The sequence below is a fragment of the Providencia alcalifaciens genome (assembly GCF_915403165.1).
In the GTDB taxonomy this organism is placed as follows: domain Bacteria; phylum Pseudomonadota; class Gammaproteobacteria; order Enterobacterales; family Enterobacteriaceae; genus Providencia; species Providencia alcalifaciens_C.
Genome location: NZ_OU659204.1, coordinates 1726511 through 2187883 on the forward strand (window position 1 = coordinate 1726511; position 461373 = coordinate 2187883).

Consider the following 461373-nt stretch of genomic DNA (forward strand, 5'->3'; position numbering starts at 1 on the left):
TAAGGCTGAAAATCATGCTGTGATAAATGGGCGATTAATGACTATGTACAAGACAAGAGAAAGAGGCACTTCAAATCTCGCCAAAGAATCAGATAGTGCCATTTCTATAGCTAAACGTATTAACGCTGAATCCGACGGCAAAAGCTCGCAAATTCATACGAGGTAACGGATGCGTAATATTCAACAAGTACTAGAAATGTGGGGCGCATGGGCTGCGGATAACATCGAGTCAGTTCAATGGTATTCGACAGCGGCAGGATTTAGCCGCTTAATACCGAGTAAGGTGAAATCTCGACCTCAATGTTGTGAAGATGATGCAATGATTATCTCTAGCTGTATGGCTCAATTAAATATAAAGAATAGTGAGATGCATGACTTGCTTCTGGACTATTATTTATTTGGGAAAACATTCATGCATCTAGCTAGAGAACATAAATGCTCCGATACCCATATAGGGAAAAAACTTCAAAAAGCGGAGGGGGTCATTGACGGAATGTTGATGATGTTAGACATAAAATTAGAATTAGATAGGTATGTAGAGAAGATTTAATAAAATACTGTACGATCGTAAAATAGCTGATATTGTGATAAGAATGACTACAACGTCAGCAGCTTATGAGCCTCACTTCAGTGGGGCTTTGTTTTCTGCAAAATTTGAGTGAATTGTATGAGATTGAGTAGTTTATTCCCTGTATTTTTATTAATTTCCCCAACCGCATTTGCTATAGATACTTTGGATCCTAAGATTGAATATTATTCAGATGTGACTTTAGCTAATTTTAGTTCGGGACAAATAGAAGGGGGACGCTATTTTTGTGTGAAAGCAGTGAATCATGGTGGCGATGTTGTCGCTTGTGCCGTTTCTAATAAATCAGAATGGGCATCATCTTATGATCAGTTTTTTCAGCAAGCTTATTACTATTATACAACTGGAAATAAAGTAAGGTTGTATGTCCAGCCAAATGTATGGACTCACCCAAAATTTAGTCACACCTTCTCTAATAAAGCGATAGCTGGATTTGCTAGTTGTAGTAATGGGTTCTGTATGGGACCAACAAGATAACGTTATTCTAGCGTAACCACATTTTATTAATACAAGACTGCGTCTTACGTGGCTTTTATTAAATGGTATTTGATGTATGGGTTGTTAGAGCATTAAATAGTTATTTATCATTGGGTTATTTCTCTATTTTGTATTGAATATATCGTTAAATCCATATTGATTATTAAAATAATCGTAGTATCTATGAAAAAAACCTTGCTATACGTAAGGATGTATGAGTAAATGTATTCATCGGTTTGGAAGTACAGACCTATTTATGAAAGCAAGTTTTGAAAAGTTCCCCCGTCTAGTGTTATCCCATAGATATCCATTCGTAGTGAATTCCTTCTAATTAGTTCCATAAGTATCAAGAAAAATCAAACCTATATGCCATGTGGCAACAATTAAAAATTCAAAGGAATTCAATATGTCTAATACAATGACTGGTTTAGTAAAATGGTTTAACGAATCTAAAGGCTTTGGCTTTATTTCTCCTGAAGATGGAAGCAAAGATGTGTTTGTTCACTTTTCTGCAATCCAAAGTGATAGCTTCAAAACTCTTAATGAAGGCCAAAAAGTCAGCTTCTCAGTAGAAAATGGCGCAAAAGGTCCAGCTGCTGTAAATGTAGTGGCACTTTAAGATCGATATCTTTATGAGATGTCCTTGAGATAAAGGCACTCTATCATTTTGAAATAACCAAAAGTAACCCTTCCGGTGTTAAATGTACTTTTGCAAAAGTATTATGAAAGCTTAGACGTGTTAGTTACTTGATTGGTTATTATTAAAAACCTCGCTATGGCGGGGTTTTTTTATGCTTGCTTATATTTAATGTAAAGAATTGTAAGTGCTAGATTGAAATTTTCACTAGCGACACTATATAAGTTATGCACCAAGATAAAGAGTTAATTCATACGGCAATGGCTAATGGTGCTTATGTAATAGGTAGTTAGTTTGATATTGAAGGAGAAATTATGTCTAACATTAGATCTTTTTCATTATTTCCAGCATTATCTGATAACCTGCTTTCTAGCAGGTTTGACCAAATGGATCGTTTATTCAGCCAATTAACTGGTAACCGACCATTAACCTCAGAACATCCATATAATTTAAAACAAATAAATGAATCAAATTATCAATTAACTGTCAGTGTTCCTGGTTATAAAGAGGATGACTTGAGCGTATCCTTAAAAGGTGGGAAACTCTATGTACAAGGTGAGCAATCAACTGAATTAGTTAATGATTCAGAAAAATGGATCCATAAAGGGATAACACAAAATAAATTTTCTCTTGAATTTAATCTCGGTAAGAATGTAAAAATTGAAAGCGCAGAGTTATCAAGCGGTTTGTTAACATTAAATATTGAATATGAAATTCCAGAAGAAGAGAAACCTCAGATCATAGCTATTGAAAATAAAGATACAAAATAATTTTTCTGTATTTTCTAACCCGTCAGCAATGGCGGGTTTTTTTTCGCCTAATACTTGTTAGTGCAGGGAACATCAAAGCCAGCTGTAAAAAATCGAAATTGTTACTGCCACCGGCTTGGATGATACAATCACTGTCCGACCTACTGACTCCGTTATCCTAAATTATTGGCCACAGAGACAACGAATCGCGAAGTTCAAACAAATGATACTTGGTTTGCAAGATAACATTAGAACGGAGTGCTTACGTTAATACCAATCAGTGAACGCTCTTGCGAAAAAAATTAAATTTATGAAAACCAGAGTGCTTAACAAGTAGATAGAGAACTTTAAAAAAAGTGTCATTGTATCTGGTTGTTTTTTATCTTGAGTAATAATGAATAGGATGCAGGCAAGGACAGGGATAAATATGAGTAAGAGAGTAATGGGGTTAGTATACATATATATATTAATACAGCTCTCTTATGTAATGAAAATTTTATCCAATAGTAAAGTATATTTTTAACAGGAAAGCAATATAGGAAACTGAACAACAACGAATTTGACAATAAAGTGGTCAACAAATCCAATGACTTAAACATATTAACATGTTAACAATCAATATAAAAATCTCATCAATGCATGGATATCACCCCATAGCGGGTTGGATAATTTAACTTAAGGTGATAAACCTTGACTACAATCACAATAGTGGCAGCGAAACTTACAAATACCATTAACACAAATCAATTTGTGGTCGGTGAGCATTTGCTGGAAGATGATTGCGTCTTATTACGTTGGAAATGAGAAATGAAAGGGCTTTACAACAAGCCCTTTTTGGGTGGAATTATTTTTTTGTATAAATAATTTTTTGTGTTTCATTAGAACAGTTACCTACAACAGTACCTTGTTGTGAGGCTGCTTCTTCATTTGAAACTACGGTAATGGTAAAGCTCTCTACAGGCACACCATTGTTAATAATTTTTTGCGTAATTTGTTCAACAACGCTTTCACATGAAGCACTCGCAATGGTTGGAATAAATAATGTTATTAATGTAGCAATAATTATTCTTCTTTTCATATGCAATATTCCTTATAAGCTGGAATCAGTTAATAGAAATTCTTTTAAAAAAGCTTAATAATTATACTTAAATTAAATATTTAAAGCTATCCGTTGATAGTAGTAAAACACTAGAAGGTATCTTCATCTCTAATCCGCTAGTGTTTTATTAATCTGTTAAATGTAGGTTTTTACTGAGCTACTCTCTGTATTGCCTTACCTCCAGCCTCTATGTCTTCACCAACACCTTTAGTGGTATTACAGGCAGTTAATGTGAAAACAACAGCTAATGAGCAGATGAGGAAACTGATTTTTCTTAACATATTTTCTTCCTTTTAGGTGTGAAGTTATAAGTTACAAAAGATCATTTTTAATTATAGCAGAACAACTTGATTGAGATTTTCATTTGCATAGAGCTGTAATATTAACTTCTATCATTGATGTTGAATCATAGGGTCAGTGATATCTGACAAATGAAAATGAGCGGCTACATTTTTAGTATTAATACTTTAAGTGTTAACACTTATTTCGCTATTAATCAACACTAGCAATGAAGGGTACACTTTATGATATTAGAAGAGATATTTATCTGTATACTTAATGTTTTTCAATACTTATTAGTCGGTATTCTTTTAATATTATCATCAATCGTTTTACCACTCTGGTTAGGGTTATCTGAGTTAACGCGGCAATGACTTTATTTAAATACTAGGGTTCTATAGTTAAAAATACTAAATCACTATAGTCTTCCCGCTCTTTTTTATGCGAAAGGAAGCGATAGTGGATATCAGATGAAGCGCGAAATGTTGTCACCTGCGTACATGACAAATTTTGATGAATTGCCTGTAGCGATAGCTTGAAAAGATTATGCCTTGGGTCATGGCGTTTAACCCGACGAGGTTTTTTACTCATCATCTAAATGGAATTTGTGTAACATTCGATGCGCAATAGGCGCAAATATCAATCCTAGAGTGGTCATAAAAACCAGACTGGTGAATACACCATAAAAAGCGAAAAAAATCTTTCCTGAAATGTTTTGCGGAACAATGTATGGACCAATTCCATTAGCGATAAAGGCACTGTTGAATGTGGCATCATGCCAACTTATGCTCGAATCAAAAGCTATATGCCCAACAATGCCAATGAATAAAGTGGTAACGATAAGTACAAAAGCGTAACCAAAATGTAATAGCATTCGTTTTAAAAAAGAGCGGAAAGAAATTAATGGCATATTTTTAGATTCAAACATGATTTTTCCTAAAAAGTAATTTAATGAAGTAATTACATAATAAACCCATGTAAGATTACCTAAAATTTTTATTTTGACAATAGTGTCATAAGTTAGGCTAAATTTAGGCATTTTTTCGTTTGTTGCAATTTATATTCTCGCCAAGTTAGCATAACTGAAACTTATTAGTGGGATGGTGAGATGAACAAAAATGAACTTATGGAGTATATCCAGAGTCATTATGGTGCAGTTGCTGAGTACCCATGGGCTAAATTTCCTAGTTACATCATTTATAGGCATAAAAATAACGCAAAGTGGTTTGCTGCCATTCTGACGATTTCATCAAAGAGATTATATGAAAGCGAGTGTGATGAGATGGTAAATATTATAAACCTCAAATCTCCTCCTGAATTAGTGGGTTCGTTGAGGTTAAAGGAAGGGGTATATCCAGCATATCACATGAATAAAGAGCACTGGATTACTATAAAGTTGGACAGTGGATTTCCAGAAGATGAGCTTAAAGCGTTGATTGATGAAAGTTACAAATTGACTGCAAAGTAATTAATCTAGCCCGTCAGTGGGCTTCTGTTATTACTTTTCAGACTAAGACCTATAGGGACAAAGCCACGATGCATATAGGCATTTACGAAACAGCTAAAAAACAGAAGCTCATTTATGGAAGTGAAGCTTCATCAGTGATTGTACAACACTAAATCGATAGATGAGTTTTATGGAAACTGGTTATATATATTTCATTGCAATGTAACTTGGAGTGTATATGAACAGAGCATCATTATCTAAAAGTTCCCCTGATGCGTATAACAAATTGATTGAGATTAGCAATCATATTGATCAGCAAGCAGTATCATTAGAATTGGAAGAAGGATTTATTCATCTACTTAAATTGAGAATATCTCAGATTAATGGGTGTGCTTTCTGCGTGAGGCTTCATACCCAAGACGCTCAAAAATGCCATGTTAATATTGATAAAATCGCATTGGTCGCCGTGTGGGAAGAGGCTGATTATTTTTCAGAAAAAGAAAAGGCTGCGTTCTTGTTGGCTGAGTCAGTCAATATGGTTCATGCTGGGCATATACCTAATGATGTTTATGAAAAAGCCGCGGAGCACTGGAGTGATGAACAACTAGCATTAATAGAATGGGTATCTATCATCATTGGTTCTTTTAATCGCATCGCTATCGCGAGCCGCTATAAAGTGAAGCCGTAAGTCTCTAGTCGAATGACAGGTTAATATTAGTGATACTTGTCCTATATTTACAATAAGTAAAGTGACTTCATTTTCAATCTACGTGACACTGGATTGTGCGTATTAATCAGCTAATGGAGTAATGACTTATGTTCCCAGAGTATCGTGATTTAATCTCGCAGCTTCGCCAGTCAGATCCTGATTTTAGAGCCTTATTTAATCGGCATAATCAACTCGATCATGAAATAGCCAGACTGGAGCATCCAGATAGAAGCGGGTATGGCACTGATGTTATAGAGTTAAAAAAAGAAAAACTTCGCCTCAAAGAAGAGATTCATCAAATACTTAAAAACCCGCCAGAACTGAGTTAATTCGACAAATTACAACAATTCATAGCCTCGCCAAGTGTGGGGCTTTTTATTGATTTCATTAGAAGCAATTTGCACTTAATCCTATAGGCGGAACTACCTAGTTAAGATAGTGTGTCTAAAAAGGAGAATAAACATGCCTGCATTTAATCCAGTAGAAATGATCGCTGAAGCGATGATAAACACAATTAGTATGATTGCGACGCCTGTGGAACACTTGCTTTATAGTGGAAAAATAGCGGAAATATTTATGATGAGTGTATTTTATATTCAACACTAAGAAGTAAATTCATCAATAAACGATACTTAGCATAAAGTGAAAGCTAGGGACTTTATGCTAAGAGGATGACATAAAATATCATTGTTCTGGTTTTAAATAAGCGTCGATCAGTGTTCGAAGTTCAACATTTAATACTGAGCTTAATGCAATAAGATGCGCAGCATATATAGATGAGGAGCCATCTTCATATTGGGAGTATGTGCGCTCTGAAACTGAAATGGCTTTGGCTATCTCGGTGACGGTTATTCGACGAGCGAGACGTTGTTCTTTGATGAATTGACCTAAAGAGAGGTTGTTAAGTTTTCTTTCGTTCATCGGTACAGCCCTAAAATTAGTGGTGAACAATAAATAACATAGATATGTTAAACGTTAATAGGGAAGTATCTGTATTTTGGTGATGTTAGGATAATTTTATGATAATTATCCTAATGTATGGTAATTCGCTATTACTGGTTTTTTAGTGCGTATTTAACCGCACTTTGCGCATGAATTGCTGTGGTATCAAAGACGGGCACGGAAGTATCATCGTCATTTACCAGCAACGTAATTTCAGTACACCCAAGAATAATACCTTCAGCGCCTTGTTCGACGAGTAATTTCATAATGCGTTGATACTCGGTTCGTGAAGTCTCAGAGACAACGCCTAAACACAACTCATTATAGATAATATCGTGAACGATTTTTCTGTCTACTTCATTTGGAGTGACCACTCTTAAATTAAATTTATCAATCAGACGATCTTTATAAAAAGCTTGCTCCATGGTAAATGCAGTACCTAACAACCCAATAGTTTTAATGCCTGATTGTATTATTTGTTCACCTGTTGCATCCGCAATGTGAAGGAGAGGAAGATTGGATTTTTCTTCGATTTGAGGGGCAACTTTGTGCATCGTATTTGTACACAAAACTAAAAAGTCAGCGCCAGCAGCTTGTAAACTCATTCCTGCCTTTGCTAAATGGTCAGCAGCAAGATCCCATTGACCGTGAGATTGAAAATATTCAATTTCAGCAAAATCAACGCTGTATAAAACAATCTTAGCGGAATGTAACCCTCCAAGCTTCTGCTTAACACCTTCATTTATTTGCTGATAATAGAGTTGGGTGGATTCCCAGCTCATTCCCCCGATAAGTCCAACCGTCTTCATTTATAAGTACCTTATATGTATTTTTTTCTTACTATACTGAGCGTATTTATAGGGAGTCAATCCGTTAATACCAGTTTTTATCGATAATATAAATGAAGCTTAGCTTGTTTTTAACTGATATCTATCTTATTAGTTTTAATATTGAAATTATATTTCTGTAATTAATCGAATGTTAGAGATTTGTTTTTTAAAAATTGACTAGTAACGTGCTGAGACTGTTCAGTAAATCTTCATTAAATAATATTTAATTACTGCTATACTACTAAAGTTACTTATTTTATTTTTTAGGTAATTTGGAAATAAAATAAACCTAGTGACCTACACTGACTATTTTTTGATGTTCAGTTTATGAATTTAAATTTTTTAGTTAAGGAGTTTATGATGGTAAGTAATAACCAAGCCCGTCGTTTATTAGGGATGCCGTTCAAATTAAGTCGTTCTAAGCGTAATATTCAAGTTTCTGTGATTGCAAAGGAAAATGCTACGGCTTTACCTGAAAAACTGCAAGATAAACCATTCGTTGCGGTACAGAAAAATAAAGCCACAGAGAAGAAAACCTATCACTCTGTCAGCGTATTTTACCCAGAATATATCTAAATTAATTTCAGGGTGAGATGTGACCCTCTAGATTGACTAGAGGGTTAATGTGCTAAAATAATAAATTCCCTTCATATACCCATATCTTTTTTGAATTATCTGATGGTATTTTGTCATTGGAATGGTTCATGATCATTCAGCAATTTTTTGTGATCGCTACTAAGTTTCTATCTATTAAAGAAAATAAAATAGTGTGATAGTCATATTCTGTCGATAAAATCGAGAACGAGAATAATGATAAATACAACTAAAATGGATATGTGTAGATGAAATTATGCCAATGGATGCTATTTTTTTGTTTTTTATTTATAAATGGTTGTTCAACACAATTTAAAACTGACGATGAGTCAAATAAGCTGAAATTTAGTATCCAGCATGCTAACACGATCCCGATTAAGGATTCAGTTGAAACATTGACGGTGGCAGATATGTTGCCGGGAGATATCCTTTTGTCTTCAGCAACGGGGATGAACTCGTGGGGGATCCGCTTATTTAGCGTGAGTGGGGTGAGCCACGCTTCTATTTATTTAGGATTTGGTCAGGTGGCAGAATCGGTTGGGAGTGGAGTCAGAATTGTTCCACTCGACCAAGCAATCACAGATTCTAATAATATGGTTGTATTACGGCATAATTTATTGACGTCATTTCATGCAGAAAAACTGCGTGAGTTTTCTACTGCTAATGACGGGGGCAAATACAACATGAAAGGGATCATTATGATTGCGCCGTGGATGTTGACAAAACGCGTCTGCGAATTACCACTGATTGGGCAGAGTATCCGTAATTTTTGCCTTAAAACACTGGCTACAGTGCAATTAGGGGATGATATTGAACAAGCCAACGGTTTCTTTTGTTCGCAGTTTGTCCTAGATGCATATAAATATGCCGGTGTACCGCTATTTGAGGGGAGCTCATCATGGATTACGCCTGCTGATATTCTGCATATGCGTTCAGGGGATGTACCTACCTTTATGCCGACAGAGCGTTTAACCTATGTTGGGCATTTAAAAAATTGGAGCTTTGGGGGCGCTATCCTCAATAAGTGATGGGATATTGCCAGTGAAGTTTTGATGCAATGTTGTTTGCTATAAAATAAAAAAAAGGCCAACTCAAATGAGTTGGCCAGCTAAACTGGAAGCAATGTGAGCAATGTCGTTGTGAAAAGACCGAGTAATTTACTCAACTATTCACGAGATAAAAGATAACTATTCTCATTTAAGAAATCAACCCCTTTTTTCATATAACTATTAAAATTTTTTATCCCATAGAAAATCCAAAAAATGCTTAAAAAACAAATTGATTAATAGCTTTATTGGTTTGATTTATTACGTTCTCAGTTAATTCTGGCGAAAAATATTTAACATTTTTTGCTTTTTCTCTGAGTGATGAAGCGAATTTTAGTGCTGATAAAGAAATAATGTTGTGAATTTGTAGCCGGAGATCTCATTTATCTTTTGAGATAAGAGACATTTACGTACAGTTGATTATAATTTTACTGTTAATGTTTATTCGATAATTTATCAGGAGGGCTTATGTACAAAACGATTTTGGTCCCTATCGATCTCACTGAAGAAGAGTTGACCAGTAAAGCGGTTCGTCATGCGGTAAATTTAGCGAAACAATCTGGCGCAAAAATTCATCTGATCCACGTATTGCCTATCTCTTCGGCAATTATTAATGCGTATGCGTTGGGTTATATGGAAATTAAAGACCGAGCGACAGTGAAAGCAGAAGAAGACATGAAAATGCTGATGGATTCGATTGATCTTCCTCATGATGATGTTAGTTACACTATCACGTTTGGTTCACCTCGTGATGAAGTGATTAACACCGCAAAAGATATTAATGCCGATATTATTGTGATTGGCTCTCGCCGTCCAAATATTACGACTCACTTGTTAGGTTCTACTGCGGCAGGAATTGTTCGTTACGCGGAAACATCTGTACTGGTTGTTCGTTAATTTATTCTTTTTTAAAACCTATGCAATGAAGTTTCCATAATGTTGCATAGGTTTTTTTATGTCGTTTACAAGATCATTGTTGAATTGGCATATCGATATGGATTGAGTAGGATTTTTATGGAGAAATTCACTAAAGAATTAATGCGCATGGAACATTTTGTTTTGCGAGTTCTGCGTTTTTATTTTTTAGCGTTATTAGTGTTTTTTATTGGCTTACTGCCTGGAATTATTGGCTTTTATTTTATTGAAGGGCATTCGATAATGGAGTCTATGATAAACGCATTATCAATGCTGAGCGGCCAAGCAATTGAGCCCGCACCAATCACCCAAACAGGCCGCTTTTTTATCGCTATTTACGGCTTATTTTTACAAAGTGTATTCATTATTAGTATTGGCTTAATTGTCACGCCGTTTATTCATCGCATATTACATAAGTGGCACTTAGAAGAGGATTAGATTGAATAAGTTACCAAATGTTGTGGCTATTTTACTGAATTGATTTTCAGATTAGTAAACCAGTTCACGACATTTTCATTTTATTCGGGCTATACTTTTCTTGGCAAAACAATAACCATTAAACCGCTATCTCATCTATTCAAAAAACGAATAAATTGAATGAGAGATAGATCCTTGAGAGGGGCTTATATGAATAAAACTATTTTGGTTCCCGTTGATATTTCTGAAGATGCATTGACCGATAAAGCGTTAAAGCAAGCCATTCATTTAGCAAAAATGGATAACGCGAACATCCATCTATTTCACTCAGTGCCAGATGTTTCAAGATTTTCGATGAGTTATAGCTATCATTATGATTTGCTAGCTTCATTTACGAAAAAAGCCATTGAGCGCTCGGAAGAACAGCTGGTTGAACTGGTTAATCACATTGTGAAAGATATGGATTTCCCTGCTGATAGGATCTCTTATAAAGTGGAGTTTGGCTCACCAAGAGAAAAAGTATTAGATGAAGCGGAGAAAGTTCATGCCGACCTTATTGTGGTTGGCTCGCGCAACCCAAGTATTTCAACACACTTATTAGGTTCGAATGCTTCGGGGATCGTCTCTTATGCAAAAATATCCGTTTTAGTCGTAAGATAGTTTTATTATTTAATACATAAACTGGATGCATAAAAAAGACCTGAGTTATCAGGTCTTTTTCTTTGGCGCAATTAGGATTTATTGACTGTTTCTTTAGCATGCTCAATAGCTGTTAATGCTTGGCTACATGCTTGTTCCTGTGTATCTTCAGGATAACTTGCGAGGGTTTTTCTCGCGTCTTCTAATTGTGATTTCATTAATGCGATTTGTTCACTCGCATTAGGCTCATTCTTATATTGTTCTTCAGCTTGTTGAACTAGCGCATTCATTTCTTTGAAATATTTGTCACAAACTTGTCCTGCATTTGCATTCAATGCAGTCAGCGAAACAAATAGACCCAATGCAATTGGCAGAATATTTTTCATCATCTTTTCACTTTCAAAAGTCATATTTTGGCCAGCATAGCATCCCATTTTTTAAAAAGACATCGGCCAATGATGAATATTTCAGTGCGTTTTAATTTTTATCAAATTAATCATGCCAATATTAAAGGAAGTGGCTATAGCATAAATTGCAAATTATAAATGAGAATCATTCTTGACTGAGTGTAATGATAAAGTGTACATTCCAGTACACTTTATTGAGTTAACAACCCAACGTAAGGAATGATAATGAATAACAGTATTATGATTAATATTCAAAACTGGCCTGTCTGCACGATGAATACATTTCCAACATCAATGATGGAGACGCAGTCATGGTTATCGGAACTTGAGCAGCTATTAGCGAAAAAGACCCAATTTGTTTTAATTTATCCGCCAATGGAGCCGAAAGGGAAACCAACAGCAGAAGACATGGAATGTATGAAATTTGTGCGTCGTTGGTTGAAAGATGGAAGAGAGGGGATGACAGAATATTGTCGAGCTATGGTAATTACATTACAGCCAGATGGGGGGGATAAAGATGAAATGGAGCGCACAGCACCTGTTATTTCATCTCTGTATGGACCTGAAGTTTTTTTAGTGGAAAGCTCTCAAGCTGCGCAACAGCGAGCCACTGAAATTTTAAATGAGCTATGATTTACTGGAACTAATTTTACGAATATAGCTAGCGATGATATCCACGGAAAGCCCGATTTGTTGATGGATAAATTCATCGCTAGGTTTAAAGTTTTCGATACAGAAGGTTTTGATAAAAACATCTGCTTTTAGCATCTCAAGATAACGGGATGAAATACTTAATAGTGTGGCTTTATCGACTTTTACAGTCGGAATTTGTGCAAGCTTTTCGGCAAGGCGCTGATAGCTTTGCACGGGGCCTTGTTCGAAAAAGAGTTGGCTAATATCAGGGAAGCGGTTGTATTCCCCTAAAATTAGGCGATATAGCCCGATAGATTGGGGTTTAATCACATTGACTAAAAAACGCGAACCATAAAACGATAATACCGCTTCAATGTTGTCTAAAGGTGGCTCTTTATGGTCTGGCTCGGTGAAAATATCGTCTATCATGTGTGCCACGACTGCAGCAAATAAACCTTCTTTATCCCCAAAGTTTTTATACAGCGTCGAACGGGAGCCTCCCGCACGTTCGATGATCATATCTAATGTCGTGCCTTCAAAACCGTATTGCAGAAAAATATCTGCCGCAGCCATAATGAGCGCTTGATGGCGACGCTGTCCTTTTGGTGTTTTGGCTGAATTTGTCTGGTTCATGAAATCAATTTCCTAACAAAATGGCGCACGGGGCTAAATTATCTGAAAGAGGTCATAATTCAGTTTGTTATTTTCCTCTATGATGTATATGAATATTATCATGTTTAAATCAATATCTGAATTTTTGTCAAATCCTTGGGGGAGAGAATGAAGGATTGCATAGCTGATGAAAAAATGCAGGGAGAAGAAAAGGTTGTTGATATACAGAGAGAAATTACAAAACTGTGTATTGAATGCGGTTTGCTGCTATTACAGCATGGGGCTGAGAGTATGCTGGTTGAGCAGTTAACAACGCGTTTAGGCATCGCTTTGGGCGCTAGTCAGGTAGATAGTGCGATTTCATCTAACTCACTCGTATTAACCACAATCATCGATGGGCGCTGTTTAACATCGACTCGGCGGATTATTGACCGTGGCATTAATATGCATGTAGTGACTGAAGTTCAGCATGCAGTGATCCTCGTTGAACACCACTTACTTGACCGTAAACAATTACAAAAAAAATTAGCGGGTATCAAACCATTACGTTATCCCCGCTGGCTAATGGTGGTGATGGTGGCGCTTTCTTGTGCTTGCTTCAGTTCCCTTAACGGTGGTGGTTGGGAAAGTGCGTTGATCACCTTTATGGCAAGTGGTTGCGCGATGTATATCCGGCAAGTGCTAACATCTCACCAGATTAATCCATTGATTAACTTCTGTATTACAGCATTTGTCGCGACGTCAGTTTCGGGTTTATTACTCAAAGTACCCTATTTAAATGTAACTGAAACCATTGCCATGGCAGCAAGCGTGTTGTTGTTAGTCCCCGGATTTCCATTAATTAATGCGGTGGCGGATATGTTCAAAGGCCATGTGAATACAGGGATTGCTCGATGGATGATGGCCAGTTTATTAACGCTGGCAACCTGTATCGGCGTGGTATTGGCGATGATCATTTGGAATCTGAGGGAGTGGGCCTAATGTTTTTCATTGAGCTAATTGAGAAAATGGTCTTAGCGGCTGTCCCTGCTGTCGGTTTTGCAATGGTATTTAATGTGCCAGTGAGGGCATTGAAATATTGTGGATTATTAGGTGCCATTGGCTATGGTTCCCGAATGATTTTAATGTTACTGGGGTTGCAAATTGAATGGGCGAGTTTTCTTGCCGCGATTTTAATTGGCATGATTGGGATCCAGTGGTCGCGCTGGTGGCTGGCGCATCCGAAAGTTTTTACCGTTGCAGCGGTTATTCCTATGTTTCCGGGGATCAGCGCCTATATCGCAATGATTTCTGTGGTGAAAATTTCCCAATATGGCTATACCCCAGAGTTAATGGAAACTCTAGTTACTTATTTTTTAAGGGCATCTTTTATTGTCGGTGCGCTCTCTATCGGCATTTCGTTACCGGGATTGTGGCTATATCGCAAAAAGCCAAGTGTTTGATACTCAATAATGTTTTATTGCTAGAACCCATTAAGTAATAAACCACGGAATAGCAAAAGCGTTAATTGATAGTGATTAACGTTTTTTGTTAACAAAGCTTGTTATCTATTTTTTGTATATTATTGCACAAATTCCGATATTGCCTTTTATGTTATAAAATTGAGTATCAATTGATATCAAAAAGACTTATATTTCATCCAACTAGCGAGTATACATAGCGCATTCGGCAATTTTTGCATGAATAACTTACGTGTTGTATTTAATAAATTGCTTTTTTTCCTATCAATGGTGTTATTTTGAAACAGATTTTTTATTTTTCGCGCATGATCATTGCGTTAGTATGTTTTTCCTCGTTATCTATCTCTTCCGTTTATGCTGCACCGAACAATTTCACTGAAGCGAAGACGTCCAGTAAAAGCCTCGTTTATGGAGATCAAAATCATCAAGGACAAGGAACGCTATATTGTGGCTGTGAGTGGGAATGGACAGGTAAAAGTGGTGGACAAGTTGATTTAGCCTCCTGCGGCTACCAAGTGCGCAAGCAACAGAGTCGTGCAGAGCGAATTGAGTGGGAGCATATTGTTCCTGCTTGGGTATTTGGTCATCAAAGACAGTGCTGGCAGAGTGGTGGTCGTAAAAATTGCGTCTCAACTGACCCTGTGTTTTCTCGAATGGAGGCAGATCTGCATAACCTCGCACCTTCAATTGGGGAAGTGAACGGTGACCGCAGTAATTGGAGCTATGGTCAGTTACCTGCTAATGCGCCTTATTCTTACGGTGCATGTCGTAGCCGCATTGATTTTAAACAAAAAATCTTTGAACCGCGCGACGAAGTGAAAGGGCAGGTCGCTCGAGTCTATTTCTATATGCATGACCGCTATAATTTATCCATGTCACGCCAACAGCAGCAGTTATTTATGGCGTGGGATAAACAGTATCCTGTAGATGAATGGGAACAAAAACGTGACCAGCGCATTGCTAAATTGATGGGGCATCATAACCCATTTGTGACGGGTGAAAGAACATGGAGTTTAGGGCACAAAAATAGCGGCGATGGCTTAAATATGAGTGATAAGCCCAGCGAAATAGTCCCTCAGCCAGTACCTCAGTCTATCCCAAACAAGAAGGAAGGTGAGACGCAGGTAAAAGGTAACCGTAATTCAAAAAAATATCATTTATCCCACTGCTCTGGGTTTAAAACCTTGTCGGATAAAAATGCGGAATTCTTTGCTAATGAAGCGGACGCACAGGCAAAAGGTTATCAACTAGCGGGTAACTGTAAGCCTCGTTAATAGAATCGAACTGTAATAATTCAGTCAATTTAGCGAGTTATTACAGTTTTTCTATATGCAATTTTTCACAGATTATCTGATGGATGCGTGAATTTACACATTTTTTGTTAATTTAAAGTTGTCATTCAAAAAAAACTCGCGCTATATTTATTCTATGGAAACGTTGTAGGTTGATGATATTCGGGTCAATGCAATATTTTGTGGTGAGTTCGAGTATTTTTTATATTGTCATAATATTGTCACGCAGATTCTTTAGTTTACGAGTATCGCCTGTATAGGAGAAACGAATGAGAACTAGGTGTTTGTTAATCAATATGCGAAACCGGTTACCACCCCATCATGGAACTGACATGATGAGATTGCTAACCGGTTTTTTTATACCTGAATTATCAACCTAGGCAACACAAGAGCTTGAAGGGAGCTCCTCTCTGTTTTGAATAGTTCGTCATCTGAATTGACATCATCGATACCTGGAAGGGTTAATACTATGAGTAGACAGAAAGCTGCAACAAAAGCACGTCGTGAAATGAAACGTACATCACGCAAAGACCGTTCAGGGAGGGATATGAACAACGTTACCTCCTTCGCCGAATATACAGGCATAGAGCCGATAGGCATGGCGAAAGAACGTCGCGATGAAACTCCGATAACACCACGTAATGAAACCCAGAAGCTCTATATTAATTCCATCAAGCACAAGCAGTTGATTTTCGCTAACGGTGAGGCAGGATGCGGTAAAACCTATATCAGTACTGCATTAGCCGCGGATGCCTTGATTAACAAGGAAATTAGTAAAATCATTGTCACGAGACCCGTGTTACAAGCGGAGGAAGATCTTGGTTTCTTACCGGGAGATATGTCTGAAAAGTTCGCACCTTATTTCCGCCCTGTTTATGACGTATTAATGAAGCGATTAGGCGCTTCGTTCCTGCAGTATTGTTTACGCCCTGAGATTGCTAAAGTCGAAATAGCGCCGTTTGCTTATATGCGTGGTCGTACATTCGAAAATGCCATTGTGATCCTCGATGAAGCACAGAACGTCACGGTCACTCAAATGAAGATGTTTTTAACCCGTTTGGGTGAAAATGTAACGGTAATTGTGAACGGTGACGTGACCCAATGTGATTTATCAAGCGGCGTTCAGTCAGGTTTGGGGGATGCATTACAGCGTTTTAGTAGCGATGAAATGGTCTCAATGGTTAATTTCACAATTGATGATTGTGTGAGATCCCAGCTGTGTCACAAGGCACTGCTGGCTTACAATGACTAATATAATGAGTTTAACTCACTACACAGGCTAATTAATGCATGAAACTGCCCCAGTTTAGGGGCAGTTTTTTAGTTAGTCGTCGGGGTTGTCCATGACGGCATGACGTTCATGATGATAACCTTCCTCATCATATCCATATCGCCAGTAAGGAATTGCGTAGATATCATCGCGACCAAAACCTTTTTCACGTCGAATAAAACGGCGTAATTCACGGATGATTTGATCTTCACCTGCAATCCAAAAGCCCACGTCGGACTCTGGAATATCCCACGATTTGAATGTATTAATCAGATTGGTGGTTTGGCTAATATCTCCACAAGTCCAATCAATCTCGATGCCCGCTGGCTTGGCTAAATCGCGAATATCCACTTGGTGGTCAAGGCGTAAAACGACGCGTCCCACTGCTGTAGCAGGCATTTTTTCCAGTAACGCCGCAATCGCAGGTAAAGAACTTGAATCACCTGCCATAAAGTAATGTGCGCGGATAGGCAGTAGTGGATCAGGCCCACCTGGGTTTGTGATCCCCAGCCAATAACCTGGTTTTGCATCACGAGCAAACAGATAAGCAGGGCCTGTTACCCCTTCGTGCATGGCAAATTCAATATCGATTTCATTGAGTTCAGGGCGAATAGCGCGAACGGTGTAAGTGCGCACAAAAGGGCGCGGCTTATCTTCTGGCCAGCTACGTCCTTTTTCAGTGAGGAAAGGAAGCGCGGGTTGGCTTTGATGGTCAGGGGCAATAAAAATTTTGAGATGACCACCTTCACACTCCGTTGGGTAATTGGCTAATTTTTCACCCGTAAATGTGATGCTGCGAATAGAAGGGCTGATATCGACAATGGATTTAACTTGAATAAGCTGTGGGGGCGCTGGGCGGTAGATATTTTTTTCAACAGTCTGTTCACTAGCCACTAACCGTCTCCTTTCTTAATGATAATATTATTATATGTTAATTATTATCATTATCATATCATGAATGTTTATGGGAAAACTATTCAAAAGATGCAGGATTATTGAGCGTCTAATTATAAATATGCCGCAGCATGTTAACGCTGCGGCAAAGGGCTTACTTCACTTTCATGCCGGCGGCGGTCATCAACAATCTAAATAAGGAAGAGAATGCGAATAGTGCCAATACGCTTCCTAACCAAATTGCTGCCATCCAACCGAGTTTCTTCCACCAAGGTGAGCGGATAGTTGTATCAGTGATAGCCTTGATCTGGGGTAATTTTCCCTCTGAAGACATAGTAACTCCAATAGGTATAAACCAAAATAACAGGGATGATGAACAGAGCGCCAACCAACATAAAGCCTAAACTTTCTGAAGGGCCTGCCGCATCGCGGAAGGTAATTGCTGGCGGAATTAAACTAGGCCAAACGCTGATACCTAATCCTGTAAATCCTAAGAAAATCAGCATTAGTGCAGCGAGAAATGGCACGCTATCGTAACGTTGACGTTTGGCACTTTTAAAAATGATCCACACACAGCCGAGTACTAATAAAGGAACAGGTAGGAAGAAAAACAGGTTCGGTAAGCTAAACCAGCGCACATAAACCGCGTCATTTAACATTGGTGTCCACACGCTTATCACGCCTATCACCGCTAACATGGCCAGTGTTAATGGGGTTAACACGCGATACATGGTTTTGCGCAGGTGTCCCTCCGTTTTCATGATTAACCAGCCACATGCTAGTAAGGCGTAAGCGATGACTAAACCGAATCCACAGAACAAAGGGAAAGGTGCAAACCAGTCAAAATAGCCGCCCATATACATGCGGTTTTCAACGTGGAAGCCTTGAATAAACGCACCAATCACAATCCCCTGAGAGAATGTGGTAAGGATTGAGCCCCAAATAAAGGCGTGATCCCAGCGGCGGCGATGAGATTCATCGGCGCGGAAGCGAAACTCAAAGGCGACCCCACGAAAAATCAGTGCTAGCAACATAAAGGTCAGTGGGATAGATAGCGCATCTAAAACAATGGCATAGGCTAGCGGAAATGCCCCAAATAGCGCGGCACCACCTAGCACTAGCCACGTTTCGTTACCATCCCAAACAGGTGCCACACTGTTCATCATCAAATCTCGGTCTTGGCTCTCTTTTAGGGTTGGGTACAAAATACCAATACCTAAGTCAAAACCGTCCATCACGATATACATCAACATACTGAAAACGATGATGACAAACCAAATTAGTGGTAAATCAATGCCCATGAGTTGCCTCCTCGGAGATACCTTTACGAATTAATTTCATCATGTACATGTAGCCGATCCCAAATACGCCGCCGTACACCACAAAGAAGGCTAGTAAGCTCACGCTCATGTGCATTTCACCATGGGCGCTCACGGCATCTGCGGTACGCTGTAAACCGTAGACAACCCAAGGCTGACGCCCGATTTCTGTGGTAAACCAACCAGCTAAGATGGCGACTAAGCCTGATGGTGCCATGACGAACATAAAACGCAGGAATAATTTGGATTCATACAGCCTTTTACGTGAACGAAGCCATAACCCCCAAACACCAGCAGCAATCATCAACATGCCTAGGCCCACCATCACACGGAATGACCAGAACACCATAAACACATTGGGTCTATCTTCTGGTGGAAACTCTTTAAGGGCTGGAACCTGTTTGGTGGTGCTGTGCGTCAAAATCAGGCTCGCCATGTAAGGAATTTCAATGGCATATTCGGTTTTTTCTTTTTTCATATTCGGGATACCGAAGAGGATCAGCGGGGTGGCTTCGCCGGGTTTATTTTCCCAGTGACCTTCCATTGCCGCGACTTTAACCGGCTGATATTTTAGGGTGTTTAACCCGTGAGCATCGCCAATGAAAGCTTGAACTGGTGCTAAAATCAGGATCAACCACAAAGACATGGAGAACATTTTCTTCATGGCGGAGGATTTATTGCCTTTGAGTAAATGCCATGCACCGGATGCACCAATAAAAAAGGCTGCTGCTAAGAATGCCGCAGTGGTCATGTGGAGTAAGCGGTATGGGAATGATGGGTTAAAGATCACCGCTAACCAATCGACAGGGACAATTCGCCCATCGATAATTTCAAAACCTTGAGGTGTTTGCATAAAACTATTGGATGCAAGGATCCAGAAGGTTGAAATGATGGTGCCGAGTGCAACCATACACGTCGCAAAGTAGTGAAGTTTTTCGCCCACACGGTTCATACCAAATAGCATGACACCGAGGAACCCTGCTTCTAAGAAGAAAGCGGTGAGCACTTCATAGGTTAAGAGTGGGCCGGTGATGCTACCAGCAAAATCCGAGAAGAAACTCCAGTTAGTCCCAAATTGGTATGCCATCACCAATCCAGAAACGACACCCATACCGAAATTGACAGCAAATACTTTTGACCAAAAATGGAACAGTTTTATATAGTCAGTATCGCGGGTTTTTAGCCATAAACCTTCGAGAACGGCCAAAAAACTGGCAAGCCCGATGGTGATAGCAGGAAAGATAATATGGAACGATACCGTAAACGCGAATTGAATACGGGCAAGCTCCAGCGCAGTTAGTCCAAACATATTGACCCCTGAATGGAATTGATTTTGACACGCCACATTTCCAGCCATTGCGAAGCAATTATGGGCTGTTCCTTAGCAATAAGTAATTGATTTCGCTGGATTGTTAACACTCATAAATCCAACTAAAAATGTTTTGTGGTTATAGTTAAAAAAAGTCAGGTGAATGTGTGGATAAGTAGAACATGAGACGATAAACTATAATAGTAACAATTTTTGGCAAATCACCTATAACAGTGAGGCGGGAATGACGAGATATGAACAGCTAGCAGCACAAATTCGTCAACAGATTGAAGATAATATTTGGCAAGTGGGTGACAGGTTACCTTCACTTAGAGAGAGTGTTAAGCAATCAGGTTTAAGCTTAATGACGGTGGTACAAGCTTATCAGTTACTGGAAAGTCAGGGGTGGGTCGCTGCGCGTCCGCAATCTGGCTATTATGTTGCAAATCGCAATAATACATTTGCCGCCGCAAAAGGGGGAAAAGGACTACATTTAAATGAAAATGTGGAGATCAACGCCTCTATTTTCGGTGTACTGCAAGCGTGTAAAGACCCAGATATTATCCCATTCGGTTCAGCTTTCCCAGAGCCTGGCTTACTGGATGACCCTAAATTAGCCAAGTCTCTTGCCTCGGTAGCGCGTCGTTTATCGAAAACCAATACCACTACTAACTTACCACCGGGGAATGAACAGCTGCGCCGCAATATTGCCCAGCGCTATGCAACTCAAGGGATCCACGTCGCACCTGATGAAATCGTGATCACGGCAGGGGCGATGGAATCCTTGGTACTGAGTTTACAAGCGGTTACTCAACCCGGTGATTGGGTGGTGATTGAATCTCCAGCATTTTATGGTTCCTTGCAGGCGATAGAGCGCTTAAAACTTAAAGCGATAGCCATCAAAACTGACCCATTATTTGGAATTGATCTCGATGCGTTAGAGGACATTGCGGATAAATACCCGATCAAAGCTTGCTGGTTGATGACGCACTATCAAAACCCGTTAGGCGGCACGATGCCCCCAGCCAATAAAAAACGGCTGGTGAATATTTTGAATAAACACAAAATTGTGTTGATCGAAGATGATGTGTATGGCGAGCTTTACTTTGGTAATCAGCAACCTATCCCTGCAAAATCACTCGATTCACAAGGGAACTTTTTCCACTGTTCATCATTTTCGAAATGTTTAGCGCCAGGGTACCGTGTCGGATGGGTGGCTGCGGGTCATCATGCGAGCAAAATCCAGCATTTGCAAATGATGAGCACCGTTTCTGCTAGCGTGCCAACCCAATTGGCGATTGCGGAATACTTATCTCAAGGGGGATATGATAGCCATCTGCGCAAACTGCGCCAAACTATGGAACAGCGGCAACATATCATGCTGAGTGCCATCGCTAAATATATGCCGTCCACCGTTAAAGTGAACACCCCAAAAGGGGGTTATTTTTTATGGTTGGAATTTGAACCGCCATTTAACGCCATCCAACTGTATCAATTGGCGTTGAAGGAAGGCATTAGCATAGCGCCGGGGAGCATGTTCTCTACCAGCGATCAATTCAATCATGCATTTCGCTTAAATGCGTCATTTGCATGGAATGACCGGCTTGAACAGGCGATGCAAGTTTTAGGGCGTTTATGCTATCGATTAACGGGGCTTAAATAAGGAAAAATAGGGTGAGGGCGAAGGTTGCGTTCACCCTTGAGAGTTGATCAGCTACTTGCAAGTCCGATGGCTGCAAAGGTTAACATTCCACCGGCAACACCTTCTGTAATGCGCCGTTTTTTATCGCTATATTGTTGCCGATTATGCATTGATGCGAATATCATGCCGATGGTGCCGTAAATAATGATGCATGATGTGATAAAAGTCGCTGATAAGATTAAAGATTGTATTGCAACACTTTCAGAAACATGGATAAAATTAGGCAAAATTGCGAAATAAACTAGTAACCCCTTAGGGTTAAGGAAGCTAGTAAGAAACGCTTTGCCAATTACAGCTTGCGTGGACACGGTGTTAATCTGAAACTTTCTCGATTTCATGGCAGATAACAGCATACGGACAGCTAAGTAAGCAACATAGGCGACTCCCACCCATTTGATGGTTTGGAAGATAATCGGTGAAGTTGCAACAATAGCCGCGAGTCCAAGTGCCGCTAAAATGGCATGGGTGACATAGCCGAGGATAATACCCAAATTGGCCTTCCATGCAGCAGAGATACCGCCTGATAACCCTTGTGATGAGATAAATAAAATATCGGGACCTGGTGTGCAAATCAAAGGAATGACAGTTGCACTAAACAGCAATAACGTTTGTAGATCCACCCAAACACCTCTATTTATTATTATTTTCTTATGAAGAGAAAAAAGTTTGGTTATTATAGCTATTTCCCATTGAAATTTGGTTGTTTTGTTGCTTGTCATGAGTGTTTATTTGACATTTAATATCAAAAAATAAAAGCAAAAGAGGTTCGCATGCCAAAGACAACTGGCTCGCATTATGCAGAAAAGCATGAGCTGGAACACAGCAGTTCATCCGCTATCAAATTAGATGCGATTGATAAACATATTTTGCAGGTGCTGCAACGTGATGGAAAAATCCAAAATGTTGAACTGGCAAAAGAAGTCGGCTTATCCCCGTCACCTTGTTTAAGGCGCGTTAAGTTGCTGGAAGATGCTGGTGTAATCAAACGCTATGTTGCGGTGTTAGATGGTGCAAAGATTGGCGCGGGCTTGTCTTTGTTCGCACGTATTTGGTTTAAAGCGCAAGATGCGAAAACCATTAATCAGTTTGTGGCCGATATTCAGCAAATGCCAGAAGTGGTAGAGTGCCATTTAATGGCGGGGGAGTGTGACGCGCTGATCCGTATTGTGACGGAAGATATGGCATCTTATCGTCGTTTTCATGCTGACTATTTGACGCAAATAAGCAGTGTGCAGAGCATTAAAACGGAAGTGCCGATGGAGACAGTCAAAGTGACGTATGCACTTCCTTTATAAGTTTTATAAGCTGGCGAAATCCACTTATTTACCACTCTATTCTGCTCAATAATCTCCATGGATATTATTGAGTAGTTTGCTGGTTAATACATCTCATAGCGATGGTGTTAATCTTGATTAAAATCTCTCTGAAAATATTAATAAGGACGTTCAGGTAGATTGTAAATATGCTCGTTTATATTATCGACAATGGTGTTCGGTAAACAGTCGATCGAAGCAATCGATTTACCTTTATTGTCAACATAAACCCCACCCGCGCGTTTTGTTCCTAGATAGTCAGAGTGAACGGTATATACATATGTCCCATTTTTAAAATCTAGCTCCATAATTTGGGCGTGGCCTGTATCTGTATCAGCAGCTTGTGTTTTTATAAAATTTTGGGTTAGTTGTTGTGGTGAGCGAACAATTTCAATATCGGGAATATCATCTATTTTTCCAAAAGCATATCGATACTGACCATCAACGTATGTCACGCGAACTTGCTTGTTATTTTTGTTTACACACTGAAAAACAGTAACAGTATAGGCTTCAGCCAGTGCTGGAGCAGACATTAGTACCGGTAATACTAGAGCAAGCAGTGTACGACGAAGTTTCATGGGATCCCTACCAAAAAAGAGTTATTAATATTTATGTTATCGGCATCATATTCGGATGCTCAAGGGAGAGTTTAGCATTTAAAATTCAGCTAAATGTATTGATGACTAAAAAGCAGATTAATCCACCTTTCTGAGTTTGATATGATCTATTCTCAGGTTAACTTCGGTGTGTTATCAATATTAGACAAAATGCACAAATATGGCAGGTAAATGGAGAAACTTTCTCAGATTTTCGGCAAGGATTAGATTATTACTATGACGTTTGTTAAATTAGAGGGCGTAATTTTAAAGCACATGAGTGCTAATCGAATAATGATAATATAGGGTGAAATATGCGTGATGGAACTCTTGCTATGCAGGTAAAAAATCGTCATTTACCGAATTGGCAAACATTAAAATTAATATTGAGTTCTTTAATTGTCTTTAATTTTTATTTAAATATTAATCCAATTGTGAAATCCGATTATTCAATCTTAATTGAAGTATTTGATTGGGTATTAATCCCAATGTTTGTCTTTATCGCTGCCTATTTAAGCAAGGGGGTTTTATGGCAAGGTTGGCGTGCTCATTTAATACCACCTCTAATTATCTATTTCACGTTTCAAACGATAGATGCTATCCCGCTTTATTTTACAAATCGGCTAAGTATCGAAGAATATTTACTGTTCCCTCAAAACGGCGTTTGGTTTTTCTTAGCGGTACCGATATGGCAAGCCGTTTTTTTATTGCTGCCCTCATTTATAAAAAATAATGCAGGAGGCGTGTTTATCACCTTGCTGTTATCCATCATTATTGCGTTTTTTTCTAAGATATACTTATCGGATATCACTGGGTTTTCGGCGATTTTTCAGTATTTTCCATTCTTTGTTATGGCGTACTTTTGTGATGATAAAAAAATAGTTTGGCTCAGACAAAATGTATTTTTTATCGTATCAGCAGTAATAGCCTTGGTTGCGATTTATATTTATACCCCAGTAAATATTGAGTCCGTGTTAATAAAGGTTTTAGATGGAAACCAACTTGCTTATCATTTTTTTGTGCATACTTTTTCATTTCTAATGGGCGTGTTAATTTCAATTGCGATTATTTGTATTGCATTATCGACTGAACGATTTATGAAAATAGCAAATAACGCGCTAGGGGTGTATTTGATTCATCCGATCATCTGTTTCTTACTATTGACTGGGTTAAGTTCGTTCCATATCGAAGTGGGTTTACCACTCTTAATTTCGCTCACGCTTTTCACCATTACGTTAGCGTTATTTCTAGCCAAAAATTCGACCATCCATTGGTTTTTAAACCCGGAAATAAAGGCGAAAAAATAATAGAGAATAATAAAATTAGGATCGGAAAGGCTCTATAAAATAAGGCTTACCGAATAATATCGGTAAGCCTTTATTTAAGAGCAAAATAGCTTATTTACGCAGGGCTTTAATTTGCTCAGGGGTCACATCACCAGCTTGTCCACCCCATTGAACGCGCAGGAAGTTAACCAAATCCGCGATTTGTTGGTCATTAAGCTTGTCAGCGAAATCTGGCATACTTTGCATGCTTTGGTTATTTGGGAACGCTTGCTCTGGCAAACCATCTAATACGGCATTAATGAGATTGGTACTGTCTACATCACGCAGGGTCGAATTACCTTTCATCGCCACTGCCACATTGGGTTTACCGCTGCCATCATAGGAGTGGCAACCTGAGCAACTTTCCAGATAAACCTGCTTACCAGCCGCGTTACCATCACCCATTTTGAGCGGTAATGTGGCTGGTGGATTATCACCCATTAGGTAGGTGGCAATGGCTTTATTATCTTCCGGGGTTAAATGTTGCGTGCTGAGATAAATAACCGGATGCATATCGCTGTAGGCTGAACCTTGTGGTGCTAACCCTGTCATGAAGAACTGCTGGAGATCCTCTTTTGTCCAACCACGAGCAGCGAGGGCATCAGGGGTAATGTCAGGGGCAGTGAAACGGCCTAATGCGCCACCTTTCATATATTTATCTAACTCCATTTCGCCGAGTGCGCCTCTTGGTGTGTGGCATTCAGAGCAGTGTTCAAGCACATTGACTAAATATTTTCCTCGTTCCCATTCTGGAGAACTGCCTTGGGAGCTATTCGGCAATGGTTTGTCATTGAAAAATAATAGGTTCCAGCCAATCATCGCCATACGCTGGTTTAACGGGAAAGGCAGTGAGTTTTCTGGTGGTGCGACATCTACCGCTGGGCGGCTCATTAAATAGCTGTAGATAGCGTCAGAATCACTGCGAGTTATCCCTTTATAGGAGGTATATGGCATTGCAGGGTAGAGGTTTTTGCTTGGTGGCGAAACGCCCTCAGTTAATGCTTTATGGAACTCTTCTTTTGTCCAACGACCGATCCCATAATCAGCAGAAGGCGTTAAGTTACTGCTATAAATAGTGCCAAAAGGCGTATCGAGAGGAAAACCGCCCGCTAAAGGCGCTCCGTTTGCGCTGGTGTGACATGCTGCGCAGTCACCAGCAAGCGTTAAGTAACGACCACGCTCAATTTCCTCGGCGCTTGCGGTGACTTTTTGCACAGGACCGTCTGGTTTACGACTCTCATACCAATATAGAATCGCCCAGACGACGATAGCTATCGCTATCAACCATAAAATAATACGTTTGATCATTTTATCGTCTCCTTGATTAGCCCTGGAGTGCTCATCACCACATCACGCACCGCTTCATAATAACGAACATAACCCGTACAGCGGCAAATGTGATTATTTAAAGCCGTTTTGATGGCTTCTTCTAGCTCTTCCTCGGCGATCGGGTTGCGTTGCAATTCTTCAACGAAAATCGTCGCCGCATTGACAAAGCCTGGGGTGCAGTAACCACATTGGAAACTAAAGTGGTCGATAAACGCTTCTTGCACAGGGGATAATTTAACGTCACCATTTTCTTCTTTGGTAGCAGCCCCTTCGATGGTACGAATGCTTTTGTTGTTGAAAAAGTGTGCGCCTGTAATGCAGGTACGAACTTCTTCGCTTGTGCCTGATGGGTTATCTAAAATTACCACACAAGCGTGGCAAATACCTTGACCGCAGCCAAGTCGTGACCCCGTGAGGTCAACATACTCATGAAGAAAATCAATCATCATGAGACCTTCAGGAACATCCATCGGTCCATATTGTTGACCGTTAATGTTGATGGTGAGTGGTAGGAAATTTAGGCTCATGATAATACCTCTAGAATATCGTTAGGGCGAACAGGCAGACTCAAGAAATGGTGCCCTGTTGCATCAGCAATCGCATTGACGATGGAAGAAACGACAGGGATCATAACAACTTCAGCGACCCCTTTTGGTGGGTCGGTATCGGATAACCCCGGCAGGATTTCGCTAGTTTGTTTCCAAACCGCAACATCATTTGCGAGGGGTAAGTGGTAACGGTTAAAGTTCCACGTTCCATTTCCGGGTCCATCTTCGTAGAGAGGTAAATATTCATGGAGCGCATGACCAATACCCATCGCTAATCCACCTTGGATTTGTCCTGAAACCAATTGAGGAACAATTAAGTTTCCGCATTCAACCACGGTGTGGTGGTCGAGCAATTCAACATGACCAGTGGCCTTATCAATGGCAAGTTCGGATAAGGTAGCGACGGCGCTGTAATAGGTAACGCCAGCATTGTTTCTTTGAGTATCAGGGTAATACGCTTTTTGGCGATGCCACACTTGATAATCTTTGTTTGCAAATCGCAGGGAAAGACCATCAACAGGAAGGCGGCGGGTTTCATCATTAATTTTGAAATCAGCTTCTGCCCACTCCCAGCGGTTAAAGACATGGCAAACTGCGCCAGTTAAACCACCCATCTCAAATGTACGGTCGATTAAGCGTTGTAAGCTAAGCACTTCTAGCCCATCAGCGGTGAGTCCATTGGCGACCCAACGGGCATCTTCACGACGAACCACGAGCGGAGCTGCTTGCCCACCACCAATGCCTTCTTGCCAAATTGACATTGCCGCAGGCCACAGACCATATTCAAAGACCAATCGAGCAGCTTCTTCCGTACTATGGGTGAAATAATAAGCGGAGTTACTGGCGCTGGCTGGGGAGCAGTAATTCGGTGTCCAGAGCGGGTTAGTGGCGAGGCGTTCTTGCTCATCTTGCGCCATCGCAAATGGGTTTCCTGTCGAAATCATCGGCAGAACTGACCAATCTACAACCGAGAAATGGGCTTCTTCCGCTGGCTTACCTAACCACTTGGCGCAGACCACTGCTTGGGATGTAGACATCCCCGTACCAATCTCTGCACCACTATGATAAATGGCTATTTTCCCTTCAGGTGTGAGTTCAACGCGCGCAAAGGAGGATTCAGCACCTGTACCGAAGTCTTTTTGAACGCAAGAAATGCCGGTACCAAATAATTTGCCTGCATTTTTAGCTTCAAAGTCGGCTTTACGTTTCGCTCTTTCTTTCCACATTGGGTGCTCAGCGCAACGGGTTAGCACTTCATCCGCACGAATTGCGCCACCGGGGATAGCCCCTTGGGTATTTTTCATTCCTGACTTGATGATGTTATTCAGGCGAAACTCAATAGGGTCGGCCTTGAGTAATTTGGCGGCTTCTTCCATGATCATGTCAGTGGCAGCCATGGCCTGTAACGTACCATAACCACGGGCAGATCCCGCATCAACCGCGCGAGAAGCGATACCCACAGCCGATAAGTCACTACGAGGAATATAGTAGATGGCTTGGGCTCCAGTGGCAGCAACCATCACAACGGAAGGCGTAAAGTTACATCGACCGCCGCCATCCCCAATAAATGAGGCGGAAAGTGCTTCAATTTTATGGGTTTTCTTATTGACCGCGAGAGTGTAGTCCATGTCAAACGCATGGCGTTTGATGGTAGATTGGAACTGTTCATAACGGTCGTTGGCTAGGCGGATCGGAACGCCATCACCATACAGAGTTGCCATTGCACCATAATAAGGGAATGGAGTGTGATCTTTTGAGCCATAACCCACTGTAAAGCAAGGATGTAAGAATATTTGCTTTATCGGGAATTTGGATTTTGCGAGCATTTCAGGCAGTGATGCGGCAACTTCTTGCGGGGACTGTGTTGGGATCACTAAATGGAATGATTGTGTTTTGGCATCGTACCAGCCATTGGCGTTATCGGGTTCGAGCGCCGAGGTATCAATAGATTGCGAAAAATATTTACGCTTGATAACCAGCCAATCTTCCGGCGGATTTTCTAACTGTTTGGCGAGTTCATCCGCATAATACATGCCTTCTTGATCTAGCTTTCCACCTTCACGACCTTCAGGCCAGATTGGGAGATGCTTTTTCATACCAATCGGGGAGATAGGCATATCTTTCATGCTGGAGTATGTATCAGGCGAGAATGGTGTTTCTCCGCCGATACGAACCCCGCGATAAGTTCCCCAAGGATCTCGCTGTAATGGTCCCGTGTAAGCACCATATTGGATGACATCATCGTGGAATTTGAGTGTCTCTTTGGCGAAGCTAAACTTGGCAAAATCATGATAAATCAGTAATGCGACGGCTTGCCCTAAGTAAGCAGGGGTTTTTCCTGTTGGTAACAGTAAATCTTCACCATAGAATTCAGGGAAGGCGACGCCATCTTTTTCTAAATCACTGGCGGTGACAATACGGTCAGGCATCAAACCATCATTAAGTCGTTCGAGGTTAAAACCTTCGTAGATTTTATCGGCTTGGGTGACGCGTAGAAGAAAGGCATGCCCTTGTTGTTTGGGCCAATGAGGGATATCGCGGGCTCGAATATCTCTTGCAAAGACTTTTTCACCTTGCACTTTGGCATAGCCATCAATTCGGAATTTGATTTTTTTATCAACAGGGTTCCAATCGGGAGCCTGAAGAATTTTTTCCTCGAATAGCACATCAAAAGCTCGGCTATACAAAGGGGCGATATAACAAGAGATCCCCGCAACAACAGCACATTTTAGAAAGTGTCTGCGGGATAGTCCGACATGGTTATTGCTCATAATATACCCTTACACTTATTTTCATTGCTTCAATTATTATTTTTTATTTCATTGCTAATTTCGTAATATAAATATTTATATATCCAATAATTTTCTATCGAAATATGAGTAGAATTGGATGAATAATAAAAATTGTGACGATTAGCATAATCTGCATATTATTATTTATAATATAAACAATAAAATTAATTATGTATAATGTAAACCATGAATATAGGTATATTAATATTAGCTGCAGGGAAAAGTGAGCGTTTTCAACGTACTGGTGGTGAAGGAAGTAAATTAAATTATCGAATTGACCAACAAACTGTGTTCGAAAAAACGCTTATAAATTCAATGAATAGTGAATTACCTATTCATGTGATCACTCGTGCTGATAATGTGGGTGTCATTAACAATTGTTTACACTTTAATATTCCCTTTTCCGTATTAAATAGCCATGGGCTAGGGGAATCGATTGCGTTAGGCGTAAAAAATACCTCCAATTGGAGTGGCTGGTTAATTCAACTGGGGGATATGCCATATATTTCTCACGAAATATTTATTCGAGTTGCGAACGAATTAAAAAATTATTCATTAGTGCGGCCTGTATATAAAAACATACCGGGGCACCCTGTCGGAATATCAGAAAAACATCGACAAAATTTGCTTAATTTATCGGGCGATGATGGCGCAAAATCAATATTACGTCATCAATTGGTTTACGAAATGCAGATAAATGATGAGAATGTCATTAAAGATATTGATTATCTTCCGAATAAAAACTAAGAATAAAAATCAATAGGGACTGAATATGCTACGTGAAGATATTTCCGTGATTTCTCAAGCAATTAAGTGGGCAACGGATGAGCCAGTCTGGTTATGCACGGTGCTGAATACGTATGGTTCATCGCCGCGAAGCCCTGGCTCTTTATTGGTTGCTAAAGGGAATGGGATGTACGTAGGTTCTCTCTCTGGAGGCTGTATTGAAGAGGATTTTCTGCAACGAATTCAGCAAGGTCATTATTTAAAAGATAGCCAAGTTGTTCGCTATGGTCAGGGCGGGGTGGAAGCCAAAGTCAATTTACCTTGTGAAGGGAGTTTAGATGTTCTTATCGAATATTTACCCTGTAACCCACATTCTCATCAATACCTCTCACAGATCCAAACAGCACTGCTCGGTTATACCGCCATCATTAAAAAATTGACGTTACCTCAGCGAAGTGAAATCACGACGGTACCAAACTCACAACATCCCACCCATATTGAGCGCAATGGCGATGAGATCCAGTTTTATATCATGGCTCCACCCAAACTGATTATTGCGGGTATCTCCAATGTCGGCGTTTACTGCGCTAATTTTGCAGTTACATTAGGCTTTGAAGTGATTCTTTGTGAGCATCGCGATGACGAATTGTTGCGCTTTGCTAGGCAAATTACAGAGCAAGTTGAGATTAAAAAAATATTCCCTGCACGTTTTTTAGAAGAGAATCCAAGCGCATCCAATACCGCCATTGTGTCTTTGACTCACGACCCTCGCATTGATGATTTAACATTAATGGAAGCAGTGAACACATCTGCATTTTATATTGGCGCAATGGGGTCAACGCGAACGAGTGCTAAGCGCCGAGAGCGTTTGTTAAACTCAGGAGGATTAACGCTTGAAATGCTAGAGCAAATCCATGCGCCTATCGGTATTCCAATTGGCAGTAAAACGCCACCAGAGATTGCGTTAGCGATTATGGCAGACATAGTGGCGCATAAGAATGGGCGGGGTTAATACTGTTATGGGCGAGTTTTGCCCATTTCGAATCGGGAAAATAAATAGTGGGAAATGTATGGCTATTTTAAAACATGGAAGGATTCATAATGCGTTCTAAACTCATTCATCAATGGAAGTACAAAAGAAGAGCCAGACTGTCTTTCCTAGGTGTGGAAATTTTTTGGATAATCGTTCTGAGTATCATTCAGGTATTAGTCTATCAATGGTATTTGGATTCACATCCCGAAGATGCTGAATTAGTGTTTAAAAGTAACTTTTATTACCAATTTTCTTTTAGCTTGTTTGGACTAATGGAAGTAGTATCGGCGGTTGTTCAAATATATATTTTCTCTCTTATTCTTACGCAACGAATTCGGGATATTGGCATTAAATATCCATTGATCATTGCTCTTGCCTTTACGTGTTCATCATTGTTTATCACGCCACTAACGTTTATCAATCAGTCTAGTTTCTTGATGATTTTTATGGCTATTCAACTCATTTTTTCGTTGATTGTTTTATTTACGCCATCTGCGCGAGAAACGAAATCGAGTGTGAAAAATGATGTGATTTAGTGAAGCTAGTACAGGTGACTTATCTCATTTACTATCGAAAGGAGTTAAGAATTGAGTAAAGCTGGTATTCAGTCTAATAGGGGAGATGGATATCAAACGTTAGTAGCGTTTGACTGGGCTTTGACAGTGCTATCTGATCCTAACTATCAATGGGTAGAGACGGATTCAGTTAGGTGGCTAGTTGATGACGTTGTGATAGGACGGGCGGATGGTACAAAAATTTGTTGTCAGTGCAAAAAAAATCAAAAAACATTTCGGGCATGGTCATTCTCCGATCTCAATGATGAGCTAGATAAAGCCATTAAAACGCTTATACAAGATCCTTCTACGACAGTTAGATTCTACTCTCGTACCCCTTTTGGTGAGCTAGCTTTATTACAAGAGTTTAGTAATAATTTCCCTGATGCATATGCTTATCATGCTGCTTTAAAAGAGATAAAGGTACACAAGGCGACTGATAGAAAGCTTAGTGAACTAATTAAAAAAATATCTTCTGATTTTAATAGTTACGAGTTTTTATCTAGAACCCAATTTATTACTAGTGATATTCATGAGCGGATGAGAGAAGCTCTGGAAGAGCGCTTGCAATATTTGGTGAGTAATTCTATTTCTGCTTTTAATTCACTTTGGACTTGTCTTGATTATCAAGGAATGAGGGTTAATGATACACAAGATAATAAACTATCATCTAGCTCTCGTTTAACGAAAGCTGACCTTATAAACCTCCTTTCTCAGTCAGGTTGTATTATTTCTCCTCCGATAGATATTCAATCTACCTTTAATTCATTTAGAAAAACATCATCCATTGGTCGCTCATGGCAACGAGATATTGGTGGCCATCGTATTGATACACTTTTGGTTGGTGAATTAATTGAAGCTATCAAAAGTAAAAATCATTCCATATTAGTGACTGGGGGACCAGGGTCAGGGAAAACCTGTATTCTACTTGAATTGCAGGAGAAATTAGAACAATTGGTGCAATCTGATAGCGCTATGTTACCGCTATTCATTCAATCGCGAGAGTTTGCTGATTTAGAAACTGCACAGGAACGACAATCTCTAGGACTAGATGAGCAATGGATTGAAAAGATTGCGCGTGTAGCGGACAGCTATCATGTAATAGTCACAATTGATTCACTTGATGTACTTGCTATAGCTCGAGAACATACGGTGCTAACGTATTTTTTAGCGCAAATAGATCAGCTATTATTAATTCCAAATGTTACTGTTATTACGGCTTGTAGAGAGTTTGATAGACATTACGATAGACGTATATCTCAGCGTTCATGGAATAAAGAGTTTAAGTGCCAAGCATTAGATTGGGAAAGTGAAATCATGCCGTTGCTTGGAAAGCTCTCAATCGATTCATCAGCTATTGATAATACAACTCGACATTTAATTAGCAATCCACGTGAGTTAGCTCTATTTATAAATCTTGCCCAAAGAGGCGGCAGTTTTAATATAGTGACTAACCAAGCGCTAGCTCAACGCTATGTTGATTCAATTATGTTAACGAATCCATCGTTAGGTGATGAAGGGAAAATAGCACTTGAAAATATGGCTACAGAAATGTTAAGGCTTCGTAGCTTGTCGATACCAACCCAGCGATTTACAGCTTCAGATGACATTCGTAGAATACTGCTTAGTCATAATGTTTTACATGAAACTGAGGGTAATAAATTAACATTTGGGCATCAAACACTACTTGATGTACTAGTTATTAGTAGGGCAGTTCGTCATGGATTAACTTTAAATGATTTTATAAAGACTCTTCCTCCAGTACCGTTTGTCCGCCCATCTATTCGTAGCTTTATTGCACAGCTTGTTACAGAGGAAAGACAAGAGTTTAGAAAACAGCTACGGACAGTGCTTACTGGAACTTATGCTTTTCATCTACGTCGCCTAGTCGCTGAGTGTTTTGCTGAACAATTACCTCAAGATGATGATTGGCCAATGTTACGTGATTTACGTAATACGCATCGAGATGTTTTCCAAATTATTTATAGTAAAGCTTCACAAGTTGAATGGCATTATTTTTGGTTAAGAAACCTTGTGCCAGTTTTAAAAACTATGCGTGATGTTGATGGTATAGAAACCCACTCTTACCGTATTGCTCATTGGTTAAATTTAGATCCATCAGGTGTCGTTGATTTTTGGATGGAAACATTAAGATCAAATTGGATAGATAAGTCTCGTTTGATAAGTAAGATTACTGTTTTTATATCAGATATAAAGAGAGAACATGCATATTTAATGTCTCCTCTATTGCTGGAATTGTTTAAATTTCCACGGGAAGAATATAGTTTTTTAGGTAGAGCCCTTGCTCGATGTTTTACTGTAGGGGGGATAGATGATGTAGTTCTTTGGGATTACATCATTATTGATGTTAAAGATGAAGACATCCTATCCTACAGATTTGAAAATAAGCTTAATTGCCGACCACACGAGTTTGGTGCTAAGGATAGCAAATTTCTTTCAGATAGAATGATGAATTCTATTACTTTATTAGAGCTAGCTATATCAACAATTGAAAAATGGAGTGAAGTACGAAGCTCTAGATATGAAGGAAAACATAATTATCGGAGTGGTTTCCTAAGTGAAACATCTCATTCGGACGACCGAAGAATGAGTGACTTTGAGCATAAAGATAGTCAACGTGTCCTAATGGATGCATTAGAAGTTGCTATCATTCATCATGCTAAGATCAATTCAGAGTGGTGGCAAAACAACAGTGAACGTTTATGCTTTAATAGGGAAGGTTCACTTCGTTATTTTGCATTGTTAGCATGTATTAACTCTCCGCTAACTAATCTTGATATATCTTCTCGACTGTTATCGAAAGTGGATTTTTTAGAGTCCGAGCTTTCACATGAACTGGGCACTTTAGTGCAGAAAGTTTTTATTTATTTGAGTTCAGAGTTCCAAGATGCAATACAGACAATAATACTTTCTCTTTCTCTAAAATATGCTGATAGCCCTGAGTATAGGGAATATATGCTTATAGATCAGGCCAAGCTTATTATTTGTATTCCATGTCATTTACGTTCATCGTCATGCGTAAGTATTTTAGATGAATATAATCGTTCAAATTGGCCTCTTGAGCATAAACCAGATATTAATCGATGGAGCGGAATTGTAAGAGCTCCATTCTCATTTGAGGTTTTTAATGAGCTGAGTAATGAAGGTATTCGCAGTATTCTTGAACACTATAATGGATATGGACGAGATGTATTTAGCGACATGTTAATTGGTGGGGAGGAGCAAGTTGCTCGTCAATTAAGTGAGGCATCATCAAGAGACCCATTACGTTTTTTGAGTTTTTTGTCTTCTTACTGGCAGGATATAAATGAAGATTTTCGAAATCATATCATGCATGGGATTGCGAATTATTTGAATTATCGCTATGGAAATTTTCATCCAAGTAATGATTGGAAACCAATTAATGAGCCAAATATTGATATCTTAATTAACGATCTTTTGGATGAATTGGAGCGGCATTCTGTGTATTGGAGACAAAACTGCTCTGCTTCTGAAGTGTTACAGGGGTGTTCACATATAGTGAGAGATATAAATAACGCAAAACGAGTAACTTTTTTATCTATTCCCTATTTAACAGTGGAAGAAAGAGAGCCTATATCAGGAGATGGTGTCACTTATATTTCAATAGGTATTAATATGATTAAAGGTCATATTGCTGATACTCTTATGGTTATGATAATAAGGTTACATGAAGAACAGATCTCTTGGCCTGAGTTGTTATTACCTACATTACATCAATTTGCTACTAACGATCATCCGGCGGTGAGAGCTGTAGTATTACGCCGTTTACCTCATTTACAGCATATTTTGCCTGAAGTTGGTTGGATAGTATTTGAATTAATAATGCGGAAAGGTAGTGAAGGACTTTGGGATATTGCTGAGCGTTGTCTCTATTATTCTTATCATCATGAGTATGATAGGGTTTCTCCATGGTTAAGTGTGATTGTGTCTGAAGGCATTAAGGATGGATTTCAAGCATGGGGAAGAATATCTGCATTAGCTGTATTGTCAGGAAAAATAGAAAGTTGTGATTTTATAAAACAAATAAAAGAGTTAAATGATAGTGATGCATGGAAAGGAGCGATAGATGTTTGGACACATTGTGAAAATTTTAAACAACATTCTAATTTATGTCTTGCGGGTTTATCTGCGGCGTTAAGTGATGATAATCAATACCCCTCTATATTAGTAGAGTCGATGGGTAGTCTTTTTAGAGAAAAAGAATCTGTTGTTATTTTACCTATGCAAATGTTAGAGCGCTATTTTTCATTAATATCTACGAGTTCTGAAGCATCCAGAATTGGTTTATTCGATTTCGGTGCATGGTTAAATATTGTTTCATGTATAGATCCTTTGTATGCATTAAAAGCTACTGAGATTTATTTTGAATATATTCGTACAGTAAAAGCCTACTTACATGATTACAATAAGCATTTAGTGCAGTTATTGACTCGCTTATTTATACAAGCAGAAGAGCAGGAAGAATCAGATGATGGAGAAATGCTACATCGAGTAGTTGCTTTGCAAGATACGATGTTGATTTTAGGTGTTGATGAAGTGGATACATGGTTAAAAGCAGCTGAAAGACCATGATGATTACAGTTAGTTTTTTTACCCTAAAACTTGCAGTGGTCATGATGAAAAAAGCCTGTTTCAACTGAAAGTTGAAAAGACCAGCTAGATTAACGTAGCTTGAATTTTGGGAAAAGCTGAGACACAACCAAAAGAAAAATCCACTCAGTTGCATGGATTTCAAAAGGCTTTATTTCATATAGGGCATCGAACGATGCCCTATAATGAGCTAAAACAACTACACGTTAAACAGGAAGTTCAACACATCGCCATCTTTAACGATGTAATCTTTACCTTCTGCACGCATTTTGCCAGCTTCTTTCGCACCTTGTTCACCACGGAATTTGATGAAATCTTCGAATGCAATAGTTTGTGCGCGGATAAAGCCTTTTTCGAAGTCAGTGTGGATTTTACCTGCTGCTTGTGGAGCTGTTGCGCCAACAGGGATAGTCCATGCACGCACTTCTTTCACGCCAGCGGTGAAGTAAGTTTGCAGGTTTAATAATTCGTAACCTGCGCGGATCACACGGTTCAGACCTGGCTCTTCAATACCTAAATCAGCCATAAACTCATCACGCTCTTCATCGTCCAGCTCGGCGATGTCAGATTCGATAGCGGCGCAAACAGGCACAACAACAGAACCTTCGGCTTTAGCGATTTCGTAGACTTTGTCTAAGTATGGGTTATTTTCAAAACCATCTTCATTGACGTTAGCAATGTACATGGTTGGCTTCAGGGTTAAGAAGCTTAAATAACGGATAGCGGCTTTATCTTCTGCAGTTAAATCTAATGAACGCAGCATGCCAGCTTGTTCTAAGTGTGGCAGGCATTTTTCCAGCGCTTCTAATTCTGCTTTTGCGTCTTTATCGCCGCCTTTTGCGCGTTTTTGTACGCGGTGAATAGCACGCTCACAAGTATCTAAGTCAGATAGTGCTAATTCAGTGTTGATCACTTCGATATCTGCTTCTGGGTCAACTTGGCCAGCAACATGGATGATATTGTCATTTTCGAAACAACGAACAACGTGACCAATCGCTTCCGTTTCGCGGATGTTAGTCAGGAATTGGTTACCAAGACCTTCACCTTTCGATGCGCCTTTTACCAGACCCGCGATATCAACGAATTCCATCGTGGTTGGCAGGATGCGCTGAGGCTTCACAATTTCAGCTAATTGATCAAGACGTGGGTCTGGCATTGGTACAACACCCGTGTTTGGTTCAATTGTACAGAAAGGGAAGTTGGCTGCTTCGATGCCGGCTTTGGTCAATGCATTAAACAGAGTGGATTTACCCACGTTAGGCAGACCAACGATACCGCATTTAAAACCCATATGTTTCTCACCTTAATAGCGGGGGCAGGCGAGTGCTGCCCCTAATGTTTAGAAAATTGGCGCTGATTATACACAAAAACTCGTGTTTGATGAAATCAACTCTTAGGCTGTGGCTTTAAAACCGTGTAAGCGATTGATAGCTTTGTCCATTCCGTCGGATAACAGAATGTCTGTGCAGCGCACAGATTCATCAATCGCATCATCAATAAGCTTTTGTTCAGACAGGGGCGGCTTGCCTAAAACGAAACCAACAACTTTATTTTTATCGCCTGGATGCCCTATACCAATGCGTAAGCGGTAAAAGTTCGGGTTATTGGCAAATTTACTTTGAATGTCTTTTAAGCCGTTATGTCCGCCATTGCTGCCACCCAGTTTCATTTTGGCCACACCCGGCGGTAAATCGAGCTCATCATGGGCGACTAAAATTTCATCTGGGTTAATGCGATAAAAATTGGCCACTGCCGCGACGGATTTACCGCTTAAGTTCATAAAAGTGGTCGGAACCAGCAAGCGAATATCATTGCCATTAAGATTGATTCGAGCCGTGTAACCAAAAAATTTAGGTTCTTCTTTTAACGACTGATTATGGCGTTGTGCCAGTAAATCAACATACCACGCACCAGCGTTATGGCGGGTCTGCGCATATTCAGCGCCCGGATTGGCTAATCCAACAATTAATTTTATTTTACTCACGGGGACTTTTTCACTGTCAATGTATAGAAATTGGTGACTAGTTTACCTTGTGTCGGGGTGGATGTACAAAATTGTCATGGATAAGATTTCGCTAGTGATAATTAGCTTATGAATTATTCGTTAATACCATTATTAGTTGTTAAATTGATAAAAAGCACTTTTTGAGTAGATATCCTTAAACTCTTCTATACATGTGAAGCTTATCGCAAATAATTTTACTTAAAGAGCTATACTCTTTACATAAATATAAAGTTTTATCGAACTTTTCTTCAATGCTTGCGTATCAGTTTACTGATATTGGAGGTAGATATGAAACGGAAAATGGTTACTCTTATTGGTAATGGCTTGATGGGTTTGGGTATGGTCGTGATGGGAGGAAGCATCGGTTTAAACCTGTTCTCTCATATTGTTGACTTAGGGTTGTCCGATGACATCATCAATGGCTCACTGTTTGGGATCTTTATCGGTGCGTTGGTTTGGTTAGTGGGCGCAAGAATGGGCGGTAAAGAGAAAGTGGAAGACCGTTACTGTTTGGTGAAACGTCAATTTCATTCCCGTAACGATAACCACCGCTACCCATAATCAGTTAGGCTGAAATTCATCAATGAACGTTCTCAATGAACAGAAATGGGTCATTGAAAAATAGATAAAATCTAAATAAGAGTGAAATTCGATATCAACGATTTCACTCTTATTTTTTGCCTGAAACCACGCAAAGTGAAACTGCTTAAAAAATAAAGCCCCTACGGTTGATGAACAACAGTAGGGGCGCTACTTATAAATTTTGTATCGTGACCACAATGAATGTGGTGCAATGAAGCACATTTCTCGCCTCAATAATTTAATAAAAAACTATTGAAACCAGCATGTTAAAACGGGGTCATTAAGACCCCGCTTTAGAATTAGTGCTCGAACATCGCAGAAATTGACTCTTCATTGCTGATACGGCGAATAGCTTCGGCCAGCATGCCTGAAAGGGTTAGGGTGCGAACTTTGTTCAGCGCCTTGATTTCAGGAGAAAGAGGAATTGTGTCACAAACAATGACTTCATCGATCACAGAGTTTTTGATGTTGTCTACAGCATTACCTGAGAAGATTGGGTGAGTTGCGTAAGCGAATACACGCTTAGCACCACGTTCTTTCAGCGCTTCAGCTGCTTTACACAGTGTGCCACCAGTATCAATCATATCGTCAACTAAGATACAGTCACGACCAGAAACGTCACCGATGATGTGCATCACTTGAGAAACGTTTGCGCGTGGGCGACGTTTATCAATGATTGCCATATCAGTATCGTTCAGTAATTTCGCGATTGCTCTAGCACGAACGACGCCGCCGATGTCTGGAGAAACAACGATTGGGTTTTCTAAATTCTTCTGCAACATATCTTCCAGAAGGATTGGGCTACCAAATACGTTATCTACAGGAACATCAAAGAAGCCCTGAATCTGCTCTGCGTGTAAGTCAACAGTAAGAACACGGTCAACGCCCACACTGGACAGAAAATCGGCAACAACTTTAGCGGTGATTGGTACACGGGCAGAACGTACGCGACGATCCTGTCTTGCATAACCGAAGTAAGGGATAACAGCGGTAATACGACCAGCAGATGCACGGCGCAGGGCATCGACCATAACAACCAGTTCCATCAGGTTGTCATTGGTTGGTGCGCAAGTTGACTGGATGATAAAAATATCACCACCGCGAACATTTTCATTAATTTGAACACTGACTTCGCCGTCGCTAAAACGACCAACAGCCGCGTCTCCAAGATTAGTGTAAAGGCGGTTAGCAACACGTTGTGCTAGTTCCGGTGTAGCGTTACCAGCAAAAAGCTTCATATCGGGCACGAGAAAAACCTCAGGCTTGCGTCCAGAGAGATATTGTTGACCAACAGCAATGATGGATAAGTCATCACTATCGGTGCAATACACGGGTTATCCCAGCGCGGAATTTGTGCACAGGAGAAACATTCGCTCCTTGAGCGACGAATCCTTGCACCCACGATGGGGATTTATTTAACACCTTCAGGGCATCCGCTTGGGTTTCAAATTCAGAAAACACACAAGCGCCTGTTCCTGTTAGGCGAGACGGAGCATATTCTAACAGCCAAGAAACGAGCTGTTCAACCTCACGAAAACGTTTTCTTGCGATCGGTTCACAGTCATTTGCATACGGAGCCAGTAATAATGCGGCTAAAGAGCGTTTTGGAGAATTTCTATTTAATTCTGGATCTGTGAAGATCATCGGGGTTGAGATTTCAATTCCAGGGTGTGCGACTAAATACCAACGCTCTTTTGGCTCAGCGGGTGTTAAAATTTCGCCAATGCCTTCGGCAAAGGCGGCATGACCGCGAACAAAAACGGGGACATCGGCACCGAGGTGTTTACCCAATTCGGCTAAAATCTCATCAGAAACGTGAGTTCCCCAATGCTCGTTAAGCGCAATCAGTGTTGTAGCGGCATTTGATGATCCGCCACCAATACCACCGCCCATCGGCAGCACTTTATTGATGCAAACATCTGCACCTAACGCCCCTTGATGATTGAGGGTTTCACGACAATAGGTTTGCAAGCTTTTGGCTGCACGAATGATTAAGTTTTTTTCGACATCCACACCCGGCATCGGGGTGAGCAAATTAATCTGATCATCCGAACGAGTACTAAAGGTGATTTCATCACCATAATCTAAAAATTGAAACAGAGTCTGTAGCTCATGATAACCATCAGCTCGCTGCCCGGTAATGTACAAAAAAAGATTCAATTTTGCCGGTGATGGCCACGTTAACGTCATTTTTTCAGTGTCCAACTATCCATTTTTAGTTTGATGACTTTATCCCCTTGCTTGAGCTCCATGTGGTTCGGCAGCATTGGCGAGGTTTTGGTATCGTAAGAGAGATAATCCAATTTCCATGTTTCGCCATTGATTTTAAACGTCACGGATTTGAGCAGGTGGTTGCTATCGAGAGTGTATTCAGTGGCACGCCCCGGTGAACCGACTAACCAAGCGGTGAGGTCATCAATGGGGATATCCATACCTGTTAGCTGATAAATTAATTCACTTGGCACGTCACTCATGTGGGTTTGCCCATCTTTAGTGGTTAATTTGGTTAAATCAGGTTCCACACTAAGTTCTAGTTCACGCGTGCCTAATGGGTTAGTCAGCAATAAACGGTATTTTTCTGGGGTATATTGCTGCCAGAAAAACTTCGCGTAAGTTTTGGTTTCTGTTCCGGTACCTTGACCGCCAATGTACACAAAGGAGCCGCGAGTTTGATAATCACGCAGTTCAACCACTTGTGATTGGTGGGCTTTCCACTGCGCATCCGTTGAGGATGAAGTGCCTTTCGTGGTGTCTTGAGAGGTAGTCACACAGGCAGTCAGCAGCAAGCAGGAAAGGGGCATTAACCGCCAAAAGTTTCTGGCTGGGCGCATAAACGACAGAGCTGAAGAAAGTTGCATATCGGTTCTCAAAAGGTAATTTTCAGGAATATTGCGCTAATCTATAGTGGTTATCAATGAAAACATACTAAAAAATAGGGAATTTGCTTTCTGTGCCAAATGGCGGCATCCTTGATGCATCTTATTGATATTGATATCAGACAGTCCGATAATCAACGTAAATTTTGGTGTGCATCATCTTTCTGATTGTTGATGATAGGCTACCCGTAGAAACAGACGCGTTAATCATCTACAATATACGAATATAAATCGCAGCAATGAGCTAGGTTGCTAGTATCATGCTGACAAATAAATTAGCAATGTGAGCAATGTGAGCAAGTCGTAAGCACAATGACCCTATTAGCCTTAGGCATTAATCATAAAACAGCACCAGTGGCTTTGCGTGAGCAAGTCGCTTTTGGTCCTGAAAAAATCGACCACGCACTTGAGGAGTTACTGAAACAGCCCCAAGTGAGTGGCGGCGTTGTGCTGTCTACCTGTAACCGAACTGAACTGTATCTCAGCCTTGAGTCTCAAGAAAAAGCGCAGGAGCAGTTAACTAAATGGCTATGTGATTTTCACGGGATCACCGCCAAAGATCTACAACCTAGCCTCTATTGGCACCAAGATGCGCGTGCAGTCAGCCATCTTATGCGTGTGGCAAGTGGGTTAGATTCATTGGTTCTTGGTGAACCTCAAATTCTCGGTCAAGTGAAAAAGGCGTTTGCGCTTTCGCAAGATAATCATTCTCTATCTAGTGAATTAGAGCGCTTATTCCAAAAGTCGTTTTCTGTGGCTAAACGTGTGCGAACTGAAACTGATATCGGTGCGAATGCAGTTTCTGTCGCTTTTGCGGCTTGTACGCTAGCAAGGCAAATTTTCGAATCACTCAAACATTTGAATATTTTGTTAGTCGGTGCAGGGGAAACCATCGAGTTAGTCGCGCGCCATCTGCGTGAGCATGGCGTGCAAAAGATGATGATCGCTAACCGAACGCTAGAACGTGCAGAACTTCTCGCCAAAGAAGTGAACGCGCAAGTTATCTCATTAGCAGATATCGATAACCGTTTATCTGAAGCGGATATTGTGATTAGTTCAACGGCTAGCCCGCTGCCAATTATTGGTAAAGGGATGGTTGAACGTGCGATGAAAGCACGCCGCAGTAAACCTATGTTATTGATTGATATCGCAGTTCCCCGTGATATTGAGCAGGATGTAGAAAAACTCAGAGATGTTTATCTCTACACTGTTGATGATCTGGAATCCATCATTGCCCAGAACTTGGCACAACGTAAAGCCGCAGCGGTTGAAGCGGAATTTATTGTTGAGCAAGAAAGCAGCCATTTTATGGATTGGTTGCGCTCACAAGCCGGAGTCTCTACAATTCGCGAATACAGAGAGCAGGCGGAAGCAATTCGGGCAAGTATGACCGAAAAAGCACTTGCAGCCATTGCCCAAGGTGCCAACCCTGAGCAAGTGATTATGCAGCTATCACAACAGTTAACCAATCGCCTGATCCACGCTCCGACTAAATCTTTGCAGCAAGCTGCGGGAAATGGGGATGTTGAGCGTCTAAATCTACTTAGGGACAGCTTAGGGCTGGACCATCAATAACCACTTTTTAATCATAGGTCTGATATAACGAATGAAGCCTTCTATTGTCGCAAAACTAGAAGCATTACAAGAACGCTACGAAGAAATTGAAGCGCACCTTGCTGATGCGGGTGTGATTGCTGATCAAGACCGTTTTCGTGCTTTATCAAAAGAATATGCTCAATTAACGGATGTCGCGAAGTGTTTTACTGCGTGGCGCTCCGTTCAGGATGATATTGAAACAGCTCAAATGCTGTTAGATGATCCTGAAATGAAAGAGATGGCTCAAGAAGAGCTAAAAGAAGCCAAAGAGCGCAATGAAGAGCTAGAGCAACAATTGCAATTGTTGTTACTTCCAAAAGATCCTGATGATGAATATAACTGCTTTGTGGAAATCCGCGCGGGTGCGGGTGGCGATGAAGCGGCAATTTTTGCAGGTGATTTATTCCGTATGTACAGCCGTTATGCGGAAAGTAACCGCTGGCGCGTTGAGCTGATGAGCACCAGTGATGGTGAGCATGGTGGATACAAAGAAGTTATCGCAAAAATTTCGGGTGATAGCGTGTATGGTCGCTTGAAGTTTGAATCCGGCGGTCACCGCGTACAACGTGTTCCTGAGACGGAATCACAAGGTCGTATTCATACCTCCGCATGTACTATTGCTATCTTACCTGAGCTGCCAGAAGCAGAATTACCGGAAATTAGCCCAGCGGATTTACGAATCGATACTTTCCGTTCATCGGGGGCGGGGGGCCAGCACGTTAACACCACCGACTCCGCAATTCGTATCACTCACTTACCAACGGGGATTGTGGTTGAGTGTCAGGATGAACGTTCACAACACAAAAACAAAGCGAAAGCGATGTCTGTATTGGGTGCGCGTATTCGCCAAGCTGAGATGGATAAACGCCATGCAGCGGAAGCCTCCGAACGCCGTAACTTATTAGGCTCCGGTGACCGTTCAGACCGTATTCGTACTTATAATTTCCCACAAGGTCGAGTCACGGATCACCGTATCAACCTTACGCTGTACCGTTTGGATGAAGTGATGGAAGGAAAACTGGATACATTAATTCAGCCTATCATCAATGAATACCAGGCTGACCAGCTTTCTGCTTTATCTGAGCAGGACTAATGCGTTATAGCGAATGGTTACAGCAGGCAGTCGTCAGACTGTCTGCCAGTGATAGCGCTAAACGAGATGCGCAGATCCTGTTGCAGCACACCACAGGGCGCAGCCGTACCTATATCCTCGCTTTCGATGAAACCGAACTGACTCCCCATGAGCAGCAGCAATTAGAGGCGCTATTAGCCCGCCGTGAACAAGGGGAGCCGATTGCTTACATTGTGGGTGAACGTGAATTCTGGTCACTGCCGCTGTATGTATCACCCGCCACCTTGATCCCTCGTCCAGATACTGAATGCCTTGTTGAGCAAGCGTTAGCGCGACTGCCACAGGAAGTGTGCCGTATTTTGGATCTTGGCACAGGAACGGGGGCTATTGGGTTAGCTTTGGCGTCAGAGTTACCAAATAGTCGTGTAACGGGCGTGGATTTTAACCCCGATGCGGTAGCGTTAGCGCAACGAAATCAACAACGTTTAGCCATTTCAAATATTCAGTTCTCACAAAGTGATTGGTTTACTTCACTACCAAATGAACTATTTGATATGATTGTGAGTAATCCACCTTATATTGATAAGAGTGATATTCACTTGAGCCAAGGTGATGTGCGTTTTGAGCCATCAACGGCGTTGATTGCTGATAATCAGGGTTTTTCTGATTTAGCACACATTATTGCCACATCAAAACAATACCTAAAACAACAAGGGTGGCTGCTGCTTGAGCATGGTTGGCAGCAAGGTTTAGCAGTGCGAGAGCTGTTTAATGAAAATGGGTACACCAATGTCGGGACCTGTCTGGATTATGGTGGTAAAGAGCGAATTTCCCTTGGCCAATGGAATGGTTAAGCGGGCAATTGCAGTGGAATTGTAATGAAAACAATAGCAAATATTGAGTTTAATCAGTTACCGTTAAGCGAAGGCATTATGATGGTTTCACAAATCATTCGTGCTGATTTTCCGTTTATGCAGGTACAAACGCAATTAGATGATTTAGTCACTAAAGCGCGTGAAGCGATGGATTTGGCGGCAGATAACCAGTCAAAGATAGAGCAACTGATTGCACTATTTTATGGTGAGTGGAAATTTGGTGCTGCGGATGGCATTTATGCGCTATCTGATATGCTGTGGTTAGATAAAGTTTTAGCCTCTAAGCAAGGTACTCCAGTCTCTATTGGCTCAATTTTCTTATTTATTGCTGAGCAGTTTGATTTAGAGATTGAAGTGGCGATTTTCCCGACTCAATTACTCTTTGTCTCGACAAAACGCGATGGTTCTCAGTGGTTTATTAACCCTGTTAGCGGTGAAACATTATCGCAACACACATTAACTATGTGGCTAAAAGGCACCGTTGATCCATACTCCGAATTTATTTTTGATGAATTGGATGTGGCTGAACATAGCATTATTGTTCGCAAAATTTTCGACACATTAAAAGCGGCGCTGATGGAAGAGAAAAAAATGGAGATGGCATTAAAAGTCTGTGAGACATTGCTGATCCTCGATCCTGAAGACCCTTATGAAATTCGCGATCGAGGGCTTATCCTCGCGCATTTAGATTGTAACCATGTGGCGCTGAGTGACCTTAACTATTTTGTTGAGCACTGCCCAGAAGACCCTGTGTCGGAAATGATTAAAATTCAAATTTATTCACTGGATAATCTTCCAGTTGTACTGCATTGATTAACGTATAGACAGTTTTTGTCTTCCTATAAAGGGTAAGAGTATGCAACAGAAAGTAGTCAGTATCGGTGATATTAAGGTCGCAAACGATCTGCCATTTGTTCTGTTTGGCGGCATGAACGTACTTGAGTCTCGCGATATGGCGATGAAAGTGTGTGAGCATTATGTCACTGTGACACAAAAATTAGGCATTCCGTATGTATTTAAAGCCTCTTTTGATAAAGCTAACCGATCATCTATTCACTCTTATCGTGGACCAGGTCTGGACGAAGGGCTAAAAATCTTCCAAGAAATCAAACAGACCTTTGGTGTAAAAATCATTACCGATGTTCATACTCCAGAGCAAGCTCAGCCAGCCGCAGAAGTGGTTGATGTTATCCAACTGCCTGCATTCTTAGCACGCCAAACTGACTTAGTTGCGGCGATGGCGAAAACTGATGCGGTGATTAACATCAAAAAACCTCAGTTCATCAGCCCAGGCCAAATCGGCAACATCGTTGAGAAGTTTATCGAAGGTGGTAACGATAAAATTATCCTGTGTGACCGCGGCGCAAACTTCGGTTATGATAACTTAGTGGTTGATATGCTTGGTTTTAACGTCATGATGCAGGCTTCTAATGGTTGCCCTGTGATTTTTGACGTAACACATTCACTGCAATGCCGTGATCCATTTGGCGCTGCATCAGGTGGTCGTCGTGGTCAAGTTGCTGAACTGGCAAGAGCGGGAATGGCAGTAGGGTTAGCTGGCCTATTCCTTGAATCTCACCCAGACCCAGATAACGCGCGTTGTGATGGTCCTTCTGCATTACCATTAAATAAATTAGAGCCATTCTTACAACAAGTTAAAGCTATTGACGAAGTTGTAAAAAGCTTCCCTACGTTGGACACCAACAGCTAATCATCGTTTGAAATGCAATTAAATGATGTTGTTTCCATGTTCGGCGCTGATCTCCAGCGCCGATATGGTGAAAAAATTCATAAAGTCACCTTACATGGTGGCTTTAGCTGCCCAAACCGTGATGGCACGTTGGGACGAGGTGGCTGCACGTTTTGTAATGTGTCATCCTTCAGTGATGAGAAACAGTCTGAACAACCCATTACCCTTCAAATCCAGCAACAAATTTCCCGAATCTCTCGTGCCAATCGCTATTTGGCGTATTTCCAAGCCTATACCAGCACTTACGACGAAGTACATCGCTTAAAACAGCTGTATGAAGAGGCGCTACAACAGGCTGATATGGTTGGTTTATGTGTAGGCACTCGCCCTGATTGTGTGCCTGACGCAGTATTATCATTGCTGGCGGATTATCGCCAACAAGGCTATGAAATTTGGTTAGAACTCGGCTTACAAACCGCTCATGACAAAACATTGCACCGTATTAATCGCGGTCATGATTTTGCTGCTTATCAAGCGACAACGCAAAAAGCTCGAGCGCTGGGACTCAAGGTTTGTACCCATTTGATTTGCGGTCTACCAAACGAAGATGCAGCCATGAACATGCAAACATTAGAGGCGATTTTGGCGTGCGGTACTGATGGCATCAAACTGCATCCATTGCATATTGTTGAGGGCAGCATTATGGCAAAAAGCTGGCGAGCAGGCCGTTTAACAACACTATCTTTAGAGGAATATACCGCAACTGCAGGTGAGATGATCCGCCATACTCCCACCGATATTTTGTACCATCGTATCAGTGCCAGCGCGAGAAAACCGACACTATTAGCGCCACAATGGTGTGAAAACCGTTGGGTAGGCATGAACAGTTTGTATCAGTATTTGCTCACTAATGGTGGGCAAGGCTCTGCGTTATAGCGTCTCAAGAACCGTTTTAAAAGTATTGTTTACTCAGACGTATTAACTTTTATAAATAATAATAAGGCACCTATGTACCCAATCCTCTCCACTATTAAAAATACCAGCCGCCAATTTTGCTTAGGCGCGGTGGGCTTAATGTTCTCACTACATGCAATGGCGCAATACGATATTACGCCTGAAGATAAGAAAATATTTGAACAGACCAAAACGGCGGCTCAAAACAATGACGCTAAAGCACAATATGAATTAGCTGGAATGTATTTGTCGGGAATTGGTGTATTACAAAATCAAAACAATGCCAAGTTATGGGCAGAAAAATCAGCACAAGCAGGCAATGCAGATGCGTATTCACTATTGGCGGATATTACGTTAATTAGTGGGGATAGAACGTTTACTGAGGAGTTTGTCAAAGCCCGTGAATATGCGACTAAAGCCGTTGCTGGTGGGAGTATTCGAGGAAAGATAAGTTTAGCTGAAACGTTGATTACGCCTGAGTCGGGTGACGTTGATTACCCACGCGCCATTACGCTACTTGAGGAAGTGAGTGCATTAAATGACAAAGATTATTTTAATGCGCCTTTATGGCTAGGCATCATTTATTATGATGGAAATGGGGTGCCGCAAGATGAGAAAAAAGCCTTGGAGTGGTTTGCGAAAGCGGATGCATTAACCTTTGCTGGCTTTGCAGAAGGTATGGCTTCATTTCAATTTAATGATGGTAACAATGGTGCCGTCAGAGATGACGAACAGAAAGCGACAAAACTCCGTGGAATAGCTTGCGAATTAGGTAAAACCGAAGGTAACGAAATGTACTGCTACTGATCTTTAGCCTACATGATGGAATTGAAAATGCCGCCCTTGTTCAGCAAGTGCGGCATTTTTATTGTCAGCGTTAAGCTAATAACACGGTAGCGTTGTTATGACTTAAGCTGCTTTTTATTTTCCTGAATCTGATGAACTTCTTCTAATGCACTTTTCAGTGAATTTTGGAAGCTGAGCACGCCATCAATCGGACGAACATTGGCACGCGCTAATGTTTTCAGCGGCTGGAATGGAATATCACACACAATAATGTGGGTGTCTTTACGAACGATATCAATAAATTTATGGAAGGCTTCTAACCCACCAGCATCAAATACTGGCACGGCATCCCACTGCATCACAATTGTTTCATAGCCATGACTTTTCACCCGTAGTTCATCAAAAATGCGCTCTGCGGCAGCAAAGAACAGTGGCCCATTCACTCGCACAACCAGCAGGCTTTTATCTTCTTGAGTCTCTGGTAACTGAGTCACGCGTGTCATATTGGCAATTCGACGCATAAATAGTAGCGATGCGATAACAATCCCGACAGTGATGGCAATAACCATGTCAAACAGGACGGTCAATGACATACACAGCAGTAAAACAATAATGTCATCTTTTGGAGCGCGGCGGATCAACGTGAACACTTTGCCAGCGGCGCTCATATTCCAAGCCACAATAAGCAGTAGAGAAGACATTGCTGCTAGCGGTAAATAGGAGAGTAACGGCGCTAAAATAAGCAAGGTCAGCAACACTAAAATAGAGTGTACAATGGCGGAAATAGGGGATGTTGCACCTGCACGAACGTTTGCAGCTGAACGGGCAATCGCCGCGGTTGCGGTGATCCCACCAAAGAATGGGGCGGCAATATTTCCTAGCCCTTGACCAATAAGTTCACTATTGGAATGGTGCTTTTTCCCTGTCATGTTGTCGAGTACGACGGCACACAATAGGGACTCAATTGCACCAAGAACAGCCATCGACAATGCGGCAGGCATCAGTGCGGTGATCATCGACCAACTGATTGGTGCACTACCCGGTAACTCCCAAGGCAACATAAACTGCGGCAGAATAGGTGGAATACCGTTACCTTGAGTTCCATCAGGTAATAAATAGCTAAATTTAGAGCCGATAGTTTCCACCTGTATATCAAACAGGGTTAGCCCCCACATGATCAGGGTACCGACAATAATTGCAGGTAAGTGTCCCGGTAGGCGAACTTTGAGTTTAGGCCAGAAAATCAGCACCAATAAAGTCGCAAGCCCAATTAAGGTGTCACTGTATTGCAAGGTTGGAAATGCTTTAGTCAGCGCAATTACTTTATCCACATAGTTTTCAGGGACATGCTCCATATGCAGACCAAAAAAATCTTTGATTTGCATGGTCGCAATCGTAATCGCAATCCCCGATGTGAAGCCAAGCGTGACGGACACAGGAATATATTCGATAAACTTACCGAAGCGAGCAAAACCCATCGCCAGCAAGATAATCCCTGACATTAATGTCGCGACTAATAAGCCACTGAGACCATATTGTTGAGATACGGGGTATAAGATAACCACAAAGGCCGCAGTTGGCCCAGAAACGCTGTAACGGGAACCACCCGAAATCGCGATAACAATCCCCGCAATGGCGGCGGTGTAAAGACCATATTGAGGTGGAACACCACTGGCTATAGCGAGTGCCATAGCCAGTGGAATTGCAATAATCCCAACGGTAATACCCGCAATTAAATCCTTCATAAAGCGGGCTGCGGTGTATTTCTCTTTCCAACAGGAATCAATCAATGCGCTAAAAGGGCGCAATCTATTAATATTTTTTGTACTCATTAAAAAACCCTACCAAAATAACAGGGTGAAAAATAAACGAAATGAAGATATGAGGATACGCCTAACTGAATCAAAAAAATGTGTTATTTATCAATGAAACTACAATTATCATAACGCTTTCAGTATTAAAAGTAAAAAAACGTTATTTACTCCGTTAAATATCATTAAACGTATTTAAAATAATTATTAACTATCGATTTGCTATTTTAAACAGCGATTTAAAAGGCGTGATAATTAATTAATAGTAAATTTACCGTTTATTTAAATATCATCCAAAATGAACTAAAAAATAAGCGAAAATAATAACCATCCCCACAAGAGAACCACGCAATAACTGGCACGCTGAAATAATTTACGAGTACCATCCCAGCGACTTTCCATGCTTCGGCTTTCTGTTTTTTGAACCACAGAGGATTGAGGAAACAGGAGCCCGAGAGCATTATCAAATGCTTGGGTATCTCCTTGGCGATAAATTAGCGTGAAGAAATGGTGGTCAAGCCATAGGCGGAAAATAAAGTATTGACTGGCAAAAAACAGCCCGACACTCACCGCGAGGGCAAAATGTGATATCGAATCATGAAGCAGTAAAGCGAATTGCCCCAATAACGCGAGGATGGCCCCTACGGCAAAATAGCGCCAACTTGCGGTGAATACCACAATCACATCTCCTTGGTTTTTATCCATCAGTGAACTCATTGGTGTGTTCTCCGTACATGAAATTGCTGATACCAGTGATGTAACTGCTCAACAGTCGCTGAATTTAAAATCACCTGAGGGCGAACTTGTTCCACATGGGCGATTGCCTCATTGATATTTTTTGCCATGTTTTGATGCACCATCCAAGCCACAACCACCGTCGCACTACGGGAATAACCTAACTTGCAGTGAACATACACCGAGCCACTTTGGGCGAGTCTATCCATAGTCGTAACAGCTTTATCAATATCCTCGGGGCTTAGAGGTAACAAATCAATTTGTGGCTGGCTACAATAATTTTTACCTTGGCTGTAGTTATTGCGAGGCCACTCGCAAGTCATATCGAGAACGGCTTGAGTTTGCAGCGGATATAACGGGCGTCCTCCCAAAACAATTTTTTCGTTCACCATACTGGGTTGCTGACAGCGCTTGGCATAGTAATGATAGGTACCCCAAGCAATTAGGCGATAAGGAAGTAAAACTAATGTGGCAGAAGGAGAAACCTGTCCAGAGGCTGTTTTCTGGAATACCGAAGCACCAGCACCTAAATAGCCTAGTGTGACGAAAGTTAAGGCTATTGCAGGCCATAGGAGCCACCATGCTGCACCTTGCACGAAAAAGGCGAGAGCATAGCAGGTGATAGCGCCAAGCCCATAGTTTTTCGCTATTTTCAGGCTACGAGGGCTACCGGTATAGCGCCATTGCCAGCGAGTGTTAATGGGTAACAAGTAGCTGATGACGACACCAACGGCGAAGCCAGTGATCACGTCGATAAAATGGTGCTGCCATGTGGTAAGAACGGAGATCAAAATAAGGAGTGACCAACTGTGTAGTACCCAGCGCCATTGGGTTGGAGTATGCGCCCTAAAACGTAACCACAGTAACCACAGTAAAATAATATGCAGGGAAGGGGCTTGGTTATAGGGTAAGTCAAACAGCTCTAAGCTATCGAACATCCAGCCGAATGCTCCATTGGTTTCTGGGCGAGGAAAGCTGAATTTAAGTGGAAAAAGTAAAAAGCCAGCACAGGCGATGAGGGAGGCAGCAACTAAACGCAAACCATGGATACATTGCTCACGACGGGTGACACAGATAAACAAGGAAAGCCCATAGAACAGATCGATGCTCCAATAGGGAATGATGGTCCATGGCAAAAATGGAATGTGTGTTTCCCACCCATACACATAAGAGGGCACATTGAGCAGTGTCGCGGTGTAATTATTGACTTGCCCATAGGTTAAAAAGAAAAAAGGGGCTAAGAATAGCAACCAAAATAATCCATAGAGCCAAATCTGGCGTCGTGATGTCGGGCGCGTATCTTGGGCTAAATGGATCATGGGGTCGGTTCCTATCCTTATTAATCGCATCTCGATGCATTTAAAATGCACCAATAAGTCATTTGTAAGCCAAGTGAGATATTTTCAGGCCAAATGAATTTCGGAGAGATAAAAATACAGGTTATTGGTGATGATACCAATAACCTGTTGGTTAAAAAGATAAATTATTAGCGGCGTCTTGCAAGGGAAACGCTAAAAATGCCCCAGTTGTCGATGGATTGTGTGATTTTTTCGAAGCCAGCTTCTTCGACTAAAGCATCCATTTCGCCTTGGCTACGGCAGCGCATTACCCACGCTTGCCCACCTTGGTGACTTGGCAGAACTCGAGCGATCATCTCAACTTGTGGGTGCCATGGCTGGCAGGTATAGACGAGTAAGCCGCCGGATGGAATGGCACGGGAAAGCCCATCAAGGGAAGCGCGGATCAGCTCATTGCTTGGGAAGAGCTCATACAGACCACTGACAATCCCCAGCGTCGGCGCTGGAGAAACTGCTGCGAGATCGTCGGCATCAAATGCATTACCTTCTTCAAAGCGAACTTTATCCTCTAAGTAACGCTCTTTGATGTGTAAACGGCCTTGCTCAACGTTAATTGGGCTGTAGTCACGCAGTAGAACGGAATCGACTTTTCCGTAGTCATTAATGGCATCAAAGATGTAGCGGCCTTGGCCTGCGGCAATATCCATAATACGAACAGGCTTTCCGTTATTAGTCAGTTCACGAATAGCTTGGCGAATAATGTTTTCAATGTTGACTTTACGCTGGCGGATCCCTTGCCAGCCAATACTGTTGAGGTACTGCCTATCGATTATACGACCAAATAGACCGGAACCTTGCGCCTCATTGCGATAGACATAGTCGAGGGTAGAACCCGAGTCAAAGCCTTTATCGTAGCCAATACGCACGCCTTCAGATGCTTTACCCAATGTGCTCATGGCCTTGCTCATGATCTTATAAGCAAGATTTTTCGGGCAGTACTGTGGCAGCGGCACACTCAATGAGCGGAATTCGTCGGCACTGGTGCTCCAGGTATCTTCGAATTGGTAATCATGTTGATACAGTGGCAGAGCGAATAATTTATCAACAAATTGACGGATCATTTCGATAGGAATGTGGCGCTCTTTTTCACCTAATGTGTCGTGATAAAAACCGGGAAGAATATGCTTCTCTTTAATTGGGGTATTTAGGCGCTCATAAAATTGATGCTGTGGTTTATGGTGCACCACATGGTCACTACCAGAAATAAACAACTGGGTTGGCAAAGTGATGGCTGCAGCATCCGCGACCACACGGTCTGCAGTTGTATACAACTCCAGAAGAATGTTCACGGCAATTGGGCGCGTGATCAGTGGGTCATTGTCAAACGAATGAATGCGTTGCTCATCGTGGGTTAAAAACTTGGCTTTTACATAAGAATTAACGTAGAACAAACCGCGAATTTTTTGCATTAACCCTAAGCCTGTACGGGCAAATGGGACGTACAGTTTGACCTTAAATGCCGGGGAAGCTAGCACCATACCACGGATTTTAGGCGCATAATCATGCACCCATGTAGAGACCAAGACTGCCCCAACACTTTGACCAATAACAATAATATTTTCGAGTGGGATCTGATATTGCTCTGATACGTAATGGACAAATTCATCTACATCACGGATGGAAGTGCCTAGAGATGGGCTATAGCCACGAGGACCTTCATTACGACCGTGTCCACGAGCATCCCACGCAAACATAGCAAAATCAGGGAGGTTCAACTCATCCACTAAATGCGCAACACGACCAGAGTGCTCATGACCACGGTGAAACAGAATAATGGCTTTATCGGTGATTTGTTCAGTTGGCCAATAACGATAAAACAAATTGGTATGATCACTGGTGGTAAATTGAGATTCGACAATGGGACGTTGAGTCGAATAGTCAGTTTGAGCGTTCATAATTCTTCCTTAATTATTTTCCGATACTGCACTTAATTCAGTCAGTGCGCGGCGAATACGGTTATAGCAGGTATAGAACAACAGCAGTGCAAGGATGACGAACAGGATATTGATCCAACTTGCGGTCATCAGTTGCGGAAAAATACAGACAAACAACCCGAGCGCGCCAAAAACAAAAGCACGATCGCTTTTGCCTACGGGACCATCGTAACGACGAGATGCCCCAATCGCTTGAGCAATGACGCCGATAAATTCAGTCAAAACGCTGAGGAATAGGATCAGTAAAATCCACCAAAATGCGTGCGGGAAAATCAGCACGAAAGGCAGGTATAAGGCAACATCGGAAATGACGTCTCCTAGCTCATTTAGCATTGCGCCAAGGTGACTTTTTTGGTTATGTTCACGCGCTAGCATGCCATCAATAGCATTGAGCGCCATACGAATAAAAAGGACAAACGGCAGCAGGATAAACAAATAAGGGCTAGGGAAAATGGCTAATAGAGCGCCAACGATAATGGATAACCCTAATGCTGCGAGGGTGACTTGGTTGGCTGTAATTCCCGCTTCAAAGAGCTGACGAACGATAGGGCGTAACAGATTCTGAAACTTCGGCTTCAGATCATAAATGGTCATTCACTCATCCTTAAAATATACCGCATAGCGTGCAGTTTAGTGCTATATCAATACGCGATTATGTTTTAGCTGCAATAAGAGCTGTCCTAAGTTCATTGTTGCAACAATTTATCGTGACAACTATTCATCGTGACAGCAATTCATCGTTACAGTGATTCATAGTGACAACAAAAAGAGGCTCAATGGTAACTTCCTAAATGAGCAACTGAGAATTTAGAGGGAATGGATAGAAAAAAGTTCGCGTGTTTCAAAAAAGAAAAGACGCGCAGCCTTTAAAGAAAATGCGCGTTTTCTGAGGACTAAATAGAATAAGTCACATCCAATTCATGAGAGGCTTTATTATCACTGCACTTATGATTAATAGTAGAACGCATGCGTTTAAATTGGCTTGGGGTCATATTAGTGAGTTCTTTAAACTTACGGCAGAATGCGCTGTGATCGGCATAGGCACATTTAATGGAAATATCCGTAATCGAATAGTCCTCTTCTAATAATTCAATTGCGTGTTCAAGGCGTTTCTTCTGAATATATTGTTGAGGCGTAATATGAAAGACGGTTTTAAATTGACGATTGAGTTGTGACAATGACAACCCTGAAATTTCAGCCAGTGTCGTTATTTTAATGGCAGTATCAAAATGCTGGCTAATATAGTGTTCAACGCGCCCCAATTGACCATTTAATTTGGGACTCACTGATTTTTCATCCTGCAAATCCACCGAAATTCCCGCAACACCGATAACCTGATTTTTAGTATCAAAAATTGGCACCTTGGTTGTTAAACACCAGCCTAATAATCCTGCCTTATAGAGATGCAACTCCAATTTATTGATAACACTTATTTTTTTCTGCATAACCAAATAATCTTGAGAACTGTAACTCTGGCCTAAATCTGCATGGAAGATATCTTCTGCAGTTTTTCCTATTACGCCATTTGGTTGATCAACTTTGCACCGTTTAGCCAAGTTTTCATTGGCAAGTAAGTATTTGGCATTACGGTCTTTGACGAAGAAAGTCACATTAGGAAGCGTATTAATCAGTGGCATCACTAATCCAAGATGATTTAACAAATTATTAATATTATCTACGGGGAAAAGCATGTTTTCCTGACTAATCAACAACAGTTTATTTAAATCAATCATATTGCGCTCCAATGCATTCAACTAATTTTAATAGTTATCTGAAATGTTTTTAAATTGTGCAGAAATACGCATGGGTTGATTCGAAAGATATCAAGAGTTGTTTACATAAATCAAGCATTCTATTAACAAATGATATTAATAAGGATGAACTGATGCAGAGTAAATATAAGAAAATTGAAGTCATTGACTCTCATACCGCAGGGGAACCGACACGTTTAGTGATTGAGGGTTTTCCTGATTTAGGGAATTCAGACATGGCGTCGCGCCTACAAAAATTACGTACAGAATATGATCATTGGCGCTGCACGACAATTTTAGAACCGCGTGGAAATGACATTTTAGTGGGCGCATTACTTTGCAAACCAGTGAATCCGAAAGCTGCCGCGGGGGTGATTTTCTTTAATAACGAAGGCTACCTAGGCATGTGTGGTCACGGTACCATTGGTTTGGTCGCATCATTGCATTACTTAGGGCGCATAGGTTACGGGGAGCATTTAATTGAAACCCCTGTCGGGGATGTGACCGCTAAATTACATGAAGATGGTAGCGTGAGCATTCAAAACGTTTACGCATACCGTTATCGCAAAGCCGTTCAAGTCAACGTGCCGGAGGTTGGGCTAGTGACTGGGGATATAGCATGGGGCGGAAACTGGTTTTTCCTCGTCGAAAATTCACCACTCGCTATCTTGTATGGGAACGCGAAAGCACTGACTGAAGTTTGTTTGAAAATCAAACAAGCCCTCGTTGACCAAGACATTTTTGGTAAAGATAACCAAGAAATCGACCACATCGAACTGTTTGGCCATTGCGAAAACGCAGATAGCCAAAGTTTCATTTTATGTCCGGGCGGTGCCTATGACCGTTCTCCTTGTGGCACAGGGACGAGTGCAAAGCTGGCGTGTCTTGCGGCAGACAACAAACTCGCGGAAGGCAAAATTTGGCGTCAGGCAAGTGTCATCGGTAGTCAATTCCAAGCTAGCTATCAGCATGCAGATGCTAAAGGCATCATCCCGACTATTCGCGGAAATGCTTATATCAGTGGCGAAAATACCTTGTTGATCGATGAAAACGACCCGTTCCGTTTTGGGATCACGGTGGAGTGAGGTAAGCCATGGATAACAAATATTCTGTGATTGTGGTGGGTGGTGGCATTGTCGGACTTAGTATTGCGTTATCTGTCCAGAATCAAGGCACAGACGTTTTATTGGTCGACAAAAATCAAATTGGTTCTGGTGCCTCATTTGGTAATGCGGGGCATATCGCCACGGAGCAGGTATTTCCTGTGGCTGACCCTTCCGTTTTGAAATCAATTCCTAGCATGTTGCTCGATCCGTTAGGCGCACTGCGTATTGATTGGCGCTATATATTGCCGCTGACACCATGGTTACTGAAATTGTTGGGCAATATGCGCCACAAACCGTTTATGCATATTCACCACGTTCTCTCCATGCTCAATGGGGCGTCACTGGCTTCATGGCAGGCATTTTCTAAGCAGTGGCAGTTAGAGGATTTAGTCAAAATCCAAGGTTCTTTGCTGGTGGCTGAGAAACAGCCGACCCTCGAAAAACTGCGTCGCCACGGTGAGTATTTAAATAGCATAGGGGTGCATAACCAATTATTGGATCAGTCCCAATTGTTGGCGCAACAGTCTGAACTTGCCAATAACCAAATTGGTGGATTGTTCTATCCCGAGACTGGGCATGTGGTGGATCTCGCTTTAATGCATGAGCGCTTAACCCAAGCATTTATACAGTTAGGGGGGAAAGTACTAACTGAGTGTGAAGTCACGGCGATTGATTCGTCATCAGCGAGCCAAGCACGCTTGACTACATCACAAGGCGCATTTATCGCCGATAAAGTGGTGATTGCGGGTGGCGCATTTTCGAAATCGTTAGTGAAGATGGTGAGCCGCATTAATGTGCCGTTAGAAACGGAGCGCGGCTATCACTTGATGCTACCGAATGAAAAAGGGCGTTTATCAATCCCCATTTCCAGTATGGATCGTCGTTTTATTATGACGCCAATGAACGGTGGGTTACGTCTTGCAGGTACGGTGGAATATGCAGGGCTAAAACGCCCGCCGAATATGCAGCGCGCTCGTCACTTTTTACCGTTGGCTAACCCCATGCTAAAAACGCCATTGAATAGCCAGAATACCAGTGAATGGATGGGTTTTCGTCCCACTATCTCAGATTCCTTACCGGTCATAGACCAAAAAGGCCCGTATGTGTTTGCTTTCGGGCATCAACATTTAGGGCTAACACAAGCGGCAATTACCGCAGATATCGTCAATAACATGATCCACGGGCAACCGACACCGCTCGATTGCTCGCCTTTTTCGATTAAGCGCTTTCTTTAATTCAGGAGAATTATAATGAATTTCCATGGCATCCTTGTTCCGTTAGTGACTCCGTTTCATGATGATCTTTCATTGAATATCACTGCGTTAGCAGAGTTAACCGAAAAACTGATCGCCAGTGGTGTAACTGGGTTAGTTGTCTGCGGCACCACGGGTGAATATTACGCGTTAAATGAAGATGAACGTAAAACCGTATTAACTACGGTCAGTAAAATTGCAAAAGGGCGAGTGACACTGATCGCAGGGATTAATGACTTATCTACCGAGGGCGCAATTAAACGCGCAGCACAAGCGAAAGAATTGGGCTACGAAGGGCTAATGCTGTCGCCACCACCTTACAGCTTGCCGGATCAAAACGGCGTCTATGCTCACTACGAAAAAGTAGCTAAGTCCACCTCGTTACCGATCATTATGTACAACTTCCCAGCCCGTATTGGTATCGAAATTGAGTTAGATACCGTGGTGAAATTGGCTGAAATCGACAATATCGTCGCTATTAAAGAGAGCAGTGGCAGCTTTAGCCGTGCTCTGCATTTGTTACAAACGCCATTTAAAAACTTTGAAGTGATTTGCGGTTGTGATGACCAACCTGTGGATTTTTTCTTCTGGGGATCGAAAAGCTGGATTGCCGGTGCGGGTAACGTTTTCCCAGCAGAGCAAGTGGCGATTTTTAATGCCGCACAAAAAGGAGATTGGGCGAAGGCTAAGCAGATTATGCAAGAGATTTACCCAGCCATTTATTCTATGGAGTCAGGCAATTATAACCAAAAAGCCAAAGCGGGTTGCTTAAAAGGCACCTTTAACGTGGGGCCAGTTCGCTTGCCTCTGTCAAATATTAGCCAGCAAGAACGTCACGAGTTTCTTGCGCTGATCAAACCGTAGGGAGGTTGACTATGTTGGTCACCAAAGAGCAGATATTTGAGCGAGCAAAACAGAGCCAACTGTGGGCGGGGAATTTAATTGCGGGCTACCAAAGTGGCAGCGCCAAACTCAAAAATTATACGCCTATCGATAATAGCGCGATTGGCTATATTGCGGATGGCAGCGCGCAAGATGTTCATGCAGCCGTGAATATTGCTCGAGAAACCTTTGAAGAAGGATGCTGGAGTGGGTTATCTCCTCAAGAACGTAAGCAAGTGATGCTGCGCTGGGCGCAATTAATTGAAAAGCACAGTGAAGAGCTGGCGGCCTTAGACTGCGTGGATGCGGGGAAACCCATCACGGAATGTCTGAACACGGACTTACCTGCGACAGTGGAAACCTTCTATTGGTATGCGGAAGCCATCGATAAACTGTTCGGTAAAATTGCCCCAACGGGCCGCCAAGAAATGGGACTGATTGTTCATGAGCCGATTGGCGTTGTGGGCGCAGTTTTACCGTGGAACTTTCCTGCTCAAATGTTTGCGTGGAAAGTGGCACCGGCCTTGGCTGTCGGGAACTCGGTGATTGTCAAACCCGCGGAGTTAACTTCCTTGAGTGCCTATCGTATGGTGGAACTGGCTTATGAAGCTGGCGTACCTAAAGGTGCTCTGAGTCTAGTATGTGGACTGGGTGAAAAAGTCGGGGAAGCCTTAGGACGCCATCTTGATGTGGATGTGGTGTCATTTACCGGTTCAACAGAAGTGGGGCGTTTATTCCTGAAATACTCCGCGGAAAGCAACTTAAAAGAGATTGTCTTGGAATGTGGCGGAAAAAGTCCGCAAGTGGTGTTTGAGGATGCTGACTTAGATGCCGCTATTCCACATATTATGGCAGCCGCGTTCTGGAATATGAGCGAAAACTGTAGCTGTGGCTCCCGTTTAATTGTGCATGAAAATGTCAAAAAAGCCCTACTTGAAAAGTTAACCGCAGCGGCGTCAACATGGCAGGTGGGTGACCCTCGCGAGGCAAGGGTTTCTATTGGTCCAATGATTGAACAGGCGCATTTTGAAAAAGTGAAATCGTTTTTAGATACCACCGTTAAAGAGGGTGGGAAATTGGTGACAGGAGGAAAAATACGCAGTGATCTCGGCTCAGGATGGTACATCGAACCCACTATCTTTGATGCCATTACGCCAGAAATGTCTCTCTTTCGACATGAAGTTTTTGGTCCCATTTTAGCCGTCACATCGTTTAAAACCGATGACGAGGCGGTCAATTTAGCCAATGACACTCACTACGGATTGGCTGCATCGTTTTATAGCCAAAATATCCATCGAGTGATGAATATTGCACGTCGTATCAATGCGGGGACGGTGTCTGTCAACGGATTTAGCGAAGGCAATATCACCACGCCATTTGGTGGTTTCCGTCAGTCAGGTTTTGGTGGAAAAGACAACGGCTTAGAAGCCTTTGAGCAATACACCCAAACGAAAGTTATCTGGTTTATCAATCAGTAAAATGACATTGACCTGAACCTTGCGGGGTTCAGGTTTCGACCCTTGCAAATACACAAATACAATTACAATAGTCGAGGAGTACATATGGAAGCCATCGTTAATACCATCGTTGGTTACATCTGGGGTAATGCTCTCGTATTCTTATCTCTGGGTGTCGGTCTCTATTTCACATTAGCAACACGCGGTGTTCAGTTCCGTTACATCGTAAAAATGGTCTGTTTATTAAAAGAAAATAAAGCATCAAAAGACGGGATATCCTCATTCCAAGCCTTCTGCTTAGCATTATCGGGCCGTGTTGGGGTCGGTAACATTGCAGGGGTAGCAACGGCGATTGCAGCAGGTGGTCCCGGTGCAATTTTCTGGATGGTGGTTATGGGCTTACTCGGAGGTGCTAGCGCCTTTATTGAGTCTACACTGGCGCAGATTTATAAGCAGCGCTCTGATGATCAATATCGTGGTGGTTCGCCGTACTATATTGAAAAAGGATTGAAATTAAAGCCTTTTGCTATCTTTGTTGCGGCAGTGATCTGTTTATCTTACGGTGTGTTGGTACCGGGCATTCAAGCCAATACTATCGCTGATTCGTTCCAAACGGCATTTAATATTCCACCAATGGCAACAGGTGCATTAGTGACGGTATTAATGGCATGGTTGATTTTTGGTGGTGTGAAACGTATTGCTAGCGCAGCCGATAAAATCGTTCCTATCATGGCATTAGCCTACATCGTGATGATGGTGATTATTCTGAGTAGTCACTGGGATAGCGTACCAGGCATGTTCGGCTTAATTTTCCGTAGTGCGTTGGGAATGGATGCGGTATTTGGGGGGATCGTAGGTACAGCAGTTTCATGGGGTGTACGTCGTGCTGTATTCTCGAACGTGGCAGGGGCAGGTGAAGCGACATTTAGTTCTGCGGCAGCCGAAGTCAGTCATCCGGTAAAACAGGGGCTTATCCAAGCATTCTCTATCTATATTGATACCGTGGTGGTGTGTACGGCATCGGGCCTGATGATTTTAGTCACCAATATGTACAACGTGTTCCCGGATGGTTCGGCAATTGCGTTGGTGGAGCATGTGCCAGGCGTCGCCGCAGGAACAGCATGGACACAAATGGCAGTTTCTACGGTATTTACATCGGCGGGGGCTGGGTTTGTCTCTATCGCGGTGTTCTTGTTCGCATTCACAACGCTCATGGCTTACTACTATATTGCAGAAACTACCATTGTTTACCTTGATCGTAAGCTGAAATACCCAGTGCTTAAGCTGATTTTGAAATTCGTCTTCCTAGTGATTGTCTTTATGGGAAGCGTACAGTCAGTCAGTATTATGTGGGGGTTGGGTGATATCGGTTTCGGCAGTATGAGCTACTTAAACTTGATTGCGATTGTTTTCTTATCGAAACCCGCTTTAAGAGCGTTACGTGATTTTGAAAGACAAACTAAATTAGGGGTTGATCCGGTGTTTGATCCGAAAGCCGCGGGGGTAGAAAACGCAGAGCTATGGGAAGAAATCAGTCGTGAATATCATGCGAAAGGCGTTGGGATTGATAAAATCGATGGGTCTGGGAAGATAAACGAGAAATTACTTAAGGAAGAATAACTTAGATTAGAAATGGCGGTGAGGGAGGGATTCGAACCCTCGATACGTTGCCGTATACACACTTTCCAGGCGTGCTCCTTCAGCCTCTCGGACACCTCACCGTTTTTTCTATCTAAAACAACTGTAGAATTTGCGATACAAAACTTGTCCTACAACGGGGCGCTACTATAGGGAAAAGAGCGCCTTCCGTCAACTCCCAATTAAATAAAAATCCACTTTTTTCTATCGTTTAGCTAAATAAAAACCAATTTGGTTACTCTCTAATCTTGATCAATTATTATTGATTAGAAATTGATAATAAATTGTTTATTTAAACTTCAAGCAATTAATCCAGATTCCGTTAACTCCTTAACAAAATCCTCATCTTATGGAGATAAATATGTGGTATTGACTTGAAAATAAATACCATTACGCACACTCTGGTGGAAACCTATAAGGAGTTGCCATGAATATTTTATTTTACCATCCATTTTTTGATGCCAATCAGTGGATTGATGGCATGCGTGCTCGATTGCCTCAAGCCAATATTCGCCAATGGAAGCCGGGAGATACCCAACAGGCAGATTATGCCATGGTATGGCTTCCTCCTTATGAGTGCCTTGCGGGTCGTCAAGACTTAAAAGGAATTTTCGCATTAGGCGCAGGTGTAGATGCCATTCTAAAGCAAGAGCACGATAACCCGGGAACCTTACCAGCAGGTGTTCCGCTGATGCGTTTAGAAGACACGGGTATGGCTATCCAAATGGAAGAGTATGCCACTGCAAAAGTCTTGTATTACTTCCGTCGCATGGATGAGTACCGTCAGCTGCAATCCCAGCGTCAATGGAAACAACTGCCAGCCTACACCCATGACCAGTTTGTGGTGGGCGTGATGGGAGCAGGGGCGTTAGGTCAAGCAGTGGCCAAACGCTTAGCCAGTTTTGGTCTTAAAGTCAGAACGTGGAGTCGCTCAGAAAAGCAGATCCCAAATGTGAAAAGTTACTATGGACAAGACCAGTTAGCGGATTTCTTATCAGGAACCCGCGCGATTGTTAACTTGCTACCAAGCACACCAGAAACGGTGGGTATTTTGAATCACCAATTATTCAGCCAGCTGGAACAGAACGCCTATATTATTAACCTCGCCCGAGGTGCGCACTTAATCGAGCAAGACTTGCTGGAAGCGTTAGAAAAAGGGCAAGTTGCAGGGGCGTCTCTCGATGTTTTTGCCACTGAGCCACTGCCGCACATGCACCCATTCTGGACACATCCGCGCATCGCTATTACGCCACACGTTGCGGCGTTTACGTTGCCGAATGAAGCGATGGATATGATTGCGAGCAATATTCAGCGGATTGAAAAGGGTGAGCGTCCAGAAGGCGTGGTTAGTTTACAGCAAGGTTATTAGTTTCCCGCTCTAGCTTTAGCCGTCACGTTGTTGGCTGCGTCAGCACACCCTAGTCACATACTTGTGTATGCTCCTAGGGATGTGCTTTCTTGCCGCCTAGTGACAACAAAAACTCGTTAGGGAAATGTTCGCTATATTTATGCACCTCGCGAATTATTTTGAGGATGCTTTGGTTATCTGTTATCTGATTTTTTAAGAATTAGTCACTATTCATCATTGATGTCTTATCTCGATTGCTCAAAGCATGGGTTTTCTGTTTTTTCAGGTATACTGCATCGCATAATGATCACGAAATAGTGATTGCAGGAAAATCGTTAACAGGAAGAAACCCATGAATGAATTCTCAATCGTCTGCCGTATTTTAGGTACCTTATTTCAACGCTCTCCAGACGATGCGCTTGTGAAGCCTCTTATCGATATGATTGCTCAAGATAAGCTCAAAGCCTCATGGCCGTTGGAGCAAGATGAGCAGTGGGCAAAAATGGCGAAGGCAGTTGATCACAGGGCTATCACGGCGGATTATCAATCGATGTTTGGTAGTGAACCAACGGTTCCTCCTTTTGCTCACCGCTATGATGAAGAAATCACTGAAGCGGAAATTCGTGAATTCCTAGTGACCCGTGGAATGACCTTAACTGGTGCCCCAACGGATGCATTTGGTGCGCTATTGTTAGCCGCATCATGGTTAGAGGACCAAGCCGCTGAAGATGAAACTGCCGCGCAGGAAGAACTATTCGACAGCTATATTCTGAGCTGGTATGGCGCATTTCTGGGGAAAGTTGAGGCTCATGCGACAACACCGTTTTACCGTACATTAGCGCAAATTACCCGCGATGCCGTGATTGTACTGCGCGATGAGTTAGAATCTGACTCAGAAAGTGATGATAAGTAAGTGACGCTGTCACTTAAAAGCTAATGAGAGAGGACAGACACTGAACCGCCTTCTCTCATCATAGGTTAAAAGGATGGACACAATGACCTCGACAAAACTTCACGGCTTGATGTTGCTCTTTATTTCACCGTTAACACTGGCGCAAGTGGATAATGATTTGCCTAACTATGATAAACGCATGGTTAATTACAGCACGGAATTTCAATTTGACCCGCTTTACGGAAAAGTAAAAGAGTTAACGCAAATCATGAACGATGAAAAAGGGCTCAGCAAAAGAGTGACTGTGTCTTTTAATCTCCATGGCTGTCTCAATAATTTAAGTTATTACAATAGAGACAGTGGAACAGCATTTGTGATTTTCAGAAAGTTTAAGCAGCTTTATTACTTAATAGATAAACAAAAATTCAAAGGTTATGGCATCGATAAGATGTGTAATTTACAAACCGGAGAATTGCAAGATTGGAAATATTATTACCGTGATGGTCTTATTAATAAGATCACTCAAGGGAAGAAAGATATAGCGACATTTATTTATGGTGAAAATTTTTTACCAATAGAAACGACGTATTTCAATGAAAATGAAGTCATGAATACAAAAAACGAATACTTTTTCACTAATGGCTTAGTCACTAAAATTCTTTTTCATACAACGAAAAATCAGCAACCGTTTATCGAAATTACTCAAAAATGCACTCATTATGATGACCATAAAAACCCAACTGCCTGCACCAGTGAGGTAGCATACAGTGATGGGCGAGTAGAAAAATTCGATTATGAATACAAAACGAGTTATTACGAGTGACCATTTAGCATTAAAGACAAATGACGTTTCAATAAAAAAGCAACCTATCATAAAGGTTGCTTTTTTTCATTCTTCGATTATCAATTTATCAATCAAAAATATTTATGGTCAATTAATCAACCATTGGGATAACTAATTTACCCGGTTTGATTTCTAAACCTTTGGCAAGTTTTTTCGCAGTCGCTTCTGCGGCGCTGTTATCAGGGTTGAGCACATAAACCGGTTGAGTCGCGAAGAAGGTATCAAGGGAGCTGTTTAAATACGGGATCACCACGGAAATGGCGGTTTCCATATTTTCTGGTGTAATTTTATATTGGGTAATTTTCAGCTCTTTCAAATAGATAGAGCCTGTTTGCGCATCAAAAACAGGGCGTGCAGTTAAGGTCAGTGCAATATCGGCGGCCGCAGCACCAAGTAGTGAATTCATTGTAACAGTGGCTTCGCCTTTTAATGCAATAATGCCCGGCTCGCTACGACCAATTTCTGACTGCAAGTTATGCAAGGTGATATCTGCATCTGCAAACCCAGTAATGCCGATATTATTTTCGTATTTAACCTTGGTTGAAAGGTAACTGTTAATTTGTGATTCACTGATAGTAAATTCGGTTAATTTGTCACAACCCGTGAGAATAAATAGCAATCCAAAGATAGATGCCAAGAAAATGTTTTTCATAATCACTCCTTTATACAGTAATAACCCAAGTGTAACGTATTACTGCCCGCTCAACATGACTGTTTCAATTTTTTTACGGTTAAATTGGCGATGAAGCGCCCACAAGGTGATAAAACCAATAGTGCCGAGCAAGAACCAAGGAAGCTGAGGTATATTCCATTGGTGCCCAATATCGTACATCCAACCGCCACCGGTATAGCCAACCGCGCCACCTAGCGCAAGACCAAGCCTGCTAAAGCCCATATAACTACCACGAGCGCGAGGGTCTGCAAGGGATGCGCTCAGGGTTTCACGAGCAGGATCCGCGGTGATAGTGCCTAAATAGAAAATACCAATCAACACAAACAGTATATTGACCGACGTGGTCATACCAATAGGGAACATGCTCAGGCTCATTAAAAATAGCCCAGCCATCAAACGCTGTTCTAAGCGGAAATGTTTTTCGCTCCAGCGGGCAATTGGATAAAGCAGTGTCAGGGAAATTGCCGCTTCAATGGCGTACATCCATTTCACTGCCGTTGGAGTTCCTGCCAATTCGTTAACGGCGATAGGAAACATCAGCATCACTTGTACCGACAGCATAAAGTACCCAGAAAGCGTGATCACATAGGTCACAAAGCGGGTGTCTTTCAAAACGCGGCGCATCCCATCTCGAATAGGGGCTTTGATGGTGGAAATGCGATAAGCAGGAAGTAACCAAGCATTAAGTAGAGCCGCAATCACAAATACCGCCGCGCCAGCCCAGCAAACATAGTGGAAGTCATACTGCAAAAGCCAGCTACCAATTAATGCCCCAATCACCGCACCAGCGCTGTCCTGCATAAATAATAAGGAGTAAAAACGCCCACGCTCATAAGGGCGGGTCAATTTAATCACTAAAGCCGTGCGAGGAGGATCAAACAAGGTGCCGCCAAGGGCAGACAACACACAAGAAAGCCATAACACCCAAGGGTCATAAGCCAAAGCCATCAACACAAAACCCGCGGCACGCAACAGCATCCCGATAATAATTAACGGTTTTGCACCAAAGCGGTCGGCAATCGCGCCCCCAAAAATCCCAAATCCTTGCTGAACAAATTGACGTAATCCAAGGGCAAACCCAACCACCACAGCCGCCCAGCCAAGCTGCTCAACAAAGCGAATTGAAATTAAAGGGAAAACCACGAAAAAGCCAAGAACAACCAGCATATTATCGAGTAAAAGGAAATATTTGCCGAGGCTTCTTGCCCGTGATACCTGCGCCATGAAACACCATAAAAAAGTAGTAACGGAAGGAATGATTCTTATTAATAGTATCAGGAGTTTGGCGGGAATGATGGGGGGTTGTCCATGATATTTTTTTATCGATAAATCCGTCATATTTCAAGCCGTAGCTTCGTTAGCTGCGTTCTCTCGCCTTCGTCACATACTGGTGTGTGCTCCAAGGGACTCACTCATTTGCTGCCTACCTCTAATGTGAACTATTTAGGATTTAGGGTGGGTGGATATTTCCCATTATAGGGGGGCGCTCGCTAATGGGTCACTATATCACCAGAATGATAATGATACTCATTATGATCTTGATAATTATTATCACTAATGTATATTTCAAGGCTTGTTAATATTTGTAAGGGAAATGAGTACGTAACCAATAAATAAATAAGGTTTTTCGAACGAGTTGCATCTATGGCATTGCACTTAAATTTACTTTAAATGCATAAATTGAAAAGTATAAAAAATATACCTTAATATTTTTATACGCTATTTCCTCACGTCTATTTAATCATCATTAATTAATGAAGGCATTACTTAAATGATATTTCAAAATAAAAACATAATTAGTTTAATCATTATATGTTCTACAAACACAGCCTTAGCAAATCAAACCAATACCTCGACTCAAAAAGATAAACTTCTCGTCACAGCCAGCAAAATAAAGCCAAATAGCAAGCAAATAGACGCCAATGATATTTCTACCGTAAGAGGAACAACCAATTCAGATATATTTGCTAATAAAACTTCATTGCAAGTTAATAATGCACGAAATGAAGCGGGTGCATTAGATATTGGTATTCGCGGGTTACAAGGGAATGGACGAGTGCCAATTATCATTGATGGCAGTTTGCAATCAACCAATACATGGCGTGGTTACCAAGGAAGTACAGATAGAACTTATGTGGATATGGATTTAATCGATACAATTGAAATCGAAAAAGGGGCTTCTATGAGTAAATTCTCAGGAGGAGCCATCGGAGGTACGGTTAAATTAAAAACACTATCAGCAAACAGTATTATTCCTCAAGGTGACCAATTTGGTTTCTTATTTAAGGGGAATATTTACAATAATAACCGACGCCCAACTATCGCTTCAGATGAAAAGGGGGAGTCTGGGTATCGTGTTTCAAACGGCGTTAAAAATTCACATTTTAATAATGGCTCTATCACGACTGGGGTTGCATATCGAAATGATAAATTTGATATATTACTGGCACATAGTGATAGAAAACAAGGGAACTTCTTCGCCGGTAAAAATGGTTATCATAAATACGAAAATACAGATACTCCTATTAAACCAGGGCAAGAAGTGGTTAATACCAGTTATGAAAGCCAGTCAACATTATTAAAAACCAATATTTATCTTAACCCATACTCAAGTATTGAATTAAATTACCGCCATCATGAACAAAAGGCTGGTGAGGTTTTAGCGGCGTATTGGTATCAATACGATGGGAAAATGCCACAGTGGTCTTTAGGTACCGCAGATATTGATACTGCCTCTTTAAATTATTCTTATAAACCCGATTCATTATGGGTAGATATGAATTTAGGTCTATGGTGGACAAAAGGGAAATTTAAACAACGTAATGGCACAACGGATGATGTTACCGCTCACTATGGTAATCAATATCAGCACCGCTACACTGATGAGCGAGTGGGCTTTAATTTAGAAAATACGTCTGAGTTTGCAGATTATCCTATCGATATCACTTACGGTGTGGAATATATGCAACAAAAATCAAAGCCATTGACTAAAACCTATCAACCGATTTGGACTCCAGAGGGAACAATACCCGGTGAGGAGTTAGACCCTGTAACGCGTAATGCTAAAGGAACGAATAAATCGGTCTTTACCAATATGGCATACCAAGGGGAGTGGGTGAGTACTTTAGTCGGGTGGCGTATTCACGCTTTCGATGTTGATGACCATGTTTTAGGTAAAAGTATTAGCTACGGTCCGAAAAATGATTTAATGGGGGAGCTGCGTTTTCATGTGACTGACGAATTTGATATTTATACAAAATATTCTGATAGCTATAGAGAACCGAGTTTATTTGAAACCACTGTATCAGGACAAACCTATTCATATTCTCCAGATGTTCCATTAAAACCAGAGCATGCCAAATCATTTGAGGTTGGGATGAATGTAGAAAAAGAAAACCTTATATTTGATGAAGATAATACTAAATTACGTGTGGCTTATTTTAATAATGATATTAAAGGGTATCTTTCTCAAGGTGTAAACCCAACAGGGGTTTATTCTCCATATGTGGTGATGAAAAACTATGATAGTTTTAAACTCTCAGGTTATGAAATTGAACTGCAATACGATTCTAATTATACATTTGGCTCATTCGATGCAACTTTTTATAACAATTCTGAGTTATGTTCAAGAGATGAAATGGAGTTAGGTCGCCTCCCAACCGCATGTAATTCTGTTGGGTTTGCTTGGGGGTTATCACCTTCTCGGATCCCACCGAAAAAAGTTGTGACCGGAATTGTTGGGGTGAAAATGTTTGATCAAAAACTACAAACAGGTTTACGAGTTCGTTATAACTCAGGCAAAGATTACCCTCATGAGTGGCTAGCGGGAACTGCTGCTGCCCCAGTAACTAAGCTGTACTCAACCACTACATTTGATTTGTTAGGCCAATATCATGTTTCGAAAAATATTCATGTGAATTTTAATATTGATAACCTAACTAACCGCTATGCATTTGACCCAGGAACTGTGATTTATATGCCTATCCCAGGGAGAACGTTTAGGCTTGGTTTGGAAGCGAAATTTTAGTTAATATCGTGATTATTACCTTAGGTTTGTATTAGCCTAAGGTAATATAGAATTCTTTACCTGGTTTTAATGGATCGATTTTTATAATTTTTGTGATTATTCAATTGGACAAGTAAAACACGAAATAGGCGTGTTTAGGGTTTATCTGTAAACATCAATCGTGTGTTTTTACGTACGATATGAAATAAAACAAAACCAACCGCTCAAAAAATGACTTAATTATAGAGAGAATTGAATTAGTTAAGTGATAAATTTAAGTTATAATTCAAACATCGAAAGTAAGACTGGTAACACTACTAATTAAGGGCTAGCGATGTTTGGTTATCGTTCAAATGAACCCAAAGTACGTCTAATGACTGACAGAATGATTATCCGTTTAGCCTATGAACGCGATAATTATCGACTAGCAGACTATTACAGCTTAAACAAAGAGTTCCTGACGCCATGGGAACCCATCCGTGACAGCTCCCATTTTAACCCTTCAGGCTGGAACAATCGCCTACATGCCATGAGCGAAATGCATCGCCAAGGCAGCGCGTTTCATTTCCTTTTACTGGATAAAGATGAAAACGAAGTGATTGGTGTCGCGAATTTTAGCAACATTTTACGCGGCTCTTTCCATGCGTGCTATTTGGGTTATTCGTTGGGTGAAAAATGGCAGGGACAAGGGCTGATGTATGAATCTTTAACCCAAGTTATTCGTTACATGCAAAAACACCAAGGCATGCATCGTATCATGGCAAATTACATGCCCCATAATATGCGCAGCGGTAATTTGCTCACTCGCCTAGGTTTTGAACGTGAGGGTTATGCAAAGCAGTATCTCGAAATTAATGGGGAATGGCGCGATCACGTCTTAACGGCATTAACCGACAATGAATGGAAGTCGGCCAAAGCCTAAACATTTACTCTACAATCGTAGTCAGTCTTGTCATCCGCTGTTAAACTGCTGCGATTGTCTTCTTTTAGTCTAGCAATCATGAATTTATTAAAATCTTTAGCGGCAGTCAGCTCGATGACGATGATGTCACGGGTTTTAGGCTTCATTCGTGACGCCATTATTGCCCGTATATTTGGTGCTGGGGCGGCATCCGATGCCTTCTTTGTTGCCTTTAAACTCCCAAACTTATTACGTCGAATTTTTGCGGAAGGGGCGTTTTCTCAAGCGTTTGTTCCCATCCTTGCCGAATATAAAAACCAGCAAGGCGAAGAAGCCACGCGAACGTTTGTGGCCTATATTTCGGGGATGCTCACGTTAGCATTAGCGATTGTGACGGTTGTCGGCATGTTTGCTGCACCGTGGGTTATCTATGTTACGGCACCGGGTTTTACCACGGATGCAGATAAATTTGCGCTAACGACAGATTTATTGCGCGTGACGTTCCCTTATATTTTCTTGATCTCATTGGCATCATTAGCGGGGGCTATCCTTAATACCTGGAACCGCTTTTCGGTACCAGCGTTTGCACCGACATTATTAAACGTCAGTATGATTTTCTTTGCGGCGTTTGCTGCGCCGTATTTTGACCCGCCGATTATGTCTCTTGCTTGGGCAGTTCTTGTGGGTGGTGTGCTGCAATTGGGTTACCAATTACCGCATTTAAAGAAAATCGGTATGTTGGTGTTACCGCGTTTATCGTTCCACGATAGTGGCGTTTGGCGAGTGATGAAGATGATGGGACCGGCGATTATCGGGGTTTCTGTCGCGCAAATTTCATTGATTATCAACACGATTTTCGCCTCGTTCCTGCAATCCGGTTCGGTATCATGGATGTATTATGCAGACCGCTTAATGGAGTTACCTTCAGGGGTTCTTGGCGTTGCACTGGGTACCATCTTACTACCATCACTCTCTAAAAGTTTTACTAGCGGAAATCACCAAGAATATCGCCATTTAATGGATTGGGGATTACGTTTATGTTTATTATTGGCACTGCCGTGTGCGGTGGGGCTGGCGATGTTATCCGAAGCGTTAACGGTTTCACTTTTCCAATATGACAAATTTACCGCTCATGATTCTTTGATGACCCAGTATGCATTAATGGCCTATTGTGTGGGCTTAACGGGGATGATCTTAGTGAAGATTTTGGCACCAGGTTTCTATTCTCGCCAAAATATACGTACTCCGGTAAGAATTGCGATCGTCACACTAATTCTGACCCAGTTAATGAACTTAGCGTTTATTGGGCCTCTGCAACATGCAGGTCTAGCGCTGTCTATTGGGCTAGCGGCCTGTTTTAACGCAGGTGTTCTGTATTGGCAATTACGCAAGCAAGATATTTTCCAACCACTAGCAGGCTGGCGTGGTTTCTTGGTTAAGTTATTTGTTGCTTTGGCGGTGATGGTGGTGGTGCTATTTGGTGTGCTGCACTTTATGCCACCGTGGCAAGACGGCAATATGCTGATGCGTATGTTACGTTTGATGGGCGTGGTGATTGTTGGCGCAGGTAGCTACTTTGTGTCGCTGTATCTATTAGGCTTCCGCCCGCGTGATTTTATGAAACGTAGTATTGCGTAATTCTTAATCTCCACATGTATTAAACTTACATCGAACAAACTCCCCCCTCAATCGAGGGGGAGTAGACAATTTACGGATGATAAGCGCGCTCGCCATGGGTGGTAAGGTCCAGCCCATCGCACTCTTCTTCTGGGGAAACCCGCAGACCAACCAGTTTATCTGCCAGTTTAAAGGCGATAAATGCCACAACACCTGACCATGCAATGGTGACCACAATACTCTCAAGCTGAATAAAGACTTGGTGGGATAACGTGACGTTGTCACGATAGCCGAGTCCTCCAAACAGTGTTGATGTAAATACGCCTGTGAGTACGCAGCCAACAATACCGCAGGTGCCATGGATACCAAAAACATCGCACACATCATCGGCTTTTAACCAACGTTTTAAGACGACAACGCCCCAAAGCCCAATAATCCCCCCAACAATACCTATAATTAATGCGCCGATAGGGCCGACAGTACCAGCCGCTGGCGTGATAGCGACTAACCCAGAGATACAACCGGAGCAGCTTCCGAGCATGGAGGGTTTTCCTCGCAGTAACCATTCCGTGAATGTCCATGAAAGGATAGCACCCGCTGTTGCAATCACGGTGTTAATAAACGCCAGTGCGGCAATATTATTGGCACTACCAGCGGAACCTGCGTTAAAGCCAAACCACCCAATGTACAGCACGGCGGTACCCATAAAGACCATCGGTAAGTTATGGGGCTTTAGCACCACTTGGCTGTAGTCACTACGTTTACCCAGCAAATAGGCACCGACCAGTGCAGCGACAGCGGCATTAATGTGCACTACGGTTCCGCCTGCAAAATCGAGAGCGCCATCATCGAACAGCCATCCACCTTCAGCCCACACCATATGCGCGATAGGCACATAGGAGAAGGTGAACCAAATCACGGTAAAAATAAGAAGAGCAGAGAAACGTACGCGCTCACCGAGTGCTCCGACAATTAACGCGAGGGTAATAACCGCAAATGAACCTTGGAAGGCAACATGGATATACCGATTAATGGAGCCTGATAAATCATCGATGGACATCGCGTTTAGAAACGTTAAAGAGCCATCCCCAAAGATTTTATTTCCAGCGGTGAAGGCGAGGCTGTAACCAAATACAAACCAAAGAATAATTACCACACTAAAAATTAGCATCACTTGGGTGATCAGCGATAATACGTTTTTACTGCGTAATAATCCGCCATAAAACAGCGCAATACCGGGAATGGTCATAAAAAATACCAACGCTGTACAGATCAACATAAAGGCGTTATCGGCTTTATCAACTGCATTCACTTCCGAAGCATAGGCGGGAAGTGCGAAATAACTTAAAGCGAAGAGTGCGGCAGGTAACCATAATCGTCTCATCGTTTATCTCCCTTAGAGTGCGTCATCGCCGGATTCGCTGGTGCGAATGCGAACGGCCTGTAGAAGTTCAAAAACAAATAGCTTTCCATCCCCCACTTTCCCCGTGTCTGCGGTACGGATAATCGCATCGAGAGCGGGTTCCAGTAGGTCATCGCTGATAGCGATTTCTATTTTGGTTTTGGGTAGAAAACTCACTTCATATTCCGCACCACGGTAAAGCTCCGAGTGACCTTTCTGTCTGCCATATCCTTTGACTTCACAGATGGTCATTCCCTGTATTCCTAATTCAGTGAGTGCTTCACGAACATCTTCTAATTTGAACGGTTTAATAATTGCGATGATGTACTTCATAAATCCCCCTGTCTTTTTGAAAAGGCAAAAGAGATAAAGCAAGCATCGTGCCAAATGTTAAATTTTTGTTTTTAGGGGGTAATGGAGTGAAATGAGGGAAATAATGAGAGGTTGCTCACCAAATAAGTGCAAGTCATCTATCAGTTGCAACGAATTGCTCAAAAATAGTGCAGGCAAAAAGTAAAAACGGGGATTGAGAAGTGGCGAGTGAAAAGCAAAAAGCCCACCGAAGTGGGCTTTAAACGAAAGAATAAAGCTTACATTCTTTCGACGGTTTCGATACCTAACGTATCCAGACCTGTTTTTAACGTTTTTTGTGTTAATAAGGCCAGTTTTAAGCGGCTTTGACGCTGTGCTTCGGTGTCTGCGGACAAAATAGGGCAATGTTCGTAGAAACTAGAGAACAGACCCGCTAAGTCATACAGATAAGCACACATAACGTGCGGCGTACCTTCACGCGCAACAGTTAAGATTGTTTCTTCAAACTGCATTAAACGTGTTGCTAATGCCATTTCGTGTGGCGCTTCTAATACGATTGGCAGCGTTAAATCCGCTTCGGTAATGTCTGCTTTTTTGAAGATAGAGGCAACGCGAGTATAGGCATACTGCATATATGGCGCGGTGTTACCTTCAAAAGCTAACATATTGTCCCAATCGAAAATGTAGTCCGTGGTACGGTTTTTAGACAGGTCAGCATATTTAACCGCGCCAATACCCACGACATTAGCAATATTCAGTAACTCGTCTTCTGCCATATCCGGGTTTTTCTCACGGATCAGCGTTTGGGCACGTTCAACGGCTTCATCTAACAGGTCAGAAAGACGAACAGTACCGCCTGAACGGGTTTTGAATGGCTTACCATCTTTTCCTAGCATCATTCCGAACATATGGTGCTCAAGCGCCATGGATTCTGGAATATAGCCCGCTTTACGGACGATAGTCCAAGCTTGCATCAAATGTTGATGCTGGCGGGAGTCGATGTAATACAAGGAGCGATCCGCATGCAAGGTTTCATAACGGTATTTTGCACAGGCGATGTCGGTGGTGGTGTACAGGAAACCGCCATCTTTCTTCTGGACGATAACGCCCATCGGTTCGCCTTCTTTGTTTTTGAATTCATCAAGGAAAACCACCGTTGCACCTTCGCTTTCTACGGCTAAACCTTTGGCTTTTAGGTCGGCAACGATACCCGGTAACATGCTGTTATACAGGCTTTCACCCATTACATCATCTTCCGTCAAGGTGACGTTTAAACGGAGATAAGTTTCTTGGTTCTGCTGCATGGTGATGTCAACCAGTTTACGCCACATTTTACGGCAGTATTCATCACCAGATTGTAATTTCACCACGTAACTGCGGGCACGAACGGCAAAGTCTTCATCTTCGTCGTAATGTTTTTTCGCTTCGCGATAGAATTCTTCGAGGTCTGACAGTGCCATGTCGCTGGCATCTTCATTTTGCACTTTTTCTAAGTAAGCAATCAGCATCCCGAACTGTGTACCCCAGTCGCCTACGTGGTTAGCGCGGATCACTTTGTGACCGATAAATTCTTGGGTACGCGCCGCAGCATCACCAATAATCGTGGAGCGTAAATGACCAACGTGCATCTGTTTTGCAACGTTAGGCGCGGAGTAGTCAATAACGATGGTTTCGGCTTTAACAGGTGCTAGGCCTAAACGGTCACTTGTCAGCGCGTTTTCTGCGTGAGTCGCAATCCATGTTGGGTCGATAAAGACGTTGATGAAACCGGGACCGGCGATTTCAATTTTTGACGCGATACCTTCGAGATCTAATTGGCTGACAATTTGCTCGGCCAGTTGTCGGGGAGGCAGACCCATTTTTTTCGCAGCTCCCATCACGCCGTTAGCCTGATAGTCACCAAATTGCGCTTTAGCTGATTGACGAACAAGGGCGTCACAGCCTTCTGGAGCTCCCGCTGCTAGCATTGCAGCACTGATTTTATCTGAAAGAATAGCCTGAATATTCACCGGATTACCTTAAATAACGAACATAGTTACCGCATTGTGCCATTTCATGGGCGTAACTAAAAGGTGGAAGAGAAAAAACGGCAGGTTTTATACCATATTTTGGGGTAGTCGTGCTACAGTCTGACGTTTGTTTCACTTTTTATTATCTTTGTTTTTATCTATAGAGCTATGTGAATGTTAGATTTCGATAAAATCCCTCAGTTAAATGATCTATGGTGTGACTTGCCTCATTTTGAAAAAAACGTGACGGCAATGGCACATACACTTGGCTTGTCCCTGACAGATTATGTGATTGACCATATTTCCGTGCGTTGCCATCATCAGGAAACCGCAGAGCGTTGGCATGATGGGCTATTACAATGCGCCGAGTTACTTTCTGATAACCTAATTAACGGCCGCCCAATTCGTCTTTATGATCTGAAAAAGCCTATTCAAGTTGCTGGGCAGGATGTCTATATTATTGAACTGCCTTTTCCAAAAGATAAAATCTATCCTCAAGAGAGCTGGGAACACATTGAAATGGTCATTGAGGTCGCGCCAGGATTATTGGAAGAAACAGCACGTAGTTTATTACCGGACACGCTACCGGAAGGGTACTCCCATAAAGTGAGTCAACCTAAAGGTCAGCAAGAAAGACTGCCAAATCCGACTTTGGCCGTGACAAACGGCTTAATTACCCTCAAATATCACCCGTTTTCCCTTAGAAACATCGTTGAAAGCGAAAAATAAGTGATGCAATTAACGTTATTGATCATTATTCAGAGATAACTCTAAATGGTGTGATATCACGCAGATAACATTTAACAAAAAATGGCATAGTTAGTTGAATGCCTAATAAAAAGCACGTTTTAACCCTCAATTTTCAGCTCATATTCTACTGAGCTTATGACCATTTTGGAGATCTTCATGGCGAAACTGGAAATTTGCTGTTTTGGTATAGAATGCGCCCAAGTCGCGCAAGAATATGGTGCAGATCGCATTGAGCTCTGTTCGGGGGCTGCAGATGGGGGGCTAACACCAAGCTACGGTTATTTAAAACTGGCGAGAGAAAAACTTCACATTCCTGTTCATCCCATTATTCGTCCTCGTGGTGGCGATTTTTGCTATAACGTGAGTGAGTTTGATGTGATCCGTGAAGATTTACAGATGATCAAGGATATGGGGTTTCCCGGCGCAGTGGTGGGGATCTTAGATACAGAAGGGCGCATTGATATCGAACGGATGCAGACTCTAATGGAAATTGCGAATGGAATGGAGATTACTTTCCATCGTGCTTTTGATATGTGTATCAATCCATTACTGGGATTAGAGCAACTTAAAAACCTTGGGGTAGCACGTATTTTAACATCCGGTCAGCAACAAAGTGCTGAATTAGGTTTACTGCTACTGAAAGAGTTGCACGAAAAAAGCCGTGAAATTAATGGTCCAATCATTATGGCTGGTGCAGGGGTTCGGCTGGCGAATATAACTAAGTTTATGGAAATTGGTCTAACGGAAGTGCACAGCTCCGCAGGTAAAACCGTTCCTTCCGGTATGAATTACCGCAAAGCCGGTGTAACGATGGCATCGAACAGTGAAACCGATGAGTTTACGCACTACTGTGTGGATGGACCAACGGTGGAAGCGATGATGGACTTTATTTCTATTACGGAAAAAGTGCCTGCATAAATCATAAATTCGGAATAGGACTGACTGAATTTGTGATAGGGAGAGTTAAGATAGGGAGGCTAAATACCTCCCTTTGTTTTTAGATTTTTGAACTGAGTAAAAACTAAAAACAGCGGAATGAATTTTAAGGAAAAAATCATGCTGAAGAATATCGTATTAACCTCATCTCTTTTATTCATCACTACCTCCTCGTTTGCTTTTTCATTAGCGGAAAAAGAGAAGCATCAAAAGTATGAAACGGAAGTTTCCTCTCAAATCACGGCATTAAATAAAACCTGTGGGTCAGACATTAAAGCGAACTTTGATTGGACAACCTTTTCAAAAGAGCAACTCGAAACCATTGGTATCGATGGCTATAGCAAAGAGATGCTTAAGGGGATAGCCAATGTCTGTGAACACTCTGAACTCGCAAAACAGTCCGTCGGTGAAAAAATCAAAAACATTACCTATTCCTATACAAAGCCTAGAGCGATTGATTTAAAAGATGGCATGCTATCGTTAGGAATGGACTTTGATTCGGCGAATGATGCAAAAGCCGTTGAAGAGTATTTGATGAATAATTTGTAGTTGTTATTTTTGTGATACAAAAATGAAAACCCCCACGAGTTGTCGATGAACTTTTGGGGGTTTTATCATTGTATGGACGGTGAGGATTGGTGCCTTACAATATTACGGTTTTTTCGCCACTAAAATTGCGCGTAGAGGGGCTGGATACCCTTCGATGGTTTTGGTTTGATCATTAGGGTCTAAAAATTCCGCTAAAGACTCTGTTTTCATCCACTCAGTGCGGCGCTGTTCGTCTAACGAAGTCACGGCTTGGTCAACAATGCGTACGTCTACAAAGCCACATTTCTCTAACCACACTTTGAGCATTTTGGCGGAAGGAATAAAATAAACGTTGCGCATTTGGGCATAGCGGTCGCCGGGGATCAGGCATTGGAATTCATCACCTTCAACGACCAAGCTCTCTAATACTAATTCGCCTTCACTGACTAATTGATCTTTTAATTGATATAAATGGTCTAGTGGGGAGCGACGATGATACAGAACACCCATAGAGAATACGGTATCAAAGGCTTTTAATGCAGGAAGTTGTTCAATACCTAGCGGTAATAAATGTGCGCGTTGGTTATCACCTAACAGTTTTCTAACGGCTTCAAATTGGCATAAAAATAGTTCAGTAGGATCGATGCCGACGACGAAATCAGCTTCTTCGCCCAGCATACGCCACATGTGGTAACCACTTCCGCAGCCCACATCTAACACATGGCGGCCTTTTAATGGGGAAATATGTGGCAGAACGCGATCCCATTTCCAATCTGAACGCCATTCGGTATCGATATTAACGCCATACAGGGAAAATGGTCCTTTTCGCCATGGCTTCAACTGCCCCAAGATATTGTTTAAACGGCGAGTTTCACCTTCAGTTAATTCCGGGATGCGCGTTGCAGTGACGCTATTTTTAATATCTAACTGGGTCGGCGTCATGACAGGCAGGTTATCTAACATTTTCTCCCATGAAGAGAACCCACCGTGTAGGCCTTCTTTCTTCCATGCCGCCAGTTGAGCGGGCAGGGTTTCTAACCAATGGCTAAGAGGGCCAACGGCAATTTGTTGATAAAAACGACCGAAATCGATCATTACTGCCCCTCTTTTAATGCTAATAGTGAACCGAAGTTAAAACATTGGAACCAGACTTCACTGTGTGTGAAACCGACGCGTTTTAAGCGAGCTTTATGGGCTTCAACAGAGTCAGTGAGCATGACATTTTCGAGCATGCTGCGTTTTTGGCTGATTTCAAGTTCGCTATATCCATTGGCGCGTTTGAAATCATGGTGCATGTTGAATAGCAACTCACCAATTTGCTTATCTTCAAAATTGAATTTCTCAGATAACACTAAAATGCCACCGGGTAATAACCCTTGGTAAATTTTAGTGAGCAATTTTTCGCGGTCATCGGGATTTAAAAACTGCAATGTGAAGTTAAGGATAACCATTGACGCATTTTCAATATGAATATCGCGAATATCTCCTTCGATAACCTCGACAGGCGTTTGCGCTTTATACGCATCAATATGACGGCGGCAGCGTTCGACCATAGCGGGTGAATTATCGACAGAAATGATTTTGCAGTTTTCCACTGAAATATTTCGACGAACAGACAGGGTGGCGGCACCAAGGGAACAACCCAGATCATAGACTTGGCTATTTGGCGTCACAAAACGACCCGCCAGCATCCCAATCATGGTGATGATATTGGAGTAACCCGGTACGGAACGTTGGATCATATCGGGGAAAACTTCAGCCACTTTTTCATCAAACTTCCAGTCACCTAAATTGGCGATCGGTGCGGAGAAAAGGCTGTCTTTATGGTTTGGATCCTGACTTGACATAGACTTGTATTAATTAGCAGAACAAAAGTAGTGGCGGATTGTAGCAGAAAGCTATCTAACCTGAAAACAACATAACTTGAAAACAATAGAACCTGAAAGCCAATCCGCACAGAAGATAAGGAAATTAAAAGGAGAACGACACCATTTGTACCCAAGGTAGATAATAGGCATTGGCCATGACCATCAAGGCGAGTGCCAGATAAGTTCCCATCATTCCCATTCGACGTTGTGAATAGTCATGGTTTTTTAATCCATAAGAGTGGAGCATGCGGCTTGCAATCAGCAGAATGCCACAAACATGGATCATCCAAACTTTCGCGCCATTCATTTCCATTAACAGTAATAAAATTAATGAAATTGGAATGTATTCGATGGCATTGCCATGCACACGGATAGCGGTTTGCAATTCAGAAAACCCACCATCGCCAACAGACACACGGTACTGATTTCTTAGCTTTACGACATTGAGTGATAGTTTCAGTATCAGCAAGGCTCCTAGTACAGCGTATAAAGAACTGACCATTTTTTACTCTACCTCTATGGAGATAAATTAAATTTTCTAAATTTTAAAACCTAATCGGTAAATCTACAAATAGAAATATATCGCTATTGATAATTCATTTTTGAATTACTTAATGAGATTATCCGTTTTGAGTTGCGCCAAGACAGCAATCGCCGTGATAGAGCAGCGGTCTACATCATTGGAATCTAACCACATTAATTCAGCAATTTCAGCAGCAGGTTGAGGGATGCCGTGATAATCGGCTTGATAGCAACGAATACAAACCTGTGTACCATCCTGTTTGCCATCAGCTAACCCGGTGAATTCTCCGTAGAAACGGATGGATTCAGGGTGCAAGGTTAATGTGAGTTCTTCATCGATTTCACGAGAAAGCGCCTGTTGGTCGGTTTCACCTTGCTCACGTTTCCCGCCAGGAATATAAAATAGGGTTTTATTATGGGAACGTACCATGGCAACTTTGCCATTTTGAATGGTAATTAAACCTAATTTATCAATGGTTTTAGTGCTCATTTTTTTGCCTTAACCTGTTGTAGCTTGCGGTCAGTCATAGAAAAGAGCAGGTGGTTTTACACCTGCGTCGACATTATTTTTTCTCGATAACTTTGACTAACTCATAACGGATGCTTGGGGCATCAGCGGGTGGGTTAGGCACATCAAATTGTTGAACCTCTAGCACGTAGTTATAGCCCGGTTCATAGCTGAATCCTTGAATGGATGAGTAAAAATATTGCCAATCATCAGTTGGTTTTTCTTTGACTTTCATGCATTTCATAGGCGCAACGCCGACACAATCAGCCAGAGAGGAGTCGATATAAAAGATTTTATTGTTGCTGTTGGTGGGCTTCATCGTATTGGTATTATTTCCGTTTTGGCATCCTGCAAGCAGAACAAAAAGGGATGATGCGAGTAGAATTTTTTTCATAAAGGTTCCTCTAGTTTCAGGCAAAAGTGTCTGAATATGAGTAATTATAGCAAAATGAGACGGGTAATAATTCCCAAAAAAATTATGATCTAATAAACAATCAAATTTTAATCATCAATTAGGTGAACGATTTTTCTTAGATTAGTTAAGAACGTTTTGATAGATAAGAAGCATTTTTATTGATTGGAGATGGTTTTTTTGTATCAATTTCGCAGTTAAGCTATATAGCAAACTGTTTGTCTAACAGAATTTCCTATATAATGTCTGCCTTTTTTGACATTCTGAATTTTCAGCTCAGTGTTTCTAAGCGATCGGTTTTATAAGCGATTCGTATTATAAACAGTCGGCTTCATAAACAGTCGGTTTCGCAAACTATTGGTTTCGTAAACATGCCGTTTAGCAAATGGGTTCAGCAAAATGCCAAATTCCCGCAGCAAACCAAAGCACAGTATGCTGAGTAAATAAATTACGCTGGGTAAACAACAAGCTGAGTAAAAGGATAGAGTATGCGTACTAATTATTGTGGGCAATTAAACATCGCTCATGAAGGCCAGAAGGTCACTCTTTGTGGATGGGTAAACCGCCGTCGTGACTTAGGTGGTTTGATTTTTATCGATATGCGTGACCGTGAAGGCATCGTTCAAGTTTTCTTCGATCCAGAGCGTAAAGACATATTTGAGAAAGCGTCAGAACTGCGTAACGAGTTCTGCATCCAAATCACAGGTACGGTACGTGCGCGCCCAGATAGCCAGAAAAACGCAGACATGGCAACGGGTGAAATTGAAATCTTTGCTGAAGGTCTGGAAGTCTTTAACAAATCTGAACCTCTGCCGTTAGACAGCAACCAAACCAACACAGAAGAGCGTCGTTTAAAATACCGCTATTTAGATTTACGCCGCCCGGAGATGGCAAATCGTCTGCGTACTCGTGCGAAAATCACCAGTTTTGTTCGTAGCTTTATGGACAAAGAAGGCTTTATGGACGTTGAAACGCCAATGCTAACCAAAGCGACGCCAGAAGGGGCGCGTGACTACTTAGTACCAAGCCGAGTTCATAAAGGCAAATTCTATGCATTGCCACAATCCCCTCAACTGTTCAAACAGCTGCTGATGATGTCTGGCTTTGATCGTTACTATCAAATCGTAAAATGCTTCCGTGACGAAGATTTACGTGCTGACCGTCAACCTGAGTTTACCCAAATCGATGTGGAAACCTCGTTCATGAGCGCGGAACAAGTTCGCGAAGTGATGGAGCGTATGATTCGTAATTTGTGGCTTGACGTGAAAGGCGTTGATTTAGGCGATTTCCCAATCATGACCTTCGCAGAAGCGATGCGTCGTTACGGTTCAGATAAACCAGACCTGCGTAACCCAATGGAACTGGTTGATGTTGCTGATATCGTTAAAGATGTTGAATTTGCAGTGTTTGCAGGCCCAGCAAATGATCCGAAAGGTCGTGTTGCAGCACTGAAAGTGCCCGGTGGCGCAGCAATGACCCGTAAGCAAATTGACGAATACGGTAATTTCGTGGGTATCTATGGTGCGAAAGGCTTAGCGTGGATGAAAATCAATGAACGCGCGAAAGGCTTAGAAGGCATTCAAAGCCCAGTTGCGAAGTTCCTAAGCTTAGAAATTATCGAGCAAATTATTGAACGTACTGGCGCAGCCGATGGCGATATCATTCTGTTTGGTGCGGGTGCGAAAAATGTGGTGACTGACTCCATGGGCGCATTACGCCTGAAAGTGGGTCGTGACTTCGAACTGACCAACTTAAATAGCTGGCAGCCACTGTGGGTTATCGACTTCCCAATGTTTGAAGAAAATGGCGAAGGCGGCTTAACCGCAATGCACCACCCATTCACTTCACCAAAAGATTTCACACCGGAAGATCTGGCGAAAAACCCTGAAGATACCGTTGCGAATGCCTACGATATGGTTATCAATGGTTACGAAGTGGGTGGCGGTTCTGTCCGTATTCACCGTAGCGAAATGCAACAAACTGTGTTCGGTATTTTAGGTATCAATGAAGAAGAACAACGTGAGAAGTTCGGCTTCCTGTTAGATGCACTGAAATACGGTACTCCGCCACATGCAGGTTTAGCATTTGGTTTAGACCGCTTAGTGATGCTGTTAACGGGTACTGATAACATCCGTGATGTTATTGCATTCCCGAAAACCACCGCAGCGGCATGTTTAATGACCAATGCACCAAGTCATGCAAACCCTGATTCGCTGACTGAGTTAGCGATTGCAGTTGTGGCGAAAGAAGAAGAGTAATGAAAAGCTATAAGCGCCCAGAATCGGTATTAGTCATTATGGTGGCTGAAAACACGGGGCGGGTGCTTATGATGCGGCGTAAAGATGATCCCGACTTCTGGCAATCAGTGACCGGAAGTTTGGAACTTCATGAAACCAGTGCTACGGATGCAGCGCTTCGCGAAATCAAAGAAGAGACGGGGTTTAACCCGCAACCAAGTCAGTTACATGATTTGTCGAAAAGTATCATCTTTGAAATTTTCCCGCATTTCAGGCATCGTTATGCACCGGATGTAACCCACTGTAAAGAACATTGGTTTAAATTGGTGCTGAGTGATGAACAAACGCCATTACTGACTGAACACACTGAATTTTGTTGGCTTGAGCCCAAACAGGCGGCAGAGTTGACAAAATCGTGGAGCAACAGCCAGGCTATTTTAGAATTTGCTGTTTAATTATTTTATTGACGTTTTTGGAGATATTTCATGGCAGGTCATAGTAAATGGGCCAACACCAAACACCGTAAAGCGGCGCAAGACGCAAAACGCGGTAAGATTTTTACTAAAATTATTCGTGAGCTGGTCACTGCAGCGCGTTTAGGCGGCGGCGATGTCGCAACTAATCCACGCTTGCGTGCTGCTGTGGATAAAGCATTATCAAACAACATGACTCGCGACACATTAAACCGTGCGATTGCGCGTGGAGTGGGTAATGATGACAACGATAATATGGAAACCATCATTTATGAAGGCTACGGCCCTGGCGGCACAGCTGTTATGGTTGAATGTTTAAGTGACAACCGTAACCGTACCGTATCTGAAGTTCGCCACGCATTTACTAAAACGGGCGGTAACTTAGGGACTGATGGTTCTGTATCTTATTTGTTCACCAAACGTGGTGTGATCACTTACGCTCCGGGTGTGGATGAAGATGCGCTGATGGAAGCGGCACTTGAAGCGGGTGCTGACGACGTTGAAACGTATGATGATGGTGCAATAGATGTTTACACCACCTTTGAAACGTTTGGTGCTGTTAAAGACGCATTAGATGCTGCTGGTTTTACTAGCGAAGCCGCTGAAGTTTCTATGATCCCATCGATTACGGCAGAACTTGATGTTGAAACGGCACCAAAGTTAATGCGCCTGATCGACATGTTAGAAGATTCAGACGACGTCCAAGAAGTTTATCATAACGGTGATATCTCTGATGAGGTTGCTGAGCAACTGTAATTAAGACGATGTCTGCGTAGAGAAAGCGGGCTGTGTCCAGCCTGTTTTCTCTAACGCCTCTCCCATCTTCACCTTCTCTTTTATTTGCTATATTTATGATGGTAGGAATGCTATTTACACTGAGATTACGGTGGAAACGGTGATATTCCTTTGTTGCCATTGTGGCTGTCATTAGATGGGGATAAGATGATATGAAAATTAATAAAGGGCAACTATAGGTTTTATATGGCGATTATTCTGGGTATCGACCCTGGTTCACGGATCACAGGATACGGTGTTATTCGCCAACAAGGTCGGCAATTACTCTATCTCGGAAGTGGGTGTATTCGCACTCAAGTTGATGATTTACCAAGCCGTCTGCAGCGTATCTATGCGGGAGTCTCGGAAATTATCACCCAGTACCAACCGGATGTTTTATCCATTGAACAAGTCTTTATGGCGAAGAATGCAGACTCGGCTCTGAAACTCGGACAAGCGCGTGGCGTGGCAATTGTCGCCGCCGCTAACCAAAATATTCCAGTCTTTGAGTATGCAGCTCGTCAAGTCAAGCAAACCGTTGTGGGGACGGGAGCTGCAGAAAAAAGCCAAGTCCAACATATGGTGAAATCAATTCTAAAATTATCGGCTAGCCCCCAAGCGGATGCCGCGGATGCGCTGGCAATTGCCATCACGCATTGCCATTTTAATCAAAACCTGCTGAAAGTGGGAGATCCGCGTTTAGTGTTAACCCGCGGAAGATTAAGATGAAGACTGGATATGCATCCAGCATTTTTTGTGGTATAAACAGCAGAGTAAAAATTTAAGACGCTAATCAAATTTAAGGGGTTCAGTGTGATAGGTCGTTTACGTGGCATCGTATTAGAAAAGCAACCACCCATTGTGTTACTTGAGCTACAAGGTGTTGGCTATGAAGTTCATATGCCAATGACCTGTTTCTATGAATTACCTGAAATTGGTCAAGAAGCTATTGTTTTCACCCATTTTGTGGTGCGCGAAGATGCTCAATTACTGTATGGTTTCAATGACAAACAAGAGCGCGCACTATTTAAAGAGCTGATTAAAGTTAATGGTGTCGGCCCTAAACTGGCACTCGCGATTTTATCCGGTATGTCGGCTCAGCAATTTGTGTCTGCTATTGAGCAAGAAGCGATTTCTTCTCTGGTGAAATTGCCGGGTATTGGTAAGAAAACCGCCGAGCGTTTAGTGGTCGAAATGAAAGACCGCTTCAAAGGCCTGAATGGGGATCTTTTCAACCCAGCGAGCGATATTGATTTACCAAGCGTGAAGAGCAAAGGGCCAAGCCAAGCAGATATTGAAGCCGAAGCTGCTGCAGCCTTGATTGCGCTGGGATATAAACCGCAAGAAGCTAGCCGTATGGTGAGTAAGGTCGCGAAACCTGATAGCGATTCTGAAACCCTGATCCGTGATGCCTTACGCGCAGCACTTTAATTGAGAGATTAATACGATGATTGAAGCTGATCGCCTAATTACTGCTGAAGTGCTGCACTCTGAAGAAGAAGCCATTGATCGCGCGATCCGCCCTAAATTACTGGATGAGTATATTGGGCAACCGCAAGTTAAGCATCAAATGGAAATATTTATTCAGGCAGCCAAAATGCGGGGTGATGCGCTTGATCATCTGTTAATTTTTGGGCCTCCAGGGTTAGGAAAAACCACATTAGCGGGCATTGTCGCCAATGAACTTGGGGTGAATTTGCGGACAACGTCAGGGCCTGTGTTAGAAAAGGCCGGAGATTTGGCTGCAATGCTGACTAACCTTGAACCCCACGATGTCCTGTTTATTGATGAAATTCATCGCCTTTCACCCGTAGTCGAAGAGATTTTGTATCCTGCCATGGAAGACTATCAATTAGATATTATGATTGGTGAAGGCCCTGCGGCACGTTCCATTAAAATCGATTTACCGCCATTCACGCTGATCGGTGCCACTACGCGAGCTGGCTCCTTAACTTCGCCATTGCGTGATCGCTTTGGAATTGTACAACGGCTAGAGTTTTACCAAGTTGATGATTTGCAACATATCGTGAAGCGTAGCGCTCAGTATATGGGGCTGGATATCACGGAAGAAGGGGCTTTACAGGTGGCGATGCGCTCTCGGGGTACTCCACGGATTACTAACCGTTTATTACGGCGCGTGCGTGACTTTGCACAAGTGAAAGGTAATGGCAGTATTGATGAGTCTATTGCAAACCAAGCGCTTGATATGTTGAATGTGGATGCGGCCGGTTTTGATTATCTTGATCGTAAATTGCTGGTGGCCATCATTGATAAGTTTATGGGCGGGCCGGTGGGTGTTGATAACCTTGCAGCAGCAATTGGAGAGGAGCGCGAGACCATCGAAGATGTGCTTGAGCCTTATCTTATCCAGCAAGGGTTTATCCAGAGAACGCCAAGAGGGCGTATGGCAACAGCCCACGCTTATTCTCACTTTGGGTTAAAGCCGAAAGAAGTTTAGTTTTTAAACGCTTGATTGATATATAGATGCGTATGATTTAAATAATATCATACGTATTTCAAATGAAATGAACCCAGCAATTTAGCCACAATTACTGGGTTTTTTTGTATCTAGATTTCACTAAATTGAGAAATCATCATTATTTAGTCAGCAAAATGTTATTGAGAATATATGTAGTGAGTTTTAAAAACACAGACATTGAAAATGATTTTTATTATCATGCAGTGTTTCTTAGTATATTAGGATAGGTCACGTGAATAAATCTTCTTACACATTTGCGCTCACAGTACTCTTATTTGCGACTGTTGTTTCTGGTTGCGCAAAAAATACCAAAGCTCTTACCAATAAGGAAACCATTGAAAGTTGTTCTCGATATCTACCTGAGGGATCAACATATTGGGTGAGTATCGAGGGTGAAATTGACTTAAACAAGAAATTTCATGGGGACTTAAACGTGAATGTTCCAAAAGATAAGTTAAATGATCCAAAATATTCAGATGAAGGATTCAAAGTAAAAGTTAATCAATTTATGGATTGTGTTGGTAGATTTATAAATGATAGTGCCGGTGATGTAGAAACCCCCGTGAATAACGGTAAAAAGAGTACTGAATAATACGTATCATTGAATTTTATTGGAACCCGCATAAAGCGGGTTTTCTATTTGTTTTTTACCCAGATACGGTTTTATTCAGGCATTTTTTTATACAACTAGTTTTTCGTTTTTACGCACAAACTTAGAATAAATAAAATGGCAGAAGTTAGTACCACGGATGGACCTGCCGGAGTGTCGTAAAATGCCGATAGGGTTAATCCGCCGGTGACGGAAATCATGCCAATCCCAATGGCAGTAAGTGCCATTTGTTCTGGGGTTTTAGCAAAACGTCGAGCGGTGGCAGCAGGAATGATCAGTAAAGAGGTAATGATAAGCGCGCCCACGAATTTCATGGCAATCCCGATTGTTAATGCCGTGACCATCATCAACAATAAGCGAGAGCGCTGTAGGTTAATACCATCCACAAAAGCCAGCTCTGAGCTGACAGTCATCGATAAAAGCGCCCGCCATCGATAAAAAAGCAACCCGCAAACGACAACTACACCGATTAGAATCGTTATAATGTCTTCATATGTTACGGATAACAAATCACCAAATAGATAGGCCATCAGGTCGACGCGGACATTCGCCATTAGGCTGACGACGACAAGCCCTAAAGAGAGGGAGCTGTGAGCCATAATGCCGAGTAACGTATCGACGGCGAGTTGAGGTCGCTTTTCCAGCCAAACAAGAATAAAGGCTAATAGTAGCGTGACCGCAATAACGGCATAAAAAGGATTAATGTTCAGTAACAAACCGAATGCAACGCCTAATAAAGAGGCGTGGGCGAGCGTGTCACCAAAATAGGACATACGACGCCAAACCACGAATGATCCCAAGGGGCCGGCTGCTATAGCGAGTAACATACCTGCGATCCAACCAGGTAGTAGCAACTCAATCATGATGGCAATCCTTGCTGTGTTGGTGGGATGTAATCACATTACCTTCTAAATCATGTTGGTGATTATGTTGATGACGGTAAACCCCCAGTTGCTGTGCACCCCGATAGCCAAACATAGCGACGAATTCAGGGTGATTAGAGACAACGTCAGGGGTACCAGAGCAACAAATATGCCCGTTAATACATAAAACTTGGTCTGTTTTTGCCATGACTAAATGCAGGTCATGAGAGACCATGAGAACTGCGCAACCGAGTTCAGTTCTTAATTGATTAATTAAGTCATACAACGCAACTTGACCATTAATATCGACGCCTTGGGCCGGTTCATCGAGAACCAACAAATCAGGTTTATTAAGCAATGCACGCGCAAGCAGAACGCGCTGGGTTTCACCACCTGAGAGTTTCTGCATTGGCTGATCAATAAGATGCGTGGCTTTAACTCGTTCAAGGGCGGGTAATAAATGTTCCGTACGGACACCTTGCTTTAACATCATAAACCGCTTCACGGTTAGAGGTAGGGTGGTATCTAAATGCAGTTTTTGTGGAACATAACCAATAGAGAGTGATGAGGCTCTGCTGATCGTGCCTGATGTGGGAGCCAATAGCCCCAATACCACGCGAACAATTGTGGATTTGCCGGCACCATTAGGCCCCAATAACGTCACGATATCACCTTTGTTAAGTGCAAAAGTGACATCCTTTAATACGGGTTTATCGCCAAATGAGACTGAGATTTTATTTAAAGATAGTAGTGGTTGCATATGAAAACATCTTGCAGAAATCAAGTTGTGTTATATTATAACATTTCAATTTTAAGATCACGGAAAATGTTCATGATACACAAATCGAAACTTATTACCCGTAAATTCATCTGCAAAGCTACGTTAGCCTCAGTTTTAACAGCATCGATGTTGCCAATAGCCAACGCTGATGTCGTCACATCAATTCGACCTTTAGCCTTCATTGCTGCGGGGATCGCTGATGGTGTCACTGATACACAAGTTTTACTTCCTGATGGCGCTTCGCCACATGATTATGCACTGAAACCTTCGGATTTAAAAAAGATAAAACAGGCTGATTTGTTTGTTTGGGTTGGGCCTGAATTAGAAATGTTTTTAGAGAAGCCAATCAATGTGTTAGACCAGAATAAACGTCTAGCATTGGCTGAGCAGAAAAATATTCATAACTTATTAATGGCTGAAAACCATGAGGAGGAAGATAGCCATCAACATGCCGATGAACCTAACCATGATGCGGATCACGATCATCATCACCATGGTGAGTATAATATGCACATCTGGTTATCTCCAGATATTGCAAATTTGGCAGCCGATGACATTTACGCGCGTTTAGTAGAGATTTATCCTGCTCAGAAAGATAAGCTGGACGTAAACCTTCGTAAATTCAAAGAAAACATGGCGCAAAACAATAAGAAAATTGCTAGTATTTTAAAACCGGCTCAAAATAAAGGGTATTTTGTTTTTCACGATGCTTATGGCTACTTTGAAAAACACTATCAGCTCGCTCCATTAGGGCATTTTACGATAAACCCTGAGATTCAGCCCGGTGCCCAAAAATTGCATCAAATACGAACACAACTGGTTGAGCATAAAGCGCAATGTGTTTTTGCTGAGCCACAATTCAGACCTGCGGTTATTGAAAGCGTAGCGAAAAATACGGGAGTCAAAATGGGTACTCTCGACCCTCTTGGTAGTGGGCTGGCAATTGGACCAGATAGCTACATGAAGTTTCTGACTCAATTATCAGAACAATACGCAAGCTGCCTGAATTAAGCATAGAGGAATAGTTTAAAGTGCAGCAAATGGCAAGTGGTATTGTGCAGGCATTTAATGGCTTGTCCAAAACTCATAAAATTGTGTTGAGCACGCTTACTGTCGCCACCATGGCCGTCGCGATTTGGCGGCCTGTGCATATCCCTACCACACATGAAAGCGACAGTTCTCCTGATACCGTCATTCCTTTTTCTCAATCTGTGATTGAAGCAGAGGGCGATGATTTAATTCAAGATAGTAGCGAACAGTTACCCGATGAAGGCGTTGCAGACAGCGACACCGATGCATCAGATGCGGATGCTACACCGCTCGCACATGAATATGTTGTCTCCAGTGGCGATAACTTATCGTCTATCTTGACCCAGTTTGGTATTGAAGCTGGTGATGTTGCGACACTTTCAAATCAACATAAATCATTACGTAACTTAAAAATCGGTCAAACCCTTAGCTGGACATTGAATGCGGATGGCGAGTTAGAGTCCTTAACGTGGGATGTTTCTCGCCGTGAAACGCGCATCTTCAAACGTGTTGGGGTAACCAACAAATTTGAGGAAGTGAAAGAGATCCGTAAAGGAGATTGGACAAACAGCGTGATGACCGGTTCTATCGACGGAACGTTTGCTCAAAGCACGAAGAAAGCCGGGTTGACTCGTACAGAAGGCCGTGAAGTTACCAAAGCATTACAGTGGCAGGTGGACTTTAACAAGCTGAAAAAAGGCGATAAGTTTACCGTTTTAATGGGCCGCGAGATGCTCAACGGGACTCATGAACAGAGCCAACTAGTTGGTGTGCGTTTACAGTCTGGCGGTAAAAATTACTACGCTTTCCGTGCTGAAGACGGTCGCTATTATGACAGTGAAGGTAATGGTTTAGAACGCGGTTTCTTGCGTTTCCCAACGGTTAAACAGTTCAGAGTTTCATCGCACTTCAATCCACGTCGCGTTAACCCTGTAACGGGTCGTGTTGCACCACATAAAGGGGTCGATTTCTCAATGCCGGTGGGTACGCCTGTATTAGCTGTTGGTGATGGCGAAGTGATTGTGGCGAAATACAGCGGCGCAGCAGGAAACTTTATTGCTATTCGCCATGGTCGCCAATATACGACGCGTTATATGCATTTACGTCAATTGCTGGTGAAACCAGGACAAAAAGTGAAGCGTGGTGACCGTATTGCGTTATCGGGTAATACTGGACGTTCTACAGGCCCACATCTCCATTTCGAAATGTGGGTTAACCAGCAAGCCGTCAATCCACTAACTGCTAAATTACCAAGCTCAGGTGGTTTAACAGGTAAAGAGCGTAAAGAGTATTTAGAGCTGGTCAAAGAGACCAAATCTCAGCTTAAATTGAAATAACCATTTCAGTTTCTTCATCCAATAACTGGTAGATACTTGTGTCTGCCAGTTTTTTTTGTAATGCTCTTACTCATTCATTTTTGGTTATCAAAATAGCCGTGATTTCTTGGGTATAACATGAATAAAGAACAAGATACCGACAGCAAAAAGGGCTATGTGCCAACGTTTCATAAATCCTATTTATTACCTAAATATTGGGGCGTTTGGTTAGGTGCAGGACTCTTTGTTGCGCTTGCTTATATCCCCGTTAAAGTTCGAGATCCTATGCTTGCAAAAATAGGCAAATGGGTTGGACGATTAGCGAAGAGCGCTCGTCGTCGAGCGAAAATTAACTTACTCTATTGTTTTCCTAATATGGAAGAGCAACAAAGAGAAGAGTTGGTTGACCGGATGTTTGAAACCGCACCTCAGTCTTTTGTCATGTTGGCTGAATTGTGTGTACGTGGTGCTGAGCGTACATTAGCGCGTACCCACTGGCATAATAAACAGATCATTGACCAATTACAGGAACAGAAAAGCAATGTGATTTTTATGGTTCCTCACGGTTGGGCTGTAGATGCTCCTGCCATGCTATTAGCTGCGATGGGGCAGAATATGGCCGCTATGTTCCATCACCAGAAAAACCCCGTTGCAGATTATTTATGGAATAAGGCGCGTTACCATTTTGGTGGACGGCTTCATTCCCGCGAAGCAGGAATTAAACCTTTTATTGCATCGGTTAGGCAAGGTTACTGGGGCTTTTATCTACCCGATCAAGATCATGGGGAAGAGCATAGTGAGTTCGTTGATTTTTTTGGTACATACAAAGCGACTTTACCCGCAATTGGCCGATTGATGAAAGTGTGTAAGGCGAAAATTGTTCCTTTATTTCCGGTGTACGATCACGTTAATCATCAATTGCATATTTATGTTCGTGAACCAATGGATGATATTGATGGGCAAGATGATAACTATATTGCACGTCGAATGAATGAGGAGTTAGAGTTTTTAGTTGAACCTAATCCAGAGCAATATACGTGGATCCTTAAGCTCTTGAAAACGCGCAAGGAAGGCGAGATAGAACCCTATCAGCGAAAGGATTTATATCGCTAGATATCTTTTCTGCATTATAAAAAGCCACGGTAATAATTATCCGTGGCTTTTGTTTTTTATATAAATAATACTGAAAATGTAAAACGGAGACGCGAGGTTATAAATACATTGTTATATTCTTCGAGGAATAAAAATAGCGGATTCGATGGATTGGAAAAATATGGATAAAACAAGAACAACACTAGATCAATGGATTACATTACAAGCCGTAGTTGACTATGGTGGGTTTGCTCAAGCAGCAGAGGTATTACATAAAACACAGTCATCTATTAGCTATACCATTAGCAAACTAGAACAAGTTTTAGATATAGAAATTTTTGTAGTGGAAAAAAGGCGTGCAGTCTTGACATCTCAAGGAGAGGCATTATTAGCATTATCAAGAGAAGTGACGAATAAAGCCATTGCTTTAGAAATAGCCGCCAAACTCATAACAAAGAAAATAAATAATAAAATAAAAATAGTTATAGATTCATTGTATAACAGTGATGATTTATTAAATAAAATTGGGGTGTTAATAAAAAGCAGAAAGGATTATGATGTTGAATTAACTAAAAAATCATTTAATAGGGAGGAGATTTTTTCATTCAAGGAATTTGATTTGTTGATTTCTCATCATTATATAGGTTCATTAAATCCAATATTCATGGGGGAAGTGGATGCAATATTAGTCACAGAGCCTAATCATTATCTTCAAAGATGTACTCAAAATGAAATGGAAAGCAAGTTAAAAATAACACCGCATATTTTGCTATCTTCCATATTTCAAGAAAAGACAAAAAGCCATCAAATCGTTAAAGTTACAAATACTGAAATAGCCATTAAGTTGATAAGAAACTCAGTAGGGTACTCTTGGCTTCCTAAAAACATTGTTCATGAGTTGATGGATAGTAATGTATTGAAGGAGGTTAAAAATGATATATACAATACAAAATATCAATTTTACATGTATAAAAATAAAGGACCAGTAATAAATAATATAGTCATAAATTACCTATTTAATGATTAACAAACTAATTAATTTCAGTTTTAAATTCATCCTGTAAAGTTAATAAGTAATTTTGATTTTAATTTGAAAATTTCAATATAACCATTCATTAACTTAATTAAGTTGAAGTGTTATATTTCTGGCTAACGAGAAATATAAGTTACATTTCTTTTGTAAATTAAAATCAAAAAATATACATTTTATTTATAGGAAAAACCATGCGTATTTTAAATAAAAAATTTCATTTATTAGTCGTAAGCTTATCGATGGTCATAGTATCGACAGCATCTGCTTCAGGAGTCATTAACTTTACAGGGGAGATTACCGAGCAAGCTTGTACAGTTGATAGCAAATCACGTAATTTAAATGTTGATCTTGGTCGCGTATCAACGAAAAGTTTATCTTCACAGGGCGAGATTGCTGGGGTAACTAATTTCATTATTAAGTTAGTAGATTGCCCTGATGATTCCAAAGTCACGGTTAATTTTGCTGGAACTCGTGATGCAGTCGATCATAATATTCTTGCATTACATGAAGGCAATGGAATGGCAAAAAATATCGGTATTGCATTATATGAAAAAAATGCAGTTACCCCGATAAAACTGTATGAAGATGCTAAAGAGGTTGCTTTAGATGGAAAGTCAGCAGAGTTAGAGTATGTTGCAGCATTTAAAGCAACAGGTGCAGCAACGGCGGGGCAAGCGAATAGTAGCGCAGTTTATAGTATTCAATATCGATAATATGTTGGGTGACGTTTGTCACCCATACTTATTTTATGTTGGAATTTATATGAAAATAATTTACTCCATTGCTTTATTTCTTCTCTGCTTTGTTTCTTTGGCATCAGCCTCTGGGATCAGTGTAGGAGGAACCCGTTTTGTTTATATGGATAATAAGCGGGATATTTCAATTCCAATCTTTAATAGTAATGAAAAAAAACCTTTTTTAATCCAAAGTTGGGTGACAGGATTTAATGAAGATATTAAATCGCCATTTATTGCAACTCCTGCTTTATTCCGTGTTGAGCCGAAAAGTTACGGGGCGGCAAGAATTGCATATTTAGGTCAGCCTCTTTCACCTAATCAGGAAAAAATATTTCTATTAAATATAAAGTCAATACCTCCTAAAGATGAGAGTATTGAAAATGAATTACAAATTATTATTAATTCTCAATTTAAACTTTTTCTACGTTCAAAAGATATTGAACCATTGGATTTTAAAAATATAACATTAACAAAAAAGCATGATGGAATAAAAATTAACAATAAAACACCATATCATTTGTCAATTAAAAGTATTTTAATTGATGGAGAGTCCGTGAAAGGAATGAAAATGGTCTACCCATGGGTAGATGATTATATTTTAAAAGAAAAGATGGGTAAAGTGCATGCAGTTACTGTCGAATTTATTAATGACTATGGCGCTATTGTGGAAAAGAAAATAACAAAGAGCTAGTGTATGGAAACACACCATTTAATCAAGTTTTGGTTTTATAGTAAAAAAATTATTTTCATTAATATTGCGTTTTTTTCCTCAGTTGGGTTTTCATCAAGTCTCTGTGCGAGAGAAATATTTGACATCAATGCCATTAATACAGGAATTGAAAATCAGTTATCTGACCCTTTATTACTAAATTATCTCTCTAAAGCAGAAGGACAACCTCCTGGCCGTTATCAGGTCAATATTTATATTAATGGAAATAAAGTTGCAGATGAGTTGGTTGAATTTATTTACGATGATGAAGATCAAAAGCTAAAACCTAAGATAACAAAAGAACAGTTAATGAGTTGGGGAGTTAAACCTTCAATGTTATTACAAGAAAATGAAATCTCTTCAACCGACAAATTTTTAGATATAAAGCACTCAATTGATGGTAGTGACATTCACCATGATTTCTTTTCAAATCGATTGGATATTAGCATTCCTCAAATTGCTATGGAAATGGCGAGCCGAGGCTATATTGATATCGCTGAATGGGATGATGGGATCAACGGAATGTTTATTAACTATTCAGCACGGTTTAACCGAGCTTGGGGAAGCCCAAACAGCCAACAAAATACTTATGTAGGTTTACGAAATGGGATTAACTGGGGGGCTTGGCGGCTACGTAATCACAGTTATTACAATGACACGAATGAAAAAGCCATTTTGCATAGTTTGCAAACCTTCTTAGAACGGGATATTCGAGATTTTAAAAGTCATTTAATTATTGGAGAAACCGCGTCTGATAACGGGATTATGGATGCTTTTCAATATCGCGGTATCAAGCTAATGTCGGAAGAAAGCATGTTACCGCAAAGTCGCCGTGGATTTGCTCCTGTCGTTAATGGTGTTGCAAATACCAATGCGGTGGTCACTGTTCGTCAAAATGGTCAGATTATTTATCAAACATCGGTACCTGCTGGGGAATTCGTATTGAATGACCTTTATCCTACATCGTTCAGTGGGGATCTACAGGTTATGGTCACCGAAGCAAATGGGTCAACAAGAACATTTATCCAACCTTTTTCCAATGCTCCCATCATGCAAAGGAAAGGTTCATTAAAATACAGCATCGAACTTGGAAAATATCGGGAAGAGAAAGGGATAGAACAACCTTATTTTATCCAATTCTCTGGGATCTATGGTCTGCCAATCAATTTAGCGAATTATGGCAACGTGTCGTTATTAGGTGGCGCGTTTATCTCAGAAGATAAACAAGTTTATGTTTTAGGAGCAGGGGGGAGTTTAGGTTATTTAGGGGGTATTTCGCTGGATATGACATACTCACAAGCACAATGGCAGCAATATGCAAAGATGACGGATCAAACTTACCGTTTTCAATATACCAAATATATTCAAAATACAGCGACGGGACTGAATTTATCTGCTCAATACACGCTAGAGCCAGATGTAAATCATGCTTTTTTTCCAGTCATAAGCATTGACCGAATATCAAAGAAACAACGGTTACAGATTTCTTTGAGCCAAACTTTAGGGAAGTGGGGATCTCTAAACATTAATGGATATCAGCAAAAGTATTGGGGGCAGCTAGGCTCCGATAATACCCTTTCCGTCAGTTTTGGCTCTCAGTATCAATCTATTAATTACAGTTTTTCCTATTCCCATTTTGAGCAAAATAATCCCCATAGGGTGGATAGGTTGTTTTCCTTTAATTGCAGTATGCCATTTCGTTGGAAAGAAAATGCGTATTGGAGTGTTTATAACTACAACACGAGCGGCAATGCCGGGGGAATCAGTACATTTAGCCTGAATGGCTCAGCTTTCAATTCCAATCAATTACAATATGACATCACTCAACAATATCATCATAAAACTCAACAATTCAGCCATGGTATTCGTGGTAATTACTTAACCTCTTACGGTGAATTTGGCGCTGGCTGGGATTACTCCCCTGAATATCAAACTACCCATGCGGCGGCGACTGGGTCGCTGTTATTTCACCAAGATGGGGTGACTGCTTCACGTACTTTTTCAGATGCCATTGGATTGGTTAAAGCTCAAGATATTGGTCATTTGAAAGTGAATAACGTGCCTTCACTGCATACCAATGGGCAAGGGTATGCGGTGATCCCCATGTTAACGCGCTATGAGCGCAATAAAGTGAGTGTGGATACCTCGACGTTAAAGGGTAATGATGATGTGGAATTGAACTCAGCGGCCGTTGTTCCCACAAGCGGTGCAATTGTTTTGGTGGATCTCAAAGCGAAGCGTGGTGGGCGAGTCGTATTAAAACTGAAGAAAAATAACCAATTACTCGGGTTTGGTACCCAAGTTAATATTCTCTCACAGCAGAATATCGTTTCATCGGGTATTGTCGCGAATGATGGAGAAGTCTACTTGAGCGGTGTTCCTGCGCAAAGCGTTGTTCAAGTTAAGTGGGGAGAGGCGCATACGCAGCTGTGTCAATTGCCTCTTCAGGTTGATTTGAGCAATCCAAATATCCAATTTATTGAAGGGATTTGCCAATAAGGGGGCTTATGAAACAATTTGTTATCTCCGGTATCATCTACGCCATCATGTTGCTGTTTTCACCAAGACTTCTCGCAGACTACCGAGCAGAATTTTCATCTTACACGGTACCTATCTCTCAAGTGTTGTATGTTCCTAAAAGTGCGCCGGTTAACTCGCATATTGCGACGATAGAGTTGGGAACCTATACGCCATGGGTATGGTGGAATGAATCTGGGACAACGCGAGTGGGGATTAATTTACCCGGTATATTTGATGACCATTATCAGATTGCAGGGGTCGGCTCCATTAAGGAAATTGGCCTTTCAGGTATCGGCTTTGCATTACACGGTTCAGTTAATAGCCCATGTTCAGCGAGAGGATATGTAAATGGTAAAAATAACCGTGATGGAAACCCGGCGAATCGCTTGCTGTGCCCAAGTAGCGAATCAAGGGGCAATTACAGTGTTACCTTGAAAGCTGCATTCTATAAAATCCGCCCTCAAGTGAATAGTCAATTATTACAACCGACCAGTGCTGCGATGTTTATTGTATTTAATGACAAATTTATTACTCAGGATGCGTTTGGAAATTTTGAACCAAAAATTTGGTTGTCACCGATTAATGTGATTGCTAATGGATGCGAAATGAAAAATCGGGTAGTTAATGTCGCGTTTGGTCAGGTGGAGAAGTCAGGTGCAAATGGAGTGGGGGTGACGGTTGCGAATAGCCGTAAACGATTCAATATTGAGCTTGAATGTGATGAGTCTTCACCAATAAAAATCCATTTTATGGGAACAGCTGACGCGAGTGGGCTTGGTGGAACGATTGCACTCAATAATCCGAATCATCAAGAAACGGCGAAAGGCTTTGGTATTCAAATTAAATACAGAGGAAAGCCCATTAAACTGAATCAAATAGTGCAAGTTTCCCGCTTAAATCAAGCTCAACACTATGTCATTCCGTTAGAAGCGGCCTATATTCAAACCGCAGAGAAAACACGCGGGGGAAAGGCGGATGGAACGCTGCAATTTAATCTGCAATATCATTGAGATGACAAATTAAAAGGGAGCCTAAGCTCCCTCTAAAAATTGAATAACTAAACTATTATTCAACTACTAAGCTATCATTCAACCACTAAAATACGGCAGGTATTGGTGCTGCCGATGGTGCCCATTTGGTCACCTTGAGTCACGATAACGGTATCACCAACCATCAAGTAGCCATTATCACGTAAACGTGCGATGGCTTCACTTGCTGCCGCAATACCATCAGTATGCGTGCTGCAAAATACGGGGGTGACACCACGATACAGTGAACATTGATTCAATGTTTTTTCATGGCGAGACATCGCAAAAATTGGCAAGCCAGAGCTAATGCGCGACATGATACGTGCGGTACGACCTGATTCGGTCATCGCGATGATCGCTTTTACACCTTTGAGGTGGTTGGCGGCATACATGGTTGACATTGCAATCGCATCTTCGGAACTTTCGAATTCAGCGTCTAGACGGTGTTTCGAAATATTCAAACCTGGCATTTTTTCCGCGCCAAAACAGACTTGCGCCATGGCGGCGACTGTTTCTGCTGGGTATTGTCCTGCCGCGGTTTCCGCAGATAACATCACCGCATCGGTTCCGTCTAAGACGGCGTTTGCCACGTCCATCACTTCTGCACGGGTTGGCATTGGGTTGGTGATCATGGATTCCATCATTTGAGTTGCCGTGATCACCACGCGGTTCAATTGACGGGAACGACGAATTAATTTCTTCTGCACAGCAACCAGTTCAGGGTCACCAATCTCAACCCCTAAGTCACCACGGGCTACCATCACCACATCAGACGCAAGGATCACTTCGTCCATGATATCGTCAGTTGCGACTGCTTCAGCGCGTTCAACTTTAGCGACAATTTGGCATTCGCAGCCTGCATCACGCGCTAAACGGCGAGCATAATCCAGATCTTCCCCCGAACGAGGGAAAGAGACAGCTAAGAAATCCACATTGATTTTAGCAGCGGTAATAATGTCGGCTTTGTCTTTTTCTGTTAGCGCTTCTGCGGACAAGCCACCACCGAGTTTATTGATGCCTTTATTGTTGGAAAGTTGTCCACCGACAGTCACTTCGGTGAAGACTTGTAAACCTTGAACTTCACGAACCTTTAACTGCACGCGACCATCATCCAATAGGAGAATATCGCCCGGTACGACGTCAGCAGGCAGACCTTTATAGTCGATACCCACTTTATGTTGGTCGCCTTCACCTTTACCTAATGAGGCATCCAGTGTGAATTTATCACCAATATTGAGGAAAACTTTACCGTCTTTAAAAGTAGAAACACGAATTTTCGGACCTTGTAGATCCCCAAGAATAGCGACGTGACGCCCTAATCGAGCCGCAATCTCACGCACTTTATTTGCGCGAGCCATGTGGTCTTCAGGAGTTCCGTGAGAGAAGTTAAGGCGAACAACGTTAGCCCCAGCATTGATAATTTTTTCTAGATTATTATCACGATCGGTTGCTGGACCAAGGGTTGTAACAATTTTAGTTCTTCTAAGCCGTCTAGACATGTATTACTCCGTGACCTGTAATGGTACAAATATAAGTGAAACCATTTCACTCCATTTCGAAACCTATTTACTGCAAATAGGGGTGCTGACACGAGCACAGCTATTATATACAGCAAATTTCTTAAAGCCATCGGGAGAATAAAAACTCTTTGGGCCCGGTAGAATTAAGAAACCTCTTTTAACATTGTCATTTCCATCTTTCAGACATTATCAAACCGCGAATCGCGTAATGCTTCTTTGACCCGTTTCAAGTTATCTCTAAATTTTTCGCCTCGACGCAAAGTAAATCCAGTGGTTAATACATCAATGACGGCAAGCTGTGCCATTCTGGAGACCATTGGCATGTACATATCCGTATCTTCAGGGACATCAATAATAATCGATAAGCTGGCTTCTTTGGCGAGAGGAGAACCTTCTGAGGTAATAGCGATGACCGTCGCATCATTATGGCGAGCGAGTTGCGCCATATCGACTAAGGCTTTTGTGCGTCCTGTGTGAGAAATCAACACAATCACATCCCCCTCACTACTATTGATGCAGCTCATGCGTTGCATGACAATATCATCAAAGTATATGACTGGAATATTAAAACGGAAAAATTTATTCATCGCATCGTGGGCAACTGCCGCAGAAGCACCAAACCCAAAAAAGCTGATTTTTCGAGCTTGAGTGAGTAAATCAACAGCACGATTAATGGCATGAGTATCAAGGGTATGTTTGACATTGTCTAACCCTGCCATCGCGGACTCGAAAATCTTATGGGTATAAGTATTGACGGTGTCAGTCTCTTCAATATGGCGATTAACGTATGGCGTGCCATTGGCAAGATTTTGAGCCAGTTTTAATTTAAAGTCAGGAAACCCTTTGGTTTCCATTTTTCGACAAAATCGGTTGACGGTAGGCTCGCTAACGTCAGCCAGTTGGGCTAACGCCGCTATACTGAGATGAATAGCACTTTGGGGCATACCTAAAATGACTTCCGCCACTTTTTTTTCTGATTTACTCAAAAAATCGAGGCTAGTTTTCATTTGTTCTAAAATATTCATATAGCAAAAGTGCCTATTTCAGCAAAAGGAGAAATATTTCTGCCATCAGAGTATGGTGGCAGAAACATCCAGATATGACTGAAAATATACTACGTGTTGGCTGTAAGCTATCTATGCACTGAGCGTAACCAATGGCTTTTTTTACGAAAATATGACCCGTATCTAATTTTCAACTTAGTAAACTCACTACATAAACCGTGATTTTCCAACAAAGCTGGAAGCATTCAGTGATAAAAAATTTTATTGCTGTCTGGGTATGCTGTATTTTTCAGCATAAAAACTGTGACCAGCGTCATCAATATTTACTGAGCAGTAGCAAACGGGTACATTAGCAGGCAACCGATTGTATTTTTATAAAAACGATATTCAGAACCTATCTCATTAGAGTGAAGTACGCCCTTGTTTTTTCTGGGCTCTAATCAGATAGTTTCTAAATTCCGCAGATTGAGGAGAACCAACATGGCGGTACATAATGCTGCTCAAGCTTGTGACCTGATTATTTTCGGCACTAAAGGTGACCTAGCACGTCGCAAGTTACTTCCATCACTGTATCAATTGGAAAAAGCAGGTTATATCCATCCAGATACTCGTATTATCGGCGTTGGTCGTGCCCAATGGGAACGGAACGATTATGTAGAATTTGTGCAAAAAGCATTAAATGACTTTTTGAAAGAAGAGTTAGATCCGGCGCTGTGGGAACGTTTAAGCGCACGTTTAGATTTCTGCAATTTAGATGTCAGTGAAACCGATAACTTCGTCCGTTTAGCCGATATGCTTAAACAAGACACTCAACCAGCTATCCACTATTTCGCGATGCCACCAAGCACGTTTGGTGAAATGTGCCAGGGGCTGGGTCATGCAGGGCTGAACAAGCAACCTAACCGCGTGGTAATGGAAAAACCATTAGGAACAGACTTAGCTTCATCTCAGCAGATCAACAACGAAGTGGCTAAATATTTCGATGAAAGCCAAGTTTACCGAATTGACCACTACCTAGGCAAAGAAACGGTTTTAAACTTACTGGCACTGCGTTTTGCGAACTCACTGTTTATTAATAACTGGGATAATCGCACCATTGATCATGTGCAGATCACCGTTGCGGAAGAAGTCGGTATCGAAGGTCGTTGGGGTTACTTTGACCAAGCTGGTCAGATGCGTGATATGGTGCAAAACCATTTACTGCAGATCTTAACAATGATCGCTATGTCACCGCCGGCAGACTTAACCACTGACCGTATTCGTGATGAAAAAGTAAAAGTGTTGCGCTCTTTACGTCGTATTGACCACACAAACGTACGTGATAAAGCTGTACGCGGTCAATATACCGCGGGCTTTGTGCAAGGTAAGAAAGTACCGGGCTACTTAGAAGAAGAAGGCGCGAACAAGCAGAGCCAAACGGAGTCTTTTGTGGCTTTGCGTGTGGATATTGATGATTGGCGCTGGGCAGGCGTCCCATTCTACTTGCGCACCGGTAAGCGTTTACCTGCAAAATGTTCAGAAGTTGTGGTCTATTTTAAAAAGCCGGCACTGAATATTTTCTCTGAAAGTTATCAAGATTTACCACAAAACAAATTGACCATTCGTCTACAGCCAGATGAAGGGATCGATATTGAAATTATGAACAAGGCACCAGGATTGGATCATAAACACCGTTTACAGACCACTAAACTGGACTTGAGCTTCTCCGAAACCTTTAACCAAACGCATCTTGCGGATGCTTACGAGCGTTTATTATTAGAAGCTATGCGTGGTATTCAGGCATTGTTTGTACGCCGTGATGAAGTGGAAGAAGCGTGGAAGTGGGTAGATTCCATTATGGAAGCGTGGGCAATGGATAACGACGCGCCTAAGCCATATCAAGCAGGAACATGGGGCCCTATCGCTTCAGTGGCAATGATTGCCCGCGATGGTCGTTCGTGGAATGAGTTTGAGTAATATTTTATCTTTATAAAATAGAACCATGAAATGGCGGGGTGGCTGAATCCCCGCCATTTTTTTAGCTAATACTTTCTTCTTTATCTTTTTTTATTCTTTCCGCCATAGAAATTTCTGCTAACCATTTCACTTCACGTTGATTAAATACTAACGTTTTTCCGTCCTGTTTTAATTCAAATGAAAGTGATGAGTTTGTGATTTTAAGCATCGGATAACTATTTAATTCATTTATGATTTTTGGGTCGACCAATTTGATGCTTGAGTGGCGTATTGTTGGGTTATTTGGGGTTGTTTTTTGTTTTGAAAAACAGGAGGTCAATGGCATTTTAAATCCCTTCATTATGGTGTTATTGAATGAAGAGTCTGCCGTGGATCGTGACATGTTTCTTTAATAATGTGATGGTTATCGAGAAGAGTATTCATGATAACCACCTATTATTATTCAGACTAACGCATTTGTTTAATGATGTGCTGATTTAATAAAGCACCTTCTCAATTAAAGCACTAACTCACTGCGACCTGTAGCCGCCATATGAATGATGCCTTGTTCGATACGCAAACACGCCATTTTAGCTGCATCAGGAACCGATAAACCGGCTAATAATTGAGCGGTAAGCTCAGCGCCGAATAGGTCGCCAGTGCCTTTTGGCGTGACAGGGTAACGTTTGTGGCGAATAACGGCGACATCCTGTTTAGTCACGCAAACCACTTCAATGCTTTCCTCATCAGGTTGGAAAGCGCTTGTAATAATGACCCACTGAGTGTGACCTTTGAGCAACGAGCGAGCCGCCCGGGTGGCATCGTCTAGATTGTTGATTTCTTGCCCGCTGAGTGTGGACAGTTCAAATTTGTTCGGGATAATCCCCGTCGCGAGAGGGATGACTTCATGACGATAAACATCAGCAATCGCTGGAGGAATATAAAAGCCACTATCTTCATCACCCATGACAGGGTCGACAATGACAGGCATTTTAGGGTGTTGCTCACGTACTGAGACAAGCCAATTTGCAAGATCGTGAGCTTTATCTGGGGAACCTAAATAACCCGTTAAAATGGCTTTAACGCTGTTTAAGCTGCCGCGTTCGACGAAGCCTTGTAAATAACCGCGAAACCATTCACCGGGTAATTCCCCACCATAACAAGTGGCATAGTGAGGCGTGTTGCTTAGAATAACGGTGGGAACCGCAGCAACGCGTAATCCCTGTTTGGTCAATGCCGGCACAGCGATGCTATTACCCACACTGCCATACACAACTTGTGATTGAATGGAGACGACATCATAAGGAAGCGGGGTGGCATCGGCGGCGTTTTGAAAGCTATTTGACGTTAGCGTAAAGGTATCCATGACTCTCTCTTATTGGTGTTCATTATTGCTATTTTCTAACGGATAACACGATAAGAAGCGTGTTGGCGTTGATTGTCAATGGTAACTGAAAAAATTCATATTGAATGGGATGGTAACAGCATAAAAAAGGGCGATAAAAATTTTTTTGCTTAGATCTTCTAAAAATAAATGCGAAAAAAGTAACGGAATTATTCGCAAAATAGACGCTGCGACTGTGTTGCTTAGCATATTAATGAATATTTATGCATATATGTGATGAATTCAAAAAGTGTTTGCATTCATTGACTTAATAATTTTGGCATGGTAGAAATAGCTTGAAACTAACAATTATATGAGGGTTCGGAGTAACTTGGATGGATGTCCATCCGATGAAATGAATGAGATATCATGCTTAGCGTGACTAGCATAAAGATCAGTAAGTCCCAAAGAAGATCAACACACAAGCTTTTCCTTTCCGCTATTCTTTCCAGTGAGCATCACTGGTGTGGCGCATTATAGCGTCCTTCTAGATTATTCAATTCGCTGAATAAAATCAGCATTCTTTTGTTTTTATTTGAATTTTAAACAGCTTAAAGCTTAAGCACTAAGCTAATTGCCTTTCTATCTTGTTCAAAAAACAGGCTATGGCGAAGCTGTATCTAGAGGGATACTATAATGATTTATTGGATATTTTTAGCATTAGCTATCGTGACTGAGGTCATTGGTACGTTATCAATGAAACATGCCAGTGTAAGCGGTGATTTCACTGGTATGGCAGTGATGTATGTGATGATTGCGACTTCCTATATTTTACTGGCAGTCGCGGTAAAAAAAGTGGCATTGGGTGTTGCTTATGCCATGTGGGAAGGTGTTGGTGTTCTGTTAATTACGGCGTTCAGCGTATTGTGGTTTGGAGAATCGCTGTCACCGATGAAAGTCGGTGGATTAGTTTTTCTGATCACGGGTATTGCATTGATCAAATCAGGCACCAAAAAAGCGACTGTTAGCCAGTCAGCTCAGAAAGTAAAACAAGCAGCAAAAAACGCGGTTGATTCCGCCAAAGCCCGAGCTTTAGTGACAAATACCGCTAAATCGGAGGTGTAATATGGCCAATCAATTTGAATGGTGGCATGCGGCATTTCTGATCCTCGCAGTGGTACTGGAAATTCTTGCCAACGTATTTTTAAAAATGTCGGATGGTTTTAGACGTTATTGGTTAGGAATTTTGTCTCTCGTCGCTGTATTAGGGGCATTTAGTGCACTGGCACAGGCAGTAAAGGGAATAGAACTGTCAGTCGCTTATGCGTTATGGGGAGCATTCGGTTTAATTGCCACAGTCGCTGCCGGTTGGATCCTGTTTAATCAACGCCTAAACTATAAAGGCTGGGGTGGGCTAGTCTTCCTGCTTATCGGTATGGTGCTGATTAAAATGTCGTAACAGATAATTTGCTCAACAAAGGCATATTGTCAACGAAGTCATTAGGTTTTATTCAATTATATTAAACCTAATGACTTCACTTAATTTTCCTCTCTTGAATTTAATTCACTTAGTAACCGTGCATTTATGGAATATTACACTTTAAACAAACGTATAACGTTCCATTATCAATTCATTATTATATTTCAATTTTATATTTACATTGGATTTATACCGAAAATAATAAAATGTATATTTTACAGGAAATTCTTAAAATCAGAATGCATTTGAATTTAACTTATTTAATAATAAATTAGAGTTGAATTTAAAAATAAAAAAATCATTTAATTTCAATTGAATAATTTTGGTTGCTAAGATTTTTTCGTTGAGCAATTTATTGTTCTATTTACTTTTCAATTCTTGGTTTTGCCAATATATTTAATCCTTCTTAAGTGATATTCTTCTCTCCGCTTTTAAAAGGAATGGTTTCTATTGGATTTTACGTTGAGAATTGATAATTAATTTAAATTCTCATAATAACTAAATTATGCGAAAAAATATTATGAAGCTAAATAAACTAAGTCTGGCAGTGGCTGTTGGGATTTCATTATTAACGTCTCAAGGATATTCTGCGAATAATAAGCTCGAAATTGAGAAAAAAGTTGATATCGATCTTGGTTCTGGTGTTGATTCTGAAGATCTTTCGATTTCAGGTGATGGAAAGGTTATTGCGGGAAATGAAAGCTTGGATAATCGCGATTCGGGTGTATTTCGTTGGTCACAAGACAAAGGGATCATGCATTTAGGCACGCTGAAAGCAGATAACAGCGGTCGCGCGACAACCAATGGTATATCAAAGGATGGTTCAACGATTATCGGTCATTCGGATACAGATGATGGGCGAGGAAGTGCATATCGTTGGCGTCAAAACGGTGGCATGGTCCGTTTATCAAGTCTTCCTGATATCAATGGTACGTGGGCATCACAGGTCTCTGATGATGGAAAAGTTATCACGGGTGGTGGCACTAAAAACAATACGACAGTTGCTTTAGTTTGGAATGAGAAAAACGAAGTAACACAGCTTCATAGCTTAAGATCAGATAACTCCGGTCGAATAATGGCGCTGGCGTTATCTGGTGATGGGTCAACCGTTGTTGGTGATTCTGATTCAGATATTGGTTATAACAGAGCATTCCGTTGGAAAAAAGAGGTAGGAACGATTGATCTAGGGACTGTTAGAACGGATAACAAAGGCAGCTCTGCGGCGAATGCGGTATCCATGGATGGCTCTGTCATTGCAGGGTATTCAGATACGGATCATAATGAAAAAACAGCCTTTATTTGGACTGCTAGCAGTCAGAAAATGAAAGGATTGGGGACTCTCAGAGCGGATGGTTCCGGTAGTTCAGGAGCAGATTTTTTGTCAAAAGATGGCAAAGTGGTCGTTGGGGATTCGGACTCTGATTATGACAGGGATTCCACAATGGTTTTCCGCTGGACTGAAAAGGACGGCATGAAAGGCTTAGGGACATTAAAGTCGGACAATTCAGGTTATTCAGAAGCTTATGATCTCTCCAGTGATGGCTCAGTAATTGTTGGAGAATCGAACACTGATTCTAATCAATATATGCAGGCTTTCCGATGGACTGAAGCAACGGGTATGGTGAATTTGGGCACGTTGCAATCTGATAACCTTGGTAACGCAACGGCGTATTCGGTATCGGATGATGGTATGGTCGTGGCTGGAACTTCAATCACAGACAGTGGTGAGAGCCATGCTGTTTTGTGGAAAATTAAGGAAGCCTCAACTAAGCCAGTTGAACCAGTTAAACCGGTCGACCCAACGAAGCCAATCGACCCAACAAAACCAATCGACCCAACAAAACCAATCGACCCAACAAAACCAGTTGGTCCAGTAAAACCGATTGACCCAATGAAACCAGTCGACCCAACCAAACCGACGATTGTAACGGTGGATGCGACCAATAGCAGCCGCGCGATGTCTCGTACCGCGAGTCGTGGATTTGAAGTGCTCGATCTCTACCAAAATAGCTTAGAGACACTCAGTTCAAGCCGCTGCCAGTTAGGGCAGGACGACTACTGTGTCGGGCTATTTACTCAATATGACACCGTATCAAGTAATCACCGCGTGGCTACGGGGCTGAATGGAACACTGCGTTTACCAGCAGAAAACTGGACTGTTGGTGTGGCGATGAATTTTGCCAATAACACGACACTTACTAGCAATTATGATACTCGTGGTAGCAATCATCCTGGAGTGGGCGGTTATATTCGCTATCAAGAAAATCGTAATAATGAAGGTCTCTATGCAGACTTGTCGGCATCATACCTGAAACAAGGGGTAGTGATCACGCGTGATACCTTGCAAAATACGGAAGGAGGACAAGGCAACGCGACTATCAAAGGTTATCAAGCAAGCTTAAGTGCAGGTTACGGAATTTCCATTGCACCTCAGACTCAATTGCTACCTGAAGTGGCATTGACCTATAAAGATATTAATCGCAGTGGATATTCTGAAGCGCAAAATGCGGAATTTGCTGCGCAATATGGACGTATGGGCAACAAACGTACAAATATCGACCTTGGTATTCGAGTGGATCACCATATCAATGATGTAGTCACGTTAGATGGAAAAGTGGGTAGCGCATTTAAATTGAATAGCGACCGTGATGCGTTTACGGGGTACATACCGTACATCGGCGCTTATGCCTATGATAAAGGTTCAGAGAAAAGTGTTACTCCATACGTGGCTGCGGGGGTTAATGTGAATGTAACGAAAAACTCCACATTACGCGCCGATGCAGGATGGCAAAAAACGGATTATAACCATGATGGTGTTCAAGCAGGGTTAAGCTATTCGTACCATTGGTGATAATAGGCAAAAAATAAATAGGTACAAAATAAATGAGTAAGAAAGAGGGCGTTTAGCCCTCTTTCTTCAAGTCTTAATCAAACTTCAAATAGTTATCAAATAGTATCAATCAATCGCGGCAACGATTTTGATCTCAACTTTATATTCAGGCTTCATCAGAGCCGCTTGAACCGTGCAACGAACAGGTGCGCTACCCGCAACAACCCATGCATCCCACGCTTGGTTCATGCCAGCAAAATCCGCTTTATCTGCAAGAAAGATAGTCGCATCTAAAATTTTGCTTTTATCGGAACCCACACGGCCTAACATGACATCAATAGCGGCTAAGGTATCTGCGGTTTGAATAATAATATCGCCATCCAGTTTTTCTGGGACGCTAGTGTAATAGACCACGTTGTTATGGATAACAGCTTCAGACCAACGGGTATCTGGGTCAATGCGTTCAATAGTCATAATTGTTCCTTATTATCAATGCTGACCAAGGATATCAGTTTGCTACTATGATGAAAATCAGTTCATTGATGAAACGATAATTAGCTCAGCAGCCATCTTGAACTCATGGTAAAGTGTGCCCATCAACGGTAAGCAATATAGGTTCGTAGTGTCTAACGACTTTTCAGAAGATGGCTTTCTAGCAAAAACAATTCCCGGTTTCCAACCTCGAGCGGCGCAGGTCACCATGTCTGACGCAGTCACTCAATCCATTGAGCAGCAGCATGTGCTGGTGGCTGAAGCGGGGACAGGAACAGGGAAAACCTACGCTTACCTTGTCCCTGCATTACGTAGTGGCAAAAAAGTGATTGTCTCTACGGGGTCGAAAGCCTTGCAAGACCAACTTTATCACCGCGACCTACCAACGATTATCGATGCGATGAACTACACAGGTAAAACGGCGCTTCTAAAAGGTCGCTCAAATTATCTGTGTCTTGAAAGGTTAGATCAGCAATCCCTCGGTGGAGGTAGCCTAGAGCCGGAGATCCTCACAGCGGTTGTGAGATTACGCAGTTGGTCCATCGAATCAGAATTGGGGGATACCAGTACTTGCCATGATATTGCTGAAGATAGCCCCGTTTGGCCGTTAGTCACTAGCACCAACGATAACTGTTTAGGCAGTGATTGCCCCCGCTACCAAGAGTGCTTTGTACTCAAAGCTCGTCGTAAAGCCCTTGATGCCGATGTGGTAGTTGTTAACCATCATCTTTTTATGGCTGATAGAGTGGTGAAAGATACGGGTTTTGGGGAGTTGATCCCCCAAGCTGATGTAATGATCTTCGATGAAGCTCATCAAATTCCTGATATTGCAAGCCAATATTTTGGTCAGCAACTCAGTAGTCGGCAACTGTTAGATTTAGCGCGCGATATGATAATGACGTATCGTACAGAGCTAAAAGACCAAGCCCAATTGCAAAAAAGTGCCGATAGGCTGACGCAAAGCACACTGGATTTTCGTCTTAACTTAGGGGAAAACAGCTTTAGAGGGAATTTACGGGAATTACTGAAATTATCCGAAGTTCAGCGAGCGTTAACGCTGTTGGATGATGCACTGGAACTCTGTTATGAAGTCATCAAAACGTCATTAGGGCGTTCCCAAAGTTTGGATTCTATTTTTGAGCGCGTGACGATTTACCGCAACCGTCTTAACCGCTTAAAAGATGTCACCATACCGGGTTATAGTTACTGGTTTGAGAGCTACGGACGTCACTTTTTATTAGCTTTAACACCACTCACTGTCGCTGATAAATTCAGTGAAATGATTGCCAGTACGCCGGCTAGTTGGGTGTTCACATCAGCAACTCTTTCTGTTAACGAAAAACTGAGCCACTTTACTGACAGATTAGGACTCAATTGCGCGAAAACGTTATTGCTCGCAAGTCCGTTTGATTATGAAAGCCAAACTTTGCTGTGTGTGCCTCGCTTTTTACCGGAACCTAATCAACGGGGGAGCGCTCAAAAGCTCGCCAATATGTTACGCCCGTTAATTGAAAAAAACCGAGGTCGCTGCTTCTTTTTATGTACCTCTCATTTAATGATGAGGGAATTAGCTGAAGAATTTAAAGCGTCGCTGACATTGCCCGTGCTTATGCAGGGGGAAAGCAGTAAAAATAAATTGCTGGCACAGTTTATTGCGGCAGGAAATGCCGTTTTGGTGGCTACGAGTAGTTTCTGGGAAGGGGTTGATGTCCGAGGTGATGAACTGACCTGCGTGATCATCGATAAACTCCCGTTTACTGCACCGGATGACCCGTTATTACGCGCTCGGATTGAAGATTGTGAACTTCGAGGCGGAGACCCATTTGCCGATGTTCAACTGCCTGATGCTGTCATCACATTAAAGCAAGGGGTTGGACGCTTGATCCGCGACACAAAAGATTACGGCGTGATTGTGATTTGTGACAATCGACTCGTAACACGCCCCTACGGAGAGGTATTTTTGCGAAGTTTACCACCTTCGCCACGTACACGAGATCTGAATAAAGCGATTGAATTTTTGGCAACAAAGCGCGCGGAAGCGACTGAGAAACACTAATTTTATGCAATCCAGTGGGCAGTTTATGCTAAGATACCGCCCATCTTTCAGGTTGCCGTCATGAGGCGACAACAAAAAAACTAATATTTGCCGGAGTTTAGGCATGTCGAGTCGTATTCTAGCTGTTGATACAGCCACTGAAGCTTGTTCTGTCGCATTACTGTGCGACGGTGAAATTATTTCGCGTTTTGCAATCTCTCCTCGCGAACATACCCAAAAAGTATTACCGATGGTAGAAGAAGTACTGGCGCAAGCAGGCATTAAACTAAATCAATTAGATGCACTAGCATTTGGACGTGGACCGGGTAGCTTTACTGGGGTTCGAATTGGTGTGGGCATTGCTCAAGGCTTAGCGTTGGGTGCCGATTTACCCATGATCGGTGTTTCCTCGCTGATGACGTTGGCACAAGGGGTATATCGAACTACGGATAGCTCCCGTGTGTTGGTGGCGATTGATGCACGAATGTCCGAAATATATTGCGCTCAATACCAACGCGATGAGCAGGGATTTTGGTTAGGTGAAGAAACTGAAGCTGTGATGCTTCCTGCTGATTTCAAAGCAAAATTTACCAAAGTACAAGAGCAGTGGAGTTATGCTGGAACAGGCTGGGCTGCTTATCCTGAATTATTAGAAGGCTCATCATTAAGTGACAGCCTAATCACGCTACCTGCAGCTCAAGATATGCTACCTATTGCAGAGCAGCTGTGGCAGGCAGGAAAAGTGACTGCGGTCGAGAATGTCGAACCGACTTATTTGCGTAATGAAGTGACTTGGAAAAAATTACCAGGTCGGGAATAAATAGAATCGATATCATTTTTGTCGAATGAAAAATAGCTATCCGCATAAAGCCGATAGCTATTTTTTTTAATCTAAGACATAGAATCGGCGTCTAATTGAGCTATTATTTAATAAATAAGCATTAATAAAAATTGGATTGCACATATAATGTGATAAGGAATAGCAGCAGTTTTAATACGTACTATCTCACTTTATAATGACTACTAATTGGAGGTGGTAAATGAAAATTCAATTTAGCTACCGCTCAGTAATGAAAACTCTATTACTTGCGGGCATATTAGCGCTGGCAGGTTGTGTATCTATCCCTCAGTCTATTAAAGGGTCGGTACCTAATCCTGCAGATAATCTTAAGTCGGTGCAAAATGCGCCGGAGATGTATATTGGTCAAGAAGCGCGTTTCGGCGGTAAAGTGCTGTCTGTCTTTAATGAGCCGAAAAGAACGCGGATTGAAATAGCGGTCATGACGTTAAATAAATATGACGCTGCACCTGAATTAAACTCACCGTCTCTTGGTCGTATCTACGCTTATATCAACGGTTTTGTTGAGCCAAACGATTTTAAAAACCGCTATGTCACTGTTGTGGGTAACATAACTGGAGAACAAGCAGGGAAAATCGGAGAGGTACCTTACCAGTATGTGACAATGAATGTCACTGGCTTCCAACGTTGGAGTATTGCACAAAGCGTGATGATGCCACCGCCTGCGGGTCCATGGGGTTACGGGTATTATGGTTCCCCATATTACTATAATCATCCTTGGGGATGGGGCTATGGATACCCTGTGGGGCCAGCTCAAGTGCAGACGTATTTAACGGAAGATTAATCAATAGTATTATTTTACTAAAAATCCTAGTTAAGCTAGGATTTTTTTTATAAAAAATCTGAGTGGGCGCTGGCTATTCAAATGAAAAGAGTAAATATAGTTTCCTTATTACTTGCATCCATAATATCTATAACTGCTTGGGCTAATTCAAGTAACGAATCGATACCATTAAAGGTCACGGCCAAACACATGACAAGTGACTTGAATTCTGCTCCATTTGGATTTAAATGGGGTGATGATTTAAATGAAGTTAAAAGCAAGCTCACAGGGCAATATGAAATAATTGAAGATCCAGAGAGATGCCCATTTACAATCGTCAAAGCGAATAACCTAGATGAAGCGATAGAAGGTACTGGGGAATATGAACTACTTATCATGCAAAAATATGATGATGTTATTTTCAGTGGATTAATAGGGATCAGCTATAAAAGTAAGCCAGCTAATATAGGGGACTATTATAGGTTTCTTCGTAAAATAACTAATAATTTAAGGCGAGAATATGGCGAGCTACAACATGCGAGAAGTATGTCTACACTAGAGCGCTATTATTTTTTTGAAGGTGAAAACCTAACGATTAACCTCACTGCGGAACAATACAAAGACACTTTTTTTATTGATTTAGAATATGCCTTTACAGGATATAGGAAAAAACTAGAAACAGAGGAAGGTTATTCTCAATACTACCGCAGTTATTCTGCCGCAGTGGAAACGTGTAAAAAACAACGAAATCAGCATTAAAATTTTCAACACTCAGCCCGCTAATATGGCAGGTTTTTATACCCGCAGTTTGCTAGGTATTGCGTCATCATCAGGCTATCATTACGGTAAATCAATCTAATATTGAGATAATAAATGAAAGTTATAACACCTTGTTTATGTTTTCTTTTTCCATTTATGAGTATTTTTTCATCTCATGTTTTAGGTGATGATGAGATGAAAAATACAACACCTGATAAAATCAAAGAATTTAAACAAAAGCAAAGCAATGATTTTAGGGAATTAAAAGAGAAGATAATTGAGAATGAAAGTAAAGGATTACCACTTTTAATTGATAGCCATACGCTGGTGACTAACGTATCACAAGATGACGATTATATTGTCATGACATATGAAGTTAAAGGTATTCCACTTCAAGTGTTTGAGAGTGATATATCAGTCGAGAATGCAAAAAGAATTCTCACAGCGAATTACTGCCAGAATGAATCTAACATGAATTTATGGCGAGCGGTTTTCTCCTCAGGGATACAACACTTATATTATATTGACGGCAAAGAAGCGATGAAAGTGGAGATTAAACCAAGTGAGTGCAATCAAGGTGTTAAAAGGTGATAAACCATTAGACTCGTGGTTAGACTGATAAAAAATTGAGGGTAGGATGAAAAGGATATTATTGTATATATTTACATGAGACTGTAATTTAAATTGTGTATTTGCATCCCGTCACTCAGATGAGCAGCCAAATTTTATCCTTTTACGCCAAAGGGGATGACCACTCGTGAAATTATCGCTACGGCCAAGAAAATGTACGACGCAGATGTTTCACCGACCTTGATTTCAAAAGTCACCGCTATCTTGCAGGCTGGCTATACAGCGGCTTCTAGTGTGTTTATAATACTGCTAATTATGGTAATAAACAGACTAAAGTTCTGGTGAATTAATCACAAGTTGAATAGGGCGGCATTGACCGCCTTATTTTTATCTCGAAGGAATGAAATTTATTTAGTGATATAGCTCCCAACCTTAACATTGTCTAATTTTCAAACTGGTACAATGAGTTAATAATTTGTTAAGGGGTTGTGTAAAATAATAACTCACTAAATTCAGGAGTAACATTTTGGAAAAAATCTGGCTAAAAAACTATCCTGCTGATGTACCTGAAGAAATAAATCCTGATGATTTCGCGTCATTAGCAGAGTTACTTGAAAATGCGGTTTCTCAATATGCGGATCAGCCTGCGTTCATAAACATGGGCGCTGTCATGACCTACCGTAAACTTGAAGAGAGAAGCCGTGCATTTGCCGCCTACCTGCAAAATGGACTGGGTCTTAAAAAAGGCGACCGAGTTGCTTTAATGATGCCAAACTTGCTGCAGTATCCCATTGCGCTGTTTGGGGTCTTACGTGCGGGTATGGTTGCGGTTAATGTTAACCCACTGTATACCCCTCGAGAGTTAGAGCATCAGTTAAATGATAGCGGGGCGACAGCGATTGTCATCGTTTCTAACTTTGCTCATACGTTAGAGAAAATCGTTTTTAATACCAAAGTTAAACACGTTATTTTAACCCGCTTAGGGGATCAGCTACCGCGCCCGAAAGCCACAATTGTGGATTTTGTGGTGAAATATGTAAAACGGTTGGTTCCAAAATACAATTTACCGGATGCCATTTCGTTTCGTCGCGCCATGCATCAAGGTTATCGAATGCAATATATCAAGCCGAATATTATTGGCGAAGATTTAGCATTCTTACAATATACTGGTGGCACGACTGGGGTAGCCAAAGGCGCGATGTTAACGCATCGAAATATGCTCGCAAATATTGCCCAAGCTAAAGCTGCGTATGGTCCTGTTTTACATTTTGGTCATGAATATGTGGTAACGGCACTGCCTCTTTATCACGTCTTTGCGCTGACCGTAAACTGCTTATTGTTTATTAGTGTGGGTGGCGTGAATCTGCTTATCACCAACCCGCGAGATGTGCCAGATACAGTAAAACAATTATCCCGCTATCCATTTACATCGATCACGGGTGTTAACACACTCTTTAATGCATGGTTGCAAAACCCTGAGTTTCAGAAGCTTGATTTTTCCCGTTTAAGGCTGTCTGTTGGGGGCGGAATGCCGGTACATAAAGCGGTTGCTCAGAAGTGGCAAGCGCTAACTGGGCGGCATTTACTCGAAGGTTATGGCTTAACGGAATGTTCGCCATTAGTTTCTGGTAACCCATATAATTTAACAGCTTATAGTGGTAGTATCGGGATACCTGTTCCATCAACCGATGTGAAGTTTTTAGATGATGATGGGCATGAAGTTCCTCATGGTACTCCTGGGGAAATGTGGGTAAAAGGCCCGCAGGTGATGAAAGGGTATTGGAATCGCCCTGATGCGACCAGTGAAACTATCGTCGATGGTTGGTTAGCCACTGGCGATATCGCCGAAATAGATGACGAAGGCTATATTCGTATTGTTGACCGCAAAAAAGATATGATTATTGTCTCTGGTTTTAATGTCTACCCGAATGAAATCGAAGATGTGATTTCCATGCATCCTGATGTTATCGAATGTGCAGCAATTGGGGTGCCAAGCGAAAGTACTGGAGAGGCGGTGAAGGTTTTTGTGGTCACCAAAAATTCAGCGCTGACCGCAGCAGATCTAAAAACATTCTGCCGCCGTTCGCTAACAGCGTATAAAGTACCGAAAATTTTTGAGTTTCGTGATGAGCTGCCAAAATCTAACGTAGGAAAAATTCTACGAAAAGAATTACGAGCCGAAGAGCAGCAAGCACGAGAAAAATCACCGTCATAGCGAGTAAGCGATGAATAGCTAATTAGGCGATGAATTAACAAAAGCAATGTGTGTAACGCCGGTTTTTACCGGCGTTACTGTGTCAATTAGATACATTTAACCAAATTATAATAAAGAGAAACTTGTTTTGAATTACCGTTTAGTCACAACAGATAGCGAATTAGCCCAAGTCTGCCAAGAGGCCAGTGATGCGCCATGGTTAGCATTAGATACTGAGTTTGTTCGCACCCGAACCTATTACCCACAGCTGGGTTTATTGCAGTTGTATGATGGAAAACAGGTTTCATTGATTGATCCGCTATTAATGACTGACTTTAGCCCATTTAAGGCGCTGTTAACCAATCCAAACCAATTGAAATTTTTGCATGCAGGCAGCGAAGACTTAGAAGTGTTTATGCATGATTTTGGTTGTGTGCCAGAACCGATGATGGATACCCAAATCGTAGCGGCATTTTTGGGGTATCCAATTTCTTGTGGTTTTGCTACGTTAGTGGCGGAACATCTGGGGGTTGAGTTAGATAAAAGCGAATCTCGCACAGATTGGCTCGCGCGTCCTTTAAGTTTGAAGCAGTGTGATTATGCGACGGCCGATGTGCTTTATTTACTGCCACTGGCTAAAATTTTGATGGAAAAAGTGACGGAAGCTGGCTATTTGGCCGATGCCCAAGATGAGTGCCAACGTGTAGTTGCCCGTCGTCAGAAAACACTCAAACCGGAAAAAGCCTATTTAAACATCACCAATGCGTGGCAATTACGTGATGAACAACTCGCGTGTTTACAGCTGCTGGCGGCATGGCGGTTGGATCAAGCAAAAGCGCGGGATATGGCGATAAATTTCGTTGTTAAAGAAGAGAATCTATGGAAAGTTGCACGTTATTTACCGAGCTCTTTAGGTGAATTGGATGCCCTAGGTTTATCTGGACAAGAAATTCGCTGCCATGGTCGTCGTTTATTAAGTATTGTCGAAGATGCGAAGAAACTGGATGAAAGCCAATATCCAGCACCGGTTGCGAATATTACTGAGCAGAGCCAATACAAAAGCATTTTTAAAGAGATTAAAGGGGTGGTGAAAGAAATCGCCGAGAATGAAAAATTCAACCCAGAGTTATTAGCATCTCGTCGACAAATTAACCAGTTATTAGCGGTACATTGGGGGCTAAAAGAGACATCCTGTCAGCCTGAACTGCTTGCTGGTTGGCGAGGCCGGTTACTGGAAGCACCATTAACCCAATTACTTAGCCAAGCGTAATCATAATAAAGGCGCAAAATAGCGATAATTTTGTGCCTTTATATCATTTTCTAAGTGTTTTTTTCTTGGGTATTTTGTTACTCATTTCAATAAGTTTTATTCTCATCCCGCCAATACTCAATATTTATTCTTCTTTAAATAATAAAGATTATTATTTAGCACCAATCTAAAAATAACACCGATATTTAATCTTAATGTCATTGTTTAATGCATTTTAATTCTGTAATCACTCTTAAAAAATAGCCAATATAAGTAAAAATAGAACTTAAAATAACCCATTACAGCGATGATTAACATTTATAGGGGGAGGGTTATTTTATAGTTTATTGAAAAATAAAAAGAAAAAATATCATTCCAATACAATGATTTTTAATTGAATTATAATTTCTCTATTTGTAAATAAAACTCATTCTCATAAAATCATTTCCAGTTTGTGGGCCCGCAAATACGTCCAAGAGCACAGAGCAAAAAGCATCATCTCCTTTTAATTTTTTATTTTCAAAATAAGGAAATTGAATATGAATAAAAGCACTAAATTTACATTAATTGCTATGTTGGTGGGGGTTTCTACTTGTGCGAGTGCGGTAACGGAATCTGCACAAAGCCAAACGTATGAGTCAGAAAGATCGGATATTCGTGTTGATGGAACGGAAGTCGTGAGAGGTCCACATGGAGGTCAGGTAGGCGATCCTGGTATTGGTCATCGCAGTATTGCAGGAGGAAAAACAATCTCATTATTAGGTCTGACTAAGATGGGAACAAAAACAGACGAAGGTGTAACAATAGTTAATAGTGGCGGACCATCAAGTCATTCAGGTATGGGTAAATTTCAGTTTGCTAAAGTAGCGGATGCTGAAGTTTATTATGGAGATTGGTCACAAACTGGAATGGAAGACGATGCTAAGCATACGGCATTCTTCTCTGGTCTCGACGCTACAACAGCAGTCCCTACCGAAGGTAAAGCAACTTACACTATCGCTGGTATCAATCAATATGATGGAGAGAAACAACTCTCTGGTACATTTGAAGCCGACTTTGGTGATAAGGATTACACGGGTTCATTACAAGGTGAGGAGTTAAAAATTGCTCTCGAGGGGCAAATACAGGATGCAGGCTCATTCTCAGGTTCAGCAATTGCCAATGATACCGTAACGGGCATGAACTATGGTCGCTTCTTTGGTGAGAATGCAGAGCATGTGGCGGGGGTCGCAGTGTTTAACAGTGACCATCAATATGATACAGCATTTGCGGGTAGCCAAACCGCAGAGTAATCTTTTTATTTAACAGTCTTTGTTTAGCAATATTGTAGTTATCAGGTAGGCAAAAGTGATTTTGCCTACCTGTATTTTTATGGAAAAAGAACAAGGAAGAGAGATGAAAAAAATAATTAATAAGATTGAAGTATTAATTCTATTATTGTTTTCTGCAAATTCATTTTCTGAACAAAATTATGGGCATCAGCAATATGAACAGATAATTGAAGTTTTAACGGAAATAAATAACACAAGGAATAAACCACCCGTTATAATCCAACTTAAAATTAATAAAACTGTCGACGACCTTGGTTTTATTCTTTATGATTTAACCAATCGGCAGCGATTTGAACAAATCGATGAGTTATTACCTGATTATCTAAATGATAAAAATCACGATAAAGGTATGGTGGATTATATTTCTGCAGAAAGAGCTTACTTTAATGGGGATTACCCATTGTCACTTAAGTTTTATTTGAAAATAGTTAATGAAAACCCTAACTCTGTGTTTTCTGAAATGAAACTGGCTCATATCTATATAAAAAATAGCTATCACCGTGAAGCATTAAGTTTATATAAAAAAATAAAAAATAAATATCGAGTAAACCTATCTGAAGAGCGAATAAAACAGATAGATAATGAAATTACAGCATTAGAAAATCGCGCTCATTGGCAGGGAAATTTCAATGCTAATTTAAAATATGATACGAACTATACCGAGGCTCATGGTAATGGTGAGCAGCAATGTAGTGCAATGTGGTGTATGCAAGGTAGCGAAATTAAATCCGGTTTGGTGTATGGCTTTTCAGGAAATACCAATAAAGTCCTTTGGCAGAATCGAGGACATTCACTGTTGGCCAGCCTTGGTGGACATGTATGGGAATACCCACATCGCTCAGCAAAACGGCGTTTTTCAAGTTATTCATCAGTAAGCTATCAGTATCTTTATGGGAATAAAAAGGTCACTTTTTCACCGATTGTAGATATTAATTGGCGAGGGCATCTGTTTGATCATTACAGTGTCGGCGCGAGTATTACGGGGGCATATTCTCCCAATAATAAAATTTATTTGCTATCCAACCTAACGTATAAAAATCAAACTTTCTTCGGAAAACGAGCATCGCGTTCAGGTTACGATATTAATTACAGTATAACGGCAATTTATTCGGTTAATCCACAATGGAGCTTATTTTCAAATTTATATGGTGGTAAAAACATTGAGCAATATAAAAGTGACAGTTATCAAGTATCAGGGTTAACCGTGGGTTCAATCAATGTATTTGGCTCGAATAAATTAATCAATAAATTAACAAGCAGCAATCATTATTTTCTTGATTTTGACAGTGCACTTAATACAAAACGACACGATGAGTCATGGGCGTTAAATAGCCAAATAACCCTATTAGGACACAAGTTTTTATCATTAACACCAACACTCTATGTTAATTACAAATTCAATGATAGCAGTGCAAAAATAAGCTATTCCTATAATAAAAGCGAAGTGGGTTTAAATTTAAGTAAAACGTTTTAGTTCGTATTGAGATTTCAAATGAAAGTAACAGCAGTGGTGGCAATGCAAGTTGTCACAGGGTTAACTATGGGTGTCATTTCACTTTCGTCTTATGCCAGCTCAAGGGAACAGGTGGGCAATATACAAGTAAAAGATAGAACAGACACTATTAAGCAACGTGACCAAAAAGGTGCGGATGACCAATATGATAAAGATGAATCCAATATTTATATTAGTAAAGAGGTGGTAGAACGTTACAAAGGAACGAATCCCGCAGATGTTCTTAATCACGGTATTGGCGTGTATAGCGGGGATGCGCGTAATAGCGGCGCGTTAGACCCGAATGTTCGCGGTATTCAAGGACAAGGGCGTGTACCCGTCACGGTAGATGGTACAGAGCAAGCTATCACTGTGTGGCGTGGCTACAGTGGGGCTAATAACCGAAACTATGTAGACCCTAATATGATCAGCAGTATTACGGTAGTAAAAAGCCCGATGTTAGACCGTGATATTCGTACTTCAGTTGGTGGCGGCGTTGCGGTTAAGACTCTCAGTATTGATGATGTTGTGCCATTCGAAGAACGCTTCGCAATAGATCTTAAATTAGAAACACAGACTAACTCAACCAAACCAAGAATTAATGAATTTACCCTTGGTACAGATTATCGTGATGATTCCGCTATTGTGGATAGCTTCGCTAACAAAGAAAAATATCAAACTCAGATTTATTATCGAGATCCAAAAGCTTCAGTCGAGCCAGATCAACCAGGAAGTTCAAATTTTTTTAATTTAAAAGACAGTGCTGTGCGAGTTGCGCTAGGATTACGCCAAGAAAAATTTGATCTACTGTTTGCCTACAGTCACCGAAATCAAGGTAACTACTTTGCTGGCCGTCATGGTGCAGACTATTTCCGAGAACCTCTTATTACCCTCGACCTTGATGACTCCAAAAAAATGGTGGATCCCAATATTCCATTTGTTGCGAATGTGTACTTACCAACCAAAGAGGTGGGGAATACCTCGAGTAATAGCGAAACTTTTCTGCAAAAAATGAATTTACAACTTTCTGAATCACAAAAAATATCCCTTGGCTATGTGCATACAAAAAGCCATTACGGGGAAATTATGCCTTCACAAATTCGTTTTCATGATTTAGCGGGGGAAATTCCCCAGTGGCCCTTAGCTAATATAAGTCTAGGATCATTTTATGTTAACTATGATTTTAAATCTGAAAAGCAGCCGTGGGTTGATCTTCAAATGGGGTACTGGCTAACGAAAACGGATTTAAATTCGAATACTGCGGGTGGATTACCTAGGGAAGCGATGGAGTTAGATTGGTCAATTAATAGTTTAAGCAGAAAAAATCCCAATATAGATGGCACGCTAGTGGATGGAATTAAGCTGAATCAAATTAATAATAGGCAAGGGTTAGTTTTATCTAATAAATTACAGTTTACTCCGAACTTTGATATGACTCTAATAGGGAATTTTATTAGGGAAGAGATTAACACTAATGACGATATATATGCACCAGATGCAACAGTCGCTAAAAAAAATACATTTAGAGCTATTCCTCGTGAAGGTAAACGTCAAGAGTACAGCGGAGCAATTAAGCTGGATTGGCGCCCCACTGATTGGCTAAATGTAAATGCGGGTCTACAGTATCAAAACTATTGGTCACGAGATTTATTAAGGGAACGTCGATTAAAAGCAAAAGACCATAACTTCGCTGTTTATCAAATTCCGCAAGCCATAAATTTCGAATATTCTCGAGTGCTTACTGAAGAGGAAGCGCGCAAAGTGAGAGAGTACGTGGACAGCAAAGGGCGTACTTTTGATGGCTATGATAAGGTTGGCAATTGGCATGACCGTAGCATTGGTACTTCTAGAATTGAGTGGTTTGTTGCCGAAGCGTTATCACTCCCTAAACATTCCCTAAAAAAAGCCGAGCACTATTATACAATCAAAGAAGAATATGAAGGGTTTCGAATCACGGGCTTTGAGTATATTAAATGGCGAGTGGATGAAGATGGTAAGTTCACGACAGAGAATAACCCATTTTATAACGGGGAAATTGATATCACGGAAGAAGTGATTGACCCGATTAGCCAGAAAAAAGTAAAAGCAATCATAGCTTACCGTTCTGCGACTAAGAGATATGAATATATTTTAGTCAACGAGGACGAAAAGTATAAAAACCCTGGTAAACGTATTAATTCCGCATGGAGCCCATCGCTTGGTGGGTCAGTCTACCTATCCGAAAATGACCGTATTTTTGCTCGTTATGCCGAAACCGTCAGAATGCCCAGCATTTTTGAAGATACGATTGGGTTTTCGGGGGCTGGTGAGGGTTCCATAAGAACACGTCCATTTAAACCAGAACGCAGCCATACTTTTGAAATCGGTTATGTGCGTAATTTACAACGTTGGTTAAACGCTGAAAATGCCGCTGATTTTAGAATCAACTATTACCATAATATTATCGACAACGCGTTTGATCGTGATGGTAATTTGGTCTTTTCACAAATGGATCAGCACCGAACGGCCGGATTAGAAGTGTTAGCTCGTTATGATAATGGACGTTTCTTTGGGGATCTAGGAATCGATTACCGATTAAAAAATGAAGTTTGTGATAACGCCTCTATGGCTTGGCTAGATCCAATCAATAAATTCAACGCTTCAGTCTGTACGGAAGGCGGTTTTCCATTAGGCTACCTTCGCACTCAGTTGCAACCTAAGTACAGCATTCACACTAATTTGGGGATGCGCTTCTTTAATGAAAGCTTGGAAGTCGGTGGGCGTATACGCTACCACGCCAAAACAGAAAATAAAGATGAAGCTAGCATGATTCATCGATTTGGACCTTTATATGCACCTTTAAACAATAACCCTATGAGTTGGAATGCGGTATTTGTCACGGATGCCTATGTTACTTATCAAGTGAATAAGAACCTGTTAGTGGAATTGTTGGCCTCTAACATATTAAACGAATATTACATTGACCCGTTGACACGTAGCATGATGCCAGCGCCGGGAAGATCCCTTCGTTTAAGTGTGACCAGTCACTTCTAAGGCTCAGCCCCAGCAAAGCAATTTTTGCTGGGGCTGATTAGGAATATCACCATGAATTATTTTCGAATTTATTATGGGTTACCGCTTTCCGGCTTATTACACGGCGCGATCATTTATTTTTGTTTTTTTGCATTTAGTTCATTGTCATTCAAGATGACTGCGCCGTTAATTTCGCCAGTGGTGACCGTCGCTTTAAGCCAATTTTTAATTGAACAACAAGTGAGCATCCCTCAAGAAAGCCAATCGGCAGTTGGAGGTGAGCTAAATGCTATTGAGGAGTTTGAATACGCAAATATCAAAGTCAGTAAGCAGCGTAGTCATCAAAACAATGCAGCAAATACAGTCGCTGAAAAAACACTTAAAGAAGTGAAATCTGAAAAGCGTAATCCTGTAAAAAACAAAACTAAACCAGAAGAAAAAGCCAAGAAAGAAAGCTCTCGGGATGATTTACAGACCCAAAGAGCAAAAGATGGAGAAAGCAAAGTAAATTCCTTAGCTGCAGGGCAGCAAGGCGATCTCTCTCATTTTTCTGATGGTGAAAATAACACCAATGCCAAACAGCGCTATTTAGACCAGATCAAACGGGAAATTGATAGCCATAAACAGTACCCGCGACGAGCACGCAAAATGCGTATGCAAGGGGATATTCAAGTTCAGTTTGATGTCACAGAGAAAGGTGAGTTGATAAATGCGAAAGTGGTGGATTCAGAAAAAAGTCAATTTTTTGAACAAGCAATATTGGATGCGATTAAGCGTTGCAAGCCACTCGGTAAGCCACCTGAAAACATGAACAGAAAAATGATATTAAAAATTAACTTCAAGTTAGATTGATACTGAAATCGATAACAAAAATCAAGCCGCTATGGCGTTATATAAATATAGCGATATAGCGGCATTGTACAATATTACTGTTCTGCTGGTTTTGCTTCTTTAACGTCTTTACCTTCTTCTGCTTCAGGAAGAGTGACGTTTAATTCGAGAACAGAAATATCATCATCTTTTTGTTCAAATTGTACGGATAACATTTCTGGGTCAACTTGAACATACTTGCAAATAACTTGCAAAATATCTCGCTTCATATCAGCAAGATAAGCTGGCTCACTATCACCGCGGCGACGTTCAGCAACGATGATTTGTAGTCGCTCTTTTGCGATATTTGCTGTCGGCTTTTTTCTCGACAGAAAGAAATCCAATAAAGCCATTATTTATCCCCCAAATAGACGCTTTAAGAAGCCTTTTTTCTCTTCTTCAATGAAACGCATAGGGAGGTCTTCACCTAAAATACGTTCTACACAGTCTCTATATGCTTGTCCTGCTTCAGAATCAGAGTCCAGAATGACCGGTTCACCTTGGTTAGAAGAACGTAAAACAGATTGGTCTTCTGGGATCACACCAACTAATGGAATGCACAGAATTTCCAAAACGTCTTCCATACTCAGCATATCACCACGAGTCACTCGACCTGGGTTGTAGCGAGTTAACAATAAACGTTCTTTAATTGGGTCTTGGCCTTTTTCTGCTCGGCGTGATTTAGAGGATAAAATCCCTAAAATACGGTCTGAGTCACGAACAGAAGAGACTTCTGGGTTAGTTGTGATAATGGCTTCATCAGCAAAATAAAGCGCCATTAATGCACCACTTTCAATACCGGCAGGAGAGTCACAGATAATAAAATCAAACGCCATTTCGTTGCTGAGTTCATCAAGAATTTTTTCAACACCTTCACGAGTCAGCGCGTCTTTATCACGAGTTTGTGATGCAGGAAGAATATGAAGGTTCTCAGTACGTTTATCTTTGATTAACGCCTGGTTAAGAGTTGCATCACCTTGGATAACGTTAACGAAGTCATAGACTACTCGACGTTCACACCCCATGATTAGGTCAAGGTTACGCAGACCGATATCGAAATCGATAACTACGGTTTTCTTTCCTTTTTGAGCTAGGCCGGTAGCTATGGCCGCGCTTGAAGTGGTTTTACCAACGCCACCTTTACCTGAAGTAACAACAATTATGCGTGCCATGAATAATTCCTTGTAAATAAGGTCTAATTTAAGTATTCAATATTAAGTTTGTTATCAACTAAACAAAGTTTAGCTGCTTTGGCGAGAAATTCAGTAGGTATCTGATCACTCAACCAATACTCGCCTGCAATGGACACTAGCTCTGCTTGCAAATGAGTACAATAAATCTGGCTTTCCATATCACCAGAGGCACCAGCAAGGGCACGACCTCTCATAACGCCATAGATATGAATATTACCATCTGCTAATAATTCTGCACCTGCACTAACATTACTTGTGACGATGAGATCACTATTTGGCGCATAAATACGCTGACCTGAACGAACAGGAGTATTGATAATACGAGTTTTGCGATAAGCAGATTCGATAGGAGCAGGTTGCGGGGCAATATCAGATTTTGCAAAAGTAACGTCATCCGTTGATGGCTCTGGCGCTTTTTTACTTTTACCTTCAATAAGGACAGGTAAGCCCGCTTCATTGATCTTTTGTCTTAACAGTGGATCAGTACAACCGCTGACGCCCACAATTCTAAGACCAGCAGAAACAATCGCTTTGTGAATACTGTACATATCCGCATGGTGAGTTAATTCTGCAACATTAATAACAACTGGGGCATTTTTAAGAAAATCAGGAGCCTGATTGACCTTGTCTTGCAGCGCTTTTTTGATGAGTTTAGGCTCTTCACTGTGTAAGTGAATGACTGAAAGAGTAAAACTGCTGCCTTTAAGTTCTATTGGCGATTGTGGCATCTATCTAGACTCAGCAAATTAAAATTTCCGAAACAATCCTCGGGTGAAGATACTCAGTAAAACAATAGCATGTTATAGTTACTGCATACTTCAAGCAAGCTTACGAACCAAGAAAAAGAGTTAAATATAATGATTTGTGCAATTTATAGAAGCCCGAACCGTGATCAAACTTATTTATATGTCGAAAAGAAAGATGACTTTTCACGCGTTCCAGAAGAACTTCTTAAGCAATTTGGCAAACCACAGTTTTCAATGTTAATTTCATTAGATAAACGTGAAAAGCTAGCAAATGCCGATATTGAGCGAGTTCGAGCTGACCTTCAAGACGTTGGTTACTACTTGCAATTCCCACCTCCGGTTGAAAATTTACTTTCTGAATATCGCGAATTAAACGACTAAGATAATTTAGGATGATCCTTAAAAAGCCATTATCGTCAGGAGGATAAAAATGAAGCCAACGTTATTATATACCTTAGTCGCTGGTGTACTTTTAGCAAGTTGCAGTGCTCCACAGACCCAAAAATCTGCAACTCAAGCAAACGAAACTCGAATTCTGACAACGGCACAAGAAGCTGCGATCGAGAAAGAAGTTATTGCGCTAGATAAAGCTTTTCCAATTGAACAACGTGAACCTTCACAATTTCCAGCTTATGTGGAATTGCTGAAACAACATGCTGCGGCTCAAGGTATCAAACAATCTACGATTGATCGTGGCTTTGCTAACATTTATTTCCTTGAACGTGTCGTAAAAGCGGATAAAGGGCAACCTGAAAAACGCGCAACAGTGACGTTAGCCAGCTATTTAAAGAATGTCTTACCACAATCCCGCATTAATGCAGGTGTTGAAAAGTACTATGAAAACCAAGCGGTATTGAACGTAATTAGCCAAAAATATGGTGTACCGCCACAATACATTGTCTCTTTATGGGGACTTGAAAGTGGTTTTGGTCGTTCACAGGGTAAAGAAGATGTGATTTCAGCGCTTGCCACACTCTCTTTTGAAGGACGCCGTGAAGCACTGTTTAGTAAGCAATTATTAGCTGCACTGGAAATCATGGATAAAGGTTATATCCCTGAAGATCAGCAACTGAAAGGTTCATGGGCTGGTGCGATGGGGCAGAGCCAATTTATGCCAACGTCTTATTTATCCTATGCCGCAGATGGTGATGGTGACGGCAAAATGGACATTTGGAATAATAAAGCCGATGTCTTTGCTTCAGTTGCCAACTATTTATCCACTGAAGGATGGCAATCTGCATTACCATGGGGCTATCAAGTTTCTCTACCTGCAGATTTTAACCGTAGTTTAGAAGGTGTTAAAACTGAACAAGGGAAAACCGTTCAGGAGTGGGAAAAATTAGGGGTTAAATTACCTGCATTTTCTCGATTATCGCCAGATGTGAAAACATGGGTAGTTATTCCTGATGACCCTGAAGGTCGAACGTTCTTAGTGACCCAAAATTTCCGCACAATTATGCATTGGAATCGTTCATATTATTTCGCATTAAGTGTTTGTATGATGGCGGATGGCATTGCTGCAAAAATACAATAACGATAATAGGAGTAACCGACATGTATCAACATCGCGACTGGCAAGGTGCTTTATTAGATTTTCCTGCCAATAAAGTAGTTTGTGTGGGCAGTAACTATGCCAAACATATTAAAGAAATGGGCTCAGCATTACCTGAGGAGCCTGTCTTATTTATTAAACCGGAAACTGCACTGTGTGACGTAAATCAGCCAATTGTTATTCCTAAAGAGTTGGGTTCGGTTCACCACGAAGTTGAGATGGCGATTTTGATCGGTATGCCTCTTAAAAATGCGGATGAAGATAGGGTCGCTCGCGCAATCGCTGGTTATGCAGTAGCTCTTGATTTAACCCTAAGGGATTTACAGGCAAAATTTAAGAAAGCAGGGCAGCCATGGGAAAAAAGCAAAGCTTTTGATGGTTCATGTCCGATTTCTGGATTTATACCCGTCAGTGGTACCAGTGACCTGCAGAATATGTCACTGAGTTTAGAAATCAACGGCGAGGTTCGTCAGTCTGGCTCGACCCGTGATATGATCACGCCAGTTTTACCGCTAATTAGCTATATGTCCCGTTTCTTTACCCTACGTCCTGGGGACGTTATTTTAACCGGAACACCGGAAGGTGTGGGGCCATTGGCTTCTGGGGATATGTTAAAGCTAACGATTAATGATAATTCACTGACCACTAGAGTCATTTAAGTATAGGATTTTGCAGTATTATGTCTCAGTTTTTCTGGCAGGTTAAAACCTTAGATGAAATGACCGATGAAGAGTGGGAGTCCCTCTGTGATGGTTGTGGGCAATGCTGCTTACATAAATTAATGGATGAGGACACCGATGAGATTTATTTCACTAATGTGGCTTGCAACCAGTTAAATATTAAAACCTGTCAGTGCAGACATTATGCAGATCGTTTCAAATATGAAGCGGATTGCATAAAACTGACTCGGGATAATCTGGAAACATTTGCTTGGTTACCAAGTACCTGCGCATACCGCTTGTTAATGGAAGGAAAGCCGCTTCCTGCGTGGCATCCATTGAAAACCGGTTCAAAAGCTGCAATGCATAATGAAGGTATCTCAGTTCGCCATATCGCAGTACGAGAAATTGATGTGGTCGAGTGGGAAGATCATATTATGAACCGACCAAATGCCAGATAATGCATCATTAATGGACTCTTCTAAAAACCCGCTTACTTATACTGAGCGGTTTTTTTTATCCTGCGCCTGTAACTAAATTCAACGCTATCAATTCGATTAAAAACGACAAATCGAATAGAAAATAATCAGCCTTACCCGCCTGTCAAGATCCTTTGTTATAAATAAGAAATCGGCATTTTGAGGTTTCTATTGAAATAGATTACTCAAACACGAGAATAAATTTGTCATATACTTAGCAATATTCAAATGTTAAATATTCTTTAATAAAAAGTAGAGTGATATTTAAATAATATTTAATCAGCCTAATTCACACACGTGGTGATTTTAAGTGATATTTCATAGCATATTGAAATAATATACTTTTCCTGTCTTATTGTGCTCAAATATCATATTGTCATTCAAGAACTAATTTAATGAGTCAATGTTATCTAAATAGAACTATGATTAACGTTATTGTCACGTTAGTTCACTGAAAGATGAGTTGAATAGGTAGTGTTAAAATCGATTAGCACTTAGCTTTAAATGCTTTTTCACTCAAAATGAAGACATAAGGTAAATCCAAAACTCATAAAATGCATTTTTAGGAATATTCCTAATATGCATTTTTTAGGCAATTTTTATAAATTTGGTCGAATTGTTCTTCTTGAAAAATAACCTTATATATCAGCTTGTTGTGTAAATCTCTCAAATTTTGATGCAGATCAAACTTTTGTCTAAAAAGTACTACCTATTTAGTATTGCTAGATCAGAAATGATTATTTCCGCTTACATAGCCTCATACCTTGATACTCTTAATAAGATTAAATTGTCAAAATCTTATTATATGACAGGAGCATTATCTTGCGGTATTTATGATTTTTTATCATAAATATTTTCCCTGCCTCTTTATCGTGTTTTTTCTATTCCCTCTACGATAGCGTTAGTCACTAAAAAAATGCCGTTATATAACTTTTTACTTCACCCTAAGGCGCTATATAGTTATAGATAATTCTTTTACTCTCATTGGGAGTTAATTAGGTATTAGAATAATAATTCGATATTTAATTTTATTTATTGGCAAATGTTTCAATATGAACATCAAGTAATTATATAAGAATATTTTATTAATTACGTATTTTTAACACGTATGGAGTGAATTCATTTTGTAATCAAAAAACTAGAAAAAGTGTCTAAATGTAAATAAAAATGCAAAATTTAACTTATATCTCAAATTTAAAATATTCACAAAAATCTCTTATATCTTATAAAATCAAAATTAAATTTTATATATTTAAATTTATCATCTTGAATCATCTAACTCAGTCTCTAAATATGACTTATTAAGTGTAATTAATATATTGACCATTTCGATTAATAGATCATTTGCAATAGCCTGCGCCTATCAAAATGTTAATAAGCCAAGATAAAAACGATTTAATGACACATAAGTTTTTATGTATTCTTTGCTTCGAATTAGTGGTCATACAACTTGTTGGTCAAAAAACAGAATGCACTGAGCTACTTTTTATTTTTGCATTACGGGGATCCGTTAGAAGCTCTAAATATGCTGACTTCTGGCTGTATTTTAATACGGTCTAGCTCTGTTTTTGCTGTTACCCAAGAATGAATAAAAGACCTCTTAATAATTTGTATAAGTAATAAATAAAAAACTCATCTTAGGAATTGAAAATGAAAAAAGTTTTACTGACTGCTATCGCAGCAACAGTTCTTAGCTTCACAACAGCAAACGCAGCAACTTCAGTTGGCGGTGGCCAAGTTAACTTCAATGGTAAAGTTATGGATGTTTCTTGTAACGTTTCCGTTGATGGTCAAGGCAGCGATGCAACAGTGTATTTAGCACCTGTTTCTTTACAAGAAGTTAAAAACGGCGGCGCTAACACTATTTTAAAACCAAAAACTTTCGCTATCGAAATCAGTGACTGCGCACAAAGCGGCAAACCTGTTACTGATACCGCAGCTTTAGGTGTGCGTTGGACTGGTGGTAACTTAGCCGCTAATACTAACGGTAGCTTAGCTAACACTGTTGTTAATGGCGCTAAAAACATCCAACTAGCACTGTCTACTGACGGCGCAAAAACCACTAAAATTTTCCCGGGTCAAGCAAGCCAACCAAAAGCAGTTGGTGAGAAAAACGGTAGCAATACCCGTTTCACTTACTATGTTGGTTACTCTACAGCAACTCCTGACACTGTAAGCGCGGGTGAAATCCAAAGCTACGCGACTTACGAAATTACTTATAACTAATTTTTCAGTCAGTTTTTATCGGCATTTTCGATAAAAGCATGAGTTAGTAAGCGGTGGGTAAACTGCCGCTTTTTGCTTTGAGGCCCACATGAAAGCCATTCTATTTAGCCTTTGCTTACTGTCGAGTGTGACAGCATTTGCAAATAACATCATCGTTAACGGTACTCGTTTTGTTTATCCTAGCGATGAAAAAGAAATCACGATCCAATTAAATAATACGGCTGACCGTCCTGCTATGGCCCAGACATGGCTTGATACAGGTGATGCATCTGAAACACCTGATACCATTAAAACGCCATTTCAACTCACACCGCCGATTTCCCGAATTGAAGCAAAAGGTGGCCAAACTATCCGCATTAAGCTGATGGATAAATCCGCCTTACCGCAAGACAGAGAATCCTTATGGTGGCTGAATCTGTTAGATATTCCACCAATGGTCAAAAATAAAGCAGAAGAAAATCAAAATGTGCTGCAATTGGCTATTCGTTCTCGTTTTAAATTTTTCTATCGCCCATCAGGCTTAGGTAGTCGCGAGCTTGCGCCTGAGCAACTCGTTGTTAAAGCTGATGGCAGCAAACTTAATATCGGCAACCCGTCGCCATACTTTATTACTATTACAAAAATTTCTACTGATGGTTCTAACGGATTGAATAATGAAACAATTTTTTTAGAGCCTAAAAGCCAGTCGACAGTGACGCTCAAGCGAGTACTGACGTCAGGAACTAAGATTATTATTAACAATATCAATGATTACGGCTCAGATGTAGCGGTAAAAACTACCGTTAAATAGGATTTAGAATGAAGCAGAGAGAGTTCAAAAATAAATATACAAACTTACTCTCAGTGACAGTTTTAGTCACAGTCTGTGCTTTACCGTCGTTTTATGCTTGGAGTGAAGAAGAAGATACCACGTATGAATTTAACAGCGGTTTCATTATTGGTAGCCAAGAAAACGTTGATTTTGACAGATTTAATACAACAGGGATCAGCCCAGGAAAATATTCCGTTGATGTGTATACCAATGGGAGTTGGAAAGGGCGATATGACCTTGATTTCGTCGCAAAAGAAAATGGACAGTTAGGAACCTGCTACACCCCAACGCTGTTATCTGACTTGGGTATTAATGTCGAAAAATTTGCACCGACGGCAAAACTCGATAGCAAAGAGTGTCTTTTTTTAACTCAGTGGAATAGTGACCCTGATGTTACCGACACATTTCACTCATCAACATTACGAGTTGATATTTCTGTCCCTCAAATTTATGAGCAGAAATCATCTCGTGGCTATGTCTCTGAACAGTTCTGGGAAACTGGGATCCCTGCGTTGAACCTGGGCTATATGAGTAACTATTATGATAGTCACTCAAACGGCAACAACAATGCGAGTGCTTATCTCGGATTAAATGCAGGATTAAGCTATGACGGTTGGTTATTAAAGCATATTGGAAATTTAAATTGGCAACGTAAAGAGGGTGCAAATTGGCACAGTAACCAAACCTATTTACAGCGCCCTATTATTGGATTGAAATCTAAAGCAACCGCAGGGCAGTTTTATACTGACGGGGATATGTTCGACAGTATCAGTTTATTAGGGGCTAAAATTGCCACTGACGATACGATGTATCCTGATAGCATGAGTTCTTTTGTACCTGAAATTCGTGGTGTTGCACAAAGCAATGCCCTTGTTACCGTCAAACAAAATGATGTCGTTATTTATCAAACCTCAGTTTCTCCAGGACCATTTAACCTCAATGATGTGTACCCATCCGGTTATGGTAATGACCTTGTCGTGACTATCAAAGAGGCCGATGGAAGTGAGTCTTCCTTTAGTGTGCCTTACACGTCGATGGCTCAGTTACTACGTCCAGGTTATACCCGTTATCAACTTTCAGGTGGTAAATCGGACGCTAAAGGTATTAGTAACCGACCATTTATTATGCAAGGTACTTTGCAGCACGGTTTAAATAACACCTTTACACTGTATGGTGGTGTCACTGCATTTGATGATTATCAGGCTTATTTGTTAGGGGCGGGAGTGAATACGGTCATTGGTGCGGTTGCCGTGGATGTCACTCAATCAAGAACTGTATTCAATCAAAAAACGGATATGGGGCAAAGTTACCGGTTTACTTTTAACAAACTATTTTCTGATACTGACACAAACCTTGTATTAGCGGCATACCGTTATTCAACAGAAGATTATTACAGTCTTTCTAATGCGCTTTACACTATTGATGCGGATAAGAAAGGAATAGATAGCTCATTAGGGCGCGAGAAAAACGGTTTTAGCTACACAATTAACCAAAATTTACCGTATGACCTAGGAAGTTTTTATTTCACTGGACGTATTTCAAGTTATTGGAACCGCAGCGGTATCGAAAAACAGTATCAATTAAATTACAACAACCAATTTGAACGCTTTTCGTATGGCATCTCATTTATGCGAGTCTATTCAGATAATACGCAAAGAACGCAAGATGACCGTGTGAGTTTAAATGTGAATTTTCCTCTCTATTTCGGGGATCGCAATTACGCAGCTATTACCTCAAACACCATTTTTAATAATGATAAATTTGGTTCCTCACAAGTAGGGGTTAATGGATCATTTGATGCGGATAATAATTGGACTTATGGTTTAAATACGTCGTTTGAAGAACGTGGTAATAGTAATTTTGCACTGAACACGGGATACCAAACTTCAGTCGTGAATACGAATGCTAACTACAGCCAAGGTAATGGTTATCATCAATATGGTGCTTCCGCCAATGGCTCAATGGTGGTGCATGCTGGTGGAGTTACATTCTCGCCGAATACCTCTTCAACGATTGCATTAATAGAAGCGAAAGGTGCTGAAGGGGCTTCTGTCATGGGATCACAAAATACAAAAATTGATAGCCATGGGTATGCGTTAGCGCCTTATGTTCGTCCTTATCGTATTAATAATGTCGACATTGACCCGAAAGGTAGCCCAGAAGACATTGTGTTTAACAGCACCACAGCGCAAGTTGTACCGTATGAAGGTAGCGTAGTAAAAGTTGTTTTTGATACGAAAGTTGAGAAAAATGCGGTGTATAGCGTCGTTCGACCAAACAATAAAGCGCTGCCATTCGGTGCCAATGTTTTGGATCCGCAAGGGAGTTACATCGGGGTTGTAGGGCAAGGTGGTACAGTCTTTATCAGTAATAATGAATCTAAACTTGCGACAGTGAAGTGGGAAGGTGGAGAGTGCTCATTCCCATTAACGGCGGAAAACAGTCAGGAGAGTCTATGTCAATGATCAATAAATGGCGCTGGCTAATTGGCGCTGGTGTTCTCCTTGCTACTCAGTATGCATTAGCGTTCGGGTATGCAGATGTTTGTTATCGCAAGAATGTAAGACCCATAGATCTCAATATGTCTTTAGGCAATGTTGTTGTTGATCCAAACCTTCCTGTTGGAGGGGTTATTATGAGAAAACAATGGCCTATGCGTACTAATGGCTATCAATCGTATTTAACATGCTATGGAACGAATGCGTTGCAAGCTGAAGTGGTGATGGGCGGCCTGCGTCATTTAGGTGATGGTGTTTATCAGTCGAGCATCCCAGGGATAGGTATGAAATTTGAACGAGGTGGAAACCAAGTCAATATTCTCTATCCCGGTACTCATACGATTTATGGCGGACGAAATGGTGTAAACGTATACCTAGAAAACTCAACATTCACATTAACGTTGATAAAAACCGCACGAAAAACAGGTTCTGGCACAATTGCTAATGGGCAGTACACCGAATATGGTTACAAACATAATACGGATCCGCTAATTCGGACCTATCTACAAGGAAATGCAATCACGATTGTATCGCCATCTTGCTTAATCAATGGTGGGCGAGAACAGAATGTGACACTCGCGCCGATAAAGCGTAATCAGTTGACTGCTTATCAAGCACCTGTGGGAGAGATTGATTTTGATATTACCATGGAGTGTAACGGTGGAATTACCTCTTCAGGCTTAACTACATTTAATATTGATTTTCGTGGAAATGCTTCGGTTAGTGATGTTAATGGTGTATTAAGAAATGAAGAAGCTGGAACTAATGGTGCAAAGGGTGTTGGCATTCAAGTGATAGAGAGAAGTAGTAAAGCACCATTAAGTTTTACTCGTAGTTATAAAGTAGGTACCGTAGTGAATAATCAGGATGACTTGTTAATTTTTCCTTTAACAGCTCGATATTTTCCTTATGAAAGAGCAATTTCGGCAGGTGATGTTCGATCACACTTAGTTTTCAATGTCACTTACGATTAAAAATCATATTAAGTTTCTATAGAAAATCGCATATTTTTAATAAAAGATATGCGATTTTTTTATTTCTAAATGAATACTGGTCAGTGGTGTGAGGTCGGATGTTTTATTATATATATAATATGCAATTTTAATTTATTCTAAATAAATAAAAATACCCAGAAAGCTAATTTTAATCAATAAAGATTAATAACTACATTAGCTTTAACTGGGTACTTTTAGGTAATCAAAAAAAGATTGTTATGCGTGATGTTTAGATGGAATAATTACACTTTCTGCTGCGTATTGTAATTCTCTATTCGGAATATCGAATGAATGGTCATCGCTATTATTAATTTCACTTCTATAACCGTTAAAGAACCATTCAATGGGGCACATTAAAATTTCAGAAATATCAAGTAGATGGTCGATTGGGATCTTGTTGACACCATTTTCATACCGCGATATTTGCTGCTGACTTAAATGTAACTTATTTGCTAGATTTGCACCTGACAAGCCTAGTTCTTTTCTCCGGTTTTTTATTCTAAGACCAATGACACTATGAATGTCCATATGACATACTCAACTTATTATTAAGGTTATTATCAGTCGTTTTCACTGTATATTATATTAAATTACAAGCTGGTTTAAAAGCTAATAATTAAAATTAACGTCAAATTAAAGTATTTAACTTTCAATGATGGCCTTTCATTTAATGATAGTCATATTCGAAAGTTTGACGCTTGTTGCTGTAATGCCATTTTGAATATTCTGAATTAAAATGACAATAAGAATATCCCGCTAGAATTATGCGGTTAAACCTGTCTATTTAATAAATTAGATATTTTCTTGTTTGTGATTTAATTGTTTAATTCATTGATTAGTTTGGTTAAATTGTTCCATTTTGGAACTTTCTGGTTGAGTTGGGGATATTCTCTGTTTTTTTATCCCTCTGGAATTTATTTATTTTAAACATAAATTAAAATATAAATACATGAATGTAAAATACAAGAAAACACTTTTCTCATGAATTAAAATTTAATTAATTTTTTATTTTATTTAGGTTTTATAATTAGATATAACCAAATTCATTATATTAAATAATAAAAAAGAAATTCCTTTAGCGCTACACTAAGTATAAATATCAAGTATACTTGAGTTAACTTAATTCGCTTTATCACTGAGTGTGCGAGGGTAACATGAAACTGTATATCTATGATCATTGTCCATTTTGTGTTCGTGCCAGAATGATTTTTGGCTTAAAAAAGGTTGCGGTAGAAGAAGTTATTTTATTGGATAACGATATCGAAACCCCAACACGTATGATAGGGCGTAAAATGGTACCTATTCTAGAGAAAGAAGATGGTAGCTACTTACCTGAGAGTTTAGATATTGTGCATTACGTTGACCAATTAAGTGAGCCTCGTTTAGCCGCAGGGGAAATTAGCCCTGAAATTGATAGCTGGTATAAAGCGGTTTCTTCAACAGTATCTAAATTAGTGACACCACGTTTTACTGAATCTGAATTTCCTGAGATAGCGACGGAGGCGGCTAAAACTGCATATATCCAGCGTGTTAGCAAGTTCCATGGTGATGATTTATCGGTGCTTCGTAAAGAAACTCACACGCTGTTGATTGAGTTAGAGCCGCATATGGATCTACTAGATGTATGGCTAGAAAAGCGTAGCAAAGCACTTGTGGATATTAATGATTTTATTATCTTCCCTGTGTTGCGTAGCTTAAGTATCGTGAAAGAAATAGGTTTTAGCACCACAATTCATGACTATATGGACCGTATATCAAAAGCGACAGGAATTAATTTGTTATTCAGCCAAGCCAAATAGTGTTTAAGTAATACTAATAGAAAAAGATAAAAAAACCGCCAGATTAAAAATGGCGGTTTTTTATTTTGTAATAAGAGCAGAATCACTGCATATAATCACTTAAGGTATAAACAAGTTTATAATGTCCCTGTGTCAACGTTAAATGACCTTTGGTTAATGTTACTGTTGCACCATTTTTCAGCATACGGTTAATTAACGTATCCCATCGTGAAAGATCCTCATCTACGCACTCTAATTCTGTTTTACTTAATGTTTTAACTTTTAATGTTGCATTATTAATTGTGCCCATTCCGTTAAAGTCATTACACATAGAGGCAGAGACAAACATTTTTTCACCGAATGAAATAGATGGTACGGTCTGTTTTTTGGCAATGCGCTGACCATCCACTTCAGTTAAGACAAAATTATGATGCATCAGCTGTTGCTCAAGGGATTGCTGACGACTACCCGCCTTTACTTGATGGGTTTGGCAAGCGGCAAGTAACAAACCAAAGAGCGTTAGCGGGATCAATCTTTTCATAATACGAGATCCTGCTAAGGCTTCACGACATTTGGGCAGTTCTCGCCACGACTGATTTGTTGAATATTACTCAGTGTTGTTAAGCTAATACTTGTTAAAGCTTCTTCGGTTAAAAACGCCTGATGACCGGTAAATAAGACGTTATGACAAGAAGACAATCGGCGGAAGATATCATCTTGAATCACATCATTAGATTTATCTTCAAAGAATAGATCTCTTTCATTCTCATACACATCCATGCCCAATGCGCCAATCTTTTGGGATTTAAGTGCATTAATAGCAGCAGCAGAATCGACTAAAGCTCCACGGCTGGTATTGATGATCATCACGCCCGATTTCATGCGATTAAACGCATTTTCATCCAGTAAATGGTGGTTTTCCGGTGTTAAAGGGCAGTGCAGAGAAATAACATCGGATTCTCGATACAAGGTGTCTAAATCGACATACTCGGCACCCATATCAAGGACAGCTTGGTTAGGGTATGGGTCATGAGCCAGTAAGCGCATTCCAAATCCTTTTAAAATACGTAAAGTAGCTTGGCCAATTTTGCCCGTACCAATAATGCCTGCAGTACGGTTATGCATATTAAAGCCAGTTAAACCTTCGAGAGAAAAGTTAGCATCTCGCGTACGCTGATATGCGCGATGAATACGGCGATTCAAACATAGCATCATACCAACCGCATGTTCTGCAACAGCTTCAGGAGAGTAAGCGGGAACGCGAACGACTTGAATGCCCAACTCATTGGCGGCATCTAAATCAACATTATTAAAGCCGGCGCAGCGTAACGCGAGAATATGTACATCGAGAGCTGCGAGCTCTTCCAGCACAGCACGGTTCGCTTCATCATTAACAAAAATGCAGACTGCATCAGCACCGACGGCGTTTTTGGCTGTCTGAACCGTTAATGGAAAATCAAAGTATTCAATATTAAAATTAAACTCTGATTGTTGGTTGACCTGCTCCATATGTTTACGATCATACTGTTTGGTGCTATAGGAAACAATTTTCATCAGAGGAACTCCATAATTTATAGGAACCAATAAAATGACAAGCTGTAGGTAAAATAAACAAACCTACAAAAATATGCATTCAGAATAAGACAATTAGTGGCGTAAATCACCTCTAAATTAAGAAAATATCTAACTGTTTACGTTTGATTTTTGTTTACACACTATCTTTAACAAAGACGGTCATTTTTAGTGTTAAAATAATGCGATTGTTAAGCTTTGCTTTTTCTTCTTTAAAGAATAGATAACGTTAAGGGGTTGCGTGAAAATTTGCATTATTGGTATATCTGGGGCAGGGAAAACAACACTCGCTCAAAAGTTATCGAAAGAATTTAGTCTCCCCGCATATGGTTATGATGAAATTTATTGGGATAAAAGCCAGATGGAGTATGTCAAAAACCCTCAGGATAAAATTAAATCTCTGGTGGCTGATATCAAGTCTCAAGATAACTGGATAGTGGAAGGGGCTTATGATAAGCGCCTAGCGCCATTTTTTGCAGATAGCTCATTCATTATTAGATTGAAAATTCCATATCGAGTTTGCGCTTTTAGGGTCATTAAACGCTTTTTATTATCACAATTGGCAGGGGTGCGACCGAAAGAAACATTGATGAATACGTTAGAGCTACTACGTTTTGCTAAACAATTTGATCTGCGATTGGATGAATTTTTTGCAGCTAATCCGATATTTGCCGAAAAAGTGAAGGTTGTGCATGATATACAATCATGTTCTCGTGAAATTGCCAACCATGCAGCATCACACAATCACTAAGAACTGACTGAAAATAATGAAGTAATGGCGTGAACGATAGGGTTAGGTTGTTCATTTCGGCTTTAAAAGATTAGAATATATTCATCTAAATAGAGAAAGTTATTATGGAAATGACCTACATTGCAATGCAAGTCGTCGAGCTTCTCGTCCCAATGCATCCTTTCACTTTATTTTCATCCATCTCATCAATGATATTTATCGCTGCTTCATGAAGATGATGCTCAGAGAATATGTATGAAACGGGCAATAAAAATACTGCTCTTCTTATTAGGGGTGAGTGTTGTGCTCCTAATCATATTATGGTCAACATTAACCCGTTGGGCCCCCGTGGTTGCGAGTCATTTTTTACCGCCGCCAGTGACGCTGTCACTTTCTGAACCACAACTTGTTAATCATCAAATTAGATTCCCGAGTGTGGGATTAAGTGCAAATAATTGTTCTCTTGTCACAGTAACGGATGCCAGAATCTCTTTTTTCCCGATTAGAGCCAAAATTGATGGACTTGATGTTAATGCGGAATGTTTGGATAGCATTAAAACGAGTGAGGAATCACCAAGTTCTCCTGTAAACATCACGGAGATACTGGAAGAGATCCCGCAATTTTCACTCGTCATTGATAAAATCACACTGCATTCTTGGGAGCAATATCAAGGGAGTTTATGGTTACGCAGTACCGCTGATTCTCCACTTATGTTGGATTATCAAGGAGAAAATGTACGGGTTTCTTCTTTTGTTAATTCGCAAAATCAACTGATTGTGCAGCAGTTTTCGGCAACGTTACCTCAGAGCACATTAGCGTTAGAAGAGTTGCAAGCACTGGGTCAAAGTAAGCCACAAGAAGAGTCTCAACATATTGAATTAACTGCACAATTGGCTTTACCTCTGACGACGGCTCAACTGCCCGAAACGGGAGATATCGAAGCTCAATTTAAGCTTATTGAGTTAAATAAACGCTTAAATACAAAACTGCATTGGCAGCGTGACCAAGGCTTACTGACCGTTACGGATCTTGAGCAGCAACAAGAATTATTCCATCTTCCATGGCAGGTTTCATCATCACAAGTGATCGTAACGGATGGCCAATGGCGCTGGGATGACGCACAAATTCCACTTCATGGTGGAATTGCATTTCAAATAGATAACTGGAATCAAACCTTGAGTGAGTTTGTGGTTTCAGGTCGTTTGAACATGTTGACTGATGCGAAAAAAGGAAAAGCTAACTTAGTCCTTACGCTTGAACCTAGCCGTATCAATCTCCTCGATGCAAATATTGATTTTAGACTCAACGGTCAAGTGAAATACGATGACATGGTGCTGGATATCAATTTGCCAGCGAAAATTGCAGGTCAGTTGGTTTCACCTACCGTCGCATTTATGCCTGGTTCATTAATGAGAGCCTATGGGCGGGTTTCACCGACGATTCTGTTACGGGAAATACGCTTGCCTTTGGCGGGTACCCGTTTAAATGCCGAAGGTATTTCGGGGCGCTTACAAGCGATTTTAAAAGTAAAAGAACAGTATTGGGGTGACTTTGATATTCATCTCGATGGTAGCGCGAATAAGTTTAATATTGATAAAGGTAAATGGTTCTGGAATTACTGGGGAAATGCTCAGCTGCCTGCTTTAGCCGCTCGTTGGGATGTTAAAGGTAACGGCAGTTGGCAAGATACTCAATTAACGCTCAATAGCTTAAATACGGGGTTTGACCAAATTCAATATGGTTTACTCTCCATGTCCGCTCCGCGCCTTAAATTGACATCCCCGTTGGTTTGGCAGCGAGATCTAGCAAAAGCTGATTTTTATGGCGCATTGCAATTAACCAGTAACCGAATGTTATTTGGCGCAGACAGCTATTTGCCTAAAATTACGGCAAATGCAGAACTTAAAGGAACATCCCCAGCCAGTTTTCAGTTAAAAGGGGATTTAAGTACCCGGCAAGTAGGGCCTATCGTCATCTTTGGACGCTGGGACGGCGAACGTCTGCGTGGTGAAGCGCGTTGGCCAGAGCAGTCAGTTAAAGCATTTCAGACATTAATTCCGAAAGATCTAAATATTGAATTACGAGAGGGTAAACTATTTTCTCAAGCTGCTTTTTCCATGACGCCAGAAAATGGTTTCATTGCTGGTGGACACTGGCGAGTGCAAAATACGAGCTTATGGATGAAGGATGGTGAGCTTAGTGGCTTGGATTTTGTCTTACCGTGGAAATTACACAATAGTACGTGGACATTAGGTGAAAAATCACCCGTTGAATTACGAATAAAACATATCACGAATTTATTCGAATTCACTGATGTCAAAGCGGATTTATCGGGAACATATCCTCCGACGGAAACTCATCCAATCCAACTGAGTAATGTTGGATTTAAAATGTTAGGTGGTGAAATTAATCTCGATTTACTTCGCTGGCCACAAAATAAACCCGCTACGATTAGCGTCCATCAAGTGGAACTTAGCGAGCTATTCACAAAACTAAAAGTTTCACAATTTGCGGTTTCTGGTCGAGTAAATGGCGAGTTGCCATTTTACCTGAATAACCCTGATTGGATTATTAAAGGGGGATGGATGGAAAATAACGGGCCTTTGACATTACGCTTAGATACCAATTTTGTAGAGTCTATTGCCAAAGATAATATTTCAGCGGGATCGGCGATTGGATGGCTACAATACCTTGAAATTCAACGCAGTCGTACGGATGTGAATGTCACAAACTTGGGGTTGCTCACTATGTCGACTATTCTTGAAGGGTATAACACCAAAGAAGCTAAGAAGCGTGAAGTTCACTTAAATTATCACCATGAAGAGAATATTTTTCAGTTATGGCGTAGCTTACGGTTTGGTACTGGTTTAGAAGAATGGCTCGAGAAGAATATATAAAAGGGAAAAGAACTAACGTGAAAATATTAAAATTGATCATGATGATGGCAATGGCGTCGCTATTAACGGCATGTTTACGCGTAGAGGTCGCTACGCCAGATAAACCAATTAACATCAATATGAATGTTAAGATTGAGCATGAAATTCAAATTAAAGCTGACCGACAAGTGGAAGAGTTATTAAAAGAAAACAGCGATCTATTCGGTGAGGTACCTGCGAAATGATGAACTGGTTTAAAGTCGTCACGTTATGTTCCACATTAAGCATATTTTCTGCATTTGCTCTGACGGTGGAAGAAGGTAAAACTCACGGTATTGTGGGGGAGACCTTATCGGGGTATTTGGCGGTAATTGACCAAAGTAGTGCAGATGCAAAGCAATTGGTTGAACATATCAATGCCGAAAGAAAAAATCGATATACAGAAATTGCAGATAAAAATGGGCTTAAAACCAATGATGTCGCAAGAATGGCAGGGCAGAAATTGGTTGAACGCGCACCAGCAGGAGAATATGTACGCGGTATTAATGGACAATGGATGCAGAAAAAATAAAAATGCGCACTATTTTTAATTCTAGATGAAACAAGTGCGCATTATTTTCGATTTTAACTGCTAAGCAATCAGTGAATCAATATGGTTTCGCGCATGTGATTGCGCTTTCTCTGCGGATTCAGCGCCTAACGAGGTGCCTTCTGCGAAAATAAATTCAATGTCTTTAATGCCAATAAAATTCAAAAATAGGGTGATGTAAGGCACCATGATATCCGTTGGTGTATCTTTATAAATGCCGCCTCGGCTTGTCAGAATATATGCACGCTTATTGGTTAATAAACCCACAGCACCTTGTTCGGTATATTTAAAGGTATGGCCAGAGCGGGCGATAAAATCAAAGTAATGCTTCAGTTGAGATGGAACCGAAAAGTTGTACATCGGTGCGGTTATCACTAAAACATCATTATGTTTAATCTCATCAATGAGCTGATTTGATAGGTCTAAATGTGCTTGTTGCTGCGCGGTTATAGTGTCAGTAGGTGCAAAAGCTGCTAAAATTTCCCCATCAATCGCAGGGATTGGCTGGTGAACTAAATCTCGAACTGTAAATTCATCATCGGGATTTTTTTCTTGCCACTGTTGTACAAAATAATCAGCCATTTTATTGCTGTGTGAATAATCTGCCAAAATGCTTGATTTCAATAGTAGTACTTTACTCATTATTTTCCTCGAAACTCATGTGTCTATCTCATCAGATAATGATGATACTCGGTATGTGGCAGATTAATAGGAAGAAATTTAGAAGGCACACTTCAAAAAAACTGATGGTATTTGTATGAAATAACTAAAATCATAAAACAAACCAAAATATTATCTTTAGCCACCATAAGATTATAGGTCGATGAGTGGCGTTATAATGAATTGAAAAATAAGGATTTAAGAATGGATCCCATTCTATCAGCATTACATGCTGAAATTGAACAAATATCACTGCGTGATCAATGGCAACTGAAGAAACGCCTCCACGGTATCGCAAAAATACAAGATCAAAAATCTCGTATGGCAGTTATCGAGGTCATCAAAGGGGATATTGCAAAGGCAAGACAGAAGGTTGAGAAAAAAAGCCTGAATATGCCGAAAATTGTTTACCCCGAAAACTTACCGGTTAGCCAAAGAAAACAAGCTATTTTTGATGCGATTAATCAGCATCAAGTGGTGATCATTGCCGGTGAAACGGGATCAGGTAAAACCACGCAGATCCCTAAAATTTGCTTAGAGCTGGGCCGCGGCGTGAAGGGCTTTATTGGTCATACTCAGCCAAGAAGATTGGCGGCTCGCTCGGTGGCTTCGCGCCTTGCTCAAGAGTTAGAGTGTGAGCTAGGCACAAATGTCGGTTATAAAGTTCGCTTTAGTGACCAAGTGAGTGATACCACCCAAGTTAAATTAATGACAGATGGTATTTTGCTGGCGGAATTGCAGAATGATAAATTGCTGTTGCAATACGACACAATTATTATCGATGAAGCCCATGAGCGCAGTTTAAATATTGATTTTATTTTAGGTTATTTACGTCAATTATTGCCTAAGCGTCCTGATTTAAAAGTCATTATTACATCTGCAACGATTGATCCAGAACGATTCTCTCGACACTTTGGTCATGCGCCAATTGTGGAAGTTTCAGGGCGGACATACCCGGTTGAAGTACGTTATCGCCCAATTATGGGGGATGATAATGACAGCGAACGTGACCAAATTGACGGTATTGTCGATGCGGTTAATGAGCTCGGGCGTGAAAGTGCCGGTGATATTCTGATATTTATGAGTGGTGAGCGAGAAATTCGTGACACCGCAGATGCACTATCCAAGCTACAGCTACGCCATACGGAAGTCTTACCGCTATTTGCACGGTTATCTAACAGTGAGCAAAACCGTATTTTTCATCCTCATGGTGGTCGCCGAATTATTCTTGCCACTAACGTGGCAGAAACCTCACTGACGGTTCCGGGGATCAAATATGTGATTGATACGGGTTATGCGCGTATCAGTCGTTATAGTTATCGTACCAAGGTACAACGCTTACCTGTCGAAGCGATTTCGCAAGCGTCCGCCAATCAGCGTAAAGGGCGTTGTGGTCGTGTTTCGGACGGTATTTGCATCCGCTTGTATTCTGAAGAGGATTTCTTATCTCGACCAGAGTTTACCGATCCTGAAATCCTGAGAACTAACTTGGCGTCGGTCATTTTACAGATGACCTCAATCGGACTTGGGGATATTGCGGCATTTCCATTCGTTGAAGCGCCGGATAAGCGTAATATTCAAGATGGTGTCAAATTACTGGAAGAGCTTGGTGGGATCCAACCTCATAAAGATGCAGACAAAGGTTATCGATTAACTGATATCGGACGCCAGCTAGCACAATTACCCGTTGACCCGCGTTTAGCGCGAATGGTGATTGAAGCCAGAAAGTATGGAGCGGTACGCGAAACAATGGTGATTGTTTCAGCATTATCGATTCAAGATCCCCGCGAAAGACCGCTGGATAAGCAGCAAGCTTCTGATGAAAAACATCGACGTTTCCATGATAAGCAATCGGATTTTCTGGCATTTTTAAATCTGTGGGACTATTTAAAGCAGCAGCAAGAGGAATTATCTAACGCACAGTTTAGAAAAATGTGCCGTCAGGATTTCCTTAACTATTTGCGAATTCGCGAGTGGCAAGATCTCTACACTCAGTTACGCCAAGTCGTGAAAGAACAAGGATTTGCTATCAACAGCGCACCAGCAGATTTTCGCAGTATTCATGTCTCCCTATTGGCGGGGTTGCTCTCGCATATCGGTCAGAAAGACGCTGAAAAACACGAATTTACAGGGGCAAGGAATGCACGGTTTACTATCTTCCCAGGTTCAGGCTTATTCAAAAAACCACCGAAGTGGACGATGGTTGCTGAACTGGTTGAAACCTCAAAGCTGTGGGGACGGATTGCGGCTTCCATTGATCCTGAATGGATAGAACCACTCGCCGAGCATTTGGTGAAACACCACTATAGCGAACCCCATTGGTCAAAATCAGAAGGTGCTGTGACAGCATCGGAAAAAGTGACTTTATACGGATTGCCGATTGTTGCTTCACGCCAAGTTAATTATGGCTCGATTGATCCATTATTATGCCGCGAACTCTTTATCCGCCATGCGCTGGTGGAAGGTGACTGGAATACCCGTCACGCGTTCTTTAGAGCTAACCTAAAACTGTTATCAGAAGTGGAAGATTTGGAACACAAATCACGCCGCCGTGACATTTTAGTGGATGACGAAACACTATTTGCGTTTTATGACCAGCGTATCCCGAATGATGTGATTTCCTCTCGTCATTTTGATAACTGGTGGAAAACTGCATCAAAACAGCAACCTGATTTGCTCAGTTTTGAAAAAAACATGCTGATCAAAGAAGATGCTGGGAATGTGTCGGCGCTTGATTACCCAAATTATTGGTATCAAGGCGATCTCAAATTTCGTTTAAGTTACCAGTTTGAACCCGGCACTGATGCTGATGGCGTCACCGTTCATATCCCATTAGCTATTTTGAATCAGGTGCAAAATGTGGGCTTTGACTGGCAAGTACCGGGTCTGCGCCATGAACTAATCGTTGCACTAATCAAATCATTGCCTAAACCTATCCGTCGCAATTTTGTGCCCGCGCCAAATTATGCTTCTGCATTTTTGGAGCGAGTTCCGACCCCAGAAGGGAGCGTGTTAGATAAGCTAGAGCGCGAGCTGCGTCGAATGACGGGGGTAACGGTCGAGCGTGAGGCTTGGCAGTTAGACCAACTCCCAGTGCATTTAAAAATGACCTACCGAGTGGTGAATGACAAAAATAAAACCGTTGCGGAAGGGCAAGATCTGGATGCTTTAAAAGACAGCCTTAAGGAAAAAGTGCAAGAAACACTGTCCGAGGTTGTGGATGATGGTATTGAACAAAGTGGCTTGCATATTTGGAGTTTCGGCGAGTTACCACAACGCTATGAACAAAAACGCGGAGGATACTCAGTTAAAGCCTATCCTGCGTTAGTGGATGAAAAAAACAGTGTGGGGATCCGTGTTTTTGAAACCGAATTCGAGCAACAGCAAGCAATGTGGGGTGGAGTTCGCCGATTATTACTCTTAAATATTCCTTCACCAATCAAATATTTGCATGAAAAGCTACCGAATAAATCCAAATTGGGGCTCTATTTTAACCCTTATGGCAAAGTGCTTGAGCTCATTGATGATTGTATCGCGTGCGGTATCGATCAGTTAATTGCAACCTATGGTGGCGCGGTATGGACTGAAGAGCAGTTCGAATCATTAAAAGAGTACGCGAGAGCGGAATTGAACGATGTGGTGGTGAATATCGCCAAGCAAGTTGAACAGATCTTAACGGCGGTGTTTGCTATCAATAAACGGTTGAAAGGCCGCGTTGATTTTTCGATGGCGCTCGCATTGTCTGATCTCAAAGCTCAAATGTCAGGATTGGTATTTAAAGGGTTTGTGACGGAGCAGGGCTGGAAGCGCTTACCGGATATCTTACGCTACTTAAACGGTATTGAACGCCGATTGGAAAAGTTAGCCATCGATCCAAATCGTGACCGCGCGCAGATGAGCAAAGTTGAACATGTGCAAACCATGTGGCAGCAGTGGATGAGTAAACTAACGCCACTACAAAAGCAGCTACCAGAAGTACAGGAAGTTCGCTGGATGATTGAAGAGTTACGTGTGAGTTTATTCGCCCAACAGCTTGGAACGCCATATCCGATATCGGATAAACGGATCATTCAAACCATGGAAAGTTTAACGCAGCAACTATAGCTTGGGATTAATGATAGCTTTAGGCTGACGATAATTTATTCGTTAATAAGATAAAAATGCGCGACGTGGTAACTGTACCGTAACTGTACCATCCGCGCATTTTTATTGTGAAATAACCATAGAATTGATTACGAGTGAGTTTTACTACTCAACCTTTATTTAGTTACAACATACTAATGAGTTTCTACCATTTCTACATTAGCAACTGAGTTGTACGCAATATATTTATCTAGCTAGCGTTGTTTTGGGTTTATCGTTCAACAGTTCGTTCTATTTGCTGCTGAGTCGCTAATTTAAACTGAAAGCCTTCGACACGCTCTTGCGCTTTAATTTCAGGTAACTTTTGTTGAAAGGGGGTTGGTTGTTGAACAAGGGAAGGTTGGGTTACAGCGGCTATATTTTGTGTCATAGAATGTATCGCTTCTGACGATGAATGAATAAAAGCAGGGTGATCAGCAAATGTGACGGTACGTAGATTCGTTGGGGTTACGTGCATTTGAGTTTCCTTATTGGTGAATAGTAATTCAAAAACTACATCACAAAAAAGGATGATGATTGTAAAAAACGTGGAGGTTGGTTAGAGGGAAATGAAGATAATAAAAAGCGAGCTAAATTCAATGGGTTAAATTTAGCTCGTGAATAAAGAGTGGATTACGCTAACAGAGAATATAACGCTGGCACTGAGGCTATCGCAATTCCAAATGCTAAAATTTTCTCAATTAACTTCAGTGGTGCTTTTGCTGTTTGTTGTGAACGAGCATATAGAAAAATGATGATCCCCGGCGCATAGAGAACCACAGAGAGCATTAAGTTAATCAATCCTGACGCGTACAATAGCCATAATCCATAGACAGCGGCAACAAAACCAACCGCGAGCAGGGATTTGCTATGCCGTTGATAAGCAACTTTAACTAAGAATGCACCGACTAAAAAGTAAGGAACCAAAATCATCTCTGAAGCGATAGTCAGCAGAGTATTGTAGTTACTGCCACTTAACCAAATCAGCACTAATGATAGTTGAACAGCGCCGTTGGTTAACCATAAAGATGAAGATGGTGCATCATTCTTATTTAATTTATTGAAAATTTTAGGGAATGATTGGTATTGCGCGGCAATATACGGAACTTCAGCCGCCATAATTGTCCAGCTCAAATATGCACCACAAACAGAGATAATCAAACCTGCGGCAATAATAATATCACCGCTAGAGCCAATTAAAGAGACCATTAAAGTCGCCATCGACGGGTTTTTAATCTCAGCCAGATCGGCACGAGGCATGATCCCAAGTGATAAAAGCGTGACAAAAATATAGATGATTAATGCGGAGCTTACCGCAAAAATGGTGGCTAGGCCGACATCACGGCGGTTTTTCGCTCGTGCGGAGACGACGACCGCCCCTTCAATACCGATAAAGACCCATAAAGTAATCAGCATGGTGTCTTTAACTTGCTCCCAAACGGGGATACCGAGGTCAATACCGCTAAAATCGGCATCAAAAATATCGAGCTTGAAGGCAAAGAATGCGAGTACGATAAATAATCCAAGAGGGACTAATTTCGCCATCGTAGCGAGCTTGTTAATTCCCGCAGCAGTTTGTACACCGCGAAGAACTAAATAATGCACAACCCACAGTAATATAGATTCACCGATTAGAGCTTGCCAAGTATTACCATCGCCAAACACAATGTTATCCGGTGTGTCAGTAAAGAAACTGATAGCGGCAAAGACAATCACTAAATAAGAAACGTTGGCGACAACAGCACACAACCAATAGCCCCATGCAGAGCAAAAGCCAATAAATTCACCGAATCCTACTTTTGCATAAGTAAATATTCCACCATCCAAATCAGGACGAATTCTGGAAAGGAGTAAAAGAGAGAATGCAAGAAATAAGATCCCGACGCCCGTGATGGACCAGCCGATAATTAACGCCAATGGGCTCGCCACTTCAGCCATATTCTGTGGAAGGCTAAATACACCAGCACCAACCATTGAGCTAAGAACTAGCGCGGTGAGTGCAGTAAGGCTTAATGTATTTTTCAATGTATATCCTGGTTGTTGTGCAATCAAAAGTTAAAATCACGTTAAGATAGCAATGCTATAAATGGATTCACTGTCACGGCTTTTAAATCCAGTTGGATCACCTGCTAAATTAGAGTGTGGATTCTACGAATGAAATGCGCCAGATGCAATGGGAAAATATGCACAGAACAAGATGTTTTATTCACTTTCATTGTTTATGGTAAATAGGCGTGCATTTTATAAAGTGCTAACTCGAGCTGTTCAGGAATAGGTATCAGGAAGTAGGGCAATGCAAACAAAAAAAGCCAGCTTAATATTTAAGCTGGCTTTCATAATAGAATAAAGCTATCGATTATTTGAACAGGTCTGCACTGATGGTGACGCTGCCACCATTCGACTGCCATTCACGAGTGATATGGTAGTATTTTGCACCTTTAGCTTCTGCACGTTTGGCAATTTGATAACGAACTTCTGGGGTATTGGTGTAATAACCGGAGAAGGTAATGGAATCAAATGGAACCATCATAGCTGCTGCTGTTTTGTTCACTTCTTCAATGACATAACCACTTGGTAATGTCACGCTAGTACGACCCGGCTGGCTAGAGGAAGTTTCGAAGAAACGGCCAACAGCTTCGGTTGGTTCTTCAGAACTTGCAACGCCTGGGATCAGTACTTTATCTGCCGCTTCACCACCTTGCGCTAACAGCGCACGACCCGCGTCTGAATCAGCAGGAACAACCGCTTCTTCTTTTTGAATTTGGCGCTTAGGTGCATCTTTCTTATAGATATATGCGGTTGCTAAAGTGTTACCACCGTCATTCATGGCTACGTTACGAACTACATAAAATGAGGCCGCATCTTTTTCTTTGGCTTTTTTCGCGATAGCTTCGTATAAGTCAGGTTCAGATGGATAGAAACCACTTACAGTCACTGCATCAAAAGGTTGGTACACTTTTGCGTCCGCTTTAGACATTTCTTCAACACCACCGAAAACTCGGCGAGCAGATTCTTCACGTTTTGATGCATCTTTTGCGTACACATCAGCAACAACACGCATGTTGCCACTGTCACCTACATCATCAAGGCTTTGAATGTAAAAGGCATAAGCCCCCATTTTATCAGCCCTACGGGAAACTGCATCGGATGCTTCATAGATAGCATTAAAACGCCCAGTGACGGTTATACGCTCATAAGGTTGTAATTCAGTAGCCTGTTTTGGCGTTAATTCAACAGCCGCCTGTGTAGCGGTTATACTAGTTAATGATAGCACCGCGGCTGCGATGACCGTAGTTTTCAGCTTCATACAAAATCCTTCCGCCTTGCGCAATTTATTATAAACATGCTGAATAATAGTTGTAACACATGGCGGTGATTATTACACGTAACTGCCCATGTTGTCGCACTATTTTATTTTCATAAGATACAAATAATGATTGACTAGTCAAATTTACCAGTTTTTTTAAAGTATCCAGTATTTTATTGACCTAAAACTAAGATTTTCACGGTGAATTCCATTTACTGTCTTAGAATCGTGATCAATTATGGATCAATAAGGCTAATTTCAGTAGGTTATTAGAACATTTTACAGCTGTTCAACGACAAAATAGGACTTTTCCTTTTGATAAGGCAGTCATTTTTTTGGCGAATAACCTACAACATAGATTACTTCGAGCTTTAAAAAGGGAATATTATGCGAATTGGTATACCAAGAGAAAGACTTGCCAATGAAGCGCGTGTTGCCGCTACACCATCAACAGTTACCCAATTGTTAAACTTGGGTTTTTCGGTGTGTGTCGAGCAAAATGCGGGACATTTAGCAAGTTTCGATGATGCAGCTTATGAGCAAGCGGGTGCAGAAATTGTCTCTCGTGAGAGCGCGTTTTCTGCGGATATTGTATTTAAAGTGAATGCACCATTGTCGGACGAAATTCCTTTATTAAAAGAAGGGGCGACTTTAGTCAGCTTTATTTGGCCGGCGCAGAACCCTGAGTTAATGGAGGCATTAAAAGCCCGTAATATCAATGTAATGGCAATGGATGCCGTGCCGCGTATCTCTCGGGCACAATCACTCGATGCATTGAGTTCAATGGCAAATATCGCCGGTTACCGCGCGATTGTGGAAGCTGCACATGAATTCGGGCGTTTCTTCACCGGACAAATTACGGCTGCTGGTAAAGTACCGCCAGCAAAAGTGATGATCATCGGTGCGGGTGTGGCGGGTCTGGCTGCGATTGGTGCGGCAGGTAGCTTAGGCGCGATTGTTCGCGCATTTGATACTCGCCCAGAAGTGAAAGAGCAAGTTCAAAGTATGGGTGCCGAATTCCTCGAATTAGATTTTAAAGAGGATGCAGGTAGTGGTGATGGTTACGCGAAAGTGATGTCTGAAGCCTTTATTAAGGCAGAAATGGCGCTATTTGCTGCTCAAGCAAAAGACGTGGATATCATTGTAACGACGGCGCTTATTCCGGGTAGACCTGCACCGAAATTGATCACCAAAGAGATGGTTGAATCAATGAGGCCGGGCAGTGTGGTGGTTGACCTCGCTGCACAAACGGGTGGTAACTGTGAACTGACTCAAGCGGATAAATTAGTTGTCACTGATAATGGTGTCAAAATCATCGGTTACACAGATTTACCAAGCCGTTTACCAACGCAATCTTCTCAGCTATATGGTACCAACCTTGTTAACTTGATGAAGTTGCTGTGTAAAGAAAAAGATGGCGAAATCACGATTGATTTTGATGATTTAGTCATTCGCGGCGTTACGGTTATCAAGCAAGGTGAAATCACTTGGCCAGCACCACCAATTCAAGTTTCAGCTCAGCCACAAGCGAAGCCGAAAGCCGTTGAAAAGGTGAAAGCGCCAGAGAAAAAAATGTCACCGGTAACCAAAATGGCGCTGATGGCACTGGCTATCATCCTGTTTGGATGGTTCGCTAACTCAGCTCCAGCAGAGTTTTTATCGCACTTTACCGTCTTTGCGCTGGCTTGTGTGGTGGGATACTACGTGGTGTGGAACGTCACCCATGCGCTGCATACCCCGTTGATGTCGGTCACTAACGCCATCTCAGGGATTATTGTTGTTGGTGCATTGCTGCAAATTGGTAGTGGTGGCTGGGTAAGTTTCTTATCCTTTATTGCGATCTTGATCGCAAGCATCAATATTTTCGGTGGGTTCACAGTAACTCAACGCATGTTAAAAATGTTTCGTAAGGGATAAGGGGTAACTTATGTTGTCAAGTGGAGTTGTGACAGCAGCTTACATCGTTGCTGCTATCCTATTTATTTTCAGTCTTGCGGGGCTATCTCGCCATGAAAGTTCTCAACGCGGGAACACATACGGCATTATCGGTATGGGGATCGCGCTGATTGCGACGATCTTAGGTCCTCATAGTGCCAATGTGGGTTGGATGATAGTGGCAATGGTGATCGGTGCCGTGATTGGTATTCGTTTAGCCAAAAAAGTTGAAATGACCGAAATGCCAGAACTGGTTGCTATTTTACACAGTTTTGTGGGTTTGGCAGCGGTACTTGTGGGCTTCAACAGCTTTATTGCAAGTGAAGGTCACGCCAGCAGCGTGATGGAAAATATTCATTTAACGGAAGTTTTCTTGGGTATTTTCATCGGTGCTGTCACATTTACAGGCTCAATTGTGGCTTATGGCAAGCTGTCAGGAAAAATGTCATCGAAGCCGATGATGTTACCAAATCGCCATAAACTTAACCTTGCAGCCTTAGTCGTTTCATTTATTTTGCTGGTTATTTTCGTTAAAACTGACAGTGTTGGCTTGCAAGTGTTTGTTATGTTGATCATGACGGCGATTGCATTAGCCTTCGGTTGGCATTTAGTTGCCTCTATCGGTGGTGCAGATATGCCAGTGGTTGTATCGATGCTGAACTCATACTCAGGATGGGCAGCGGCAGCGGCAGGTTTCATGCTCAGTAATGACTTGCTGATCGTGACGGGAGCCTTAGTCGGTTCATCGGGAGCCATCCTTTCTTATATTATGTGTAAAGCGATGAACCGTTCGTTTATCAGTGTTATTGCCGGTGGGTTTGGTACTGATGGTTCATCAACAGGCTCTGAAGAAGAAATGGGCGAATACCGCGAAACCACGGCGGAAGAAGTCGCTGAAATGTTGAGAAACTCAACCTCAGTAATCATCACCCCGGGCTATGGTTTGGCGGTGGCACAAGCGCAATATCCGGTGCACGATATTACGGCAAAACTGCGTGAGCGTGGCATTAATGTTCGCTTCGGTATTCACCCTGTTGCAGGGCGATTACCGGGACACATGAACGTACTGTTAGCTGAAGCGAAAGTTCCTTATGACATCGTGTTAGAAATGGATGAAATCAATGATGATTTCGCCGAAACAGATACGGTGCTGGTTATCGGTGCGAATGATACCGTGAACCCAGCAGCGCAAGAAGATCCAAACAGCCCAATTGCGGGTATGCCAGTGTTAGAAGTTTGGAAAGCGAATAATGTCGTTGTGTTTAAGCGCTCAATGAATACAGGGTATGCAGGGGTACAAAACCCACTGTTCTTTAAAGAAAATACTCAAATGTTATTTGGTGATGCGAAAGCAAGCGTGGATGCAATTTTAAAAGCGTTGTAATTGCTTATCATTGACAGTATAGAATAAAACGCCCTGATTTCAGGGCGTTTTTATATTTGAACGTTTTATTGCTTATTATTAATCGAATTATGTGTAATTAAGAAGGAGCACTAAGAAGATAATAGTAAAAAGCGCACAAAAATGTCTATCTATGCGCTTTACAATTTGATTATTATCGCAAATTTAATTAATCATCCGTAGCCTTAATAGGGCATACAAAACCGTCAGGTTTAATCGCCAATAAGTCACATTTCAGTTTATCAATAACATGTTCGGCAGTATTACCTAAGAACGCGGCGGAAAGCCCTGTACGTCCTAAAATGCCGAGTACCACAACACCTGCGTGTAATTCTTCACACATATCGGGAATGATTTTTTCAGGTAATCCTTCACGAACATGCGTATTTTTTTCATCAATTGCGAACTTCTGCCGCAGGCTTTTCATGGCGATTAAATGTTGACCACGTAGGGCATTGTTATACAGGCTTGGGTCAAAATCAGGCAGTTCAATGGCAATGTTCATTGGCGCGATTGGGTAAGCGCTGACTAAATGAATTTCTTGCTCTTTAATAATTCTTTGTGCGAGATCTTGGGTTTTCTCAACCAACTTGATATTTAAGTCATCGTGGTAAGATTCTTCATTAGAAAGATTCACCGCAACCACCACAGAGCCGTGATCTGGCCAAACTTTATCTTTTACCATCCAAACAGGACACGGACATTTTCTTAATAAATGCCAGTCTAATGGGGTAAAAATGATGGATTCTAAGTTGTCAGTTTGGTGCGCCATTTTTAGTAGAAGGTCATGTTGACCGCTAATCACTTCCTGAATGATGGCTTCATAAGGCTTGTTGTGCCAAATGACTTTAATTTCTATCTCAATACCCGCTTCTAAATAAAAGTGGGCTTGTTGCTTGATCCACGCGGCTTTTTGGCTGATCACTCCTTTGCGCATTGCATTGCGCTCTTCAGGAGAAAGCAAGGTGGTCATGTCATAAGATAGGTCATAGATAGGCAGGAAGGCTTTTATCCGTCCGCCATTACGCTGCACGATATAAACTGCACGCCTTAATGCCGGTTGATCATCCTGATTTGGGTCGATTGCTACTAAAAGATTTTTATAGTTAGCCATGCTGACATCCTCTCAATAAACGGATAGTTCCATCTCTCTAAACTATGTTATTGGGGATAAATACGCAAGAAATGTGATTAAAAAGTAACAACGGATCACAAAGTTTGTGACCCGTTTATAGGAATATTAGCAAGAAACAGGGGATACTTTACCTGCGATATCAGTCAGTTTCGCCATATCGTCGATGGTAATATATTTACCTTTAACGCTGAGCATGCCGCTTTTTTGGAATCGACCTAACAGACGGCTAATTGTCTCAACGGTTAAGCCAAGGTAATTACCAATATCACCACGAGTCATGGTGAGTCTGAATTCTCTTGGTGAGAAGCCACGCTCTGCAAAGCGATGAGATAAGTTAAGAATAAATGCAGCTAAACGTTCTTCCGCATTTTTCTTAGATAATAAGAGGATCATTTCTTGGTCCCCTTTAATTTCACCGCTCATCAGACGCATAATTTGTTGGCGCAGGTTAGGCATTTTGCCAGATAAATCGTCCAGCGTTTCAAATGGAATTTCACAAACCATTGAAGTTTCTAGCGCTTGAGCAAAACTTGGGTGCTGCGTATGAATAATGGCATCAAAGCCAACGAGGTCGCCAGCTAAGTGGAAACCCGTGATTTGCTCATCGCCTTCTTCAGTAATGGTATAGCTTTTAATTGTGCCAGAGCGAATAGCGTATAAAGAACGTAATTCATCGCCTGCTTTAAATAAAGCTTGGCCTTTTTGAATAGGTTTTTTACGTTCGATAATATTATCGAGTTGATCCAGTTCGTGTTCATTCAGTGTAAAAGGAATGCATAGCTGACTAATACTGCAATCCTGGCAATGAATAGCACAACCACCAGACTGGATGCGACGAACAACTCTTTTTTCTGGGATCATATTAAATGCTCAATCAGGTTAAAATTATTGATATGAGTCAATTTTAGCATAAGATAATTGAACAGGTAAGGGCTATGTAAGACAGAAACGAGTTATTAAATAAAAAAGCAAAGAATGCTAAATTTACTAATCTAATAGATTCAGCAGATCATGCTAATTTACAGGATATTAGTAATTTCATGATTTGACATATATTAAATACATAAATTTAATATATAAAAAGAGAGATAAAAAACTTAATAAAAACATGTTTTATTTTACGTGATTTATTAGCATTAAATTAACACAAGAATAAACAGGAATATATCATTTTTTCCTATTAACCTATAAAAAGAGGTCATAATGAGTAACAATTTGATGTCGTTGCCCCCATTAATGACAGCTGTAGACATTATTGATCCAAGTGTTTCGGATGAACTGCAGCTAATAGAAATTCCTCTCCCTAAACTCCTTCCTGGTCATCTAATCGTTAAAGTGGAAGCCGCTGGTGTTAACCGTCCTGATATTTTCCAACGTAAAGGCTCATACCCGCCGCCTCCAGATGCTTCGCCAATCATGGGGCTTGAGGTCTCGGGTACGGTTGTGGCTAAAGCTGATGATGTGACAACGTGGGCGATAGGTGACCGAATTTGTGCACTTGTGGCAGGTGGTGGTTACGCAGAGTACTGCTTAGTGCATCAAGATATCGCTTTGCCGTTAGGAAATTTATCCTTTGAAGAAGGGGCGGCTATTCCAGAAAACTTTTTTACTGTTTGGGCGAATATGTTCCAGATTGGACAGTTGAAGCAAGGGGAAACGGTACTTATTCATGGTGGTACCTCAGGTATTGGTAGTGTTGCCATCCAGCTCGCAAAAGCATTTGGAGCCACGGTGATAACGACGGTTGGCTCAGAAGATAAAGCGATAGCGGCGAAATCACTTGGTGCGGATTGTGTGATTAATTACCGAACAGATGATTTTGTTAAAGTCACTCAGGAATATACAAATCATCATGGTGTGAATATGGTCATCGATATTATTGGTGGTGATTATGTCAGCAAAAATTACGTGGTAGCAGCAAAATTTGGGAGGATCATCCAAATTGGCATGATGAAAGGAAGCCCAACTCAGCTGAATATGATGCCAATGATGGTAAAACGTTTAACTCACACAGGATCAACAATGCGCTCTCGTAGTAATGAAGAGAAAGCGCAAATCGCAAAAGAGCTGCATCAGCAAGTTTGGGTAATGTTACAAAACGGTAAGATAAAGCCAATCATTAACAAAATATACACATTGTGTCAGGTGGAACGCGCACATCACCATATGGAGTCGGGGGATTTGATTGGTAAAATCATTTTAGTAAACAGTTAGCTACGGGTTAACTATTTTTTAATTTTTATATAATTAGATAATAATTACATAGGGTATTATTTTTTATTTATAACAAATAATTTACATTATCAAGTCTTTTAAGCGTAAATATCTCTTTACAGGTGATTAATTTTTGAATTTTTGTGCCTGTCCACAAATCCGAACAAAATTCAGATGAGTTTGTTAATGTTTTAATGAAGATGGATTATATCTATAGACAAGTTGGCTCATTAACGGCTTGTCTACTACTGAATATAGGTTAAGGATATAAGTCTAGTCATATCATTAACAAGTTGTCATTCGACACAGACATCCCCCCGTTATTGCACTTTCCAATGATAATAAGTTGAGTAACTTAATGCAGCTGGTGCCAGCCAGCTGTAGTTTGAAGGTGTAGTGATAATGAATAATTTTAAAAATAAAAATATGAACGTAGATGCATTGTTCCTCGGACCTAAATCTGAAAATGCGGTATTTTTCAGAGAAATGATGGAATACGCAGTGACTGAGCATATGCATTGGCGTTCTGGTTATCATCCCGAAGATCCAGATTTAATTACTACCGTTGATAAATATGCACCGGAATATCGGGATACGTTATATCGCACTGAAGGTATTCTTAATCAGCTTTCCTCGAAATTGAAAACTACGTCAGTGCCTTGGTTTTCACCGCGTTACATGGGACATATGAACGCGGATACACTGATGATCTCCAATCTCGCGTATGTCATGGCGATGATGTACAACCCTAATAACTGCGCACAAGAATCTTCACCAACGACGACGGTGTTAGAAATTGAAGCTGGGTTAGATTTATGCGGTATGTTTGGGTATGACGTGCAAAAATCTTGGGGACACATTACTTCTGGTGGCACAGTGGCTAACTACGAAGGGTTATGGGTCGCGAGAAATATCAAAACATTACCTTTAGCCATGGCATCCCATCCTCAAGCCAAACAACTTTTAACGGATGTTTCAGAAACCGCGTTACTGAATATGCGTACCAGTGATGTATTGGATCTGATTGATGAGTTGAAAAAGCAAGGGTTGTTTGAAGAGATCCGTAATCTGACCTGCCGAGGCACCGGTGTTGAACAAGGTAAACTTGGTAAATTATTAGTGCCGCAATCCAAGCATTATTCGTGGATGAAAGCGATGGATATCCTAGGGTTAGGGCAGCAAAATATTGTCCAACTTCCCGTTGATAAACGTTATCGCACGGATGTTTCGCAAATGCGTGACATCGTTTTCTCACTGATTGAAAAGGGCGAGCCTATTCTTGCAGTGGTGGCCGTTGTCGGGACCACTGAAACAGGCGCTATTGATAACGTCGCTGAAGTCATCAAATTACGCGAAGAATGTGAGCAGCGCTTTGGCGCTTCATTCTATGTGCATATTGATGCCGCGTATGCAGGCTATGCCTGTGCGATGTTCCGTGATGAAAACAACCAATTCCTTGAATATGATGCGCTTATTGAGCGTTACCATCGCGAAGGTGTTTTCCCGCCAGATATCGTTTGGCCAAAGCCTGATGTTTATCAAAGTTTCCGCGCTTTAAACCAAGCTGATTCCATCACCGTCGATCCGCATAAAGTCGGTTTTATCCCTTATGCCGCTGGAGCAATTTGTATGAAGGACAAACGCATTGTCGATTTGATTTCTTATCATGCGGCCTATGTGTTTGAAGAAGTAAAAGAAAGTAGTCGTAAAACCGATAAACAACAGAATGTATTACTGGGTTCATCGATTATGGAAGGCTCAAAAGCGGGTGCGACGGCAGCGGCGGTATGGGCTGCACATCGGTTAGTTCCGCTGAACTTATTGGGGTATGGCAAAGTCATCGCGGCTGGGGTAACAACCGCCAATTGGATGATCGAAAAAATCAATACCAGCGAACCGTTTATCATTGATGGGCGTGAGTTCACGTTGGCGGCGATGCCTGCACCGGATTTCCACATGATCAACTTTATGTTCAGAGAGACGGGAAATACCTCATTAGAGAAGCAAAACCAGTTAAATAAACGTTTGTATGAACTCTGCTCTTATGCGGCAGGACGTACTTATGCCAATGATTTTTTAACGTCGTCAACATCACTAACCCATGAAGAATACGGTGATAATCCTCAGAATTTGTGTCTAGAGGCGAACTTCAAGGAAGAGGAATGGCATAAAGTCCATTCAATTTATGTATTAAGGGCCGCAATTATGACCCATTGCCTGCGTGATAAACAGCACTTCGAAAACTACTGGAATGAATTAAGAAACATCTTTGAAGACAAACTACAACAGCTCATTGATGAAGAAAATAAACGTAATCATTCCATCCAAAAAGTTAGTGTTTAATTAATTTTGTTAGGATCTCAATATGAAAAATCGCACACTTGGTAGTGTTTTTATTGTTGCAGGTACTACGATTGGCGCTGGAATGTTGGCGATGCCAATTGCAGCAGGAAGTAATGGGTTTTCAGTCAGTTTAGTGATGTTATTTGGTCTGTGGGCGCTAATGTGCTACACCGCATTATTGCTGGTTGAAGTTTACCAGCATGAGTCCCATGAAACAGGGATAGGTAGCGTTGCTCAGCGCTATTTAGGCTCGAGTGGGAAGTTCATCACTGGTTTCAGTATGATGTTTTTAATGTATGCCTTAACCGCCGCGTATGTGACGGGAGCGGGGCAAATCATTACCTCCAATCTGAAAGGCAGCTTTGCCATTGAAATGGCTGATTGGATGGGCATTGTAGTCTTTACCATCATTGGTGGTGGGGTTGTTTGCTTTGGTACTTCATCCGTCGATTTTATTAACCGCATCTTGTTTACCGCGAAAATCGTCTTTTTAGTGATTATTCTGGCAATGATGTTCCCGCATGTGGAACAGTTAAATTTATTGTCAGCACCAACCGATAAAATCCTGATCCTCGCGGCTATTCCTGTCTTTTTTACCTCATTTGGTTTCCACGGAAGTGTGCCAAGTGTCGTGAAATATATGGGCGGTGATGTCAAAAAACTGCGAATTATCTTTATATTAGGAAGTGCTATTCCGCTAGTTGCTTACATTTTATGGCAAATCGCTACGCTGGGTAGTATTAGCACGAATACCTTTGTGGGAATTTTAGCTGAGAACTCTGGGTTAAATGGACTATTGGAAGCCATTAAAGCAGTTGCACAGTCAGGTAAAACTGAATTCGTCGCGCAAATGTTTATGAGCCTTGCATTAGCCACATCATTCCTTGGGGTTGCGCTAGGCTTGTTTGACTTCTTAGCTGATTTGTTTAAGCGCCAAGATAATGCTTCAGGGCGTATTCAAACTGGGCTAATTACCTTTTTACCACCGCTTGTTTTCGCATTGTTTTACCCAAAAGGTTTCGTGATGGCATTGGGTTATGCGGCAATCGCGCTGTCTATCTTAGCGTTATTACTGCCAAGTGCGATGGTTCTCAAATCTCGTGATGTTAACCCCCGCAAATATCAAGTACTCGGCGGTAAGCCAGCATTAGTGATTGTGTTCTTGTGTGGTATTGCAGTTATCGGTATCCAGCTCGGTATTGTCTTCAAAGTTCTGCCGGATATTGGCTAACACTAACGAGTTATTGTTTTGATTTAGAAAGCCAGTTCTCTCGCAGAACTGGCTTTTTTCATTTACTTGGATCACTAAAAACACTTTTTGTACTCTAAGACGCTAATTTTCTTGCTATCATAATGATAATAGTTATCATTAGCACGGATTGATAAAAACAGATATATCTAATTCTGGCATTATTCAGAAAACCGATTATGATATTAGATATATCGGTTTTTAATTTTTTGCACATTTACTGAGAGACCAAATGGACAATCCAAAAATCCTCGAGACATGTCTATGTGAGGGTAAAAGTGTTCGGCGCATGTTTAATCCAAAACAACTGCGTATTTATATTTTGCATTTACTCGTAGATGGCGCGAATTATGGTTATGAACTGATAAAAAAAATCAGTGAGAAGACAGCAGGATTTTATTGTCCGAGCCCTGGCGTGATTTATCCAACACTGACATTGTTGGAAGAGCTGGGTTTTATTTCAACCAGCAAAGAAACGGGCAAGGGACGAAAATGTTTTACAATCACGCCGGAAGGTCGCTGCTTTTTACTTTTAAAAGCTGACATTCTGGCTGAAGTTAAAATGAAGCTAAATTATGCACAAGAGCTGAAAGCAGGTAACCAATTTGCTAATGAAATTGAGTTAGCGGTAGATAAATTTAAATCATTACTCCGGCATAAAATTGTATTACAGCAACTATCAAAGCAAGAATCGGCTCAAGTGGTGGATATCATCAACCAAGCCGTAAAACGAATTGAGCAAGTGAATGAGGCACTATTAGTTTCTGAAAATAACGTAGTCTCGGAAAATAATGCCGTTTTAGAAAAGAATGCAGTAGAAGGAAAATAACATGGCAAAAACCCGTCATATTATCCAAGTTAAAGAGCAAATTCATATGAAAGAGACCATGCAGCCAGAACAAGTGATGCAGCCGGAAGAAAATAAGCAAATCGAGCCAAAAGATGAATCGGCAGATTCTGTGCCAAAGAGTAAGGTAAAATTTAAAGAGGTAGTTTGCCCTAGTGTGCCAATGTCATACTTTAAGCGAGCAAAAAAACAGAAATATTAAGTTGAGCTAGACGTAAAGCAGTGTGGCAAAACAGTTATTCATAAAATGAGAGTAAACAGGGTGATTAGCCTACATTTCACCGATAAGGATTTGCGTTACTTTATTAATAATTATTTTGTCACGGTATTATTTTGTCATTGAAGTAATGAAAAAGCCCCTAGTGCATGTCGGCATCTAGGGGCTTTATTATTTTAGATCTCTAGCAAAGTTTGAATTCGCTGAATTTCCTCAATCCACTGTTGCTGAAGAAGGGGCTTCTGATGCACAACTTTACGTTGTTTATCCGCTGCCAATTTTTCTTCTAGCGCCAACAGTTGCTCAAGAAGGTCATCTTCATGAGAATGAGTTATGGCCCTTTGAGTATTTTCAGAAATTAAACGGGTTTGGCTTTCTTCCAATTCGTTCTCTGAAAAGGCGGATTGTTTCTCTATTTTCTGGTAAATCTCTTCCAGATCTAGATACTCTTCCAAGTGATTATTGTGAATATACCAATAACGCTGGCAGCTATTCTCAATTAACCATTTATCATGACTAACGACTAACAGCGCCCCCTCGAATTGGGAAATTTGCTCGCTCAGCGCTTCCTTTCCTTCAAGATCAAGGTGGTTTGTCGGTTCATCCAGTAAAATTAGCGCGTATTGCGCCAAACTTAGCCCAATAAACAGCAAACGCGCTCGTTCACCACCACTTAACGTTGCCACTTTTTGTTGATGGCGAGAATAGACAAATCCTGCACTGATCAACGCCATTTTTCGCTGTTCATCGGTGAGAGGGGCAAAATGCCGCAATGCATCGATTAAACTATCATGATCATTCAGCTGTGCTAATTGTTGATCATAATAACCCACGGAAATCGTTGGATGAAACTTTAACTGTGTTTCATAACGTAGGTCAGCGAGGTATTGCTGCCAAATCAAACGTAATAGCGTGGATTTTCCGCAGCCATTGGCACCCATAATGGCAATACGATCACCACTTTTCACTTGCGAAAAGGGGACTGAAAACAGAAACTGACCATCCGGCGTGGTGACTTGCGTATTATCCAACTCAAGCACTCGATCCGCTGGAATCGCTTTTCCATTCAGCAACAGTTGCCATTGATAGCCTTCAGTGAGGTCTGTTTGATCCTCTTTTAAACGATCTATCTGCTTTTCCATCTGCTTAGCTTTTCGGGCAAGCCCTTCATTATCATAAACCTTACCCCAAATCGCTAACCGCTTAGCACTTGAAGCAATACGATCAATTTCCTTTTGCTCGGCGTTAAAGCGATGCTCATCGGCGCGGTCGGTTTCTGCTAATGCTTGGCGTGCTTGGCTGCATGGAAGCCGATAAAAATGCAGAGTTTTATCTCGCAAAATCCACGTACTGTTTGTCACCTTATCTAACAAAGATTGGTCATGAGAAACCAACACAAAGCTACCTTTCCAACTTTGCAGGAAATTTCCTAACCAAATAAGGGTAGGTAAATCTAGATGGTTACTCGGTTCATCTAACAGCAATAAATCAGGCTGGCTGATTAACGCACGTCCTAACAGTAAACGCGTATGTTGACCGCCACTAATGGCATTTGCTGATTGTTCCCACTGATGCGGTGCAAATCCCAATTCCGTTAATAACACTTCTGCTCGCCAACGTTCGGAAACATGTTCTTGTATAGGTAATTTTTGCAATAACGCATCTATCAAGGTTAATGGGGCGACATCCGCAGGAAGATGCTGCTCGATATATGCAGTCACACAATGATTAGCATAGGTAATTTGCCCGCTATTTGGCGATAACTGGGAGGTCAACAGCTTCAATAAGGTACTTTTACCGCTACCATTGTGGCCAATCAGACCAATACGGTCACCTTGCAGTAAAGTGAAGCTGATATCAGACAGTAATGAAGTGGTGGATGTATCGTAGTTTAATGATTTTACAGATAATAATGTGCTCATGGCTTACTCAAATTCTAGGCGTAAAAACGCCGGGTATCGTCGATACGACAACCCAGTAAGCTGAGAAAAGACTCTTTAGCTGCTTTGCTCAGGCAGGGTTATCGCAGTGTAACACTGTGAAAGCCTGAGCTCTGGCGATTACCAAAGAAGTGTGAGTATTCAATAAGATCACACAACAGCATAAGATTAACCTCCTTTTTTATTTTCAATATTTCGGTTGAAGAATGGGGGGATGATAGCAAATAGGGGGATTTTAGAGCAATAGCAAGCATTCATTCTGTTTATCTGTTGTTATGAGTCATTGGTTATAAATCATTCTTATAATGGCGGTGCTTTGATGAATAAAACTGTTGAGCGTTAGGGTTTAGCGCTATCGATGGTTAAAATTGAGCCTCAAACAACAAGAGAGATAATAATGGATATACAAATTAGAACGGCAACCCGTGAAGATGCCCCACTGATTTTAGAGATGATTATTGAGTTAGCCGTCTATGAAAAAGCGCGTCATGAAGTGAAAGCCAGTGTTACTGATATTGAGAGTTCACTGTTTGCACCAGATTCCAAAACTGAAGCGTTACTGTGTTACGTTGATGGCAAACCGGCGGGTTATGCTGTGTTTTTTACCAGTTATTCAACATGGTTAGGGAATAATGGGATTTATTTAGAAGATTTGTACGTTTCCCCCGAATACCGTGGTGCAGGCGCAGGGAAAAAGCTTCTCAAGCATATTGCGAAATTGGCTTTTGAGCGTCAATGCCAACGCTTAGAGTGGAGCGTATTAGATTGGAATCAGCCAGCCATTGATTTTTACCAAAGCATCGGGGCACAACCACAAGACGAATGGGTGCGATATCGTATGGATGCTGAAACAATTGCTAAGTTTGCCAATTAATTTATTTACAGATCGATATTAACTGCTAAAAAAGATTAACGCTTAAATAATATTTTCATTACCAAACCAAAGCCAGCAAATAACGTTGCTGGCTTTATTATTACTTTTTTATATTCCTATCTACACTTGAAATAATCCCTTTTTTCGAATGGGTGACTTTTTTGTGATACATAACGATTTAACCTAAGCTAAATTCTGATAAAGTTATAATAAATAATAAGATAGCCTCGTGAATGGCGGTTATATAGGCTTTTTCTGTTATGGAAATAATAAAACAATAAAATGTAGATGATATTTATTTCAAGAGAAAACAGTTTTGTGATGTGACTAATTAATTTAATTAACGACCAAAAACAACTGTGGCTCACTAATTTATTCAATGAATAGAGAAGGGATGGTATGAAAATAAATAAGCGCAAAGTATCGTTTTATCTTATTTTGGTTCTGGCAATTACGGCGGCCGGATATTATTACTGGAACCAAAATTCGAGTAGTCTTCCAGAGGGTTTTGCACAAAGTAATGGCAGAATTGAAGCCACCGAGATAGATATTGCGACTAAAACAGCGGGGCGAATTGATACCATCCTTGTCAAAGAAGGGGATTTTGTCCAACAAGGGCAAGAACTCGCCCGTATGGATACCCGCGCCCTACAGGAACAACTCCATGAAGTACAAGCGCAGTTACGCCAAGCCATTAGCGCGGTTGCCACGGCAGAATCAGGGTTAGTACAGCGAAAAAGTGAAAAACTGGCGGCTCAGGCAGTGGTTCGTCAACGTGAAGCGGAGTTAGATGCCGCGCAAAAACGATTGAATCGTTCTCGTGTTCTGGTGAAAACTAAAGCGGTCTCTCAACAACAAGTCGATGATGATACTGCACAAATGCAAGGCTCGAAGGCTGCGCTTGAAGCCTCAAAAGCTCAAGTAGCTGCATCCACCGCCGCCATTGACTCTGCACAAGCGGGGATTGTCCAAGCGAAAAGCCGCGTAGAAGCCGCAACAGCAACAGAAAGACGCATTACGGCTGATTTAGAAGATAGTATTCTAAAAGCACCACGTAATGGTCGTATTCAATATCGAGTGGCAGAGCCGGGTGAAGTTCTAGGTGCTGGTGGCCGAGTGCTGAATATGGTGGATTTAAGCGATGTGTATATGACCTTTTTCTTGCCAACGGAACAAGCTGGCAAGGTCGCTCTTGGGAGTGAAGTTCATATTATACTCGATGCCGCCCCGAATATTGTGATCCCCGCCAAAGCCACATTCGTTGCCAGTGTTGCGCAATTTACGCCTAAAACAGTGGAAACACAAAATGAACGTTTAAAACTTATGTTCCGCGTTCGTGCACGTATTTCCCCTGAATTGCTGGAAAAACACCTTGAATATGTCAAAACAGGTTTACCCGGAAAAGCATACGTTCGCTTAGATGCACAAGCCGCATGGCCAACTGATCTTGAGGTGAGATTACCGCAATGATCGATAACACCATGATCAATAAAACAAAGACCGATAAATTGATGGATGATGTGATTGTTGATTTACAGCATGTCAGCCAACATTACGGTGATAACTGTGCGTTGGATGACATCACTCTCGCCATTCCTGCTCGAAAAATGGTGGGGTTAATTGGCCCCGATGGCGTGGGCAAATCAAGCTTAATGTCACTGATTGCTGGCGCTCGAGTGATCCAACAGGGGCAAGTCAACGTGCTCAATGGGGATATGCATAACAGCGACCATCGTCGCAATGTCTGCCCAAAAATTGCCTACATGCCTCAAGGGTTAGGGAAAAACCTCTACCATACGCTTTCCGTATATGAAAACGTGGATTTTTTTGGCAGATTATTTGGGCAATCTAACGAAGAGCGAGCGTATCGCATTCAGGATCTTCTTGAAAGTACAGGGCTCGCTCCCTTTAAAGACCGACCCGCAGGGAAGTTATCGGGTGGGATGAAACAAAAACTAGGATTATGCTGCGCGCTAATTCATGACCCAGATTTATTAATTCTTGATGAACCGACAACGGGGGTTGACCCCTTATCTAGGGCGCAGTTTTGGGATCTTATCGACCGCATTCGAGAACGACAAACCAATATGAGCGTACTGGTGGCAACGGCTTATATGGAAGAAGCTGAGCGCTTTGACTGGTTAGTGGCGATGGATGACGGCAAGGTGATGGCAACTGGGCATGCTTCTGAATTAAAAGCCAAAACTGGTTGTGATGACCTCGAAGCGGCATTTATCGCGTTATTACCTGAAGAAAAACGTGCAGGTCACCAAAAAGTGGTTATTCCGCCTCGAGATACACGAGGAGATGACGTTATCGCTATCGAAGCGCAGGACTTAACCATGCGTTTCGGTAACTTTGTGGCGGTGGATCATGTGAATTTTAAAATTCCGAAAGGGGAGATTTTCGGTTTTTTAGGTTCCAATGGGTGTGGTAAATCCACCACCATGAAAATGTTAACAGGCTTATTGCAAGCCAGTGAAGGGCAAGCGTGGCTCTTCGGGCAAGAGATTGATCCAAAAGATATTGAAACTCGCAAGCGCGTCGGGTATATGTCCCAAGCCTTCTCCCTGTACAGCGAATTAAGTGTTCAGCAAAACCTTGAATTACATGCCAAACTATTCCACATTCCCGAAGATAAAATTAACCAACGCATCGATGAAATGTGCCAGCGTTTTGACTTGGACGATGTGCGTGAAACACTCCCTGATGACCTGCCGCTAGGGATACGCCAACGCCTCTCTTTGGCTGTGGCCGTTATCCACCAGCCGGAAATGCTGATCCTCGATGAACCAACTTCTGGGGTTGACCCTGTCGCTCGGGATATGTTCTGGAACTTAATGGTCGACCTTTCAAGACGTGACGGTGTCACTATTTTTATCTCCACCCACTTTATGAACGAAGCGGAACGCTGCGACCGTATCTCATTGATGCATGCGGGCAAAGTATTAGATTGCGATACACCAGAAAATCTGATCAAAAAGCGTGGGTTAGATACCTTAGAAGCCACGTTTATTGCCTATTTGCAGGATGCAGTTGGCGATAAAGATACGGGCAAAGAGACCGCCCCTGAATTTCATGTGGATGCAAAACTGAAAGAGCAAGCAGCAGAAGCACTCAAAAAACGCTTCAGTTTACGGCGCTTATTTAGCTATAGCATCCGAGAAGGCATGGAGTTACGGCGTGATCCTGTACGTTCCACATTAGCGTTATTAGGAACGGTGATCTTGATGTTCATTATGGGATACGGGATCAGTATGGACGTGGAAAACCTACGTTTTGCTGTACTCGACCGAGACCAAACGGGCTTAAGCCAAGGTTATACGCTGAACTTAGCGGGTTCTCGCTACTTTATTGAGCAGCCTCCATTGCAAGATTATGAACAGCTCGAATCGGGTATGCGCAGCGGAAAAATCACGGTGGCAATTGAGATACCACCTAACTTTGCTCGTGATATTGCCAAAGGAAATAACGTTAAACTGGGCGTGTGGATAGACGGCGCGATGCCAAATCGAGCGGAAACGGTGCGTGGCTATGTGCAAGCGATGCATTTAGCGTGGTTAAGCACGATGGCGGCGCGTCAACCAGCTGGTGTCGCAGGAATTCCGGCTATTGATATCGAAACACGCTATCGTTATAACCCGGATGTTCGTAGCTTACCGGCGATTGTTCCTGCCGTTATTCCGCTGTTATTGATGATGATCCCTGCAATGCTCAGTGCGCTCAGTGTGGTGCGTGAGAAAGAGTTAGGCTCAATTATTAACCTTTATGTCACCCCGATCACCAAATTAGAATTCCTGCTCGGTAAACAACTTCCTTATATTGTTTTAGGGATGTTCAACTTTGTTTTACTTTGCATTTTATCTGTCTATGTTTTTGGTGTGGAATTTAAAGGCAGTTTCTTGTCGCTGAGCTTAGCGGCATTTTTGTACATCACCATTGCAACCGGAATGGGGCTGTTGATTTCGTGTTTTATGAAAAGCCAAATTGCTGCCATTTTTGGGACCTCAATTATTACCTTGATCCCTGCGACACAATTCTCCGGCATGATAGATCCAGTTTCTTCCTTGGAAGGGATTGGTCGTTGGGTGGGGCAAATTTATCCGACATCCCACTTTTTAACCATTACACGGGGAACCTTCTCTAAAGGGCTTAATTTCTTTGATTTACAAGCCTCATTTATCCCGTTAGTCATCACGATCCCGATTGTGATTGGCTTGAGTGTTTATTTCCTGAAAAAGCAGGAGGCATAGGGATGTTTCGTAAAATACAGAATATTTTTAACTTGGGCGTGAAAGAATTACGAAGCTTAGGGCGCGATAAGGCAATGCTGGCCCTGATCGTATTTGCGTTCACTGTCTCGATTTATTCATCTGCAACGGTGACGCCGGGTTCGCTGCATAATGCCCCGATAGCCATTGCTGATCAGGATAAATCCCAGCTTTCAAGCCGTCTCATTAATAGCTTCTATGAACCGTATTTCTTACCGCCTGCGGATATTGTGCCGAATGAAATAGATGGTTTGCTGGATAGAGGTGCCTATACGTTTGCAATTGATATTCCCCCTAACTTTCAACGGGATGTACTGGCGGGGCGTCACCCTCAATTGCAAGTTAATATCGATGCAACGCGCATGAGTCAGGCTTTTTTAGGGAATAGCTACATCCAAAATATTACCCTAGGTGAGGTGAACGAGTTTTTAGCGAAATACCGTAGCCAAGGGCGTTTACCGGTTGATCTTGAAGTGCGTATGCGGTTCAACCCAAACTTAACGCAGTCTTGGTTTGGCTCGGTGATGGCTATCATTAATAACATCACAATGTTATCGATTGTTCTAACAGGTGCAGCGCTGATCCGGGAACGTGAGCATGGCACCGTCGAGCACTTAATGGTGATGCCGTTAACGCCTTTTGAAATCATGATGTCAAAGATTTGGTCGATGGGATTAGTGGTACTGATTGCCTCGGCAGTCTCGCTGTTGCTGGTGGTGAAAACCTTGCTGCAAGTACCGATTGAAGGGTCGATATTGCTGTTTATGTGTGGGGTTGCGCTCAGCCTGTTTGCCACCACATCGATTGGGATTTTTATGGGGACGATTGCGCGCTCAATGCCACAATTTGGTCTATTGATGATCTTAGTGTTATTACCATTAAACATGCTTTCTGGGGGGATGACTGCCCGGGAAAGTATGCCACAACTGGTGCAAGACATCATGCTAACCATGCCGACAACCCACTTTGTTAGCCTAGCACAAGCCATTTTATATCGTGGTGCGGGATTCCAAATTGTGTGGCCGCAGTTTGTTATTTTAGTGGTCATTGGTAGTGTATTTTTCAGCTTCGCATTAATGCGTTTTCGCAAAACTATTGCCACAATGGCATAGTTTTTATTGCATCAGCTCCCATTAAATTACTTCGAATTATTTCTCACAAAACGCTTGCAGATTTTATCGGCAAGCGTTCTAATGCCACTCTATAAAATGCCATGCCTATCAATTTTTAATTAATGATTAGATTTTGCCTATCAAATCGATAGCAACGACTGATTGGATTAAGTCTCTGCGAAACAGTAACTTAATAGTCAACCAAACAGGAGGACATCAAATGTCATTAATTAATACTCAAATCAAACCTTTTTCTAACCAAGCTTTTAAAGACGGCAAATTTATCGAAGTAACAGAGAAAGATGTTGCGGGTAAATGGAGCGTTTTCTTCTTCTATCCAGCGGACTTCACTTTCGTTTGCCCAACTGAATTAGGCGACATTGCTGACCATTACGCTGAATTTCAAAAAATGGGCGTAGATATCTACTCTGTATCGACTGACACCCACTTTACTCACAAAGCATGGCACGAAAGCTCTGAAACCATCGGTAAAATCAAATACGCGATGATCGGCGACCCAACTGGTGCTCTGACTCGTAACTTCGAAAACATGCGTGAAAACGAAGGTCTGGCTGACCGTGGTACATTCGTTGTTGACCCACAAGGTATCATCCAAGCTATCGAAATCACTGCAGAAGGCATTGGTCGTGACGCTTCAGACTTACTGCGTAAAGTTAAAGCTGCTCAATACGTTGCAAGCCACCCAGGTGAAGTTTGCCCAGCTAAATGGAAAGAAGGTGAAGCAACACTGTCTCCATCTTTAGATTTAGTCGGCAAAATCTAATCGATAACCCTCGATAAGAATATTGCAAAATAAGCCACGTTGCAGGCGCTAAACACAATTAAGTAAAAGCCTGCAACGGGCTATTCCGACGGGTATATGTACCCGATTTTATGACCAAGGGGATTACATGCTCGATAATAATTTACAGGCTCAATTAAAAGCCTATCTGGAAAGATTAACTAAACCCGTAGAGCTAGTTTCGAATTTAGATGACAGCGCAAAATCAATTGAAATAAAACAATTACTTGAACAAATTGCGTCGCTGTCTGACAAGGTGACTGTGCGTGAAGAGCACGATGCTGCACAAAGAACACCTTCATTTTTAATCACCAACCCAGGGACTAATATTGGCGTGCGTTTTGCGGGCTCACCATTAGGCCATGAATTTACCTCTTTAGTGCTGGCTCTCCTACAAGTGGGTGGTCATCCATCCAAAGAAGCACAAGAATTATTGGATCAAGTGAAAGGGCTGGAAGGCGACTTTAACTTCGAAACTTACTACTCATTATCTTGCCATAACTGCCCTGATGTTGTGCAGGCTCTGAACTTAATGGCGGTATTGAACCCGAACATCAGCCATACGGCGATTGATGGTGCGCTGTTCCAAAACGAAATTGACGAACGCAATATCATGGGTGTTCCTGCTGTTTTCTTAAATGGCAAAGAATTTGGTCAAGGCCGCATGACATTAAGCGAAATCGTGAGCAAGGTGGATACCAATGCTGACGCGCGTGCGGCAAAAGCGATTAGCGAACGTGATCCATTTGAAGTTCTGATCATCGGTAGTGGTCCTGCGGGCGCATCCGCTGCGGTTTATACTGCACGTAAAGGTATTCGTACAGGGGTTATCGGTGAGCGTTTCGGTGGGCAAGTCATGGATACCGTTGATATCGAAAACTATATTTCGGTATTAAAAACTGAAGGCGCAATTTTAGCTGGTGCCCTGAAAAATCATGTGGATAGCTACAATGTCGATGTAATTGATGGCCAATCAGTGACTAAGCTTATCCCTGCTGAAGAAATGGGTGGATATCACCAAATCGAAACCGCATCAGGCGGCGTGATGAAGGCGCGCAGTATTATTATCGCTACTGGCGCACGCTGGAGAAACATGGGTGTTCCGGGTGAACAAGAGTACCGTACAAAAGGGGTAACGTTCTGTCCTCACTGTGATGGCCCACTGTTTAAAGGCAAACGCGTCGCGGTAATCGGTGGTGGTAACTCTGGTATCGAAGCGGCTATCGATTTAGCGGGTATTGTTGAGCATGTGACGGTATTGGAATTCGCGTCAGAATTGAAAGCGGACTCCGTGTTACAAGCTAAAGCCCGTAGCATGAGCAATATCGATATTATTTTAAATGCTCAAACCCTTGAAGTTAAAGGCGATGGCAGCAAGATGACTAGCTTAGAGTACAAAGACCGCGCTGATGAAAGCGTGCACTCTTTGGAAGTGGCAGGTGCGTTTGTTCAAATCGGTTTATTACCAAATACCAATTGGTTAGGTGATACCGTTGCTCGTAACCGTATGGGCGAAATTGAAATTGATGCACGTAACGAAACTAGCGTGAAGGGTGTATTCGCGGCTGGTGACTGTACAACAGTGCCTTACAAACAAATTATCATTTCCGCCGGAGAGGGAGCAAAAGCCGCACTTAGCGCATTTGACTACCTAATCCGCACAAGTACCAGAACCGCTGAATAGCTCATAGTTTAGCGGGTTGTAGCCAAAAGGCACTCGGGGGCGAGTGCCTTTTTTTGTAAGTCTAAGAATCAAAATAAGAAAGGTAACTTCATTAATATAAGTACCAATCACTTCACCCACATATCCACAACCCTCGCAACCACTGGCAGTAACTGAGTCAATATCACACTGCCCACAAACCATAGAATGATTTTATTGGCGCTGGCGGCTAAAGCTTCTTTGGTGGAATAGTTGGATTTAATCACGGCGATATTGGTTTTGACTTCATGCAGATCATTTTTCATTTTATTGATCTCTTTTTCTAAGCTATTTAACTTTGAATCCATATTGTTTTCCCTATGAGATGCCCTTTGGTGATGCTGTTTAAATGAATCATCGCTGTAAGAGACGAATAACATTAAAGGGGCTTGTTTTTCTCGGAATTGATTCGCCATTGTGTTTCTCCTCAATCCTTTTACTGAATGCGCTCATCCATTAATTGCGTTTTTAACAAACGAATGGGCATAAAAATCGGTGTATGGTTAGGAGGGTATTTTGATGAGGGAATAGAGTCAAAAAATAGCGTGAAGATAGCGTTGAAGTTGTTCCTAAAATGTCGAGTTGCTAGATAAAGCCCTGTGGTATAGGGCTTTTGATTGATGGATGCAATGTTAATCAATCGGTTGCTAAAGTGAGAAATTAATGAATATCTTCGTGGCTACGGTACACCAAAGAAAGCTCTGAATGATGCCATAAGCTGGCCGGGGTGACGGTCGTGCGCTCCCAAGGAATGGAACCAATAAACCATAGTTTCCAGAATTTTAATTTGGCATTCGGATTTTTTGTTAATAATTCTTGGAAAGTTTCGATTTCACCAATGCGAATAGATAAGGCAGATTGGTAAATATCGAATACAAATTTTGAGCAAAACTGGCGTGATGAATCGTATTTAAACCCTGTGTGGTAAAACTTATTTAATCGTGGAAAAACTTGAGTCACTAACGCCTGTTTTTGTGCCTCGGTTAAATGTGTAGATAAGCGACGCACACTGTAACGAGACTCAGATGAGCGAGCAATAAAGCGGGATAATGTGGTGGTGGTCGATAAAGGAATGCGGCTTTCTGCTACTAAATAGTCGTTGCCATCATGGCCAATGATCATGCCTACATGATTACTCCAACATTTTGATGCAGAAGCGATTTGGCGAAAAACTTCAGTTCCAATACTGGTGAAAACAATGTCGCCAATTTCCAGTTCATAAGGGTAATTTATTTTTGTCATAGTACACCTCAATATGGTGAAAAATTACATTGAGGTCATCTTATAAGTTGCCCAATATCGGCGGCAATCGGAATTGCGGCGAATATCACTCCCGTTTAACTCGGGTATATTTTCGCCAATGCCTCACTTAATAACTGAATGTTTTGGATGATCACTTGTTCAGTGTGGGCGGCATAACCAAACAAGATAGCATCATTATTTTGGCTGTGAATACAATAACGAGATAACGGCTGCGCACCAAAACCAAGGTGACGACACTGCTCTAGGATAATCTCTAAGTTATAGCCTTTTTTTACCCAACAGACGGTATGGATCCCTGAATCATTCATTTGTGCATCAAAAATGTGCGGGAGATATTGATTGATGGATTGGCAAAAAACAGTTTGGCGTTCATAGCAAATTTTGCGGATCTTACGAATATGTCTCGCGTAATGACCTTCTTGAATAAACTGCGCTAAAGCGGCTTGTTCTAAATAGCTACAATGACTGTCACTGTAGTATTTAATCATAGTAAAAGCTTCACTCAGAATTTCTGGCACAATTAAAAATCCAAGGCGAAAACCGGGATACATCATTTTAGAAAATGTACCGGCATAAATAACACGTTGATGATTATCAAGGCCTTGTAAGGCTTGAATCGGTTTGGATAAAAAACGAAACTCGCTGTTGTAATCATCCTCAAATATCCAAGCATTATTTTGTTGTGCCCAATCTAATAATGCGAGGCGGCGGGGTAAACTTAAGGTTGTCCCAAGCGGAAACTGATGAGATGGCGTGGTGTAAATCAGTTTGGCATTACTATGATGCGCGGCCGCATATTCAATATTCATTCCTTCATTATCGGAAGGGATTGGTGAGATATTGGCACCAGCGGCAGTTAAAATAGCACGAGCACTGTCATAACCTGGGTCATCGAGCCAAACAGTATCATTTTGTTTTAATAATACTTTAGCGACCAAATTTATTGCCTGTTGGGTTCCGTTGACGATAATAATTTGCTTGTCATTGCAATGAACGCCTCGGGTTGAACGCACATAATCAGCCAATAATTTTTTGAGCGGTATATAGCCATCAGGGTGATTATAGTGCGTGATATCATGCTTGGATTTTCGCCAAACTCGCCCTAATAATCGCCCCCAAAGGTCATGGGGAAACTGATCGACACAACCAACGCCAATATTAAATATTGAGCGCTTATTGGTAATTGGGCGAGACTGTTCCCAGAGTGGCTGAAGGTTATTCAATATGGGGTTCAGATAAAGTGCAGGATTTTCTTGTTGGAAAGCCGCTTGTTTGGTGCTAATTGGACGAACTAATTCATCAGGAATTTGTGCAGAAACATATGTTCCAGAGCCTTGCTTTGAATATAAATAACCTTCATCGATTAAGCGTTCAAACCCTGCAATTACCGAGTTACGAGAGATTGACATCATCTCAGCTAGCGCCCGAGTCGAAGGTAATTTTAGGCCAGCAGCAATTCGTCCATCCAATATTGCATTGCGGATCGTATGGTAAACCCCTTCATTAATTCGACCCTGTTCAATCAATAACAGTGGAAACTGAGCTTGCTGCTTTCTTCTCATAAGTGGATCCTAAATAAATAACAAAAGTGTATCTTATACAGTACCAGATAGCTCTGTACTATAACCTCATTCAGTTATATGTCTACAAATGGAAGGGTTATTATGAATAATGCAGAACTACCAGTATCTATTGAGTTTGTTTCCCCTGAGCACTACCCAGAATGGTTAGTATATTGGTTGGAGTATCAAAAATTTTATCAAGTGGATTTAAGCGAAGAAATCACATTAACAGCATGGGCGCGTTTCTTTGATGAAAAAGAACCGATGCACTGTGCTGTCGCGTTAGAAGGGAACAAAGTGGTTGGTTTTGTGAACTATCTTTACCACCGTTCCACTTGGGCAGAAAATGATTTTTGTTATTTAGAAGATCTCTATGTTACCCCTGAAGTTCGTGGTCGCCATGTGGGGAAACAATTAATTGAGTTTGTTCAGCAACAAGCGCAGCAGAAACAATGTGGACGTTTATATTGGCATACTCAGGAAACCAATTTACGCGGACAAAAGCTATATAATTGGGTCGCAGAAAAACCAGGCGTTATTGAATACAGAATGCCACTATAAGAATATTTAAAGTGAAGTCCCGCTGTTTGATAACAGCGGGATATTTGTGCTGAAAATCTTAATTGGCTAATTGTGTCCGTACTTCCATTAATGCAAAGCCCAATAAATTTAAGCCTTTCCACGTGAGAGGGTTTTCAATATTCTCCGCATCTTCAGCTAAGCCAATTCCCCATATTTTATCGACAGGGCTAGCTTCCACTAGGACGCGCTCATTGGTTGCCAACAAGAACTGCTTTAGTGCGTCATTTTGAGAAAACTTGGCTAAATTAGCTTTTACAACAATATCAAATCGGTTTGCATCCCAGATATCTTGTTTAAAACCACGAACTTCTCGTCCAAAGGCTTTTGCAGCCCCAGGATTCGGAGCATGGATAATTTTTTGCAGAATTTCACTATCGCCAAATAAACGCGCTTTTTCTGCCATCATGAAATGTTCGGCACTGGCGAAACGGTTACCATCAACGATAAAAGGAGCAGGGTACCATTGGCTAAAACAGCTTTTCGTGACTTGCTGTTGTTTGGATTGATGCCCCCAGAAAAAGACATACTTATATTTTTTACCCGTTCGGTAGAGCTTACAAAGGTTTTTTATATCCATAGGACTAACTTGAAAAATAATAATTAGATTTAGTGAGAGTAACGATAAATAAATGTGTTGGCTATCGGAATAACCTGCACTGTATTTTTGAATGAAGCTCACACTCTAGAAGGGTATCTGCCTGCATCGCTTTTTTTAACTAACATCTCATTGATTTTAACGATATAGTCACAATTATCAATTCATAATGGTTTGAAAAAAAAGAATTTCTTAATCATGGAAAAGATCTTACTCGTGTTGTGGCCGTTGTTTGCTCTTATCGCAATGGGTTTTGTTTTACGTAGAACAGCACTATTTTCTGCCGATTTTTGGCCTAGCGCAGAAAAACTCAATTACTTTATTTTATTCCCTGCATTATTAATAAACAGTTTGGCGAACGCGCCACTCAATAATCCCAAATTACCTTATCTTGCCTGCGCCATTTTTTTCATCCTTGCTGTAAGTTCACTGCTTGTCGTGGTAAATAAATATTTATTTAAAATACCCATTCCACGATTTGGGGCTCACATTCAAGGGATTATTCGTTTTAATACTTATTTAGGGTTGGCGATTGTTGCTGACCTTTTTGGATCGGAAGGGATTGCGATTTCAGCGGTGATAATGGCGATTTTGGTTCCCAGCTGTAATGTCATTGCGGTACTGTCGTTGAGTGCAGGGAAGAAAGTGTCATTAAAGCAACTGGTCATGCCTATTGCTAAAAATCCATTAATTATTTCTTGTGTTATCGGAATATTATTAAATTTATTACCGATAGGTTTACCATTTGGGTCTGACCAATTTTTAAAATTATTGGCTGCAGCTAGTTTGCCATTAGGGTTAATTTGTATTGGTGGGGCACTACAAACGGCAACGCTCAGGAAAGAGTTTAAACCCATTATGGTTTCAACATTATTTCGCTTGCTTGCTATGCCAGTTCTAGCCTCATTTACGGCTTATTTATTTGAATTACCAACATTGGAAAGCGTGCTTTTAGTCATCTTTTTCTCTATACCTACCGCACCAACGTCCTATATTTTAACTAAGCAGCTTAATGGAGATAGTCAATTAATGGCAGGGATCATTACTTTCCAAACTATTCTTGCTGTTATTACATTACCACTAGTTTTAACATTAATTACCCAATAAGATTATTTTTATATAAAAAAGCAGCATCGTAATAATTATGAGGCTGCTTTCTACGGCTAAGTGAAGTTAGAGATGCAATTATTTAACCAGTTTACAATCACGACCTTTATCGTCTGAAACACGGTTATTAACAGCATCATCTTCAGAAATAGTGGCTAAGTTTAAGCCTGCCTTGCTGCTCCATAGTTGGAAGTTTTCACCAACATAGCGAGCGCCACTCGCGGCTTCTTTGCTTTTCAGTAAAATCAGTTCATCGCTGTAAAGCATCACTGCTGTATCTTGATTAGGAAAAGAAACTTTAATTTTTTGTCCATCACAGTTATAGGTTTGTGTTTTAGCTGCGAATGCAGATGAAGATGCAGCTAAAATTGATAACGCAGCGATAGAAGAAACTAAGAGAGTTTTTTTCATTGGATTTCCTTAATACCTTTTAAGTATTTATACCAGCGTTCATAAACATTGAAACTATAGGTTACAGCGACATAATATTACTTTTAAATATACATTGCATAAACATTTAATCACTATTTGATGAAATTTAATAATATTCTTAATTTTGATTTTATCTCTTTCATAAATAACGATATAAACATTTTAGGTTTTTTATATTGTTAATATAGAAGTTAAAAACTTAACCAAGGTTTTAAATAATCCATAAGCGTTATCTTAAAAATAATTCAAATATATATTCTTTATATTAAATTAGGTTCGGACTTAGAAATAGGTGAAAATAAAAAATAGAATTAACTAAGATTTTAACTTATTAAATTTTCAAGGATTAAATGCAATTTCTTGTGAGTGTTCGATGAATAACATACACTGAAGGCGTAAATTTTGCGTCATTTGATAAGGAGTTAAGCGTGTCTTTGGAACAATGCCGAAAATATGAAAATCTTTCTATAGAAGAGACAATCGAAACACTCTCATTACTCTATTCAAATGCCATTGAAGCCTTGAGAAATGCCATTGCAACCTATGTCGATAAAGGGATGTTACCCGATACTAACGCTCGAGAAAATGGGTTGTTTGCCTACCCTGAGTTGTGTGTAACTTGGGAAGGAAAGGTTGACCATTGTGAAAAAACGCGAGCTTATGCCCGTTTTGTGAAACGGGGAGATTACAGCATTACTGTAACCCAACCAGACCTGTTTCGAGCTTACCTCGTTGAGCAATTAACCATTTTTCAACAAGACTATGACGTATCTTTTGCAGTTCGTCCGTCTAAGACTGAAATTCCATATCCATTTGTGATTGATGGCTCAGATTTAATTCTTGATAGAAGTATGAGTAGCAGCTTAGCCGCTCATTTTCCTATTACAGATCTCTCTCATATCAGTGACGATATTACGGATGGCTTATATCATGTAACGGATGATATGCCATTATCCCACTTTGATGCACTCCGCGTAGATTTCTCTTTAGCGCGATTAAAACATTATACGGGTACACCACCTGAGCATGTTCAGCCTTATATTTTGTTTACCAACTATAACCGTTATGTTGATGAGTTTGTGAATTGGGCCTGTGAGCAAATTCGTGATCCAGAAAGCCGTTATATCGCGTTATCTTGTGTAGGGCATAACTATTTAACCGCTGAAAATGCAGATCCGCAATTTGCTACATCCGATTTAACGTGGAAAAAATTCCAAATGCCTGCATATCATCTGATTGCTCGTGATGGCGGAGGAATTACCTTAGTGAATATTGGCGTTGGTCCAGCAAACGCAAAAAATATTTGTGACCATTTAGCGGTGTTACGTCCTCACGCGTGGCTAATGATTGGTCACTGTGGTGGGCTGCGTGAAAGCCAAAAAATTGGTGACTATGTCCTAGCACATGCCTATTTACGTGATGACCATATTTTAGATGATGTATTACCACCAGATATTCCTATTCCAAGTATTGCTGAAGTTCAGCGGGCACTATATGACGCAACTAAACAGGTAAGTAATATGCCTGGTGAGCTAGTTAAACAGCGTTTGCGTACGGGAACGGTGGTCACAACGGATGATCGTAACTGGGAGTTAAGATTTTTTGCAACTGCACGCAGATTTAGCCTTAGTCGAGCCGTCGCTGTGGATATGGAAAGTGCCACAATTGCTGCACAAGGTTATCGTTTCCGTGTCCCATATGGCACATTACTTTGCGTGTCAGACAAGCCGATTCACGGTGAAATCAAACTGCCGGGGCAAGCAAATAGTTTTTATGAAGGCGCAATATCGGAGCATCTACAAATTGGGATCCGTGCTATCGACCTGCTACGACAAGAAGGTGATAAGCTACACTCCCGAAAACTAAGAACATTCGACGAGCCGCCATTTAGATAATCTAGAGGAGGGGAAATACGTGATCCCTAAACTTGAAACAGATAGATTAATTTTAGCAAAACATGAGGTTAGTGATTTTTCAGCGCTTTCTCAGTTATGGGGACAACGCTCAATGGTTCAACATATTGGCGGTGTTCCTTCAACGGAGCGTGAATCCTGGATGCGAATGCTTGCATATGGCGGGCTTTGGCCTCTACTCGGGTTTGGTTATTGGGCTGTGAGAGAAAAAGCGACAGGAAATTATGTGGGGGACCTTGGGTTTGCCGATTTTCATCGTATTGTAGAACCTCACGTTAAAGGAATTCCTGAAGCGGGATGGGTAATTGCGCCTGAATATCAAGGCAAAGGTTACGCTACAGAGGCGATGCAAGCTGCATTGTCTTGGTTGATTGCGGAGCAAAAACACCAAGAAAGTATCTGCTTTATAGGGCCTCAAAATATACCCTCATTGCGTGTCGCTGAAAAGTTAGGGTATATACAAGATAAAGAAGTGTTCATGAACGGTAGTATCTCGGTATTGTTACGTAAAAATCTTATTTAGTTGTAATTATCCCATTTTTGATAACTATCAATCCTATTCTTATTTATAGAATAGGATTGATCCTCTCAGTAGACTCTTAAAATTACTTGGTCGATTTTAAGGTCACTATGTCTAACCACTTTCTTGCATTCGAAAAACCCATTATTGAGCTTCATGAAAAAATTGAAGCATTGAATGCCTTTAAGCAAAAGGGTCATCCATCAGAAATAAGGCTTGATGAAGAGATCCAATTATTAGAGAAAAAATGCCAATCACTTACTGAGAATATTTTCTCTTCTTTAGGTGCATGGGAAATTGTGCAATTAGCTCGTCATCCAATGCGCCCTTACACATTGGATTATATCCCTCTCATATTTACTGAGTTTCAGGAATTAGCGGGGGATAGATCATTTGCAGATGACAAAGCGTTAGTCGGTGGATTAGCGCGTTTAGACGGTCATCCAGTTATGGTAATGGGACAACAAAAAGGGCGGGATACGAAGGAAAAAGTAAAACGTAATTTTGGAATGCCATCCCCTGAAGGATATCGAAAAGCGCTTCGATTAATGAAAATGGCGGAGCGATTTAAATTGCCAGTTATTACGTTCATTGATTCTGCTGGGGCTTACCCTGGTGTTGGCGCTGAAGAGCGTGGGCAAGCAGAAGCGATTGCGCGCAATATTCAGGAAATGTCTTGCCTCAAAACGCCGATTATTTGTGTGATCACTGGAGAAGGTTGTTCCGGTGGCGCACTTGGGATTGGAGTGGGGGACAGAATTAATATGTTGGAATACAGCACATACGCTGCAATCTCTCCAGAAGGTTGTGCCTCTATTTTATGGAAAGATTCCCAAAAAGCGCAAGTTGCGGCTGAGGTGATGGGAATGACCGCGCCGAGACTAAAAGCGCTAGGAATTATCGACACGATTATTCCTGAACCGTTAGGCGGAGCGCATCGAAATTATGTATTAGCTGCACAATATCTGAAGCAGCAACTTATCCACGATTTAAACCAACTTAGTGCATTAGATCAGGATACGTTATTGGATCTACGCTACCAAAAAATAATGGAAATTGGCTACTGCTAATGTTATTAGTGGGGTATTAATGAAGACTAAAATTAGGCTGTATTATGTTTGTTGATCTTAATTTATTGAAGGTATTTGTTGCGGTAGCCACTCAGGGAAGCTTTGCTAATGCCGCAAAACATCTTTCGATGCCAACATCAAATGTGAGTCGGCAAATTAAGCAGCTTGAAACTCAACTTAATTGCCGATTGATTGAACGAACTACACGGCAAATGCGCTTAACTGAGCAAGGTACTTTATTATTAAATAAGAGCCAAAAACTGTATTTAGAATTAGATGAAACCTTACAACAAATTAGCGCCTCAGAAACATTAAGTGGTACTTTGCGGCTAACGATTCCAAGTGAATCTGGCAGTGTATTATTTGCAGATTTACTGGCTCGATTTGCACTTGCTCATCCTGAGCTTGCTATCCATTGTGATACGCAGCTAGCACCTCTAGATGTTATTGGTGATGAAGTGGATTTATTACTGACTTTTCATCGTGGAGCGTTGATGGATAGTAGCTACCACTCAAAATTGGTTAAATCATGGGACAGTGTTGTTGTTGCAGCTCCGAAGTTAATTGAAAAACAAGGGCTACCCAACACTGTGGATGAACTCAGTATGATGCCCTGTATCACGAGTTTCAGTGCGTTGCAGGGACAGCCATGGGTTTTTAGCACACATCATGGTCAGTTAAAAAAAGTCAGTATTAACAGTCAGTACCGTGTGAACAGCGGTATTCTTGCCAGTGCGGCTGCACTCAATGGATTGGGATTTGCTATTTTATCAAAAGAGGGATGCCAAAGCGCAATTCAAGCGGGAACGTTGGTGGAAGTTAGTTTTGATAATATGTATCCAGCGCCGATTGAGTTGCGCGCAGTTTATGCCTCAAAACGTTCACTTTCGCCGAAAGTTGATATCTTTTTGAGTTACTTGCTGAAAAATATCTAGGCTGATATTGCTATCAGCCTAATGCCATAATCTTCGTGAAGATTATGGTGATCTGAATTATTTATTTCCGCGTAGGCGTAACGTTAAGCCTTTTAATAGGTAGCGTAATAGTTGGTCGCCACATTCACGATAATTTTTATGTTCTGGGTTACGGAAAATAGCACTTAATTCTGGTTTTGAAACTCGGAAATCAACAGACTGGTAGATTTCCAGTAAATCAACGTCTTTCAGTTCAAAGGCAACACGTAATTTCTTGAAAATAATATTGTTGCTGATTCTCTCTTCAACTTCTGGTGCTGGGCGACTTTCATCTTTACCACGGCGATGATATATCAATCCATTAAGAAAGTGACCGAGCACAAGGTCGCTACATTCAACGTAGTCTGGATCGGTATCTTTCTTTAGCCAAAGGCTCATTTCTTCTTTTGTGACTGAAAAGTCTGCAAGTTTTACGATTTCAACCATCTGAGCATCGCTCAAATCCAACATATAACGAACACTTCGTAAAACGTAATTATTTAGCATGGGGTTAATTATCCAACGGATCGATTAAAAAACAGGCTTTTATTAGCCATGAAACGTTATTATAAAGCAAAGGCGGCTACCGATGCTTTATAAATTATTGGTTAGCCCATAAAGTAAATAAGTCCATAGAAAAAGACTAAAGTTAATCCGACGGTTACTAACATATTTTTCAGTAAGGATGCTGCTACAACGCAAAATAGCGCTCCCCAGAGATATGGATTGTCGGGGAAACTACGTAATTCATGATTTTCTAATAAGATTACAGGAGCACAAATTGCGGTAAGCAAACAGGGTGCAGAATAACTGAGCGCTTGGCGTACAATTAATGGTAATCGTATTGGTAATTGGGGGATCAGAAAAATATAACGGAGAGAGAAAACAACAGCCGTTAAACTGATAATTAAAATCCAGATCATTTTTCTTCCCTTAATAAACGAGAGACACCAACAGAAACAAACATTCCACCAACGCCGGCAATCACAATTGCACTACTGATAGAATACATTGATAGGGTAATCGCAGTAATTAATGAAAATAAAACACCGCAGGCGGTACTTATTTTTTTAGTGAGCGGAACGACAATGGCTAATAGTGTCGCGACGACTGAGAAATCTAAATGTAATTTACTTAAATCACCTACCAAATTTGCCATCACAATGCCGCATAGGCTGGTGACTAACCACACAAGATAAAAACTAAATCCTGCGCCAAATAAATAGGAAAAACTGAGGGCTTGACGCTTGGCTGCACTAATGGCGAATAGCTCATCAGTTAATAGAAAGCCAATGCTTAAACGTTGTGGTGTCGTGAAATCCTTTACGTGAGGGCGCATGGTTAGCCCATATAAAAGATGTTGTGATGTAATAAAGAAAACAGAAATCACAATTGTAATGTAGCCAGCGCCAGAATTGAGTAAACCTAGAGTGACTAACTGAGCTGCACCTGCAAAAACCATTGCAGACATTGCGATGCTTTGCCAAAAAGAAAGCCCTGTTTCAATGGCCATGGAACCAGCAAGAACCCCCCACGGAATAACTGCAAGATTTAAGGGTAATGTGTGGACTGCTCCATCCATCATTGCGCGTTGCCATGGCTTTGGTTGTTGAGACGACATCGATGTGCACCTGTATGTTGAAATGTCATTCATTGAATAAAAGTCTAAACAAAGACAATGTTGATTTAACTACAGGTATTTAGAGTAAAAATTATTATTCGATACGCTGTAGGCATCCATTGTTATATCGTGAAATGTGGAACAAATCACTATCTCTACCTACAGGCCTTAAATGGCATTAACAACTAATTTTTTATTGATTTATGAAGTTTTGTATCGATTAAAAAATATTTTTAGCTTGCTGCTGATTAAGTGTTTTTGATTGGAGTTTAACTTCAATTTTGGTTGCCTATACCTATATGAATGACTAGTTAAATGATAAATTATCAGTTTAATATTTCATATATAAATCTATTTTTGGTGATATCTTTTATTAAAAATAAAAGCTGTGTATCATAGTATCTATTAAGCCAAAATGTGAATTAATTGTTATAACTTTTATTGAGTTAGCGGGTTTATTATGCTTGAAAACTTAGGTATTACAAACTTATGGACTTATCTTATCGGTGTGATTTTTATTACATTGGTACCAGGCCCTAATTCTCTATTTGTTTTAACGAGTAGCGCAAAATATGGTGTAAAAAATGGTTATAAAGCAGCTCTTGGTGTATTTACAGGGGATGCCTTGCTCATTTTTTTATCATTCTTAGGTGTCGCGTCTTTAGTCAAAACGTCGCCTATATTTTTTAGCGTGATCAAATATGCGGGTGCTGCCTATCTATTTTACTTAGGTATTAAAACGTTATATTCAGTATTGCATAAAAAAGAATCTGCAACAGATGTCGATGGGATCATATTAGAAGCAAAAGGGACGTATAAGAAAGCCGTCTTTTTAAGTTTGCTAAATCCAAAAATGATCATTTTTTATGTTTCGTTTTTCATTCAATTTATTGACCCTGCATATCCAAATGCAGGTGTGCCGTTCTTTGTACTTGGAGTGATATTAGAAGTATGCAGCATGTTTTATTTATCAATGCTGATATTTGGTGCAGTTGCAGTGACCAACATGGTAAAACACAATAAAAAATTATCTAAATTTTCAAATAGCTGTATTGGTGCCGTCTTTTTAATGTTCGGTGCGAAATTAGCATTAACAGCCTAATTTATTGATGTATAAAATTTTATGAAAGGGTAGCTGGCGAATATGCCAGCTATTTTTTTGTTTTTAATTTAGCTTTTCAGGTTTTTTCCTGTTTGCCTTCAGAGTGATGCCTGTCATCATGGTGCAAATTTAGTCACGACTAAGTAAGCCGCTGTACAAGGAAGTATGAGTACGGCCATATACAAAACCATCGAATTGATATTGATTGAGGTTGTTATGCACATTCTGGGATTATTAATCTATTTTATTCCTGCAATTTATTTCGCTGTCCATTCAATAAAGAGTAATCAAAACTCCTATTGGTTGTTTATTTTATTTGTTTTCCCAATATTGGGTTCGGTTGTTTATGCGTTAGTCATTTGGATGCCGGCAATGCGTTATTCCCGTCATGGGTATAAGTTAGAAAGAGCGATAAAAAAACAATTAGCCCCCAATAAAAGTATTAATCAAGCTTTGAAAGAGTATGAATTAAACCCGACCACGAATAGTTGTGTGACATTGGCTGACGCCTATACGGATAAAGGGGATTATCAAAATGCGATTAAACACTATCAGGAATCACTGCAAGGAATTAATCAGTATTCACCGGATATTATGTTGAAATATGCAGATGTACTGTATGAAGTGGGGGAATACGCGCGTTGTAAAGAGACGCTAGACTTATTGTGTGAAAAAAATCCAACGTTCAACTCGAACTCGGGACATTTTTTATATGCTCGCTCTTTAGCGCGTCTAGGGTTGGTTACAGAAGCTGATAATGAATTTCGTGCCTTATTAAACCATCGTGACCATATTGAGTACAAGGTCGCTTACGCTGAGTTTTTATTTGAACAAAAACGAGTAATTGAAGCGATGCCATTAATTGATGAAGTGATTAAAACCTATTCACTTTTACCCAAAGCGGCACAGAATTATAATAAGCACTGGTATCAAACGGCTGTAAAACTAAAAAATAGTAAGTTAATAGAGTAAGTTAGATTTTTAAAAACAATCATTAAAAACATCTCGTTATTGGCTCTCCATCGTTGGTATGAAGAGCCAAATTATTGTAATTATTCCTACCAGCGTTTTATATCTCTATCGGATTGAGTGACAGATGTACATTTCGCTAATAGTGGTATGATTTTCTTTTTCAAATCATCCATCAAGCTATAAATAACGGGAACAAACAGTAAGCTGAGCACCGTAGAGCTCATTAATCCCCCGATAACCGCAACTGCCATTGGAGCTCTAAATCCTGCATCAGCTCCCGTTGTGAGTACGAGGGGGATCATTCCGGCAATCATGGCAAAGGTAGTCATAACAATAGGACGAATTCGTTCTTGACCCGCTTCGATAATAGCTTGTTGTCGATTTAAACCAGCTCGTTCTTTTTCAAGAATAAACTCCACCAAAAGTATCGAGTTTTTGGTGACTATTCCCATCAACATTAAAATACCGATAATGACAGGAAGATCTATCATCGCACCATATAACACTAAGGCGATAATGGCTCCCCCGATAGAGAATGGTAGTGCCACTAAAATCGTTATAGGTTGCATAAAATCTTTAAACAAAATAATGAGTATGGCGAATACTAAAAGTACACTGAAAAGCATTGTCGTACTAAAACGTTCAAACATATCGAGCATGAATTCCATATCGCCGTACTCTAATGGCTCAATGCTTTTTGGCAATGATTGATATTCAGGAAGTTCGACAACACGTTCCAATGCTTCCCCAAGTGATAACCTATCTAAATTACCTTCAATAGACATTTTTCTTGCGCGGTTTATGCGGTCAATCTGTGATGGTCCATCGCTAAAATTAATGCTAGCAACGGATTTAAGTGGCACAGTTAAGTCATTACCGCTACGAATATAGAGATTACGTAACGTGCTTACATCATTTTTCTGATTGTCAGGTAAAATAACCTGTAACGTTAATTGCCTACCCGGTAAATTAAATTTAGCACTTCGAGAGTTTGATTCTCCCATCGTTGCCACTCTTAATGTATTGGCAATTTCTTCTACATTAACTGCAGTTCTTCCTAAATCTTGCAGGTCAGGGGAGATAATCAGCTCTTTACGTAAAAGCGGTTTCACAACACGGACGTTATTAATTCCATTTACGTTGGCAACTGCATCGCGAAGCTTATGCATTTGAATTTCTAGCTCTTTGGGATCAGCACCTGTAAAGGTCAATGCAAATTCTTTATTTCCTTCGCTATTACTGAAGGTATAGCGAGCATCTGGCGTTTGTTGTAACAGGTGTGAAATTGAGTTTTCAAACTGTTTCTGTGACATTTCACGTTCACTTGGTTTTGTTAATGTCAGTATTATTTGGCCTTTATGCTGAGCTATTCCATCAGCGTCATCACTGATCCCCGCAATGGTATAGATTGACTCTATTTCAGTGCGTGCTTTCAATTTTTCAGCCATATTCCTAACTGCTTTTTGAGTTTCTTCGACAGGGGTTCCCGGCGGTAACTCCACTTCAATCTGGCTAACACTAATATCGCCTTCAGGCATAAAACCAATAGGCAAATAAGCAACACTAGAAATGGAACCAATAAGAAATATAAATGCAAATGAAAGGGCGAGTTTTCGATGTTTCAATGTCATCATTAACAATTGAGAATATCGATTGATCCAGTTAGGTACAGAATGTTCGGTCACTTTCTTTTTTGCAGGTAATAAAACATAGGCGGCCATTAATGGCGTGACTAATCGGGCTACTAGTAATGAAGATAAAACAGCTGCGGAAACGGTAATACCAAAAGGAACAAAATATTTGCCTACAAAACCGCCAATAAAACTGACGGGTAAGAATACCGCAACAATAGTGAGTGTAATGGCAACAATGGCAAAACCTATTGCGTCCGAGGCTTTTAAGGCGGCTAAATAAGGGCGTTCGCCTCGCTCTATGTATTTTTGGATATTTTCAATTTCGACAATAGCATCATCGACCAAAATACCAATGACTAATGTCAATGCAAGTAGTGTCATGCTATTAAGTGAATAGCCAAATATTGCCAATACCAAAAAAGTAGGAAGAATAGATAAAGGCAATGCAACCGCCGCGACCAAGGTGGCTCGCCAACTTTTCAAAAAGAAGAAAACAATAATAACGGTTAAAAATGCACCCTCTAATAAAGTTTGGATTGTTAAATGGTAGCTTGATTCTGTATATTTCACGGTTGATGAAACAAGCTGAATAGAGATATCAGGGTGTTTCAGTTTTAATTGTGCAAGCTCATGTTCAACATTATTTGCTACCTCGGTATCACTGGAGCCTTTTGCGCGAAATACGGCAAAACCAACCATATCTTTACCATTTAATTGCGAAATGGTTTTGGCTGTTTTTTGACCTTGATAAATTGCAGCAATATCCCCGAGCTTAATCCACTGCTGGTTACCAATAGGTAATTGGATATCTTTAATTTCATCAACGCTCTTTTTTTCACCTAAAATTCGAATGGTATGTTGTAGTTCATTATATTTAGACAAGCCACCAGCGGAATTTTGATGCACGCTTCTGAGTAATTCATTAATGCTCAGGATAGACAATTGTAATGCTGCAAGTTTATCGGCGTCAGGCTCAATGCGAATAATGCTATCTGCACCACCAAGGCGACTAACTTTTTGTACTCCATGAGCCGTAATTAACTGCTTACTGACTGCATCATCAATAAACCAAGATAAATCGGCAATGGATTGGCTATCTGATGAAACGGCGTAACGTAATATTGCACCGCCTTCGATATCAATACGGTTAATTAATGGTTCATCAATCGTTTGTGGCAAATCACTGCGAACTTGTGCGATTTGTTCACGAATATCATTGGTTGCAATATAGGCATCCACGGTTAAATCAAATTCAATGGTGGTGGTGGAAATGCCTTCTGTGATGGTTGAGGTAATATGACGGATCCCAGGAATGCCGGAAACCGCCCGTTCAACGGGTTTCGTGATGGCATTTTCCATTTCCGTTGGGGATGAGCCATCTTGCGTAATGGTTACTGTGACTATTGGAAAATTAACTACCGGGTTCGCAGTAACAGGCAATTGATTAAAAGAAAATATACCTGCAATCGTGAGCGCTAAGAACATAACGATAGTAGGAATAGGGCGCGTGATTGCCCATGAAGATAGTTGGAGTTTCATTGACTATCCTTGACTGGGGTCACAGTATCATTTTCAGTTAAAAAGGCTTGGGCATTGGTGACAACAACGGTATCACTCGAAATAGGGGATAAAATCTCAATACGGCCATCATGAATTTTTCCGGTCGTTATTTTTTGCTGCTTCACTTTATTATCAACGACAGTAAAAATAACTCGTTCACCATTATCTAATGTTCGAATGGCACTGTATGGGAGCGTAGTTTGCAGTTTTTCTGGATTGGAAATAATCGCGGTGCCTGATTCTCCGGTTTGCAGATTGTTTTTATTTTCAGCGAGGGAAATACGAATTTTTCCTTGCTGTGAAATAGGATCAACTTTCGGTGCGAAGTAACGTAATTTTCCTGCTATTTGATGATTATTAGGCGCTTTTAATTGAATAGACGTCAGATTTGATAAACGTTTTAATTCTGAAATATGCGCTAAAGCATCAAATTCAATTTCACCATCTTCAATGATTTTAAACAGTAATTGATTATCCGTTAACATTCCGCGAATAGCATGACGCTCACTGATCACGCCTGAAATAGGCGCAATGATCCGTGACTTATCTTGTTGGCTTTTTTCTTTCGCGAGCTGAGCTTGTAATTGACGCAGTTCTGCTTTATTAGCATCTAATAGTGCATTAGCCGCTAAAGATTCTGATTTTGCTTTTTCAAAGTCGTTGGCAGAAATAACCCCAGTTTTAGCCAGCGGAGCTAGACGAGAAAGTTCTTTTTGCGCTTGTTCTGCTACCGCTTTTTGCTGCTTAATATAAGCTGTAGCTTTCTCAGTTTCAGCTTGTAGCTGACTTACAGATGCATTTTGGAGTGGCGATTCTAATATGGCCAGTAGTTGGTTTTTCTCAATCCATTGACCTTCTTCAACCAGAACATCAATCACCATTTGTTGTTGCAAAGGTGAGCCAATCGCAATCTCGTTTTTTGCAACAAATGTTCCCGGTAAGACCAGGGTTTCCGTATAGGGTGCTTGCTTAGGCGAAGTCACATTTAATCGAATGGTTTCAGAAAATGAGACTGGCGATATAAATAGCATGCAAAATAGTAGTGAGGTAATACTAAAACGTTTCATAAACCCATAAATCCTAATCGTGATATTGAGGGTAAATTAATGAAATTGCCTCAGCATTACCATAAACCAAAGTTAAACCTTAATTTTCCGTTAAGGTTAGTTATTTCAATGTTTAACGTGAGAAACGTTTTGAACCTACGACACTCAGAATGACGCCAAGCGTAGACATTATCATAACGCTATTAATTGTTTCATTAAGTAGCCAAGCGGAAAGCACTAAACCAATAAACGGTTGTAATAATTGCAATTGACTGACGCCTGAAATTCCGCCTTCAGCCAGCCCTCGGTACCAAAAAAAGAAACCAATTAGCATACTAAATATAGAGACATAACCTAGGCCCATCCATGCTTCAAATGGAACAGTAGAAAACGTGGGTGGTAAGCGCAACATACTGAATATCAGCATGACAGGTAACGCTAAAACTAACGCCCAGCAAATCACCTGCCAACTCCCTAATGATTTTGAAAGTACAGCGCCTTCTGCGTAGCCCAATCCACAGACAATCACGGCAATGACCATATATAAGTCACCTTGCCATGCGTGAGTAGCTCCTTGAAGAATTGCGAAGCCGATTACAAATAAACTTCCCATGACTGAAAACAACCAAAACAATTTGTGAGGGCGCTCGCCTGCTCGTAAAACGCCGAATAAAGCGGTAGACAAAGGAAGCAGTCCTAAATATACAATGGAGTGAGATGAGCTAATGTACTGTAATGCAACCGCAGTTAAGAATGGAAAGCCGAGCACCACACCAAATGTCACGATAAGAAGAGGAATCAACTTTTGTCTTGCTGGAATTTTTTGGCGTAAAACTATCAAAACAATCAGAGCCAAAATCCCAGCGATGGTAGCCCGTAGAATGGTCAAATAATCGGGCGAAAACCCACTGATAGCCAGTTTGGTTGCGGGAAGTGAGCCACTAAAAATAGCAACGCCAATAAAGCCACTGATCCAACCGCGAGTAGTATGAGAGGGATCCGTTATGGAAATGCTGCTCGATGCTAATGATTTACTTTGATTCATAATTGACCGTTATTATTTGTAATTGAGTTTTGCTAAGCTAATCGACATAATCATGACAATCAAAAAATTGTCATAGGTACAATTTCATGACACAGAATCGTTATAAGCAGTATGTTGACTTGCTTTCAGCGCAAATCATGAGTGGTGAATTGAAAGCGGGAGCTCGTTTACCTACACATCGCCATTTTGCGGAAAAATCAGGCATTTCATTAGTCACAGCTTCGCGGGTATACCGAGAGCTTATTGAGCGGGGCTTGATAATCGGGGAAACTGGACGAGGCACCTTTGTTCGAGACATCAATCTATTGCCTAAGTTAAGTATTGAGCAAGATGTCGCTAAAAATACATTAGATCTGAATTTCAGTTATCCGATTGCGAAAGAACAAACCAAATTATTACGGGAATCGTTACGGGAAATAGCAGTTGGCGGTGATTTAGAAGGAATTCTTTATTATCAACAACATACAGGGCGAGAGCATGAAAGACAGACGGTCGCTAAATACTTAAAACAGCGAGGATTAACGCATGCAACGGCAGATACCGTAGCTTTAGTCAGTGGTGGGCAACATGGTTTAGCAACCATCATTTTAGGTATGTTCAGCCCTGGGGATATTATTGCCGTCGATGCATTAACTTACCCGGGGTTTAAGGCTCTTGCAAAAATTTACCATTTAGAACTGATATCTGTGCCTACGGCAGAAAATGGTCCAAACTTACAAGCGTTGGATAAGCTATGCCAACAGAGAAAAATTCGAGCCTACTATGCGATGCCGACACTGCATAATCCGCTAGGCTGGGTGATGAGCTTATCGGAACGTAAAAAGCTGGTGGGGCTAGCCAAACGGCACCAATTTTTCTTAATTGAAGACGGTTCTTATGCCTTTTTACAGCGGCCAGCGGTTGTGCCATTAGCAACGCTGGCACCTGAAATTACATTTTATACAACAGGTTTTTCGAAGAATATTGCAACGGGATTACGTGTTGGTGCGGTACTGGCACCACAACAATATATTGAGAATATCGAGCGTATTATCCGAATTACAACATGGAATACACCGGCAATAACCACTGCTATCCTCTGTGATTGGATTGAAAAAGGTGAGGTCGATAGCATTGAAAGAGATAAGCGACGGGATGCAAAAATACGGCAAGCAATAGTCCAGAAAATTTTTACGGATATACCCTATATTGCGCATCCTGCAAGCTACTTTGTTTGGTTACCATTACCTGATGGCGTACGCGCAGATGCAGTAGTCCGTGAATTAAAAAAGCAAAATATAGCAATTAGTAGCGCAGAGTCTTACAGCACATCAAACTCAGTACCGCAGGCGTTAAGAATAGCAATTAGTACCTTATCCCATGAAGAACTGGCGGTGGCAATAGAAGCGATTAGGCGCGTTGTATTGTATTTAATTGATTTATAAAGATGATAAGTATAAAGGAATAAAAACAGTGGAACATATCAAACACTTTACAGCGACAGCGATGATCTGTAATACCCGTGGGGAATTTCTATTACATGAGCACCCTAAGCTAGGTATCTGGCTACCGCCTGGTGGCCATATTGATCCGAATGAAGAACCGCAAGATACCGTTGTTCGTGAAGTGTTTGAAGAAACAGGCTTACAGTGCCGAGTGATTGATTGTCGCTATCCGTTACACTCAAAGGTCAATGATTCAAAAAATACTCTCTCTTTACCAATTCCTTTAGCTATTTTAAAAGAATTCATTGCAGATAAACGCCAAGGAGATCATTGGCATATCGATATGGTTTATCTTTGTGAGCTAATAGACGAAGAAACCCAATGCAATGCGGATTTTCATTGGGTTTCTCTGAATAAAATGAATGAGTTAAACCTTCCTAAAGATGTGTATGAACTCGCTATTATGGTGAATGAATATTTTCAAAATGGTTCGGCTCATTCGAAATGCATTCAGTCATGACGAAATATTAAAGAAGAGCAAAGAGATGCCTAGAATAATTAATAAAGCACCGATAACTCTATCCATAGTGAATTGATATTTTAAGATTTTATTTCTAATCAACGGTGCCGCAAAAAATAGAGCAATTAAACTAAACCAAACCCAATGTGCAAAAGAAATAAATAATCCATAGCTGAAGTTGAGCCATTGAGAATTACCAGCTTGGATCACTTGGGTGTAGACCGAAACAACGAAAAACATCGTTTTAGGATTAAGTGCATTGGTTAAAAAACCCATTTTAAATGCAGAAAATGAAGAGGGAGTTGATGCCGGATTAAGGTTATCACTGGCGTTAATTGCTGTTTTATTTGTTAAGGATTTAAAACCGATATACACCAAGTAAGCGACGCCAAGGAGTTTAACTGCCATAAATAATGTGGGAGAGCTCATAATGATTAGAGTCACACCAAAAATGGTATACAGCACATGCACTTGTACTCCAGCAGCAATACCAAGAGCGCTGAGTAGACCCGTTTTGGTGCCATAAGAGTAGCTATTTCTGGTAACCATAGCGAAATCGGGACCGGGGCTAATAACCGCCAAAATAGTAATGGTGGCAACAGCGATAATTTCATTCATAGTAAGATCCTAATGGTAATAAAAACTGACTTAATTTCTGGGTGATAAATAGATTTAATTAATTTGAGATGTTGATTATCAATAGATTGCAGATAGAGAAAAAGCGATTTATTCTCAATAAAATCTGTCAGTTTTTGTTACCTATTTAATTGTGAAGGTACTCATTTTACAAGCCCCTTAATTTTATGAAGACATTAATTCTATGAAACTGCCACCATTAACATCGTTACGTTTTTTTGATGTTACTGCGCGCTATGAAAGCATTATTAAAGCCGCGCAAGAGCTGCATGTAACGCACAGTGCCATTAGTCGCCAGATAAAACTACTGGAAGAGCATCTCGGTGTTCTACTGTTTGAACGGCGTAATCGAGCTATTTTTTTGACAGAAGAAGGTAAATTGTTATTTCAAACGACAACGTACTTATTCCAACAACTGTCTGATACGGTTGAAAAAATTACGCAGCGGCCCCATAACCAAGTAGTTAGCTTGTCATGTGAACCGACCATTGCAATGAAGTGGCTGATCCCGCGTTTAACCGATTTTTACCAGCAATACCCTGAAATTACGGTGCATTTGATCGCCGCAGGTGGTCCCATTGATTTTAATAAGGCGGGGGTCGATCTTGCTCTTCGACGTAATGATTTCACTTGGGATGACAATGTTTATGCGAAGAAAATATGTGCAGAATGGATGGGCATTATCAAGAAAAATGATAGCCAACCCTATCATGAGATGAACTTGCTTGTTCCAGCCTCGCGACCAAATGTTTGGCGTACATGGCAAGCCCGCAGTGGCATCAATTTACAACATAATAAACAAATTAATTTCGAACATTTCTACCTATGTTTGCAGGCCGCATTAGCTGGACAGGGCGTCGCTATCGCATCTTTCCTAATGGTTGCTGATGAAATTAAAACACAACAATTAATGGCCCCAGAAGGGTTTATTGAAGATGGCTCGGCATACTATTTACTTTCACCTAAAGAAATAAAAACGGATACTCCCGCGGCCATTTTTATGGAGTGGTTAGAAACAATCGTGAATCAAAGCCTGTTGTTAACTCAGCAATCGGCATAAAATGTGTATAATTTTAAGGGTTTGGTCATTTAATCACCGAACCTACTTGCATAGTGAAGTTTTTATGCCCTAACTATTTCGCTGCGTGCTATATTTCCCACAATCGTTTTTGATGTCTTTATGTTGGAGTAAATAATGAGCAAAATTCGGGTTGGTGTCATTTTTGGTGGTAAATCCACTGAGCATGAAGTTTCGTTGCAATCAGCTAAAAATATTATTAATGGATTAGATCGTAGTAAGTTTGATGTTTGCCTTATTGGTATCAATAAAGAAGGGCAATGGCATGAATATGATGAAGCGAACTTCCTGTTACATGGCGATGATCCCGCTCATATCGCGTTAAATACTCCAAAGCGTAGCATTGCAGTTGTTCCGGGCAAACAAAGTGAACAATTCATTTCTCTAGAAGATGCGAAACCTCTTCCACAAATTGATGTCATTTTCCCAATTGTCCACGGTAACTTAGGTGAAGATGGTTCTTTACAAGGTTTACTGCGTATGGCGAACCTACCGTTTGTTGGACCGGGTGTTCTAGGCTCATCTGCTTGCATGGATAAAGATGTCACCAAACGCCTTTTAAGGGATGCAGGGTTGCATATTGCGCCATTTATTACACTATTGAAAAGCGGTCGTGACGAAATCAGCTACACTGCAACGGTTGAGAAACTGGGCTTACCATTATTTATTAAACCAGCTAACCAAGGCTCATCGGTTGGAATTAGTAAAGTTAATAATGAAAGCGAGTTTGACGCGGCATTAGATTTTGCATTCTTATTTGACGTAAAAGTGCTGATTGAAAGCGCAGTCAAAGGGCGTGAAATCGAGTGCGCAGTGCTTGGAAATGAACATCCACTAGCTAGCCCATGTGGTGAAATCGTGCTGCATGATAGTTTCTATGCTTACCACACTAAGTATATTGATGAAAATGGCGCGTCTGTTGTTGCTCCGGCGGATTTAGCGCAAGATGTGAGTGAAAAGATCCGTGCAATTGCACTTGAAGCTTATCAAGCCTTAAACTGCAGCGGTATGTCTCGCGTTGATGTGTTCTTAACAGAATCGAATGATGTTGTGATTAATGAAATCAATACATTACCAGGTTTCACTAATATCAGTATGTATCCGAAACTATGGCAACAAGGCGGTATGACTTATCAAGAATTGATCAGTCGTTTAATTGAACTTGGGATTGAAAAATTCCAGCAAACAGCCGCATTAAAAACAGCCTGTGATGAAATTTAATCTCTGATATTTTCCTCAAGCTTTGCCGATAGCAGTTTGCTATCGGCAATATCACTATAAAGTTAGCTCATTAATTCACTGCGTTTTTGTTGCACCAAACATAATTGATGTAACGGAATAACGGCTCAAATCCAAATTTTTTATATAAATCAAATCCTGCTTCTGATGCATCTAAGAAGCAATGTTCGACTCGTTGTTGACGACAGAATGCGAGAGCATAATCAATAAGCTGAGAAGCATAGCCTTTACCCTGAAACTTAGGCTCAGTACCGATATCGTCGAAACGTGCCAATTCGCCTTCAATGGTGATCGTCATAGATGTTGCTGGCTCTCCATTGACCAATAAGACGAAATGGAATTGTGGTGCACCTTGTTGCAGGGCATCTTCGTGGTAGCGAACATACTCTTGGATCACCGTATCGTGCTCTTCAGAAAGATAGAATGCAGAAACCAATGGTTTAGCCCAAAGGGATAAATCATGGTTTGCGAGCACGATATCTACCTGATTATCAGGCAAATCGACTTCTTTTTGTTGTGACAATGTTAGCGCCATTGCTGTCGTGACGCTGTCACGTTTATAGTTAAGTGCTTCAATATCTTTGACGACTTTTGGCAACATCTCTTCAGGGATCACCAAAGTGTGATTCTTTTTCTGCGATACGAACAGGTTGTATGCTTGCATAAAAGCATGATGAGTAGAGTCGGGTTGCAGATAAATAAAATTGAACGCCGGGGAGTTTAATGGCGTTAAATAACAAATTGTATGTTGTGCAATATGGATACTGTGCTCACAAATCGAAGTCCAAAACGTCTTTTCGATCGATTGGTAATGTCGTAAATAGTAGAGCGGTATATTCATTAGTCAGTTACCTGATACAAAATGTGTTAGTCAAAATGGAGCAAATAGCAAATCTGACCCCATGTAAAATTCTGTTAACCTATTGGTAGTAAAGCTTTTGTGATCTATCTATTGATAATAACTAAACCTTTAAAATCAGCAACCGTTGCTGCAGTTGTCATCCTATCTTTGGCTTTAGATCTCACTTTTTTGCAACGCTTTCAGTGTTATTAATCAATATCTATAAAGTAAATTTGAAGATGAATTAAGGCGTTTCGTGCGATATGCAGATAGATTGTTATTTAATGCTATCTTACATTGCTCATTTACTCTATAAAATGTCATGTGAATTTATAAAAAGCTTTGTAACTCAAAGGGATTATCTTACTAATTTCTCCATTATGATAGTAGAAATAAAGAGATCGTACCTGCATAATTATGCTAAATAGCGTGACGTAAATAAGATAAATAGAGTTGTAAACGTTATATTCTTCAATATGTTTTTTTTGAAAAATAAAAGATGGCTGAGGTTACGTTAAGGTAATGCAAAAATTTATATTAGTTACTCTGTGTTTAGTGGGTTATTCCGTGTTTGCAGAATCAGCTGAAAACCCTTTTGATAGGCAAACACTAAAATACGATGATAAAGAGATCCATTATTACCTGCTTAAAAGTGACTCTAATCCCTCTAAAGAATTATTGGTATTAATCCAAGGCTCTGACTGCAAAAGTGTCATTAATAACCAAAATATGATTAAGAATTTTAGTGGTGTATTACCTAATAGTGATGTGCTTCTAGTCGAAAAAACAGGCTTAACACCTGATATAGGGCTAGATGATCCAAATGCCTTAGAAGAGAACTGCCCTGTAGAATATATGAAGAGCGACTCTTATTTTGAGAGAGTGGATAACTATATTGCTGTGCTGAACCAGTTGAAAAATCAGTATCAGCATATTGTTGTATTAGGTGGCAGTGAAGGGGCGATAGTGACGAATATTATTGCGTCTAAAGTTGATTTTATTGATGCTGCTATTTCGCTAAATGGTGGCGGACAATTTTTTATTAATGATGTGACTTACAGCATTAATAAAAGTTTACCTGCTGAAGAAGCGAAAGGTGCAATAGAAGGGTTTAACCAGTTTGCAGATGCGGTTTTGCATGATCATTTAGATGATGACCAATTTCCCAGTCATCACGGGCAAAATTGGTGGTATGAAGCTTTAACGATAGATAATAAAAAACTGCTTCAAGGTGTTCGTAAACCCCATTTAGTGATCCAAACTCTCACCGATATTAACGTGGATGTGGAAGGTTCACAAAAAATGATGAGTGAGATTAATAACCCTAATATCACGTATAAAACATATTCCTCATTGGACCATTATTTTAAAGATAGTCAGGACGCTAATCAGACGGCTGTGGTTATCGCTGATATTCAGGATTGGTATACAAAATTAAATATCAAAAAATAGATTGAATAGATGCCCAACTAAGAATTTTTAGTTGGGCATCTGGGGATTTTATTCTGAAATGTAACTGTGATATTTAAAAATCGATTTAAAACCTAGTTTTTGATAAACCGACAAACCATCGCTAGACGCCTCCAAATAGCACTGCTTGATTTTATGTTGATGACAAATCTGTAAAACATGTTTAATCAATGCAGTGGCAAATCCTTGCCTCTGGAATTCAATATCTGTACCAATATCATCTAAGCGTGCAATGTCATTATGTAACGTGAGTGTCAGTGATGAAACAGGGGCCTGTTGATTAAACAAGACAAAATGCATGATATTTATTTTCTTGTCTAACGCACGCTGATGATAGCGAATATATTCATCAATGATGGATTCGTCATTATCGTTATCAAGTTCATTGACTACGGGAAATGCAGTGATAAGCGGTTTTGACCAGTCAGAGAGATTATGATTGCTAAGCTTTATATGGTAGCCGTCTGGTAACCGATTTTCCGTTTTGGATTCATTCTCCGTAAGTTCAAATACCATCGCTGTTGATTCACCATCATCAATAAGATCATATTGTTGTATACAGTTTGAAAACTTAGGTAATTCATCGGTGTGAACAACTAAAATATAGGGCTTTGACTGTTGTTGAAACAATGTATTTGCCGCTTCAAAGCCCGTAGTAGTTGCCCCTGAACGCAAGTAGATATAATTAAAAGCGGGAGTTTTTAGCTCAGTAAAATAGGCAAGTGTATTTGGCTCTACATGATGCGTCTTTAGGCAAATAGCAGACCAAAAAATATCTTCTAATGAGTAAAAACACACTTCGTTGTGAGTCATTTTATGGTGTCCTAATAAATTAACTGAAAGTTCCTAGTCTATTGGGAAAATTGAGATTGCTGTCACTATGGTACATGGGATAGCATTTGTTGAATTAAGAGAAGATTAAGGAATATCTGTGAATAATATCCCCGAAACCATCACGTTCTTTGAGCGTTTATTACCACTGGTTGTTTCTGGTGAAAAAGTGATCACCATTCGTGATGAAAGTGAGAGTCATTATGTACCAGGCTCGATTGTCAAAGTCTATGCTTTAGAAACTGACGAGTACTACACCGATATTGAAATACTTTCTGTTGAGCCGCTAAACTACGATGATATTTCAGAGTATCACGCGACTCAAGAAGCGATGACATTAGAAACGTTGAAAGCTTTAATTCGTGAAATTTATCCAACAGAAAATTGCCTGTATGTTATTCATTATCGATTAACAACTACAAATGCTTAAATCACAATAACGGTTTTTTATTAGCTTAATAAATGCTTTTGTGGCTGGAGACGCATCACTGTAATTATTAACAGCAAAGGCAATATCCCGAGTCACGCGGGGAATTAATGGTTTGACGATAATGTTGTTAATATTTTCAGGGATTGCGAGTTGAGCCACAATCGATACGGCTTCATTTCGTGCAACCAATGAAAAAGTGCTAAGAAGTTGGCGAGTTCTAAATTGAATTTTAGGTGTCAGCTTTTGTGCAGAAAATAATCCCATCACAATTTTTCCTGAGCCGGCTTGGGTTAGGTTAAACGGGTATTCACATAACTGTTTTAATGTAACTCCATCGTAGTGAGTCAAGGGATGGCCTAGTGGTAAAATAGCCACATATTGGTCATGCTTCACAAGGAAAGTATCAAAGCGTTCATCGGGTAAGACGACCACACCAATATCTATGCGCTTTTCTAACAACCATTGAGCTACGCTCTCATCGTCTCCCTCATCAACAATAATTTCAATACTTGGGTATTGCTGACGAAAGGCCTTTAATAATGGGGGCAGAATACCCGTTGAAGATCCGGGACCAAAAGATCCTATTCGTAAAACGCCTTTCTTTAACCCATTCGTTGCTAAAGCTTCTTGCCGCATTGTTTCTTGAAGGCTCAGTATGTGTTGGGCTCGATTTAACAGCGTATTACCAATTTCTGTTAGGGTGACTTGGTTTTGCTCCCGCGTAAATAAACTGACATTGAAATCTTTTTCGAGAGATTTAATGGCATGTGAAACCGCAGATTGGGAAATATTCAAAGACATAGCCGCCAAAGTGAAACTTTTTAGCTCAGCAACACGGGTAAATATTTCCAGTTGGCTTAGTGTCATGAGTAAATGCTCATTTGATTATGATCTTGGATAACCAATAACTTATCCGTATCGAGTGATTGAGTCAATAAAATGCACAATATCTGATCTGAATGGGGCAATATAGCGATGGAATTAAAAATAACAAAAAGACAAGTTCAGCAAAAATCAGTCAATATTGTTGTTCTGAAAATGATCTGTGTCTCGATATTATGGGGAGGAACGTTCATTGCTGGTAGGGTACTACAACCCGATATATCGCCATTACTTTCCGCGACGATGCGCTTTATTTTTGCGAGCATTTCATTGGTTATTTTGTTGAGTTGTACTCGTATTGGCTGGGTAAGAGTGAATCCGCGTCAGTTTTTTCAAATTCTAATATTGGGATGCAGTGGTGTATTTGTGTATCAGGTATTTTTCTTCTATGGATTACAGATTATTCCTGCATCAAGAGCGGCATTATTAGTCGCGATTAACCCCGCAATGATTGCGTTAATTTCCTATTTATTATGGCGAGAAAAAATCACAAAAATTAAAGGGGCGGGTATTGGTTGCTGTGTATTAGGGGCAACAATATTGTTATCAGCAAAAACGTCTGATGTGAGTGGCTTTTTAACAAACCAAGGCGATCTTGCCATATTAGGCTGTGTAGTGAGTTGGGGAATTTATACTGTTGCAGGTAAAAATGTGATCCGTGAAATTGGAGCCATACATACGGTCGCTTATGCTGTGTTATTAGGAACGGCATTATTAGTTATCGCGTCAAGTATCATGGGGCAATTAACATTTGGCACAATTGCACATTTAACAAATACCGATGTTATGAGCCTGTTGTACCTTGGTATATTAGGTTCAGCACTGGCTTATATTTGGTATTACCAAGGTGTTGATCAATTAGGTGCAGCGGGTGCAGGGTCATTTATTGCACTTAATCCGTTGACTGCAGTAATAATAGGAACGCTATTTTTAAATGAGGAAATTACATTCTCTGCATTATTAGGTGGGATAGTGATTATCTTTGGGTTATGGATAACGAATAAATCTCGAGTATAAAATAGGCGCTCTATGGAAATAACTGACTCCATAGAGCGATATTTATTATTTAATGGTTTTGTTGATTTCTGAATAGGCGAAAAGGGCTTGAGCGCCGCCAGTATGCACAAATAATACCGGTGTTTTTTCAGTGGAGTTGTCTAAATAATCAATTAAACCTGCCATCGCTTTTCCCGTATAAACGGGGTCAAGAAGGATCCCTTCTTTTTGAGCTAACAGCGCTATAGCATCTAAACCACCGCGATTTGGCATGCCATACATTGGCGCGAAGAAATCATCCCAAAGTGTAATTTCAGGTATTTCTTTAATTTGCAGTAATTCTGCTAACTCATTTTGCAGTTTTTCAACTTTTGGTGCCTGATCTTGCTGTTTACGGGAAACGGTGACACCAATGAGCTGTGAAGCGGGGAGTAATTCTTGTAAGCCAATCGCTAAACCTGCATGAGTTCCCGCACTACCAGAAGCCACAATCACTTTATCAAATTCAATATTAGCAGGCTTTTGTTGGGCAATTTCAATCGCGCATTGAACATAACCTAGCGCGCCCAGACCGTTGGAGCCGCCAACAGGGACGATATAAGCATCGTGCAAGTCTAACGATTTAATTAACTCTGCCATTTGTGCTTGTGGATCGGTTAATTCATCACACATGACGCATTGAGTGCCAAATAAGTCGGTGAGTAGTTTATTACCATTATGCAGGAAATTGCTGTCTTCACTTTGAATAGGATTCTCTAATAAAGCGACACATTTTAGCCCATACATTGCTGCTACGGCAGCAGTTTGACGAACATGGTTAGATTGAATAGCTCCCGCGGTCACAATAATCTTTGCATTTTGGACTAATGCATCCGCCATTAAAAACTCAAGTTTACGCAGCTTATTTCCGCCCATTGCTAACGGCGTCATATCATCGCGTTTAATGTAGATTTCTCGACCATATAAACGCGATAAATTATCGAGTCGATTCAATGGGGTCGATGCTTTAAGCAAGTCAACTTTTGCGAATTGAGTTAATTTTTGTTGAAGAGACATCTAAATTCCCCTGTATTAATTGGTAAAGCCTAAATAGAGATAAATGGCAAGTACGAAGCTTGCTGTTACTAATGCATAAGGCATTTGAGTGCGAATATGTTCAATATGGTCACAATCAGTGGCCATGGAGGCCACAATGGCATCCGCAGAAATAGGTGAGGTCATGTCACCGAAAATAGATCCTGAAATGGCAGCTCCAATCATATATTCAATTGGCATACCGACGGATAACCCTAATTGGACACCAATCGGGATCATAATGGCAAAGGTTCCCCATGAGGTACCCGTAGCTAGCGACATAATGGCACTAATGATAAAGATAAAGCCGATAGAAAAACCAGGTGCCATAATGCCTTGGGTGACTTCAGCAATATAAGCACCAGTATTCAGTTCAGAAGACACATTTCCCATTAGGAAGGCTAAAATCATAATAGAGCTGATCTTTAACATGCTGGCATAGCCAATAAATAACTCTTTAAAGAAGTTATCGATATTTAATAGCCTTCTTCCAATAAACCAGCAAAAAGAAACTGCGGTACCGAACATAACACCCCAATAAACGGACGTTGAACCGCTCCCTTTGCTGAAATCCCCATCACCTGTGATATATAAGGCAACTGGAACCATTAAGACAGTCGAAAGAATAGGGATGAAAAAGTTTAAGGCTGAATGGGCATTTTGATGATCAATAATCTCTTCATCTTCATTTTTAAGTGAAGATTCGCTTAATTTCCCTGCCATGAAATTTTCGTGATATTTCATTTCGGCTTTTTTCATTGGTCCCCACGAAACATTGGTGAACACATAGAATAAAATGGTGGCTAATGATAGCCATGCCATTAAGTTGTAGCCGATAGATTTAATCAAAATATCGAAAGGTTCACCTGAAATAAGGCCTTGGGAAATTTGTACACCAATCAGTCCCATAATCACCGCACCCCAACCATTTATAATGGCGGATGAACAAACAGAAACGCAGGCGGTTTGAATAAGATAGGACATTTTTTCTGGGGCAACGCCATATTGTCTGGCTAAATTCTTAGTAGATGCACCTGCGACTAATTGGTTAATGGAACTTTCAATAAAAATTAAGGCAGTGATGACAATGGCGAGTAATTGCGTCGCTGTTCTATTCTTAATTAATTTTGTTTTATTTGTCAGTAACTGAACTAATGCACGAACGCCACCTGTGACGACCACTAGGCGCATTATCCCACCAATCATGACCATAAAGACGATGGTGCGAGTATTGCCAGCGGAAGAAAATGTATCGATGATGCCATCAACAGTGCCGCGAATGCCGAGTAATATATTGTGGTCATTAATGACGGTAAAACCGACTAAAATACCGAGCATTAATGAAAGCATCACCTGACGAGTGAGAATCGCCAAAAGGATAGTGACAATTGGCGTAATAATTGTCCAAATACCATAGTCGTGCATGTGTTTACCTTGAAGATTTTTATTGTATGACGTGTAGTTTGTAAGTATCAGGAAATCATAGCATTGATGGAAGTGGGCTGTCGGATATTTTCATTGTATCGCAGTAGATTGTTACAAAATCCATGCTGAAAGTCAGATAAACTGCAAGATTATGGCATTGAAGGGTACGCTATCTTTTTGAGATAGCGTACTAAGGATAATTAAACTTGTGACTGCCATTGGGTTTGAGATTGCCACTGCTGATAAGTGATACGACTAATTTCTTCTGTCTTTGTCTCGCCAATAAGCTCAATAAATTGTGGGGCTAATGTTGCGTAATATTGGAAACCGCATTTTTCTTGAGCAATTTTAGATTGTTGATTACCTTGAAAATAACCGCACCATAAATTATCCAGTTTGAGATTTTTAAATCCATGCCGCATGATTTCTCGGATAGCTTCAGGAATGAATCCTTTTCCCCAAAATGGTACACCTATCCAATAACTCACTTCCGCATCATTAGCTCCAATTGGAAAATTACTCTCTTTTCCGATAGATAAACCAATCAAGCCAATGGCTTTATTGTCCTCTTTTAATGCTACAGCAAACACGCCATCACGCATGAAAATGGATTGGATAATTTCCGCACTTTCTTCGACGCTTTGGTGAGGTGGCCAGCCTGCAATAGGGCCGATGCGCTCATCTTTTGCATAATGATAAAGGTCTGCCGCGTCAGTAATATGCCAAGGACGTAAAATTAGCCTTTGTGTATATAAAATCATGTTATTTTCTCTTCATTGCATTGATAGTTACATTGCCTATTTTAGGTATTTATTTGCTTATTATAATGGTCAAATCTCGGCAATTTGGGTACTTATGAAAACTGATATTTTGAAACAAACAGCGTAGAATAGGTCAATAAAGCTAATGGCGTGGGCGAAATGTGAGTGTGTTAAACATGAAAGAGCTGCAGGAGCATCAATCTGTATGGGAAGGAGTAGTCAGCATTGGTTCGGCGACACTGGAAGAATTGCAAAATACAGTGCTATCTCCAGATTATGTGACGCTATATATTTGTAGGCAAGGGGTTGGAATTTTCAATATTAATTTTAAGCGCTATGCCTTACGCAGAAATGAGCTCTTTGTGTTGTATGACGACACTTTTGTTATGCTACAGAAGCGTTCTCGGAATTTTATTATTGATTACATCCATATTGATAAGACGTTTGCCACAGATATTGCATTTGTTTTACCTAATTCATTGTTTGCCTATTTTAATTTTCAACCTCACTTATCGATGTCACCGGCACAATCCATACTATTTTCACATTGGTATCAGCTATTTTTATATTACCAACAAGAACGCGCGGAGTATGGGAAATTACAACTACGCCAACATTTACAAAATCTATTTTTAGAAATTGCTAATCAGGTCAATCATGCTCAATCCCATTTTTCAGATGAACGTAGCCGTAAATCACAATTATGTTGGCAATTTTGGGCATTAATAACCCAGCATTGCAAACAGCAAAGAGAGGTTAAGTTCTATGCAAATCAACTTTCGATTACACCGTTTTATTTATCGCAAATTGTGAAGGATTTCTTCAACGATCCGCCTAAGGCACTGATCGATAGGCAAGTGGTTTTAGAAATTAAAGTCTTGTTAGAGAGAGGAACGTTCACCATTCAGGGTATTGCTGATGAATTAAATTTTGAAGATACCTCGTATTTATGCCGCTATTTTAAGCGGCATACGGGTACGACATTAAGTGAATTTAGAAAACGAGTGAATAAGAATTAACTCAGATCGATTTTTGTCGAATGTTTTTTAATAAAATCAATAAAGCAGCGTAGTCTTGGTGAAACGGCTTGGTTACGATAATAAACAGCATTAATCGGCTGTTTCATTGTTACCGTTTTTTGTTCTAGCACCTTCACGAGCCCGCCATTAGCAAAAGCATCTAAGCTTACAAAATCGGCAGAAGAGAGAATGCCGGTTCCTTGCAGCGCTAAATGATGGAGTACTTCACCACTGGCGCAGGCGATATGGGGGGTAATTTTGAGTAAGCTGCCATCGGCGTTTTCGAGTGGCCAGTAATTTAATGACTCTGGCGTAGTGAAACCCAGCAAACAATGTTTGTTGAGATCCTCTATCGTTTCTGGCATTCCATATTTTTCTAAGTAAGCGGGGCTAGCAACCAACCTTTTTTGGGTATAACCCAATAGTGTTGCACTGAGTGATGAATCTTTTAACGTGCCAATTCTAAACGCGACATCTGTCTTTTTCTCTAATAGGTTTGTCACGCCTTCATAGTTATTTATTTCTAACTCAACTTGGGGATAGCGTTCATAAAATAATGGGATTAGCGGAGCGATAACATGGGTTAAAAATGGGGTAGAGGCATCAATGCGTAGCTTACCTGATGGAATCGATTGGCGAGCGGACAGCAAATCTTCAGCTTCTTGAGCTAGTCGGACTATTTCTCGCGCTTTTTGCAAAAATGCAGCACCTTCATCACTGAGTTTGATGGCGCGAGTGGTTCGGTAAAGTAGCGTGGTTTTGACTTTCTCTTCTAAACGCAATAATGCACGACTGACGGTGGATATCGTCATGCAATGCTGATCGGCTGCCGCTGTAATAGAGCCGTAATCGACCACGCTGATAAATGTTTGGAGCTCTTCTAATGTAATTTTCATTATTGCATTTCCCGCAAAAGTTATTCTCACCATAATGGGTTTTTCACCCGCTTTCAATATGGAAGAATTGCCGCCGGTCAATTGAGATTGGTTTATAAGGCATAAAAATGAGAATAAACACAGCATTGCTCGCGTTATCCGTTGGCGCATTCGCCATTGGTATTACCGAATTTTCTCCGATGGGAATGCTTCCCTATATCGCTGAAAATCTTAATGAAAGCATTCCTTCTGTCGGTGCGATTGTGGTGATTTATGCGCTGGGAGTGATGATTGGAGCACCGATCATGACGCTATTATTAGTGAGTAAGCGCCCAAAGGTTGCGTTGGTTTTTTTAATGGCGATTTTCACGGTAGGAAATTTATTATCGGGTTTAGCACCTAACTTAGTGACGCTGTCACTTTCAAGGTTGATTACTAGCCTAAATCACGGGGCATTTTTTGGTCTAGGTGCCATTGTGGCGGCCAGTGTAGTGCCTGCGGGCAAACAAGCGAGTGCAATTGCAGCGATGTTTATGGGGCTGACCATTGCAGGTATTGGTGGCGTTCCATTAGTCACCAAAATAACGCAATTAATCGGTTGGCGTGAGGCATTCTACTTAATTTCTGGTATTGGCTTGCTCACGATCGCCAGTTTAATTTTTGCTATTCCTGCGCGTTTACAAGGTAGTCAGGTTAACGTTAAAAATGAATTGCGTATTTTAAGACGCCCATTAGTGATGTTAGGTATGTTATCAACGGTACTCGGAGCAAGTGCAATGTTTACCTTGTATACGTTTATAACGCCAATGTTGATGAATTTCATTCAGGCATCAGACCAGACAATTACAATGATGTTAATGGTCATTGGGGTTGGTTTTAGTATCGGCAATTATCTTGGTGGTTATTTTGCAGATAAAAACTTATATCCAACCTTATTAACCTTGTTTGTATTATCGGCAATAAGCATGGTGATATTCCCAATCATTGCGACAAATATCGCCGGCGCGACTATTGGCTTATTATTCTGGAGTATTGTTAGCTTTGCACTCGTTCCACCCATTCAAATTTTAGTGATGAATGCGGCGGTTGGCGCACAAGCGCTAGCATCTTCGGTAAATATTGGTGCATTTAATTTGGGAAATGCCATTGGAGCGGCTGTCGGTGCGGCGATTTTATCCCATGGCTACAGCTACACGATGATGAGTTTTATGGGCGCATTATTGGCGATAGTCGGGTTTATGGTGATTCTGCTGATCGTGCGTCGAAAAAACAATGAAACACAACCTCAGAACGTGATGTGTCGTGCGAATTAAAAAGCAAGGTTTGGAGTGTTCGACATATAATAACCAGAGATACTGATCACGGTGAAATCAGTAAAGGGTAAAATATATGTCGACGAAAAATCAATGGGTCACAGATGAGCAGCGCTGGAATGCGTTGAAACTACGCGATAAAACCGCAGATGGTTATTTTGTATATGGTGTGAAAACATCGAAACTTTATAACCATCCATCCGCTGCGGGACGATTACCGAAGAGAGATAATGTGCTGTTTTTTGATAATGAGCAGCAAGCGATAGCCCAGGGGTTTCATTCGGGAAAACGTCGTCGTCATGAAATGTCACAGCAAGCCCAGTTTTATCAAGAGAAAATTGAGCTTGCTTGTCGGTATATTGAGCAAAATACCCAGAAATATACATTGGCTGAGTTAGCTGATTATGTTGGAATAAGCCCGTTTCATTTTCATCGATTATTTAAATTACAAACTGGGTTAACACCTAAAGCCTATCGCGATGCTTATCTTCATCAGAAAGTACAAACACAATTACAGGAAAATGAGCGGATCACTGATGCTATTTATGATGCGGGTTTCCATTCGAATAGCCGTTTCTATGAAACAGCTAATTCGAGATTGGGCATGACACCGACAGCGTGGAAATCAGGTGGTGAAGGGAGCCAAATCTATTTTGCTCTGGCTGTTTGCTCGCTAGGAAATGTACTCGTTGCACAAAGTCCGATAGGCATTTGTGCAATTTTATTCGGAGATGACCCTGAGCAATTGCTAAATAACTTACAAGATAAATTTCCCTATGCTCAGTTGATTGGTGGAAATAAAGCATTCGACCAAGTGGTTTCTAAAGTTATTGGGTTTATTGAAGCCCCAGAAATAGGTTTTGATCTTCCTTTGGATATTCGAGGAACCGCATTTCAGCAACGAGTGTGGCAAGTGTTAAGAAACATCCCTGTTGGAAAAACGGTGAGCTATCGTGAAATCGCAGAAAAGATGGGTGCACCTAAATCGTTTAGGGCAGTGGCGAATGCATGTGGTGCGAACATGCTAGCGGTAGCGATTCCATGCCATCGAGTAGTAAGAACGGATGGTGGATTATCAGGATATCGCTGGGGGATCGATCGCAAGCGGGCATTATTACTAAAAGAATCTGCAAAAAAATAATAAGGTCTATTTTGAAAAAGAATAAAGCTGCGCCAATATCGCTATTGTCGCAGCAATTTTTAATATAGAAACCATATATATTCTCTAATTAGATAGTTAGTTTGGAAGTTAAAATTATCTTTTCTATTTATTATAGTGAGCGGTTTCTGTTTTATATCCTTCAAAAATTAATTTAATTAAAAATTTCTTTGTTTTTTTAAATAAAAAATTATATTTTTTGGTTTTTATATTTTTCATGTTTTTTCCTTATAAATAATGAGATTACCAACCGAAAGATGAATATGATTGGTTGAGCTAATATAAATTTAGGGTATGGTTTGCCCTTTATGTTTTTTTCATATTCCATAAATAAAATCCTATTGCTGTATTTTGTTTATTTAGCTTCGCATGAGGCATTGACTTAAAAAAGTGACAGATCTGTTTTTTTGCAAAATACAGATCATCTCAACGAAATCTGTATTACATTACAGATACGGGATTCGATTTAAGGAAATGAGTGCGATGCTTTATAAACAAATAGCCCAAATGCTGCAGAGCAAAATCCATCGAGGGGAGTTTCTTGGTGGGGAGAAAATGCCGTCAGTACGAGATATTAGTCGCTGCCATGATGTGAGCATTACCACGGCTCAACTAGCTTATCGTGAATTGGAACGGTGTCAGCTCATTTATGCAGTACCGAAATCGGGTTATTTTGTGATCCCTGAAAAGGCCACGGCGCAATTGCCTAAAGTGGCTAACTATATTCAAAAGCCTGTGCATATTGATAAATGGAATCCGACGATGGACTTCCTGCGTGTTGAAGAGCGTGCAGGGGTCACATCATTATCGTGTGCAGTACCTAATATTGCAGATAAAACCTTAGAACCATTATGGCAAGAAATGAATATGGTGGCGCGTCGCCGTAATCCGCTAACACTTGAGTATGATAGCTTACAAGGGTTAGCCGCACTCAGGGAGCAGATCTATCATGTGTCCGATTATCGCCAGTCATTTACCCCTGATGATATCGTGACAACCACCAGCGCCCATCAATCAATTTCTATTGCAATTCAAGCATGTACCCAAGCTAATGATGTGGTTGCTGTTGAATCACCGACGTTTCCCGGATTACTGCAAACGCTTTATGGGCTGGGTCGTAAAATCATCGAAATTCCCGTTGATCCCCAAACAGGAATTAACTTGGATAGGTTAGAAGAAGCTTTCCAATGTTGGCAGGTCAAAGCGGTAGTGGTCACGCCGACATGCAATAACCCGATGGGCAGTATTATGCCGGAAAAGAATAAGCAAAGGTTGCTCGAGATGACTAATCAATATCAAGGTACGGTTATTGAGAATGATTGTTTAGCGCCTCTTGCATATGCCTATCCGCGTCCTTCAACGATCCAATCTCTGGATGCGGAAGGTCATGTGATTCTGTGCAGTTCATTTTCTAAAACCGTTGCACCGGGAACGCGGACGGGGTGGATAATTCCCGGTAAATACAAAGAGAAAGTTATGCACTTAAAATACTTATCGCATTGTTCTGGCGAAGTTTTTATGCAGCAAGTGATGAGTAATTTCTTAAAGGAAGGGCACTATTTTTTGCATTTACGCCGAATGCGTCAGCAATATCGAGAATTACAGTGCCAATATCGGGAATTAGTTGAAACGCATTTTCCTGCCAATACTCGAATTTCAAGGCCTCAAGGTGGATTTTCATTATGGGTCGAGCATCCGGCAGCAGATACTGCGAAATTGATGGATATTTTACATCGCAATAAAGTGACGGTATTGACGGGAGCCCACTTTGCTACAGGCGATTGCTACCCAAACCACCTGCGTATTAACTATGCATTAGAGTTGATCCCAAGACGGCGCAATGCGATAAAAATTCTCGGAGAAACCTTAAAAATGAGTATGTTGAAATAGGGTGTTGAAATAGAAAAAAGAAACCCGCTAATATAGCTATTAGCGGGTAATTAAACATAAGGAACATTATTTATACAGCAGACTACGTTTACTGCGGTTTATATTGTCAATGCGAGAGTTTGTTTATTTTTAATTCGCATGCCGTTAAGCATACTTAACCATGCCAGTACTGTCATCACCATTAAGATAATAAAGATAAAATACGGAGGAAGTTCAGTTAGAACGAAGCCCGTCATCATTGGGTTAAAGGCCCCGCCAAGTAATCCCAAAGCCTGAGCAGAAAAATAGCTGGATTTCATGCCTTCAGGGGCAATGCTGTCAATTAACATATATTCCCCCGGTGCGTAAATCAGTTCTCCTAACGTAAAAATAAATGAGCCTAACGCCCATAAATAGAGGTTATCTCCAGAGCCCATAAAGACCGCTAACCCCCCTAAAAAGAATACGCTACCAATGGTCATTAAGCGTCTTAAGTTATCCTGCGTAATGCGTTTGCCCACCGTATATTGTAGTGTCACAACGACGACGGCATTGACAGGTAAGATCACGCCAATCACCGCTTGTGCAAAGTCACTGTTAGCAACGGTGATCACATATTGGGAGATCCACGTGGTAAAAGAACCAAAAACGAGTGAGCCGAGAAAAGTGGAGAGAATAAACCAAGCTAATGCACGGTCGTGGAACATCGCTTTGGGGTTCCATACCCGAGGTTGGCCATCAACATGGCTAGCAGGTTTGGTGCTTTGAACAAACCGATGAATGAAAAAGATTGGGGCGGCGGCGGATACGGCTGCCAGCCAAAAAGGTAAATTAATGCTGTACATTAATAACCATGTGCCCATTGGTGGTCCTACTGTCCAGCCGATATTAATAAAGGTGTAGTTGAGCGAAAACACTTTGGTTTTTAAGGATAATGACAAGGTATCCGCAAAATAACCTTTTAAAACAGTTGAAAAAACAGAATAAGAGCAGTTAATCAGTGAGAAAAATATAATCACCAATAGTGCATTGTTCATGAGCGGAATTGCGATAAATCCACAAATAAACGCTACCACGGCAATAAGCATGCAGCGTTTTTTGTCGACTTTATCCGCCAGCATGCCAAACCCCATGCTGAATAATACGCCCATGGTTAAGGCGATGGTCATGGCAACACCAACGATATCGATCGCCATATGGTATTGTCGAGTCAGATATATCGCCATAAATGGTAATGTGGCACCGCGCCCGATGGTTAAGAGCAGCGAAGACGCGAGCAGGGCAGAATTAGAGATATTGGATTTAGAAAACATGGCTCACGACCTAAGAGGGCTATATTTTTATAAAAACGACTGTTATAAAAACGATTGTTATAAAAATGTTTTATGTAATTTTGTTATATAAAATACATAAAATTACAGCGCCAAGAAACGGGTTATTAGGGTGGGAAATTAAAACAATATTTTGATCATGCTATTGTGCCATTACCAATCAATTATCTGGCTAAAGATAATCGGGGCATAGATAGTAGAGTTATCTGCTATCAGCTTAACTGCATAAAAAATCAATTAATTATTTACTCATCATCCGATTTAATCGGCATATAAACCAACAGTCGATTACCTTTCTCAATATCAAAAGTCAGTGAGGTGTAATCATATTGCTGAGAGCGACCTTGATAAATAATATCTCGGATTCCAGTACACGGCTGGTAAATCTCATGGCGGTGCCATAAATCATAGAATATCGATGATTCTGAGCTTAACGTATCAATGAGTTTTTTAATATTTGGATCGTTTTTTGTGCGTGCATAATCTCGGCGAAAACTGGCTAATAGTTGCTGCGCAACCTGTGACCAGTTTGCAAATCGCTCTTGATAGCGAGGATCCATAAACAATAAATACAAAAAGTTACGGTAGTAAGGTTCAGTTTGCGAAAAATGAAAATACTCGTCTGCTTGTGAGTTATAGGCCAATACATCCCAGTGCAGATTGAGCACATAGCATAAATAGTGATTAGGAAAATCTGCGATTAATCGTGAAATTGCAGGAGGAACTGTATGCTCAGTATTAGCGGAGGCGCTAGGTTCACGGTTTTGAGTGAGCAGATATAAATGTTGGCGTTCTGCGCTATTTAAACGTAATGCCTGAGAAAGACTGTCTAAAAATTGATTAGATACGCCAATTTCACGCCCTTGTTCTAGCCATGTATACCAAGTAAGCCCGACTCCAGCTAATGCGGCAACTTCCTCTCGGCGTAGCCCTGGAGTACGGCGGCGTGTGGAGCAGGGTAATCCTACCAGTTCTGGCGATACGCTTTCTCGTTTGTTTTTTAGAAAATTGGCAAGTTCAGGGCGAGTTCGTTGTCTATTTTTCATAGCCTAATACTTTTAGTGATAGTATAAGTTGTTAAATTGTAACAGGATAATAGGTTGATTATAGTCCTCATTTATTCATCTGTCTTGGTTAATGAGTGTAATATGAATCAACAGCAAAAAGCGGCATTGGGTGTTTTACTATTGGCCGGTTTTGTCACTATCTTCGATCTGTTTGTGGTGAATGTGGCAATCGTGAGTATCGAAAAATCGTTAAATGCTAATTTGACAGAATTAACGTTAATTATTGTCGGTTATGAGCTAGCTTTCGGTTTACTGCTGATTACGGGGGGACGACTGGGGGATATTTTTGGTAAGCGAACGCTATATCGGGTAGGGATGTTTTGGTTTGTATTTTCATCATTATTATGTGCGATTGCGCCGACTGCTTTATTACTCGTCGCAGCACGTCTTATTCAAGGATTATCTTCCGCGCTACTTTTCCCGCAGGTGTATTCCAGCATTCGGATTAACTTTACAGAAAACCAAGCCAAAAAAGCATTTGGTTATTTGGGTATGACATTAGGTTTAGCAGCAATTGCGGGTCAGGCATTGGGCGGTTGGTTAATTACGCTTGATGTTTGGGGGATGGGATGGCGAACTATTTTTCTGGTTAATTTACCGATTGGTATTATTGCATTATGGCTTTCAGGTTATTTACTCGAAGGGGATAAACTGCAAGTTAATCTCGATTGGTTAGGCGTGATGCTATCGAGTGCTGGTATTGGTTGTAGCTTGTTGCCGTTTTTAATGCTGCCAGTATGGGGTTGGAATATGCTGAGCAGCGGGTTATTCGTAGTGGGTTGTTTGATTTTAGGCGGGTTTGCTTATTACGAAATTCAGCGAGAAAAACGCCAATTAACACCTTTATTCAGTATGCGAATTTTGCTCAATATGCCTTTTGTTATTGGGCTAATGGTCGTCATGAGCGTGTACGCAACATCATCGGCATTTCCTTTGTTACTCTCTATTGTGCTACAAAATGGATTTGGATTAACACCGCTTAGTGCAGGGCTGGTGTTTGTTCCTTCCAGTATTGGATTTGTTGTATCGTCATTTTTGACGCCAAAATGGGTTTATCGTTGGGGAGATAAAACCCTGTTATGGGGAGCTATTCTGTATGGGGCAAGCTATCTTTTGTTGATTGTGGCGTTAAGTGGTGGTCAATTTGGTGCCGGAATTTGGGCGTTATCACCCATTTTATGTGTGATTGGCTTTACTCAAGGCATGATCATGACGCCAATGCTTAATTTAGTCCTTTCCAAAGTGTCTCAGCGAGAAACGGGAATGGCATCAGGTTTGACAGCGACACTCCAGCAAATAGGTGCAGCTGTTGGTGCGACGGTTGCTTCGGTGATCTTACAGTATGGATTGATTCATTTCGACGATGGAAACTCTCTAGAAACTTTACGTCAAGCAACATGTTTAAGCTTGAGTTTCAATGTGTTAATGGCGGTATGTGCGGCGTTTTTGCTGAAGTGGTTGGTCGCGGAAGTGAACTACAAACCCTGTTCGAGTCATTAAAAAAGAGCGCAAGGGAATGCGCTCTTTTGAACTTTCAACTTTTCAATAAAATACGGTCATTATAATGAAGCGAGATAAATTCGGCGGCTCACTTCAGGGGTAATATCACGATGCTCTCCGAGTGTCACCATGCTATGCGCCACGAGACTCTCAACTAAAGGCTCCACGATATCTTGGTTAAGCTGATAATCTTTAAAGCGTGTTTTCACGTGCATTGCTTCGAAAAAGCCTCTTGTTAATTCAATGGCTTTGAGTGCTTTTTCTTTTTCGCTGCCTTCACGGATATCCCAAACACGTTCTGCATACTGCGCCATTTTTGCTTGTTTCTGAGGCAGTTTTTCTTCCATTAAGGAAGGTAGGATGATGGCTAAGGTTTGGGCATGATCTAAACCGTAGAGAACGGTGATTTCATGACCTAACATGTGGGTTGCCCAGTCTTGCGGTACGCCAACACCAATTAAACCATTTAACGCTAATGTTGCTGTCCACATTAAATTGGCTCGAACATCGTAGTTGGTTGGATTTGCTAAGGCTTTCGGACCAATATCGATCAAAGTTCTCAGTAGACCTTCAGCAAATGCATCTTGAACATTGGCATTTACAGGGTAGGTAAGGTACTGCTCGATAACATGTACAAACGCATCCACAACCCCATTACTGATTTGGCGAGGCGGTAGTGTGTAGGTTTTAACGGGGTCTAAAATAGAAAATTGCGGGAAAACTTTGTCACTCATAAAGGCTAATTTTGCATGTAACTCTTCACGGGTAATCACAGAGCCTTTGTTCATTTCAGAACCAGTGGCAGGGAGGGTCAACACCGTACCAAAAGGTAATGCGTGTGCAATAGTGGCACCGCCACTGGTTACCACTTCCCATTTATCCCCTGCGTAATTGACTGCCGCAGCGATAAATTTAGTACCATCAATGACGGATCCACCGCCAACGGCCAGTAAAAAATCATAACCTTCGTGTTCAATTTGTGCGACAGCTTTGATTAACGTTTCATAGCGAGGGTTAGCTTCAATCCCCCCAAAATAGCCAATCTGGCGATTTTTCAATGCGCTAGCAACTTCATCGAGGGTACCACTCTTGCGAGCACTTTCACCGCCAAATAGCACAAGGACTTTTGCATTCGCGGGAACCAATCGGTCCAATTCACTTATTTTACCTTCACCAAAAACAATGCGCGTTGGGTTGTAAAACTCAAAATTATTCATATACAAACCTTTGGTTAGGAATGGTCGGGGATGTCAGTTGGCATCGGTCAGGGTTAAAAATGTTGATATTACTCTAGTATACACTCGAAACTATTCAAGGGATGATCAAAAAGTTTGATTGGAGTTTGGTTTATTTATCGCTGTATTTTCAATTCGCTATCAGTTTTTTGGGCAAGTAATTTCCAAGCGATAGCACTTAATGCTTATGATTAATTTGACTTCAGTATCATTGCGATCAATATTTAATTCATTCGAATGAATTAAATATAATATAAACGAGGAAATTATGATGAATTCAATGATACCCACTGCATTTACCTTTAAAGAGCGCGATAGACGATGGAATTTGGCTCGCCAAATTATGAAAGAGCATGATCTCGAGGTTTTGATGGTGTATGGCGATAGGGAATCGGCTGCGCCCGCGCCATTTTGTATCGACCATTATTTTACTAATGACAGACTTGGCTCTGTGGTGCTATTCCACCAAGATAAAGCACCGATAGTGGTGACATTTGCGCCGATGATGGTGGCCGACCATATGCAAGCTTTTTTGCGTAATGATATGCAATGGATTTCACCGGAGCAGATTATGGTGGGAAAAACAGGGCGTAATATCGGCAATATTTTGATTCAGTTAGGGGTATCGTCGAATGCTCAGATAGGCGTAATTGGTCTTGAGCCATATCCGCCGTTCTATTTCGATGGTGCGATGCCGTTTAACACGTTATCCGGTATTAAAGAGCAGTTACCGAATGTGAGTTTTGTGCCTGTTTATAAAACCTTTTTCCAATTAGCTTCGGTCAAAAGTGATGAAGAAATCGCGCATATCAAACATGCAGCCATGATTGGTGAAGCAATGAGTGAAGCGATGCGCAAAACAGCTATCCCCGGAAATACCGAAGCGGATATTGCTGCTGCAGTGACCTCAACGTGTTTATCAATGGGGGGATTTACAGCGGAAATTTTGATGGGGTCAGGCCCTGAATATATTGGTTGGGGACAACCAGCATGGCAGTACCGCTCACAAAAACCACGGGAAATACAATATGGAGATATTGTATTAACTGAAATTTTTGCACTTTATGGGATGTATGAAACCCAGCATCAAGCTGCGGTGGCTGTCGGGAAAATACACCCTAATATTGAGCGAGCCGCACAAGTTTCGAGAGAATGTTATGAAATAGGTGTAGAGAATCTCAAAGAAGGCATTACCTTTGGGGAGTTGGTGGACAAAATGGAACAACCATTATTAAAGGCAAAAGGTTGGCACGTTCATCCGCTTATTCATAGCATTAATCCTTATGGTCCAATTGGTTTTGGCACGGCTCCTGGAATTGAAGTATTACCATTAGCTCAAAAATATGGACATATAAGCCGACTGCCTAACCCTGGGCGTGAATTAGTCTTAAAAGCAGGTATGACATTTGCGTTTGAACCTAATTGTGCCTTTGATTATCATTTATGTAATTTAGGCGGTACCGTGATTGTGGGAAAAGACAAGGGGATAGAATTAAATAATAATTCGACGCATTTAATGCGTGCCGACGTATAATATTACTCATTTAATGTAATTAAGGTTTCAGCTGCATATGACAGAAATAAATAAAAACACACTCTCTTCGGAGCTGACGAAAGAAAAATTAATCAATGAAGGCATCAAACAGTTTGCTCTTTATGGCATTAATGGCGTGAGAACTCGTCAACTGGCTGAGAGTGCAGGAGTTAACCAATCTGCCATCCCTTATCATATGGGCGGAAAGATGGGTGTCTATGCAGCTGTTATCCATAAAATTGCGGCAGATCTTGCCAAAATGAGCAATGTGAGCGTATTTGATGTGCAGTTTGAGCAATTAAAAGCACAGGCAAGCCATGAGGTGGTAGAGGCTGAATCATTACTCCGGTTATTAATAAAAGGGCTGGGGTTGGCGTTACTGTCACCGGAACATGAATATTATTCCATATTAATCCTAAGAGAGCAGTTGGAGCCTACTGAAAACGCCGAGATTATTTTTAAAGAATTTATTGAGCCTTTTCATTCTCGCTTAACTTCACTTGTTCAATTTATTACGGATGAAGATCGGGCGACGGCGATTATTTCAGCACATGCTTTAATTGGGCAAGTTTTGGGATTTGTGATCGCGAAAAAATCACTATTAAAGCGCTTGAATCAAGAACATATTTCGGATGATTTTTTGGACAAAATCCTAGAGCAAGTGAGTGTATTGGCATGTAATGCCATCATATCGCGTTAATTTTTAATTTATGTCATGTTAATTTTAAACCGTTGCATTAAGATGATAGAAAGCTATTAAGCTTAATTATCAAAGGTAGACATCAAAGGTAAACGAATAGATTATGCGGCGGTTCATTCAATTAGATCTTCCTCCAGAACCTGTGATTAATGAAAAGTGTGTCCATAAGCGCTTAAAAAATAGTGTTTGTGACAACTGTGCGAGCAGTTGTCCAGTGGGCGCGATTTCTTTTGGTTTTATGGACGCGAAAATTGATAATGAGCTGTGTTACCAATGCGGTAACTGCCTGTTTACTTGTCCAGTCGATGCCATTGAAAATATACAACCTCATGAACGAACCTACCAAAATGGTTTTTTGGTTATCAGCCATGATGAACCACTCGCCAGCCCTGAAGAATTGATTGTTTGGCATCGCCAATATGCCATTCGAGGTATGCAAATTCCTGAACCGCTGGTGGACAAATGGTTACCCACTTTAGCCGCATTAAATCTAAAATTGGAAGCATTACAAGAGCCTATTTGGAGTTTGACCATCACCAAACCTGCGGAAGTGGACAGTGGGCGTCGTAGAATGCTTTTTCGTCAAAAATTAGACAGCCAGCCATTAGATAGTGGCAAGGTCAAAACGGGATTGAATGCCAGAAAACAGTTTTATCCCGAGGATAGCTGGTTCCATATTGCATTAGATACGGCGAGCTGTATTTTATGTGGCGCGTGCGCGAAAGTGTGCGATGAACAGGCGATTGAGCTCGAAGATCATCAATTTAGTTTAGATGATAAGCGTTGTACAGGCTGTATGAGTTGCCAAGTGGTCTGTTTCCCAAAATCAATTCAAGTTCATCCTCATGTGGCAAAAAATAGCGAATCACAGCATTTTCATTACTTCGATGGGACGTGCCAAAAGTGCCAATTGCCTTTTTCGGCATGGACTGCGAAGGAATCTCTGTGCCCAATTTGCGCACAACATAAACGGCAAGGCTGGTTATAGATACACGATTTAATGTATAAAATAAGCGCCTTTATTCAGGCGCTTATTTACAAACTTAACGTTATTAATTCACTTCATTCTCTCGCATATTCTCAATAATCATTTCAGCAATTTGAGGGTTTAATGCAGCTGGCGTATCGTGCCCCATACCTTCAATCACTTCTAATTTTGCCGTTTCAATATTATCAAAAATATCCTGACCTGAAGTTACAGGGAATAATGGGTCAATAGAACCGTGGATCACCAGCGTTGGGGCGGTGATGGCGCTGAGGAGAGGCCTCAAATCGCCCGTTACCGCAACGGCGGCTAACTGACGTTTAGTGCCTTCAGGAGAGTAATTACGTTGGAATGCTTGTGCAATATAGTCACGGCAATTTTCTTCATCGAACGGTACGCATGTTGAGCCAATGCGGCGGTAAAATGCGAGTTGCCCAGCAACGTAGCCTTCAAAATCCTGTTTAGGATCCACGCCAGAAGACATTAGCATTTTCATGACGTCCGGCTCGCTTTGCGGCAATTGTGGGTTGCCAGTTGATGACATAATTGGGCAGAGTGAAAGAATACGGTTCGGAACTTTTGATGCAACCACTTGCGCTATCATTCCTCCCATCGAACGCCCTACAATATGAGCTTTTTCAATGGATAAGCTATCTAGCAAGGCGATAATATCATTTGCCATTTCAAATAGAGTGTAGGGAACATCGACATGTTCGCCGTTTTGTAAGCGCTCAGCTAATTCTTGGATGTTCAGTGGCGGGTAATTATCTAAATGTGGCGATAAGCCAGCATCACGGTTATCGGGACGGATAATATAAAAGCCTGCATTGGCAATTTGTTGGCAAAACTCTGATGTCCAACTGATGTTATGTCCACCTAACCCTGCAATAAGTACGACAGCAGGGTGTTCAGGCTGACCAAAGGTATCGTAATACAGTGTTAATGGTGCTGTTTTTGTCATTTTATTTCCCTATTTTTGGTGATAGCTATTTATGCAATAACTCGGCAAGAAAGGCTAGCGCTAAAAAAAGCAATCGTTACTAATTTAAACGCCATTTACTTTAGTTATTAATAAGAAATCGACTTTGTTAGAGAACTTAGCGAGCTTTTTTCTGGTAATCATTGATCCCTAACAGAGCAAGCGCAGTAACAAATGAAAATACCGCGATATGTAAATTGCCAATTAATCCATACAGTGATACGAAAATACCACCAAGGGCAGAGCCTAAGGCGATTCCGCCATTAAAAAAAGCAATATACAGGGAGCTTGTGGCTTCAATATTGTGGGCGCTATAGCGCATTATCCAAGTCATTAATGTGACGGATACGCCACCGTAAGCGACTCCCCAAAGCACCACAGTGGACAATGCCATCGATACGCTCAGCGGAAAGAATATATATGCGCCTAAACTTAAGATCAGACCACTGGCTATCATCACGACTGCAAAATTTAGGTATTTGTTGGCGGTGAGTCCAAACAGAAAGTTGCCTACGATACCAGCCAACCCGTAAATTAGTAATAACCCTCCTAAAAGATTGAATGAAATCAAACCATTACTGGATAGCAGCGCACGAATATAGGTAAACGCCATAAAATGCCCGGATACAATAAGCAGCGTTATCAGCAGCCCATTCATAATGATGGGACGCTTAATTTCGGTGATAAAGGTTTTGAATGTGGGAGATGTTGTCGCGGGAAGTGAGGGTAATTGCATGAGCAAAGAGAAGAAAAGTAGTAATGAAATAAAGGACATTGCTGCAAATGCTGCACGCCAGCCTAACCATTCGCCGATTAAAACGCCGAAAGGCACGCCCAGTACAGATGCTGCTGCCACGCCACCAAAAACTAACGAAGTCGCCAGCGCAACAGATGATGTTGCCACTAAGCGAGGAACTAATCCACCTGCTAATGCCCAAATAATGCCAATACAAACACCAACAAATAGGCGACTGGTTAAGAGTAACCAATAATACGGTGTTAAAGCCGCAACTAAGTTACAAAAGGTCAGTAAAAGTGCCCCAACCAATAATAGTGTTTTTCGGTCAATAGAACGTGTAAATAACACAATCAGTGACGAGCTAATTGCGGCTGTGATGGCAGGAAGTGTCATTAAGAAACCGGTGGTTGCTAAGGAAATAGAAAAATTCGCCGCAATCGGCGTTAAAAGCCCTACGGGGATCATCTCGGTTGTCACCACACTGAAGGTTGCCAGCATGAGCGTCAGGATGGCTCCCCATCGTTGTTGAAAAGTTGCATTAGCTTCAATCGTTATTGTGTTCATCATATAAAATTCCAAATAATTTCAAGCGTGAATTGATCTTATCTGGGACATTATTGATAATAAATATCACTATTGTAGCTTCATTGAGGACAAATCGTGTCTAATTCGGCATCATTACTGATGGATAACTTGTTCGACTTGAAAGTCTTCGTGGATGTGGTTGAAACGGGAAGCTTCACGCATTCAGCGGAAAGACTGGGTATTTCGCGTTCAGCCGTTGGGAAATGTGTCGCGCGATTAGAAAACCGATTACAAATTCGCTTATTGCATCGCACAACGCGAAGTCTTCGCTTAAGTGACGAAGGGCAAACGGTGTATGAAGGAGCGCTCAAAATTTTACGCGAAGTCGCCAATATTGAAAACGAATTGAGTCAGGGACAACAGCAACCAAAAGGGTTATTGCGTATTACGGTTCCGGTCATATTTGGACGCTTGTACATCATGCCTATTGTCAAAGAATATGCACAGCGCTGGCCTGATGTAGAGGTAGATGTTCATTTCTCGGATGACTATAGCGATATTGTAGGGGAAGGGTTTGATCTTGCCATTCGTATTGGTGGAAATGATGATAACCGGCTGATCCGCAAAGTCTTAGCACCACATCGACTTGTCACTTGTGCATCTCCCGCCTATTTACAACAATATGGCACCCCGCAGAGTATTCCAGCGTTAGCGATGCACCAAAAACTGGTGTTTAAACATCGAGGAAGTGTGGTTCCATGGCAATTTCATACTCCGCAAGGAAAGCAATTATTGCCTGTATCAGGGCGTCTAACGTTGAATGACACCCAAGCAATTCTAGATACCAGTATTGAAGGCGAGGGTATTTGCCAGTTAGGGGCTTTCTTAATGGGAACAGCTATCCAACAAGGACGACTGATCCCGATATTGAGTGAATTTTCTCGCCAAGAATCATCGATTTGCGCTTTATATCCCACAAAACGTTATTTACCGCTTAAAGTCAGCTACTTCCTAACGTTGATCGATGAATGCTGGCAAGGAAAAGCGATTTGGGATTTTTAGCTGTCTTTCTTGGCATATAAATAGACAGAGGCTCGGGAAACCCCAAGGTGCTGCGCAATGGTATCCATGGATTTTTTAATATCAAGAAGACCTTCTTTGCGTAACATTTCGATTAAGGCAACGCGGTCATCCGCTTTCAAAGTACGGGGAGTGGCGGCAATGGAAGCGGCATATTGATCGATGCGAGTACGAATAGCTTCGCTGCCATTGGGTTCTAGATGCTCTTTGATGGGGCTGCATCCTACTTCCGTAAATTGTGACAGCATGCTTTGCATGCTGCGAAATTGGGTCATATCTAAGTTGAGGCACAATGCGGCAACGTATTGCCCAGTTTCATCTTTGATGCCGATTGATGTGCTCTTGGCTGGGCGTCCATCTGGAAATTGATTAGCATAATTGGCGATGATATTGGGGAAATCGGCGGATTCAATACGGGCTAGACCCAACTCGGTTGTCGGTTGGCCTTCTTTGCGCCCAGAGAGGTTGTTATGAATCGAAATAATCGAATGTTCTGGTTTTTTTAGATCATGGACAACCACTTCACAGAAAGGGGCAAAGGTTTCACTTAGCCCTTGTGCTATGGCTTCAATTTGTGCCAATAAACTGTTTTCTTGTGGTTTCGCCATAACTCTACCCCTTCATCTATTTTGGATATCTCTTTAAATATTAAACTATTTTTTTAAATTCTAATAGAGAAGGGGCATAAATTGCTTAAGCTAACATTAATTCTGCGAAGCGTTTAATGTCCACATTTCCGCCGCTGATAATAATCCCAATGCGTTTGCCGCGCAGCTGTTCTTTCATTTTTAAGGCGGCGGCGAAAGAGAGGCAACCTGTCGGCTCCACAATCATTTTCATACGTTCAGCGTAGAACTTCATGCGATCGACTAATTGTGCATCTGTCACGGTTAAAATGTCATCCACATTTTGTGTGATCAGCTCAAATGTGTAGTTCCCCACATGTTGAGTTTGTGCGCCATCCGCGATAGTTTTTGGTGTATCAATGTGCACAATTTTTCCACTACGGAAAGATTGCTGCGCATCATTGCCAGCTTCAGGTTCAACGCCATACACTTTGCAATTTGGCGATAATGCCCGTGCTGCGAGTGCGCATCCAGAGAGCAATCCACCACCGCCTAAGCAAACAAAGAGGGCATCGAGCTCACCAACTTCTTCAAACAGCTCTTTGGCCGCAGTACCTTGACCCGCAATAATATCCACATGGTCGTAAGGTGGGATGATGGTTAATCCCTCTTTTTCAGCAAGGTTGCGACAAAGTTGCTCTCTGTCTTGGGTATAGCGGTCAAATCTAATCACTTTAGCGCCATAGCCTTGAGTGGCGGCAACTTTGACTTCTGGGGAATCAATTGGCATCAAAATGGTGGCTGGAATATTCAAAATTTGAGCCGCCAGCGCGATACCTTGAGCATGGTTTCCTGAAGAAAATGCGATAACCCCCGCTTGCTTTTGCTCAGGCGTGAGTTGTGAAAGGGCGTTTAAAGCTCCGCGAAATTTAAATGCCCCCATACGTTGGAAATTTTCACATTTAAAGAATAACTCAGCGCCAAACTCATTATTGACCGTCGTGGACGTCATCACTGGGGTTTTGTGAGCAATACCTGCAATGCGTTGTGCTGCGGCTTCGATATCTTGATAAGTCGGTAACGTTAATTCAGACATGATATACCCCATTATTAAATGACTTATTGGTAATAACTTGATTTTTATAACAACGAGTTTGCCACTACAGCAGTCGCTTCAATTTCGATCCCCGCACCAAAATGCAGTTCACTAACACCTGCAACAGCGCGTGCAGGACGAAACTCGCCAATCCAATTAGCATAAATTTGATTGAAAACCGGCCAATTGTCCATGTCAGCGATATACACCCGAACCTGAACCAACTGCTGCCGACCGACACCACTGGCAGATAAGCAAGCCTCTATATTTGCTAATACCCGTTCTGCTTGCTCGGCAAAGGGAGCGTCCGCATGGACATTTCCTTGGCTATCCGTGGGTAATTGCCCTGATACAAACACGAATCCATTCGCCGTGACTGTGTGTGAATAGTGCCCTCTTGGTGGAACCAATTGGGGAGCATTGGTGTAAATAATATTGCTGTAAACGATATTGGTAGAAACGGTATTTTGGTTCATTGACTTTCCTCATTCGGAAATTTAATTTATACAATTAGTCTAATATTGGATTATATGTTTAGTCAATGGCTTTTTTGCTGTTTAAATGAACTAAAAATTTTCGTCAAATTGCCGATGATATCTGAGCAGATCAGTCTAAAAATGGGAAAATTTGTTATAGACGGCATTTTGCTCACGACTTCATACATTGCTGGCCAATCTTCCATAATAGGCAGGATTTGACGCAAGAATTGGGAAAATAGCGGGGGAATATTTAAATTATTGGTATTTAATTCCAGATGAATAATTAAGCAGTAAAGTTAAATAATCAGGAATAAGAATAATCAAATTGAGATGAATAACTAAAAATGATAAGAAGTTGTTATATAACTACATTTAGGAAATTAACATGGCTAAAATTACCTTTGACCTTCTGGCTATTTATGGCGAAAAAGGGGAAACCGCAGGATTACAATATTTACAAGAATCTCTACTTCCTTTCGCCACATTTGAAGAAAGCTTACCCAAATCGCTCTTTGAATATGTGATGGAGGGTAAATCCCCTGAAATCCTTATGAAACTGGGGCAGTTGGACAAAGAAAAAGCCACAATCTTATTAGACAAACCGGGAACGGTGGATTGGTGGTGGGGAAGCCACAGTTTTGATGCCGGCTCATATAGCAAAGTGATCCGCCAAGGTAAAAATGCTCGCCATAAACTGTATTCCAAAGTGGGTGATGATATTACGCCCGCGCAGATCGCGCGTTTTGCCAAAGTGGTCGCTGCTGCCTGCCAAGAGGTGAATATCAAAATTCTGACGCCAGAATTGCCTTCTTGGATGCTGTATTTACTGTGTGATGTGTTTGTAACCACCTTTGAAAATTCACGTAATGCTAAATATGAACACCGCAAACATTGGAGCTTCGAGCTACTAAGTCAGTTAGTGGAAAATGAAGCCGAACAACCGGGTAACACTTTGTTATACGGTATTTTTGATAGACAAAACCTGTCTGATTATCACTACGAAAATATGGTGTTATTGTTCGCTATTCCGGGTTTGAAAGAATACTTAATTACTGAGCAAGATTTTATTCGCCAAAGCCTGCTGAGCAATTTATCCGCCAGTGGTCAGACTCAATTGATTGACACATTGAAAAAAGACGAAACACTGTATAGCGTGTTTGCCGATGTTCTCGTGTTACTGGCAACCAGTTCACTGAAAACTGTGCGCTCAGCGGCTGAACCGGTGATGTCTATCCTGCCGGAAGAGGCGGTTAAAACCCATTTAACCAAAGTGTTGCTTGAAGGAACGCCAAAACAGCGTACGCAAGCGGCGGATCTGTTCGCTCGTATTGGTAAAGATAGAGATATTCTTGAAGCGGCATTGAAAGTGGAAACCAACAAAACTGTCCTCAAGAGCATTGAGAGTGCGATTTCTCGTTTTGATGTGATGGATTGTGCGAGTGAAGTGGAAGCGGTAGAAATTCCAGAGATTATCCCGATGGATGATATGCCATTGCCCGCAAGTGCAGTCGATATTTTGGTGTCTAACTTTCGTGAGATGCTGCAAAAAGCGAAAGAAAATGCTGAGCGTGAACTGGAAGAAAACAAACAAGAAAAGCATAAATACACATGGTCACAACGCTATTACAAAGAGTTCAGTCAGCACAGTGAAGATGAAAGTACAGGTATATTAGCTAAACTCAATACGGGTGTTGGGGTGATCACCGATCATGAATATAACATCCTCAAATATAAAGACCGTATTAATAATCTACCTGAATTCACGCTATTCCATGCGTTGCGTTTGTTGAGCCATAACCGTTCTGATGTTGAACATTTTTCTCACTATCAGCTCACTCGTGAAGTACCTGTTCGTATCCTGTCGCAGCTCGATTTACGTCAATTAGAAAAAGGGCTCGAGCAGTGCCATTTTAAAAATGCGAGTCGCTTAATTGCTGACTTATGCCTGCGTTCATACAGTGATGTATTAGGGTTATTTAGAGCGCCGGAACAAATTTGGCCGTTCTTTATGCAGTACCCGGATTTCTTAAGTGAAGCTTTTGGTCTTATCCCGCAGCACCAAGGGCATCGTTCTTACCAAGAATATGATGCGTCCAATGCGGTAGCGATTTTAGGTAAATACCCGACCATTCCTGCACGATTTATTCCTCGTATTATGGAGCTGGCATTGGGTGAAAACAAAACTCACCGCTTACGCGCTCAAAAACTACTGGAAACCTTACCGAATATTCATGTGAATGCGGCAGAAGGCCTTGATTCGGGCAAACAAGAGATCCGCGTCACGGCCATCGAATGGTTAGCTCGCTTGAAGCACCCAGATTCACTAAAACCGCTGTACGCGTTGCTGAAAAAAGAGAAGCGCGAAGTGGTAAGAGCTGCATTATTAACAGCATTAGAGCAATTTGGCGAAGATATTTCCGGTTACTTAGCACCGAAAGTTCTGCTGGCAGAAGCGCAAAAAGGCCTAAAAGCCAAAGCACCCGCGAGCATGGCATGGTTTGATCTGGATTCTCTTCCAGCCATGACTTGGCAAGATAATAAAACGGTGGATGCGGACATCATCCGCTGGTGGATCATTCTGGCAGTGAAGTTAAAAATGCCAGCAGGTAATGGATTATTACAGCGCTATATCAGCTTATTATCATTAGACAGCCAGCGTAAGTTAGGCAGCTTTATTCTCAACAGTTTTATTAGCCAAGATGTGGCGGGACCGTCACTGGAAGCGGCGATGGCGGAAGCACAAAGGGATGCGCCATCACGCTTGAAAAACTACCAAGATTGGCTAAAACGCTGGCCGGAATACTATGCCAAGTATGAAAACTTCACTCTTGAGCAGACCATCAACGAGATCAAAAACGAAGTATTAGGTCGTTATTTAGGCTCGGCTATCAGTGAAAAAGGGATGCTCGCGCTGATTTGTGGCGTAGAGGGGCATATTGCCGTCACCATGCTGCGTAACTATATGCGTGATCATTACCAGCGCCGCGCTCAAATTGAAGCGATGATTGATGCGATTGCTGTCAGCAACGATCCGCTGATCATCCAGCTATTATTATCGTTATCACGCCGTTATCGCACCGCATCGGTTCAAGAAAAAGCCCGCGGATTGGTGGCTGATATCGCGCAACGCAACGGTTGGAGCGCGGATGAATTGGCAGACAGAACCATTCCAACTGCGGGTATGGATGAATCAGGCACTTTAGTACTGGAATATGGCGATCGCACGTTTACGGCCAAGCTCGATGCCCAACAAAAATTGGTGCTGTTTAACCCAGAAGGCAAAGAGATCAAAGCACTACCAGCGGCACGTAAAACTGATAACGAAGAGCTAATTAAAGAGTCGAAAAAACTCCTGACATCCAGCAAAAAAGAGCTTAAGCAAGTTATTGAATTACAGACTGCGCGTTTGTATGAAGCGATGTGTGCAGAGCGTCTGTGGAGCACGGCAGATTGGCAGGAATACATTCAAAATCACCCAGTGATGCGTGGATTGATTGAACAACTGGTTTGGTTAGAAGTGAAAGATGACCAAGTGATCAACCAATTTCGCCCATCCGATGATGGTTGCTTATTGAATCTTGATGACGATGAAGTTGAATTAAGTGCTGATTCCAGCATCAAGCTCGCTCATGCGGCATTATTATCAGAAGCTGACCGTAAAGCGTGGATTGCCCACTTTAAAGATTACAAAGTCAAATTCCTCTTCTCGCAGATGGATCATGCCATTCCAGATCTGGCGTTAACGTTAAGCGAAATTGAAGATAGAAAAGGCTGGCTAACGGATACCTTCACCTTACGCGGCGTGTTAACCAAAATGGGTTATCAGCGCGGTCAAGCCGAAGACGGCGGAAGCTTCTGTCATTACTTCAAATATTTCTCCAGCCTAGATTGCTATGTGTATATGGAATTCAGTGGTAGCTATGTCCCGGAAGAGAATATCCCTGCGGTACTGTACTCCTTGAGTTTCGACCAAGCACAAAAAAGCTCGTGGGATAGAGGCTATGTGGAACTGAAAAACGTACCGCCGATCCTATTAGCAGAAAGCTATGCTGACTACCTGAAAGTCGCGGATGCCTGTAGCGGTTTTGACCCTGAATGGGAAAAGAAAACCCCTTGGTAATCATTGATTAATCGACGCATAAATTTAGGAAATTGACATGGCTAAGGCGAAAAAAGTAACAGAAGGCGTTCTGCGTGAAAGCGCAGAAGTGCGCTTTGCGGATGAATTAGAACGATTAACCCAAGCGGATAAAGACAACCCAAAACCTCAGGGATGGCTACGTTCCCCGCGGTCAGTGCGCCAATTTATTCTTGGGGATGAAGCGCTGCAAATTACCCCTAAATTTTTTGGTGACGATGCGTTGGTTGATCGCGCCATTGTCACCTTACTGGGTAAACAAGGGTTAATGCTGGTGGGGGAGCCGGGTACGGCGAAATCCATGCTGTCCGAGTTATTAGCGGCGGCAATTAGCGGCGACTCCGGTTTAACCATTCAAGGCACGGCGGGTACCACGGAAGATCATATTAAATATTCGTGGAACTACGCGTTGCTGCTGGCGGAAGGTCCAACCGAAAAAGCCTTAGTGAGTTCACCGCTCTACCAAGGAATGCAACAAGGCAAAATTGTGCGTTTTGAAGAGATCACTCGCTGCCCACCTGAAATTCAGGACGTATTGGTCAGCATGATGTCAGAAAAGCAAATGATGATCCCTGAGATGAAAGATAATGCGCGGATCAGCGCCAAATCAGGCTTTAACTTGATTGGTACTGCCAACTTACGTGACCGCGGTGTGCATGAAATGTCATCGGCACTTAAGCGTCGATTTAATTTCGAAACCGTCAAACCCATCCAAGATCCGGCGTTTGAAATTGAGCTAATCAACAAACAATTGACCGTTGAACTTGGCGAGCTAGACGGCAAAGTGACCGTCCCAACGGACGTGATCGAATTATTAGTCACGACGTTCCAAGAGTTACGTTCGGGTAATACCAAAGATGGCGGGAGTATCAAAACCCCTGATGCGGTGATGTCTACGGCGGAAGCGGTTAACATCGCCTATGCCTGTGCATTGGAAGCCCACTATTTGGGGGATGGCACGCTGAGCGCAGGGGCTGTCGCACGCCAGATGATTGGCGTGGTGCTCAAAGATAATGCGGATGATATCAAACGGATGCGTTATTACATTGATAACGTTGCCCGCGAACGTGCGAAACAGAGCGAAGCATGGAAAGCCTTTTTCGATGCATCCCGTGAATTCTGGCAATAATATCCGTCGTCGCAATAATATTCTTTGTCATAGTGTGGTGGTGAATGCATCACCACACTGTCCCTATGAGAGACATCATCGGTGAGTTTATCAAACATCACATTGCCAGAACGGCTACAGCAGGCGCTTGAACGGTGGAAAACACTCGGGGAGCAACAGCTCTATTTCGCACCTGTTCGCCATCATAGTCCCGCTTGTGCATACAGCGTATTGAGCTTAATTGAGCAGGTTAAGCCTGACTATGTACTGATAGAAGGCCCTGACAGTTTTAACCCATTAATCGCGGGTTTATTGGATGGTGATACACGACCGCCAGTAGCGATTATGGGGCAAACAACTCTGAAAAATGCCACTGCTGAGCAAGATGAAAGTGACGCTGTCACGCGGTCAGCGTATTTCCCATTTTGTGAATATTCCCCTGAGTGGCAAGCATTGCACGTCGGGCAACGGCATAAAGCTCAGCTGCGCTTTATCGATTTGCCATGGACAGCGCAGGTGGAAATTGACCAGGAAGGCGAAAACCAGCATCAAAGCCTGCAACGGGAACGCTACCTTGCTCATAGCTTATTCATTGCTCAGCTAGCGAAAAAGTGTGGGTGCCGTGACCACGATGAACTGTGGGAACATTTGTTTGAGTTGCGCCCATTAACATCGGTTGCCAATTGGACAGATTTCTTCCGCGATAGCTTTATTTGGTGTGCCTTGGCTCGTTTGGATTACGAGCCAGAAGTACTGGCTTCAGAAGGTTCAATCCAGCGTGAAGCCCATATGCAAGCGCACATTCAAACCATTAAAGCGGCGGAGCCAAACGCGAAAATTGTGGTCGTGACTGGCGGGTTTCATACCTTGGCGCTGATTGAAGGGCTTGGAGAAACGACGGCACAGCAATTTAAACTCTCTTCAGAACAACAAAAGCAATTTACCGCTCAGCAAAAGTTGGCAGAACGCGACAGCGCTTGGCTTATCCGTTATAGCTTTGACCGACTCGATGCGTTGAATGGTTACGCCTCCGGTATGCCATCCCCCGCATTTTATCAAAAAGTATGGGAAGGGCTGCTGGCGCAACGCACCGATCAAGCTCAACAAAAAGTGGCTGCCACGGCGGCTTATCGAAATCAGCTCGGTATTCAGTTTTTGGCTTATGTCGCTCAAGTGCTGCGTGAAAAGCAATTTGATGCAGCACCAGGTTTTTTATCCGTCAAACTTGCCGCAGAACAAAGTCTGAGACTTGCCGCATTTCGTGGGCACACGGGCGCGGGTCGCTATGATTTATTGGATGGGTTGCAAAGTGCATTTATCAAGGGCAGCTTAGATGAAAGCCAAGATGCGCTGTGGCAACAAATAAAAACCTGTTTTTCTGGCTTTACCTTGGGGCAGATCCCCAAAGGCACCATCACACCGCCATTGGTTTCTGAAACCTATTCGCTGGCCAAAGGCTTTCGCTTCAAATTGGATGACACGTTAGCCAAAGTCAGTCGCTTAGATGTGTACCGTAACAAACAACATCGCTTGCGCAGTCGCTTTCTGCATCTTTTAAGTTTCTTAGAGATCCATTTTGCCAAACCGCTTTCTGGCCCTAATTTCTTGTCGGGCAACCAGATGGATTTACTGTTTGAAGAGTGGCAATACGCGTGGACGCCAAATGTGGAAGGGGAGCTGATCGCGCTTTCTGAAAAAGGCACGCAATTAAAAGCCATTGCACTGAATAAAATTTTGGCGATGGAAAAGCAACTTGAAGAGCAAGGTGTCAGCCGTTCAAGTCAAAGTGCGGTGACATTGCTGATGCAGGCGGCGTTGATTGGGCTTCATCAGCGCATTCCAACGTTATTTACGTTATTGGATAGCTATATTCAGCAAGATAGCCAGTTTGAATCGTTAGTGGCCTGTGGCCATAAGCTGGTACACCTATGGCGAGGGCGTAGCTTCTTTGATCTTGAAGAAGAAACGGGGATCAAACAGCGCATTGATAAAGTGCTTTTGCAGGCCTTTTTCTGCTTAGGTCAGGTGGCTCAAGGGGATGAACAGCAGCAAGAACACTATTTTAATGCGTTACTGTCTTGCCGTGAATTAATTACCTTTATGCCGGAAATTAGCCGCGATACGGATTATTCCGCAGAATTTTATGCACAATTGAGTCGGTTGGATGGGAGGCTTAATCATGCCCCCCTAATTAAAGGGGCGGTGGATGCTATTCGTTATCTTGGCGGTCAAATTGATGAATCGGTACTTACCCAGGAAATTCAGCGAACGTTCAGTTTAGGTAGCGACCCGGAACTGGCTATCGGCTATTTCATTGGCATTATGCGTACCGCACCGGAATTGGTTGTGCGCTTACCCCTATTAATTGAGCTACTCAACGAACTGCTGGGGGAATGGGATGATGGGCGTTTCTTGCAAGTGTTACCGGATCTACGCTTTGCATTTAGCCAATTAACCCCGAAGCAAAATGCGCAAATGGCGCGGGTGGTCGCGCAAAAATTATCGATGGATACCCAGGATTTAACGCTCCATCAGACACAATTTAATCAGCAACAATTACTCCAAGCCATGGAATTAGAACAAAAAATTCAGCTTCAGCTTGAAAACCAAGGGTTAACGGAGTGGTTTGCACTGCAAAATGAGGGGCTATCGCATGGATAAGCAGCCAGAAGACGCGCAGTTAACCGAAGAGCTGCTTCAATTAGCGAAACGCTGGCGTCTTATCTTAGGTCAATATGCGGATGGTGCACTGGGGCAAGCCGCGCTAAATGGTGATGAGCTCAAAATCGAGCGGTCATTGGATTTTTTATATCGCCGTGAATATCAACGTCGCGGTTTACGCCAAGAAGGCGGACGCCATGGCTCGCTAGATGCGTCCCAATTGACGGCGGTTAACTGGCTGAATCAAGCCCGTAAATTGTTCCCGAACAGCACGTTTGAGCGAATGCAGTCGCAGGCATTAGAGCGTTATGAAATCAGCAGTTTATTAAAAAGCCCACAAGCCTTGAATGCAATGGAGCCTACCAAAGCCTTAGCCAAATCGTTATTAAGTTTGCGCGGTAAAATGAGTGAAGAGATGCGGGATGCGGTGAAGAATATTATTCGTAAAGTGGTGGATGATATTTTAAGCCAGATGCGAAACCAGTTTCGCCAAGCGCTAACAGGGCGTCGTAACCGTTTTAAGCGATCGTTGCTCCCCAATAGCCGTAATTTTGATTGGCGAGCTACGATTGCTGCGAATTTAAAGAATTATGATCAACAAAATCAGCGCTTAGTGATTAAAACCCCGTATTTTAACTCCCGCCAGCAACAGCATTTGCCGTGGGATGTAATTTTGTGCGTCGACCAAAGTGGCTCGATGGCAAGTTCGATTATGTATGCTGCGGTGTGTGCCAGTATTTTAGCGGCATTACCGACGGTACGTGTCTCTTTGGTGGTGTTTGATACCCAAGTGGTGGATCTCAGCCATTTGGCCCACGATCCGGTGGAAGTGTTGATGACAGTGCAGCTCGGCGGGGGAACCGATATCGCGAAAGCGATGCATTATTGCGAGAGCTTGATCCGCAACCCGAAACGCACGGTGATTTCGTTGATCAGCGACTTTGAAGAAGGTGGGGCATTGAATAACTTGCTCAATTGCACAGAGCGCTTGAATAGCCAGCAAGTGAAATTGTTGGGACTCGCCGCTTTGGATGATGATGCATTGCCGGTTTATGATACGGAGATTGCCCAGAAGCTGGCAGATCGCGGTATGAGTGTGGCAGCGTTAACCCCCGAGCATTTTGCTCACTGGTTGGCTGAGGTGATGCAATGAGTTGGAAAACCGTTTATTTACATTATGATGACGACGCATTAGCGGTGTTTGCCAACGTCGGATTGCTGCGCCGCGCCCGTAAGGATCTGGAAAGTGGTAAAGTTTCTCCGGTTTGTTTAGCGGATGGAACTTTTACCAGTGATGGTCAGAACGTCACGTTAGATCCTCAAGGGGTACAAAAAGCGAGCTGCGACTGTTCAGCCTCGGGTTGCTGCAAACATATTCTGGCTGCGGTACTTTGGGTACAAACAAACAGCGATGAACAATCGATTGATTCTACAGAAGATAGTTCGGAGTCTGTCGATATTGAACCGCTATTACCTGAGTTGTTGGCATTCGATGTTCCCACATTAATCAAGCAAAACAGTAAGCCAGATTGTCGCTTGGCAGTGAAGATCTTACAGGATTGGCAAGATCATGCAGTGATCTTGGACGACCAATCGAATCAGTTGAAAATAACTATCCCTCATTATGATGAGCCAATTATCTATATTCGGGGGAATGGCTTTCAAGGCATGCTGTCTTCATTACCGGAGAAGCAGCAAAAAGCCCTACATTTGGCGGCGATTGCTAAGGTATTTCTTCAGCATAACCAGCCGTGGAATTGGCCTGACGATCTGATGCCTAACCGCGAGGTTACGTTAGCATTGAGCGACGATGAGCAAGCGGTGATTGCGACTATCCAGCGTTTTATTCACGATATGCTGCGTCATGGGCTTTCCCATATAAGTCAAAGCAGCGCCGCGCAATTGCATTTATTGAATATGTCGGCGCGTGCGGAAGGTTTGCCTCGCTTGGCAAACTATTTAAAGCGTTTAAACTATCAAGTGAAATTATTAGCTCAGCGCCATTTCACGATGGATGAAGGGCAAGTTTTGCGGTTTATCGCGCAAATTAGTGGTTATCTTTACCAATTAACTCACGCCAGCGACGATAAAATTGCGCAATTACGTGCTTTTGGTCGTCGTCAATATGACAGTAAAACGGACATTCTCTCTTTGATCCCGATTAATGCAGAATGGTGGAAAACCCAAAGTGGTGCCATTGGGGGAACATTTAGTTTTTGGGATAACCAAGAGAAAAAAGTGGTGCAGTGTAGCCAAGCTCGAGCCAATACCCTCGACCCGAATTTCACCCGTCACAGTGTCTGGCAAACGTTAGCCATTTGGAAACAAACGGCAGATAACCTGATGCGCAGTGGTTTTGAGTTGCACAATCCACGCTTATCCGATGAGGGCAAACTTGCGGCTAGCGGCGATAGTTATGTCGTCAGTAGCAGTGCAGTTAGCCAAGCGCCGCACATTTCATTCGATGATTACCAAGCATTGAAGAGTGAGCTGGGGTTTGAGGATTGGAAAGCAGCAACGGCCTATTTTAATGCGCTCAACGATGATGCCCAGTTTGAGCCTGTTGTACTGCATATCGATAGCTACGAACCGCTACATTGGAATGAAATCGAGCAGTGCGTCAGTTGGGCGGTGCTGGATGGAAACCAGAATCGGGCATTTTTGCGATTAAATTGGCAAGGTACTGAAAATCACAAAATTGAAGAGCTGCGTTTTATCACTCAGAAAGGTTGGGAAATTAGCACGGTATCCGTTCAAGTAAGCGTTTCTCAGCAACAATTACAACTCACGCCGAAAACACTTTGGTTGAAAAAAGAGCAGGGTATTGAGCTATTTTACCTCGATTTTGAATCGGTACCTCGTAAAAAACAGTCTTCCAAGTTTATGACGTCGATTGCTGAATATATGGCGAAAAAGCAGCAAGACAGCACGGCATTTGCGCCAGTGCCAACACTGGCACAGCAGATTACCCGTCCAATCTTGGCGGTATTGGAAACACAAAGCTGTACAGGGCGCGCACAGTTATCGGCAAGTCAAATTGACGAGTTAAACTTTGTGGTCAGGACATTGCAGGATTTGGGGATGTTGTGGTTTGCTAAGCAACTGGCGCATTATTTGAAATGGGAAAGTGTAAAAAGGGAAAATCAAACCGCCGAAAACTTACTGCGCTTGGTGTATCTTTGCGACCAATTTGAACGTTCGCAAAAATTGATGCCTTTTGAATTGAATAGCTAGTTTGGCGCTTAAAAATAGAGAGAGGAAAAGGAATTCCTCTCTAAAAGTTTCATGATTCTAAATGACTTAGAAACGTTCGTAGTAGCTGATTCAGCGCCTGTTGCTCTTCATTCGACAATGACGCCACCAAACGGGATTGATTTTCGGTATGGGCGGTGACCACTTGGTTAATTAAATCCAATCCTTCCTCTGTCAAACTGACTAAAAAGCCACGCCCATCATCAGGATTGACATGACGCGCGACATAACCGGCTTTCTCGAGCTGATCGATGCGGTTGGTCATGGTGCCGGATGTCACCATCAAGGTGGCGAGCATATCGCTGGGTGACAGTGTGTAAGGGGAACCCGCACGACGCAAAGTGGCGAGTACGTCAAAACTTGATCTATTTAGACCAAATTGGGCAAATACCTTCTCCATTTCACGGGTCAGGTGATGGGCAACGTTGCCTAAGCGCCCAATCAGCCCCATGGCGCTGATATCAAGGTCCGGGCGTTCACGTTGCCACTGTTGAGTGATTTTATCTATTCTATCCATCGGCAAATCATACAATAATCTATCTTGACGTCAAGATAGTTTGAATTTATCTTGACCTCAAGATAAATCATTGTGAGTGTGATCATGAATAGATACTGGGTTCTGTTTTTAACGGCATTAGCACCGATTGTATGGGGAAGTACCTACTTGGTGACAACAGAAATGCTGCCAGCGGGGATGCCTCTGACGTTAGCCATGCTCCGCGCCTTGCCGGCGGGCTTGCTGCTGTTGCTATTTTTACGCAAATTACCTCAGGGGATTTGGTGGGGGCGCGTGCTGGTTCTCGGCATCTTAAATTTCTCACTGTTTTGGTGGTTATTGTTTATCTCCGCATACCGTTTACCCGGTGGCGTGGCAGCAACGGTGGGGGCGATACAGCCGCTGATTGTGTTATTTCTTAGCCGTTGGTTATTAAGTAGCCCGTTATCGAGTACTTCGATATTTGCCGCACTGAGTGGGATTTTCGGGGTGGCTATTTTATTATTGACGCCAAGTGCCGCGTTAGATTTAACCGGGATTATTGCCGGGCTAGCTGGAGCATTCTCTATGGCAGCAGGAACGGTATTAAGCCGTCGCTGGCAGCCGCCCGTTTCAGCATTAACCTTTACCTCGTGGCAATTAACCGCAGGCGGGTTAGTCTTACTGCCTTTCGCGCTGTTACTTGAACCTGCATTACCTTCGCTGAACTTGTTAAATATCGTAGGGCTGAGTTATTTAACCTTGATTGGCGGCGCACTGACATATGCATTATGGTTCAGAGGCCTCGCTATCTTAGGGCCAAGTTCGGTAGCATCGCTGGGATTCTTAAGCCCGATGAGCGCCGTTATCCTTGGGTGGCTGTGGCTTGACCAACAACTCAGCCCATTACAGTTACTCGGCATGTTGGTGATTTTACTCAGTGTCTGGGGTAGCCAAAAAGCAGAGCGTAAATTGGCATTGAAAAGGCAGCAACAAGCAGTTTAAATATCAAGGGTACTTTCTAGGTACCCGTTTCTAATGTGTGGTGACAATGTTATTTCCTGATGAAGAGAATACGATTGAGATTGCGCCAGACGCTTATCTCCTTAAAGGCTTTTTGCTTGGGCAAGGGGAGCCGCTATTGGCTGCATTGTTTGAGGTGATTGTTCAAGCACCTTTGCGTCATATGGAAACGCCAAGTGGATACGCCATGTCTGTGGCGATGACCAATTGCGGTGATTGGGGCTGGGTTACGGATAATAAAGGCTACCGATATTCCTCTGTCGACCCGATAACTCAGCAGCCATGGCCCATGATGCCCGCATTATTTAAACAGTTGGCGATTCATGCCGCTGAAAAAGTGGGTTTCTCTTATTTTGCTCCAGATGCCTGTCTAGTTAATCGCTATGGTGTGGGGGCTAAAATGTCGCTGCATCAAGATAAGGATGAAGCGGATTTTTCCCAGCCGATCGTCTCTTTTTCGTTAGGGTTGCCCACTATCTTTGATTTTGGTGGTGAAACGCGAGAGTCATCTCGTCAAGCTATCCTATTAGAGCATGGGGATGTTTTGGTGTGGGGCGGACGTTCGCGGCTCCATTACCACGGTGTACGACAAATCAAATCAGGCGTTCATCCTCAACTTGGGGCTTATCGTTTTAATCTGACCTTCAGGCGTTCGCAATCAGTAACATAACGCCAAGGTAATCGCTTAAAAAATATCGTTGAACATTGAATGATATGCGCATATAACTGTTGGCTTGTTTTTAACACAACATGAGCTAACGGTAGGTCACCAATGTACAGCTTTATTAATGATTATAATGAAATAGCGCACCCAGCAGTGATGGAAGAACTCAATAGCTTAGCGGGTAAGCGTTTTGAAGGGTATGGTACCGATACGTTATGTGCCAGTGTGATTGAGTTAGTAAAACAGCGCATTGGACGCCCAGATGCAGATATTCATTTTTTTAATGGTGGCACGATCACCAATTTAACCGCTATCTCTCATGTATTAAGGCCTCACCAGGCGGCTATCGCGGTAGATTCAGGGCATATCGCGGTACATGAGACAGGGGCGATTGAAGCCACTGGGCATAAAGTTTTCACCGTTCCTTGCGCATCGGGGAAGTTAACGCCCGCGCTGATTGAGCAAGTTTTGGCGCATCATACCGATGAGCACTGTGTACAGCCAAAATTGGTGTATATCAGTAACTCGACAGAAATTGGTACTGTCTACCGTAAAGATGAGCTGGTTGCGCTGCGTAAAGTGTGTGATGAGCATGGCTTATGGCTGTTTATGGATGGCGCGCGTTTAGCCTCCGGCTTAATGTCCCATGCGAGCGACGTAACGATTGAAGATATCGCTCAGTTGACGGATATTTTTTATATCGGTGGTACTAAGATTGGTGCACTGACGGGTGAAGTTCTAGTGATTTTAAACCCAAGCTTGAAATCTGATTTCCGCTTTAGCATCAAGCAAAAAGGGGGATTGCAGGCAAAAGGTTGGTTATTAGCGGCACAATTTAACGCGCTGTTTAAAGATGACCTTTATTTCAAATTGGGTAAGCATCTCAATGATATGGCGATGCATTTAGCCGCATTCTTTACTCAGCAAGGTTTTGAGTTCTTAGCGCCGGTTGAATCAAACCAAGTGTTTGTGGTGCTACCGGATGATTTAGCAAAGAAATTGCTGGAACATTATGTTTTAAGCAGTATGCCAGCGCCACAAGCGGGTAAAACCTGTGTGCGTTTGTGTACTTCATGGTCCACAAGCGAACAAGATGTTGAAAAATTTATAAGTGTATTTAAGTCGCTGCGTTAATTGCGTCATGAGTAAGCCCACGATATGGGCTTACTTTTATCCGCGTTTAGCAGGGGCTTTTAGTCCATTCAGTAGCACATCAATGCTGGCAATGCTCTGTTTTAGCCGCGTTTCACTCTTATCCTGCGCTATCCAGTACGCCGCTTCGGATAACCCTCCATTGAGTAATGCTGCGAGGGCGCGAGGCTCTACGTTGGCAATAACATTATCTTCTACCAGCTTGGCGATTATTTTTTCAATGGCATCCGCACACTGTAAGTTAGATTTTGCGATGGCTTCCCCTAATACCGCTTTAGCATCTCGTAAAATCACTTGTTGGTATTCAGGTTCAAGCGCCATTTCTAAATAGGCGTGACAGCGTTGTTGAAAGCTTGACCACAGATCATCGCTGTTGTCCGTAATTGTCTGTAAACGTTGGTTCATTTCAGCATCTATTTGTTCGACAACCGCCAAGAATAATCCCTGTTTGTCCCCAAAATGGTGATATAGCGCGCCGCGAGTCAGTTCAACACTAGCAGTTAAATCATCCATTGATGTTTCTGCATAGCCTAAACGGCAGAAGAAATCCCGTGCCGTCGCCAGTAATAGGGCGCGAGTTTGTTCCATTTGGGCTTGTGTTCGTCTTGCCATAAAACCTCTTACATACATTGCGTATGATTATTTACATTCATCTCGTATCAATATATCATTTTTATACATACACACCGTATATATATTAAATTTTTATTATGGAGATACTGCATGCTGAGCCGATACCAACAACTTTTTCATGCTTCAGGAAGCATCCAATTTGCTTTGGCAGGGCTTTTGGCTCGCTTAGCGTTACCCATGATGGGGATTGGGATTATTACTATGCTATCGATGTTGCAAGGAAGCTATGCACTGGCAGGTGGTGTTTCAGCCACTTTTGTGCTGACTTATGCCTTATTATCGCCGCAAATTTCTCGCCAAGTGGATAGCCATGGTCAGTTTCGTGTGTTGCCGTTAGTGACTTTGATTAGTGTTCTGGGCATGGGGTTGATAGTGGCGTCTACGTGGTTAGGGCTTTCTTATATTTGGTTATTTTTAGGGGCATTTCTGTCCGGCTTTATGCCGAGTATGTCGGCGATGATCCGCGCGAGATGGTCGCAGATCTACAAAGGGGATCCACTGCTACAAACTGCGTATTCATTGGAAACTGTCTTCGATGATTTGACGTTTATTGCGGGGCCTCCGCTATCTGTTGGGCTGACTGTGGCTCTGTTCCCACAAGCGGGAATTATGATTGCAGGTATTTTATTGCTGGTGGGAGTCTTGCTCTTAGTTTCTCAGCGTAAAACAGAACCTACCCTAGTCAGTAAGCAGCAGATGATGAGCGCAAAGGCGTCTATTTTGCGTCTACCCAGATTGCAGTTGCTGATTATTCTCATGATTTCGTTGGGCGTGATTGTGGGAACTGTGGATATTTTGAGTGTGACGCTGGCACAGATACAAGGACAGCCGGCGATGGCGAGTTTAGTGTTATCGCTGTATGCCATTGGTTCTTGTGTGATGGGGGTGGTATTTGGAGGAATGCGTATATCAATGCCTTTGCCGCGTATGTTGCTAATCAGTGGAGTTCTGACATTACTATCTATTATTCCTTTACTTTGGGTGACGGGTATTTGGTCGCTGGCGATTGTGATGTTCATTTCAGGATTATTTTTTGCACCAACGATGATTATTGGTATGTCGCTGGTGGAGAATATTGTTCCCGATCACCGTTTAACGGAAGGGATGACATGGCTGCTGGCGGGATTGAATATTGGAGTGGCACTTGGCGCGATGCTTTCAGGTAAAATAGTGGATGAGCTCGGAATTTATGCAGGGTATTGGGTTGCTATTGTTGGCGGTATATTGGTGGTGCTGTGCTCACTCGTGAGTTACGGGTTATTGACGCGACAAGAAACGGCAGTTTGTTCCTCCTAAGGGATGGATGACATGTTATGATGTGCAGCAATTCATTCCTAGCAATAAAATCGATAGGTTAACGTTAATATGGTGATTTGGGTGGATGCGGATGCGTGTCCGAAAGTGATTAAAGAAGTGTTATATCGCGCGGCTGATAGAGAAAAAGTGCAAATTACATTTGTGGCGAATCAGCGTTTGTCTGTTCCTCCTTCAATTTTTTTAAAAACACTGCAAGTTCCGGCAGGGTTTGATGTTGCAGATAATGAAATTGTTTTACGTGCTCAAGCCGGTGATTTAATTATTACTGCTGATATTCCGCTGGCGGCGGAAGTGATGGAAAAGGGCGCAGTGGCGTTGAACCCTCGAGGTGAGCGTTACAGTGAAGCTACGATCCGTGAACGTCTGACCATTAGAGACTTTATGGATACGATGCGAGCTAGCGGCGTGCAAACCGGTGGGCCTGCTAGCTTAAACCAACGAGATCGCCAGCAATTTGCTAATGAGTTAGATAAGTGGTTGCTGCACCGTCGAAAATCGTTGGGATAGTTTTTTAGTTCGTTCACATACGGTGGATTTTCAATAACCTGACGTAGGTTGCACCACGAAGGGTTATCCCTGTCTATAATAAAAAAATCCTCCGCTAATGTGAGACACCATGATGGATCCACTACACAGCATTCTGATTACCTTGTTTTTGTTTGTTTTGACCTTTTTTAACCCTGGTGCCAACTTGTTTACGGTGGTTCAGACAACGCTAAGTTCAGGTAAAAAAGCCGGATTAACTTGTGGTTATGGGGTTGTTCTGGGGGATGCGATTTATTCAGGGTTAGGGCTCTTTGGGCTGGTGGCATTAATGACCCAGTTTGAATCGCTATTTTCCCTGATTAAGATTCTGGGTGGATTATATTTATTGTATTACGCGATCAGTGTATTTCGAAATAAAACGCAACTGTCTCTTGCCACCGAAAAAAATACAGAAAATTTTCCAACGGGCGTTTATTTTCGTCGAGGGTTAATTGCTGACTTATCTAACCCTCAAACCGTTCTATTTTTTATGAGTATTTTCTCTACTACGATTTCACCTTCAACACCATTGTGGACCAAGCTTGTGATTTGGCTAGGAATTGTAGTGGCATCCTTAATTTGGCGTATTATCTTATGCCAGACATTCTCACTATCTTCTGTAAGACGAACGTATTCCCGTATCCATAAAGTGATAGGCAAAGTGGTCGGATTGATTTTAGGCGGATTAGCTTCTAAATTGATTTACCAAGGTATTACTGAGCTTGCCTTTAAAAAATAAGGATCATAAATGGGAATTACTGCATTGTATTTGGCGGCTATTCTGACATGGATAGCTGCACTATTGCATTTTGCATGTTTGGTTTGGGGTGCTGGTGGGTTTAAGTGGCTGGGTGCAGGGGAACAGATCGTTAAGCAAGCTCAAGAAGGGCATTGGTACCCCAAATTTACGGCGATTTTGGTCGGGACAATATTAACCATTTGGGGATTATACGCATTCAGTGCGGCTCAAGGTTCTTTTTCTTTACCCTTTACTCAACCAATCCTAATTGCTATCGCCACTGTATTTTTAATGAGAGCGGCTATATTTCCACTGATCAAAAGCCGCTTTAAAGGTAATAGCGACCTATTTTGGTATGTCAGTTCCGGGTGCTGTTTGATATTAGGCACATTATTTTTAGTCGGTGCACTATTACGCTAAACAGGAAGTACGTTAAACAGGCTTGGAAATGGTTAATAAGGTGACAGTGTCACCTTATTAAATATTGAAGGATACGCGTAGCATTATTGAGCGGTGGATTTTACCCACTCAGTGACTTCCTCAAATGTCCCTTTGAAAACAATTCGGTCCTGTTTTTTGCTCAACTGATAGCGGTACATCGGATCATAATATTCATGAAGAAGTGGTGTAAGCCATGAGAAATGAACGTCTGTTTTTTCCGTTTTACGTTGAGCAATCAATGCATCATCCAGTAGTTTAGTCAGTTCAATCGCTCGCTGAGAACCTAAACGTTTACGGATAGCGTGCAGACCATGGTGTAAATATTCGCTATAGGCATTCCAACCTTGCTCTTCACCAAATGCGGCAAGAAAATCATGGGTCATTCGGTCAAAATATTCCTCTTTTAACCTTTCCATACGGCGTTCAATTGGGTCTTCAACTACCGCAATTGTTGCTGTTTCCATAGCTTGGCGTAGTGAATCGGGAAGGCTGTTCACACCAATTGCACGTCCTTCATCTTCAAGCACCCATCGGTTGTGATTGGGGGCTTTTTTTAACATAGAAACCGCTAAATGGTTTTCAAACGTAGCTTGTGAGAATTGGGCCTCCAAGGTACGACCAAAGGAAGAGCCTCGATGATGGGCAATACCTTCGAGATCAATACTATCTTCAAGGCTTTGAACTAATAGTGTTTTGCCATTTCCGGTGCAACCACCAATTAATATTACTGGGCGCTGAGCTAATTCGTCGATAGCATCAATAGTCGTTTGGCGTAAGTTTTTATAGCCACCATTGATAAGTGGGTACTCAATACCTGCTTCTTTTAACCATTGCTGCGCAATATGGGAGCGCATTCCGCCACGCGCGCAGCAGAGATAACCTTCAGGGTGTTGTTGGCAGGCAATTTTCCACGCATTAATTCGATTTTCACGTAATTCACCAGAGACTAATTGATGCCCAAGCTCGACGGCTTTATCAGAACCTTTTTGTTTATAACAGATCCCGACGGCGGTGCGTTCATCGTTATTCATTAAGGGTAAATTGAGTGCGGATGGCATGGCTCCTTGTTGAAATTCAACGGGGGAGCGAACATCGATGATTGGGGTGTCAGAAGCAAGGATCTGGCGAATTTCAGGTGTGGAGAGCGCTAATTCCATAATAAATAAAATGATTCATATCAATTCGGATTTCGATAAAGGCTACTATACTCCTAAATAGGGATGATGGCACCTTATCTGGGACGAAAAGAGAACGGAGTGCTATATTGGACGTCGTCTTTCAACTTTCGAAGGAGTAATGACATGAAAACCCTAACACTGCAAGAGATGACTGAAACGCAAAGAATGCGGGTGAGACAACGACTGGCTCAAGAACGTAAAAGTTTAGGGCGCGAGTTGACCAATTCAGAAGAAAACAAAGTCAAAAAACTGATCATTACCGAAATCTCGGCTGAAGTTGAAAAAGAAGCCAAAGCTTTAAGAACCCAGAAGAAAAAAGAGCGCGTAACAGGAAGCAATGCGACCTACAACTGGTCATCTAATAACCATACTCGGGGTCATCGCTAACGAAATTTTCGTATTAAATTCAACATCAACACCATAAAGCATCTATTAAGTAGGTGCTTTTTTTATGCCATGAAAAAACGAAGTGTTTTGATTATGACAGGCGTATACTGATTATTAGCATCCTTATAATTGCAATATTAAATAATATCAGTGAGCTGTAATAGGAACCTAATCATGACAGAAGAACACGAACCGTTTGGCACTTTACTTGGCTACGCCCCCGGTGGTGTTGCAATTTACTCTTCCAATTACAGCTCAATACCCAATCTTGATGAGCACGACGATATCTCGTTTCGCAGTTATATCAATAATGAATACATGGGATATAAATGGCAATGTGTTGAATTTGCTCGTCGTTTTCTCTATCTCAATTATGGTGTGGTATTCACCGATGTTGGCATGGCGTATGAGATTTTTGCATTACGTTTCTTGCGTCATGTAGTGGATGACGGCATTTTGCCATTACGCGCGTATCAAAATGGCAGTCAAATGAAACCCACAGCAGGAAGTTTACTGATTTGGGAAGAAGGAGGGGAATTTGAGCATACTGGGCATGTTGCGATTATTACCCAAGTTCTTGATAACAAAGTTCGAGTTGTTGAGCAAAATGTTTTACATCATAAACTTCCAGCAGGACAGCAATGGACTCGAGAACTCCCTCTATGCGTCGATAATGGATGCTATACAGTGTTCGATACATTCACCGATACAACGATCCTCGGTTGGATGATACAAACGGATAATGACCAGTATGCCTATAAAGAACCTGAAATTAATCCGCAATTGATGGAACTGCACGCGGCTCAGTTAGATAGCCAGATTAATTTCAATCAAAATTGGTTAGATGAATCTAACTCGATTGAATTAGCCTATGTTAAGGCTAAGCATGGGCATAGATTGAATGCGAACCCTCACGAGTATTTCACGATTTCAAGCACGGCCGAAAATCAGTTAATGCAGGCAACTAATGAAGTGCATTTGATGTATTTGCATGCTACTGAAAAAGTCCTCAAAGATGACAACTTACTGAAACTTTTCAATATCCCTGAAATTCTCTGGCCACGTTTGCGTTTATCATGGCAAAACCGCCGTCACGATATGGTAACGGGTCGCCTTGATTTTTGTATGGACCATCGTGGGTTGAAAGTTTATGAATACAATGCGGATTCAGCATCTTGCCACACTGAAACAGGACTAATTGTTGATAAGTGGGCAAAAATAGGGGGGCTCAGCACAGGCTGGAATCCAGGTGAGCGTCTGCAAGAATTACTTACGGATACATGGAAACACACTACCGCAAAACCGTTTATTCATATTATGCAGGATAGAGATAGCGAAGAGAATTATCACGCGCTATTTATGGCTCAATCTATCATGGCAGCAGGTTTTGAATGTAAAATCATCCATGGTTTGGATGAGTTAGTTTGGAATGAAACGGGCCAAGTGGTGGATGGTGAAGGGCGAGTGCTTCAATGTGTATGGAAAACATGGGCATGGGAAACCGCTCTGGAGCAGCTACGCCAAGAGAGCGAAAATGACCTTTCTGGCTTACCTATTCGAACTGGACACCCACATCATAATGATGTCCGGCTGATTGATGTGCTGTTGCGTCCAGAGATTCGCGTTTTTGAACCGTTATGGACAGTGATCCCCGGTAATAAATCAATCCTGCCGATTCTATGGTCATTGTTCCCGCATCATCCATATCTATTGGATACGGATTTTGAAATTAACGATGAGCTACGCCAAACGGGTTATGCCGTGAAGCCTATCGCAGGGCGCTGTGGTGATAATATTGGATTGGTTGATCATCAAGATGAAATTCTGGATGAAACTTGTGGGCAATTTTCGTATCAAGAAAATGTTTATCAGCAATTATGGTGTTTACCGAAAGTGGCAGAGCGTTATATTCAGGTCTGTACATTCACTGTGGGTGGGCATTATGGTGGTGCGTGTTTACGTTCCGATCCTTCTTTAGTCATTAAGAAAGACAGTGATATAGAACCTCTTTGGGTGCTTGAGGATGATGACTATATGAAGCAATGTCAGTAAAAATAAGCATAAAAACAAAGAAATGGCGCTATCTTTAATACCGAAGATAGCGCCACTCTCGAGAAATAGGTTAGAACTGGTACACTAAGCCCAAACCTAAAACATTATCAGTATTGATGTTGTGCTCACGAGTAAACTCATTTTTATTCAATAAGTTAATTTTGTAATCAACGACAGCGGACATGTTGTTGTTGAACTCATAAGCAGCACCAACAGCCAGGTATTTCACTAAATCTTTGCTGCCATATTCGCCGAGATCTTTCCCTTTAGATTGGTTATAACCGATTGAAGGGGTTAAGCCGAAATCTAAGGTATAAGTCGCAACAACTTCTAAATTTTCTGTTTTATTGGCAACGGCTTCGGCATCATCTTCTCCGTAGCGAGTTGCATTCAGTGCTTGACCATACATAGCTGCAATGTAAAGGTCTTCCCACTCAAATTTACCCCCGACGTTCCACACTTGCGCGCGTTCGCCTTTTGCACCAATAGCGCCATCACGCTGGCTTGGTGTACGACTTGAGTTTGCATAGCTGCCGCCTAACGTGACACCGTAACCCAATTCATAAGCGGTTGATAGACCATAACCATCACCGTTATTTTTCAGCGCATCTTCACCAGAGGATTTGTTTTGATCGCCATTTTTCCCTTGGTATTGCAGGGCGAAGCTTAAGCCATCAACATAACCGAACATATTATTGTTACGATAAGTCAATAAATTACGGTTACGTCCCATCATGAAGTTATCTTCTTGATCCATGGTGTCTGCGCCCCAAAGTGGAAGAACGTCAGTCCATGCATGGATGTCGTAGTTCACGCCGTAATTGCGTCCGTAATCCAATGAACCAAAATCAGCGAATTTTAAACCGGCATAAGCTAAACGGTTTTGGTTTTCATGATCACTTTCTGATTTATTGGTTGGAGTTTCCCATTCAAAACGGCCATAGCCTGTGAGTTGATCGTTGATTTGAGTATCACCGCGGAATCCTAAGCGAACGCGTGAATCATCACCATCTTCACCGCTTTTTGAATCGGCAATATAGTGGCGAACATCAATTTGTCCATAGACATCAAGTTTGTTGCCGTCTTTGTTATAAACTTCTGCCGCGTTAGCTGCGCTTGCGACTGCCAGAGTTGTGATAAGTGTTGCTAATTTATTGTATTTCATATAAAAACCCTTTAAACCACATATAAATAAGTTGATTTTGTGTATGCATGGGAAATAAACCGCATATATTATCCATGGAATAGGATAATTTAGGCAATAAATAATTAAATGAGAATCATTCAATGAGTTGATTCCACTGAACTAAATATAATTACTCGCAAATTATTTCGTAAAACCGCTATTTGGGGAGTACAGATGGGGGAAGGAGATTTCAGGATTATCGTATAGTGAATTGGAGCGGCAACATTTAGAATACGAAGCTATGCCAGATGATTATAGAAGGATATAGCTTATGCCATGGACGTTTTCACATCCAGCCGTTGTTTTTCCCATTAAGCATTCGTTTTTGGGGCAATGGCTAAGTTTACCTGCGATGATCCTTGGCAGTTTGAGTCCAGATTTATTATATTCGTTTGGCTTATATCGATTAGCATCAGAAGCCCACCACATTGTGGGATGGTTATCTATTGGGTTACCTCTTTGCTTTATTATTTATGCCATTATTCTGAAGCTGGCTTCGCCATTATCAACCGTAATACCTTTTGTGATTAAAAAAACGCAGGGTTGGTCTATCCTCAGTATTTGTATTCTCGCTATATCTTTCTTTATTGGCGCATTAACGCACATTGTTTGGGATTCTTTTACTCATGATACAGGCACAATGGTGCGGTCATGGTCATTTTTGCAATTCAATTTATCCATGACGGATAAACAAGAAATTGCTATCTATAAAATTTTGCAACATTCAGGTTCATTATTAGGCTTGTTCTATTTAAGTTATCAATATTGGCGATATTATCGAAAGCAGACAAAAATACAGCAAAACATTGATAACCAAAAACTCAAAAAGATAATAGGAATTGGGACTGCTTCCTTGTTATTCGCACTGCCTATTGCCTATTACCTCACACCAAAATTACCCAATTTTCACTTTAACCGCTTCGTTTATTTAGAACTTACCATGACAGTGCCATTTTTCTTTGGCGGCTTGGTTAGTTATGGGATATGGGTAAATTTCCATCAGCGCGGTAAACAGTCTTAAATATCATTATTTACCAATACTTATCTGAAATTAACTATCGATTTGTACCATAATAGAGGCGAATGAAAACTCAACTAAAGGAATATAAGGGTGAAGATTAAAAATATTATATTTACGGTTTTTTTAGTGATTGGGATCTTGTTTCTGATTGGCACTGTATTCTCGCTCTACTCCAGCATGAATATGACAAAAAATGGAGTGGAAACAACAGGGATTGTGACTGATCTGGATGTCAGTGTTTCAGAGGATAAATCAAAAAGCTATTTCCCGATTATTGAATTTACGACGCAAGATAATCAAAAAATTGAATTTCGCTCTTCGATGGGCAGCAGTAGCTATCGTGGCAGCATAGGGCAATCTATTGATGTGTTATATGACCCGAATAACCCCCATGACGCAGTGATTAATTCGTTCTTTGGTATTTATGCGCTAAGTATTTTTTGTGGTATTTTCGGCGTTGTATTTACATTAATTGGCGGTATTCCGTTTGCTTTTGGTATGGTGGGTAAAAAGAAAAGCACGCGCTTATTACGTGAAGGCACGCCAATCCAAGTAAAAATTACTGGGGTTGAAGAAAATACGATGATCCAGATAAACAAGCAGTCGCCATACCAAATTTTGGCGGATGTTCATGATAAAAGCTCGAATACTATCAAACGTTATAAGAGTGAAAATATTTATTTTGACCCATCACCGTATATTGATAGAGAAACTGTCACGATTTACCTCGATAAGAATAATGCTAATAAATATTATATGGATATAAGCTTCCTGCCAAAAATGAAATAGTGAAGGTAGGCTGCCTCGATGAATTAAGGTTCGAGGCAGTTTATTTTTACACTAAGATTTAGCCAATTCGGATGTTTTATCCATACTACGACGAAGTAATAGCATCACAGAAAAAATAGCCACGCCAACAATAAGTCCAATCATATTGGTCACTTGCCAACCAACAAAATAAAAGGCGACACCTGCTAATAGGCTACCAATAGCACCAAAACCAAAGATAAGGAAATCGGTCATTCCCTGTATTTTAGCTCGTTCATGATCGCGGTATGTTCTTGGTAATAAGTGTGTGGTACCAATTAAAATACAGTTCCAGGCAAGACCGACCAGCGTCATGGATATTAAAAAATGTGTATAACTGGCACCGGTTAAATTTAATAAATTAGCCGCCATCAGGCAGACTATTCCTAGCCATAAAAAAGGTTTTACGCCAAAGCGACTGATTAAATGCCCTGTAAAAAAGGAAGGTGCAAACATACCTAAAATATGGCATTGGAAAACAAAGGCGATGGAAGTGAATGTAAATTCCTGAGCTTTCATTGCCAATGGAAATGCGCCGACCATATAAACGACCAACGCATAGCTTATTGCACTAACGAAAGCGATTAAAATAAGTAATGGTTGAGAGTAGAGTTTTGAATATGAACGTACCTTCGGAATATCAGCAGAAAATACCGTTTTATGCTGCGTGGTTAACGGGATCATTAATAAAAGTATAAATGCCAAAATATAAATGATCGTCAATGCTGCGAAGGTGCCCATAAATGGATATTGAGCAATGAGTGTGCGTGTTGACATCGCTAATGTAGGACCCACTAATACCGCGACAATACCACCACTCATCACCAATCCGACGGCTTTTGCACGCAGTGCAATTGGCGCTTCTTCTAAAGCAGCGAAACGATATTGCTGAGCCGTACCAATCGCGATACCCGTAAAAAAAGTTCCCAGAGAAAATAGCCAAAAACTTTGAGTGTAAATGCCTGAAATCGCGAAAATTGCACCCGTTAATCCACCAATATTTCCCAACATAAAACCAGCTCGGCGGCCAAATCGCATCATAAAATGCGCCATGGGAATGGAGGCTAAAATCAAGCCAATATATTGTGACAATAGGGGGATGGTTGCATAGGCTGGGTCATCCGCTAATTGTGAACCAATCAGCACAGCAACAGAAAGAACGAGGGCATTACCGGTTGTAAATAATGCGAGAGCAGCGGCGAGCCAAAAAACTGAACGAGGCATAATCATTCCTTACTGTTTATAAAAATCAACAATAGTAGAGGGAGAAAACGAATATGCCGGATGATACAACTTCAAGTTGACTTTAAGTCAAGCGATGTTTTTGGTCAGTTTTGCGATATTTTGTTTTAAGCTTACAGATAAAATTTTCTGAAATTTAGGGCACTGCAAGTGATTTTCCGACGGACATTGTTCAATATGTTGTAACCCTTGCTTAAGTTTCTGCAATTCTTGGATTTTTTGGTCAATTTCATCTATTTTTTCTCGCAAAATAGGGCGTTCAATCCCTTTTTCTGGCAAGTGATTTAACATTTTTGCTATTTCATCCAGTGAAAATTGAGCCTGTTTAGCAAGAATAATCAGCGAAAGATGAGTAAGAACTTCAGGTGCATACAACCGAGTTAAACCTTTTCGGCCAATAGGTTGAATCAAATCTTTGCTTTCATAGAAACGAATAGTTGCAGAGGTAAGGCCCGTAAGTTCAGATACTTGGCTGATAGAGAGTGTTTTCATAGTAATTTTGCGCTTTATATAAATAACGTTTATCCGCTAACTTACCACCTAACTATGCTGAATTGAATTATGGTTGATGACTTATTTATATCAAGAATGGTTAACTCAGCTCATTTCAAGAAAAATTGTGTTTTTTAGCCATAAGAAATAGTAAAAATGAAGGGAATATATGATTAATGATGGGCTAAAGATTATTATCACTGGCGGTCCCGGTGCAGGTAAAAGTGCAATTATTGAAAATTTAATGGCAAAAAAATACACTTGTTTACCGGAATCGGGTAGAGCCATTATTCAAGATCAAGTCTGTATTGGTGGTAACGCATTGCCATGGCTGGATAAGCAAGCATTTGCTGAGATGATGCTTTGCTGGGAATTACGCTCATGGCATTTGGCCGATTATCATAATGAAATCTGTTTTTTTGACTGTGGGCTACCCGATATTGAGGGCTATTTGAATTTATGTTCAATTCCAATTCCTAAGCATATAGAACAAGCAATAAATACGTTTCAGTATAAAAAAAGCGTATTTATCGCACCGCCATGGAAAGAAATATATGTGCAAGATACGGAAAGAAAACAAACATTTGACGAAGCTGTGATGACCTACCATGCGATGGTGGCGACATATAAAAAATACAATTATGAATTAATCGATATCCCTTGTTTACCGGTTGATGATCGAGTTAGTTTCATTCTTTCTTATGTGAATCAATGATATGAATAAAAAAATTCTTGTTAGCGCTTGTTTAATGGGGCATAACGTTCGTTACAATGGAACAGCAAAGGCGCATCTACAAACGGTTTTAGCCCGTTTGCACGAAGAACAACGGTTAGTTATTTTTTGTCCTGAGCTAGCAGCAGGGCTGCCAACACCGCGTTTGCCCGTAGAGATTATTTCAGCGACAGGTTATGAGGTCATGCAAGGCAAGGCCAAAATGGTTGAAAAAACTGGAAATGATGTTACGCAACAATATCAATTGGCGGCATGGCTTGCTTTACAAAGAGCTGAAGAAGAAGGGTGTGTTGCTGCATTATTAACGGATGGCAGCCCTACATGTGGTGTAAATCAGATTTATGATGGCACATTTAGTGGTAAAACCATTCAAGGAATGGGGGTTGCCACTACGTTATTATCTCAGTCAGGGGTCTCGGTATTTTCTCACACCCAGATCGATGAATTAGTGCAGTGGCTAGATAGCTCAGAAAGATGACAAGACCAGAAATAGCTGCTAAATTATCTATTCATGCATCTATTCATTTATTTATTCACTGAGCGGTTAATACCATGAATAATCGATCTGAGATGATACGTCAATTACTCCGTAATGGCCCAACAACAGCAAGGCAACTGACTGATATTATGAATATTAGTCAGCCAACTTTGTCTCGAACGCTAAAAGTATTAGGTGACGATATTGTTCGGATTGGGGCTGCATCCTCTATTCAATATGCATTGCGTGATACGTTTCGAGGGTTTGATTCTGCTCCTATTTATCGGATCACCGAAGAGGGAACATTACGAGCTCTAGGTCAGTTGATTCCGGTTTATCCAGATGGATTTGTTATGGAGCAGGTTGACGGAGTATGTCTTCATAGTGATGGCTTACCATGGTGGCTATTTGATATGCGCCCACAAGGATACCTTGGTCGAGCTTATGCATCCGCCTATTCAACGCAACTTGGAATATCACCAAATCCCGATCGCTGGTCAGACTCCGATATTATAAGAGCCTTGCTCGCTCATGGGCATGATGCTGTAGGAAACTTATTAATTGGGGAGCAGGCAAGAAACCAATTTCTGGAAATGCAGGCTCCAACTCCCGTTGATCGAGCCACGGTGTATCCAACATTAGCGCGAGCGGTTAGCTCTGGAGAGGTTCCTGGATCATCCGCAGGCGGTGAGCAACCAAAGTTTTGTACCTACACTGAACGAGGCCATGTCATCGTAAAATTTACGGCTCTCGATGATAATCCTGTAAGTGAACGTTGGCGTGATCTGCTACAAGCTGAGCATCTAGCATTAAAAGTGCTGGGAGTTGAAACCGAAGTGTTTGATTTTGAAGGACAACGTTTCCTTGAAATTCCTCGATTCGATCGCATTGGTTTACTCGGCCGTCGAGGGCTTTTTTCTTTACAAGCTCTGGATGCAGAATTTGTAGGGCGGGCAAGGGAACCTTGGCCTGTATTGGTCAATGAATTAGTTAAGCAAAAACATGTACATCTAGATGCTATCACCAGTACAGCACGACTTTGGGCATTTGGTATGCTCATCGGTAATACCGATATGCATCATGGTAATTTATCGTTTATTAGTAGTCATGGCCGCCCATACCATCTTGCACCGGCTTACGATATCTTACCGATGGGGTTTGCGCCTAAGTCGGGTGGTGAAATCGTCAATACGCTTAGGCCAGTAACTTTACTTGAGGGGATCAGTGGAGAAACTTGGCGGGAAGCGTTGGAGTTAGCTGAGACGTTTTTGATTTTAGCCAATGATTGCCACGGTTTTTCTGAAAACTTTGCTCAATGCTTAAATGCGTTACGTTGTCACATCGATGAGGCCAATTCCCGGATATCACGCCTTGCTGATGAGTTTTGATGCTAAAACCTATTCTAAGTATGGGTTATACACATTTTCGGAGCGATTATGCGTTTTGATATGGTTGATTTACGTTTATTTGTAAATATCCACAAAGCTGGGAGTATTACAGCGGGGGCGAATCTATCTAATTTAAGTTTGCAATCAGCCAGTGAACGTATTCGGGGCATGGAAAGTGAGCTTGGTGTTTTATTATTGACACGCTCTTCATCGGGAATAAAACTGACAAATGCAGGCTTGGCATTATTGAATCACGCGAATCAGGTGCTATTGCAAATCGACCATATGCGCAGTGAATTGCGTCAATACAGCCAAGGTTTACGGGGGTATATTGACCTGTTATGCAACTCTTCGGCACAGGCCGGTTTTCTTCCCAAAAAATTAGCGGACTATCTGCAAAAACACCCAAATATTAGCGTTGGGATCCGTGAAATGCCAAGTGAAAAAATCATCAATAGCCTTAATAACCAAATGGCAAATTTAGGCATTGTGGCAAATCCGTCGTCATTGAATGACTTAGAATTTAAATTTTTATGTGATGACCATTTAGTTATTTTCGCACCACCATCCAATGATTTGAATAATCACAGCATCTCTTCATTAAACCAAATTGGAAACCATGATTTTATTGGACTTTCTCAAGGCAATGCATTGCAGGATTATATTGACCATCATGCACTGAGCGAAGGAGTTTCATTTAATTACCGAATGCGTTTAGCAACGATGGACGCGGTGATGCAGTTAGTGAGTGAAGGGCTTGGCTATGCCATTTTACCGCAACAAGTCATATCACGCTTTATCGGAATATATCCAGGAAATATCATTCCTTTATCTGGTGAATGGGCAAAGCGCAAATTATACATTTGCACCCGAAGATTTGATGAATTACCGAGTTATATGGATGAGTTTGTTAAGTTTTTACTTGAATAACATGTAAATACCTAAAACTATTAATCCTAAGAAAAAACAGCGCCTAAATATTTTTTCACTGATTAAATTTCTACAATATTGCCCCACATACATGCCAATAATCGCAGGAATAAGTGCTATTGACGATATGTAATAATCTATAGTCTCTCTGTTATTCTCTCTGAATAATAATATGGCCAATGCAATTGTTGACGCGGTAAACGCGAGGCCTAGTGTTTGTATTAATTCATTTTTATTAAGATTCAGCGATTGTAAATAAGGAACAGCAGGGATCACAAAAACCCCCGTGGCTGCGGTAATAACTCCAGTCATATAACCAATTAGTGGGGATAACCATCGTTCATTTTTACCCGATGTTGACGATTTAGGGAGGAATATGGCCACTAATCCATAAATGATTAATATCAGACCCAGTGCAGGAAATACCCACTCTGATGCTGAACTCAATTTTGGTAATGGGCTATAAACAGTGCCAATAAAAATAGCGATAATAAATAAGTAAAATCGTCGAATTAAGTTTAAAAATTTACCACCGATCATAAGCTGCCATATATTGGTGACGAAAGATGGAATAATTAGAATGCTTGCTGCTACAGCAGGCTCCATGACCGTTGTTAATAAGCCCATCGATAATGTTGGCAAGCCTAGTCCAATAACTCCTTTAACAAATCCCGCCAAAAAGAAGATCAATAAAATTAACGCCATATTGGATTTACCTTTGAGTTGATAAGTATTGCTTAAAGGGTAATCAATTAAATAAAAACAACCTATACGGATTATTTTTAGGGGGGCTTCGGAAAATACAGAGTAAGGTTTTCAGCAAGTTACAGCTACTATTGTCATCAATGTTGGTCATTTCGATAGTTATCGAAGTGACATGAATACGAGATTGATAACCTATTTAGCGGTTAACAAGGAGACATGAAATGATCGCAGTGATATTTGAAGCACGTATTGCACCAAATAAACAGGAACGCTATTTATCTTTAGCGGAAAAGTTAAAGCCATTATTGAGCGATATTGAAGGGTTTATTTCAATCGAGCGTTTTCAAAGTTTATCGCACGAAGGCAAATTATTGTCACTGTCATGGTGGGAAAGTGAGTCCGCTGTTTTGCAATGGAAACAGAATATTTTGCACATGAAGGCTCAGCAAGAAGGTCGAGAAACGATTTTTGATTTTTACAAAATCAGTATTGTTAATATGGTTCGAGAATATTCATTTGAAAAGGATAAGCAATAATGTTTGATATTCATGTGGTTTTAGATGGTAAACCAGGGCAATTAGCGCTGTTAGGAAAAACATTAGGTAATAACAATGTAGGCTTGGAAGGTGGTGGGGTATTTACCGTCGATGGAAAAAGCCACGCTCATTTTCTTGTCGAGGATGGGAACAAAGCGAAAACTGTTTTAGAATCTATGGGATTATCTGTTGAAATTAACAAGCCGATTATCCGTAAATTAAGACAGGAAAAACCCGGAGAGTTAGGGGAAATAGCGCAAATATTAGCGGATCATGATGTAAATATTTTAGTGCAATACAGCGATCATGCTAATCAACTGATACTGATTACAGATAAAACGGATATTGCAGAATTAGTCACAAGCCCTTGGGCCGTAGAGAATTTTTTGAATGACCATAAAAATGAAGGATAAACCCACATTAGAATCCTCGATAGCCGCGATTGGAGCGGCTATTTCTGATAGTTCGAGGGTTAAAATTCTTTGTGCTTTAATGGATGGAAGGGCGTGGACAGCAATGGAACTGGGCGTTGTCGCGGAAATTTCCGCATCAACAACGAGTAGCCACTTAACAAAGTTATTGGATAACCAACTGATTACGGTTATTTCACAAGGCAAATATCGCTATTTTCAAATTGCGAATGAAGGCGTTGCCAATATCATTGAAAGTATTATGGGACTATCTGCAAGCAATGTATCCCAAGCCAAAATAACGACACCGCCTAACTTAAGAAAATCTCGAACTTGTTATAACCATTTAGCCGGTGAAGTGGCTGTTCATATTTTTGATGCACTTAATCAGAAAGAATGGATAACTGAGAATGGATCTGAGATTACGTTATTGGGTATTGAGAGCTTTAGAACAATGGGGCTTAATTTTAATTTCAAGAATTCAACAAAGGTTTGTTGTCCATGTTTAGATTGGAGTGAACGACGTTTTCATTTAGGCGGACAAGTTGGTACCGCTTTTCTTGCGCATGCTGAAAAACAAGAGTGGCTGTTTCGACATGCTGGTTATAGAGAAATCACCATCAGTGAAAAAGGGCATAGGGCGTTTGCTAAATACTTTGGTATCAATTAACTGGCCAACATAGTCTAATTGCAAAATAAATAGGGATCTTGTCTTAACGAATATGTATTCCAATCATTTAAATCAATCCATAAGTTTTTCTATTAGCTACTAAAAATTATCATCATTTGTGAACCCTACAAAAGAAAATATAATCATGAGTAAAAATAAGGCCCTACATAAATTAAATTTCAACTTATGCTGAAATAAACTCATTATATAAATATTGACCATCAAAGGTTTACTATGAATTTACGATTTAAAACATTTGCCGCATTGGTTTTAACCATGCCTATTGTATCCTCTGCTTTTGCTTTAACTTTACAGGATCAAGTTAAACAATACGAAAAAGAGGGTTGGAAGGTTGGATTGTCAATTCTATTTTCAGATGATAAAACGATTTCTATAAATGGAAACCAACGCTTTCCTTTGGATAGCACAGTTAAATCAATTGCTTGCGCTAATGTTCTGGCAAAGGTTGATGCAAAGAAACTTTCATTAAGCCATTCTATGATAGTAACTGAAAAAAATATTGTGACATATTCGCCAGTTGCTAAAGATTATATGAATAAGCCGTTTACGCTTGAACAAGCTTGTAAAGCTGCTAATGAATACAGTGATAATACAGCCGCTAATTTTGCTATTTTTTCGGGTGGGGGACCAGAGGCTCTGACGGCATTTATGAGAGCTATAGGAGATACGGTTACTCGTTCTGACCGATATGAGCCAGAATTGACAGTCAATCCCGAGGGTGATTTGCGAGACACAACGACTCCCGATGCAATGAGCAAGAGTATCAAGAAAATTTTGACTGGCGAAGTTCTCAGTAATTCATCAAAAGAACAATTGAAAGAATGGATGGTCAATAATAAAGTCGCTGATAATATGCTTAGAGCGTCTCTTCCTAAAGAATGGAAAATCGCCGATAGATCAGGTGCAAGTGAATATGGCGTCAGAGGGATAACGTCGATGGTATGGTCAAATAATCATGATCCTGTATTTATCAGCATCTATGTAAGAAAAGCGGATACTTCTTTGGATGAACGCTCAGAAGTGATTCGTATTTTAGGTTCTCATCTATTTGACGAATACCTTAGTCACTAAAATTATATTGGAATCATTTGTTGTTTAGAGTAGTAAAAGGTTGGGGTTCTATGGAGGAACCCCGAAGTAGCAGTGAGATAGATATAAGACTGTTATCTGCACATTAATTCTATTTAACATAATATGCATTATGCGAACCCAAGTATGGAATGAAGAAATACAGCGTTTTGGCTGGTTAATCGTGTTGGTTCGTTTATCGTTGAAACTGCCTTTTCTATGACCAATTAAGCTTTTAGTCGTTGCTTCATGTCCACTAGTTAAAGTTCCATGATACTTAAAAAAGCTCGTCTACTTTATCGGCGAACGAGCTTCAGTTTTCTATGAGGCTTTGGAGAGCCTCCTTACATGTCATACGGCATAAATCCTATCTCACCCTTAATTATTACCGTATTTTTTTGTGAATGATAAATATCAGCGCAAGAACAATAGCAAAACCATAGTATGCAAATTCCATTGAGCTATTATGATCTGACAGTAATTGCGCAGCAAAATTAGTCCACCTTGCTTTTGAGGTATCACCTATTCCAATAATTCTTATTTCAGTTGAAAAATTTAAATTAAAAATTAAATCGAAAAAAAATAAGCCTACGTAATATATAACTATTAATAAGCAAGTAAGACCCCATCTAATAAATGATTATACGTTGCTGATCCCGCCAAGTATCTTGTAAGTGCCAGAGTGTTTCCCACACGTGACCATGTCACCTTCACGAGCAGCAGACACGCCGTAAAACAAAAACGTATTGTCGCCCGTTAAGATTTGACCGCCGCAGGTTGTTCGGTCTCCGACCCGTAAAAAATAGCCTATCGCCATTATGCCATCCTTGTTTTCATTGATTTAATCAGAATTGAGATAATAATCTAACCTAAGTGAAATGTAATGAAAACCCTGTCGGCTATGATGATAAATTAGGAAGGGTCTTGATCTCACCTCAACGTGAGTCCGTCCTCGATTTTTTAACATAGAGATGTGTCTATTTATTCGAACCTAATTATGAAATAAAGAAATCCGGCATTCTGATCCCCTCAAAAGTTATCGACCTGCACTTGACGCCAAACAAAAATATGCCACCGTATTACTTCTATAATGACTAGCTTATTTACTCATATAGATGTGGTCACATGGTTAACAAACTGAATCTTAACTGGCCTGAATTTTTAGAAAAATACTGGCAGAAAAAACCCGTTGTATTGAAAAATGCATTTCCTGATTTTGTCGACCCTATCACTCCAGATGAACTGGCCGGCTTGGCGATGGAACCGGAAGTTGACAGCCGCCTAGTCAGCTTTATTGATAGCAAATGGGAAGCGAGCCATGGCCCGTTTGAGGACTACAGCGAATTAGGTGAAAAAGGATGGTCGCTGTTAGTGCAAGCCGTGAACCATTGGCATATGCCTGCCGCTGAACTGGTGAAACCGTTCCGCGTACTGCCTGAATGGCGTCTTGATGACTTGATGATCTCCTATTCGGTGCCTGGCGGTGGTGTCGGACCACATATTGATAACTATGATGTTTTTATCATCCAAGGAATGGGCCGCCGCCGCTGGCGAGTGGGCGACGCCCTTCCCATGCGGCAATTTTGCGCACACCCGGCACTATTGCATGTCGATCCATTTGAGCCGATTATTGATGTAGAAATGGCTCCGGGAGATATTCTGTATATTCCGCCGGGATTCCCTCACGATGGTTTCACCTTCGAAGATACCATGAACTATTCTGTCGGCTTTCGTGGCCCAACCGGGCGCGATTTGCTGAGCAGTTTTGCAGACTATGCACTGGAACAGGATTTGGGCGGAATAAATTATGGCGATCCTGACCTGAAAGTCAGTAAAAATTCAGGAACCATGGAACCTCATGAGGTTGAACGCCTACGAGCCATGATGATTGAAATGGTCAACAAGCCCGGTGATTTTGAACAGTGGCTAGGCCGTTTTGCAACCACCCCTCGCCATGAGCTGGATATTGCCCTTGCGGAACCGCCGTATCAGCCGGAAGAAGTACTGAGCGCTCTAAATGCCGGTGAAAAATTGATACGACTAAGCGGGCTGCGAGTCATGCGTATCGGCGATCGTTTCTTTGTTAATTCAGATGGTTGGAATACCACAGAAATAAAGGGTGCCGACGCATTGTGCCAGCTTACGGAAGCCGGAATAAATGAACTCGGTGAAGCACTAGAAAACCCAATTTTTGTCGCTGAGTTGACCGAATTTATCAATCAGGGATATTGGTATTTCGAAGAGTAAGTCACTTTAGCCTAACAAGATAAAACACCTGCTGACGGGTGTTTTATCTCAACATCCCCTTCGCACCTCAAGCTATCTTCGATTTATCGCCAAACTACTGAAATATTCAATCGATTGCAACAATCATAGTCCCGACAAAATAAATGAGGTCGCAGTCTACGGAGCTCCTCTAATTTAAGCTTATTCTGTTATCTCAACTGATTAAATTCTAATATGATTAAAAACTATCAATAAAACTAATCCATCCAGCTAATGGAGTATCAATATGTTTGTCACTCGCAAATTCACCAAAGGAATTTTATTTGTATCGGCGTTAGCGTCATGGCAAGCATTTGCTGAATCAGCGCCGCTCTCACAGCCTCTTAAGCTCAATCAAGCCACGATTTTTTTACGTGGTGCCGAGTTAACAAATAGCGCTACTGTCAATTTACCGCAAGGCGAAAGTAAGCTGATTTTCACCAATGTTGCTGACCACCTTGATCAAAAAAGCCTTTCAATTAGCTTAGATAATGAAGATATTCTGATCCGCTCAATTGACGTGCAAACCGTGGCAGTGGAACCTGTCTATACGGGTGAAGTGGCAAATTTAAAATCGCAGATAGACGCGATAACCAAACAAATTTCAGAGCTTAATATCAAAATAAAAGTGGGTGATGACCAACTCGCTTTACTGAAAGATCAGCGTTTTTTTGGTGAAACAACGACATTATCCCTTGAGCAGTCCGCATCCAAATTGGAATTTATTCGCAAGCAAATGTCTGCGATATTGAGTGAAAACTTAGCGTATCAGCAGCAGATTGATGAATTGACAGAGAAACAAGCATTATTGCAGGCAAAATTTGACGGTATTCTTCCCGATAATATTGGAGAGCAGACACAAATTGTGTTGACGGTTGATACTCCCAAAAGTTTGAGTGCCAACATGCAAATCTCATATGTTACTCCCGATGCGGGTTGGTCTCCAAGTTATGATATTCGTGCTAAAGATATTGATAAACCAGTCAATATTACCTATAAAGCTGACGTTATTCAAAATACCGGCATGGACTGGGACAAAGTTAAACTCACCCTTTCCTCTGCCAACCCAACACGCAATATCACCCCGCCATTTTTAACACCATGGTTATTGTCGGTTTATGACCAATATAATCAAGGCTATATGAGCGGAAAAATGTCCGCAGCCATGGATATGGAGGTGGCAGCACCTGCGCCAGTAGCGGAAATTTCAGCATCCAAAAAACGCAGCCCGGGCATGGCAAACTATGTGTCGACCAACACCAACGGCGTGAATCTCAGTTACAGCATCGAATTGCCTTTTAGCTTAGCCTCTACCCCTAAAGCAAAATCTATTACCATTAAACAAGCAGATGTTGATGCAAAATATCGTTATACATCAACGCCAAAAATGGCTGAGGAAGTCTATTTGCAAGCTCAAATTGATGACTGGGATGCACTGAACTTACTGAATGGCCCTGCTAATATTTACTTTATGAACAGCTACGTGGGTGATTTTTATGTGAATTCAGGGCAATTGACTGAAACTCTCGATATCCCATTTGGTGTGGATGATAACATTCAAATTTCTCGTGTAAATAATGCGGGAATGCGTAAAAAACCAACCTTTATGGGTTCCACCGTTGAGCAAAAAGAAAGCTTCTTAATTAAGGTACGTAATACGCGGAAAAATGATATTAAACTGTCAGTCTATGACCAACTCCCGACGAGTAAAGATACCGATATTAAAGTGCTTAACCCCGAATATAAAGGCGGAAAACTGGATGAAACAGAGAATAAAATTGAATGGGATTTAACGCTGAAACCTCAAGAAACTGTCGAATTGCCTTTAAGTTATACGCTGAAATACCCTAAAAATAAGCAGATTAATGGATTATAACTGACTAAATAAGTTAATTATTTTATCGGTGTAAAAGAACTAAATAAGGGGCTTGGATGCCCCTTAATAATAAGGTTAGAATGATTCAAAACAAACAACGATAACAACCTGAGGTACCTAATGATTATTCTAGTAACCGGCGCAACATCAGGATTTGGTGAAGCTATTGCTCGCAAATTTATTCAGCATAATTTCACTGTGATTGGGACGGGACGCAGAACTGAAAGATTAAATACATTACATCAAGAATTGGGTGATAAATTTTATCCATTAACTCTGGATGTACAAGACCGAAAAGCCATTCAGCACGCTGTAGCCAATTTGCCCTCCCACTTAAAAAATATCGACCTTTTAGTGAATAATGCGGGGCTTGCTTTAGGATTAGAGCCCGCATTTAATGCAAATCCAGACGACTGGGAAACCATGATCAACACAAATACCAAAGGCTTAGTCAATATGACGTATGAAGTGCTGCAAGGTATGGTGGAAAAAAATCACGGGCACATTATTAATATCGGCTCTACCGCCGCATCTTGGCCATATAAAGGCGGCAACGTTTACGGTGCAACTAAGGCGTTTGTAAAACAATTTTCTTTAGGATTACGTGCAGATTTAGTGGGCAAAAAAATTCGTGTGACCGATATTGAGCCAGGGTTAGTCGGTGGAACTGAGTTTTCAAATGTCCGTTTTAAAGGTGATGATGAAAAAGTCACAAATACCTATAAAGGCGCGGATGCTCTTACTGCTGAAGATATTGCGGAAACAGTTTACTGGGTGGCAACCCTTCCGGCTCATATGAATGTTAATACACTGGAATTAATGCCGGTGTGCCAAACCTTCGCTGGTTTAACCGTACATAAACAATAATAAATTTTCGTACTATTCTATAAAGACGGCATTATTGTTTATTCGCTATACTATGGTTATAGCACGCGTATTGAAACCAAAGGAAATTACATGAGCACGTCACAAAAATTTATCAAAAATGGTCTGGCTGCAATCTGCTTCTGCCTCCCTTTGATGTGGGTTAATGCGGCGCAAGCAGCTAATACATCATGCGCTGCGGGTAGCACTTGTGTTTCTGTCGGTAATGGTAGTAATGACCCGTTGAATAAGGAACAGGCGCGACAAGATAAAGAACAGTGGGATGAGACTAAAATGCTCCGTTCTAAAGTTAACCGTCGCACCGAAAAAGAGTTTGATAAGATTGACTCTGCATTTGATGCTAAAGATAAATGTGAGAAAAGTTTGAATCTTAATGCGTATTGGGAGCCAAATACTCAACGTTGTCTTGATGTTAACTCAGGCCGTCCAATTATTAATCCATAATTTATAATAGAATATATCGATAAAACAAAGGGCGCTATTTGCGCCCTTTTGCTTAGATAATAAATTAAAATCTATATAAAGATCAAAATGCAGGAATCGAAACAAACTCTTGCAGTTTTTCACCATCTAAATAATGTCCCAACTCTTTTTCTTCAGGACGCAATAAATAAGGAATTTCACCCAATAATGGTGCATTAATATGTTGCTGCATACGCTGAATAATTTGAGCGTAATGTGCCAAGCCTGGGTTGATTCTATTTGCTAACCAGCCGACTAATGGCAAACCATCAGCTCGAATAGCTTCAGCTGTCAATAGTGCATGATTGACACACCCATGCTGAATTCCGACGACTAAGATCACGCCAACAGATTGTTTTTTCAGCCAATCGGCATAAAAAGTATTATCATCAAGAAGATAACGCCATCCGCCATTGCCTTCGATAACGACGATGTCGCTTTGTTCATGAAGGTGATCTAACCCTTTGTTGATTTTATTAAAATCAATACTGTTTTCATGGCTGTAATTATCGCCAAGTCTGACAGGGTTAACTTCATCATACGAGACAAGATCTTGCGAAACACGGTGAATAAGAAGTGCATCCTTATTGCGCTTCCCTTCAGGTGTATCGATACATTGATCTGCAATAGGTTTGTACCCTACTGCTTTAATACCTTGATTATTAAGTGCTTGTAATATTGCTAGTGTCGATACCGTCTTCCCGACATCTGTATCTGTCCCGGTAATAAATAGATTGTTCATGGTTGTTCTATCCTGAAGTGACAGACTAAGGTCAGCAAAATGCTATAAAAATGATATGAATTCAGTTTATGGGAATGGGGAAATGATAAGTTTGCGTTAGCTCAATTTTGTGTAAGATAATGAGAAGTTTATCAAATTGTATTAGCCTTGCAGTAATTGCAACAACAGTGAACCATCATAAAGTGCATTTTGAATTAATGCTGTTTCACTTTCCTTAATTGAAATTATTGATTTATCAAGTATTAACTTATTACAGTAAAGTGGATTCCCATGTAATGAGATAAAATATTGTAGGCGAGTAAGCCAGTAATTTTGCTCATTAGTTAAAGGCGAATTAACTAAAATCAATTCTGTTCCAAATAAATTAATCATCATTGCTAATGGATAAGCAAGTCGTTTAGCTGTTGTATCGAGTAATAAAACACATAGTGGGTCATTTTCTATTGCACCTCGACTAATTGCGTTAATATCGACACTTCCTTTATGCAAAATAGATTCAGGATAACCTGCAAGTAATTCTCTTGCTTGCTGAACAATCGCAGGAATGGATATTTTAGTTTCTAAGCAGCCCTTTCCTCCACAATAACAAGATTGTGGTCTTTCTGAATCAGTTTGAGTATGTGCAAATAATATAGGCTGACGTGTTATTGAATCCAAAGAATAGCCGTGATTCAGCACCGCGATATTAACCACATCTTGAATTTGTAGATAAATAATATTTTTTTGTGGTCGAGACTCTGAATATTTGAGGTGGTCGCCGATAGCCAGAGCATTAACAGGCGGATGAAGATAGACGGGCAGACCTGTTTTTTCTGTCAGCATCTCGCCGATAGCCAGTTGGTGAACATGGTAGTCAGGCAACCTATAAATAACCCCAGAATAAGAGTCTAAGAGGCCATCTAATAAGATACTGATCGCCGTGACTCTTTCTAAGTGAGCTCCGTTCTCTTCGAAAAACAGGCCAATCAGTTCCGATAAACGATCACTAAATTGTTGATTACCTTTGACATCAAAAGGATATCGTTGTTCTGTGAGGGGTTTAGCATTAATTTCTTTTAACGAAATAACAGCATGTTGCTGTTCAATTCGAATGGCTAAAAATTGCCAGCCTTCACTTTCAATGACTAACCCAACAGCTGGGCGTCCCCTTAACCCTAATACTGGAAATTCACGTTCCTGTATCAAGTGAGCATCCATCAATTCACGGGTAATTTTGGTGATACTCGCAGGGGCCAATTGAGACTGTTTTGATAACGCAATACGGGAAATAGGACCATGCTGTGCAATAATTCGGTACACAAGCCCAGTATTTAATTGCTTTATTTGGTCGGTATTTCCCGTTTGGTTTATCATCTTAACACTCAGAAATCGTTGTAAATTATGATTGATTATGCCTGATATAAATGAAAACTCGGCTACATTTACATATAAAACGTGATGAAAATCTCGTTAATCATTTCAAATTCTACGCCTTATACGCCCACAATACCTATATACCCACAATATTATGCAGCAGTAACTCAGTCAGTTTTTTAGCCGCAGCAGGTGGCGTTCGTCGCGTATTGTAGACCAACCAGACTTCTGAAGTAGCTTGAATATTCGCGAGTTTTAGATACCTCACGCCGTCAATCTTCATTCGTGTAAAGGATTCGGTGATGATAGAAATTCCCATTCCAGCAGAAACTAAGCCTAGAATGGTCATAGCTTCGCCTGCTTCTTGGGAAATCGTAGGAACCACCCCTTTGGAGGCTAATAATTGATTGATCTCATCATATAGTGCCGTTCCCACTTCTCGCTCAAAGAAAACTAACGGATAAGCCGCAAGCTGCTTAATATCGATGCCACTTTCTTCGAAAGCCAGTAAAGGATGCCCTTCATAAACCGCAACCATGAAAGGCTCTCTAAATAATAATTGATAGTCCAATTGTTCAGGTAATATTGTATTGCGCATGATGCCAATGTCTATGCGCCCGGTCACTAAAGGCGGGATTTGCTGCTTCGTATTCATTTGATGCATATGAATAGAAACATCGGGGTACGCTTCTCGGTATTGGCGCAGGCTCATGGTGACTTTGTGCATAAATGGCGTTGTTGACGTAAAACCAATAGACAGTTCACCAAGTTCCCCTTTTTCCATCCGAGCCGCCTTGGTCGCTGCAGCGTCGACCTGCCCTAAAATTTGGTAAGCTTCTTTTAGAAACATGGTACCAGCTGGGGTTAAGGCGACATTGCGGTTATTGCGTTCTAATAATTTAGCATTAACCATTTCTTCAAGAGCTTGAATTTGCAGGCTTAATGGCGGTTGAGACATGTGCAAGCGCTCAGCCGCACGCCCAAAATGTAACTCTTCGGCAACAGCAATAAAATAACGTAGGTGGCGTAATTCTATATTCATGACCCAATGCCCACTGAATTGATATATTTAAAGTATCATTATCTATAATTAATATATTAGACAAAAAAATAGAAAGTTTCTATTCTTTGATCGAAATCAAGTCCGTTTAGTCGTCAAGGAATTTACATGGAACAGCAGTCAAATAGCCTCTCAACGAGCCAATCTCTACAAGGAAAACAAACCAAAACCTTGACCAATACAGATCCGAAAAAACATTATATTCAACGGGACGATGCACTGTATTTGCGTGTAACTCTGTCATTCTTTACTGTGGGTTTTGCAACATTTGCGTTGCTGTACTTTGTACAACCTATTTTGCCAATGTTGTCAGCGGACTTTAATATTTCTCCGGCGACTGCCAGTTTATCACTCTCTTTAAGTACGGGATTGATGGCATTGGGGCTACTGATCACCGGCCCTATTTCCGATGCAATTGGTCGTAAAAATGTGATGGTCATTTCCCTGACTTGTGCTGCACTTTTTACATTAATGAGCTCAATAATGGAAAGTTGGCAAGGGATTTTGATCGCCCGTGCATTAGTGGGGTTATCTCTTAGCGGTGTAGCGGCCGTCGCCATGACCTATTTGAGCGAAGAAATTCATCCGAGCTATGTTGCTCTGTCAATGGGCTTATATATCAGTGGTAACTCTATTGGGGGAATGAGCGGACGTTTAATGACCGGGGTAATTGCCGACTTTTATTCATGGCGAGTTGCGGTTGTTATTTTAGGTTCATTGGCATTGTTGGCGGCGATTGGATTTTGGCGTTTATTACCACCGTCCCAACACTTTCGTGCAAGCTCTCTTAAACCTAAAAACCTTTGGGTTAACTTACATTTACACCTACGTGATACGGGGTTGCCCTGGTTATTTGTTGAGGGTTTCATCTTGATGGGCGGTTTCGTCACCATGTATAACTACATTGGATACCGCTTACTTGAATCGCCTTATAATTTTAGTCAGTCTATAGTGGGATTTTTATCTGTTATTTATTTAACAGGAACTTACAGTGCGACTAAAACAGGGAGCTTAACCCAGAAACATGGCTTTGGGCGAATTTTAATTGCTGCCATTGCGATGATGTTAATCGGCGTCATTTTGACGTTACACAGCAATATTTGGGTCATTTTACTAGGCATGACAGTATTGACCGCAGGATTCTTCGCCGGTCATTCCGTTGCAAGTAGCTGGGTCGGACGCCGCGCTAAAAGGGCAAGAGGACAAGCATCTTCACTCTATTTGTTTAGCTACTATGCGGGTTCCAGTATTGCCGGTACATTGGGCGGCTTTTTCTGGTCGGCATATGGTTGGAATGGCGTGGCGTTATTTATTGCGGCTCTTCTACTGGCAGGTGTAGGTATCGCTTATAAGTTAAAAACAAAATGTTAGTAGCTTATAAATTACCAAGTAATCCAATAAGTTAACTGGTACTAAAGATTAGAATTCACATCCTCATCATGGTTAATAGAAAATATACAAATTAATCAATGATGAGGATCTTCAATGAAAAGAATATTATCTTTATTACTCTGCTATAGCGTCTTTGCCCTGCCTCATGGCTATATCGAGTATCCCGCAAGCCGAGCCTACCTGTGTCAAGTACAAACCAATAAAAACTGTGGTGCTATTCAGTATGAACCTCAATCTGTAGAAGGGTTGAAAGGCTTCCCGCAAAAAGGCCCTGAGGACGGTAAAATTGCCAGTGCAGGTATTGCGGCTTTTTCGCCTATCGATGTTCAGCTGCCATTTCGTTGGACTCGAGTGTTAATAGAAAAACCTAATTTTGATTTGTTCTGGCGTTTAACAAAAATCCATAAAACAACTAAATGGGAATATTTTATTACACGAAAAGATTGGAACCCAAGTGAACCACTAACCCGATCGCAATTTGAATTAACACCATTTTGCAAATACGAAAAAGTAGAGACGCCGGCGAGTTTAGTACAACACAATTGCAGGCTCCCCCAAAATTATCAAGGCTACCATGTTGTTTTAGGTGTTTGGACCATAGATGATACGGCCAATGCATTTTATCAAGTTATTGATATAGAAGTAGATTATAAGAAATAACAGCAAGAAAAATCCATGAAGGGATAGTATAATAACCTACCTCGCTATCCCTTAATTTCCTGATTAAGCTAGTTGATAAACACGGATGTTAATGTTAGTTTTGTTTTATAAACAACAGAATGTTGTAACTAAATATGGGATTGAATAAATCAAATGTCCAAACAACAGTTAATTAGCTCATTCAATCTATTAGAGTCGAATATTAATCTGCTATGCCAATTGCTTCAGGCGCAAAAAGACGTCAATGCAGCTGTATTTAGTTTACCGGAAACCCTTAAAGGGGACGAAAACAATGAAGTCAATTCTATCTTTGTGGATAAACATACGGGACACGACGCAATCACCCAAACAATAGAGCTATTTAAGCTTTTGTTTATTCATAAAAAATCAGAATTGGTTAGCAATAAAACCGCGATACGTTTACCTGGAGCTATTTGTTTAGCCCCCTCTTATGCTGAATATAAACAATTTCAGCAGTTAATCTCCGATATCAACCGATTAAAAATAGACATTAAGCAGATAGTGACCAATGTTGATGAGGCTCATCGTTTTGAATTCATAAGAGAAAGTTTGCATGGGTTACTTACTCTGAATACCTATCGAACTCTCACCTCTGTTGTCGACCCTGATACCATTCGCTTTGGTTGGGCAAATAAGAAAGTGATCAACAAAGTGACTCAAGAAGAGATGCTCAACCGTTTACAAGCTAGTTTAGAAAGCGGAAGAACACCGGCTCATTTACAGCGCGAACACTGGCAATTGCAGTTAGAAACTGAGATCCAGTTAATTCGCTCCCTCCCCCATGATTGCATTCTAAAAACACAGCGACCGGTAAAAGTTCAACCAATCGCTCGAGTTTGGGACAAAGAAACACAGAAACAGACTCAATATCCTTGCGCAACGCCAATATTGGTTTTTGCTGTCGATAAAGCATTGAGTGATATAAAACTGGGAGAGTTGGCGGATTATCATCAAGATAATATCGCACTGCGTAATCGCCCAAAAGCAAAGCCAGTTGAATTACTGATACCGCGCTTAAATCTGTATATAGAGCGATAAAAAAAGCCCCTGCTCTATTTCTAGTACAGGGGCTGAAAACCTTATCTTAGATAAAGATAATTACGATTTCATGCTGCCAACCATATCTTCTGGACGAACCCATTCATCAAATTGAGCTTCAGTTAAGTAGTTCAATTTCAGAGCAGATTCTTTCAGAGTCAGGCCTTCTTTGTGCGCTTTTTTCGCAATTTCAGCTGATTTGTCGTAGCCGATATGGGTATTTAGCGCAGTTACCAGCATCAGAGATTCGTGCAGTAATTTCTCAATACGCTCACGGTTTGGTTCGATACCTTCCGCACAGTGTTCGTTGAAGCTACGCATACCATCAGCTAATAAGCGGATAGATTGTAAGAAATTATCGATAACCATTGGACGGAATACGTTCAATTCAAAGTTACCCGAAGCACCACCAATGTTCACCGCCACATCGTTACCCATCACTTGAGCGCACAGCATGGTTAACGCTTCACACTGAGTTGGGTTAACTTTACCGGGCATGATTGAGCTGCCTGGTTCGTTTTCAGGAATCGAGATTTCGCCGATACCACAACGAGGACCTGATGCTAACCACCTAACATCGTTAGCAATCTTCATTAAAGAAGCTGCTAAGCCTTTTAATGCACCGTGTGCGTGAACTAATGCGTCACACGTTGCTAATGCTTCAAATTTATTCGGTGAAGTCACAAACGGTTGACCCGTTAACTCTGCAATTTTCTTCGCAACACGAACCGCATATTCAGGGTGAGTATTTAACCCTGTACCGACAGCAGTACCACCTAATGCAAGCTCGCAAACATGCGGTACTGCATTTTCAATATGTTTTTCATTGTGGGCTAACATCGCGGCCCAGCCTGAAATTTCCTGGCCCAATGTTAATGGCGTTGCATCTTGTAAATGCGTACGACCGATCTTAACAATGTCTTTGAATTCTTTTGCTTTCGCATCGAGGGTTTTATGCAGAACTTTCAGTTCTGGCAGCAAATGTTCACGCATCGCGACAACGGCCGCTACGTGCATTGCTGTTGGGAAGACGTCATTAGAGCTTTGGCTCTTGTTAACATCGTCATTTGGGTGGATCAGACGGTCGTTACCGCGCTGTCCGCCGAGGATTTCGCTACCACGGTTAGCAAGTACCTCATTCATGTTCATGTTACTTTGAGTACCAGAACCAGTTTGCCAGATAGCGAGAGGGAATTCTGTTGGATGCTTGCCAGCAAGGACTTCGTCTGCCGCAGCGATAATCGCATCACCGCGATCTTTTGGCAGTAAACCTAAATCCATGTTCACGCTTGCAGCTGCTTTTTTAGTGACGGCTAATGCGTGGATCAGAGCAACAGGCATTTTCTCTACAGAGATACGGAAATGTTCTAAAGAACGCTGCGTTTGCGCGCCCCACAAGTGGTCAGCAGGTACTTCAATTGGTCCCATTGAGTCTTTTTCAATGCGAGTGGCTGCCATTACTAGCTCCTTAGGTACATATTCAGAATAATTAATTTTAGAATCATCTGCTTGCAGGTAAGCAAATAACCGAGCAGTATAATGCCACAAATTGAATTTCAATTATGAGACTTGGTCGAGCTTATTGTGCTGTAGTAAAAAGGAAATTAGTTGATTTTTGCAAAAAGAGAGTTTTGATATGCTAAAAATGATAAACCAAATCCAACACTATGATTGGGGAAGTAAAACTGCCCTCAATGAACTGTATGGTTATCCTAATCCAGATAATTTACCTATGGCTGAACTTTGGATGGGCGCTCACCCCAAAGCCAGTTCTGAGGTCATATCCCCCTTAACACATCAGAAAATCTCGTTAAACGCATTCATTAAAGAAAATCCAGAGAAAATACTGAGTAAACATATTGCCGAGCGCTTTGGCCGCCTGCCTTATTTATTTAAAGTGTTGTGTGCAGCTCAGCCTCTATCTGTTCAGGTTCATCCAAATAAACATGACGCAGAAATAGGATTTGCTAAAGAAAATGCGCAAGGGATCCCTGTAGATTCTCCTATACGTAATTATAAAGATGATAATCATAAACCAGAGCTGATTTATGCATTAACCCCTTTTAAAGCAATGAATGCATTTCGTCCTATAGATGAAATTGTCGAATTATTTAGCTTTATTGCAGCAGCTCATCCTGAAATTCAACTTTTCGTTCAAACACCAAGCGAAGAACGACTTAAAAAATTATTTGCACAGATTCTTAATCTGACAGGCGATCAAAAAGATCTAGCTATAGGGGTATTAAAAGCCGCATTAAATAGCAAACAAGGTGAGCCTTGGAATTCAATTAAACAAATGGTGAACTTATATCCAGATGATAATGGTTTATTTACACCTTTAATGCTAAATATCGTTGAATTACAACCAGGTGATGCCATGTTTTTAGCCGCTAGAACGCCTCATGCCTATTTAGAAGGTGTTGGGTTAGAAGTGATGGCTAATTCAGATAACGTCTTACGAGCGGGATTGACTAGTAAACATATCGATGTTCAAGAACTGGTTGATAATATTGATTTTAAATCAATTAAAGCTGAGGATTTGTTCAATATCCCCGAAAAATCTGGAAATGTCTGGAAATATAAGATCCCAGTAGAAGATTTTTCATTTAATATATATTCTATTGACTGCTCGGGGTTATCTCTAACTAACCATGTTGCTTCAATTTTGTTTTGTATTGAAGGTAAGTTAGTATTGCGATCAGGTAATCAAGAAATAAACATGAATTCTGGTGAATCTGTTTTCTTACCTGCTTATGAGGATAACATTTCTATTAAAGGAAATGGTCAATTAGCCCGAGTATTTAATTTTTAGGTCGTATTCTGTATTTAGCCGTTGGTACACACAGCCAAACGGGTAATAAAAACTTATATTATTTTTACATAAGTACGTTTTGTACGTACTGAAAGGATGGATGTTGATAATGAAAAAGTCATTAGTTGCGGTAGGTGTTATCGTTGCTCTGGGCGCAGTATGGACTGGCGCATCATGGTACACAGGTTCAAAAGTTGAAGCTGAACTGAATAAAGTGATTACGAATTCCAATGCGTTTGTCACCGCTAACAATCCAAGTGCTGATGTTGTCTTTAAATTAGAGAACTACAAACGTGGCGTTTTCTCTTCTCAAGCTGACATTGTCATTACTTCAACCACTTCTGCTGACGAAAACATCGTCTTTAAAGCGGATATCTCACACGGTCCACTGCCATTATCTCAAGTGGCTAAATTCAACCTGATGCCAAAATTGGGCGCAGTGAATGTTGAATTAGCGAATACTAAAGTGACTAAAGAGCTGTTTGAAGCAACTAAAGGCAAGCCATTCATGCATGGTTCTGCGGTTATCGGCTACAGCAAAAACGTGGATTCTAGCATTGAGCTGATCCCACTTGAGTACACAAAAGATGACGGTAAGTTCTCTTTCAGTGGCGCTAAATTTGATATCGCAACAGGTTCTGATTTAAGCACTGTTGATGCAACTTTAGTGACTGATAGCTTAGTCATTAGCAGCACCAAGGAAGAAGGCTCTATCACCATGAAAGGCCTGAAGCTGGTTTCTAATGTAACGAAATCTCAGCACGGCTTCTATACTGGTACTCAATCTTTCGTGATCGCAGATACCGATGTTAGCATCCCTGAAACTAAGTTCTCGTTCAAAAACCTAGACGTATCAAGTGATACTTCTATCAACGGTGATGATGTTAAAGGTAACATTTCTTACAAAATCAACGATGTAAAAGCGTTAGAGCAAAACTTAGGTTCTGGTGAACTGACTGTTGCTATCGAAAAATTAGATGCAAAAGCATTAGGCAAGTTTGTTGAGCAATACAACCAAGCACTGGCTGATGGCTTAGCAACAGGCAACCCAGGTGAAGTTAGCGAAAAAATCGCAATGCAGATGATGACCACCACTCTGCCTGAGCTGATGAAAAGCAAACCTGTATTCACTATGAGTCCGTTCTACTGGAAAAACGATGCGGGTCAAAGTTCTATCGACCTGAGCATCACATTCAACAAGTGGAATCAAGACGAAATCACTGCGTTAGCAATGCAAAACAAAGTGGATGAAGCGTTCAAACAACTGATCACTTCTTTTGACTTCAGCATGAAACTGAACAAGCCAATGATCATTGAGTCAATGACTCAAGCGATGATCTTAGATGGCGGCGTAGCAGTATCAGCAGAAGACAAGAAAGCGGTTCAAGAACAAGTATCTGAAGAGTTCGCAGGCGTTCAACAAATGCTGACTGCAGATATGTTCTCTAACCCGTTCGAAGAAATGTTCATGACTGATGAACAACGTGCAGAAAAAGCGAAAGAGAAAAAACATCCTTGGATGATCGACAGCGAAAACGATTTAACCATGACTGTTAAATTCTCTGGTAACGACCTGACCTTTAACGACGACAAATATACCTTAGCTGAATTCTTAACTAAGATGAAAATGATGCCGGGCGCAGAAGATGAGATGGGTTACGAAGAAGAAGCTCAACCTGCTGATGGTGCAGAAGTTGCAGAACCTGCAATTGAAGCAGAACAACCAGCAGAAGCGCCAGCTGCACAGTAATTGATTCTTATGGTAATTTATCCTTAAGATAAATCAAGTAAACGCCAGTCACACAGACTGGCGTTTTTCTTTTTATCCCCCTCTTTTTCATTGATTTTTACTCAATTACAGACAAAATGGAGGCAATATATCTATAAGGATCATTTATTGTGATAAACAAACAACTCCCACTCACGGATTTACATCGCCACCTTGATGGTAATATTCGCCCTGAAACCATCCTTTCCCTTGCACAACAACATCATATTCAGCTCCCCGCAAATGAAATTGAAGCATTACGCCCCCACGTTCAAATTATGGGACAAGAAGCCGATTTAGTGGGCTTTCTGACTAAACTGGATTGGGGTGTTGCTGTCCTTGCGGATTTAGATGCTTGTAAGCGCGTCGCATTTGAAAACGTGGAAGATGCGTTCAACGCAGGCATCGATTATGCAGAGTTGCGTTTCTCCCCCTACTATATGGCCATGAAGCACCAGCTTCCTGTTGAAGGTGTTGTTGGTGCAGTTATTGATGGTATTGCCGCTGGCTGCCGTCAATATGATATCCAAGTCAATTTGATTGGTATTTTAAGCCGTACATTTGGACAGCAAGCTTGCGCCATAGAATTAAACGGTCTTCTCGCTCATCGAGATAAACTATGCGCCCTTGATTTAGCGGGTGATGAGTTAGGATTCCCTGGCGCTCTATTTGAAGAACATTTTACCAAAGCTCGTAATGCTGGGCTCAATATCACTGTTCATGCTGGTGAAGCCGCTGGCGCAGCCAGTATTTGGCATGCGATCAAGCATTTAGGCGCTCAGCGTATTGGTCATGGTGTAAAAGCCATTGAGGATCCTGAACTGATTGAGTTTTTAGCAAAGAATAATATTGGTATTGAAAGCTGTTTAACTTCAAACATTCAAACCAGCACGGTCCCTTCACTGGCTCATCATCCATTGAAAACGTTTTTATCACACGGTGTATTAGCATCGATTAATACCGATGACCCTGCTGTTCAAGGTATCGAGCTACCCTACGAATATAATGTTGCTGCACCGCAAGCTGGCCTAACACCGGCTGAAATTGAGCAAGCCCAACGTAATGGTTTAACCATGGCATTCCTCTCAGAGAGCGAAAAAGCCGCATTAACACGTAAAGCGGTTAATCGATAACTCCCGTTATAAACCTACCTTTGGGCAGAGTACCTTTCTGCCCTATTTAACCCTTCTATATTTCAAATTATCTCTGTTGCTAATTTATTTATAGTATTAGACCCATTAGTATGTTGTAACTAAACTGACGTATCAATAAAGGCAGCCATCGCTGCCTCATCGTGTTAATTAATGTTTTTCTAATCGTTTGGCATATTTCTGGGCTATCACTGCACACACCATTAATTGAATTTGATGGAAAATCATTAATGGCAGTAAAATAATTCCCACTGTTGCCGCAGGGAATAAAACGTTCGCCATCGGCACGCCGTTTGCTAAACTCTTTTTCGAACCACAGAACAGGATGGTAATTTCATCTTCTTTGCTGAATCCAAGAAGGCGTGCTGACATCACGTTAATCACCATTACCACCACTAACACAACGCAAGAAACTAATGTAATGATAAACAATGAATAAGCATCGATAGTTTGCCAGATGCCCTCCACAACCGCTTCACTGAACGCCACGTAAACCACCAGAAGAATCGATGAGCGGTCAGTGGTATTAACCAATCGTTTATGGCGATTAATCCAGTTAGCAATTAACGGACGACACAAATGCCCAACAATAAACGGTACCATTAATTGCAGCATAATTGAGCCAATCGCGTTTAAAGTGTCCATGGCTTGGCTACCATCGGTATCCATGAGCACCCCTACCAAAACAGGTGAAAGGAAAACCCCTAAAATACTGGATGCCGAAGCGCTGCAAATCGCAGCGGCAACGTTGCCTCCTGCAACCGAGGTAAATGCAATCGCTGACTGCACGGTTGCCGGCAATGCACATAAATAGAGAAAACCCATATACACCGTCGGTGACATCCAATGAGGCACCATGAAACGTAACGCAATACCAATAATGGGAAAGAGAATAAACGTACTGGCAAATACCAGTAAATGAAGCCGCCAGTGCCCCATCCCTGCGACAATAGATTCTCTGGATAACTTAGCGCCATGCATAAAAAACAGTAGCGCGATTGCCGCTGTAGTTAGGTGCTGAAAAACGGTTTTGACTTCCCCTTCACACGGAAAAATACTGGCGATGACAACCACGCCAATCATGATCAACAAAAAAGAGTCTATTTTAAGTTTTGCTAATAAATTCATTCGATTTTCCACAAATAAAAAGCCAGTGTGAACTGGCAATATGTTGCTGACAAAGAGGGATAAAAGCGTGGTTTTTCCCTCTTTGTGTTATCAGGCGAAAATCAATGAATTGATTTTCCTCGTTGATTATTGCAACTAAAAATAGCCATTCTCAAACCAATTAGGTTTGAAAATCGTCTAAAGCCAAGTTTCACACTGGCTTTATCTTCAACGTTGAACCTTAGAAAATATTTTCGATGGTACGTTTTTCTTTCGCTGATTCGATACCGGCTTCAATCAGTTTCATAATATCGATGGCTTCACTTGGCGTCACTGGATTTGGCTTACCGAGGCGGATAGCGCCATAAATGGCTTCATAGTAGCCACCATAGTTGCCTTTTTCATTGTTCCACGGCTTCGTCACCATTTCATCACCTTGTGACAGGGTCACAACACCATGATTAGGATCTTCCCCCCAATGCTCTCCTTGCGGAATCGCGCCACTTTTTAACGCATCTTCTTGAGTATCCAAACCATATTTCACGTAACTGCCTTTCATTCCATGAATGGTATAGATTGGCATTGGCGCAGCGGCAAGCGTCGTTGAGTGTAGAACCACTTTTTTATCTGCGTAATCCAGCATTGCATGGAAATAATCCACCGCTTCCGCACCCGGACGAATAATACCAAGATCCACCGTAATCGCTTTTGGCTTGCCAAAATATTGCAGGACTTGGTCAATAACATGCGGGCCTAAATCGTACCAAATCCCTGCTCCTGGAATATTGGCTTCACGCCAGCGTTGTCTAACCACGGGACGAAAACGGTCAAAATGAGACTCATAATATTTAATCTCACCTAAACAGCCATCTTGCAGGATTTTTTTTACGGTACGATAGCCAGAATCCCAGCGGCGATTATGATAAACCGATAGCAATTTACCTGCATTTTCAGCGCGGTGTTGCAAATCTTCGGCTTCTTTAACATCGAGCGTAAAAGGTTTATCGACCACCACATGCTTACCTGCTGCTAGCGCTTTACAGGCTAATGGGTAGTGAGTGTCATTCGGGGTTGGGATCACCACCAGTTCAATTTCAGCATCCGCGAAAAGCTCTTCAGGTGTCCCCACCACCTTAACATTAGGATGGTCGGCATGGACTTTGCTCGCATCGCTACTGGAGATTGTGGTTAGTTCAAACTCCTCTAACATGGCTAAAAATGGGGCATGGAAAGTTTTGCTGGCATAACCGTACCCGACAATCCCAACTTTAATTGGCTTGGACATGTTGACCTCACATTAGTGACATATTTTGCTATTTTAAAAAAGTACCATCAGAATGAATCAATTAGCAAATAAATCTATGATAGGATTATTATTTATCTGTATTATTTTATGATAAGGGATCCCTTATTTATGACTTCTGTTTATAACGCGGACCGTATTACTGGCTGGCTATTAGTCCCCGCTAGCTATTTACTGCTGACATTATTTGCTGCTTGCAGCATGACCGTGATGTACTGCATTAAGTTTTATGAAATTGTGACCACCGTTGAAAGCTGGAGTAGTTTCATTACTCCTCAGTGGTATTTATCATTCGCTATTAGCCTCGCTATGTCACTTTTTAGCGTGCATATGGCGCAATTGATGTTTAAACGTTCTCGCCATTTCCCCCGTCGTTTTACTATCTGGTTATTAGCATTAATGTTAATCGGGCTAAAAACCTTCGCCTTTTCCCCGATTGATGACCAGACAGCCTTACAAATCCTTGCGTGGCCACTCTTAGGGGCTGCTTTTTTCGTCCCATATATGAAAGTTTCTAAACGTGTGAAAATGACTTTCACACAAGATCGATAAGCATCACAAAAATAGCTTTGATATCATAGCCTCCGTTAAACTGACTGCGGTCAGTTTTTGGGCTTTTTTCTCTCTTCAGGCTATGACATGACCGACTATCTTCTACTTTTTATTGGGACAGTGTTAGTCAACAACTTTGTCCTCGTTAAATTCTTGGGATTATGCCCATTTATGGGTGTATCAAAAAAACTAGAAACTGCCATTGGGATGGGGTTTGCGACGACGTTCGTTATGACTCTCGCCTCTATTTGTTCGTGGCTAATCGATACGTTGATCTTAATCCCACTGGATCTAGTCTATCTGCGCACACTGAGCTTTATCCTTGTGATTGCTGTCGTTGTGCAATTTACCGAAATGGTTGTGAGAAAAACTAGCCCAACGTTATACCGCTTATTGGGGATCTTTTTACCACTGATCACCACTAACTGCGCGGTTCTTGGGGTGGCTTTATTAAATATCAACCAATCCCATAATTTCTTGCAATCTGCGGTTTATGGCTTTAGTGCCGCCGTCGGATTCTCTTTTGTGATGGTGCTTTTCGCTGCGATCCGCGAGCGTTTGGCTGTCGCAAATGTCCCAGCGCCTTTTAAAGGTTCGTCAATTGGCCTGATCACGGCAGGGTTAATGTCCCTTGCATTTATGGGCTTTAGTGGTTTGGTGAAATTCTAATGATGTCTTTGTGGATTGCGATTGGCATATTAGCCGTTTTCGGGCTGATATTTGGGCTGATCTTAGGCTATGCCTCATTACGTTTTAAAGTTGAAGAAGACCCAATTGTTGAAAAACTGGATGCGATTTTACCGCAAAGCCAGTGTGGTCAATGCAGTTACCCAGGATGTCGTCCCTACGCAGAAGCCGTCGCCAATAACGGTGAGATGATTAATAAATGCGCTCCTGGCGGCGAGCAAGTGATGCTCAAAATAGCTGAATTGATGAACGTGGACCCTCAGCCTATTGATGGCGATGAAGAGGCACAAAACCCCGTTCGTAAAGTGGCGGTCATCGATGAAGAAAACTGTATTGGTTGCACCAAATGTATTCAAGCTTGCCCAGTGGATGCCATTGTCGGTGCCACTCGCGCTATGCATACCGTGATTGAAGATTTGTGTACAGGCTGTGATCTGTGTGTAGCCCCTTGCCCTACGGATTGTATTGAAATGGTACCGGTTAAAACCACAACCGCTAACTGGAAATGGGATTTAAACACCATCCCCGTTAAAAACATCACAGAAGCACCTCTTTCTTCAGTTAAAGAGGGTTCCCATGTTTAATTTATTTAAGTGGTTGAAAAAAGATAATATCTGGGACTTCGATGGCGGCATTCACCCGCCAGAGATGAAACTACAATCCAGCCAAACGCCTATGCGAGTCGCCTCAGTCCCTAACGAGTTAATTATTCCGCTGCAACAGCATTTAGGACCAGAAGGCGAATTGATTGTTAAGGTTGGTGACACAGTCCTTAAAGGGCAGCCGCTCACCAAAGGTACTGGCCGCACAGTACCCGTACACGCCTCAACGTCAGGAACCATTGTTGCTATTGAGCCTATGGTTACTGCCCACCCATCAGGGTTAAAAGAGCTGTGCGTCAAAATTAAATCTGATGGTTTAGATACTTGGGCACCTTTACAGCCCGAGCCTAACTTCCAGCAACTTTCACGCGCCGATTTGCTCAATAAGATTGAGCAATCAGGGATCGCAGGTTTAGGGGGCGCAGGTTTCCCAACGGCCTCTAAACTGGCGGGCGGTAAAGACGCCATTAAAACGTTGATTATCAATGCTGCTGAATGCGAGCCATACATCACCGCAGATGACCGCTTAATGCAAGAGCACGCTCAAGAAGTCATCGAAGGTTGCCGCGTTTTACAACATTTACTCAATCCTGACCAAGTGTTGATTGGTATTGAAGATAATAAACCCGAAGCGATCAATGCATTAAAGCGGGCTCTTACACCAATGGATCCACAGATTTTTGTGCGCGTGATCCCAACCAAATACCCATCGGGTGGCGCGAAACAGCTCACAAAAATCTTAACTGGAAAAGAAGTTCCTTCTGGCGCACGTTCTTCCCAAATTGGCGTGTTAATGCAGAACGTCGGTACCGTCGTTGCCATTAAACGTGCGGTGATTGATGGTCAACCACTGATTGAACGTGTCGTGACAGTGACGGGTGAAGCTATTAAGCAGCCTGGTAATTTCTGGGCTCGTTTAGGCACTCCAGTTAAGCACCTGCTTCAACAATCCGGTTTTGAGCCTGAAACTGAGCAAATGGTGATTATGGGAGGCCCATTAATGGGCTTTACGCTACCGGATCTGAATGTGCCGGTGGTGAAAATCTGTAACTGTTTATTGGTCCCTACCCAAGAAGAAATGGGTGAAAAACCCGTCGAAGAAGCCTGCATTCGTTGCGGTTTATGTGTTGATGCCTGCCCTGCGGGATTACTGCCCCAGCAATTATATTGGTTCAGCAAAGGCAACGAACACGAAAAAGCGCACAAACATAACCTCTTCGACTGCATTGAGTGTGGCGCTTGCGCTTATGTTTGCCCAAGTAATATTCCGCTAGTGCAATATTATCGCCAAGAAAAAGCCGAAATTCGTGAAATAGACCAAGAAGAACGTCGTTCTGCAGAAGCAAAACTGCGCTTTGAAGCCAAACAGCAGCGCATGGAACGCGAAAAACTTGCCCGTGAAGAACGCCATAAAAAAGCGGCTGTTCAAGTGGATACCGCAGATAAAGATGCGGTTAATGCGGCGCTGGCTCGTGTTAAAGCGAAGAAAGCATCAACCGCTGAGCCAATAAAAATCATTTCGGGTGAATTGCCGGATAATAGTGCCGTTATTGCAGCAAGAGAAGCGCGTAAAGCCCAAGCTCGTGCGAAGCAAGCGCAAAAAGTCGCAGAGCAAACCCAATCTGACAACTCAGTGATTGCAGCAGATGGTGCTGAGGGTGATGACCCACGCAAAGCTGCCGTCGCTGCTGCGATTGCTCGTGCAAAAGCGAAAAAAGCTGCTGCACAGCCAACTTCAGAGCCTGTTGTTGAAGCGCCAGTTGAAGCCTCTGAGGAAGTCGATCCACGCAAAGCTGCTGTTGCTGCTGCGATTGCTCGTGCGAAAGCCAAGAAAGCTGCTACACAGCAGACTTCAGAGCCTGTTGTTGAAGCGCCAGTTGAAGCCGCTGAGGAAGTCGACCCGCGTAAAGCCGCCGTTGCTGCTGCGATTGCTCGTGCGAAAGCCAAGAAAGCTGCTGCACAGCAAACTTCAGAGCCTGTTGTTGAAGCCCCTGTTGAAGCCGCAGAGGAAGTCGATCCGCGCAAAGCCGCCGTTGCTGCTGCGATTGCTCGTGCGAAAGCCAAGAAAGCTGCTGCACAGCAAGCGACAGAACAACAATCTGCTGAGCCTATTGTTGAAGCCCCAGTTCAAGCCACTGAAGAAGTCGATCCGCGTAAAGCCGCTGTTGCTGCGGCCATTGCTCGTGCGAAAGCCAAGAAAGCTGCTGCACAGCAAACTTCAGAGCCTGTTGTTGAAGCCCCAGCTCAAGCTGCCGAAGAAGCCGATCCGCGCAAAGCCGCCGTTGCTGCCGCTATTGCTCGAGTTAAGGCAAAGAAAGCCGCGGAACAACAATCAAACGAACAAACCACCACAGAGTAAGTGATAAACAGATGAAATTTAGACCGCTTGATAGCAAAGCACGCCGTTTAAAAATTGCTAGCGCCCCATTTACTCATGATAACCAAAGCACCAGTCAGGTCATGTTTTGGGTTCTGCTTGCCGCTATCCCCGGCATTGCAGTGCAAACCTATTTTTTTGGCGTTGGAACCTTATACCAAATCGCCATTGCGATGGTTACGGCCGCAGTAACGGAAGCCGTCTCCATCCGCTTACGCCATCAGCCTGTGCTGCCTGTTTTGAAAGATAATTCCGCAATTGTGACGGCATTATTACTCGGCGTAAGTTTACCACCACTATCACCTTGGTGGCTGATTGTGTTGGGCACTGTATTTGCCATTATTATTGCTAAGCAATGCTACGGAGGCTTGGGACAGAATCCATTTAACCCTGCCATGGTCGGTTATGTGGTGTTGCTGATTTCATTCCCTGTACAAATGACCAACTGGTTGCCACCTCAAGAATTGCAACAGCTGCATATTTCAGGTTTTGATAGCTTGATGGTGATTTTTAGCGGGCATACCTCAACGGGAATAACGCTGGATCAATTACGTACCGGCATTGATGGTATGAGCCAAGCGACACCGTTGGATAGCTTTAAAACGGGCTTATTAACTCACTCCATTTCCGATGTGCTACAGCAACCCGTTTTACAAGGCTCTTTAGCCGGTATCGGCTGGCAGTGGGTGAACCTTGCCTATTTGGCAGGCGGACTAATTATGCTAAGCCGTCGCATTATTAGCTGGCATATTCCCGTGGCATTTATTGGTACTTTAGCCCTACTCGCGGTGGTTAGCTGGTTAATTGACGATAGCCGCTATTCTCCGCCATTAATCCAATTATTGTCAGGTGCGACTATGTTGGGTGCATTCTTTATTGCTACCGACCCAGTCACCGCATCGACCACACCAAAAGGACGGATTATTTTTGGTGTATTAATTGGCTTTTTAGTGTGGGTGATCCGCGTTTATGGTGGATATCCTGATGCCGTCGCCTTCGCTGTCTTACTTGCCAATATCACTGTACCATTAATCGACCACTATACGCAGCCTCGCGCGTATGGGCATAAGTAAGGAGCCAGCATGTTCAATACAATGCGCCGTCATGGCACAATCTTGGCTCTGTTCGCGGCGGGAACGACAGCCCTAAGCGCTGCTGTATATACGCTGACGAAAGATACCATTGCGGAACAAGCCGCCATTGTGCAGAAGAAATTGCTCGACCAAGTGGTGCCTGAATCTTTATATGATAATGAACTCGCCAAAGAGTGCTATCTGGTCACCAATGAAGCTATACTGGGAAATAAACTCCCTCGACATCTGTATATTGCCCGCAAGGATGGTCAGCCTGTTGCTGCGGCTTTAGAAAGCACCGCTCCTGATGGTTATTCCGGCGCGATCAACTTGTTAGTCGGTGCAGATTTTAAAGGCAATGTTTTGGGTGTTCGAGTCACAGAACACCATGAAACACCGGGACTTGGGGACAAAATTGAAACCCGTATTTCCGATTGGATCACCCATTTTACGGGCAAAAAAATCGAATCTGCGCAGGACCCTCATTGGGCAGTGAAAAAAGATGGTGGTGATTTTGACCAATTTACGGGGGCAACCATTACCCCTCGTGCTGTTGTCAATGCCACAAAACGTACCGCCTCATTTATTCAAACGGTACCTGAAGAATTAGCGAACTACCCAATTTGTGGGGATGAATAATGAGTAGCGAAACCAAAGAATTATTTGCTCAAGGGTTATGGAAGAATAACTCAGCATTAGTACAATTACTGGGTTTATGCCCATTATTAGCGGTATCATCTACAGCGACTAACGCATTAGGTCTGGGGCTAGCAACAACCCTCGTTCTTGTCTGCACTAACGTAGCGGTATCCGCTTTTCGTCGCTGGGTTCCCGCTGAAATTCGTATTCCTATTTACGTGATGATTATTGCCTCTGTTGTGAGCGCTGTACAAATGCTGATCAACGCCTATGCATTTGGTTTGTATGAATCGCTGGGGATCTTTATTCCACTGATTGTCACAAACTGTATCGTGATTGGCCGCGCTGAAGCTTATGCTTCTCGCAATCCCGTTCCTTTATCTGCCGTCGATGGTTTGGCAATGGGATTGGGAGCAACAGCCGCACTGTTTGTACTGGGTGCTATGCGTGAAATTCTCGGCAACGGCACCTTGTTCGATGGCGCTGACCTTCTGTTAGGTTCATGGGCAAAATCGTTACGTGTGGAAGTCTTACACCTTGACTCACCTTTTTTACTCGCTATGCTGCCCCCGGGCGCATTTATTGGCTTAGCCTTGATGCTAGCAGGTAAATACCTTATTGATGAAAAGATGAAAAAGCGCGCGGCGCTAAAATCAGGTCAACAACCTGCTCGTGAATACCAAAAAGAACAAGGTTGTGGCACTCATATTTCTTAAATTTGAAGCTTTGTGAGCAATGAATAAAACTAAACGAATCGAAATTCTCACTCGCCTGCGCGATAACAATCCTCATCCTACAACGGAGCTAGAATTTAGCTCCCCTTTTGAGTTACTGATTTCGGTGCTGCTGTCTGCACAAGCCACCGATGTCAGCGTCAACAAAGCGACGGCAAAACTTTATCCCGTCGCCAATACACCGGAGCAGATGGTCGCCCTAGGCGTTGATGGCATCAAAGAGTATATTAAAACCATTGGATTATTTAATACCAAAGCTGAAAGCGTCTATAAAACCTGTCAGATTCTGATTGAAAAGCATCATAGCCAAGTCCCTGAAAACCGCGAGGCATTAGAAGCCTTGCCGGGTGTTGGGCGTAAAACGGCAAACGTTGTGCTCAATACCGCCTTTGGCTGGCCAACCATTGCCGTCGATACCCATATTTTTCGCGTGTGTAATCGCACCAAGTTTGCTCCTGGCAAAGATGTTGTGGAAGTCGAGGAAAAGTTATTGAAAGTGGTTCCTGCTGAATTTAAAGTCGATTGCCACCACTGGTTCATTCTCCATGGTCGTTATACATGCATCGCCCGAAAACCGCGCTGTGGATCTTGCATCATTGAAGATCTTTGCGAGTTTAAAGATAAAATTTACCCTGAAAATTAATCAACTTAGCCCAAGATGCGAATTTCCACACAGTTATAAAGTCATTCGCATTTTTTTCTTGCTCTAAGACTTTGTCTTACGCAACAATAGAGCCAAACTCAACATCAAATAAACGGTAAGTATGTTTCAAGACAACCCATTATTAGCGCAACTCAAACAAACGTTGCATGCCAAAACACCTCGTGTCGAAGGTCTGGTGAAAAGCACTGAAAAAGGCTTTGGCTTTTTAGAAGTCGATGGACAAAAAAGCTATTTCATTCCACCTCCGCAAATGAAAAAAGTGATGCACGGGGATAGAATTTCTGCCGCCGTTCATACGGATAAAGACCGTGAGTTTGCCGAGCCTGAAGAGCTTATCGAGCCATTCCTTAACCGTTTTGTTGGTAAAATTCAGAAGAAAGATAACGACAATCGCCTGTTTGTTATTCCAGATCACCCACTGCTAAAAGATGCCATTTCTTGTCGACCAATCAATGGTATCACTCATGAATTTAAGCAAGGTGACTGGGTTGTCGCAGAAATGCGTCGCCACCCATTAAAAGGCGACAAAGGTTTCTACGCCGAAATTACAGAATATATTACCTTCGGTGATGACCATTTCGCGCCGTGGTGGGTAACGTTACGCCGTCACCAATTAGATCGCGCTGAACCTGTAATGGTTGAGAGTGAGCGTGATGATGAAGGTTTAGAACGTCTTGATTTAACTGACCTTCACTTTGTCACCATCGACAGTGCAAGTACTGAAGATATGGATGATGCGCTGTATATCGAGAAAACGGCTGAAGGCAATCTGAAGCTGTATATCGCGATTGCCGATCCAACCAGTTATATCAAAGAAGGCAGCGAATTGGATAAACTGGCATTAGCCCGTTCATTCACCAATTACCTGCCAGGCTTTAACATTCCAATGTTGCCTCGCCAACTGTCTGATGATTTATGTTCTTTGCGTCCAAATGCCCGCCGCCCTGCACTGGTTTGCATTACGCAGATCCTGCAAGATGGCTTGATTGATAGCAATATTGAGTTTTTCAGTGCGTGGGTTGAATCTAAAACTAAATTAGTTTACGACGAAGTTTCTGATTGGCTAGAAGAATCGGGCTCTTGGAAACCACAATCTGACGCTGACACTCAGCAAATTCTGCTATTAAAAGAGATGGCGGACAAGCGCTTACAGTGGCGTCATGATAATGCCTTAGTCTTCAAAGATAGACCGGATTACCGTTTTGTTTTAGACGAAAATGGCAACGTGGTGGATATCGTCTCAGAAAGCCGTCGTACTGCAAATCGTATTGTTGAAGAAGCGATGATCACCGCCAACTTATGTGCAGCTAACGTACTGAAAAACAAATTAGGTTTCGGTGTGTTTAACGTCCATATGGGCTTTGAACCTCTGCAAATCGAGCAAGTGGTTCAGACCTTGAAAGATAATGGCATCGAAGCTAAAGGTGAAGAACTATTAACCCTTGAAGGTTTCCGTCAATTACGCCGCCTCTTGGATTCACAGCCGACTCAATTCTTAGACAGCCGTATTCGTCGCTTCCAAACCTTTGCGGAAGTGAAAGCGGATCCAGGCCCTCACTTTGGTCTGGGCTTTGACGCGTATGCAACATGGACATCGCCAATTCGTAAATACACCGATATCGTCAACCACCGGTTGCTGAAATCGATTATTGCAGGTGCTCCAACACCAGAAAAACCAAGTGAAGCGTTATCCCTTAAGCTGGCAGAACGTCGCCGTGCTAACCGTATGGCTGAGCGTGATGTGGGTGATTGGTTATATTCCCGCTATCTGAAACCATTTGAAGGCACCGATACCAAGTTCCCTGCAGAAATTATCGATATTACTCGCGGCGGTGTGCGTGTGCGTTTAGTGGATAACGGTGCCGTTGCCTTTATTCCTGCACCATTCCTGCACAGTGTTCGTGATGAAATTCAATGCAGCCAAGAGACTGGTAGCGTGCTGATCAAAGGCGAAAAAGCCTATCAACTAAACGATATTATTGATGTCAACATCGCTGAAGTGCGTATGGAAACCCGTAATATCGTGGCTCGCCCAGCTGCGTAGTCATTCGCTATTTCGTACCAAAAAAGCCATTACTTAAGAGTAATGGCTTTTTTTATATGGTCAAAATACATTCAATATGAATGAGTTAGCATTTAATGTTAAACATCTAACATTTCTTGACATTTTTTTCTGATTATTCCGATCCGCCTATTCTTTTTTCATGATATTTTATTTTGGCTATATGCTGATACGTAATTATCATTATAAAAAATAAGTTGGAGTAAACATCATGAAACGCATCCTCTCTTTTGTCATTATCGCAACGGTGGCGCTGGGTCTCAGTGCTTGTTCAAATATGTCAAAACAGAATAAAAACACAGCGATTGGAGCGACTGTCGGTGCTGTTGGAGGCGCAATATTAACGGATGGAAGCGCTCTGGGCACAGTAGGCGGCGCGGCTATCGGCGGGATTATTGGACATCAAGTGAAGAAGTAAATTTTACACACACATTATAATGACAAATGGGGGAGCAATTTCCCCCATTTTATTAGGATGGTTATTTCTTAAAGATTGCTAATCAGCCACCGGCCAATTTAACTTGGTAATCTTTAGCTTCAAGTAATTGTTTCAGCAAGTCACGCTTATCACCTTGGATCTCGATATCACCGTCTTTCACAGCTCCGCCGCAACCGCATTTTTTCTTTAATTCAGCAGCCAGTTTCGTCAGTTGTGCATCATCTAAGTCCAACCCCGTCACAACGCAAACGCCCTTCCCCTTACGACCGGATGTTTCACGGCGAATACGCACGATACCATCGCCTTTCGGACGCTCGGCTTTCGGTTTCTCTTCCTCAATGCGTCCAATATCCGTGCTATAGACGAGACGGCTGTTAGCGTCACTCATGCGATATCCTTAATGGACTGGTTAATTTGTTGTAAGGTCAGCGCTGGGTCTTCACTACGGGTGATCGGACGCCCAATTACCATATAATCGACACCCGCTTCAATCGCTTGCTGTGGGGTCATAATACGGCGTTGGTCACCTACTTCACTGCCTACAGGGCGAATACCAGGAGTCACTAACTTAAACGCTTGCCCACATACCGCTTTTAGCGCTTTTGCCTCATGTGCGGAGCACACGACACCATCAAGACCACACTGTTTAGTTAACAGCGCTAAACGTTCAGCATGCTCGGCTGGCGTTAGATTAATACCAACACCCGCTAAATCCGAAGCATCCATACTGGTTAATACGGTGACAGCCGTTAATAAAGGTGCGTCTTTTCCGTAACTTTCAAGAGCTTGACGTGCCGCTTCCATCATTCGTGCACCGCCGCTAGCGTGGACGTTGACCATCCAAACGCCCATTTCTGCGGCTGCGGAAACAGCACGAGCAACCGTATTCGGAATATCATGGAATTTGAGATCCAGAAAAACATCAAAACCACGATCATGGAGTGACTTTACAAATTGAGGACCATTAAATGTGAACATCTCTTTGCCCACTTTTAAGCGACAATCGCGCGGGTCAATCCTATCAACAAATGCCAGTGCGGCATCCGCAGTTTCATAGTCTAGAGCCACAATGATAGGCGAGTCAGTGTTTACGCGAACGAGGTTCTCAGTTGAGGAGATCATTTCATAGCCTTTATTGAGTATTGTCAGAAATTAAAAGTGACGCTGTCACTGGCCATCCAGCCCGCGAATTGGCTTGATGGTGTCCCAAGAGCGGCAAGATGGACAGTGCCAATAGAGCGAACGGGAGGTAAAACCACATTTGTGGCAACGGTAATCCGGTTTAGTACGAATTTGCTCACCCACCATTTTACGCAGCAAAATCAAGCTCTCTTTGGCTCGGCCTTCTTCTGCTTCTGCCAAATGATAATCCATCAAACGGTAGAATAAACGCATGGTTGGATGACGCTGAATTTGGTCATTGATGTAGCTAGCAGCCGCTTCGTGATTCTGCTTTTCAACGATAATATCAGCGAGATAAAGCTCGGCAATTGCGCCTGTATTTCCATCAACACATTGACGTAAATAGGTTTCCCAGCCTTCTGCCAGCCCAGTGTGTCGATAGCATTCGTACAGCATTGGCAGCGTTTCAGAAACCAGTTCTCTATCTTGATGATAAACCTGCACTAAGGCAGAAATCGCTTTATCATAATTGCCTTGCTCGATAAAAATACGCCCTTTCATAATCGAAACGCGTGCGCAGTTTTTATCCGCTTGCTCACCTTTGTTTAATAGGCTTAAAGCTTCGTCGATATCATCACTCGCCAATTCTTGAGTCGCTAACTCACAATAGAAATGGGCGATCTGTTCCCGTAACTCTTCAGAGCCTAGTTTCACCAGCTTGGTTGCCGTTTCTATGGCTTTGCCCCAGTCACTGGTTAATTGATAAATCGATAACAAAGATTGCAGCGCACTGTGTTTAAAATCCACTTCATCGGTTAATTGCTGGAACATGTTTTCAGCACGGTCATACACACCCGCTGTCATATAATCACGACCGAGTTGTTGAGTGGCTAATAAACGTTGTTCAAAAGAAAGTGCGGCACTTTCCACCAGCGACTGGTGAATTCGAATCGCACGTTCAACTTCGCCACGAGAACGGAATAAGTTACCTAGCGTTAGGTGAGCTTCAAAGGCGGAGCTGTCTTCCGTTTTGAGCATTTCGAGGAATAAATCAACGGCTTTATCTTGTTGATTAGATAATAGGAAGTTCACGCCTGTCACGTAGTCACGGGACAAGCGATTTGCATGCTGCTGCTTATCTTGCTGAGCACTTCTGCGCCCCATGTACCAGCCGTATGCAGCGGCAATAGGTAGCAACAGAAAAAGCAACTCGAACATTGAGGATTATTCCTTGTTCTGAGCTGTCACTAATTCGGTTGAGTTAGAAATAGTTTTCTCTCCAGCACCCAATTGTGATTCTAAACGTCTAATTTTACGACGTGCATTCTTAAGGCTAACAATGGTACGCAAATAGAACACTGCACACACCAGCCACCCCAGCACAAAACCGACACCAAATAAGGTTGCAAGTAAGGAAGATAAAGAAAAATCTCCTTTTGCAATCAGGTAGTTAAATGTAATAACCTGATCATTGCTTGAACCTAGCGTAATCGACACAATAAAAACAGCGACCGCTAGTAATAAAATCAGAAAGTATTTCACATTTTTTCCCGTTATCAGTTCTTATCGTTCCAAAACATATCGCTGATAAGGTAGCATTTTCAGCGCATTCAGACAAAGTAAATTATTCGCCTGCCAAGTGTATTCGCACTAAAAACCGCCCTTTTTCATCATAATAATCCGATTGGCGTTAAATTCATTTCTCTAAGAATCGAGATTGATATATCCAGTAACCTAACAGTGCGAAAAGCGCACTAATTAACGTGGAGGCAATAATATCAATTGGCCAATGCATACCCAGCAGCATGCGACTTAAGCCAATTCCCTGTGCCCAGCATAATATGACGAGACTCAATGCATATTGACGTTGTTGCCAAAACAGCACCATCAACAGTAATGCCCATCCCGCCGCAAATAACATATGACCTGAAGGAAATGAGTAGCCTGTTTCTGACTGCCAATGTTTACGCTGCCATTTAGGAATAAGCGAATCCGACTTCACGGTGTTTTTAATCAAATCCGCCCGCTCTCCGCGTTTTAAATCATAAAATTCCTGATGGGGAATTTGATACGTTTTCTCCAACCAAACCACATAGGGACGCGGTTCTTGGAAGGTGCTTTTCATTAAGGACTTCACCCCTTGTGCACCGAGAATACATAACGCGATAACCACCAGCAGCTTCAGCCATTGGTTTCGCTTATGACGAAAAACAATTAACGTTAAGAGAGTTAAAAATACAGACGTCACATAGCTATAGGGCAATCCTGCGCTATCCGTCAGCCAAAGTAACCATTTCATTGATGGCTGATGCTCAGGAGACCATTGCCAGCCTGTGGCTATCATAACTATCGGCGGTAATAGCAAAAAAATGACACTTATTGCGATAAGGTAGGCACTCTTTCTCATCTAGAATATTCCTTACGTTTTAATTATTTCCTAATTAACAATTTTTACATAGCTTGCAAATATCTCTGTTATAGTAGTATAGCGTCGGCTGTGTGCAAAGAATGCCGGACTCTATATGCAAACGTCATATAGCATCGATATATTTAACTTTAGTAACTATATCGATTTACGTGTTTAATTCAGCAAGAGTTACTTTAACTAATGAAAGAAAATATGCAGCTAAAACGTATTGCCGAAGCCAAACTACCAACCCCTTTCGGTGAATTCCTAATGGTAGGATTTGAAGAAATCGCAACAGGTCGAGACCATGTCGCACTGATTTTTGGTGATATTACAGGCGCAACGCCAGTACTCAGTCGTATTCATTCCGAATGCTTAACCGGCGATGCATTATTTAGTTTACGTTGTGACTGTGGTTTTCAATTAGAATCTGCGCTCAAGCAAATTAGTGAAGAAGGCCGTGGAGTACTGCTGTATCACCGCCAAGAAGGTCGTAACATTGGGTTACTGAACAAAATCCGTGCTTATGCATTACAAGACCAAGGATTAGATACCGTTGAAGCTAACCTAAAATTAGGATTTAAAGCCGACGAACGTGATTTTACCCTGTGCTCTGATATGTATAAATTATTAGGTATCAATGAAGTTCGCTTACTGACTAATAACCCGAAAAAAATTGATATTATGCGTGAAGCGGGTATCAACGTCGTTGAACGTGTGCCACTAATTGTTGGACGAAATCCTAGCAATGAACATTATTTAGATGTGAAAGCACAAAAAATGGGTCATATGTTATTTAAGCACCAATAATTACTCCTCTCAATTAGGAAGGGTGTCCCTTGCCCTTCCTATTATTCTTGCCTAAATTCCCATTTTCATCATAACAATCGAATCCCTAACATTTGACGAGTGCTATATTCACATTCTTTTTATAAGGTTTATACTGTTCGCAACTTAATACCATTCATAATTAAATACATCGAAAAATAAGAGTGGAACATTCCCACATAATAATCCGAATGGGAAATGTCTATTTTTCGTCTACCAAGGAGATAGTGTGAATAACCTGCATTCCATCCAGCGCATGAGAAGACTGCGTAAAAGTGAACAATTCCGCGACCTATTCCAAGAAACCCACCTCTCCATCAATGACTTGTGCTTGCCAATTTTCGTAGAAGAAGGCTTAGACGATTACGCACCGATAGCGAGTATGCCTGGCGTTGTGCGTATTCCAGAAAAACGCTTAGCCTATGAAATTGAACGTATTGCAAAAGCGGGCATTAAGTCTGTTATGACCTTCGGTGTGTCTCATCACTTAGATGAAAATGGTAGCGATGCATGGCAAGACAATGGTCTGGTTGCACGTATGTCTCGTATCTGTAAAGAGACCGTCCCAGAAATGATTGTGATGTCAGACACTTGTTTCTGCGAATACACGTCTCACGGTCACTGCGGTGTGATGCACGGTGATGTGGTTGATAACGACCAAACTATCCATAATTTAGGTTTGCAGGCCGTTGCAGCTGCGCGTGCGGGTGCTGATTTTATCGCCCCTTCAGCTGCGATGGATGGACAAGTTTCCGCAATTCGCCATGCGCTTGATGAAGCTGGATTTACCGATACCGCGATTATGTCTTACTCCACGAAGTTCGCTTCCGCTCTGTATGGCCCTTTCCGTGATGCCGCAGGTTCATGTTTGAAAGGTGATCGTAAAACTTACCAAATGAACCCAATGAACCGCCGTGAAGCACTGCACGAGTCGCTGATTGATATGCAAGAAGGCGCAGATGCGCTGATGGTAAAACCAGCAGGGGCTTATTTAGATATTATCCGTGACCTGCGTGAGTGTACCCAATTGCCTATTGGTGCTTATCAAGTCAGTGGTGAATACGCCATGATCAAATTTGCTGCGCAAGCAGGTGCGATTGATGAAACTCGCGTCACGTTAGAAAGCTTAGGGTCGATTAAACGTGCTGGAGCTGATTTAATCTTTACTTATTTCGCACTGCAATTAGCTGAAAATAAGATCCTGTAATCTCTATTTAGGATAACAAAACGCCGATACTGGATATAAATACAGTATCGGCGTTTTTGTTCATTTCCGCTTATTTATTCAACAATATGAGCATTAACTTGCCTTTTTTTGTTGAAATTCTAGCTGCTCGGATAGACGGTCTGCATACATTTGGGCGGTTTCTGGGGTCAGTAATCCTGCAATTAGAAGATCTTTTTTACCATTTGCAAGGTCAGCAACGACGCCCCACGTTTCGATATCCATTGCTTCACAATCAAGTTCGTGATCGGTAACAGGCAAAATATCAAAGAAATCTTTTAGTGGTGCAATAGAAATTGCGGTGTACCCGGCATTTAAGCCTAATGGGAACTCTTTATCTGCATATAATCTTAAATCATGGACTTCTGTCTCTGGGGTTCTCATTACAACTGAATAGAGGTTCGGAATATGTTCTAAAATGTCACGAACTTCGTCATTCGCACCCGCACAATGTGAAGTGCTTAATAGAATGTCTGCCGCCCATAATGCACCCTTGAAAAAATCAGTTTCATTGATATTTGCCATATTGATTTCCTTTACGCTATTTTCGATAAATGCGGTCACTTCATTCCATCAAACTACTGAGCTTTTTCTGAATACTGACTATCACAATAACTGAGAAACTGGCTAAAAAACTTGAGAAATAACAATATTAAGCGTTAATAAAGAAAAAACGCCCACAAGAAATCTTGTAGGCGCAATAAACGGATATTAACTGAGCATTTGTCGGATCACATAATGCAAGATCCCACCATGTCGGTAATATTCCATTTCCGTGGCAGTATCAATGCGGCAACAAGTATTCACCTCTTTCACTTTGCCATCACTATAGGTAATTTTTACGGTGATATTTTGGCTTGGAGTCAGAGACTGTAAACCGGTAACATCAATACGCTCATCACCTTTTAAACCAAGGGTTTTACGGGTTTCGCCACCTGTAAATTCTAATGGAATAACGCCCATCCCAATTAAGTTAGAGCGGTGGATACGTTCATAGGATTCGGCTATCACCACACGAACACCCAGTAAATTAGTTCCTTTTGCTGCCCAGTCACGGCTAGAGCCTGAACCATATTCTTTACCCGCTATAATAGCTAACGGACGTTTTTGTTGTTGATACAGCATCGCTGCATCAAAGATAGCCATCTGTTTACCTGTTGGAATATGTAAGGTATAGCCGCCTTCTACTCCCGGTACCATTTCATTACGGATACGAATATTGGCAAACGTACCGCGCATCATGACTTCATGGTTACCACGACGAGAACCGTAAGAGTTAAAATCCGCGACTGCCACACCGTGTTCTTGGAGATAACGCCCCGCTGGACTTTCCTTCTTAATATTCCCCGCCGGAGATATATGGTCAGTTGTTACCGAATCCCCGAGAATAGCGAGAATATTTGCCCCGTGAACATCAGCGACGGGTTTAGGTTGCACTGGCATATTTTCAAAGAATGGTGGATGGCGAATATAAGTTGAATCCCCTTGCCAATGATAGGTTGACGAGCTTTCAACATTCAGTGCACGCCAAGCTTCATCCCCTTCAAAGACCGAGTTATATTCCTTATGGAACATATCGGTTTTGACTTTCTCAACCGCACTGGCAATTTCCGCACTGGATGGCCAGATATCTTTCAAATAGACAGGCTGCCCCTGTTTATCCACACCTAATGGGTCGGTTTTCAAATTAACGTGCATATTGCCCGCCAGTGCATAGGCAACGACGAGCGGTGGTGATGCCAGCCAGTTGGTTTTTACCAACGGATGAATGCGCCCTTCGAAGTTACGGTTACCTGAAAGCACCGCTCCAACAGTCAGATCAGATTGCTTAATGGCCTCCTCAATCGGTGCAGGTAGCGGACCGGAGTTACCAATACAGGTAGTACAACCATACCCTACAAGGTTAAAGCCCAGTTGATCAAGATAAGGGGTTAATCCCGCTAATGCGAGGTAATCAGTCACAACCTTAGAGCCCGGCGCGAGAGAGGATTTAACCCACGGCTGACGAGAAAGCCCTTTTTCTATCGCTTTTTTCGCCAGTAACCCTGCCGCCATTAATACACTAGGGTTAGAGGTATTGGTACAGGATGTGATAGCAGCGATCACCACCGCACCATCGGTGAGGTCAAATTCCTGTCCTTGAAAATTCACACGAGGATGTGCGTGTTTATCTTGCTTATTCAGCTCTAAATCCACTGCGCCTTGGAATGCTTTCGGAACTTGGCTCAGTTCAACGCGGTCTTGTGGACGTTTAGGTCCCGCAAGGCTAGACTCGACCGTGCCCATATCCAGCGCTAAGGTACTGGTGAAAATCGGCTCATCACCTTGGTGACGCCATAAGCCTTGCTGCTTGCTGTACGCTTCCACCAGCGCGATTTCATCGTCTTCACGCCCTGTCAGTTTCATATACGCAAGGGTAATTTCGTCTATCGGGAAGAAGCCGCAGGTTGCCCCATATTCTGGTGACATATTGGCAATGGTCGCGCGATCGGCTAATGGCAGGTCGGCTAAGCCATCCCCATAGAATTCAACAAATTTACCCACCACACCATGTTTACGTAGCATCTGAGTGACGGTTAAGACCAAGTCTGTTGCCGTTATCCCTTCTGCTAATTTACCGGTTAGCTTGAAACCCACCACATCGGGGATCAGCATGGAAACAGGTTGCCCCAGCATCGCGGCTTCCGCCTCAATTCCGCCAACGCCCCAGCCTAATACCCCCAGGCCGTTGATCATGGTGGTGTGGGAGTCAGTTCCAACCAAAGTATCGGGGTAGGCAACTAACTTGCCATCAACCTCTTCATGCCAAATCGCTTTACCGAGGTATTCAAGGTTAACTTGGTGGCAAATCCCCGTTCCCGGCGGTACTACCCTAAAGCGGTTAAACGCTTTTTGTCCCCAACGTAAAAATAGGTAGCGTTCGTGGTTACGCTTCATTTCGATTTCGACGTTGTCATCAAACGCTTGGGAATTACCAAACTCATCGACCATTACTGAGTGGTCAATAACTAAGTCGACGGGAGATAATGGGTTAACTTGGTTGACGTTACCACCAAGGGATTTGACGGCTTCACGCATAGCGGCGAGGTCAACAACCGCAGGAACACCGGTAAAGTCTTGCATCAGCACCCGCGCGGGGCGATACGCAATTTCTCTGTCGGCATGAGCGTTTTTTTGCCAATCGATGATGGCTTGAAGATCGGCATCTACGACGGATTTACCGTCGATATGACGCAGTAGGTTTTCGAGTAGAACTTTGAGGGATTTAGGAAGTCTCGCCCCGCTGCCTAATTGTTTCTCTGCAAGGGCAAGACTGAAGTAATTATACTGTTTGTTACCGACATTCAGTGTTGCTGCACTGCTTGTTTTTAAACTCAACGACATAACTCCTCCTTGGCGTTTTTATCACCTTATTTTTTTACGCAGTATTATTAATCATAGTCCTCATAATCATTTCCTCTATAGATTTTGTGCCAATTAAAGAATAGGAAGCTCAATTTCTTTAAAAAATTCTTCGATATCTTCGTTGTTACGCAAGGCAATGGCTTTATCCACCACATCACGCGTAAGATGTGGGGCAAAACGCCAAATAAAATCATACATATAGCTGCGCAGGAAACTGGTGCGTTTAAAACCGATTTTCGTGGTGCTGTAACTAAACTTATCGCGCATATCAATAACCACGAGGTCTTTATCCACCTCAGGATCCACCGCCATGCTGGCGATAATGCCAATCCCTAAACCAAGCTTCACATAGGTCTTGATCACATCCGCATCTGTGGCAGTGAAAATAATTTTGGGTTCTAAGCCCACTTTTTGGAATGCGACGTCCAGTTCTGAACGCCCAGTAAACCCGTGGGTGTAGGTCACAATTTGGTATTCTGCAATATCTTCAATCGTAACGTTCTTTTTCTCGGTCAGCGGGTGCCCTTTAGGGACTACCACACAACGGTTCCAGTGGTAGCACGGCAACATAATAAGATCGCTGTACAGATGGAGCGCTTCTGTTGCGATAGCAAAATCACTATTTCCTTTGCAAACTTCTTCTGCGATTTGGGTTGGCGAGCCTTGCTGCATATGTAAGGAAACATGAGGATAACGCTCAATAAAGGTTTTAATCACCGGCGGTAAGGCATAGCGAGCTTGGGTATGCGTCGTGGCGATTTTTAAGCTACCGCGATCAGGAATGGTATGCTCACCAGCAACAGAGCGGATAGCCTCAATTTTGGATAGCACTTCACGGGAAATGCGCACAACTTCCTCACCAGCTGGGGTCACGTGAGTCAAATGCTTACCACTACGCGCAAAAATTTGAATGCCTAGCTCATCTTCCAACATTCTGACTTGTTTACTGATCCCCGGTTGGGAAGTAAATAACCCTTCGGCTGTCGATGAAACATTCAGGTCGTGATTAACCACTTCAACAATATATCGCAGTTGCTGTAACTTCATACTCGCTCCACTTCTGACAGGAAATCATTTTTGCTATAGCTAAAAAACATTACATATAACAAAAAGTAATATTGTTTAATTTATATATAACCAATATAACATCAAACTAATGAGAATAAACAGTATGATGATATTATTTCATCTTGCTGTGAAAAAAAGACGGCACCCAAGTAAGGTATTGCAAAGTCAGATTATTTTTTTCTTCGACTATGCTTGAATAATTAGCATGCGAATTTTATTTCCATTTTTGCGGTGTGCATCCTATTTAGACTACAGAGAGGTTATCTAGATGCGTATAAAAGTTTTAGCCATGATGGTCGGTTTATCAACCCTATCCTTTGCGCCTCACTTATTAGCGAAAGAGCTATCTTACGGTCAGCAAAAAATCGTGTTATCCGACACCATCGTACCCGGCAATGATTTTTACCAGTACGTTAACCATGATTGGATTAATAAAGCGAAAATTCCAACGGGTATGCCACGAATTAACTCTTTTGTGGATTTGTATTTAAGTACCGAAAAACAGACTCAATCTATTATCGATGAATTAAAGCAAGCCCCTGAGAGCAGCTTAGATCATAATCAGAAAAATATTCGTAACTTATATTTGAGCTATTTAGATGAAGCCAGCATTGAAAAAGCGGGTTTAACGCCAATCAAATCAAACTTAGCGGCTATCACTAAAGCCAAAGATCATAATGATATTAGCCGTCTGATGACGCTGCCAGGTTATACTTCCCTACTCTCTTATTGGGTAGATTTAGACGCCAAAGCCCCAGATACTTATATTCTGTATCTTGGTCAAGGTGGACTTGGGTTGCCTAATCGTAATTACTACCTTGACGACACCCCGCAAATGAAAGAGATCCGCAAAAACTACATTGCGTATATTGCGACTATTTTAAAATTAGCCGGCGAAAAAGACGTTAAGAAAAAAGCGCAACAGATCTTCGACCTTGAAAAATCCATTGCTGAAGTGCATTGGAGCCCAGAAGCTCGCCGTGACACCATCAAAAACTATCATCCTATGACCCTCGCTGAAATGAAGAAATTTACCGATGGTTTTGCGTGGGATAGTTTTATTCAGCACTGGAAATTAACGGATCAGCAACTGGCGAAAGTAGTGGTTGAGAATGACACTGCGGTAGAAAAAACGGCACAGATTTTTGCTAATACCCCTGTTTCAGTCTTGAAAGATTACCTCACATTCCAGTACGTGAACGACCATGCGAGTTATCTGAACAAAACCTTATCTGATGCACGCTTTGATTTTTACTCGAAAAAACTCAATGGCGTCGAAAAACAGCGGACTCGTCAAGAACGCGCTCTTCAAACGGTCAATTCACTGCAAGGTGAGCCTCTCGGACAAATTTATGTGGAGAAATACTTCAATCCACAATCTAAAGAGAAAATCCAAGATTTAGTCAGCTATGTGCGCGGTACCTTTAATGCTCGCCTGAAAGATAATGATTGGATGGATGAATCAACCCGCCAAGAAGCGCTGAAAAAGTTAGAGCAGTTTACGGTCAAAGTCGGCTATCCTGATAAATGGAATGATTTTAGTAGCGTTAATTTAAAGCCAAATACATTGATGGATAACTATAAGCAAATGGAGGCGTGGTCATATAACGATGCTATGAGCAAAATTGGTCAGCCCGTTCGCAAATGGGAATGGGGCATGACGCCACAAACCATCAATGCGTATTTCAATCCCGTACAAAATGAAATTGTATTCCCTGCTGCTATTTTGCAAGCACCATTCTTCGACCCAAATGTGGATCCTGCTTATAACTACGGTGCCATCGGGGCAGTAATCGGTCATGAAATGGGTCACGGTTTTGATGACCAAGGCAGCTTATATGATGGCACCGGCCAGCTACGTAATTGGTGGAGCGATAGTGCCAAAGCGCATTTTAAAGAGAAAACTGCCAAGTTGGTGGATCAATATAATGGCTTTGCCGTCGATGGCCAGAAAGTGAATGGTGAGTTAACTCTCGGCGAGAATATTGGTGATTTAGGCGGTTTAAATATCGCGTTAAGCGCCTATAAACAATTTGCTAAAGAGAACTACCCAAATGGCGAGCCTCCGATTATTGATGGCATGACTGGCTTGCAGCGCTTCTTTATTTCATGGGCCAGAACTTGGCAAGAGTTGTCAAATAAGGAATCCGAGCGCAATAAGATCCTCACCGATCCACACAGTCCAAATCAGTTCCGCGCTAATGGTGTCGTCCGTAATATTGATGATTGGTATACCACCTTCGGCGTCGATAAGGATAATGCCCTATACCTCGAGCCGGAGAAGCGGATTAAGATTTGGTGATTGGGTTAAATCAGTAAGATTAAGATAACGTTGAAAAGCCTCTTTTATAAGAGGCTTTTATTTTTAAAGTGACCCGTCCTAAATAAGATTAAAAATACTTCATAAGATGGAGTTTAGCTCAACCAATAATAGATTTTTCTGGTTATGTTAAAAATTCAATTCAATCGTTATACTTCATTTAATTTGTTTATGCTAATCTATGTCACACAAAATTAAGAGTGAAAAGCATTCAAGTTTAGTTATGAAACAGAAAATAAAAAATACATTTTTAAGCAAAATGATGCTTAAGTTTATTTCCGTCTTTATTCTTTTTTCAATATTACATGAGGTAATGGGCTATCCATTTAAGCCTCTTTACGTCTTGTGCCTAAGCATCGCATTACTTTATTTAAACAATGGGTTATATCGATTTTTTGTTTTATTTTTCACCATACTAGCGAGTTCATATTTGCCCATTGGTTTAATTTATGGCCCTCCAACATATAATACGGTGGCTTCCTTTTATTATACTGACATACAAGAATCACGAGAATTCATATCAAATATAGATTATAAGTATTATATTTATTCTATCATTACACTAGTTTTTGGAGTCTTAGTTAGCTTTATTAAAGCCGATAAAATAAATTATCTCAAAAAGATAATGCTAAGTATCGTGATGATTGTTTTCCTTTTCACTCCATCAAAATATGCGTTAAGTGGTAAATATGAGAAAGCGGCTAATTCGGGAGCTCCAGAAACGCGCTTTTTTACAGAACTAATTTACTCAATTCATTCATTAATCGATGAGATTGATTTGTATACAAGTGATGACACTTTTAAAATTGCAGGGATTAATAACCAATATGATACTTATGTTATTGTTATTGGAGAAAGTGTCCGAAAAGATTTTATGCAGGAATATGGGTTTAAAATACAGAACACTCCATTTATGAGCTCCGTCAATGGGATTTTCTTTACTAACTACATTTCGGCTGCTAGTTCGACACAGCCATCTTTAACACATAGTTTATCTTTATACCCTAGAATTGGGAATAATATCATGACACTAGCTAATAAAGCAGGTTTTGATACTTATTGGTTATCTAATCAAGGATTTGTTGGTGAGTATGATGGCTCAGTTGCCGCTATTGGACGCAGAGCAAATAATAGCTTCTTTATTAAAAGAGGAAGCTCAGATGATAAGTTAATCTCTCCAGATGAAGCATTATTACCAGAATTTAAGCTGGCTTTAAAATCAAAAGGCTCCAAAAAACTCATTGTTGTTCATCTTATGGGTAGCCATACGCCATTTTGTACTAGAACAGAGGGACAATATGACTATTTTTATCAGAACCAAAAATTCTCTTGCTATGTGCAAAGCATAAAAAATACAGATAAATTGCTGTCAGAAATTTATTCTGATTTAAGTGAAACTCAATCTAAGTGGTCCATGATGTATTTTTCCGACCATGCGTTGTCTTTAACGTATGACAGAAATGAGTTGGCACATAGTGATAAATACAAACAAAATTATGAAGTGCCATTTTTTATTACATCTTATAATTCCAATCAAAAAGAAACGATAAATAACCGCCGCAGTGGTCTAAACTTTATGTCTTTGTTTTCTCAATGGTTAGGAATAAATGAAGGTAGCATTGAAGGCAATTGCGATATGCTATCTAAAAACGATTGTGCCAATCAGAATTTCATCATCGATTTCAATAAAAACCGTCGGATTTATGATGATTTACCTGATGATTATTCTAAGTAATAACAAGTCTGCGTGCTATGTAATAAACGCAATTATTAACGTTTAAACAAGACAGCTAGCGCGAATATCTCGGGGAGCATACAAAAGTATGTGACCCGAATAGCCAAGTGGCGTCAACGCAGTTATCACAAAAATCATGCCTCTGAAACACCCTTCTAAATAACTCGTGCTGTAGCAAGGCGGCAAAGGAGCTAATCCCTAGAAGCATACACTAGTATGTGACTAGGGTTAGCGAGTGTAGCCAACGCCGCTACGGTGCGAATTATGCCCAGAAACTTCCTTCTAAATAATTCGTGCTGTAGCAAGGCGGCAAATGAGCTAATTCCTAGGAGCATACACAAGTATGTGACTAGGGTTAGCGAGTGTAGCCAACACAGCTACGGTGCGAATTATGACGAAGGAATGTTGCCGCAGGCCATCCTAGCCCCACCACCGCCCAACGCTTCTGGATGGTCTGAATAATTATCCCCACCCGCATGCACCATCAGCGCGCGGTTTTGGACATCTTTCAGGGATTTTAATTTTGGTGCTAGCACGCTGTAGGTGGCATTACCTTGGCTATCAACCACTAAGCCCGGTAAGTCTCCGAGGTGACCTGTTTTGTCATAAGGCCCTTTATGAACCCCTGTTTTGGCTGGATCTAAATGCCCACCCGCTTTTAATGCAGGAACAGTTTTACCGTCTTTTTCACCCGGTTCGCAACTTGGGTTTTCATGTACATGGAAACCATGCACGCCACCCGCTTGCAGACCAGATAATTTAGGTGTGAAGAGTAATCCGTATTCAGTTTCAGAAATCACCACTTCGCCAATAGCTTTACCCTCACCTTTGGCTGTTGCTTCTTTCAGCTCTACCGTGGTTTGTGCCGCATATGCTGCGCTAGTTGTGAATAGTGCCGCTAACAAACATAATTTGAACTTCATACTGCCTCCAGTCATTCACTGTGATTATTATCCTTAAGCTAAACGTTAGCATAATAAATGAATGAAAATGGGCGATTGCTGCTTTTGTTATGTGAGAGCTATCGAATTATGAACAAAAAAAAGAGCCCTGAGGGCTCTTCTATATGATTGCGGCTTTGGCTTTGAATAACTCCAAAGCTGTTATTCTAAATAGTTCGCGTTAGAACAAGGCGGCTAGCACCAGAGTCATCCTGAATATAATCAATAGATTTATTCTAAAAGGCGGCTAGCGCGGATATCTCGGGGAGCATACATGAGTATGTGACCCGAGTAGCCAAGTGACGCCAACGCCGTTATCACGCGAAATATGACGAATAACTATTCTTTGGCTTTCCAGACACCATCAACATAAAAAGCACTCCAACCCGTCGCCTTACCATCTTTCTCGGACGAAACATATTGCTGTTTTGTCTTGCGGCTAAAACGAACCACTGTAGGGTTGCCTTCTTCGTCTTGTGCTGGTGCTTCCGCTAAGTACGCCAGTTTTTCTGGTAATCTGTCTTTAAATCGTTGCAGTTCTGCGACTAATGGCGCACGAGTTTCTCTTGATTTCGGGAAGGTATTTGCGGCGAGGAATACGCCAGCTGCACCATCACGTAACACAAAATAGGCATCCGATTTTTCACACGGTAATTCTGGTAACGGCACTGGGTCTTCTTTCGGTGGTGCAATTTCACCACTTTTTAAGATCTTGCGGGTATTTTTACACTCTTCATTGGTGCAACCCATGTATTTCCCAAAACGCCCCATTTTCAGGTGCATTTCAGAACCACATTTATCACACTCAATCACCGGACCATCGTAACCTTTGATGCGGAACTCGCCTGCTTCGATTTCATAGCCTTCACATGCTGGGTTGTTACCACATACATGTAATTTACGACCATTATCAATCAGGTAGCTGTCCATCGCAGTGCCACATTTTGGACAACGACGTTTTGCTCTTAATGCGTTAGTTTCTGCATCGTCACCTTCGAGGATGTTTAATACTTCATCTTCAGGGATCAGATTAATGGTTTTCTTACAGCGCTCTTTTGGTGGCAGTGCATAGCCCGAGCAGCCTAAGAATACCCCTGTGGATGCGGTACGAATTCCCATATGACGTTCACAGTCAGGACAGATAATCGAGGTGATCACCATTGGGTTGGTCCGCATGCCGCCTTCTTCTGGATCTTTCTCTGCAACATCTAGCTGCTTACTGAAATCAGAGAAAAATTCATCCAACACCGCTTTCCACTCTGCTTCATGATTCGCAACGTGGTCCAGCTGGTTTTCCATGCGAGCAGTGAAGTCGTAGTTCATCAGGTCGTTGAAGTTTTCTTCTAAACGGTCTGTAACGATTTCACCCATTTTTTCCGCGTAGAAACGACGGTTTTCCACTTTTACGTAGCCACGATCTTGGATCGTTGAAATGATTGCCGCATACGTTGATGGGCGACCAATACCACGTTTTTCTAATTCTTTAACCAAAGAGGCTTCACTAAAGCGCGCTGGTGGTTTAGTAAAGTGCTGGCTTGGTAGTAATTCCAGCAGTGATAATTCAGTACCCACTTGAATCGCAGGTAATGTCTTATCTTCGTCATTTTTACGCAGTGCTGGCATGACTCTTGTCCAACCATCAAAACGTAACGTACGACCTTTGGCTTTTAATTCGAAATCTCCCGCTTTCACCGTTAATGTGGTGGAGTCATATTTCGCAGGGGTCATTTGACACGCAACAAATTGATTCCAAATTAACTGGTAGAGGCGCTTAGCGTCGTTTTCCATGTCTTTCAGTGAATCAGGTAATACATCAACACTGGATGGGCGAATAGCTTCGTGCGCTTCTTGGGAATTATCTTTACTGGTGTAAACGTTGGCGTCTTTTGGTAGATACTGTGCGCCAAAGTTATCGGAAATATAACCACGTACCATGCTCACTGCATCTTGGCTCAAGTTCGTTGAGTCCGTACGCATATAAGTGATGTAACCCGCTTCATATAAGCGCTGAGCCATCATCATGGTTTTCTTCACACCAAAACTTAGACGTGTACTTGCCGCCTGCTGGAGTGTCGACGTGATAAAAGGTGCGCTTGGTTTACTGGACGTTGGCTTATCTTCACGATCAATCACTTGATAGCGTGCTTTTTCCAGTAATTTAACTGCAGCTTCTGTTTGGACTTTATTAACAGGTTTAAAAGCTTTCCCCGCTTGGGAGGTCACTTCTAAACGTAAGTTAGTCGCGTTTTTATCTGCTAAATCTGCATGGAGTTCCCAATATTCTTCAGGAACAAACGCTTTAATTTCACGTTCACGCTCAACGATAAGTCTTACTGCTACAGACTGTACACGTCCGGCAGATAACCCGCGAGCCACTTTTTTCCACAATAATGGAGAGACCATATAACCAACGACACGGTCCATAAAGCGACGAGCTTGCTGAGCATTAACACGGTCGATATTCAATTCGCCCGGGCTTTCAAATGCTTGAGTAATTGCATTTTTGGTGATTTCGTTAAACACCACTCGGCTAAAACGAGAATCATCACCACCGATCACTTCACGTAAATGCCATGCAATGGCTTCCCCTTCGCGGTCAAGGTCCGTCGCGAGGTAGACGTGGTCAGCATCTTCGGCTAACGCTTTTAATTCAGAAACCACTTTTTCCTTACCCGGCAAAATTTGATAATTCGCCTTCCAACCATGATAAGGGTCGATCCCCATGCGTTTGACTAACGCTTCTTGCGGATCCTTTTTAACTTTCTTTGTTTTGTCGGTCTTTGCTTTATCGGTAGATGAGCCTGTACTCTTTGGTGAGCCGGATTGTGAACCAGAGCCGCTTTTCGGCAGATCACGAATGTGGCCAACGCTGCTTTTTACAACGTAGCCACTGCCAAGATATTTATTGATCGTTTTGGCTTTTGCCGGGGACTCCACTATAACAAGAGCTTTACCCATATTTACCTTTACCTACTATCAACGAAGGCGCATTTTTCTATTCAAATGCGCAAAATGAGAATCTCTTTTTTATATTGCGACAGAATCACAATATATCAATATTTTTTCGCACAATAATTTGTAACGAAACGAATTTTATCCATCAGTCACATTATTTTGTAAAGCATACAAATTGCTCTAGTTGACTGATTTTAACCACATAATGCAGTTTAGCCGCATTGAAAAACACACACTGTACCTGATAAAATGCTAGAAGCAACCAATTATTTTTTCAAGAGAGGCATTCTATGAATAATGAGATTCAAACTATTTCAAAGCAAGAACTGCTTGAAAAAGCCAACGAAATCATCAAAAAACACGATGAGTACCTTGATGGCATGTTCGTGGATAATGTCGAGCAACATCGTGATGTTTTAGTTTTCAAAGGCGAGTTTTTCCTTGATGAAAACGGGATCCCTTCCCTAAAAAGTCCAGCTGCTTTTAATATGTATAAGCATTTGGCACACCTATTTTCTGATAAGTACCGACTACAAGAATCAGAATAGTCATAAAAAAATACCGGCTTTTATAGCCGGTATTTTTAAGGGTAGTTCAACATAAATATTGTGTCATGAATATTCAGTGAACATTATGGTTTTTTTATAAAAGAGGCTTTTGTCCACGCTGCCACCAGCGTAATAATAGCTTATCCGCACTCTCTGCCGCACTACTGGTAAAGCGCTCTACCATTTTCTTGCTCATCACAAAACGGATGCTGATAATCTCTTTAGTTTCGATTGCGTTAATGATCAAATCATCACTAACACCAATTTGGTCAACTAGACCTTTCTCTAGAGCTTGCGTTCCATACCAATACTCACCAGTTGCCACCGCTCCAATATCAAGGGATGGGCGATTTTGATGGACAAAATCTTTAAACAGTTCGTGAGTTGAATTCAGATCTTCAACAAATTTCTTACGCCCCTGCTCTGTATTTTCGCCGAGCATTGTCAGAGTACGTTTATATTCCCCGGCCGTGTGCAGTTCCACATCCACATCGTGCTTTTTCAATAAGCGGTGAATATTCGGAACCTGAGCGACAACGCCAATAGAACCTATAATAGAAAACGGTGCCGCAACAATTTTATTCGCGATACACGCCATCATATAGCCGCCACTTGCTGCGACTTTATCAACTGCAATTGTTAACGGAATATTTTTCTCTTTCAATCGCATTAACTGAGAAGCCGCTAAGCCATAGCCATGGACTAAACCACCTGGGCTTTCTAAACGTAATAAAACTTCATCTTGCTGATCTGCAACTGCAAGAATTGCACTGATTTCTTCGCGTAAAGAGCTGACTTCACGGGCATCCATGCTGCCTTTAAAGTCTAAGACATATAAGCAAGGCTTTTTGACGGCAGTTTGCCCCATTTTCGCCCCTGCTTTTTCATTTTTAGACTTCGCTTTTTCCTGCTTTTTAAACGCCTTTGACCACGCTTTTTGCTCAGAGTCATTCATTTTGATCTGCTGCATTTGACGTTGGCGTTCACGGTAACTTTCACCTAAATCAGTAATTTTTAACGCGCCTTTACTTCCTTGACGTCTCATACCTACGCCAAATACAAATACTGCAATCACAGCAATGGCTACCACAATGGTGACCACTTTTGCTAAAAACAGTCCGTACAAAGAGAAATACTCCACAAGTTGATCCTTCTAATATTTAACGCTAATAAAAAAATGATCGCATGATTGTTCGCAAACAACCAGTAAAAAAACTGTTATCAATAACCACAGACATGAAACAAATGTGGTAAATTGCCCTCCCGTGCAATCTACGCGATGATAACCCTCAACGCGACTTATGACGATAGGAAAAATTATGCTTCATTATCAGCCTAGACAAGATCTTTTAAAGGGTAAAACTATCTTAATTACCGGTGCTACCGACGGGATTGGTCAAGAAGCAGCATTAACGTATGCACGCTTTGGCGCATCCGTCATTTTATTAGGTCGTAACCTGCAAAAATTAGATACAGTTAAACAGCAAATTATTGATTCTACCAGTGCATCCGTAGAAACCTATGTAATTGATTTGCTGACTGCGACAGAGGAAACTTGCCAAGCTATCGCCGACGATATTGCAAAACAACATCCTTATTTAGATGGTGTATTACATAGCGCTGGCTTGCTAGGAAATATCGCACCAATCAGTGAGCAACCCACTCAACTCTGGCATGACGTCATGCAAGTTAACGTGAATGCGGGCTTTATGCTCACACAAGCATTACTCCCTTTATTAGAAAAAGCGCCTCGGGCATCGCTGATTTTCACCAGTTCAAGCGTAGGTAAACAAGGACGCGCTAATTGGGGCGTTTATGCCGTTTCAAAATTTGCGACTGAAGGTTTAATGCAAGTCTTAGCCGATGAATATCAAGGCACTGGATTACGCATTAACTGCATTAACCCGGGACGCACTCGTACCGCTATGCGTGCAGGCGCAGCACCTGGTGAAGATCCAATGACACTAAAAACACCTGCCGATATCATGCCGACTTATCTATACTTAATGGGTGATGATAGCGCCGAGCAAACAGGAACCAGCGTAGACGCTCAGCCCAATTTAAAACCGATTAAAGCTTAAAATCGACTGAAACGGAGCGAACCATGAGCCAAGACCGACACGAAGAACGTCAACAACGTTTAAAGCAAAAAGTGGATGAGCGAATTGAAGCAGCCCAGCTGGAGCGCGGGATCCTGATTGTCTTCACTGGCAATGGAAAAGGAAAAACGACGGCAGCATTTGGCACCGCTTGTCGCGCTGTCGGTCATGGCAAAAAAGTAGCGGTTGTCCAGTTTATTAAAGGCGGTTGGAATAATGGCGAGCGCAATCTTTTAGAGCCTCACGGCGTCCCCTTTTATGTAATGTCCACTGGATTTACTTGGGAAACGCAAAACAAGCAGACTGACACACAAGCTTGCCTTGAAACTTGGCAACATGCAGTGGAATTATTGCAAGACCCTCAATACGACTTGGTGATCCTCGACGAGCTGACCTACATGGTCAGTTACCATTATCTTCCTCTTGCTGAAGTAATGAATGCATTAAGTTGCCGCCCTGAAAATCAATCAGTCATTATTACGGGTCGAGGATGCCACCGTGATCTGTTGGAGTTTGCCGATACGGTGACAGAAATGCGCCCTGTTAAACATGCCTTTGATGCGGGGATCAAAGCGCAAGAAGGGATTGATTGGTAGCCTTTGGCAACATGCTATTTCGGTGCCACATCCAGTTTTAAAACTCCAGCACTAAAAATGGCGGCGGTTTGCGACAAGAATTGCAAATATTTTTGTCGCTCCTCAAGACAATTATCCCCAGTATCCCATTGGCTATAGAGCTCCGCCATATTCGATACGGCTACATGGTATTGATTATAAAAGTTCTGTTTTTTTTCTGGATCAGCGGATCCTCGATAAGCTTGGATCAGAGCGTTTACTTTCATCGCGTACTGTTGGATTTGCTGATCTTCAAAAACAGGGAGTGTGACAGGATAGTCAAATGTTAAACTCACCGTATTGTTTTGTACTGGCTTATTTTGATGCACAACCAGTTGCATTATTTGCTTATCATCCGAAGAAATCTCCGTAATGAGTTCAGAATAAGAAAAACATTTTGTTTTTATTTTACTAACGGTCGTTAGTGAATTTAATTCATCAGGGATCCGTGTTCCGACCGGGTAATCACAGTTGAATACGTTATTATCAATAATGATATCATCACTACTCTCAACTCTCCCTTTTACTCGATAATCACCAACAGTTAATTCCTGTATGGCTTGATTATGAATAGAAGGAATTCCATTATTACCGTATACAAAACTGTAGGAATAATAAAGATGCTCTTGGGGATTTAATATCCCACCTTTATTGCCTGGGTAAACCATAAAATAAATGATTTTCCCTTCTTCGGTTGTCATGGAATGTAAGCCTTGCTTTAAATATAGGCTACCCACTGACGCTTTCGGGATCACCGTCAGTTTGTTATCAATAAAAAAAGAATAATTTTCCGACGAGTCATTACTAAAAAAGAAACGCCCACTTTCAGAAGTATGTGGTTGATAAACATCACAACTTGTTATGCCAAAACTCAATAGTGCTGCATATTTTGCCGACTTTGCACATAACATAAACATTAAAGCCTTTTATTGTTTCATTATGATAAAAATAGATCAGATGGACGAGTTGTACAATATAAAAGCCACATAATGTGACAGACACCTTATAAACTCTTGATTAGCGTATTTTAAGTTTTAAATATCGAAATAACAAAAAAATAAAAGTAATCAGTGGTACAACCCAACCTATTTTACTTTATCTTTTTCTAGTCAAAAAAAGATGCTCAATAAATAATAATTTAAGATTAGGTTAATTTATTTATATTATCCAAGTGAGTTTTTTCTGAATTAAGTCAAATTAACTATAATAAATCGATTGTTAAATGAGTGAAAATTGAATGAGTTAATAATTAAAATATTCAAAAAGAATGGCTGATTATTTCGCTAATCTATTTAACTGAAATAAAAAAGGCTATGGAAAATACCATAACCTTTATTTTGAAGCATTCAAATAACGTTATACGATTAGATTCGAGTACGACGTTTAGAGGTTGGGCGTGAAGTTTGGCGCTTCGCAGCTGGGCGAGAGGCTACTTGAGTGTGACGTTTCACCGCGCGGCGAATTTGGTTAGCTTTGAGTCGACGTTGATCACGCTCAACTGCAACTTTACTTTCAGTTTCAACAGACAAACCAACTAACTCTCTTAAATAGTTAGTTTGCTCTAAACCTAGTTCAGTCCAACCACCTCGTGGTAAACCTTTTGGTAAATCAATATCTCCGTAGCGAACACGGATAAGGCGGCTCACTTGCACACCAACAGCTTCCCATAGGCGACGAACTTCGCGGTTACGTCCCTCAGTTAATGTCACGTTATACCATTGGTTCATTCCCTCACCACCACGGAATGAAACCGTTTTAAATGAGGCTGGACCATCTTCTAATTGGACGCCCATGGTTAACTGGCGAATTTTTGCATCCGTGATTTCACCGAATACGCGTACTGCATATTCACGCTCAACTTCACGGCTTGGATGCATTAAACGGTTGGCTAATTCACCATCCGTCGTGAATAATAGTAATCCGCTGGTATTCACATCCAAACGCCCCACAGCAATCCAACGTGCTCCGGTTAATTTTGGTAAACGTGTAAACACGGTTGGACGACCTTCCGGGTCATGGCGTGTACACAATTCCCCTTCAGGTTTGTAATATGCCATCACGCGGCAAATTTCTTTTTCTGGCTCTTTTATCGCTAAAATACGACCATCAAGACGAATTTTAGTTGATGATGTAACTTCAACACGATCACCCAATGTGGCCATTTTACCATCAACACTAATGCGGCCTTCTTTCAATAAGCCTTCGATTTCTCGGCGGGAGCCATGCCCTGAACGGGCAAGAATTTTTTGTAACTTTTCAGTTTGTTGCGGTTTAGAACTCATGAGATCCTCAGCTGTCGCCTTCACAGGCGTCAAATAGCTTTTTGCGCTATAAAAACAAGTCTCGCTCAATTAACAAGTCTTGCGTAATCGGCAAAAAGTGATGAATTTGAAAACCTGCGCATTATACACAGGTTTATTGTGATCCCCTATGACTAATCTTCTTCCCAGAAAGAATGAATCTTCCAGGAAAATGGGCTTATTCAAATGGGGTTGGGTCGCCAGTTCCGACACGGGCGACTACGGGTGTGTCATCAGTAAAATCAATTACCGTGGTTGGTTTTTGCCCGATGTAACCACCGTGGATCACTAAGTCCACTTGTTTATCCAGTAAATCGCGGATCTCTTCTGGGTCTGATTGGGTAAAATCATCTCCCGGTAAAATTAAACTGGTGGACATGAGTGGCTCACCCACAGCTTCCAGTAAATCGCGAGCAATTGGGTTTGATGGCACGCGTAACCCAATGGTTTTACGCTTTTCGTTCATCAAACGACGGGGCACTTCTTTGGTGGCTTTTAAAATAAATGTGTAGTTACCCGGTGTATTATTTTTGATTAAACGAAAAACAGTGTTATCCACATGGGCATAATTAGACAGTTCGGATAGATCACGGCACATCAAGGTAAAATTATGGTTCGCATCCAATTTACGGATACGGCAAATACGTTCTAGGGCATTTTTATCTTCTAAGCGACAACCAATGGCATAACCTGAATCGGTCGGGTAGACGACAACCCCGCCTTTATTCAGGATTTCAACGCTTTGGCTAATTAGCCTTGCCTGAGGGTTGTCCGGATGGATATAAAAAAACTGGCTCATAGTGACCTCTATAGTTGAGTATCGACAGCATCATCCGGTGAACGACCTAAAAATGGCACTATCTATCTATTCTTACAAAACACAACGGCCACAATAATACCTTTATCAAATAATATTGTGACTCAATAAAATAATTTATATACAGGCTATTTTACACCCAAACCGTGATCCATCAACGAATTAGGTCATATTCTTACAAACTAGGGGGTTATTCGCCCCTCAATTCACTTTATCCCACAGGGTCCAAACGGCTCGATCATCATCAGGGAGCCATAAATTACGCCCTAACTCAATCCACGAACAAGGGCGATGGAAGTCTGACCCAACAGAAGTTTTCAAATCGGCCTCTTGCGCCAACTCCCCTAAAAATCGCTTCTCATTTGCCGGTTGCTGGCAATGAGAAATTTCCATCGCATCCCCTTCGCAGGCTTTAAAGTGATCGATCAGGCGTCTTAGCCATTTATTCGATAATTGATATTTTGATGGATGTGCTAGAACCGCTACACCGCCAGATTGATGAATGGCATCCACAGCTTCTTGGATGCTGCACCACTGCGCTGGCACATAGCCGGTTTTTCCTTTCGCCAGATAGCGCTTAAACACATTATTGATGGTTTTCTCTTTGCCAATTTTGACAATATACTGCGCAAAATGGGCGCGAGTAACCTGTCCACCGCCCGACATCGCTTGAGCATTTTCCCACGCATCCTCAATCCCCGCCTTTTGCAAGCGACGACCTATCTCAATTCCGCGTTCTAAACGGCGTTGTGACTGCTGAGTGAGTAACGTTTCCATCGCAGGATGGCTAGGTGAAAAATTCAGCCCAACAATATGAATTTCAATGTTTTCCCACAGGGTAGAAATTTCAACCCCGTTCACTAATGTTAATGGCCGTGGATTATCAGTAAGATACGCTTTGGCGGCAATTAAGCCATCACAAGTATCATGATCCGTAATTGATAAAATATTCACACCCATTGCTATCGCACGTTCGACTAACTCAGCGGGAGGCAATTCTCCATCTGATGCATTCGTATGGCTATGTAAGTCATAGCGAGTCATTATTGGCGTCGAATCTTGCGACATAGTGTTACCTTCTCCCTTTCGACTTAACGAAAATTAAAAATAAATACAAACTGCTATTGACATAAATCACGCGATCCAGTTTACTAGTACGCAAGATTGATTGTATTCAAAAGAATTTAGTATTCAAAAGCATTTAAAACTTAATTTGTTTATCCAGTGAGGCATGTATGACTGTTTTCAATTTATCAAATCGTTGGTGGCGCGACTTCCCAAATTGGGCGGAAGCCGCACGCGCATAAATTGTTAATGCCTCAGTGCCGAACCCGCCCTCAACCAGCGGGTTTTTTTACGTCTAAAATTAGCTTAAGGCAGCAAAATGAACAAACAAAACACCACATTAGCACATTTTAATCATCTGGATAGCCCAATTAACTATCAACCGGATCCTACGTTGTTATTTAATCACCTGTGCCAGAATAAAGCCGCTACCATGCTGTTAGAATCGGCTGAAGTCAACAACAAAGCCAATTTACAAAGCCTATTAATCATCGACAGCGCATTACGTATCCGTGCCTTTGGTCAACGGGTTGAAATTGAAGCGTTAACTGAAAATGGCCAAGCCCTATTACCTTTAATTAATGCGCAATTAGCAGAGAAAGCGATTTCTCGCGATTTAACCACAAACCATCTGACCGTCATCTTTGCACAACCAGAAAGCCAATTAGATGAAGATAGCCGTTTAAAAAGCGCATCTTGTTTAGATGTATTACGCGCATTGCCAGCACTTGCACAAGCCCACTTCCCGAGACCCGAAATCCTGTTTATGGGCGGTTTATTTGCCTATGACTTAGTGGCAAATTTTGAAGCATTACCGGAAGTGACTGCCACAAACCAATGCCCTGATTTCTGTTTTTTTGTCGCAGAACACTATTTAGTGATCGATCATCAGAACCAAGCCGCACGCTTAAAAAGCCTGTTATTTACCGCAGATACCCACATCGTTGCACAAGTACAGCAGCATCATAGCGAAATTATCGTCGCGTGCCGTCCTTACTTACCGGCATTACCTCTGGGTGAACAAGGCAACTTCAGCGTTACTATCAATAAAAACGATGAAGAATATGGCCATGTCGTCAATACCTTAAAAGAAGCCATCTACCGCGGTGATATTTTCCAAGTCGTCCCGTCACGCAAATTCAGTATGCCATGTGCTCAACCGCTGATTGCCTATCAAAAACTTAAGGCGCAAAACCCAAGCCCGTACATGTTCTATATGCAAGACAACGATTTCACCCTGTTTGGCGCTTCGCCTGAAAGCGCATTGAAATACAACAAACAAACTCGTGTGGTTGAAATCTACCCAATTGCAGGTACTCGTCCTCGTGGACGCAATGCGCAAGGAAATATCGACTTAGATTTAGATAGCCGCATTGAATTAGCCATGCGTACCGATGAAAAAGAGCTGGCAGAACACATTATGTTGGTGGACTTAGCCCGTAATGATTTAGCGCGAATTTGTGAAGCTGGTAGCCGCTATGTTGCCAATCTGACCAAAGTTGACCGTTACTCTTTTGTGATGCACTTAGTTTCCCACGTTGTTGGCACTTTACGCAGCGACTTAGATGTTTTCCATGCTTATCAAGCGTGTATGAATATGGGGACATTAACAGGCGCGCCAAAAGTCAAAGCGATGCAACTGATCGCGGAATGCGAAAAAGAACGCAGAGGCTCCTACGGCGGCGCAGTGGGTTACTTTAATGGTAAAGGGGATTTTGATACCTGCATCGTTATTCGTTCCGCGTATGTCGAAAACGGCATTGCCACCGTTCAAGCTGGCGGCGGCGTTGTCCTCGACTCTTCTCCACAAGGTGAAGCCGACGAAACTCGTAATAAAGCCCGCGCAGTGATCCGCGCCATTGCCCAAGCCCACCAAGTTGAGGAGTTATTTTAATGGCTAATATCTTACTACTCGATAACGTCGACTCCTTCACTTACAACCTGGTCGACCAATTACGCGCCAGCGGTCATCATGTGGTGATCTACCGCAACACCGTTACTGCGGCACATGTTTTATCCGTATTGAATCAGCTCGATGATGCAATTTTAGTCCTTTCACCGGGTCCAGGAAAACCCAGTGATGCGGGCTGTATGCCGGAAGTACTTAAATCGGTAATAGGCACCATTCCAGTGATTGGTATCTGCTTAGGGCATCAAGCCATTGTTGAAGCTTATGGCGGAACAGTTTCCCCTGCGGGTGAAATTTTACACGGTAAAGCATCAATGGCGACCCACGATGAGCAAGCCATGTTTGCAGGCTTAGAAAACCCTATATCAGTGGCTCGCTATCACTCTTTAGTGGGTAGCCAAATCCCTGAATCATTAACCATTTGCGCACAATCCAATGGCATGGTCATGGCGGTACGCAATGATGAACAGCGAGTGTGTGGATTCCAGTTTCACCCCGAATCCATCTTAACCACCCAAGGAAAATTGTTGTTAGAAAATACGGTGGCATGGGCGCTTTCTTCCCCCAACAAAACAACATCACATTCGCACTAATGGGACACAGAGAGCCAATCATGCAAAACATTTACGATAAATTATTTAAGGCGCAAGCGTTAACTCAGCAAGAGAGCCAATATTTATTTAACGCCATTATTCAAGGTGAACTCACAGAGCCCCAACTAGCCGCCGTCTTAATCAGCATGAAAATGCGTGGCGAACAACCACAAGAAATTGCAGGTGCTGCACTAGCATGCTTAGAAAATGCCCAACCTTTCCCACGCCCTGACTATCAATTCAGTGATATTGTCGGCACAGGAGGAGACGGTGCGAACAGTATTAATATTTCGACCGCCAGCGCGTTTGTCGCGGCAGAATGCGGGATCAAAGTCGCGAAACACGGCAATCGCAGCGTTTCCAGTCGCTCAGGTTCATCGGATCTGCTCGCCGCCTTTGGCATTGCCTTAGATTTAAGCGCTCAAAGTGCCCGTGATGCATTAGACGAATTAGGCTTATGTTTCTTATTTGCCCCGCAATATCACAGTGGATTCCGCCATGCCGCGCCTGTACGTAGCCAATTAAAAACCCGTACTTTATTTAATGTACTGGGCCCATTAATTAACCCAGCGCGCCCACCGTTAGCCTTAGTGGGCGTGTATCAAGATTCATTGGTTGAACCGGTCGCAAAAACCATGCAAATGCTTGGGTTTACCCGCGCGGCTGTGGTACATAGTGGAGGGATGGATGAAGTTTCACTTCATGCACCAACCCATGTTGCCGAATTAAAAAATGGGGAAGTTCAACAATATACTCTAACGGCTGAAGATTTTGGCTTAGCACCTTATCAACTGAAAGATTTGGAAGGCGGTACCCCAGATGAAAACCGTTTTCTACTGACACAATTATTACAAGGTCATGGTCAAGCGGCTCATGAGGCGGCTGTCGCCGCAAATGTCGCCATGTTATTACGCATTAATGGTTACGAAGATTTAAAAGAAAACAGCGAGCACGCACTCAGTATTATTCGTAGCGGCAAAGCATTTGGCCGCGTTCTGGCACTAGCTGCAAGGGAGCACTAAGATGAAAGGCACTGTATTACAAAAGATTGTGGATGATAAATTTGCCTATTTAGTGGAGCGCAAACAGCGTCAACCACTGGCAAGTTTTCAATCAAAAGTGCAACCTGCGCAACGAAATTTCTACTCAGCTCTACAAGCTAAGCGCCCAGTGTTTATTTTAGAGTGCAAAAAAGCCTCTCCATCGAAGGGGCTTATCCGTGAAGATTTCGATCCTGCGGTGATTGCAGGCTTGTATGCCCCTTATGCTTCTGCGATTTCAGTTTTGACTGATGAAAAATATTTCCAAGGCAAAATGGATTATCTGACCATCGTCAGCAACACCGTGAAACAGCCTGTTCTGTGCAAAGATTTTATCGTTGACCCTTATCAGATTTACCTTGCTCGCTATTACCAAGCGGATGCCATTTTACTCATGCTGTCCGTATTAAATGATGAACAATATCTTACCCTTGCCGATGTTGCACACCAACTGAACATGGGCGTACTCACTGAGGTGAGCAACGACGAAGAGCTGGAACGTGCCATAACATTGAAAGCCAAAGTGGTTGGGATCAACAACCGCGACCTGCGTGATATGTCCATCGATTTAAATCGTACGCGTCAGCTTGCTCCGCGTTTACCGGCAGGAACCGTGGTCATCAGCGAGTCAGGCATTCTTCAACATCAACATATTCAAAGCCTTGCGGATGTAGCTAACGGCTTCTTAATTGGTAGCGCCCTGATGGAGCAAGCGGACTTACCTCAAGCACTGCGTAACCTGCTGATTGGTGAGCATAAAGTGTGTGGATTAACCCGTGAGCACGATGCTAAAGCCGCATTTACCGCAGGAGCCAATTTTGGTGGACTGATTTTTGCTGAAAAATCTCCTCGTAAAGTGACACTGTCACAGGCAAGGCAAATTATTCATGCTGCGCCGCTTAAATTTGTGGGAGTTTTCCGTAATCAATCCGTAGATTTTGTAGCGCATATTGCCCAACAATTGGCGTTGCATGCGGTTCAGCTACACGGTGATGAAGATAATACTTACATGGCACAATTACGTGAAATGTTGCCAGCACACTGCCATATTTGGAAAGCGCTGAATATGGCTGATAGCCAAATCGCCGATTATGACCCTGCGTTAATTGATTTGCTGCTATTAGATAACGGTGCTGGCGGTACAGGAAAAACCTTTGATTGGTCATCAATACCAACAAATAGTGGCCACAAACTGATGGTGGCTGGCGGACTTAGCCCTGAAAACTGCCAACAAGCCGCCCAACTCGTCTGCAATGGGCTTGATTTTAACTCTGGCATTGAAGTCGAACCGGGTATTAAATCCGAACAAAAATTAAACCAAGTCTTTGATGCATTGAAATCAGCCCGTATGGCGATTTAGCACAAAGCCATATCAATCATACTGAACATATAAACTTAAAATGGATAATAAATAATGAGCAAATTAGACCCCTATTTCGGTGAGTTTGGTGGGCAATATGTCCCAGAAATTTTGATCCCAGCATTGAACCAGCTAGAAGATGCCTTTATTGACGCACAAAATGATCCGGCGTTCCTAACGGAATTCCATGACCTACTTAAAAACTATGCGGGGCGTCCAACTGCATTAACCCTGTGCCGCAACCTGACGGCGGGTACTAAAACTAAGCTTTATTTAAAGCGCGAAGATTTACTCCACGGTGGCGCACACAAAACCAACCAGGTGTTGGGGCAAGCATTGCTCGCCAAACGGATGGGTAAAAATGAAATTATCGCTGAAACCGGAGCGGGTCAGCACGGTGTTGCTACTGCCCTAGCTTGCGCCTTATTAAATATGAAGTGCCGCATCTACATGGGTGCAAAAGACGTTGAGCGTCAATCGCCAAACGTGTTTCGTATGAAGCTAATGGGCGCAGAAGTGATCCCTGTACATAGCGGCTCTGCAACCTTAAAAGATGCTTGTAACGAAGCACTAAGAGACTGGTCTGGCAGTTATGAAACCGCGCACTATTTATTAGGGACTGCGGCGGGCCCTCACCCATATCCGACTATTGTGCGTGAATTTCAACGCATGATCGGCGATGAAGCAAAACAGCAAATCTTAGAAAGAGAGGGTCGTTTACCTGATGCGGTGATCGCCTGCATCGGTGGCGGTTCCAATGCTATCGGTATGTTCGCTTCATTTATTCCTGAAGAAAGCGTCGGGTTAATTGGTGTTGAGCCTGCAGGTCTCGGTATTGAGTCTGGGCAACACGGAGCACCGTTAAAACATGGCCGTGTTGGAATTTATTTCGGCATGAAATCCCCAATGATGCAAACCTCTGAAGGGCAGATTGAAGAGTCTTACTCCATTTCCGCAGGGTTAGATTTCCCCTCTGTGGGACCTCAACATGCACACTTAAACAGTATTGGTCGTGCTGAATATGTTTCGATTACCGATGATGAGGCGCTAAACGTCTTTAAATTGCTATCACGCAAAGAAGGGATTATTCCTGCATTAGAGTCATCTCATGCATTGGCTTACGCTCTCAAAATGGCAGAGCAAAATCCAAATAAAGAGCAGTTGTTAATTGTCAATTTATCCGGTCGTGGTGATAAAGACATTTTTACAGTACATGATATTTTGACTAGCAAAGGGGAAATCTAATGACGCGTTATACTCAACTTTTTCAGCGTTTAAACCAACAAAACCAAGGTGCTTTTGTTCCCTTTGTCACGTTAGGTGACCCTGATGCTGAGCTTTCTTTAAAAATTGTCGATGCATTAATTGCAGGTGGTGCGGATGCCTTAGAGATTGGCATCCCCTTCTCTGACCCTTTAGCGGATGGTCCGACAATTCAAAATGCCAATTTGCGTGCCTTTAAAAGCGATATTACACCGACGTTATGCTTCGAGTTATTAGCGCGTATTCGAGCCAAACACCCTGATATGCCGATAGGCTTATTGGTGTACGCTAACTTAGTTTTCACCAATGGGATCGACCATTTTTATCAGCGTTGCCAACAGGCTGGCGTAGATTCCGTTTTAGTTGCCGATGTGCCAATGCGTGAATCAAAGCCATTTCGTGAATCAGCCATCGCCCACGGTATCGCCCCTATCTTTATTTGCCCACCTAATGGGGATGACGCACTGCTAAAAGAGATTGGAGAACATAGCCAAGGTTATACTTATTTACTCTCTCGAGCGGGTGTCACTGGCACAGAGCAGCGAGCGCAAATGCCATTAACCCATTTAGTGAGCAAATTAACCCAATATGGCGCAGCACCTGCACTTCAAGGATTTGGTATTTCAGAGCCAGCTCAAGTGACTGAAGCAATTCGTAATGGTGCTGCGGGGGCAATATCGGGTTCCGCTGTGGTAAAAATCATTGAAAATAATCTGCAACGTCCACAAGAGATGCTCAGTAAATTAACGGAGTTTGTAGCAAATATGAAAGCCGCCACACAAAAATAGTTACCTTAATTTATTTTCTTCATTGTGTCAGAAAGCCATCCATATTTTGATGGCTTTTTTATTTCAAATAGCCATTAACGTATTCAATTGTTTCTGTCAAATTTCCACTTCACGGATAATATTTAAAATATATTAGGTAACGTCATTCAGACTAATTTAGTTTAAATATCTATCTTGGTATTTAATTATAGAATTAAATTTTCACTCTAATTATTGGTCTTTTTTGAAATTGTAAACTCAATGTTAAATAAAATATACATAATTTAACATTGAGTTCTCTGCTCATTATATTCTTTATTCTCTAAAAACGAAAAATCCGGGAATATATTCCCGGATTTCTTTACTGCTTTCTAATCCATTAGCTAGCAAGAATAAACTTGCTTAAGTCCTTAAAAAATTAGAAGCGGTAACCCACGCCAAACATAAATACAAATGGGTCTAAACGAGTATCAACTTTAACACGGTCTTCACCAGCTTTGAATTTAACGTCAGTGTCAATATTCATCCACCAAACAGAGGCGTTTAACATCCAGTTTTCATCAAGCATGTAGTCCATACCTGCTTGCGCTGCAAAGCCCCAAGAGCTTGACAGGTCTAGGTCAGACAGACCTGCTTCTTTACCAGTGCTATTAAATTTCTCATCAAAGAAGAAGGTATAGTTCAGACCTGCACCTAAATAAGGACGCAGTTTATCTTCTTTGCCACCGAAGTAATATTGAGCCATCAGAGTTGGTGGTAAGTGTTTAACTGTTGCGATATTTCCTGTTGGGCCTGTACCAACTTTATGCTCAAAAGGAGTCGCTGCTAATAATTCCACACCAATATTATCGGTGATCATATAACCGAAAGTTAAACCTAATTGGGTATTATTATTTGCATCAAAATGACCTAAATTTGCATCGCCTAATTTAACGTCATCGCCACCAACATTTGGTCTTACCGTTGCCGTACCTGCACGGAATAAAAAGTCGCCAGCTTCATGAGCAAATGAAGCCGCTGGAGCTAAAGTTGCAGCAGCCAATACAAGCGCAGTGAGTTTTTTCATTGTCAATCCCATTCCTATGTTTATTATTTAGCAAAATATAGCCTATTCTTAAATTTAATATTCAAATCAAGATCACATCTTTTGCTAATTTATATATTTCGTAATAAAGCTGAGTTTATTATTCCATTACTAATTTTTTCTATTTTGATTTGAATCAATTTTGATGAAATAACTATTAAAATAAGAAATGATTTTATATTAATGGCTAATTAAACCACCATTTAAATATATATTTAAAATACACCTTTAAGATTATTCTTTATTAATAGTGATACACTCATTTATTGAGTAGCACACCTATTTAGGCTAACTCCCAGACTTTTCTTATCTTTCTCTACCTATACGTCCGATACTCAGTTACAATCACCGTCAAATTTTTATTCCGTTTGTAGATAGGAGCAGTTACATGTCCATTTCGGCCAACTCACTCTTTCGTGATAGCATCAACTTTTTTAAAAACCAGTTGAATGGCCTCTTCACCATTGTGTTAATCGCCACCGCAATCAGCGTGATTGTCTACGCAATGTTAATTCCTAATGAACGGATGATTGGCGTGTTACTTGAAGCGCAGAACCAGCTACTTGAAGCGGGTAATGCCGGGTTACAGAATTGGGTACTGAACTTACCTGAAGACGAGAAAAACAGCATTCTGCGTGTGTCTGTGGGCTTGATTTTATCCGTAGCATTGGGAAGTTTGGTGCTGATGTGCGGTGTGCTCTCTTATATCGCCAACTTATCTCGCGGTGAAGCCGTGAACGGGACTCAAGCATTGGTTTCATCATTACCTAAAGCCCCTGCGATGTTCCTGTTGCTGATTATCTGTTCGTTATTAATTCAGCTGGGTATCACCCTGATGGTACTTCCTGGCCTGATTTTGGCGATTGGCTTTTCTCTTGCCCCTGCTATTTTAATGAATGAAAAAGTAAATCCATTTAATGCCATGGGCAGAAGCTGGAAGCTGGCGTTTGCCAATTGGCGTATCGCGGCTCCAATGATTTTAATTTGGATGGCAACGCAAATGTTAGTGAGTATGCTGTTAAGTAGCCTGCAACTGAATCATATTGTGGTCAATGGGATTTCATTCCTGATCAACAACATGATTGCCGCTTTTGCCTTAATTTACTTTTTCCGTTTGTACATGCTGAGCAGCAAAAACGCATAAATATAAACAAGTTTTGTCATCAAAAAGGGCGTCCATATTTTGAAGTATGAAGTGACGCCCTTTTGTTTTTCATCCTATCGATACCATTACTCTGACAACTTACTATCAACGGTTCCTTCCTCGCTCTCCTTGCGTTCTTCAACACTTTTTTGCTGAATATGCTGCTTACTCTGGATCAAGCGGATGGCGAAATAGATATCTGGCACCACCAATAAATCATCATCAGAACGACTAATTTTATTTTGTGATAACCAACGGTTTAGGGATGTTCGTCGCCCTGCTAGCACCAGCGTTACCCCTTTCGCTTTTAATGACGTCACGAGTTCGTTAAGTGCAGAGAATACGCTTACGTCGTTATGGGTAAAGCTGACCGCCGCATCGACAATGACCCACGCCGGACGTTTACGCTGGCTATCTATGTGCTTATTTAAACGATCTTTAAAATAATTCACATTGAAATAGGTCAGTGGTGAGTTAAAACGATAAATCAGCACGCCTTCAACCGCCTGAATATCATTATCCGGGTTCATTGAGTGCAACATGCCCTGTTCGTCAACGCCCAATAACTGATCTGTTGGGCGGAATATCACCCGCAAAAATTGCAGCAGACCTAACAACACGGCAAAACCCACGCCGCTGATCAAGCCAACCACCAACACCGCGCATAAAGTAAAAACGCATAAGAAAAAGGCTTGTCGATTACGTTTACGCATGGCATAAATGCTACGAAAACTAATCAGTGAGAACGTCGAGACCACCAGCACCATACCTAATGCAGGCATCGGAATATAACCCAGCAAATCCATTGAAAACAGCAATACCACCAAAATAGTGAGCGCAGCAATAACCGATACCATCTGCGTTTTACCGCCCATCATGTCGTTTACAGCAGTTCGGCTACTGGCCGCACTCACCGCAAATCCTTGAGACAACGCAGATGCGATATTCGCCATGCCTAAGGCCCGTAGCTCTTGGTCAGCATCCACGGTATACCCATTTTTACTGGCAAAGCTTCGCGCTGTCATCATAAAGCTCACAAAGCTGATTACTGCCAAGTTTAAGGATGGCGTCACCAAATCCCGCAATAAGCCAGGGTTGAAATCTGGAGCCGCTATCGAGGGTAATCCATTACCAAGATTACCGACGGTGCTAATGCCATATTGCTCAAGATTGAAAACAATGCTGGCGCTGGTTGCCAAGACCATCGCAATTAACAGTGATGGCCACTTACTGCGTACCCGTTTGATAACCATCGTCACGGTGAGCGTTAATACTGCCACCGTTAATGTAGGTATATGAGTTTCAGTTAGCGCAAGAGGTAATGCCACTAAACGCTCGATAAACCCTGAAGGAAGTGAATCAATACCAAAAATTTTACCTAGCTGACTAACAATAATGGTCAGTGCGACCCCATTTAGTAACCCTTGTAAAATCGGCCCTGATAAAAAATCCGCAAACATCCCCAGACGAAAGCGCGCCGCAATCAGGCACCATATTCCCGTCATTAAGCTCATCACAATAATTAATTGCCAACGGGTGTTTTCATCTCCCATCGCCAAGGGCGCAACGGCAGCGGCGATCACCGCACAGGTTGCCGCATCCGGTCCAATGATTAATTGTTTAGAGGTGCCAAACAATGCATACATCAGCATCGGTAAAATACAGGCATATAGCCCGACAATGGCATTGATCCCCATGAGTTCAGCATAAGCAATAGCCACAGGCAGCGCCACGGCGGCTACCGACAGCCCCGCTTTCACATCCGGTCCCAAGTTCGCCAATTGATATTGGCTAAAGGTTTGTAAACCGGGCATCAAATTAAATAATCGCGCCTTTATCATGGAAAAAATCTCTAAAAATTAATCAGTTAATTTCTTATGTAGACTATTTATATCCGAACTATTAAAGTTTATCTAGGACTAAGTCAAATAAGGGTAAAATAGTGCAAATTTGATTGTTTTACAGGCTTAATTCTTGGTAAAAGAGAGCAAACTTTTAACAATCTGCGCAAAATCAGTTAAACTACGCCACTCTGTTTAAGTTGACTCTGTTTGAATTGACTATATTTAAGCTGACTATGTTCACGTTAAGGATCTGAATCCACTGTTATGAAACAACTTATTGATTTTATTCCTTTGGTTATCTTTTTTCTCTTTTATAAGCAATACGACATTTATGTTGCTAGCCAATCATTACTGATAACTACCCCAATTTCCTTATTGGTCACTTACTTTATTTATAAAAAAGTGGAAAGAGTGGCAAAAATTACCTGCGCAATTGTGATGGTATTTGCAGGGTTAACGGTGTTATTCCACAGCGCTGACTTTATCAAATGGAAAGTCACCATTATTTATGCTCTTTTTGGTATTGCTCTGTTTGCGAGCCAATGGTTTACAGAAAAACCACTCATTCAAAGAATGCTGGGTAGTAACCAAGAAATTAAATTAGCGGATAGCTACTGGTTAAAATTAAATACCGCTTGGGGTATTTTCTTTATTGCTTGTGCTGTTATTAATATTTACGTGGCTTATTGGATGGCTGAAAGTGTTTGGGTCAACTTTAAAGTATTCGGATTGACGGCTGGCACCTTAATTTTTACGATCCTTAGTGTGGTGTATATTTTCAAACACATGACTAAAGAACCTCAGGCAGAAAAGCCAGAAGAGTAATTTATTTCTTCGAAATATTATGATGATAAATAAGCTGCGCACTTTCGCAGCTTTTTTATGCCTATCACAGTGATTTGTTACAATTATCTGTGACTGGATGTACTCTAGCAGTTTACTATACTTATGTTTGTTTGCTATAAATGAGCAACAAAATCATAGTGTTTAATTCCTTTTAATAAAGAGTTTGATATGCAATTACCTAACGGTGAACTCGTTTTACGTACTTTGGCAATGCCTTCAGATACCAACGCGAATGGCGATATTTTTGGTGGCTGGCTAATGTCTCAAATGGATATTGGCGGCGCGATCTTAGCAAAAGAAATTGCTCTGGGTCGCGTAGTAACAGTGGCAGTCAATGGCATTAAATTTCAAAAACCAGTTGCTGTTGGTGATGTTGTTTGTTGTTATGCACGCTGCTTAAAAACAGGGAAAAGTTCCGTCACTATCAATATTGAAGTGTGGGTGAAAAAAGTGGCAACCCACCCTGTAGGTCAGCGTTATCAAGCTACTGACGCAGTATTTACTTATGTGGCGGTCAATGATGACAATACGCCTCGCGCATTACCTGAAGATAAGCAACACTTCGAATTAGAAAGTTCACAGCCTCAAGCTTAATCATTCAGATACAGTAAGGGCGCTTCATAAGCGCCCTTTTTTGATCTCGATATTTCCTAGCATTTAAGCTTGGCTTACTGTGCCATCCACTTTGAAGTAAATTTCAGTGGTATAGCCTTTCGCTGGCAGCTTTTCATATTTCCAACGGTTCATTGCACGCTTCACATCACGCTCAAACATCCCTTTAGGTGAAGCTTCAACAAACTCAATGTTCTGCACTCGCCCATCTTCATCGATGTCATAGCGTACTTTCACATAACCATTTTTTCCTAGGCGACGAGCGCGGTCTGGGTATTCAGGCGATTGTTTACTTAATGCTTTTGGACCACGTTGACCGGTGGATTGGTTAGATGCTGTTGCATTATTTTTGACGTTAGTATCAGTTCCGCGCGTGTTTGTGACTTCTTTTGGCGTAGTCTCTGTATTTGTGGATGGCGTTTTGTTCATCGCCAGTTGTTTTTCAACAGGTTTAACTGGTTCTTGAACTTTTTTCGGCTCTTTTTTAGGTTCTTTCTTCGGTTCTGGTTTCTTTTTTACTTCTGGTTTTTTCTGCGGTAAGACTATCGCCGGTTCGACAATAGGCTCGGGTTCAATGATAGGTTCAGGCTCAACCACAGGCTCTGGCTCTGCCTGTGTTTCAGCCGGTGGAGTGGCTGCTGGTTCAGCAAAAGAAAGCATTGCTATCGAGATTGGCTCCTCAGGTTGAGGAAATTTCGGTTGATTAAAAATCCATGCCATTGCCAAGCCCGCATGAATTGATAATGAAACAGCAATGATCACTAACAGTCTGATACCACGCATATGCAATTTTTACCCTACACCGTTTTACTTATTGAATATGGCTAATAGTTTAAATGCAAATAGCAATCATATTCAATAAGGTTTAGCGAACAAAGTTAAAAATGTGAGTATAAACGTGAATACCCTTACTCAATCCACTGTGTAAATAGCAGGGAGTGACGACGTTTATAGATATCCATTTTGCGGAGCGAATAAATGTGCATATTGCGGCGAGAGTGTCGTTCTAACCAACGGCGACGGCGGCGAACGACTTGTCTTAGCATTCTCCAGCGACCCACTTCTTGCCTACTGCGTCTCATTTTTTTAATCCTTATCAGGTGTATGTTCGTAACAGCGAAATATTATATGCCTTTGCTGGTGAGAACCAAGAAGAAGTTATCAAGGAAAAAACAAAATCATCACGCAAAAAATGAGATTGAACCAATTAATTTATCATTAATTGCACTTTTATCTATTTAACTCAGTTTTTATTCAGAACTTTTACTAAATTCTGGTATGTTTATTCTTAGTCTATATTTAATAAGACATATTTTCTTTTTTCGACTCTTTTTCTCTTTGTCAGTGAGGCTTGTTATCCATTATGGCAACCGTCTACACCTTAATGAGTTGGTTACTGTTTTTCCTATATTGGTTAATTGTGGCTGGGGTTACTGTTCGTATCCTCGTCACACGTCGCCCCGTCACCTCAGCAATGACATGGTTACTGATCATTTATATCCTGCCTCTGGTAGGGATCATCGCGTATGCCGCATTTGGTGAACTCCATTTAGGTCGACGTCGTATCGATAAAGCCCATCAAATGTGGCCATCGGTTGCCACTTGGCTGGAAAATCTACGCCTCTCCAAACACATTTTTGCTAATGATAACAGCCCCGTTGCGGAGCCATTATTCCAACTGTGTGAGAAACGCCAAGGTATTGCAGGCGTCAAAGGCAACCGTATTCAATTACTGACCACCAGCGAAGACTCACTAAAAGCCATTGCCAATGATATTAATAATGCCAAGAACTCTATCGAAATGGTGTTCTATATTTGGCAGCCAGGTGGGCTTGTCGATGAGGTCACCGAAGCCCTTCTCAATGCGGCAAAACGTGGTGTTAAATGCCGCATTATGGTGGACTCCGCGGGAAGCTGGCATTTTTTCCGCAGTGATTATCCCGATAAAATGCGTGCCGCAGGGATTGAGTTTGTCGAATCCCTTAAAGTCAACCTTATGCGTTTTTTCCTGCGCCGTATGGATTTACGTCAGCATCGTAAAATCGTTGTCATTGATAACTATATCTCCTACACCGGCAGTATGAACATGGTGGATCCTCGCTACTTTAAACAAGATGCGGGTGTCGGTGAATGGGTAGATATTTTAGTCCGTATGGAAGGCCCAGTGAGCACCACATTAGGGATTGTTTACGCCTTTGACTGGGAGATGGAAACAGGCCAGCGTATTTTACCGCCACCACCAGATAGCAATATCATGCCGTTCGAGCAAGATAATGGACACACCACCCAAATGATTGCCTCAGGCCCTGGTTTCCCTGAAGAACTTATCCAGCAATCATTGATGACGGCGATGTTCTCTGCCCGTAAGCAGCTGATCATGACCACACCGTACTTTGTACCCAGTGATGATTTACTGCATGCAATTTGTACCGCAGCGATGCGCGGTGTTGATGTCAGTATCATCATGCCACGCCATAATGACTCGTTCTTGGTTCGTTGGGCAAGCCGCTCTTTTTACACGGAATTACTGGAAGCTGGCGTGAAAATCTATCAGTTTGAAGATGGGTTGCTGCACACCAAGAGTGTCTGTGTTGATGGGGAATTAAGCTTAGTCGGTTCAGTGAACTTAGATATGCGCAGTTTATGGCTAAACTTTGAAATCACAGTCGTGATTGACGATAAAAGTTTTGGTAGCGATCTAACGCTGGTTCAGTATGATTATATGGCTCGCTCCACACGCTTAGATATTGAAGAATGGGAACAACGCCCGTTCTGGAACCGTGTGATTGAGCGTCTGTGCTATTTCTTTAGCCCATTACTTTGATCATAATAGCTGTGATCAAATAACTATAATCACCATTGCTTAACTGTTAGGAAACGTCATGAGCCAGAACCCAAGTATTAACCTAATCGATGAAGATGAAATCATTGAAATTGCCTATGACCTTTTCCTTGAAGGCGCGATGGAGAACTTAGAGCCTGCCGACCAAGTTATTTTCGCGTTACAGTTCGAAGAGTGTGGCGCGGCTGAAATCGTGCCTTTCAGCCAAGATTGGCATATTCTCGCCACCCAAGGATTACCTTTAGCGCAAATGAGCGAAGTGGTGATCGGGCTTGCTAAAAGCCCAGAGGATGAGATTGACGATATCTTTGCACGAATTCTTATCAGCCGTAACCCTAAGCACCCTTTCCAACATATCGAATGGAAGCAGTAAGCAGAAATAAAGGCTGGGGGAAATATTCCCCCATGCGGTTGATGACAAAGAGGGATAAAAGCGTGGTTTTTCCCTCTTTGTGTTATCAGGCGAAAATCAATAAATTGATTTTCCTCGTTAATTTTACAACCCAAACGAGCCATATTCAAACCTGATGGGTTTAGATATGGTCTGATGGGGAAAATATTCTCCCAGCTTTTATTAAAGGTTATTCTGCTAAATCCAACTGTAAATGATGCTTCTTAATATAGTGACGCAGATTATTGCGAATATAGTCACTCTTATCTAATGGGTATTTTTCCCACGCCGCCACAATATACGGTTCCACCCCGTCAGCAAGCTCAGATGAACGCGCAACAGCTTGGATCGAGGTTAATGCAACTTCACTCTTATCCGCAATCATATATTCAAAGTAATTAACGACTTTTTGGCTAAAATTCACATCATGGGAAGCCGCATACAGCGCACTGACAGCAATCTGACTATCAGCATGACTAAATAAGTGTTGGAAATCTTCCACATTAACCGCTTGCAACTCCTTGAGGATATACCCCGCAAAGCTCACCGTATCTGCATGTTCGCACTGTGCTAATTTAGCTAAAATAGCCGATTGATACTTCGCTAAATCGGATTTTTGATACCAATAAATCAGCTGCAATCCACGATTGATTTGCGCAGGATCTTGGCTCCCAAGCGCTTGGGCTAAATAGTTAGATGACGCAGCAGCTGAATATTTAGCTAATACTTCCAACGCCTTCACATGGTAAACGGCGAGTGCTTCGTTATCTAATATACGAGTGAGTTGCTCAATGCCCTTTTCCGATAATGACGGTAACTTTTTCAGTCCTTCTAGCGCCGCCAGCTTCGTTTTTTCATTATCGTTATGATGAAATAGGTTGAATAACGAGGTTTCATCACCGCCCATTCGATGCCCAAACCAGCCTGTATCGTATTGATGAATAATTTCATCCAGCCAGCGCTCATACCAATCCAAAAAGTGGCCTTCATAAGCAAACTGATACGGTGTTGGTGAGTCACACCATTCATGGGTATAAACCAGTCGCCCGGCATGTTTGCCCGTCACCACCAGCAGGATGTCATATGTACAGCCGCAAGTACCAAGGTAAAACAGTCCTTGATGAAGCAAGCTTTCCCGTGAGTCGTACTCTTCATCAGTGCAATCTTCTGCTAAGTGGCTGAGTGTTTGCCACTCTTCATCGCTCATGGTTGGGCTAAGCACGCAAGATAATGTGACGGCATCATAGCGATTTTCACTGTCTTCAAAACGCTCTATACCGTAATAAGGGCCTGCGCCACCATTGCCCAATTGCGTCATAAACTGCACATATTCTTGGGGTAGCTGTGCACCAGTACGTCGCTGCCATTGTTCTATCTGCGCCATATCCAAAGGCGGATTGAGCTGATAATGGTGGCTGTCCGCTCCGAACAACTCTTCATCGTTATCCATTTGCTTAGCAAGGGGGAGTTTTTGTTGAATACGTTGGATTTGGTCATCAGCATAACGCTGGTTGATGGCTTGCCATGTTTGATGTATTTGATGGATCTGCTGCAAGTGGTCACTCATTAACGGTTACTGTCCTATCAAGTTTTAATTATTTATTTTTAATATCATCACTTTTAATATCGCTGCCTTTAATATCATAGCTAACTGATTATTTTAAGTCGCAATTAGGTTTGAATTCTCTGAAAATTGTTTCGCATAAAAAAGGCTCCGCTTTATGAATGATAAAGGGAGCCTTAATACAACAATAAAACGCAAATCTTACCGATTACAGTGGATCAATTTTCAAACAAGACACTGCATGCTTGAAACTTCCTTCGAGTAATGGACGGGTTTTGGCACATTCCGTGTCAGCGCTTGGGCAGCGTGTTCTAAATACACACCCAGAAGGCGGATTAATTGGCGATGGCAACTCCCCTTCAAGCAGCTCAATTTGCTTATTTTTTTCCTTATCTGGATCAGGCACAGGCACTGCAGACATCAATGCGCGTGTATAAGGATGCAGCGGGTTGTTATACACTTCATCATAAGTCCCCAGCTCTACTGCATGTCCTAAATACATCACTAATACGCGGTCAGAAATGTGTTTTACCACCGCAAGGTCGTGAGCAATAAAGATTAAGGAGAGCTTCATTTCCCGCTGAAGTTCTTGCAGTAAATTCACCACTTGTGCTTGAATCGAGACGTCCAGCGCAGACACTGGCTCATCACAAATCACCAATTTCGGCTCTAAAATCAGCGCCCGCGCAATCCCAATACGCTGACATTGACCACCAGAGAATTCATGAGGATAGCGGTTGATCAGGTTGGGTAGTAACCCGACTCGCATCATCATTTTCTTCACTTTTTCAGTGATTTCTTTTTGTGGCATCTTCGGATGATAAGTTTTCAGTGGCTCCGCGATAATATCTCCAATCGTCATCCGTGGGTTTAAGGATGCTAGTGGATCTTGGAAAATCATTTGGATATCGCTACGTACATTACGCCACTGTTTATCGTTCATGGTAAGTAAGTTTTGTCCTAACCATGTCACCGTGCCGCTGGTGGATTTTACTAAGCCAATTAATGCTCGCGCAAATGTGGATTTACCACAGCCAGATTCCCCCACCACACCCAAGGTTTCCCCTTCGTATAAACGCAGTGTTACCCCATCGACGGCTTTTAAGCTTTTATCCGGCTGCCAGAACCACTGTTGTTTATCTCTGATGGAAAAATGCACTTTTAAGTCATTCACTTCCAGCAGCACCTGCCTATTTTCTTGGCTCATACTAATTCCTCCACAGGCTTAAAGCAGGCACGTAAACGTGATTGTGCAAAACTGGATAATTGGGGCTCTTGTTCTACGCAGTGCTGGTTTGCATATTGGCAACGCGGCGAGAATGGACACCCTTTTGGTAAGCGCAATAAGTTTGGCGGGTTGCCTGGAATGGTGGCTAAGTTATCGTCATCACCATCTAAGCGCGGCACTGCCGCTAATAAACCCAGCGAATATGGATGAGATGGCTGATAGAAAATATCTCGTGCGCTGCCATACTCCATCGTGCGCCCCGCATACATCACAAGCACCTTGTCACACACACCGGCGACAACCCCTAAGTCATGGGTTATTAAGATGATCGCGGTATCAAATTCTTGCTTCAGTTCATTCAGCAAGGTCATGATCTGCGCTTGTACCGTGACGTCCAATGCGGTTGTCGGTTCATCGGCGATCAGTAGCTTGGGCTGGCACAATAGCGCCATCGCAATCATCACTCGCTGGCGCATACCGCCTGAAAACTCATGCGGGTACATATTCATCCGTTTACGGGCTTCCGGCATTTTTACTGCATCCAGCATACGCACAGATTCTTCAAAAGCCTCTTTCTTACTCATCCCTTTGTGCAGCATCAACACTTCAGATAACTGCGTACCGATTTTCAGGTATGGGTTGAGGGAGGTCATAGGGTCTTGGAAAATCATGGAGATCTCTTCCGCGCGCATGCGGTTAAGCTCTTTCTCCTTGAGATTTAAAATCTCACGCCCATTAAATATGGCAGAGCCACCTACTCGACCATTTTTTGCCAGCAACCCCATCAAAGCAAAGGCGGTTTGGGATTTACCCGAACCGGACTCACCCACAATTCCCAGAGTTTCCCCCGCACTCAATTCAAAATTGAGTTTATTCACCGCCGTCACATCCCCATCTTGGGTAGCAAATGTGACGTTTAAATCCTGCACCGATAATAAAGGGCTTTTGCGTGTTGAATGTTCCATAAATTAGCCCCTTAGCGATCTTTCGGGTCGAGGGCATCACGTAAGCCATCGCCGATAAAGTTAAAACAGAACAGCGTGATAACTAAGAACCCAGCGGGGATCAACAGTAACCACGGCGTGACTTCCATAGAGTTAGCGCCATCACTAAGTAAAGCACCCCAGCTACTGAGCGGCTCTTGAGTTCCTAAGCCAAGGAAGCTTAAGAATGATTCAAACAAAATCATACTTGGGACTAATAATGATGCGTAAACCACCACCACACCCAGGACATTCGGTACGATATGACGCAAGATAATATGACGAGTGCTGACACCACAAACTAATGCCGCTTCAATAAACTCTTTGCGTTTTAGCCCCAGAGTTTGCCCACGTACAATACGCGCCATATCTAGCCATGACACCATCCCAATGGCGACAAAAATCAGTAGGATATTGGTGCCGAATAACGTCACTAACAAAATAACGAAGAACATGAACGGGAAGGAGTTTAAAATCTCCAGTAAGCGCATCATGATGGAGTCGACTTTACCGCCCACATAACCTGCCAGTGAGCCATATAAGGTGCCGACCACCACCGCGACTAATGCCGCTGCAACGCCAACCATTAATGAAATTCGTCCACCAATTGCCACACGCACAAGTAAGTCGCGCCCTGATGCATCCGTCCCGAAATAGTGTCCTGTCGCCCAATCAGGTGGCGTTGACATCATTTCCCAGTCGGTATCGTCATATAAAAATGGCGATAACATCGGGGCAAAAATCACAAACATCGTGATACAAAACAGCACACACAGGCTGACAATTGCCGCACGGTTATGCATAAAGCGTCGTCTTGCATCTTGCCAAAGGCTGCGCCCTTCAATATCTAATTGCTCAGAAAAGTTTTCCAGAGCTTCACTATTTTTGTTGTTTAATAACATAGTGTTTCTCCGGTCTTAGTAACGAATTTTCGGGTCGATGACGGCATACAGCACATCGACGATGGCATTAAAGGCAATGGTCAATATCCCAACTAAAATCGTTAAGCTGAGCACTAATGAGTAATCTCGGTTTAATGCACCATTGACGAACAACTGTCCAATTCCCGGTAAGCCGAAAATGGTTTCAATCACCATAGAACCTGTGATGATCCCAACGAACGCAGGTCCCATATAAGAGAGCACTGGCAGTAATGCTGGTTTTAACGCATGGCGGAAAATAATGGTACGCAGCGGTAATCCTTTTGCGCGCGCAGTACGAATAAAGTTTGAGTGCATGATCTCAATCATCGAACCACGGGTAATACGCGAAATGCTGGCGATATACGCCAAAGAGAGCGCCACCATCGGTAAAATCATGTGTGTGACGTTACCACCATCCCAACCTCCACCGGGGAGCCATTTTAAGTGAATGGCAAAAATCAGCACCAAAAGTGGTGCCACAACAAAGCTTGGGATGACAACCCCCGTCATGGCGAATCCCATGACTGTAAAGTCCCATTTGGTATTTTGATTTAATGCGGCAATCACCCCCGCAGTAACACCAAATAACACGGCGACCACAAAGGCTGTGGCACCTAATTTTGCAGACACGGGAAAGGCTTTCGCAACTAAGTCGTTGACGCTGTAGTCTTTATATTTGAAAGAGGGACCGAAATCCCCTTGAGAAAGTTGGAATAAGTAGCTGAAATACTGCTTATACATTGGGTCATTAAGGTGATATTTCGCCTCAATGTTGGCCATCACTTCAGGTGGAAGTTTACGCTCGCCAGTAAACGGGCTGCCCGGCGCGAGTCTCATCATGAAGAATGAGATGGTAATAAGAATAAATAAAGTCGGAATTGCTTCAAGCAAACGACGCAAAATAAATTTAAACATTGCCCTTTCCTACTTCTATTGCCATTTAGGCTAATGGCTGGCTCTCAAGGAGCCAGCCTGTTGTGATTAGTGCTTGATGATATACAGATCTTTAGTATGTAAGTTATCTAATGGATCTTTCCCCGTATATCCACCCACGTATGGCTTCACTAAGCGGGTGTTCACATAGTAGTAGATAGGCACAATTGCAGAGTCTTTATCTAAGAGTTTTTCGGCTTGTTGATACAGTTCAGCACGCTCTTCATCCGTTTTCACCTGAAGTGTTTTCTTCATGATGGCATCGAAATCTTTGTTTTTATAATGCACGGTATTGTTACTGCTATAAGAAAGCAGCATGTTTAAGAAAGATGAAGGTTCGTTATAATCCGCACACCAGCCCGCACGCGCTACGTCATAGTTACCTTGGTGGCGACTATCTAAGAAGGTTTTCCACTCTTGGTTTTCCAGTTTCACATCCGCGCCAATATTTTTCTTCCACATAGAGGAAGCCGCAATCGCGAGACGCTTATGCAAGTCCGACGTGTTATACAGTAAGTTAAATTTCAATGGGTTGGATTTGTTGTAACCCGCTTCTTCCAGCAGCTGTTTGGCTTTTTCATTACGCTGCTCTTGGGTCATATTGGCATACCAATCCGGTTTTTCTGTTTTCATGCCGCTTGTAAATGGTGGGGTAAATCCATAAGCCGGAATATCGCCCATTGCTTTGATTTTCGTGGCAATCACATCTCTGTCCATCGACAGTTTTAGTGCTTCACGAACACGAGGATCATTAAATGGTGGTTTTTCATTATTAATTTCATAGTAGTAGATACACATGTATGGGCTTACACGCAGATCTTTTGGCATGGTTTGCTGGATATTTTTGAACTGCTCAATCGGTAAGTTGGTGTGCGTCATGTCAATTTCACCGCTGCGATAGCGGTTCACATCCGTCACTTCTGAGGATATTGGCAGGAAAGTGACTTGGTCAATAACCGTGTGAGCATTATCCCAATAGGTTGGGCTTCGCTCTAAAATAATACGTTCGTTAACCGTCCAATCTTTTAACTTATAGGCCCCATTTCCAACGAAATTTGCTGGTTGTGTCCATTTAGTACCAAATTTTTCAACCACTTTTTTATTCACTGGCGACATCGATGGATGCGCTAATAACTTAGGAATATAAGGGACAGCTTCACTTAAGGTCAGAACTAAGGTCTTATCATCCAGCGCTTTGATACCTAATTCTTCTGGCTTTTTCTTACCCGCAATTACATCATCAACATTTTTCACATGGGCATACTGTAAATAGCTCGCGTATGGGGATGCGGTATCAGGATCGGCCAGTCTACGCCAGCTATACACGAAATCTTCCGCCGTGACAGGGTCACCATTTGACCATTTGGCATCGTCACGAATTTTAAATGTCCATTCGGTAAAATCTTTGTTTTCCCAACTGGTCGCAGAGCCAGGTAAAATCTCCCCAGCAGGACCCACGATGGTGATCCCTTCAAACAGATCTCTTGAAAGATGGGATTCTGGCACCCCTTCAATTTTATGAGGATCAAGGGATTGCGGCTCTGTTCCGTTATTACGAACGATATTTTGTTTTTCAGCCAGCTCGACACCCGCAGGAACCACTGCACCATAACTTGTCGCCATCGTTCCTGCCATTAACCCAGCAGCAACGCTTAAAGCAACAAATGTCTTATTCAGTAATTTGCTCATTATTTTGGTTACTCCCATACTATTGTTTTGGTTGTGTTGTTGATGCATCTGCTTACTTAGTCAGTAAGCAATTATTTTGTTTATTACAAAATTATTAATTAGTAGAATTAATATATAACCGCTTAATATCCATGTGATCAAGAGGGTCTTCACCTTTAAATCCTCCGATTGTGGGCTTGATCATCCTTGCACTCACACGGTAATACACGGGAACCAGCGCAGAGTCCTTATCCAGCAAGGTTTCTGCCTGTTGGTAAATCTGTTGACGTGCTTGGTCATTCGGTGCCGTTAAAGCCTCTAATAGCAGTTGGTCATAGGCTTTATTTTTATAGGCCGCCGTATTGTTGCTGTTTTCTGATAGTAATGAATTCAAGAAGGCAGAAGGCTCATTGTAATCAGCGCACCACGTCGCTCTCGCAACCTGATAATTCCCTTCATGGCGATTTTGCAGTGTGGTTTTCCACTCTTGGTTTTGCAAAGTCACCTCTGCGCCAATATTTTTCTGCCACATGGATGCGGCCACAATCGCCTGCTGTTTATTTTGGTCTGAGGTGTTATATAGCAATGTGAATTTGAGGGGATTTTTGGCGCTATATCCGGCTTGTGCTAGCAACTCTTTCGCACGTTGATAACGCTGTTCTGGCGTGAGCTTTGCCCATTCTGGCACTGCAAAATTACCATTATGGATAAACGTTGGCGTAAAACCGTAAGCCACAGTCTGCCCTTGACCGATAATTTTATTGGTGATGGTTTCTCTGTCTAAACCTAACTTAATGGCTTCGCGTACCCGAGGGTCAGTGAATGGGGCTTTTTGGTTATTAATTTCATAATAAAACGTACACAGATACGGGCGAACATACAGCTCGTTCGGCTTCTCCGTTTTCATCTTTTTAAACAGTGTTGGTGGAATAGCCGAATTACTAATATCAATTTCCCCACTGCGATAACGGTTGTTATCACTGACTTCAGAGGTAATGGCTAAGAATGTTGCTTGATCAACCTGCGTTTTTGCGTCATTCCAATATAACGGATTACGCTTAATGATAATTCGCTCGTTTACCGTCCACTCATCCAAAACATAGGCACCATTGCCCACAAAGGAACCCGGTTGAGTCCACTTATCGCCATACTTTTCAATGGCTTTACGGTTAACTGGTTTCATTGAAGTGTGGGAAAGCATGTCAATAAAATACGGGACAGGATGGCTTAGTGTGACTTGCAAGTGTTTGTCATCTAACGCTTTGATACCCAATGACTCTTTGGGTTTTTGACCTTTTAAAATAGCGTCTGCATTTTCGATATAAGCATTTTGTAAATAACTGGAATAAGGCGAACCGGTTTTGGGATCCGCTAAACGCTGCCAACTATATACAAAATCCTCTGCAACAACGGGAGTGCCATCACTCCACTTGGCATCATCGCGTAGGGTAAATGTCCATACAGTGTAATTTTCATTTTTCCAATGGGTTGCCATGCCAGGGACCGCCACTCCATTAATATCGTCGTAAACCAGCCCTTCCAATAAATTTAAAATAATATTGCCTTCAGGCACTCCTTCGACTTTATGAGGATCGAGTGAAGTCACTTCTGAACCGTTATTGACCACTATTTTATTTATGGATGATTTATTTAATGAGGATTTATCGGGGATTGATGAGGCTTGAGCAGAAATTGCTAATGAGAAAATGAGACAGGAAAGTAAACTGTGCTTGGTAGTAAGTTTCATCGTTACGCCTTCTCCATTTCATGGTTATGGTTTTACAGTTAACGTTTCAACGTATGTTGAACGACGTTTGGCACGCCTCCACATTGTTGATTTACTGCTGCTTTAGTCACTGTTTCCTATGCTGTTTTCTAATTTAACCACCAAAAGCTTTCCTTAGAGATGCAATTTTGCTCAGAAAGCTTATAAAAAAAAGTTATAAGAAATTACATTTATTTAACATCTAAAGTTAAAAAACCTATTCAAAAAGAGTGGCACACTTTCAAAACCTTTAAATACTCAAACAAAAACAAATAGATAATAAAAAACCTTAAGTCACTCTTAAAATCTTCACCGACAATAATCCAAACATATCATTAACAATCTCTAATGAGAATAGTGAATAAATTTACGCAGCTCACATTTCCTTACTTTTTATGCCTGATTTTGCAAAAAGTGCGACACATAATCACATTTCAAATTTATCGCACAGAGGAACTATTTTGATTGTAAAGGACAGTTTGGTTGCACAGAACAAGCCAAGATAATTGAGTAAAAATTTTGAACTCGAAAGGAATAATGGAATGATGGGAAAGGCGGATGTGAATAGCCGTCTCGTAAGACGGCTAAATAATGCTCACTATAAAAGTCCTGGAAATATGGCTTTAACACCAGTTACAGCGATTTCGATACCTAATGACATAAGTAACAGGCCCATGATACGGGTGACAACGTTGATCCCCGTTTGCCCTAAGTAACGAACCAATAAAGATGCAGAGCGGAACAACAGCCAGCAGCAAAAAGCGAACAAAATACTGGTTAACGCTAAACCAATAAAGTTCTGCCAGCCCGTCCATCGCGATGACCAGACAATGCACGAACTGATTGCACCGGGGCCAGCCATTAATGGAAGCGCTAACGGTACTACGCCAATACTATCGCGCACTGCAGTTTCTGTTTTTTCTTGTTTGTTCTGCTTGTCCTCACCAATTTTACCGCTGATCATCGATAACGCGATGGTGACAATCAGAATTCCCCCCGCGATACGGAATGAGTCAATTGAAATACCAAACAGCTGTAATATCGAATCCCCCACCAGCAACGATATACAAAGAATAATTGCGACTGATGAGTTGGCTATCGTATTGGTTCTATTGCGGCTCGCAACGGTCTGATAGTTTGTCATACTAATAAACACAGGCAGGATACCAACCGGGTTTACCAACGCAAATAGACCAATAAAAAATTTAATATAGCCTGATAAATCAAGTAATGTTGCGCTCACCCATTAATACCCTCATAAAATTCTTAAACAAGAAACGATTACCTGAACTAATTTTATCACTGAAATCGCTAAAATCCTTAGTTAAAGAACAATTTTGTGCATCTTAGTAGAATTATTTATTGCAGCTTATCTTAATGACCAAAAAAGGGGGATTTATTCGCCTCTTTTTAGCGATAAATTAATCATTTTTTTGCAAATCAATGAGCCCTGTAAAAACGGCATGCTGAATGGAGTCAGCTTGCATGTTTTGTGATTTAGATCACTTTATTAAATTCCCTTTTTGTTAATCTATTCTCAACTAATGAATGCGGTGATTAATCAGTTAATTTTTACTTTTTGAGCTATTTTTCTGAGATTTATAAGCCAATTAGCATGAGCGAAAAGCATTATTATTAAGTTTATCTATACTGTTGTTTTGGTTGCTTGTTTGGAATGGTCGTTTTGGATGTTCTAGTTACAACAGCTTTTTTTAGATACTTTGCTCATTGGCTTAAAAATTTTAACTTTATCAGGAGTAATCTATATGTCCGTAACAAACGTTACTGAACTCAATGAACTTGTTGCTCGTGTCAAAAAAGCTCAACGTGAATTTGCCAGCTTCTCTCAAGAGAAAGTGGATCGTATTTTCCGTGCCGCTGCCCTTGCTGCGGCTGATGCACGAATTCCATTAGCAAAACTCGCAGTTGAAGAATCAGGCATGGGGATTGTTGAAGATAAAGTGATTAAAAACCACTTCGCTTCTGAGTATATCTACAACGCATATAAAGATGAAAAAACCTGTGGTGTTCTGTCTGAGGACCCAACTTTTGGTACCATCACCATTGCTGAACCGATTGGTATTATCTGTGGTATCGTTCCAACCACTAACCCTACCTCGACTGCAATTTTTAAATCATTAATTAGCTTAAAAACTCGTAACGCAATTATTTTCTCTCCACATCCTCGCGCTAAAATTGCGACCAACCGTGCTGCTGAGATTGTATTGAATGCGGCCATTGAAGCTGGTGCACCAAAAGATATTATTGGTTGGATTGACTCCCCTTCTGTTGAGTTGTCCAATGCACTGATGCATCACCCTGACATTAACCTGATCTTAGCAACAGGTGGCCCAGGCATGGTGAAAGCGGCTTACAGTTCCGGTAAACCTGCGATTGGTGTTGGTGCGGGTAACACGCCAGTTGTTATCGATGAAACCGCAGATATCAAACGAGCCGTTGCCTCTATCTTAATGTCGAAAACATTTGATAACGGCGTGATTTGCGCATCTGAGCAATCTGTTGTGGTCGTTGATGCAGTTTATGATCAAGTCCGTGAGCGTTTCTCTACCCATGGTGGCTACCTGCTGCAAGGCAAAGAGCTCAAAGCGGTACAAAATATCATTTTGAAAGATGGCAACTTAAATGCGGCTATCGTGGGTCAACCTGCATTTAAAATTGCAGAAATGGCCGGTGTTGTCGTTCCTGAAACGACTAAGATCTTAATTGGTGAAGTCAAACTTGTTGATGAGTCAGAGCCATTCGCCCATGAAAAACTGTCCCCACTCTTAGCAATGTATCGCGCTAAAAACTTTGAAGATGCGGTAGAGAAAGCTGAGCAATTAGTGGAAATGGGCGGTATCGGTCACACATCTTGTCTCTATACTGACCAAGATAACCAGCATGACCGTGTCAGCTATTTTGGCGAAAAAATGAAAACGGCGCGTATTTTGATTAATACCCCTGCTTCTCAAGGCGGTATCGGTGACCTGTATAACTTTAAACTGGCACCATCTTTAACCTTGGGTTGTGGTTCTTGGGGTGGTAACTCCATCTCTGAAAACGTAGGACCAAAACATTTAATCAATAAGAAAACCGTGGCAAAAAGAGCTGAAAATATGTTGTGGCATAAACTTCCTAGTTCAATCTATTTCCGCCGTGGATGTCTTCCAATTGCTTTAGAAGAGATAGCCACTGATGGTGCAAAACGCGTCTTTATCGTGACCGATAGCTACTTATTTAATAATGGCTATGTTGATGAAATCGTCGATGTTCTGAAAAAGCACCATATTGAAACCGATGTTTTCTTTGAAGTCGAAGCTGACCCAACATTATCCGTTGTGCGTAAAGGTGCAGCGCAAATGCAAGCCTTCCAACCGGATGTGATCATTGCCTTAGGTGGTGGTTCCCCAATGGATGCCGCGAAAATCATGTGGGTGATGTACGAACATCCAGAAACACACTTTGAAGAATTAGCATTGCGCTTTATGGATATCCGTAAACGTATTCACAAGTTCCCGAAAATGGGTGTTAAAGCAAAACTAGTCGCTATCACTACCACCTCAGGTACAGGTTCAGAAGTGACACCATTTGCTGTTGTGACCGATGATAAAACGGGTCAAAAATACCCATTAGCGGACTACGCATTAACACCAAATATGGCGATTGTTGATGCTAACCTCGTGATGAATATGCCTAAATCCTTAACCGCATTTGGTGGTCTGGATGCAGTCACTCACGCATTAGAATCTTATGTTTCTGTTCTGGCAAATGAGTTCTCTGATGGCCAAGCCCTCAAGGCACTGACCCTGTTAAAAGATTATCTGCCAGCAAGCTACCATGAAGGGGCAAAAAACCCAGTAGCAAGAGAGCGAGTTCATAATGCGGCAACATTAGCAGGTATTGCTTTTGCTAACGCCTTCTTAGGGGTTTGTCACTCAATGGCGCATAAACTGGGATCTGAATTCCATATTCCACACGGTTTAGCAAACGCCCTATTGATTTGTAACGTAATTCGTTTCAACGCAAATGATAACCCAACTAAGCAAACAGCATTCAGCCAATACGACCGCCCTCAAGCACGTCGCCAATATGCTGAAATTGCAGACCACTTAGGCTTAACCAAAGCAGGTGACCGGACTGGTGCGAAAATTGAACGCTTACTGGCTTGGTTAGAAGAGATGAAAGCTGATTTAGGCATTCCTAAGTCTATCCGTGAAGCCGGTGTTGCCGAAGCGGACTTCTTAGCTCACTTAGATAAACTGTCTGAGGATGCATTTGATGACCAATGTACTGGTGCTAACCCACGTTACCCGCTGATTTCTGAAATTAAACAGCTGTTACTGGATTCTTACTACGGCCGTGAATTTACTGAACAAAGTGCAGAGCCAGCGGCCCCAAAAGCTGAAAAGAAAAGCAGCAAAAAATAGTTAACCCGCTGATGGCTTAGCCATTAATACATAAAAAAGGCTTCAAAAGATTTAGGGTCTCCCTAACGCTTTTGGAGCCTTTCTCGTTATTCAGTCATCACAATGTACCAACTGACTGAGAAAGCGCCTTTTTATTTCAGCTGGGAGCCATTACATCAACAAAACCACAGCACAATGAGCTGATGCAATTTACTGTGACACGTTCACTGTTATTAAAAATTTATTGCTGCTGTGAAAAATAGCCGCCCTATTTATATGGCTTTTAATATTCTTTCAAGCAACAGTATTTCTGTAGGTAGAAACGGCGCTAGAGGGAGACTTGGTCTAATCTAGATATTACAACGACTGTCCCCCACCAATAGCATGCTGGGGGTTTCAGACCGTTTTAGCCGTATTTGAATAATACTGAAACAGTGAAATGCTAAATTTTATTTAGCCTACTGTTTCGAGCGGATTTGCATTTTTGATTATAAATAATGTGCCAAAGTGTGAAATTAAACTGATATAAAAGGAAAGCCCCATGTTAAAAACATGAGGCTCATCAAATTTTATTCAATCCGTTTTTATTCTATGAACGCTGAAATTTTATCTGTGATGCATCCCTTTTTAGAACTAACGAAATGAGTATTTTATTAATTTATTTACTTTATTTGATAAAAACATCTTAATAATCTGATATTCCTATTTGTAAACTATATGACGCATTAATCTTAATTAATGCTTATTTGAAGTTAAACGGTATTTTTTCAATTGCACCACTATTCATTAATTGAGCTTGTTTGATGGCGTCTGAGTAATGCTTTCGGCAAACTGAGATATACTTTTCATTCCCACCGATATCCACTTGAGCCCCTTCATATACAGGGATGCCATCACCACCAATCCGTAAAACTTTATTTGCCTTACGTCCACAGTAACAGACGGTTTTTAACTCAACGAGTTTATCTGCCCATGCTAATAAATACTGGCTTCCTGCAAACAATTCTCCAGAAAAATCCGTTCGCAAGCCATAACAAAGTACTGGAATGTCTAAATTATCGACAACATCACATAATTGCTCTACTTGCTGTTTTGTTAGAAATTGGCATTCATCAATAAGTACGCAATGTACTTTTTGAGCATCATTCTCATTTTTGATAATTTCTGCCATATCCGTTATAGGCGAAAATAATAACGCATCCGCAGATAAACCTATCCGCGAAGATACCTTACCCTGACTGAAGCGGTTATCGATTTCAGCAGTAAAAATCAACGTACGCATTCCACGTTCGTGATAGTTATAAGAAGATTGTAATAATGAAGTCGATTTACCCGCGTTCATCGCAGAATAATAGAAATATAGCTGTGCCATTGGGCGGTTCCCTAAAAAATAATATTCGCGAATACTTTAGCATAAAGGTTTTTTAAGATTAACTTAAACCTATGTAGATAAGTAAGTGTATGAATTTTCATCCATCACTATGTTAAATTAGTTCCTTTAGATCACACATCATCTGTGTTACAGACAATTAATCTCAAACTGATATTAACTTTATCTGGTATAGCCATTGGCACATATTGCTAAATTGGTTCTATCAAAAAAAGAAAATTTCCGTTAAAAACATCCATTGATACATCGCAAACAAAAGGTAATGGTTATCACTAGGCTATTTATATAAAATTTAGTGACACTTTCTAATTACCTTTTTTCATTAGTACCGTTATTGATAATAGAGCAATTTATAGCAATGAAAATTTTTATAATTCTTTTGTAAAAAAATTGCATTCGTTAAAGATAACTTTTAAACTACCAAAGTAATTTAGCTATTGCAGAATTTAAAATAGCACTCTATTATTACTGTACACATGCCAACATATAAAATTGAGACCAGGAAAATGAGCGAATCATTAAAAGCATTAAATAACATCCGTACGCTTCGTGCTCAAGCACGAGAAGTCACTTTAGAATCTTTAGAAGAAATGCTGGAAAAATTAACTGTCGTTGTTGACGAACGTCGTGAAGAAGAAAGCCAAGCTCGCGCTGAAGTTGAAGAACGTAATCGCAAACTGGAAAAAGTTCGCGAAATGATTTTAGAACAAGGCGTAGATTTAAATGACCTTCTGCAAACTATGGATTCTGGTAAAAGCACCAGCACTCGCGCTAAACGTGCTGCTCGCCCAGCAAAATATAAATATGTTGATGAGAACGGCGAAACTAAAACTTGGACAGGCCAAGGTCGTACTCCAGCAGTAATTAAAGTTGCAATCGAAGAACAAGGCAAATCTTTAGACGATTTCTTAATCTAATATTGATAACCCTTCAAATTCTAAACACCCTTTTTATAAGGGTGTTTTTATTTATAGCCCCTTATTATCATCCCCTCAGCCCCGCCACCTTCATCTATTTCAAATCAAAAAGAATGCTACAAAATAAAATATACGTTAAAGTAAAGTTACGTAATTTAATCAAATGATATTCTTTAAGTTCCCTCTAGACACTCTACACTAATTATTTTACGCGCCGTACGGGTTATATCTATTTATATTATATGACTGACATTTAATGACACTTAAAATCTGAGTACTCCTTTTTACATATTCCCATAAACAATACCCATAAAAAAAGCCAGCCATAAAGGCTAGCTTTTATCTGTACAACAAAGATTAGTATTTTAATTAGATTTCGATGCTGAATCTAAATTAGCAGCTAACTCTTTAATCCACGCGGAAAAATCATTTCCTAGTGTATCGTGTTGCATGCCATATTCTACAAAGGCTTTCATGTAACCTAATTTATTTCCACAGTCATGGCTTTTACCACATAAGTGGTACGCTTCAACCGGTTCCTTATTTTCCATCATTAAAGCGATAGCATCCGTTAATTGGATTTCATCGCCAGCACCCGGTGCTGTTTTCGCTAATGCATCCCAAATCTTTTCGGATAATACATAACGTCCTACGATAGATAAATTGGATGGTGCTTCATCACGCTTTGGTTTCTCAACCATACGGGAAATGGGTTTACTATCGCCTGGATGTAAAGTCACACCGTTGCAATCCACAATTCCGTAGTTAGAAACATCGTCTTCCGGTACTGGCTCAACTAAAATTTGGCTAGCCCCAGTAGTTTCATAGTGTTCTAACATCTCTTTAAGGTTGAATTTCGTTAAATCGGTGCTGTAACGGTCTAAAATAACATCAGGAAGGATCACGGCAAAAGGCTCATCACCAACTAGTGGCTTAGCACACAGAATGGCATGACCTAAACCTTTTGCAATGCCTTGACGTGTTTGCATGATAGTCACATGACTTGGGCAAATGGATTTAACTTCATCCAATAATTGACGCTTAACTCGCGCTTCTAAAATAGCTTCAAGTTCAAAGCTAGTATCAAAATGGTTTTCAATAGAATTTTTAGATGAATGTGTCACTAGTACAATTTCATTAATCCCTGCGGCAATACACTCATTAACCACATACTGGATTAAAGGCTTATCAACAACTGGTAGCATCTCTTTAGGAATGGCTTTCGTCGCTGGAAGCATACGTGTTCCTAAACCTGCTACTGGGATTACCGCTTTACGCACCTTGCGTTTGATCATCTCGAGAACTCCAAAAATTTAATAAGCACCGTTTATATCTTAAATAAACTATACTGGCGCGTTTTTAGTGCGCGCCAGTATATCAGGATTCATTATTGAATAAATAGAGATAGGCTCGTTTAAGATAAATAGAACCTAGATTCATTAAGTAAATGTATTATTTCTGAGCATCGGAATTAAACATTAACTTAATTTTCTGATTAGAATTATGAATAAGACACTTCCAATTCTCACCTTGAAAATCTAATCGATTTGAATGATATGTTTTTAGCGTCCCTAATGGGACATTGCGCGCGAGATGGTAATGATGATGCTCCGTCGTAATATTGGCTTCCAGCCCTGCACTCGCCAAAATCACATTTTTAGATTTAGTATTAAAGTAACCCAGTAGCAATGGAAACTGACCAGAAAAGCCAGAATCTTCCAGTAAGTGATTTATTTGATTAATAATATTATCAATTTGAGGTAACTTTTTATCTCGGTTGTTCACCGCACTCTTCAACAAATCATTAAACACAACACGAATTAAAAAAGCCGCCATCACACCTTCTTGCGGTGAGCGTTCAATATCAATGCAATAAAATCCAATTTGCTCTTCAGATATTGCGGCGATGTCCAACAGCAGGCCAAAACGATTCGCTTCATTTAATTGCCTATAGTTTATCTTATAGCCATTTATAACCTGCGCCACGGGAGGCTGTAATTGTTTCAAAATGGCTAACATATCCAACTTGTCATTACTCAAAATACTCGAAATATTTTGGATTTCATTTTCAATGAGTGTTTCAGAGTCATATTGTTCAGGATACAGTGCTGCATGAATTGTCATTTTCACTTCATCAAGATTTTTTATTGGCTTTAATAATGCATCTTTCGCACCAAGACGAAACATTCTATCTAATTGCGTGAAGTCTGTGGTTGCCGAAATAACAATCACAGGGACATTAATATTGCGATCCACCAGCTCTGCCATAAATGATTCACCATTCATGACGGGCATATTGAGGTCACAAAGAATGACATCGGGAATCACCTTTTTTTGTGTGATAAGGTCAAGTGCAAGCGCACCGTTGTCCGCGATGTAGACTTCTGTTTCTAAACTTTCGAGGTATTCACGAAGAATAGTACAAAAAATTTTTTCATCTTCAACTATGAGTATTTTTCTATTTTTCATATCATACCTACCACGACAACCCTGGTTTCATAAGTAATATATTCTGACGACATAGTCATATTGTAAAATCATTAACGACTATATTTTTTAAGTATAGTTATTTTATCGAGAAAAGAATGAGCCAATCTTTAAAAAATAATTGTAGCTGCGGTCATCCTCTGCCGTTTGACCAATGCTGCTCTCCGCTGTTACTTGGGCAGGCTATTGCTGAAACCCCAGAGCAATTAATGCGTTCACGATACAGCGCTTATGTCCATCACAATGCAGATTACCTCATCAAAACATGGCATCCAGATTGCCAAGCACAAGAGTGGCGTGAAGCTATCTTAGATAGCTTTGAACAAACTGAATGGCTGGGACTGCGTGTCATTAGTTCTTCTCATGCTAAAAATTCTGATGAAGCTTATGTCGAATTTTCGGCTTGCTTTATTGATGAAAAAGCTGATCATAAACAGCTTATTCACGAACGTTCCCGTTTTCTACGCATTGATACACAGTGGTATTACATTGACGGAATAACACCAAAAGTTGGGCGCAATGATGATTGCCCATGCGGCTCAGGAAAAAAATTTAAGAAGTGCTGCGATAGTTATTAATTCTCTGTTTATCAATTCGTATATTCATTGCACAAATTACGATGAGCCTAAATTATTGGGCTTTAGTCAGTTAAGGATTAGACAGTTCCATGCAACACAAAAATGTACAGAAAAAAATTCTCAGAACCATTTGTCCTGATGCAAAAGGATTGATCGCTAAAATCACCAATATTTGCTACAAACACCAACTGAACATTATCCAAAACAATGAGTTTGTTGATCACCGTACTGGTCGTTTCTTCATGAGAACGGAACTGGAAGGGATTTTTAACGATGAAACCTTACTGGCAGATTTAGATGATGCATTACCGGAAGGATCTAAGCGCGAATTAAACTCTGCTGGACGTCGCCGCATTGTTATTATGGTCACAAAAGAAGCGCACTGCCTTGGTGACCTTCTGATGAAAAGCGCTTACGATGGGTTAGATGTCGATATTGCAGCTGTTATAGGCAATCACGATACGTTGAAAAATCTTGTCGAGCAATTTGGTATTCCATTCCACCATATTAGCCATGAAGGGTTAACGCGCGAACAGCACGATGAGAAACTCACTGCACAGATTGATCAATATCAGCCTGATTACGTTGTCCTTGCAAAATATATGCGAGTGCTAACCCCTGCTTTCGTTCAGCACTACCCTAATCAAATTATTAATATTCACCATTCATTCTTACCAGCATTCATCGGCGCACGTCCTTATCACCAAGCCTATGAGCGTGGCGTTAAGATCATTGGAGCAACCGCTCACTTTGTGAATGATAGTTTAGATGAAGGCCCAATCATTACGCAAAACGTTATCAATGTGGACCACACATTTACTGCAGATGATATGATGCGTGCCGGTCGAGACGTTGAAAAGAACGTACTGAGCCACGCTTTATATTGGGTATTAGCACAGCGCGTCTTTGTTTATGGAAATCGAACAATTATTTTATAACAGAGCACATCAGTTATTAATTGTAGTAATTTGTTGATTTATCATGCGTTAAGATTAAAAAATCAGCATTCAGACATTTTTTTTCAATTAATACTTTACAGGGGCGCGTCATTTGATATGATGCCGCCCGCTGTGAACGATTACAGCAATTCAAAATCTGGTGGGATACCCAAGCGGCCAAAGGGAGCAGACTGTAAATCTGCCGTCACAGACTTCGAAGGTTCGAATCCTTCTCCCACCACCATCTAAGCAGTCTCTTTTCCAAGTTTATCAACGACTCCAATAAATCGATTTAACACACTTGAATGTGATTTTGATTTATAAATATAGCAATCACTTTTATCCAAAATTCCATTTAATGAGATATAGATCAGCGACCTATCAATCAGTTCGTCCTCAGGGTAGTGATCAATAATCCCGATAAAATCACCATCTTGAATGAAACTTTGACAACATCCAATATTGTCCATCTGTCGTATACTGGATTTACTCTCTACGGTTTCAACTTTAGCGAGCAAGTCACTCATTAGTGAGCTTTTATAAAATGAAGGGTCACATAGCCAAGTACTTTGCTGTAGCAATACGACAACATCATGATTAAATTTCTCATATAACTCTTTTCTGCAATAAATACCTAAAGGGGCATTCTCTATTTTTTTTTGTAATGAAAACCTTTCACTGACGACTAATTCAGAACTTAAAATTAAAGTATTTCCATCATAATCGACAATTTCATCTACCTCATCATAGTTAAATCTTAATATATTAACCTGTACATTATTTTTGTGTGCTGCTTGATATAAATTAATTAAATGATTTTCCTTTCCCCAGTCATAATAAATATTGGCTTCATTGACGATATAACCAGAGAAATGTTTTTTTGTTATTTCTTTCTCCTGCAAGTAAAGATCTCTAAGATCGTTATAAAGTTCTTGGCCATCCTTAGTTAATGTCATTCCAAATTTTTCTCGTTTAAAAAGCCGTTTACCCAAACTCGTTTCAAAGTCTTTTATGGATTTTGCGATGGGGGGTGTCGTGCGGTTCATCACCCTTGCAGCCTTGCTTAGCGAGCCATTCTCAACAACTGCCATAAACGCCTCTAATTTTCTTGAAAAGAACATATCTATGACCCCATTCTATTTATTGAAATGTAAACCAACATGATTATTTTAAATAACAGCATATTGATTAACCCATAATCTTCCACATCAAATAAAATTCTAATAAATTTTTTCATTTGATGGTTAACAATATTTCATAAAAGTATTTTTATAATTTCCAACATAGCAAAGCAATATATTATATTGTTTCATTTGATTATTTTTTATTGCCCCACCATTAAATCACATTAAAATATAAATAACCAACTGACTTTAAATGAAGTTTTTAGTAGTTAATTATAAAACTAACAAACATTTTTTAATTAACAGTCATAGATATATTATTATTAAGAATTAAAGTTCCCTAATAAATTATGGGCAATTATATAAACAAAAAATATTTAATAGTTACACTATTGTTAGCTTCTGATAGAATCCCTTCAGTCATGTTCAAAGCAATGGGTGATAAGTAACCATGAAATTTATTTCGTTCAACATTAATGGTCTAAGAGCACGTCCTCATCAACTGGAAGCAATTATTGAGAAACACCAACCTGAAGTCATTGGGTTACAAGAAACAAAAGTCCACGATGATATGTTCCCTTACGAGGAAGTCAGTAAATTAGGCTACCATGTTTATTTTCACGGTCAAAAAGCCCACTATGGTGTAGCATTACTCCTGAAAAATGAACCTCTTGCCGTTAGAAAAGGGTTTCCAACGGATGATGATGAAGCTCAGCGTCGTATCATCATGGCTGATATTCAAACCAGCGAAGGGGTCCTGACAGTCATCAATGGTTACTTCCCTCAAGGGGAAAGCCGTGACCACCCAACCAAATTCCCAGCAAAAGAAAAATTCTATCGTGATCTGCAAGATTACGTAACATCAACGCAAACCGCAGATTCACAATTGCTGATTATGGGCGATATGAACATCAGCCATACGGATTTAGACATTGGCATTGGTGAAGTTAACCGTAAACGTTGGTTGAAAACAGGAAAATGCTCATTCTTACCTGAAGAGCGTGAATGGCTGGATAAACTACTGAGCTGGGGGCTTGTAGATACCTATCGTGAGCAGCATCCAGATACCACTGATTGCTATTCATGGTTTGATTACCGCTCCAAAGGCTTTGACGATAATCGAGGTCTGCGTATTGACCTTCTGCTGGCCTCTAAGAAACTCGCCAGCCGTTGTAGCGCAACAGGTATTGATTACGACATCCGTGGCATGGAAAAACCGTCTGACCACGCACCTGTTTGGGCTGAGTTCGATCTGACTAAGTAATCCTTAGCCTCTCTTTATAGGATCTTTATAGGGCATAATCATATGCCCTATACTTTATCTCCCTATCCCCCCTTCCTACATCCGCCCTTGGCGCACACTAAACTCAATCAGTGAATTGAATAACGGCTGTTGGCCTGTAGGTAATACAGATTGTAGCGTCGCGTCTCTTTTTTGTTTATCAAACAGCGATTCAATTAACCATCCCACCAAATACAGTGCCGATAAACAACCGCCTGCCGTTGCGACACGGCCATCACACACTAAAGGTTGATTTACCGGCTCCACTGATAATGTTTTCAGCGCAGCCATCGCTTCAGGATGCGTGGATGCTTGACGTTTAGGTAGCAGGCCTAACGCATTGAGAATAAATGCCCCAGCACAAATAGAGCCGATATATTGACGAGATGGGTCTAAATTAATAGACGATAAAAAACTCGGTTCAGCCAAAGCTAAAGGAACGCCCTCTTTACCGCTACAAAACAAAACCGCATCCGCTTGGCTCGCCTCAGTCAGAGACCCCTGTGGGGTAATCTCTAATCCATGGGCAGAGCGTAATGTTGGTGCATTTCCCAAAATACGTACACGCCAATCCCGCCGATTGCGCCCCAAAATATCCCACATCAGAAACAGATCAATATCCGTAAACTGGTCAAATGCAATAATGGCGATTTCTTTCATGATTTATACCTTTATTATTCCCCAAAAAATAATTAGGCTTTAAAGATAACAATTACCCTACCACCATACACAGCCTGTATTGAGCAAGAAAATAGAATGAAGAAATTAACCCGTGAAAGCTGGATCAAGATGGGATTTGACGTACTAGACAGTGAAGGGTACACGCAATTTTCTATCGAGCGTATTGCCCGCAAATTGAATGTCACACGCGGCTCTTTTTACCACCATTTTAAAGGGCGAGAAGCGTTTATCCGCGCCCTACTAACCTGCTGGGAAACTGAATATACCGAGAATATGCTCAACTATGCCAGTAAAGGCGAAAGTCTTGATGATATTTTGAGTCACTATCTAGATATCGCCGCCAATAAGAAACCCGACCGGGAAATTGCTATCCGCGCATGGGCACTCAACGATAAAATCGTGGCAGAATATCAGCAACGCATAGATGATACACGCTTGGCTTTTGTGGTAAACAAGCTAAAAAGTCGTTTTATTCCTGATGGTTATGCCCAAACACTCGGAAATCTCATCCACTTATGTTTGATTGGCGGACAAATGAGCGGTCAGCGTCATCAACCTCAAGAATTCAACCAATTACTGCTTAGTGTTCTCAAGTTTAGAAATCCACTTCGCTTATTCTGACGATGATGATTTTTTCCCTTTACCCGCACTCGCTTTTTTCGCGCCCTTCTTTGCCCCTTTGTTACTGGCAACGGGTGGCAATTCACGAAACGCGCGCAAGTTTGTATATTGACGAGCTTGCTGAATTAAGTTGATTAATGTCTGGCTCAACGGCTGCATAAAATCATCGTAGCGCGTCTGTTTTTCGCTGATCTGTGTTAGCTTTGATTCCCACTGCGCCGTCATGTCGGGTAACGTCGCCATATCCGGTAAAACGTGGATCAGTGCACGTCCTGCTGGTGAGGCGTGAATATAGCGCCCTTTTTTAAACAGAAATTGACGCTTAAACAATAGGTCAATGATCCCCGCTCGCGTCGCTTCTGTGCCTAAACCATCCGTTTCACGCAATACTTTTTTTAATGCTTTATCCTGCACAAAACGGGCAATTCCCGTCATCGCAGACAGCAGCGTTGCATCGGTAAATGGGCGAGGAGGTTGAGTTTGCCGTTCGACCACTTCCCCTTTTTCACATAAAAGCTCATCGCCTTTTTTCACGATAGGCAATGGCATACCGTCGTTTTCTGCGTCACGCTCTTTCCCGCCTAACACGACTCGCCATCCCGCTTCCGCTAGAAAACGCGCTTTGGCATTAAATTTACCGTTTTCAATGTCTAAATCGATGGTGCATTTGCGGTAAACCGCATCAGCCATAAATTGAATAATGTATTGACGAGCAATTAACTGGTACACATTGCTTTCATTTTCAGTTAAACGCACGGCGGCTGTTTTAGCGGTCGGAATGATGGCATGGTGGGCATCCACTTTTTTATCATCCCAACACCGGTTCTTCTTATCCAGTTCAGGTAATTCAAATTCTGTTAATGCAGGTTGGTGTACCGAAATCGCATTTAATACTGCATGACGCCCTGCAAAGTGCTCATCCGGCAGGTAACGACTATCCGAACGCGGGTAAGTGATAAGCTTATGGGTTTCATACAGTTTCTGGCAAATATCCAGCACCTCTTGGGCACTTAAAGCGTATTTTTTGGCGGCTTCAATCTGCAAGGCGGATAATGAAAATGGCAATGGCGCAATTTCAGTTTCCTGCTTGTCTTGATATTGTGTGACAATCGCAGGCTTCCCTTCAATACGGGCGAGCACATGTTCCGCTAATGGGCGATGGATTAAACGTCCTTCTTCATCTTGAAAATCAATGCAAGATTCACTTGGCTGCCAAATTGCCACAAAGCGCTCATCTTTTGGCGTGACAATATGCGCTTTAACTTCAAAAAAGTCTTTTGGTACAAAGTGTTCTATCTCTTCATCGCGCCTAACCACCAATCCCAATACAGGAGTTTGTACGCGCCCAACAGAGAGAACCCCTTGGTAACCGCCCCGTTGCCCTAATAAGGTATAGGCGCGGGTCATATTGATGCCATACAGCCAATCTGCACGAGCGCGGGCTAATGCAGAAACACATAACGGAATAAATTCACGGTTTTCACGTAAACGGTCAATCGCTCGCTCAACAGCTTGGGGATTCAAATCGTTGATTAAACAGCGCTTCACGCTTTTGCGTTTTTCGGGATCAAGCTTGAAGTAATCCAGCACCTCATCCACCAGCAATTGCCCCTCTCTATCTGGGTCTCCTGCGTGGACGACGACGCTGGCTTGCTTAAGGAGTGTGTCGATTGTATTTAATTGTTTGGTTACTGAGGAACGAGGCTTCAATAGCCATTTTTCAGGAATGATTGGCAAATCTTGCAAATTCCAACGGGCATAACGCGGATCATAAGAATCCGGTTCAGCCTGTTCTAAAAGATGCCCAATGCACCACGTAACCATCTGGTCATCGCCACATTGAATAAAACCATCCCCTTTACGATGAGGTTTTGGCAGTACATCCGCAATGGCCCGTGCAAGACTGGGCTTTTCCGCAATAAACAAACGCATAGATTAATCGATCACTTCAATTAAAGGCACATTGTCTTGTGCTGGTAATAAGGTACCGACAGACTGTAACAAAACACCTTGCTGCTGTGCAATCTCTTTAATTTTAACCACTTCCGATGGTTTAATCGCGATTAAAAGCCCGCCTGAAGTTTGTGGATCACACAATAATTTGCGCTGCAGGTCGCTCATTGGTCCAATTAAGTGACCGTAGCTATCGAAGTTGCGTTGAGTTCCACCTGGTACGCAACCCGCTTCAATGTATTTTTCGACATCAGCAAGCTTTGGTACCTTACTAAAGGAAATCTGAGCACGAACACCAGAGCCTTCGCAGATCTCACTTAAATGTCCCAGAAGGCCAAAGCCCGTTACGTCCGTCATTGCCGTTACGCCTTCTAAAGGCGCAACAACCGCGCCGAACTTGTTCATTTGACACATAGTTTCCGCAGCAAGATGCGCATGTTCTGGTGCTAATACGCCTTTTTTCTCCGCCGTGGTCAACACGCCAATACCCAGAGGTTTGGTTAGAAACAGTTCGCAATCTGCGCTCGCAGCACTGTTTTTCTTCACATAATCCGTGTTCACGACACCAGTCACCGCTAAACCAAAGATAGGCTCCGGTGAATCGATAGAGTGACCACCTGCCAGTGAGATTCCTGCATCCGCACAAGCAGCGCGTCCACCTTCAATCACTTCGCGAGCCACTTCTGGTGGCAATTTAGCAATCGGCCAGCCGAGGATTGCAATCGCCATAATTGGCTTACCGCCCATCGCAAAAATATCGCTGATGGCGTTTGTTGCAGCAATACGCCCGAATTCAAATGGGTTATCCACGATAGGCATAAAGAAGTCCGTGGTACTGATAATACCGATGCCATTGCCTAAATCATAAACTGCGGCATCATCTTTGGTTTCATTGCCCACTAATAAATGAGGATCATTAAATTTAGCTTGTTCAGTATGTAAAATTTGCTCTAACACTTTTGGTGCGATTTTGCATCCGCAGCCAGCACCGTGGCTATATTGGGTCAATCTAATTTTCTCTGTCATTGTCTGTCTCTTTAGAAATTTGCTATCTATTTAGAAATAGGACACAAAGCCTGTCATATCAGGTTGTTGAGCTTTTGCAGGTGCTTTTAATTCTGGGGTACCTAAATAAAGGAAACCAACGATATGGTCATTTTCTTCACAACCTAAACCGTCACGCACGATAGCGTCTTCCGTCCATGAACCTGAACGCCAAATACCGCCAAAACCTTGTGCTAAAGCGGCCATTTGCATCGCTTGTACGGTACAGCTTGCGGCAACAATTTGTTCCCACTGTGGCACTTTGGGATGATCTTTCACTTTCGCAATCACAGTAATGATGAGCGGCGCACGAAATGGTGCATTACGCGCTTTTTCTTCAACTTCTGCACCTAACTTGCCTTCTACCGCTGCTTTTTCAAGTAGTTGGCTAAAGCGAGCGATGCCATCTCCTTGCATGACAACAAAGTGCCATGGCTTCAATGCTCCGTGGTCTGGCGCTCTCATTCCTGCTGTAAGAATATTGTCGAGTTGTTCGCCTTGCGGCGCTGGAGTGGTTAAGCGTGAAGCTGAACGACGGTTCAACAAAAGGGTTAATGCATCCATATTGATCTCCGATTAAGAGTAAGCTGATGTAGTGCTCAGCAAAATAGAAATACCATCGGGCTATTGTACAACGCTCACAATGGTTTTGTTATGAATAATCCTGTATTACATTATTTGGTATCTGTCATCGTTTGATACTGTATAGGATTAAATCTATTGATTAATCTATCTATTAATCATCTGTCAAATAGATGATATTCTAAATCATTCGCGCGTCATCTTATGCCGCCAACCTGATTGATATCCTCACACTGGAGAAAAAATGCGACAACTCTGGGATATTTTCGCCACCGTTTTTAAGTTTAGCTGGCGAGTCATTAATTTCATTCGACAATTTGTTTTCAATGCAATTTTCTTCGTGTTGCTATTTTTAGTGATCGGTTCTTATTCTCTCTTGCAATCTGACAGCAAGCCAGAAAAAAACTATTTTGGTGCACTGGTTGTTGATCTACAAGGTATTGTTGTTGACCAAGTCTCTTCCCCGGATCCTTTCGGACGCATGAGCCGCGAATTGCTGGGTACCTCCAATAACTTAATGCAGGAAAACTCGCTATTCGATATCGTCGATACCATTCGTACCGCCGCTGACGATGACCGCATTACAGGTCTAATACTACGTTTAGATAATCTGGTTGGTGCAGATCAACCCTCCATGGCATACATTGGTAAAGCAATTGAAGAGTTTAAAGCCTCTGGGAAATCAGTCTATGCAATGGGCGATAGCTATACACAAGCGCAATATTATTTAGCTAGCTTTGCGGATGAAATTTATCTCGCACCACATGGTGCCGTCGGGATTTACGGTTTCTCAACGGATACCCTGTATTACAAATCTTTATTAGAAAAACTCAAGGTAAGCACCCATATTTTCCGCGTTGGTACCTACAAATCTGCGGTTGAACCAATGATGCGCGATAATATGTCACCTGAAGCCCGTGAAGCTAACCTGCTTTGGTTAAATACCTTATGGGATAATTATTTAGGATCTATCGCGGAAAATCGCCAATCTAAAGCTGAGCAAATCTTCCCGGGAGCGGATAAGCTCATTACACAACTTCGCGTAGTCAAAGGTGATACGGCACAATATGCTTTACAGCAAAAATTAGTGGATAAGATTTATACCCGCGAACAAGCCGAAAATGTGTTCTCTAATCAGTTTGGTTGGAATAAAGAAGACAAAACATTCAATGGCATTAGCATCTATGACTACTCCACTAACATTGCCGATACAAGCAACAGCGACGGTAATATTGCGGTTATCGTAGTGCAAGGTGCCATCATGGATGGCCCTCAAACTCCCGGTATTGCAGGTGGCGAAACCCTCGCAGCTCAAATCCGTGATGCGCGTTTAAATGAAAACATTAAAGCCATCGTATTACGTGTTAATAGCCCTGGGGGAAGTGTCAGCGCTTCTGACCTGATCCGCAGTGAATTAGCCGCAGCCCGCGCCGCGAAGAAACCTGTCGTCGTATCAATGGGGGGCATGGCCGCATCAGGCGGTTACTGGATCTCAACGCCAGCCGACTACATCATTGCGAGTCCAAGCACCTTAACCGGCTCTATCGGTATTTTCGGTGTGATCAATACCTTTGAAAGCTCATTAGAATCCATCGGCGTTTATACTGACGGTGTTTCGACTTCCCCATTAGCGGGCGTTTCTGTCACTAAAGGGATCAGCCCACAATTTTCCGATATGATGCAAATCACCATCGAAAATGGCTACCAAACCTTTATTGGTTTAGTCGCTCAATCTCGCCATAAAACACCGGAAGAAATCGATAAGATTGCTCAAGGTCGTGTTTGGATTGGTAAGGATGCCATGAAGATTGGTTTAGTCGATGAACTCGGTGATTTCGATGATGCAGTTGCAAAAGCCGCCGAATTAGCGAAAGTAAAATCTGTCGAGCTGGATTGGATGCAACCGGAACTGTCCTTTATGGATCAGTTGATCCTTGAACTGACAAGTAACGTTCAAGTCATGATGCCTGATGCATTGCAAACATTCCTACCACCAGCGGTCGCTACTGATATTCGCCGCCAAGCTCAGTTTTTCTTAAAAATGAACGATCCACAAAATCGTTACGCATTTTGCTTAAACTGCGCGGAAATTAACTAATTATTCATTTCCACCCATGGCTCCCCTCTCAAGGCAACCTTAGAGGGGCTGCCATTCGCGGTCAATGACGCTGGCGTAAACTGAAGTTGCCATCACAACAATCTGCAATATCTTGTTTTATCCATAGATTATCTCCAGTAAATAAGCCAAAATCCTTATAATCCAAATTATTCACACACAGAATTTCTTATTCATACAGAACTTCATCTGTCATCGTTAGGTAACAAAATGCAGAAGAAATCGATTTATGTCGTTTATACGGGTGGCACCATCGGCATGCGCCATTCTCCTCAAGGCTATATTCCTGTTTCTGGTCACCTACAGGCACAATTAGCCCAAATGCCTGAGTTTCATCGCCCTGAAATGCCAACATTTACGATTCGTGAACATCAGCCGTTAATCGACTCTTCGGACATTACACCAGAAGATTGGCAAAATATTGCCGATGACATCAGTGAAAATTACGATAAATATGATGGTTTTGTGATCCTTCATGGCACTGACACCATGGCATTTACCGCTTCTGCTCTCTCCTTTATGTTTGAAAACTTGAAGAAGCCGATTATTGTGACAGGGTCACAGATTCCACTGGAAGCGCTACGCTCCGATGGGCAAACCAACCTGCTTAATGCCCTCTATTTAGCGGCAAACTATCCAGTCAACGAAGTGGGTTTATTCTTCAATAACAAACTGTACCGCGGTAACCGCACAGTGAAAGCCCATGCCGATGGTTTTGAAGCTTTCACCTCGCCAAACTGTTCCCCATTGATGGAAGCCGGTATTCATATCCGTGCTTTCAATGCCTGCCCTGCACCGATTGGTGTTGGCGAATTAAAAACCCATCGCATTACTCCGCAGCCCATTGGAGTTGTCACGCTCTACCCGGGGTTATCGATAGAAATCGTACGAAATATTCTTCAGCAACCGGTTAAAGCGCTAATCTTGCGCTCTTACGGTGTTGGTAATGCCCCTCAGCAACCGGAGCTTCTGCGTATTCTTCGTGAAGCGACTTCTCGCGGCATTATTGTCGTAAACCTCACCCAATGTATTTCTGGGCGGGTAAATATGGAAGGTTACGCCACAGGACATGCATTAGCAGAATCTGGAGTGATCAGTGGTTTTGATATGACTTTTGAAGCGGCATTGAGTAAATTACATTACTTACTAAGCCAAGATTATACCTCTGAGCTTATTCGAGAATTAATGCAGAATAACTTGCGTGGTGAATTAAGCTACGCCGATGAATAAGCCCTAACTTACTGAGAAAAAAGATGAAATCAGCGTTACTGTTAGTCGACTTACAAAATGATTTTTGTACTGGCGGAGCTCTCGCTGTAAAACAAAGCGAACAGGTTATTGAAACCGCTAACCAAGTTATTGAACAATGCCAAAAACAGGGTATCACGGTGATCGCCAGCCAAGATTGGCATCCAGAAAACCATCTCAGTTTTGCCGCGAACTCTGGCCAACCTGTTGGCACCCTTGGTGAGCTTAATGGATTACCACAGGTCTGGTGGCCAATTCACTGCGTACAAGGCTCCCATGGCGCTGATTTTCATCCAGAGCTTAATCGCCAAGCTATTCAAAAGGTATTTACTAAAGGTGAAAATCCGCAGGTAGATAGCTACAGCGCCTTTTTTGATAATGATCGAATCAGCCAAACTGAACTTCATTCATGGCTTCAGCTGCAACAAATCAGCCATTTAATGATTATGGGCATTGCGACCGACTATTGTGTGAAGTTTACTGTACTGGACGCGCTGAGACTGGGATACCGCGTTGATGTGCTAACGGATGGGTGCCGTGGTGTTAATCTAGCCCCTGAGGATAGCCAGAAGGCGTTAGCAGAAATGCAGAGTGCGGGTGCTAAGTTAGTGATATTGCCACTCTAGCGTTTCCATCACCCTACTAATGGGTTTCAAATTTTGGCCCTGCTAATTTGCAGGGCTAAATATTTTATTCGTCGCTTTCTTGCGGTTTCAATGTCGCTAACCGATCCCCTTGAAAAAGCGCTTTTAATTCTTGTTTGCTCTTCATGGTAATTTGACCGTCAGTACCGACCGTCATATGCTCCGCATCATGATTATGGCGAGACTGCCATAACATCACCATCTGCAACGTATTTTCTTTCTGCTCTGGCGTTAATGCTACACCATCTGGCCATTTGCCCAACTCCACTGCAGTCACTAAACGCTGGTAAATTTCAGGGGTCATGACAGACAGTAATTGTTCTATTTGTTGTGCATCCATTTCTACGCTCACGTTACGCCTCATCACATCAATTTAGTAGCAATCAATATAATTATTTTTTATTGTCTTTTGAATAATCAGCTGAATCGTTATTGCTGAATATATTTTCACACTTCAGCAAGCTTCAGCTCCTTATCCGGCGGTCTTTTCACCCGTTTGGTCATCCGTAAAACTTAGCGATGCTGAATTTATGCAGTAACGCTGTCCGGTTGGTTGTGGGCCATCAGGAAATACATGTCCAAGGTGCGAATTGCAATTGCCACAGCGCACTTCAATACGATGCATTCCATGAGAAAAATCTTCGATAAATTTTATCAAACTTTCATCAATTGGTTGAAAGAAACTCGGCCATCCGCAGCCTGCATCAAATTTGGTCTCAGAAAGGAATAAAGGGGTTCCACAACAGAGACATTCATACACGCCATCTTTACGGTTATGCAATAATTGACCACTAAATGGGGGCTCTGTGCCAGCTTGTTGTGTGACATACAGTTGGACTTGGTTAAGCTTTGATAAATCAACAACTTGCTTATCTTTATTCGACATCGATTACCTACTCTTTTTCAAAAAGATGCGCATTAAAGCCATTTCGCATCCATTTCAAGCAACAAAAACTTAACAACGCTCAGTGGAAAACTATTCTAGACTATTAAGGTTAGAACTTTACGGTTTGATTTGTGATGAGCCTCACATATATCACTGATGGATGGTTTCATTATGCTGAACAATCCCGATAATACGTGCGGCTGTATTTGCTGCTGAAGTGACTGACAAATATGCAGATAGTGGTATCAGAATTGATTTTTTTCAATAATTGACACGATTCCGCTTGACGGCTGGCAAGGTTTTGGTAACTTTAAGTACATCTTAATTCACGAAATAAAATAGCTGGTGGAAATACTATGACTATCAAAGTAGGTATTAATGGTTTTGGTCGTATCGGCCGTATCGTTTTCCGTGCTGCACAAGAGCGTTCTGACATCGAAATCGTTGCTATCAACGACCTGCTCGATGCAGAGTACATGGCATACATGTTGAAATACGACTCAACTCACGGTCGTTTCAACGGTACTGTTGAAGTTAAAGATGGTCACTTAGTTGTTAACGGTAAAAAAATCCGTGTTACAGCAGAGAAAGATCCTGCAAACCTGAAATGGAACGAAGTCGGTGTTGATGTTGTTGCTGAAGCAACTGGTATCTTCCTGACTGACGAGACTGCTCGTAAACACATCCAAGCAGGCGCGAAGAAAGTTGTGTTAACTGGTCCTTCTAAAGATGACACTCCAATGTTCGTTATGGGCGTTAACCACAAAGCTTACGCAGGTCAAGAAATCGTTTCTAACGCATCTTGCACAACTAACTGCTTAGCTCCACTGGCTAAAGTTATCAACGACAAATTTGGTATCGTTGAAGGTCTGATGACCACTGTTCACGCAACCACAGCAACTCAAAAAACTGTTGATGGCCCTTCTCACAAAGACTGGCGTGGTGGTCGTGGTGCTTCTCAGAACATCATCCCATCTTCAACTGGTGCTGCTAAAGCTGTAGGTAAAGTTATTCCTGAGCTGAACGGTAAACTGACTGGTATGTCTTTCCGTGTTCCAACTCCTAACGTTTCTGTTGTTGACCTGACTGCACGTCTGGCAAAACCAGCAACTTACGCACAAATCTGTGACGCTATCAAAGAAGCGGCAGAAGGCGAACTGAAAGGCGTTCTGGGTTACACTGAAGACGACGTTGTATCTACCGATTTCAACGGCGAAAAACTGACTTCAGTATTCGATGCTAAAGCTGGTATCGCTCTGAACGACAACTTTGTGAAACTGGTTTCTTGGTATGACAACGAAACTGGTTACTCTAACAAAGTTCTAGACCTGATCGCTCACATCTCTAAATAAGAGCTGTTTAGCTATTAGTCTGACTGAGCCGCCTCTTGGCGGCTCTTTTGTATCTGCGTGTATTACAAAAAGCCACATCCCAGCTCAATATACTCCAAGCTGTGTCCCCCGCGTCATTCAATGCCACTTGCAGTATCGTGAGTTTGTTATATTGTTATTTCTAGTTACAGCCCTATTTATAGGCGCAGTTCAATTTATAGTCGCTGATTTAGGTCGTGATGATGGACCAACAACCACAGGCGCAAGACAATGCATGATAAAATTTTTGCTTTACCTGTTATCAAACAAATTTCCCCTTACATTACCCAACGTCAACTTGGGGATTTACCACTGATCGTCATTTCGCACCCAAAAGTACGTGGTGCCGTGAGCCTACAAGGTGCCCACTTAATTGACTGGCAACCCGCGGGCCAAAAACCCTGTCTTTGGTTAAGTCCCGAAAGTGCGTTTAAAGAAGGAGTTGCCATTCGTGGCGGCATTCCTATTTGCTGGCCATGGTTTGGTCCTGTAAATAGCCCTAGTCACGGATTTGCCCGTATTTTACCTTGGCAATTTACAGCACATAATGAACATGATTGTGGGGTCATTCTCACTTTTACCCTGACGGACAACGAATACACCCGCAAACTATGGCCTCATGAATTCACGCTGATCTTACGAATGAAGCTCGGGGAAACCTGCGAGCTTGAATTAGAAAGCTACGGTGATTTTGAGGCTACCGCCGCATTACACAGCTATTTCAATATCAGTGATATCCAAAAAACCACCGTTTATGGTCTTGGCGGGCATTACATCGATAAAGTCGCAGATAGAGAAGCCTATATTTCAGAGCCATTGAAATTTAATAAGCACACTGACCGCATATACACCGAGCCAGAAGAATATAGCCTATTACGTGATGATGGCTGGAATCGCACCATTGAGTTACATCATTATCATCACAGTGATGTGGTGTGCTGGAACCCTTGGGCGGAATTATCGTGCAGCATGCAGGATATGCCGAATAATGGTTACAAACAGATGGTTTGTGTGGAAACGGCTCGCATTCATGTGCCAATGAAATCCGAAGCGCAAAGCCCTTCTCGCCTTTCTCTCGTGATGGTATGCCGCGAAAATAAACCGCAGCCACAGCAAGAACAATAAATATCAAACCACGCGTAGAATAAGCGTAAGAATAAATGCAAAAATAAAACCCCAAAATAGCCTAGCCATTTTGGGGTTTTTCATTCTATTCCAGCGTATGAATTAGAAGGTGTAAGTCACACCGCTCCACATAATCGCTGAATAGGATTTATTTACCATTGGGCTGTCTTTCACTTCACTAGACAGTTTATCAACACGACCCAGCGCAAACAGTGACCAGCTGTCTGTCATACGGTAATTAGCTGACAACTCCATATACGGTGTCCAGCTTGAACTTGGTTCATAACGTTTTAACCCGCTATTTGCAGATTCTTTGGATGTCACACCGAACTCATAACGGTTCAGTTTCGCGCTATCCCACTTGATACCTAAACCTGGCGTTAACGACCAGTTATCACCTTTAAATGCATACAGGTAAGCTGCTTCCGCACGCATCCCTTCGCTTTCCCATAACATGTCGAGAGAGCCATTGAAACGCAATGTACCCCAGTCTGCATTATGACGGTAAGTAAAGCCGCCCATCACAGTATCACGACGGCGATCCAGCTTACGCATGTCGGCATTATCATTATCTTTTGGCTTAAAGAAATGTGGGTAGTAATAAGCATCCAAAGACAACTGATCAACTTTATCATTCCATAGGTAGTAACCTACAGCCAATGTGCGGAAGTAAAAATTTTCACTTTCATAATTTACAACAGGAACTGGCGTAATATAGTCGCTAGTTTTGATGCCTTTATAAGGTGTTGATTGCGCTAATACAGAGCCACCAACAGACCAAGTTCCAGCAAATGCAGCAGTTGAAGCCGCACTTAACGCAATGGCAAGTGTGGTCATTTTGATTGTTTTAGACATTTTAAATTAAACCCAAATTATTCAGATGAAGTTAACAATAAACAATGAATAACGTGGGAAATTTCACCCACGTTAATGAGATGGTTCACATTTAAAGCTAAATTACTTTGATTGTCTATCTTTCTCAATCAAGAATATAAGCCAGGCGAATGAATGAGGTGCTTTTTTATTAAAAATCAATAGGTACGCGACGTGCTAACGCACATAATAATTCGTAACCGATTGTGCCCGCCGACTGTGCCACATCATCAACAGGTAAGTTTTCACCCCACAGTTCCACTTGAGAGCCAATAGCAGCTTCAGGACAGTCACTAATATCAATCGTTAGCATATCCATGGAAACCGCACCTAACAACGCGCAACGCTGCCCCTGACACCAAACTGGCGTTCCGGTTGGTGCATGGCGAGGGTAGCCATCGGCATAACCACAAGCGACCGTTGCGATTCGCATCGGTTTTTCTGACGTAAATTTACTACCGTAACCAATGGATTGACCTGCTTCAATATCATGTACAGCGATAATTTCCGATTGCAGCGTCATCGCCGCTTTTAAACCATATTCAGCAATATCGCTCCATTTACCACTTGGAGACGCACCATACAGCACAATTCCAGCCCGAACCCAATCATAATGAGTATTTTTATGCCATAAAACTGCCCCCGAATTCGCAATGCTGGTCGGTAGTGATAGCGGAGCAAATTGTTGCATTTTCTCTAACGGCGCTTGTGTTCCCTCAACCAAATCTGAATTTGCAAAATGGCTCATTAGCGTCACATCAGCAACATTTTCCATTTGGCTCAGTTGAGACACAATATCCGTATACTCATCTACCGAGAAACCTAGGCGATTCATCCCGCTATTGAGCTTAATGTACACAGAAATGGGTTTGCTCAGTGATGCTTGTTCAATGGCGGCTAACTGCCAGCGACTGTGTACGCTGGTTGTTAACTGATACTGGTCAATAACAGTCAGATCACCCGTTTGGAAAAAACCTTCCAATAATAGAATTGGCCCCTTCCAACCTTCATTTCGCAATAAAATGGCTTCGTGGAGATCTAAAACGGCAAAACCATCAGAATCTTTTAGTCCTCGCCAAATTCGTTTAATGCCATGGCCATAACCATCCGCTTTCATGACTGACCAGATCTTCGCTTGACCGATTTTCTGACGGACCACCGCTAAGTTATGTTCTAAATTATGTTGATGAATGACAGCACGGATTGGGCGTGGCATTGCGATTCCTTTTATTATTGATATTTTCGTCGCTCAATTAACGCGCAGGCGATAAGTGACCAGTGCTGACTAATTTCGTATTAAAACCATCGGTATATCTGAATACCGATAAATCATCCGCAGCGATGTCTGGCGTATTCCCTGAAATTAAGTCAGCCAATAATTTGCCAGAGCCGCAAGCCATTGTCCAACCTAAGGTTCCATGCCCCGTATTCAAATACAAATTGCTAAATTCTGTCGGCCCAACAATCGGGGTTCCGTCCGGTGTCATTGGACGTAATCCTGTCCAAAACTGGGCTTGGCTAATATCTCCGCCACCTTGATACAAATCTTGTACCACCATTTTCAGGGTTTCACAGCGTTTTTTCAGTACATCAAGATTAAAACCAACCACTTCCGCCATTCCCCCGACGCGAATACGCTGATCAAACCGTGTCACTGCAATTTTATAGGTTTCATCCAGCACGGTAGAAACGGGGGCGCGTGATTCATCGATGATTGGCATCGTCAATGAGTAACCTTTCAGAGGGTAAACAGGAATTTTCACCAATTGCTGCAATATCTGAGTGGAATATGAGCCCATGGCAACGACATATTGATCCGCCAGCAAAATGTCCCCATCAACCTTAATACCACTGATGCGTTTGCCATCCGTCAAAATTTGTTCCACATGACAACCAAAACGGAATGTAACCCCGGCTTGCTCCGCCATTTTTGCCAGTTTTTTAGTAAATTGCTGGCAATCACCCGTTTCATCGTTTGGTAAGCGTAGACCCCCTGTCAGCTTATCTTTTACAAAAGCCAATGCAGGCTCAGCTGTAATGAGCTGTTCTGAGGTCAGTAATTCGTATGGCACACCTTCTTGCTGTAAAACCGCAATATCATTGGCAGCATTATCAAACTGTTTTGCAGTTCTAAACAACTGTAACGTACCGCCTTGGCGACCTTCATAGCCAATACCGGTATCGGCTCTAAGTTGGCGAATGCAATCACGACTATATTCTGCGATCCGCACCATACGGCTTTTATTCATGGTGTAGTGCTGCATGTCGCAGTTTTTTAGCATTTGCCACATCCAGCGTAATTGGAACAGGCTACCGTCGGGTCTGATCGCTAAAGGGGCATGTTTTTCAAACATCCATTTTACGGCTTTAAGAGGGATCCCCGGAGCACCCCACGGGGTTGCATATCCTGGAGAAATTTGTCCAGCATTACCTGCACTGGTTTCTTCAGCCACATCAAGCTGTCTATCAATGACACAAACTTCATGCCCTTCTTGTGCTAGATACCACGCAGTAGTAACACCAATAACGCCAGCACCTAAAACGAGAACTTTCATAGAACCCCTCAAGAGAACAAAATGGAATTACTGTTAGCATAATATTCTAGTTTTTATTTTCCAATACAGTTGATTAACATTTTTAACAAAAAAGTCAAATCCTCTATCAAATTTAGGTTCTCTTAAATTCAGTGAAATTTTATTCTATAATCCAAAAATAGAATTAACCATTTTAAATCTTATTAATCAATTAATTAAATTTAAATCATAGGAATAAACCCTAACTAAATACTGAGCTAAACAGAATTTTATATTCATTGATCAAAAGATTATTCCATTTCAATATTTAGAAGCTAAATATCGAATAACTCACTACGCCAGATAATCGCATGGTTAAACTCCAATTTAATAGATGATTACGCTAATCAGTGGTCAAAAACAAAAAAAGCCAGTGCAAGGCACTGGCTTTTTGTTCGAAAATGGCGAGTTAAATATTACTGGCGAGATCAGATGGCATATTACTTTGCATGTTATGCCAAATAATTCCGCTGTCTTTACCGTAGTTTCTGACGCAATCCATAATGCGGTCATAGGCTTGCTCACGGCATAAATTGCTCAGCTGTTGGTAAAAACTTAACGCTAAACGACGTGCTTCAGGGTTAGAAAAATAATAACGCCCAACTCGTGTGTATAACCCTCTTAATCCATTAATAATCAGACCATAGATAGGATTACCTGACGCAAAGGCCAGTCCACGGAAAATGTTGTAATCCAAATCACTAAATGCATCTGAATTGTCTTCAACTTTATCTTTACCCGATAACACTTCTAATGAGGCTTCTGGATCATTACGAAATGCGGTACGAATAAAAATAGCAGCGATATTAGTACGTACTGCCAATAAGTTATCAATTAACTGAGGCACACGGTCATGATCGAGTTTCGCCAGCGTCTCCAGAATGTTTAATCCTGAAGTTTCCCAGTAGTTATTGACCTTGGTTGGTTTACCATGTTGAATAGTTAACCACCCGTCACGGGCTAAACGCTGTAAAACTTCACGCAATGTAGTACGGGTTACGCCGATTAATTCAGATAGCTCACGCTCCGCGGGTAAGATAGATCCTGGAGGAAAACGATTGTTCCAAATACTCTCAATAATGTACTCTTCCGCAAAACCTGCCGGACTTTGAGCTTTAATAACCATATTTTTATTATTCCAAACATTTTTAGACGGACTACGCGAAAGCATACCAGATTGTCACAATCTGAGATAGTTAGCTTTCTAATAAACCGCAGGTGAATCGTAAAAACCCCATATAATTAATGGATTATCTATTAGCAAATAAGCTTAAATTCTATAAAAGATAAGAGTAGTATGTAACGCGCTGTCACACAACACCAGTTAAAGAGGATTAAAAATCATAATGGATTTTAGTTTAAGAAGAGCATTCTTGAAGAATTTTTTGGGAAATTCTCCAGATTGGTACAAACTTGCTATCATTTTGTTCTTAATAATAAACCCAATTGTTTTCTACTTTGTTGACCCATTTATCGCCGGTTGGTTACTCGTCATTGAATTCATTTTCACCTTGGCGATGGCACTAAAATGCTACCCATTACAACCTGGCGGGCTATTAGCCATTGAAGCCGTGCTAATTGGCATGACCTCCCCAGCGCAGATTTCTCATGAAATCAGTAATAACCTTGAAGTAGTTCTGTTACTGATCTTTATGGTGGCTGGCATCTACTTTATGAAGCAACTTCTGTTATTTGTGTTTACTAAGCTGTTAATAAACGTCCGTTCTAAACGAATTTTAGCGTTGTCATTTTGCTTAGCAAGTGCGTTTTTATCCGCTTTTTTAGATGCTTTAACCGTCATTGCTGTGGTCATTAGTGTTTCCATTGGCTTCTACTCTATTTACCACCAATATGCCTCTAGCCAGCCGAGCAATACGGATCTACAAAACGATTCTTTCATTGATACGGTTGAGAAAAAGCAGACATTGGAACAGTTCCGTGCGTTCTTACGTAGCTTAATGATGCATGCGGGTATCGGTACTGCCCTTGGCGGCGTAATGACTATGGTGGGTGAACCACAAAACCTGATCATCGCAAAACATGTTGAGTGGGACTTTATTACCTTCTATCTGCGTATGGCTCCAGTCACTATCCCCGTTTTCTTATGCGGGCTAGTGGTCTGTTTCCTCGTTGAGAAGTTCAAAGTATTTGGCTATGGAGCTGAGTTACCCGATACCGTGCGCCAAGTATTAACCGAACATGACAAAAAAATGAGTGCTAAGCGCAGTAAGAAAGAGCAAGCGCAACTTATCGTCCAAGGCCTTATCGGTATTTGGTTAATTGTCGCGCTGGCGCTTCACCTTGCCGAAGTGGGTCTGATTGGTCTGTCTGTTATCATTCTCGCCACGACATTCTGTGGGATCACTGAAGAGCACTCCCTCGGAAAAGCCTTTGAAGAAGCCTTACCGTTTACTGCCCTACTGACTGTCTTTTTCAGTATTGTCGCCGTGATCATTGACCAACAGCTATTTACACCATTTATTCAGTATGTCCTGCAATCCTCTGAATCATCGCAGCTATCCCTGTTCTATCTGTTTAACGGGTTGCTCTCTGCGGTATCAGATAACGTGTTTGTTGGCACCGTGTACATTACTGAAGCATTGAAAGCCGCGAATGCGGGCTTAATTTCAGCCGAGCAGTACCAGCACTTAGCTGTCGCAATTAACACCGGAACAAACTTGCCATCTGTTGCTACACCTAATGGGCAAGCCGCCTTCCTGTTCCTATTAACATCTGCGCTGTCTCCACTGATTCGTCTGTCTTACGGCAGAATGGTTTGGATGGCATTACCCTTTACGGTTGTGATGACAATCGTTGGTCTGTTAGGTGTTGAGTACTGGCTTATCCCATTAACTGATTGGATGGAAAGCTTAGGGTTAATTTCTATTCCACGTTAATCAATATTGATTGGTCAGATTCTAGATTTAAAGCTGCATATTTATGCGGCTGAGGTTGATGACAAAGAGGGATAAAAACGTGGTTTTTCCCTCTTTGTGTTATCAGGCGAAAATCAATAAATTGATTTTCCTCGTCAATATTACAACCCAAAGGAGCCATTTCCAAACCTGATGGGCGTGGAAATGATCTGAGCCGCATATTTATGCGGCTTTTTTTGTAATAAAACGTAAAAACTAAGCTAATCTTATTCTAATCTGATTTTGTTGCTTTTTTTATCACCCAGATAAAGGCAAAATAAGCCGATTATTAATGAAGGGAATTTATTATGTTCAGATTTTTTAATTACTGTTCTCAAGGACGGTCAGCTTGGCTGCTTATGGCATTCACTGCTTTTATGCTTGAATGTGCTGCTCTGTATTTCCAACATATTATGAAACTGCAACCTTGTGTAATGTGTATCTATGAGCGCGTTGCATTGATGGGAATTATTGCGGCAGGTTTAATCGGGGCGATTGCGCCGAAAAGCACCGTTGTTAAAGTGATTGCGATTGTGGTTTGGCTGTATGCAGGTTGGCGTGGATTAGACCTTTCATGGGAACATACCATGCTGCAACTTTACCCGTCTCCGTTTGCATCGTGTGATTTCTTTGTTAATTTCCCAGACTGGTTACCACTTCAAGAATGGGTACCTTCTGTGTTTGAAGCGACAGGTGATTGTGCCGTTAGACAGTGGGCATTCTTAGGGTTAGACATGCCTCAGTGGTTAGTCGGTATTTTTGCAGCTTACATCTTAGTCGGCATTATCGTTACGATTAGCCTCTTCTTCCCAAGCAAAAAATAACCTTTCCTTTTCGCCCATCAACGATGCTTGATGGGCAATCAAATCATTAGCTCATCAAAACACTTAGATACAGGCCCCACTGCGGATTGCTGAAACGGCACAACGACGCCCATTTGCAAACTGGCAAACAGGCGTTTTTTCACCATTAAGTTCTAAATTCAGTGAAGGCAATCCACCCGCTGAAGTACATGCCTCTTGAGCACCCGGACCTAAATTCACCACTTGCTGAGCATATTGAGAACCGGACGTTTCTGCCCTTGTCATTTTACTGTTGTCAGGGCTACTGCACGCTGAAAGTAAAATGGATAACACGGTAGCTGAACCCATTGCCACGACTGTTTTTAACAGCGCCTGACTTTTCCTTTTCATTCTCTTTCTCCGATAGTATCAGCGCTGTTTCGAGTCCCATTATGTTTTGAATCTCATTAATGGGTGCCACTTTTAGAAAACAGGTTGATGACCAATACACCAATAATAATTAATAGCATACCAATAATTGCGGGTAAATCGAGTTTTTGGTTATAAATATAGATAGCCGCCACAGAAACCAGCACAATTCCCAATCCTGACCAAATGGCATACGCAATCCCCAGTGGCATCACCTTCACGACTTGGGAAAGCCCCCAGAAAGAGACTGCATAGCCAATGATAACCACTAAAGAGGGCCAAAAACGGCTAAAACCATCCGACGCTTTTAACGTTGTGGTCGCAATCACTTCCGCAATTATGGACATTAATAAGAAGCCCAATCCTTTCATCGTTCACCTTTCTCTATTTTTTAGCCTAAAATTTGGCAGAAATTTAACACACAAAAAAGCACCGTACTAACCTTTAATTAGCACAGTGCCAAATGAATAAATCTAGCTTAATGATTCGCAGCGGTTGGCTGTTTTTCTGCAAAAGCTGAGCGATAACGGGTATAGATAAACACGCACCAAGCAAGTGCTAAAAAGCTGATAATCGCCCCCACATAACCAATATTGGTCATCCCCATATGGGTAATCACTTGGTTCCCTAATAATGCCCCAGCCCCAATGCCAATATTAAATAACCCAGAGAAAATGGACATCGCAACATCGGTTGCGTCTGGTGCCAAGTCCAGAACCTTCACTTGGATCCCGAGGCTAATACACATAATCGCCATACCCCAGAATATACAGGTACCAACCAGCGTCCAAACATCGCCACTTAAGGGCATAAATAACACTAAACAAAGTGTCAGTATGAACATCGATACAGGTAAAAATGTCAATGTAAAGCGGCTACTGTAGCGGCTAAACAAGATACTACCAAAAATGCCTGCTCCGCCAAAAATCAATAATAAGAGTGTGGCAAAATTCTGGCTCTGTAAGGCAATATCACGCACAAACGGTTCAATATAGCTATACGCGGTAAAATGAGCCGTAATAACGACGGTGATTAACACAAAAACACCCATCAATGCGGGGCGTTTAAAAAGAATCGGCAGGCTTTTTAATGAACCTGAATGTTCGCTCGGTAAACGTGGTAAAAACCGCAATAATGCAATCAGGGTTAATAACGCAAGCACGCCGATACACAAAAATGTCACTCGCCAGCCCATCCATTGCCCAATCACTCGCCCTAACGGTAATCCCAATACGGTCGCAAGTGCCGTTCCCGTTGCTAGCAAGCCCAATGCTTGCGCTTTTTTACCTGCAGGTGCGACGCGGATAGCCAATGATGCCGTAATCGACCAGAAAACCGCGTGGGATAACGCGATACCGATACGCGCGATAATTAGCACTTCAAAACTCCACGCAAACCCACATAAAATATGGCTGAGAATAAAAATAACAAATAAAATCCCCAGTAATTTTCGCCGCTCAAATTTACCCGTCATTAGCATTAATGGCAGAGACATCACCGCGACAACCCACGCATAGATGGTGATCATCAGCCCCGTATGGGCAACGGTCATATCAAAACTTTCGGCAATATCACTCAATAATGCGACGGGAACAAATTCAGTGGTATTAAAGACAAAAGCTGCAACGGAAAGCGCTAATACACGGATCCACGCAGTGCTTCGAGAAACCTGGGTCATGGTTTACGACACCCTGTTGATGATAATTAAGACTAATAATAGTCTTCAGTATATTTTTGTGAATAATATCACATTCACTATTCATCTTTAAAGGATTGAAAATTATCATGTTCACCCTATTTTTTCATAGAGCAACAGTCACTCCCCTTTAATTTTCATGTCAGTTTGAAAAGCGACAGAATCATTTCTTCTATGCTACAATCTGCAAATTACTTTTTATTCTTACAGGAATTCCTAAATGAAAACCCATTTTCCAACTGAGCCAGACGTAAACGCATTAGCAGACGAAGTAACTTGTTTAAAAAATCTTGTTACTCATATGCTTAAAGCTATCGGTCAGGCTGATGCGGGTAAAATCCTGATCAAAATGCAACGCGAAGTCGCTTCAATGGAAGATGAGAAGCAAGCTGAGACTTACAAAAATATTTTAGAACAAATCAAGTCTGGTTATCGTCAATAAGAGCTTTAGCGATAAATGCGATTCTAAGCGCTAACTCAAAACAGCGAACTAAAGTGCACAAAAACCTAAGTTTCGTTCACTAGGATCCTTTATCTTTGATCTCGAATTAAACCATTCTTTATTCATTTAGCTCCCCCTTCAGATCCCTATGAAGGGGGCTTTTTTTTGCCTCTAATTCACTGTTTTATAAATGGATTTATAAGACAACATCCACATATCATCCACGATGTAACCCACCTTTAATCTTAGCCTCTCTCAATGAGAGGCTTCATTGTAGTCTAATAGGCACTAGCATTTAGAGAGATTCATATCTGTAATATCTTCTTGAGATTACTACCTTTTTTATATAGTAATAATTAATACTACATATAGTATGTAATGCGTATTCATCTATTGCTTTGATTTATTTGCCCCGTTTGCTGGGGCATTTTTATTATTTAATTTACAGCCCAACACTGAATGCTTGCACTTCTGATTTGTTTGGCTTAACAATAAATCGTGAAACTGATTCATGGCTGATGAATGTTGCACTGCAATTAACATTCTGGCACTGATTGTGGTTTTCTTTGGTTTCGTTAGTGATATAACGTGAAGTGCGAATACGGGCAAGCTCGCCGCAAAGAGGACATTTCATCATGATTCGGTTACCTTTTTCATGATGTTGATATTACGTATATTGTACTGACACTTTATACAGTAGTCATTACTTTTTCTTTATTTTTCATTCACTCATTTCAAGACTTGATACTTTGACCTCAAGCTCAAGTGAGGATGTATACCCACTGTCATTTAATGAATGAGAAACTCGCGTTAATATCCACTCTGCGCCATCGATTTCAGGCTTAAAGCCCTGCACCTTAACTGGCATTTCTGGGTAGATATCAGCCCTCCCTTTTGCAAGCTGTATTGAAAATGAAGCAACTCCACGCTGCATCTTTTCCCATGCTGCCTTTGCGGCCCGTTCCGCATTGCTCTTGTTCGCGTAGGTATGCGAAAGCGTTAATGTGTTCCCCTCTTCGCCGACAAGATAATCCCCTTGCGGCTCATCCACCTTAGTTTTAGCCGGCTCATCCTTTTTTGCCGACTCTTTCTTTTTAGTTTTTCGCTTACGCTTTACTTTGACTTCATCTTTTTGTTTTGGCTTCCGTGTATTTAGCCAACTTGCGACTACGCCGGTATATGCCCCGCGATCAGCGAGTGTAAACCGGTAACTATCCCCAATCTCTCGCGTTAACAGCAAAGGTGGGATAGGCTTTCCGCTGGCCGTTTTACCACTTCCTTGCGGCATAAATAATAACTGACCATTTTTAATGGCAGCGATAGCCCCCTCTTGCTGCCCTAATCTAGCCAAGAATGAACCGTCAGACTCATTGGTTTGGTCTATGTGCTTAAGTGTTACTTGAGCTAACCTGCTCTCAATGACTGGCTCAACATTGTTACGTGCTGCGATTGTTTTGATAATGTCACCCAATGTTTTATCGTGATATGACATTTCACGCTTAACATTGAGCGTCGATCTAAAATCCGCACTGCGGCCACGAATAGCAATTTTATCCGGCGCGCCGCTGTATTCAATTTCATCAACCGTGAATTTCCCTTTAAAAATTAACGGCTCATTTTTCCAACCCAGATGAATTGATAATTCTTCACCTCGTTTAGGTAGCATCATTTTTCCGTCGGCATCGTCGATTTCGATATCAAGTTGGTCGGCTTCAAATCCCTGATTATCAGTCAGGTTCAGCGAAATTAATCGCCCTTGTAATCGCTCGTTGATATTCACCGTTCCTGCTGTAATGACATATTGTGGTACCGACTCAAAACCAGTTAGAAAAAAATCACTCACACTAACATTCCCCCAATCCCATTACTGACTGCATCCATGACAGAGTTTAACTGCTCATTAAGATTACCGAACATCTCAGAGAGTGACTCATCCACGCGTTTTATTGTTAGCGTAAACTCGATTTTTCTGGCTGCACTATCTTCAAAAAAATCGCTTTTATTCTCGCTTAAGCTTTCAATGACATACATCCCGTAAATAGTGCCATCACCACCAATAAACGACCATGCCTTGCCCGTCTCAGCCATAATCTGTAAGGCTAACAACGAAAACTTCCCGCCAGTTAATTCAGGGTATAACGTACCTGACAAAGTAATCGGATCATTCGATGGCCCCAAAAACTGATAGCTTGGGCGCTTACCGATACGATTGTGATAACCAAATCGGAATTGGTGCTCTCGCTGCATTCCTTGAAATGGGGTTGTTCTCAACTCAAAGACGAACAACCCTAACGCTGCCATTGCCATAATTAATAACCCTCGCTATCACGGTATTGGCTACGCTGTGCCGCTTTTTGCTTCCGATAATACGCGTCAATTTGTCGTGCAACTTCCTGCCCGATATCCTGCGCAGATTGGTTCGGTTGTGGGTAAATATTAATGATTGGCGCTGGAATTGGCTGACTTGGCTGCACCGCCGTTTTAGCGCCTGAATTCACTGCATACGGATGGATAGGCTTTGCACTCACCGGCTCAGCTAATGATCCTAGCGTCATTGCTGCAGCCATTGCCATGGCTGCCGTATTTCGCCGGCTGGTCACGCGAGCAGGGCCCTCGACAATTTCTGCGCCCCGTTCACCGACAATGCCAAATTGACCACGCGGAATAACGCCGCCACTATCAAACATACCTGCACTTTTCATCCCCGCCTGTAAGACAGTGACTTGATTCATCGCGCGTAAATTTTTAGTTTCATCCGACAGCATCCAATCCGGTAAGAGGTCAGTGGCCATTTTTTTAATTTCAGCAAATTGGGCTTTCAGTGACTCCCACTTTTCTAAAATGCCGTTTTTAAGACTATCAATAATCTGCCCACCGATTTGCTGGAAATATGCCGGTAAATTAGTGACGTCATTAATAATTTCATTCCATTTATCTGAAATGGTCTTTTTAATCAGCGCCCACATGTTAACCGTTGTCGTAACAATGCTATTCCAGTGTTGATAAACCAGCCCAACGATTGTCCAATTGAGAATATAAGATTTTAAACCCTCCCAGAATGCGCTAAACACTTTGGTCACACTTTCCCATAAAGACTGGCTATAGCTTACAATTCCGTTCCATACTTTAATGATGGGATCAATCGTCCATTTCATAATAAATGACTGTATCCAATTCCATGCGTCAGAAAAAATCTGAGAAACTAACGCCCACAACCCTTTAAAGAATGGAGCAATATCATCCCAATATTTGTAAATGAGATATGCTGCGGCCGCAATCGCTGTAATGATTAAGATAATCGGATTTGCTAATAACGCTTTTCCCAGCATCATGAATGCCGCACCCACTAACTTAATCGGCTTAATTAACAATGATAAGAAGCCGCTGCCCTTAATCCCCAATACAGACAGACTAAACTTCGCCATTGCGAGCGGCCCAATCATTGCCGCAATCATGAGCGAAATACCACCACCCACAGCGAGCAAGGCACCTAGCCCCAAAGTAATCATGGTGATTTGTTTTACTAACTCAGGGTTTTTCTTTGCCCATTCACCGAATTGGCCAATTAACCCTGTGACTTGCTGCGCAATGCTTCTTAATGGGCTGTCTGCACCGCCAAACACCTGAATACCGACATCTTCATATGCGGATGTTAAGTTTTTCAAATCACCGTCAAGGTTATCGGTCATGGTTTTAGCCACTTTTTCGGCTTCACCTTTTGCGGCTTTGATTTCTGCAATCATGGATTGCAACTGCCCTGAACCCGCTTGATCGGCAAGGACAGACAGCGCCGAGAACGCCTCCTCTCCCGCAATATGTTTGAACAGCCCTGCACGTTGCGCGGTTCCCATTTTCTTGGTTTTCTTATTTAATTCTTCAAGAATGGCGGGAAACTCGCGTAAGTTTCCTTTTGCATCGCGGGTTTTGATACCCAACTTAGTGAGTGCTTCTGCAGCTTGCTTTGGCGGCTCAGCTAAACGGCCTAGAATAGATCGTAAACTGGTACCTGCCATTGAGCCTTGAATACCTGCATCACCTAACTTACCGGCTGCAACGGCTGCCGTTTCCAAATCAACCCCTAACCCTGACGCCACCGGTGCAACATATTTCATGGTATCGCCGAGCATGTTTAAGTTGACGTTAGAGCGTGTAAATGTGGCGACTAGCGTGTCACTCACGCGGTTCATTTCACCAGAATCAAGTTTAAAGCCAGTTAAAATGTTAGAGCCGATATCTGCCGTCGTTGCCAAATCAATATCACCGGCTAGCGACATTGACAGCGTACCTTTCATGGCATTTTTAATTTGTTCTGGCTTGAAGCCTGCCATTGCATAGAACGCTTGCCCTTGCGCCACCTCATTTGCTGTAAATGCCGTGGTCGCACCCAAGTCACGCGCTTGGGTTCTGAGCATCTTATAATCAGCCGAATCTTTATCTAAGCGCGTCAATGCCTGTACTTTTGACATGCCGATTTCAAAGTCATAGCCTGGTGCTAGCACTTTTTTAGCGGCATATCCCATGCCGATACCGGTGGCAGTCATTGCCGCCCCCGACCCCGCAATTTTATTCCGCGTGTCCATTGCAGATTGATAGCTATTTCTGGCACTCGACATACGCTGCTCTTGCTCAGCGCTGCGCTTTAATTGCTGCTCTTGCCGCTGTAATTGCTGAGTTGTCCGAGCAATATCGCTGTTTAATCGACGTTGCGCCTGCCCGAGTTGATTCGTTGAAATACCACTCGCTTGCAGCTCGCTCCGCTGCCGTTGGACAGATTGCTGTAACTCACCATATTTATTTTTTAATTGTGAGGCTTCTCGCTGCGCTTTTCTTAACGCATCGGCTTGCTTTCGAGTGGGGTTTTCTGTGGCGCTCAGCTCACGGGCCAACGCTGACGCGCGTTGGGTGGCAGCCTGGTAAGCCTGCTGAGTTTCATTGAGTTGTTGTTTGACTTTACGAAAGCCCTCAATTTGACCGGCTTGTTGATTGAGGGTTTTTAATGCATCACGAGACTGGCGGATAGCCCCCGCCAGTTTTTTGTTAGACTCTTGCGCGCTACGAAATGGCTTTGTCAATTTATCGACAGCATTTAGCACGACTTGTAAACGTAGGTTTTTACTCATCACCGTGTCCGCTTCGTTTGTAAGCGCGATAACGCCATTCTAATAATTCGATGAGGCTCATTTCGGCGGTTGCCGACGGTTGCCAATGAAAAATGGTGGCAATATCTGCCACCAAATCATCAACGGTTAATCGTTCTGGTAGTCCGTGCGCATCGAGTTCGGTAGCAAAAAATTAACCACCTCAATCGAAAGCAGCACCAGATCAGCGGGGTTCATTGCCATGATTTCAGGCTTAGTCAGCGAAGGGGAAGTGATACGCGGCAACACTTCTGACATAGATAATACGTCCATATCCATCAGCGCCTGTAAACGCACACCACGTAATGCACCGGTGTTTGGTTTACGCACGACAACTTCGGTAAGTTCTGTTTCTCCGCGTTTAATTGGCTCATCCAGTTTTACAGTGGCTTGATTTTTTTTCATTTCATCAGTCATTTTATTTTCCATTACAGCCCAATAGCCGCACGTTGTTCAGCAAGACGATCAACACCGTCCACAATTTCAACCATGTTGATAATGTCAATTTCGATAATCGACTCACTACCCCATATCAGCTTGTAGTACGTCGATTTAAAGCTGAATTTAACTTGGGTGTTATCACCCTGTTTTGCCGTTCCTGCATCAATCTCAGAAAGAAAGCCGCGTAATTCGACTTCACAGGCAGTCACTTCTCCAGTATCTTCTCGTTGGTAAGCACCGGCAAAACGTAACGTCACTCCATCAATTTCAGTGATACCCCACTGTTTATAGATTTGCGCTTCCATACCACCTAGCGTGATTTCGCTATCGAGAGCGCCATCATCTAACCCCATGCGGATATTAACGGCGCCATTCATTCCGCCGCCGCGATAGGTTTCTAACTTTCGGGTGATTTTCGGTAATGTCATTTCTTCGACAATGCCGACCCAATTTTGCCCCTCATTAAAGAGGTTCATACTTTTCAATTTACGTGGTAAAGCCATGATTACCCCTTAATCTTTGATGATAAGTCCATCAAATATTTATCAGTGATACGCTGACGTAATGTGATGTTTTCCGCAGGTGGTACCGGTGTGTAGTCATAATCAATCACTAACTTACCGTCTTTTAATTCGTCCTTATCATTAGCATCAGGATCAAACCAACACTCACCACCTAAGAGATAACCATTGCGAGTTAGTGAACGCATTTTCGCGTTAATGCCTGAAATGATGAATTTCACCAGCGTTGGTGTCATTGGTTTATCAACTGCCCACATGTGCGCTTCCGCCATCGTGTCAGCAATGATTTGTGCAGTTCGCGTGTAGTTCTCGAATGCAAATAGCGGATCATCGGAGCAAGTGCGAGAACCCCAAAAGCGAAAACCATCCTCACGAATCAGAGTGGTAATATCGTTTTCGTTGAGTAAGCCGGCATCAGTGGCAGGGTTTTGCAAATCCCACGAAATATCGGCTGAAATACCTGTTACACCGTTAACACCTACGTTAGATAGCGTCTTATGCCAGCCAGTTTCCTGATCGATTTTTGCACGCAGCCCTAATGCTCGCGCCGTGGCAAAGGCGATAGATTCACCGTTGGCAACTTTGTCCCATGATAAAAAATCAGGGTGGATGATCATTAATTCGCGCTGATTAAAGTTTTTGCGGTAGTCCAATACCTCTGACACCGTTTTACAGCCGTAGGCACTAACATAAGCAAAGGCGCGCAGCTCTTGGGCAACTGCCGCTAATTTGGTCGCAACTGCCTGCGTATCATGACCCGGCACACCGAGAATACGAGGCTTTACGCCGGTATGGTTTTTGGCAGTAAGCAATGCCTGTAAACCTGTTTTTTGTCCTGTATCGGTAGTGCCACCAATAATATTGGTTGTGGTCTCGGCTTCGGTTTCCCCTTGCTCTACGCGCACAACGACAGTAATCGGAGACGTTTGGTCGCCAATCGCTTCTAACGCATGGGAAAGCGTTCCGGTTTTACCGGCCTTGCCTAATGCACTTTGAATATTAGTAATAAGCACAGGCTTATTAAGTGGAAATGCGGTTGCATCAGCATCATCAGCGGTACACACCATGCCGACAATTGCGGTGCTAATAGTTCGAATAGGGCGTGTTCCGTCGTTGACTTCAACAGTACGGACGCCGTGATGGTAATCTTGTGCCATAAAAGAAGCTCCTTTTTGTGGTAGCTTCTATGGTGTTATTGATATTTCGCGTTGTCGTGCGGCAAGTGTTGTATCGTTGAGTTATACAATAAAGAACAATATGTAACTCTGAAAGGAGTTAAAGCAGGTTAATCAATACAATGCATCATAAATCGTCATTTCATTGTCACCACCTAAGTTATTTTTCCATAACTAAAACCTAAAAAACATCCATTATATTTTTAAATGCAATTCAAATAACTAACACTATAATGTCACCCAATTAATAACTACTCTAAGCTTTTGGTGACAAAATAAATGAAAGAAAGAAATTTTACTATTGATATCATGAGGTCGTTAGGAATACTACTTATCATCCTTGCTCACATGAACCCAACCCCTTCTGACCCACTATTTCAGATAAGAACATTCGATGTTCCTATGATGGTTTTTATTTCAGGGGCTTCATTTTTCTTGGCAGGAAAAACATCTGTAAATTATTTTTCGTATGTTTGGTCAAGAGTCAAAAGACTCGTCTTTCCTGTATGGGTTTTCTTGGCGTTTTTTTATCTAATAACTTTTTTATTTAATATAGAGATCACCCGCTGGACTTTGAATTACAACACAATAACAACCTCATTCAAGTTAGAAAGTGGTTTCGGCTATGTTTGGATAATTAAGGTTTTTTTAATCGTAGCTTTGCTTTCCCCTCTTTATGTTCTAATGATAAATAAGATTGGAGGAATGAAAACCATAATTTTATTTACTCTAATGTGTGTAGTCATTACTTTTGTATACTTTAACTACTCGCCAAAAACAAATAGATTAGTAAAATTTTTATTGGGTGATAATTTCATTTATTCCGTTTCCTATGGATTAATGTTCGTAGTCGGATATTTAATGTCATCATTAAGTAGACAAAAACTTTCAATTGTTTTCGCACTACATGCCGCACTGCTTGTGATTTTTTGTGTATTTTACTTCAATAGCTTTAGAGTCAATGATTACAAATATCCACCTACCATCGTTTATATTTCTTATGCTATTGTCATGTCTATAATCATTTACTCAATTTTAAAGTATTTTAATTTAAAAAATAAAACGTTTATTTTAATTGTTAATTACATAGCTCCAAACACAATATGGATATACTTATGGCATATTCCAATGATATTTTTCACTAAAAACTACTTTAGTGGCTATCATTATATTCTTAGCCTTGCCATAACTTCAGTTTTCTCCATTGTCATGGCTGTGTATCAACGTAAACTTGTCAACTGGCTCACACTAAAAATCAAAAAACAGTGGTTATCTAAGTTCATTAATCAAGTTTTTACCGGTTAAAAAATAGCCCCGACACGTCGGGGCTTTCTTTTATCTTGGTTGTTGAGCCCATTCAATATTTGGCGCAAGTGAAGTGTCAGTATCCGCAACTCTAATACTATAAATTTCCCACTCAGTGAGTCTATTAAGATCGCTTTCTGTCGCCATTCCCAGCTTAACCTTTCGCTCTAATATCGTGATATGACTTTCAGCCTCAATTAAACGTTGTTGCTTTTCATTTTCAGCCTGTTCTATCAGCTCTTCTTTAGAAGGTGCCGGTTGATTCGCCCATTTTGGAAATCCATTATTTCCAGCCACTCTTATCTTACCTTCAATAGATTGTGAAAATTCTAGAAAAACATCATCATCAACCAATACCGAATCGTCAGGAAACGTACCTGCTTCGACGTAATCCTCTTTTAACTCAGATGGGTAAAATGAATTAAAACTAGCACTATAATAATAAGTCATTGTTAATACCCCACAGCAATATAACTATAAGCTTTGGATTCTTGGCTATATCGAATATTAAAACCAGATGTATTACGCCCTGTAACGCCAACTGCGTTTGAGCCGTTATCATCACTTATATTTAACGCAATACATGCACTCGGAAAGGCTATTGGGAATTGAATTAAATCACCCGTTTTTGAACTTGAACCCGATGCAAATTGATAAATAAGTCCAGTATTGGCACATTTCCACCAACCACTATTAGAAGATTTACTCGCGGTATTTTTTGGTGCCGTTTTACTTGTATATATATCAATTCGTTCGCGCCATGTACCATTTCGTCCATACAAATAAGCATGCCCCTCCGCAGTAAACCCTAAAACAGCGGCGGCGTTATCGTTCCACCTGACATATATAAAATGGTTATAATTGTTAGGAATTGGAGCATTACGCTCTCCACCAAATGAATAAAAACCCGTTTTCAAGCTATCAAACATTGATGGAGTAAAATCACCATTTGGATATAAATTAGCTAAGCTACGCGCATTGCCACCTAATCCAAAATCACCAAATTGCATAAAACAATCTTTTGCTCCCCACTGGCTCATAACTTTTGTTTTGTCATCACCTGCTGTATGAGCAATATTATCTGTAATAACAACAGTTTTCTTGTTTCCCTTTTCTTTTAAGAAACCTTGGCTATCTTTTTCTGTGTTAGCTTCTGTGTATGAGAATGACCATTTTTCTTCCCATACACCATCTTTTTGGCTTCTTGTTGCAATATTTCCCTGCCAAAAACCAAGTTGAGTTGCTCTACCTGTATCACGTTGCAGATGAAGTATTGAACCCCACGCAATATCACTAGGAGGGGTACCACTAACGCCTGAACCTTTTAAAACACTGGTTTGCGTTATTCCATCGTAGCCTGTTGACGCAGGAACATTTATAGCATTGCCACCAAATCCAAAATCTCCGAATTGCATGAATGCTTTCGTAGACGCTTCTTGACTCATTACTTGGACTTTTGACTGCCCTGTACTTTGAACAACATCAGTTTTAAGTAATCTATTATTAGCATTTTCATTTGCGCTACTTGCAGCACTGGCTGCTGAATTAGCTGTATTCTGCGCATCCGTTCCTGCTTTCTTTGCATCCGCTATCGCAGTAGTCGCCGCCTTTTGACTCATGACTTGAGTGGCTGACTGCCCTGTACTTTGAACAACATCAGTTTTAGGCAGACGGTCATTAGCATTGCTATTTGCACTACTCGCCGCACTTGCCGCTGAACTTGCTGCACTTGCAGCTGAATTAGCCGTAGCCTGCGCATCTGTTCCGGCTTTCTTCGCATCTGCTATTGCTATAGTCGACGCCTTTTGACTCATTACCTGACTAACCGACTGCCCTGTATTCTGGACAACATCGCTTGTTGGTACCGCACCAACATCCTTCGCTGTTAACGAACCGATACGCTTGTCTAAAACTTCAATTGCATCATCAACATATTTTCTTGTAGCCAATACGACTGCCGGATCAATTTTCAGCGTGACTGATTCCGTGTGGCTGACAATAAGAACCACACGAATTGTTTGAGTACGTCCTGACCCCTCAACCAATAACGGCTTATAAGTTTCTGGGCAGTTTGCGATAGCAACCAATGTACCTGATTTATCAAACAAACCAATCTCGCGTATCCACCAACCGCCCTCATTCTCAGGAATAACCTGTTCTGCAATGATTTGATTCTGGTTTAATGGATCAATGAACAAGGTATTAATCGCCGCCTTTCGACGTTCATTAATGAGTTTCGTTTGCTTAGTGTCCGGTGCCGGCAATGAGCCGCCACCATCACCAACAGACATGTGTGTCAATTCAATCTTTGTGCCGAGAGCTGTCGCCTCTGCAAGCACTTTCTCACCATAGGTGGTGAGCAATGCAAAATATTTCATTGGAGAGTAACCCTCATTTCATCAATAACATGGACTGCCGCACCAGTGGAGATAGCACCACCAACACTGATCACATCCGGCGTGTATGGATAAACCGTCAGCTCATCCCCGCCATAGCTCGCAGCCGCACAAAAAATATTGCCTTTGGTTTCAAGTTGAATGGTTAGCCCGACGAGGTGCCGGCTTGCTGGCTTTGCATCGAAAATAAGCGCTTCTAGCTCTCGATACATTTCTTCTGTGATACCGGTTTCCAACACGCCGATATCTAAGCGAAAAGTGCCGGCGGTTTCGTTGGTTTTCCACCACTCAATAACGCGGATTAAATAACCCAATGGCTCAACTACTCGGCGCAGCGCCCCGATTGTGCCCTTGTGTTTATGGATAAACATCGCCGATTTAATGGCGTCACGTTTAGCTTTTTCTGTCCAGTTTTTATCCCACCGGTCAACACTAAATGCCCATGCAAGATACGGCAGTAAATGCACCGGACATTTATCAGGATTCCATAGAATACGAATAGGGATCGGCACTCGTTCTATTTGTGCCAACGCATTGGCGGCGGCGAGTTCTAATGCTGATGAGCCAGTAGGAAGTAAACGATCACTCATCAGAACCACCCAATGACACATTAATACCGGTGCAAAAGCTGGCTTGTGTTTTATCTAACTTGATATCTGCAATGGGCTTTTTCAGCTCAACACGCTGGACGCCCTGCACATGTAACGCGGCATAAATGGCACTCAGCACAATGTCACGCCCTAACCGGTGTTGCTGGGTTGTGTAACGCGCTAGCTGCTCTTCTGCTGCCGCAGTAATAGGCTCGTATTCAGGGGAGGGATAACAGTAAATAACCGCATCGATGTCATAATTAACAATCGTTGCTGACTGCACCGTTACACGGTCAGCAACAGGGCGCACATCTTCATCGTTTAAAGCCAGCTCTACTTTGTCAATTAAATCAGCCGGCGCGGTACCGTTCCCCTCTCTCGATAAAACCGTCACCGTCACGCAGGCGGGTGATGGGCTGATCACTGAGGCATCAGCAACGCGCCCATCGGCACTACGCGCATGATGCTCATAACTGCCAACTGGCCCCGCCACACTCAGCCCCTCAAATGCACTGGGAATGCGTAATCTTAAATCAGCATCAGACTCATACACTGGCGGGATCGGCGGCACTGCATTAGCATCCCCCTCAGATAACATCAGTCGCTTAACATTATTGTTAGCCGCAAGCTGATCTAAATCAGCCCCCACAGCAAAAGCGACCATGCTCGCGCGAGCCGCTTCATTAATACGTTGACGTAATAAAAGCTCTCGATAGCAATTCTCTTGCAATAACTTGGTTAACGGCTCAGATTCAAGTGCCAATGCTCTGGCTATTGCAGGGCGTAATTCACTTGGCATCGCGTCAATCATTGCATTTTTACGCTCAATGAAAATCAACTCAAATTCCAAACTTTCAACCACATCCGGCGGCGGAAGTAAGCTTAAATCAATGGTCGCCATGATCACCTCACAGGAACAGAGAAACTGAACGCTTGTTCAGTTCCTGAAAAAACACCGCTCAACTCAATCACAATGCTGGCTGGCGTAGGTGTAGAAATGATTAGTTGCTGAATTTCAATGCGAGGCTCCCACAGCAAAAGCGCGGTGTAACACGCCGCCATCAGTCGCAGCCTTAACGCTTTATTGTCGGGTTGGTCTATCAACCTAAACAACAATGAGCCATAGGAACGCCGAGCAATGCGGCTCCCAATGGGAGTGACTAAAATATCGCGAACAGACTGGCGAACATGGTCAATGTCGGTAATGCTTTGACCGGTAGCAGCGCTTAAACCGAGAAATCTCATTGAGGCTCTCCCGTTGTCTCACCACCTGAACGCACACCGCCATGCTGGTGCGAATGCAATGTAATACCATTGGATTTAATCGCGCCGCCGTTGTGAGTAAAGTTGCCTGTCATTTCACCGCCCTCAGTCACATTTAATGTGGCGCACGTTAAGTTATTCGAACAAATCACCGTTGGCGTGTTTAGCTTGATTTGTTTACTGGCATTCACAATGACGACCTTGGTTGTCGCACTGATTTGCTCACTGGCTTCAATCGTTGCCGTCTTAATGCCCGTTGCTTTTAGCGCACCGGTTGCAGGCTCATATTCAATGACAGCACCATCGGAGTAGGTCACATGATTGGCAGTCAATGAATCGGTAGGCTCGCTGTATTCATCAGAAAAAAGCCCAACTAACACAAGGCCCGTAGTCAACTCGCCACCTATCGACAAGATCACAACCTGCTCACCCACTGATGGCGCCCAAATTTGACGCGCACTACCCGCACGCTGAGTTACCCACGGCAGCCAATCTGTTTGTAAGTCTCCGGTTTGTACTCGACACCCACGACGAATATCGACATCAATAATGACGCCGGTGCGGATCATGTTTCGGATGATGCGGAGCAGCTCCGCGTTATTGGCATTTGCATTCATGGCGATAGCCTGCCAGACAAAATGGCTGGAATGCATGGCTTCGCTGTTGTAATGCGGCGAATTACAACATCACGAGGCGAAATGATTAATGATTAGGTTTTCAATGTGGCGGATGTCATCAACCGTAAAACCCAACAATTGACGCACAGGATATTGAATATCAAGGTTACGCAGTTTTTCTTTCATCCCATATTGGTGAATAGCGGCAATGGCGGCGGCTGACGGCGCAAAGAAAATAGCGGCTTCATTGTCGCCGGCAAATGCTCTCATATAGCGTGCTGTTGCTAACTTTTTAAACATTCGCGCTTGTTTACTCTTACCTTTTATTTTAACTCGGTCTTTTTTTACAGAGATAAATCGCTGGATATCCCCTTTTCTAAATGAACGCTGCGCCCCTTTGTCCACATCAAATCCGGTAATGGTTTGCCTGCCTTGGCGCCAGTTTTTAAGATTACGTTGCTGGCCTCGCCAGATAAAACGCATCTCGCGCTGAACAGTAATAAACTGGGCTTTTCGCTGAGTAAATGGGCTACCATCAGGGTTTTTCTGCTCTCGAATACGTTTGATTTGTCGCTTTCGTAAATCGCGAACTAATACCCGAGAGAGTTTTTTCCTCTCTGCTGTTGAGGCTCTCGCTAAAAGCCCCCCAATTTCACTGTTTAACTCAGTCAGCGCATCATCCATACAACGAATTCCAGTCATGAGTTGGATCGGCTGGCTCGTTGACAGCTTCAACGTGATACTTACCCTCTTTCATCGCGACAATAACACGCTCTGTCAGCTTTAAATCAATACTGATATTGGCACTTTGGCTATTGAGAATATCCGCTTCAAAGCGAATGCCGGTATCTCGTTTATCAGGATTCGCGAGAATGTCGGGTTGATGTTCTTTTAGCCACTCCATTACCACAGCAAAGATAATATTTTGGTCATCAGGGAATGCCTCAATAATAATATTCAAGCTGTAGCTATACTCGTAAGATAGCGAGGGTTCATAGGTGGCAATAATTCGGCCATCATCAACAAACAGATAGAGCTTTTCAGGGTTATCTTTTAGGTAGGGAATTTTTTGGCACAGCCGGTCTTTAATGCTGTTGAGCTTTTTCATTCTTGCGTGCTTCCTCCGCCTGCTCTATCGCCATCAGTTGGGTATTGGCCTGTTCGATATCGGTCAGTAACGCATCCACCCATACGGGTAAATCACAATAGGTTAGCGCCCTTCCGGCAGTGATGGCGGGATCGGCTGGGTCAGCGTTTTGGGTATCGGTACGCATTGCGATTCCACGTAATCGATACGTGTTGTTGAGCAGCCGGTCAGCAATGCCACGAGGCACAGGCAGATCACAGGTGGGGTCTTTTTGAATAATCGCTTTATATTCAATTTTTCTTTCCTCTGATGCAGCTCGTTGATGTAATCCGTTTGAAGATGCACTTGATGCGATTTGATTAAAGCGCTGAAATTGAAATGATCTATCAATAATCATTTTGTTTTGCAGCGCAATAGTGTGTTGTTTCTGCTCGTTATCAGCTTCCAGCCGCTTACGTAAAGCATCACTTTTATCCAAAGCAAAAGTGAGACAGCCAATAATCACTATGCTGACAACAGCTAATATAAGCGGCGTTTTACTCATAATAAGCTGTACGCTTTTTCAAACATGGCGTCATTGTATGGCTGTACCCCATTCTCATGCTGAATAATCGCCTTTGCTAACTTAATCGCTATCGATTTATCACGAGGATCAATCACTTCATTCGTGGTGACGCCCAACATTTTTGCTACCCCATTGATATAGTTTTGCGTGACGTTCTCATTAGGCGGCGCCCACCGGCTGATCATCTTACTGACCGTGTTAAATCCTTTTTTATGGTAGGTGCTCAATAATTTCATTAATGCACGGATGCCATACTCTGGGCTTTCGAAGCGGCAAAAACGCGGCTCGATAACTTTATCCATTGGCAATTGCCCTTGCCATTTATTCGCAGGGTTATAATCAATATTTCCTGGGTTATTATTTCGAATTCCGCGTGTCACTTATTTATCTCCTAACCGCTTATTAATCATTCGGTGTGCAATCTCACGAATTTTTTCCACACCTAAAAAGCCAATTGCGCCGCCAATCATGCCGGATGCGCCATTCGGAATGCCAAGAAACTCAGCGCCACCAATAATTGCCCATGACAACGCTCCGCATAACAGGCATTCAGCCCATTTATTTTTTCGCGTGTCACCGTCATAAATTAGGCAGGCATAACGAATAAAGATTGCCAATGCCACACCCGACAATTGCGGTAATGCGTTTTTAACTGTCTCGAAAATTTCTGCAAAGTGTTCTTTCATCGTTTTCATACCATCCCCCTATTGAGGGTGTTGTTAATCCCAAAGTTGGATCATGGCTTTTTTGGGCTGCTCGGTGATATCGGGTAATTCAACTGTCACCCCATGCGTTAATATTGGGCCCATATCAGCAAGGTTTGGGTTAAGCTCTAAAGCTTGCTCAACTACACCGGCTGTCTGCCCCAACACCCTAAAACACAGGGCATCCAATGTTTCGCCTTGCAACGCCATCACTTTCATATCAATTCAACAATATTGTGTGATTCACCCTTGATGCGCTGAATTGCCCACTGCACATCACGCCATAATTCATCAATTGTGGTACCTAAACCCTCGGCTTTTTTCTCACCACTGTTAGTGGTATCTACATCGCGGTAACGTTCAGTCAAATTGGCTTTCGTTTGGCTGTAGACGGCGCGTCGATATAGCAACACCAATTCACTCTCTGTATTCACAAATTCAGCCGGAATTTTATCCATTGACGCATAGCCCTTTTCAATCTGGCTTTGGCGCCAAGCGGATAACTCCCGATTGATTTCAATGATGGCGTTAGTGATGGCATGCTTGAGGCGTTCCGGCGTCAGTTTTCCGTCGGTCAGCATGGATTTTTGATAATCCAGTGCGTGAATATCAGGAAAGAAATCACCACTGTGAAAGACTTCATCAGTGAGGTTCTGTGATTGTGAGGAAGTAAAATCCATACAATGCCTCTAAATAGGTGGGCGGTGGACAAAGGGAGTTAAATCACATTATTCCCTTGTGCCGCCCTAGCGCGGTGGCTCGTTCTGTTGTTCCGTGGCGGTCTCTTGCTGCTTTTCTAGGTACTTCTCAAGTTGCTGCAAGTCTTTCTTCACACCAACACGGTCATTTAATTCCAATGCTCTCAACCATGAGCAGGTTGCGGGTTGAGGTTGATTATTGTCTCGCTGGGCATAGCCTAACCACTTATAAAGATTTGCACGGACTTGGTCTGGCATATCTTCATCAATCGTTAGCGTCATGGTTCGAGTAAGGACGTCCAACGGCATCGGGGTTTTAGCGGCGTATTGCTTTTCAGCCTGATCAGCAATCTCTTCCGCAATAGCACAGCCCGTTGTGCGGGTGTGCTTATCGGGCATATTGAGGTTATAACGCAAAGCGTAGTCGGCAATATCTAATGCCCCGTGATAATCACCGGCATCAATACGCCACAACATTACCCGCATAGTGACATCATCCTGCTGTCCTTTACCGCTCGCCAAAATACCAGCGACCCAAGGCGCATAATTAGGCAGCATTTCCCGTTTTACGCTGGCTTTACGCTCAAAAGACTGAATGCGCTTTAACCGGCGACGGTCAGCATTCATCATCAATGTCATTTGCGTGTAAGCCGTCCCTGTTTGCATAATCGGATCGCGCTGCTGCGCGTCCTTTTCTGCGCCCATACGGATAACGTGACGACGGAAAATACTGCTACTCATTACTCGCCGCCCTCGCCTTTATCAGCTTCAGGTGCTGTCACTGGCACGAGTAGCATTTCGATATTTTCAATCAGCGCAACACCGCGATAATCTTCAACCACATAGGCTTCATTGACTGATTCGTAGTTTTCGATTTGGTCACGCTTTGGATTATCCAAAATATGACGGCGACGAGTTTCGTTCTGCCAGTAAATAGACAGGTTATCAAGACGGGTGATCAGAAGGGCGTTATCAGGGAAATATGGAGCGCGAACGGCTTGCAAGCCGCCGATGCGTTTTTGGCTGATGATCATATCTGCCGCGAGTTTTTCGCTGTTTTCCTGCTCTTTATTGACCAGCGGAAAATACTTATCGCTAAGTAACTTACGACCGCAAATCACCACAATATCAGTATCATCTTGATATTCTTCATCAATCAGATCGTCAACAGCGCTCATCACCAAGGCATCAAGGTTATGGAAATCACCACCCGCCCCAACGCGAATTGTCGCAGAAATCACTTTCCCATCAGCATCTTTAACATCACTAACCACATGCTCTGGCGCGTCATTTCGCACTTTTTGCAGCCAGCCGATATTGACGTCTTGCAGTAACTTATTCACTTCACGATTAGAGTCTTTCGCGCGGCTGGTACCGTTAAAACCAATCATGATACGGTCAAGCGCTTGACGACGAATAATCGCGTTACGAATACGTAACTGAAAGTCTTTAAACTTCGCCCATAAATCCAATTTTTGATACTTAATAGCCGTGTCAAAGTTGGTTTGCTCACATTTATAGGTCACTTCATTCAGTTCGCTTGGATCTGTTGGCTGACGGTCTTTTTTCGAGGTGTCCGTTGTACCAGCTACGGTTGAACCTACGCCAAGCCCAATGACAGAGCCTGATTGCTCATCAACAGGAACCACGTTTACCATGGTTAAAAATGCCGCGCTTTGCTGAATGTTATCTTCTAGCGTTTGGGCAATAGACGGATTCACTTCAACTTTGCTGGATAACGCCTCCACTTCAACATCAAACAGCGACGCTAATTGAGTGAGAAAGGCATTAAATTGAAATCGGGTATGTTTTTTCATGTTTGCTCTCAAATTTGTAAGGCTAATTAGCAATCCGTCAGGAATTCAGGGGCAGTCGCGCCGTTATCACCCAACGACTGTGGTCGATTGACATTGCTTCCATCCGTTTGTTTGAGCGTGGCTTTTAGCTCATTCAGCTCATTACGTAGCTCACTGACTTCATGCATTTCGCTTTCGTAAGCGCTTAATTTTGTTTTGGCTTCATTTAACTCTAAACGCACGGCATCAATCGTTTGAGCGCACAGCTCAACGCTTTTATCGACATCAGAAAAACGAGCATCGTCTTTTTTATTTTTGCCGCTTAACATTTCGGCTACGCGGGAAAATAATGACGGGGTTTCAGGCTTTTCTTCATCGAATTCAAACAGGGTTTCTTCTGCAAGCGTGAACACGTTCTCTTGAGATTGCTTACGACCAGATAGCGGGTTAACACTGTTGTTTGCGCTAAATTGCAGCATTTCAGTGCCAAGGCTGGCAGGGTTATCGGTTACAGCTAAACCAACAAGGTAGGCTTCGCCGGTATCCGCAAATTTCGGGTTAATTTCCACTGAGGTATACACTTTCTGACGCTTTTTATTCATTTCGATCAAGTCGTCAGTTGGCAGTAACGTGGCATACAAGCCCAGCTTGCCTTTTAGCGCACCCTCTTTAATTTCTTCGGTATAAACAGACTCCACATCACCAAAACGCGGCATCCATTCATACTTTAAGTGTTCAGAGTTAATGCGTGCACCATACACACTGGGATCGTAGTTTTTTTCGATATCAGTTAGCCAAGAACGCTGCACCGTGCGCCCATCAGTCGTGGCACCCTCAACACAAATTCGCACTGGCTTCGTTTTTTTCGTCATGCAAATGACTCCATCAGTAACAAAACGGGATTGTCAGAATATTTTTCAAAAATAAGTGGCTTATAGGTTTCAGTGTTTACATCAAGGAGACAACGGATCGCTGTTGTATGAAAGGCGGGTACAACACAACGCCAGCGCGCGCGAGGATTGCGCTCAGTAATCTGGCTGCATGAATACATTACATGATTTTGAACCCCGCAAACGCGCGATGCACCTTTATTTCAGTGGGCACCGTATTGCGCGTATTGCCGAAATTTTAAAAGAAAAGGCATCCACGATTCATAGCTGGAAACGGCGCGACAAGTGGGATGAGATCACGCCGATTGAACGTGTCGAAATGACGCTTGAAATGCGGCTTTGCACACTCCTTGAGAAAGACAATAAAGAGGGAAAAGACTTCAAAGAAATCGACTTACTTTACCGCCAAGTTGAGCGACACGCCAAAATCCACAAATACCAGAACGGCGGCAATGAAGTTGATTTAAATCCGAAGTTGGCCAACCGCAATGCTGGTGAACGCCGCCCACCCGATAAAAATGTATTTAGCGAAGAACAAATTGAGCGATTAGAGGAAATCTTTCGTGAAAACATGTTCGGCTATCAAAAGGTTTGGTATGGCGCCGGCAATCAATATCGAATTCGTGACATTCTAAAATCCCGACAAATCGGAGCAACGTATTTTTTTGCACGAGAAGCCTTCATTGATGCGCTGACTACCGGACGAAATCAAATCTTTCTATCAGCAAGTAAGGCACAAGCCCACGTTTTTAAAGGCTACATCATTGAAATGGCGCGTGAAGCGGACGTAGACTTAAAAGGCGATCCCATTGTTTTATCAAACGGGGCAACCCTCTATTTTCTCGGTACCAACGCAAAAACGGCCCAGAGTTATCACGGCAATTTATACCTTGATGAATTCTTTTGGATACCCAAATTTCAAGAATTGCGGAAAGTTGCCAGCGGCATGGCACTCCACAAAAAATGGCGTCAAACCTATTTCTCCACTCCATCAAGTCTGACGCACAGTGCTTATCCGTTCTGGTCTGGAAAATTATTCAACCGAGGGCGAGCTAAAGCTGATCGTATCGATATAGATGTCAGTCATGCAGCACTCGCCGCAGGCAGGTTATGTGAAGACGGGCAATGGCGTCAAATCGTCACTGTTGAGGATGCTATCAAGGGGGGATGTGATTTATTTGATATCAACCAATTGAGGCTGGAATACAGCCCCGATGAATATCAAAACTTGCTGATGTGTGAGTTTGTCGATGATATCGCGTCGATTTTCTCACTGGAACTGATGCAACGTTGTCTTGTTGATAGTTGGGAAGTTTGGGAAGACTTTCAGCCTGAAATGTATCGCCCTTATGGTTATCGTTCGGTTTGGATTGGGTACGATCCCGCCAAAGGTACCGAAAATGGGGATAGTGCTGGTTGCGTTGTGATTGCTCCGCCATCCATGATGGGTGGGGCCTTTCGTATATTAGAGCGCCATCAATGGCGCGGCATGGACTTCCGCGCCCAAGCCGAAGCCATTAAACAACTGACTGAACGCTATAACGTCGAATATATCGGCATTGACTCAACCGGTATTGGCCACGGTGTTTATCAATCCGTTTTAGAGTTTTTCCCGCAAGCCCGTGAGTTTGTCTATAACCCCGCAATGAAAAACGCCTTAGTGCTTAAAGCATGGGATGTGATCAACAGCGGCCGCTTAGAGTTCGATGCTGGTGACACCGACATTATTCAGTCTTTTATGGCCATTCGACGGTCAACCACCGCCAGTGGCAACCGCCCAACTTATGAAGCCAGCCGCAGTGAAGATGCCAGCCATGCTGACTTAGCATGGGCAGCAATGCATGCCTTATTCAATGAACCGATCACCGGTGACAGCACCCAACATCATAATATCGTGGAGCTATACTAATGAGCCGTAAAAACCGCAACAATCGCAATAAAACTCAAAATACCGGTGGCGTTGAAGCGTTCACGTTTGGTGAACCGGTTTCCGTTCTCGATAGTCGTGAAATTTATGATTATCTGGAATGTGTCAGAATGGAGCATTGGTATGAACCACCAATGAATTTCAATGGACTATCGAAGGCGTTCCGTGCGGCGCCACATCATAGCAGCGCGATTTTTGTTAAGCGCAATATTCTTACCAGCACTTTTAAGCCACATACATTACTTAATCGACAAGCCTTTGATAGCTTTGCGCTCGACTTCTTAATGTTTGGCAATGCCTATTTGGAAGAGCGAAAAAATCTATTAGGTGGCTTGTTACGATTTAAACATATTCCGGCAAAATATACCCGTCGAGGCATTGAAGAGAATCAATATTGGTTTGCTAAATATGGTTATGAAAGTGAGCCTTACGCATTCCAACAAGGCGGTGTGTTTCACTTGATTGAGCCTGATATCAACCAAGAGCTATATGGCTTACCTGAATATCTTGCCGCCCTACCCTCAACCTTATTAAATGAATCTGCTACGTTATTTCGTCGACGATATTATCTCAATGGGAGTCATGCTGGTTACATCATGTATATCAGTGATTCGTCTCAGTCTCCGACCGACATTGAAAATATTCGTAATGCAGTAAGAAGCAGTCGTGGCCCCGGCAATTTCCGCAACTTATTTTTGTATGCTCCGAACGGAAAGAAAGACGGCATTCAAGTTATGCCCCTAAGTGAAGTCGCTGCGAAAGATGAATTTCTAAATATTAAAAATGTCAGCCGTGATGATATGCTCGCTGCACATCGGGTACCGCCACAAATGATGGGGATCATTCCACAGAATACCGGTGGCTTTGGTGATGTTGAGAAAGCGGCTAAGGTATTTGTTCGCAATGAACTTATTCCGCTGCAAGCCAAGATGAAACAGTTAAATGATTGGTGTGGTGAAGAGATTATTCAGTTTGAGCCGTACCGGCTGGATGATGATAACGAATAGATTATCTCAACATTAAACATGGTACCGCCTCAATGGCGGTATTTTTTCGCCATTAGGCAGGTGATCTCGATGGTTTAAATAATAATAAGACCCCACACTATTATATCAAAACCACCACACCAAGACGAATCATCCTAATTACACTCCCGCCAAATCGATGCCTAGCCGCTCTGTAATCCATTCTGAGACGACATAAATTAATTGCTATCTAGCTATAGAAATTTGAATTTAACGCCGCTATGGCGCGGAAATTTTGCAGACGGATTATTAACAATAAACATGTCGCCGCGCAATCGTAGCCCCGCCACGCCTGCCCACTAAATAGATCGGTTTTCATGCCGGTGCTAGAGATCGTTAGAGCCTCACCAATAGCCGTGCTTCACCAGATTAACACTCCTTTGGTGATCATGCAGATTGATGCAAAAAATTGCAGAAATATATTCAATTATAATTATGTGACGGAGATCTATTGATTAAATTTATAAACGGATGATTATATGTGAAATTTTTTATTATCTGGTGAAATATGAGCTTTTTAAAACTAAAGAATGTAGCGAGTTATACTGATGAAGTTAATATTGATTTATCAAAACCTATAAACATATTTTATGGGCAAAATGGAAGTGGTAAATCAACAATTTCTAATTATTTTTACGATGAAAACAATCAAAGATATATAGATAGTACCTGTCAATTAGATAAGGGGTACAAAAAAATAGTATATAATCAAATGTTTATAGATGATTACTTCTATGAAAAAGATGTTCAAGATGGAATTTTTACTCTAAGTAAAGAAAATAAAGAAATTGAGATTAAAATTAAGGATATCGAAAGAGACATAGAAGACTTAAAGAAAGAAAGAGAAATAGCTAATAGTACTATATCTCAAAAATTATTAGAAAAAAACAAATTATCAACAAATATTAAGGACAATATTTTTAATAAATACTCAACTTTAAGAAATGGAGAACTAAGACCTTTATTAAAACACCGAAAAGAAAATTTTTTTGATGAAGTATATAATAATTTGTTTGATGAATCAGAGGAGCGAAAAAGTTTAGATAAATTAGAGTCTGAATATAGTGATTTAATTAAAAATAAAGGTGTTAGCAAAGATAAATTATCTGAGTTAATAAAGTATACTTTATCTGAAGATGATTATTTATTATTAAATGAGCCTTTGATTCCACTTGGCGATAATTATTTATCTACCCTAATAAAAACATATAATAATTACGATTGGGTTAAACATGGACTTGATAATTACATCAAAACTGAGAGTTGTCCTTTTTGTCAATCAAAAACAATTACAGGTGATTTTATTGAGGCTCTTAGTGGTATTTTTGATAAAACGTATGAAAAAACCATTTCTGACATTAGAAAATTAAGAGATGTATATTCTAATTATTATGATTACATTAATATCAATGTAATTGAAATTAATAATCTTATAAGTGATGATAAAAAGGAGTTATTTGAAGCCCTTCATCGTGAATTAAGTAATCTAATAATAGAGAATATAAAAAAGATTGATGAAAAAATATCGTCGCCATCTAAAAAAATACAGCTAAGTGAGTTGATAATATTGAATGAACTAAATGAAATTATCAACTATGAAAATGATAAAATTGAGATTTTAAACCATATGGTGAAAAATTTCAGGCAAAGTGAAAATAAAATTAGAAGTATATTATGGAATGAGATTAGGTATGAATGTGCTGATCTTATTTCCGTTTACAATCAGCAAGCAAGTGAAATATTAGAAGAAAAAAAGAAATTAGAAGTAACTGAAAATGAGTTATCTTCTAAAATAGACGAAAAGAAAAATGAATTGAAGTTATTAAGGGAAAGTACTTCTACAATTCATGATACAATAGAAAATATAAATAAAAATTTAAAATTATTAGGTTTGCAAGGGTTTGAAATAGATAAATATGAACAAAGCAATTACTATGTAATTAAAAGAAATAGAGGTAATAATAATGAAAAAATCTTCAACACGTTAAGTGAAGGTGAAAAAACTTTAATATCATTTTTATACTTTATTGAGTTATGCAAGGGAAGGAGAGAAAGTGAAATCTCGAATAATAACGACCTTTTAATTGTAATTGATGACCCTATTTCTAGTTTATCTCAAAATTATATTTATGATATTGCATCCATCATCAACTACCAATTAATAAAAGAGAATACTTCTGGGAAAATAATTATTTTAACACACAATCTTTATTTTTTTCATGAATTAATTAAACTTGCGCCAAAGAATGAAAAAAGTTTCAACAACAAATATAAATTGTATCGAGTATATAAAAATGAAAACTCTCAAATAGAGCCTATTGGGAGGTATGATATTAAAAATGAATATCATTCTTTATGGTCAATTATAAAAGATGCTAAAAATAATAAAGCTCCTATTACTATTCTACCAAATGTAATGAGAAACATTCTTGAATATTATTTTTCCTTTGTTCACAAGTACGATAATCTAAACGAAAAAATAGAGGAACTTGTTATAAAAACAGACAATCAAAATTATAGAGCTTTCTATCGTTATATTAATAGAGGATCACATTTAGATTCAGTTAATATTTCTAATTTTATAAATATTGATACTAGCAATTATTTGACTTTATTTAAGGGGATATTTTCAGAGATGGGAGATGAAAATCACTATAATAATATGATGGAGGATTAAGGGTTACCGTTGAGGTTGATTTTAGCTTCTTGGCCATGAGCGTCTGTGTCTACACACAGACTCCCAACGGCCGAATCTAAAACGCATGTATTGTCTTACAACTACTGGTTTTAGCATTGCCTTACTCCCTTAAAGATATTAGTTTGTCACTAATAGACCTTTATACACATCATATAAAGCAATATTCAGTGTTAGGTAGCAAGTCATCCTCAACGGTAACAATAGTATACTAATACATAAATATTTATTTTCAATAAAATTATCCTAGAAATTAATTATTGATATATTGCCCCCTTTCGGAAACCGGTTACATCGGTTACACCCCACCAAAACCACATCTAACCCACAGATTACAAACAACTCTGTTGTAACTTTTTACTGGTTACAACGAGTTACAAAACAGGGGCTAAAAAGTTACATCCTTATAAAACAATGAGTTATATTTTTAATTTGTAACCTCTCAAAACGGTTACACGTAACCGCAAAGTAACCCATTTGTAACCTTTTTTATTTTCTATATTTCTACATATAATCAATAAGATATAAAACTATTTTAATTTTGTAACCATTGTAACCGCTTTCCGAACCCCTCCCACAAATTCTCTATTTATATAAAAGACACTTAATAATGCTTATTTATTACACAACATCTTATTCTTTCTCTTGTTTCTCATTCTGAGTATTTATGATATTTGCTGGATATCTTTCTACAGATAAAAGAAAGGCTGCACATTGGCAGCCTATAGATGAATGGATGAGAAACTAACTCTCACTGTTTTCCTGAAACACCCAGCACTTAATCACTTCGGGCTTCTTAAGTTGACTCCCTGCTGCAAGCGAACTATTAAACTGGCTGTTCACCACACTTCGTACTGTCTTGACGCCCACAAATTTACGCATACGCCCTGACTTCAATAAGTTCTTAATTTCAGTATTCAATTGCATAGATTGGCGGTGTTCACTCGCTACTTGCGCGATATGGTTAAAGTTCACCGCATAAACGCCCTGCTCAATGCTGTGATTCACACCAAACGCCTCATTATCTTGCAGGTAGTCAAACATATCCCAAAACTCCATCACTGGCGGCTGGTCAAGTTGGATAGCCTGAACACGTTGTTTAGCCAACTCAATAATAAAGTCACGAGTCTGACGAATATGTGCCGCTTTTACGGGTAAAACTAACGCTAACGTTTCCAACAATGCAATTAACTGTGCGTGGTTTTTAGCGATCCGTTCATGGTTAATCGCTTTATCTGCAAATAACTGCGCCTGTAAGCCATCTACGCTCTCATTGTATTGCTTTAATATCGCAGCTTCTTTCATTAGTACCGTAGGCAGAAAACCAGATAATTTTTCAATGGGATAACGTTCAAGGGCAATCGCTGCATAACGGGTTTCAACGCTCTGCTCGGCTTTATCGGTATACAGATGAATAATCCGTTCTAAAACCGCACGAGACGCGTTTATCTCCGCATTCTGCGCAATCACAATACTACCTTTAAATAATGGCTCATAAGTCTCATTCCCACTATTTTTAACGCCTAATGAACGTGTAGCACGCCCGTTATACAGTGACTTTAACTCTTCCCAATCAAATGCTTTCAGTTTTGCATTATCTTGCATTCGATCACTTTCAATTAAACACACAGGTAAATTACTAATCTGCGAAAAATTTCGTCCTCGAGCTGCGGCACTGGATTTTGACGCATCGAATCCCTCGTAATCGGCACGACCACATAAGCGCCATAAAAATTCAATTAAGGTACTTTTACCCGAACCGGGCTCACCGCAAATTTCTAAAAATGGATAGCTTTTATGAGTTTTGCGTATCTGCTCCGCAAAGAACGAACCCAACCAGAACGCCAGCACTACATAACCTTTAGCACCGAATGCCTCCCAAAGCGATTCTAACCAGCCAGTATCAAACTCATTCAGATCCGTATTGATTGCTAATGACGGGCTAAGGCTTAACGTCTTGATATCCAATTTATTTAGAGAGAAATAATCCTCCTCATTTAGCGTAAAACACTTACCATCCTGCACCGCAACATCATTAAATACATACACACCATACTCTTTGTTATAACCCACATAATTTTGCGTGATCACCTCTTTAATATCAGGCAAGGCTTGCTTGCAAATACGGTCCAATTGCAAGGTTGTGCCGGTATAAACCGCCCCTTTGGCGACATGCAATAAACGCTTTTTGAATTCACTAGCACTGGTTAACTGCGAAGCAGTAAACGTGGCTTTAACTTGAGGCTGGCGAGGAAAATCTACACGCATGTAATACCATGATTCATCGGTTTCTACAGATTTTTGGAAATATAACGGAGTGGGATAACAATTGGCGATTTCAACTACCGTTCCGGACTCTTTCACCGCTTTTTGTCTGGCTTCATCTTCATCTAAATCAGGTTCGGCATCATGAATACGCTCAATGGTTTTCATCATTTTATCGATATCTAACTTAAACCAATACAACCGGTTATCGTGTTGAAAATCGAACTCTGAGCGCTCTGTCCAATTGAACATCAAACGGGCTTTTTCAAACGCGGTTGAAGCTAACAGTAACTTGCCATAATAGCGATAACGAGCGATATCACGTTCAGACAACTTGCCTTTCATATGCAAGTCATTCCAATCATTGCCAGTATCGATTTCAGCCGGTCTGGCTGCTGTAGATCTCCACCCATCCTCTTGGCTGCGATCAACAAATTTTTTCATGGCTCGCTCGCCGGCTACGCCATTATCCAGCGCCCAAACTAAAAGCGGTTTTTTATTGTTACCTATCGCAGTTTTCAACGCATTTAAAGCAGCTTCAGGGTAATTATGGCAAGTCATTAGCGATACAGCCGTAATACCATTTTGAATCAAGCTAAGGGCATCAAAAATACCTTCCGTCAGCCAAATCTCTTTGACTTGGGTTAAATCCTGTTGTGGCAATGTCCACCAATGCCCTTTATAGGAACCAAAAAAGTTAGCTTTACGATCAAATCGTGACGGTCTATCAATAATCCGTTCCCAATAAGCCCCCTCCGGCAACGCAAACTTAATCGTTGCCGCTCCTAACCCATTGGCATGATAACTCGACTCGGAATAAAGCCCCTTTAACGCTGCAACATCTAGCCCTCGTGCGTGCTGCAAATAAGCATCTGCGGCGGCATTCGGCGCTTGCTGTGTTTTAGGATAGTGCGCTGACCAGTCATCAAATATCTCGGGGTAGATTTCTTTAACAATTAACTCAGCACCACATTTATTTTCACGCCCACAACGCAGCACAAACGGCATTTCAATGGAGGTAAATAGCTCTTTTTTCTTGCAACTTGGACATACACCTTGGCGCAAATAACCGTTTTGCTCTTTGAATTGAAAGTCGTGTACGAGGCGAGGTAATAATGACTGAATATGATATGATTTCATGTGATAACCTTAGAGCACACAATCACCGCCTACCCGCGGGTTGTGTGCTTTTTATTTGCTTGCAGAGAATGATTTCTCATACGCTGTGGTAATGTTTTTCTTTCAGTTCATACAGTGTTTGGCAGTCAATACACAAAGTGCAGCCAATAACCGCTTGGCGGCGGGCTTCTGGTATCGTGTGATCGCAATTCTCACACTCAAACGCAGATACCCTATTCGTTGGTTTCCTTGCTGCTTCAATCTGTTGCTCCAGTACTAATGCGGCATGGTCATTGGCGCGGTCGATAACATCAGACATAATTAAGATCTCCCGCCTGTGACTCGAATTTATCCGCTTCATCAACCAATAATTGATGAGCTTGCGCGTAATCTAATTTCTCTGTTAATACTTTGTCGGCTAATTGACGTTGGCGATCAGCAAAACGATTCATTAATGATTTACGCTCATCTTCCCGATTGGCTTTTATATTTTCAGCAACGGGAGTAAATATTGGTTCTGGAATATTTCTCATTTTAAAGCCTCATTTTTAGGTAATAAAAAGCCCTGACCGATAAAGGTCATTATTTAATGATTTGATTACCATCTGATTTTGATTATTTTTATATTAATAATCACCTTACGATATTTGACCCGATTTTTTTAACCATGATCGGCAACATGGTGTGTGGTATATTTGCTACGCCTGCTATTTTTTGACAGGAATCAGGCATAACGACCAACTAAAAAGGAGTTATTAATGAATATCGAAAAATTGGAAGAATTTACTCAGAATAATAAATCAGAGTTACAAGACTTCTTCCAACAAGCCCGTAAATCTCGTGAAGTTCATAATATAGAAGATAGAATTCTCGCTTTAGAAATGATGACTTGCGCAATTGCAGCATCACTTGAAGGAAAAAGTAGAGAGAATTTTTTAACCATGATGAACTCTCACTCTCATGTAAACAACCCGATGAAAAACTCATCATTTAAGGCTGTTGCCGATTTAAATGTTCTAAGCGCTAATTTTATTTCTGAGTTTGAAGCACTTAAAAATAAATAACTTATTTTGATACTTGAAAGACAATGTTTCCAACATGAACATTGTCTTTATACAACTTACACTCCCCAGAGATAATTAAGTTAGGCACAATAATATTTTGAAAGCTATTAGTTATTTCACTGCTAATAATTAAATTATTTATTGTCGATGTCATTAAACTAGGTTTATGGTTTAATTTTTTCATTTCTAATTCCCCATAGTTCATCAATATATTTTTTAGCCTCAGTCATCGAATCAAATAACCCAAACGAATTATCATCACGTTGAACGTGAAAGCGGGTTACGGGATTCATGGCTTTAGCCGGTAACTTAATAATTTGAAAGTTACGATACTTAAAGCTATGCGTTGAAACCTGCTCAATACCAGCAGTCATTTCGTCACCTACCCTTTCAAAGCTTCTTCGACAGATTTGAGCTCATCTGGAACAGCACCCAAATCGCTAATCAGTTTATTTACTCGCTTAAACCAACTCGCTTTCCATCCCATCCGTTCAGTTGATGGAATTTGACCAGTAGCCTCGTAAACCATTTCAAGCCACTCATTCCACATGATCATTAAGCGCATATCGCTAAAACTTTCACCATGCAATTGGCGTTCGGTGCGGATAGGTAAACGACGGCGATCAGTGAGTTTTCTAACACTACTTTCTGACTTACCTGTACGGCGGGAAAACTCCGAAACAGTGATCGGATCAGGAATCTTGAACAGCAAATGTAACAATTTCTCATTCATGTGATAATCTCTCCGTTTGGGGTATTTCTGCAATGAATTACCCCAATGTGTTTAATTTAAATCAATTCTGCCCTAAATAGTTGAGAACTGCAATATGAAAATCAGTATTGGAGAGAGACTGCTTTTGATACGCGAAAGCGAAAGACTCTCAAGTCGACCGGAAGTTGCTGAAATGCTTGGTATTCCTACTAACGCATTATGGCGTTATGAAAATGGTAAAACTATGCCAGATGTGGATGTTGTCACAAAAATTTTAAATCACCCACGCTTTGAAAAGTATGCACTGTGGTTTATTACGGGGAAAACAGCCCCTGAATCAGGTCAAATAGCTCCAGCACTTTACGACCCTAAAAACTATGAAGTTGATGAGGACAAACAAGCATGACATTAAATGAAAAACTTAAAGAAGCATTATCCGTTGAACACTTAGATATACCGATTGCTAGTAACATCAATTGGCTATGCTTTGAGAATATTTTAAAACATCGGCGGCTTAGTAAATATTCTCTATGGCTAACAACCGGTAAAATTATTCCATCTGCCGGTCAAATTTCACCGGCTATCGCACACAATGGGCTTATGAAAATAATCTAGCTGCTTTTAATAACAAAAGCTGGCTAAATATTTATCAACAGTATGTTTTTACTAACAATTTAGAATCACCTCGTTTAACCGGAGGGCGCAACAATGACTATTAAGGCGCTTGAAGGTGGACGTTACAAAGTGGATATCAGACCGCAGGGGCGAGAAGGAAAACGAGTCCAGCGGGTATTTAAAAAGAAAGCAGATGCCTTAGCATTCGAAAGAAGTGTAATGCTTACTGCAAATAGCGATGAGTGGAATAGTGAGTCACGAGACTACCGATCTCTGTCTGAGATTTTTCAGATATGGTGGATATATAAAGGGCGTAACAATAAATATTCGACTAATCGCAAAAGAACAGTAACAAAGATAATCAATGATATGGGTAACCCTTCCGTATATCAGATAACGCCTAAGCTTTTAGGTCAATATCGGTCAGATAGGCTGCAAAGTGGAGTGAAAGCTTCAACAGTCAATAGAGAGCTGAATTTGTTAATGGGCATTTTCACATCGTTGGCAGAGATTGGTGAATGTTCTAAAACCAACCCAATCAAAGGGCTTAGTAAGCTAAAAGAAGAAAAGCCCGAAATGTCTTATTTGACGAAAAGTGATATTGAAAAATTACTGAATGCTGTTGAAGGTGATTATTGGCGCATTACAGTTTTATGTTTAAGTACCGGTGCCAGATGGGGTGAAGCAACCCAATTAAGAGCCGAGAATTTATTACATGGGCGAGTTACTTTTATGAAGACGAAGAACGGCAGGCATCGCACCGTTCCAATATCTGATGAAGTAATGAAGGCAGTAAAAATTAAAGAGTCTGGTTTACTGTTCAACGCTGACTATGAAACTTATAGAGCGATACTAAAAAACGTAAAACCTGATTTACCACATGGTCAAGCTGTACATGCTTTACGTCATACATTCGCGGCTCATTTTATGATGAACGGAGGGAATATCTTAACACTCCAAAAAATCATGGGTCATGCAACAATTCAGCAAACAATGACGTATGCACACTTTGCGCCAGATTACTTAAATGAGGCTATATCATGTAACCCACTACGCGAAAGCATCCACATTCCATCCACATAAACGGGCTATTGTGGTGCTTTATAGTATGACAGTCATGTGATATCTCATTGATTTATATAGCCAGACCTGTATTGACAAGGCTGGCTATGCCTTATGAAGGGGGCTTTTTTTGCCTCTAATTTACTGTTTTATACATGAATTTATAAGACAACATCCACATCACATCCACTATGTAGCCTACCTTGCCGGCAAATAGACCAGTATCCATGTATCTACAATATAGCCTCTGAAACGTGCCAGTAATGGTATTTTACTCGTGCAACAATTCTTTTTTGTTCTTGCTGATTGATGTACTGAATTACAAATTTCATGCTTTTTAGTTTCTAAACGAAATTTTCACATTGAGAAACCATCCGCATTGAATAAAAGAAATCTATTACTTGACCTGCATTATTAAAATTTAATATATTTGACATAATTTAATATGCAAGGAATAAAAAAATGGCACTGAACGAAATTATAGTTACTAGTTTAGTAAACGCCGCTGCTAAATTATCAACTGATAAATTATTTGAAAAAATAAAAAATATAAAATGGAAATATGGTACTGATGAAGGACGGAGGCTATATGACTCTATATTCTCAAATAATAACTCATATCTTAAATATATAGAGGTTTGCATAGAAAAAAATCTATTCACGTATACTTTACTGGATCCTGAAAATAAAATCAGCGTTAGTGAGAGTTATTACCCTATAAAAATAAAAAAGAAGAAAGGTGATGGTAATTCTGAAATAATTATAGATAATAACTTTTATTTTACAGGCGACAATATTTCAAATATATCAGGAGTTGCAGGACAAGGAAAAAGCACGATTCTTAGGGAAATGTTAATAAATCAAATTGAATTTGGTGATAAGCTCCCATTCTTCATAAATCTTCATTCAATGAAAAAAGATTCAATCATTGATGAAATAATGAATTTAATATTTGAAACCAATACTAAATGCACAGAAACCTCTTTAAAATCTCTATTATCATCTGGTAGAGTCGTTATATTTCTTGATGGTTTTGATGAAGTCCAAAATAACAAAAGAGATGCATTATTAAAACAAATAGTAGATATAAATGAAAACTTGAAAACTTGAAAACTTGAAAACTCAAGTGATAACTACATCTAGACCAGATACTATAATTTGTGATACTCCAGGTATAAAACAATATACAGTTGTTGACTTGGAGTTTGATGATGTTATAGGAATAATAAAAAGAGCCAATGTTAATTTAGACGTTAACTCTTTAGAGTTATCGTTAAGAAAAAATATAAAATTCACATCCTCATTGAAGACACCAATACTAGTTGTTTTGTTACTAAAATGTTTTCCATACATGAAAATAATACCAAATGAGACCACGCAATTTTATGAGAGTATATTTGATGTCATGTATGAAACGCATGATAAAATTAAAAAATTCAGAAATAGACATAAGATAGAAAATACGTTTGATAGAGAAAGCAGCTATAGTTTTTTTTGTGCATTTTGTTTTGTAACACTACTTGATGAAATAACATCAATGGACATAAAAAAAATGGAAGAAAAAGCTTTCGAAGCAATGGAATTAATTGATATAAACACAAAAAATGATGCTAAATATAAAAAAATATCAAAGAACATCATTCTTGACATAAAGGACATAACATCTTTAATAATAAAGGACTCTGAAGAAAACTATACATTTCCCCATAAGTCAATACAAGAGTATCATGCGGCCTCATTTGTCAAAATGAGGCCATCTAGTAATGGTGAAAAAGAAGAGTATTGCTCATTTATAAGTAAAACAATGAATGAAACCTCACACATTCACAACTTTTTAGAGTTTTTTAAAAGAATAGATCCAATTGACTCAATTAATTATGTATTAAAACCATATATTTTATCATTAGGTGCGAAACCTATTAATGGTAAAATTGAGATTACCGACAATGATGCATTGAAGATAATCAATTATTGGTTTAAAAAATCATTTATTGTTTTTATACCTAGAGGAACTAAAGACATTAAATATGATGATGCATTTATAAAAACATCTGGAAAACATAATAAAAAGCAAGGTAGAGCTATAATTGGACCTACGCATGAAATATTGGGTATTGTACACGCATTTTTCCCTGAGATGGATTCAAGTTACTCACAAGAAATAATAAATGAAATTGCAGTTTCAGATTATACACTTGAATGTTTACTAAAGAGAAAAAAAGTGGATAAAGTACCTTTACGTGAATTTTTAGACTCTGCTCCTACTGATTTAATCAATGAAATGATTGCAATCCTGAAAAATAAGCTTAATGTAATTTATTATGACTACTATCTAAAGCTAAATATTTCCCCAATTGAAAGGAAGGTTTCATTTATAGAGAGATTTAGAGCAAAAAAAATGTAACAACCTGAATGATATAGGATTTATAATGCAATACTCTGAAACAGAGTATTGCATTGGAGTTTCCCTACGCTTACACCTTATTTAGACAATTAACACTCATATTTATTTCAAGCATCTATTCAATCATTATAATATTTAATATAGTCAACTAACGTTGACTTGAATCATATCTTAATATATAAAATCCGTTTTACACCCTATTTCCATTGAAAATTTTAGAGCAAATAGCCCAATTCAATTCTTAACACTTATATGAATAAGAAAATCGAATATTTTTATATGGTGTTATTTACCTTAAATAGTTTAGTTGAAATTTTATATTCGATTAGATCATCAGAGTAGTAATATCTTTCTTCATGAACAATTTCTAAAAACTGAATCTCCATATCGGATAATTTTCAAAAAATCAACGTAAAAGTTAAAATATCTATTCTTGTTATATTTTTTAACCCTACACTTCGAACAGAACAAAACTAGTTCGCAAAAAAACGCCACTCTTTCGAGTAGCGCTTTGATAAATACCCTGTCTGTCTAAATAACGTGATGGGCGAACTTAAATTGGGCCTAAATTCGTCATGACTGCGTAAACAATCGAGATAATCGAAATAATGACCCAAGTTAAGACCAACGGCCAGATAAACTTCAACCACTTGGTATATGGGATTTTCGATGTCGCTAATACCGCCATCAAAATACCCGATGTTGGGTTAATACAGTTCACGACACCCTCGCCCATTAATACCGTTTGAACGGTAGTTTGGCGGGTGATTTCTAACAGATCGCCCATTGGGGTGAAAATAGGCACTAAAACTGCCGCTTCACCAGAACCTGAAGAAATAAAGAAGTGCATAATAGCAGCGGTACCGAACATAGAAAGCGCAGATAATGTTTTCGGTAATCCATCCATTAGTGAAATAATTGAATTCACAATAGTGTCTAAGATCATGCCATCCGCTAACACAATCGCAATCGCTCGCGCCATTCCAACGATAAATGCCCCACCAACCATGCCAGCACAGCCTTTCAGGAAGCCGGTTGCAATATCATTCGGTGACATTCTGTTCAGTACGCCCACACCCACGCCTAAGATGATAAACATGGCCATCATCTCTTTTTCGCCCCAGCTCCATTCAATGGCACCGAAAATAAAGCCAATTAAGCAGAATGCGGCATAGGATAATGTTATGACGTGGCGTAAAGAGATTTTTGAGGTCTCAAATTGGCTGTCATCAATCTGTACTTCTGGGCGCACCATCCCTTGGCGACGGCTTTTCTTCGCGTACAGAGTTAAGAAGATAATCCCTGCAATCACAAAGCTAATATAAACCACAGTACGGAAGCCAAATGCCGATAGCAGCGGAACGTCGGCTAAACCTTGAGATAACCCGACGGTCATCGGTGCCATTACCGAGGCGTTAAAGCCTGAATAAGCCGCAACATAGACAATCGCTGCGCCAAACTTGTCATCCATTCCGACTGACTTCGCCACCAATAAACCTATTGGCACGAATGCAATTATCGAGTTCACCACAATCCCTGTGGTACCCAAAATTGAGAACACCACAAAGAAGATAGTGATCAACAAAAAGTCATTGAGCTTTTTACTGCGTGAAATATTACTCAGAACTTTGTTGATTGCGCCCGTCGTTTCAAGCAGATGTAACGCGCCCCCAGTAAAGATAATCAGGAAAATGATCGGCGCAGCTTTCACTAAGCCGTCAGCAATCGACGTGAAAACTTGCCCAGGTAAAACGCCATGTTGTTCAGGTAAACGCTCATAACTTCCCGGAATGGTATAGGAGCTCTTAACTTGGGTTTCCACACCATCTTTGATAGTCGTGATAACTTTCGTTTCTGAGGCATATTGCCCCGCCGGAACAATCCAAGTAGCAACCGCTGCCGCGACAAGGATGAAAAAAAGCAATACATACGGGTTTATCCCATCAGAACGCTTTTTTTGTGGTGGTGTTGTTGATGTTATTGCCATAGATTTATCCTGTTGGATTATTATTTGTTTTGTTAGTCATAATTACTGCGTAATGCGTTTTAACACATTGAAAAATAGCTGAGCGCGCTCAGTTAAAGAGGGAATTTCGAGGTACTCTTTGTCACTATGTTGATAGCCGCCAATTGGACCTAAACCGTCTACCGTTGGTGTACCCACACCTGCGGTAAATGAGGCATCAGAGCCACCGCCTGTAGAGACGTCATCCAGTGTAATTGCTAGTTTGTCGGCTTCTTGTTTGATGATGTCGATAAGTTCAGCGCTTTGTGCCGTTTTTGCCATTGGTGGGCGGTTGATGCCACCGGTCAATGAAAGCTGAATGCCTTCTAAAACAGGCTGGCTACACACTTCACGTACTTTCTTGTCGATTTCAAGACCTTGCTGTTCAGAGGAGATCCTCACATCAATTTCTGCACGCGCATTTGGCGCGACGGTGTTGACTGATGTTCCGCCCGTGATCAGACCCACGTTCACCGACAGTCCTTTATTGTGCTGAGAAAGTGCATGTAAACTTTGGATTTTGAATGCAAGTTCTTGAATAGCACTGATCCCTGCCTCAGGGGCAATACCGGAATGAGACGCTTTGCCTTGAATGGTCAGAACATAGGTACCCACACCGCGACGGGCACTGACAATAGCGCCATTAGCACGCGCAGGCTCCATCACTAAGGCATAGCGCTTGCCTTTTGCACATTCCTCGATGACTGAACGTGACGAAATAGAACCAATCTCTTCGTCGCAGTTCAACAGCACTTCAATTTTCTTGTAACGCTCATCGTTGGAGGCATAAAGCTGTTTGATCACCTGATGCACCATGACATGACTGCCTTTCATATCAATAACGCCGGGGCCATAGGCTCTGTCACCCTCAATGCTAAATGGTCTTTCTGCTACGGTGCCTTTTGGAAATACAGTATCAAGATGCAGTAAAATCAAAATTTCAGGCGTGGTAGATGAGTGATAAATGCGATAGTTATTACCCAATTTTTCATTTGGGATTATCTCAACTTCAAAGCCCATTGATTGGTAGCGTTCACACCAAAATGCCGCGTGATTATCAACCCCCTCTTTATCGTATGAACCGGATTCTGTATTAACCACTTGCTTTAATAAGTCCAGCATCTCTGCTTCGTGTACTAAAAATTCATTGTGCATGTTGAATTCCTATTATTTATTATTTTATGGCGAAGTATATCAATGAGGAAATTGGTTCCCGCGCGATAAAATTTTTATTTTAAACAAAATGAAATGTTTATTAGCATAGGCGATAACATTGTCAAAAATTCCATTTAACGCGCAAAAATTCAGCACTATCTATGCGCTTTTAATGCATATACAACAATGACGTGTAACGAGGGATTTAACTCAATGATAAGCAACCCAATGATAATAAAACATTTACCTTGATTAAAAAGGATGATTCTGCACCATAACATAAGAGATAAATAAATTACAAATAATTATTAATGCATAATTATGCAATTGATTTTGAATCTTTCAAAAAATAATAGTTACAGCAATGAATTATAAAAATATATAAAATAAATATATTAATTATGGTATATAATCTTCAGTAACTAATAGCATGCTATTAATTTTAGATAACCATAAATATGTAGCGTTACACAGGATATTTATTTTTTTCATTCACGTCATTTAACACAAATAAAGCGTATTTGTTTTTTAACTTTATTTAAATTAAAATAACCACAAAGAAGTATTTAGTCTATTTATTCAACATTTAATTGATAAATAAACATCAACACCTAAAAAATAGACGTATTTTTTAAACTGAGGGTTTAATACCATTCAATCTGAGTGCAATTTTCTTTCAGTATATTTATTTAACTCTCTTCAGCATAAAATACCCGTCACCTTTCTTTTACTAGCACACTACTTTACTGGCACTATTCGCTGAAATAGTTAGATAAAATGATAAATCGAATACGGTGGGGATAAAGGTAGGATGAGCAAATAAAAAAGGGAAACATGACGTTTCCCTTTCATTTTATCGCATTAACACCGTAGGCTATTTCAGATACTGGCCTGAACGTAATGCTTCAATACGTTTATCTAATGGAGGGTGAGATAAAAACAGTTCGCTAAATGCTTTACCACGGCCATTGATACAAAATGCCATCAAGCGTCCTTCTTCTTGTGGCTCATAGCTTGTTTTCAGGCGTTGCAGTGCAGCGATCATTTTCTCTCTACCGACTAATTTTGCAGAGCCTGCATCCGCATGGAACTCACGGTGACGAGAGAACCACATCGTAATGATGCTCGCTAAAATACCAAACACGATTTCTAGTACCATCGAAACGGCAAAATAAACCATTGGGTTACCATTGCTGCTTTCACTTTCATTGTCATTGTTGTTTGACATAAAGCCAGCTGCAACTTGCGCCAAAATACGTGAAATGAAGATAACGAAGGTATTCACAACGCCTTGTAATAAGGTCATGGTAACCATATCACCATTAGCGACATGACTGATTTCATGAGCAATAACTGCTTCGGCTTCATCGCGGCTCATGTTTTCCAATAGACCCGTACTTACCGCAACTAAAGAAGCATCACGTCGTGCGCCCGTTGCAAATGCGTTGATATCTGGAGCATGGTAAATTGCCACTTGTGGCATTTGGATGCCCACTTGTTGGGATTGGCGGCTAACAGTGTTAACTAACCACTGTTCCATCTCATTACGTGGATGTTCGATAACTTCACCACCAACAGACTTCAGTGCCATCCATTTGGACATAAGTAGTGACACAAATGCACCACCAAACCCAAACAGTGCCGCCATGATCAGCAACCCCTGAGCACTACTTCCACGTATCCCGGTTAAACTTAAAATAATCCCGAACACAAACATAACAGCTAAGTTTGTGAGCAAGAATAAAGCAATTCTCATCATTTTTTATAGGTTCCTTGGTAAAAACAAACATCACGACAAATTTACTTTATAAATAAGGTTTTTTCACACCATTTCAAGCCCATTAACAGGAAAAAGTCATAAAATAACATATCTTTACACACAGCAATAAAAAATGCCGTTTTAATAAACGGCATTGAATGATAACCATAAAGCACTAAGAGAAAATGATCAGCTCACTTTACCTTTGCTTGGTTTGCCTTTAGATACTTTTGCGGTTGTTTTCGCTGCAGCTTTAGCTTTGTCAGCTTTCGCTTTGTCTGCTTTATCTTTTGCTGCTTTGGTTTTGTCTTTCTCTACCGCTTTAGCTTTGTCGGCTTTTTCCTTCACTGCTTTAGAGGTTTCCTTCTCTTTAGCCTTGGCTTTATCTGCTTTTTCTTTCACTGCTTTTGCAGATTCTTTGTCGGCAGCTTTAGCTTTGTCTGCTTTCTCTTTTACAGCTTTAGAGGTTTCTTTGTCAGCAGCTTTGGCTTTATCCGCTTTCTCTTTTACAGCTTTAGAGGTCTCTTTCTCTGTTGCTTTTGCCTTATCTTTCACCGCTTTCGATGTTTCTTTCTCAGCAGCTTTTGCCTTATCAGTTGCTTTTGATGCTTTATCTTTTGCAGTTTTACTCATGTTGTCACCTGTCTCTTTGATAGAATCTACCGCAGATGGTTTGCTCGATTGCTTCACCACACCCGCCCCAATACCTGCACCAATACCTGCACTTTTATTGATTGAGTTTTTTAGCTCATTTGTACAGACTTGCTCTGAACGACTGGTCGTTCCGTCATTACAGATAAATTGCCCGCCATCACAACGAGCAATTCCGCCTTTAGCGCCTGAACAAGGGTAGTTACTTGCATTCGCAGAACCCATTGACGACATCATGACCGCCATGACAGTTAATAAACCTACAGATAATTTACGCATTGTTTTGCCTCATTAATAAGGGATATTACTAACTGAAGTGTAGGATACTTTTGAAAAAGCGAAAGAAAACCCAATAATTTTTTAAATAAAAATTTAAGTTTAGTTGAAATTAAGGCTATAGATAAAACACCAAATAAAATTAAATGCTTTAAAATCAATTACTTAATGTATTTTTAGATATAAAAAAGCCAGCTTACGCTGGCTCTAGAAAATACTCTTTATTTTTACTGTTTGGCACCAGAAAGCATCTTAGTGTTTTGATTCGAAAGATCTATTGCCATTTTCACCGTTTCATCTAAATACGGATCTGGCGCTTCGTAATCTTTCGGTAAATCATCAATCGACTTCAATAATGGCTTGCCAAGTTTTGTATTACGCTCATTAATGCGTTTCAGTTTGGTCGCATCAATTTCATTATCTTCTTTCTGACGTTGAGCATAGTTCAGAGAAATCAGATTCTTAGTCGCTTTCAATGACTTGTAACGCGCAATATCTTCATCGATGTATTTGAATTCAGGGTCAACACTGATACGGGCTAAATGTTTGGTTTTAATCGGAGATAGATCAGCATTAATGTCCCCAGATTTAGTGTAATTCGCAGCTGGGATGCTATCCCAAGGCAAAGCGTTATCTTCAAAACTTTCACCTGTTTCTGCTGGATCTTGCCCTGTTGGCATTACTACATCTGGCGTCACACCTTCACGCTGGGTACTTCCACCATTTACACGATAGAACTTCTGGATAGTGTATTGCACTGAACCTAATGATGGCCATTCTGGTTTAAGCATTTGGTCATAAACGCGGCTTAAACTTCTGTGCTGCTGTACCGTTCCTTTACCAAAAGTCGGTTCACCCACAATTAAAGCGCGGCCATAATCTTGCATTGCTGCGGCAAAAATCTCTGAGGCGGAAGCACTAAAGCGATCAACCAGAACAACTAATGGACCTTTATAATAGATAACATCATCGTCATCCGCATCTTGGCGAACTTGACCATTGTTATCACGAACTTGAACAACCGGTCCTTTGTTAATAAATAGCCCAGATAATGCGACCGCTTCTGTTAATGCCCCACCACCATTACCGCGCAGGTCAATAACAAGAGCCGAAACATTCTCTTTCGCCATTTTTTGCAGTTCAGTTTTGACATCATTGGTCAAACCAACATAGAAACCTGGAATATCTAATACACCAACTTTCTCTTTACCTTGCTGTTTGATAGACAGTTTTACAGCTCTATCTTCCAATCGGATCTGTTCGCGAACAATAGTGATGATACGTGGCTTAGCACCTTTTGTATCTGAAACAACTTCTAAACGAACTTGGCTACCTTTTGGCCCTTTGATTAACGCGACGACGTCATCTAGACGCCAACCCACGACATCAACAATAGGTTTACCAACTTGACCAACACCAATGATTTTGTCGCCGACTTTTAGCTCTTTGCTTTTAGCCGCAGGACCACCCGCGACTAAAGAATTAATTGTCGTATTATCATCATCTTGTTGTAATACAGCACCAATCCCCTCAAGGGATAAACTCATTTCTGAGTTAAATTGCTCTGTGCTACGAGGTGATAAATAACTGGTATGTGGGTCAATTTCGCGAGCAAACGCATTCATGATTAATTGGAATACATCTTCGCTTTGTGCCTGAGATAAGCGTTTCAATGCAAAATTGTAACGCTTAGTCAGTTTGTCTTTGATCTCTTTGTCATCTTTGCCAGTTAATTTCAAACTTAACCAATCATAGCGGACTTTTTGGTCCCATAAACGGTCTAGTTCTTCTTTATCTTTCGGCCAAGGTGCTTTAGTACGATCAACCTCAATAGAATCCGTCGCGTTTAAATCAATCGGTTGATCTAAACGCGCGAGTGCATATTTGAAACGTTCAAAGCGACGTTGCTGAGAAAGGTTATACAGGTCATAGAACTTATCTAACTTGCCATCTTCAAGCCATTCACCCGTTTTTGCTTTATCTTTTGCATACTGGTCAACATCGGATTGAAGTAAAACATTATGTCCGTAATCAATCATATTGAGATAACGGTCAAATATTTTCCCAGAAAACTCTTTGTCTAAATCGAATTGGCGATAGTGAGAACGCGTAAAACGGGATGTCACACGCTCACTCACGGTACCGTGCTGTGTATTCTGTTTTAAAAGAGGTAACTGAGCAGCAGTGACCGGAGTCACTGCCTGAGTATTAGCTATTGCGGTGCCGAAAGTCGCGAGACTCACAACAAATGCAACTTTGAGTAATTTGTTCATGACCTGAGTGACCTCCGTATCAGAACTTTAAATGTTCCGCGCGCACAATCATTGCCAGACCAGATGGCAATTGAACCCTAACACCATCTTTGGCAATTTCCAGCACAGAGGCATCCATCATACTGCTACCGACTTTCACTTTCAGAGTCTGACCGACTTTCAGTGTGTTGATATCAGTAACTGATTTCAAATTCTCTTCAGCTGGGTTGCTACGAGGGTTTTTCGGAGCTGTATTTTGTGGACGTTCTTTTTTGTCTGATGGACGGCGACGAGATGCGCTCTCTTTGTTCGCATCATTTTGACGAGGAGCTTTGTCGCTAGGCTTTTTCGCAGCAGGACGCTTTTGCGTTTTTTGTTGCTCTGCGCGTTGCGCTTGGACTCTCGCTTTCGCTTCAGCTAATTGTTGACGCGCATGGGCAATGTGCTCTGCATCTAATTCACCGCAGTCATCTCCATTTAAGTCAACACGTTTTGCGCCTTCTTTAACACCGTAAAGATAACGCCAGCTAGAGGTATACATGCGCAGCGCAGAACGTAATTGCGTTTTGCTAATACCATCCTCTTCGGTCAAGTTCCCTACGATATCTTGAAAAATTCCGACTTTAAGCGGACGTGCTTCGCCTTCAGCGATAAAACAGCGTGGAAAACGCTCTGCCAAAAATGCGATAACTTCTTTACTACTATTCAACTTAGGTTGATTTTCCATGAAATTTCCTGATAACAACGATTTTGCCAACCTCACGGGCATGAACAAGCGGACATTATAATCGTGTTGCTGACAATTGCCACGTTCCTATTGATTTTACATACCAATATTTAATAATATTTTGGTATAGAACACATCGCCAAGTGCTGGCATAGCTGGTCTGTAAGGTATTGAAGCCCTATTTCATCTTCTTCATCGAATTGGCCAATATTTGGGCTGTCGATGTCTAAAACCCCAATTATCTTGCCATTTACACTCAGAGGGAAGACGATTTCCGAGTTACTTGCCGCATCACATGCGATGTGACCTGAAAAAGTATGCACATCTTCCACACGCTGAACACGCGCTTCGGAAAATGAGGTACCACAGACGCCTTTATTGAACGGGATCCGTACACAAGCGACTTTACCTTGGAATGGGCCGAGAACCAGTTCCTTTCCATCACTCAAGTAAAAACCAACCCAGTTGATACCGGATAAACGTTCAAATAATAACGCACTGCTATTTGCCAAACTGGCAATTAAATCATACTCTCCAGCGAGAAGTGCAGATAAACTATCTAAAAGTTCGAGATAATACTTCTTTTTATCCATATTTATTTTCAGTTATACGTAAACAAGTAAAAAATATTAGTAAGCGTAGACCGTAGGTTAGCAAGTTGTCACTTTTACGTAAATTTTTTTACACTAGATTACAAGCAAATTAATTCATACAATGAATATATATGACCCACATTAATCATACTTCCATGAATTTGCAACGTTGTTGCCATTGTAACAAAAAAATAGTGACTCCGCCTTTTCAACCACGGCAAGTCATTGTTTGTCCAAGATGTTCTAGTCAATTAAATGATGGGCGCTCATGGTCACTCCGTCGTCTTGCTCTATTATCTGTCACTTTATTGCTTCTTGCTCCCATCGCTTTTTGGCAGCCATTGATTTCTATTTATCTATTTGGCACCCAAATCAACGCCAACGTGCTTGATGGCGTCCGATTAATTAGCGAGCAAGGTGACCCTTTTACCGCGAGTATTGTGGCTTTTTGTGCGATAGCTGCACCGCTACTTTTACCTATTTCGATTTTATCTTTGGTATTAGCGCGCTATCTGGCCATCAACATGCGTCCCATTTTATTGATGATGAAGCATCTCAAAGAATGGGTCATGCTGGATGTCTATCTTGTCGGTTTGGGTATCGCAGCAATTAAAATGCAAGATTATGCGACGGTTTATGTCGGACATGGGTTGATTGCATTTAGCACTATGTCTGTGATTAGTATTATTATTTTAATCCACATTAATCTCGATGAACTGTGGCGGCGGCTTTATCCTTTGGAGGAAAATGCAGAGGCTCCTCATGCAGAAACCTGCCTAGCCTGCCATTTTACTGGAGAACCCAATAAGAAAGGTAAATGTCAGCGCTGCCACCGCCCACTTCACCATCGTGAACCCTTAAGCTTACAAAAAACATGGGCCGCACTGATTGCCGCCATGGTGTTGCTAATCCCTGCTAACCTACTGCCCATTTCGACGTTTTATTTAAATGGGCGACGTTTAGAGGACACAATCTACTCCGGTGTCGTTTCCTTAATTGACTCTGGAAACTGGCCGATTGCCATTATCGTTTTTATTGCCAGTATTTTGGTGCCCTTCGTGAAGATTATCATCATGATACTGTTATTATTTTCAATTCAACTTAAAAGCCATACAGACCCTGTGTTACGGATGAAATTACTGAAATTCGTTTCATGGATTGGGCGCTGGTCGATGTTAGATTTATTCGTCATCGCCTTGATGATGACCTTAGTGAACCGCGATATGCTGATGTCATTTACTATGGGGCCTGCGGCTTTATATTTTGGTACCGCTGTTATTTTAACTATCCTTGCTGTTGAGTGGTTGGACAGTCGATTAATTTGGGATTCTTATGGAAAATCAAAACCATCAAAGTGAAACTTCGGATGAAGTTTCGGAGGCTATCCGCCGTAAAAGGACAACAATTTCGCCCTTTTGGCTGCTTCCCATCATCGCGATCATGATCGCAGGCTGGCTACTATTCCAACAATGGGTGGAACGTGGCACACAAATTACCATTCAATTTTCATCCGCCTCTGGCGTTGTTGCGGGTCGAACGCCAATTCGCTACCAAGGTGTGGATGTTGGCATGGTACAAACCGTCTCTATCAGTGACGATATGAAAAGTGTGATTGTTACCGCCAACGTGAATAAAGATATGCGCTCGGCACTCACTTCAGGAACTCGCTTTTGGCTGGTGACACCTAAAGCTTCTTTAGCTGGCGTGTCGGGCTTAGATGCTCTGGTAGGAGGGAACTATATTGGCATGCAGCCAAGCACTGGTTCGCCAAAATCCCAATTTGTGGCGCTCGATACACCACCACAGCGAAACTTAAACGAAGGCGAATTACTCATTTACCTCACCGCGAAAGATTTAGGTGCATTAAACGAAAACTCCCCCGTTTATTACCGTAAAGTTCCGGTCGGTTATATTTCTGATTATTCCTTGTTACCTGAAAATAAAGGCGTATCCATCGCGGTTATTATTAAAAAACGCTATGTTAATCTCGTCCGGTCAGATAGCCAATTTTGGAATATTTCCGGTATAGAAGGTGGATTCGACCTGAATACTGGTGCCAGTATCAAAATGGAAAGCCTCTCGGCGGTGATCAATGGCGCAGTGGCATTTGATTCCCCAGAAAACAGCCTGCCAGCGCAAACAGGGCAACAATATGAATTGCAGCCGAGTAAAGAGGATGTCAAACCGCTTGATCAGCAAGGCAATATAGACTTGCAACTTACCCTCACCGCGATGGATACCTTTGGGGTGAATGTGGGGCAACCTGTTATCTATCGTGGAATAAAAATCGGCGAAGTGTTACAGCGTCACTTAACGGATGATAATGTTCAGTTCCAAATTGCCGTGTTTAATGAATTTAAACATTTGGTTAAACAAGACAGTAAATTTGTCGCCAATAGCCGTGTCGATGTGCAGTTAGGGATGAGCGGATTACAATTCCAAGGTGCTACACCTCAAGAATGGCTGGAAGGCGGCTTACATATCATTCCAGGAAAAGGGAAAGATACATTACCAGAATCATTCCCGTTATATCGTACTGATGAGAATGCCAAAGCGGGTATTTTAGGCTCCGCGCCACCGACCACCATTACGCTAAACACCAATACCCTTCCCGACATTCAACAAGGCTCAGTGGTACTATATCGCCAATTTGAAGTCGGTAACATTGTGTCGATTAAACCAAACAATGACGGCTTTGCAGTGAATGTGTATATCTCAGGTCAATACCGTAACTTATTGACGCCACAAAGCGTTTTCTGGGCTGAAGGTGGTGCCAAAGTGCAGTTAAATGCTGGCGGTTTAACGGTTCAAGCTTCCCCGCTCAGCCGTGCGTTTAGTGGTGCGATTAGCTTTGACAATATTCAAACTGGCTCATTAGACACTTCACGTCAACATACACTTTACCCATCAGAAACAGCGGCAAAAGCGATTGGTAGTGCGGTAACGTTGACGACCTTTGATGCATCTAAGCTATCCGAAGGCATGCCTATTCGTTATTTAGGTATTAACATCGGACAAATCGAATCGCTGAAACTGTCCGCGGATAACCGCGAAGTGAAAGCGAAAGCGATTCTGTATCCTGAATATGTGGAAAACTTCACCAAAATTGGTAGCCGTTTCGCCATTGTGACCCCTGAACTTTCGCCATCGGGGGTTAACAACCTCGATACGCTGATCCAACCGTATATCAGTGCAGAGCCGGGGCGCAGTAATAAGAGCCGTTTCCAATTTGAACTGCAAACTGCCAACATTACAGATTCTCGCTATCTCGATGGTCTAACCATTATCCTTGATGCGAGTGAGGCAGGTTCTATCCAGGTAGGAACGCCAATTCTGTTTAGAGGATTAGAGATAGGAACCGTCACTGGACTTTATTTGGGAGAGCTTTCCGATCGCGTTTATGTTGCAACACGTATAGGCAAAGAATACCAATATCTGATCCGTGATAATACCCAGTTCTGGTTATCTTCCGGTTACAACCTCGCCTTTGGCTTAACAGGTGGCGTGGTGAAAAGCGGTACATTCAAGCAATTTGTTCGTGGTGGAATTTCGCTGGCAACCCCGCCAACAGTACCATTAGCACCTAAAGCCAAACCTGATCAGCATTTCATTCTGAAATTAGAGCCCCCTGCGGACTGGTTAGACTGGGGAACCCCTATCCCCAAAAAATAATCCCTAACAAGGCGTCATGTTTCCCAGCATGACGCCTTTTTTATCCTCGATTACCGAAAATATATTTTGGAAATGAATTCCATTTATACTATGCTTAATTTCGTTGAGCTGATTTTTTATTGTAAAAATAAAGAGTAAAGAGGAAACGTTATGAGCATAGTTAAATTGAAAATATCTTCCTATGAAATCAATGATGCTGTCATGGCTGATAAGCGTAGTGATACTGTAAGTATTCCTTGCGATTCCGATTCTGAATTTTGTATGCAATTGGATGGTTGGGATGAACATACGAGTATCCCTGCGACACTGGATGAAAAACCGGTTCTGCTCTATCGCCAGCGTTATGATAAAGAAAATCATCATTGGCTAATGAGAATTGCTTGATGAATATGGTGGTATTAAATAGAACAGTTAGATGGGAAATAACACAAAAAAAAGAGGCCTGGTAGATTCCGATTACCGGGCCTTGGGAAATGGCTCTGGCAGAGCCGTGCGCTAAAATTGCCATTGAGACGTAACAAAGTACTCTCTAATACTAGCGTTCAGCTTACGTTCTTACCACTTAAATTAGCAATTAATTTACATATTTTTAACACAATTTATTGCTTAATTTTCTAAGATTGAGCTATTTGCATGATAAGTTAAACCTATCTAAGCAATCAGCAAAACCTTTCAGATTCCATCTCCTTGATATTTATAGCTAAAGGCTAATCAGACCTTATTTATTCTCACACAGTTTCTCTGCCGCTTGCTTCAGTGGCAATACTCGCTCTTCAACCGATTTAGTGGTTTCGATAGGGGCTAATAGCACATCAATCGGTTGTGCTTGGATCTCTTTCTTTTCCATTTGTGCCGTTGCAATATCATTCAATGGATGCTGCATTAACGTAGACGGGTTGATAGCTACCAATGCACCATTAGCACGACACTCTAACATCACTTCTTCACGCTTTAGCGGCCAATCACCGCCAAACTGCTTTTTACTGACGCTCGCCAATGGTGCAGCCATCGCCGTACTGAATGTTCCACCCAGTACTAACGCACAAATTATGAATTTGAATTTCATTTAAAATGACCTTGTCAAACGGGGTTATACAAAGATAAATGCCATTATACAGGTTGATAAGTGGCAAAAACAGCCACTGCAAGAATAGCAATAGTACCGAGCAGCAGTTCAGCCCAACTATTTATAATCAAATAATTGATCCTTCCTTGCTGTTGAAGACGTGGTACCACCCAATAACGATTAGTTAATGCTAATAGTACCATCAACCCAACCAACGCAATTTTTAGCCATAACCAAGATTGGTATTCAGATAGTGTTGCGAGGAATGGCCAGCCTGGCAATAAAATCAGGCTATTAATAATTCCCGTTATCAGTACACAAATCACGGCAATATGCCCTAGCTGCGAGTAACGCTTCATTGATACGACAACTTGCGTCTCTAGCCCTGCTTTTAATTTATCTTTACTGCGTAAGAATTGAATGCAAATAAGGAAAGGCCACAAGCCCCCAAACCAATACGCGCAACTAATTAGATGAATGAACTGATTGGTTTGATGAGCAACTCCCAGCCACCCTTCATGCATCGCTGCATGCCCAATAAATGCATGCAGCCCCAAAATAATGACGGAGAAAACAAGAATGAGGTAAAGTTTTAGGGTGATCGGGCGTATAAATAGAACGGCAAGCAAACCGACAGCACTGAGGATTTCCCAACGCCAAATTTGGCCAAAAGTAGTGCCAAGCACGCCTTTCCAAATATCCATATTCAACGCATCTTCCCAACCATCGCCCATCAAACCAGATTGTGCAATCATCCAGCAAAATGTGGTGATAATCGTGATAACTGCGCTAAAGATAATGCTTTTTTTCAGTGCATCTTGGAGTAGTACGCGAAATTGCCCATGGGAGACTATCACCGCAAACATTGACATTCCACACATCAACATTGCGGCGATAAAATGAACAAATCGCGTTAAGGTATAAAATGCTTCCAGTGACATATTATTTCACAGTGAAGCTATAGTTCCCTTTGGTTTTGTGTCCATCAACAGAGACAACGCTCCATTGAACATCGTACTTACCTGCTGCTAATTTGCTTTCAACAGGAATAATGACTTTGGTGTTGTTGCTAGGATCTAACGCGGCTTTACCCGTTTTGATAATTTGCTTGTTCTCATCCGTTACATTCACTTTAGTGAAGTTAACTTCAATCCCTTCAGAAAAGTTTAACGTGATAGCTTCTGGTGCCTGCTCTAATGCAGCACCCTCCGCAGGTAATTGATCTTTAAGATGCGCATGAGCAAAAGCTTGTTGAAATGACATACCTAAGAACAGTACAGCGACCGCGCTTAATTTACGCCAAGAAGATTTTATTTGGTTGATTGGCATAGTAACCTCTTAATTTGCAGGTGAATTTAGATATATAGCCAATCATTATACGGAAAATAATACGATACGCAGCGATAAAATCAGATTTTATCATTCAGCTTGTGAGGCTTGGCACAAAATGCGAATAAAACTCACTCGCAAAAATAAAACAAGCGCCATTCATCTCTGAATTGGCGCTTGATAAACAACACGAAAATCGAGTTATTAAAAAGAATGATTAAACGTGTGCAGCTGCCGCTAAACCTTTCAGATCTTTATCCAGCAGGAATAATGATTTACCAGACTCACCCACCATGCCCAATTTATCCAGTACAGATTTGAACAGTTTCTCTTCTTCATGCTGCTCTGCAACATACCATTGCAAGAAGTTGAATGTTGAGTAATCATGGGTTGTCATTGCTAAATGTGCGAGTTTATTGATTTCTGAAGTAATTAATTGTTCATGTTCGTACGTTTTATTGAACACATCAGCGATAGAGTCAAAATTTTCTGGTGGTGCAGCAATCGCGCCTAAGCGTGGTAATGCGCCAGTATCGCTAAGGTAATTAAATAAACGCTGCATATGCTCCATTTCTTCTTGTGAGTGTGCTTTCAAAAATGCCGCTGCACCTTCAAAACCTTTATCACTACACCAAGCGCTCATTTGCAAATACAGATTAGCGGAGAAAAACTCAAGATTCAGTTGTTTATTTAACGCTTCAATCATGTCAGCTTTTAACATATCTTTACCTTAATGATGATGATTTTATGAAGTTATATCCCACAGTAACATAATAAATGCATTCAGAAAACATTCTTCCCATAAAAATTAATTTATTGATTAACAATGGTTTTTTGTAAAAATAACACGAATCAATCGCATTAGCTTTTATTTCTCATAATAATCCTAATTGCTTACTATTATCATGTTTAAATTTAATTTTATTCGCTAACCATCTCACTATTTCATCAAGATTTTCTGAACTTCAATTGCTACAATTCATGCTGATGTTGTTAACCGTTAGGATTTAAAATGAGCCGTAATCTTGCCACCCTCCCAAAAGAAGAGATGGACAAAATTAACGTTGACCTGCTGGCTTCCGGTGTTGCTTTCAAGGAACGTTATAATATCCCCATTATTCCTGAGGCCGTCGAACGTGAGCAGCCTGAACATTTGCGGGATTATTTTCGTGAAAGGCTGGTCTACTATCGTCAGTTATCGATGAATTTTGCTCGTATGCCCTACGAGCCAAGAAATCGCTAAGAATAGAATTTTAGATACAAAAAAGGAGAGTTATATACTCTCCTTTTTCATTCTATAAACCCGCAGATTATTTGCTGGTGTTATAGGTGATGGTATTGTTTTTACAATTCACTGCAACACGGTAATGCAGATCGGATTTCGACCCTCTAACCACTAAAGGCAGCGAGTAGCCATCTTCAGTCTTCGTTACTTCACTGTCGTTGATCCATGCAACCGCTTTTTTACCCACGGCCGCTTTTTCATCAGCCCAACGTGGTAACCGGTTATTCATAAAATCATTTTTAACCTGTGCCGCAATTTGTGGCTCAGTAAGATTACCACAACTCACAAATGCAGCTGCTTTACCTTCTTCCTTGTTAGCACTGAATGCAAACGAACTTAATACAAGCGCACAACTGCCTAAAACCACTGCCATTTTTTTATTAACATTCATACCATCCTCCGGCATCTACGAAATGTAGATGAAATTGAGATCCATTTTACTCACCAAAACTGCAGCACCATTAACAACGCACGCATAGGTTACCGTTGTCTATTTAGTGTAGTTGTAAAAATAAAACCTATGAGCAAAATGACTTAACTGATATGAATTTATCAGAAATACATTTAAATGTTAATAGGATGTTTATTAATTATTAATTTTCGTCATCAAATCGAGCAACAATTTGCTCTTTACCTTGATGGTTTTCCCTAATTTCTTGAGCAACCAGCGCAATAGCTTCTCCGCTGCTCATGCCTTCTGCCATCAGTTGGTGAATGCGTTCAACCGCTTCTTGTTGCTCTGCGTGGGAAAGTGCTGGCATACCTGAAAACATAATCAACCTCTTTAAATTGCAGACTTATTTAATACGTTAAGATTTTCAGCAAATTTTAACAGCTCTTGCCTTAATAAGGTAAGATTATATGGTAATCTGGCATTATTCATTTGTGGAACCTGACTTTAATTGATTGATATGGCTATTAATAAAATACAACTCCCATACAGCCCCAATGCGGCATTAGATTATTTTGCACCTTTATCGCACCAACCATGGGCTATGCTGCTTCATTCTGGTCAAGCTGAACATTCACATAACCGTTACGATATGATTGTTGCCGACCCTGCGGTAACCCTATTAACTCGCGGTTTGCAAACTGAAATTCAAACGCAAAATCAGCCTGCTCAATTGTCAGAAAATGACCCTTTCGCCCTTTTACAGCAATACATAGATCAATACCAAGTTAGCGAATTTTCTGATGAAGCACTGCCATTCCAAGGTGGAGCAATGGGAATTTGGAGCTATGACTTAGGTCGCCGTATCGAAAAGCTACCCGAACTTGCCACTTCTGAGCTACAATTTCCAGATATGGCGGTAGGCATCTATTTATGGGCTCTTATTGTTGACCATCATGAACAGCGCGTGACTTTATTCAGTCACCAAGATGCCGAACAGCGACTCACTTGGTTACAGGCACAAAAAAAATCTCGTAAAAGTGCTTTCTCATTGACGTCCCCATGGCACGCCAACATGACCGAAGCGCAATACCATGAAAACATTGCCCGTATTCATCAATATCTACGTGAGGGGGATTGCTACCAAATCAACCTTGCACAACGCTTTAAAGCCAAATATAAAGGTAATGAATGGGATGCATTTTTAACATTGAATGAAAGTAATCGCGCCCCATTCTCCTCGTTTATTCGCTTACCGGATAACGCGGTTATCAGTGTTTCTCCTGAACGCTTTATTTTATTAGAGAACGGTGAAATTCAAACTCGCCCAATCAAAGGCACGCTCCCTCGCTTAGACTCACCAGAGGAAGATCAACTTCAAGCAGAAAAATTAGCCAATTCACCCAAAGATCGTGCTGAAAACTTGATGATTGTGGATTTACTGCGCAATGATATTGGACGCGTTGCTAAACCGGGCACCGTACGCGTTCCTGAGCTTTTCAAAGTGGAGCCTTTTCCTGCGGTTCATCACCTTGTTAGCACCATCACCGCCACATTAGACAACCAATACCAAGCTACCGACTTACTGCGTGCCTGTTTCCCTGGCGGTTCCATTACGGGCGCACCTAAAATTCGTGCAATGCAGATTATTGAAGAATTAGAACCCAATCGTCGACATGGATATTGTGGCGCAATCGGCTATATTAGTTTCTGTGGCAATATGGATACGAACATCACAATCCGCACCCTGATAACTGACAAAAAACAGATTTATTGCTGGGCAGGCGGTGGTATTGTTGCCGATAGCCAAGCCGATAAAGAGTACCAAGAGACCTTTGACAAATTACGCCTGATTTTGCCAAAACTAGGAAAACTCGATAGCGATGACTGAGCTGAATAGCTTTATTAACCGTTTTCAATTTACACTCCCGCTTTCTCGTCAACCCGCCACATCGGCGGGTAAAGCGGCGGCCGTGCTATTGCCAATTATCAATAAATCCAATCCGACATTATTGCTCACGCAACGGTCACCGCTATTACGTTCTCATGCCGGTCAAGTGGCATTCCCGGGCGGCTCTCGCGATCCTGAAGATACAAACTTAATTGCGACCGCATTGCGAGAAGCTTACGAAGAAGTTGCCATTCCACCAGAGAAAGTTCAGGTCTTAGGGCAACTTGCACCTATCTCCAGTATTGGCGGTTATCAAGTCACCCCTATTGTGGGCCTTGTGCCCGATAATATTCGCTATCAGGCGAATCCAAGCGAAGTTTCCTCTATTTTTGAAATACCCCTGTTTGATGCGTTATCCTTGCAAAAACATAAATATGTGGATATCAATCGCTCTGGTCGCGAAAAACGAGTCTTTTTCTACTGGTATAACAATTACTTAGTGTGGGGCCTCACTGCCTCCATCCTGCATCAACTCGCCCTACAACTGGATTAGTCCTCACAGTCAATAATCCTTTTATTCAATCATTTTTCCACTATCCAAAATACAATTAGTGCTATTTATAACCAATCCACCTTATGTAACTACCTTATTTCAAAAAATACTTTAAACTTACTGGTTAACACTACGAAATAACAGTAAAGTAGCGCCCTTTAAAATAAATCACTATATCTTCATCTTTTGTTTAAGGAGTCCTGCGTGATAAGCGTTTTCGACATGTTTAAAGTGGGCATTGGCCCTTCAAGCTCTCATACCGTCGGTCCGATGAAAGCTGGGAAAGAATTTGTCGATGATTTGGTCAATAAGCAATTATTACCATCCGTCACCCGTGTCGCAGTAGACGTTTATGGCTCTTTATCCCTAACAGGTAAAGGTCACCATACCGATATCGCCATTATTATGGGTTTAGCAGGTAACCTCCCTGCTACCGTTGACATTGAATCAATCCCATCCTTTATCAAGAATGTGGAAGAAACAGAAAAGCTGCTATTAGCTAATGGCGCTCATACTGTTGATTTCCCTCGTGAGGGTGGCATGAATTTCCGTCAAGATAACTTACCGTTACATGAAAATGGTATGACTATCCACGCCTTCGCTGGCGACAAGGAAATTTACACTAAAACTTATTATTCTATCGGCGGTGGTTTCATTGTTGATGAAGAACATTTTGGTCAAACATCTTCAGACAGCAAACCTGTCTCTTATCCGTTTAATTCAGCGGGTGAGTTACTCTTAAAATGTAAAGAATCAGGCTTATCCATTTCTAGCCTGATGATGAAAAACGAGCTGGATTTACACCCTAGCGAAGAGATTGACGCTTACTTTGCAGATGTATGGAAAACCATGCAAGCCTGTATTGAACGCGGTCTTAACACTGAGGGTGTTCTTCCAGGTCCATTACGCGTTCCTCGTCGTGCGCCAGCATTGAACCGCTTAGTTACCTCTGCGAGTAAACTGTCTAATGACCCGATGAACGTGATTGATTTAATCAACATGTATGCATTGGCCGTTAACGAAGAAAACGCAGCGGGTGGTCGTGTTGTTACTGCACCAACCAACGGTGCCTGTGGCATCGTTCCGGCTGTTTTGGCGTATTACAACCATTGCGTTGAACCCGTTACCCCAGAACTTTACTTACGCTATTTCTTAGCGTCTGGAGCCGTTGGCATTCTGTACAAAATGAATGCGTCTATTTCTGGCGCAGAAGTGGGTTGCCAAGGCGAAGTCGGTGTTGCCTGCTCAATGGCGGCGGCAGGTTTAGCTGAGTTGTTTGGTGCAAGCCCTGAGCAAGTCTGCATTGCAGCTGAAATTGGTATGGAGCACAACTTAGGTCTAACCTGCGATCCTGTTGCGGGACAAGTTCAAGTACCTTGTATTGAACGTAACGCAATCGCCTCGGTTAAAGCTATCAATGCCGCACGCATGGCTTTACGCAGAACCAGCGAGCCTCGCGTTTCTCTAGATAAAGTTATCGAAACCATGTACGAAACTGGTAAAGATATGAATGCCAAATACCGCGAAACATCTCGTGGTGGCTTAGCTATCAAAGTCCAGTGTGATTAATCAGTAATATAACTTCCCTCTTCATTACACATTTACGTGGTGAAGGGGGCGTTTTATCCTCACTCTTTCTACGCTTATTTAATTTTTTTAATTAAGTCTATTGAGCGTCAATGCTCCCATCAAACAACACTTTCCCTCTTTTTGCTTTTCTCGTTTCAGCTTTCGATTTTTATCGTCTATGATCGTTTTATTTCTTCAATTTTCTCACCCTGCTTTCTATTTTTGAATTGTTATTTTTATTCTGTTATTCCTTTAAATTCTATTGCCCACGCCTGTTTTTGCTCACTTTTTGCTCTTCCTGACAAATTTCTTATCAAATAAACCCATTTATTGTTACCGATAACAGAGTATCAATCCAAAACAAGCCAATTAAATAAAATTACATGCTATTCAAATCAATTAATTTAGAGTTATAGGTTTATTTATCAGTAATATTTGGATCTGTTTTTATTTTTCTGACGCGAAACAAGTTTTTTAGATTAATCCTAGTGATATGATCAGGCTGACCATTCAGCTAATAATTGCACTTAACTAATTATTAGCTAGCCACTTAGTTTGAATTTATTCAGCTACTATTTAAGGTGCAGGGGAAACACATAGAGAAGAAGTCCAGTTTCTAGCTTCTATTCTATCGTCGATGATGTTTCGATTTATCTGTTAAGAGGGAAAAATAGTGAGTATAGCTATTATGATTGGTACCCACGGAGTTGCTGCCGAACAGCTACTCCGAACCACCGAGATGTTAATAGGCGAGCAAGAAAACGTCTCGTTTATTGACTTTGTCCCTGGGGAAAATGCTGACACCCTATTTGAAAAATACACACAAAAGCTGACCACTCTAGATACCTCAGCTGGTGTGCTATTTCTTGTTGATACGTGGGGAGGTAGTCCATTTAATGCTGCTACACGCATTGCCAATGAGTATGACAATTACGAAATCATTACAGGCGTAAATGTCCCAATGCTCGTTGAGACCTTTATGTGCCGCGATGACAACCCATCCATGGATGAGCTGATCACTGTCGCACTCGAAACAGGTCGCGGTGGCATTCGTCCATTCAAATATAAAGAAGTTGTTGCAGAAACTCCTGCGCCCGCAGCGGTCAGTGCACCTGCTCCACAACCTGTTATTGCAGGCCCGGGTGAACACATGATTATTGCTTTGGCGCGTGTTGATGACCGATTGATCCATGGTCAAGTGGCGACTCGCTGGACAAAAGAGATGCGCGTTAAACGCATTATCGTTGTCAGCGATGAAGTGTCCAAAGACACCGTTCGCTCTACCTTACTGAAGCAAGTTGCTCCTCCAGGTGTTACCGCCCACGTTGTTGACGTAGACAAATGTGTCCGTGTTTACAACAACCCGAAATATTCTGGCGAGCGCGTGATGCTGTTATTCACTAACCCAACAGATGTACAACGCATTGTTGAGCAAGGCGTTGAGATTGACTCGGTCAATATTGGTGGAATGGCCTATACCGAAGGTAAAACCATGGTCACCAATGCCGTATCAATTAACCAAAAAGATATCGATGCATTCAATTATCTGAATGACAAAAATATTGAGTTAGAAGTTCGTAAAGTCGCTTCAGACAGTAAAGTCCACATGATGGATTTAATTAATAAACTCAAAAAATAATGTTTTAGAAATTAGTTCTTATTGAACCGTTACTCAAAAACAGTCTTAGAAACTTGTTGGTTACAGGAGATTAAACAATGGAACTTACCGTTGTTCAAATAGTAATGGTCTTCGTTGTGGCTTGTATCGCCGGTATGGGATCGATCCTCGATGAATTCCAGTTCCACCGCCCTCTCATTGCCTGTACGCTTATTGGTATTGTTCTGGGTGATATGAAAACCGGTATTATTATCGGTGGTACGCTGGAAATGATCGCGTTAGGTTGGATGAACATCGGTGCGGCAGTTGCCCCTGATGCTGCATTGGCCTCCATTATTTCAACCATTCTGGTTATTGCAGGTGGTCAAAGTATTGGTGCTGGTATTGCAATCGCAATCCCACTAGCGGCTGCAGGTCAAGTCCTTACCATTATTGTACGTACTGTTACTGTTGCATTCCAACATGCTGCAGACCGTGCCGCACTCAATGGTAACTTATCCGCTATTGGTTTTATCCATATTTCTGCATTATTACTTCAAGCAATGCGTATCGCTATTCCAGCACTCATTGTGGCAGTCTCAGTCGGTACATCCGAAGTACAACAAATGCTGGATTCCATCCCTCAAGTTGTTACTGATGGTCTGAATATCGCTGGCGGAATGATTGTTGTAGTTGGTTATGCAATGGTTATTAATATGATGCGTGCTGGCTACCTAATGCCTTTCTTCTATTTAGGTTTCGTCACTGCTGCGTTCACTGACTTTAACCTTGTTGCTCTTGGTGTGATTGGTACTGTGATGGCTATCCTCTATATCCAACTCAGCCCTAAATACAACAAATCACAAACTGTTGTAGTACAAAACAGCAATAACAACCTCGACAACGAGCTGGACTAGGAGGAATGCAATAATGGTCGATATGACAAAACCAACCGAGAAGCGATTAACTCAAAGCGATATTCGCGGCGTGTTTCTTCGCTCTAACCTATTACAAGGCTCATGGAACTTTGAACGTATGCAAGCCCTAGGCTTCTGTTACTCAATGGTTCCTGTTATTCGTCGTCTATATCCAGACAACAATGATGATCGCAAGCAAGCCATCAAACGTCACCTAGAGTTCTTTAATACTCATCCTTACGTTGCTGCACCAATTCTTGGTGTCACGATGGCAATGGAAGAGGAACGTGCCAATGGTGCCGATATTGATGACGGTGCAATTAACGGTATTAAAGTCGGGCTAATGGGTCCATTAGCTGGTGTGGGTGACCCAATTTTCTGGGGTACCGTACGTCCTGTTTTTGCTGCACTAGGTGCGGGTATTGCAATGACGGGTAGCTTACTGGGTCCACTGCTATTTTTCGTTCTTTTTAACTTAGTCCGCTTGTTAACACTTTACTATGGTGTTTCCTACGGCTATAAAAAAGGGATTGATATTGTTCAAGATATTGGCGGTGGATTCCTGCAAAAACTGACTGAAGGGGCTTCCATTCTTGGTCTGTTTGTTATGGGGGCGTTGGTCAATAAATGGACTCACGTCAACATCCCACTCGAAGTTTCGCGGATCAAAAACCAAACTACGGGTGTGGAAGACATCACTACCGTTCAGATGATCCTCGACCAGTTAATGCCAGGCATCGTTCCTCTACTACTGACCTTTGGCTGTATGTGGCTGTTACGCCGTAAAGTGAATGCTTTATGGATCATTATCGGCTTCTTCGGCTTAGGTATTCTTGGTGCTTGGTTGAATTTCTTAGCACCATAATTCCTATTAAATATCAAAAAAGGGAGGTTGCAGCCTCCCTTTTTTACTTTTAAGCTTAGTAACTCGTCCACTTAGTCATGGGTACTCAAATGACCTTAAATGATGTCGTTTTAGCCATTATCATTTTGATCATGCTTATATACGCAATCTATGATGAATTTATTCAAGGAACACTGAAAGGCAAAACTCTATTAAAAGTTAACTTAAAACGTAAACATCGAGTAGATGCCATCATTTTCATTGTTCTCATTTGTATAGTCATTTATACAAATATTGTTCGACATGGTAATTTATTAACCACTTATTTATTAATGATTACTATTTTTATGGCTATTTATTTAGCTTTTATTCGTCGACCAAAAGTATTTTTTAAACAAACCGGCTTTTATTTCGCCAATGCTTTTATTTTATATGAGCGAATTAAAACAATGAATTTATCTGAAGATGGTATTTTAATGATTGGATTAGAACAAAAGAAAATCCATATCCAAGTTAATCATCTTGATGATTTACAAAAGATTTATGATTTTTTCATTAATCATAAATAACTACTTTATATATTGGTATAAAAGTTAAGGTTAATTAAATGTTTAATTAACCTTAACTTTGCCAATATCGAAAATGAAAATTATTATCATTTGAGGTGATATCTTTATTAATAATTAATATTTTGCCTTTATTAAAATCTATGATATCTTTCGTCCCACGTCATTGGGGAGTAGCCTGTTCTGGAATATATTTTTTCCAGAAAATCCGTGTCAACATACTCGTTTGTTTTTAAACGTGGTGCGGATGCCATTTATTGGTTGGCAAGACCATAGACACATAAATACGCCTTTTGGTTGGGGGTAATTTATGTGTATATGGAAACACCCAACCGAGATTATTGTTATGAGCTTTTACGCAACTCTCATCCTCGCCTTCGCACTCTCTATGGATGCTTTCGCTGTCGCCATTTGTAAAGGCGCAGTACTCCATAAACCCCGTTTTCGTGAAATTCTCCGTACAGGTTTTATCTTTGGTTTTATTGAAGCGATCACGCCAATTATTGGCTGGGGTATTGGTATTTTGGCCAGTCAGTATGTTATCCGTTGGGATCACTGGATTGCGTTTGCCCTGCTGTTCATTCTTGGCGGACGTATGATCTGGCAAAGTCTGACTACCAAAGAAGAAGATTGCTGTGCCAAACCATCAAGTCACAGTGTAGGAAATTTAGTATTATCTGCCATTGCCACCAGCCTTGACGCTATGGCAATTGGTTTAGGCCTGGCTTTCCTACAAGTGGATATCGTCCACACAGCCATGACTATTGGCTTAACCACAATGATAATGGCGACAATTGGCATGATGATTGGCCGTTACGTAGGCCCATTATTAGGAAAAAAAGCAGAGATTTTAGGCGGGCTGGTACTTATTGCAATTGGATTTAATATTCTCTTTGAGCATCTCGAATTATTTATGTACGCACCGTAATCTTCTCGTTCCCCCTGACCTATTCAGGGGGAATAGCTTGAGATTTGATACTGATTTTATACTTGATATTGATAAACTCGGATCAGAAAATCAGCGGTATAACCTTTCACGTCTTCCTGCTTTAATTGCTGCTTCACTTCTTCAGAAGCACGCCATGCGAACGGCGTCATCTCTAACAATGCAAATGCCTCTTCTCCTTCGAGAGCCATCGCATAATTCAAGCGAGTCTCATCAATCAATTTAAATCCCGGAAGGTCTTCGTCTTTTGCAGGGTGTAATTTCACTTCATCATAAATCAAGGCTTTTAATTCTTGCAGATGTTCTGCTGCCGGCGTTACCGTAATTAAAATTCCCATTGGTGCTAATACTCGGCTTAATTCTTGCGCTTTACAGGGGGCATAAATACGAATAATGCCACTCACACTCGAATCCGAAAATGGTAAACGATGGCTTGAAGCAACGCAGAAATTAACGGATTTATAGCGCTTCGCAGCAAAACGGATCGCCACTTTCGACACATCCAGCCCATACACAGCAACGGATTTAGATGCAGCCTTTAATGACTGAGAAAAATGGTCAGTGTAATACCCTTCCCCACACCCGATATCGAGTATATTTTCGCTGTTCTCAGGTAGATATTGAGCAAGCTTTTCAGCGACCTTATCGCGCATTAGCTGATAATGCCCAGCATCTAAAAACTGACGACGGGAGGTCATCATTTCTAGGCTATCACCCGGATCTTTAGAGCGCTTGTGTTGTACTGGAAGTAAATTAACATAACCCTCTTTGGCACAATCAAACTGGTGGTTGGCTTCACAACGATAACTACTGTTAATTAAATTGAGGGGTTTAAAACACAGGGGGCATTGATAATTCATATGGTTACACTGATTTAAAAATAATGCGCAGTATACCATATAAGCTGTCAAGCAGCGCCATGGAATTATACCCCATGGCACCGTGACGTAATCTAGAGGAGTATAGCGAACTTATTTACTTGCTTTAGCCGCTTCAGGTGCTTTTGCTTCACCTGATTGTTTCACTTCACTCTTTTTAACTTCTTTTTTACCATGTTCTGCTTTGGCAACTTCGTGAGTTTTCACACCATGGTTTGCATGTTCAGTTTTCGCAGTGGTATTTGCTAATGCAGCACCAGAAACAGCTAATGACAGAACAGTCGCGATTGCTAATAATTTTTTCATTTTGAATGCCTTATTTAAATTCAAACTAACGATTAATTGGTATAAAACTTATATTTTGGTGTAGCTAAAAATTTAAATGGCTTTTTCGGCACTTTTATCTTTAGTTGCACTCACTTTTTTCTCAGTTTTCACTTTTGCGTGATGAGCTTTCGCTGAGTGATGAGCAGCAGCAATTGGCGCTACTGGCTCTGTTTTGGTTGTTGTATTTGCTAATGCAGCACCAGAAACAGCTAATGACAATACAGTTGCGATTGCTAATAACTTTTTCATACTAAGTACCTTAAGATTAATTTATTAAGCAAGGATGTTCTTGCCACACTAATAAATCATATCTGCAGATCATTTCGCAATAGGAGAATATTAAAGATTCTTAAATTTTTTATAGGTTATTTTAATGAATAAATATTTTAATTTTGTTGATATTTCATTTACTTTCTCGGGTTAATTTTTAATCTTTTTTTGACTCAAGGTTAATTTAATTTATTCATATATATCATCATGATAAATTAAAATTCATCTTGATGTTAATTTTTTTATTTTAAAGATTATATCCATTCCAATTTATTTGATATCTGTTTTTTACTCATTTTTCCTTTAAAAATTCAATTTTTATCTTGCCAATTTAATAAAATTTATTTTTTTGAAGATTAACTAACTTTCATTCTGTTCAAAAAAAACCTTTCTGTTTACTTCAAGTAAAAAAGCCATTCAACTTTGAATGGCTTTTTAATTTACTATCTTCGCTTTAAAAATTAGAAATGAGCAAACTCAGGAATAGGTTTACGCCCATGAGCCTCTAAAAAGTCTAAAACACGGCGTGGCGTGGTATTCAAAATTCGGGATTCTGGAAAATCGATGGATTTCAACATCTCAACCACTTCATCAAAACGCCCCAAATAACTAACATGATGTGAATCTGAGCCTAATGCAACCCAACCACCCGCTTCTTTCACCGCTTTCGCTATTTCTATGCAGTTCTTCTTACTACCAGCTCTAGAATGCAAGAAAGAGGAGTTATTCATCTCTAGTGCCACGTTGCACTCTTTGGCCGCTTGAGCAACAGCTTTAATATCAATTGGATATTTAGGGTTGCCAGGGTGAGTAATAATTTGCACTTTTCCGCTACGAATAGTAGCAATCATCGCTTCTGTATTGTCTTCTAAACTTTGTGGTTCTAAAACCGGCTCATGGAATCCTGCTAGAATAATATCTAGATGACGAGCAATCTTTTCATTGCAGTCTGTCTCACCCTGCTTATTTTTAATGTTTGCTTCGATTCCATATAACAAACCAACGCCATTAACAATGCGCGGCAATATCGGCATATTGCCAAAATGCCATTCATGTGGGGCATCTTGCATTTCAGGGCCATGGTCGGTAATGGCAAATAGTTTCATTCCTCGAGCGGCAGCTTCCGCAAAGTATTCATTAACAGTGCTAAATGCATGGGTGCTGGCAATGGTGTGTGCATGTAAATCAACTTGATACATAAAATATCCTTCTAATTCTTCTATTTGCCTTCTGACATTATTCAGATTGAAAAGGTTATCCCAAGCTAACATATCGCCACCAAGGATTCGATAACAATTCTGTTAAACCGCACTTATCGGATCTCTATTGTAAATTGCAGTTTATCTGCCCCATTGCAGCAATAAAAAACCCGCTTCACATTGAGCGGGCTCCTATTAAAATAATATGCTTTAGTTCACTAAAATACGCTTATTGGTCGCACCCCATAATATGGACATTTCAGTAAACAACGCACCGCTAATATCTTCAACTTCCTCAGCGGTTATTTCCTCTTTTCCTTGTTTACCAAAAAAGACAACCTCATCCCCTGGTTGCACATTTTTAATATCTGTGACATCGACCATTACTGTGTTCATTGACGTTTTTCCAAGAACAGGTACGCGCTGCCCATTGATTAAAACATGCCCTGCATTACTGAATACGCGGCGGTAGCCATCCGCATAACCGACAGGAATATTCGCTAATACAGAATCACGCTTCAGCGTATACGTTCTGTCATAACCGACGGTATTCCCTTTCGGATAGTGATTCACCGCCGCAATATTTGACTTAAACGTCATCACGCGTTTGTAATCTTTAGTGGCAACCGTATCTCCATAAAAAATGCCGCCCACACGTACCATATCCAACCATGATTCTGGGACCGTCAATGTTGCATAAGTATTCGCAACATGCAGAGTGACATCTTCACGTTTCAATCCTGTCACATTCAGAACTTGTTGAGATTCTTTTTTAAACTTCGCTAAATCTTTTCGGATTTGAGCTTCATCCTCTTCAGGATAATGGGACATAATGCCGACGATCTTTAAATTGGGTAATTGTGAGATTAGCTTAGCTTGCTCTAATCCCTCTGCATTGCTGACTTCCAAGCCATTTCGTGACATTCCTGCCGAGTTCAATGCAAGATGAATCGGAATAACTTTGCCTTGCTTCGCCGCAATCGCATTTAAGCGTTGCGCCATTTCTAAGTTGCCAATCAGTTCTTCTACAGTAAATTCAGTGGCTTGAGCCATCTCTTTTTCCGTGGCATTACGCACACGCATTAAACGACCTTTAAAGCCTAAATCACGAACTTGCTTCAATTCTGTATTGCTAGTTAGCCCAATACACTGAACATTATTTTCAATCATTACAGGGGTAACTAACGTCAAGTCATGCCCATACGCATCCCCTTTTAAAACGGCGCACATTCCTGCTTTATCACCCAATAATGCTTGTACTTTCTTAATGTTGTAATCCAGCGCACGGTGAGAAATTTCTATCCATGCATTGTTAACGAGCGCAGGTTGAATTTGTGCGGATGGGGTCTCTATGATGTTGGTTTTCGCAGGTTGCTGACATGCAGTCGCCACCAGCAAGGGAAGAAGAGCAAGATATTTCAGACGAAATGCCACATTTTTATCCTTAGCCATGGATCAGTGAGTTTCCCCTCACCTTTATTATTATGATTACGGGGAGTGAACATATACTTCGATGTATATAGGCTACTGATAATATCAATATGAATTAATTGAACAAGTAATAACTACTCGATTTTGAATGAAAAATCATTTTTAGTGAATTTATAAACAATATTTAACCTAGCTCTTCCTTTCTCATATCTTGTTTACCGCAATACAAGTACCTCTAAACTGTCCCAACAATGTTTTTTACGAGGCTGCTCTCATAATCATTTTTTCTGCTTTAAATTACCTTGTTCGGGGTATGTTTTTATTTTTGGAAATTATTATTCTGGGTGCGTTTGTGCTTGAGTGCTTGCGGCTTGACCCCTTTGTTTTAGTAATCACGCCTTGTTAGCTATTTAATGGTTATGTTTTTAAAGACTGCGCTTTTAACAAAAAGTAAGGAAAACTATGAATTGGATAATTCAAAAGATAATGAATCCTCTTACAGGAGGAGTTGGTTCAGCCCTAGCACTCAATGGTGCTATATCGCTTATCGTTCCATCACTGATTTTAACGACCACTAATATTTATATTCTAGCGGCTATACTCAGCGTTATTTTTATCTATATCTCGATAAAATATGATTGAGTTTTTCCATCCACAAACAACACAAGCACTCAGCATATTTTACTTTACGCTTATTCTTGCTTATTTAGTTATTCACCTTATTTGGGAGCATTTTGATAAGTTTGCTGAGGATTTTTCGTTAACTCGTTTACCTCAAAAGGTGGCAGTTATCTACACCGCTGCTACCTTCGCGAGTAATTTATTTTTAATCGTGATTATGTTTAATCTAGATAACCCACTCAAAAATGATAGCGTCATGATTTTGCCGTTAAGCCTCGCAGGGCTAACCGGTCTATGCTATTCGTTAGGGGCGATTGTTCCTAGGAACAAAATTTATCACACTTAAAGTCCACTAATATGGACTTTAAGTGTGAGCCATTACATTAATGTCCTTAATTACGGACTTAGTATATGTTGATTTGACTATTAATATATAAAGTCCTATATTTGGTACATTATTATGTATTTTTGCATATTATGTCCATTACGGAGGACATTATGAGCGAGAAAAAATCACCATCAGCCTATGCAGGGCAAATCGGTGATCGGCTAAAACAAGCAAGACTTAATCAAAATTTAACCCAAGCAGAATTAGCCCAATTTGTGGGTGTTTCGCGCAAAACTATCATGGCCGCTGAAAAAGGTCATACTCAGCTAGAAATGTTTATTGCCATTATGATGGCGTTAAACCTAACTGAGCAATTGGATCTATTTTTACCTCCACAACCAATATCCCCTATTCAACTGATGAAATTACAAGGAAAGAAACGGCAACGTGCATCTGGACAACGCACCGACCACACTGGTACTGAAGAGGAAGAATTAGAATGGTAATGGAAGTTATCGAAGTATGTTACAAAAGTGAAAGCATTGGAGCATTAAGTTTTGACTCTTCTACAGGCCTTGCTGCCTTTGAATATTCCACTGCGTTTATTAAAAAAGGTATACAGCTTTCTCCGTTGAAGATGCCACTATCAAAACATATTTATCGCTTTCCTGAACTCAACTATCAAACATTTAAAGGTTTACCTGGACTAATTGCCGATTCTTTACCTGATGATTTTGGTAATGCCGTCATGAATGCATGGGTCGCAAGCCAAGGTAAATCAATTGACAGCATTACGCCTTTACAGCGCCTGCAATACACTGGAAAACGAGGAATGGGAGCATTAGAATACATCCCTGCAACCAAACTTCATAACAGCAATATAAGAAACGATATCCAAATTGAGTCTCTTGTGGCTATTGCACAGGAAGTTCTCGATTTGCGTAGCAATTTTAGTGTGGAATTAAGTCGCAACCATCAAGAAGATTCAGCTTCAATGATGGAGTTACTATCTGTAGGAATGAGTGCCGGTGGAGCAAGACCTAAAGCGGTTCTCGCCTTTAACCACGATTTTACCCAAGTCCGTTCTGGTCAATCCGATATACCCAGTAATTTCACCCACTATTTAATGAAATTTGATGGTGTAAGCGAGCACAATACAAACCAAGAAACGTTTGGAGACCCACTCGGTTATGGTGCCATGGAATATGTCTATCACTTGATGGCGACACAGTGCGGAGTCGATATGATGCCATGCCATTTACTGGATGAAGGTGCCAGACGGCATTTCATTACTCAGCGTTTTGATCGTATCGGTAACCAAAAAGTTCACGTACAGACCTTAAATGGTTTAGCGCATGTGGATTATAAAAACCCCGGTTCATTTTCCTACGCTGAACTATTTGGTATCGCCCGTGACTTACGTTTACCTGCAGATGATGCATTTCAGCTATTAAAACGAATGGCTTTTAACATTATCGCTCGCAATCATGATGACCATTCCAAAAATTTTGCATTTATGCTGAAAAATAATAAATGGGTTTTAGCTCCCGCTTACGACTTAGCTTATAGTTACAAACCCGGTAGTAAATGGGTAAACAGTCATTGGATGAGCTTAAGTGGGAAAAGAGATGATTTTACTCGTGAGGATTTTTATTCTTTAATAAAACTCAGTCCTGCATTTAACAAACAAAAAATCGATAATATTATAGATGAGACTCTAGATGCAGTTTCCCAATGGGGAAAACTTGCCAAAGAGTGGGACGTTCCTGCTGAATTAGCCGATGAAATAAATAAAAATTTGAGATTAAAAATCTAATTCTTAGTTAATAAATCAGTCATCTATAAACTAAAATCTCGTATTTTTAATCCGTCAACTCATTCACAATCGTAAGCACACAACACAAGGAAGAATGATGACAAAACGATGGATAAAAGCCATTCTGTTCATCAAATTAGTATTATTATGGATGCTTTCATGGGTTCCTTTTCCTGGCGGCGGCGGCGTTCTTAATAATGCTATCGATCGCGCATATAAACGCGCACGCAATGATTTTCGTAATAGAAAAATTGATGAAAAGAATGCTGAAATGCGGAAAAATGGCGTTAACCTCAAAAATCTAAATAAAAAGCTTTAAATTATTGCTTATCTCATCATCAACATACCAAATCTTTCGGTTCATCATTAATCCTAAAAGTACCGAGCAATCTCAGTCATTCCCCAATAAACAAAAAGGCACCAGTAAATAACTGATGCCTTTAGTATTAATGATTTCTAAAAATCGCTATCGATTATCGCTAAATCATTCCCACTCAATGGTCGCTGGTGGCTTGCCGCTAATGTCATAAACTACGCGGGAAATGCCATTCACTTCATTGATAATGCGATTAGACACGCGGCCTAAGAAGTCATATGGCAAGTGAGCCCAATGAGCAGTCATAAAGTCGATGGTTTCAACTGCACGCAGCGAAACCACCCAGTCATACTTACGACCATCGCCCATTACACCAACAGAACGAACGGGTAAGAATACAGTGAATGCTTGGCTAACTTTATTGTACAGATCTGCTTTGTGCAGCTCTTCGATAAAGATAGCATCTGCGCGGCGCAGCAAGTCACAATACTCTTTCTTCACTTCGCCCAGAACACGAACGCCTAAGCCTGGACCTGGGAATGGATGACGATACAGCATATCGTATGGTAGACCTAACTCCAGACCAATCTTACGCACTTCGTCTTTAAACAGCTCTTTCAGCGGTTCAACCAGACCCAGCTTCATATCTTCCGGCAATCCACCCACGTTATGGTGAGATTTGATTACGTGTGCTTTGCCCGTTGCTGATGCCGCAGACTCGATAATATCTGGATAAATAGTCCCTTGTGCTAACCACTTAATTTTAGGTAGCTTAGAGGATTCTTCATCAAACACTTCGATAAATACGTGACCAATTTTCTTACGCTTAGCTTCTGGATCAGAAATGCCTGCCAGTGCGCTCATAAAGCGGTCTTGTGCTTTCGCGTGGATAATGTTCAGGTCAAATTTACCTTGGAACATTTCCATCACTTGGTCAGCTTCATTTAAACGCAATAAGCCGTTATCAACGAATACGCAAGTCAGGCGCTTACCAATCGCGCGGTTTAATAATAGCGCAGTGACAGAAGAATCCACGCCGCCAGACAGTGCTAACAGAACATGGTCATCACCGATTTGTTCTTTCAGGCGAGCAACGGTATCTTCGATAATCGCGGCTGACGTCCACAACGCTTCACATTGGCACAAATCCAACACGAAACGTTTTAAAATATTTAAACCTTGATGAGTGTGAGTCACTTCTGGGTGGAACTGAACACCGTAGAAACGCTTCTCGACATCCGCCATAATTGCATATGGGCAGCTTGGCGTGCTTGCAATCGTTTTGAAGCTAGATGGGATGGCGGTCACTTTGTCACCATGGCTCATCCAAACATCTAAAACTGGCTTACCATCTTCGTTCAGTGCATCTTGGATACCGCGGAACAGGTCGCAATCTTCCAGAATTTCAACGTTAGCATACCCAAATTCACGTTCGCCAGACACTTCAACAGCGCCACCTAATTGCATAGACATGGTTTGCATGCCGTAGCAGATACCTAAAACAGGCACCCCTGCATTAAATACATACTCTGGTGCTCGTGGGCTATCAGTTTCTGTCGTACTTTCTGGACCACCAGACAAGATAATCCCGTTAGGATTAAACTCTCTGATTTGCTCTTCAGTCACATCCCACGCCCACAGTTCACAGTAGACGCCAATTTCACGGATACGACGTGCAATCAGCTGAGTATACTGAGAGCCGAAATCAAGAATAAGAATGCGATGCTTATGGATATTTGTAGTCATTTGAGGAGAATTCCAGCAATTCAAGTCAAAATAAAAGGTGGTGACGCAATCAATATGTGCGCCACCCTGAAACTGTTCGATTACTGTTTTAAAGGATAATAGCACCCCGAAATGGCGTTATTATCCTAAACAATAATTACTGCCCTAAGCGATAGTTAGGAGACTCTTTAGTGATAGTCACATCATGAACGTGGCTTTCTTGAATACCCGCACCACTGATGCGCACAAATTCAGCTTTGGTTCGCAGCATATCGATAGTACCGCAGCCTGTCAGACCCATACATGAGCGTAAGCCACCCATTTGTTGGTGAATGATCTCTTTTAAGCGACCTTTATAAGCCACGCGACCTTCGATACCTTCAGGCACCAGTTTGTCTGCGGCGTTATCAGATTGGAAATAACGGTCTGAAGAACCTTTAGACATTGCACCCAGAGAACCCATGCCGCGGTACGCTTTATAGGTACGACCTTGGAACAGGATAGTTTCACCCGGAGATTCTTCGGTACCTGCAAACATGGAACCAACCATCACACACGCAGCGCCAGCCGCGATAGCTTTAGAAATATCACCAGAGAAACGAATACCGCCATCTGCAATAACAGGAATGCCAGTGCCTTCTAATGCGCCAGCCGCTTCAGCGATTGCTGTGATTTGGGGTACACCCACGCCAGTCACGATACGAGTCGTACAAATTGAACCAGGGCCGATACCCACTTTCACTGCGCTAACACCTGCATCTGCCAACGCTTTCGCGCCTTCAGCTGTTGCGACGTTACCACCGATGATTTGTAAATCAGGGTATTTTTGACGAGTTTCACGAATACGTTGTAAAACCCCTTCAGAATGACCGTGTGAAGAGTCGATTAACAGAACGTCAACGCCCGCAGCAACCAGTGCATCGACACGCTCTTCATTTCCTGGGCCAGCGCCTACCGCTGCGCCCACACGCAGACGGCCTTGCTCGTCTTTACATGCGTTTGGTTTACGTTCTGCTTTTTGGAAATCTTTAACGGTGATCATGCCTAACAGATGGAAGTTATCATCAATAACTAAGGCTTTCTCAACACGATGCTCATGCATTTTTTGTAATACAACTTCGCGAGCTTCGCCTTCTTTCACGGTCACTAAACGCTCTTTTGGCGTCATCACCGCAGTTACTGGCTGGTCTAAATCCGTCACGAAACGTACGTCACGACCTGTAATGATACCCACTAAAGAATTATCTTTAGAAACCACAGGATAACCCGCGAAACCATTGCGTTCAGCCATTTCTTGCACTTCACGAATTGTAGTTTCAGGGGTAACAGTGACAGGATCAGTCACCACACCGCTTTCATGTTTTTTCACACGACGGACTTCTTCAGCTTGACGCTCAATGGACATGTTTTTATGGATAAATCCAATACCACCTTCTTGAGCCAGTGCGATAGCTAAAAAAGATTCGGTGACAGTATCCATCGCTGCAGAGAGCATAGGAATGTTCAGGCGGATTTTTGCGGTCAGTTGAGTGGACAGATCTGCCGTGTTTGGCAGTACAGTTGAGTGTGCAGGAACGAGTAAAACATCGTCGAAAGTTAGTGCTTCTTTTTTAATGCGTAACATAGGCAATATCCACCAGGCAGCGTTATGAAAGGTATAAAATATTGCCGCGGAATTATACACACCGTAATCGGTTGCTTCCAGTACTTTTTTCAAAAAAAACTTGATAAGTCCGTCGGCTACGTTAGTATCAGTCCATTAAGTCATTGTTTTAAAATTTGATCTGGCTCACATGTCGACTCAACAAAATAGCGCAATTTACTCAGTCAGCAAGCTCAACCAAACGGTAAGAGAACTTCTTGATACCCAAATGGGACGAATTTGGTTAACTGCCGAAATTTCCAATTTTTCGCAACCAAGTTCGGGACATTGGTACCTGACACTCAAAGATGACCGTGCCCAAGTTCGCGCGGCAATGTTTCGCGGGCAAAATACTCGCGTCACCTTTCGTCCCCAGAATGGCCAACAAGTTTTAGTTCGAGCTACAGTCACGCTGTATGAGCCTAGGGGCGATTATCAGCTAATCATTGAGAGTATGCAGCCTACCGGTGAAGGATTGCTACAGCAGCGTTTTGAGCAGCTTAAACAAGCATTGAATACCCAAGGGCTATTTGATGTCATTCATAAACAAGCTTTACCCTCTCCGGCTAAATGTGTTGGTGTAATAACCTCAGCAACAGGCGCAGCTCTGCATGATATTTTAAATATCTTACATCGACGTGACCCGTCACTCCCTGTGATTATTTACCCTACTGCCGTTCAGGGTGAATTAGCCCCTGCACAAATCGCTCGTGCCATTGAACTCGCTAATTTACGCAATGAATGCGACGTGCTCATTGTGGGGCGTGGAGGCGGTTCACTGGAAGATTTATGGGCATTTAACGAAGAGATCGTGGCTCGCGCTATTTTTGCTAGCCGATTACCAATCATTAGCGCCGTTGGGCATGAAACAGACGTAACCATCGCCGATTATGTTGCCGACGTACGCGCACCTACGCCATCCGCAGCAGCAGAACTGGTCAGTCGCAATCAAACTGAGATGCTGCGCCAATTGAAATCAGGACAACAGCATCTAGAGATGGCGATGGATTATTATTTGGCGGCGCAGCAGCAACGTTTTGCACGTCTGCAGCATCGTTTACAGCAGCAACACCCGCAATTACGCCTTGCTCGGCAACAAAATCAGCTTTCAGCCTTACGCCAAAAACTGACCAATGCGATCAACCGCCAGCTACAATCGGCCACCTTTACATTCGATAAAAACCAACGCCGTTTGATGCAAAATGACCTGCGTCCTCAATTGCAACGCCAACAGCGTCAATTGCAGCAAACTCAGTATCATTTACAAAATATGCTGACCCAGTTGGTGAATAACTATCGCCAGCGTTTTGCCGTGGCCTGCTCGAAAATGGAGGCGGTCAGCCCTCTTGCGACCCTCGCCCGAGGTTTCAGTATCAGTGAGACCGCTGAAGGTGCTGTATTGAAAAAGACCAGCCAAGTGAAATTAGGTCAACAGCTCAAAACTCGCTTAAATGATGGTTGGGTTGAAAGCCAAGTTACCAGCATTCAGAAGGTTCGAGCGAAAAAATCATCCAAATAGTCGTTTTTTAAAATATTCTGCGCCATCTCGAATGGCGTTATCCGCCGTTGGCATAATACGCGAATAATGTAAAAAGGCATGCAGCGTTCCTAGATACACTTTATATTCGCAAGGTATTTTATGTGATTGAAACGTTTGAAATAATGTCACGCTATCATCAATTAGCGGGTCATATTCCGCACTCGCAATAAAACAAGGCGGAACATCTCGCGTAAGGTCATTATTAAACAAGCAATAGTACGGCTCTTCACGGCTTCCTTGTTCGCCTAAATAAGCGTTGTCGTACTCTTGGAGCTCCTCTCGTCTTAACCCATCCCATTCACCACCATATAAACGGCGGCTACCGGAGTCTTGTAAACCATATAATCCATACCACAGTAAAACTGCACTGATATCACCACAGTAAATTTGTTTATCTCGTAACCATAATACGATAGCAAGGGACAACATCGCCCCAGCAGAATCCCCAGCGAACCCAATATGGTGCATATTCAGCGCATATTTTTCAGCGTGCTGGAAATAAAACTGACATACCCCAACAGCTTCTTCAATCGCTTGAGGATAACGAGCATCAGGGGAAAGCGAGTAATCAATGCCGATGACCGTACAACCAGAATACAACGCTAATAAACGCATAATTCGGTCATGGGTATCGAGGTTACCGAGGATAAAGCCTCCACCGTGCAGATAAAACAGTGTGGCAGGTGTATGTTCTATAGGATGATAAATTCTAGTGACAACGTCACCTTTGGCGGTTTTAACCGTCATATTTTCAACACGAAAGAGTTCCGGTGCGTTGGCGTTCCAATAACGGCGATCTTCATTATAAGCAAGGCGCATCGCTTCATAACTTCCATCGGTTGGCTCAGCTGGTGTCTGTTGTGCATAATATTGAATAACTTTTTGCATCTCTGGCGAAATTAAATCAAGCACATTGATTTTATTGGTGGTTTTCATTGCAATCTCCATACTTTTATTCGTTGATTGTAATGAATCCAAAGGGATAAACTGAGAGTAGAGTATCCAATATTGAAAAGCGTTTAGATAATAAGCCTATCAATCTTCCTTAGTGAGTAAGACTAAAAATACTAAACGCTTTCCGTTAACTATCTCTTGATTAGAAGCGCACCTGACCGCCAATCATATAACTGCGCCCTCTTCCCGTTTCATTATTTCTACCGCGTTCTTCCATCACTGCACCCGAATTCGCACGGTTTAGCGCGTCCGTGTAGTTTTCATTCGTGAGGTTATTAATCGCCATCATGAGTTTGAAGTGTTTATTGATTTCATAGTCTGCATACAGGTCAACAATCGTTGGCTGTTTCTCATACTTTTCTGTCATCGCATCCCCGTTCATGTCACCGTCAGGAACTGGGCTGATACGTTTAGATGGCCCCGTCCATGTAATGGCTGAGCCGAGGGTCAGTTTTTCATCAAACAGGCGAACCCCCGAATCTAAAGTAACGTAATATTCAGGTAATTGGGTAAAATCTCCTGCACTAAATACCGAGGTACTGTTAATTGACACTGGTTGTTTGCCAGACTCTTGGGTGTAAGAAACCATGGAATAAAATACCCCAGCATCGTAGTTCGCTTGTAACTCATAACCGCGCAAATTAACATCTCGTGGGTCGTTCACATAGATATCCGCACGCTGATAAAAATGAGGATTTTCTTTATCCCAAACATCGTCATTAATTAAGCACCAATCAAATTCATCCTGTGGATTTGAGCGACACAAATTGAAGGCTTTGCTCGTAATGTAGTCTTTAATCTGTGTATGGAACCACAAAGCTTTTAGGTTAAATTGGTCTCCTTCCACCACTAAATCCGGTTTGAAGCTATTAAACCCAATTTGCCAAGTTTTTGATTTTTCCCCTTTAAGGAACGGATTCATACTCTGACCGCCATTTGATGAGAAAAAGGCTTCTTGGGCGTTAGGGGCACGCATCGAATGCGCGTAACTCACAAATGGCTGAAATTCAGGGATAACTTGAGCAGAGATTAATATTCCCGGGTTAATACCACTTTCTCGTAGATTTAATGTACTGGCTTCTTGAGGGAAGCACTTTTCCGTCTCATCACAAGATGGTTTATAGCCCTGTACACGATAATTCAGATAGTTGAGGTCAAACGTTGCGGTGTAAATATCATAGCTCGCTTCAAACTGGGTATACAGGCTGGCAATATCTTGTGTGCCGCTCGGTGAAAATGGGTTATTGATAATAGTATTTGGATCTTCCACTGGCTGCGTGATTTTTTGGTATTTGGTCTTCATTAATTTCGAACCAACCTGCCACTTAAAATCAGTGTCACCATAAGAAAAATGGCTGGTATTGGAAATATTAATACTGTCAGATTTGTTCTCTGACTCAGCATCTTTTAATGCCCCGCCAATTGGCTCACCTTGGAATTTTTGGGTATTAAATCCATGGCTCGCTAACACTTCCACATCAATCAATTCATTGATTGGCGTGTATTTATATTTAAGGTAATAATCTTCGCTATTAATCTTACGGCTGGTTAATTTATTTTGTAAAAATCGACCACTGAATTCGACTTCATGGCTATCATTCGGTTTATATTTTAATTTAGTTAATTGAGACTGTGGTTTTTGTTTGAATGTCGGGTCCGTTGCGAATTCATCCGTATCAAAGCCATCGCCATTTTTATAACTGCCCGGGATATTGTGCCCACTCACCGCAATTAAGCCGCCAAAATAACCATCGCCGTCATTTAATAACGTTTTTCCCGCCACAGAAACCATGCCGTTATAACCAAGTCCATTATCTCCCCAGCTCCCTTTGCTACGGACTCCCCACAAATTATCTTTAAAAATCACATCATCGATAGATAAGGTACGAAAGTTTGCGCTTCCCGCTAAGGCGTTAACACTGTTGCTACCATTCAATTGCCCCTTTTCTACTTCAACCGCCACAATAAAGTTAGGATCAATAAGTGAACCAAAGTCATTACTCGGCTGCATACCGTGAGTAAATTTACTCGGCGATATTCCGTAATAGCTTTGAGTGACACCATCCACCATCATGTTTACGCGTCCAAAGCCACTCAGCCCGCGAATATTCACGTTGATGGTTCCTTGGCTCGCATCCATTTGGGTATAGGTTCCAGGCATCGAGCGGATAATCTTATCCATGGATTGTAATTTATTCTCGGTGCCGACCGCGCTATAAGCCCCCGGTTTTTCCAATGCTTTGACCAACGGCGTTTGTTTTTGCGCACCCGACACTTTTAATTGGCTAAAATTAACCACATCATCTTTCTGCTTATTTGTCTGCTGTGTGTTTTCAGACAAAGCGAAGCCGTGGAAGCCAGCGGAAATAGTCCCAGCTACCATGATTATTATTTTATTATTCATTAAACCATTCCTGTAAACGTACTGATAAAACAGCCGCTCACATTGCAAACGCAGAATAAAAATAATGTCTGCGAATAGGATCAGCTGCCGTGTTAATAAACCGTACAGCTGATCCTTAATAGCCTTATTTTTGGCTAATTATTATGGGTAACACTATTTAAAATTTGGGAAATATTTCGCTTTATTTTCTAACATCAGAATAAAGCTATATTCTCTCGCAATATCATCTAAGGCATTAAAACGGCCGGATTTTCCACCGTGTCCGGCATTCATATTGGTTTCTAATAACAATAAAGAATTGCCTTGTTTCAGATCACGCAGTTTTGCCACCCATTTTGCAGGCTCCCAGTATTGTACTTGGGAATCATGCAGCCCAGTGGTGACCAAAATATGTGGATAATGTTGAGATTTGATATTGTCATACGGGCTATAGGCTTTAATTCGCCAGTAATCTTCCTCATTCTCTGGATTGCCCCACTCGTCATATTCCCCCGTAGTCAGTGGAATTGATGGGTCAAGCATGGTCGTCACCACATCAACAAACGGCACCGCAGAGACCACGCCTTCATACAGATCAGGTGCCATATTGACGACAGCCCCCATCAGTAAGCCACCAGCACTACCGCCCATGGCATAGACATGGCCTTTTTCCCCATAGCCTTGTGCTAATAACGCGTTAGTCACATCAATGAAGTCCGTAAAGGTGTTCATTTTATGGACTGTTTTGCCCTGAATATACCAATTTTTACCCAGATCCCCACCGCCACGAATATGGGCAATGGCATACACAAATCCACGATCAAGCAGAGATAAGCGAGAAGAACTAAATGACGGGTCGATACCATATCCATATGCACCGTAACCGTAAACCAGAAGTGGATTTTTACCTTGTTTGAAACTATCTTTGCGATAAACCAATGAAACCGGCACTTTCATCCCATCTTGGGCAGTGATCCAAATACGTTCGCTTTGATAATTCGCTTTATTGAAATCCTTCACTTCCTCTTGTTTTAATAGCTGTTTCTCTTGGGTCAGCATATTAATTTCATACACCGAGGATGGTGTTGTCATGGAGGAGTAGCCGTAGCGTAATTTATCGGTATCTGGCTCTGGGTTATTGCCAATCCACGCCATATAAGCTGGGTCATCAAAGCGCACAGAATGTTCTTTGTGAGTTAACCAACTAATTTGACGAATATTCACTAAGCCGTTTTGACGCTCTTCAATCACCAACCAGTTATTAAATAATGCAAAATCTTCAAGGTCGACATCATCACGAGGTGCGATAAAACTCACCCATGGTGCCGTTGCATTATCCGCAATATACAATCCAAATAATGGATGCTGATGATTAGAACGAATATAGAATTTGCCGTTAAAATGATCAGGGTAATATTCCACACCCGTTTTGCGCGGTTGTAGCACTATCGCATCACGTTCAGGTTGGTTAGCATCCAAAAGACGATACTCTGACGTTTCGGTACTGGTGATCCCAATCAGAATATAATCTTTGGAGGTGGATTTCGCTAAACTGACATAGTAAGTATCATCTTTCTCTTCATACACCAATTTATCGGCGGATTGTGCTGTTCCATATTGGTGCTTAACCACTTGATAAGGCAGCAGGGTTTGTTTGTCTTTATTAACATAAAATAGTGTGCGGTTGTCATTTGCCCACACAATATTGCCTGAAGTGTTTGTCAGGATATTTTCTTGCCACTTAGCCTCATCAACCTTACGGAACGAAACCGCATAATCATTACGACCTTGACGGTCTTCAGCAATCGCGATCGTGGTGTTATCTGGGGAAATGGCTAGCGCCCCCATCCGGTAATATTCAGTCCCTTCCGCACGTTGGTTACCATCAACTAACACTGTCCATTCGCCATCACTATTAATTGGGCGTCTTTCATAAATGGAATAGTTTTTACCGGCGACAACGCGAGAACGGTATGTATAGCCATTGTAATTGTATGGCACCGATTCATCATCTTGCTTTACGCGAGATAATAATTCGTCGTAAATTTCCTGTTTTAATGGCTCGCCCAATTCAAGCTGCTGCGTGGCATACGTATTTTCTTGATTCAGATATTCAAGAATTTCCGGTGCTTCACGGTTATCGTCTCTTAACCAATAATAGTTATCAACGCGCTGATCCCCGTGGATAGTCATGGTATGGGGCTGTTTTTTCGCTATTGGTGCTAGCATTTTGTCCTCCGCAGCACTGCTGGCTGCATATAACCCAAGTAGTGTGATCACACAATAAGTAGTGATTCTATTACGCATAGTGAGTCCAATCTATTTATCATTAAGAGTAAAATCAATAGGTAACCTGACTGTTATCCGTCCATTCTTGAGAATTTCTGCAGGTGGTACGGGTAACGGTGCCGCGCGAGATAACACCTGCTGCGCTTCTTTATCTAAAGAGCGTGTGCCTGATGAGTTCACTAAACTGCTATCAAGTAAAAAACCTTGGCTATCTACCGTAAACATCACCACCGGTTTACCTATGCGGTTACGCCTTCCCGCATCTTCAGGGTAACGTTTATATTTATTTAATTTTCCAAGCACCATCGCTTCCCACTGTTTTTGTAGGCTATCAAGGGCTTCTGACTGACTATTGAGTTGTGCAGCAATTTGCTGGCTTTGAACAAGTGCAGCTGCATCGCTGGTCACTGGCGCATCGCTGGCTTTCGAATCTGTAGTTTGCACCTTCTTCACTTGCTGCTGCTCTTGTTTCTGTTTTTTCAACTCAGGCTTTGGTTTTTTCGCCGTTGTTTTCGTAAGTTGCACTTCCGCTTGCTCATTAACAGGCAATGGGGGAATAATGGCTTCCTCTGCTTGCGCTTTATGGGATTCACTCGCCACAGCCAGCTCTTGGGTTTGACCAATATTCACTTCCGTTAATTGTTTGGCTTGTGCTTCGATAGATAATTCCATCACCACCGAGGGGGGCGGCAATGACTCTTCCCATCGCGCATTGTGTGTTATCCAGATAAAAAACCCCACAATGGCAACATGCAGTGCCACGGCTAAAACCAGCCACCCGCCCATTTTCGAGGTTTTACTCACATACCCACTTTCAAACGTTATTGTGCTCATATTCATCTTACGTGCTTTTACAGAGTTGCAAATGATAATTAATAACGAATGCAAATGGAAATTATTTGTAAATAAATGTGATGATTACTTCACAAAATTAACGATTTTAAATCATCATATTGCTCGCACTTGTTGATTATTTCGGCGTGTACCAAACATAATCCGCATGCAAGTTATCGATTTCCTCGCCTTGCTCCGAAATAATCAATACTTTCAATGGCTCATCCGGCGCTAAATCGAGCACATGTAGCGGCACGCCAATTGCCCGCGTTGCATGATATCCACCTGCAAATAGTAATGCAGGTGCCGGAGCATCTAATAAGCCCTGCGCCATCGCCCTATCTCTTAACTGCTGGATCACCATCATCTTTATCGCTTGTTTATCATCCAACTCACCATTGTGTGAGCGCTTAATGGTTTCGCTGATCAATTCCTGAATAACAAGCTGAGTTGAATGTGCTCCCGTTAGTGTCGGTGGGTTGTCATAAGCCTTCAGCACAGCATCTCGATTAATATTTGCCGCTAAAACTGGGGATGGCTGAGCCAGTAAAGACTTCACTAATTCCCCATATTGCGCCCACGGCCAACCATTATTCCAATGCAAAACCTCTTGCAGTTTTTCATCTCGAATATACGGATTCCCTTGCATCTGTTTTTGAACATTGTTAACTCGACTTTGTTGATCAGGAGTGAGCATTTCCAGTAACACCGCACCTTGAGGGCGTATTTGCTGCATTTCTTGGGCTACCCATTGCTCAATTTGATGATGGTAAATATTGTCGTGTTTCTCCCCGACAATTACGCGAGGTGAGGCAGCAAGCTCTTGAATTAACTGCTGTGGAGTGATGGATTTCCCCGAATCTAAATCAATGATTTTGCCAGCTTGTGTGAGTTGAGGATCCAGTTGCAGAGCGGTTTTTGGTGTTTGCGAGGTACATCCTAACTGTGTGAAACTCAAAACGAAAAGCATCCCTAAACTCAACAGTGATGGCTTTTTCGTTAAATAATTCAAAGAACGTGCTGATATCATTATCTTTTCCATATAGTGACTTTGAAGCCATTCAAAATACAGATAATGATAATCATTTTCAAATAAAAAAGACTCCCATTAACCACAATGGAAGCCTTTATGCGGAACTCGATGATTAATCAATCATTCGAGAAACTATTATAATGAAACTAATTACAGTGGGTTCGTTTGAGCTTCCACTGCGGCTAGCGCCACCATGTTGACAATACGACGAACAGATGCGATTGGCGTTAAGACGTGGACAGGTTTCGCTACCCCCATCAGCACAGGACCCACAGTAACACCATCAGAACTTGTCACGCGCAGCAAGTTATAGCTAATACGCGCCGCTTCCATATTTGGCATAATCAGTAAGTTTGCTGAGCCTTTCAGTGGGCTATCTGGCATCACATCTTTACGGATAGACTCAATCAACGCCGCATCCGCATGCATTTCACCGTCAATTTCCAAGTTTGGTTCACGCGCTTTCACTAATGCCAATGTATCGCGCATTTTTTGTGCTGAGCCACAATCTGAAGAACCAAAGCTTGAGCGCGATAACAGCGCCACTTTTGGTTCAATACCAAATCGACGAACCGTATCCGCTGCCATTAACGTAATTTCCGCTAACTCTTCTGGCGTTGGATCTTCATTCACATAAGTATCGGCAATAAAGGTATTACCGGTTGGTAATAACAAGGCATTCATTGCCCCTGCAGTATGCGCACCTTCCCGGAAACCGAACAGGTCTTTGACGACTTGATAGTGTTCACTGTAGCTACCGATTGAGCCACAGATCATCCCATCAGCTTCACCACGCAGAACCATGATACCGCCGATAATCGTTGGGTTAGCAACTAATGCTCGACGCGCCATTTCTTGAGAAACACCACGGCGTTTCATGATTTGATAATATTCTTGCCAGTACTCTTTAAAGCGTGGGTCATTCTCATTGTTGACCACCTCAAAGTCTTTGCCTAGCTCAATATGCAGACCCAGTTTTTGGATGCGCATTTCAATCACACTAGGGCGTCCCACCAGAATAGGGAATGCTAAACCAAGGGAAACCAGCTCTTGAGTTGCGTGTAATACGCGCTCTTCTTCCCCTTCCGCTAATACGATGCGTTTTAGCTCTTTTTTCGCTTGAGAGAAAATTGGCTTCATAAATAAGTTTGTTTTATGGACAAACTGATTCAGTTTTTCAACATACGCATCCATATCCGCGATTGGACGTGTCGCGACACCTGATTCCATTGCTGCTTTTGCCACTGCTGGCGCAATCTTCACGATAAGGCGCGGGTCGAATGGTTTTGGAATGATATATTCAGGACCAAAGAATAAATCTTGGTTACCGTACGCTGAAGCAACTTCTTCACTTTGTTCCGCCAGCGCTAAGTCAGCGATAGCGTAAACACAAGCCAGTTTCATCTCTTCATTGATTGTTGTTGCGCCGACATCCAGCGCACCACGGAAGATGAATGGGAAGCACAGAACGTTGTTAACTTGGTTCGGGTAGTCAGAACGCCCTGTACAAATAATGGCATCTGGGCGAACTTCTTTCGCTAATGGTGGCAGGATTTCCGGCTCAGGGTTAGCTAATGCTAAGATCAGCGGATCCTTCGCCATGGTTTTCACCATTTCAGGTGTTAATAAGCGAGGGCCTGAACAACCTAAGAAAATGTCAGCATCAGGGATAGCATCCGCTAATGTACGCTGACCATTATCGTCAATGGCATACGCAGCTTTAGTCGCATCCATTCGCTCATCACGACCTTTATAAATCACCCCTTTTGAATCGCAAACGGTGATATTTTCGCGCTTTAATCCTAACGCCACTAATAAGTTCATACAGGCAATCGATGCGGCACCCGCACCGGATACGACTAAACGAACATCGCCAATTTCTTTTTTAACGATGCGCAGACCGTTAATCACCGCCGCGGTACAAATAATTGCGGTTCCGTGTTGGTCGTCATGGAACACAGGAATATTCATGCGTTCACGTAATTTTTGTTCAATATAGAAGCACTCTGGTGCTTTAATATCTTCGAGGTTGATACCGCCGAATGTTGGTTCCAGCGACGCGATGATATCAATCAGCTTATCAGGATCGGTTTCATCGACTTCAATATCGAAAACATCAATACCCGAGAATTTCTTAAATAGCACCCCTTTCCCTTCCATGACAGGCTTACCTGCCAATGCGCCGATGTTCCCTAACCCTAGTACCGCAGTACCGTTAGAGATAACACCCACAAGGTTACCTTTTGCTGTATAACGATACGCTTTTAGTGGTTCTTCTGCGATTTCTAGGCAAGGCACCGCAACACCTGGAGAATAGGCTAAGGCTAAGTCACGTTGAGTGGTTAACGGTTTGGTTGGTGTTACAGTAATTTTCCCAGGATGAGGAAACTCATGAAAATCGAGAGCACTTTGTTTTAATTTATCATCCATCATCAAGTCCTTTCAAAATTTGGTAAGGTAAGAGCCATCACAGTATAAACACATCTTGTTAGCAAATCATGATCACGCCTATGATTTCCAGAAAAATCTTTCAATTACAAGGAATTTACACGGATTTGCCATAAAAATACAATGGTGAATATCTAGACATACACAATATTGTTATTCATATCATTTTTTAAATTACTTTAATTTTTTCAATCTTAGTTATTATTTTTATGAAATTAATGTATTATTCTAAAGTTCGTTTTTTAGTCTTAAATATATCCAGCTCCATAATTTTCGCTCCCATTATTCAGGCTTTTATATAGCTAATTAATTCATCAATTAAGAATAATGAATTCATGCAATCTTAAATAGATTATATTTTAACTATATCAACTCTAGTTAATCTAATAAGTTATCAGACATAAAAAAGGAACCCACTATGTCTAATCACACGGTTATGATTATCGATGAACATCCTATTTTTCGTTTTGGATTATCCCATTTATTAAAGTCAAAAGCTGACTTTGACGTCACGGCGGAGGTTTCAAATAGTAAAGAAGCGTTGAATATCGCCACCAGTAAACAACCTAATATGATACTAATAGATACTATTCTTCATGGTAATAAAACATTTGAAACGATTCGATTACTACGTAAACATTGCGCTAACAGTTATTTACTGGTTCTTTCACTTTCGACGATGAAAACCGATATCTACGCCGCTATCGATGCCGGCGCTCAAGGTTATCTATTAAAAAATAGCGAACTCGATATGCTGCTTAATAGCATGAAAAAAGCAATGGAGGGGCACCATGTATTTAGCGAAAAAGTTTATCAGCATTTGATTACTCGACATCAATCTAAAGATCCACTTTCCACATTAACTCGCCGTGAATGCGAAATATTACACGAAATGGCAGCCGGATTAAAAAACAGAGAAATCTCTCAGTTATTATTTATTTCTGAAGAAACCGTTAAAGTTCACATTCGAAATATCTTAAAAAAATTACGAGTCCGATCTCGTTTAGAAGCCAGCTTAATATACATGCGTTCAAAATAATTCTATTTGATTTAATTTAATTAACGTAATTTGTATAAATTGATTATTTTATTGTTTATATATAATGTTATGAATATTAACTCTTCATTAGTTATTATTAAATCGCTTGTTAGATTAATAAATCTTTTCGATTCAAAGGGGTAGACCATAATTGTATTTTCCCTCATTATGTATGGCATACATTGTTCGCCATCAGAGGAAAATTATATGTCCAACACCCCTGCATCCCCTTATATCATGTACGGAATTAAAAACTGCGATACCATTAAGAAAGCTCGCCGTTACTTAGACGATAACGCAGTCGGCTACCAATTCCATGATTACCGCGTTGATGGCATCACTGATGAACTCCTCTCTACATTTTTGCAACACATCGATTGGGAAACCTTGGTGAATAAACGAGGTACAACTTGGCGCAAACTCAGCGATGAAGAGAAAAATGCAGTTGTCGATGCTGATAGCGCGAAAAAAGTCTTACTGGCTGAACCTGCAATGATCAAACGCCCTGTTCTTGTTTCTGCTAATGGTCATTACCTTGTCGGGTTTAACGCCGACGATTACCAAAAATTCACAAAATAAAAGGTGACTCAATGAACTGCCCTGTCATTGAACTTGCAAAACAACTTATCGTCCGTCCCTCTATCAGTCCAGATGACCAAGGTTGCCAAGATTTACTCATCAATCGTTTGAATAAAATCGGCTTTACGGTGGAAAAAATGCCTTTTGGGGACACCCTCAATTTTTGGGCTCATCGTGGCGGCACTGGAAAAACCCTCGCCTTTGCCGGTCATACTGATGTCGTCCCTGCTGGCGATCACAGTAAATGGCAAACTCCGCCATTTACTCCAACAATTATCAATCAACATTTATATGGTCGTGGTGCTGCCGACATGAAAGGCTCTATTGCCGCCATGATCGTTGCAGCTGAGCGCTTTGTAGAAAAACATCCAACTCATACTGGCCGCCTCGCGTTTTTAATTACCTCCGATGAGGAAGCTAAAGCGACTCACGGCACCGTAAAAGTGGTCGAGACGTTACAATCCCGTAATGAGCCTGTCGATTACTGCTTAGTGGGGGAACCGTCCAGCCAGTCTGCGCTTGGTGACATCATTAAGAATGGCCGTCGCGGCTCTATTACTGCTCACTTAACTATTTTGGGTACCCAAGGACACGTTGCCTATCCACATCTTGCTGATAACCCAGTACACCGAGCAACAGGCTTTCTGCAAGAATTAGTCTCGACTAAATGGGATGATGGTAACCAATATTTCCCAGCCACCAGCATGCAAATCGCCAATATCAATGCTGGTACAGGTGCCGATAACGTCATTCCTGGTGAACTAAAAGTACAATTTAATTTCCGTTTTAGCACCGAACTAACAGATACCATAATCCGCGAACGCGTGGCTGACATGTTAGAGCGTCACGGACTGAAATATCATTTAGATTGGTTCTTATCAGGTCAGCCATTCTTGACGGGCGACAGCGAATTAGTGAGTGCAACGGTGCAAGCCATCCAAGAAGTCACGGGGCGCTCAACCACCTTATCAACCAGCGGCGGCACCTCTGACGGACGTTTCATCGCCCAAATGGGTACTCATGTTATCGAGCTAGGTCCATTGAATGCAACAATCCATAAAGTGGATGAGTGTGTTAGCGTCGATGATTTACAACAGCTCGCTGTAATCTATGAACGTATCATGGAGCTTTTATTACTATGACTCTCTCCATCGAGATGTTAACTGGGCGCTCCACCGACCATTTAGTGACTTTGGGCGGTAATCACCGCCTACAGTTTAATACCACTAAAGCGTTTCTTGCCATGCAGCAAGCGGCGGCACGC

The 461373-nt window shown here is 41.5% G+C and carries 434 protein-coding genes, 2 tRNA genes, 2 pseudogenes, 1 riboswitch and 1 other annotated feature (2 of these 440 only partly in view); of the genes and pseudogenes, 239 read left to right on the forward strand and 199 right to left on the reverse strand.

Features of this window, described 5'->3' with window-relative positions; genetic code table 11:
- From LDO73_RS07930 to LDO73_RS07950, 5 genes are all read left to right on the forward strand, one after another.
- A protein-coding gene (locus LDO73_RS07930) for a hypothetical protein (RefSeq protein ID WP_211888131.1) crosses the window boundary here: on the forward strand, positions 1–166 show its 3' portion. It extends 119 nt beyond the left edge of the window; the window shows 166 of its 285 coding nt (coding positions 120–285); its start codon lies off the left edge, out of view; the stop codon is at positions 164–166.
- A 3-nt stretch (positions 167–169) separates the two neighbouring features.
- Entirely contained in the window at positions 170–550 is a 381-nt protein-coding gene (locus LDO73_RS07935) for an antiterminator Q family protein (RefSeq protein ID WP_224060924.1), read from the forward strand.
- Between the two features lie 117 nt (positions 551–667).
- Positions 668–1063, forward strand: a complete 396-nt coding sequence (locus tag LDO73_RS07940) for a subtilase family AB5 toxin binding subunit (RefSeq protein WP_224060925.1) — start codon at positions 668–670, stop codon at positions 1061–1063.
- Between the two features lie 406 nt (positions 1064–1469).
- A complete protein-coding gene (gene cspE / locus LDO73_RS07945) occupies positions 1470–1682 on the forward strand; it encodes a transcription antiterminator/RNA stability regulator CspE (RefSeq protein ID WP_036954791.1) in 213 nt (70 codons plus the stop codon).
- Positions 1683–2014: 332 nt separating this feature from the next.
- Complete coding sequence (locus tag LDO73_RS07950) at positions 2015–2470, forward strand: Hsp20 family protein (protein ID WP_154603971.1); 456 nt, start codon at positions 2015–2017, stop codon at positions 2468–2470.
- A gap of 823 nt (positions 2471–3293) precedes the next feature.
- Here the strand turns inward: LDO73_RS07950 and LDO73_RS07955 are convergent.
- Both LDO73_RS07955 and LDO73_RS07960 read right to left on the reverse strand, forming a co-directional pair.
- Complete coding sequence (locus LDO73_RS07955; RefSeq protein ID WP_224060926.1) at positions 3294–3527, reverse strand: DUF1161 domain-containing protein; 234 nt, start codon at positions 3525–3527, stop codon at positions 3294–3296.
- Positions 3528–3697: 170 nt separating this feature from the next.
- Complete coding sequence (locus LDO73_RS07960; protein ID WP_224060927.1) at positions 3698–3829, reverse strand: entericidin A/B family lipoprotein; 132 nt, start codon at positions 3827–3829, stop codon at positions 3698–3700.
- A gap of 480 nt (positions 3830–4309) precedes the next feature.
- Between LDO73_RS07960 and LDO73_RS17995 the strand changes: the two genes are divergently transcribed.
- Complete coding sequence (locus LDO73_RS17995) at positions 4310–4366, forward strand: DUF4113 domain-containing protein (RefSeq protein WP_263422610.1); 57 nt, start codon at positions 4310–4312, stop codon at positions 4364–4366.
- A 44-nt stretch (positions 4367–4410) separates the two neighbouring features.
- Here the strand turns inward: LDO73_RS17995 and LDO73_RS07970 are convergent, their stop codons facing one another.
- A complete protein-coding gene (locus LDO73_RS07970) occupies positions 4411–4755 on the reverse strand; it encodes a two pore domain potassium channel family protein (protein ID WP_224060928.1) in 345 nt (114 codons plus the stop codon).
- Between the two features lie 180 nt (positions 4756–4935).
- Between LDO73_RS07970 and LDO73_RS07975 the strand changes: the two genes are divergently transcribed.
- The 4 genes from LDO73_RS07975 (at position 4936) to LDO73_RS07990 (ending at position 6589) form a co-directional block, all read left to right on the forward strand.
- Entirely contained in the window at positions 4936–5295 is a 360-nt protein-coding gene (locus LDO73_RS07975; RefSeq protein WP_224060929.1) for an MmcQ/YjbR family DNA-binding protein, read from the forward strand.
- A gap of 217 nt (positions 5296–5512) precedes the next feature.
- Positions 5513–5962, forward strand: a complete 450-nt coding sequence (locus tag LDO73_RS07980) for a carboxymuconolactone decarboxylase family protein (RefSeq protein WP_224060930.1) — start codon at positions 5513–5515, stop codon at positions 5960–5962.
- Between the two features lie 128 nt (positions 5963–6090).
- Positions 6091–6312, forward strand: a complete 222-nt coding sequence (locus tag LDO73_RS07985) for a YdcH family protein (protein ID WP_108478997.1) — start codon at positions 6091–6093, stop codon at positions 6310–6312.
- A gap of 133 nt (positions 6313–6445) precedes the next feature.
- Positions 6446–6589, forward strand: coding sequence for a hypothetical protein (locus LDO73_RS07990; protein WP_211885380.1), 144 nt, complete (start codon positions 6446–6448; stop codon positions 6587–6589).
- Positions 6590–6667: 78 nt separating this feature from the next.
- On the opposite strand, the gene LDO73_RS07995 is transcribed toward LDO73_RS07990, so the two are convergent.
- The gene (locus LDO73_RS07995) at positions 6668–6904 is read right to left on the reverse strand and encodes a helix-turn-helix domain-containing protein (RefSeq protein ID WP_224060931.1); all 237 of its coding nucleotides are present in this window, start codon (positions 6902–6904) and stop codon (positions 6668–6670) included.
- A gap of 131 nt (positions 6905–7035) precedes the next feature.
- The gene (locus LDO73_RS08000; protein ID WP_224060932.1) at positions 7036–7734 is read right to left on the reverse strand and encodes an aspartate/glutamate racemase family protein; all 699 of its coding nucleotides are present in this window, start codon (positions 7732–7734) and stop codon (positions 7036–7038) included.
- 378 nt (positions 7735–8112) lie between these two features.
- Between LDO73_RS08000 and sra the strand changes: the two genes are divergently transcribed.
- The 5 genes from sra (at position 8113) to LDO73_RS08025 (ending at position 11387) form a co-directional block, all read left to right on the forward strand.
- A complete protein-coding gene (sra, locus tag LDO73_RS08005; protein ID WP_224060933.1) occupies positions 8113–8331 on the forward strand; it encodes a stationary-phase-induced ribosome-associated protein in 219 nt (72 codons plus the stop codon).
- 266 nt (positions 8332–8597) lie between these two features.
- On the forward strand, positions 8598–9377 hold the full coding sequence (locus tag LDO73_RS08010) for a YaeF family permuted papain-like enzyme (protein WP_224060934.1): 780 nt from the start codon (positions 8598–8600) through the stop codon (positions 9375–9377).
- Positions 9378–9863: 486 nt separating this feature from the next.
- Positions 9864–10292: a universal stress protein gene (locus LDO73_RS08015; protein ID WP_006660028.1), complete on the forward strand. Its 429-nt coding sequence runs from the start codon at positions 9864–9866 to the stop codon at positions 10290–10292.
- A gap of 117 nt (positions 10293–10409) precedes the next feature.
- Entirely contained in the window at positions 10410–10748 is a 339-nt protein-coding gene (locus tag LDO73_RS08020; protein ID WP_224060935.1) for a hypothetical protein, read from the forward strand.
- Between the two features lie 189 nt (positions 10749–10937).
- Positions 10938–11387, forward strand: coding sequence for a universal stress protein (locus LDO73_RS08025; protein ID WP_036954742.1), 450 nt, complete (start codon positions 10938–10940; stop codon positions 11385–11387).
- Positions 11388–11458: 71 nt separating this feature from the next.
- Here LDO73_RS08025 and LDO73_RS08030 read toward each other — a convergent pair whose 3' ends face one another.
- The gene (locus LDO73_RS08030; protein ID WP_211886393.1) at positions 11459–11752 is read right to left on the reverse strand and encodes a DUF5339 domain-containing protein; all 294 of its coding nucleotides are present in this window, start codon (positions 11750–11752) and stop codon (positions 11459–11461) included.
- Between the two features lie 246 nt (positions 11753–11998).
- On the opposite strand from LDO73_RS08030, the gene LDO73_RS18135 reads away from it, so the two are divergent.
- Positions 11999–12406, forward strand: coding sequence for a hypothetical protein (locus LDO73_RS18135; RefSeq protein ID WP_224060936.1), 408 nt, complete (start codon positions 11999–12001; stop codon positions 12404–12406).
- Here LDO73_RS18135 and LDO73_RS08040 read toward each other — a convergent pair.
- Positions 12401–13039, reverse strand: coding sequence for a TetR/AcrR family transcriptional regulator (locus LDO73_RS08040; RefSeq protein ID WP_224060937.1), 639 nt, complete (start codon positions 13037–13039; stop codon positions 12401–12403). The two genes, LDO73_RS18135 and LDO73_RS08040, sit on opposite strands and share 6 nt — an antisense overlap.
- A 147-nt stretch (positions 13040–13186) precedes the next feature.
- Between LDO73_RS08040 and LDO73_RS08045 the strand changes: the two genes are divergently transcribed.
- The 4 genes from LDO73_RS08045 to phoH all read left to right on the forward strand — a co-directional run bounded on the left by LDO73_RS08045 (position 13187) and on the right by phoH (position 17022).
- Positions 13187–13999 carry a threonine/serine ThrE exporter family protein gene (locus LDO73_RS08045; RefSeq protein ID WP_224060938.1) on the forward strand — a complete coding sequence of 271 codons (813 nt, stop codon included), beginning with the start codon at positions 13187–13189 and terminating at the stop codon, positions 13997–13999.
- The gene (locus LDO73_RS08050) at positions 13999–14460 is read left to right on the forward strand and encodes a threonine/serine exporter (RefSeq protein WP_423810878.1); all 462 of its coding nucleotides are present in this window, start codon (positions 13999–14001) and stop codon (positions 14458–14460) included. The genes LDO73_RS08045 and LDO73_RS08050 overlap by 1 nt, the downstream gene beginning before the upstream one ends.
- Before the next feature lie 323 nt (positions 14461–14783).
- Positions 14784–15752: an endonuclease gene (locus tag LDO73_RS08055; protein WP_423810888.1), complete on the forward strand. Its 969-nt coding sequence runs from the start codon at positions 14784–14786 to the stop codon at positions 15750–15752.
- Positions 15753–16239: 487 nt separating this feature from the next.
- Positions 16240–17022: a phosphate starvation-inducible protein PhoH gene (gene phoH, locus LDO73_RS08060; protein ID WP_224060941.1), complete on the forward strand. Its 783-nt coding sequence runs from the start codon at positions 16240–16242 to the stop codon at positions 17020–17022.
- A 72-nt stretch (positions 17023–17094) separates the two neighbouring features.
- On the opposite strand, the gene LDO73_RS08065 is transcribed toward phoH, so the two are convergent.
- From LDO73_RS08065 to LDO73_RS08080, 4 genes are all read right to left on the reverse strand, one after another.
- Positions 17095–17934 carry a siderophore-interacting protein gene (locus tag LDO73_RS08065; RefSeq protein WP_224060942.1) on the reverse strand — a complete coding sequence of 280 codons (840 nt, stop codon included), beginning with the start codon at positions 17932–17934 and terminating at the stop codon, positions 17095–17097.
- Between the two features lie 154 nt (positions 17935–18088).
- Positions 18089–18268 (reverse strand): DUF2474 domain-containing protein, encoded by a 180-nt coding sequence (locus LDO73_RS08070; RefSeq protein ID WP_224060943.1) that lies wholly within the window; start codon positions 18266–18268, stop codon positions 18089–18091.
- Positions 18225–19235, reverse strand: coding sequence for a cytochrome d ubiquinol oxidase subunit II (cydB, locus tag LDO73_RS08075; protein WP_224060944.1), 1011 nt, complete (start codon positions 19233–19235; stop codon positions 18225–18227). Before cydB ends, LDO73_RS08070 begins: the two co-directional genes overlap by 44 nt.
- A complete protein-coding gene (locus tag LDO73_RS08080; protein WP_224060945.1) occupies positions 19225–20562 on the reverse strand; it encodes a cytochrome ubiquinol oxidase subunit I in 1338 nt (445 codons plus the stop codon). Before LDO73_RS08080 ends, cydB begins: the two co-directional genes overlap by 11 nt.
- 244 nt (positions 20563–20806) lie before the next feature.
- Here LDO73_RS08080 and LDO73_RS08085 point away from each other — a divergent pair, with 244 nt between their 5' ends.
- Positions 20807–22225: a PLP-dependent aminotransferase family protein gene (locus LDO73_RS08085; protein WP_224060946.1), complete on the forward strand. Its 1419-nt coding sequence runs from the start codon at positions 20807–20809 to the stop codon at positions 22223–22225.
- Between the two features lie 47 nt (positions 22226–22272).
- On the opposite strand, the gene LDO73_RS08090 is transcribed toward LDO73_RS08085, so the two are convergent.
- Complete coding sequence (locus LDO73_RS08090; RefSeq protein ID WP_224060947.1) at positions 22273–22884, reverse strand: LysE family translocator; 612 nt, start codon at positions 22882–22884, stop codon at positions 22273–22275.
- A 150-nt stretch (positions 22885–23034) separates the two neighbouring features.
- On the opposite strand from LDO73_RS08090, the gene LDO73_RS08095 reads away from it, so the two are divergent.
- Entirely contained in the window at positions 23035–23559 is a 525-nt protein-coding gene (locus tag LDO73_RS08095) for an Lrp/AsnC family transcriptional regulator (RefSeq protein WP_224060948.1), read from the forward strand.
- A gap of 137 nt (positions 23560–23696) precedes the next feature.
- Here the strand turns inward: LDO73_RS08095 and LDO73_RS08100 are convergent, their stop codons facing one another.
- Positions 23697–24155: a hypothetical protein gene (locus LDO73_RS08100; RefSeq protein ID WP_224060949.1), complete on the reverse strand. Its 459-nt coding sequence runs from the start codon at positions 24153–24155 to the stop codon at positions 23697–23699.
- A gap of 332 nt (positions 24156–24487) precedes the next feature.
- Between LDO73_RS08100 and LDO73_RS08105 the strand changes: the two genes are divergently transcribed.
- Positions 24488–25480: an acyltransferase gene (locus tag LDO73_RS08105; RefSeq protein WP_224060950.1), complete on the forward strand. Its 993-nt coding sequence runs from the start codon at positions 24488–24490 to the stop codon at positions 25478–25480.
- Positions 25481–25570: 90 nt separating this feature from the next.
- Here LDO73_RS08105 and LDO73_RS08110 read toward each other — a convergent pair whose 3' ends face one another.
- The 3 genes from LDO73_RS08110 to LDO73_RS08120 are packed head-to-tail and all read right to left on the reverse strand — an operon-like array spanning position 25571 to position 30146.
- Complete coding sequence (locus LDO73_RS08110; protein ID WP_224060951.1) at positions 25571–26806, reverse strand: c-type cytochrome; 1236 nt, start codon at positions 26804–26806, stop codon at positions 25571–25573.
- Positions 26803–27354: a (2Fe-2S)-binding protein gene (locus LDO73_RS08115; protein WP_036954690.1), complete on the reverse strand. Its 552-nt coding sequence runs from the start codon at positions 27352–27354 to the stop codon at positions 26803–26805. The genes LDO73_RS08110 and LDO73_RS08115 overlap by 4 nt, the downstream gene beginning before the upstream one ends.
- A complete protein-coding gene (locus LDO73_RS08120) occupies positions 27351–30146 on the reverse strand; it encodes a xanthine dehydrogenase family protein molybdopterin-binding subunit (protein ID WP_224060952.1) in 2796 nt (931 codons plus the stop codon). The genes LDO73_RS08115 and LDO73_RS08120 overlap by 4 nt, the downstream gene beginning before the upstream one ends.
- 207 nt (positions 30147–30353) lie before the next feature.
- On the opposite strand from LDO73_RS08120, the gene LDO73_RS08125 reads away from it, so the two are divergent.
- The 4 genes from LDO73_RS08125 (at position 30354) to LDO73_RS08140 (ending at position 37094) form a co-directional block, all read left to right on the forward strand.
- Positions 30354–30914 carry a nucleotidyltransferase family protein gene (locus LDO73_RS08125; protein ID WP_224060953.1) on the forward strand — a complete coding sequence of 187 codons (561 nt, stop codon included), beginning with the start codon at positions 30354–30356 and terminating at the stop codon, positions 30912–30914.
- 25 nt (positions 30915–30939) lie between these two features.
- Positions 30940–31905, forward strand: a complete 966-nt coding sequence (locus LDO73_RS08130; RefSeq protein WP_224060954.1) for an XdhC family protein — start codon at positions 30940–30942, stop codon at positions 31903–31905.
- Between the two features lie 89 nt (positions 31906–31994).
- Positions 31995–32462 carry a hypothetical protein gene (locus LDO73_RS08135; protein WP_224060955.1) on the forward strand — a complete coding sequence of 156 codons (468 nt, stop codon included), beginning with the start codon at positions 31995–31997 and terminating at the stop codon, positions 32460–32462.
- A 51-nt stretch (positions 32463–32513) separates the two neighbouring features.
- Positions 32514–37094 (forward strand): AAA family ATPase, encoded by a 4581-nt coding sequence (locus tag LDO73_RS08140; RefSeq protein WP_224060956.1) that lies wholly within the window; start codon positions 32514–32516, stop codon positions 37092–37094.
- A gap of 217 nt (positions 37095–37311) precedes the next feature.
- Here the strand turns inward: LDO73_RS08140 and ychF are convergent, their stop codons facing one another.
- On the reverse strand, positions 37312–38403 hold the full coding sequence (gene ychF, locus LDO73_RS08145; protein ID WP_224060957.1) for a redox-regulated ATPase YchF: 1092 nt from the start codon (positions 38401–38403) through the stop codon (positions 37312–37314).
- A gap of 102 nt (positions 38404–38505) precedes the next feature.
- Positions 38506–39096 carry an aminoacyl-tRNA hydrolase gene (pth, locus tag LDO73_RS08150; RefSeq protein WP_036954667.1) on the reverse strand — a complete coding sequence of 197 codons (591 nt, stop codon included), beginning with the start codon at positions 39094–39096 and terminating at the stop codon, positions 38506–38508.
- A 309-nt stretch (positions 39097–39405) separates the two neighbouring features.
- Here pth and LDO73_RS08155 point away from each other — a divergent pair, with 309 nt between their 5' ends.
- Positions 39406–39678 (forward strand): DUF2583 family protein, encoded by a 273-nt coding sequence (locus LDO73_RS08155; protein WP_154638228.1) that lies wholly within the window; start codon positions 39406–39408, stop codon positions 39676–39678.
- Positions 39679–39998: 320 nt separating this feature from the next.
- Here the strand turns inward: LDO73_RS08155 and prs are convergent, their stop codons facing one another.
- The 3 genes from prs to lolB all read right to left on the reverse strand — a co-directional run bounded on the left by prs (position 39999) and on the right by lolB (position 42530).
- The gene (gene prs / locus LDO73_RS08160; RefSeq protein WP_039854115.1) at positions 39999–40946 is read right to left on the reverse strand and encodes a ribose-phosphate diphosphokinase; all 948 of its coding nucleotides are present in this window, start codon (positions 40944–40946) and stop codon (positions 39999–40001) included.
- A 67-nt stretch (positions 40947–41013) separates the two neighbouring features.
- Positions 41014–41889 carry a 4-(cytidine 5'-diphospho)-2-C-methyl-D-erythritol kinase gene (gene ispE / locus LDO73_RS08165; RefSeq protein ID WP_224060958.1) on the reverse strand — a complete coding sequence of 292 codons (876 nt, stop codon included), beginning with the start codon at positions 41887–41889 and terminating at the stop codon, positions 41014–41016.
- Complete coding sequence (gene lolB, locus LDO73_RS08170) at positions 41886–42530, reverse strand: lipoprotein insertase outer membrane protein LolB (RefSeq protein WP_224061157.1); 645 nt, start codon at positions 42528–42530, stop codon at positions 41886–41888. The genes ispE and lolB overlap by 4 nt, the downstream gene beginning before the upstream one ends.
- Positions 42531–42887: 357 nt before the next feature.
- Here lolB and hemA point away from each other — a divergent pair, with 357 nt between their 5' ends.
- The 7 genes from hemA (at position 42888) to LDO73_RS08205 (ending at position 49569) form a co-directional block, all read left to right on the forward strand.
- A complete protein-coding gene (gene hemA / locus LDO73_RS08175; RefSeq protein ID WP_224060959.1) occupies positions 42888–44150 on the forward strand; it encodes a glutamyl-tRNA reductase in 1263 nt (420 codons plus the stop codon).
- Positions 44151–44181: 31 nt separating this feature from the next.
- Positions 44182–45264, forward strand: a complete 1083-nt coding sequence (prfA, locus tag LDO73_RS08180) for a peptide chain release factor 1 (RefSeq protein ID WP_224060960.1) — start codon at positions 44182–44184, stop codon at positions 45262–45264.
- A complete protein-coding gene (prmC, locus tag LDO73_RS08185; RefSeq protein ID WP_224060961.1) occupies positions 45264–46097 on the forward strand; it encodes a peptide chain release factor N(5)-glutamine methyltransferase in 834 nt (277 codons plus the stop codon). Before prfA ends, prmC begins: the two co-directional genes overlap by 1 nt.
- A 24-nt stretch (positions 46098–46121) precedes the next feature.
- Positions 46122–46931 (forward strand): tetratricopeptide repeat protein, encoded by an 810-nt coding sequence (locus tag LDO73_RS08190; protein WP_224060962.1) that lies wholly within the window; start codon positions 46122–46124, stop codon positions 46929–46931.
- 43 nt (positions 46932–46974) lie between these two features.
- Positions 46975–47829 carry a 3-deoxy-8-phosphooctulonate synthase gene (kdsA, locus tag LDO73_RS08195; RefSeq protein WP_224060963.1) on the forward strand — a complete coding sequence of 285 codons (855 nt, stop codon included), beginning with the start codon at positions 46975–46977 and terminating at the stop codon, positions 47827–47829.
- A 12-nt stretch (positions 47830–47841) separates the two neighbouring features.
- Positions 47842–48744, forward strand: a complete 903-nt coding sequence (locus LDO73_RS08200) for a TIGR01212 family radical SAM protein (RefSeq protein WP_224060964.1) — start codon at positions 47842–47844, stop codon at positions 48742–48744.
- A gap of 72 nt (positions 48745–48816) precedes the next feature.
- Positions 48817–49569 carry a tetratricopeptide repeat protein gene (locus LDO73_RS08205; RefSeq protein WP_224060965.1) on the forward strand — a complete coding sequence of 251 codons (753 nt, stop codon included), beginning with the start codon at positions 48817–48819 and terminating at the stop codon, positions 49567–49569.
- Positions 49570–49664: 95 nt separating this feature from the next.
- Here LDO73_RS08205 and dauA read toward each other — a convergent pair whose 3' ends face one another.
- From dauA to LDO73_RS08235, 6 genes are all read right to left on the reverse strand, one after another.
- Positions 49665–51380: a C4-dicarboxylic acid transporter DauA gene (dauA, locus tag LDO73_RS08210; RefSeq protein ID WP_224060966.1), complete on the reverse strand. Its 1716-nt coding sequence runs from the start codon at positions 51378–51380 to the stop codon at positions 49665–49667.
- A gap of 282 nt (positions 51381–51662) precedes the next feature.
- Complete coding sequence (locus LDO73_RS08215; protein WP_224060967.1) at positions 51663–52076, reverse strand: hypothetical protein; 414 nt, start codon at positions 52074–52076, stop codon at positions 51663–51665.
- The gene (locus LDO73_RS08220; RefSeq protein WP_224060968.1) at positions 52073–53413 is read right to left on the reverse strand and encodes a phosphatase PAP2/dual specificity phosphatase family protein; all 1341 of its coding nucleotides are present in this window, start codon (positions 53411–53413) and stop codon (positions 52073–52075) included. The genes LDO73_RS08215 and LDO73_RS08220 overlap by 4 nt, the downstream gene beginning before the upstream one ends.
- Positions 53414–53580: 167 nt before the next feature.
- Positions 53581–55347 carry a bifunctional alpha/beta hydrolase/class I SAM-dependent methyltransferase gene (locus tag LDO73_RS08225; RefSeq protein ID WP_224060969.1) on the reverse strand — a complete coding sequence of 589 codons (1767 nt, stop codon included), beginning with the start codon at positions 55345–55347 and terminating at the stop codon, positions 53581–53583.
- Between the two features lie 9 nt (positions 55348–55356).
- Positions 55357–55980: a CDP-alcohol phosphatidyltransferase family protein gene (locus LDO73_RS08230; protein WP_224060970.1), complete on the reverse strand. Its 624-nt coding sequence runs from the start codon at positions 55978–55980 to the stop codon at positions 55357–55359.
- A gap of 299 nt (positions 55981–56279) precedes the next feature.
- Positions 56280–57119, reverse strand: a complete 840-nt coding sequence (locus LDO73_RS08235) for an AraC family transcriptional regulator (protein WP_224060971.1) — start codon at positions 57117–57119, stop codon at positions 56280–56282.
- 152 nt (positions 57120–57271) lie between these two features.
- Here LDO73_RS08235 and LDO73_RS08240 point away from each other — a divergent pair, with 152 nt between their 5' ends.
- From LDO73_RS08240 to LDO73_RS08260, 5 genes are all read left to right on the forward strand, one after another.
- Positions 57272–58222 (forward strand): 4-hydroxyproline epimerase, encoded by a 951-nt coding sequence (locus tag LDO73_RS08240; RefSeq protein ID WP_224060972.1) that lies wholly within the window; start codon positions 57272–57274, stop codon positions 58220–58222.
- 8 nt (positions 58223–58230) lie between these two features.
- On the forward strand, positions 58231–59478 hold the full coding sequence (locus tag LDO73_RS08245) for an NAD(P)/FAD-dependent oxidoreductase (RefSeq protein ID WP_224060973.1): 1248 nt from the start codon (positions 58231–58233) through the stop codon (positions 59476–59478).
- 15 nt (positions 59479–59493) lie between these two features.
- Positions 59494–60360 carry a 4-hydroxy-tetrahydrodipicolinate synthase gene (gene dapA, locus LDO73_RS08250; RefSeq protein WP_132495848.1) on the forward strand — a complete coding sequence of 289 codons (867 nt, stop codon included), beginning with the start codon at positions 59494–59496 and terminating at the stop codon, positions 60358–60360.
- 11 nt (positions 60361–60371) lie between these two features.
- Positions 60372–61856: an aldehyde dehydrogenase gene (locus LDO73_RS08255; RefSeq protein ID WP_224060974.1), complete on the forward strand. Its 1485-nt coding sequence runs from the start codon at positions 60372–60374 to the stop codon at positions 61854–61856.
- Between the two features lie 84 nt (positions 61857–61940).
- Positions 61941–63455, forward strand: a complete 1515-nt coding sequence (locus tag LDO73_RS08260; protein ID WP_224060975.1) for an alanine/glycine:cation symporter family protein — start codon at positions 61941–61943, stop codon at positions 63453–63455.
- A 13-nt stretch (positions 63456–63468) separates the two neighbouring features.
- On the opposite strand, the gene LDO73_RS08265 is transcribed toward LDO73_RS08260, so the two are convergent.
- Positions 63469–63556: transfer RNA gene (locus LDO73_RS08265), tRNA-Ser, on the reverse strand.
- Positions 63557–63900: 344 nt separating this feature from the next.
- Between LDO73_RS08265 and ghrA the strand changes: the two genes are divergently transcribed.
- The 3 genes from ghrA to LDO73_RS08280 all read left to right on the forward strand — a co-directional run bounded on the left by ghrA (position 63901) and on the right by LDO73_RS08280 (position 66536).
- Positions 63901–64842, forward strand: coding sequence for a glyoxylate/hydroxypyruvate reductase GhrA (gene ghrA, locus LDO73_RS08270; protein ID WP_224060976.1), 942 nt, complete (start codon positions 63901–63903; stop codon positions 64840–64842).
- 331 nt (positions 64843–65173) lie between these two features.
- Positions 65174–65734: a TorD/DmsD family molecular chaperone gene (locus LDO73_RS08275; RefSeq protein ID WP_224060977.1), complete on the forward strand. Its 561-nt coding sequence runs from the start codon at positions 65174–65176 to the stop codon at positions 65732–65734.
- An 82-nt stretch (positions 65735–65816) separates the two neighbouring features.
- Positions 65817–66536, forward strand: coding sequence for a YnfC family lipoprotein (locus tag LDO73_RS08280; protein ID WP_224060978.1), 720 nt, complete (start codon positions 65817–65819; stop codon positions 66534–66536).
- 112 nt (positions 66537–66648) lie between these two features.
- Here the strand turns inward: LDO73_RS08280 and LDO73_RS08285 are convergent, their stop codons facing one another.
- Both LDO73_RS08285 and mdtH read right to left on the reverse strand, forming a co-directional pair.
- Entirely contained in the window at positions 66649–67209 is a 561-nt protein-coding gene (locus LDO73_RS08285) for a lipoprotein (RefSeq protein ID WP_224060979.1), read from the reverse strand.
- Between the two features lie 39 nt (positions 67210–67248).
- Positions 67249–68454, reverse strand: a complete 1206-nt coding sequence (gene mdtH, locus LDO73_RS08290) for a multidrug efflux MFS transporter MdtH (RefSeq protein ID WP_224060980.1) — start codon at positions 68452–68454, stop codon at positions 67249–67251.
- A gap of 547 nt (positions 68455–69001) precedes the next feature.
- Between mdtH and LDO73_RS08295 the strand changes: the two genes are divergently transcribed.
- The 3 genes from LDO73_RS08295 (at position 69002) to murJ (ending at position 73775) form a co-directional block, all read left to right on the forward strand.
- A complete protein-coding gene (locus LDO73_RS08295; protein WP_224060981.1) occupies positions 69002–71257 on the forward strand; it encodes a TonB-dependent receptor domain-containing protein in 2256 nt (751 codons plus the stop codon).
- A 313-nt stretch (positions 71258–71570) separates the two neighbouring features.
- Complete coding sequence (rimJ, locus tag LDO73_RS08300; RefSeq protein WP_224060982.1) at positions 71571–72158, forward strand: ribosomal protein S5-alanine N-acetyltransferase; 588 nt, start codon at positions 71571–71573, stop codon at positions 72156–72158.
- A gap of 78 nt (positions 72159–72236) precedes the next feature.
- Complete coding sequence (gene murJ / locus LDO73_RS08305; RefSeq protein ID WP_224060983.1) at positions 72237–73775, forward strand: murein biosynthesis integral membrane protein MurJ; 1539 nt, start codon at positions 72237–72239, stop codon at positions 73773–73775.
- Between the two features lie 70 nt (positions 73776–73845).
- On the opposite strand, the gene amtB is transcribed toward murJ, so the two are convergent.
- The 3 genes from amtB to argS form a co-directional block, all read right to left on the reverse strand.
- Positions 73846–75138, reverse strand: a complete 1293-nt coding sequence (amtB, locus tag LDO73_RS08310; protein ID WP_224060984.1) for an ammonium transporter AmtB — start codon at positions 75136–75138, stop codon at positions 73846–73848.
- A gap of 12 nt (positions 75139–75150) precedes the next feature.
- Complete coding sequence (locus LDO73_RS08315; RefSeq protein ID WP_224060985.1) at positions 75151–75489, reverse strand: P-II family nitrogen regulator; 339 nt, start codon at positions 75487–75489, stop codon at positions 75151–75153.
- A 257-nt stretch (positions 75490–75746) separates the two neighbouring features.
- Positions 75747–77477 carry an arginine--tRNA ligase gene (gene argS / locus LDO73_RS08320; protein ID WP_224060986.1) on the reverse strand — a complete coding sequence of 577 codons (1731 nt, stop codon included), beginning with the start codon at positions 77475–77477 and terminating at the stop codon, positions 75747–75749.
- A gap of 174 nt (positions 77478–77651) precedes the next feature.
- Between argS and LDO73_RS08325 the strand changes: the two genes are divergently transcribed.
- From LDO73_RS08325 to LDO73_RS08335, 3 genes are all read left to right on the forward strand, one after another.
- The gene (locus tag LDO73_RS08325) at positions 77652–78206 is read left to right on the forward strand and encodes a VOC family protein (protein ID WP_224060987.1); all 555 of its coding nucleotides are present in this window, start codon (positions 77652–77654) and stop codon (positions 78204–78206) included.
- Between the two features lie 177 nt (positions 78207–78383).
- Positions 78384–79145 carry a copper homeostasis protein CutC gene (gene cutC / locus LDO73_RS08330; protein ID WP_224060988.1) on the forward strand — a complete coding sequence of 254 codons (762 nt, stop codon included), beginning with the start codon at positions 78384–78386 and terminating at the stop codon, positions 79143–79145.
- Between the two features lie 138 nt (positions 79146–79283).
- Positions 79284–79712, forward strand: a complete 429-nt coding sequence (locus LDO73_RS08335) for a hypothetical protein (RefSeq protein ID WP_224060989.1) — start codon at positions 79284–79286, stop codon at positions 79710–79712.
- 102 nt (positions 79713–79814) lie between these two features.
- On the opposite strand, the gene cmoB is transcribed toward LDO73_RS08335, so the two are convergent.
- The 5 genes from cmoB to LDO73_RS08360 all read right to left on the reverse strand — a co-directional run bounded on the left by cmoB (position 79815) and on the right by LDO73_RS08360 (position 82983).
- A complete protein-coding gene (cmoB, locus tag LDO73_RS08340; RefSeq protein ID WP_224060990.1) occupies positions 79815–80786 on the reverse strand; it encodes a tRNA 5-methoxyuridine(34)/uridine 5-oxyacetic acid(34) synthase CmoB in 972 nt (323 codons plus the stop codon).
- Positions 80786–81538, reverse strand: coding sequence for a carboxy-S-adenosyl-L-methionine synthase CmoA (cmoA, locus tag LDO73_RS08345; RefSeq protein WP_224060991.1), 753 nt, complete (start codon positions 81536–81538; stop codon positions 80786–80788). Before cmoA ends, cmoB begins: the two co-directional genes overlap by 1 nt.
- A 124-nt stretch (positions 81539–81662) precedes the next feature.
- On the reverse strand, positions 81663–82061 hold the full coding sequence (locus LDO73_RS08350) for an MAPEG family protein (RefSeq protein WP_224060992.1): 399 nt from the start codon (positions 82059–82061) through the stop codon (positions 81663–81665).
- 105 nt (positions 82062–82166) lie between these two features.
- Positions 82167–82571 carry an NUDIX hydrolase gene (locus LDO73_RS08355; RefSeq protein ID WP_224060993.1) on the reverse strand — a complete coding sequence of 135 codons (405 nt, stop codon included), beginning with the start codon at positions 82569–82571 and terminating at the stop codon, positions 82167–82169.
- Between the two features lie 73 nt (positions 82572–82644).
- A complete protein-coding gene (locus LDO73_RS08360; RefSeq protein ID WP_224060994.1) occupies positions 82645–82983 on the reverse strand; it encodes a DUF4377 domain-containing protein in 339 nt (112 codons plus the stop codon).
- Positions 82984–83489: 506 nt separating this feature from the next.
- Between LDO73_RS08360 and aspS the strand changes: the two genes are divergently transcribed.
- The 7 genes from aspS to LDO73_RS08395 all read left to right on the forward strand — a co-directional run bounded on the left by aspS (position 83490) and on the right by LDO73_RS08395 (position 89556).
- On the forward strand, positions 83490–85259 hold the full coding sequence (gene aspS, locus LDO73_RS08365; RefSeq protein ID WP_224060995.1) for an aspartate--tRNA ligase: 1770 nt from the start codon (positions 83490–83492) through the stop codon (positions 85257–85259).
- Positions 85259–85693: a dihydroneopterin triphosphate diphosphatase gene (nudB, locus tag LDO73_RS08370; RefSeq protein WP_224060996.1), complete on the forward strand. Its 435-nt coding sequence runs from the start codon at positions 85259–85261 to the stop codon at positions 85691–85693. Before aspS ends, nudB begins: the two co-directional genes overlap by 1 nt.
- Before the next feature lie 30 nt (positions 85694–85723).
- Entirely contained in the window at positions 85724–86467 is a 744-nt protein-coding gene (locus LDO73_RS08375) for a YebC/PmpR family DNA-binding transcriptional regulator (RefSeq protein ID WP_224060997.1), read from the forward strand.
- A 225-nt stretch (positions 86468–86692) separates the two neighbouring features.
- A complete protein-coding gene (ruvC, locus tag LDO73_RS08380; protein WP_036948281.1) occupies positions 86693–87214 on the forward strand; it encodes a crossover junction endodeoxyribonuclease RuvC in 522 nt (173 codons plus the stop codon).
- An 84-nt stretch (positions 87215–87298) separates the two neighbouring features.
- Positions 87299–87916, forward strand: a complete 618-nt coding sequence (gene ruvA, locus LDO73_RS08385) for a Holliday junction branch migration protein RuvA (protein WP_224060998.1) — start codon at positions 87299–87301, stop codon at positions 87914–87916.
- A 16-nt stretch (positions 87917–87932) separates the two neighbouring features.
- The gene (ruvB, locus tag LDO73_RS08390) at positions 87933–88943 is read left to right on the forward strand and encodes a Holliday junction branch migration DNA helicase RuvB (protein WP_224060999.1); all 1011 of its coding nucleotides are present in this window, start codon (positions 87933–87935) and stop codon (positions 88941–88943) included.
- A 253-nt stretch (positions 88944–89196) separates the two neighbouring features.
- Positions 89197–89556, forward strand: coding sequence for a hypothetical protein (locus LDO73_RS08395; protein WP_224061000.1), 360 nt, complete (start codon positions 89197–89199; stop codon positions 89554–89556).
- A 95-nt stretch (positions 89557–89651) separates the two neighbouring features.
- On the opposite strand, the gene znuB is transcribed toward LDO73_RS08395, so the two are convergent.
- Positions 89652–90437, reverse strand: coding sequence for a zinc ABC transporter permease subunit ZnuB (gene znuB, locus LDO73_RS08400; RefSeq protein WP_224061001.1), 786 nt, complete (start codon positions 90435–90437; stop codon positions 89652–89654).
- Positions 90430–91197, reverse strand: coding sequence for a zinc ABC transporter ATP-binding protein ZnuC (gene znuC / locus LDO73_RS08405; RefSeq protein ID WP_154638204.1), 768 nt, complete (start codon positions 91195–91197; stop codon positions 90430–90432). The genes znuB and znuC overlap by 8 nt, the downstream gene beginning before the upstream one ends.
- 72 nt (positions 91198–91269) lie before the next feature.
- Here znuC and znuA point away from each other — a divergent pair, with 72 nt between their 5' ends.
- From znuA to LDO73_RS18140, 8 genes are all read left to right on the forward strand, one after another.
- Positions 91270–92229 carry a zinc ABC transporter substrate-binding protein ZnuA gene (znuA, locus tag LDO73_RS08410; RefSeq protein ID WP_224061002.1) on the forward strand — a complete coding sequence of 320 codons (960 nt, stop codon included), beginning with the start codon at positions 91270–91272 and terminating at the stop codon, positions 92227–92229.
- Between the two features lie 29 nt (positions 92230–92258).
- Positions 92259–93584 (forward strand): murein DD-endopeptidase MepM, encoded by a 1326-nt coding sequence (gene mepM, locus LDO73_RS08415; RefSeq protein WP_224061003.1) that lies wholly within the window; start codon positions 92259–92261, stop codon positions 93582–93584.
- Positions 93585–93701: 117 nt separating this feature from the next.
- The gene (lpxM, locus tag LDO73_RS08420) at positions 93702–94676 is read left to right on the forward strand and encodes a lauroyl-Kdo(2)-lipid IV(A) myristoyltransferase (RefSeq protein WP_224061004.1); all 975 of its coding nucleotides are present in this window, start codon (positions 93702–93704) and stop codon (positions 94674–94676) included.
- Between the two features lie 145 nt (positions 94677–94821).
- Positions 94822–95682 (forward strand): LysR family transcriptional regulator, encoded by an 861-nt coding sequence (locus LDO73_RS08425; RefSeq protein ID WP_224061005.1) that lies wholly within the window; start codon positions 94822–94824, stop codon positions 95680–95682.
- A 197-nt stretch (positions 95683–95879) separates the two neighbouring features.
- Positions 95880–96401, forward strand: coding sequence for a fimbrial protein (locus LDO73_RS08430; RefSeq protein ID WP_224061006.1), 522 nt, complete (start codon positions 95880–95882; stop codon positions 96399–96401).
- A 49-nt stretch (positions 96402–96450) separates the two neighbouring features.
- On the forward strand, positions 96451–97116 hold the full coding sequence (locus tag LDO73_RS08435; RefSeq protein ID WP_224061007.1) for a fimbrial biogenesis chaperone: 666 nt from the start codon (positions 96451–96453) through the stop codon (positions 97114–97116).
- Positions 97117–97119: 3 nt separating this feature from the next.
- Positions 97120–99633: a fimbria/pilus outer membrane usher protein gene (locus LDO73_RS08440; protein WP_224061008.1), complete on the forward strand. Its 2514-nt coding sequence runs from the start codon at positions 97120–97122 to the stop codon at positions 99631–99633.
- Positions 99634–99641: 8 nt separating this feature from the next.
- Positions 99642–100664, forward strand: coding sequence for a fimbrial protein (locus LDO73_RS18140; protein ID WP_224061009.1), 1023 nt, complete (start codon positions 99642–99644; stop codon positions 100662–100664).
- Between the two features lie 74 nt (positions 100665–100738).
- On the opposite strand, the gene pyk is transcribed toward LDO73_RS18140, so the two are convergent.
- Complete coding sequence (gene pyk, locus LDO73_RS08450) at positions 100739–102181, reverse strand: pyruvate kinase (protein WP_006659933.1); 1443 nt, start codon at positions 102179–102181, stop codon at positions 100739–100741.
- 200 nt (positions 102182–102381) lie between these two features.
- Positions 102382–103227 carry a MurR/RpiR family transcriptional regulator gene (locus LDO73_RS08455; protein WP_224061010.1) on the reverse strand — a complete coding sequence of 282 codons (846 nt, stop codon included), beginning with the start codon at positions 103225–103227 and terminating at the stop codon, positions 102382–102384.
- Between the two features lie 459 nt (positions 103228–103686).
- On the opposite strand from LDO73_RS08455, the gene zwf reads away from it, so the two are divergent.
- A complete protein-coding gene (zwf, locus tag LDO73_RS08460; protein ID WP_224061011.1) occupies positions 103687–105162 on the forward strand; it encodes a glucose-6-phosphate dehydrogenase in 1476 nt (491 codons plus the stop codon).
- 61 nt (positions 105163–105223) lie between these two features.
- Here the strand turns inward: zwf and LDO73_RS08465 are convergent, their stop codons facing one another.
- Positions 105224–105487, reverse strand: a complete 264-nt coding sequence (locus LDO73_RS08465; protein ID WP_224061012.1) for a hypothetical protein — start codon at positions 105485–105487, stop codon at positions 105224–105226.
- Positions 105488–105658: 171 nt separating this feature from the next.
- On the reverse strand, positions 105659–106507 hold the full coding sequence (gene pdxK, locus LDO73_RS08470; RefSeq protein ID WP_224061013.1) for a pyridoxine/pyridoxal/pyridoxamine kinase: 849 nt from the start codon (positions 106505–106507) through the stop codon (positions 105659–105661).
- A 654-nt stretch (positions 106508–107161) separates the two neighbouring features.
- Between pdxK and mdtJ the strand changes: the two genes are divergently transcribed.
- The 3 genes from mdtJ (at position 107162) to LDO73_RS08485 (ending at position 110796) form a co-directional block, all read left to right on the forward strand.
- Positions 107162–107590, forward strand: coding sequence for a multidrug/spermidine efflux SMR transporter subunit MdtJ (mdtJ, locus tag LDO73_RS08475; RefSeq protein ID WP_224061014.1), 429 nt, complete (start codon positions 107162–107164; stop codon positions 107588–107590).
- Position 107591: 1 nt separating this feature from the next.
- Complete coding sequence (gene mdtI, locus LDO73_RS08480) at positions 107592–107924, forward strand: multidrug/spermidine efflux SMR transporter subunit MdtI (protein ID WP_224061015.1); 333 nt, start codon at positions 107592–107594, stop codon at positions 107922–107924.
- 541 nt (positions 107925–108465) lie between these two features.
- Positions 108466–110796 carry an autotransporter domain-containing protein gene (locus LDO73_RS08485; RefSeq protein WP_224061016.1) on the forward strand — a complete coding sequence of 777 codons (2331 nt, stop codon included), beginning with the start codon at positions 108466–108468 and terminating at the stop codon, positions 110794–110796.
- A gap of 105 nt (positions 110797–110901) precedes the next feature.
- On the opposite strand, the gene LDO73_RS08490 is transcribed toward LDO73_RS08485, so the two are convergent.
- Positions 110902–111249 carry a RidA family protein gene (locus tag LDO73_RS08490; protein WP_036948225.1) on the reverse strand — a complete coding sequence of 116 codons (348 nt, stop codon included), beginning with the start codon at positions 111247–111249 and terminating at the stop codon, positions 110902–110904.
- A 148-nt stretch (positions 111250–111397) separates the two neighbouring features.
- On the opposite strand from LDO73_RS08490, the gene LDO73_RS08495 reads away from it, so the two are divergent.
- The 12 genes and pseudogenes from LDO73_RS08495 to LDO73_RS08550 all read left to right on the forward strand — a co-directional run bounded on the left by LDO73_RS08495 (position 111398) and on the right by LDO73_RS08550 (position 126383).
- Positions 111398–113323 carry an ATP-dependent DNA helicase gene (locus tag LDO73_RS08495; protein ID WP_224061017.1) on the forward strand — a complete coding sequence of 642 codons (1926 nt, stop codon included), beginning with the start codon at positions 111398–111400 and terminating at the stop codon, positions 113321–113323.
- A 103-nt stretch (positions 113324–113426) separates the two neighbouring features.
- The gene (gene tsaB, locus LDO73_RS08500) at positions 113427–114122 is read left to right on the forward strand and encodes a tRNA (adenosine(37)-N6)-threonylcarbamoyltransferase complex dimerization subunit type 1 TsaB (RefSeq protein ID WP_224061018.1); all 696 of its coding nucleotides are present in this window, start codon (positions 113427–113429) and stop codon (positions 114120–114122) included.
- Between the two features lie 220 nt (positions 114123–114342).
- Complete coding sequence (locus LDO73_RS08505) at positions 114343–114945, forward strand: Slp family lipoprotein (protein ID WP_224061019.1); 603 nt, start codon at positions 114343–114345, stop codon at positions 114943–114945.
- 81 nt (positions 114946–115026) lie between these two features.
- Entirely contained in the window at positions 115027–115683 is a 657-nt protein-coding gene (locus LDO73_RS08510; protein ID WP_224061020.1) for a hypothetical protein, read from the forward strand.
- A 195-nt stretch (positions 115684–115878) separates the two neighbouring features.
- Entirely contained in the window at positions 115879–116274 is a 396-nt protein-coding gene (locus LDO73_RS08515) for a hypothetical protein (protein ID WP_224061021.1), read from the forward strand.
- Positions 116275–116384: 110 nt separating this feature from the next.
- Positions 116385–116511 (forward strand): annotated as a pseudogene (locus LDO73_RS08520) (transposase); the annotation flags it as partial.
- Between the two features lie 268 nt (positions 116512–116779).
- Positions 116780–118468, forward strand: coding sequence for a long-chain-fatty-acid--CoA ligase FadD (fadD, locus tag LDO73_RS08525; protein WP_224061022.1), 1689 nt, complete (start codon positions 116780–116782; stop codon positions 118466–118468).
- 127 nt (positions 118469–118595) lie between these two features.
- Complete coding sequence (gene rnd / locus LDO73_RS08530) at positions 118596–119717, forward strand: ribonuclease D (RefSeq protein WP_224061023.1); 1122 nt, start codon at positions 118596–118598, stop codon at positions 119715–119717.
- 518 nt (positions 119718–120235) lie between these two features.
- Positions 120236–120988, forward strand: coding sequence for a Slam-dependent surface lipoprotein (locus tag LDO73_RS08535; protein WP_224061024.1), 753 nt, complete (start codon positions 120236–120238; stop codon positions 120986–120988).
- Positions 120989–121067: 79 nt separating this feature from the next.
- The gene (locus tag LDO73_RS08540) at positions 121068–122501 is read left to right on the forward strand and encodes a surface lipoprotein assembly modifier (RefSeq protein ID WP_224061025.1); all 1434 of its coding nucleotides are present in this window, start codon (positions 121068–121070) and stop codon (positions 122499–122501) included.
- A gap of 18 nt (positions 122502–122519) precedes the next feature.
- A complete protein-coding gene (locus tag LDO73_RS08545) occupies positions 122520–125552 on the forward strand; it encodes a TonB-dependent receptor domain-containing protein (protein ID WP_224061026.1) in 3033 nt (1010 codons plus the stop codon).
- Between the two features lie 51 nt (positions 125553–125603).
- Positions 125604–126383: a TonB family protein gene (locus LDO73_RS08550; RefSeq protein ID WP_224061027.1), complete on the forward strand. Its 780-nt coding sequence runs from the start codon at positions 125604–125606 to the stop codon at positions 126381–126383.
- Between the two features lie 74 nt (positions 126384–126457).
- Here the strand turns inward: LDO73_RS08550 and minE are convergent, their stop codons facing one another.
- From minE to minC, 3 genes are read right to left on the reverse strand one after another with little or no spacing between them, the layout of a single operon-like run.
- The gene (minE, locus tag LDO73_RS08555; RefSeq protein ID WP_224061028.1) at positions 126458–126754 is read right to left on the reverse strand and encodes a cell division topological specificity factor MinE; all 297 of its coding nucleotides are present in this window, start codon (positions 126752–126754) and stop codon (positions 126458–126460) included.
- Positions 126755–126757: 3 nt separating this feature from the next.
- Positions 126758–127573, reverse strand: a complete 816-nt coding sequence (gene minD, locus LDO73_RS08560; RefSeq protein WP_224061029.1) for a septum site-determining protein MinD — start codon at positions 127571–127573, stop codon at positions 126758–126760.
- 23 nt (positions 127574–127596) lie between these two features.
- Positions 127597–128322, reverse strand: coding sequence for a septum site-determining protein MinC (minC, locus tag LDO73_RS08565; RefSeq protein WP_036948199.1), 726 nt, complete (start codon positions 128320–128322; stop codon positions 127597–127599).
- A gap of 129 nt (positions 128323–128451) precedes the next feature.
- On the opposite strand from minC, the gene LDO73_RS08570 reads away from it, so the two are divergent.
- The 8 genes from LDO73_RS08570 (at position 128452) to LDO73_RS08605 (ending at position 137539) form a co-directional block, all read left to right on the forward strand.
- Positions 128452–128721 (forward strand): YcgL domain-containing protein, encoded by a 270-nt coding sequence (locus LDO73_RS08570; RefSeq protein WP_036948197.1) that lies wholly within the window; start codon positions 128452–128454, stop codon positions 128719–128721.
- 49 nt (positions 128722–128770) lie between these two features.
- Positions 128771–129874 carry a lytic murein transglycosylase gene (locus LDO73_RS08575; RefSeq protein WP_224061030.1) on the forward strand — a complete coding sequence of 368 codons (1104 nt, stop codon included), beginning with the start codon at positions 128771–128773 and terminating at the stop codon, positions 129872–129874.
- A gap of 20 nt (positions 129875–129894) precedes the next feature.
- Complete coding sequence (locus LDO73_RS08580) at positions 129895–130551, forward strand: fumarylacetoacetate hydrolase family protein (protein WP_154603877.1); 657 nt, start codon at positions 129895–129897, stop codon at positions 130549–130551.
- A gap of 17 nt (positions 130552–130568) precedes the next feature.
- Complete coding sequence (locus tag LDO73_RS08585; RefSeq protein ID WP_224061158.1) at positions 130569–131012, forward strand: YcgN family cysteine cluster protein; 444 nt, start codon at positions 130569–130571, stop codon at positions 131010–131012.
- 1668 nt (positions 131013–132680) lie between these two features.
- Complete coding sequence (locus LDO73_RS08590) at positions 132681–133256, forward strand: fimbrial protein (protein ID WP_224061031.1); 576 nt, start codon at positions 132681–132683, stop codon at positions 133254–133256.
- Between the two features lie 88 nt (positions 133257–133344).
- Positions 133345–134046 (forward strand): fimbrial biogenesis chaperone, encoded by a 702-nt coding sequence (locus LDO73_RS08595; protein WP_224061032.1) that lies wholly within the window; start codon positions 133345–133347, stop codon positions 134044–134046.
- Between the two features lie 8 nt (positions 134047–134054).
- Positions 134055–136532: a fimbria/pilus outer membrane usher protein gene (locus tag LDO73_RS08600; protein WP_224061033.1), complete on the forward strand. Its 2478-nt coding sequence runs from the start codon at positions 134055–134057 to the stop codon at positions 136530–136532.
- Entirely contained in the window at positions 136523–137539 is a 1017-nt protein-coding gene (locus tag LDO73_RS08605; RefSeq protein WP_224061034.1) for a fimbrial protein, read from the forward strand. Before LDO73_RS08600 ends, LDO73_RS08605 begins: the two co-directional genes overlap by 10 nt.
- 237 nt (positions 137540–137776) lie before the next feature.
- Here the strand turns inward: LDO73_RS08605 and LDO73_RS08610 are convergent, their stop codons facing one another.
- Positions 137777–138088, reverse strand: a complete 312-nt coding sequence (locus LDO73_RS08610; RefSeq protein ID WP_224061035.1) for a helix-turn-helix domain-containing protein — start codon at positions 138086–138088, stop codon at positions 137777–137779.
- 626 nt (positions 138089–138714) lie between these two features.
- On the opposite strand from LDO73_RS08610, the gene grxB reads away from it, so the two are divergent.
- Positions 138715–139359: a glutaredoxin 2 gene (gene grxB, locus LDO73_RS08615; protein ID WP_224061036.1), complete on the forward strand. Its 645-nt coding sequence runs from the start codon at positions 138715–138717 to the stop codon at positions 139357–139359.
- An 82-nt stretch (positions 139360–139441) separates the two neighbouring features.
- Here the strand turns inward: grxB and LDO73_RS08620 are convergent, their stop codons facing one another.
- Together LDO73_RS08620 and LDO73_RS08625 are read right to left on the reverse strand one after the other, a co-directional pair.
- Positions 139442–139879: an META domain-containing protein gene (locus tag LDO73_RS08620; protein WP_224061037.1), complete on the reverse strand. Its 438-nt coding sequence runs from the start codon at positions 139877–139879 to the stop codon at positions 139442–139444.
- Positions 139880–139893: 14 nt separating this feature from the next.
- Entirely contained in the window at positions 139894–140892 is a 999-nt protein-coding gene (locus tag LDO73_RS08625) for a 2-hydroxyacid dehydrogenase (protein ID WP_224061038.1), read from the reverse strand.
- Positions 140893–141151: 259 nt separating this feature from the next.
- Between LDO73_RS08625 and LDO73_RS08630 the strand changes: the two genes are divergently transcribed.
- The 4 genes from LDO73_RS08630 to LDO73_RS08645 all read left to right on the forward strand — a co-directional run bounded on the left by LDO73_RS08630 (position 141152) and on the right by LDO73_RS08645 (position 145088).
- The gene (locus tag LDO73_RS08630; protein ID WP_224061039.1) at positions 141152–141661 is read left to right on the forward strand and encodes an AAA family ATPase; all 510 of its coding nucleotides are present in this window, start codon (positions 141152–141154) and stop codon (positions 141659–141661) included.
- 234 nt (positions 141662–141895) lie between these two features.
- On the forward strand, positions 141896–144538 hold the full coding sequence (locus LDO73_RS08635) for a YdbH family protein (RefSeq protein WP_224061040.1): 2643 nt from the start codon (positions 141896–141898) through the stop codon (positions 144536–144538).
- Positions 144539–144576: 38 nt separating this feature from the next.
- Positions 144577–144762: a YnbE family lipoprotein gene (locus LDO73_RS08640; protein ID WP_036948339.1), complete on the forward strand. Its 186-nt coding sequence runs from the start codon at positions 144577–144579 to the stop codon at positions 144760–144762.
- The gene (locus tag LDO73_RS08645) at positions 144759–145088 is read left to right on the forward strand and encodes a YdbL family protein (protein ID WP_224061041.1); all 330 of its coding nucleotides are present in this window, start codon (positions 144759–144761) and stop codon (positions 145086–145088) included. Before LDO73_RS08640 ends, LDO73_RS08645 begins: the two co-directional genes overlap by 4 nt.
- A 60-nt stretch (positions 145089–145148) precedes the next feature.
- On the opposite strand, the gene LDO73_RS08650 is transcribed toward LDO73_RS08645, so the two are convergent.
- Positions 145149–145748 (reverse strand): FMN-dependent NADH-azoreductase, encoded by a 600-nt coding sequence (locus LDO73_RS08650; protein WP_224061042.1) that lies wholly within the window; start codon positions 145746–145748, stop codon positions 145149–145151.
- Positions 145749–145970: 222 nt separating this feature from the next.
- On the opposite strand from LDO73_RS08650, the gene hrpA reads away from it, so the two are divergent.
- Positions 145971–149870 (forward strand): ATP-dependent RNA helicase HrpA, encoded by a 3900-nt coding sequence (gene hrpA / locus LDO73_RS08655; RefSeq protein ID WP_224061043.1) that lies wholly within the window; start codon positions 145971–145973, stop codon positions 149868–149870.
- 250 nt (positions 149871–150120) lie between these two features.
- On the opposite strand, the gene LDO73_RS08660 is transcribed toward hrpA, so the two are convergent.
- The 3 genes from LDO73_RS08660 to ydgH form a co-directional block, all read right to left on the reverse strand.
- Entirely contained in the window at positions 150121–150366 is a 246-nt protein-coding gene (locus tag LDO73_RS08660) for a hypothetical protein (RefSeq protein WP_224061044.1), read from the reverse strand.
- A 155-nt stretch (positions 150367–150521) separates the two neighbouring features.
- Positions 150522–151913, reverse strand: coding sequence for an amino acid permease (locus LDO73_RS08665; protein ID WP_224061045.1), 1392 nt, complete (start codon positions 151911–151913; stop codon positions 150522–150524).
- Between the two features lie 331 nt (positions 151914–152244).
- Complete coding sequence (gene ydgH / locus LDO73_RS08670) at positions 152245–153195, reverse strand: DUF1471 family protein YdgH (protein ID WP_224061046.1); 951 nt, start codon at positions 153193–153195, stop codon at positions 152245–152247.
- A 387-nt stretch (positions 153196–153582) separates the two neighbouring features.
- Between ydgH and pntA the strand changes: the two genes are divergently transcribed.
- Together pntA and pntB are read left to right on the forward strand one after the other, a co-directional pair.
- Entirely contained in the window at positions 153583–155112 is a 1530-nt protein-coding gene (gene pntA, locus LDO73_RS08675) for a Re/Si-specific NAD(P)(+) transhydrogenase subunit alpha (protein WP_224061047.1), read from the forward strand.
- A 13-nt stretch (positions 155113–155125) separates the two neighbouring features.
- Positions 155126–156514, forward strand: a complete 1389-nt coding sequence (gene pntB / locus LDO73_RS08680) for a Re/Si-specific NAD(P)(+) transhydrogenase subunit beta (RefSeq protein WP_224061159.1) — start codon at positions 155126–155128, stop codon at positions 156512–156514.
- Positions 156515–156701: 187 nt separating this feature from the next.
- Here pntB and uspE read toward each other — a convergent pair whose 3' ends face one another.
- Together uspE and LDO73_RS08690 are read right to left on the reverse strand one after the other, a co-directional pair.
- On the reverse strand, positions 156702–157646 hold the full coding sequence (gene uspE / locus LDO73_RS08685) for a universal stress protein UspE (RefSeq protein ID WP_224061048.1): 945 nt from the start codon (positions 157644–157646) through the stop codon (positions 156702–156704).
- Positions 157647–157772: 126 nt separating this feature from the next.
- Positions 157773–158528, reverse strand: a complete 756-nt coding sequence (locus LDO73_RS08690) for an FNR family transcription factor (protein ID WP_006659880.1) — start codon at positions 158526–158528, stop codon at positions 157773–157775.
- Between the two features lie 342 nt (positions 158529–158870).
- Here LDO73_RS08690 and LDO73_RS08695 point away from each other — a divergent pair, with 342 nt between their 5' ends.
- The 5 genes from LDO73_RS08695 to LDO73_RS08715 all read left to right on the forward strand — a co-directional run bounded on the left by LDO73_RS08695 (position 158871) and on the right by LDO73_RS08715 (position 164522).
- Positions 158871–159881: an NAD(P)H-quinone oxidoreductase gene (locus tag LDO73_RS08695; protein ID WP_224061049.1), complete on the forward strand. Its 1011-nt coding sequence runs from the start codon at positions 158871–158873 to the stop codon at positions 159879–159881.
- A 402-nt stretch (positions 159882–160283) separates the two neighbouring features.
- On the forward strand, positions 160284–162224 hold the full coding sequence (locus LDO73_RS08700) for a pyridoxal phosphate-dependent decarboxylase family protein (RefSeq protein WP_224061050.1): 1941 nt from the start codon (positions 160284–160286) through the stop codon (positions 162222–162224).
- A gap of 82 nt (positions 162225–162306) precedes the next feature.
- Positions 162307–163455 (forward strand): tyrosine transporter TyrP, encoded by a 1149-nt coding sequence (gene tyrP / locus LDO73_RS08705; RefSeq protein WP_263422611.1) that lies wholly within the window; start codon positions 162307–162309, stop codon positions 163453–163455.
- A 307-nt stretch (positions 163456–163762) separates the two neighbouring features.
- Positions 163763–164302 carry a PadR family transcriptional regulator gene (locus LDO73_RS08710; RefSeq protein ID WP_423810879.1) on the forward strand — a complete coding sequence of 180 codons (540 nt, stop codon included), beginning with the start codon at positions 163763–163765 and terminating at the stop codon, positions 164300–164302.
- 1 nt (position 164303) lies between these two features.
- Complete coding sequence (locus tag LDO73_RS08715; protein WP_224061052.1) at positions 164304–164522, forward strand: DEAD/DEAH box helicase; 219 nt, start codon at positions 164304–164306, stop codon at positions 164520–164522.
- A gap of 191 nt (positions 164523–164713) precedes the next feature.
- On the opposite strand, the gene LDO73_RS08720 is transcribed toward LDO73_RS08715, so the two are convergent.
- On the reverse strand, positions 164714–166459 hold the full coding sequence (locus LDO73_RS08720; protein WP_224061053.1) for an ABC-F family ATP-binding cassette domain-containing protein: 1746 nt from the start codon (positions 166457–166459) through the stop codon (positions 164714–164716).
- Between the two features lie 415 nt (positions 166460–166874).
- On the opposite strand from LDO73_RS08720, the gene LDO73_RS08725 reads away from it, so the two are divergent.
- The 6 genes from LDO73_RS08725 to ahpF all read left to right on the forward strand — a co-directional run bounded on the left by LDO73_RS08725 (position 166875) and on the right by ahpF (position 175220).
- Entirely contained in the window at positions 166875–167351 is a 477-nt protein-coding gene (locus LDO73_RS08725; protein WP_224061054.1) for a GNAT family N-acetyltransferase, read from the forward strand.
- A gap of 399 nt (positions 167352–167750) precedes the next feature.
- Positions 167751–168821: an HlyD family secretion protein gene (locus LDO73_RS08730; RefSeq protein WP_224061055.1), complete on the forward strand. Its 1071-nt coding sequence runs from the start codon at positions 167751–167753 to the stop codon at positions 168819–168821.
- Between the two features lie 41 nt (positions 168822–168862).
- Positions 168863–171604 (forward strand): ribosome-associated ATPase/putative transporter RbbA, encoded by a 2742-nt coding sequence (rbbA, locus tag LDO73_RS08735; RefSeq protein ID WP_224061161.1) that lies wholly within the window; start codon positions 168863–168865, stop codon positions 171602–171604.
- Positions 171605–171606: 2 nt separating this feature from the next.
- On the forward strand, positions 171607–172734 hold the full coding sequence (locus tag LDO73_RS08740) for an ABC transporter permease (RefSeq protein WP_224061056.1): 1128 nt from the start codon (positions 171607–171609) through the stop codon (positions 172732–172734).
- Positions 172735–172954: 220 nt separating this feature from the next.
- Entirely contained in the window at positions 172955–173518 is a 564-nt protein-coding gene (ahpC, locus tag LDO73_RS08745) for an alkyl hydroperoxide reductase subunit C (protein WP_224061057.1), read from the forward strand.
- A gap of 127 nt (positions 173519–173645) precedes the next feature.
- Positions 173646–175220, forward strand: a complete 1575-nt coding sequence (ahpF, locus tag LDO73_RS08750) for an alkyl hydroperoxide reductase subunit F (RefSeq protein ID WP_224061058.1) — start codon at positions 173646–173648, stop codon at positions 175218–175220.
- A 107-nt stretch (positions 175221–175327) separates the two neighbouring features.
- Here ahpF and LDO73_RS08755 read toward each other — a convergent pair whose 3' ends face one another.
- From LDO73_RS08755 to LDO73_RS08765, 3 genes are all read right to left on the reverse strand, one after another.
- Complete coding sequence (locus LDO73_RS08755; protein ID WP_224061059.1) at positions 175328–175654, reverse strand: hypothetical protein; 327 nt, start codon at positions 175652–175654, stop codon at positions 175328–175330.
- Between the two features lie 244 nt (positions 175655–175898).
- Positions 175899–176480, reverse strand: a complete 582-nt coding sequence (locus LDO73_RS08760; RefSeq protein WP_224061060.1) for a YebB family permuted papain-like enzyme — start codon at positions 176478–176480, stop codon at positions 175899–175901.
- A gap of 95 nt (positions 176481–176575) precedes the next feature.
- Positions 176576–178063 (reverse strand): PLP-dependent aminotransferase family protein, encoded by a 1488-nt coding sequence (locus LDO73_RS08765; RefSeq protein ID WP_224061061.1) that lies wholly within the window; start codon positions 178061–178063, stop codon positions 176576–176578.
- A 102-nt stretch (positions 178064–178165) separates the two neighbouring features.
- On the opposite strand from LDO73_RS08765, the gene LDO73_RS08770 reads away from it, so the two are divergent.
- Positions 178166–178624, forward strand: a complete 459-nt coding sequence (locus tag LDO73_RS08770) for a GNAT family N-acetyltransferase (RefSeq protein WP_224061062.1) — start codon at positions 178166–178168, stop codon at positions 178622–178624.
- A gap of 58 nt (positions 178625–178682) precedes the next feature.
- Here LDO73_RS08770 and LDO73_RS08775 read toward each other — a convergent pair whose 3' ends face one another.
- Positions 178683–179222, reverse strand: a complete 540-nt coding sequence (locus LDO73_RS08775; RefSeq protein WP_224061063.1) for an NADAR family protein — start codon at positions 179220–179222, stop codon at positions 178683–178685.
- Between the two features lie 216 nt (positions 179223–179438).
- On the opposite strand from LDO73_RS08775, the gene LDO73_RS08780 reads away from it, so the two are divergent.
- The gene (locus LDO73_RS08780; protein ID WP_224061162.1) at positions 179439–180347 is read left to right on the forward strand and encodes an AEC family transporter; all 909 of its coding nucleotides are present in this window, start codon (positions 179439–179441) and stop codon (positions 180345–180347) included.
- A gap of 78 nt (positions 180348–180425) precedes the next feature.
- On the opposite strand, the gene LDO73_RS08785 is transcribed toward LDO73_RS08780, so the two are convergent.
- Positions 180426–180758 carry an MliC family protein gene (locus LDO73_RS08785; protein WP_224061064.1) on the reverse strand — a complete coding sequence of 111 codons (333 nt, stop codon included), beginning with the start codon at positions 180756–180758 and terminating at the stop codon, positions 180426–180428.
- A gap of 449 nt (positions 180759–181207) precedes the next feature.
- On the opposite strand from LDO73_RS08785, the gene LDO73_RS08790 reads away from it, so the two are divergent.
- The 4 genes from LDO73_RS08790 to LDO73_RS08805 all read left to right on the forward strand — a co-directional run bounded on the left by LDO73_RS08790 (position 181208) and on the right by LDO73_RS08805 (position 185217).
- A complete protein-coding gene (locus tag LDO73_RS08790) occupies positions 181208–182674 on the forward strand; it encodes an AMP nucleosidase (RefSeq protein ID WP_224061065.1) in 1467 nt (488 codons plus the stop codon).
- A 19-nt stretch (positions 182675–182693) separates the two neighbouring features.
- The gene (locus LDO73_RS08795; protein WP_224061066.1) at positions 182694–183215 is read left to right on the forward strand and encodes a GNAT family N-acetyltransferase; all 522 of its coding nucleotides are present in this window, start codon (positions 182694–182696) and stop codon (positions 183213–183215) included.
- 107 nt (positions 183216–183322) lie between these two features.
- Complete coding sequence (gene accA / locus LDO73_RS08800) at positions 183323–184282, forward strand: acetyl-CoA carboxylase carboxyl transferase subunit alpha (protein WP_224061067.1); 960 nt, start codon at positions 183323–183325, stop codon at positions 184280–184282.
- Between the two features lie 44 nt (positions 184283–184326).
- Complete coding sequence (locus LDO73_RS08805; protein WP_224061068.1) at positions 184327–185217, forward strand: LysR family transcriptional regulator; 891 nt, start codon at positions 184327–184329, stop codon at positions 185215–185217.
- A gap of 57 nt (positions 185218–185274) precedes the next feature.
- Here LDO73_RS08805 and LDO73_RS08810 read toward each other — a convergent pair whose 3' ends face one another.
- From LDO73_RS08810 to LDO73_RS08820, 3 genes are all read right to left on the reverse strand, one after another.
- Positions 185275–185742, reverse strand: a complete 468-nt coding sequence (locus LDO73_RS08810) for a DUF1456 family protein (protein ID WP_224061069.1) — start codon at positions 185740–185742, stop codon at positions 185275–185277.
- 101 nt (positions 185743–185843) lie between these two features.
- Positions 185844–186158, reverse strand: a complete 315-nt coding sequence (locus LDO73_RS08815) for an AzlD domain-containing protein (RefSeq protein ID WP_036948090.1) — start codon at positions 186156–186158, stop codon at positions 185844–185846.
- Entirely contained in the window at positions 186155–186856 is a 702-nt protein-coding gene (locus LDO73_RS08820; RefSeq protein ID WP_154599285.1) for an AzlC family ABC transporter permease, read from the reverse strand. The genes LDO73_RS08815 and LDO73_RS08820 overlap by 4 nt, the downstream gene beginning before the upstream one ends.
- A gap of 460 nt (positions 186857–187316) precedes the next feature.
- On the opposite strand from LDO73_RS08820, the gene leuE reads away from it, so the two are divergent.
- The gene (leuE, locus tag LDO73_RS08825; protein WP_224061070.1) at positions 187317–187958 is read left to right on the forward strand and encodes a leucine efflux protein LeuE; all 642 of its coding nucleotides are present in this window, start codon (positions 187317–187319) and stop codon (positions 187956–187958) included.
- A 165-nt stretch (positions 187959–188123) separates the two neighbouring features.
- Positions 188124–188930, forward strand: coding sequence for a tetratricopeptide repeat protein (locus LDO73_RS08830; RefSeq protein WP_224061071.1), 807 nt, complete (start codon positions 188124–188126; stop codon positions 188928–188930).
- 86 nt (positions 188931–189016) lie between these two features.
- On the opposite strand, the gene LDO73_RS08835 is transcribed toward LDO73_RS08830, so the two are convergent.
- The 3 genes from LDO73_RS08835 to LDO73_RS08845 form a co-directional block, all read right to left on the reverse strand.
- Positions 189017–192103, reverse strand: a complete 3087-nt coding sequence (locus tag LDO73_RS08835) for an efflux RND transporter permease subunit (protein ID WP_224061072.1) — start codon at positions 192101–192103, stop codon at positions 189017–189019.
- The gene (locus LDO73_RS08840; RefSeq protein ID WP_224061073.1) at positions 192100–193191 is read right to left on the reverse strand and encodes an efflux RND transporter periplasmic adaptor subunit; all 1092 of its coding nucleotides are present in this window, start codon (positions 193189–193191) and stop codon (positions 192100–192102) included. The genes LDO73_RS08835 and LDO73_RS08840 overlap by 4 nt, the downstream gene beginning before the upstream one ends.
- Before the next feature lie 112 nt (positions 193192–193303).
- Complete coding sequence (locus LDO73_RS08845) at positions 193304–194215, reverse strand: DMT family transporter (protein ID WP_224061074.1); 912 nt, start codon at positions 194213–194215, stop codon at positions 193304–193306.
- Positions 194216–194301: 86 nt separating this feature from the next.
- Here LDO73_RS08845 and LDO73_RS08850 point away from each other — a divergent pair, with 86 nt between their 5' ends.
- Positions 194302–195639, forward strand: a complete 1338-nt coding sequence (locus LDO73_RS08850; protein WP_224061075.1) for a PLP-dependent aminotransferase family protein — start codon at positions 194302–194304, stop codon at positions 195637–195639.
- A 28-nt stretch (positions 195640–195667) separates the two neighbouring features.
- Positions 195668–196159, forward strand: coding sequence for an NUDIX hydrolase (locus LDO73_RS08855; RefSeq protein ID WP_224061076.1), 492 nt, complete (start codon positions 195668–195670; stop codon positions 196157–196159).
- On the opposite strand, the gene LDO73_RS08860 is transcribed toward LDO73_RS08855, so the two are convergent.
- A complete protein-coding gene (locus LDO73_RS08860) occupies positions 196154–196777 on the reverse strand; it encodes a LysE family translocator (RefSeq protein WP_224061077.1) in 624 nt (207 codons plus the stop codon). The two genes, LDO73_RS08855 and LDO73_RS08860, sit on opposite strands and share 6 nt — an antisense overlap.
- Positions 196778–196979: 202 nt before the next feature.
- Here LDO73_RS08860 and LDO73_RS08865 point away from each other — a divergent pair, with 202 nt between their 5' ends.
- A complete protein-coding gene (locus tag LDO73_RS08865; RefSeq protein WP_224061078.1) occupies positions 196980–197855 on the forward strand; it encodes a LysR substrate-binding domain-containing protein in 876 nt (291 codons plus the stop codon).
- A gap of 135 nt (positions 197856–197990) precedes the next feature.
- Entirely contained in the window at positions 197991–199094 is a 1104-nt protein-coding gene (gene ddlA / locus LDO73_RS08870) for a D-alanine--D-alanine ligase (RefSeq protein ID WP_224061079.1), read from the forward strand.
- Positions 199095–199164: 70 nt separating this feature from the next.
- Here ddlA and LDO73_RS08875 read toward each other — a convergent pair whose 3' ends face one another.
- A complete protein-coding gene (locus LDO73_RS08875; RefSeq protein WP_224061080.1) occupies positions 199165–199953 on the reverse strand; it encodes a GNAT family N-acetyltransferase in 789 nt (262 codons plus the stop codon).
- 567 nt (positions 199954–200520) lie between these two features.
- Between LDO73_RS08875 and LDO73_RS08880 the strand changes: the two genes are divergently transcribed.
- On the forward strand, positions 200521–201405 hold the full coding sequence (locus LDO73_RS08880; protein ID WP_224061081.1) for an acyl-CoA thioester hydrolase/BAAT C-terminal domain-containing protein: 885 nt from the start codon (positions 200521–200523) through the stop codon (positions 201403–201405).
- A gap of 48 nt (positions 201406–201453) precedes the next feature.
- Here LDO73_RS08880 and LDO73_RS08885 read toward each other — a convergent pair whose 3' ends face one another.
- Positions 201454–202236 (reverse strand): GNAT family N-acetyltransferase, encoded by a 783-nt coding sequence (locus LDO73_RS08885; RefSeq protein WP_224061082.1) that lies wholly within the window; start codon positions 202234–202236, stop codon positions 201454–201456.
- Positions 202237–202354: 118 nt separating this feature from the next.
- Between LDO73_RS08885 and yqfB the strand changes: the two genes are divergently transcribed.
- Positions 202355–202684 carry a N(4)-acetylcytidine aminohydrolase gene (yqfB, locus tag LDO73_RS08890; RefSeq protein ID WP_224061083.1) on the forward strand — a complete coding sequence of 110 codons (330 nt, stop codon included), beginning with the start codon at positions 202355–202357 and terminating at the stop codon, positions 202682–202684.
- Here the strand turns inward: yqfB and LDO73_RS08895 are convergent.
- Positions 202664–203551: a LysR family transcriptional regulator gene (locus LDO73_RS08895; RefSeq protein ID WP_224061084.1), complete on the reverse strand. Its 888-nt coding sequence runs from the start codon at positions 203549–203551 to the stop codon at positions 202664–202666. The genes yqfB and LDO73_RS08895 overlap by 21 nt on opposite strands.
- Positions 203552–203659: 108 nt before the next feature.
- Between LDO73_RS08895 and LDO73_RS08900 the strand changes: the two genes are divergently transcribed.
- Positions 203660–204583 carry a DMT family transporter gene (locus LDO73_RS08900; protein WP_224061085.1) on the forward strand — a complete coding sequence of 308 codons (924 nt, stop codon included), beginning with the start codon at positions 203660–203662 and terminating at the stop codon, positions 204581–204583.
- Between the two features lie 45 nt (positions 204584–204628).
- Here LDO73_RS08900 and LDO73_RS08905 read toward each other — a convergent pair whose 3' ends face one another.
- The 3 genes from LDO73_RS08905 to LDO73_RS08915 form a co-directional block, all read right to left on the reverse strand.
- Positions 204629–205618, reverse strand: coding sequence for a D-cysteine desulfhydrase (locus tag LDO73_RS08905; RefSeq protein WP_224061086.1), 990 nt, complete (start codon positions 205616–205618; stop codon positions 204629–204631).
- Positions 205619–205633: 15 nt separating this feature from the next.
- A complete protein-coding gene (locus LDO73_RS08910; protein ID WP_224061087.1) occupies positions 205634–207061 on the reverse strand; it encodes a Na+/H+ antiporter NhaC family protein in 1428 nt (475 codons plus the stop codon).
- Positions 207062–207261: 200 nt separating this feature from the next.
- On the reverse strand, positions 207262–207822 hold the full coding sequence (locus LDO73_RS08915) for a GNAT family N-acetyltransferase (RefSeq protein WP_224061088.1): 561 nt from the start codon (positions 207820–207822) through the stop codon (positions 207262–207264).
- A gap of 176 nt (positions 207823–207998) precedes the next feature.
- Here LDO73_RS08915 and LDO73_RS08920 point away from each other — a divergent pair, with 176 nt between their 5' ends.
- Positions 207999–208841 (forward strand): AraC family transcriptional regulator, encoded by an 843-nt coding sequence (locus LDO73_RS08920; RefSeq protein WP_224061163.1) that lies wholly within the window; start codon positions 207999–208001, stop codon positions 208839–208841.
- On the opposite strand, the gene LDO73_RS08925 is transcribed toward LDO73_RS08920, so the two are convergent.
- Positions 208838–209737 carry a LysR family transcriptional regulator gene (locus LDO73_RS08925; protein ID WP_224061089.1) on the reverse strand — a complete coding sequence of 300 codons (900 nt, stop codon included), beginning with the start codon at positions 209735–209737 and terminating at the stop codon, positions 208838–208840. The two genes, LDO73_RS08920 and LDO73_RS08925, sit on opposite strands and share 4 nt — an antisense overlap.
- A 107-nt stretch (positions 209738–209844) precedes the next feature.
- Here LDO73_RS08925 and LDO73_RS08930 point away from each other — a divergent pair, with 107 nt between their 5' ends.
- From LDO73_RS08930 to LDO73_RS08940, 3 genes are all read left to right on the forward strand, one after another.
- Positions 209845–211029 (forward strand): MFS transporter, encoded by a 1185-nt coding sequence (locus tag LDO73_RS08930; protein ID WP_224061090.1) that lies wholly within the window; start codon positions 209845–209847, stop codon positions 211027–211029.
- Between the two features lie 76 nt (positions 211030–211105).
- On the forward strand, positions 211106–212170 hold the full coding sequence (ada, locus tag LDO73_RS08935; protein WP_224061091.1) for a bifunctional DNA-binding transcriptional regulator/O6-methylguanine-DNA methyltransferase Ada: 1065 nt from the start codon (positions 211106–211108) through the stop codon (positions 212168–212170).
- 501 nt (positions 212171–212671) lie between these two features.
- A complete protein-coding gene (locus LDO73_RS08940) occupies positions 212672–214078 on the forward strand; it encodes a PLP-dependent aminotransferase family protein (RefSeq protein ID WP_224061092.1) in 1407 nt (468 codons plus the stop codon).
- Positions 214079–214176: 98 nt separating this feature from the next.
- On the opposite strand, the gene ydeE is transcribed toward LDO73_RS08940, so the two are convergent.
- Positions 214177–215370 (reverse strand): efflux MFS transporter YdeE, encoded by a 1194-nt coding sequence (gene ydeE, locus LDO73_RS08945; protein ID WP_224061093.1) that lies wholly within the window; start codon positions 215368–215370, stop codon positions 214177–214179.
- Between the two features lie 263 nt (positions 215371–215633).
- On the reverse strand, positions 215634–216434 hold the full coding sequence (locus tag LDO73_RS08950) for a helix-turn-helix transcriptional regulator (RefSeq protein WP_224061094.1): 801 nt from the start codon (positions 216432–216434) through the stop codon (positions 215634–215636).
- Between the two features lie 102 nt (positions 216435–216536).
- On the opposite strand from LDO73_RS08950, the gene LDO73_RS08955 reads away from it, so the two are divergent.
- A complete protein-coding gene (locus tag LDO73_RS08955) occupies positions 216537–217955 on the forward strand; it encodes an MFS transporter (protein ID WP_224061095.1) in 1419 nt (472 codons plus the stop codon).
- Positions 217956–218014: 59 nt separating this feature from the next.
- Here the strand turns inward: LDO73_RS08955 and LDO73_RS08960 are convergent, their stop codons facing one another.
- Positions 218015–219172 (reverse strand): iron-containing alcohol dehydrogenase, encoded by a 1158-nt coding sequence (locus tag LDO73_RS08960; protein WP_224061096.1) that lies wholly within the window; start codon positions 219170–219172, stop codon positions 218015–218017.
- A gap of 286 nt (positions 219173–219458) precedes the next feature.
- Here LDO73_RS08960 and LDO73_RS08965 point away from each other — a divergent pair, with 286 nt between their 5' ends.
- The 3 genes from LDO73_RS08965 (at position 219459) to LDO73_RS08975 (ending at position 222412) form a co-directional block, all read left to right on the forward strand.
- The gene (locus LDO73_RS08965) at positions 219459–220724 is read left to right on the forward strand and encodes a M24 family metallopeptidase (RefSeq protein ID WP_224061097.1); all 1266 of its coding nucleotides are present in this window, start codon (positions 219459–219461) and stop codon (positions 220722–220724) included.
- 37 nt (positions 220725–220761) lie between these two features.
- Positions 220762–221424 carry a CerR family C-terminal domain-containing protein gene (locus LDO73_RS08970; protein WP_224061098.1) on the forward strand — a complete coding sequence of 221 codons (663 nt, stop codon included), beginning with the start codon at positions 220762–220764 and terminating at the stop codon, positions 221422–221424.
- A gap of 103 nt (positions 221425–221527) precedes the next feature.
- Positions 221528–222412 (forward strand): 4Fe-4S binding protein, encoded by an 885-nt coding sequence (locus LDO73_RS08975; RefSeq protein ID WP_224061099.1) that lies wholly within the window; start codon positions 221528–221530, stop codon positions 222410–222412.
- 64 nt (positions 222413–222476) lie between these two features.
- On the opposite strand, the gene LDO73_RS08980 is transcribed toward LDO73_RS08975, so the two are convergent.
- On the reverse strand, positions 222477–223370 hold the full coding sequence (locus LDO73_RS08980) for an alpha/beta fold hydrolase (protein ID WP_224061100.1): 894 nt from the start codon (positions 223368–223370) through the stop codon (positions 222477–222479).
- Positions 223371–223506: 136 nt separating this feature from the next.
- The gene (locus LDO73_RS08985; protein ID WP_224061101.1) at positions 223507–224694 is read right to left on the reverse strand and encodes an MFS transporter; all 1188 of its coding nucleotides are present in this window, start codon (positions 224692–224694) and stop codon (positions 223507–223509) included.
- Positions 224695–224787: 93 nt separating this feature from the next.
- Between LDO73_RS08985 and LDO73_RS08990 the strand changes: the two genes are divergently transcribed.
- The gene (locus tag LDO73_RS08990) at positions 224788–225714 is read left to right on the forward strand and encodes a LysR family transcriptional regulator (protein WP_224061102.1); all 927 of its coding nucleotides are present in this window, start codon (positions 224788–224790) and stop codon (positions 225712–225714) included.
- On the opposite strand, the gene LDO73_RS08995 is transcribed toward LDO73_RS08990, so the two are convergent.
- The 3 genes from LDO73_RS08995 to LDO73_RS09005 form a co-directional block, all read right to left on the reverse strand.
- Positions 225711–226340, reverse strand: a complete 630-nt coding sequence (locus tag LDO73_RS08995; RefSeq protein WP_224061103.1) for a helix-turn-helix transcriptional regulator — start codon at positions 226338–226340, stop codon at positions 225711–225713. The two genes, LDO73_RS08990 and LDO73_RS08995, sit on opposite strands and share 4 nt — an antisense overlap.
- Positions 226341–226425: 85 nt before the next feature.
- A complete protein-coding gene (locus LDO73_RS09000) occupies positions 226426–227394 on the reverse strand; it encodes a threo-3-hydroxy-L-aspartate ammonia-lyase (RefSeq protein ID WP_224061104.1) in 969 nt (322 codons plus the stop codon).
- A gap of 44 nt (positions 227395–227438) precedes the next feature.
- The gene (locus LDO73_RS09005) at positions 227439–227870 is read right to left on the reverse strand and encodes a RidA family protein (RefSeq protein ID WP_224061105.1); all 432 of its coding nucleotides are present in this window, start codon (positions 227868–227870) and stop codon (positions 227439–227441) included.
- 388 nt (positions 227871–228258) lie between these two features.
- On the opposite strand from LDO73_RS09005, the gene LDO73_RS09010 reads away from it, so the two are divergent.
- The 5 genes from LDO73_RS09010 (at position 228259) to LDO73_RS09030 (ending at position 239014) form a co-directional block, all read left to right on the forward strand.
- Positions 228259–231993 carry a DUF4132 domain-containing protein gene (locus tag LDO73_RS09010; RefSeq protein ID WP_224061106.1) on the forward strand — a complete coding sequence of 1245 codons (3735 nt, stop codon included), beginning with the start codon at positions 228259–228261 and terminating at the stop codon, positions 231991–231993.
- Between the two features lie 37 nt (positions 231994–232030).
- The gene (locus tag LDO73_RS09015; protein WP_224061107.1) at positions 232031–233140 is read left to right on the forward strand and encodes an ATP-binding protein; all 1110 of its coding nucleotides are present in this window, start codon (positions 232031–232033) and stop codon (positions 233138–233140) included.
- A gap of 81 nt (positions 233141–233221) precedes the next feature.
- Complete coding sequence (locus LDO73_RS09020) at positions 233222–235780, forward strand: DUF5682 family protein (protein WP_224061108.1); 2559 nt, start codon at positions 233222–233224, stop codon at positions 235778–235780.
- A complete protein-coding gene (locus tag LDO73_RS09025; protein ID WP_224061109.1) occupies positions 235773–236933 on the forward strand; it encodes a VWA domain-containing protein in 1161 nt (386 codons plus the stop codon). Before LDO73_RS09020 ends, LDO73_RS09025 begins: the two co-directional genes overlap by 8 nt.
- Positions 236930–239014, forward strand: coding sequence for an SWIM zinc finger family protein (locus LDO73_RS09030; protein WP_224061110.1), 2085 nt, complete (start codon positions 236930–236932; stop codon positions 239012–239014). Before LDO73_RS09025 ends, LDO73_RS09030 begins: the two co-directional genes overlap by 4 nt.
- Before the next feature lie 49 nt (positions 239015–239063).
- On the opposite strand, the gene LDO73_RS09035 is transcribed toward LDO73_RS09030, so the two are convergent.
- On the reverse strand, positions 239064–239549 hold the full coding sequence (locus LDO73_RS09035; RefSeq protein ID WP_224057594.1) for a MarR family winged helix-turn-helix transcriptional regulator: 486 nt from the start codon (positions 239547–239549) through the stop codon (positions 239064–239066).
- 84 nt (positions 239550–239633) lie between these two features.
- Between LDO73_RS09035 and LDO73_RS09040 the strand changes: the two genes are divergently transcribed.
- From LDO73_RS09040 to LDO73_RS09050, 3 genes are all read left to right on the forward strand, one after another.
- Positions 239634–240512: an EamA family transporter gene (locus LDO73_RS09040; RefSeq protein ID WP_224057595.1), complete on the forward strand. Its 879-nt coding sequence runs from the start codon at positions 239634–239636 to the stop codon at positions 240510–240512.
- A gap of 46 nt (positions 240513–240558) precedes the next feature.
- Positions 240559–241200 carry a DNA oxidative demethylase AlkB gene (gene alkB / locus LDO73_RS09045; protein ID WP_224057596.1) on the forward strand — a complete coding sequence of 214 codons (642 nt, stop codon included), beginning with the start codon at positions 240559–240561 and terminating at the stop codon, positions 241198–241200.
- A 102-nt stretch (positions 241201–241302) separates the two neighbouring features.
- Positions 241303–242328: a threonine aldolase family protein gene (locus LDO73_RS09050; protein WP_224057597.1), complete on the forward strand. Its 1026-nt coding sequence runs from the start codon at positions 241303–241305 to the stop codon at positions 242326–242328.
- A 36-nt stretch (positions 242329–242364) separates the two neighbouring features.
- Here the strand turns inward: LDO73_RS09050 and LDO73_RS09055 are convergent, their stop codons facing one another.
- Positions 242365–242958, reverse strand: coding sequence for a TetR/AcrR family transcriptional regulator (locus tag LDO73_RS09055; protein WP_224057598.1), 594 nt, complete (start codon positions 242956–242958; stop codon positions 242365–242367).
- Positions 242959–243069: 111 nt separating this feature from the next.
- Here LDO73_RS09055 and LDO73_RS09060 point away from each other — a divergent pair, with 111 nt between their 5' ends.
- The 4 genes from LDO73_RS09060 to LDO73_RS09075 all read left to right on the forward strand — a co-directional run bounded on the left by LDO73_RS09060 (position 243070) and on the right by LDO73_RS09075 (position 245980).
- Positions 243070–244275 (forward strand): MFS transporter, encoded by a 1206-nt coding sequence (locus tag LDO73_RS09060; protein ID WP_224057599.1) that lies wholly within the window; start codon positions 243070–243072, stop codon positions 244273–244275.
- Positions 244276–244344: 69 nt separating this feature from the next.
- A complete protein-coding gene (locus LDO73_RS09065; protein WP_224057600.1) occupies positions 244345–244803 on the forward strand; it encodes a YaiI/YqxD family protein in 459 nt (152 codons plus the stop codon).
- 109 nt (positions 244804–244912) lie between these two features.
- A complete protein-coding gene (locus LDO73_RS09070; RefSeq protein ID WP_224057601.1) occupies positions 244913–245560 on the forward strand; it encodes a homoserine/threonine efflux transporter in 648 nt (215 codons plus the stop codon).
- 9 nt (positions 245561–245569) lie between these two features.
- Positions 245570–245980 (forward strand): hypothetical protein, encoded by a 411-nt coding sequence (locus tag LDO73_RS09075; RefSeq protein ID WP_224057602.1) that lies wholly within the window; start codon positions 245570–245572, stop codon positions 245978–245980.
- An 83-nt stretch (positions 245981–246063) separates the two neighbouring features.
- On the opposite strand, the gene mnmH is transcribed toward LDO73_RS09075, so the two are convergent.
- Positions 246064–247158: a tRNA 2-selenouridine(34) synthase MnmH gene (mnmH, locus tag LDO73_RS09080; protein ID WP_224057603.1), complete on the reverse strand. Its 1095-nt coding sequence runs from the start codon at positions 247156–247158 to the stop codon at positions 246064–246066.
- Between the two features lie 144 nt (positions 247159–247302).
- Between mnmH and LDO73_RS09085 the strand changes: the two genes are divergently transcribed.
- Both LDO73_RS09085 and gss read left to right on the forward strand, forming a co-directional pair.
- Positions 247303–247566: a DUF3811 domain-containing protein gene (locus LDO73_RS09085; protein ID WP_224057604.1), complete on the forward strand. Its 264-nt coding sequence runs from the start codon at positions 247303–247305 to the stop codon at positions 247564–247566.
- 174 nt (positions 247567–247740) lie between these two features.
- The gene (gene gss / locus LDO73_RS09090; RefSeq protein ID WP_224057605.1) at positions 247741–249618 is read left to right on the forward strand and encodes a bifunctional glutathionylspermidine amidase/synthase; all 1878 of its coding nucleotides are present in this window, start codon (positions 247741–247743) and stop codon (positions 249616–249618) included.
- Between the two features lie 70 nt (positions 249619–249688).
- On the opposite strand, the gene LDO73_RS09095 is transcribed toward gss, so the two are convergent.
- Complete coding sequence (locus tag LDO73_RS09095) at positions 249689–250783, reverse strand: porin (RefSeq protein WP_224057606.1); 1095 nt, start codon at positions 250781–250783, stop codon at positions 249689–249691.
- A 292-nt stretch (positions 250784–251075) separates the two neighbouring features.
- Here LDO73_RS09095 and LDO73_RS09100 point away from each other — a divergent pair, with 292 nt between their 5' ends.
- Positions 251076–251825, forward strand: coding sequence for a DUF4184 family protein (locus LDO73_RS09100; RefSeq protein ID WP_224057607.1), 750 nt, complete (start codon positions 251076–251078; stop codon positions 251823–251825).
- Positions 251826–251915: 90 nt separating this feature from the next.
- Complete coding sequence (locus LDO73_RS09105; protein ID WP_224057608.1) at positions 251916–252614, forward strand: DUF3592 domain-containing protein; 699 nt, start codon at positions 251916–251918, stop codon at positions 252612–252614.
- Between the two features lie 51 nt (positions 252615–252665).
- Here the strand turns inward: LDO73_RS09105 and LDO73_RS09110 are convergent, their stop codons facing one another.
- Both LDO73_RS09110 and LDO73_RS09115 read right to left on the reverse strand, forming a co-directional pair.
- On the reverse strand, positions 252666–253856 hold the full coding sequence (locus LDO73_RS09110) for an MFS transporter (RefSeq protein WP_224057609.1): 1191 nt from the start codon (positions 253854–253856) through the stop codon (positions 252666–252668).
- Positions 253857–253943: 87 nt separating this feature from the next.
- Positions 253944–254366, reverse strand: a complete 423-nt coding sequence (locus tag LDO73_RS09115) for a MerR family transcriptional regulator (RefSeq protein WP_224057610.1) — start codon at positions 254364–254366, stop codon at positions 253944–253946.
- 169 nt (positions 254367–254535) lie between these two features.
- Here LDO73_RS09115 and LDO73_RS09120 point away from each other — a divergent pair, with 169 nt between their 5' ends.
- From LDO73_RS09120 to LDO73_RS09135, 4 genes are all read left to right on the forward strand, one after another.
- On the forward strand, positions 254536–255081 hold the full coding sequence (locus LDO73_RS09120) for an AAA family ATPase (RefSeq protein WP_224057611.1): 546 nt from the start codon (positions 254536–254538) through the stop codon (positions 255079–255081).
- Between the two features lies 1 nt (position 255082).
- On the forward strand, positions 255083–255577 hold the full coding sequence (locus LDO73_RS09125; protein ID WP_224057612.1) for a DUF523 domain-containing protein: 495 nt from the start codon (positions 255083–255085) through the stop codon (positions 255575–255577).
- 74 nt (positions 255578–255651) lie between these two features.
- Positions 255652–256965, forward strand: coding sequence for a type II toxin-antitoxin system HipA family toxin YjjJ (gene yjjJ, locus LDO73_RS09130; RefSeq protein WP_224057613.1), 1314 nt, complete (start codon positions 255652–255654; stop codon positions 256963–256965).
- Between the two features lie 48 nt (positions 256966–257013).
- Positions 257014–257895, forward strand: a complete 882-nt coding sequence (locus LDO73_RS09135; protein WP_224057614.1) for a LysR substrate-binding domain-containing protein — start codon at positions 257014–257016, stop codon at positions 257893–257895.
- On the opposite strand, the gene LDO73_RS09140 is transcribed toward LDO73_RS09135, so the two are convergent.
- Entirely contained in the window at positions 257884–258600 is a 717-nt protein-coding gene (locus LDO73_RS09140; RefSeq protein ID WP_224057615.1) for a sulfite exporter TauE/SafE family protein, read from the reverse strand. The genes LDO73_RS09135 and LDO73_RS09140 overlap by 12 nt on opposite strands.
- Positions 258601–258821: 221 nt before the next feature.
- Here LDO73_RS09140 and LDO73_RS09145 point away from each other — a divergent pair, with 221 nt between their 5' ends.
- The 4 genes from LDO73_RS09145 (at position 258822) to bla (ending at position 261308) form a co-directional block, all read left to right on the forward strand.
- A complete protein-coding gene (locus LDO73_RS09145; protein ID WP_224057616.1) occupies positions 258822–259136 on the forward strand; it encodes an antibiotic biosynthesis monooxygenase family protein in 315 nt (104 codons plus the stop codon).
- Positions 259136–259549, forward strand: a complete 414-nt coding sequence (locus tag LDO73_RS09150) for an amino acid-binding protein (RefSeq protein WP_224057617.1) — start codon at positions 259136–259138, stop codon at positions 259547–259549. Before LDO73_RS09145 ends, LDO73_RS09150 begins: the two co-directional genes overlap by 1 nt.
- Positions 259527–260216, forward strand: coding sequence for an ArsR/SmtB family transcription factor (locus LDO73_RS09155; protein ID WP_224057618.1), 690 nt, complete (start codon positions 259527–259529; stop codon positions 260214–260216). Before LDO73_RS09150 ends, LDO73_RS09155 begins: the two co-directional genes overlap by 23 nt.
- A gap of 234 nt (positions 260217–260450) precedes the next feature.
- The gene (bla, locus tag LDO73_RS09160) at positions 260451–261308 is read left to right on the forward strand and encodes a class A beta-lactamase (protein WP_224057619.1); all 858 of its coding nucleotides are present in this window, start codon (positions 260451–260453) and stop codon (positions 261306–261308) included.
- A gap of 637 nt (positions 261309–261945) precedes the next feature.
- Here bla and LDO73_RS09165 read toward each other — a convergent pair.
- Complete coding sequence (locus LDO73_RS09165; RefSeq protein WP_224057620.1) at positions 261946–262122, reverse strand: PAAR domain-containing protein; 177 nt, start codon at positions 262120–262122, stop codon at positions 261946–261948.
- 308 nt (positions 262123–262430) lie between these two features.
- Between LDO73_RS09165 and LDO73_RS09170 the strand changes: the two genes are divergently transcribed.
- The 4 genes from LDO73_RS09170 (at position 262431) to LDO73_RS09185 (ending at position 266775) form a co-directional block, all read left to right on the forward strand.
- Complete coding sequence (locus tag LDO73_RS09170; protein WP_224057621.1) at positions 262431–263552, forward strand: cupin domain-containing protein; 1122 nt, start codon at positions 262431–262433, stop codon at positions 263550–263552.
- Positions 263553–263817: 265 nt separating this feature from the next.
- The gene (locus tag LDO73_RS09175) at positions 263818–265446 is read left to right on the forward strand and encodes a DUF4139 domain-containing protein (protein WP_224057622.1); all 1629 of its coding nucleotides are present in this window, start codon (positions 263818–263820) and stop codon (positions 265444–265446) included.
- A gap of 120 nt (positions 265447–265566) precedes the next feature.
- Positions 265567–266313, forward strand: a complete 747-nt coding sequence (gene ydfG, locus LDO73_RS09180; RefSeq protein WP_224057623.1) for a bifunctional NADP-dependent 3-hydroxy acid dehydrogenase/3-hydroxypropionate dehydrogenase YdfG — start codon at positions 265567–265569, stop codon at positions 266311–266313.
- 90 nt (positions 266314–266403) lie between these two features.
- Positions 266404–266775 carry a DUF1283 family protein gene (locus LDO73_RS09185; RefSeq protein WP_224057624.1) on the forward strand — a complete coding sequence of 124 codons (372 nt, stop codon included), beginning with the start codon at positions 266404–266406 and terminating at the stop codon, positions 266773–266775.
- 82 nt (positions 266776–266857) lie between these two features.
- Here LDO73_RS09185 and bioD read toward each other — a convergent pair whose 3' ends face one another.
- The 3 genes from bioD to LDO73_RS09200 form a co-directional block, all read right to left on the reverse strand.
- On the reverse strand, positions 266858–267535 hold the full coding sequence (gene bioD, locus LDO73_RS09190) for a dethiobiotin synthase (RefSeq protein WP_224057625.1): 678 nt from the start codon (positions 267533–267535) through the stop codon (positions 266858–266860).
- Positions 267536–267676: 141 nt separating this feature from the next.
- Positions 267677–268888, reverse strand: coding sequence for an ROK family protein (locus tag LDO73_RS09195; protein ID WP_224057626.1), 1212 nt, complete (start codon positions 268886–268888; stop codon positions 267677–267679).
- A gap of 136 nt (positions 268889–269024) precedes the next feature.
- A complete protein-coding gene (locus LDO73_RS09200) occupies positions 269025–269930 on the reverse strand; it encodes a LysR family transcriptional regulator (protein WP_224057627.1) in 906 nt (301 codons plus the stop codon).
- Between the two features lie 126 nt (positions 269931–270056).
- On the opposite strand from LDO73_RS09200, the gene LDO73_RS09205 reads away from it, so the two are divergent.
- The 3 genes from LDO73_RS09205 (at position 270057) to tus (ending at position 273059) form a co-directional block, all read left to right on the forward strand.
- Positions 270057–271319 carry an MFS transporter gene (locus LDO73_RS09205; protein ID WP_224057628.1) on the forward strand — a complete coding sequence of 421 codons (1263 nt, stop codon included), beginning with the start codon at positions 270057–270059 and terminating at the stop codon, positions 271317–271319.
- Between the two features lie 114 nt (positions 271320–271433).
- A complete protein-coding gene (locus tag LDO73_RS09210; RefSeq protein ID WP_224057629.1) occupies positions 271434–272000 on the forward strand; it encodes a lytic polysaccharide monooxygenase in 567 nt (188 codons plus the stop codon).
- A gap of 153 nt (positions 272001–272153) precedes the next feature.
- The gene (gene tus, locus LDO73_RS09215; protein WP_224057630.1) at positions 272154–273059 is read left to right on the forward strand and encodes a DNA replication terminus site-binding protein; all 906 of its coding nucleotides are present in this window, start codon (positions 272154–272156) and stop codon (positions 273057–273059) included.
- 60 nt (positions 273060–273119) lie between these two features.
- On the opposite strand, the gene fumC is transcribed toward tus, so the two are convergent.
- Positions 273120–274517: a class II fumarate hydratase gene (gene fumC, locus LDO73_RS09220; RefSeq protein ID WP_224057631.1), complete on the reverse strand. Its 1398-nt coding sequence runs from the start codon at positions 274515–274517 to the stop codon at positions 273120–273122.
- A gap of 178 nt (positions 274518–274695) precedes the next feature.
- Between fumC and manA the strand changes: the two genes are divergently transcribed.
- The 3 genes from manA to add all read left to right on the forward strand — a co-directional run bounded on the left by manA (position 274696) and on the right by add (position 278772).
- The gene (gene manA / locus LDO73_RS09225; protein WP_224061164.1) at positions 274696–275871 is read left to right on the forward strand and encodes a mannose-6-phosphate isomerase; all 1176 of its coding nucleotides are present in this window, start codon (positions 274696–274698) and stop codon (positions 275869–275871) included.
- A 109-nt stretch (positions 275872–275980) separates the two neighbouring features.
- Positions 275981–277621: a YdgA family protein gene (locus tag LDO73_RS09230; RefSeq protein WP_224057632.1), complete on the forward strand. Its 1641-nt coding sequence runs from the start codon at positions 275981–275983 to the stop codon at positions 277619–277621.
- Positions 277622–277770: 149 nt separating this feature from the next.
- A complete protein-coding gene (gene add / locus LDO73_RS09235) occupies positions 277771–278772 on the forward strand; it encodes an adenosine deaminase (protein ID WP_224057633.1) in 1002 nt (333 codons plus the stop codon).
- Between the two features lie 168 nt (positions 278773–278940).
- Here add and LDO73_RS09240 read toward each other — a convergent pair whose 3' ends face one another.
- On the reverse strand, positions 278941–279918 hold the full coding sequence (locus tag LDO73_RS09240) for a bile acid:sodium symporter family protein (RefSeq protein ID WP_132495985.1): 978 nt from the start codon (positions 279916–279918) through the stop codon (positions 278941–278943).
- A gap of 220 nt (positions 279919–280138) precedes the next feature.
- Complete coding sequence (locus LDO73_RS09245) at positions 280139–281182, reverse strand: oxidoreductase (protein ID WP_224057634.1); 1044 nt, start codon at positions 281180–281182, stop codon at positions 280139–280141.
- 129 nt (positions 281183–281311) lie between these two features.
- Between LDO73_RS09245 and LDO73_RS09250 the strand changes: the two genes are divergently transcribed.
- The 10 genes from LDO73_RS09250 (at position 281312) to osmB (ending at position 291008) form a co-directional block, all read left to right on the forward strand.
- Positions 281312–281752, forward strand: coding sequence for a DUF2569 domain-containing protein (locus LDO73_RS09250; protein WP_224057635.1), 441 nt, complete (start codon positions 281312–281314; stop codon positions 281750–281752).
- 87 nt (positions 281753–281839) lie between these two features.
- Entirely contained in the window at positions 281840–282421 is a 582-nt protein-coding gene (rsxA, locus tag LDO73_RS09255) for an electron transport complex subunit RsxA (protein ID WP_154603759.1), read from the forward strand.
- Positions 282421–283023 (forward strand): electron transport complex subunit RsxB, encoded by a 603-nt coding sequence (gene rsxB, locus LDO73_RS09260; RefSeq protein WP_224057636.1) that lies wholly within the window; start codon positions 282421–282423, stop codon positions 283021–283023. Before rsxA ends, rsxB begins: the two co-directional genes overlap by 1 nt.
- Positions 283016–285400: an electron transport complex subunit RsxC gene (rsxC, locus tag LDO73_RS09265; protein ID WP_224057637.1), complete on the forward strand. Its 2385-nt coding sequence runs from the start codon at positions 283016–283018 to the stop codon at positions 285398–285400. Before rsxB ends, rsxC begins: the two co-directional genes overlap by 8 nt.
- 11 nt (positions 285401–285411) lie before the next feature.
- Entirely contained in the window at positions 285412–286491 is a 1080-nt protein-coding gene (gene rsxD, locus LDO73_RS09270) for an electron transport complex subunit RsxD (protein ID WP_224057638.1), read from the forward strand.
- Positions 286492–286500: 9 nt separating this feature from the next.
- The gene (gene rsxG, locus LDO73_RS09275) at positions 286501–287130 is read left to right on the forward strand and encodes an electron transport complex subunit RsxG (RefSeq protein WP_224057639.1); all 630 of its coding nucleotides are present in this window, start codon (positions 286501–286503) and stop codon (positions 287128–287130) included.
- On the forward strand, positions 287130–287846 hold the full coding sequence (locus tag LDO73_RS09280; RefSeq protein ID WP_224057640.1) for an electron transport complex subunit E: 717 nt from the start codon (positions 287130–287132) through the stop codon (positions 287844–287846). The genes rsxG and LDO73_RS09280 overlap by 1 nt, the downstream gene beginning before the upstream one ends.
- A gap of 19 nt (positions 287847–287865) precedes the next feature.
- Positions 287866–288507 carry an endonuclease III gene (nth, locus tag LDO73_RS09285; RefSeq protein ID WP_036956562.1) on the forward strand — a complete coding sequence of 214 codons (642 nt, stop codon included), beginning with the start codon at positions 287866–287868 and terminating at the stop codon, positions 288505–288507.
- A 121-nt stretch (positions 288508–288628) separates the two neighbouring features.
- Positions 288629–290572 (forward strand): exoribonuclease II, encoded by a 1944-nt coding sequence (locus LDO73_RS09290; protein ID WP_224057641.1) that lies wholly within the window; start codon positions 288629–288631, stop codon positions 290570–290572.
- A gap of 229 nt (positions 290573–290801) precedes the next feature.
- On the forward strand, positions 290802–291008 hold the full coding sequence (gene osmB, locus LDO73_RS09295) for an osmotically-inducible lipoprotein OsmB (RefSeq protein ID WP_006659769.1): 207 nt from the start codon (positions 290802–290804) through the stop codon (positions 291006–291008).
- An 82-nt stretch (positions 291009–291090) separates the two neighbouring features.
- Here the strand turns inward: osmB and yciH are convergent, their stop codons facing one another.
- The 5 genes from yciH to pgpB all read right to left on the reverse strand — a co-directional run bounded on the left by yciH (position 291091) and on the right by pgpB (position 294558).
- Positions 291091–291417 carry a stress response translation initiation inhibitor YciH gene (yciH, locus tag LDO73_RS09300; RefSeq protein ID WP_224057642.1) on the reverse strand — a complete coding sequence of 109 codons (327 nt, stop codon included), beginning with the start codon at positions 291415–291417 and terminating at the stop codon, positions 291091–291093.
- The gene (gene pyrF, locus LDO73_RS09305) at positions 291414–292151 is read right to left on the reverse strand and encodes an orotidine-5'-phosphate decarboxylase (protein ID WP_224057643.1); all 738 of its coding nucleotides are present in this window, start codon (positions 292149–292151) and stop codon (positions 291414–291416) included. The genes yciH and pyrF overlap by 4 nt, the downstream gene beginning before the upstream one ends.
- 45 nt (positions 292152–292196) lie before the next feature.
- Positions 292197–293369, reverse strand: a complete 1173-nt coding sequence (gene lapB, locus LDO73_RS09310) for a lipopolysaccharide assembly protein LapB (protein WP_224057644.1) — start codon at positions 293367–293369, stop codon at positions 292197–292199.
- A gap of 6 nt (positions 293370–293375) precedes the next feature.
- Entirely contained in the window at positions 293376–293693 is a 318-nt protein-coding gene (locus LDO73_RS09315; RefSeq protein WP_224057645.1) for a LapA family protein, read from the reverse strand.
- Positions 293694–293847: 154 nt separating this feature from the next.
- Positions 293848–294558: a phosphatidylglycerophosphatase B gene (gene pgpB / locus LDO73_RS09320; protein WP_224057646.1), complete on the reverse strand. Its 711-nt coding sequence runs from the start codon at positions 294556–294558 to the stop codon at positions 293848–293850.
- 213 nt (positions 294559–294771) lie between these two features.
- On the opposite strand from pgpB, the gene ribA reads away from it, so the two are divergent.
- Positions 294772–295368 carry a GTP cyclohydrolase II gene (gene ribA / locus LDO73_RS09325; protein WP_224061165.1) on the forward strand — a complete coding sequence of 199 codons (597 nt, stop codon included), beginning with the start codon at positions 294772–294774 and terminating at the stop codon, positions 295366–295368.
- A 247-nt stretch (positions 295369–295615) separates the two neighbouring features.
- A complete protein-coding gene (gene hemB / locus LDO73_RS09330; RefSeq protein WP_108478092.1) occupies positions 295616–296593 on the forward strand; it encodes a porphobilinogen synthase in 978 nt (325 codons plus the stop codon).
- Between the two features lie 93 nt (positions 296594–296686).
- Here hemB and LDO73_RS09335 read toward each other — a convergent pair whose 3' ends face one another.
- From LDO73_RS09335 to cysB, 3 genes are all read right to left on the reverse strand, one after another.
- Positions 296687–297136, reverse strand: a complete 450-nt coding sequence (locus LDO73_RS09335; protein WP_224057647.1) for a hypothetical protein — start codon at positions 297134–297136, stop codon at positions 296687–296689.
- 186 nt (positions 297137–297322) lie between these two features.
- On the reverse strand, positions 297323–299995 hold the full coding sequence (gene acnA / locus LDO73_RS09340) for an aconitate hydratase AcnA (protein WP_224057648.1): 2673 nt from the start codon (positions 299993–299995) through the stop codon (positions 297323–297325).
- Between the two features lie 93 nt (positions 299996–300088).
- Positions 300089–301063, reverse strand: a complete 975-nt coding sequence (cysB, locus tag LDO73_RS09345) for an HTH-type transcriptional regulator CysB (protein WP_036956553.1) — start codon at positions 301061–301063, stop codon at positions 300089–300091.
- Between the two features lie 289 nt (positions 301064–301352).
- On the opposite strand from cysB, the gene LDO73_RS09350 reads away from it, so the two are divergent.
- Together LDO73_RS09350 and LDO73_RS09355 are read left to right on the forward strand one after the other, a co-directional pair.
- Positions 301353–303386 (forward strand): M13 family metallopeptidase, encoded by a 2034-nt coding sequence (locus LDO73_RS09350; protein WP_224057649.1) that lies wholly within the window; start codon positions 301353–301355, stop codon positions 303384–303386.
- A 241-nt stretch (positions 303387–303627) separates the two neighbouring features.
- Positions 303628–305139, forward strand: a complete 1512-nt coding sequence (locus LDO73_RS09355; protein WP_224057650.1) for a phosphoethanolamine transferase — start codon at positions 303628–303630, stop codon at positions 305137–305139.
- Between the two features lie 389 nt (positions 305140–305528).
- Here the strand turns inward: LDO73_RS09355 and sodC are convergent, their stop codons facing one another.
- Together sodC and topA are read right to left on the reverse strand one after the other, a co-directional pair.
- Complete coding sequence (gene sodC, locus LDO73_RS09360) at positions 305529–306062, reverse strand: superoxide dismutase family protein (RefSeq protein ID WP_224057651.1); 534 nt, start codon at positions 306060–306062, stop codon at positions 305529–305531.
- 357 nt (positions 306063–306419) lie between these two features.
- Positions 306420–309038 carry a type I DNA topoisomerase gene (gene topA / locus LDO73_RS09365; protein ID WP_224057652.1) on the reverse strand — a complete coding sequence of 873 codons (2619 nt, stop codon included), beginning with the start codon at positions 309036–309038 and terminating at the stop codon, positions 306420–306422.
- 287 nt (positions 309039–309325) lie between these two features.
- Between topA and LDO73_RS09370 the strand changes: the two genes are divergently transcribed.
- On the forward strand, positions 309326–309583 hold the full coding sequence (locus LDO73_RS09370; RefSeq protein ID WP_224057653.1) for a DUF2498 family protein: 258 nt from the start codon (positions 309326–309328) through the stop codon (positions 309581–309583).
- A 94-nt stretch (positions 309584–309677) separates the two neighbouring features.
- On the opposite strand, the gene sohB is transcribed toward LDO73_RS09370, so the two are convergent.
- Positions 309678–310724 (reverse strand): protease SohB, encoded by a 1047-nt coding sequence (gene sohB, locus LDO73_RS09375; protein ID WP_224057654.1) that lies wholly within the window; start codon positions 310722–310724, stop codon positions 309678–309680.
- Between the two features lie 178 nt (positions 310725–310902).
- Between sohB and LDO73_RS09380 the strand changes: the two genes are divergently transcribed.
- Positions 310903–311664 carry a YciK family oxidoreductase gene (locus LDO73_RS09380; RefSeq protein WP_224057655.1) on the forward strand — a complete coding sequence of 254 codons (762 nt, stop codon included), beginning with the start codon at positions 310903–310905 and terminating at the stop codon, positions 311662–311664.
- A gap of 23 nt (positions 311665–311687) precedes the next feature.
- Positions 311688–312278 (forward strand): cob(I)yrinic acid a,c-diamide adenosyltransferase, encoded by a 591-nt coding sequence (gene cobO / locus LDO73_RS09385; protein ID WP_224057656.1) that lies wholly within the window; start codon positions 311688–311690, stop codon positions 312276–312278.
- 14 nt (positions 312279–312292) lie between these two features.
- On the opposite strand, the gene LDO73_RS09390 is transcribed toward cobO, so the two are convergent.
- From LDO73_RS09390 to rnm, 4 genes are all read right to left on the reverse strand, one after another.
- Entirely contained in the window at positions 312293–313207 is a 915-nt protein-coding gene (locus LDO73_RS09390) for a hypothetical protein (RefSeq protein ID WP_224057657.1), read from the reverse strand.
- A gap of 453 nt (positions 313208–313660) precedes the next feature.
- Complete coding sequence (gene rluB / locus LDO73_RS09395) at positions 313661–314578, reverse strand: 23S rRNA pseudouridine(2605) synthase RluB (RefSeq protein WP_224057658.1); 918 nt, start codon at positions 314576–314578, stop codon at positions 313661–313663.
- A gap of 196 nt (positions 314579–314774) precedes the next feature.
- On the reverse strand, positions 314775–315395 hold the full coding sequence (locus tag LDO73_RS09400) for an L-threonylcarbamoyladenylate synthase (RefSeq protein WP_224057659.1): 621 nt from the start codon (positions 315393–315395) through the stop codon (positions 314775–314777).
- 219 nt (positions 315396–315614) lie between these two features.
- Positions 315615–316481, reverse strand: coding sequence for an RNase RNM (gene rnm, locus LDO73_RS09405; RefSeq protein WP_224057660.1), 867 nt, complete (start codon positions 316479–316481; stop codon positions 315615–315617).
- Positions 316482–316669: 188 nt separating this feature from the next.
- Positions 316670–316771, forward strand: a sequence feature (Trp leader region).
- A gap of 26 nt (positions 316772–316797) precedes the next feature.
- Here rnm and LDO73_RS09410 point away from each other — a divergent pair.
- From LDO73_RS09410 to trpA, 6 genes are read left to right on the forward strand one after another with little or no spacing between them, the layout of a single operon-like run.
- Complete coding sequence (locus LDO73_RS09410) at positions 316798–318372, forward strand: anthranilate synthase component 1 (RefSeq protein WP_224057661.1); 1575 nt, start codon at positions 316798–316800, stop codon at positions 318370–318372.
- The gene (locus LDO73_RS09415) at positions 318372–318980 is read left to right on the forward strand and encodes a glutamine amidotransferase-related protein (RefSeq protein ID WP_224057662.1); all 609 of its coding nucleotides are present in this window, start codon (positions 318372–318374) and stop codon (positions 318978–318980) included. The genes LDO73_RS09410 and LDO73_RS09415 overlap by 1 nt, the downstream gene beginning before the upstream one ends.
- A gap of 20 nt (positions 318981–319000) precedes the next feature.
- Positions 319001–320002 (forward strand): anthranilate phosphoribosyltransferase, encoded by a 1002-nt coding sequence (gene trpD, locus LDO73_RS09420; protein WP_224057663.1) that lies wholly within the window; start codon positions 319001–319003, stop codon positions 320000–320002.
- 1 nt (position 320003) lies between these two features.
- Positions 320004–321380 carry a bifunctional indole-3-glycerol-phosphate synthase TrpC/phosphoribosylanthranilate isomerase TrpF gene (gene trpCF, locus LDO73_RS09425; protein ID WP_224057664.1) on the forward strand — a complete coding sequence of 459 codons (1377 nt, stop codon included), beginning with the start codon at positions 320004–320006 and terminating at the stop codon, positions 321378–321380.
- A 54-nt stretch (positions 321381–321434) separates the two neighbouring features.
- Positions 321435–322625, forward strand: coding sequence for a tryptophan synthase subunit beta (trpB, locus tag LDO73_RS09430; protein WP_224057665.1), 1191 nt, complete (start codon positions 321435–321437; stop codon positions 322623–322625).
- A complete protein-coding gene (trpA, locus tag LDO73_RS09435; protein WP_224057666.1) occupies positions 322625–323431 on the forward strand; it encodes a tryptophan synthase subunit alpha in 807 nt (268 codons plus the stop codon). Before trpB ends, trpA begins: the two co-directional genes overlap by 1 nt.
- A 397-nt stretch (positions 323432–323828) precedes the next feature.
- On the opposite strand, the gene ompW is transcribed toward trpA, so the two are convergent.
- On the reverse strand, positions 323829–324476 hold the full coding sequence (gene ompW, locus LDO73_RS09440) for an outer membrane protein OmpW (RefSeq protein ID WP_224057667.1): 648 nt from the start codon (positions 324474–324476) through the stop codon (positions 323829–323831).
- Between the two features lie 406 nt (positions 324477–324882).
- On the opposite strand from ompW, the gene LDO73_RS09445 reads away from it, so the two are divergent.
- Positions 324883–325638, forward strand: coding sequence for a YciC family protein (locus LDO73_RS09445; protein ID WP_224057668.1), 756 nt, complete (start codon positions 324883–324885; stop codon positions 325636–325638).
- 86 nt (positions 325639–325724) lie between these two features.
- Here LDO73_RS09445 and LDO73_RS09450 read toward each other — a convergent pair whose 3' ends face one another.
- Positions 325725–327479: a SulP family inorganic anion transporter gene (locus tag LDO73_RS09450; protein ID WP_224057669.1), complete on the reverse strand. Its 1755-nt coding sequence runs from the start codon at positions 327477–327479 to the stop codon at positions 325725–325727.
- 267 nt (positions 327480–327746) lie between these two features.
- Between LDO73_RS09450 and LDO73_RS09455 the strand changes: the two genes are divergently transcribed.
- A complete protein-coding gene (locus LDO73_RS09455; protein WP_154603731.1) occupies positions 327747–328307 on the forward strand; it encodes a septation protein A in 561 nt (186 codons plus the stop codon).
- A 189-nt stretch (positions 328308–328496) separates the two neighbouring features.
- Positions 328497–328922 carry an acyl-CoA thioester hydrolase YciA gene (gene yciA / locus LDO73_RS09460; protein ID WP_006658727.1) on the forward strand — a complete coding sequence of 142 codons (426 nt, stop codon included), beginning with the start codon at positions 328497–328499 and terminating at the stop codon, positions 328920–328922.
- Between the two features lie 63 nt (positions 328923–328985).
- On the opposite strand, the gene LDO73_RS09465 is transcribed toward yciA, so the two are convergent.
- Together LDO73_RS09465 and LDO73_RS09470 are read right to left on the reverse strand one after the other, a co-directional pair.
- Positions 328986–329723, reverse strand: coding sequence for a TonB family protein (locus tag LDO73_RS09465; protein WP_224057670.1), 738 nt, complete (start codon positions 329721–329723; stop codon positions 328986–328988).
- 125 nt (positions 329724–329848) lie between these two features.
- Positions 329849–330022: a YciY family protein gene (locus LDO73_RS09470; protein ID WP_132496008.1), complete on the reverse strand. Its 174-nt coding sequence runs from the start codon at positions 330020–330022 to the stop codon at positions 329849–329851.
- Positions 330023–330303: 281 nt separating this feature from the next.
- On the opposite strand from LDO73_RS09470, the gene cls reads away from it, so the two are divergent.
- On the forward strand, positions 330304–331764 hold the full coding sequence (gene cls, locus LDO73_RS09475) for a cardiolipin synthase (RefSeq protein WP_036956524.1): 1461 nt from the start codon (positions 330304–330306) through the stop codon (positions 331762–331764).
- 58 nt (positions 331765–331822) lie between these two features.
- Complete coding sequence (locus tag LDO73_RS09480; RefSeq protein WP_154603729.1) at positions 331823–332155, forward strand: HI1450 family dsDNA-mimic protein; 333 nt, start codon at positions 331823–331825, stop codon at positions 332153–332155.
- A 208-nt stretch (positions 332156–332363) separates the two neighbouring features.
- Here the strand turns inward: LDO73_RS09480 and LDO73_RS09485 are convergent, their stop codons facing one another.
- From LDO73_RS09485 to LDO73_RS09520, 8 genes are all read right to left on the reverse strand, one after another.
- Positions 332364–333740, reverse strand: coding sequence for an SMI1/KNR4 family protein (locus LDO73_RS09485; RefSeq protein WP_224057671.1), 1377 nt, complete (start codon positions 333738–333740; stop codon positions 332364–332366).
- Between the two features lie 205 nt (positions 333741–333945).
- On the reverse strand, positions 333946–334944 hold the full coding sequence (gene oppF, locus LDO73_RS09490) for a murein tripeptide/oligopeptide ABC transporter ATP binding protein OppF (protein WP_224057672.1): 999 nt from the start codon (positions 334942–334944) through the stop codon (positions 333946–333948).
- Entirely contained in the window at positions 334941–335930 is a 990-nt protein-coding gene (locus LDO73_RS09495) for an ABC transporter ATP-binding protein (protein WP_224057673.1), read from the reverse strand. The genes oppF and LDO73_RS09495 overlap by 4 nt, the downstream gene beginning before the upstream one ends.
- A gap of 11 nt (positions 335931–335941) precedes the next feature.
- Positions 335942–336850 (reverse strand): oligopeptide ABC transporter permease OppC, encoded by a 909-nt coding sequence (oppC, locus tag LDO73_RS09500; protein ID WP_108478075.1) that lies wholly within the window; start codon positions 336848–336850, stop codon positions 335942–335944.
- A 15-nt stretch (positions 336851–336865) separates the two neighbouring features.
- Positions 336866–337786 (reverse strand): oligopeptide ABC transporter permease OppB, encoded by a 921-nt coding sequence (gene oppB, locus LDO73_RS09505; RefSeq protein ID WP_224057674.1) that lies wholly within the window; start codon positions 337784–337786, stop codon positions 336866–336868.
- A 66-nt stretch (positions 337787–337852) separates the two neighbouring features.
- Positions 337853–339439 (reverse strand): oligopeptide ABC transporter substrate-binding protein OppA, encoded by a 1587-nt coding sequence (gene oppA, locus LDO73_RS09510; protein WP_423810889.1) that lies wholly within the window; start codon positions 339437–339439, stop codon positions 337853–337855.
- Between the two features lie 148 nt (positions 339440–339587).
- Entirely contained in the window at positions 339588–341219 is a 1632-nt protein-coding gene (locus LDO73_RS09515; RefSeq protein WP_224057676.1) for an ABC transporter substrate-binding protein, read from the reverse strand.
- Positions 341220–341835: 616 nt separating this feature from the next.
- Positions 341836–342480 carry a YchE family NAAT transporter gene (locus LDO73_RS09520; RefSeq protein ID WP_224057677.1) on the reverse strand — a complete coding sequence of 215 codons (645 nt, stop codon included), beginning with the start codon at positions 342478–342480 and terminating at the stop codon, positions 341836–341838.
- A gap of 523 nt (positions 342481–343003) precedes the next feature.
- Between LDO73_RS09520 and adhE the strand changes: the two genes are divergently transcribed.
- Positions 343004–345664, forward strand: coding sequence for a bifunctional acetaldehyde-CoA/alcohol dehydrogenase (adhE, locus tag LDO73_RS09525; protein ID WP_154603722.1), 2661 nt, complete (start codon positions 343004–343006; stop codon positions 345662–345664).
- A gap of 721 nt (positions 345665–346385) precedes the next feature.
- Here adhE and LDO73_RS09530 read toward each other — a convergent pair.
- On the reverse strand, positions 346386–347015 hold the full coding sequence (locus tag LDO73_RS09530; protein ID WP_224057678.1) for a thymidine kinase: 630 nt from the start codon (positions 347013–347015) through the stop codon (positions 346386–346388).
- Positions 347016–347539: 524 nt separating this feature from the next.
- Between LDO73_RS09530 and hns the strand changes: the two genes are divergently transcribed.
- Entirely contained in the window at positions 347540–347950 is a 411-nt protein-coding gene (gene hns, locus LDO73_RS09535; RefSeq protein WP_006661675.1) for a histone-like nucleoid-structuring protein H-NS, read from the forward strand.
- 365 nt (positions 347951–348315) lie between these two features.
- Here hns and galU read toward each other — a convergent pair whose 3' ends face one another.
- Together galU and rssB are read right to left on the reverse strand one after the other, a co-directional pair.
- Positions 348316–349245 carry a UTP--glucose-1-phosphate uridylyltransferase GalU gene (galU, locus tag LDO73_RS09540; protein ID WP_224057679.1) on the reverse strand — a complete coding sequence of 310 codons (930 nt, stop codon included), beginning with the start codon at positions 349243–349245 and terminating at the stop codon, positions 348316–348318.
- Between the two features lie 157 nt (positions 349246–349402).
- Positions 349403–350419, reverse strand: a complete 1017-nt coding sequence (gene rssB / locus LDO73_RS09545) for a two-component system response regulator RssB (RefSeq protein ID WP_224057680.1) — start codon at positions 350417–350419, stop codon at positions 349403–349405.
- Between the two features lie 116 nt (positions 350420–350535).
- Between rssB and LDO73_RS09550 the strand changes: the two genes are divergently transcribed.
- The 3 genes from LDO73_RS09550 to LDO73_RS09560 all read left to right on the forward strand — a co-directional run bounded on the left by LDO73_RS09550 (position 350536) and on the right by LDO73_RS09560 (position 352197).
- Complete coding sequence (locus tag LDO73_RS09550; protein ID WP_224057681.1) at positions 350536–351015, forward strand: YchJ family protein; 480 nt, start codon at positions 350536–350538, stop codon at positions 351013–351015.
- 89 nt (positions 351016–351104) lie between these two features.
- Entirely contained in the window at positions 351105–351953 is an 849-nt protein-coding gene (gene purU / locus LDO73_RS09555; protein WP_224057682.1) for a formyltetrahydrofolate deformylase, read from the forward strand.
- A gap of 159 nt (positions 351954–352112) precedes the next feature.
- Positions 352113–352197: transfer RNA gene (locus tag LDO73_RS09560), tRNA-Tyr, on the forward strand.
- Position 352198: 1 nt separating this feature from the next.
- Here the strand turns inward: LDO73_RS09560 and LDO73_RS09565 are convergent.
- On the reverse strand, positions 352199–353074 hold the full coding sequence (locus LDO73_RS09565; protein ID WP_224057683.1) for a LysR family transcriptional regulator: 876 nt from the start codon (positions 353072–353074) through the stop codon (positions 352199–352201).
- Between the two features lie 454 nt (positions 353075–353528).
- Between LDO73_RS09565 and xthA the strand changes: the two genes are divergently transcribed.
- Positions 353529–354341, forward strand: coding sequence for an exodeoxyribonuclease III (xthA, locus tag LDO73_RS09570; protein WP_224057684.1), 813 nt, complete (start codon positions 353529–353531; stop codon positions 354339–354341).
- Positions 354342–354416: 75 nt separating this feature from the next.
- Here the strand turns inward: xthA and LDO73_RS09575 are convergent, their stop codons facing one another.
- On the reverse strand, positions 354417–355019 hold the full coding sequence (locus LDO73_RS09575) for a DJ-1/PfpI family protein (RefSeq protein WP_224057685.1): 603 nt from the start codon (positions 355017–355019) through the stop codon (positions 354417–354419).
- A gap of 96 nt (positions 355020–355115) precedes the next feature.
- Here LDO73_RS09575 and LDO73_RS18145 point away from each other — a divergent pair, with 96 nt between their 5' ends.
- Positions 355116–355661 carry a TetR/AcrR family transcriptional regulator gene (locus LDO73_RS18145; protein ID WP_224057686.1) on the forward strand — a complete coding sequence of 182 codons (546 nt, stop codon included), beginning with the start codon at positions 355116–355118 and terminating at the stop codon, positions 355659–355661.
- On the opposite strand, the gene LDO73_RS09585 is transcribed toward LDO73_RS18145, so the two are convergent.
- Genes LDO73_RS09585 through LDO73_RS09595 form a run of 3 tightly spaced genes read right to left on the reverse strand, consistent with a single transcriptional unit; the run spans position 355653 to position 359222 of the window.
- Positions 355653–357593 (reverse strand): DNA topoisomerase III, encoded by a 1941-nt coding sequence (locus LDO73_RS09585; protein WP_224057687.1) that lies wholly within the window; start codon positions 357591–357593, stop codon positions 355653–355655. The two genes, LDO73_RS18145 and LDO73_RS09585, sit on opposite strands and share 9 nt — an antisense overlap.
- A 3-nt stretch (positions 357594–357596) precedes the next feature.
- The gene (gene selD / locus LDO73_RS09590; protein WP_224057688.1) at positions 357597–358640 is read right to left on the reverse strand and encodes a selenide, water dikinase SelD; all 1044 of its coding nucleotides are present in this window, start codon (positions 358638–358640) and stop codon (positions 357597–357599) included.
- Positions 358641–358670: 30 nt separating this feature from the next.
- Positions 358671–359222 carry an NAD(P)H nitroreductase gene (locus LDO73_RS09595; protein ID WP_224057689.1) on the reverse strand — a complete coding sequence of 184 codons (552 nt, stop codon included), beginning with the start codon at positions 359220–359222 and terminating at the stop codon, positions 358671–358673.
- 262 nt (positions 359223–359484) lie between these two features.
- Between LDO73_RS09595 and sppA the strand changes: the two genes are divergently transcribed.
- The 3 genes from sppA (at position 359485) to pncA (ending at position 363230) form a co-directional block, all read left to right on the forward strand.
- Positions 359485–361338, forward strand: coding sequence for a signal peptide peptidase SppA (sppA, locus tag LDO73_RS09600; protein ID WP_224057690.1), 1854 nt, complete (start codon positions 359485–359487; stop codon positions 361336–361338).
- A gap of 228 nt (positions 361339–361566) precedes the next feature.
- Positions 361567–362586: an asparaginase gene (gene ansA, locus LDO73_RS09605; protein ID WP_224057691.1), complete on the forward strand. Its 1020-nt coding sequence runs from the start codon at positions 361567–361569 to the stop codon at positions 362584–362586.
- Positions 362587–362609: 23 nt separating this feature from the next.
- The gene (pncA, locus tag LDO73_RS09610) at positions 362610–363230 is read left to right on the forward strand and encodes a bifunctional nicotinamidase/pyrazinamidase (protein ID WP_224057692.1); all 621 of its coding nucleotides are present in this window, start codon (positions 362610–362612) and stop codon (positions 363228–363230) included.
- Positions 363231–363294: 64 nt separating this feature from the next.
- Here the strand turns inward: pncA and LDO73_RS09615 are convergent, their stop codons facing one another.
- Together LDO73_RS09615 and msrB are read right to left on the reverse strand one after the other, a co-directional pair.
- Positions 363295–363588: a YeaC family protein gene (locus LDO73_RS09615; protein WP_224061166.1), complete on the reverse strand. Its 294-nt coding sequence runs from the start codon at positions 363586–363588 to the stop codon at positions 363295–363297.
- A gap of 132 nt (positions 363589–363720) precedes the next feature.
- Positions 363721–364134: a peptide-methionine (R)-S-oxide reductase MsrB gene (gene msrB / locus LDO73_RS09620; protein WP_224057693.1), complete on the reverse strand. Its 414-nt coding sequence runs from the start codon at positions 364132–364134 to the stop codon at positions 363721–363723.
- Between the two features lie 356 nt (positions 364135–364490).
- Here msrB and gapA point away from each other — a divergent pair, with 356 nt between their 5' ends.
- Positions 364491–365486 carry a glyceraldehyde-3-phosphate dehydrogenase gene (gapA, locus tag LDO73_RS09625; RefSeq protein WP_006658762.1) on the forward strand — a complete coding sequence of 332 codons (996 nt, stop codon included), beginning with the start codon at positions 364491–364493 and terminating at the stop codon, positions 365484–365486.
- Between the two features lie 249 nt (positions 365487–365735).
- Complete coding sequence (locus LDO73_RS09630; protein ID WP_224057694.1) at positions 365736–366629, forward strand: D-hexose-6-phosphate mutarotase; 894 nt, start codon at positions 365736–365738, stop codon at positions 366627–366629.
- Between the two features lie 102 nt (positions 366630–366731).
- Here LDO73_RS09630 and LDO73_RS09635 read toward each other — a convergent pair whose 3' ends face one another.
- The 4 genes from LDO73_RS09635 to fadR all read right to left on the reverse strand — a co-directional run bounded on the left by LDO73_RS09635 (position 366732) and on the right by fadR (position 371201).
- Positions 366732–367484, reverse strand: a complete 753-nt coding sequence (locus LDO73_RS09635; RefSeq protein WP_224057695.1) for a MipA/OmpV family protein — start codon at positions 367482–367484, stop codon at positions 366732–366734.
- A gap of 169 nt (positions 367485–367653) precedes the next feature.
- Positions 367654–368718: an alanine racemase gene (gene alr, locus LDO73_RS09640; protein ID WP_224057696.1), complete on the reverse strand. Its 1065-nt coding sequence runs from the start codon at positions 368716–368718 to the stop codon at positions 367654–367656.
- Positions 368719–368755: 37 nt separating this feature from the next.
- Positions 368756–370057: a D-amino acid dehydrogenase gene (locus tag LDO73_RS09645; RefSeq protein WP_224057697.1), complete on the reverse strand. Its 1302-nt coding sequence runs from the start codon at positions 370055–370057 to the stop codon at positions 368756–368758.
- A gap of 427 nt (positions 370058–370484) precedes the next feature.
- Positions 370485–371201 (reverse strand): fatty acid metabolism transcriptional regulator FadR, encoded by a 717-nt coding sequence (gene fadR, locus LDO73_RS09650; RefSeq protein ID WP_224057698.1) that lies wholly within the window; start codon positions 371199–371201, stop codon positions 370485–370487.
- A 220-nt stretch (positions 371202–371421) separates the two neighbouring features.
- Between fadR and nhaB the strand changes: the two genes are divergently transcribed.
- Together nhaB and dsbB are read left to right on the forward strand one after the other, a co-directional pair.
- Entirely contained in the window at positions 371422–372972 is a 1551-nt protein-coding gene (nhaB, locus tag LDO73_RS09655; protein WP_224057699.1) for a sodium/proton antiporter NhaB, read from the forward strand.
- A 326-nt stretch (positions 372973–373298) separates the two neighbouring features.
- Positions 373299–373814 (forward strand): disulfide bond formation protein DsbB, encoded by a 516-nt coding sequence (gene dsbB / locus LDO73_RS09660; RefSeq protein WP_224057700.1) that lies wholly within the window; start codon positions 373299–373301, stop codon positions 373812–373814.
- Between the two features lie 63 nt (positions 373815–373877).
- Here dsbB and LDO73_RS09665 read toward each other — a convergent pair whose 3' ends face one another.
- From LDO73_RS09665 to LDO73_RS09675, 3 genes are all read right to left on the reverse strand, one after another.
- Positions 373878–374183: a DUF333 domain-containing protein gene (locus LDO73_RS09665; protein ID WP_154603691.1), complete on the reverse strand. Its 306-nt coding sequence runs from the start codon at positions 374181–374183 to the stop codon at positions 373878–373880.
- Between the two features lie 56 nt (positions 374184–374239).
- Positions 374240–374572: a DMT family transporter gene (locus LDO73_RS09670; protein ID WP_154603690.1), complete on the reverse strand. Its 333-nt coding sequence runs from the start codon at positions 374570–374572 to the stop codon at positions 374240–374242.
- 107 nt (positions 374573–374679) lie between these two features.
- The gene (locus tag LDO73_RS09675; RefSeq protein ID WP_224057701.1) at positions 374680–375879 is read right to left on the reverse strand and encodes a sugar transporter; all 1200 of its coding nucleotides are present in this window, start codon (positions 375877–375879) and stop codon (positions 374680–374682) included.
- Positions 375880–376117: 238 nt separating this feature from the next.
- Between LDO73_RS09675 and LDO73_RS09680 the strand changes: the two genes are divergently transcribed.
- A complete protein-coding gene (locus tag LDO73_RS09680) occupies positions 376118–376339 on the forward strand; it encodes a DUF2594 family protein (protein WP_224057702.1) in 222 nt (73 codons plus the stop codon).
- A gap of 442 nt (positions 376340–376781) precedes the next feature.
- On the opposite strand, the gene LDO73_RS09685 is transcribed toward LDO73_RS09680, so the two are convergent.
- The 8 genes from LDO73_RS09685 to LDO73_RS09720 all read right to left on the reverse strand — a co-directional run bounded on the left by LDO73_RS09685 (position 376782) and on the right by LDO73_RS09720 (position 383596).
- Positions 376782–376976 carry an ogr/Delta-like zinc finger family protein gene (locus LDO73_RS09685; protein WP_224057703.1) on the reverse strand — a complete coding sequence of 65 codons (195 nt, stop codon included), beginning with the start codon at positions 376974–376976 and terminating at the stop codon, positions 376782–376784.
- A gap of 84 nt (positions 376977–377060) precedes the next feature.
- Positions 377061–378182 (reverse strand): phage late control D family protein, encoded by a 1122-nt coding sequence (locus tag LDO73_RS09690; protein ID WP_224057704.1) that lies wholly within the window; start codon positions 378180–378182, stop codon positions 377061–377063.
- Positions 378179–378646, reverse strand: a complete 468-nt coding sequence (locus LDO73_RS09695) for a phage tail protein (RefSeq protein ID WP_224057705.1) — start codon at positions 378644–378646, stop codon at positions 378179–378181. Before LDO73_RS09695 ends, LDO73_RS09690 begins: the two co-directional genes overlap by 4 nt.
- Positions 378647–378648: 2 nt before the next feature.
- Positions 378649–381459, reverse strand: coding sequence for a phage tail tape measure protein (locus tag LDO73_RS09700; RefSeq protein WP_224057706.1), 2811 nt, complete (start codon positions 381457–381459; stop codon positions 378649–378651).
- A complete protein-coding gene (locus tag LDO73_RS18205) occupies positions 381452–381520 on the reverse strand; it encodes a GpE family phage tail protein (RefSeq protein ID WP_336297980.1) in 69 nt (22 codons plus the stop codon). The genes LDO73_RS09700 and LDO73_RS18205 overlap by 8 nt, the downstream gene beginning before the upstream one ends.
- A 65-nt stretch (positions 381521–381585) precedes the next feature.
- A complete protein-coding gene (locus LDO73_RS09710; RefSeq protein ID WP_224057707.1) occupies positions 381586–381894 on the reverse strand; it encodes a phage tail assembly protein in 309 nt (102 codons plus the stop codon).
- An 11-nt stretch (positions 381895–381905) separates the two neighbouring features.
- Positions 381906–382421, reverse strand: a complete 516-nt coding sequence (locus LDO73_RS09715) for a phage major tail tube protein (RefSeq protein WP_224057708.1) — start codon at positions 382419–382421, stop codon at positions 381906–381908.
- A 2-nt stretch (positions 382422–382423) separates the two neighbouring features.
- Positions 382424–383596 carry a phage tail sheath protein gene (locus tag LDO73_RS09720; RefSeq protein ID WP_224057709.1) on the reverse strand — a complete coding sequence of 391 codons (1173 nt, stop codon included), beginning with the start codon at positions 383594–383596 and terminating at the stop codon, positions 382424–382426.
- Between the two features lie 297 nt (positions 383597–383893).
- On the opposite strand from LDO73_RS09720, the gene LDO73_RS09725 reads away from it, so the two are divergent.
- On the forward strand, positions 383894–384919 hold the full coding sequence (locus tag LDO73_RS09725; protein ID WP_224057710.1) for an acyltransferase family protein: 1026 nt from the start codon (positions 383894–383896) through the stop codon (positions 384917–384919).
- A gap of 30 nt (positions 384920–384949) precedes the next feature.
- Here LDO73_RS09725 and LDO73_RS09730 read toward each other — a convergent pair whose 3' ends face one another.
- From LDO73_RS09730 to LDO73_RS09805, 17 genes and pseudogenes are all read right to left on the reverse strand, one after another.
- On the reverse strand, positions 384950–385369 hold the full coding sequence (locus tag LDO73_RS09730) for a tail fiber assembly protein (protein ID WP_224057711.1): 420 nt from the start codon (positions 385367–385369) through the stop codon (positions 384950–384952).
- Between the two features lie 2 nt (positions 385370–385371).
- Positions 385372–386364 (reverse strand): gp53-like domain-containing protein, encoded by a 993-nt coding sequence (locus LDO73_RS18210; protein ID WP_423810890.1) that lies wholly within the window; start codon positions 386362–386364, stop codon positions 385372–385374.
- Between the two features lie 48 nt (positions 386365–386412).
- Positions 386413–387297: pseudogene (locus LDO73_RS18215) on the reverse strand (phage tail protein); the annotation flags it as partial.
- The gene (locus LDO73_RS09740; protein WP_224057712.1) at positions 387294–387905 is read right to left on the reverse strand and encodes a phage tail protein I; all 612 of its coding nucleotides are present in this window, start codon (positions 387903–387905) and stop codon (positions 387294–387296) included. The gene LDO73_RS09740 and the pseudogene LDO73_RS18215, both read right to left, overlap by 4 nt.
- The gene (locus tag LDO73_RS09745; RefSeq protein ID WP_224057713.1) at positions 387898–388806 is read right to left on the reverse strand and encodes a baseplate assembly protein; all 909 of its coding nucleotides are present in this window, start codon (positions 388804–388806) and stop codon (positions 387898–387900) included. Before LDO73_RS09745 ends, LDO73_RS09740 begins: the two co-directional genes overlap by 8 nt.
- Before the next feature lie 2 nt (positions 388807–388808).
- Positions 388809–389150: a GPW/gp25 family protein gene (locus tag LDO73_RS09750; RefSeq protein WP_154637552.1), complete on the reverse strand. Its 342-nt coding sequence runs from the start codon at positions 389148–389150 to the stop codon at positions 388809–388811.
- Positions 389147–389821, reverse strand: coding sequence for a phage baseplate assembly protein V (locus LDO73_RS09755; RefSeq protein WP_224057714.1), 675 nt, complete (start codon positions 389819–389821; stop codon positions 389147–389149). Before LDO73_RS09755 ends, LDO73_RS09750 begins: the two co-directional genes overlap by 4 nt.
- A 33-nt stretch (positions 389822–389854) precedes the next feature.
- Entirely contained in the window at positions 389855–390520 is a 666-nt protein-coding gene (locus LDO73_RS09760) for a phage virion morphogenesis protein (RefSeq protein WP_224057715.1), read from the reverse strand.
- Positions 390462–390893 carry a phage tail protein gene (locus tag LDO73_RS09765; protein WP_224057716.1) on the reverse strand — a complete coding sequence of 144 codons (432 nt, stop codon included), beginning with the start codon at positions 390891–390893 and terminating at the stop codon, positions 390462–390464. The genes LDO73_RS09760 and LDO73_RS09765 overlap by 59 nt, the downstream gene beginning before the upstream one ends.
- Complete coding sequence (locus tag LDO73_RS09770; RefSeq protein ID WP_224057717.1) at positions 390871–391416, reverse strand: DUF2570 domain-containing protein; 546 nt, start codon at positions 391414–391416, stop codon at positions 390871–390873. The genes LDO73_RS09765 and LDO73_RS09770 overlap by 23 nt, the downstream gene beginning before the upstream one ends.
- On the reverse strand, positions 391413–391817 hold the full coding sequence (locus LDO73_RS09775; protein ID WP_224057718.1) for a structural protein: 405 nt from the start codon (positions 391815–391817) through the stop codon (positions 391413–391415). Before LDO73_RS09775 ends, LDO73_RS09770 begins: the two co-directional genes overlap by 4 nt.
- Complete coding sequence (locus LDO73_RS09780) at positions 391818–392132, reverse strand: phage holin, lambda family (protein WP_224057719.1); 315 nt, start codon at positions 392130–392132, stop codon at positions 391818–391820.
- A 24-nt stretch (positions 392133–392156) separates the two neighbouring features.
- The gene (locus tag LDO73_RS09785; protein WP_154637547.1) at positions 392157–392360 is read right to left on the reverse strand and encodes a tail protein X; all 204 of its coding nucleotides are present in this window, start codon (positions 392358–392360) and stop codon (positions 392157–392159) included.
- Positions 392357–392821, reverse strand: a complete 465-nt coding sequence (locus tag LDO73_RS09790; RefSeq protein WP_224057720.1) for a head completion/stabilization protein — start codon at positions 392819–392821, stop codon at positions 392357–392359. The genes LDO73_RS09785 and LDO73_RS09790 overlap by 4 nt, the downstream gene beginning before the upstream one ends.
- 66 nt (positions 392822–392887) lie before the next feature.
- Positions 392888–393580 carry a phage terminase small subunit gene (gpM, locus tag LDO73_RS09795; protein ID WP_224057721.1) on the reverse strand — a complete coding sequence of 231 codons (693 nt, stop codon included), beginning with the start codon at positions 393578–393580 and terminating at the stop codon, positions 392888–392890.
- The gene (locus LDO73_RS09800; RefSeq protein WP_224057722.1) at positions 393580–394656 is read right to left on the reverse strand and encodes a phage major capsid protein, P2 family; all 1077 of its coding nucleotides are present in this window, start codon (positions 394654–394656) and stop codon (positions 393580–393582) included. The genes gpM and LDO73_RS09800 overlap by 1 nt, the downstream gene beginning before the upstream one ends.
- 26 nt (positions 394657–394682) lie before the next feature.
- Complete coding sequence (locus LDO73_RS09805) at positions 394683–395507, reverse strand: GPO family capsid scaffolding protein (RefSeq protein WP_224057723.1); 825 nt, start codon at positions 395505–395507, stop codon at positions 394683–394685.
- Between the two features lie 169 nt (positions 395508–395676).
- Between LDO73_RS09805 and LDO73_RS09810 the strand changes: the two genes are divergently transcribed.
- From LDO73_RS09810 to LDO73_RS09820, 3 genes are all read left to right on the forward strand, one after another.
- Positions 395677–397434, forward strand: coding sequence for a terminase ATPase subunit family protein (locus LDO73_RS09810; RefSeq protein ID WP_224057724.1), 1758 nt, complete (start codon positions 395677–395679; stop codon positions 397432–397434).
- Positions 397434–398459, forward strand: a complete 1026-nt coding sequence (locus LDO73_RS09815; protein ID WP_224057725.1) for a phage portal protein — start codon at positions 397434–397436, stop codon at positions 398457–398459. Before LDO73_RS09810 ends, LDO73_RS09815 begins: the two co-directional genes overlap by 1 nt.
- Positions 398460–398985: 526 nt before the next feature.
- Positions 398986–401154 carry an AAA family ATPase gene (locus tag LDO73_RS09820; protein WP_224057726.1) on the forward strand — a complete coding sequence of 723 codons (2169 nt, stop codon included), beginning with the start codon at positions 398986–398988 and terminating at the stop codon, positions 401152–401154.
- A gap of 762 nt (positions 401155–401916) precedes the next feature.
- Here LDO73_RS09820 and LDO73_RS09825 read toward each other — a convergent pair.
- From LDO73_RS09825 to LDO73_RS09835, 3 genes are all read right to left on the reverse strand, one after another.
- A complete protein-coding gene (locus LDO73_RS09825) occupies positions 401917–404577 on the reverse strand; it encodes a toprim domain-containing protein (RefSeq protein WP_224057727.1) in 2661 nt (886 codons plus the stop codon).
- 76 nt (positions 404578–404653) lie between these two features.
- A complete protein-coding gene (locus tag LDO73_RS09830) occupies positions 404654–404875 on the reverse strand; it encodes a TraR/DksA family transcriptional regulator (protein WP_224057728.1) in 222 nt (73 codons plus the stop codon).
- Positions 404868–405089: a DUF2732 family protein gene (locus LDO73_RS09835; protein WP_154637536.1), complete on the reverse strand. Its 222-nt coding sequence runs from the start codon at positions 405087–405089 to the stop codon at positions 404868–404870. The genes LDO73_RS09830 and LDO73_RS09835 overlap by 8 nt, the downstream gene beginning before the upstream one ends.
- A 225-nt stretch (positions 405090–405314) precedes the next feature.
- On the opposite strand from LDO73_RS09835, the gene LDO73_RS09840 reads away from it, so the two are divergent.
- The gene (locus LDO73_RS09840; protein ID WP_154637535.1) at positions 405315–405620 is read left to right on the forward strand and encodes a hypothetical protein; all 306 of its coding nucleotides are present in this window, start codon (positions 405315–405317) and stop codon (positions 405618–405620) included.
- 164 nt (positions 405621–405784) lie between these two features.
- Here the strand turns inward: LDO73_RS09840 and LDO73_RS09845 are convergent, their stop codons facing one another.
- Together LDO73_RS09845 and LDO73_RS09850 are read right to left on the reverse strand one after the other, a co-directional pair.
- The gene (locus tag LDO73_RS09845; RefSeq protein WP_154637534.1) at positions 405785–405994 is read right to left on the reverse strand and encodes a hypothetical protein; all 210 of its coding nucleotides are present in this window, start codon (positions 405992–405994) and stop codon (positions 405785–405787) included.
- Between the two features lie 8 nt (positions 405995–406002).
- The gene (locus tag LDO73_RS09850; RefSeq protein WP_006815276.1) at positions 406003–406353 is read right to left on the reverse strand and encodes a hypothetical protein; all 351 of its coding nucleotides are present in this window, start codon (positions 406351–406353) and stop codon (positions 406003–406005) included.
- 94 nt (positions 406354–406447) lie between these two features.
- Here LDO73_RS09850 and LDO73_RS09855 point away from each other — a divergent pair, with 94 nt between their 5' ends.
- From LDO73_RS09855 to LDO73_RS09875, 5 genes are all read left to right on the forward strand, one after another.
- A complete protein-coding gene (locus LDO73_RS09855) occupies positions 406448–406738 on the forward strand; it encodes a helix-turn-helix domain-containing protein (protein WP_006815277.1) in 291 nt (96 codons plus the stop codon).
- Positions 406735–406947: a hypothetical protein gene (locus tag LDO73_RS09860; RefSeq protein ID WP_154634718.1), complete on the forward strand. Its 213-nt coding sequence runs from the start codon at positions 406735–406737 to the stop codon at positions 406945–406947. Before LDO73_RS09855 ends, LDO73_RS09860 begins: the two co-directional genes overlap by 4 nt.
- Before the next feature lie 93 nt (positions 406948–407040).
- The gene (locus LDO73_RS09865) at positions 407041–408030 is read left to right on the forward strand and encodes a phage integrase (RefSeq protein ID WP_006815279.1); all 990 of its coding nucleotides are present in this window, start codon (positions 407041–407043) and stop codon (positions 408028–408030) included.
- 441 nt (positions 408031–408471) lie between these two features.
- Positions 408472–409119: an NACHT domain-containing protein gene (locus tag LDO73_RS09870; protein ID WP_224057729.1), complete on the forward strand. Its 648-nt coding sequence runs from the start codon at positions 408472–408474 to the stop codon at positions 409117–409119.
- 16 nt (positions 409120–409135) lie between these two features.
- A complete protein-coding gene (locus tag LDO73_RS09875) occupies positions 409136–410413 on the forward strand; it encodes a hypothetical protein (protein WP_224057730.1) in 1278 nt (425 codons plus the stop codon).
- A 553-nt stretch (positions 410414–410966) separates the two neighbouring features.
- Here the strand turns inward: LDO73_RS09875 and LDO73_RS09880 are convergent.
- The 7 genes from LDO73_RS09880 to LDO73_RS09910 form a co-directional block, all read right to left on the reverse strand.
- Complete coding sequence (locus LDO73_RS09880; protein WP_224057731.1) at positions 410967–412400, reverse strand: YfcC family protein; 1434 nt, start codon at positions 412398–412400, stop codon at positions 410967–410969.
- A gap of 42 nt (positions 412401–412442) precedes the next feature.
- The gene (locus tag LDO73_RS09885) at positions 412443–413573 is read right to left on the reverse strand and encodes a M20 family metallopeptidase (RefSeq protein WP_224057732.1); all 1131 of its coding nucleotides are present in this window, start codon (positions 413571–413573) and stop codon (positions 412443–412445) included.
- An 874-nt stretch (positions 413574–414447) separates the two neighbouring features.
- Positions 414448–415332 (reverse strand): protease HtpX, encoded by an 885-nt coding sequence (htpX, locus tag LDO73_RS09890; protein ID WP_224057733.1) that lies wholly within the window; start codon positions 415330–415332, stop codon positions 414448–414450.
- Positions 415333–415521: 189 nt separating this feature from the next.
- The gene (locus LDO73_RS09895) at positions 415522–416262 is read right to left on the reverse strand and encodes a cell envelope biogenesis protein TolA (protein WP_224057734.1); all 741 of its coding nucleotides are present in this window, start codon (positions 416260–416262) and stop codon (positions 415522–415524) included.
- 224 nt (positions 416263–416486) lie between these two features.
- Positions 416487–418532, reverse strand: coding sequence for a carboxy terminal-processing peptidase (prc, locus tag LDO73_RS09900; protein WP_224057735.1), 2046 nt, complete (start codon positions 418530–418532; stop codon positions 416487–416489).
- 19 nt (positions 418533–418551) lie between these two features.
- Complete coding sequence (proQ, locus tag LDO73_RS09905) at positions 418552–419238, reverse strand: RNA chaperone ProQ (RefSeq protein WP_224057736.1); 687 nt, start codon at positions 419236–419238, stop codon at positions 418552–418554.
- A gap of 110 nt (positions 419239–419348) precedes the next feature.
- Entirely contained in the window at positions 419349–419831 is a 483-nt protein-coding gene (locus LDO73_RS09910) for a GAF domain-containing protein (protein WP_224057737.1), read from the reverse strand.
- A 131-nt stretch (positions 419832–419962) separates the two neighbouring features.
- On the opposite strand from LDO73_RS09910, the gene yebS reads away from it, so the two are divergent.
- The 3 genes from yebS to LDO73_RS09925 all read left to right on the forward strand — a co-directional run bounded on the left by yebS (position 419963) and on the right by LDO73_RS09925 (position 423887).
- The gene (yebS, locus tag LDO73_RS09915) at positions 419963–421189 is read left to right on the forward strand and encodes a membrane integrity lipid transport subunit YebS (protein WP_224057738.1); all 1227 of its coding nucleotides are present in this window, start codon (positions 419963–419965) and stop codon (positions 421187–421189) included.
- Entirely contained in the window at positions 421164–423503 is a 2340-nt protein-coding gene (locus tag LDO73_RS09920) for an MlaD family protein (RefSeq protein WP_224057739.1), read from the forward strand. The genes yebS and LDO73_RS09920 overlap by 26 nt, the downstream gene beginning before the upstream one ends.
- Before the next feature lie 150 nt (positions 423504–423653).
- A complete protein-coding gene (locus tag LDO73_RS09925; RefSeq protein ID WP_036954855.1) occupies positions 423654–423887 on the forward strand; it encodes a DUF1480 family protein in 234 nt (77 codons plus the stop codon).
- A gap of 334 nt (positions 423888–424221) precedes the next feature.
- On the opposite strand, the gene LDO73_RS09930 is transcribed toward LDO73_RS09925, so the two are convergent.
- From LDO73_RS09930 to ftnA, 4 genes are all read right to left on the reverse strand, one after another.
- The gene (locus LDO73_RS09930; protein ID WP_224057740.1) at positions 424222–424569 is read right to left on the reverse strand and encodes a DUF2511 domain-containing protein; all 348 of its coding nucleotides are present in this window, start codon (positions 424567–424569) and stop codon (positions 424222–424224) included.
- 44 nt (positions 424570–424613) lie between these two features.
- Complete coding sequence (gene copD, locus LDO73_RS09935) at positions 424614–425510, reverse strand: copper homeostasis membrane protein CopD (RefSeq protein WP_224057741.1); 897 nt, start codon at positions 425508–425510, stop codon at positions 424614–424616.
- Between the two features lies 1 nt (position 425511).
- Positions 425512–425898 carry a copper homeostasis periplasmic binding protein CopC gene (gene copC / locus LDO73_RS09940; RefSeq protein WP_036954840.1) on the reverse strand — a complete coding sequence of 129 codons (387 nt, stop codon included), beginning with the start codon at positions 425896–425898 and terminating at the stop codon, positions 425512–425514.
- 217 nt (positions 425899–426115) lie between these two features.
- Positions 426116–426619 (reverse strand): non-heme ferritin, encoded by a 504-nt coding sequence (gene ftnA / locus LDO73_RS09945; protein WP_224057742.1) that lies wholly within the window; start codon positions 426617–426619, stop codon positions 426116–426118.
- 291 nt (positions 426620–426910) lie between these two features.
- Between ftnA and LDO73_RS09950 the strand changes: the two genes are divergently transcribed.
- Positions 426911–427141 carry a DNA polymerase III subunit theta gene (locus LDO73_RS09950; protein WP_224057743.1) on the forward strand — a complete coding sequence of 77 codons (231 nt, stop codon included), beginning with the start codon at positions 426911–426913 and terminating at the stop codon, positions 427139–427141.
- 67 nt (positions 427142–427208) lie between these two features.
- Here LDO73_RS09950 and yebF read toward each other — a convergent pair whose 3' ends face one another.
- A complete protein-coding gene (yebF, locus tag LDO73_RS09955) occupies positions 427209–427574 on the reverse strand; it encodes a protein YebF (RefSeq protein ID WP_224057744.1) in 366 nt (121 codons plus the stop codon).
- Positions 427575–427776: 202 nt separating this feature from the next.
- Complete coding sequence (locus tag LDO73_RS09960; RefSeq protein WP_036954826.1) at positions 427777–427956, reverse strand: YoaH family protein; 180 nt, start codon at positions 427954–427956, stop codon at positions 427777–427779.
- 138 nt (positions 427957–428094) lie between these two features.
- Here LDO73_RS09960 and pabB point away from each other — a divergent pair, with 138 nt between their 5' ends.
- The 8 genes from pabB to mntP all read left to right on the forward strand — a co-directional run bounded on the left by pabB (position 428095) and on the right by mntP (position 436439).
- Positions 428095–429465: an aminodeoxychorismate synthase component 1 gene (gene pabB, locus LDO73_RS09965; protein WP_224057745.1), complete on the forward strand. Its 1371-nt coding sequence runs from the start codon at positions 428095–428097 to the stop codon at positions 429463–429465.
- The gene (locus LDO73_RS09970) at positions 429458–430018 is read left to right on the forward strand and encodes a CoA pyrophosphatase (RefSeq protein WP_224057746.1); all 561 of its coding nucleotides are present in this window, start codon (positions 429458–429460) and stop codon (positions 430016–430018) included. Before pabB ends, LDO73_RS09970 begins: the two co-directional genes overlap by 8 nt.
- A 204-nt stretch (positions 430019–430222) precedes the next feature.
- Positions 430223–431587 (forward strand): L-serine ammonia-lyase, encoded by a 1365-nt coding sequence (locus tag LDO73_RS09975; protein ID WP_224057747.1) that lies wholly within the window; start codon positions 430223–430225, stop codon positions 431585–431587.
- Between the two features lie 673 nt (positions 431588–432260).
- On the forward strand, positions 432261–433226 hold the full coding sequence (gene manX, locus LDO73_RS09980) for a PTS mannose transporter subunit IIAB (RefSeq protein ID WP_224057748.1): 966 nt from the start codon (positions 432261–432263) through the stop codon (positions 433224–433226).
- A 77-nt stretch (positions 433227–433303) separates the two neighbouring features.
- Positions 433304–434101 carry a PTS mannose/fructose/sorbose transporter subunit IIC gene (locus LDO73_RS09985; RefSeq protein ID WP_224057749.1) on the forward strand — a complete coding sequence of 266 codons (798 nt, stop codon included), beginning with the start codon at positions 433304–433306 and terminating at the stop codon, positions 434099–434101.
- A gap of 13 nt (positions 434102–434114) precedes the next feature.
- Positions 434115–434966: a PTS mannose transporter subunit IID gene (locus tag LDO73_RS09990; protein ID WP_224057750.1), complete on the forward strand. Its 852-nt coding sequence runs from the start codon at positions 434115–434117 to the stop codon at positions 434964–434966.
- Between the two features lie 89 nt (positions 434967–435055).
- Positions 435056–435514 carry a DUF986 family protein gene (locus LDO73_RS09995; protein WP_224057751.1) on the forward strand — a complete coding sequence of 153 codons (459 nt, stop codon included), beginning with the start codon at positions 435056–435058 and terminating at the stop codon, positions 435512–435514.
- A gap of 153 nt (positions 435515–435667) precedes the next feature.
- Positions 435668–435851, forward strand: a riboswitch (yybP-ykoY riboswitch).
- 6 nt (positions 435852–435857) lie between these two features.
- On the forward strand, positions 435858–436439 hold the full coding sequence (gene mntP, locus LDO73_RS10000) for a manganese efflux pump MntP (RefSeq protein WP_224061167.1): 582 nt from the start codon (positions 435858–435860) through the stop codon (positions 436437–436439).
- A gap of 56 nt (positions 436440–436495) precedes the next feature.
- Here mntP and rlmA read toward each other — a convergent pair whose 3' ends face one another.
- The 5 genes from rlmA to alr (LDO73_RS10025) form a co-directional block, all read right to left on the reverse strand.
- Positions 436496–437317 (reverse strand): 23S rRNA (guanine(745)-N(1))-methyltransferase, encoded by an 822-nt coding sequence (gene rlmA, locus LDO73_RS10005; RefSeq protein ID WP_224057752.1) that lies wholly within the window; start codon positions 437315–437317, stop codon positions 436496–436498.
- 111 nt (positions 437318–437428) lie between these two features.
- A complete protein-coding gene (locus tag LDO73_RS10010) occupies positions 437429–437641 on the reverse strand; it encodes an acid-shock protein (RefSeq protein ID WP_224057753.1) in 213 nt (70 codons plus the stop codon).
- 72 nt (positions 437642–437713) lie between these two features.
- Complete coding sequence (locus LDO73_RS10015) at positions 437714–437911, reverse strand: hypothetical protein (RefSeq protein ID WP_006658806.1); 198 nt, start codon at positions 437909–437911, stop codon at positions 437714–437716.
- A gap of 482 nt (positions 437912–438393) precedes the next feature.
- Entirely contained in the window at positions 438394–439131 is a 738-nt protein-coding gene (locus LDO73_RS10020; RefSeq protein WP_154638512.1) for a phosphatase, read from the reverse strand.
- Between the two features lie 210 nt (positions 439132–439341).
- Positions 439342–440565 carry an alanine racemase gene (gene alr / locus LDO73_RS10025; protein ID WP_224061168.1) on the reverse strand — a complete coding sequence of 408 codons (1224 nt, stop codon included), beginning with the start codon at positions 440563–440565 and terminating at the stop codon, positions 439342–439344.
- Between the two features lie 631 nt (positions 440566–441196).
- Between alr (LDO73_RS10025) and LDO73_RS10030 the strand changes: the two genes are divergently transcribed.
- The 4 genes from LDO73_RS10030 to LDO73_RS10045 all read left to right on the forward strand — a co-directional run bounded on the left by LDO73_RS10030 (position 441197) and on the right by LDO73_RS10045 (position 443646).
- The gene (locus LDO73_RS10030; RefSeq protein ID WP_224057754.1) at positions 441197–441529 is read left to right on the forward strand and encodes a hypothetical protein; all 333 of its coding nucleotides are present in this window, start codon (positions 441197–441199) and stop codon (positions 441527–441529) included.
- 152 nt (positions 441530–441681) lie between these two features.
- A complete protein-coding gene (locus LDO73_RS10035; protein ID WP_224057755.1) occupies positions 441682–442017 on the forward strand; it encodes a helix-turn-helix transcriptional regulator in 336 nt (111 codons plus the stop codon).
- A complete protein-coding gene (locus LDO73_RS10040; protein ID WP_224057756.1) occupies positions 442011–443327 on the forward strand; it encodes a type II toxin-antitoxin system HipA family toxin in 1317 nt (438 codons plus the stop codon). Before LDO73_RS10035 ends, LDO73_RS10040 begins: the two co-directional genes overlap by 7 nt.
- A gap of 94 nt (positions 443328–443421) precedes the next feature.
- The gene (locus tag LDO73_RS10045; RefSeq protein ID WP_224057757.1) at positions 443422–443646 is read left to right on the forward strand and encodes a hypothetical protein; all 225 of its coding nucleotides are present in this window, start codon (positions 443422–443424) and stop codon (positions 443644–443646) included.
- Positions 443647–443811: 165 nt separating this feature from the next.
- Here the strand turns inward: LDO73_RS10045 and guaA are convergent, their stop codons facing one another.
- Both guaA and guaB read right to left on the reverse strand, forming a co-directional pair.
- The gene (gene guaA, locus LDO73_RS10050) at positions 443812–445389 is read right to left on the reverse strand and encodes a glutamine-hydrolyzing GMP synthase (RefSeq protein WP_224057758.1); all 1578 of its coding nucleotides are present in this window, start codon (positions 445387–445389) and stop codon (positions 443812–443814) included.
- A 136-nt stretch (positions 445390–445525) separates the two neighbouring features.
- Positions 445526–446992, reverse strand: coding sequence for an IMP dehydrogenase (guaB, locus tag LDO73_RS10055; RefSeq protein ID WP_224057759.1), 1467 nt, complete (start codon positions 446990–446992; stop codon positions 445526–445528).
- Positions 446993–447161: 169 nt separating this feature from the next.
- Here guaB and xseA point away from each other — a divergent pair, with 169 nt between their 5' ends.
- Positions 447162–448529, forward strand: a complete 1368-nt coding sequence (gene xseA / locus LDO73_RS10060) for an exodeoxyribonuclease VII large subunit (RefSeq protein ID WP_224057760.1) — start codon at positions 447162–447164, stop codon at positions 448527–448529.
- Here the strand turns inward: xseA and aes are convergent.
- The 6 genes from aes to maeB form a co-directional block, all read right to left on the reverse strand.
- Positions 448518–449486, reverse strand: coding sequence for an acetyl esterase (gene aes, locus LDO73_RS10065; RefSeq protein WP_224057761.1), 969 nt, complete (start codon positions 449484–449486; stop codon positions 448518–448520). The two genes, xseA and aes, sit on opposite strands and share 12 nt — an antisense overlap.
- 160 nt (positions 449487–449646) lie before the next feature.
- The gene (locus LDO73_RS10070) at positions 449647–451908 is read right to left on the reverse strand and encodes a TonB-dependent receptor domain-containing protein (protein WP_224057762.1); all 2262 of its coding nucleotides are present in this window, start codon (positions 451906–451908) and stop codon (positions 449647–449649) included.
- A 153-nt stretch (positions 451909–452061) separates the two neighbouring features.
- Positions 452062–454194, reverse strand: coding sequence for a S9 family peptidase (locus tag LDO73_RS10075; RefSeq protein ID WP_224057763.1), 2133 nt, complete (start codon positions 454192–454194; stop codon positions 452062–452064).
- 12 nt (positions 454195–454206) lie between these two features.
- A complete protein-coding gene (locus LDO73_RS10080) occupies positions 454207–455010 on the reverse strand; it encodes an energy transducer TonB (RefSeq protein WP_224057764.1) in 804 nt (267 codons plus the stop codon).
- 136 nt (positions 455011–455146) lie between these two features.
- On the reverse strand, positions 455147–456040 hold the full coding sequence (locus LDO73_RS10085; protein ID WP_224057765.1) for a ChaN family lipoprotein: 894 nt from the start codon (positions 456038–456040) through the stop codon (positions 455147–455149).
- Between the two features lie 153 nt (positions 456041–456193).
- The gene (gene maeB, locus LDO73_RS10090) at positions 456194–458473 is read right to left on the reverse strand and encodes an NADP-dependent oxaloacetate-decarboxylating malate dehydrogenase (RefSeq protein ID WP_224057766.1); all 2280 of its coding nucleotides are present in this window, start codon (positions 458471–458473) and stop codon (positions 456194–456196) included.
- A gap of 436 nt (positions 458474–458909) precedes the next feature.
- Between maeB and LDO73_RS10095 the strand changes: the two genes are divergently transcribed.
- The 4 genes from LDO73_RS10095 to LDO73_RS10110 all read left to right on the forward strand — a co-directional run.
- Complete coding sequence (locus LDO73_RS10095; protein ID WP_224057767.1) at positions 458910–459530, forward strand: LuxR C-terminal-related transcriptional regulator; 621 nt, start codon at positions 458910–458912, stop codon at positions 459528–459530.
- 207 nt (positions 459531–459737) lie between these two features.
- On the forward strand, positions 459738–460109 hold the full coding sequence (locus LDO73_RS10100; RefSeq protein WP_224057768.1) for an ArsC family reductase: 372 nt from the start codon (positions 459738–459740) through the stop codon (positions 460107–460109).
- Between the two features lie 11 nt (positions 460110–460120).
- Positions 460121–461251 carry a succinyl-diaminopimelate desuccinylase gene (gene dapE, locus LDO73_RS10105; RefSeq protein ID WP_224057769.1) on the forward strand — a complete coding sequence of 377 codons (1131 nt, stop codon included), beginning with the start codon at positions 460121–460123 and terminating at the stop codon, positions 461249–461251.
- Positions 461248–461373, forward strand: the 5' portion of a protein-coding gene (locus LDO73_RS10110) for a M15 family metallopeptidase (protein ID WP_224057770.1). The gene runs 546 nt beyond the window's last position; the window shows 126 of its 672 coding nt (coding positions 1–126); the start codon lies at positions 461248–461250; its stop codon lies beyond the right edge, outside the window. The genes dapE and LDO73_RS10110 overlap by 4 nt, the downstream gene beginning before the upstream one ends.

Coding starts and splice junctions, on each gene's coding strand:
- LDO73_RS07935 (WP_224060924.1), top strand. CDS start 170: ATGCGTAATATTCAACAAGTACTAGAAATGTGGGGCGCATGGGCTGCG.
- LDO73_RS07940 (WP_224060925.1), top strand. CDS start 668: ATGAGATTGAGTAGTTTATTCCCTGTATTTTTATTAATTTCCCCAACC.
- cspE (WP_036954791.1), top strand. CDS start 1,470: ATGTCTAATACAATGACTGGTTTAGTAAAATGGTTTAACGAATCTAAA.
- LDO73_RS07950 (WP_154603971.1), top strand. CDS start 2,015: ATGTCTAACATTAGATCTTTTTCATTATTTCCAGCATTATCTGATAAC.
- LDO73_RS07955 (WP_224060926.1), bottom strand. CDS start 3,527: ATGAAAAGAAGAATAATTATTGCTACATTAATAACATTATTTATTCCA.
- LDO73_RS07960 (WP_224060927.1), bottom strand. CDS start 3,829: ATGTTAAGAAAAATCAGTTTCCTCATCTGCTCATTAGCTGTTGTTTTC.
- LDO73_RS07970 (WP_224060928.1), bottom strand. CDS start 4,755: ATGTTTGAATCTAAAAATATGCCATTAATTTCTTTCCGCTCTTTTTTA.
- LDO73_RS07975 (WP_224060929.1), top strand. CDS start 4,936: ATGAACAAAAATGAACTTATGGAGTATATCCAGAGTCATTATGGTGCA.
- LDO73_RS07980 (WP_224060930.1), top strand. CDS start 5,513: ATGAACAGAGCATCATTATCTAAAAGTTCCCCTGATGCGTATAACAAA.
- LDO73_RS07985 (WP_108478997.1), top strand. CDS start 6,091: ATGTTCCCAGAGTATCGTGATTTAATCTCGCAGCTTCGCCAGTCAGAT.
- LDO73_RS07990 (WP_211885380.1), top strand. CDS start 6,446: ATGCCTGCATTTAATCCAGTAGAAATGATCGCTGAAGCGATGATAAAC.
- LDO73_RS07995 (WP_224060931.1), bottom strand. CDS start 6,904: ATGAACGAAAGAAAACTTAACAACCTCTCTTTAGGTCAATTCATCAAA.
- LDO73_RS08000 (WP_224060932.1), bottom strand. CDS start 7,734: ATGAAGACGGTTGGACTTATCGGGGGAATGAGCTGGGAATCCACCCAA.
- sra (WP_224060933.1), top strand. CDS start 8,113: ATGATGGTAAGTAATAACCAAGCCCGTCGTTTATTAGGGATGCCGTTC.
- LDO73_RS08010 (WP_224060934.1), top strand. CDS start 8,598: ATGAAATTATGCCAATGGATGCTATTTTTTTGTTTTTTATTTATAAAT.
- LDO73_RS08015 (WP_006660028.1), top strand. CDS start 9,864: ATGTACAAAACGATTTTGGTCCCTATCGATCTCACTGAAGAAGAGTTG.
- LDO73_RS08020 (WP_224060935.1), top strand. CDS start 10,410: ATGGAGAAATTCACTAAAGAATTAATGCGCATGGAACATTTTGTTTTG.
- LDO73_RS08025 (WP_036954742.1), top strand. CDS start 10,938: ATGAATAAAACTATTTTGGTTCCCGTTGATATTTCTGAAGATGCATTG.
- LDO73_RS08030 (WP_211886393.1), bottom strand. CDS start 11,752: ATGAAAAATATTCTGCCAATTGCATTGGGTCTATTTGTTTCGCTGACT.
- LDO73_RS18135 (WP_224060936.1), top strand. CDS start 11,999: ATGAATAACAGTATTATGATTAATATTCAAAACTGGCCTGTCTGCACG.
- LDO73_RS08040 (WP_224060937.1), bottom strand. CDS start 13,039: ATGAACCAGACAAATTCAGCCAAAACACCAAAAGGACAGCGTCGCCAT.
- LDO73_RS08045 (WP_224060938.1), top strand. CDS start 13,187: ATGAAGGATTGCATAGCTGATGAAAAAATGCAGGGAGAAGAAAAGGTT.
- LDO73_RS08050 (WP_423810878.1), top strand. CDS start 13,999: ATGTTTTTCATTGAGCTAATTGAGAAAATGGTCTTAGCGGCTGTCCCT.
- LDO73_RS08055 (WP_423810888.1), top strand. CDS start 14,784: ATGATCATTGCGTTAGTATGTTTTTCCTCGTTATCTATCTCTTCCGTT.
- phoH (WP_224060941.1), top strand. CDS start 16,240: ATGAGTAGACAGAAAGCTGCAACAAAAGCACGTCGTGAAATGAAACGT.
- LDO73_RS08070 (WP_224060943.1), bottom strand. CDS start 18,268: ATGTCTTCAGAGGGAAAATTACCCCAGATCAAGGCTATCACTGATACA.
- cydB (WP_224060944.1), bottom strand. CDS start 19,235: ATGGGCATTGATTTACCACTAATTTGGTTTGTCATCATCGTTTTCAGT.
- LDO73_RS08080 (WP_224060945.1), bottom strand. CDS start 20,562: ATGTTTGGACTAACTGCGCTGGAGCTTGCCCGTATTCAATTCGCGTTT.
- LDO73_RS08085 (WP_224060946.1), top strand. CDS start 20,807: ATGACGAGATATGAACAGCTAGCAGCACAAATTCGTCAACAGATTGAA.
- LDO73_RS08095 (WP_224060948.1), top strand. CDS start 23,035: ATGCCAAAGACAACTGGCTCGCATTATGCAGAAAAGCATGAGCTGGAA.
- LDO73_RS08100 (WP_224060949.1), bottom strand. CDS start 24,155: ATGAAACTTCGTCGTACACTGCTTGCTCTAGTATTACCGGTACTAATG.
- LDO73_RS08105 (WP_224060950.1), top strand. CDS start 24,488: ATGCGTGATGGAACTCTTGCTATGCAGGTAAAAAATCGTCATTTACCG.
- LDO73_RS08110 (WP_224060951.1), bottom strand. CDS start 26,806: ATGATCAAACGTATTATTTTATGGTTGATAGCGATAGCTATCGTCGTC.
- LDO73_RS08115 (WP_036954690.1), bottom strand. CDS start 27,354: ATGAGCCTAAATTTCCTACCACTCACCATCAACATTAACGGTCAACAA.
- LDO73_RS08120 (WP_224060952.1), bottom strand. CDS start 30,146: ATGAGCAATAACCATGTCGGACTATCCCGCAGACACTTTCTAAAATGT.
- LDO73_RS08125 (WP_224060953.1), top strand. CDS start 30,354: ATGAATATAGGTATATTAATATTAGCTGCAGGGAAAAGTGAGCGTTTT.
- LDO73_RS08130 (WP_224060954.1), top strand. CDS start 30,940: ATGCTACGTGAAGATATTTCCGTGATTTCTCAAGCAATTAAGTGGGCA.
- LDO73_RS08135 (WP_224060955.1), top strand. CDS start 31,995: ATGCGTTCTAAACTCATTCATCAATGGAAGTACAAAAGAAGAGCCAGA.
- ychF (WP_224060957.1), bottom strand. CDS start 38,403: ATGGGTTTTAAATGCGGTATCGTTGGTCTGCCTAACGTGGGTAAATCC.
- LDO73_RS08155 (WP_154638228.1), top strand. CDS start 39,406: ATGAAACGGAAAATGGTTACTCTTATTGGTAATGGCTTGATGGGTTTG.
- ispE (WP_224060958.1), bottom strand. CDS start 41,889: ATGACGTTAACGTGGCCATCACCGGCAAAATTGAATCTTTTTTTGTAC.
- lolB (WP_224061157.1), bottom strand. CDS start 42,530: ATGCGCCCAGCCAGAAACTTTTGGCGGTTAATGCCCCTTTCCTGCTTG.
- hemA (WP_224060959.1), top strand. CDS start 42,888: ATGACCCTATTAGCCTTAGGCATTAATCATAAAACAGCACCAGTGGCT.
- prfA (WP_224060960.1), top strand. CDS start 44,182: ATGAAGCCTTCTATTGTCGCAAAACTAGAAGCATTACAAGAACGCTAC.
- prmC (WP_224060961.1), top strand. CDS start 45,264: ATGCGTTATAGCGAATGGTTACAGCAGGCAGTCGTCAGACTGTCTGCC.
- LDO73_RS08190 (WP_224060962.1), top strand. CDS start 46,122: ATGAAAACAATAGCAAATATTGAGTTTAATCAGTTACCGTTAAGCGAA.
- kdsA (WP_224060963.1), top strand. CDS start 46,975: ATGCAACAGAAAGTAGTCAGTATCGGTGATATTAAGGTCGCAAACGAT.
- LDO73_RS08200 (WP_224060964.1), top strand. CDS start 47,842: ATGCAATTAAATGATGTTGTTTCCATGTTCGGCGCTGATCTCCAGCGC.
- LDO73_RS08205 (WP_224060965.1), top strand. CDS start 48,817: ATGTACCCAATCCTCTCCACTATTAAAAATACCAGCCGCCAATTTTGC.
- dauA (WP_224060966.1), bottom strand. CDS start 51,380: ATGAGTACAAAAAATATTAATAGATTGCGCCCTTTTAGCGCATTGATT.
- LDO73_RS08215 (WP_224060967.1), bottom strand. CDS start 52,076: ATGAGTTCACTGATGGATAAAAACCAAGGAGATGTGATTGTGGTATTC.
- LDO73_RS08220 (WP_224060968.1), bottom strand. CDS start 53,413: ATGATCCATTTAGCCCAAGATACGCGCCCGACATCACGACGCCAGATT.
- LDO73_RS08225 (WP_224060969.1), bottom strand. CDS start 55,347: ATGAACGCTCAAACTGACTATTCGACTCAACGTCCCATTGTCGAATCT.
- LDO73_RS08230 (WP_224060970.1), bottom strand. CDS start 55,980: ATGACCATTTATGATCTGAAGCCGAAGTTTCAGAATCTGTTACGCCCT.
- LDO73_RS08235 (WP_224060971.1), bottom strand. CDS start 57,119: ATGATTGATTTAAATAAACTGTTGTTGATTAGTCAGGAAAACATGCTT.
- LDO73_RS08240 (WP_224060972.1), top strand. CDS start 57,272: ATGCAGAGTAAATATAAGAAAATTGAAGTCATTGACTCTCATACCGCA.
- LDO73_RS08245 (WP_224060973.1), top strand. CDS start 58,231: ATGGATAACAAATATTCTGTGATTGTGGTGGGTGGTGGCATTGTCGGA.
- dapA (WP_132495848.1), top strand. CDS start 59,494: ATGAATTTCCATGGCATCCTTGTTCCGTTAGTGACTCCGTTTCATGAT.
- LDO73_RS08255 (WP_224060974.1), top strand. CDS start 60,372: ATGTTGGTCACCAAAGAGCAGATATTTGAGCGAGCAAAACAGAGCCAA.
- LDO73_RS08260 (WP_224060975.1), top strand. CDS start 61,941: ATGGAAGCCATCGTTAATACCATCGTTGGTTACATCTGGGGTAATGCT.
- ghrA (WP_224060976.1), top strand. CDS start 63,901: ATGAATATTTTATTTTACCATCCATTTTTTGATGCCAATCAGTGGATT.
- LDO73_RS08275 (WP_224060977.1), top strand. CDS start 65,174: ATGAATGAATTCTCAATCGTCTGCCGTATTTTAGGTACCTTATTTCAA.
- LDO73_RS08280 (WP_224060978.1), top strand. CDS start 65,817: ATGACCTCGACAAAACTTCACGGCTTGATGTTGCTCTTTATTTCACCG.
- LDO73_RS08285 (WP_224060979.1), bottom strand. CDS start 67,209: ATGAAAAACATTTTCTTGGCATCTATCTTTGGATTGCTATTTATTCTC.
- mdtH (WP_224060980.1), bottom strand. CDS start 68,454: ATGGCGCAGGTATCACGGGCAAGAAGCCTCGGCAAATATTTCCTTTTA.
- LDO73_RS08295 (WP_224060981.1), top strand. CDS start 69,002: ATGATATTTCAAAATAAAAACATAATTAGTTTAATCATTATATGTTCT.
- rimJ (WP_224060982.1), top strand. CDS start 71,571: ATGTTTGGTTATCGTTCAAATGAACCCAAAGTACGTCTAATGACTGAC.
- murJ (WP_224060983.1), top strand. CDS start 72,237: ATGAATTTATTAAAATCTTTAGCGGCAGTCAGCTCGATGACGATGATG.
- amtB (WP_224060984.1), bottom strand. CDS start 75,138: ATGAGACGATTATGGTTACCTGCCGCACTCTTCGCTTTAAGTTATTTC.
- LDO73_RS08315 (WP_224060985.1), bottom strand. CDS start 75,489: ATGAAGTACATCATCGCAATTATTAAACCGTTCAAATTAGAAGATGTT.
- LDO73_RS08325 (WP_224060987.1), top strand. CDS start 77,652: ATGTTAGATTTCGATAAAATCCCTCAGTTAAATGATCTATGGTGTGAC.
- cutC (WP_224060988.1), top strand. CDS start 78,384: ATGGCGAAACTGGAAATTTGCTGTTTTGGTATAGAATGCGCCCAAGTC.
- LDO73_RS08335 (WP_224060989.1), top strand. CDS start 79,284: ATGCTGAAGAATATCGTATTAACCTCATCTCTTTTATTCATCACTACC.
- cmoB (WP_224060990.1), bottom strand. CDS start 80,786: ATGATCGATTTCGGTCGTTTTTATCAACAAATTGCCGTTGGCCCTCTT.
- cmoA (WP_224060991.1), bottom strand. CDS start 81,538: ATGTCAAGTCAGGATCCAAACCATAAAGACAGCCTTTTCTCCGCACCG.
- LDO73_RS08350 (WP_224060992.1), bottom strand. CDS start 82,061: ATGGTCAGTTCTTTATACGCTGTACTAGGAGCCTTGCTGATACTGAAA.
- LDO73_RS08355 (WP_224060993.1), bottom strand. CDS start 82,571: ATGAGCACTAAAACCATTGATAAATTAGGTTTAATTACCATTCAAAAT.
- LDO73_RS08360 (WP_224060994.1), bottom strand. CDS start 82,983: ATGAAAAAAATTCTACTCGCATCATCCCTTTTTGTTCTGCTTGCAGGA.
- aspS (WP_224060995.1), top strand. CDS start 83,490: ATGCGTACTAATTATTGTGGGCAATTAAACATCGCTCATGAAGGCCAG.
- nudB (WP_224060996.1), top strand. CDS start 85,259: ATGAAAAGCTATAAGCGCCCAGAATCGGTATTAGTCATTATGGTGGCT.
- LDO73_RS08375 (WP_224060997.1), top strand. CDS start 85,724: ATGGCAGGTCATAGTAAATGGGCCAACACCAAACACCGTAAAGCGGCG.
- ruvC (WP_036948281.1), top strand. CDS start 86,693: ATGGCGATTATTCTGGGTATCGACCCTGGTTCACGGATCACAGGATAC.
- ruvB (WP_224060999.1), top strand. CDS start 87,933: ATGATTGAAGCTGATCGCCTAATTACTGCTGAAGTGCTGCACTCTGAA.
- znuB (WP_224061001.1), bottom strand. CDS start 90,437: ATGATTGAGTTGCTACTACCTGGTTGGATCGCAGGTATGTTACTCGCT.
- znuC (WP_154638204.1), bottom strand. CDS start 91,197: ATGCAACCACTACTATCTTTAAATAAAATCTCAGTCTCATTTGGCGAT.
- znuA (WP_224061002.1), top strand. CDS start 91,270: ATGATACACAAATCGAAACTTATTACCCGTAAATTCATCTGCAAAGCT.
- mepM (WP_224061003.1), top strand. CDS start 92,259: ATGGCAAGTGGTATTGTGCAGGCATTTAATGGCTTGTCCAAAACTCAT.
- lpxM (WP_224061004.1), top strand. CDS start 93,702: ATGAATAAAGAACAAGATACCGACAGCAAAAAGGGCTATGTGCCAACG.
- LDO73_RS08425 (WP_224061005.1), top strand. CDS start 94,822: ATGGATTGGAAAAATATGGATAAAACAAGAACAACACTAGATCAATGG.
- LDO73_RS08430 (WP_224061006.1), top strand. CDS start 95,880: ATGCGTATTTTAAATAAAAAATTTCATTTATTAGTCGTAAGCTTATCG.
- LDO73_RS08435 (WP_224061007.1), top strand. CDS start 96,451: ATGAAAATAATTTACTCCATTGCTTTATTTCTTCTCTGCTTTGTTTCT.
- LDO73_RS08440 (WP_224061008.1), top strand. CDS start 97,120: ATGGAAACACACCATTTAATCAAGTTTTGGTTTTATAGTAAAAAAATT.
- LDO73_RS18140 (WP_224061009.1), top strand. CDS start 99,642: ATGAAACAATTTGTTATCTCCGGTATCATCTACGCCATCATGTTGCTG.
- pyk (WP_006659933.1), bottom strand. CDS start 102,181: ATGTCTAGACGGCTTAGAAGAACTAAAATTGTTACAACCCTTGGTCCA.
- LDO73_RS08455 (WP_224061010.1), bottom strand. CDS start 103,227: ATGAATATTTTAGAACAAATGAAAACTAGCCTCGATTTTTTGAGTAAA.
- zwf (WP_224061011.1), top strand. CDS start 103,687: ATGGCGGTACATAATGCTGCTCAAGCTTGTGACCTGATTATTTTCGGC.
- LDO73_RS08465 (WP_224061012.1), bottom strand. CDS start 105,487: ATGCCATTGACCTCCTGTTTTTCAAAACAAAAAACAACCCCAAATAAC.
- pdxK (WP_224061013.1), bottom strand. CDS start 106,507: ATGGATACCTTTACGCTAACGTCAAATAGCTTTCAAAACGCCGCCGAT.
- mdtJ (WP_224061014.1), top strand. CDS start 107,162: ATGATTTATTGGATATTTTTAGCATTAGCTATCGTGACTGAGGTCATT.
- mdtI (WP_224061015.1), top strand. CDS start 107,592: ATGGCCAATCAATTTGAATGGTGGCATGCGGCATTTCTGATCCTCGCA.
- LDO73_RS08485 (WP_224061016.1), top strand. CDS start 108,466: ATGAAGCTAAATAAACTAAGTCTGGCAGTGGCTGTTGGGATTTCATTA.
- LDO73_RS08490 (WP_036948225.1), bottom strand. CDS start 111,249: ATGACTATTGAACGCATTGACCCAGATACCCGTTGGTCTGAAGCTGTT.
- tsaB (WP_224061018.1), top strand. CDS start 113,427: ATGTCGAGTCGTATTCTAGCTGTTGATACAGCCACTGAAGCTTGTTCT.
- LDO73_RS08505 (WP_224061019.1), top strand. CDS start 114,343: ATGAAAATTCAATTTAGCTACCGCTCAGTAATGAAAACTCTATTACTT.
- LDO73_RS08510 (WP_224061020.1), top strand. CDS start 115,027: ATGAAAAGAGTAAATATAGTTTCCTTATTACTTGCATCCATAATATCT.
- LDO73_RS08515 (WP_224061021.1), top strand. CDS start 115,879: ATGAAAAATACAACACCTGATAAAATCAAAGAATTTAAACAAAAGCAA.
- LDO73_RS08535 (WP_224061024.1), top strand. CDS start 120,236: ATGAATAAAAGCACTAAATTTACATTAATTGCTATGTTGGTGGGGGTT.
- LDO73_RS08540 (WP_224061025.1), top strand. CDS start 121,068: ATGGAAAAAGAACAAGGAAGAGAGATGAAAAAAATAATTAATAAGATT.
- LDO73_RS08545 (WP_224061026.1), top strand. CDS start 122,520: ATGAAAGTAACAGCAGTGGTGGCAATGCAAGTTGTCACAGGGTTAACT.
- LDO73_RS08550 (WP_224061027.1), top strand. CDS start 125,604: ATGAATTATTTTCGAATTTATTATGGGTTACCGCTTTCCGGCTTATTA.
- minE (WP_224061028.1), bottom strand. CDS start 126,754: ATGGCTTTATTGGATTTCTTTCTGTCGAGAAAAAAGCCGACAGCAAAT.
- minD (WP_224061029.1), bottom strand. CDS start 127,573: ATGGCACGCATAATTGTTGTTACTTCAGGTAAAGGTGGCGTTGGTAAA.
- minC (WP_036948199.1), bottom strand. CDS start 128,322: ATGCCACAATCGCCAATAGAACTTAAAGGCAGCAGTTTTACTCTTTCA.
- LDO73_RS08570 (WP_036948197.1), top strand. CDS start 128,452: ATGATTTGTGCAATTTATAGAAGCCCGAACCGTGATCAAACTTATTTA.
- LDO73_RS08575 (WP_224061030.1), top strand. CDS start 128,771: ATGAAGCCAACGTTATTATATACCTTAGTCGCTGGTGTACTTTTAGCA.
- LDO73_RS08580 (WP_154603877.1), top strand. CDS start 129,895: ATGTATCAACATCGCGACTGGCAAGGTGCTTTATTAGATTTTCCTGCC.
- LDO73_RS08590 (WP_224061031.1), top strand. CDS start 132,681: ATGAAAAAAGTTTTACTGACTGCTATCGCAGCAACAGTTCTTAGCTTC.
- LDO73_RS08595 (WP_224061032.1), top strand. CDS start 133,345: ATGAAAGCCATTCTATTTAGCCTTTGCTTACTGTCGAGTGTGACAGCA.
- LDO73_RS08600 (WP_224061033.1), top strand. CDS start 134,055: ATGAAGCAGAGAGAGTTCAAAAATAAATATACAAACTTACTCTCAGTG.
- LDO73_RS08605 (WP_224061034.1), top strand. CDS start 136,523: ATGTCAATGATCAATAAATGGCGCTGGCTAATTGGCGCTGGTGTTCTC.
- LDO73_RS08610 (WP_224061035.1), bottom strand. CDS start 138,088: ATGGACATTCATAGTGTCATTGGTCTTAGAATAAAAAACCGGAGAAAA.
- grxB (WP_224061036.1), top strand. CDS start 138,715: ATGAAACTGTATATCTATGATCATTGTCCATTTTGTGTTCGTGCCAGA.
- LDO73_RS08620 (WP_224061037.1), bottom strand. CDS start 139,879: ATGAAAAGATTGATCCCGCTAACGCTCTTTGGTTTGTTACTTGCCGCT.
- LDO73_RS08625 (WP_224061038.1), bottom strand. CDS start 140,892: ATGAAAATTGTTTCCTATAGCACCAAACAGTATGATCGTAAACATATG.
- LDO73_RS08635 (WP_224061040.1), top strand. CDS start 141,896: ATGAAACGGGCAATAAAAATACTGCTCTTCTTATTAGGGGTGAGTGTT.
- LDO73_RS08640 (WP_036948339.1), top strand. CDS start 144,577: ATGATGATGGCAATGGCGTCGCTATTAACGGCATGTTTACGCGTAGAG.
- LDO73_RS08645 (WP_224061041.1), top strand. CDS start 144,759: ATGATGAACTGGTTTAAAGTCGTCACGTTATGTTCCACATTAAGCATA.
- LDO73_RS08650 (WP_224061042.1), bottom strand. CDS start 145,748: ATGAGTAAAGTACTACTATTGAAATCAAGCATTTTGGCAGATTATTCA.
- hrpA (WP_224061043.1), top strand. CDS start 145,971: ATGGATCCCATTCTATCAGCATTACATGCTGAAATTGAACAAATATCA.
- LDO73_RS08660 (WP_224061044.1), bottom strand. CDS start 150,366: ATGCACGTAACCCCAACGAATCTACGTACCGTCACATTTGCTGATCAC.
- ydgH (WP_224061046.1), bottom strand. CDS start 153,195: ATGAAGCTGAAAACTACGGTCATCGCAGCCGCGGTGCTATCATTAACT.
- pntA (WP_224061047.1), top strand. CDS start 153,583: ATGCGAATTGGTATACCAAGAGAAAGACTTGCCAATGAAGCGCGTGTT.
- uspE (WP_224061048.1), bottom strand. CDS start 157,646: ATGGCTAACTATAAAAATCTTTTAGTAGCAATCGACCCAAATCAGGAT.
- LDO73_RS08690 (WP_006659880.1), bottom strand. CDS start 158,528: ATGATCCCAGAAAAAAGAGTTGTTCGTCGCATCCAGTCTGGTGGTTGT.
- LDO73_RS08695 (WP_224061049.1), top strand. CDS start 158,871: ATGAGTAACAATTTGATGTCGTTGCCCCCATTAATGACAGCTGTAGAC.
- LDO73_RS08700 (WP_224061050.1), top strand. CDS start 160,284: ATGAATAATTTTAAAAATAAAAATATGAACGTAGATGCATTGTTCCTC.
- tyrP (WP_263422611.1), top strand. CDS start 162,307: ATGTTGGCGATGCCAATTGCAGCAGGAAGTAATGGGTTTTCAGTCAGT.
- LDO73_RS08710 (WP_423810879.1), top strand. CDS start 163,763: ATGTTTAATCCAAAACAACTGCGTATTTATATTTTGCATTTACTCGTA.
- LDO73_RS08715 (WP_224061052.1), top strand. CDS start 164,304: ATGGCAAAAACCCGTCATATTATCCAAGTTAAAGAGCAAATTCATATG.
- LDO73_RS08720 (WP_224061053.1), bottom strand. CDS start 166,459: ATGAGCACATTATTATCTGTAAAATCATTAAACTACGATACATCCACC.
- LDO73_RS08725 (WP_224061054.1), top strand. CDS start 166,875: ATGGATATACAAATTAGAACGGCAACCCGTGAAGATGCCCCACTGATT.
- LDO73_RS08730 (WP_224061055.1), top strand. CDS start 167,751: ATGAAAATAAATAAGCGCAAAGTATCGTTTTATCTTATTTTGGTTCTG.
- rbbA (WP_224061161.1), top strand. CDS start 168,863: ATGGATGATGTGATTGTTGATTTACAGCATGTCAGCCAACATTACGGT.
- LDO73_RS08740 (WP_224061056.1), top strand. CDS start 171,607: ATGTTTCGTAAAATACAGAATATTTTTAACTTGGGCGTGAAAGAATTA.
- ahpC (WP_224061057.1), top strand. CDS start 172,955: ATGTCATTAATTAATACTCAAATCAAACCTTTTTCTAACCAAGCTTTT.
- ahpF (WP_224061058.1), top strand. CDS start 173,646: ATGCTCGATAATAATTTACAGGCTCAATTAAAAGCCTATCTGGAAAGA.
- LDO73_RS08755 (WP_224061059.1), bottom strand. CDS start 175,654: ATGGCGAATCAATTCCGAGAAAAACAAGCCCCTTTAATGTTATTCGTC.
- LDO73_RS08760 (WP_224061060.1), bottom strand. CDS start 176,480: ATGACAAAAATAAATTACCCTTATGAACTGGAAATTGGCGACATTGTT.
- LDO73_RS08765 (WP_224061061.1), bottom strand. CDS start 178,063: ATGAGAAGAAAGCAGCAAGCTCAGTTTCCACTGTTATTGATTGAACAG.
- LDO73_RS08770 (WP_224061062.1), top strand. CDS start 178,166: ATGAATAATGCAGAACTACCAGTATCTATTGAGTTTGTTTCCCCTGAG.
- LDO73_RS08775 (WP_224061063.1), bottom strand. CDS start 179,222: ATGGATATAAAAAACCTTTGTAAGCTCTACCGAACGGGTAAAAAATAT.
- LDO73_RS08780 (WP_224061162.1), top strand. CDS start 179,439: ATGGAAAAGATCTTACTCGTGTTGTGGCCGTTGTTTGCTCTTATCGCA.
- LDO73_RS08785 (WP_224061064.1), bottom strand. CDS start 180,758: ATGAAAAAAACTCTCTTAGTTTCTTCTATCGCTGCGTTATCAATTTTA.
- accA (WP_224061067.1), top strand. CDS start 183,323: ATGTCTAACCACTTTCTTGCATTCGAAAAACCCATTATTGAGCTTCAT.
- LDO73_RS08805 (WP_224061068.1), top strand. CDS start 184,327: ATGTTTGTTGATCTTAATTTATTGAAGGTATTTGTTGCGGTAGCCACT.
- LDO73_RS08810 (WP_224061069.1), bottom strand. CDS start 185,742: ATGCTAAATAATTACGTTTTACGAAGTGTTCGTTATATGTTGGATTTG.
- LDO73_RS08815 (WP_036948090.1), bottom strand. CDS start 186,158: ATGATCTGGATTTTAATTATCAGTTTAACGGCTGTTGTTTTCTCTCTC.
- LDO73_RS08820 (WP_154599285.1), bottom strand. CDS start 186,856: ATGTCGTCTCAACAACCAAAGCCATGGCAACGCGCAATGATGGATGGA.
- leuE (WP_224061070.1), top strand. CDS start 187,317: ATGCTTGAAAACTTAGGTATTACAAACTTATGGACTTATCTTATCGGT.
- LDO73_RS08830 (WP_224061071.1), top strand. CDS start 188,124: ATGAGTACGGCCATATACAAAACCATCGAATTGATATTGATTGAGGTT.
- LDO73_RS08835 (WP_224061072.1), bottom strand. CDS start 192,103: ATGAAACTCCAACTATCTTCATGGGCAATCACGCGCCCTATTCCTACT.
- LDO73_RS08840 (WP_224061073.1), bottom strand. CDS start 193,191: ATGAAACGTTTTAGTATTACCTCACTACTATTTTGCATGCTATTTATA.
- LDO73_RS08845 (WP_224061074.1), bottom strand. CDS start 194,215: ATGAATCAAAGTAAATCATTAGCATCGAGCAGCATTTCCATAACGGAT.
- LDO73_RS08850 (WP_224061075.1), top strand. CDS start 194,302: ATGACACAGAATCGTTATAAGCAGTATGTTGACTTGCTTTCAGCGCAA.
- LDO73_RS08860 (WP_224061077.1), bottom strand. CDS start 196,777: ATGAATGAAATTATCGCTGTTGCCACCATTACTATTTTGGCGGTTATT.
- LDO73_RS08865 (WP_224061078.1), top strand. CDS start 196,980: ATGAAACTGCCACCATTAACATCGTTACGTTTTTTTGATGTTACTGCG.
- ddlA (WP_224061079.1), top strand. CDS start 197,991: ATGAGCAAAATTCGGGTTGGTGTCATTTTTGGTGGTAAATCCACTGAG.
- LDO73_RS08875 (WP_224061080.1), bottom strand. CDS start 199,953: ATGAATATACCGCTCTACTATTTACGACATTACCAATCGATCGAAAAG.
- LDO73_RS08885 (WP_224061082.1), bottom strand. CDS start 202,236: ATGACTCACAACGAAGTGTGTTTTTACTCATTAGAAGATATTTTTTGG.
- LDO73_RS08895 (WP_224061084.1), bottom strand. CDS start 203,551: ATGACACTAAGCCAACTGGAAATATTTACCCGTGTTGCTGAGCTAAAA.
- LDO73_RS08900 (WP_224061085.1), top strand. CDS start 203,660: ATGGAATTAAAAATAACAAAAAGACAAGTTCAGCAAAAATCAGTCAAT.
- LDO73_RS08905 (WP_224061086.1), bottom strand. CDS start 205,618: ATGTCTCTTCAACAAAAATTAACTCAATTCGCAAAAGTTGACTTGCTT.
- LDO73_RS08910 (WP_224061087.1), bottom strand. CDS start 207,061: ATGCACGACTATGGTATTTGGACAATTATTACGCCAATTGTCACTATC.
- LDO73_RS08915 (WP_224061088.1), bottom strand. CDS start 207,822: ATGATTTTATATACACAAAGGCTAATTTTACGTCCTTGGCATATTACT.
- LDO73_RS08920 (WP_224061163.1), top strand. CDS start 207,999: ATGAAAGAGCTGCAGGAGCATCAATCTGTATGGGAAGGAGTAGTCAGC.
- LDO73_RS08925 (WP_224061089.1), bottom strand. CDS start 209,737: ATGAAAATTACATTAGAAGAGCTCCAAACATTTATCAGCGTGGTCGAT.
- LDO73_RS08930 (WP_224061090.1), top strand. CDS start 209,845: ATGAGAATAAACACAGCATTGCTCGCGTTATCCGTTGGCGCATTCGCC.
- ada (WP_224061091.1), top strand. CDS start 211,106: ATGTCGACGAAAAATCAATGGGTCACAGATGAGCAGCGCTGGAATGCG.
- LDO73_RS08940 (WP_224061092.1), top strand. CDS start 212,672: ATGCTTTATAAACAAATAGCCCAAATGCTGCAGAGCAAAATCCATCGA.
- ydeE (WP_224061093.1), bottom strand. CDS start 215,370: ATGTTTTCTAAATCCAATATCTCTAATTCTGCCCTGCTCGCGTCTTCG.
- LDO73_RS08950 (WP_224061094.1), bottom strand. CDS start 216,434: ATGAAAAATAGACAACGAACTCGCCCTGAACTTGCCAATTTTCTAAAA.
- LDO73_RS08955 (WP_224061095.1), top strand. CDS start 216,537: ATGAATCAACAGCAAAAAGCGGCATTGGGTGTTTTACTATTGGCCGGT.
- LDO73_RS08960 (WP_224061096.1), bottom strand. CDS start 219,172: ATGAATAATTTTGAGTTTTACAACCCAACGCGCATTGTTTTTGGTGAA.
- LDO73_RS08965 (WP_224061097.1), top strand. CDS start 219,459: ATGATGAATTCAATGATACCCACTGCATTTACCTTTAAAGAGCGCGAT.
- LDO73_RS08970 (WP_224061098.1), top strand. CDS start 220,762: ATGACAGAAATAAATAAAAACACACTCTCTTCGGAGCTGACGAAAGAA.
- LDO73_RS08975 (WP_224061099.1), top strand. CDS start 221,528: ATGCGGCGGTTCATTCAATTAGATCTTCCTCCAGAACCTGTGATTAAT.
- LDO73_RS08980 (WP_224061100.1), bottom strand. CDS start 223,370: ATGACAAAAACAGCACCATTAACACTGTATTACGATACCTTTGGTCAG.
- LDO73_RS08985 (WP_224061101.1), bottom strand. CDS start 224,694: ATGATGAACACAATAACGATTGAAGCTAATGCAACTTTTCAACAACGA.
- LDO73_RS08995 (WP_224061103.1), bottom strand. CDS start 226,340: ATGGCGAAACCACAAGAAAACAGTTTATTGGCACAAATTGAAGCCATA.
- LDO73_RS09000 (WP_224061104.1), bottom strand. CDS start 227,394: ATGTCTGAATTAACGTTACCGACTTATCAAGATATCGAAGCCGCAGCA.
- LDO73_RS09005 (WP_224061105.1), bottom strand. CDS start 227,870: ATGAACCAAAATACCGTTTCTACCAATATCGTTTACAGCAATATTATT.
- LDO73_RS09010 (WP_224061106.1), top strand. CDS start 228,259: ATGGCTAAAATTACCTTTGACCTTCTGGCTATTTATGGCGAAAAAGGG.
- LDO73_RS09015 (WP_224061107.1), top strand. CDS start 232,031: ATGGCTAAGGCGAAAAAAGTAACAGAAGGCGTTCTGCGTGAAAGCGCA.
- LDO73_RS09025 (WP_224061109.1), top strand. CDS start 235,773: ATGGATAAGCAGCCAGAAGACGCGCAGTTAACCGAAGAGCTGCTTCAA.
- LDO73_RS09030 (WP_224061110.1), top strand. CDS start 236,930: ATGAGTTGGAAAACCGTTTATTTACATTATGATGACGACGCATTAGCG.
- LDO73_RS09035 (WP_224057594.1), bottom strand. CDS start 239,549: ATGGATAGAATAGATAAAATCACTCAACAGTGGCAACGTGAACGCCCG.
- LDO73_RS09040 (WP_224057595.1), top strand. CDS start 239,634: ATGAATAGATACTGGGTTCTGTTTTTAACGGCATTAGCACCGATTGTA.
- alkB (WP_224057596.1), top strand. CDS start 240,559: ATGTTATTTCCTGATGAAGAGAATACGATTGAGATTGCGCCAGACGCT.
- LDO73_RS09050 (WP_224057597.1), top strand. CDS start 241,303: ATGTACAGCTTTATTAATGATTATAATGAAATAGCGCACCCAGCAGTG.
- LDO73_RS09055 (WP_224057598.1), bottom strand. CDS start 242,958: ATGGCAAGACGAACACAAGCCCAAATGGAACAAACTCGCGCCCTATTA.
- LDO73_RS09060 (WP_224057599.1), top strand. CDS start 243,070: ATGCTGAGCCGATACCAACAACTTTTTCATGCTTCAGGAAGCATCCAA.
- LDO73_RS09065 (WP_224057600.1), top strand. CDS start 244,345: ATGGTGATTTGGGTGGATGCGGATGCGTGTCCGAAAGTGATTAAAGAA.
- LDO73_RS09070 (WP_224057601.1), top strand. CDS start 244,913: ATGATGGATCCACTACACAGCATTCTGATTACCTTGTTTTTGTTTGTT.
- LDO73_RS09075 (WP_224057602.1), top strand. CDS start 245,570: ATGGGAATTACTGCATTGTATTTGGCGGCTATTCTGACATGGATAGCT.
- mnmH (WP_224057603.1), bottom strand. CDS start 247,158: ATGGAATTAGCGCTCTCCACACCTGAAATTCGCCAGATCCTTGCTTCT.
- LDO73_RS09085 (WP_224057604.1), top strand. CDS start 247,303: ATGAAAACCCTAACACTGCAAGAGATGACTGAAACGCAAAGAATGCGG.
- gss (WP_224057605.1), top strand. CDS start 247,741: ATGACAGAAGAACACGAACCGTTTGGCACTTTACTTGGCTACGCCCCC.
- LDO73_RS09095 (WP_224057606.1), bottom strand. CDS start 250,783: ATGAAATACAATAAATTAGCAACACTTATCACAACTCTGGCAGTCGCA.
- LDO73_RS09100 (WP_224057607.1), top strand. CDS start 251,076: ATGCCATGGACGTTTTCACATCCAGCCGTTGTTTTTCCCATTAAGCAT.
- LDO73_RS09110 (WP_224057609.1), bottom strand. CDS start 253,856: ATGCCTCGTTCAGTTTTTTGGCTCGCCGCTGCTCTCGCATTATTTACA.
- LDO73_RS09115 (WP_224057610.1), bottom strand. CDS start 254,366: ATGAAAACACTCTCTATCAGCCAAGTATCTGAACTTACGGGCCTTACC.
- LDO73_RS09120 (WP_224057611.1), top strand. CDS start 254,536: ATGATTAATGATGGGCTAAAGATTATTATCACTGGCGGTCCCGGTGCA.
- LDO73_RS09125 (WP_224057612.1), top strand. CDS start 255,083: ATGAATAAAAAAATTCTTGTTAGCGCTTGTTTAATGGGGCATAACGTT.
- yjjJ (WP_224057613.1), top strand. CDS start 255,652: ATGAATAATCGATCTGAGATGATACGTCAATTACTCCGTAATGGCCCA.
- LDO73_RS09135 (WP_224057614.1), top strand. CDS start 257,014: ATGCGTTTTGATATGGTTGATTTACGTTTATTTGTAAATATCCACAAA.
- LDO73_RS09140 (WP_224057615.1), bottom strand. CDS start 258,600: ATGGCGTTAATTTTATTGATCTTCTTTTTGGCGGGATTTGTTAAAGGA.
- LDO73_RS09145 (WP_224057616.1), top strand. CDS start 258,822: ATGATCGCAGTGATATTTGAAGCACGTATTGCACCAAATAAACAGGAA.
- LDO73_RS09150 (WP_224057617.1), top strand. CDS start 259,136: ATGTTTGATATTCATGTGGTTTTAGATGGTAAACCAGGGCAATTAGCG.
- LDO73_RS09155 (WP_224057618.1), top strand. CDS start 259,527: ATGACCATAAAAATGAAGGATAAACCCACATTAGAATCCTCGATAGCC.
- bla (WP_224057619.1), top strand. CDS start 260,451: ATGAATTTACGATTTAAAACATTTGCCGCATTGGTTTTAACCATGCCT.
- LDO73_RS09165 (WP_224057620.1), bottom strand. CDS start 262,122: ATGGCGATAGGCTATTTTTTACGGGTCGGAGACCGAACAACCTGCGGC.
- LDO73_RS09170 (WP_224057621.1), top strand. CDS start 262,431: ATGGTTAACAAACTGAATCTTAACTGGCCTGAATTTTTAGAAAAATAC.
- LDO73_RS09175 (WP_224057622.1), top strand. CDS start 263,818: ATGTTTGTCACTCGCAAATTCACCAAAGGAATTTTATTTGTATCGGCG.
- ydfG (WP_224057623.1), top strand. CDS start 265,567: ATGATTATTCTAGTAACCGGCGCAACATCAGGATTTGGTGAAGCTATT.
- LDO73_RS09185 (WP_224057624.1), top strand. CDS start 266,404: ATGAGCACGTCACAAAAATTTATCAAAAATGGTCTGGCTGCAATCTGC.
- bioD (WP_224057625.1), bottom strand. CDS start 267,535: ATGAACAATCTATTTATTACCGGGACAGATACAGATGTCGGGAAGACG.
- LDO73_RS09195 (WP_224057626.1), bottom strand. CDS start 268,888: ATGATAAACCAAACGGGAAATACCGACCAAATAAAGCAATTAAATACT.
- LDO73_RS09200 (WP_224057627.1), bottom strand. CDS start 269,930: ATGAATATAGAATTACGCCACCTACGTTATTTTATTGCTGTTGCCGAA.
- LDO73_RS09205 (WP_224057628.1), top strand. CDS start 270,057: ATGGAACAGCAGTCAAATAGCCTCTCAACGAGCCAATCTCTACAAGGA.
- LDO73_RS09210 (WP_224057629.1), top strand. CDS start 271,434: ATGAAAAGAATATTATCTTTATTACTCTGCTATAGCGTCTTTGCCCTG.
- tus (WP_224057630.1), top strand. CDS start 272,154: ATGTCCAAACAACAGTTAATTAGCTCATTCAATCTATTAGAGTCGAAT.
- fumC (WP_224057631.1), bottom strand. CDS start 274,517: ATGGCAGCCACTCGCATTGAAAAAGACTCAATGGGACCAATTGAAGTA.
- manA (WP_224061164.1), top strand. CDS start 274,696: ATGCTAAAAATGATAAACCAAATCCAACACTATGATTGGGGAAGTAAA.
- LDO73_RS09230 (WP_224057632.1), top strand. CDS start 275,981: ATGAAAAAGTCATTAGTTGCGGTAGGTGTTATCGTTGCTCTGGGCGCA.
- LDO73_RS09240 (WP_132495985.1), bottom strand. CDS start 279,918: ATGAATTTATTAGCAAAACTTAAAATAGACTCTTTTTTGTTGATCATG.
- LDO73_RS09245 (WP_224057634.1), bottom strand. CDS start 281,182: ATGTCCAAGCCAATTAAAGTTGGGATTGTCGGGTACGGTTATGCCAGC.
- LDO73_RS09250 (WP_224057635.1), top strand. CDS start 281,312: ATGACTTCTGTTTATAACGCGGACCGTATTACTGGCTGGCTATTAGTC.
- rsxA (WP_154603759.1), top strand. CDS start 281,840: ATGACCGACTATCTTCTACTTTTTATTGGGACAGTGTTAGTCAACAAC.
- rsxB (WP_224057636.1), top strand. CDS start 282,421: ATGATGTCTTTGTGGATTGCGATTGGCATATTAGCCGTTTTCGGGCTG.
- rsxC (WP_224057637.1), top strand. CDS start 283,016: ATGTTTAATTTATTTAAGTGGTTGAAAAAAGATAATATCTGGGACTTC.
- rsxD (WP_224057638.1), top strand. CDS start 285,412: ATGAAATTTAGACCGCTTGATAGCAAAGCACGCCGTTTAAAAATTGCT.
- rsxG (WP_224057639.1), top strand. CDS start 286,501: ATGTTCAATACAATGCGCCGTCATGGCACAATCTTGGCTCTGTTCGCG.
- LDO73_RS09280 (WP_224057640.1), top strand. CDS start 287,130: ATGAGTAGCGAAACCAAAGAATTATTTGCTCAAGGGTTATGGAAGAAT.
- nth (WP_036956562.1), top strand. CDS start 287,866: ATGAATAAAACTAAACGAATCGAAATTCTCACTCGCCTGCGCGATAAC.
- LDO73_RS09290 (WP_224057641.1), top strand. CDS start 288,629: ATGTTTCAAGACAACCCATTATTAGCGCAACTCAAACAAACGTTGCAT.
- osmB (WP_006659769.1), top strand. CDS start 290,802: ATGAAACGCATCCTCTCTTTTGTCATTATCGCAACGGTGGCGCTGGGT.
- yciH (WP_224057642.1), bottom strand. CDS start 291,417: ATGAGTGACGCTAACAGCCGTCTCGTCTATAGCACGGATATTGGACGC.
- pyrF (WP_224057643.1), bottom strand. CDS start 292,151: ATGATCTCCTCAACTGAGAACCTCGTTCGCGTAAACACTGACTCGCCT.
- lapB (WP_224057644.1), bottom strand. CDS start 293,369: ATGTTCGAGTTGCTTTTTCTGTTGCTACCTATTGCCGCTGCATACGGC.
- pgpB (WP_224057646.1), bottom strand. CDS start 294,558: ATGAGAAAGAGTGCCTACCTTATCGCAATAAGTGTCATTTTTTTGCTA.
- ribA (WP_224061165.1), top strand. CDS start 294,772: ATGCAGCTAAAACGTATTGCCGAAGCCAAACTACCAACCCCTTTCGGT.
- LDO73_RS09335 (WP_224057647.1), bottom strand. CDS start 297,136: ATGGCAAATATCAATGAAACTGATTTTTTCAAGGGTGCATTATGGGCG.
- acnA (WP_224057648.1), bottom strand. CDS start 299,995: ATGTCGTTGAGTTTAAAAACAAGCAGTGCAGCAACACTGAATGTCGGT.
- cysB (WP_036956553.1), bottom strand. CDS start 301,063: ATGAAGTTACAGCAACTGCGATATATTGTTGAAGTGGTTAATCACGAC.
- LDO73_RS09350 (WP_224057649.1), top strand. CDS start 301,353: ATGCGTATAAAAGTTTTAGCCATGATGGTCGGTTTATCAACCCTATCC.
- LDO73_RS09355 (WP_224057650.1), top strand. CDS start 303,628: ATGAAACAGAAAATAAAAAATACATTTTTAAGCAAAATGATGCTTAAG.
- sodC (WP_224057651.1), bottom strand. CDS start 306,062: ATGAAGTTCAAATTATGTTTGTTAGCGGCACTATTCACAACTAGCGCA.
- topA (WP_224057652.1), bottom strand. CDS start 309,038: ATGGGTAAAGCTCTTGTTATAGTGGAGTCCCCGGCAAAAGCCAAAACG.
- LDO73_RS09370 (WP_224057653.1), top strand. CDS start 309,326: ATGAATAATGAGATTCAAACTATTTCAAAGCAAGAACTGCTTGAAAAA.
- LDO73_RS09380 (WP_224057655.1), top strand. CDS start 310,903: ATGCTTCATTATCAGCCTAGACAAGATCTTTTAAAGGGTAAAACTATC.
- cobO (WP_224057656.1), top strand. CDS start 311,688: ATGAGCCAAGACCGACACGAAGAACGTCAACAACGTTTAAAGCAAAAA.
- LDO73_RS09390 (WP_224057657.1), bottom strand. CDS start 313,207: ATGTTATGTGCAAAGTCGGCAAAATATGCAGCACTATTGAGTTTTGGC.
- rluB (WP_224057658.1), bottom strand. CDS start 314,578: ATGAGTTCTAAACCGCAACAAACTGAAAAGTTACAAAAAATTCTTGCC.
- LDO73_RS09400 (WP_224057659.1), bottom strand. CDS start 315,395: ATGAGCCAGTTTTTTTATATCCATCCGGACAACCCTCAGGCAAGGCTA.
- rnm (WP_224057660.1), bottom strand. CDS start 316,481: ATGTCGCAAGATTCGACGCCAATAATGACTCGCTATGACTTACATAGC.
- LDO73_RS09410 (WP_224057661.1), top strand. CDS start 316,798: ATGAACAAACAAAACACCACATTAGCACATTTTAATCATCTGGATAGC.
- LDO73_RS09415 (WP_224057662.1), top strand. CDS start 318,372: ATGGCTAATATCTTACTACTCGATAACGTCGACTCCTTCACTTACAAC.
- trpD (WP_224057663.1), top strand. CDS start 319,001: ATGCAAAACATTTACGATAAATTATTTAAGGCGCAAGCGTTAACTCAG.
- trpCF (WP_224057664.1), top strand. CDS start 320,004: ATGAAAGGCACTGTATTACAAAAGATTGTGGATGATAAATTTGCCTAT.
- trpB (WP_224057665.1), top strand. CDS start 321,435: ATGAGCAAATTAGACCCCTATTTCGGTGAGTTTGGTGGGCAATATGTC.
- trpA (WP_224057666.1), top strand. CDS start 322,625: ATGACGCGTTATACTCAACTTTTTCAGCGTTTAAACCAACAAAACCAA.
- ompW (WP_224057667.1), bottom strand. CDS start 324,476: ATGAAAAAACTCACTGCGCTTGTATTGGCTGCTGCAACTTTAGCTCCA.
- LDO73_RS09445 (WP_224057668.1), top strand. CDS start 324,883: ATGTCCATTTCGGCCAACTCACTCTTTCGTGATAGCATCAACTTTTTT.
- LDO73_RS09450 (WP_224057669.1), bottom strand. CDS start 327,479: ATGATAAAGGCGCGATTATTTAATTTGATGCCCGGTTTACAAACCTTT.
- LDO73_RS09455 (WP_154603731.1), top strand. CDS start 327,747: ATGAAACAACTTATTGATTTTATTCCTTTGGTTATCTTTTTTCTCTTT.
- yciA (WP_006658727.1), top strand. CDS start 328,497: ATGCAATTACCTAACGGTGAACTCGTTTTACGTACTTTGGCAATGCCT.
- LDO73_RS09465 (WP_224057670.1), bottom strand. CDS start 329,723: ATGCGTGGTATCAGACTGTTAGTGATCATTGCTGTTTCATTATCAATT.
- LDO73_RS09470 (WP_132496008.1), bottom strand. CDS start 330,022: ATGAGACGCAGTAGGCAAGAAGTGGGTCGCTGGAGAATGCTAAGACAA.
- cls (WP_036956524.1), top strand. CDS start 330,304: ATGGCAACCGTCTACACCTTAATGAGTTGGTTACTGTTTTTCCTATAT.
- LDO73_RS09480 (WP_154603729.1), top strand. CDS start 331,823: ATGAGCCAGAACCCAAGTATTAACCTAATCGATGAAGATGAAATCATT.
- LDO73_RS09485 (WP_224057671.1), bottom strand. CDS start 333,740: ATGAGTGACCACTTGCAGCAGATCCATCAAATACATCAAACATGGCAA.
- oppF (WP_224057672.1), bottom strand. CDS start 334,944: ATGAGCCAAGAAAATAGGCAGGTGCTGCTGGAAGTGAATGACTTAAAA.
- LDO73_RS09495 (WP_224057673.1), bottom strand. CDS start 335,930: ATGGAACATTCAACACGCAAAAGCCCTTTATTATCGGTGCAGGATTTA.
- oppC (WP_108478075.1), bottom strand. CDS start 336,850: ATGTTATTAAACAACAAAAATAGTGAAGCTCTGGAAAACTTTTCTGAG.
- oppB (WP_224057674.1), bottom strand. CDS start 337,786: ATGTTTAAATTTATTTTGCGTCGTTTGCTTGAAGCAATTCCGACTTTA.
- oppA (WP_423810889.1), bottom strand. CDS start 339,439: ATGGCAGGAACGATGGCGACAAGTTATGGTGCAGTGGTTCCTGCGGGT.
- LDO73_RS09515 (WP_224057676.1), bottom strand. CDS start 341,219: ATGAAACTTACTACCAAGCACAGTTTACTTTCCTGTCTCATTTTCTCA.
- adhE (WP_154603722.1), top strand. CDS start 343,004: ATGTCCGTAACAAACGTTACTGAACTCAATGAACTTGTTGCTCGTGTC.
- LDO73_RS09530 (WP_224057678.1), bottom strand. CDS start 347,015: ATGGCACAGCTATATTTCTATTATTCTGCGATGAACGCGGGTAAATCG.
- hns (WP_006661675.1), top strand. CDS start 347,540: ATGAGCGAATCATTAAAAGCATTAAATAACATCCGTACGCTTCGTGCT.
- galU (WP_224057679.1), bottom strand. CDS start 349,245: ATGATCAAACGCAAGGTGCGTAAAGCGGTAATCCCAGTAGCAGGTTTA.
- rssB (WP_224057680.1), bottom strand. CDS start 350,419: ATGAAAAATAGAAAAATACTCATAGTTGAAGATGAAAAAATTTTTTGT.
- LDO73_RS09550 (WP_224057681.1), top strand. CDS start 350,536: ATGAGCCAATCTTTAAAAAATAATTGTAGCTGCGGTCATCCTCTGCCG.
- purU (WP_224057682.1), top strand. CDS start 351,105: ATGCAACACAAAAATGTACAGAAAAAAATTCTCAGAACCATTTGTCCT.
- LDO73_RS09565 (WP_224057683.1), bottom strand. CDS start 353,074: ATGTTCTTTTCAAGAAAATTAGAGGCGTTTATGGCAGTTGTTGAGAAT.
- xthA (WP_224057684.1), top strand. CDS start 353,529: ATGAAATTTATTTCGTTCAACATTAATGGTCTAAGAGCACGTCCTCAT.
- LDO73_RS09575 (WP_224057685.1), bottom strand. CDS start 355,019: ATGAAAGAAATCGCCATTATTGCATTTGACCAGTTTACGGATATTGAT.
- LDO73_RS18145 (WP_224057686.1), top strand. CDS start 355,116: ATGAAGAAATTAACCCGTGAAAGCTGGATCAAGATGGGATTTGACGTA.
- LDO73_RS09585 (WP_224057687.1), bottom strand. CDS start 357,593: ATGCGTTTGTTTATTGCGGAAAAGCCCAGTCTTGCACGGGCCATTGCG.
- selD (WP_224057688.1), bottom strand. CDS start 358,640: ATGACAGAGAAAATTAGATTGACCCAATATAGCCACGGTGCTGGCTGC.
- LDO73_RS09595 (WP_224057689.1), bottom strand. CDS start 359,222: ATGGATGCATTAACCCTTTTGTTGAACCGTCGTTCAGCTTCACGCTTA.
- sppA (WP_224057690.1), top strand. CDS start 359,485: ATGCGACAACTCTGGGATATTTTCGCCACCGTTTTTAAGTTTAGCTGG.
- ansA (WP_224057691.1), top strand. CDS start 361,567: ATGCAGAAGAAATCGATTTATGTCGTTTATACGGGTGGCACCATCGGC.
- pncA (WP_224057692.1), top strand. CDS start 362,610: ATGAAATCAGCGTTACTGTTAGTCGACTTACAAAATGATTTTTGTACT.
- LDO73_RS09615 (WP_224061166.1), bottom strand. CDS start 363,588: ATGGATGCACAACAAATAGAACAATTACTGTCTGTCATGACCCCTGAA.
- msrB (WP_224057693.1), bottom strand. CDS start 364,134: ATGTCGAATAAAGATAAGCAAGTTGTTGATTTATCAAAGCTTAACCAA.
- gapA (WP_006658762.1), top strand. CDS start 364,491: ATGACTATCAAAGTAGGTATTAATGGTTTTGGTCGTATCGGCCGTATC.
- LDO73_RS09630 (WP_224057694.1), top strand. CDS start 365,736: ATGCATGATAAAATTTTTGCTTTACCTGTTATCAAACAAATTTCCCCT.
- LDO73_RS09635 (WP_224057695.1), bottom strand. CDS start 367,484: ATGTCTAAAACAATCAAAATGACCACACTTGCCATTGCGTTAAGTGCG.
- alr (WP_224057696.1), bottom strand. CDS start 368,718: ATGCCACGCCCAATCCGTGCTGTCATTCATCAACATAATTTAGAACAT.
- LDO73_RS09645 (WP_224057697.1), bottom strand. CDS start 370,057: ATGAAAGTTCTCGTTTTAGGTGCTGGCGTTATTGGTGTTACTACTGCG.
- fadR (WP_224057698.1), bottom strand. CDS start 371,201: ATGGTTATTAAAGCTCAAAGTCCGGCAGGTTTTGCGGAAGAGTACATT.
- nhaB (WP_224057699.1), top strand. CDS start 371,422: ATGGATTTTAGTTTAAGAAGAGCATTCTTGAAGAATTTTTTGGGAAAT.
- dsbB (WP_224057700.1), top strand. CDS start 373,299: ATGTTCAGATTTTTTAATTACTGTTCTCAAGGACGGTCAGCTTGGCTG.
- LDO73_RS09665 (WP_154603691.1), bottom strand. CDS start 374,183: ATGAAAAGGAAAAGTCAGGCGCTGTTAAAAACAGTCGTGGCAATGGGT.
- LDO73_RS09670 (WP_154603690.1), bottom strand. CDS start 374,572: ATGAAAGGATTGGGCTTCTTATTAATGTCCATAATTGCGGAAGTGATT.
- LDO73_RS09675 (WP_224057701.1), bottom strand. CDS start 375,879: ATGACCCAGGTTTCTCGAAGCACTGCGTGGATCCGTGTATTAGCGCTT.
- LDO73_RS09680 (WP_224057702.1), top strand. CDS start 376,118: ATGAAAACCCATTTTCCAACTGAGCCAGACGTAAACGCATTAGCAGAC.
- LDO73_RS09685 (WP_224057703.1), bottom strand. CDS start 376,976: ATGATGAAATGTCCTCTTTGCGGCGAGCTTGCCCGTATTCGCACTTCA.
- LDO73_RS09695 (WP_224057705.1), bottom strand. CDS start 378,646: ATGGCAATGGCAGCGTTAGGGTTGTTCGTCTTTGAGTTGAGAACAACC.
- LDO73_RS09700 (WP_224057706.1), bottom strand. CDS start 381,459: ATGAGTAAAAACCTACGTTTACAAGTCGTGCTAAATGCTGTCGATAAA.
- LDO73_RS09710 (WP_224057707.1), bottom strand. CDS start 381,894: ATGACTGATGAAATGAAAAAAAATCAAGCCACTGTAAAACTGGATGAG.
- LDO73_RS09715 (WP_224057708.1), bottom strand. CDS start 382,421: ATGGCTTTACCACGTAAATTGAAAAGTATGAACCTCTTTAATGAGGGG.
- LDO73_RS09720 (WP_224057709.1), bottom strand. CDS start 383,596: ATGGCACAAGATTACCATCACGGCGTCCGTACTGTTGAAGTCAACGAC.
- LDO73_RS09725 (WP_224057710.1), top strand. CDS start 383,894: ATGAAAGAAAGAAATTTTACTATTGATATCATGAGGTCGTTAGGAATA.
- LDO73_RS09730 (WP_224057711.1), bottom strand. CDS start 385,369: ATGACTTATTATTATAGTGCTAGTTTTAATTCATTTTACCCATCTGAG.
- LDO73_RS18210 (WP_423810890.1), bottom strand. CDS start 386,364: ATGAGTCAAGAAGCGTCTACGAAAGCATTCATGCAATTCGGAGATTTT.
- LDO73_RS09740 (WP_224057712.1), bottom strand. CDS start 387,905: ATGAGTGATCGTTTACTTCCTACTGGCTCATCAGCATTAGAACTCGCC.
- LDO73_RS09745 (WP_224057713.1), bottom strand. CDS start 388,806: ATGGCGACCATTGATTTAAGCTTACTTCCGCCGCCGGATGTGGTTGAA.
- LDO73_RS09750 (WP_154637552.1), bottom strand. CDS start 389,150: ATGAGATTTCTCGGTTTAAGCGCTGCTACCGGTCAAAGCATTACCGAC.
- LDO73_RS09755 (WP_224057714.1), bottom strand. CDS start 389,821: ATGCATTCCAGCCATTTTGTCTGGCAGGCTATCGCCATGAATGCAAAT.
- LDO73_RS09765 (WP_224057716.1), bottom strand. CDS start 390,893: ATGAAAAAGCTCAACAGCATTAAAGACCGGCTGTGCCAAAAAATTCCC.
- LDO73_RS09770 (WP_224057717.1), bottom strand. CDS start 391,416: ATGAGTAAAACGCCGCTTATATTAGCTGTTGTCAGCATAGTGATTATT.
- LDO73_RS09780 (WP_224057719.1), bottom strand. CDS start 392,132: ATGAAAACGATGAAAGAACACTTTGCAGAAATTTTCGAGACAGTTAAA.
- LDO73_RS09785 (WP_154637547.1), bottom strand. CDS start 392,360: ATGAAAGTGATGGCGTTGCAAGGCGAAACATTGGATGCCCTGTGTTTT.
- LDO73_RS09790 (WP_224057720.1), bottom strand. CDS start 392,821: ATGGATTTTACTTCCTCACAATCACAGAACCTCACTGATGAAGTCTTT.
- gpM (WP_224057721.1), bottom strand. CDS start 393,580: ATGAGTAGCAGTATTTTCCGTCGTCACGTTATCCGTATGGGCGCAGAA.
- LDO73_RS09800 (WP_224057722.1), bottom strand. CDS start 394,656: ATGAAAAAACATACCCGATTTCAATTTAATGCCTTTCTCACTCAATTA.
- LDO73_RS09805 (WP_224057723.1), bottom strand. CDS start 395,507: ATGACGAAAAAAACGAAGCCAGTGCGAATTTGTGTTGAGGGTGCCACG.
- LDO73_RS09810 (WP_224057724.1), top strand. CDS start 395,677: ATGAATACATTACATGATTTTGAACCCCGCAAACGCGCGATGCACCTT.
- LDO73_RS09815 (WP_224057725.1), top strand. CDS start 397,434: ATGAGCCGTAAAAACCGCAACAATCGCAATAAAACTCAAAATACCGGT.
- LDO73_RS09820 (WP_224057726.1), top strand. CDS start 398,986: ATGAGCTTTTTAAAACTAAAGAATGTAGCGAGTTATACTGATGAAGTT.
- LDO73_RS09825 (WP_224057727.1), bottom strand. CDS start 404,577: ATGAAATCATATCATATTCAGTCATTATTACCTCGCCTCGTACACGAC.
- LDO73_RS09830 (WP_224057728.1), bottom strand. CDS start 404,875: ATGTCTGATGTTATCGACCGCGCCAATGACCATGCCGCATTAGTACTG.
- LDO73_RS09835 (WP_154637536.1), bottom strand. CDS start 405,089: ATGAGAAATATTCCAGAACCAATATTTACTCCCGTTGCTGAAAATATA.
- LDO73_RS09840 (WP_154637535.1), top strand. CDS start 405,315: ATGAATATCGAAAAATTGGAAGAATTTACTCAGAATAATAAATCAGAG.
- LDO73_RS09845 (WP_154637534.1), bottom strand. CDS start 405,994: ATGACTGCTGGTATTGAGCAGGTTTCAACGCATAGCTTTAAGTATCGT.
- LDO73_RS09850 (WP_006815276.1), bottom strand. CDS start 406,353: ATGAATGAGAAATTGTTACATTTGCTGTTCAAGATTCCTGATCCGATC.
- LDO73_RS09855 (WP_006815277.1), top strand. CDS start 406,448: ATGAAAATCAGTATTGGAGAGAGACTGCTTTTGATACGCGAAAGCGAA.
- LDO73_RS09860 (WP_154634718.1), top strand. CDS start 406,735: ATGACATTAAATGAAAAACTTAAAGAAGCATTATCCGTTGAACACTTA.
- LDO73_RS09865 (WP_006815279.1), top strand. CDS start 407,041: ATGACTATTAAGGCGCTTGAAGGTGGACGTTACAAAGTGGATATCAGA.
- LDO73_RS09870 (WP_224057729.1), top strand. CDS start 408,472: ATGGCACTGAACGAAATTATAGTTACTAGTTTAGTAAACGCCGCTGCT.
- LDO73_RS09880 (WP_224057731.1), bottom strand. CDS start 412,400: ATGGCAATAACATCAACAACACCACCACAAAAAAAGCGTTCTGATGGG.
- LDO73_RS09885 (WP_224057732.1), bottom strand. CDS start 413,573: ATGCACAATGAATTTTTAGTACACGAAGCAGAGATGCTGGACTTATTA.
- htpX (WP_224057733.1), bottom strand. CDS start 415,332: ATGATGAGAATTGCTTTATTCTTGCTCACAAACTTAGCTGTTATGTTT.
- LDO73_RS09895 (WP_224057734.1), bottom strand. CDS start 416,262: ATGCGTAAATTATCTGTAGGTTTATTAACTGTCATGGCGGTCATGATG.
- prc (WP_224057735.1), bottom strand. CDS start 418,532: ATGAACAAATTACTCAAAGTTGCATTTGTTGTGAGTCTCGCGACTTTC.
- proQ (WP_224057736.1), bottom strand. CDS start 419,238: ATGGAAAATCAACCTAAGTTGAATAGTAGTAAAGAAGTTATCGCATTT.
- LDO73_RS09910 (WP_224057737.1), bottom strand. CDS start 419,831: ATGGATAAAAAGAAGTATTATCTCGAACTTTTAGATAGTTTATCTGCA.
- yebS (WP_224057738.1), top strand. CDS start 419,963: ATGACCCACATTAATCATACTTCCATGAATTTGCAACGTTGTTGCCAT.
- LDO73_RS09920 (WP_224057739.1), top strand. CDS start 421,164: ATGGAAAATCAAAACCATCAAAGTGAAACTTCGGATGAAGTTTCGGAG.
- LDO73_RS09925 (WP_036954855.1), top strand. CDS start 423,654: ATGAGCATAGTTAAATTGAAAATATCTTCCTATGAAATCAATGATGCT.
- LDO73_RS09930 (WP_224057740.1), bottom strand. CDS start 424,569: ATGAAATTCAAATTCATAATTTGTGCGTTAGTACTGGGTGGAACATTC.
- copD (WP_224057741.1), bottom strand. CDS start 425,510: ATGTCACTGGAAGCATTTTATACCTTAACGCGATTTGTTCATTTTATC.
- copC (WP_036954840.1), bottom strand. CDS start 425,898: ATGCCAATCAACCAAATAAAATCTTCTTGGCGTAAATTAAGCGCGGTC.
- ftnA (WP_224057742.1), bottom strand. CDS start 426,619: ATGTTAAAAGCTGACATGATTGAAGCGTTAAATAAACAACTGAATCTT.
- LDO73_RS09950 (WP_224057743.1), top strand. CDS start 426,911: ATGAGCCGTAATCTTGCCACCCTCCCAAAAGAAGAGATGGACAAAATT.
- yebF (WP_224057744.1), bottom strand. CDS start 427,574: ATGAATGTTAATAAAAAAATGGCAGTGGTTTTAGGCAGTTGTGCGCTT.
- LDO73_RS09960 (WP_036954826.1), bottom strand. CDS start 427,956: ATGTTTTCAGGTATGCCAGCACTTTCCCACGCAGAGCAACAAGAAGCG.
- pabB (WP_224057745.1), top strand. CDS start 428,095: ATGGCTATTAATAAAATACAACTCCCATACAGCCCCAATGCGGCATTA.
- LDO73_RS09970 (WP_224057746.1), top strand. CDS start 429,458: ATGACTGAGCTGAATAGCTTTATTAACCGTTTTCAATTTACACTCCCG.
- LDO73_RS09985 (WP_224057749.1), top strand. CDS start 433,304: ATGGAACTTACCGTTGTTCAAATAGTAATGGTCTTCGTTGTGGCTTGT.
- LDO73_RS09990 (WP_224057750.1), top strand. CDS start 434,115: ATGGTCGATATGACAAAACCAACCGAGAAGCGATTAACTCAAAGCGAT.
- LDO73_RS09995 (WP_224057751.1), top strand. CDS start 435,056: ATGACCTTAAATGATGTCGTTTTAGCCATTATCATTTTGATCATGCTT.
- mntP (WP_224061167.1), top strand. CDS start 435,858: ATGAGCTTTTACGCAACTCTCATCCTCGCCTTCGCACTCTCTATGGAT.
- rlmA (WP_224057752.1), bottom strand. CDS start 437,317: ATGAATTATCAATGCCCCCTGTGTTTTAAACCCCTCAATTTAATTAAC.
- LDO73_RS10010 (WP_224057753.1), bottom strand. CDS start 437,641: ATGAAAAAATTATTAGCAATCGCGACTGTTCTGTCATTAGCTGTTTCT.
- LDO73_RS10015 (WP_006658806.1), bottom strand. CDS start 437,911: ATGAAAAAGTTATTAGCAATCGCAACTGTATTGTCATTAGCTGTTTCT.
- LDO73_RS10020 (WP_154638512.1), bottom strand. CDS start 439,131: ATGTATCAAGTTGATTTACATGCACACACCATTGCCAGCACCCATGCA.
- LDO73_RS10030 (WP_224057754.1), top strand. CDS start 441,197: ATGATTGAGTTTTTCCATCCACAAACAACACAAGCACTCAGCATATTT.
- LDO73_RS10035 (WP_224057755.1), top strand. CDS start 441,682: ATGAGCGAGAAAAAATCACCATCAGCCTATGCAGGGCAAATCGGTGAT.
- LDO73_RS10040 (WP_224057756.1), top strand. CDS start 442,011: ATGGTAATGGAAGTTATCGAAGTATGTTACAAAAGTGAAAGCATTGGA.
- LDO73_RS10045 (WP_224057757.1), top strand. CDS start 443,422: ATGATGACAAAACGATGGATAAAAGCCATTCTGTTCATCAAATTAGTA.
- guaA (WP_224057758.1), bottom strand. CDS start 445,389: ATGACTACAAATATCCATAAGCATCGCATTCTTATTCTTGATTTCGGC.
- guaB (WP_224057759.1), bottom strand. CDS start 446,992: ATGTTACGCATTAAAAAAGAAGCACTAACTTTCGACGATGTTTTACTC.
- xseA (WP_224057760.1), top strand. CDS start 447,162: ATGTCGACTCAACAAAATAGCGCAATTTACTCAGTCAGCAAGCTCAAC.
- aes (WP_224057761.1), bottom strand. CDS start 449,486: ATGAAAACCACCAATAAAATCAATGTGCTTGATTTAATTTCGCCAGAG.
- LDO73_RS10070 (WP_224057762.1), bottom strand. CDS start 451,908: ATGAATAATAAAATAATAATCATGGTAGCTGGGACTATTTCCGCTGGC.
- LDO73_RS10075 (WP_224057763.1), bottom strand. CDS start 454,194: ATGCGTAATAGAATCACTACTTATTGTGTGATCACACTACTTGGGTTA.
- LDO73_RS10080 (WP_224057764.1), bottom strand. CDS start 455,010: ATGAGCACAATAACGTTTGAAAGTGGGTATGTGAGTAAAACCTCGAAA.
- LDO73_RS10085 (WP_224057765.1), bottom strand. CDS start 456,040: ATGATATCAGCACGTTCTTTGAATTATTTAACGAAAAAGCCATCACTG.
- maeB (WP_224057766.1), bottom strand. CDS start 458,473: ATGGATGATAAATTAAAACAAAGTGCTCTCGATTTTCATGAGTTTCCT.
- LDO73_RS10095 (WP_224057767.1), top strand. CDS start 458,910: ATGTCTAATCACACGGTTATGATTATCGATGAACATCCTATTTTTCGT.
- LDO73_RS10100 (WP_224057768.1), top strand. CDS start 459,738: ATGTCCAACACCCCTGCATCCCCTTATATCATGTACGGAATTAAAAAC.
- dapE (WP_224057769.1), top strand. CDS start 460,121: ATGAACTGCCCTGTCATTGAACTTGCAAAACAACTTATCGTCCGTCCC.